414 protein-coding genes, 9 tRNA genes, 3 rRNA genes, 1 other RNA gene, 6 pseudogenes and 1 riboswitch (2 of these 434 only partly in view) are annotated in these 453,490 nt (G+C 60.1%); of the genes and pseudogenes, 249 read left to right on the top strand and 184 right to left on the bottom strand.

Translation table 11 applies throughout. From position 1 onward, the window contains the following. A protein-coding gene (locus J2Y90_RS02380; protein WP_253496170.1) for a C13 family peptidase crosses the window boundary here: on the bottom strand, positions 1–651 show its 5' end (the start). It extends 1,077 nt beyond the left edge of the window; 651 of the gene's 1,728 nt are visible here — the first part of the coding sequence; it begins with the start codon at positions 649–651; its stop codon lies beyond the left edge, outside the window. A gap of 102 nt (positions 652–753) precedes the next feature. After that, complete coding sequence (locus J2Y90_RS02375) at positions 754–1,209, bottom strand: MaoC family dehydratase (protein ID WP_253496167.1); 456 nt, start codon at positions 1,207–1,209, stop codon at positions 754–756. Between the two features lie 193 nt (positions 1,210–1,402). Between J2Y90_RS02375 and J2Y90_RS02370 the strand changes: the two genes are divergently transcribed. The 5 genes from J2Y90_RS02370 (at position 1,403) to J2Y90_RS02350 (ending at position 4,121) form a co-directional block, all read left to right on the top strand. Then, positions 1,403–1,765 carry a CidA/LrgA family protein gene (locus tag J2Y90_RS02370; RefSeq protein ID WP_253496165.1) on the top strand — a complete coding sequence of 121 codons (363 nt, stop codon included), beginning with the start codon at positions 1,403–1,405 and terminating at the stop codon, positions 1,763–1,765. Further along, positions 1,765–2,481: an LrgB family protein gene (locus J2Y90_RS02365; protein WP_016773013.1), complete on the top strand. Its 717-nt coding sequence runs from the start codon at positions 1,765–1,767 to the stop codon at positions 2,479–2,481. The genes J2Y90_RS02370 and J2Y90_RS02365 overlap by 1 nt, the downstream gene beginning before the upstream one ends. A gap of 10 nt (positions 2,482–2,491) precedes the next feature. After that, entirely contained in the window at positions 2,492–3,082 is a 591-nt protein-coding gene (locus J2Y90_RS02360; RefSeq protein ID WP_253496162.1) for an LON peptidase substrate-binding domain-containing protein, read from the top strand. Positions 3,083–3,250: 168 nt separating this feature from the next. Further along, positions 3,251–3,490, top strand: a complete 240-nt coding sequence (locus tag J2Y90_RS02355) for a hypothetical protein (RefSeq protein ID WP_253496160.1) — start codon at positions 3,251–3,253, stop codon at positions 3,488–3,490. Positions 3,491–3,560: 70 nt separating this feature from the next. Beyond that, the gene (locus tag J2Y90_RS02350; protein ID WP_253496158.1) at positions 3,561–4,121 is read left to right on the top strand and encodes a hypothetical protein; all 561 of its coding nucleotides are present in this window, start codon (positions 3,561–3,563) and stop codon (positions 4,119–4,121) included. A 206-nt stretch (positions 4,122–4,327) separates the two neighbouring features. Here the strand turns inward: J2Y90_RS02350 and J2Y90_RS02345 are convergent, their stop codons facing one another. The 4 genes from J2Y90_RS02345 to J2Y90_RS02330 all read right to left on the bottom strand — a co-directional run bounded on the left by J2Y90_RS02345 (position 4,328) and on the right by J2Y90_RS02330 (position 12,413). Then, positions 4,328–7,825, bottom strand: coding sequence for a calcium-binding protein (locus J2Y90_RS02345; protein WP_253496156.1), 3,498 nt, complete (start codon positions 7,823–7,825; stop codon positions 4,328–4,330). 66 nt (positions 7,826–7,891) lie between these two features. Further along, positions 7,892–9,766 (bottom strand): hypothetical protein, encoded by a 1,875-nt coding sequence (locus J2Y90_RS02340; protein ID WP_253496154.1) that lies wholly within the window; start codon positions 9,764–9,766, stop codon positions 7,892–7,894. A gap of 453 nt (positions 9,767–10,219) precedes the next feature. After that, positions 10,220–11,536: a bifunctional DedA family/phosphatase PAP2 family protein gene (locus J2Y90_RS02335; protein WP_253496152.1), complete on the bottom strand. Its 1,317-nt coding sequence runs from the start codon at positions 11,534–11,536 to the stop codon at positions 10,220–10,222. Positions 11,537–11,687: 151 nt separating this feature from the next. Next, on the bottom strand, positions 11,688–12,413 hold the full coding sequence (locus J2Y90_RS02330; protein WP_253505029.1) for a DNA-3-methyladenine glycosylase: 726 nt from the start codon (positions 12,411–12,413) through the stop codon (positions 11,688–11,690). 178 nt (positions 12,414–12,591) lie between these two features. Here J2Y90_RS02330 and J2Y90_RS02325 point away from each other — a divergent pair, with 178 nt between their 5' ends. From J2Y90_RS02325 to J2Y90_RS02265, 13 genes are all read left to right on the top strand, one after another. Continuing rightward, entirely contained in the window at positions 12,592–13,863 is a 1,272-nt protein-coding gene (locus J2Y90_RS02325; protein WP_253496149.1) for a glutamate-5-semialdehyde dehydrogenase, read from the top strand. A gap of 16 nt (positions 13,864–13,879) precedes the next feature. After that, positions 13,880–14,554, top strand: a complete 675-nt coding sequence (gene nadD, locus J2Y90_RS02320; protein WP_376779090.1) for a nicotinate-nucleotide adenylyltransferase — start codon at positions 13,880–13,882, stop codon at positions 14,552–14,554. A 72-nt stretch (positions 14,555–14,626) separates the two neighbouring features. Further along, positions 14,627–15,121 carry a ribosome silencing factor gene (gene rsfS / locus J2Y90_RS02315; RefSeq protein ID WP_016773024.1) on the top strand — a complete coding sequence of 165 codons (495 nt, stop codon included), beginning with the start codon at positions 14,627–14,629 and terminating at the stop codon, positions 15,119–15,121. Positions 15,122–15,130: 9 nt separating this feature from the next. Next, positions 15,131–15,598, top strand: a complete 468-nt coding sequence (rlmH, locus tag J2Y90_RS02310; RefSeq protein WP_011063671.1) for a 23S rRNA (pseudouridine(1915)-N(3))-methyltransferase RlmH — start codon at positions 15,131–15,133, stop codon at positions 15,596–15,598. Positions 15,599–15,608: 10 nt separating this feature from the next. Further along, entirely contained in the window at positions 15,609–17,504 is a 1,896-nt protein-coding gene (gene mrdA / locus J2Y90_RS02305) for a penicillin-binding protein 2 (protein ID WP_253496147.1), read from the top strand. A gap of 31 nt (positions 17,505–17,535) precedes the next feature. Beyond that, positions 17,536–18,639, top strand: a complete 1,104-nt coding sequence (gene rodA, locus J2Y90_RS02300) for a rod shape-determining protein RodA (RefSeq protein ID WP_051600793.1) — start codon at positions 17,536–17,538, stop codon at positions 18,637–18,639. A gap of 17 nt (positions 18,640–18,656) precedes the next feature. After that, positions 18,657–19,667 carry a lytic murein transglycosylase B gene (gene mltB, locus J2Y90_RS02295; RefSeq protein WP_253496145.1) on the top strand — a complete coding sequence of 337 codons (1,011 nt, stop codon included), beginning with the start codon at positions 18,657–18,659 and terminating at the stop codon, positions 19,665–19,667. After that, positions 19,667–20,677: a septal ring lytic transglycosylase RlpA family protein gene (locus tag J2Y90_RS02290; RefSeq protein WP_016773027.1), complete on the top strand. Its 1,011-nt coding sequence runs from the start codon at positions 19,667–19,669 to the stop codon at positions 20,675–20,677. Before mltB ends, J2Y90_RS02290 begins: the two co-directional genes overlap by 1 nt. A gap of 187 nt (positions 20,678–20,864) precedes the next feature. Further along, on the top strand, positions 20,865–22,022 hold the full coding sequence (locus J2Y90_RS02285; protein WP_016773028.1) for a D-alanyl-D-alanine carboxypeptidase family protein: 1,158 nt from the start codon (positions 20,865–20,867) through the stop codon (positions 22,020–22,022). Between the two features lie 86 nt (positions 22,023–22,108). Continuing rightward, positions 22,109–22,384 carry a DUF493 domain-containing protein gene (locus J2Y90_RS02280; RefSeq protein WP_253496143.1) on the top strand — a complete coding sequence of 92 codons (276 nt, stop codon included), beginning with the start codon at positions 22,109–22,111 and terminating at the stop codon, positions 22,382–22,384. Further along, on the top strand, positions 22,384–23,031 hold the full coding sequence (gene lipB, locus J2Y90_RS02275; protein ID WP_024014445.1) for a lipoyl(octanoyl) transferase LipB: 648 nt from the start codon (positions 22,384–22,386) through the stop codon (positions 23,029–23,031). The genes J2Y90_RS02280 and lipB overlap by 1 nt, the downstream gene beginning before the upstream one ends. 25 nt (positions 23,032–23,056) lie before the next feature. Further along, the gene (lipA, locus tag J2Y90_RS02270) at positions 23,057–24,055 is read left to right on the top strand and encodes a lipoyl synthase (protein ID WP_160768663.1); all 999 of its coding nucleotides are present in this window, start codon (positions 23,057–23,059) and stop codon (positions 24,053–24,055) included. A 169-nt stretch (positions 24,056–24,224) separates the two neighbouring features. Next, a complete protein-coding gene (locus J2Y90_RS02265; RefSeq protein WP_253496141.1) occupies positions 24,225–25,172 on the top strand; it encodes a S66 peptidase family protein in 948 nt (315 codons plus the stop codon). Between the two features lie 100 nt (positions 25,173–25,272). On the opposite strand, the gene J2Y90_RS02260 is transcribed toward J2Y90_RS02265, so the two are convergent. The 5 genes from J2Y90_RS02260 to leuS all read right to left on the bottom strand — a co-directional run bounded on the left by J2Y90_RS02260 (position 25,273) and on the right by leuS (position 31,374). Continuing rightward, on the bottom strand, positions 25,273–26,595 hold the full coding sequence (locus J2Y90_RS02260) for a lytic murein transglycosylase (RefSeq protein WP_253496139.1): 1,323 nt from the start codon (positions 26,593–26,595) through the stop codon (positions 25,273–25,275). 61 nt (positions 26,596–26,656) lie between these two features. Beyond that, complete coding sequence (gene arfA / locus J2Y90_RS02255) at positions 26,657–26,821, bottom strand: alternative ribosome rescue factor ArfA (RefSeq protein ID WP_016773035.1); 165 nt, start codon at positions 26,819–26,821, stop codon at positions 26,657–26,659. A gap of 175 nt (positions 26,822–26,996) precedes the next feature. Then, positions 26,997–28,034 carry a DNA polymerase III subunit delta gene (gene holA, locus J2Y90_RS02250; RefSeq protein WP_253496137.1) on the bottom strand — a complete coding sequence of 346 codons (1,038 nt, stop codon included), beginning with the start codon at positions 28,032–28,034 and terminating at the stop codon, positions 26,997–26,999. Positions 28,035–28,073: 39 nt separating this feature from the next. Further along, positions 28,074–28,679 carry an LPS-assembly lipoprotein LptE gene (gene lptE / locus J2Y90_RS02245; RefSeq protein ID WP_253496134.1) on the bottom strand — a complete coding sequence of 202 codons (606 nt, stop codon included), beginning with the start codon at positions 28,677–28,679 and terminating at the stop codon, positions 28,074–28,076. An 88-nt stretch (positions 28,680–28,767) separates the two neighbouring features. Then, entirely contained in the window at positions 28,768–31,374 is a 2,607-nt protein-coding gene (gene leuS / locus J2Y90_RS02240) for a leucine--tRNA ligase (RefSeq protein WP_253496133.1), read from the bottom strand. Between the two features lie 255 nt (positions 31,375–31,629). Here leuS and J2Y90_RS02235 point away from each other — a divergent pair, with 255 nt between their 5' ends. Beyond that, positions 31,630–31,953, top strand: a complete 324-nt coding sequence (locus J2Y90_RS02235) for a hypothetical protein (protein ID WP_024014441.1) — start codon at positions 31,630–31,632, stop codon at positions 31,951–31,953. A gap of 105 nt (positions 31,954–32,058) precedes the next feature. Continuing rightward, positions 32,059–32,820, top strand: coding sequence for a YdcF family protein (locus J2Y90_RS02230; RefSeq protein WP_253496131.1), 762 nt, complete (start codon positions 32,059–32,061; stop codon positions 32,818–32,820). An 87-nt stretch (positions 32,821–32,907) separates the two neighbouring features. On the opposite strand, the gene lnt is transcribed toward J2Y90_RS02230, so the two are convergent. From lnt to miaB, 5 genes are all read right to left on the bottom strand, one after another. Next, a complete protein-coding gene (gene lnt / locus J2Y90_RS02225; RefSeq protein WP_253496129.1) occupies positions 32,908–34,431 on the bottom strand; it encodes an apolipoprotein N-acyltransferase in 1,524 nt (507 codons plus the stop codon). Positions 34,432–34,449: 18 nt separating this feature from the next. After that, positions 34,450–35,289 carry an HlyC/CorC family transporter gene (locus tag J2Y90_RS02220; RefSeq protein WP_007909641.1) on the bottom strand — a complete coding sequence of 280 codons (840 nt, stop codon included), beginning with the start codon at positions 35,287–35,289 and terminating at the stop codon, positions 34,450–34,452. A 5-nt stretch (positions 35,290–35,294) separates the two neighbouring features. Then, entirely contained in the window at positions 35,295–35,789 is a 495-nt protein-coding gene (ybeY, locus tag J2Y90_RS02215; protein ID WP_252868341.1) for an rRNA maturation RNase YbeY, read from the bottom strand. Beyond that, entirely contained in the window at positions 35,782–36,777 is a 996-nt protein-coding gene (locus tag J2Y90_RS02210) for a PhoH family protein (protein ID WP_253496127.1), read from the bottom strand. The genes ybeY and J2Y90_RS02210 overlap by 8 nt, the downstream gene beginning before the upstream one ends. 216 nt (positions 36,778–36,993) lie before the next feature. Further along, positions 36,994–38,322 carry a tRNA (N6-isopentenyl adenosine(37)-C2)-methylthiotransferase MiaB gene (miaB, locus tag J2Y90_RS02205; protein WP_253496125.1) on the bottom strand — a complete coding sequence of 443 codons (1,329 nt, stop codon included), beginning with the start codon at positions 38,320–38,322 and terminating at the stop codon, positions 36,994–36,996. Positions 38,323–38,454: 132 nt separating this feature from the next. Between miaB and J2Y90_RS02200 the strand changes: the two genes are divergently transcribed. After that, the gene (locus J2Y90_RS02200) at positions 38,455–38,784 is read left to right on the top strand and encodes a DUF1820 family protein (protein WP_253496123.1); all 330 of its coding nucleotides are present in this window, start codon (positions 38,455–38,457) and stop codon (positions 38,782–38,784) included. Between the two features lie 123 nt (positions 38,785–38,907). On the opposite strand, the gene J2Y90_RS02195 is transcribed toward J2Y90_RS02200, so the two are convergent. The 4 genes from J2Y90_RS02195 to J2Y90_RS02180 all read right to left on the bottom strand — a co-directional run bounded on the left by J2Y90_RS02195 (position 38,908) and on the right by J2Y90_RS02180 (position 42,425). Beyond that, complete coding sequence (locus J2Y90_RS02195) at positions 38,908–39,462, bottom strand: tetratricopeptide repeat protein (protein WP_064364065.1); 555 nt, start codon at positions 39,460–39,462, stop codon at positions 38,908–38,910. Positions 39,463–39,686: 224 nt separating this feature from the next. Continuing rightward, positions 39,687–40,970 carry a glutamate-1-semialdehyde 2,1-aminomutase gene (gene hemL / locus J2Y90_RS02190; RefSeq protein ID WP_253496120.1) on the bottom strand — a complete coding sequence of 428 codons (1,284 nt, stop codon included), beginning with the start codon at positions 40,968–40,970 and terminating at the stop codon, positions 39,687–39,689. Positions 40,971–40,985: 15 nt separating this feature from the next. Continuing rightward, on the bottom strand, positions 40,986–41,609 hold the full coding sequence (gene thiE / locus J2Y90_RS02185) for a thiamine phosphate synthase (protein ID WP_253496118.1): 624 nt from the start codon (positions 41,607–41,609) through the stop codon (positions 40,986–40,988). Between the two features lie 18 nt (positions 41,610–41,627). Beyond that, positions 41,628–42,425: a hydroxymethylpyrimidine/phosphomethylpyrimidine kinase gene (locus tag J2Y90_RS02180; protein WP_253496116.1), complete on the bottom strand. Its 798-nt coding sequence runs from the start codon at positions 42,423–42,425 to the stop codon at positions 41,628–41,630. Between J2Y90_RS02180 and J2Y90_RS02175 the strand changes: the two genes are divergently transcribed. The 5 genes from J2Y90_RS02175 (at position 42,424) to J2Y90_RS02155 (ending at position 49,196) form a co-directional block, all read left to right on the top strand. Then, positions 42,424–42,618, top strand: a complete 195-nt coding sequence (locus J2Y90_RS02175) for a hypothetical protein (RefSeq protein ID WP_253496114.1) — start codon at positions 42,424–42,426, stop codon at positions 42,616–42,618. The two genes, J2Y90_RS02180 and J2Y90_RS02175, sit on opposite strands and share 2 nt — an antisense overlap. A 153-nt stretch (positions 42,619–42,771) precedes the next feature. Then, on the top strand, positions 42,772–45,123 hold the full coding sequence (locus tag J2Y90_RS02170; protein ID WP_253496112.1) for a hybrid sensor histidine kinase/response regulator: 2,352 nt from the start codon (positions 42,772–42,774) through the stop codon (positions 45,121–45,123). A gap of 95 nt (positions 45,124–45,218) precedes the next feature. Next, complete coding sequence (locus J2Y90_RS02165) at positions 45,219–46,868, top strand: acyl-CoA dehydrogenase family protein (protein WP_253496110.1); 1,650 nt, start codon at positions 45,219–45,221, stop codon at positions 46,866–46,868. A gap of 120 nt (positions 46,869–46,988) precedes the next feature. Continuing rightward, positions 46,989–48,488, top strand: coding sequence for an AMP nucleosidase (gene amn, locus J2Y90_RS02160; protein ID WP_161806087.1), 1,500 nt, complete (start codon positions 46,989–46,991; stop codon positions 48,486–48,488). A gap of 72 nt (positions 48,489–48,560) precedes the next feature. After that, a complete protein-coding gene (locus J2Y90_RS02155) occupies positions 48,561–49,196 on the top strand; it encodes a pseudouridine synthase (protein ID WP_253496108.1) in 636 nt (211 codons plus the stop codon). Here the strand turns inward: J2Y90_RS02155 and J2Y90_RS02150 are convergent. Both J2Y90_RS02150 and J2Y90_RS02145 read right to left on the bottom strand, forming a co-directional pair. After that, on the bottom strand, positions 49,191–49,400 hold the full coding sequence (locus tag J2Y90_RS02150) for a DUF2788 domain-containing protein (protein ID WP_016773053.1): 210 nt from the start codon (positions 49,398–49,400) through the stop codon (positions 49,191–49,193). The two genes, J2Y90_RS02155 and J2Y90_RS02150, sit on opposite strands and share 6 nt — an antisense overlap. 284 nt (positions 49,401–49,684) lie before the next feature. Beyond that, complete coding sequence (locus tag J2Y90_RS02145; protein ID WP_007937367.1) at positions 49,685–50,164, bottom strand: Lrp/AsnC family transcriptional regulator; 480 nt, start codon at positions 50,162–50,164, stop codon at positions 49,685–49,687. A 450-nt stretch (positions 50,165–50,614) separates the two neighbouring features. Here J2Y90_RS02145 and J2Y90_RS02140 point away from each other — a divergent pair, with 450 nt between their 5' ends. Continuing rightward, positions 50,615–51,553, top strand: a complete 939-nt coding sequence (locus J2Y90_RS02140) for a DUF6515 family protein (RefSeq protein ID WP_253496106.1) — start codon at positions 50,615–50,617, stop codon at positions 51,551–51,553. Here J2Y90_RS02140 and J2Y90_RS02135 read toward each other — a convergent pair. Together J2Y90_RS02135 and J2Y90_RS02130 are read right to left on the bottom strand one after the other, a co-directional pair. Continuing rightward, a complete protein-coding gene (locus J2Y90_RS02135; RefSeq protein ID WP_064364070.1) occupies positions 51,547–52,443 on the bottom strand; it encodes a cation diffusion facilitator family transporter in 897 nt (298 codons plus the stop codon). The two genes, J2Y90_RS02140 and J2Y90_RS02135, sit on opposite strands and share 7 nt — an antisense overlap. 12 nt (positions 52,444–52,455) lie before the next feature. Further along, complete coding sequence (locus J2Y90_RS02130) at positions 52,456–52,875, bottom strand: polyribonucleotide nucleotidyltransferase (RefSeq protein WP_253496104.1); 420 nt, start codon at positions 52,873–52,875, stop codon at positions 52,456–52,458. A gap of 110 nt (positions 52,876–52,985) precedes the next feature. On the opposite strand from J2Y90_RS02130, the gene hrpB reads away from it, so the two are divergent. The 3 genes from hrpB to J2Y90_RS02115 all read left to right on the top strand — a co-directional run bounded on the left by hrpB (position 52,986) and on the right by J2Y90_RS02115 (position 56,647). Next, complete coding sequence (hrpB, locus tag J2Y90_RS02125; RefSeq protein ID WP_253496102.1) at positions 52,986–55,505, top strand: ATP-dependent helicase HrpB; 2,520 nt, start codon at positions 52,986–52,988, stop codon at positions 55,503–55,505. Positions 55,506–55,635: 130 nt separating this feature from the next. Next, positions 55,636–56,208, top strand: coding sequence for a hypothetical protein (locus tag J2Y90_RS02120; RefSeq protein ID WP_253496100.1), 573 nt, complete (start codon positions 55,636–55,638; stop codon positions 56,206–56,208). 13 nt (positions 56,209–56,221) lie between these two features. Continuing rightward, positions 56,222–56,647, top strand: coding sequence for a hypothetical protein (locus J2Y90_RS02115; RefSeq protein ID WP_253496098.1), 426 nt, complete (start codon positions 56,222–56,224; stop codon positions 56,645–56,647). A gap of 10 nt (positions 56,648–56,657) precedes the next feature. Here J2Y90_RS02115 and J2Y90_RS02110 read toward each other — a convergent pair whose 3' ends face one another. Both J2Y90_RS02110 and J2Y90_RS02105 read right to left on the bottom strand, forming a co-directional pair. Further along, a complete protein-coding gene (locus J2Y90_RS02110) occupies positions 56,658–57,737 on the bottom strand; it encodes an endonuclease/exonuclease/phosphatase family protein (protein ID WP_253496096.1) in 1,080 nt (359 codons plus the stop codon). A gap of 75 nt (positions 57,738–57,812) precedes the next feature. Then, the gene (locus tag J2Y90_RS02105; RefSeq protein WP_016773061.1) at positions 57,813–58,487 is read right to left on the bottom strand and encodes a YciC family protein; all 675 of its coding nucleotides are present in this window, start codon (positions 58,485–58,487) and stop codon (positions 57,813–57,815) included. Positions 58,488–58,664: 177 nt separating this feature from the next. On the opposite strand from J2Y90_RS02105, the gene J2Y90_RS02100 reads away from it, so the two are divergent. From J2Y90_RS02100 to J2Y90_RS02090, 3 genes are all read left to right on the top strand, one after another. After that, the gene (locus J2Y90_RS02100) at positions 58,665–59,426 is read left to right on the top strand and encodes a DUF2076 domain-containing protein (protein ID WP_253505026.1); all 762 of its coding nucleotides are present in this window, start codon (positions 58,665–58,667) and stop codon (positions 59,424–59,426) included. 140 nt (positions 59,427–59,566) lie between these two features. Next, complete coding sequence (locus J2Y90_RS02095) at positions 59,567–60,046, top strand: NYN domain-containing protein (RefSeq protein WP_253496094.1); 480 nt, start codon at positions 59,567–59,569, stop codon at positions 60,044–60,046. A 22-nt stretch (positions 60,047–60,068) separates the two neighbouring features. Then, the gene (locus tag J2Y90_RS02090; RefSeq protein WP_024014425.1) at positions 60,069–60,674 is read left to right on the top strand and encodes a 3'-5' exonuclease; all 606 of its coding nucleotides are present in this window, start codon (positions 60,069–60,071) and stop codon (positions 60,672–60,674) included. A 127-nt stretch (positions 60,675–60,801) separates the two neighbouring features. Here the strand turns inward: J2Y90_RS02090 and J2Y90_RS02085 are convergent, their stop codons facing one another. Continuing rightward, on the bottom strand, positions 60,802–61,257 hold the full coding sequence (locus J2Y90_RS02085) for an Lrp/AsnC family transcriptional regulator (RefSeq protein WP_253496092.1): 456 nt from the start codon (positions 61,255–61,257) through the stop codon (positions 60,802–60,804). A gap of 163 nt (positions 61,258–61,420) precedes the next feature. Between J2Y90_RS02085 and yedA the strand changes: the two genes are divergently transcribed. Both yedA and J2Y90_RS02075 read left to right on the top strand, forming a co-directional pair. Then, entirely contained in the window at positions 61,421–62,356 is a 936-nt protein-coding gene (gene yedA, locus J2Y90_RS02080; RefSeq protein ID WP_253496090.1) for a drug/metabolite exporter YedA, read from the top strand. Positions 62,357–62,408: 52 nt separating this feature from the next. After that, on the top strand, positions 62,409–63,746 hold the full coding sequence (locus J2Y90_RS02075) for a DEAD/DEAH box helicase (protein ID WP_253496088.1): 1,338 nt from the start codon (positions 62,409–62,411) through the stop codon (positions 63,744–63,746). Positions 63,747–63,901: 155 nt separating this feature from the next. Here J2Y90_RS02075 and J2Y90_RS02070 read toward each other — a convergent pair whose 3' ends face one another. Beyond that, positions 63,902–65,146: a TIGR03862 family flavoprotein gene (locus J2Y90_RS02070; protein ID WP_253496086.1), complete on the bottom strand. Its 1,245-nt coding sequence runs from the start codon at positions 65,144–65,146 to the stop codon at positions 63,902–63,904. A gap of 292 nt (positions 65,147–65,438) precedes the next feature. Further along, on the bottom strand, positions 65,439–66,359 hold the full coding sequence (locus J2Y90_RS02065) for a histone deacetylase family protein (protein ID WP_253496084.1): 921 nt from the start codon (positions 66,357–66,359) through the stop codon (positions 65,439–65,441). 82 nt (positions 66,360–66,441) lie between these two features. Between J2Y90_RS02065 and J2Y90_RS02060 the strand changes: the two genes are divergently transcribed. From J2Y90_RS02060 to J2Y90_RS02050, 3 genes are all read left to right on the top strand, one after another. Next, positions 66,442–67,011 carry a GNAT family N-acetyltransferase gene (locus tag J2Y90_RS02060; protein ID WP_024014420.1) on the top strand — a complete coding sequence of 190 codons (570 nt, stop codon included), beginning with the start codon at positions 66,442–66,444 and terminating at the stop codon, positions 67,009–67,011. Between the two features lie 111 nt (positions 67,012–67,122). Next, complete coding sequence (tesB, locus tag J2Y90_RS02055) at positions 67,123–67,992, top strand: acyl-CoA thioesterase II (RefSeq protein ID WP_253496082.1); 870 nt, start codon at positions 67,123–67,125, stop codon at positions 67,990–67,992. Further along, positions 67,989–68,582 carry an HAD family hydrolase gene (locus J2Y90_RS02050; protein WP_253496080.1) on the top strand — a complete coding sequence of 198 codons (594 nt, stop codon included), beginning with the start codon at positions 67,989–67,991 and terminating at the stop codon, positions 68,580–68,582. Before tesB ends, J2Y90_RS02050 begins: the two co-directional genes overlap by 4 nt. A gap of 116 nt (positions 68,583–68,698) precedes the next feature. On the opposite strand, the gene J2Y90_RS02045 is transcribed toward J2Y90_RS02050, so the two are convergent. Both J2Y90_RS02045 and ypfJ read right to left on the bottom strand, forming a co-directional pair. Beyond that, on the bottom strand, positions 68,699–69,652 hold the full coding sequence (locus J2Y90_RS02045; protein ID WP_253496078.1) for an alpha/beta hydrolase: 954 nt from the start codon (positions 69,650–69,652) through the stop codon (positions 68,699–68,701). Continuing rightward, positions 69,653–70,537, bottom strand: coding sequence for a KPN_02809 family neutral zinc metallopeptidase (gene ypfJ, locus J2Y90_RS02040; RefSeq protein ID WP_253496076.1), 885 nt, complete (start codon positions 70,535–70,537; stop codon positions 69,653–69,655). Positions 70,538–70,924: 387 nt separating this feature from the next. On the opposite strand from ypfJ, the gene J2Y90_RS02035 reads away from it, so the two are divergent. After that, positions 70,925–71,803, top strand: coding sequence for a DMT family transporter (locus J2Y90_RS02035; RefSeq protein WP_253496074.1), 879 nt, complete (start codon positions 70,925–70,927; stop codon positions 71,801–71,803). A 118-nt stretch (positions 71,804–71,921) separates the two neighbouring features. Here the strand turns inward: J2Y90_RS02035 and J2Y90_RS02030 are convergent, their stop codons facing one another. Further along, the gene (locus J2Y90_RS02030) at positions 71,922–73,259 is read right to left on the bottom strand and encodes an MFS transporter (protein WP_024014417.1); all 1,338 of its coding nucleotides are present in this window, start codon (positions 73,257–73,259) and stop codon (positions 71,922–71,924) included. A 355-nt stretch (positions 73,260–73,614) separates the two neighbouring features. Between J2Y90_RS02030 and quiC the strand changes: the two genes are divergently transcribed. Further along, positions 73,615–75,516, top strand: coding sequence for a 3-dehydroshikimate dehydratase QuiC (quiC, locus tag J2Y90_RS02025; protein WP_253496072.1), 1,902 nt, complete (start codon positions 73,615–73,617; stop codon positions 75,514–75,516). A gap of 102 nt (positions 75,517–75,618) precedes the next feature. After that, positions 75,619–76,296: a TetR/AcrR family transcriptional regulator gene (locus J2Y90_RS02020; protein ID WP_253496070.1), complete on the top strand. Its 678-nt coding sequence runs from the start codon at positions 75,619–75,621 to the stop codon at positions 76,294–76,296. Positions 76,297–76,412: 116 nt separating this feature from the next. Here J2Y90_RS02020 and J2Y90_RS02015 read toward each other — a convergent pair whose 3' ends face one another. The 4 genes from J2Y90_RS02015 to J2Y90_RS02000 form a co-directional block, all read right to left on the bottom strand. Next, positions 76,413–77,267, bottom strand: coding sequence for a shikimate dehydrogenase (locus J2Y90_RS02015; RefSeq protein WP_253496068.1), 855 nt, complete (start codon positions 77,265–77,267; stop codon positions 76,413–76,415). Positions 77,268–77,271: 4 nt separating this feature from the next. Beyond that, positions 77,272–77,712, bottom strand: a complete 441-nt coding sequence (gene aroQ, locus J2Y90_RS02010; protein WP_253496066.1) for a type II 3-dehydroquinate dehydratase — start codon at positions 77,710–77,712, stop codon at positions 77,272–77,274. 270 nt (positions 77,713–77,982) lie between these two features. Next, positions 77,983–79,062: a tRNA (uridine(54)-C5)-methyltransferase TrmA gene (gene trmA / locus J2Y90_RS02005; RefSeq protein WP_253496064.1), complete on the bottom strand. Its 1,080-nt coding sequence runs from the start codon at positions 79,060–79,062 to the stop codon at positions 77,983–77,985. Continuing rightward, complete coding sequence (locus J2Y90_RS02000) at positions 79,059–80,354, bottom strand: NCS2 family permease (protein WP_039761753.1); 1,296 nt, start codon at positions 80,352–80,354, stop codon at positions 79,059–79,061. The genes trmA and J2Y90_RS02000 overlap by 4 nt, the downstream gene beginning before the upstream one ends. 220 nt (positions 80,355–80,574) lie before the next feature. Between J2Y90_RS02000 and J2Y90_RS01995 the strand changes: the two genes are divergently transcribed. Then, the gene (locus J2Y90_RS01995) at positions 80,575–81,021 is read left to right on the top strand and encodes a DUF4879 domain-containing protein (RefSeq protein ID WP_253496062.1); all 447 of its coding nucleotides are present in this window, start codon (positions 80,575–80,577) and stop codon (positions 81,019–81,021) included. A gap of 67 nt (positions 81,022–81,088) precedes the next feature. After that, positions 81,089–81,640 carry a DJ-1 family glyoxalase III gene (locus J2Y90_RS01990; RefSeq protein ID WP_253496060.1) on the top strand — a complete coding sequence of 184 codons (552 nt, stop codon included), beginning with the start codon at positions 81,089–81,091 and terminating at the stop codon, positions 81,638–81,640. 4 nt (positions 81,641–81,644) lie between these two features. On the opposite strand, the gene J2Y90_RS01985 is transcribed toward J2Y90_RS01990, so the two are convergent. Continuing rightward, on the bottom strand, positions 81,645–81,926 hold the full coding sequence (locus tag J2Y90_RS01985) for a HigA family addiction module antitoxin (RefSeq protein ID WP_253496058.1): 282 nt from the start codon (positions 81,924–81,926) through the stop codon (positions 81,645–81,647). A 125-nt stretch (positions 81,927–82,051) separates the two neighbouring features. Then, a complete protein-coding gene (locus J2Y90_RS01980) occupies positions 82,052–83,287 on the bottom strand; it encodes an MFS transporter (protein WP_253496056.1) in 1,236 nt (411 codons plus the stop codon). Positions 83,288–83,679: 392 nt separating this feature from the next. Between J2Y90_RS01980 and J2Y90_RS01975 the strand changes: the two genes are divergently transcribed. From J2Y90_RS01975 to J2Y90_RS01965, 3 genes are all read left to right on the top strand, one after another. Then, entirely contained in the window at positions 83,680–85,125 is a 1,446-nt protein-coding gene (locus tag J2Y90_RS01975) for a cytochrome ubiquinol oxidase subunit I (RefSeq protein ID WP_253496054.1), read from the top strand. Between the two features lie 3 nt (positions 85,126–85,128). Further along, positions 85,129–86,136, top strand: coding sequence for a cytochrome d ubiquinol oxidase subunit II (gene cydB, locus J2Y90_RS01970; RefSeq protein ID WP_042610525.1), 1,008 nt, complete (start codon positions 85,129–85,131; stop codon positions 86,134–86,136). 84 nt (positions 86,137–86,220) lie between these two features. Next, positions 86,221–86,388, top strand: coding sequence for a DUF2474 domain-containing protein (locus tag J2Y90_RS01965; protein ID WP_016773090.1), 168 nt, complete (start codon positions 86,221–86,223; stop codon positions 86,386–86,388). 71 nt (positions 86,389–86,459) lie between these two features. Here J2Y90_RS01965 and J2Y90_RS01960 read toward each other — a convergent pair whose 3' ends face one another. Further along, complete coding sequence (locus tag J2Y90_RS01960; RefSeq protein ID WP_253496052.1) at positions 86,460–87,584, bottom strand: methyltransferase; 1,125 nt, start codon at positions 87,582–87,584, stop codon at positions 86,460–86,462. Positions 87,585–87,759: 175 nt separating this feature from the next. After that, positions 87,760–88,470, bottom strand: a complete 711-nt coding sequence (locus J2Y90_RS01955) for an autoinducer binding domain-containing protein (RefSeq protein WP_253496050.1) — start codon at positions 88,468–88,470, stop codon at positions 87,760–87,762. 312 nt (positions 88,471–88,782) lie between these two features. On the opposite strand from J2Y90_RS01955, the gene J2Y90_RS01950 reads away from it, so the two are divergent. Continuing rightward, positions 88,783–89,559, top strand: a complete 777-nt coding sequence (locus J2Y90_RS01950) for a ferredoxin--NADP reductase (protein ID WP_253496048.1) — start codon at positions 88,783–88,785, stop codon at positions 89,557–89,559. A gap of 45 nt (positions 89,560–89,604) precedes the next feature. Here the strand turns inward: J2Y90_RS01950 and mscL are convergent, their stop codons facing one another. Further along, positions 89,605–90,018 carry a large-conductance mechanosensitive channel protein MscL gene (gene mscL / locus J2Y90_RS01945; protein WP_024014404.1) on the bottom strand — a complete coding sequence of 138 codons (414 nt, stop codon included), beginning with the start codon at positions 90,016–90,018 and terminating at the stop codon, positions 89,605–89,607. A gap of 285 nt (positions 90,019–90,303) precedes the next feature. Here mscL and katB point away from each other — a divergent pair, with 285 nt between their 5' ends. The 3 genes from katB to radA are packed head-to-tail and all read left to right on the top strand — an operon-like array spanning position 90,304 to position 93,866. Then, the gene (gene katB / locus J2Y90_RS01940; protein WP_253496046.1) at positions 90,304–91,845 is read left to right on the top strand and encodes a catalase KatB; all 1,542 of its coding nucleotides are present in this window, start codon (positions 90,304–90,306) and stop codon (positions 91,843–91,845) included. 60 nt (positions 91,846–91,905) lie between these two features. Then, entirely contained in the window at positions 91,906–92,451 is a 546-nt protein-coding gene (locus J2Y90_RS01935; protein WP_253496044.1) for an ankyrin repeat domain-containing protein, read from the top strand. 47 nt (positions 92,452–92,498) lie between these two features. Further along, positions 92,499–93,866 carry a DNA repair protein RadA gene (gene radA / locus J2Y90_RS01930; protein ID WP_003228407.1) on the top strand — a complete coding sequence of 456 codons (1,368 nt, stop codon included), beginning with the start codon at positions 92,499–92,501 and terminating at the stop codon, positions 93,864–93,866. Positions 93,867–94,013: 147 nt separating this feature from the next. On the opposite strand, the gene J2Y90_RS01925 is transcribed toward radA, so the two are convergent. After that, positions 94,014–94,382: a PilZ domain-containing protein gene (locus tag J2Y90_RS01925; RefSeq protein WP_253496042.1), complete on the bottom strand. Its 369-nt coding sequence runs from the start codon at positions 94,380–94,382 to the stop codon at positions 94,014–94,016. 159 nt (positions 94,383–94,541) lie between these two features. Here J2Y90_RS01925 and J2Y90_RS01920 point away from each other — a divergent pair, with 159 nt between their 5' ends. From J2Y90_RS01920 to yjiA, 3 genes are all read left to right on the top strand, one after another. After that, the gene (locus J2Y90_RS01920; RefSeq protein WP_253496040.1) at positions 94,542–96,608 is read left to right on the top strand and encodes a carbon starvation CstA family protein; all 2,067 of its coding nucleotides are present in this window, start codon (positions 94,542–94,544) and stop codon (positions 96,606–96,608) included. Between the two features lie 15 nt (positions 96,609–96,623). Continuing rightward, positions 96,624–96,821 (top strand): YbdD/YjiX family protein, encoded by a 198-nt coding sequence (locus J2Y90_RS01915; RefSeq protein ID WP_003228401.1) that lies wholly within the window; start codon positions 96,624–96,626, stop codon positions 96,819–96,821. Positions 96,822–96,972: 151 nt separating this feature from the next. Beyond that, entirely contained in the window at positions 96,973–97,944 is a 972-nt protein-coding gene (gene yjiA / locus J2Y90_RS01910) for a GTPase (RefSeq protein ID WP_253496038.1), read from the top strand. Positions 97,945–98,043: 99 nt separating this feature from the next. Here yjiA and J2Y90_RS01905 read toward each other — a convergent pair whose 3' ends face one another. The 5 genes from J2Y90_RS01905 to morA all read right to left on the bottom strand — a co-directional run bounded on the left by J2Y90_RS01905 (position 98,044) and on the right by morA (position 106,502). Further along, positions 98,044–98,748 carry a GntR family transcriptional regulator gene (locus J2Y90_RS01905; protein WP_253496036.1) on the bottom strand — a complete coding sequence of 235 codons (705 nt, stop codon included), beginning with the start codon at positions 98,746–98,748 and terminating at the stop codon, positions 98,044–98,046. Positions 98,749–98,766: 18 nt separating this feature from the next. Beyond that, positions 98,767–99,471: a FadR/GntR family transcriptional regulator gene (locus J2Y90_RS01900; RefSeq protein ID WP_083353603.1), complete on the bottom strand. Its 705-nt coding sequence runs from the start codon at positions 99,469–99,471 to the stop codon at positions 98,767–98,769. 49 nt (positions 99,472–99,520) lie between these two features. Further along, entirely contained in the window at positions 99,521–100,834 is a 1,314-nt protein-coding gene (locus J2Y90_RS01895; protein WP_110603140.1) for a C4-dicarboxylate transporter DctA, read from the bottom strand. A 334-nt stretch (positions 100,835–101,168) separates the two neighbouring features. After that, positions 101,169–102,422, bottom strand: a complete 1,254-nt coding sequence (gene glyA / locus J2Y90_RS01890) for a serine hydroxymethyltransferase (RefSeq protein WP_039761726.1) — start codon at positions 102,420–102,422, stop codon at positions 101,169–101,171. Between the two features lie 231 nt (positions 102,423–102,653). Then, positions 102,654–106,502: a cyclic di-GMP receptor MorA gene (morA, locus tag J2Y90_RS01885; RefSeq protein WP_253496034.1), complete on the bottom strand. Its 3,849-nt coding sequence runs from the start codon at positions 106,500–106,502 to the stop codon at positions 102,654–102,656. Positions 106,503–106,787: 285 nt separating this feature from the next. On the opposite strand from morA, the gene ettA reads away from it, so the two are divergent. After that, entirely contained in the window at positions 106,788–108,452 is a 1,665-nt protein-coding gene (ettA, locus tag J2Y90_RS01880; RefSeq protein WP_253496032.1) for an energy-dependent translational throttle protein EttA, read from the top strand. A gap of 347 nt (positions 108,453–108,799) precedes the next feature. After that, on the top strand, positions 108,800–110,137 hold the full coding sequence (gdhA, locus tag J2Y90_RS01875) for an NADP-specific glutamate dehydrogenase (protein ID WP_253496030.1): 1,338 nt from the start codon (positions 108,800–108,802) through the stop codon (positions 110,135–110,137). Here the strand turns inward: gdhA and J2Y90_RS01870 are convergent. The 4 genes from J2Y90_RS01870 to J2Y90_RS01855 form a co-directional block, all read right to left on the bottom strand. Beyond that, the gene (locus J2Y90_RS01870) at positions 110,134–110,628 is read right to left on the bottom strand and encodes a GreA/GreB family elongation factor (RefSeq protein WP_042610511.1); all 495 of its coding nucleotides are present in this window, start codon (positions 110,626–110,628) and stop codon (positions 110,134–110,136) included. The genes gdhA and J2Y90_RS01870 overlap by 4 nt on opposite strands. 70 nt (positions 110,629–110,698) lie before the next feature. Beyond that, positions 110,699–111,055 carry a hypothetical protein gene (locus J2Y90_RS01865; protein ID WP_064364103.1) on the bottom strand — a complete coding sequence of 119 codons (357 nt, stop codon included), beginning with the start codon at positions 111,053–111,055 and terminating at the stop codon, positions 110,699–110,701. Positions 111,056–111,264: 209 nt separating this feature from the next. Beyond that, on the bottom strand, positions 111,265–113,118 hold the full coding sequence (locus J2Y90_RS01860; protein WP_253496028.1) for an Lnb N-terminal periplasmic domain-containing protein: 1,854 nt from the start codon (positions 113,116–113,118) through the stop codon (positions 111,265–111,267). Positions 113,119–113,213: 95 nt separating this feature from the next. After that, positions 113,214–113,702, bottom strand: coding sequence for a DUF3015 domain-containing protein (locus tag J2Y90_RS01855; RefSeq protein WP_016773112.1), 489 nt, complete (start codon positions 113,700–113,702; stop codon positions 113,214–113,216). 302 nt (positions 113,703–114,004) lie between these two features. On the opposite strand from J2Y90_RS01855, the gene J2Y90_RS01850 reads away from it, so the two are divergent. Further along, entirely contained in the window at positions 114,005–116,443 is a 2,439-nt protein-coding gene (locus J2Y90_RS01850; RefSeq protein ID WP_253496026.1) for a Lon protease family protein, read from the top strand. A gap of 309 nt (positions 116,444–116,752) precedes the next feature. Further along, positions 116,753–117,067, top strand: a complete 315-nt coding sequence (locus tag J2Y90_RS01845) for a hypothetical protein (RefSeq protein WP_253496024.1) — start codon at positions 116,753–116,755, stop codon at positions 117,065–117,067. Between the two features lie 36 nt (positions 117,068–117,103). On the opposite strand, the gene J2Y90_RS01840 is transcribed toward J2Y90_RS01845, so the two are convergent. Beyond that, positions 117,104–118,933 carry a hypothetical protein gene (locus J2Y90_RS01840; protein WP_253496022.1) on the bottom strand — a complete coding sequence of 610 codons (1,830 nt, stop codon included), beginning with the start codon at positions 118,931–118,933 and terminating at the stop codon, positions 117,104–117,106. Positions 118,934–119,093: 160 nt separating this feature from the next. Here J2Y90_RS01840 and J2Y90_RS01835 point away from each other — a divergent pair, with 160 nt between their 5' ends. The 3 genes from J2Y90_RS01835 to J2Y90_RS01825 all read left to right on the top strand — a co-directional run bounded on the left by J2Y90_RS01835 (position 119,094) and on the right by J2Y90_RS01825 (position 120,757). Next, a complete protein-coding gene (locus tag J2Y90_RS01835) occupies positions 119,094–119,582 on the top strand; it encodes a TIGR00645 family protein (RefSeq protein WP_016773116.1) in 489 nt (162 codons plus the stop codon). A gap of 131 nt (positions 119,583–119,713) precedes the next feature. Then, positions 119,714–120,019 carry a DUF6482 family protein gene (locus J2Y90_RS01830; protein WP_253496020.1) on the top strand — a complete coding sequence of 102 codons (306 nt, stop codon included), beginning with the start codon at positions 119,714–119,716 and terminating at the stop codon, positions 120,017–120,019. A 120-nt stretch (positions 120,020–120,139) separates the two neighbouring features. Next, the gene (locus J2Y90_RS01825) at positions 120,140–120,757 is read left to right on the top strand and encodes an FKBP-type peptidyl-prolyl cis-trans isomerase (protein ID WP_253496018.1); all 618 of its coding nucleotides are present in this window, start codon (positions 120,140–120,142) and stop codon (positions 120,755–120,757) included. A 130-nt stretch (positions 120,758–120,887) separates the two neighbouring features. On the opposite strand, the gene J2Y90_RS01820 is transcribed toward J2Y90_RS01825, so the two are convergent. The 3 genes from J2Y90_RS01820 to J2Y90_RS01805 all read right to left on the bottom strand — a co-directional run bounded on the left by J2Y90_RS01820 (position 120,888) and on the right by J2Y90_RS01805 (position 122,842). After that, a complete protein-coding gene (locus tag J2Y90_RS01820; protein ID WP_016773118.1) occupies positions 120,888–121,145 on the bottom strand; it encodes a PA4570 family protein in 258 nt (85 codons plus the stop codon). Positions 121,146–121,349: 204 nt separating this feature from the next. Beyond that, on the bottom strand, positions 121,350–121,691 hold the full coding sequence (locus tag J2Y90_RS01815; RefSeq protein WP_016773119.1) for a zinc ribbon domain-containing protein YjdM: 342 nt from the start codon (positions 121,689–121,691) through the stop codon (positions 121,350–121,352). A 182-nt stretch (positions 121,692–121,873) separates the two neighbouring features. Further along, positions 121,874–122,842, bottom strand: coding sequence for a polyprenyl synthetase family protein (locus J2Y90_RS01805; protein ID WP_016773120.1), 969 nt, complete (start codon positions 122,840–122,842; stop codon positions 121,874–121,876). A 241-nt stretch (positions 122,843–123,083) separates the two neighbouring features. Between J2Y90_RS01805 and rplU the strand changes: the two genes are divergently transcribed. The 5 genes from rplU (at position 123,084) to J2Y90_RS01780 (ending at position 126,839) form a co-directional block, all read left to right on the top strand. Next, on the top strand, positions 123,084–123,395 hold the full coding sequence (gene rplU, locus J2Y90_RS01800; RefSeq protein ID WP_007924746.1) for a 50S ribosomal protein L21: 312 nt from the start codon (positions 123,084–123,086) through the stop codon (positions 123,393–123,395). A gap of 35 nt (positions 123,396–123,430) precedes the next feature. After that, positions 123,431–123,688: a 50S ribosomal protein L27 gene (gene rpmA / locus J2Y90_RS01795; protein ID WP_016773121.1), complete on the top strand. Its 258-nt coding sequence runs from the start codon at positions 123,431–123,433 to the stop codon at positions 123,686–123,688. A gap of 193 nt (positions 123,689–123,881) precedes the next feature. Then, on the top strand, positions 123,882–125,105 hold the full coding sequence (gene cgtA, locus J2Y90_RS01790) for an Obg family GTPase CgtA (protein WP_016773122.1): 1,224 nt from the start codon (positions 123,882–123,884) through the stop codon (positions 125,103–125,105). Between the two features lie 137 nt (positions 125,106–125,242). After that, positions 125,243–126,361, top strand: coding sequence for a glutamate 5-kinase (gene proB / locus J2Y90_RS01785; RefSeq protein WP_039761700.1), 1,119 nt, complete (start codon positions 125,243–125,245; stop codon positions 126,359–126,361). A 10-nt stretch (positions 126,362–126,371) separates the two neighbouring features. Then, positions 126,372–126,839: a CreA family protein gene (locus J2Y90_RS01780; protein WP_253496016.1), complete on the top strand. Its 468-nt coding sequence runs from the start codon at positions 126,372–126,374 to the stop codon at positions 126,837–126,839. Between the two features lie 182 nt (positions 126,840–127,021). Here the strand turns inward: J2Y90_RS01780 and rpsT are convergent, their stop codons facing one another. Further along, positions 127,022–127,294: a 30S ribosomal protein S20 gene (gene rpsT, locus J2Y90_RS01775; protein WP_003228351.1), complete on the bottom strand. Its 273-nt coding sequence runs from the start codon at positions 127,292–127,294 to the stop codon at positions 127,022–127,024. Between the two features lie 252 nt (positions 127,295–127,546). On the opposite strand from rpsT, the gene murJ reads away from it, so the two are divergent. From murJ to ispH, 6 genes are all read left to right on the top strand, one after another. After that, a complete protein-coding gene (gene murJ / locus J2Y90_RS01770) occupies positions 127,547–129,085 on the top strand; it encodes a murein biosynthesis integral membrane protein MurJ (protein WP_253496014.1) in 1,539 nt (512 codons plus the stop codon). 129 nt (positions 129,086–129,214) lie between these two features. Continuing rightward, positions 129,215–130,153: a bifunctional riboflavin kinase/FAD synthetase gene (ribF, locus tag J2Y90_RS01765; RefSeq protein ID WP_253496012.1), complete on the top strand. Its 939-nt coding sequence runs from the start codon at positions 129,215–129,217 to the stop codon at positions 130,151–130,153. Between the two features lie 13 nt (positions 130,154–130,166). Continuing rightward, positions 130,167–132,998: an isoleucine--tRNA ligase gene (gene ileS, locus J2Y90_RS01760; protein ID WP_253496010.1), complete on the top strand. Its 2,832-nt coding sequence runs from the start codon at positions 130,167–130,169 to the stop codon at positions 132,996–132,998. Beyond that, entirely contained in the window at positions 132,991–133,503 is a 513-nt protein-coding gene (gene lspA / locus J2Y90_RS01755) for a signal peptidase II (RefSeq protein WP_151551936.1), read from the top strand. The genes ileS and lspA overlap by 8 nt, the downstream gene beginning before the upstream one ends. Continuing rightward, a complete protein-coding gene (fkpB, locus tag J2Y90_RS01750) occupies positions 133,496–133,948 on the top strand; it encodes an FKBP-type peptidyl-prolyl cis-trans isomerase (RefSeq protein ID WP_253496008.1) in 453 nt (150 codons plus the stop codon). Before lspA ends, fkpB begins: the two co-directional genes overlap by 8 nt. 153 nt (positions 133,949–134,101) lie before the next feature. Beyond that, complete coding sequence (gene ispH / locus J2Y90_RS01745) at positions 134,102–135,046, top strand: 4-hydroxy-3-methylbut-2-enyl diphosphate reductase (protein ID WP_137215615.1); 945 nt, start codon at positions 134,102–134,104, stop codon at positions 135,044–135,046. Here ispH and J2Y90_RS01740 read toward each other — a convergent pair. Beyond that, positions 135,021–135,572 (bottom strand): annotated as a pseudogene (locus J2Y90_RS01740) (GspH/FimT family pseudopilin); the annotation flags it as partial. The gene ispH and the pseudogene J2Y90_RS01740 overlap by 26 nt on opposite strands. Positions 135,573–135,702: 130 nt before the next feature. Between J2Y90_RS01740 and J2Y90_RS01735 the strand changes: the two are divergent. Genes J2Y90_RS01735 through thiO form a run of 7 tightly spaced genes read left to right on the top strand, consistent with a single transcriptional unit; the run spans position 135,703 to position 142,470 of the window. Beyond that, positions 135,703–136,176: a GspH/FimT family pseudopilin gene (locus J2Y90_RS01735; protein ID WP_064364110.1), complete on the top strand. Its 474-nt coding sequence runs from the start codon at positions 135,703–135,705 to the stop codon at positions 136,174–136,176. After that, the gene (gene pilV, locus J2Y90_RS01730; RefSeq protein ID WP_253496006.1) at positions 136,173–136,622 is read left to right on the top strand and encodes a type IV pilus modification protein PilV; all 450 of its coding nucleotides are present in this window, start codon (positions 136,173–136,175) and stop codon (positions 136,620–136,622) included. The genes J2Y90_RS01735 and pilV overlap by 4 nt, the downstream gene beginning before the upstream one ends. Further along, positions 136,619–137,332, top strand: a complete 714-nt coding sequence (locus J2Y90_RS01725) for a PilW family protein (protein ID WP_253496004.1) — start codon at positions 136,619–136,621, stop codon at positions 137,330–137,332. Before pilV ends, J2Y90_RS01725 begins: the two co-directional genes overlap by 4 nt. A 10-nt stretch (positions 137,333–137,342) precedes the next feature. Next, positions 137,343–137,819 carry a pilus assembly PilX family protein gene (locus tag J2Y90_RS01720; protein WP_253496002.1) on the top strand — a complete coding sequence of 159 codons (477 nt, stop codon included), beginning with the start codon at positions 137,343–137,345 and terminating at the stop codon, positions 137,817–137,819. After that, positions 137,806–140,895 carry a pilus assembly protein gene (locus J2Y90_RS01715; protein WP_253496000.1) on the top strand — a complete coding sequence of 1,030 codons (3,090 nt, stop codon included), beginning with the start codon at positions 137,806–137,808 and terminating at the stop codon, positions 140,893–140,895. Before J2Y90_RS01720 ends, J2Y90_RS01715 begins: the two co-directional genes overlap by 14 nt. A 15-nt stretch (positions 140,896–140,910) precedes the next feature. Further along, positions 140,911–141,312: a type IV pilin protein gene (locus J2Y90_RS01710; protein ID WP_253495999.1), complete on the top strand. Its 402-nt coding sequence runs from the start codon at positions 140,911–140,913 to the stop codon at positions 141,310–141,312. 57 nt (positions 141,313–141,369) lie between these two features. Continuing rightward, on the top strand, positions 141,370–142,470 hold the full coding sequence (gene thiO, locus J2Y90_RS01705; RefSeq protein ID WP_253495996.1) for a glycine oxidase ThiO: 1,101 nt from the start codon (positions 141,370–141,372) through the stop codon (positions 142,468–142,470). Positions 142,471–142,558: 88 nt separating this feature from the next. Here thiO and J2Y90_RS01700 read toward each other — a convergent pair whose 3' ends face one another. The 4 genes from J2Y90_RS01700 to J2Y90_RS01685 all read right to left on the bottom strand — a co-directional run bounded on the left by J2Y90_RS01700 (position 142,559) and on the right by J2Y90_RS01685 (position 146,857). Beyond that, positions 142,559–143,905 carry a sigma-54-dependent transcriptional regulator gene (locus J2Y90_RS01700; RefSeq protein ID WP_253495994.1) on the bottom strand — a complete coding sequence of 449 codons (1,347 nt, stop codon included), beginning with the start codon at positions 143,903–143,905 and terminating at the stop codon, positions 142,559–142,561. Further along, positions 143,902–145,491 (bottom strand): sensor histidine kinase, encoded by a 1,590-nt coding sequence (locus tag J2Y90_RS01695; RefSeq protein WP_253505022.1) that lies wholly within the window; start codon positions 145,489–145,491, stop codon positions 143,902–143,904. The genes J2Y90_RS01700 and J2Y90_RS01695 overlap by 4 nt, the downstream gene beginning before the upstream one ends. Beyond that, positions 145,481–145,714: a PP0621 family protein gene (locus J2Y90_RS01690; RefSeq protein ID WP_253495992.1), complete on the bottom strand. Its 234-nt coding sequence runs from the start codon at positions 145,712–145,714 to the stop codon at positions 145,481–145,483. Before J2Y90_RS01690 ends, J2Y90_RS01695 begins: the two co-directional genes overlap by 11 nt. Before the next feature lie 126 nt (positions 145,715–145,840). Continuing rightward, positions 145,841–146,857 (bottom strand): outer membrane protein assembly factor BamD, encoded by a 1,017-nt coding sequence (locus J2Y90_RS01685; protein ID WP_016773139.1) that lies wholly within the window; start codon positions 146,855–146,857, stop codon positions 145,841–145,843. A gap of 151 nt (positions 146,858–147,008) precedes the next feature. Between J2Y90_RS01685 and rluD the strand changes: the two genes are divergently transcribed. From rluD to J2Y90_RS01645, 8 genes are all read left to right on the top strand, one after another. Next, positions 147,009–147,971, top strand: coding sequence for a 23S rRNA pseudouridine(1911/1915/1917) synthase RluD (rluD, locus tag J2Y90_RS01680; RefSeq protein ID WP_016773140.1), 963 nt, complete (start codon positions 147,009–147,011; stop codon positions 147,969–147,971). After that, positions 147,968–148,690 (top strand): peptidoglycan editing factor PgeF, encoded by a 723-nt coding sequence (gene pgeF / locus J2Y90_RS01675; protein WP_253495990.1) that lies wholly within the window; start codon positions 147,968–147,970, stop codon positions 148,688–148,690. Before rluD ends, pgeF begins: the two co-directional genes overlap by 4 nt. 131 nt (positions 148,691–148,821) lie before the next feature. Further along, positions 148,822–151,386 (top strand): ATP-dependent chaperone ClpB, encoded by a 2,565-nt coding sequence (clpB, locus tag J2Y90_RS01670; protein ID WP_016773142.1) that lies wholly within the window; start codon positions 148,822–148,824, stop codon positions 151,384–151,386. A gap of 297 nt (positions 151,387–151,683) precedes the next feature. Beyond that, positions 151,684–151,759: transfer RNA gene (locus J2Y90_RS01665), tRNA-Asn, on the top strand. A 9-nt stretch (positions 151,760–151,768) separates the two neighbouring features. After that, positions 151,769–151,845: transfer RNA gene (locus J2Y90_RS01660), tRNA-Pro, on the top strand. A 5-nt stretch (positions 151,846–151,850) separates the two neighbouring features. Continuing rightward, positions 151,851–151,926 (top strand) — tRNA-Lys (locus J2Y90_RS01655). 97 nt (positions 151,927–152,023) lie between these two features. Next, positions 152,024–152,100 (top strand) — tRNA-Pro (locus J2Y90_RS01650). Between the two features lie 162 nt (positions 152,101–152,262). Beyond that, on the top strand, positions 152,263–153,888 hold the full coding sequence (locus J2Y90_RS01645) for a methyl-accepting chemotaxis protein (protein WP_253495988.1): 1,626 nt from the start codon (positions 152,263–152,265) through the stop codon (positions 153,886–153,888). Positions 153,889–154,044: 156 nt separating this feature from the next. On the opposite strand, the gene J2Y90_RS01640 is transcribed toward J2Y90_RS01645, so the two are convergent. The 4 genes from J2Y90_RS01640 to J2Y90_RS01625 form a co-directional block, all read right to left on the bottom strand. Then, the gene (locus J2Y90_RS01640; RefSeq protein WP_253495986.1) at positions 154,045–155,343 is read right to left on the bottom strand and encodes an NAD(P)/FAD-dependent oxidoreductase; all 1,299 of its coding nucleotides are present in this window, start codon (positions 155,341–155,343) and stop codon (positions 154,045–154,047) included. 66 nt (positions 155,344–155,409) lie between these two features. Beyond that, positions 155,410–155,583 (bottom strand): DUF3094 domain-containing protein, encoded by a 174-nt coding sequence (locus J2Y90_RS01635; RefSeq protein WP_007909875.1) that lies wholly within the window; start codon positions 155,581–155,583, stop codon positions 155,410–155,412. A 51-nt stretch (positions 155,584–155,634) separates the two neighbouring features. Beyond that, the gene (locus J2Y90_RS01630; protein WP_253495984.1) at positions 155,635–156,162 is read right to left on the bottom strand and encodes an MOSC domain-containing protein; all 528 of its coding nucleotides are present in this window, start codon (positions 156,160–156,162) and stop codon (positions 155,635–155,637) included. Beyond that, positions 156,159–156,785, bottom strand: a complete 627-nt coding sequence (locus J2Y90_RS01625; protein WP_007909887.1) for a DUF1780 domain-containing protein — start codon at positions 156,783–156,785, stop codon at positions 156,159–156,161. Before J2Y90_RS01625 ends, J2Y90_RS01630 begins: the two co-directional genes overlap by 4 nt. Positions 156,786–156,902: 117 nt before the next feature. Between J2Y90_RS01625 and J2Y90_RS01620 the strand changes: the two genes are divergently transcribed. Beyond that, the gene (locus J2Y90_RS01620) at positions 156,903–157,592 is read left to right on the top strand and encodes an energy-coupling factor ABC transporter permease (RefSeq protein WP_253495982.1); all 690 of its coding nucleotides are present in this window, start codon (positions 156,903–156,905) and stop codon (positions 157,590–157,592) included. Positions 157,593–157,634: 42 nt separating this feature from the next. Here the strand turns inward: J2Y90_RS01620 and yacG are convergent, their stop codons facing one another. From yacG to pilB, 5 genes are read right to left on the bottom strand one after another with little or no spacing between them, the layout of a single operon-like run. Beyond that, positions 157,635–157,835 carry a DNA gyrase inhibitor YacG gene (gene yacG / locus J2Y90_RS01615; protein ID WP_253495980.1) on the bottom strand — a complete coding sequence of 67 codons (201 nt, stop codon included), beginning with the start codon at positions 157,833–157,835 and terminating at the stop codon, positions 157,635–157,637. Further along, positions 157,832–158,455, bottom strand: coding sequence for a dephospho-CoA kinase (coaE, locus tag J2Y90_RS01610; protein WP_253495978.1), 624 nt, complete (start codon positions 158,453–158,455; stop codon positions 157,832–157,834). The genes yacG and coaE overlap by 4 nt, the downstream gene beginning before the upstream one ends. After that, positions 158,452–159,324 carry a prepilin peptidase gene (locus J2Y90_RS01605; protein WP_253495976.1) on the bottom strand — a complete coding sequence of 291 codons (873 nt, stop codon included), beginning with the start codon at positions 159,322–159,324 and terminating at the stop codon, positions 158,452–158,454. Before J2Y90_RS01605 ends, coaE begins: the two co-directional genes overlap by 4 nt. Position 159,325: 1 nt before the next feature. Beyond that, on the bottom strand, positions 159,326–160,543 hold the full coding sequence (locus tag J2Y90_RS01600; protein WP_253495974.1) for a type II secretion system F family protein: 1,218 nt from the start codon (positions 160,541–160,543) through the stop codon (positions 159,326–159,328). 2 nt (positions 160,544–160,545) lie between these two features. Beyond that, the gene (gene pilB, locus J2Y90_RS01595) at positions 160,546–162,246 is read right to left on the bottom strand and encodes a type IV-A pilus assembly ATPase PilB (RefSeq protein WP_253495973.1); all 1,701 of its coding nucleotides are present in this window, start codon (positions 162,244–162,246) and stop codon (positions 160,546–160,548) included. Between the two features lie 226 nt (positions 162,247–162,472). Here pilB and J2Y90_RS01590 point away from each other — a divergent pair, with 226 nt between their 5' ends. Beyond that, positions 162,473–162,910, top strand: coding sequence for a pilin (locus J2Y90_RS01590; protein WP_253495971.1), 438 nt, complete (start codon positions 162,473–162,475; stop codon positions 162,908–162,910). A gap of 298 nt (positions 162,911–163,208) precedes the next feature. Next, positions 163,209–163,562: a BON domain-containing protein gene (locus J2Y90_RS01585; RefSeq protein ID WP_253495969.1), complete on the top strand. Its 354-nt coding sequence runs from the start codon at positions 163,209–163,211 to the stop codon at positions 163,560–163,562. A 381-nt stretch (positions 163,563–163,943) separates the two neighbouring features. Here the strand turns inward: J2Y90_RS01585 and J2Y90_RS01580 are convergent, their stop codons facing one another. The 14 genes from J2Y90_RS01580 to dksA all read right to left on the bottom strand — a co-directional run bounded on the left by J2Y90_RS01580 (position 163,944) and on the right by dksA (position 183,656). Beyond that, positions 163,944–164,243, bottom strand: a complete 300-nt coding sequence (locus J2Y90_RS01580; protein WP_253495967.1) for a DUF2845 domain-containing protein — start codon at positions 164,241–164,243, stop codon at positions 163,944–163,946. Continuing rightward, positions 164,240–167,191: a DUF748 domain-containing protein gene (locus J2Y90_RS01575; protein ID WP_253495965.1), complete on the bottom strand. Its 2,952-nt coding sequence runs from the start codon at positions 167,189–167,191 to the stop codon at positions 164,240–164,242. The genes J2Y90_RS01580 and J2Y90_RS01575 overlap by 4 nt, the downstream gene beginning before the upstream one ends. Before the next feature lie 221 nt (positions 167,192–167,412). After that, on the bottom strand, positions 167,413–168,429 hold the full coding sequence (locus J2Y90_RS01570) for a class I SAM-dependent rRNA methyltransferase (protein WP_253495963.1): 1,017 nt from the start codon (positions 168,427–168,429) through the stop codon (positions 167,413–167,415). 135 nt (positions 168,430–168,564) lie between these two features. Next, on the bottom strand, positions 168,565–170,502 hold the full coding sequence (acs, locus tag J2Y90_RS01565; RefSeq protein ID WP_253495961.1) for an acetate--CoA ligase: 1,938 nt from the start codon (positions 170,500–170,502) through the stop codon (positions 168,565–168,567). 228 nt (positions 170,503–170,730) lie between these two features. Next, positions 170,731–172,395, bottom strand: coding sequence for a glucose-6-phosphate isomerase (gene pgi, locus J2Y90_RS01560; RefSeq protein ID WP_253495959.1), 1,665 nt, complete (start codon positions 172,393–172,395; stop codon positions 170,731–170,733). A 381-nt stretch (positions 172,396–172,776) separates the two neighbouring features. After that, complete coding sequence (panC, locus tag J2Y90_RS01555) at positions 172,777–173,637, bottom strand: pantoate--beta-alanine ligase (RefSeq protein WP_253495957.1); 861 nt, start codon at positions 173,635–173,637, stop codon at positions 172,777–172,779. Next, complete coding sequence (gene panB / locus J2Y90_RS01550) at positions 173,634–174,434, bottom strand: 3-methyl-2-oxobutanoate hydroxymethyltransferase (protein WP_253495955.1); 801 nt, start codon at positions 174,432–174,434, stop codon at positions 173,634–173,636. Before panB ends, panC begins: the two co-directional genes overlap by 4 nt. A gap of 401 nt (positions 174,435–174,835) precedes the next feature. Continuing rightward, positions 174,836–175,321: a 2-amino-4-hydroxy-6-hydroxymethyldihydropteridine diphosphokinase gene (gene folK, locus J2Y90_RS01545; RefSeq protein ID WP_253495953.1), complete on the bottom strand. Its 486-nt coding sequence runs from the start codon at positions 175,319–175,321 to the stop codon at positions 174,836–174,838. 3 nt (positions 175,322–175,324) lie between these two features. After that, positions 175,325–176,725 (bottom strand): polynucleotide adenylyltransferase PcnB, encoded by a 1,401-nt coding sequence (locus tag J2Y90_RS01540; protein ID WP_253495951.1) that lies wholly within the window; start codon positions 176,723–176,725, stop codon positions 175,325–175,327. A 735-nt stretch (positions 176,726–177,460) separates the two neighbouring features. Continuing rightward, the gene (locus J2Y90_RS01535; protein WP_253495949.1) at positions 177,461–178,897 is read right to left on the bottom strand and encodes a sigma-54-dependent transcriptional regulator; all 1,437 of its coding nucleotides are present in this window, start codon (positions 178,895–178,897) and stop codon (positions 177,461–177,463) included. 22 nt (positions 178,898–178,919) lie between these two features. Further along, positions 178,920–181,874 (bottom strand): sensor histidine kinase, encoded by a 2,955-nt coding sequence (locus J2Y90_RS01530; RefSeq protein ID WP_161806084.1) that lies wholly within the window; start codon positions 181,872–181,874, stop codon positions 178,920–178,922. Next, the gene (locus J2Y90_RS01525) at positions 181,858–182,034 is read right to left on the bottom strand and encodes a hypothetical protein (RefSeq protein ID WP_003176118.1); all 177 of its coding nucleotides are present in this window, start codon (positions 182,032–182,034) and stop codon (positions 181,858–181,860) included. Before J2Y90_RS01525 ends, J2Y90_RS01530 begins: the two co-directional genes overlap by 17 nt. A gap of 77 nt (positions 182,035–182,111) precedes the next feature. Beyond that, complete coding sequence (gluQRS, locus tag J2Y90_RS01520; RefSeq protein WP_253495947.1) at positions 182,112–183,008, bottom strand: tRNA glutamyl-Q(34) synthetase GluQRS; 897 nt, start codon at positions 183,006–183,008, stop codon at positions 182,112–182,114. A 204-nt stretch (positions 183,009–183,212) separates the two neighbouring features. Further along, positions 183,213–183,656 (bottom strand): RNA polymerase-binding protein DksA, encoded by a 444-nt coding sequence (gene dksA, locus J2Y90_RS01515; RefSeq protein WP_042610464.1) that lies wholly within the window; start codon positions 183,654–183,656, stop codon positions 183,213–183,215. Positions 183,657–183,989: 333 nt separating this feature from the next. Here dksA and J2Y90_RS01510 point away from each other — a divergent pair, with 333 nt between their 5' ends. Beyond that, positions 183,990–185,159 carry a pyridoxal phosphate-dependent aminotransferase gene (locus tag J2Y90_RS01510; protein ID WP_253495945.1) on the top strand — a complete coding sequence of 390 codons (1,170 nt, stop codon included), beginning with the start codon at positions 183,990–183,992 and terminating at the stop codon, positions 185,157–185,159. After that, the gene (gene sfsA, locus J2Y90_RS01505) at positions 185,159–185,872 is read left to right on the top strand and encodes a DNA/RNA nuclease SfsA (protein ID WP_253495942.1); all 714 of its coding nucleotides are present in this window, start codon (positions 185,159–185,161) and stop codon (positions 185,870–185,872) included. Before J2Y90_RS01510 ends, sfsA begins: the two co-directional genes overlap by 1 nt. On the opposite strand, the gene J2Y90_RS01500 is transcribed toward sfsA, so the two are convergent. Then, positions 185,869–186,186: a Rieske (2Fe-2S) protein gene (locus J2Y90_RS01500; RefSeq protein ID WP_253495940.1), complete on the bottom strand. Its 318-nt coding sequence runs from the start codon at positions 186,184–186,186 to the stop codon at positions 185,869–185,871. The genes sfsA and J2Y90_RS01500 overlap by 4 nt on opposite strands. A 164-nt stretch (positions 186,187–186,350) precedes the next feature. Here J2Y90_RS01500 and J2Y90_RS01495 point away from each other — a divergent pair, with 164 nt between their 5' ends. From J2Y90_RS01495 to J2Y90_RS01480, 4 genes are read left to right on the top strand one after another with little or no spacing between them, the layout of a single operon-like run. After that, complete coding sequence (locus J2Y90_RS01495) at positions 186,351–187,223, top strand: heme/hemin ABC transporter substrate-binding protein (protein ID WP_253495938.1); 873 nt, start codon at positions 186,351–186,353, stop codon at positions 187,221–187,223. Positions 187,224–187,273: 50 nt separating this feature from the next. Then, on the top strand, positions 187,274–188,257 hold the full coding sequence (locus J2Y90_RS01490; RefSeq protein WP_253505019.1) for a FecCD family ABC transporter permease: 984 nt from the start codon (positions 187,274–187,276) through the stop codon (positions 188,255–188,257). Beyond that, a complete protein-coding gene (locus J2Y90_RS01485) occupies positions 188,257–189,024 on the top strand; it encodes a heme ABC transporter ATP-binding protein (RefSeq protein WP_253495936.1) in 768 nt (255 codons plus the stop codon). The genes J2Y90_RS01490 and J2Y90_RS01485 overlap by 1 nt, the downstream gene beginning before the upstream one ends. A 19-nt stretch (positions 189,025–189,043) precedes the next feature. Further along, a complete protein-coding gene (locus J2Y90_RS01480; RefSeq protein WP_253495935.1) occupies positions 189,044–189,892 on the top strand; it encodes a ChaN family lipoprotein in 849 nt (282 codons plus the stop codon). A gap of 317 nt (positions 189,893–190,209) precedes the next feature. Here J2Y90_RS01480 and J2Y90_RS01475 read toward each other — a convergent pair whose 3' ends face one another. The 3 genes from J2Y90_RS01475 to J2Y90_RS01465 all read right to left on the bottom strand — a co-directional run bounded on the left by J2Y90_RS01475 (position 190,210) and on the right by J2Y90_RS01465 (position 192,763). Next, positions 190,210–190,482: a TfoX/Sxy family protein gene (locus J2Y90_RS01475; protein ID WP_016773175.1), complete on the bottom strand. Its 273-nt coding sequence runs from the start codon at positions 190,480–190,482 to the stop codon at positions 190,210–190,212. Positions 190,483–190,770: 288 nt separating this feature from the next. Then, on the bottom strand, positions 190,771–191,115 hold the full coding sequence (locus tag J2Y90_RS01470) for a pentapeptide repeat-containing protein (RefSeq protein WP_253495933.1): 345 nt from the start codon (positions 191,113–191,115) through the stop codon (positions 190,771–190,773). A gap of 91 nt (positions 191,116–191,206) precedes the next feature. Next, positions 191,207–192,763 (bottom strand): AAA family ATPase, encoded by a 1,557-nt coding sequence (locus J2Y90_RS01465; RefSeq protein WP_253495931.1) that lies wholly within the window; start codon positions 192,761–192,763, stop codon positions 191,207–191,209. 116 nt (positions 192,764–192,879) lie between these two features. Here J2Y90_RS01465 and mrcB point away from each other — a divergent pair, with 116 nt between their 5' ends. From mrcB to J2Y90_RS01450, 3 genes are read left to right on the top strand one after another with little or no spacing between them, the layout of a single operon-like run. Then, on the top strand, positions 192,880–195,204 hold the full coding sequence (gene mrcB, locus J2Y90_RS01460) for a penicillin-binding protein 1B (protein ID WP_253495929.1): 2,325 nt from the start codon (positions 192,880–192,882) through the stop codon (positions 195,202–195,204). A gap of 16 nt (positions 195,205–195,220) precedes the next feature. After that, a complete protein-coding gene (locus J2Y90_RS01455; RefSeq protein WP_253495927.1) occupies positions 195,221–195,970 on the top strand; it encodes a tetratricopeptide repeat protein in 750 nt (249 codons plus the stop codon). Then, positions 195,970–196,305, top strand: coding sequence for a YqcC family protein (locus J2Y90_RS01450; protein ID WP_253495924.1), 336 nt, complete (start codon positions 195,970–195,972; stop codon positions 196,303–196,305). The genes J2Y90_RS01455 and J2Y90_RS01450 overlap by 1 nt, the downstream gene beginning before the upstream one ends. A gap of 131 nt (positions 196,306–196,436) precedes the next feature. Here the strand turns inward: J2Y90_RS01450 and J2Y90_RS01445 are convergent, their stop codons facing one another. Continuing rightward, positions 196,437–196,853, bottom strand: coding sequence for a DUF4124 domain-containing protein (locus J2Y90_RS01445; protein WP_253495922.1), 417 nt, complete (start codon positions 196,851–196,853; stop codon positions 196,437–196,439). Positions 196,854–197,250: 397 nt separating this feature from the next. On the opposite strand from J2Y90_RS01445, the gene J2Y90_RS01440 reads away from it, so the two are divergent. From J2Y90_RS01440 to J2Y90_RS01375, 14 genes are all read left to right on the top strand, one after another. After that, positions 197,251–198,975, top strand: a complete 1,725-nt coding sequence (locus J2Y90_RS01440; protein ID WP_065616944.1) for an acetolactate synthase 3 large subunit — start codon at positions 197,251–197,253, stop codon at positions 198,973–198,975. A 2-nt stretch (positions 198,976–198,977) separates the two neighbouring features. Continuing rightward, on the top strand, positions 198,978–199,469 hold the full coding sequence (ilvN, locus tag J2Y90_RS01435) for an acetolactate synthase small subunit (RefSeq protein WP_003176102.1): 492 nt from the start codon (positions 198,978–198,980) through the stop codon (positions 199,467–199,469). A 46-nt stretch (positions 199,470–199,515) separates the two neighbouring features. Beyond that, entirely contained in the window at positions 199,516–200,532 is a 1,017-nt protein-coding gene (gene ilvC, locus J2Y90_RS01430) for a ketol-acid reductoisomerase (protein ID WP_003228216.1), read from the top strand. 148 nt (positions 200,533–200,680) lie between these two features. Further along, positions 200,681–201,538 carry a CDP-diacylglycerol--serine O-phosphatidyltransferase gene (gene pssA / locus J2Y90_RS01425; RefSeq protein ID WP_016773182.1) on the top strand — a complete coding sequence of 286 codons (858 nt, stop codon included), beginning with the start codon at positions 200,681–200,683 and terminating at the stop codon, positions 201,536–201,538. 63 nt (positions 201,539–201,601) lie between these two features. After that, entirely contained in the window at positions 201,602–202,615 is a 1,014-nt protein-coding gene (gene msrP, locus J2Y90_RS01420; RefSeq protein WP_253495920.1) for a protein-methionine-sulfoxide reductase catalytic subunit MsrP, read from the top strand. Further along, positions 202,615–203,238, top strand: coding sequence for a protein-methionine-sulfoxide reductase heme-binding subunit MsrQ (gene msrQ, locus J2Y90_RS01415; RefSeq protein ID WP_253495918.1), 624 nt, complete (start codon positions 202,615–202,617; stop codon positions 203,236–203,238). The genes msrP and msrQ overlap by 1 nt, the downstream gene beginning before the upstream one ends. Positions 203,239–203,779: 541 nt before the next feature. Further along, positions 203,780–205,316: ribosomal RNA gene (locus tag J2Y90_RS01410) — 16S ribosomal RNA — on the top strand. 123 nt (positions 205,317–205,439) lie between these two features. After that, positions 205,440–205,516: transfer RNA gene (locus J2Y90_RS01405), tRNA-Ile, on the top strand. Between the two features lie 10 nt (positions 205,517–205,526). After that, a tRNA-Ala gene (locus tag J2Y90_RS01400) sits at positions 205,527–205,602 on the top strand. A 238-nt stretch (positions 205,603–205,840) separates the two neighbouring features. Then, positions 205,841–208,734: ribosomal RNA gene (locus J2Y90_RS01395) — 23S ribosomal RNA — on the top strand. 154 nt (positions 208,735–208,888) lie between these two features. Next, positions 208,889–209,004, top strand: a 5S ribosomal RNA gene (gene rrf, locus J2Y90_RS01390). The 16S, 23S and 5S rRNA genes sit together here with 2 tRNA genes alongside, the layout of an rRNA operon. Before the next feature lie 148 nt (positions 209,005–209,152). Further along, positions 209,153–209,812 (top strand): paraquat-inducible protein A, encoded by a 660-nt coding sequence (locus J2Y90_RS01385; RefSeq protein WP_253495916.1) that lies wholly within the window; start codon positions 209,153–209,155, stop codon positions 209,810–209,812. Further along, positions 209,799–210,422, top strand: a complete 624-nt coding sequence (locus J2Y90_RS01380; RefSeq protein WP_253495914.1) for a paraquat-inducible protein A — start codon at positions 209,799–209,801, stop codon at positions 210,420–210,422. Before J2Y90_RS01385 ends, J2Y90_RS01380 begins: the two co-directional genes overlap by 14 nt. After that, positions 210,415–212,718 (top strand): intermembrane transport protein PqiB, encoded by a 2,304-nt coding sequence (locus J2Y90_RS01375; RefSeq protein ID WP_253495912.1) that lies wholly within the window; start codon positions 210,415–210,417, stop codon positions 212,716–212,718. The genes J2Y90_RS01380 and J2Y90_RS01375 overlap by 8 nt, the downstream gene beginning before the upstream one ends. 191 nt (positions 212,719–212,909) lie before the next feature. Here the strand turns inward: J2Y90_RS01375 and mksF are convergent, their stop codons facing one another. Genes mksF through mksB form a run of 3 tightly spaced genes read right to left on the bottom strand, consistent with a single transcriptional unit; the run spans position 212,910 to position 217,718 of the window. Further along, the gene (gene mksF / locus J2Y90_RS01370) at positions 212,910–215,750 is read right to left on the bottom strand and encodes an Mks condensin complex protein MksF (RefSeq protein WP_253495910.1); all 2,841 of its coding nucleotides are present in this window, start codon (positions 215,748–215,750) and stop codon (positions 212,910–212,912) included. Continuing rightward, complete coding sequence (gene mksE, locus J2Y90_RS01365; protein WP_016773189.1) at positions 215,747–216,448, bottom strand: Mks condensin complex protein MksE; 702 nt, start codon at positions 216,446–216,448, stop codon at positions 215,747–215,749. Before mksE ends, mksF begins: the two co-directional genes overlap by 4 nt. Continuing rightward, on the bottom strand, positions 216,438–217,718 hold the full coding sequence (gene mksB, locus J2Y90_RS01360; RefSeq protein ID WP_160768349.1) for an Mks condensin complex protein MksB: 1,281 nt from the start codon (positions 217,716–217,718) through the stop codon (positions 216,438–216,440). Before mksB ends, mksE begins: the two co-directional genes overlap by 11 nt. Positions 217,719–217,936: 218 nt before the next feature. Here mksB and J2Y90_RS01355 point away from each other — a divergent pair, with 218 nt between their 5' ends. Both J2Y90_RS01355 and rimI read left to right on the top strand, forming a co-directional pair. Then, positions 217,937–218,683 (top strand): energy transducer TonB, encoded by a 747-nt coding sequence (locus J2Y90_RS01355; RefSeq protein WP_253505016.1) that lies wholly within the window; start codon positions 217,937–217,939, stop codon positions 218,681–218,683. Continuing rightward, complete coding sequence (rimI, locus tag J2Y90_RS01350) at positions 218,676–219,128, top strand: ribosomal protein S18-alanine N-acetyltransferase (protein WP_039761243.1); 453 nt, start codon at positions 218,676–218,678, stop codon at positions 219,126–219,128. The genes J2Y90_RS01355 and rimI overlap by 8 nt, the downstream gene beginning before the upstream one ends. Before the next feature lie 100 nt (positions 219,129–219,228). On the opposite strand, the gene J2Y90_RS01345 is transcribed toward rimI, so the two are convergent. Then, positions 219,229–219,633: a serine kinase/phosphatase gene (locus J2Y90_RS01345; protein WP_253495908.1), complete on the bottom strand. Its 405-nt coding sequence runs from the start codon at positions 219,631–219,633 to the stop codon at positions 219,229–219,231. 140 nt (positions 219,634–219,773) lie between these two features. Between J2Y90_RS01345 and can the strand changes: the two genes are divergently transcribed. Then, positions 219,774–220,418, top strand: coding sequence for a carbonate dehydratase (gene can / locus J2Y90_RS01340; protein WP_039761245.1), 645 nt, complete (start codon positions 219,774–219,776; stop codon positions 220,416–220,418). Between the two features lie 9 nt (positions 220,419–220,427). Here can and J2Y90_RS01335 read toward each other — a convergent pair whose 3' ends face one another. Together J2Y90_RS01335 and J2Y90_RS01330 are read right to left on the bottom strand one after the other, a co-directional pair. After that, positions 220,428–220,952, bottom strand: coding sequence for a lysine methyltransferase (locus tag J2Y90_RS01335; RefSeq protein ID WP_253495906.1), 525 nt, complete (start codon positions 220,950–220,952; stop codon positions 220,428–220,430). Positions 220,953–221,127: 175 nt separating this feature from the next. Beyond that, on the bottom strand, positions 221,128–222,300 hold the full coding sequence (locus J2Y90_RS01330) for a hypothetical protein (RefSeq protein ID WP_253495904.1): 1,173 nt from the start codon (positions 222,298–222,300) through the stop codon (positions 221,128–221,130). 217 nt (positions 222,301–222,517) lie between these two features. On the opposite strand from J2Y90_RS01330, the gene J2Y90_RS01325 reads away from it, so the two are divergent. Continuing rightward, a complete protein-coding gene (locus J2Y90_RS01325) occupies positions 222,518–222,808 on the top strand; it encodes a nucleotidyltransferase family protein (protein ID WP_253495902.1) in 291 nt (96 codons plus the stop codon). A 61-nt stretch (positions 222,809–222,869) separates the two neighbouring features. On the opposite strand, the gene J2Y90_RS01320 is transcribed toward J2Y90_RS01325, so the two are convergent. Then, a complete protein-coding gene (locus J2Y90_RS01320) occupies positions 222,870–224,288 on the bottom strand; it encodes a short-chain fatty acid transporter (RefSeq protein WP_253495900.1) in 1,419 nt (472 codons plus the stop codon). Between the two features lie 340 nt (positions 224,289–224,628). Between J2Y90_RS01320 and J2Y90_RS01315 the strand changes: the two genes are divergently transcribed. The 5 genes and pseudogenes from J2Y90_RS01315 (at position 224,629) to J2Y90_RS01300 (ending at position 228,860) form a co-directional block, all read left to right on the top strand. Next, the gene (locus J2Y90_RS01315) at positions 224,629–225,942 is read left to right on the top strand and encodes an MFS transporter (protein ID WP_253495898.1); all 1,314 of its coding nucleotides are present in this window, start codon (positions 224,629–224,631) and stop codon (positions 225,940–225,942) included. A gap of 114 nt (positions 225,943–226,056) precedes the next feature. After that, positions 226,057–226,833, top strand: a pseudogene (locus tag J2Y90_RS26695) (PAS domain-containing protein); the annotation flags it as partial. Beyond that, a complete protein-coding gene (locus tag J2Y90_RS26690) occupies positions 226,813–227,373 on the top strand; it encodes a methyl-accepting chemotaxis protein (RefSeq protein ID WP_371919905.1) in 561 nt (186 codons plus the stop codon). The pseudogene J2Y90_RS26695 and the gene J2Y90_RS26690, both read left to right, overlap by 21 nt. 181 nt (positions 227,374–227,554) lie before the next feature. Then, the gene (locus tag J2Y90_RS01305) at positions 227,555–228,154 is read left to right on the top strand and encodes a flavin reductase family protein (RefSeq protein ID WP_253495895.1); all 600 of its coding nucleotides are present in this window, start codon (positions 227,555–227,557) and stop codon (positions 228,152–228,154) included. A gap of 73 nt (positions 228,155–228,227) precedes the next feature. Continuing rightward, entirely contained in the window at positions 228,228–228,860 is a 633-nt protein-coding gene (locus J2Y90_RS01300; RefSeq protein ID WP_253495893.1) for a LysE family translocator, read from the top strand. Positions 228,861–228,870: 10 nt separating this feature from the next. Here the strand turns inward: J2Y90_RS01300 and J2Y90_RS01295 are convergent, their stop codons facing one another. From J2Y90_RS01295 to J2Y90_RS01260, 8 genes are all read right to left on the bottom strand, one after another. Then, on the bottom strand, positions 228,871–229,242 hold the full coding sequence (locus tag J2Y90_RS01295; RefSeq protein WP_253495891.1) for a helix-turn-helix domain-containing protein: 372 nt from the start codon (positions 229,240–229,242) through the stop codon (positions 228,871–228,873). 3 nt (positions 229,243–229,245) lie between these two features. Further along, the gene (locus tag J2Y90_RS01290; RefSeq protein WP_253495889.1) at positions 229,246–229,548 is read right to left on the bottom strand and encodes a type II toxin-antitoxin system HigB family toxin; all 303 of its coding nucleotides are present in this window, start codon (positions 229,546–229,548) and stop codon (positions 229,246–229,248) included. Between the two features lie 248 nt (positions 229,549–229,796). Continuing rightward, positions 229,797–231,629, bottom strand: coding sequence for a gamma-glutamyltransferase (ggt, locus tag J2Y90_RS01285; RefSeq protein WP_253495887.1), 1,833 nt, complete (start codon positions 231,627–231,629; stop codon positions 229,797–229,799). A gap of 204 nt (positions 231,630–231,833) precedes the next feature. After that, positions 231,834–232,082, bottom strand: a complete 249-nt coding sequence (locus J2Y90_RS01280; protein WP_130910068.1) for a bacteriocin immunity protein — start codon at positions 232,080–232,082, stop codon at positions 231,834–231,836. 50 nt (positions 232,083–232,132) lie between these two features. After that, positions 232,133–232,402 (bottom strand): bacteriocin immunity protein, encoded by a 270-nt coding sequence (locus J2Y90_RS01275; RefSeq protein ID WP_076564114.1) that lies wholly within the window; start codon positions 232,400–232,402, stop codon positions 232,133–232,135. Further along, positions 232,399–232,665, bottom strand: a complete 267-nt coding sequence (locus tag J2Y90_RS01270) for a bacteriocin immunity protein (RefSeq protein ID WP_076564113.1) — start codon at positions 232,663–232,665, stop codon at positions 232,399–232,401. The genes J2Y90_RS01275 and J2Y90_RS01270 overlap by 4 nt, the downstream gene beginning before the upstream one ends. Before the next feature lie 97 nt (positions 232,666–232,762). After that, positions 232,763–233,038, bottom strand: a complete 276-nt coding sequence (locus tag J2Y90_RS01265; RefSeq protein ID WP_076564112.1) for a bacteriocin immunity protein — start codon at positions 233,036–233,038, stop codon at positions 232,763–232,765. Between the two features lie 6 nt (positions 233,039–233,044). Further along, positions 233,045–234,292, bottom strand: a complete 1,248-nt coding sequence (locus J2Y90_RS01260) for an S-type pyocin domain-containing protein (protein WP_253495885.1) — start codon at positions 234,290–234,292, stop codon at positions 233,045–233,047. 365 nt (positions 234,293–234,657) lie between these two features. Here J2Y90_RS01260 and J2Y90_RS01255 point away from each other — a divergent pair, with 365 nt between their 5' ends. Both J2Y90_RS01255 and J2Y90_RS01250 read left to right on the top strand, forming a co-directional pair. Further along, positions 234,658–235,050: a helix-turn-helix domain-containing protein gene (locus J2Y90_RS01255; RefSeq protein WP_253495883.1), complete on the top strand. Its 393-nt coding sequence runs from the start codon at positions 234,658–234,660 to the stop codon at positions 235,048–235,050. Positions 235,051–235,129: 79 nt separating this feature from the next. Next, positions 235,130–235,354: a SymE family type I addiction module toxin gene (locus J2Y90_RS01250; protein ID WP_253495881.1), complete on the top strand. Its 225-nt coding sequence runs from the start codon at positions 235,130–235,132 to the stop codon at positions 235,352–235,354. 361 nt (positions 235,355–235,715) lie between these two features. Here J2Y90_RS01250 and J2Y90_RS01245 read toward each other — a convergent pair. Further along, positions 235,716–235,792 (bottom strand) — tRNA-Met (locus J2Y90_RS01245). Between the two features lie 115 nt (positions 235,793–235,907). Then, positions 235,908–237,965, bottom strand: a complete 2,058-nt coding sequence (locus tag J2Y90_RS01240; protein ID WP_253495879.1) for a methyl-accepting chemotaxis protein — start codon at positions 237,963–237,965, stop codon at positions 235,908–235,910. A 437-nt stretch (positions 237,966–238,402) separates the two neighbouring features. Here J2Y90_RS01240 and J2Y90_RS01235 point away from each other — a divergent pair, with 437 nt between their 5' ends. Beyond that, the gene (locus tag J2Y90_RS01235) at positions 238,403–239,620 is read left to right on the top strand and encodes an MFS transporter (protein ID WP_253495877.1); all 1,218 of its coding nucleotides are present in this window, start codon (positions 238,403–238,405) and stop codon (positions 239,618–239,620) included. A 181-nt stretch (positions 239,621–239,801) separates the two neighbouring features. On the opposite strand, the gene ychF is transcribed toward J2Y90_RS01235, so the two are convergent. The 8 genes from ychF to J2Y90_RS01195 form a co-directional block, all read right to left on the bottom strand. Continuing rightward, complete coding sequence (gene ychF, locus J2Y90_RS01230) at positions 239,802–240,902, bottom strand: redox-regulated ATPase YchF (RefSeq protein ID WP_103306068.1); 1,101 nt, start codon at positions 240,900–240,902, stop codon at positions 239,802–239,804. Positions 240,903–240,924: 22 nt separating this feature from the next. Beyond that, complete coding sequence (gene pth / locus J2Y90_RS01225) at positions 240,925–241,509, bottom strand: aminoacyl-tRNA hydrolase (protein WP_008079560.1); 585 nt, start codon at positions 241,507–241,509, stop codon at positions 240,925–240,927. A gap of 171 nt (positions 241,510–241,680) precedes the next feature. Continuing rightward, the gene (locus tag J2Y90_RS01220; RefSeq protein WP_253495875.1) at positions 241,681–242,283 is read right to left on the bottom strand and encodes a 50S ribosomal protein L25/general stress protein Ctc; all 603 of its coding nucleotides are present in this window, start codon (positions 242,281–242,283) and stop codon (positions 241,681–241,683) included. Positions 242,284–242,424: 141 nt separating this feature from the next. Further along, complete coding sequence (locus J2Y90_RS01215) at positions 242,425–243,366, bottom strand: ribose-phosphate pyrophosphokinase (protein ID WP_003171603.1); 942 nt, start codon at positions 243,364–243,366, stop codon at positions 242,425–242,427. A gap of 45 nt (positions 243,367–243,411) precedes the next feature. Then, positions 243,412–243,486 (bottom strand) — tRNA-Gln (locus J2Y90_RS01210). A gap of 37 nt (positions 243,487–243,523) precedes the next feature. Continuing rightward, entirely contained in the window at positions 243,524–244,375 is an 852-nt protein-coding gene (gene ispE, locus J2Y90_RS01205; protein ID WP_253495873.1) for a 4-(cytidine 5'-diphospho)-2-C-methyl-D-erythritol kinase, read from the bottom strand. Further along, a complete protein-coding gene (gene lolB / locus J2Y90_RS01200) occupies positions 244,372–244,995 on the bottom strand; it encodes a lipoprotein insertase outer membrane protein LolB (protein ID WP_253495871.1) in 624 nt (207 codons plus the stop codon). The genes ispE and lolB overlap by 4 nt, the downstream gene beginning before the upstream one ends. Positions 244,996–244,998: 3 nt before the next feature. Further along, positions 244,999–246,723 carry a tetratricopeptide repeat protein gene (locus J2Y90_RS01195; protein WP_253495869.1) on the bottom strand — a complete coding sequence of 575 codons (1,725 nt, stop codon included), beginning with the start codon at positions 246,721–246,723 and terminating at the stop codon, positions 244,999–245,001. Positions 246,724–246,905: 182 nt separating this feature from the next. On the opposite strand from J2Y90_RS01195, the gene hemA reads away from it, so the two are divergent. The 6 genes from hemA to J2Y90_RS01165 all read left to right on the top strand — a co-directional run bounded on the left by hemA (position 246,906) and on the right by J2Y90_RS01165 (position 252,265). Continuing rightward, positions 246,906–248,192, top strand: a complete 1,287-nt coding sequence (gene hemA, locus J2Y90_RS01190; RefSeq protein WP_016773209.1) for a glutamyl-tRNA reductase — start codon at positions 246,906–246,908, stop codon at positions 248,190–248,192. Continuing rightward, positions 248,189–249,271, top strand: a complete 1,083-nt coding sequence (gene prfA / locus J2Y90_RS01185) for a peptide chain release factor 1 (protein ID WP_253495867.1) — start codon at positions 248,189–248,191, stop codon at positions 249,269–249,271. Before hemA ends, prfA begins: the two co-directional genes overlap by 4 nt. After that, a complete protein-coding gene (gene prmC, locus J2Y90_RS01180; protein ID WP_253495865.1) occupies positions 249,272–250,102 on the top strand; it encodes a peptide chain release factor N(5)-glutamine methyltransferase in 831 nt (276 codons plus the stop codon). Beyond that, entirely contained in the window at positions 250,096–250,851 is a 756-nt protein-coding gene (locus J2Y90_RS01175; RefSeq protein ID WP_253495863.1) for a molybdopterin-synthase adenylyltransferase MoeB, read from the top strand. Before prmC ends, J2Y90_RS01175 begins: the two co-directional genes overlap by 7 nt. Then, positions 250,844–251,635, top strand: coding sequence for a glutamate racemase (murI, locus tag J2Y90_RS01170; RefSeq protein ID WP_253495861.1), 792 nt, complete (start codon positions 250,844–250,846; stop codon positions 251,633–251,635). Before J2Y90_RS01175 ends, murI begins: the two co-directional genes overlap by 8 nt. A gap of 111 nt (positions 251,636–251,746) precedes the next feature. Then, entirely contained in the window at positions 251,747–252,265 is a 519-nt protein-coding gene (locus tag J2Y90_RS01165) for an acyloxyacyl hydrolase (protein WP_024014291.1), read from the top strand. A gap of 93 nt (positions 252,266–252,358) precedes the next feature. On the opposite strand, the gene J2Y90_RS01160 is transcribed toward J2Y90_RS01165, so the two are convergent. The 12 genes from J2Y90_RS01160 to J2Y90_RS01105 form a co-directional block, all read right to left on the bottom strand. Continuing rightward, positions 252,359–252,664 carry a YkgJ family cysteine cluster protein gene (locus J2Y90_RS01160; RefSeq protein ID WP_186530521.1) on the bottom strand — a complete coding sequence of 102 codons (306 nt, stop codon included), beginning with the start codon at positions 252,662–252,664 and terminating at the stop codon, positions 252,359–252,361. Positions 252,665–252,716: 52 nt separating this feature from the next. Further along, positions 252,717–253,208, bottom strand: coding sequence for a DUF2878 domain-containing protein (locus tag J2Y90_RS01155; protein WP_253495859.1), 492 nt, complete (start codon positions 253,206–253,208; stop codon positions 252,717–252,719). Beyond that, positions 253,201–254,466 (bottom strand): SAM-dependent methyltransferase, encoded by a 1,266-nt coding sequence (locus tag J2Y90_RS01150; RefSeq protein ID WP_253495857.1) that lies wholly within the window; start codon positions 254,464–254,466, stop codon positions 253,201–253,203. Before J2Y90_RS01150 ends, J2Y90_RS01155 begins: the two co-directional genes overlap by 8 nt. Beyond that, entirely contained in the window at positions 254,453–255,268 is an 816-nt protein-coding gene (locus tag J2Y90_RS01145; RefSeq protein ID WP_253495855.1) for a DUF1365 domain-containing protein, read from the bottom strand. The genes J2Y90_RS01150 and J2Y90_RS01145 overlap by 14 nt, the downstream gene beginning before the upstream one ends. Beyond that, positions 255,265–256,512 carry an NAD(P)/FAD-dependent oxidoreductase gene (locus J2Y90_RS01140; protein ID WP_253495853.1) on the bottom strand — a complete coding sequence of 416 codons (1,248 nt, stop codon included), beginning with the start codon at positions 256,510–256,512 and terminating at the stop codon, positions 255,265–255,267. Before J2Y90_RS01140 ends, J2Y90_RS01145 begins: the two co-directional genes overlap by 4 nt. Next, positions 256,509–257,291, bottom strand: coding sequence for an SDR family NAD(P)-dependent oxidoreductase (locus J2Y90_RS01135; RefSeq protein WP_253495851.1), 783 nt, complete (start codon positions 257,289–257,291; stop codon positions 256,509–256,511). The genes J2Y90_RS01140 and J2Y90_RS01135 overlap by 4 nt, the downstream gene beginning before the upstream one ends. After that, entirely contained in the window at positions 257,288–257,710 is a 423-nt protein-coding gene (locus J2Y90_RS01130; RefSeq protein ID WP_253495849.1) for a nuclear transport factor 2 family protein, read from the bottom strand. Before J2Y90_RS01130 ends, J2Y90_RS01135 begins: the two co-directional genes overlap by 4 nt. Next, positions 257,703–259,145, bottom strand: coding sequence for a deoxyribodipyrimidine photo-lyase (gene phrB / locus J2Y90_RS01125; RefSeq protein ID WP_253495847.1), 1,443 nt, complete (start codon positions 259,143–259,145; stop codon positions 257,703–257,705). The genes J2Y90_RS01130 and phrB overlap by 8 nt, the downstream gene beginning before the upstream one ends. Positions 259,146–259,161: 16 nt before the next feature. Further along, positions 259,162–260,103: a MerR family transcriptional regulator gene (locus J2Y90_RS01120; RefSeq protein ID WP_253495844.1), complete on the bottom strand. Its 942-nt coding sequence runs from the start codon at positions 260,101–260,103 to the stop codon at positions 259,162–259,164. Then, on the bottom strand, positions 260,103–261,065 hold the full coding sequence (locus tag J2Y90_RS01115) for a YbgA family protein (protein ID WP_253495842.1): 963 nt from the start codon (positions 261,063–261,065) through the stop codon (positions 260,103–260,105). Before J2Y90_RS01115 ends, J2Y90_RS01120 begins: the two co-directional genes overlap by 1 nt. Positions 261,066–261,265: 200 nt before the next feature. Further along, positions 261,266–261,481, bottom strand: a complete 216-nt coding sequence (locus J2Y90_RS01110; protein ID WP_253495840.1) for a TIGR02450 family Trp-rich protein — start codon at positions 261,479–261,481, stop codon at positions 261,266–261,268. Beyond that, on the bottom strand, positions 261,478–262,464 hold the full coding sequence (locus J2Y90_RS01105) for an NAD(P)/FAD-dependent oxidoreductase (RefSeq protein WP_123420105.1): 987 nt from the start codon (positions 262,462–262,464) through the stop codon (positions 261,478–261,480). Before J2Y90_RS01105 ends, J2Y90_RS01110 begins: the two co-directional genes overlap by 4 nt. Positions 262,465–262,661: 197 nt before the next feature. On the opposite strand from J2Y90_RS01105, the gene J2Y90_RS01100 reads away from it, so the two are divergent. Together J2Y90_RS01100 and hemH are read left to right on the top strand one after the other, a co-directional pair. Further along, positions 262,662–263,564, top strand: a complete 903-nt coding sequence (locus J2Y90_RS01100; protein ID WP_253495838.1) for a TIGR01777 family oxidoreductase — start codon at positions 262,662–262,664, stop codon at positions 263,562–263,564. A gap of 13 nt (positions 263,565–263,577) precedes the next feature. Then, positions 263,578–264,603, top strand: a complete 1,026-nt coding sequence (gene hemH, locus J2Y90_RS01095; protein ID WP_253495836.1) for a ferrochelatase — start codon at positions 263,578–263,580, stop codon at positions 264,601–264,603. Positions 264,604–264,718: 115 nt separating this feature from the next. Here hemH and J2Y90_RS01090 read toward each other — a convergent pair whose 3' ends face one another. Continuing rightward, on the bottom strand, positions 264,719–265,993 hold the full coding sequence (locus J2Y90_RS01090) for a uracil-xanthine permease family protein (RefSeq protein WP_253495834.1): 1,275 nt from the start codon (positions 265,991–265,993) through the stop codon (positions 264,719–264,721). A 2-nt stretch (positions 265,994–265,995) separates the two neighbouring features. Continuing rightward, positions 265,996–266,634 carry a uracil phosphoribosyltransferase gene (gene upp, locus J2Y90_RS01085; protein WP_024014279.1) on the bottom strand — a complete coding sequence of 213 codons (639 nt, stop codon included), beginning with the start codon at positions 266,632–266,634 and terminating at the stop codon, positions 265,996–265,998. A gap of 165 nt (positions 266,635–266,799) precedes the next feature. Here upp and J2Y90_RS01080 point away from each other — a divergent pair, with 165 nt between their 5' ends. The 3 genes from J2Y90_RS01080 (at position 266,800) to J2Y90_RS01070 (ending at position 268,323) form a co-directional block, all read left to right on the top strand. After that, positions 266,800–267,357, top strand: a complete 558-nt coding sequence (locus J2Y90_RS01080) for a hypoxanthine-guanine phosphoribosyltransferase (RefSeq protein ID WP_016773231.1) — start codon at positions 266,800–266,802, stop codon at positions 267,355–267,357. Between the two features lie 135 nt (positions 267,358–267,492). Further along, a complete protein-coding gene (locus J2Y90_RS01075) occupies positions 267,493–267,972 on the top strand; it encodes a hypothetical protein (RefSeq protein WP_253495832.1) in 480 nt (159 codons plus the stop codon). A gap of 63 nt (positions 267,973–268,035) precedes the next feature. Continuing rightward, a complete protein-coding gene (locus tag J2Y90_RS01070) occupies positions 268,036–268,323 on the top strand; it encodes a PA4642 family protein (RefSeq protein WP_253495830.1) in 288 nt (95 codons plus the stop codon). Between the two features lie 139 nt (positions 268,324–268,462). Here J2Y90_RS01070 and mqo read toward each other — a convergent pair whose 3' ends face one another. Next, on the bottom strand, positions 268,463–269,971 hold the full coding sequence (gene mqo / locus J2Y90_RS01065) for a malate dehydrogenase (quinone) (protein WP_064362137.1): 1,509 nt from the start codon (positions 269,969–269,971) through the stop codon (positions 268,463–268,465). Positions 269,972–270,674: 703 nt separating this feature from the next. Then, positions 270,675–270,908 (bottom strand): hypothetical protein, encoded by a 234-nt coding sequence (locus J2Y90_RS01060; RefSeq protein WP_064362138.1) that lies wholly within the window; start codon positions 270,906–270,908, stop codon positions 270,675–270,677. Between the two features lie 205 nt (positions 270,909–271,113). Between J2Y90_RS01060 and J2Y90_RS01055 the strand changes: the two genes are divergently transcribed. Beyond that, a complete protein-coding gene (locus J2Y90_RS01055) occupies positions 271,114–271,698 on the top strand; it encodes a YajG family lipoprotein (protein ID WP_039761315.1) in 585 nt (194 codons plus the stop codon). 242 nt (positions 271,699–271,940) lie between these two features. On the opposite strand, the gene J2Y90_RS01050 is transcribed toward J2Y90_RS01055, so the two are convergent. Continuing rightward, positions 271,941–272,147, bottom strand: coding sequence for a hypothetical protein (locus tag J2Y90_RS01050; RefSeq protein WP_016770662.1), 207 nt, complete (start codon positions 272,145–272,147; stop codon positions 271,941–271,943). A gap of 193 nt (positions 272,148–272,340) precedes the next feature. Here J2Y90_RS01050 and J2Y90_RS01045 point away from each other — a divergent pair, with 193 nt between their 5' ends. After that, the gene (locus tag J2Y90_RS01045; RefSeq protein WP_064362140.1) at positions 272,341–272,619 is read left to right on the top strand and encodes a hypothetical protein; all 279 of its coding nucleotides are present in this window, start codon (positions 272,341–272,343) and stop codon (positions 272,617–272,619) included. Between the two features lie 90 nt (positions 272,620–272,709). On the opposite strand, the gene J2Y90_RS01040 is transcribed toward J2Y90_RS01045, so the two are convergent. Next, positions 272,710–273,873 (bottom strand): 1-acyl-sn-glycerol-3-phosphate acyltransferase, encoded by a 1,164-nt coding sequence (locus J2Y90_RS01040; RefSeq protein WP_253495828.1) that lies wholly within the window; start codon positions 273,871–273,873, stop codon positions 272,710–272,712. 141 nt (positions 273,874–274,014) lie between these two features. On the opposite strand from J2Y90_RS01040, the gene J2Y90_RS01035 reads away from it, so the two are divergent. Genes J2Y90_RS01035 through J2Y90_RS01025 form a run of 3 tightly spaced genes read left to right on the top strand, consistent with a single transcriptional unit; the run spans position 274,015 to position 275,126 of the window. Continuing rightward, a complete protein-coding gene (locus tag J2Y90_RS01035; protein WP_253495826.1) occupies positions 274,015–274,197 on the top strand; it encodes a CPXCG motif-containing cysteine-rich protein in 183 nt (60 codons plus the stop codon). A gap of 9 nt (positions 274,198–274,206) precedes the next feature. Further along, positions 274,207–274,467 carry a putative signal transducing protein gene (locus J2Y90_RS01030; RefSeq protein ID WP_253495824.1) on the top strand — a complete coding sequence of 87 codons (261 nt, stop codon included), beginning with the start codon at positions 274,207–274,209 and terminating at the stop codon, positions 274,465–274,467. 35 nt (positions 274,468–274,502) lie between these two features. After that, positions 274,503–275,126 (top strand): SOS response-associated peptidase, encoded by a 624-nt coding sequence (locus tag J2Y90_RS01025; protein WP_253495822.1) that lies wholly within the window; start codon positions 274,503–274,505, stop codon positions 275,124–275,126. A 205-nt stretch (positions 275,127–275,331) separates the two neighbouring features. On the opposite strand, the gene J2Y90_RS26685 is transcribed toward J2Y90_RS01025, so the two are convergent. Then, complete coding sequence (locus tag J2Y90_RS26685) at positions 275,332–276,075, bottom strand: methyl-accepting chemotaxis protein (RefSeq protein ID WP_430981869.1); 744 nt, start codon at positions 276,073–276,075, stop codon at positions 275,332–275,334. 111 nt (positions 276,076–276,186) lie between these two features. Then, positions 276,187–276,384, bottom strand: a pseudogene (locus J2Y90_RS26680) (HAMP domain-containing protein); the annotation flags it as partial. Between the two features lie 1,342 nt (positions 276,385–277,726). On the opposite strand from J2Y90_RS26680, the gene J2Y90_RS01015 reads away from it, so the two are divergent. Then, positions 277,727–278,545 (top strand): M48 family metallopeptidase, encoded by an 819-nt coding sequence (locus tag J2Y90_RS01015; RefSeq protein ID WP_253495818.1) that lies wholly within the window; start codon positions 277,727–277,729, stop codon positions 278,543–278,545. Between the two features lie 140 nt (positions 278,546–278,685). Here the strand turns inward: J2Y90_RS01015 and J2Y90_RS01010 are convergent, their stop codons facing one another. The 3 genes from J2Y90_RS01010 to J2Y90_RS01000 form a co-directional block, all read right to left on the bottom strand. Continuing rightward, complete coding sequence (locus J2Y90_RS01010) at positions 278,686–279,270, bottom strand: TMEM165/GDT1 family protein (protein WP_042609731.1); 585 nt, start codon at positions 279,268–279,270, stop codon at positions 278,686–278,688. An 88-nt stretch (positions 279,271–279,358) separates the two neighbouring features. After that, positions 279,359–279,483: riboswitch (yybP-ykoY riboswitch) on the bottom strand. 39 nt (positions 279,484–279,522) lie between these two features. Next, positions 279,523–280,521: a class I SAM-dependent methyltransferase gene (locus J2Y90_RS01005; RefSeq protein WP_253495816.1), complete on the bottom strand. Its 999-nt coding sequence runs from the start codon at positions 280,519–280,521 to the stop codon at positions 279,523–279,525. A 32-nt stretch (positions 280,522–280,553) separates the two neighbouring features. Beyond that, positions 280,554–281,519 carry a 2-hydroxyacid dehydrogenase gene (locus tag J2Y90_RS01000; RefSeq protein ID WP_253495814.1) on the bottom strand — a complete coding sequence of 322 codons (966 nt, stop codon included), beginning with the start codon at positions 281,517–281,519 and terminating at the stop codon, positions 280,554–280,556. 81 nt (positions 281,520–281,600) lie between these two features. Between J2Y90_RS01000 and J2Y90_RS26675 the strand changes: the two are divergent. From J2Y90_RS26675 to J2Y90_RS00975, 6 genes and pseudogenes are all read left to right on the top strand, one after another. Then, positions 281,601–281,705, top strand: a pseudogene (locus J2Y90_RS26675) (metal ABC transporter ATP-binding protein); the annotation flags it as partial. A 54-nt stretch (positions 281,706–281,759) separates the two neighbouring features. Then, positions 281,760–282,389: a LysE family translocator gene (locus tag J2Y90_RS00995; protein ID WP_253495812.1), complete on the top strand. Its 630-nt coding sequence runs from the start codon at positions 281,760–281,762 to the stop codon at positions 282,387–282,389. Positions 282,390–282,654: 265 nt separating this feature from the next. Continuing rightward, the gene (locus tag J2Y90_RS00990) at positions 282,655–284,337 is read left to right on the top strand and encodes a fatty acid--CoA ligase (protein ID WP_064362151.1); all 1,683 of its coding nucleotides are present in this window, start codon (positions 282,655–282,657) and stop codon (positions 284,335–284,337) included. 337 nt (positions 284,338–284,674) lie between these two features. Further along, on the top strand, positions 284,675–286,564 hold the full coding sequence (locus J2Y90_RS00985; RefSeq protein WP_253495810.1) for a DUF1302 domain-containing protein: 1,890 nt from the start codon (positions 284,675–284,677) through the stop codon (positions 286,562–286,564). Positions 286,565–286,586: 22 nt separating this feature from the next. Then, positions 286,587–287,951: a DUF1329 domain-containing protein gene (locus tag J2Y90_RS00980; protein WP_253495808.1), complete on the top strand. Its 1,365-nt coding sequence runs from the start codon at positions 286,587–286,589 to the stop codon at positions 287,949–287,951. 175 nt (positions 287,952–288,126) lie between these two features. Further along, positions 288,127–290,862: a LuxR C-terminal-related transcriptional regulator gene (locus J2Y90_RS00975; protein ID WP_253495806.1), complete on the top strand. Its 2,736-nt coding sequence runs from the start codon at positions 288,127–288,129 to the stop codon at positions 290,860–290,862. Positions 290,863–290,958: 96 nt separating this feature from the next. Here J2Y90_RS00975 and J2Y90_RS00970 read toward each other — a convergent pair whose 3' ends face one another. Beyond that, a complete protein-coding gene (locus J2Y90_RS00970) occupies positions 290,959–295,941 on the bottom strand; it encodes a M10 family metallopeptidase C-terminal domain-containing protein (RefSeq protein ID WP_253495804.1) in 4,983 nt (1,660 codons plus the stop codon). Between the two features lie 214 nt (positions 295,942–296,155). On the opposite strand from J2Y90_RS00970, the gene J2Y90_RS00965 reads away from it, so the two are divergent. Both J2Y90_RS00965 and J2Y90_RS00960 read left to right on the top strand, forming a co-directional pair. Beyond that, positions 296,156–296,800 (top strand): MBL fold metallo-hydrolase, encoded by a 645-nt coding sequence (locus J2Y90_RS00965; RefSeq protein ID WP_253495802.1) that lies wholly within the window; start codon positions 296,156–296,158, stop codon positions 296,798–296,800. 120 nt (positions 296,801–296,920) lie between these two features. Further along, positions 296,921–297,655, top strand: coding sequence for an OmpA family protein (locus J2Y90_RS00960; RefSeq protein ID WP_253495800.1), 735 nt, complete (start codon positions 296,921–296,923; stop codon positions 297,653–297,655). A gap of 226 nt (positions 297,656–297,881) precedes the next feature. Here J2Y90_RS00960 and J2Y90_RS00955 read toward each other — a convergent pair whose 3' ends face one another. Continuing rightward, positions 297,882–298,316, bottom strand: a complete 435-nt coding sequence (locus tag J2Y90_RS00955) for a YhcB family protein (protein WP_042609742.1) — start codon at positions 298,314–298,316, stop codon at positions 297,882–297,884. Positions 298,317–298,460: 144 nt separating this feature from the next. On the opposite strand from J2Y90_RS00955, the gene J2Y90_RS00950 reads away from it, so the two are divergent. The 3 genes from J2Y90_RS00950 (at position 298,461) to zapE (ending at position 301,655) form a co-directional block, all read left to right on the top strand. Next, positions 298,461–299,090, top strand: coding sequence for an alpha/beta hydrolase (locus J2Y90_RS00950; RefSeq protein ID WP_253505014.1), 630 nt, complete (start codon positions 298,461–298,463; stop codon positions 299,088–299,090). A 24-nt stretch (positions 299,091–299,114) separates the two neighbouring features. Beyond that, on the top strand, positions 299,115–300,470 hold the full coding sequence (locus J2Y90_RS00945) for a tryptophan--tRNA ligase (protein ID WP_253495798.1): 1,356 nt from the start codon (positions 299,115–299,117) through the stop codon (positions 300,468–300,470). 90 nt (positions 300,471–300,560) lie between these two features. Next, entirely contained in the window at positions 300,561–301,655 is a 1,095-nt protein-coding gene (zapE, locus tag J2Y90_RS00940; RefSeq protein ID WP_016773254.1) for a cell division protein ZapE, read from the top strand. 181 nt (positions 301,656–301,836) lie between these two features. Here zapE and J2Y90_RS00935 read toward each other — a convergent pair whose 3' ends face one another. After that, the gene (locus J2Y90_RS00935) at positions 301,837–302,733 is read right to left on the bottom strand and encodes a GlxA family transcriptional regulator (protein WP_165839204.1); all 897 of its coding nucleotides are present in this window, start codon (positions 302,731–302,733) and stop codon (positions 301,837–301,839) included. 249 nt (positions 302,734–302,982) lie between these two features. On the opposite strand from J2Y90_RS00935, the gene J2Y90_RS00930 reads away from it, so the two are divergent. After that, a complete protein-coding gene (locus J2Y90_RS00930) occupies positions 302,983–304,119 on the top strand; it encodes an acyl-CoA dehydrogenase family protein (protein WP_101161947.1) in 1,137 nt (378 codons plus the stop codon). A 102-nt stretch (positions 304,120–304,221) separates the two neighbouring features. Here J2Y90_RS00930 and J2Y90_RS00925 read toward each other — a convergent pair whose 3' ends face one another. Continuing rightward, the gene (locus J2Y90_RS00925) at positions 304,222–305,262 is read right to left on the bottom strand and encodes an NADP(H)-dependent aldo-keto reductase (protein ID WP_253495796.1); all 1,041 of its coding nucleotides are present in this window, start codon (positions 305,260–305,262) and stop codon (positions 304,222–304,224) included. Between the two features lie 244 nt (positions 305,263–305,506). Between J2Y90_RS00925 and rplM the strand changes: the two genes are divergently transcribed. From rplM to J2Y90_RS00890, 7 genes are all read left to right on the top strand, one after another. Further along, complete coding sequence (gene rplM, locus J2Y90_RS00920) at positions 305,507–305,935, top strand: 50S ribosomal protein L13 (protein ID WP_003228062.1); 429 nt, start codon at positions 305,507–305,509, stop codon at positions 305,933–305,935. 14 nt (positions 305,936–305,949) lie between these two features. Then, entirely contained in the window at positions 305,950–306,342 is a 393-nt protein-coding gene (rpsI, locus tag J2Y90_RS00915; RefSeq protein WP_003228056.1) for a 30S ribosomal protein S9, read from the top strand. A 272-nt stretch (positions 306,343–306,614) separates the two neighbouring features. Then, positions 306,615–307,208 (top strand): ubiquinol-cytochrome c reductase iron-sulfur subunit, encoded by a 594-nt coding sequence (petA, locus tag J2Y90_RS00910; RefSeq protein ID WP_007917031.1) that lies wholly within the window; start codon positions 306,615–306,617, stop codon positions 307,206–307,208. After that, positions 307,208–308,419 carry a cytochrome b gene (locus J2Y90_RS00905; protein WP_253495794.1) on the top strand — a complete coding sequence of 404 codons (1,212 nt, stop codon included), beginning with the start codon at positions 307,208–307,210 and terminating at the stop codon, positions 308,417–308,419. The genes petA and J2Y90_RS00905 overlap by 1 nt, the downstream gene beginning before the upstream one ends. Further along, positions 308,419–309,201 carry a cytochrome c1 gene (locus J2Y90_RS00900; RefSeq protein ID WP_024014251.1) on the top strand — a complete coding sequence of 261 codons (783 nt, stop codon included), beginning with the start codon at positions 308,419–308,421 and terminating at the stop codon, positions 309,199–309,201. Before J2Y90_RS00905 ends, J2Y90_RS00900 begins: the two co-directional genes overlap by 1 nt. Before the next feature lie 146 nt (positions 309,202–309,347). Next, positions 309,348–309,965 (top strand): glutathione S-transferase N-terminal domain-containing protein, encoded by a 618-nt coding sequence (locus tag J2Y90_RS00895; protein ID WP_007961620.1) that lies wholly within the window; start codon positions 309,348–309,350, stop codon positions 309,963–309,965. Between the two features lie 16 nt (positions 309,966–309,981). Continuing rightward, positions 309,982–310,395, top strand: coding sequence for a ClpXP protease specificity-enhancing factor (locus J2Y90_RS00890; RefSeq protein WP_253495792.1), 414 nt, complete (start codon positions 309,982–309,984; stop codon positions 310,393–310,395). Between the two features lie 160 nt (positions 310,396–310,555). Here J2Y90_RS00890 and J2Y90_RS00885 read toward each other — a convergent pair whose 3' ends face one another. From J2Y90_RS00885 to J2Y90_RS00870, 4 genes are all read right to left on the bottom strand, one after another. Continuing rightward, on the bottom strand, positions 310,556–311,134 hold the full coding sequence (locus tag J2Y90_RS00885; RefSeq protein WP_024014250.1) for a BON domain-containing protein: 579 nt from the start codon (positions 311,132–311,134) through the stop codon (positions 310,556–310,558). Continuing rightward, entirely contained in the window at positions 311,131–311,724 is a 594-nt protein-coding gene (locus J2Y90_RS00880) for a phosphoheptose isomerase (protein WP_253495790.1), read from the bottom strand. The genes J2Y90_RS00885 and J2Y90_RS00880 overlap by 4 nt, the downstream gene beginning before the upstream one ends. Before the next feature lie 101 nt (positions 311,725–311,825). After that, positions 311,826–312,188: a YraN family protein gene (locus J2Y90_RS00875; protein WP_016773265.1), complete on the bottom strand. Its 363-nt coding sequence runs from the start codon at positions 312,186–312,188 to the stop codon at positions 311,826–311,828. Then, positions 312,188–313,999, bottom strand: coding sequence for a penicillin-binding protein activator (locus tag J2Y90_RS00870; protein WP_253495788.1), 1,812 nt, complete (start codon positions 313,997–313,999; stop codon positions 312,188–312,190). The genes J2Y90_RS00875 and J2Y90_RS00870 overlap by 1 nt, the downstream gene beginning before the upstream one ends. 177 nt (positions 314,000–314,176) lie before the next feature. Between J2Y90_RS00870 and rsmI the strand changes: the two genes are divergently transcribed. The 18 genes from rsmI (at position 314,177) to lpxC (ending at position 333,729) form a co-directional block, all read left to right on the top strand. Further along, complete coding sequence (rsmI, locus tag J2Y90_RS00865; RefSeq protein WP_253495786.1) at positions 314,177–315,082, top strand: 16S rRNA (cytidine(1402)-2'-O)-methyltransferase; 906 nt, start codon at positions 314,177–314,179, stop codon at positions 315,080–315,082. Between the two features lie 73 nt (positions 315,083–315,155). Next, positions 315,156–315,509, top strand: an RNA gene (gene rnpB, locus J2Y90_RS00860) — RNase P RNA component class A. A 402-nt stretch (positions 315,510–315,911) separates the two neighbouring features. Then, entirely contained in the window at positions 315,912–316,367 is a 456-nt protein-coding gene (gene mraZ / locus J2Y90_RS00855; RefSeq protein WP_007917012.1) for a division/cell wall cluster transcriptional repressor MraZ, read from the top strand. Then, positions 316,364–317,311: a 16S rRNA (cytosine(1402)-N(4))-methyltransferase RsmH gene (gene rsmH / locus J2Y90_RS00850; protein WP_408005117.1), complete on the top strand. Its 948-nt coding sequence runs from the start codon at positions 316,364–316,366 to the stop codon at positions 317,309–317,311. The genes mraZ and rsmH overlap by 4 nt, the downstream gene beginning before the upstream one ends. Next, positions 317,308–317,601, top strand: coding sequence for a cell division protein FtsL (ftsL, locus tag J2Y90_RS00845; protein ID WP_016773269.1), 294 nt, complete (start codon positions 317,308–317,310; stop codon positions 317,599–317,601). The genes rsmH and ftsL overlap by 4 nt, the downstream gene beginning before the upstream one ends. Beyond that, positions 317,601–319,340: a peptidoglycan D,D-transpeptidase FtsI family protein gene (locus tag J2Y90_RS00840; RefSeq protein ID WP_185054099.1), complete on the top strand. Its 1,740-nt coding sequence runs from the start codon at positions 317,601–317,603 to the stop codon at positions 319,338–319,340. Before ftsL ends, J2Y90_RS00840 begins: the two co-directional genes overlap by 1 nt. Then, positions 319,340–320,803 (top strand): UDP-N-acetylmuramoyl-L-alanyl-D-glutamate--2,6-diaminopimelate ligase, encoded by a 1,464-nt coding sequence (locus J2Y90_RS00835; RefSeq protein WP_253495784.1) that lies wholly within the window; start codon positions 319,340–319,342, stop codon positions 320,801–320,803. The genes J2Y90_RS00840 and J2Y90_RS00835 overlap by 1 nt, the downstream gene beginning before the upstream one ends. Continuing rightward, positions 320,796–322,163: a UDP-N-acetylmuramoyl-tripeptide--D-alanyl-D-alanine ligase gene (locus J2Y90_RS00830; RefSeq protein ID WP_253495782.1), complete on the top strand. Its 1,368-nt coding sequence runs from the start codon at positions 320,796–320,798 to the stop codon at positions 322,161–322,163. The genes J2Y90_RS00835 and J2Y90_RS00830 overlap by 8 nt, the downstream gene beginning before the upstream one ends. Then, positions 322,163–323,245, top strand: coding sequence for a phospho-N-acetylmuramoyl-pentapeptide-transferase (gene mraY, locus J2Y90_RS00825; protein ID WP_016773275.1), 1,083 nt, complete (start codon positions 322,163–322,165; stop codon positions 323,243–323,245). Before J2Y90_RS00830 ends, mraY begins: the two co-directional genes overlap by 1 nt. A 5-nt stretch (positions 323,246–323,250) precedes the next feature. Next, a complete protein-coding gene (murD, locus tag J2Y90_RS00820; RefSeq protein WP_253495780.1) occupies positions 323,251–324,597 on the top strand; it encodes a UDP-N-acetylmuramoyl-L-alanine--D-glutamate ligase in 1,347 nt (448 codons plus the stop codon). Next, on the top strand, positions 324,594–325,811 hold the full coding sequence (ftsW, locus tag J2Y90_RS00815) for a putative lipid II flippase FtsW (RefSeq protein WP_016773276.1): 1,218 nt from the start codon (positions 324,594–324,596) through the stop codon (positions 325,809–325,811). Before murD ends, ftsW begins: the two co-directional genes overlap by 4 nt. Further along, entirely contained in the window at positions 325,801–326,871 is a 1,071-nt protein-coding gene (gene murG, locus J2Y90_RS00810) for an undecaprenyldiphospho-muramoylpentapeptide beta-N-acetylglucosaminyltransferase (protein WP_253495778.1), read from the top strand. The genes ftsW and murG overlap by 11 nt, the downstream gene beginning before the upstream one ends. Then, positions 326,864–328,324 carry a UDP-N-acetylmuramate--L-alanine ligase gene (gene murC / locus J2Y90_RS00805; RefSeq protein ID WP_253495776.1) on the top strand — a complete coding sequence of 487 codons (1,461 nt, stop codon included), beginning with the start codon at positions 326,864–326,866 and terminating at the stop codon, positions 328,322–328,324. Before murG ends, murC begins: the two co-directional genes overlap by 8 nt. Continuing rightward, entirely contained in the window at positions 328,321–329,295 is a 975-nt protein-coding gene (locus J2Y90_RS00800) for a D-alanine--D-alanine ligase (RefSeq protein ID WP_016773280.1), read from the top strand. Before murC ends, J2Y90_RS00800 begins: the two co-directional genes overlap by 4 nt. Before the next feature lie 4 nt (positions 329,296–329,299). After that, entirely contained in the window at positions 329,300–330,166 is an 867-nt protein-coding gene (locus tag J2Y90_RS00795) for a cell division protein FtsQ/DivIB (protein ID WP_039761388.1), read from the top strand. Between the two features lie 15 nt (positions 330,167–330,181). Then, entirely contained in the window at positions 330,182–331,441 is a 1,260-nt protein-coding gene (ftsA, locus tag J2Y90_RS00790; RefSeq protein WP_016773282.1) for a cell division protein FtsA, read from the top strand. 67 nt (positions 331,442–331,508) lie between these two features. Next, positions 331,509–332,705, top strand: coding sequence for a cell division protein FtsZ (gene ftsZ, locus J2Y90_RS00785; RefSeq protein WP_016773283.1), 1,197 nt, complete (start codon positions 331,509–331,511; stop codon positions 332,703–332,705). 112 nt (positions 332,706–332,817) lie between these two features. Further along, on the top strand, positions 332,818–333,729 hold the full coding sequence (gene lpxC, locus J2Y90_RS00780; RefSeq protein ID WP_007916984.1) for a UDP-3-O-acyl-N-acetylglucosamine deacetylase: 912 nt from the start codon (positions 332,818–332,820) through the stop codon (positions 333,727–333,729). A gap of 150 nt (positions 333,730–333,879) precedes the next feature. Here lpxC and J2Y90_RS00775 read toward each other — a convergent pair whose 3' ends face one another. From J2Y90_RS00775 to J2Y90_RS00745, 7 genes are all read right to left on the bottom strand, one after another. After that, the gene (locus J2Y90_RS00775; protein WP_253495774.1) at positions 333,880–335,388 is read right to left on the bottom strand and encodes a sensor domain-containing diguanylate cyclase; all 1,509 of its coding nucleotides are present in this window, start codon (positions 335,386–335,388) and stop codon (positions 333,880–333,882) included. Positions 335,389–335,572: 184 nt separating this feature from the next. Continuing rightward, the gene (locus J2Y90_RS00770) at positions 335,573–336,850 is read right to left on the bottom strand and encodes an OprD family porin (protein WP_301291698.1); all 1,278 of its coding nucleotides are present in this window, start codon (positions 336,848–336,850) and stop codon (positions 335,573–335,575) included. Positions 336,851–337,083: 233 nt separating this feature from the next. Then, the gene (locus J2Y90_RS00765; protein ID WP_039761392.1) at positions 337,084–337,305 is read right to left on the bottom strand and encodes a hypothetical protein; all 222 of its coding nucleotides are present in this window, start codon (positions 337,303–337,305) and stop codon (positions 337,084–337,086) included. 190 nt (positions 337,306–337,495) lie between these two features. Beyond that, positions 337,496–338,860: a heavy metal sensor histidine kinase gene (locus tag J2Y90_RS00760; protein WP_253495770.1), complete on the bottom strand. Its 1,365-nt coding sequence runs from the start codon at positions 338,858–338,860 to the stop codon at positions 337,496–337,498. Further along, positions 338,850–339,527 carry a heavy metal response regulator transcription factor gene (locus J2Y90_RS00755; protein ID WP_150638550.1) on the bottom strand — a complete coding sequence of 226 codons (678 nt, stop codon included), beginning with the start codon at positions 339,525–339,527 and terminating at the stop codon, positions 338,850–338,852. Before J2Y90_RS00755 ends, J2Y90_RS00760 begins: the two co-directional genes overlap by 11 nt. 7 nt (positions 339,528–339,534) lie before the next feature. Next, positions 339,535–342,648, bottom strand: coding sequence for a multidrug efflux RND transporter permease subunit (locus J2Y90_RS00750; protein WP_253495768.1), 3,114 nt, complete (start codon positions 342,646–342,648; stop codon positions 339,535–339,537). After that, the gene (locus tag J2Y90_RS00745; protein ID WP_253495766.1) at positions 342,645–343,805 is read right to left on the bottom strand and encodes an efflux RND transporter periplasmic adaptor subunit; all 1,161 of its coding nucleotides are present in this window, start codon (positions 343,803–343,805) and stop codon (positions 342,645–342,647) included. The genes J2Y90_RS00750 and J2Y90_RS00745 overlap by 4 nt, the downstream gene beginning before the upstream one ends. A 424-nt stretch (positions 343,806–344,229) precedes the next feature. Here J2Y90_RS00745 and J2Y90_RS00740 point away from each other — a divergent pair, with 424 nt between their 5' ends. Continuing rightward, positions 344,230–344,469 (top strand): hypothetical protein, encoded by a 240-nt coding sequence (locus tag J2Y90_RS00740; protein ID WP_042608363.1) that lies wholly within the window; start codon positions 344,230–344,232, stop codon positions 344,467–344,469. A gap of 134 nt (positions 344,470–344,603) precedes the next feature. Here J2Y90_RS00740 and J2Y90_RS00735 read toward each other — a convergent pair whose 3' ends face one another. From J2Y90_RS00735 to norR, 6 genes are all read right to left on the bottom strand, one after another. After that, complete coding sequence (locus J2Y90_RS00735; RefSeq protein ID WP_253495764.1) at positions 344,604–345,353, bottom strand: YkgJ family cysteine cluster protein; 750 nt, start codon at positions 345,351–345,353, stop codon at positions 344,604–344,606. Positions 345,354–345,436: 83 nt separating this feature from the next. Further along, positions 345,437–345,772, bottom strand: a complete 336-nt coding sequence (locus tag J2Y90_RS00730; protein ID WP_253495762.1) for a hypothetical protein — start codon at positions 345,770–345,772, stop codon at positions 345,437–345,439. A gap of 235 nt (positions 345,773–346,007) precedes the next feature. Then, the gene (locus J2Y90_RS00725; RefSeq protein WP_253495759.1) at positions 346,008–346,583 is read right to left on the bottom strand and encodes a hypothetical protein; all 576 of its coding nucleotides are present in this window, start codon (positions 346,581–346,583) and stop codon (positions 346,008–346,010) included. 502 nt (positions 346,584–347,085) lie between these two features. Then, the gene (locus tag J2Y90_RS00720) at positions 347,086–347,568 is read right to left on the bottom strand and encodes a GNAT family N-acetyltransferase (protein ID WP_253495757.1); all 483 of its coding nucleotides are present in this window, start codon (positions 347,566–347,568) and stop codon (positions 347,086–347,088) included. Positions 347,569–347,571: 3 nt separating this feature from the next. Beyond that, positions 347,572–348,474, bottom strand: coding sequence for a chemotaxis protein CheV (locus J2Y90_RS00715; protein ID WP_016773296.1), 903 nt, complete (start codon positions 348,472–348,474; stop codon positions 347,572–347,574). 355 nt (positions 348,475–348,829) lie between these two features. Continuing rightward, entirely contained in the window at positions 348,830–350,392 is a 1,563-nt protein-coding gene (gene norR / locus J2Y90_RS00710; protein ID WP_253495755.1) for a nitric oxide reductase transcriptional regulator NorR, read from the bottom strand. 163 nt (positions 350,393–350,555) lie between these two features. Between norR and hmpA the strand changes: the two genes are divergently transcribed. The 7 genes from hmpA (at position 350,556) to cyoE (ending at position 358,132) form a co-directional block, all read left to right on the top strand. Continuing rightward, positions 350,556–351,737 (top strand): NO-inducible flavohemoprotein, encoded by a 1,182-nt coding sequence (gene hmpA / locus J2Y90_RS00705; RefSeq protein ID WP_253495753.1) that lies wholly within the window; start codon positions 350,556–350,558, stop codon positions 351,735–351,737. A 222-nt stretch (positions 351,738–351,959) separates the two neighbouring features. Continuing rightward, the gene (locus tag J2Y90_RS00700; protein ID WP_253495752.1) at positions 351,960–352,469 is read left to right on the top strand and encodes a disulfide bond formation protein B; all 510 of its coding nucleotides are present in this window, start codon (positions 351,960–351,962) and stop codon (positions 352,467–352,469) included. An 827-nt stretch (positions 352,470–353,296) separates the two neighbouring features. Then, on the top strand, positions 353,297–354,238 hold the full coding sequence (gene cyoA, locus J2Y90_RS00695; RefSeq protein ID WP_024014231.1) for a ubiquinol oxidase subunit II: 942 nt from the start codon (positions 353,297–353,299) through the stop codon (positions 354,236–354,238). Between the two features lie 3 nt (positions 354,239–354,241). After that, the gene (cyoB, locus tag J2Y90_RS00690) at positions 354,242–356,272 is read left to right on the top strand and encodes a cytochrome o ubiquinol oxidase subunit I (protein WP_253495750.1); all 2,031 of its coding nucleotides are present in this window, start codon (positions 354,242–354,244) and stop codon (positions 356,270–356,272) included. A gap of 3 nt (positions 356,273–356,275) precedes the next feature. Next, positions 356,276–356,899, top strand: a complete 624-nt coding sequence (gene cyoC, locus J2Y90_RS00685; protein WP_016773303.1) for a cytochrome o ubiquinol oxidase subunit III — start codon at positions 356,276–356,278, stop codon at positions 356,897–356,899. Continuing rightward, positions 356,899–357,234 (top strand): cytochrome o ubiquinol oxidase subunit IV, encoded by a 336-nt coding sequence (cyoD, locus tag J2Y90_RS00680; RefSeq protein WP_011335842.1) that lies wholly within the window; start codon positions 356,899–356,901, stop codon positions 357,232–357,234. The genes cyoC and cyoD overlap by 1 nt, the downstream gene beginning before the upstream one ends. A 10-nt stretch (positions 357,235–357,244) precedes the next feature. Beyond that, positions 357,245–358,132 carry a heme o synthase gene (gene cyoE / locus J2Y90_RS00675; protein ID WP_016773305.1) on the top strand — a complete coding sequence of 296 codons (888 nt, stop codon included), beginning with the start codon at positions 357,245–357,247 and terminating at the stop codon, positions 358,130–358,132. A 96-nt stretch (positions 358,133–358,228) separates the two neighbouring features. Here cyoE and J2Y90_RS00670 read toward each other — a convergent pair whose 3' ends face one another. After that, positions 358,229–359,641, bottom strand: a complete 1,413-nt coding sequence (locus J2Y90_RS00670; RefSeq protein WP_253495748.1) for a PLP-dependent aminotransferase family protein — start codon at positions 359,639–359,641, stop codon at positions 358,229–358,231. A 122-nt stretch (positions 359,642–359,763) separates the two neighbouring features. Here J2Y90_RS00670 and J2Y90_RS00665 point away from each other — a divergent pair, with 122 nt between their 5' ends. The 10 genes from J2Y90_RS00665 to J2Y90_RS00620 all read left to right on the top strand — a co-directional run bounded on the left by J2Y90_RS00665 (position 359,764) and on the right by J2Y90_RS00620 (position 369,015). After that, positions 359,764–360,864, top strand: coding sequence for a hypothetical protein (locus J2Y90_RS00665; RefSeq protein ID WP_253495746.1), 1,101 nt, complete (start codon positions 359,764–359,766; stop codon positions 360,862–360,864). 35 nt (positions 360,865–360,899) lie between these two features. After that, positions 360,900–362,168, top strand: coding sequence for an ATP-grasp domain-containing protein (locus J2Y90_RS00660; protein WP_253495744.1), 1,269 nt, complete (start codon positions 360,900–360,902; stop codon positions 362,166–362,168). A gap of 30 nt (positions 362,169–362,198) precedes the next feature. Beyond that, positions 362,199–362,696, top strand: a complete 498-nt coding sequence (locus tag J2Y90_RS00655; RefSeq protein WP_253495743.1) for a RidA family protein — start codon at positions 362,199–362,201, stop codon at positions 362,694–362,696. Positions 362,697–362,777: 81 nt separating this feature from the next. Beyond that, the gene (locus J2Y90_RS00650) at positions 362,778–363,263 is read left to right on the top strand and encodes a cupin domain-containing protein (RefSeq protein WP_253495741.1); all 486 of its coding nucleotides are present in this window, start codon (positions 362,778–362,780) and stop codon (positions 363,261–363,263) included. Between the two features lie 216 nt (positions 363,264–363,479). Then, a complete protein-coding gene (gene yfcF, locus J2Y90_RS00645; RefSeq protein ID WP_253495739.1) occupies positions 363,480–364,124 on the top strand; it encodes a glutathione transferase in 645 nt (214 codons plus the stop codon). 25 nt (positions 364,125–364,149) lie between these two features. Continuing rightward, positions 364,150–365,490 (top strand): KamA family radical SAM protein, encoded by a 1,341-nt coding sequence (locus tag J2Y90_RS00640; protein ID WP_253495737.1) that lies wholly within the window; start codon positions 364,150–364,152, stop codon positions 365,488–365,490. Positions 365,491–365,519: 29 nt separating this feature from the next. Then, positions 365,520–366,392 carry a branched-chain amino acid aminotransferase gene (locus J2Y90_RS00635; RefSeq protein ID WP_253495735.1) on the top strand — a complete coding sequence of 291 codons (873 nt, stop codon included), beginning with the start codon at positions 365,520–365,522 and terminating at the stop codon, positions 366,390–366,392. 20 nt (positions 366,393–366,412) lie between these two features. Continuing rightward, positions 366,413–367,171, top strand: a complete 759-nt coding sequence (locus tag J2Y90_RS00630; protein WP_301291591.1) for a TauD/TfdA family dioxygenase — start codon at positions 366,413–366,415, stop codon at positions 367,169–367,171. Positions 367,172–367,237: 66 nt separating this feature from the next. Further along, the gene (locus tag J2Y90_RS00625) at positions 367,238–368,197 is read left to right on the top strand and encodes a diiron oxygenase (RefSeq protein WP_253495731.1); all 960 of its coding nucleotides are present in this window, start codon (positions 367,238–367,240) and stop codon (positions 368,195–368,197) included. 14 nt (positions 368,198–368,211) lie between these two features. Next, positions 368,212–369,015, top strand: a complete 804-nt coding sequence (locus J2Y90_RS00620) for an N-acyl homoserine lactonase family protein (protein WP_253495729.1) — start codon at positions 368,212–368,214, stop codon at positions 369,013–369,015. On the opposite strand, the gene J2Y90_RS00615 is transcribed toward J2Y90_RS00620, so the two are convergent. Then, entirely contained in the window at positions 369,012–370,439 is a 1,428-nt protein-coding gene (locus J2Y90_RS00615) for a PLP-dependent aminotransferase family protein (protein ID WP_253495727.1), read from the bottom strand. The genes J2Y90_RS00620 and J2Y90_RS00615 overlap by 4 nt on opposite strands. 560 nt (positions 370,440–370,999) lie before the next feature. On the opposite strand from J2Y90_RS00615, the gene J2Y90_RS00610 reads away from it, so the two are divergent. The 6 genes from J2Y90_RS00610 (at position 371,000) to J2Y90_RS00585 (ending at position 377,930) form a co-directional block, all read left to right on the top strand. Continuing rightward, complete coding sequence (locus tag J2Y90_RS00610) at positions 371,000–372,193, top strand: MFS transporter (RefSeq protein WP_253495725.1); 1,194 nt, start codon at positions 371,000–371,002, stop codon at positions 372,191–372,193. A gap of 32 nt (positions 372,194–372,225) precedes the next feature. Further along, on the top strand, positions 372,226–372,843 hold the full coding sequence (locus J2Y90_RS00605; protein WP_253495724.1) for a CDP-alcohol phosphatidyltransferase family protein: 618 nt from the start codon (positions 372,226–372,228) through the stop codon (positions 372,841–372,843). A 17-nt stretch (positions 372,844–372,860) separates the two neighbouring features. Next, entirely contained in the window at positions 372,861–374,171 is a 1,311-nt protein-coding gene (locus tag J2Y90_RS00600; RefSeq protein WP_253495722.1) for an ATP-grasp domain-containing protein, read from the top strand. A gap of 77 nt (positions 374,172–374,248) precedes the next feature. Further along, on the top strand, positions 374,249–376,609 hold the full coding sequence (locus J2Y90_RS00595) for a PEP/pyruvate-binding domain-containing protein (RefSeq protein WP_253495720.1): 2,361 nt from the start codon (positions 374,249–374,251) through the stop codon (positions 376,607–376,609). Further along, positions 376,606–377,208 (top strand): gamma-glutamyl-gamma-aminobutyrate hydrolase family protein, encoded by a 603-nt coding sequence (locus tag J2Y90_RS00590; protein ID WP_253495718.1) that lies wholly within the window; start codon positions 376,606–376,608, stop codon positions 377,206–377,208. Before J2Y90_RS00595 ends, J2Y90_RS00590 begins: the two co-directional genes overlap by 4 nt. Then, positions 377,205–377,930, top strand: coding sequence for a phosphocholine cytidylyltransferase family protein (locus J2Y90_RS00585; RefSeq protein ID WP_253495716.1), 726 nt, complete (start codon positions 377,205–377,207; stop codon positions 377,928–377,930). The genes J2Y90_RS00590 and J2Y90_RS00585 overlap by 4 nt, the downstream gene beginning before the upstream one ends. 69 nt (positions 377,931–377,999) lie before the next feature. Here the strand turns inward: J2Y90_RS00585 and J2Y90_RS00580 are convergent, their stop codons facing one another. The 3 genes from J2Y90_RS00580 to J2Y90_RS00570 all read right to left on the bottom strand — a co-directional run bounded on the left by J2Y90_RS00580 (position 378,000) and on the right by J2Y90_RS00570 (position 380,198). Next, complete coding sequence (locus J2Y90_RS00580) at positions 378,000–378,701, bottom strand: hypothetical protein (protein WP_253495715.1); 702 nt, start codon at positions 378,699–378,701, stop codon at positions 378,000–378,002. Between the two features lie 133 nt (positions 378,702–378,834). After that, on the bottom strand, positions 378,835–379,239 hold the full coding sequence (locus J2Y90_RS00575) for a GNAT family N-acetyltransferase (RefSeq protein ID WP_253495713.1): 405 nt from the start codon (positions 379,237–379,239) through the stop codon (positions 378,835–378,837). A 38-nt stretch (positions 379,240–379,277) separates the two neighbouring features. After that, positions 379,278–380,198: a LysR family transcriptional regulator gene (locus tag J2Y90_RS00570; RefSeq protein WP_253495711.1), complete on the bottom strand. Its 921-nt coding sequence runs from the start codon at positions 380,196–380,198 to the stop codon at positions 379,278–379,280. A gap of 102 nt (positions 380,199–380,300) precedes the next feature. On the opposite strand from J2Y90_RS00570, the gene J2Y90_RS00565 reads away from it, so the two are divergent. Further along, positions 380,301–381,473, top strand: a complete 1,173-nt coding sequence (locus J2Y90_RS00565; protein WP_253495709.1) for an aspartate aminotransferase family protein — start codon at positions 380,301–380,303, stop codon at positions 381,471–381,473. Positions 381,474–381,596: 123 nt separating this feature from the next. On the opposite strand, the gene J2Y90_RS00555 is transcribed toward J2Y90_RS00565, so the two are convergent. The 3 genes from J2Y90_RS00555 to J2Y90_RS00545 all read right to left on the bottom strand — a co-directional run bounded on the left by J2Y90_RS00555 (position 381,597) and on the right by J2Y90_RS00545 (position 384,775). After that, entirely contained in the window at positions 381,597–383,516 is a 1,920-nt protein-coding gene (locus tag J2Y90_RS00555) for an alkaline phosphatase D family protein (RefSeq protein ID WP_253495707.1), read from the bottom strand. A gap of 70 nt (positions 383,517–383,586) precedes the next feature. Then, complete coding sequence (locus J2Y90_RS00550) at positions 383,587–384,309, bottom strand: hypothetical protein (protein WP_253495705.1); 723 nt, start codon at positions 384,307–384,309, stop codon at positions 383,587–383,589. A gap of 100 nt (positions 384,310–384,409) precedes the next feature. Beyond that, complete coding sequence (locus J2Y90_RS00545; RefSeq protein ID WP_253495704.1) at positions 384,410–384,775, bottom strand: hypothetical protein; 366 nt, start codon at positions 384,773–384,775, stop codon at positions 384,410–384,412. A 114-nt stretch (positions 384,776–384,889) separates the two neighbouring features. On the opposite strand from J2Y90_RS00545, the gene J2Y90_RS00540 reads away from it, so the two are divergent. Together J2Y90_RS00540 and J2Y90_RS00535 are read left to right on the top strand one after the other, a co-directional pair. After that, complete coding sequence (locus J2Y90_RS00540; protein ID WP_253495702.1) at positions 384,890–385,639, top strand: hypothetical protein; 750 nt, start codon at positions 384,890–384,892, stop codon at positions 385,637–385,639. A 45-nt stretch (positions 385,640–385,684) separates the two neighbouring features. Then, positions 385,685–386,053 (top strand): PH domain-containing protein, encoded by a 369-nt coding sequence (locus J2Y90_RS00535; protein WP_039761415.1) that lies wholly within the window; start codon positions 385,685–385,687, stop codon positions 386,051–386,053. A gap of 18 nt (positions 386,054–386,071) precedes the next feature. Here the strand turns inward: J2Y90_RS00535 and J2Y90_RS00530 are convergent, their stop codons facing one another. After that, positions 386,072–386,401, bottom strand: a complete 330-nt coding sequence (locus J2Y90_RS00530) for a hypothetical protein (RefSeq protein ID WP_253495700.1) — start codon at positions 386,399–386,401, stop codon at positions 386,072–386,074. Between the two features lie 220 nt (positions 386,402–386,621). On the opposite strand from J2Y90_RS00530, the gene J2Y90_RS00525 reads away from it, so the two are divergent. Beyond that, positions 386,622–386,870 carry a DUF6429 family protein gene (locus tag J2Y90_RS00525; protein WP_253495698.1) on the top strand — a complete coding sequence of 83 codons (249 nt, stop codon included), beginning with the start codon at positions 386,622–386,624 and terminating at the stop codon, positions 386,868–386,870. Between the two features lie 93 nt (positions 386,871–386,963). Here the strand turns inward: J2Y90_RS00525 and J2Y90_RS00520 are convergent. Continuing rightward, a tRNA-Leu gene (locus J2Y90_RS00520) sits at positions 386,964–387,048 on the bottom strand. Positions 387,049–387,156: 108 nt separating this feature from the next. Between J2Y90_RS00520 and queA the strand changes: the two genes are divergently transcribed. The 6 genes from queA to J2Y90_RS00490 all read left to right on the top strand — a co-directional run bounded on the left by queA (position 387,157) and on the right by J2Y90_RS00490 (position 393,261). Beyond that, on the top strand, positions 387,157–388,221 hold the full coding sequence (gene queA, locus J2Y90_RS00515; protein WP_083353529.1) for a tRNA preQ1(34) S-adenosylmethionine ribosyltransferase-isomerase QueA: 1,065 nt from the start codon (positions 387,157–387,159) through the stop codon (positions 388,219–388,221). A 14-nt stretch (positions 388,222–388,235) separates the two neighbouring features. Further along, the gene (gene tgt, locus J2Y90_RS00510) at positions 388,236–389,351 is read left to right on the top strand and encodes a tRNA guanosine(34) transglycosylase Tgt (protein ID WP_160768392.1); all 1,116 of its coding nucleotides are present in this window, start codon (positions 388,236–388,238) and stop codon (positions 389,349–389,351) included. A 43-nt stretch (positions 389,352–389,394) separates the two neighbouring features. Next, on the top strand, positions 389,395–389,733 hold the full coding sequence (yajC, locus tag J2Y90_RS00505; protein WP_253495696.1) for a preprotein translocase subunit YajC: 339 nt from the start codon (positions 389,395–389,397) through the stop codon (positions 389,731–389,733). 65 nt (positions 389,734–389,798) lie between these two features. Continuing rightward, positions 389,799–391,667 (top strand): protein translocase subunit SecD, encoded by a 1,869-nt coding sequence (gene secD / locus J2Y90_RS00500; protein ID WP_016773318.1) that lies wholly within the window; start codon positions 389,799–389,801, stop codon positions 391,665–391,667. Between the two features lie 9 nt (positions 391,668–391,676). Next, on the top strand, positions 391,677–392,591 hold the full coding sequence (gene secF / locus J2Y90_RS00495; RefSeq protein WP_253495694.1) for a protein translocase subunit SecF: 915 nt from the start codon (positions 391,677–391,679) through the stop codon (positions 392,589–392,591). Positions 392,592–392,712: 121 nt separating this feature from the next. Then, complete coding sequence (locus J2Y90_RS00490; RefSeq protein WP_253495692.1) at positions 392,713–393,261, top strand: glycine zipper 2TM domain-containing protein; 549 nt, start codon at positions 392,713–392,715, stop codon at positions 393,259–393,261. 251 nt (positions 393,262–393,512) lie between these two features. Here J2Y90_RS00490 and suhB read toward each other — a convergent pair whose 3' ends face one another. Continuing rightward, entirely contained in the window at positions 393,513–394,331 is an 819-nt protein-coding gene (gene suhB, locus J2Y90_RS00485) for a type III secretion system regulator SuhB (protein ID WP_016773320.1), read from the bottom strand. A 145-nt stretch (positions 394,332–394,476) separates the two neighbouring features. On the opposite strand from suhB, the gene trmJ reads away from it, so the two are divergent. From trmJ to J2Y90_RS00380, 21 genes are all read left to right on the top strand, one after another. Continuing rightward, positions 394,477–395,247: a tRNA (cytosine(32)/uridine(32)-2'-O)-methyltransferase TrmJ gene (trmJ, locus tag J2Y90_RS00480; RefSeq protein WP_073473313.1), complete on the top strand. Its 771-nt coding sequence runs from the start codon at positions 394,477–394,479 to the stop codon at positions 395,245–395,247. 3 nt (positions 395,248–395,250) lie between these two features. After that, positions 395,251–396,027: a serine O-acetyltransferase gene (gene cysE, locus J2Y90_RS00475; protein WP_253495690.1), complete on the top strand. Its 777-nt coding sequence runs from the start codon at positions 395,251–395,253 to the stop codon at positions 396,025–396,027. A gap of 239 nt (positions 396,028–396,266) precedes the next feature. Further along, positions 396,267–396,758 (top strand): Fe-S cluster assembly transcriptional regulator IscR, encoded by a 492-nt coding sequence (iscR, locus tag J2Y90_RS00470; protein WP_016773323.1) that lies wholly within the window; start codon positions 396,267–396,269, stop codon positions 396,756–396,758. A 50-nt stretch (positions 396,759–396,808) separates the two neighbouring features. Beyond that, positions 396,809–398,023, top strand: a complete 1,215-nt coding sequence (locus J2Y90_RS00465; RefSeq protein WP_039761430.1) for an IscS subfamily cysteine desulfurase — start codon at positions 396,809–396,811, stop codon at positions 398,021–398,023. 100 nt (positions 398,024–398,123) lie between these two features. Next, positions 398,124–398,510 (top strand): Fe-S cluster assembly scaffold IscU, encoded by a 387-nt coding sequence (gene iscU, locus J2Y90_RS00460; protein ID WP_003227907.1) that lies wholly within the window; start codon positions 398,124–398,126, stop codon positions 398,508–398,510. Positions 398,511–398,544: 34 nt separating this feature from the next. Further along, positions 398,545–398,868, top strand: coding sequence for an iron-sulfur cluster assembly protein IscA (gene iscA, locus J2Y90_RS00455; RefSeq protein ID WP_003227904.1), 324 nt, complete (start codon positions 398,545–398,547; stop codon positions 398,866–398,868). Positions 398,869–398,876: 8 nt separating this feature from the next. Next, positions 398,877–399,398, top strand: coding sequence for a co-chaperone HscB (hscB, locus tag J2Y90_RS00450; RefSeq protein WP_016773325.1), 522 nt, complete (start codon positions 398,877–398,879; stop codon positions 399,396–399,398). A 50-nt stretch (positions 399,399–399,448) separates the two neighbouring features. Beyond that, positions 399,449–401,314, top strand: coding sequence for a Fe-S protein assembly chaperone HscA (hscA, locus tag J2Y90_RS00445; protein ID WP_253495688.1), 1,866 nt, complete (start codon positions 399,449–399,451; stop codon positions 401,312–401,314). Further along, positions 401,314–401,655 carry an ISC system 2Fe-2S type ferredoxin gene (fdx, locus tag J2Y90_RS00440; RefSeq protein ID WP_016773327.1) on the top strand — a complete coding sequence of 114 codons (342 nt, stop codon included), beginning with the start codon at positions 401,314–401,316 and terminating at the stop codon, positions 401,653–401,655. The genes hscA and fdx overlap by 1 nt, the downstream gene beginning before the upstream one ends. A 14-nt stretch (positions 401,656–401,669) precedes the next feature. Next, on the top strand, positions 401,670–401,870 hold the full coding sequence (gene iscX, locus J2Y90_RS00435) for a Fe-S cluster assembly protein IscX (protein ID WP_253495686.1): 201 nt from the start codon (positions 401,670–401,672) through the stop codon (positions 401,868–401,870). 88 nt (positions 401,871–401,958) lie between these two features. Then, the gene (gene ndk / locus J2Y90_RS00430; RefSeq protein ID WP_024014216.1) at positions 401,959–402,384 is read left to right on the top strand and encodes a nucleoside-diphosphate kinase; all 426 of its coding nucleotides are present in this window, start codon (positions 401,959–401,961) and stop codon (positions 402,382–402,384) included. Between the two features lie 28 nt (positions 402,385–402,412). Continuing rightward, positions 402,413–403,561: a 23S rRNA (adenine(2503)-C(2))-methyltransferase RlmN gene (rlmN, locus tag J2Y90_RS00425; RefSeq protein ID WP_024014215.1), complete on the top strand. Its 1,149-nt coding sequence runs from the start codon at positions 402,413–402,415 to the stop codon at positions 403,559–403,561. Positions 403,562–403,573: 12 nt separating this feature from the next. Further along, a complete protein-coding gene (gene pilW, locus J2Y90_RS00420; protein WP_253495684.1) occupies positions 403,574–404,332 on the top strand; it encodes a type IV pilus biogenesis/stability protein PilW in 759 nt (252 codons plus the stop codon). Beyond that, on the top strand, positions 404,332–405,351 hold the full coding sequence (locus J2Y90_RS00415) for a RodZ domain-containing protein (protein WP_253495682.1): 1,020 nt from the start codon (positions 404,332–404,334) through the stop codon (positions 405,349–405,351). Before pilW ends, J2Y90_RS00415 begins: the two co-directional genes overlap by 1 nt. 3 nt (positions 405,352–405,354) lie before the next feature. Then, on the top strand, positions 405,355–406,464 hold the full coding sequence (gene ispG, locus J2Y90_RS00410; protein ID WP_042608337.1) for a flavodoxin-dependent (E)-4-hydroxy-3-methylbut-2-enyl-diphosphate synthase: 1,110 nt from the start codon (positions 405,355–405,357) through the stop codon (positions 406,462–406,464). Positions 406,465–406,486: 22 nt separating this feature from the next. Continuing rightward, positions 406,487–407,776, top strand: a complete 1,290-nt coding sequence (gene hisS, locus J2Y90_RS00405; protein WP_253495680.1) for a histidine--tRNA ligase — start codon at positions 406,487–406,489, stop codon at positions 407,774–407,776. A gap of 41 nt (positions 407,777–407,817) precedes the next feature. Beyond that, entirely contained in the window at positions 407,818–408,459 is a 642-nt protein-coding gene (locus J2Y90_RS00400; protein WP_016773334.1) for a tetratricopeptide repeat protein, read from the top strand. After that, positions 408,452–409,603, top strand: coding sequence for an outer membrane protein assembly factor BamB (bamB, locus tag J2Y90_RS00395; protein WP_039761439.1), 1,152 nt, complete (start codon positions 408,452–408,454; stop codon positions 409,601–409,603). Before J2Y90_RS00400 ends, bamB begins: the two co-directional genes overlap by 8 nt. A 134-nt stretch (positions 409,604–409,737) precedes the next feature. Further along, positions 409,738–411,210: a ribosome biogenesis GTPase Der gene (der, locus tag J2Y90_RS00390; RefSeq protein ID WP_024014210.1), complete on the top strand. Its 1,473-nt coding sequence runs from the start codon at positions 409,738–409,740 to the stop codon at positions 411,208–411,210. A gap of 311 nt (positions 411,211–411,521) precedes the next feature. Continuing rightward, positions 411,522–412,670 carry a pyridoxal phosphate-dependent aminotransferase gene (locus J2Y90_RS00385; protein WP_253495678.1) on the top strand — a complete coding sequence of 383 codons (1,149 nt, stop codon included), beginning with the start codon at positions 411,522–411,524 and terminating at the stop codon, positions 412,668–412,670. Then, positions 412,658–413,449, top strand: coding sequence for an amidohydrolase (locus J2Y90_RS00380; RefSeq protein ID WP_253495676.1), 792 nt, complete (start codon positions 412,658–412,660; stop codon positions 413,447–413,449). Before J2Y90_RS00385 ends, J2Y90_RS00380 begins: the two co-directional genes overlap by 13 nt. Before the next feature lie 177 nt (positions 413,450–413,626). On the opposite strand, the gene leuA is transcribed toward J2Y90_RS00380, so the two are convergent. From leuA to xseA, 3 genes are all read right to left on the bottom strand, one after another. Beyond that, positions 413,627–415,306, bottom strand: a complete 1,680-nt coding sequence (gene leuA / locus J2Y90_RS00375; RefSeq protein ID WP_253495674.1) for a 2-isopropylmalate synthase — start codon at positions 415,304–415,306, stop codon at positions 413,627–413,629. Between the two features lie 463 nt (positions 415,307–415,769). Next, positions 415,770–416,591, bottom strand: coding sequence for a peptidoglycan DD-metalloendopeptidase family protein (locus tag J2Y90_RS00370; protein WP_253495673.1), 822 nt, complete (start codon positions 416,589–416,591; stop codon positions 415,770–415,772). A 3-nt stretch (positions 416,592–416,594) separates the two neighbouring features. Continuing rightward, positions 416,595–417,974: an exodeoxyribonuclease VII large subunit gene (gene xseA / locus J2Y90_RS00365; protein WP_024014206.1), complete on the bottom strand. Its 1,380-nt coding sequence runs from the start codon at positions 417,972–417,974 to the stop codon at positions 416,595–416,597. A 187-nt stretch (positions 417,975–418,161) separates the two neighbouring features. On the opposite strand from xseA, the gene J2Y90_RS00360 reads away from it, so the two are divergent. The 4 genes from J2Y90_RS00360 (at position 418,162) to guaA (ending at position 422,962) form a co-directional block, all read left to right on the top strand. Continuing rightward, the gene (locus J2Y90_RS00360; protein ID WP_253495671.1) at positions 418,162–418,929 is read left to right on the top strand and encodes a sulfite exporter TauE/SafE family protein; all 768 of its coding nucleotides are present in this window, start codon (positions 418,162–418,164) and stop codon (positions 418,927–418,929) included. A gap of 160 nt (positions 418,930–419,089) precedes the next feature. Continuing rightward, positions 419,090–419,638 (top strand): sugar ABC transporter ATPase, encoded by a 549-nt coding sequence (locus J2Y90_RS00355; RefSeq protein ID WP_253495669.1) that lies wholly within the window; start codon positions 419,090–419,092, stop codon positions 419,636–419,638. Positions 419,639–419,834: 196 nt separating this feature from the next. Then, complete coding sequence (gene guaB / locus J2Y90_RS00350) at positions 419,835–421,304, top strand: IMP dehydrogenase (protein ID WP_016773343.1); 1,470 nt, start codon at positions 419,835–419,837, stop codon at positions 421,302–421,304. A gap of 80 nt (positions 421,305–421,384) precedes the next feature. Then, the gene (guaA, locus tag J2Y90_RS00345) at positions 421,385–422,962 is read left to right on the top strand and encodes a glutamine-hydrolyzing GMP synthase (protein ID WP_042608327.1); all 1,578 of its coding nucleotides are present in this window, start codon (positions 421,385–421,387) and stop codon (positions 422,960–422,962) included. A 77-nt stretch (positions 422,963–423,039) separates the two neighbouring features. Here the strand turns inward: guaA and J2Y90_RS00340 are convergent, their stop codons facing one another. Beyond that, on the bottom strand, positions 423,040–426,165 hold the full coding sequence (locus tag J2Y90_RS00340; RefSeq protein WP_253495667.1) for a membrane-targeted effector domain-containing toxin: 3,126 nt from the start codon (positions 426,163–426,165) through the stop codon (positions 423,040–423,042). A gap of 100 nt (positions 426,166–426,265) precedes the next feature. Beyond that, positions 426,266–426,970, bottom strand: a complete 705-nt coding sequence (treR, locus tag J2Y90_RS00335) for a trehalose operon repressor (RefSeq protein WP_253495665.1) — start codon at positions 426,968–426,970, stop codon at positions 426,266–426,268. Between the two features lie 235 nt (positions 426,971–427,205). On the opposite strand from treR, the gene treP reads away from it, so the two are divergent. The 7 genes from treP to tadA all read left to right on the top strand — a co-directional run bounded on the left by treP (position 427,206) and on the right by tadA (position 436,618). After that, on the top strand, positions 427,206–428,648 hold the full coding sequence (gene treP / locus J2Y90_RS00330; RefSeq protein ID WP_253495663.1) for a PTS system trehalose-specific EIIBC component: 1,443 nt from the start codon (positions 427,206–427,208) through the stop codon (positions 428,646–428,648). Between the two features lie 132 nt (positions 428,649–428,780). Continuing rightward, positions 428,781–430,427 (top strand): alpha,alpha-phosphotrehalase, encoded by a 1,647-nt coding sequence (gene treC / locus J2Y90_RS00325; protein ID WP_253495661.1) that lies wholly within the window; start codon positions 428,781–428,783, stop codon positions 430,425–430,427. Positions 430,428–430,530: 103 nt separating this feature from the next. Next, a complete protein-coding gene (locus tag J2Y90_RS00320; protein WP_253495658.1) occupies positions 430,531–431,754 on the top strand; it encodes a maltoporin in 1,224 nt (407 codons plus the stop codon). 50 nt (positions 431,755–431,804) lie between these two features. Beyond that, entirely contained in the window at positions 431,805–434,333 is a 2,529-nt protein-coding gene (ptsP, locus tag J2Y90_RS00315; protein ID WP_253495654.1) for a phosphoenolpyruvate--protein phosphotransferase, read from the top strand. A 2-nt stretch (positions 434,334–434,335) separates the two neighbouring features. Further along, positions 434,336–434,632 carry a PTS transporter subunit EIIB gene (locus J2Y90_RS00310; protein WP_253495651.1) on the top strand — a complete coding sequence of 99 codons (297 nt, stop codon included), beginning with the start codon at positions 434,336–434,338 and terminating at the stop codon, positions 434,630–434,632. A gap of 112 nt (positions 434,633–434,744) precedes the next feature. Continuing rightward, a complete protein-coding gene (locus J2Y90_RS00305) occupies positions 434,745–436,121 on the top strand; it encodes a multicopper oxidase family protein (protein ID WP_253495648.1) in 1,377 nt (458 codons plus the stop codon). Then, positions 436,121–436,618, top strand: coding sequence for a tRNA adenosine(34) deaminase TadA (gene tadA, locus J2Y90_RS00300; protein WP_253495645.1), 498 nt, complete (start codon positions 436,121–436,123; stop codon positions 436,616–436,618). Before J2Y90_RS00305 ends, tadA begins: the two co-directional genes overlap by 1 nt. 124 nt (positions 436,619–436,742) lie before the next feature. Here the strand turns inward: tadA and cmoB are convergent, their stop codons facing one another. The 5 genes and pseudogenes from cmoB to lon all read right to left on the bottom strand — a co-directional run bounded on the left by cmoB (position 436,743) and on the right by lon (position 443,040). Then, the gene (gene cmoB / locus J2Y90_RS00295; protein WP_253495642.1) at positions 436,743–437,699 is read right to left on the bottom strand and encodes a tRNA 5-methoxyuridine(34)/uridine 5-oxyacetic acid(34) synthase CmoB; all 957 of its coding nucleotides are present in this window, start codon (positions 437,697–437,699) and stop codon (positions 436,743–436,745) included. Further along, positions 437,696–438,439, bottom strand: coding sequence for a carboxy-S-adenosyl-L-methionine synthase CmoA (cmoA, locus tag J2Y90_RS00290; protein ID WP_253495639.1), 744 nt, complete (start codon positions 438,437–438,439; stop codon positions 437,696–437,698). Before cmoA ends, cmoB begins: the two co-directional genes overlap by 4 nt. 250 nt (positions 438,440–438,689) lie before the next feature. Next, on the bottom strand, positions 438,690–439,082 hold the full coding sequence (locus tag J2Y90_RS00285; RefSeq protein ID WP_253495636.1) for a protease inhibitor I42 family protein: 393 nt from the start codon (positions 439,080–439,082) through the stop codon (positions 438,690–438,692). A gap of 371 nt (positions 439,083–439,453) precedes the next feature. Continuing rightward, the gene (locus J2Y90_RS00280) at positions 439,454–440,458 is read right to left on the bottom strand and encodes a hypothetical protein (RefSeq protein WP_253495633.1); all 1,005 of its coding nucleotides are present in this window, start codon (positions 440,456–440,458) and stop codon (positions 439,454–439,456) included. A gap of 167 nt (positions 440,459–440,625) precedes the next feature. After that, positions 440,626–443,040: pseudogene (gene lon / locus J2Y90_RS00275) on the bottom strand (endopeptidase La). An 897-nt stretch (positions 443,041–443,937) separates the two neighbouring features. Between lon and J2Y90_RS00270 the strand changes: the two are divergent. Further along, entirely contained in the window at positions 443,938–444,126 is a 189-nt protein-coding gene (locus J2Y90_RS00270) for a hypothetical protein (protein WP_253505358.1), read from the top strand. A gap of 78 nt (positions 444,127–444,204) precedes the next feature. On the opposite strand, the pseudogene J2Y90_RS26670 reads toward J2Y90_RS00270, so the two are convergent. From J2Y90_RS26670 to J2Y90_RS00260, 3 genes and pseudogenes are all read right to left on the bottom strand, one after another. Continuing rightward, positions 444,205–444,303: pseudogene (locus J2Y90_RS26670) on the bottom strand (DUF6124 family protein); the annotation flags it as partial. A gap of 284 nt (positions 444,304–444,587) precedes the next feature. After that, the gene (locus tag J2Y90_RS00265; RefSeq protein ID WP_253495628.1) at positions 444,588–446,996 is read right to left on the bottom strand and encodes a glucose/quinate/shikimate family membrane-bound PQQ-dependent dehydrogenase; all 2,409 of its coding nucleotides are present in this window, start codon (positions 446,994–446,996) and stop codon (positions 444,588–444,590) included. A gap of 217 nt (positions 446,997–447,213) precedes the next feature. Then, positions 447,214–448,575 (bottom strand): carbohydrate porin, encoded by a 1,362-nt coding sequence (locus tag J2Y90_RS00260; RefSeq protein ID WP_253495625.1) that lies wholly within the window; start codon positions 448,573–448,575, stop codon positions 447,214–447,216. Positions 448,576–448,876: 301 nt separating this feature from the next. On the opposite strand from J2Y90_RS00260, the gene J2Y90_RS00255 reads away from it, so the two are divergent. Both J2Y90_RS00255 and J2Y90_RS00250 read left to right on the top strand, forming a co-directional pair. Then, positions 448,877–449,107: a VF530 family DNA-binding protein gene (locus tag J2Y90_RS00255; RefSeq protein ID WP_042608309.1), complete on the top strand. Its 231-nt coding sequence runs from the start codon at positions 448,877–448,879 to the stop codon at positions 449,105–449,107. 1 nt (position 449,108) lies between these two features. Beyond that, a complete protein-coding gene (locus J2Y90_RS00250; protein WP_253495622.1) occupies positions 449,109–449,741 on the top strand; it encodes a Pr6Pr family membrane protein in 633 nt (210 codons plus the stop codon). Between the two features lie 93 nt (positions 449,742–449,834). Here the strand turns inward: J2Y90_RS00250 and J2Y90_RS00245 are convergent, their stop codons facing one another. Next, positions 449,835–450,620: a siderophore-interacting protein gene (locus J2Y90_RS00245; RefSeq protein ID WP_253495619.1), complete on the bottom strand. Its 786-nt coding sequence runs from the start codon at positions 450,618–450,620 to the stop codon at positions 449,835–449,837. Beyond that, entirely contained in the window at positions 450,617–451,192 is a 576-nt protein-coding gene (locus tag J2Y90_RS00240; protein WP_253495616.1) for a PadR family transcriptional regulator, read from the bottom strand. The genes J2Y90_RS00245 and J2Y90_RS00240 overlap by 4 nt, the downstream gene beginning before the upstream one ends. A 499-nt stretch (positions 451,193–451,691) precedes the next feature. Between J2Y90_RS00240 and J2Y90_RS00235 the strand changes: the two genes are divergently transcribed. Further along, positions 451,692–452,183, top strand: coding sequence for a CS1 type fimbrial major subunit (locus J2Y90_RS00235; protein WP_253495613.1), 492 nt, complete (start codon positions 451,692–451,694; stop codon positions 452,181–452,183). Between the two features lie 105 nt (positions 452,184–452,288). Next, on the top strand, positions 452,289–453,490 hold the beginning of the coding sequence (locus tag J2Y90_RS00230; protein WP_253495609.1) for a CS1-pili formation C-terminal domain-containing protein. It continues 1,321 nt past the right edge of the window; the window shows 1,202 of its 2,523 coding nt (coding positions 1–1,202); it begins with the start codon at positions 452,289–452,291; its stop codon lies off the right edge, out of view.

Below are 453,490 nucleotides of genomic sequence, written 5' to 3'. Positions count from 1 at the left end.
GCCGTCCGCATTTTCGTAGCGGCCCTTGCCGTGCAGTTGATTATTCTTGAATCCACCGACGTAGATATCGCCGTCGGCACTGTTGTAAGTGCCGTTGCCTTCCAGTTGACCGTTGACGAAATGACCCGTGAACGAATTGCCGCTGGCATCGCCGCGCTGGCCTTCACCGTTGGGTTTGCCATGGGCGAACTGGCCTTGATAGGAGCTGCCGTCGTCCATTTCCAGGCGACCGAGTCCGGAATACTGGTCAGCCTTGAATTCACCGCGATAGGTCATGCCATTTTCTTTCAGCGTGCCTTCGCCATCGCGCCGCCCCTGCTTGAAGCCGCCGGTGTAGTTGCTGGCATTGGTACTCAGGCTGCCTTGGCCGTCGAACAGACCTTGCTGGAACTGGCCGCGATAAACCTCGCCATTGCTGCCATGCCATTCGCCTTGACCGTGCCACTGCCCCTTGTCGAACTCCCCGGCGTACCAGCTGCCGTTGGGGTAGTCGACCCGGCCCTGACCTTGCAGCAAGCCGTCGACCAGTTCACCCCGATAACGTCCGCCATCGGGCAGGCGCGCATCCGGCGGCAACAGCGATTCACCGTCGCCGCAAGCGGTGAGCATCAGGGTCAGGGCAAGGGGTGCAAGTCGAGCGATTGAGCGCATAGCGGGATCCGGGCAATTAGGCGACCGAGTATGCCGCAGCTATGCATCGCATATATACAGACGTGACGCGAAACAGCGTGCGCTGCTTCGCATCCGGGATGATCAGACGAAGCAGAGCGACAGCGGCTCGGCGATATAGGCCGGTTTGTCCGAGCCCTCTATCTCCAGTGTCGCGGTCGCTTTCAGCAGCCACTGGCCGGGTTTTTTCTCGGTGACTTCGACCATGTCGACCTTCAATCGGACTTTCGAATCGACCTTGACCGGCTGGATGAAACGCACGCTGTCCAGGCCGTAGTTGACGACCATCTTCACGCCTTCCGGCAGTACGAGGATGTCTTCCATCAGTTTCGGCATCAGCGACAGCGACAGGAAACCGTGGGCAATCGTGCTGCCGAATGGCGTTTGCGCGGCCTTGACCGGATCGACGTGAATGAACTGAAAATCACCGGTGGCTTCGGCGAACAGGTTGATGCGCTCCTGGTCGATGGTGAGCCATTGGGAACGTCCAAGTTCCTTGCCGACATAATCTTTGAGCTCTGCAACGGGAACATAGGGCATTGAGACTCTCCTTGGGTTCATCGGTTTTATAGTTTTTCAGGGGGCGGATTTGACCGGCCTGCGAACCACTGTAGATCATCATGGCGATTTGCTCAGGTCAACCGACCATGCTTTTGGCGAATGCCGGTCCATAGCGCAGGCGTGCTTATAATGCGGGCGATTTGCAGGTTGGAAAGTCAGACGGAGATGTCAGATGTTGCTACGTGGCCTGACCATGCTGGTGTTGTTTCAATTGCTCGGGACAGCGCTCAATCACTTGCTGTTGCCGATATTGCCGGGGCCGATCATCGGGCTGCTGCTGTTGCTGGTGTTCCTGATCATTCGCGGTGAGGTGGGCGAGCCGTTGAATCAGGCGGCGGGCAGTCTGCTGCGCTATCTGCCGTTGCTGCTGGTGCCGCCGGCGGTGGGCGTGATGGTCTATGCCACGGCGATTGCCGCTGATTTCTGGGCGATCGTCGGCGCGCTGGTGGTCTCGCTGATCCTGTCGATGGCCTTTGCCGGCGTGCTGATGCAACGTCTGGTCAAACGTCACGCGCCGCCGGCGGAGGAGTCCTGATGCTGTTCGACTGGCAAGGCGCGTGGGCCTCGGTGATCCATCATCCGTTGTTCGGCATCGGCATCACCCTCGGTGCCTATCAACTGGTGCTGGCGGCGTTCGAGAAAACCCGCTGGATCTTTCTGCAACCGGTGCTGGTCTCCATGTTGTTGGTGATCGGTGTGCTGGTCGGCTGCGGCCTGACTTACGCGGAGTACCGCAAGAGCACCGAGATCCTCAGCATTCTGCTCGGCCCGGCAACCGTCGCGCTGGCGGTGCCGCTCTACTTGAATCTGCGCCGCATCCGCCAATTGTTCTGGCCGATTTTTACTACGCTGGTGATAGGCGGAGTAGTGGCAACGGGCATGGGCGTGGCGCTGGGCTGGTGGTTCGGCGCCGATCACATGATCCTGATGACCATGGCGCCGAAGTCGGTGACTTCGCCGATCGCCATGCTGGTCGCCGAGCAGATCGGCGGTGTGGCGGCGCTGGCCGCGGTGTTCGTGCTGATCACCGGGGTGATCGGCGCAATCTTCGGCCCGGCATTGCTGACCCGGCTCGGCGTGCACAGCCCCGAGGCGCGTGGCATGGCCCTGGGCATGACCGCCCATGCGGTCGGCACGGCGGTGGCGATGCAGGAAAACGATGAGTGCGGCGCCTTCGCCGCGCTGGCGATGAGTCTGATGGGCGTGGCCACGGCGGTGTTCCTGCCGTTGGCGGTGTCGATGGTGGTGTAAGGAAATGTCTATGAGTCTGCCGCTTTTTCCGCTGAACACGGTGCTGTTCCCCGGCTGCAACCTCGACTTGCAGATTTTCGAGGCGCGCTACCTCGACATGATCGGCCGCTGCATGAAGCAGGGTGTCGGCTTCGGGGTGGTGTGCATTCTTGAAGGCAGTGAAGTCGGCGTGGCGCCGGAGGGGTTCGCGATGGTGGGATGCGAGGCGCGGATCACCGATTTCCAGCAGCAGGACAACGGTCTGCTCGGCATCCGCGTGCAGGGCGGGCGACGCTTCAATGTGCTGCGCACCGAAGTGCAGCGCGATCAGTTGATTCTCGCCGATGTCGAGTGGCTCGACGACGAGCCCGAGCAACCGTTGCAGGATGAGGACGCCGATCTGGTGGCGCTGCTCAAGGCGCTGGCCGAGCACCCGATGGTCGAAGCGCTGGACATGGGCATCGAAGCCGTTGGGCAGCAGTCACTGGCCAATCAACTTGCCTATCTGTTGCCTTTTGCCGAAGAAGACAAGCTCGACCTGCTGCAACTCGATGACCCGCAGCAGCGGCTCGACGCAATCCAGGCGTTGCTGGATGAATTGCAGGGTGAGTTGTTTGCCTAGGAGTTCTCAATGGTTTGCCCCACCGCGGGAAACCAATCGAGAGCGCCCCCTCGTTGCACTCTGAATTAACTCGGGGCACTTGCCAGCATTGTCTTGCTTTGGTCTTTATCTTAATTTCAGGATGTCCGCAGGAAGCGGGCAACTTGAACAAGAATAAGGATGAAAGCAATGACTGTATATGAAGATGAATGGGCATTCTGGGACGATATCGCTGGCAAGTATATTTTGAAACATGCGGATACTGATCATAACGTCAGCTTCGTTATCGAGGCGGCATCCAGTTACGCAGATCGCATGGTGATAGCCCGGCGAAAGCGAAAATCTGCAAAGGTCCCTGACGGCGAAGTTACGCGGATGTTGGCACCGGCCACAACAGCCACAACCGTTTCAGCGGTAACCGTTGTCTGATTAATTTCTTTGCGCATTTGCCTGCCGTTGCCGTTGAGTAACGGCAGGACGTTTATCAATGGGTAACTCTATGTCTTTAGCACAAATAAACAAGAAGGCCTTCACGGCGAATCTGTATCTGGATGGTCGTCCGGTGGTGCTTAATCAACAACGCTTGCAACAGGCGTTGCTCGATAAGCGAATAACCCAAAGCGAAAAACTGGAAGCCGAAGTGGGCCTGGCGATCCAGCGCGTTTCCAGTTCCGTCACGCTGGCTGATCATGAGGACGATAGCCCGCTGCTGTTGAAGTTCATTCCTCAGGGTGACGATTACGCGATCCATCTGGTACAGCCGGGCGCGTTTGACGGTGCGCGGTTATTCATCGAGGACAAGACTCACAACTTGTTGGCCAGCACCAGCGCTCCGGCTCAGTACTTCTCAATCAGTACGTACGGTGTGCCGAAGGCTTCGCTTAACGATATCGCGTCGGGCCCGGCTCATATCGAGTTGAACAGCGAGCCGAACGACAAACCTCTGTATCGTCTGGTGAGCAGTGGCATGAGCACGTTTCTGGATGCCGACCCTAACGTGACGGGGCATAACGCTTTCAACAATGGGCCAGCGAAATTCGTGATCAAAGTAGTCAAGTAACGTACAGCTGACTGATTCATAAAAAGGGTGCCATTCATATTTCAACGAATGGCACCCTTTTTTTCACGGGCGGTAGTGTTCGGCTACAGGCCAGGTTACATCGTTGGAGTTGGTGCCGGAGCCCTTGGGCAGCGTCAGCACGACGCCACCGGAGCGGGTTATTTCAAGTCGACCATGGGCGTTGGTTCCATGACGTATCAGCCTCTTCACCCGACCTGCAGCGGTGTCCCCTGGGCGGGGATGCTCAAATCCTGCGGATTGATTCGCGCCTGCGGATCGCCAGTCAGTCCCCAGTACTGACGCACCGAGTGGTAAACCACCGTACCGACGGTATCGGGCTTGTAACCGATGTGGGTCACGTAGATCCGTGCCGCCAGTTCGTTGCGCTGGCGGTGTTGTTCGATGTCGGCCTGCAGGGCCGCGACACTGGCGAAGCGGCGGGCATCGATGACATACAACTGCAACATCTCGAACAGCAATGAGACTTCATAGATATGGCCGGCGGAAGTCACCACGCTGATGGATTCCACAGGCGTGTCATCCTCGATATCCGGCAGCTCGACGGTGACGCTGGCAATGCGCAGGAGGTTGCCGTCGAGCTGGATATCGTTGCGCGTGACGGTTTCGGCCAGCGTTCGGGTGAACAGATTCCAGGTGGACGCATTGGAGGTTTTCGCCGCCGCCCCCGGGGTAGAAAGACGCACGATGCAGTTGCTGGCCAGATGAACGTCGTAGGTAGAGCTTTTGCCTTCAAGCAGATAAATCCCTGTGTGTGGCCTGGATTCGATTACCACTTTGCTGGGCCGCTCGGTCAGCTGCGGTTTTTCGCTGACCAGTGGGCGGGTGAACGGGTACGCGCCATTGCGCCGTTTCAGCCAGCTTTTGCTACTGACCAGTCGGGTGCCGGGGGCTTGCGCGTCGGCTTCATAATCAAGCTGCGGCACCTGCAGGCGGTATGAGACTTCGTCCTGCATGACCAGCACCAGATCCTGCGCCAGCAGCGGCGTGGTCACCTTCAGACTGTTTCGGCCGCCGTAACCGGTAGCGGCGACGATCGTCCGGATCAGGCTCTTGAACGCAATCACTTTGGACGGCAGCAGTATCGTCAGGCAGATATCCTTGTAGGTCAGGTGCGTATTGCCCGACACGCCCCGGCGAACTTCGACGTCATAACTGATCACTGAGTCGACGATTTCACTGTCTTTGAAATCCAGGTAAACACTGTTCTCAGTGGCAGCGACGCTGCGCCCGACAACGAATTCGACCCTGTGCGGCGTGCGTGCCACGAAGTGTCCAGGCAGTGTCTGAGCGTCCAGCGCTAGCGTGCCGCCATTCACTATCGCCGGGGCCTGGGCCGGGCGACCGTTGACGGTGACGGCGACCTCGATATCCTGACTCAGCGCTTGACCTGGCTGATTGGGCAGCAGGGCCAGCAGTTCATAACCGTCCTGGGTGCGGAACAGCCATTGTGCATTCTTCAGATGGCGCTGGCGGTCGATCGTCTGGTAGACGTTTTCCAGGGTCAGCACATGATCGGGATCGCTGCCATCCTTGCCGCGCAACGAGGTGATCACCAGTGAAGTGCCGGTGACTTGCCAGCGTTGAATGAGCGCTCTTGGCCAGCCGAACTCGACGCGGCTCGAGTGCTCACCGTCTTCGATGATCGTCGCGCGGGCGTTGGTATTGGCGATGTAATAACGGTCTTCACCGCCGCCGCCATTCACTTCGCATTCGGTGCCGAATATGGCGATGGTGTCGTTGCCGCCACTGGCGCTGATGCGGTCGTAGCCATTGGCGGAAATCTGGTTGGCCGCGTCAGTGCCGATGACGTGGCTGGTGCCTTTGCGCAGCGTCGAAACGTTCTCGAACGAAGTCAGGTGCGCAACTTCGATGCCTTGGGCCGCCGGATCCAGGCTGCGTAGCGCGACTTTGCCGGACTGCAGATCGATGTCATGGCCAACGTAGCGGGTGTCGCTGGTCGGACGACTGCCTTCGAACGCCACCGTGTCGGTGCCGGCGCCGCCATCCAGCAGGTTGATATGGGCAGGCTTGGCCGCGCGATTCAGTTCCTCAGCCGTGATTTCGTGATAGAAGGCATCGTTCTGGTCACCACCGGTCAATGCTTTGTGCCCTTCGCGATAGGTGAACAGGTTGGCCTGGGCCTTGACGCCAATGACCCGATCATTGCCATCGCCCAGACGCCAGAAAACCCCTTTGCCTTCGCCGGCGCTGCCGCTGACTTTTTTGAGGTCTGCCGGCAAGCCATTGCTGGCATCGATCACATCGTCTGCGCCGACGACCACCGCCTGGGTGTCAAGTTTGAACGGCTTCTGCCCGGCTCCTTCGTCCCAGACGTAGCGCCACAACTCGACGGACTGCAGCTCGGTGCGGAAGGCACCGTTGACCACGTGTTCGATGGAATTCTTGTAGGCGCCTTCAAGCATGTCCTTCGCCGACAGCTCGAGCCGTTTCTCATGATCGCTATAGCCTTTGCTCAGCTTGAAGCGATCCATCACCTGGGTATCAAGCTCCTGACCGGTGAAAGCGAACCAGCCTGAGCGCAGGCGTTCCAGGGCGGTCAGCTCGATGTAGTCATCGATATCGTCAACGACCCGCGCAGCCTGATAAATCATCGAGCCGGCGATCAGGATTGCCGCCGCCGCGAGACCCACCGGCCCGGCGACACTGCCGAAACCGGCCAGTGCGGCGACGCCCAGCACCAGACTGACGCCCGCGCCCGCCACACTCAAGGCGCCACTGACGTAATGATCCTGCGCCTCCTTGCCGGTGGCAGCGGCGGCAGCGTTGAACGACTTGACCGCATCAATGACGTCGAACGGCAGGGTGATCGCGCTGGCGAACATGCCGGCGCCCCGGCTCATGTATTTGCCGACCGAGGTTAGGGGGAAGTATTTGAAGAGATGGCCGCCGTTGGTGAGCATCGCCTGGCCGGTTTTGGTCAATCCTTGTTCAATGACCAGTGAACCGAGTTCGGCCGCAATGGATCCTCCTTGAAAGATCGCCTCCAGTTTGTCGCCTTTCCTGATCGCGTCGGTCATCGCCATGTAGCCGCTGTAAATTCCGAAAGCCTGCAGGCCAACGCCGGCGCCGCTCATCAAATAGCTCTTGTGCTTGTTGACCCAGCCCGGCGCATTTTCGAACGAGTCGATGCGATGGATATCCAGTTTCTGCGCGGCCTTGCCCAATTGATTGAGACGGTCCATGGCGCTGCCGGTTTCTATCGGTGAGTCGCTGACGAACAGTGGCCCGGCATCGATGGAGCGCTTGCAGGCAATTTCATAGAACAGCATCGCCGCTACACCACTGTCGGGGATATCGACCGACTTCAAACGGGCTTCGACCTTCGCCGAGTCAAAATTGAGCGCATCGATGAAGCTTTGGTCCGCAGCTTTCAGGTCGGCGTTCAGCGGACTGAGGGGCTGACCGTTGACCGTCGCGCCCAATGCCTGCAACTCGACGCGAGAGGCCATGACCTCACCCATGCGCAACGGCCCGAAGTGCTTGTCGAGAGACTTGAGTGTCTGCTTCGCGGACGCGTCAGCGTCGTGTGTGATGCCTGGCGAAGGCAAGTGATGGAGATCGCTCGTGGCTGGCGCATGGACATTGGCCGAGGCATCAGTAAGCGTGACCTGAAGCACTGGCGCGTTGGCAACATGCGAGGAGGGAGCGATGAGTTTTGACACGTATTAATCCTTTAATAGTATTTGTGGAACCGGCTTCCTTACCGGTGTTGCTGGCAATTCTGTGTATCAGGGCCAGACGAGGTCATGGCCGAACTCGTTCCCGTTGCCCGATAGCCTGAATATCGGCAACGCCGCCGCCTCGACCCTGTCAATCAGCAGGTCATATTCGAAGTGGTTGGCACGCCCGGCATGGGTGACCGCTTCGATGCGTGCAGCGTTGTCCCCCGCCATGTCCCTGATGTCCGCCACCCTGGCGCCTTTGGTCCGGTCGCTGTTCAACAGCCAGATGCGCTCGGCACTCAGTCCGCTGCGGGTGACCGATATCAGCCCCTCGAAGTCGTCGGAGGGAAATCGGGTCGGCGGCGTGTCGCGGGCGCTGGCGTTGAACATCATGTTTTCTTCATGGGGGACGACTTCCAGGTGGCGGGTGTCCAGGGCATAAAGGAACATCTGCGTCTGGCGGGTGCGAACCGATGGGTAGTCGCGCTCGTGATCCCACGCTATGGGGCTGTCCGGCTCGGACCAGCCGGAGGACGAATCGCTCGGTGACTCACTCGTGTCGCTTGTGCCACTGTCCGAGTGCGTGTCGCCGGGGTCACGCCCGGGATATTTGTGGGTCTGACTGTTGAAACGCAGGTACTCGGGATCGGGTGCGCTGGCATACATCCGGCCTTCATTGAGGCTGAAGGTTGCGCTGATCGGTTTGTGCGAGGTAGTGCCGGGGGTGTGGTGGTAGCGGGGCATCATTGTCCCGTCGTTCGCCAGTTCGAAAGGCGTGCGCTCGTCACCGCGAAACAGACCCGGAATATCGGTGCGGTACAGGCAGTTGTTCTTGTTGCGCAGATAGCCGAGTCGCTTCACCAGCGCTTCGCGTATCTCCGGGGTCAGACTGCCCTCGGCGTAATACCAGTCGTGGCGGGCATTGCGCTTGAGGTTGAGCTGTTCGACCGCGTCCCTGGCGAACTGTTCGAGGCGTTGCGGGTTGCTGACGTCATCGAGAAGGCGCTTGTGCGCCTGCACCCAAGCCGGTATCGCCAGCTCGTTTCTCATGTCCTGCTGCAGACGCGTCAGTTGATCGGGCAGCAGGTTGCAGGACTGCAGAAACGCCTCGCGCTCCTTCAAGGTCAAGGTGGGATGCAACCAGCGCAGGGAATCACGCAGCAAATCGGTGACCGGATTGTCCGTGGTCACAGGTTCAGCCCACTGTGGTGGCTTGCCGCTGGTTTGCGCTTCGACGCGAAACCGCGCGATGTCTTCGCCGTGCAAGCCGTACAGCTGCCAGATCTCATGATCGGTCCAGTGCGTGAGGTGCGTCGGTTGCGCATCGAAACCGCCCACGGGTGGGTCGACGCGCATCAAATTGCCGAACATGTCTCTGAACGCATAGCGCGTGTCGGCTTCGTTCGATGCCAGATATGGCCGCATTTCGTAATAACCCTGGGCATCCGGCGAACGCCACGAAGGGGTGTAGCCTGATTCGATGGGCGTCACCACCGGGGCCGGGCGAGGGCGTTTGGCCGCTGGCAGCGAGTCGGGCTGTGCGGTCTCGGCAGGGCGTTTTGGCGCAGGCTGCTCCGTCAGACGCCAGGTTGGGCGATCGGCGTTTTTATACAGGCGCGGGCCTGAGGGGGCTCGTTCGGTCATGCGTTTGATGCGCAAGACGCCGTGCTCGTCCAGGTCGGCGTGGGTGGTTTTAACGCTGCCTTCGAGTTCGACGTCGACGAACTTTCTGCCGACAACCCAACGAAATCCTTCGGCATCCGCGGGCTTCATGCCGCGCAGGAATGCCTCGGACAACCAGTATTCATTCACCGGACTGGCGATCTGCGGCATACCGGCGTTGTGTGTCGGCATATGGACGATTTCTACGGCAGAGGTCCGTGGCGACTCTCCGGCCAGTTGCAGGCCTGGAGCGCTGCGCGCTGGCGTCAGATCGTCCATTCCGGGGCTGCGGAAAACATTGGGAATATCGGCATCGAATGGATTGTGCGGGCGGCCTGGTCGAGGGCCGTTCGATTCGGGCTGATGTGCAAAGGTTACCGGGGGCTTGCGAGGTAGTCTGGGACTCATGAAGTGCTCTGAACTAATAAGAGGTGAAAAACATTAACCGGAAGTTTCCATACTTCGCTGGATGTAATGGCTTGAATGGCGATGGCGTTGTAACTTGTGCGAGCCAATCTAACTGTTTTTCATCAGCCAGAAGTTCTGTTTTGCTCAAGGCGGGAGTTAATTATGTAACTCCAGTTTTGTAGTTGTTTCGGATAGGGAATTGTCTGGTTTTAACTGAGAAAGTTAACCGGCTACCAGTAATTAGGTGTAGGCAACTAACGCCGCTCTTGTCGGAATATTCCCTAAGAGCGGCGCGCGATAAAAAATGCTTGTAAGTTGTCTGCCTTAGTAGGCGTAACGCAATAGCGTATGTGGCAAATGGCGCAATACGAAGAAGCCGAACAGGGCAATCATCGACGGCAGGATCAGCCACCAGATCCTGAATGGCATCGGATTGAGCGATGTCTGCCGCTGGCTCAGCCACAGCATGCCAGCGCAGACGCAACTGGCGAGCATGGCGCCGGCCAGGATGTCGGTCGGCCAATGCGCGCCCAGATAGACCCTCGACAACGCAATGGCCAGTGCCGGGATGCAAGCGATCAACAGCCAGGTCAGGCGCATGCGCGGCGGTTGACCGCGACCGGCGAGCACGCCCAGCGTCAGAAACAGGGCAAACGCGCCGGAGGCGTGGCCGCTGGGCATGCTGTAGGTCGTCAGCGGATCGCTGAGCACTTCCGGGCGTACCCGGGCGAAAAAGTATTTGGTTCCGGTGTTGGCCATCGCAGTGATGAGCATGGTGGAACCGGCGAAAATCGCCTGGCGCCACTGCTTGCACAGCAACAGCAGCACGACGAGCAAGGCGCTGAACAGCAGCATATTTCGGAATTCGCCGATCAGGGTCAGCGTCACCGCGATTTCGTCCAGGGCTGGCTGGCGATGCTCCTGCACCAGGGTCATCACGCCATTGTCGAGCGCGGTCAAGTACGGGTAGCCGATAAACAGGCCGATCAGGATCAACAGGCCCATGCTGCCGATCCAGATCGTCGCGCGACGATGGCGACGCATGCTGCTGTTGACGCTCAGGCCGACCATCACCGCGATGCTGGCGGCGACGATACCGGCCTCCAGCCAGAAACCTTCCGGCAATGGCAGGCGGAACGCCGCGCCCGTGGCCCAGCCCGGCAACAGATAAGCCAGGCTCCAGCCAGCGGCGGCCAGCAGGCTGACAGCGAAGAAACGCGGGAATGGCATGTCGCACATCCCCGCGACCATCGGCAGCATTGGCCGCAACGGACCGATGAAACGCCCGACCAGCAGGCTGGCGATACCATAGCGCTGGAAGTACGACTCGGCGCCGGCCATCCATTCCGGGTGATGGCGCAGCCCGGGGAGGCGGCGGATGTTCTGGTGGAAATGGCGACCGAGGAAATAGGAAATCAGATCACCGAGGATGCCGCCGAGAAAACCCAGCAGCAGCGTTTCGCTCAATGACAGCGCGCCGCTGCCGGCCAGTACCGCCACGGCAAACAGCAACACCGTGCCCGGCACGATCAGCCCGGCAATCGCCAGACATTCCACGCACGCAACGATGAACACCGCTGCGGCCAGCCACTGTGGATTGGCGCCGAGCCATCCGGTGATGCTATCGAGCCATGGGCCCATACAGAAAACTCCATCCAGTCTTTAATTGATCGTTACGCGTTTGACTTCTGACCTGTGGGAGCGAGCCTGCTCGCGAATGCGGTGTGTCAGGCGATAGAAGCGTTGGCTGGCACGACCCCTTCGCGAGCGGGCTCGCTCCCACAGGGGGGCATCATCTATTTGCGGATTCGGCGTCAGCTCCGGGAAGCAGGAAATAATCCCGGCCTTCGACCTGACCCCGTCGCAGCGGGTTCCGCGTGCACCATTGCGCATACGCGGCGTCCACGAAGCGATACATCAGATGCTCGTCGCGGCCCAGCGGAATGCCCAGCCGGGTGGTTTGGATAATGTGTGAAGGCGCCGGCCCCGCGTCCTCGACCAGCAACAATTCATGATCGAAACGCTTGGCGTCCCACATCGGCACCTTCAAACCCAGCGCCTTGCACAGGAGCGTCTGCCCGGCGCACAGCTTCTGCGTCGGACGCGGCCGGCCCTGGGCATCGGGATTGTTCAGCAACATCTGCGCCAGACTTGCCGGGCCGCTGACTTCGTCGACCCACGGATAGGCAGATTTGATTAGCACCGCGTTGCCCGGACCCTGCGCGCTGAAGTTCAGCGAATCACCGCCGCGGGCGTAGTACATATAGATGTGCCCGCCATCCAGAAACAAAGCCTTACGTTTTTCTGTGTAGCCCAATGAAGAATGGCTGCCTTTTTCCGCAAAGTAATACGCTTCGGTCTCGATGATTCGCGCACTCAGCCACAGATCGCCGACGCGATGGCGAATGACTTTACCGAGCAGCGCCTGCGCCAGCACCTGGGCGTCGCGGTCGAAAAAACTGTCCGGCAGGCCCACGGGCAGGCGCGCGGACTCGGGGCAAAGGGGCACGGTGGTCATGATGGGCAAGGTTTATCCAGGCTCAATGAGGTCGTGATGATAACAACGCTGAGCTTAATTACGTCTGAACGACGGGCAAACGCAGCTCATTTCGACCATCCGCCCGTCACCGCTGTTAGTCCCGGGACGCGACAGCTATAATCTGCCGCTTTCCTCTTTGCCAAGACCCCAGCAGACCATGACTGAGTCCGTTCTTGACTACATGACCCAATTGGGTCGCGCCGCCCGCGCTGCCTCCCGGGTCATCGGTCGCGCCAGCACCGCGCAGAAAAACCGCGCCTTGCAGGCTGCCGCCAATGCCTTGGACGCTGCGCGTGCCGAGCTGGCCGCAGCCAATGAGCTGGATCTGGCTGCTGGCCGCGCCAATGGTCTCGAACCGGCAATGCTGGAGCGTCTGGAACTGACCCCGGCACGTATCGACGGCATGATCGTCGGCTTGCGTCAGGTCGCTGCACTGGCGGATCCGGTCGGCGCGATCCGCGACATGAGCTTCCGTCCGTCGGGGATTCAGGTCGGCAAGATGCGCGTACCGCTGGGCGTGATCGGGATCATCTACGAATCCCGTCCGAACGTGACCATCGATGCCGCCAGCCTGTGCCTGAAGTCCGGCAACGCGACAATTCTGCGCGGTGGCTCCGAGGCGATTCACTCCAACCGGGCGATTGCCGCGTGCATTCAGCGCGGTCTGGCCGAGGCCGAACTGCCTGCCGCCGTGGTGCAAGTGGTCGAAACCACTGACCGTGCCGCCGTCGGCGCGATGATCAGCATGCCTGAATACGTCGATGTCATCGTCCCGCGGGGCGGCCGTGGCCTGATCGAACGCATCAGTCGCGATGCCCGCGTTCCGGTGATCAAGCACCTGGACGGCATCTGCCACGTGTATGTCAGCGCACACGCCGATCTGGCCAAAGCCCAGCGCATCGCCTTCAATGCCAAGACTTACCGCTATGGCATCTGCGGCGCGATGGAAACCCTGCTGGTCGATCAGGCTGTTGCCAAAAATTTCCTGCCTTCGATGGCCGCGCAGTTCCGCGAAAAAGGCGTCGAGCTGCGTGGTTGCGAGCGTACCCGGGCGATCATCGAGGCTGTAGCCGCCACCGAGGACGATTGGCACACCGAGTATCTGGCGCCGATTCTGTCGATCCGCGTAGTCGACGGTCTGGAGCAGGCGATCGAACACATCAATCATTACGGCTCCCATCACACTGACTCGATCGTCAGCGAAAACCTCGCCGACACCCGCCGGTTCGTAGCGGAAGTCGACTCGGCCTCGGTAATGATCAACACGCCGACCTGCTTTGCCGATGGATTTGAATACGGATTGGGTGCCGAGATCGGCATTTCTACTGATAAGCTGCACGCCCGCGGGCCGGTAGGGCTTGAGGGGCTGACCTGCGAGAAGTACATCGTGGTAGGCGACGGCCAGTTGCGCGGCCAGGCGACGGTCTGACTTGACCGACCTCGACCTGACAGCGCCGCACACCGGCAGCGAGTCGCGCCCGCAACGCATTGGCGTACTGGGCGGTACGTTCGACCCGGTGCACATCGGCCATTTGCGTGGCGCGCTGGAAGTCGTCGAAGCGCTGGCGCTGGACGAGTTGCGCCTGATGCCGAACGCGCGGCCGCCACATCGCGGTACGCCGCAGGTGTCGGCGCAGGACCGGCTGGCGATGGTCGAGTGCGCGGTGGCCGGATTGCCGCCGCTGGTGGTGGACGCCCGCGAATTGCAGCGGGACAAACCGTCCTGGACCATCGATACCCTGGAGTCGCTGCGCGCAGAGATGCCCGCCGAGACCCAGGTTTTTCTGCTTTTGGGCTGGGACGCATTTTGCGGCCTGCCCACTTGGCACCGCTGGGAAGAGTTGCTCCAGCATTGCCACATCCTGGTGCTACAGCGCCCGGACGCCGACAGCGAACCGCCGGATGCCTTGCGCAACCTGCTGGCAGCGCGTTCGGTGAGCGACCCGCTGGCCCTGAAAGGGCCGAGCGGACAGATTGCATTCGTCTGGCAGACACCGCTCGCGGTTTCCGCCACCCAGATCCGTCAACTGCTGGCCAGCGGTAAGTCGGTACGTTTCCTGGTGCCCGACGCGGTCCTGGCCTACATCGATGCGCACGGTCTGTATCGTGCGTCGAACTGAACAAGGCGTGCTTCACTGATACGGATCACCGTATCCCCAAGTCGCCGAATACATGAGCAAAACGAGTTTCATATGACTGATAAAGATCTACCGAAAGTAAAGCGCAAAGGCACGTTCAAGAGCGCACCACTGCCGGAAGCCGTCAACACCAACGAACCGCTCAAGGGCGACGAACTGGTCAAGATTGCCGTCGCTGCGCTGGAAGACGTCAAGGCCCAGGACATCCAGATCATTGATGTGCGCGACAAGCAGAGCATCACTGACTACATGATCATCGCCACCGGTACCTCCAATCGCCAGATCAACGCGATGCTCGACAAGGTCCGCGAGGAAGTGAAGAAGCAGGGCGCCAAGCCGCTGGGCGAAGAAGGCAAGGGCGACAGCGACTGGGTACTGCTCGACCTCGATCTGGTGATCGTGCACATGATGACCGCCTCGGCGCGTCAGTTCTACGACCTGGAGCGCCTGTGGGCCGGTGCCGAGCAAAGCCGTGCGGCCGATGCCAAGCATCACAGCCCGGAGAACACCCACGAGCATTTCACCAAGCTCAACAAAGACCAGTTCTAAGGGATTGCTGTGCGACTGCGCCTGATCGCCGTCGGTTCACGCATGCCCAAGTGGGTGGAAGAAGGCTGGCATGAATATGCCAAGCGTCTTCCGTCCGAACTGGCGCTGGAACTGGTGGAAATTCCGCTCAACACCCGTGGCAAGAATGCCGACGTGGCCCGTTTCATCCGCCAGGAAGGGGAAGCCATGCTGGCCAAGGTCGGGCACAACGAGCGGATCGTCACGCTGGAGGTTCACGGCAAGCCCTGGAGCACCGAGCAACTGGCGGTCGAACTCGATCGCTGGCGCCTCGATTCGCGCACGGTCAACTTCATGGTCGGCGGCCCGGAAGGGCTGGCACCGGAAGTCTGTGCCCGCGCCGACCAGCGCTGGTCGTTATCGCCGCTGACCTTGCCGCACCCGCTGGTGCGGATTCTGATCGGCGAACAGTTGTACCGTGCCTGGACCGTGTTGTCCGGCCACCCTTACCACAAGTAAGCCTGCCCTCATGTCTCAGCCGATCCGCATCAAGGACCACGAAAAGGACGCCCGTCTGGTGCGCAGCCGTGTCGTGTTCGGTGCGATCGTGATCGTGTCGCTGATCTGTGTGCTGATCGCGCGGCTGTATTACCTGCAGGTGATCCAGTACGAGTACCACTCGACCCTGTCGGAAAACAACCGCGTCCATGTGCAGCCGATTCCGCCGACGCGCGGACTGATTTTCGACCGCAACGGCGTGGTCGTGGCCGACAACCGGCCAAGTTTCAGCCTGAGCATGACCCGCGAGCGCTCCGGCGACTGGCAACAGGTGCTCGACGTCATTGTCGAGGTGCTGGAGCTGACGCCCGAGGACCGGGTGATCTTCGAGAAGCGCATGCGTCAGGGGCGCAGGCCGTTCGAGCCGGTGCCGATCCTGTTCGAGCTGACCGAAGAACAGATCGCCCGGATCGCGGTGAACCAGTTCCGCCTGCCCGGGGTGGAAGTGGTTGCGCAACTGGTCCGGCATTACCCGCAGGGCGCGCATTTTGCCCACTCGGTGGGCTACATGGGACGGATCAACGAGAAAGAGCTGAAAAGCCTCGATCCGGTCAACTACAGCGGCACCCACCACATCGGCAAAACCGGCATCGAGCGTTTCTACGAGCCGGAATTGCACGGTCAGGTCGGTTACGAGGAAGTCGAGACCAACGCCCGGGGCCGCGTGTTGCGCGTGCTCAAGCGCACCGATCCGATTCCCGGCAAGGACATTGTTCTGAGCCTCGACATCAAATTGCAGGAAGCCGCCGAGGCCGCGCTGGGCGGGCGACGTGGCGCGGTGGTGGCGCTCGATCCGAAAACCGGAGAAGTGCTGGCGATGGTCAGTCAGCCGAGTTTCGACCCGAACCTGTTCGTCACCGGCATCAGTTTCAAGGCCTACGCCGAGTTGCGTGATTCCATTGATCGGCCGCTGTTCAACCGCGTGCTGCGTGGTCTGTATCCGCCGGGCTCGACGATCAAACCGGCGGTGGCAATTGCCGGTCTCGACGCTGGCGTGGTCACGGCTTCCAGTCGGGTGTTCGACCCGGGCTATTACATGCTGCCCAACTACGATCACAAGTACCGCAACTGGAACCGCACCGGGGACGGCTTCGTCGACCTCGACACGGCGATCATGCGTTCCAACGACACCTACTTCTATGACCTGGCGCACAAGCTCGGCATCGATCGGCTGTCGACCTACATGAACAAGTTCGGCATCGGCCAGAAGGTCTCGCTGGACATGTTCGAAGAATCCCCGGGCCTGATGCCCTCCCGCGAATGGAAGCGGGCGACGCGCAAACAGGCGTGGTTCCCCGGCGAAACCCTGATTCTCGGGATCGGCCAGGGCTACATGCAGTCGACGCCGCTGCAACTGGCCCAGGCCACGGCGCTGGTGGCCAACAAGGGCATCTGGAACCGTCCGCACCTGGCCAAGTCCCTCGACGGAGTCAAACCGGTTGATGACAATCCGATGCCTAACATCGTCCTGCGCGACCCGTCCGACTGGAACAAGGTCAACCACGGCATGCAGCAGGTCATGCACGGTGCCCGTGGTACTGCGCGCAAAGCGGCGATCGGCGCGCAATACCGCATCGCCGGCAAGTCCGGTACTGCGCAAGTAGTGGCGATCAAACAGGGCGAGAAATATGACCGCTCCAAGGTCCAGGAACGCCACCGTGACCACGCCCTGTTCGTCGGCTTCGCCCCGGCCGATGACCCGAAAATCGTCGTCTCGGTGATGGTCGAGAACGGTGAATCCGGCTCCGGCGTTGCCGCGCCCGTGGTGCGCCAGGTCATGGATGCCTGGTTGCTCGACAAGGATGGCCATCTGAAAGCCGAGTACGCCAGCCCAATCACTGCGGAGGCCACGGCCCGTGATGAATAACTTTGATCGCATGCTCTCCAGCGAGGATGTGATGCGTCGCCGCGCGACGTTGCTGCAAAGACTGCATATCGATGGCCCGCTGTTGATCCTGTTGCTGATCCTCGCCGCCGGCAGTCTGTTCGTGCTGTATTCGGCCAGTGGCAAGAGCTGGGACCTGCTCGGCAAACAGGCCACGTCGTTCGGCATCGGTCTGGTGGCGATGATCGTCATCGCCCAGTTCGAGCCGCGTTTCATGGCTCGGTGGGTACCGCTCGGTTACGTGATCGGTGTTGTCTTGCTCATTGTCGTCGACATCATGGGCCACAACGCCATGGGCGCCACGCGCTGGATCAACATCCCCGGGGTGATCCGCTTCCAACCCTCGGAATTCATGAAGATCCTGATGCCGGCCACCATCGCCTGGTATCTGTCCAAACGCACCTTGCCGCCGCAGCTCAAGCACGTCGGCATCAGCCTGATGCTGATTGGCGTGCCGTTTATTCTGATCGTGCGCCAGCCGGATCTCGGTACCTCACTGCTGATTCTGGCCGGTGGCGCATTCGTGCTGTTCATGGGCGGCCTGCGCTGGCGCTGGATTCTCAGCGTATTGGCCGCAGCGGTGCCAGTGTCGGTGGCGATGTGGTTTTTCGTCATGCACGACTATCAGAAGCAGCGCGTACTGACTTTCCTTGACCCGGAAAGCGATCCGCTCGGCACCGGCTGGAACATCATTCAGTCGAAGGCGGCGATCGGTTCCGGCGGCGTATTTGGCAAAGGCTGGCTGCTCGGCACCCAGTCGCACCTCGACTTTCTGCCGGAAAGCCATACCGACTTCATCATCGCCGTGCTTGGCGAAGAGTTCGGTCTGGTGGGGATTTGCGCGCTGCTGCTGATCTATCTGTTGTTGATCGGTCGCGGGCTGGTGATCACCGCCCAGGCGCAAACGCTGTTCGGCAAATTGCTCGCCGGCGCGTTGACCATGACTTTTTTTGTTTACGTTTTCGTCAACATCGGTATGGTCAGTGGCCTGCTGCCGGTCGTGGGGGTGCCGTTGCCGTTCATTAGCTACGGAGGAACTTCGCTGGTGACGCTGCTGTCAGCGTTTGGGGTTTTGATGTCGATCCATACCCACCGCAAGTGGATCGCACAGGTTTGAATAAGGTGAAGAGTGCAATGCAAGCAATGCGTGGCTGGGCGACTCGATGCGCGCCGCTGGTTGGCCTGATGGGCCTGCTGGGGAGCGTGCAGGAAGCGCTGGCCGGCGACTATGAAGGCTCGCCGCAGGTGGCCGAATTCGTCGGCGAAATGACCCGCGACTACGGTTTCGCCGGTGAACAACTGATGGGTGTGTTCCGCGAGGCGCAACGCAAGCAGTCGATTCTCGACGCCATCTCCAAACCCGCCGAACGGGTCAAGCAATGGAACGAATATCGCCCGATGTTCATCACCGACGCGCGCATCGCCCGAGGTGTGGATTTCTGGCGTCAGCACGAGGCGACCCTGGCCCGTGCCGAGCAGGAGTACGGCGTGCCGGCACAAGTCATCGTGTCGATCATCGGCGTCGAGACCTTTTTCGGACGCAATACCGGCAATTTCCGCGTGATCGATGCTTTATCGACCCTCGGCTTCGACTATCCTCCCCGTGCCGAATTTTTCCGCAAGGAACTGCGTGAGTTCCTCCTGCTGTCCCGCGAAGAACAGGTCGATCCACTGACCCTCAAAGGCTCGTACGCCGGGGCCATGGGCCTGCCGCAGTTCATGCCGAGCAGCTTTCGCGCCTACGCGGTGGATTTCGACGGGGACGGCCACATCAATATCTGGAACAACCCGGACGATGCCATTGGCAGCGTCGCCAGCTATTTCAAGCGTCATGGCTGGGTCGCTGGTGAACCGGTGGTCAGCCGCGCCGATGTACGCGGCGAGCAGGTCGACGAAGGCCTGACCACTGGGATCGAACCGGTGAAAACGGTCGCAGAGTTGCGGGCGCTGGGCTGGTCAAGTCATGATGCGCTGCGCGATGATATGCCGGTTACCGCATTTCGACTCGAAGGCGACAGCGGCCCTGAATACTGGATGGGCCTGCAGAATTTCTACGCGATCACGCGTTATAACCGCAGCGTGATGTACGCCATGGCCGTACATCAACTGTCTGAACAGCTGGTACAAGCACGGGGCGTCAAGTAATGCAGGCATTGCCTAACAATAAACCCCTGAAGCTGGTGGCTTTCGCTGCGTTGGCAGTCCTGGTCGCCAGTTGCACGACCAGCCGCACTCCGACACAGAAAACCCCGTCCACCGCGGTCCGCGCCCAACCGGGCCTGGACATCAACCGCGCGCACAAAGACGGCGCGCCGTGGTGGGATGTCGATGTCTCGCGCATTCCTGATGCGACACCGACGCTGCACACCGGCCCGTACAAGGCCAACCCGTACACCGTGCTGGGCAAGACCTATTTTCCTTTGCAGGAATCCAAGACCTACGTGGCCTCGGGCACGGCGTCCTGGTACGGCACCAAGTTCCACGGTCAGAACACCGCCAACGGCGAAGTGTATGACCTGTACGGCATGAGTGCCGCGCACAAGACTTTGCCACTGCCAAGTTACGTTCGGGTGACCAACCTGGACAACAACAAGACCGTGATCCTGCGCGTCAACGACCGTGGGCCATTCTACTCCGATCGCATCATCGACTTGTCCTACGCGGCGGCGAAGAAACTCGGCTATGCCGAAACCGGTACCGCACGGGTCAAGGTCGAAGGCATCGATCCGCAGCAGTGGTGGGCGGCCAAGGGCCGTCCGGCGCCGCTGATGCTCAACGAGCCGCAAGTGGCGCAGAATAGCGCGCCAGTGATTACGGCTTCGGCCGGCACCGTCGAGCAGTGGACGCCGCCACCGCAGCAACACGCGGCGGCCGTGGTGCCCGTGCAGATCGATGCAAAAAAAAACGCTTCTGCACCAGCGTCTGGCCAGTATCTGCAGGTGGGCGCGTTCGCCAACCCGGACGCTGCCGAACTGCTGAGGTCGAAGCTCAGCGGGATGGTGAGCGCACCGGTGTTCATCAGCTCGATCGTGCGCAATCAGCAGACCCTGCACCGGGTACGCCTGGGGCCGATCGGCTCGCCGGGTGAAATCGCCCAGGTGCAGAACAGTGTGCGGCTGGCCAATCTGGGTTCGCCCAGCGTGGTCACCGAGTAATACGTAGACCTTGATTGACGGTTCACTTGCGGTATTCGGGGGGTGAACCAGGTTGCTGGCTCGTCGAAGAACAAAAGCCCGGCAAGGGTGACTGGAGTGAGCAACTGAACACGCGATGGCCCGTTAGAAGGCTGTCTGAACAAGTTTTGCCTTCGGGCAAGTTTCCATTAGCGATTTCGAGAGACGGATGAACATCACCACCTTTGCCAAACGCCTGTGTCTGCTAGTCCCGCTGCTCCTCTCGCCAGCCGCCTTTGCGGCCGAGATGATGCCGTCGCCACCACAACTGGCCGCCAAGGCCTATGTTCTGATGGATGCCAGCAGCGGCAACGTGCTGGTCGAAAACAACGGCGACCAGCGTCTGCCACCGGCCAGCCTGACCAAGCTGATGACCGCGTACATCGCGACCCTGGAAATCCGTCGCGGCCAGATCGGTGAAAACGACCCGGTGACCGTCAGCGAAAACGCCTGGCGCACCGGCGGTTCGCGGATGTTTATCAAGGTCGGTTCGCAGGTGACTGTCAGCGACCTGCTGCACGGCATCATCATCCAGTCCGGTAACGACGCCAGCGTCGCCCTGGCCGAGCACATCGCCGGCAGCGAAGACGCATTCGCCGACCTGATGAACAAGACCGTCACCGAACTGGGCATGACCAATACCCACTTCATGAACCCGACCGGTCTGCCGAACCCTGAGCACTATTCGTCCGCTCACGACATGGCGATCCTGGCCCGCGCGATCATCCACGAAGACCCGGCTCACTATGCGATCTACTCGCAGAAAGAGTTCTTCTGGAACGGCATCAAGCAGCCTAACCGCAACCTGCTGCTGTGGCGCGACAAGACCGTTGACGGTCTGAAAACCGGCCACACCGATGAAGCCGGCTACTGCATGGTGTCCTCAGCGGTACGTGACGGCCAGCGTCTGATCGCCGTGGTGTTCGGCACCAACAGCGAAGTGGCTCGCGCCGCTGAAACCCAGAAGCTGCTGACCTACGGTTTCCGCTTCTTCGAAACCCAGACCTTCTACCAGAAGGGCACTGAACTGGCGCAGGCGCCGGTGTGGAAAGGCACCACCAGCCAGGTCAAGGCCGGCTTGGCGCAGGACCTGACCATGACTCTGCCAAAAGGCCAGCTGAAGAAGCTCGCTGCCAGCATGACCATGAACCCGCAACTGGTTGCGCCAATCGCCAAGGGCGACGTGATCGGTAAAGTCGAAGTCAAACTGGAAGACAAGGTGGTGCACAGCGCCGACCTGATCGCTCTGGATGGCGTCGAGGAGGGTGGTATCTTCCGCCGCATGTGGGATAGCATCCGTCTATTCTTCTACGGCTTGTTCAACTGATTCAGTGTTGACCTGCATGGCCCCGCCCCGATCCGGTGCGGGGCCATGTGCGTTACCACGGCTTGCACTCTAGAGGCCGTTACGCCATGACCGATACCGAAGTAAAGGCGCCAAAGATCGAATTCCCTGTCACGGACTATCCCGTCAAGGTGATCAGCGATACCGGTGTAGGCAACAAAGACAAGATCATCGACATCGTCAAGAAACACGCGACCATCAATGATGAGCGCGTCGACGAGCGTCAAAGCACCAACGGCAAATACACCACCATTCAGTTGCACATCGTCGCCACCGATCAGGATCAGCTGTACAACATCAACAGCGAACTGCGGGCGACCGGCTTCGTGCATATGGTGTTGTGATGCACGGCACGCTGGGCTTTCGCGAGCTGGGCCAGATGGCTTACGAGCCGGTCTGGCATGCCATGCAACGCTTTACCAACGAACGCGGCAATGCTGCCGCCGACGAAATCTGGCTCGTCGAACACCCGCCGGTGTTCACCCAGGGCCAGGCCGGCAAGGCTGAACACCTGTTGCTGCCGGGAGATATTCCGGTGGTGCAGGTCGATCGTGGCGGCCAAGTGACTTATCATGGCCCCGGGCAACTGGTGGCCTATCTGTTACTGGATGTGCGCAAGCTGGGTTTCGGCGTGCGTGATCTGGTCAGCCGCATGGAAGCCTGCCTGATCGAACTGCTGGCCAGCTACGGCGTCACCGCCGCGGCTAAGCCAGATGCTCCCGGCGTGTATGTCGATGGAGCGAAAATCGCTTCTCTGGGTTTGCGCATTCGCCACGGTTGTTCCTTTCATGGCCTGGCCCTGAACGTGGATATGAACCTGGAACCGTTTCGACGGATTAATCCCTGCGGCTACGCCGGGCTGGCCATGACCCAGCTGAGCGATCACGCAGGATCGATTGAATTTGCCGAGGTAAGTGCCCGGCTGCGCGCGCAGCTCGTCAAACACCTCGACTATGCTGAGCAGACGACCCTCACGGGCGGAATCGACTGATATGACTACTGATGCAGTGCAAACCATGATCCCGACGCTCGACGTGACCGAGCGCCCGGCCCCGCGTCCCAAGGTCGAAGCCGGCGTCAAGCTGCGCGGCGCCGAGAAGGTTGCACGCATCCCGGTCAAGATCATCCCGACTACCGAACTGCCGAAGAAACCCGACTGGATTCGCGTGCGCATCCCGGTTTCGCCGGAAGTCGACCGCATCAAGAGCCTGCTGCGCAAGCACAAGCTGCACAGCGTCTGCGAAGAAGCCTCCTGCCCGAACCTCGGCGAATGCTTCTCCGGCGGCACCGCGACCTTCATGATCATGGGCGACATCTGCACCCGTCGCTGCCCGTTCTGCGACGTTGGCCACGGTCGTCCGAAGCCACTGGACGTCAACGAGCCGGAAAGCCTGGCCATCGCCATCGCCGACCTCAAGCTCAAGTACGTAGTGATTACTTCGGTTGACCGCGATGACCTGCGTGACGGCGGTGCCCAGCACTTCGCCGACTGCATCCGCGAAATCCGCAAACTGTCGCCGAACGTGCAGCTCGAAACCCTGGTCCCGGACTACCGTGGCCGCATGGACATCGCCCTGGAAATCACCGCCGCCGAGCCGCCGGATGTGTTCAACCACAACCTGGAAACCGTGCCGCGCCTGTACAAGGCTGCGCGCCCGGGTTCGGATTACCAGTGGTCGCTGACCCTGCTGCAACGCTTCAAGCAGATGATGCCGCATATCCCGACCAAGTCCGGCCTGATGCTGGGTCTGGGCGAGACCGACGAGGAAGTCATCGAAGTCATGAAGCGCATGCGCGAACATGACATCGACATGCTGACCCTCGGCCAATACCTGCAACCGTCGCGCAGCCACTTGCCGGTGCAGCGTTTCGTGCACCCGGACACCTTCGCCTGGTTCGCCGAAGAAGGTTACAAGATGGGCTTCAAGAACGTTGCGTCGGGCCCGCTGGTACGTTCCTCGTACCACGCCGACGAGCAGGCGAAGCTGGTCAAGGCCGAGCTGCTGGGGTCCTGATTCAGCGCCCGAAAAAATGCCCGCCGAGGTTTGATACCCGGCGGGCATTTTTTTGCCTGACTTACACTCGCTGCTGATTTTTCCTTCAATGCACGGCGTGACTGATCCTCTTCTGTTTGTTCACGTTCCTGACTAATGTGTGAGCATCAATTCACAGGGAGATCCAAGGATGACCATTCGACCGACCCATACACTCTGCCCGCACAAGGCCGTGCCCGCATTGCCCTCGGAAGGGCTGATCGGCGTCATTGCACCGGCCGGCCCGGGTGCTCTGGACACCGATAAGGCGCTGCAATGGATGCGCGCCCGCGGCTATGGGCTGAAGGTGTTTCCGGGCGTCTACGAGAAGGACGGCTATCTGGCCGGCAGTGATGACGTGCGTCTGCGCGATCTGCACGCGGCGTTCGCTGATCCTCAAGTCGACGCCATTATTTGCCTGCGCGGCGGCTACGGCACGCCGCGCCTGCTGGACCGAATCGATTACGACCTGCTCAGCCGTCACGCCAAACCCTTTGTCGGCTACAGCGACATTACCGCGCTGCATCTGGCCATCAGCCGCTATGCCGGGTTTGTGACCTTTCACGGCCCGCTACTCAATGCCGACCTGCTGGGCGACAAGGAACCGCCGACCGTTACGTCATTTTTCGCCATGCTGCGCGGGCAACTGAAAACGGGCAGTGTGTTCAGCCATCCCGCGGCGTATCCGCTATCAACCGTCGAACCGGGCATTGCTCACGGGCGGTTGCTTGGCGGCAATCTGGCGATGATCGCTGCAACTCTCGGCACGCCCTACGAAATTGATGTCGAAGGGGTGATTCTGTTTATCGAGGACATCAACGAGCCGCTGTACCGTATCGACCGCCTGCTGACCCAGATGCGTCTGGCCGGCAAGTTGGCGAGGCTGCGCGGTGTGCTGGTCGGGGACATCGCCGGGGTGGATGTGAGCGCGCTGAATCGCTTGCTCAAGCAGACGTTTGAGCCGTTACGGATCCCAGTGTTGTCGGGCTGGCGCAGTGGTCATTGCGACCCGAACCTGACGCTGCCGTTGGGCGCGCTGGTGCGCCTGGATGCGGGGAAGCAGGAGTTGCTGCTGGAGCAGGATGTGGTCATCCGATAATTCGGGTGAGGCTCAAAAGATCGCAGCCTTCGGCAGCTCCTACAGGACGCTCGTCAATCCCATGTAGGAGCTGCCGAAGGCTGCGATCTTTTGATTTGTTCTATTGGCTACGCAGGCTCTCAAGCAACTTGTGCGTCGGATAACCATCCGCCGGCCACCCCAGCGCTTGCTGCGCGCTGCGAATCGCTTTGCGGGTGTTGGCGCCAATAATCCCGTCAGCCGCGCCGGCATCGTAGTTACGCGCGCTCAACAGCGTCTGCAGCTCGATGCGCTCGGTGCGGCTTAGCGGCAGATCGTCTTTCGGCCAGTTGCCATTGATCAGGCCTGCGCCTTCGAATCGCTCCGACAACAGACTCACCGCCAACGCATACGATGACGAATTGTTGTACTTGAGGATCGCCCGGAAGTTATCGAGGACCAGAAACGCCGGGCCACGATAACCGGCTGGCAAGAGCAGGGCAGCGGACAGTTGTTCGGACCCGGCTGGCACCTGCGCACCATTGGGCAGGCTCACGCCCAGTTGCCGCCATTCAGCAACACTTTTACGAATCGTGCCATCCGCCAGGGTGTAGTTGAAGCTGCTCGGCAGTTGCACTTCAAACCCCCACGGCTGACCACGCTGCCAGCCCGAGCTTTGCAGATAATGTGCGGTCGAGGCCAGAGCATCGGCGGGGCTGCCCCAGATATCGCGGCGACCATCACCGTCGAAATCCACGGCGTGGGTGTTGTAAGTAGTCGGGATGAACTGGGTCTGGCCCATTGCCCCGGCCCAGGAGCCGAGCATTTTCTCCGGGGTGATATCGCCCTGTTGCAGAATCTGCAGGGCGGCGATCAATTGGGCGTGAGCAAAGCCCGGGCGACGCCCTTCGTAGGCGAGGGTGGCCAGCGAGTTGATCACCGACTTGCTGCCCTGGAACTGGCCGAAATTGCTTTCCATGCCCCACACCGACACCAGTGCCTGGCGATCAACGCCGTACCGTTGCTCAATGCTCTGCAGAATGTCGGCGTACTGATTGATCAATGCCTGGCCTTTGCGCACGCGCAGCGGCGACAGCGCGCCATCGAGATATTCCCATACTGGCCGGGAAAACTCTGGCTGACTGCGATCGGCGCGAATCACGCTGGCGTCGAAGCTGACATTGGCAAATGCCTGATCGAACAGCTCAGGGCGAACCCCGGCGGCGAGGGCGTCCTTGCGAAAACCCGCCTGCCATTCGGCAAAAGTCTGGGTCGGTTGAATATCGAGCGGATCGGCGGACGGCACTACCGGCGGGATAATCGCTGGGGCCGTGGGCACGGGGGCGGCTTGAAGCGGTTGTGCATCGGCAGCGGTGGGTTTTTCCGCGCAGGCGACAAGCAGAATGAAGCTGGAGGCAGCGATCAATTGGCGCACGGGCCAACGACGGGAAAGACTTGGGGGCATGCACAGTTCCAGGGGAAACGAATCAGGTGCAGACCTTAACATGAGCGGGGGGTGGTGCGCTTCAGGCAGCCAGAAAGTAAAAAGCCTCCCGGTTGTCAGACCGGAAGGCTTCGCGGCGGTAGCTGCCTTTGCCCTTGGCTGGTCGTTCCTGACGACTGCGGAACAAGGGCTGGGCGACGATGGATTTGGCCTTGTTGGGGCCATGCTTTGCTGGCTTTTTGCTCATGAGCTTCTCTCGGTGAGGTGAGTTTTGCGGGGGGAATAATCTGCCGATGTCGGGCATCTGTCTATAGGACAAATATGGGCAGTGTTTGTAGGAAAACAAGATCAAAAGATCGCAGCGTGCCGCAGCTCCTACAGGGATCGGTGTAGGAGCTGCCGAAGGCTGCGATCTTTTGATCTTATTCAGCAGGCAATGACAGTCGCTGGCCTGACATCAATAAAGCCAGACGACTCAGGCTCATCCACGGCGAACCCGCCGCCTGACCCTTGATCTGCGCATCGATGCGCTGGGCTTCAAGCAACAATTGCGCCCAGCGTGGCGCCGAGTAGCGTTGCAGAGCCTTGCTCATCAGCGGTTTGCGCTTGTCCCAGACCGGCGGTTTCGACTGGCTGAAGCACTTGTCCAGCGCAGTGCCCTGGCTGTATTGCAGGGAGATGTTGGCCAGCAGACGCAACTCCCGCGCCAGTGCCCAAAGGATCACCGGCGGCTCGACGCCTTCGCCGCGCAAACCCTCAAGCATGCGCAAGGCGTGGGCCGGTTCGCCGTTGAGTACCGCGTCAGTGAGGCCGAACACGTCGAACCGCGCACTGTCGGCCACGGCGGCCTGCACGGTTTCGACGGTGATCTGCCCGCCTTCGGCCATCAACTTGAGCTTTTCGATTTCCTGAGCGGCGGCGAGGAGGTTGCCTTCGACACGCGCGGCAATCAATTCGACGGCGTCCTGACTGGCCGACAGGCCGGCCTGCGACAGACGCTGACGGATCCAGCTCGGCAGCTGATTGGCATCCACCGGCCAGATCTGCACGAACTGGGTTTGCTGGCCTTCGACCAGCGCCTTGCCCCACTTGGTTTTCTGCGCACTGCCATCGAGCTTGGGCAGGCTGATCAGCAGCAGCGTGTCCTCGGCGGGGCGCGAGCAATATTCGATCAGCGCCGCAGCACCTTTGTCGCCGGGCTTGCCTGAGGGCAGGCGCAGTTCCAGCAGGCGTTTTTCGGCGAACAGCGACAAGCTCGCACCGGCCTGCAGCAACGTACCCCAATCGAAATTGGCGTCGGCGGCGAATACCTGGCGTTCGTCGAAACCTTGCTGACGAGCAGCGGTGCGGATGGCGTCGGCGGCTTCCTGACACAGTAACGGGTCATCGCCGCTGATGATGTAGACCGGCGCGAGGGCGCCTTGCAGGTGTTTGCCGAGTTGCGCGGGAGCGAGCTTCATAAGGAAGGGCGAGCGGGGCGCCTGAGCGCCCCGGCCGTCTTACTGCTGCGGGATTTCGAGCGGCGACTGACGCGGCGTTTCCGCCTCAGCCTTTTGTGCCGCTTCCAGCGCATCGGCTTCAGCCTTGGCGCGGTCGTTGGCGGTTTGCTGCAGTTGCTGCAACTGGCTCGGGGTCAGTTGCGACAGGCGCAGCATCATGCGCTGGACCAGCTCGCGGCGAATTTCATGACGGGCATCATTGGCTTCCTGGTCGGAACCGACGAGGTTGTTGCCGTCGTGAATGAACACCTTCTGTACTTCAAGTTTGTCGCTAAGCAGGGACAGGTTCTTCTCGCCGCGGATGTCATAGCTCAGCACGGTGTTGACCTGATACTCGCCTGTGCGGCCGGCACCGGCATAGCTGAGGATGCGCTGGCTTTCCTGCTCGTCAGCCAGGTACAGCTTGTACGGCGCGCCGCTGTAGACCTTGACGCCGCTGGATTCCAGCGTCTGACGCAGCTGTGTCACGGTTTCGCCGTACGCGTTGCGCGCGCTCAGGTCGATTTCCTTGATCGACAGTTCGTTGGTGCCGGTACCACGCAACTGGAAACCGCAGGCGCTCAGCAGAACGGCGAGGCCCATCACCAGCAGATTGCGTTTGATCATTGTGTTGCTCCCCTTGAAACCAGGTGAGCCGACTCTGCGGCCCGAAAGGTTTTACTGGCTGCCAGGCGAGCCTGGCAGCCGATCCAATTTAGCTAGCGACGATGTTGACCAGTTTGCCCGGTACCACGATCACTTTGCGAATGGTCAGGCCGTCGACGAAGCGCAGCACGTTTTCGTTGATGCGCGCGGCGGCTTCGATCTCTTCGCGGGTGGCGCTGGCCGGCATTTCGATCTGCCCGCGCAGCTTGCCGTTGACCTGAATGACCAGGGTCAGGTTGTCCTGCACCAGTGCACTTTCGTCCACGGCCGGCCAGCCTGCATCGATCACCGCATCGGCGTGACCCAACTGCTTCCACAGTTCGTGGCTGATGTGCGGGGTGATCGGCGCCAGCAGCAAGGTCACCGCTTCCAGACCTTCGTGCAGCAGTGCGCGGTCCTGTTCGGTGGCTTGCGCGGCTTTTTCCAGCACGTTCATCAGCGTCATCACTTGGGCGATGGCAGTGTTGAATTTGTGGTTCTGGCCGACGTCATGGCTGGCCTGCTTGATCGCCAGGTGAATCGCACGACGTACGGTTTTCTGCTCGTCGCTCAGCGCGGCGATATCCAGTTTGCCCGGCAAGCCCTGGGTGACGTGGGCTTGCGCCAGACGCCAGACGCGCTTGAGGAAACGGTGCGAACCTTCAACGCCGGAGTCGGACCATTCCGCGCTCATGTCAGGCGGCGAGGCGAACATCATGAACAGGCGGCAGGTGTCGGCACCGAACTGATCGATCATCGACTGTGGGTCGACGCCGTTGTTCTTCGACTTGGCCATCTTCTCGGTACCGCCGATTTCCACCGGCAGGCCGTCGGATTTCAGTTTGGCGCTGATGACTTTGGCCTTGCTGTCGCGTTCGAGTTCTACGTCCGCCGGGTTGAACCAGGTGTAGGCGCCGTTGGCTTCGCGACGATAGTAAGTCTCGGCGATTACCATGCCCTGGGTCAGCAGGTTCTTGAACGGCTCGTTGGAGCTGACCAGACCTTCGTCGCGCATCAGTTTGTGGAAGAAGCGCGCATAAAGCAGGTGAAGAATGGCGTGTTCGATACCACCGATGTACTGATCCACCGGCAGCCAGTGATCGGCTGCGGATTTCTCCACCAGACCACCTTCAAAGTGCGGCGAGGCGTAGCGGGCGTAGTACCAGGACGACTCGACAAAAGTGTCCATGGTGTCGGTTTCACGCTTGGCCGGCGCGCCGCATTTCGGGCAAGTGCACTCGTAGAACTCGGGCATGCGTGCCAGCGGCGAACCGGCGCCGTCCGGCACCACGTCTTCCGGCAGAACGACAGGCAGTTGATCTTCCGGCACCGGTACGTCACCGCAGGCGGCGCAGTGGATGATCGGGATCGGGCAGCCCCAGTAGCGCTGGCGGCTGATGCCCCAGTCGCGCAGGCGGAACTGGGTGCGCGAGGCGCCCAGCTCTTTCTTGATCAGGGCCACTTCCATGGCGTCGAACGCGCCAGCGAAGTCGAGGCCGTCGAACTCACCGGAGTTGATCAGCGTGCCGTGCTCGCCATAGGCGTCCTGCCACGGCGCCGGGTTGGTGTCACCGGAGCTGGTGCGCACCACCGATTTCACCGGCAGGTTGTACTTGTGGGCGAATTCGAAATCGCGCTCGTCGTGCGCCGGCACCGCCATGACTGCGCCGTCGCCGTAGTGCATCAGCACGTAGTTGGCGACCCACACCGGCAGTTTCTCGCCGGTCAGCGGATGCTCGACGAACAGGCCGGTCGGCAGGCCTTTCTTTTCCTGGGTGGCGACGTCGGCTTCAGCGACGCTGCCGCCCTTGCATTCAGCAATGAACGCTTGCAGCTCAGGGTTGTTCTGCGCGGCCAGGGTCGCCAGCGGGTGCTCGGCCGCCACGGCGACGTAGGTCGCGCCCATCAGGGTGTCCGGACGGGTGGTAAAGACTTTCAGGGTGCCGGCTTCGCCGATCGAGTCGACGTTGTAGGGGAACTGCACTTCCATGCCACGGGACTTGCCGATCCAGTTGCGCTGCATGGTCTTGACCTGTTCCGGCCAGCCAGTCAGTTCGTCGAGGCTTTCCAGCAGCTCGTCTGCATAGGCAGTGATCTTGAAGTAGTACATCGGGATTTCGCGCTTTTCGATCAGCGCGCCGGAGCGCCAGCCGCGGCCGTCGATGACTTGCTCGTTGGCCAGCACGGTCTGATCGACCGGGTCCCAGTTCACGGTGCCGTTCTTGCGGTAGATCACGCCTTTTTCGAACAGGCGAGTGAACAGCCATTGTTCCCAGCGGTAGTAGTCCGGCTTGCAGGTGGTCACTTCACGGGACCAGTCCACCGCGAGGCCGAGGCTGCGCAGCTGCGACTTCATGTAGGCGATGTTTTCGTAGGTCCACTTGGCGGGCGCTACGTTGTTCTTCATTGCGGCGTTTTCCGCCGGCATGCCGAACGCATCCCAACCCATTGGCTGCAGAACATTCTTGCCCTGCATGCGCTGGTAGCGCGAGATCACGTCGCCAATGGTGTAGTTGCGCACGTGGCCCATGTGCAGCTTGCCGCTGGGGTAAGGGAACATCGACAGGCAGTAGTAGGTTTCCTTGCCTGGCTGTTCACTGACTTCAAAGGACTTTTGCTCATCCCAGAACGACTGGGCGGCGGCTTCGATCTCACGTGGCTGATATTGTTCGTGCATGGCTACTTTTGTACTGGATAGGGGTGGCCTAATCCTCTTCGACGGCGGCATCCGGGATGGCCCGGGTGCGCTGGAAGTGGAATGACAGGAAGCGCCGTAGCATACATGACCGCGCTTGGCCGAGGGAAACCCTGATTACAGCTGTTTGCCAGAGCTTTTGGGCGACGAGGGCCGTTGGTCGCGGCGTGTAGCCGGTTCGTGCAGCGAAGCTAAGCTCTAACTGGGGAGTGAGTCTTATCTTCAATGAGGTGAGGGATGGTGGAGCAACGGAAAAAAAACGTAACGAAACCCGAGCTGTACGAAAGGTTGATCGATCGTCTGGGCATGGCGCTGGACGCCGTGAAAACCGCTGACCGGCTGCGCGACGAGCGCCCCCTGGAACTGGAATTGCGTGGCTTGAGCCCCGCCGAGTTCAAACTGGTCAAGGCCTATCTGGATCGCAGTGAACGTGAAACGCAGGGATGCCTGTCTCAAGCAGTGAAGCAGCTCGATGCAGCACATTCGGCCAAGGTCATCTGGCTCAAGGACAAGGCGCCGCGCAGAGACACCGGCAAGGTTCGCTCTGTACAGGCCAAGTAAGCGCATGGCAGGTCGGTAAACGGATCTTTTGCAACAGGATCCCGCCTATTGGTTGTAACCCTTGATTAACACTCTTAGGCTTCGGGCATCTTTTGGAGATGCCCGATGCCCTTTCGATACTTCATCAAACAACTGCTCTTGCCGCCCGGCATTCTCTTGCTGCTGTTGCTGGCCGCCTGGTGGCTGCGCCGCTCGCGGCCGCGCCTGGCTGGCGTATGTTTTGCCGTCGGTTTTGGTGGCCTGCTGCTGATGAGCCTGCCGGTGGTAGTGCAGTGGAGCGCCAAGGCGCTGGAACGTGAGCCGCCGCTGGCGCGGCAGGAATGGGCGACGCTGGCGCAACGCGCCGATGCCATTGTGGTGTTGGGCTCGGGTCGCGAGCGCGGTGATCTGGCCTGGGGCGAAGACCAGCCAACCGGCGTCGGGCTCGAGCGCCAGCGTTATGCGGCGCGCCTGGCCAAGGCCTCCGGGTTACCGATCCTGACCAGTGGCGGCCTGCATTACGGCACGCCCCCGACCGAAGCGAAATTGATGGCGGATTCATTGCGCGATGACTTCGACGTGACGGTACGCTGGCAGGAAGGCGCGAGCCGCACCACGTGGGAGAACGCGAAGATGACGGCGGATATTCTCTTGCCGCAGGGGATCAAGCGGGTCGTCGTGGTGACGCAGGCGTGGCACATGCCGCGGGCGGTGTGGAGCTTTGAGCAGGCGGGATTTGAGGTGGTGCCGGCACCGGTCGGGTTTCTTGGTACCGATAACGCAAGACCGTTTGGCGGCTGGCTGCCGGAATTCAAGTCGATCTGGCAGAGCGGGCAATTGCTCAATGAAGCGGTGGGGCGGGTGGGGTATTCGTTGTTTTACCGCTGAAGATCAAAAGATCGCAGCCTGCGGCAGCTCCTACAAGGGGATTTGCGTTTTCCCTGTAGGAGCTGCCGAAGGCTGCGATCTTTTGCTTTAAAGAGTCTTCGACATGCGGTTGGCCATCAGCGCCCAGCCAAACAGCAGCAGGCACAACACGATCAACGGCCATGAACGCCATTGCAGATACGGCGTCAGGTCGTGCATCGGCACCACTTCCCCGTACAGCACGCCCTGTTCGAACTGCGGAATCTGCGCGGTGATCTGGCCGAACGGATTGATCAGGCCGGTGACGCCGTTGTTGGTCGCGCGGATCATCCAGCGTCCGGCCTCAAGCGCGCGCATCTGCGCCATTTGCAGATGTTGCAGCGGCCCGATCGAGGTGCCGAACCAGGTGTCATTGCTGATGGTCAGCAACAGATCGCTGCGTGCCGACAGGCCGGCGGCGAATTCCGGATAGACCACTTCGTAACAGATGAACGGTGCGATCTGATAACCCTTGGCCTGCAAGAGCGCCTGATCGGAAGGGCCGCGAGCGAAGTCCGACATCGGTAAATCGAAGAACGCGATCAAACCGCGCAACACGTCCTGCAACGGCACGTACTCGCCGAACGGCACCAGTTTTTGCTTCAGGTAAGTGCCATCGCCTTCGCCGACTACGGTGATGCCGTTGAAGAAGCGCCGCTCGTGATGCACGGTCTGGCGGATCGGCACGCCGGTGATCAACGCCGACTTACGCTCGGCGGCGAAGTTGCCCATCATTGTCAGGTAGCCTTCGGCGGACTCCTTCAGCACCGGCACGGCGGTTTCCGGCCAGATCAGCAGATCGACCGGTTTGGAACGGAAGCTCAAGTCGCGGTACAGCGCCAGTTGTGCGTTGAGCTCGGCCGGGTCCCATTTCATGCTTTGCGCGACGTTGCCCTGAATGGCGGCGACTGTCAGCGGTGCGCCGGACGGGCTGGTCCAGGCATGGCCTTTGAGGGCGACGCCTGCTGCCCAAGGCCCCAGCAGAAGTACCAGGCCGGCAGCGATAAAGCCTTTGCGGCGAGCCTGCAACAAGCGCGGAGCGTTGTAGATCAAGGCTGCGGTCAGTGCCAGAACGAACGACACCAGCCACATACCGCCCACTGGCGCGAGCCCGGCCAGCGGACCGTCGAGCTGACTGTAACCGGAGTAAAGCCACGGGAAACCGGTGAGGAACCAACCGCGAAACGCTTCCTGGCCGACCCACAGCGCGGCAAATGCCAAGGCATCCGCCAGCGGTGCTTCGTTGCGACGCAACCAGCGCGCCCACAACCAGGCGGGCAGGGCGAAGAACCAGGCAATCGCCGCGGTGAACAGCAGCATCAGGAACCCGGCGAGCAACACCGAAGCGCCGCCAAAATGGTGAATGCTGTAATAGATCCAGCTGGTGCCGGCGCCGAACAGGCCGAAGCCGAAGCACCAGCCACGGCCCAGCGCCTGACGCGGACTCAGCTCACGCAAACCGGCATAGAACAATCCGACCGCCAGCAACGCCAGTGGCCAGATGTCGAACGGGGCAAGAGCGAACGTGGTGATTGCACCGGCCGCCACGGCCAGCAGGTTACCGGGCCAGCCGGGGCGGGTAGTCCAGCGCATTTCAGTCCTTAGATTTCTTTACCGGGCGATTGGTGTGAGTCGCAGCAAATGAATCCGACGGCTGTCGGCGTTCAGGATGCGGAAACGATAGGCGCCGATTTCAGTGATTTCGTTGCGTTTTGGCAAGTGGCCGAACGCGCTCATCACCAGACCGCCGACGGTGTCGAACTCGTCGTCGGAGAACTCGCTGTCGAAGAACTCGTTGAAGTTCTCGATCGGCGTCAGTGCCTTGATCAGGAAATCACCGCTGGGCAGCGGCTTGATGTAGCTGTCTTCTTCGACGTCGTGCTCGTCTTCGATATCGCCGACGATCTGTTCCAGTACGTCTTCGATGGTCACCAGACCGGCCACGCCGCCGTATTCGTCAATGACGATGGCCATGTGATTGTGGTTGGCGCGGAATTCACGCAGCAACACGTTCAGACGCTTGGACTCCGGCACGAAGGTGGCCGGGCGCAGCAGGTCCTTGATGTTGAAGCTGTCGCCGTTTTCCTTGAGGATCAGCGGCAGCAGATCCTTGGCGAGCAGCACGCCCATCACGTCGTCATGGCTTTCGCCGATGACCGGATAACGCGAGTGGGCCGAGTCGACCACGGCAGGGAGGAATTCGCGGGGTGTCTGGGTCGCCTTGATGCTGATCATCTGCGAGCGCGGCACCATGATGTCGCGCACTTGCAGGTCAGCCACCTGAATGGCGCCTTCGACGATGGCCAACGCTTCGCTGTCCAGCAGTTTGTTCTGATGTGCATCACGCAGCAGCTCGAGGAGCTCCTGACGGTTCTTCGGCTCGTGGGCAAAAGCCTGGGTCAGTTTACCCAGCCATGACTTCTGCCCGTTGCTCGATCGATCTTCGCTCATAGCGATTACTCTGAATCCTTTGTTGTAACGATAGGGGAGTGTTCGGTTTCGTCGTCCGCGTACGGATCGGGATAGCCCAGTTCAGCAAGCAACTCGCGTTCCAGTGCTTCCATTTCCTCGGCTTCGTCGTCATCTATATGGTCGTAACCGAGCAGATGCAAGCAGCCGTGAATGACCAGATGTGCCCAGTGGGCCTTTAGTTCCTTGCCCTGCTCGGCGGCTTCGCGTTCGACCACGGCCACGCAGATCACCAGATCGCCAAGCAGCGGGATATCGAGAAACTCGTCGGGCACTTCCGCCGGGAACGACAACACATTGGTCGCGTAATCCTTGTGGCGCCAGGTGTGGTTGAGCTCGCGGCCTTCTTCCTCGTCGACCAGACGAATGGTCATTTCCGAATCAGCGGTGCGCTGGCGCAGGGCCAGTTCGCACCACTGGCGGAACTCGGCTTCACTCGGCGCGCTGGCCTCGGTGGCGATTTGCAGATCCAGCTCAAGCATCGCGCGAGGCTTCCTTCGCGGCTTCGGCACGGGTTTCGAAGCGCTCGTAGGCCTCGACAATCCGCTGCACCAACGGGTGGCGCACGACGTCTTTGGGCTGGAAGTGGGTGAAGCTGATGCCCGGCACGTCTTTCAGCACTTCGATCACATGGTGCAGGCCGGACTTGGTGCCGCGCGGCAAGTCGACCTGGGTGATGTCGCCAGTGATGACGGCGGTGGAGCCGAAGCCGATGCGCGTGAGGAACATCTTCATCTGTTCGACGGTGGTGTTCTGGCTTTCGTCGAGAATGATGAAACTGTTGTTCAGCGTGCGACCGCGCATGTAGGCCAGCGGCGCGACTTCAATCACCTGCTTTTCGATCAACTTGGCGACGTATTCAAAACCGAGCATTTCGTACAGCGCGTCGTAGAGCGGGCGCAGGTACGGGTCGATCTTTTGCGACAGGTCGCCAGGCAGGAAGCCGAGCTTTTCACCCGCTTCGACCGCCGGACGCACCAGCAGGATGCGGCGGATCTGCTCGCGCTCCAGCGCATCCACCGCGCAGGCCACGGCCAGATAGGTCTTGCCGGTACCGGCCGGGCCGATGCCGAAGTTGATGTCGTTGCCAAGGATTTCCTTCACGTAGCGCTGCTGATTCAAGCCGCGTGGGCGAATCATGCCTTTTTTCGTGCGCAGGGCGACGGTCGGTTCGGCAGGGGCTGGATTGTCCAGATCGCCGGCCGATTCCTGGATGAACAGGTGCACCAGGTCTGGCGACAGCTCGGTACCCTTGGTTTCCCGGTACAGGCGGCGCAGCAGGTTTTCCGCGGACGTGGTGAGTTTTGGATCGCCAATCAGCTCGAACTGGTTTCCGCGATTGCGGATCTCGATGGCCAGGCGCTGTTCGATCAAGCGCAAATGCTCGTCGAATTGCCCGCACAGATTGGCGAAGCGGCGAGCCTCAAAAGGCTCGAGGAGAAAACGATGTGGTTCGATGGGTGCGTTCAAGGTCGTATTTAGCCGCCCTGGGGCAATTAGGATGAAATCAAGGATAACGCCAGTGGCGTGGGTGCGAAAGCTCTTAAATGAGCCCACCCGATTCATGCCTCTGGCGCTGTACCTGTGGGAGCGAGCCTGCTCGCGAAGGCGGCGACACATTCAACATTGATGTGTCTGACAGACCGCCTTCGCGAGCAGGCTCGCGCCCACAGGAGAAATGCAGTGTTATTGAATCAGCGAACCACGCAGCGAGTGCGGTTGCGCGGCGTCGATGTGCACATCGGCGAACTGGCCGATCAGGGTCGGATTGTCGCAGCGGAAGTTGACGATACGGTTATTCTCGGTACGGCCCTGCAGTTCGCCCGGGTCTTTCTTCGAATAATCGGTCACCAGAATGCGCTGGATCGAGCCGACCATTTGTCGGCTGATCTCGAAGCCCTGCTGATTCAAGCGATGTTGCAGTGCGTTCAGACGTTCTTTCTTCAGTTCTTCCGGGGTGTCATCGGCCAGATCGGCGGCCGGTGTGCCCGGGCGCTGGCTATAGACGAACGAGTAGGAGAAATCGAAACCGACATCGGCAATCAGCTTCATGGTCTGCTCGAAATCTTTCTCGGTCTCGCCAGGGAAACCGACGATGAAGTCCGAACTGATGCAGATCCCCGGTACGGCGGCGCGCAGTTTGCGCAGCTTGGATTTGTACTCCAGCGCCGTGTGGTTGCGCTTCATCGCCGCGAGAATCCGGTCCGAGCCCGACTGCACTGGCAAGTGCAGGTGCTTGACCAGTTCCGGCACTTCGGCGTGGGCCTGGATCAGGCTGTCGGAGAACTCCAGCGGGTGCGAGGTGGTGTAGCGGATGCGGTCGATGCCGTCGACGGCCGCGACCACGCGGATCAGCTCGGCCAGGTCGGCCAGACGACCGTCGTGGGTCTGGCCGCGATAGCCGTTGACGTTCTGCCCGAGCAAGGTCACTTCACGCACGCCGTGTTCGGCGAGGTGAATGATTTCCGCGATCACGTCATCGAACGGCCGGCTGACTTCTTCGCCTCGGGTGTACGGCACCACGCAGAACGTGCAGTACTTGCTGCAACCTTCCATCACCGACACATAAGCGCTCGGACCGTCGATGCGCGGCTCGGGCAGGTGGTCGAATTTTTCGATTTCCGGGAAGGAGACGTCGACTTGCGGCAGCTTGGTAATGCGCGCTGCGTCGATCATCTCCGGCAGACGGTGCAGGGTCTGCGGGCCGAACACCACGTCGACGTACGGAGCGCGATCGCGGATCGCCGCGCCTTCCTGACTGGCCACGCAACCGCCGACGGCGATGACCATCTCCGGGTTGGCCAGCTTCAGTTCGCGCCAGCGGCCGAGCTGCGAATACACGCGGTCTTGCGCGCGTTCGCGGATCGAGCAGGTGTTGAGCAGAATCACGTCGGCGTCTTCCGCGCGAGCGGTGACTTCCAGGGCCTGATGTTCGCCCAGCAGATCGACCATGCGCGAGCTGTCGTACTCGTTCATCTGGCAACCGTGGGTTTCGATGTAAAGCTTCTTGGCCATGGATTCGGGTCGTCACGTGATTCAAAGAACCGCGCATTATAGGGAACAAGCCGTCAGGTTCCTACCGCTGTGCGTCCGGTGGCTATGCTATAGTTCGCGCCCTCATTTTTACCCCGATGTTATCCGCCCGCCATGACCAAACGCGAAGCTCCAATCTACAAGGTGATTTTCCTCAACCAGGGCCAGGTGTTCGAAATGTACGCCAAGCAGATCTATCAAAGTGATCTGTGGGGTTTCCTGGAAGTTGAAGAATTCGTCTTTGGCGAGCGCACGCAAATGGTCGTCGATCCGAGCGAAGAAAAGCTCAAGGCGCAATTCGAAGGCGTGGTGCGCAGCTTTGTACCGATGCATTCGATTGTGCGCATCGACGAAGTGGAGCGCCTGGGCACGGCGAAAATCAGCGAAGCCCGCGGTGCGGTCGGCAATGTCATGCCGTTTCCGATGCCGATGCCTGAAAAGTAAGCTTCAAGACCGCGTCGCCTCATTCGCGAGCAGGCTCGCTCCCACAGGGGATCTTCTGAACACTGGAGATCTACTGTGGGAGCGAGCCTGCTCGCGAAGAGGCCAGAAAGGTCGGCGCAAAAATCAGGGAAGAGGCGAAAACGGCGTACGCCCATCCGCGCTTTGCAGTTCCATCAGGTATTTGCGGAAAATCTGCCCGAGCACCTGAGTGGCGGTTTCCAGATCTTCGCGGGACATCTTTTCCGAGACTTCGTCGGCCGTGTCCAGCGCCTCTTCGGCACCGTTGACCGCCGCCATCTTCAGCACGATGTACGCCTGGATATTGTTGGCCTGCACGCCCTCGCCGTGGAAGAACATGCTGCCGAGCTTGAATTGCGCCTGGGCATGGCCTTGCAACGAGGCCTTTTCGAAATAGCTCAGGGCTTGATTGAGGTCGCGCGGCGCGTTCTTGCCGTCGTAGTAGAACTCACCCAACTCGTATTGCGCTTGCGCGTCCCCTTCATCCGCCGCTTTCTGGCAGGCGGCCAGTGCCTGCGTGACGTCTTGCGGCTGAGTATTGAGGGTGCAACGACCCATCGCCGGGATCAACAACGAGTTGCCGCCTGCTTGTGCATGCGCGAGCAGGGGCTGAAGGAGCAACAGGCAGCCCAATGCAAGGGTGCGGCCGGTGCGGTTCATGGGAATCGACTTACCTCTGAAGGGCACGCGGACCCGTCGAGGGATCCAATAAGCGCGCATTATGAAATAAGCGAGGCCAACCTTACAAAGTCTTTACTCGTTTTTCTGCTGCATGGGGAATATATCGCCGGATTCAGGCAGCTTTTTCGCAGATGCGTCGGAAAAACCGAGCGGATGTAGGTGAAAGCTGACGCTGGCCATAGCCAACGTCAGCGGTGCGGCGATTATTTCAATGCGGCGAAGGCACGCTCGGCAGCGTCCAGCGTCAGTTGCAACTCGGCGTCGCCGTGAGCGATCGAGGTGAAACCGGCTTCAAAGGCGCTTGGTGCCAGGTACACGCCCCCTTCAAGCATCAGGTGGAAGAAGCGGCCGAACAGTGCCGCGTCGCTGGCCATCACGTCGTCGAAAGTGACGATGTCGTCGGCGCCGCTGAAGTACAGACCGAACATGCCGCCGGCCTGGGTGGTCACGAACGGAATGCCCGCTGCGTCGGCGCGCTGTTGCAGGCCATCAAGCAGGCGCGTGGTGTAGTCGGTCAGCTCAGCGTGGAAACCCGGGCGGCTGATCAGGCGCAGGGTCGTCAGGCCGGCCGCCATTGCCAGCGGATTACCCGACAGCGTACCTGCCTGATACACCGGGCCGAGCGGGGCGATGCGCTGCATGATCTCGCGCTTGCCACCGAAGCAGCCCACCGGCATGCCGCCGCCGATGATCTTGCCGAACGTGGTCAGGTCCGGCGTCACGCCGTAGTGCGCCTGGGCACCGCCGAGGGCGACGCGGAAACCGGTCATCACTTCGTCGAAGATAAGCACCACGCCGTGCTTGTCGCACAGCGAACGCAGACCTTCGAGAAAGCCCGGCGCTGGCGGCACGCAATTCATGTTGCCCGCGACCGGCTCGACGATGATGCACGCCACGTCTTCGCCCACTTCGGCGAGCATCGCTTCCACCGCGTCGATGTCGTTGAACGGCAGGGTCAGGGTGTGTTTGGCAAACGCTGCCGGCACGCCGGCCGAGCTCGGTACTCCCTGGGTCAATGCGCCGGAACCGGCCTTGACCAACAGGCTATCGGAGTGGCCGTGGTAGCAGCCTTCGAATTTGATGATGCTGTCGCGACCGGTGAAACCACGGGCCAGACGGATCGCGCTCATGGTCGCTTCGGTGCCGGAGCTGACCATGCGCACCATGTCCATCGACGGCACCAGCGAGCAGACCAGATCGGCCATCTCGGTTTCCATCGATGTCGGCGCGCCGTAGGACAGGCCGTGTTGCAGTTGATTGCGCACCGCGTCGAGCACGTCCGGATGGCTGTGGCCAAGGATCATCGGACCCCACGAACCGACGTAATCGACATAACGCTTGTCGTCTTCGTCGGTGACGTAGGCACCTTCGGCATGTTTGAAGAACAGCGGTGTGCCACCGACGCTCTTGAACGCGCGCACCGGCGAGTTGACGCCGCCGGGGATGTGTTTCTGAGCATTGGCAAACAGGGTTTCGGAACGAGACATGATCGGGCTCTCAAATCAGATTTTCAGAAGTTCGTTGAAGGCGCGGGCGCGGCGGGTCACTTCGGCGCGGCTCTCGGCACCGAACAGGCCATGGACCACGGCGAGCAGATCGACACCGTGCTCGACCAGCGGCGCGGCGTTATCGAGGGTGATGCCGCCAATCGCGCAGATCGGCAAGTGCAGCGTGCGTTTGGCTTCGTCGAGCAAGTCGAGGCTGCAACTCGGCGCGCCGGGTTTGGTGGTGGAATTGAAGAAGCGGCCGAAGGCGACGTAACTCGCGCCTTCTTTGGCGGCTTGTTCGGCCAGGGCGATCTGCCCGTGGCAGGTCGAACCGATGATCGCTTTCGAACCGAGCAGGGCGCGGGTCGGCGACAGCGGGCCGTCGGTCTGGCCGAGGTGCACGCCGACGTTGAGGCGCGCGGCCAGTTCGGCGTCGTCGTTGATGATCAACTGCGTTTTGTAGCGTTCGCACAGATTGCGCAGCGCTTCGGCCTCGCGCAGACGGCGGGCCTCGTCGCTGCTCTTGTCGCGGTATTGCAGCAGGGTGACGCCGCCATCGAGCGCCGCCTCCACGTAAGACAGAAACTTGCCGGCCAGCAACTGGCTGTCGGTGATGGCATACAGGCCACGGAGTTTCATCGGGCAGACCTCACGACGTTACGAGCAGAAATCCAGCGGCAGGCGACGCGGCACGAACTGGCCTTTGCCCAGTTGTTCGGCGTCGCGCAGGGTCCGCCAGGTGTAATCCAGCGCACTGCGCACGGCACTGGCCAAATGTTCGCCCTGGGCCAATCGACCGGCGAGGGCGCTGGCCAGCGTGCAACCGGAGCCGTGGTAGCTGCCCGGCAGGCGCTGGCAGATAAAGGTTTCGCGCAGACCGTCGCGGCTGTACACGCGGTTGTGGATCTCAGTTTCGTCGCCGTGGCCGCCGGTGATCAGCAGGTTCTTGACGAACGGCAGGAGTTTTTCTGCGCATTCGTCGGCGCTGCCGTCAGGCAATTCGGCGAGGATGCGCGCTTCCGGAAGATTGGGCGTGGCAATGATCGACAGCGGCAGCAGACGCTCGCGCATCGCGTAGCCGACCTCGTCCTTGCCCAGGCGTCCGCCGCCGCCGGCTCGCAGCACCGGGTCGCAGACCACCGGCAGGTGCGGGTGCGCCGAGAGCAGCTCGACGACGGTGTCGACCATTTCCAGCGAACCGAGCATGCCCAGTTTCACCGCCGCGACTTCGGAGTCGTTAAGCACGGCGTTGGCCTGGGCCAGCACCCACTCGCGGTCGAGAACGCGGAAGTCAGTGACGTTGACGGTGTCTTGCACGGTCAGGGCGGTGACGGCCGGAGCCGCATGGCAACCCTGCGCGAGCAGGGCTTCGATATCTGCCTGCAAGCCGGCGCCACCACTGGGGTCGTGGCCGGAGAGACAGAGGACAACGGGGCGGGAGCTGTAGATATTCATGGTGCGCGAGCTTACCACCAAAGCTGAATTTGGGGTGTGGGAGGCAGCGCAAGATCAAAAGATCGCAGCCTCCGGCAACTCCTGCATCGGACCGCATTCCCCTGTAGGAGCTGCCGAAGGCTGCGATCTTTTGATCTTCCTGACCAATGCAACAGCTCTAGGCCGCAGCTTTGCCCTGGAACGCCCGTTCTAGAGCCGTTGTAGGAAAAATTTCCATGGTGCTCAATGGCCATCAACGGCTATGCTAGGCTGGATCCAAACAATCACAGGTAATACCGGTTTTACGTCTACTCAAAGGGAATGGGGGGCTTCCTGACACAACCGGACGAGCCACGCTGGGGCTTCAATGCGCTATTTGCTGATGTTGCTGTTCTGCTTGCCCCTCATGGCGAGCGCTGTCGAATTCGACGAATTCACCCAGAGCCTGCCGCTGGGCCGATCGCTGCAAGTGTTCGAAGACCCGAGCGGTCAAGCGACGATTGCCGACGTCCGTGCGCAAGATGCCGCCGGCCAGTTCAAAGCCCACGACAAAGCCACGCTCAACGCCGGTTACTCGCGATCGGCGTTCTGGCTGAAGATCGATCTGCATTACCGTCCGAGCAACCCGGCCGCACAGCGCACCTGGCTGCTGGAGCTGGCGTATCCGCCGCTTGATCACCTCGACCTGTACTTGGCTGACGCCAGCGGTGAATACCGTCTGGTGCGCCAGACCGGTGATGCCTTGCCGTTCGCCAGCCGCGAGATCCGCCAGAACAATTACCTGTTCGACCTGCCGTTCAAACCGAATCAACAACAGACGCTGTACCTGCGCCTGGCCAGCGAAGGCTCGATCCAGGCGCCGGTGACGTTGTGGTCGAGCACCGCGTACCTCGAAGACCAACCGGTGCGCCTGTATGTGCTCGGTATCATTTACGGCGTGCTGCTGGGGATGCTGGTCTACAACCTGTTCATCTACCTGAGCGTGCGCGACACCAGTTACCTCTATTACATCTTCTACATAGGCTCGTTCGGCCTTTATCAGTTGTCGGTAAACGGTGCGGCGGTCGAGTATTTCTGGCCGGACAACCCATGGTGGGCCAACGCTGCGACGCCGTTTTTCATCGGTTGCGCCGGACTGTTCGGCAGCCAGTTCGCCCGCAGTTTCCTGCAGACCAAGACCCACAGCCCTTGGCTGGACCGTTTGCTGATCGGCCTGGTTGCCTTCAGTGCGCTGGTGATCGGTCTGTCGCTGATGACCAGTTACGCCCTGGCCCTGCGCCTGGCGACCACACTGGCGCTGACCTTCACCGTGGTGATCTTCGCCGCCGGGATCCTCGCCTGGTGGCGCGGCTTGCGCGTGGCGCGTTATTTCATCATCGCCTGGTCGGCATTCCTGCTCGGCGGCATCGTCAACACGCTGATGGTGCTGGGCCTGCTGCCCAACGTGTTCCTGACCATGTACGCCAGCCAGATCGGCTCGGCGATCGAGGTCGCGCTGCTGTCGCTGGCGCTGGCCGATCGCATCAACGCCATGCGCGAACAACAGGCGCAGACCTTGTTCGACGCCGGGCAGAAACTTGAAGTGCTCAACCAGCAACTGGCTCACAGCAACAAGCTCAAGGATGAATTCCTCGCCACGCTGACCCACGAACTGCGCACGCCGATGAACGGCGTGATCGGTTCGCTGGAGCTGATGCAGACCGTCGACCTCGATCCCGAGCTTGAACAATATCAACAGACCGCCGCCGGTTCCGCCCGCGACATGATGCGCATGGTCAATGGCATCCTCACCCTGACTGAATTGCAGGCCGGCAAGCTCAAGGCCACGCCGGGCAGTTTCAGCCTGCGCGCAGTGGTCGAAGCGCTGCGCGTGCAGTTCGAGGGGAATGCGGCGAGCAAGTCGCTGGACTTCAAGGTCGACGTGCTGCCGACCCTGCCGGATCGCTTGCTCGGCGACAGCGCGAAACTGGCGCAGTGCCTGGAATGCCTGCTCGACAATGCGATCAAGTTCACCCGTGTCGGCGGCCTTGCGCTACGCGTTACCGGGCGGCCTTCGACGGATAACCGCATGGCGCTGTCGTTTGCGGTGATCGACACCGGCATCGGTTTCACCGATCTCGGCGAGGCCACCCTGTATCAGCGCTTCTTCCAGCTCGACGGTTCGATGACTCGCGAATACGGCGGCCTGGGGGTAGGTCTGGCGATTTGTCGGCAACTGGTCGAATTGCTCGGCGGCAAACTCACCCATCGCTCCGAACCGGGGCGCGGCAGCCGTTTCCAGCTCGATGTTGAATTCGAGCTGCCGATTATCGAAGCGCCCGCGGATCAGCCGCCCCGCGATTGCATTCGTGCGCCGCAGGATTGCACGGTGCTGTTGGTGGATGACAACAGCGTCAACCAACTGGTGATGCGCGGCATGTTGCTCAAGCTCGGTTTTCGCGTGCGCAGCGCTGACAACGGCGCCGCCGCGCTGGACTGCCTGCAACGGGAAAGCTTCGACGCGGTGCTGATCGATTGCCAGTTGCCCAGCCACGAAGGCGCATCGTTGTGCTGCCAGATCCATGCGTTGCCGGGCTGCGCGCACCTGCCGGTATTCATGTTGGCGTTGAGCGCTGACCGCCAGCAATGCGCCCCGGGCGTGGCCATCGACTATCTGCCCAAACCGGTGAAATTCGAGGATCTGCAGGCTGCGTTGCAGCGCCGCGTGCTCAGCTGCTGATGGGGTAAAAGCGCCGCAAAAACGGCGTGTATGACACTTTGTTCAAAAAAGCACCAGTGCTTAACTGGTGCCATTGCTGAACACGGAGCGCCGTCATGAACCTGCATCAGTTCGCCGAAACCCACGAAGTCACCAATCAGCCGCCGTCGCTGGACGGCACCAATCTGTACCGCATCGACCTGCCGCTGCAGGAGTGGTCGCGGCGTTTTGGCGCCGGTTGGGCCGAGTCGCGGATCGATGCCTATGGCGCACTGGCGGGCGGGCCGCTGATGGAGGCGGGGTTTCTCGCCAATCAGAACAAACCGGTATTTGCCAGCCATGACCGCTACGGTCATCGCATCGATCTCGTCGAATTTCATCCGGCTTATCACGAGCTCATGCGTACCGCGATCGAACATGGCCTGACCTCGCTGCCCTGGGCACGCCCGCAGGACGGCGCACATGTTGCCCGCGCGTCGATGACCTATCTGCATAGCCAGGCTGAAGCGGGCAGTGGGTGCCCGTTGACCATGACCTTCGCCAGCGTGCCGGCCCTGCGCTTGCAGCCGGACCTGGCTGAACAGTGGCTGCCGAAAGTCCTCGCCACCGAATACGATCCGCGCAATGTCGGCATGGCGCACAAGGCCGGCGTGACCATCGGCATGGCGATGACCGAGAAACAGGGCGGCACCGACGTTCGCGCCAACACCACCAAGGCTTATCCGGTCGGCGCCAGCGGCCCGGGACAGGCGTACGAACTGGTCGGGCACAAGTGGTTCTGCTCGGCGCCGATGTGCGATGCCTTCCTCACGCTGGCGCAGACCGACAAGGGCTTGAGCTGCTTCCTGCTGCCACGCCATCGCCCGGACGACACGCGCAATCAGTTCTACATCCAGCGTTTGAAAAACAAACTCGGCAACCAGTCCAATGCCTCCAGCGAAGTGGAATTTCGTGGTGCACTGGCGTGGATGATCGGCGAAGAAGGGCGCGGTGTGCCGACCATTATCGAGATGGTGGCGATGACCCGCTTCGATTGCATGGTCGGCTCCAGCTCGCTGATGCGCCAGGCGCTGACCCAGGCCAGCCATCACTGCGCGCACCGTAAGGTCGGCGGCAAATTGCTCAGCGAGCAGCCGCTGATGCAAAACGTGCTGGCCGATCTGGCGCTGGAAAGCGAAGCGGCGCTGGCTTTGAGTCTGCGCATGGGCAAGGCACTCGATCATCTCGATGATCGCCATGAAGCGCAATTTGCGCGGCTGGTGACAGCGGTGGGTAAATACTGGATCTGCAAACGTGCGCCAGGAATGATCAACGAAGCCGCCGAATGCATGGGCGGCGCCGGCTATGTCGAGGACAGCATCCTGCCGCGCCTGTATCGCGAAGCGCCGGTGAATTCGACCTGGGAAGGTTCGGGAAATGTGCAGTGTCTGGACGTGCTGCGCGCATTGTCGAAAGAGCCGGGCGTGCTCGATGTGCTGTTCAGCGAACTGGGCGACGGCCATGGCGACAAGCGTCTGGCCGCGCATATTCAGCAGTTGCAGGCGCAATTCAAGGACACCAGTGATATTCAGTATCGGGCGCGGCAATTGACCGAGGACATCGCGCTTGGGTTGCAGGCCAAGCTTCTGTTGGAGGCGGGGAATTCAACCGTCAGTGATGCCTTCATTGCCAGCCGCTTGAGTGGTGGTGGTCGCGTCTACGGCGCATTGCCGCGCGGACTGGACGTCGAAGCCATCGTCGCCCGCTCGACCCCACAGCATTTCTGACCCACCTCAAATCCCCCCTGTGGGAGCGAGCCTGCTCGCTCCCACAGGGGACATCATTGATCTGCAGATTTAAGTATCGCCACAACGCCACTGTTCCCGTGCGTCCACGATGCAGGCAAGATGAAGCTCTGCAAGTCAGAACACAGGAAGCTGATCGTGACCGAAGCGTTTATTGTCGTTCAAACCGCCGAACAAGCCGTGGATCGTCTGGCCGAGCTGCATGAGCGGGCCACCACTGCGCTGAATTCAGCGCTCAAGCGTTACCTCAAGGACCGCGTCGAACCCGACGCCGAACAGCGTGCCCTGTTTCGCTATCCCGAACTGCGTCTGACCTACCACTGCCAGGGCGAAGTGCCGCAGACCACCCGCGCTTACGCCAAGGTGCAGTTGCCGGGCACTTACAGCGTCACCGTCACCCACCCGGCGGCGTTTCGCAAATACCTGCTCGAACAACTGACGCCGTTGATGCACGACTTCACCGTGACCGTCGAAGTCGGCGTCAGCCAGCAGAACATTCCGTATCCGTATGTGGTCGAGCAGGGTGATGAACTGGCCGGTTCCGGCGTCACCGCGGCGGTGCTGGCGCGGGTGTTCCCGAGTACCGATCTGTCCGCCGCCACTGATGGCATTGCCGACGGTCTCTACGACTGGGAAAACACCGATCCGCTGCCGCTGGCACTGTTCGATGCCGCGCGCGTGGACTTTTCCCTGCGCCGTCTGGTGCATTACACCGGCAGTGACTGGCGTCATGTGCAGCCGTGGATTCTGCTGACCAACTATCACCGCTACGTCGACCAGTTCATCGTCCATGGCCTGGAGCAACTGCGCAACGACCCGCGGTTCGTGCGCATGGTTTTGCCGGGCAACGTGATCATCGAGAAGAGCATGGATCACGGCGAAGCGTCAGCCATCGCCGCCGGTGTGGTCTGGCACCGTTACCAGATGCCGGCCTATCACCTGATCGCCAATGATGGCCACGGCGTCACGCTGGTGAATATCGGCGTCGGCCCGTCCAACGCCAAGAACATCACCGATCACCTGGCTGTGCTGCGTCCGCATTGCTGGCTGATGATCGGCCATTGCGGCGGTCTGCGTCAGTCGCAGACCATCGGCGACTACGTGCTGGCCCACGCTTATATGCGCCGCGACGGCATTCTCGACCGCGTGGTGCCGCCAAATATTCCGATCCCGGCACTGGCCGAAGTGCAGCTTGCCCTGCAACAGGCAGCAGCGAACGTCACCGGCGAGAAGGGCGACGACCTGAAGAAACGCCTGCGCACCGGCACGGTTCTGACCTATGACGACCGTAACTGGGAACTGCGCTGGGCTCAGGAACGACCGCTGATCAACCTGTCCCGCGCGGTCGCAGTGGACATGGAAAGCGGCACGATCGCAGCGCAAGGTTATCGCTTGCGGGTGCCGTACGGCACGCTGCTCTGCGTCTCGGACAAACCACTGCACAGCGAAATCAAACTGCCGGGCTCGGCCAACGCCTTCTATGAACGCGCGGTCAGCCAGCATTTGAAGATCGGTATCGAAGCGGTGGACCTGCTGCGCACCGAGCTCAACTCGCTGCACTCGCGCAAACTGCGCAGCTTCGACGAACCGCCGTTCCGTTAACGGTTAGTCGTGGTCATTTTGCGGTCGGGGCACTAGCATTAACAGCCCTGACCGTTAGATGTTCTTTTCGCCATGTCCCGTCCTCCACGTCCACCTTCGCGCCGTCCCGGTGTGAAAGCGCAATCGTCCTCGCCACGCCGTGTCGCAAAAGCGCCGCCGGCCGAGCCGAAGCTGATCCTGTTCAACAAACCTTTCGACGTGCTGACGCAGTTCAGCGACGGTGAAGGGCGGGCGACGCTCAAGGATTACATCGATGTGCCGGGGATTTATCCGGCCGGACGTCTGGATCGTGACAGCGAAGGTTTGTTGCTGCTGACCAACGACGGCCAGTTGCAGGCGCGCATCGCCGATCCGAAACACAAACTGGCGAAGACCTATTGGGTGCAGGTGGAGGGCGAGCCGACGGCCGAGCAGTTGCAGCGCCTGCGCGATGGCGTCGAGCTGAATGACGGGATGACTTTGCCCGCCGAGGCGCGGCAGTTGGACGAGCCGCAGTTGTGGCCGCGCAATCCGCCGGTGCGCTTTCGCAAAAGCGTGCCGACGAGCTGGCTGGAACTGGTGATTCGCGAAGGACGCAACCGTCAGGTGCGGCGCATGACGGCGGCGGTCGGGCTACCGACGTTGCGTCTGGTGCGGGTCAGGATTGGCGACTGGACGATTGAAGGGCTCGATCAGGGCCAGTGGCAGGAAGTGCCGGCGCGCTTATAAGGCGCCGGATTCGATCAGGCCGATCACCACACTCTTGATGATGAACGCGGCTACGCCCAGGCCCAGCACGAAAAACAGAATGAACGAGCCGAACCGCCCGGCCTTGGACTTCTTCGCCAGATCCCAGACGATGAAACCCATGAAAATGATCAGGATGCTGACCAGACCGGTCATCATCCACTCTTCGAACAGTGCTGGATCCATTGGCGATCTCCGGCGCGGGGCAGGGCTGAAAGGGCGGCGGCGAGTATACGCCATGGTCGGTGTGGTGGCATTGATCTGGGTCTGATCCGGAACTGTTGCCCCTCACCCTAGCCCTCTCCCGGAGGGAGAGGGGACCGACCGAGGTGTCTGGCGTCATACATCGACCTGAAATATCGAGTCGATTATGGATTCACAACAGTAGTTCCAGGTCGGCGTACTTCTAGAGCATCTCTCGGTCGGCTCCCTCTCCCTCCGGGAGAGGGCTGGGGTGAGGGTGTCTTTGATCAGCTACGCAAATGAGTCAACGGCAATTCAGTGCTGTTGAGCACCTGATTCAACACAAAACTCGACCGCACACTCGTAACCCCCTCAATCCGGGTCAGATGCCCCAGCAGCAATTTCTGATAGTGATCCATATCCGGCACCACCACCTTCAACTGGTAATCAGCATCCATCCCCGTCACCAGGCTGCACTCCAGCACCTGTGGCAGCGTGCGGATCGCCGCTTCGAAATTTTCGAAACGCTCCGGCGTGTGCCGGTCCATGCCGATCAGCACATACGCCGTCAGGCTCAGCCCGAGCATCTTGCGATCGAGCAGCGCCACTTGGCGCGAGATATAGCCATCGTCTTCAAGCTGCTTGACCCGGCGTGAGCAAGGCGAGGGCGAGAGACCGATGCGCTCGGCCAGTTCCTGGTTGGAGATACGGGCGTCGCGCTGCAATTCCGCCAAAATACTCAGGTCATACCGGTCAAGTTTGCTCATCAATCTGTCCTTGGTCGTAACTATTGCGGCAGATTATCTATCCAGGGTTAAAAATTGCGCAAGCAGTGTTTAATTGAGCAATTTTCGCAATCATCTGTCGCGGCCTCAGGCCTATTCTTATCACCAGAATCACTGCTCGGTAACACAGTCCACGCGGCCCGCCCAATCAGGCCCGCCGCGGCCGCCACCCCCACCGGGGATGTGCCGGCCCCCGAGCTGCACACTGTCCAGAAGACGGCGTGAGGTGAGCCGACGTCAAAAGCGTCGAGCCAGGACGAAGTTCTCCAGAAGGGAGGCCGACGGGTCTCCCTTTTTTCTTGCCTGCGATTTCATCTTGGCGCCTCAATAAATATGTCGCGCGACTGATAACCTGTTGCAGAACCCGGTGGGCCTGATTCGAGTCTCAGCAACAGGCCCTCCCAACGACAGGCTCCCACAATGAGGAAAAGCATGAATTCGCGCATCTGGCGTCTGGCCGGTGTTGGTTTGCTGTGTGTGGGTGTCGGTGCGCAAGCGCTGGCGGATGAGCCGCAGAATCGCGGGCCGGGCAACGGGCCGCAGAACGACGGGATCATCCGTGGCGATAACAGCCGTCAGTTCGAGCACAACGGCCAGCCGCCCAACAATGACGGTCAATGGCAGAACCGCAACCGTGCCGATGATCGTCCAGAACCGCCTCGCCAGCCGGGCAACAACCTGCCGATCCAGCCGCGACCCGACGCCGTGCACCAGACTCAGGAGCCGCGTCAGGGTTACTACCGCGACGAGCGCCCGCAGAACGGTTATCACAATCAGCAATGGCAGACGCGGCCGCGTCCCGATGACAATCGCTGGCCGGGACGGCCGAACGGTCATGGCAATGGCTGGGGCCCCGGCCCGCAATATCGACCGGGGCATGTGATCGACCGCTTCCCGGATCGTGATTACCGCGTGCCTTATCGCGGTCAGGATTACTTCTATTCCGGCGGCTATTGGTATCGCCCGCAAGGCCCGCGCTACATCGTCGTGCAGCCACCGCGCGGGATCCGCATCCAGTATTTGCCGAATTACGCCCGTGAAGTGTGGGTCGGTGGCTCGCTGCTGTTCCTTGCCGCCGGCTCGTATTACGCCTATCAGGAGGCGACGCAGGATTACGTGGTGGTCGAGCCGCCGGTGCAGCAACAGCCGCAACCGCAATCCCAAGGCTATGACGTCGAAGCCTACCCGGCCAACGGCCAGTCGCCGCAGCAAGTGCAGCAGGACGGTTATCAGTGCTATCAGTACGCCGTGCAGCAAAGCGGTTTCGATCCGCGCACCGCGACTTATCAACCGGCGCCCGAAGTGGTTCAGGCGTATCGCCAGGCGCAGGGCAACTGCCTGAGCAGTCGCGGTTACCAGGTCAATTATTGAGTGCGGGCGGCGAGCACCACTTCCTGTGGGTCGGCGTGCACCAGCACTTCGGCCTTCGGATAAGCCCTGTGAATCGCCGCTGCCGCTTGATCGCTGATGCCATGGGCAACTGACAGGGTCAGTTCGCCTGGCAATTCAAGATGCAATTGCACAAACCAGTGATTGCCGGAAATCCGCGTGCGCAGGTCATGTGCGCCGAGCACGCCCGGCACGCTGCAGGCCAGTTCGAGCATGTGCTGGCTGACATCGGTCGGCAGTTCCTCGTCCATCAACACCGAAAAACTTTCCCGGGCGATCTGGATCGCGCTCCAGAAAATGTACGCGGCAATCCCCAGGCCAAACCACGCATCCAGTTGCGCAAAGCCCATACCCGCCAGCACCAGCGCGATCAGGATGCTGCCGTTGAGCAGCAGGTCCGAACGGTAATGCAGCGAGTCGGCGCGTACGGCGTTGGAGCCGGTCTGCTTGATCACCCGATGCTGCAACATCAGCAGCGCGGCGGTCAGCAGCAGAGAAAACACGATCACCCCGATGCTCAGCCAAGGCGCGCCAAGCGGCTCCGGCGTCTGCAAGCGCTGGTAGGCCTGAAACGCGATCAACACCGCGCTGCCACCGATGAACAACGCCTGCGCCATGCCCGCCAGGGACTCGGCTTTGCCGTGGCCATAACGGTGATCGTCATCCGCCGGGCGCAACGCGTAATGCACCGCCAGCAGATTGAGCATCGAGGTGACGCCATCCAGCGCCGAGTCGGTGAGGCCGGCGAGCATGCTCACCGAACCACTGAGCCACCAGGCAATCGCCTTGGCGACGATCAGCGTGCAGGCCACCGCCACCGAGGCGCGGGTCGCCAGCCGCAGAAGACGGGCGTGTTCGGGGCTGGAGGTCATTGAACGTCCTTGTTAAGCGGCGGGTTGCAGGCCGAACATCGCCAGTTGTTGAGTGCTGCCTTTGTGTTGAATCAGGCGCGGGTCGTCGAGTGGAAAATCTCGGCCCAACTCGCTTTCAAGAATCGCCTGCAATTTGTGATTATCGACCTGACCGTCCGGGCCGATGGCTTGCTTGAGCCTGGCCGGATCGATTTGCGCGGTGTGGCCCGGTTCGAAATAGATCGCGCCAGTGGCGAAGTCGACGGCAAACGCGATCAGCCCGGGAATGATGTAGAACAGCAGCCCGACGGCATCGAGCACGGCGATCGCCGGGTCGATCTTGCCGTCGATCTGGCCACGGCGGTCCGGGTAGAAAATCGAACCGCATGCAGTGATTTGCGTGAGTAGGGTAGCGACCAGAACACCGCCGATCAGGCGAGGGGGTAAGCGCATGGAAATGTCTCCTGAGTCATCAAATAACGAAGCTTCGTCTTGTGAAGTTAAGACCCTGACGAACGCGTTGCAGTTCGCCGTTATACTCGCGCCTCTGTTTGGGAGCCAGCATGATTTCTTTGCCGATCGACGATGTTTTACCCGCCCTGCGTGAAGCCCTCGCGTCACGCCACGAAGCCGTGCTCGAAGCACCGCCCGGCGCCGGTAAAACCACCCGCGTGCCCTTGGCCTTGCTCAACGAAGCCTGGCTGGCCGGGCAGACCATCGTCATGCTCGAACCCCGGCGTCTGGCTGCGCGGGCGGCGGCGGAGCGTTTGGCCAGCGAGCTCGGCGAGCAGGTCGGTGAAACCGTCGGCTATCGCATTCGCCTCGACAGCAAGGTTGGCCCGAAGACGCGTATCGAAGTGGTCACCGAAGGCATCCTCACCCGGCGCTTGCAGGACGACCCGGCGCTGGAAGGCGTGGGCCTGCTGATCTTCGACGAATTTCATGAACGCAGTCTCGACGCCGATCTGGCGCTGGCGCTCAGTCTGAACGGTCGCGAGCTGTTTCGCGCTGAACAGCCGCTGAAGATTCTGCTGATGTCGGCCACCCTCGAAGGCGAGCGTCTGGCCGGGTTGCTCGATGACGCGCCGATCCTTCGCAGCGAAGGGCGCATGTATCCGGTGACGATGCGCTGGGGCCGACCATTTCAGCCGGGCGAATACATTGATCAGCGCGTCACGCAAACCGTACTCGAAGCGCTGCACGACGAGACCGGCAGCCTGTTGGTGTTCCTGCCGGGGCAAGCAGAAATCCGCCGCGTGCATCAGCAGTTGGCCGACGCCATCGGCGAGCGCAAAGACGTCTTGCTGTGCCCGCTGCACGGTGAACTCGACCTCAATGCGCAACGCGCGGCGATCGATCCGGCGCCGTCCGGCCAACGCAAAGTGGTGCTGGCGACCAACATCGCCGAGACCAGCCTGACCATCAACGGCGTGCGCGTGGTCATCGATGCCGGGCTGGCGCGGGTGCCGCGTTTCGACCCGGGCAGCGGCATGACCCGTCTCGACACGCAACGGATCTCCAAGGCCAGCGCCACCCAGCGTGCCGGCCGTGCCGGGCGTTTGGAGCCGGGCGTGTGTTATCGCCTGTGGTCGCAGGACCAGCACGAACAACTCGCGGCTTATGGCAGCGCGGAAATTCTCTCGGCGGATCTGGCCAGCCTCGCGTTGCAGCTTGGGCGCTGGGGCGTGGCCCCGGGCGAACTGGTCTGGCTCGACGTGCCGCCAGCGGCCGCTTATGGCCAGGCGCAGGATTTGCTGCAACGGCTCGGCGCCTTGCACGGTGACACGCTGACGGCCCACGGTCAGGCCATGGCTGAACTGCCGGCGCATCCGCGCATCGCGCACTTGCTGTTGCGCGGTCAGGCGCTGGGGTTGGCGGCGATGGCCTGTGATGTGGCGGCACTGCTCGGCGAGCGCGATATCCTGCGCGGTGCGGGTGCCGATCTGCACAGCCGCTTGGTCTTGCTTTCCGGTGAAGAGCGCGCTGGTCGAGGTGCGCAGGGCGGGGTGCAACGTGCCCGGCAATTGGCCCGGCAGTATCGCGGCTACCTGCGTGGCAAGCCGAGCGAACCGGTCAGCGATGCCGAGCATCCGCGCTGGCTCGGCGCGCTGTTGGCGCTGGCCTACCCGGATCGCGTCGCCCAGCAACGGCGCGCCGGTGGTGCCGAATACCGTTTGGCCAACGGTCGCGCCGCGCTGTTCGCCGAAGCCGACAGCCTGATGAAGCACGAGTGGATCGTCATTGCCGACCTCGGCAGTCGTCAGGGTCAGCGCGAAGAACGCATTTATCTGGCGGCGGATTTCGATCCGGCGCTGTTCGACTCGGTGCTCGCCGAGCAAGTGCGCAGCGTCGATCAACTCGACTGGGACGAGCGCGAAGGCGTGCTGCGCGCCGAGCGCCAGCGCAAGGTCGGCGAGCTGATTCTCAGCCGCGAGCCGTTGACCGGTCTGGATGAAAACGCGCGCAGTCAGGCCCTAGTCAATCTGGTCCGGCGCAAGGGGCTGGAGTTGCTGCCGTGGACGCCGGAACTGCGCCAGTGGCAGGCGCGGGTGGCGCTGTTGCGCCAGCTCGATCTGCGCACTCAGGACAACAGCCAGTGGCCGGATGTCAGCGACGCAGCGCTACTGAATACGCTGGAAGACTGGTTGCTGCCGTATCTGGGCAAGGTCTCGCGGCTCAGCCATTTCGCCAACCTCGATCTGTCGAGCATCGTGCGCAACCTGCTGCCGTGGCCGCTGCCACAGAAGCTCGATGAACTGGCGCCGCATCATTTGAGCGTGCCGTCGGGCTCATCGATTCGACTGGATTACAGCGAACATCCGCCGATACTCGCGGTGCGCTTGCAGGAATTGTTTGGTCTGGCCGATACGCCTCGGATTGCCGGCGGGAGGCAAGTGGTAAAGCTGCATCTGCTCTCGCCAGCGCGACGGCCGGTGCAGGTCACCCAGGATCTGGCCAACTTCTGGCGCAGCACCTATGCCGAGGTGAAGAAAGATTTGAAGGGGCGTTATCCGAAGCACTATTGGCCGGATGATCCCTTGGTCGCCGAAGCTACCGCACGGGCAAAACCACGGGGCACCTGACCTGCAATGGCAGCGCGCCATTAGCCCATCCGTGCTAATTGCCCTTGTTTGTTCAGGCTCGCAAAATCGCCGCCTGAACAATAACAAGCCTTGTTGCCTGGCAACTTGTGCCCAAGGAACGGAACTGCCCATGACCTCTTTTTTCAAGCTCAAGAAGTTGATCTTCTTGTCGGCTGCGCTATTGGCCGCCTCCAGTCCGGCCCTGGCCGAAGACCCCAATCCGATTGGCGACTGGTGGATTATCTATGGCAATGGCGTGCCCCAGAAAAACATCATGTACGTCGCCGATGCGACGTCGGTGGTGCCTTCGCAGAAAACCAAAGGCGCAACCATGGTCGCGGTGACTCTGGTTTATGAAGAGCCGGGCAAACCGATGATCGACGTCTACAACCTCGAAGCCCAATGCTCTACAGGCAAGGTACGTTTTATCAATGGCCAGTCCATCGAGCGTCTCGCCTACACCATGCGTCATCTGAAAGTTGCCAATCAATGGCAGACCCCGAAAGAGTTCTGGGTCCAGCAAGCGCTGAAGTTTGCCTGTGCGCCGGGCAGTCGCGCGAAAAACGACATGGCCGCCGTGGGCAAGATGGAATACCTGCAAATGATCGAAATGCTGCAGCAGATGTTCTTCAAGCTCGCGCCGATTCAGCAAAAGAGCCAGATGATGGACAACATCGACAGCCTGCTCGAACTCAAGAAATAAGCCGGGGCCTCCAATGACTTACACACGCTTATGGCTGGCAATCCTGTTGGCGGGGTTATTTTTGACCGGTTGTTCCAGCATTGCGCAAAGCCGCTGGGAAGGCCGCGATCTCCAGGAAGCACTGGACCTGTTCGGCACGCCCGACTCGATGGCAAAGGAAACCGGCCCGAACGGCGAGCCCTTGGCCGTGCTGACCTGGCACAAATCCGCGAGCTGGACCTCCACCGAAGCGGCCGGCACTTCGATGACCCATACCGGCAATGGCATGGTCTACACCGAGCACTACCAACAGGTCGGCCACAGTTCTACCTGCAAGTTGCAGGCGAAGATCAATCAGCAGAAGAAGATCGCCCAGTTCCTGATCGAAGACGGGCGAATACTGCACGGCAAGTGCGCCAATGTTCGCTATGTTCCGGGTTACGTTCCGCCCGGTTTATAAGGGCAAAAGCTTATGGCGCAGCGGGTAGCAAGAACCGCGCAATCACCGGCAAGTGGTCGGAGATGCGCAAGGTATCGTCCTGCCGCACCTGTGCTTGCAGGCGTTTGAGCTTCGGGCTGTAGAACAGATAATCCACCGTGCGATCCGGGCCGTTGAGCCCGGGGTCGTTGGGGTAATGGGTCAGCCATTTGGCCCGGTCGATGCCGCCGGCCTCGTTGTTGGTCGGGATCATCGGGTACTTGTTCCACAGCAGATGCAGTTCGCTGTCGGCAGAGTAGGGCGTGCGCCGCTCGACGGGCAGGCGTCGATACTGGCCCAGCGGCAACAGATTGAAATCGCCACCGATCAGCCACGGCAGGCCTTGGCTTTCATACTTGTCGAGCACTTTGGCCACCGCAGCGACTTGCGCCTGCACGTTGCCGTCCGCCTGGCTGGCGCGCTGCAAGTGGGTATTGAATACGGTCAGTTGTCCGCCATCGCTGAGCGGCAGCTTGGCTGCCAGCAAGGCGTCTTTGGGCTGGAACTGGCGGCTGATGAAGTTGCTCGGGGCGACGGGCAGTTGCAGGCGTTCGGCGTGTTCGATGCGATAGCGACTCAATGTCGCCAACTGGCGGCCGACGCTGCCGTAGATATGGGGCTCGGGGACGAAATCGGCCTTCCAGTCGAAGGCGCTGGCACTGCACGGATACAGATCGGCGACGCGTTCCTGCAACAGCTTGAGCTGATTCTGGTAATCGCTGGCCTTGGCGCCGTCGTCGAGTTCCTGCAACAGCACCACGTCGGGTTGTTCGTCGCGGATCACCCGCGCCACTTCGTCGAGGCTGAAGGCCATGTCTTCCAGAGTCGGCGCTTCATCGTCGCCCTGAGCCAAGTCATTCCAGAACACGTAGCGCTTGCCGGCGAGGAACTGCACGTTCCACGTCATGACTTTCAGCGCTTGCCCGGGCACCAGCGTCGGCGCCGTAGCATTACAGCTGACCGGCAGGGTTTCGCGGGCGTCGGGGCGCCAGGTCAGGCTGAACAGCAGCACGCCGAGCAGGACGACGGCGAGGACAACGAGCAGCAGGGTGTAGCGCAGCAGACGGGTCATGGCTCGGCTTATAGCGTTACAGAAAGTGGCCCCGAGCATACCTGACGGCAGCGGCGAAGCCCAAGCACGGCGCGGTCAGACCGCTCCGTTACGTTTGTCCGGCAATTCGCTGATCAGCATGAACAGACGGAACAGCACCACACTGGTGAACAGTTGCAGAAAGCTGTGAGCGCTGTCGATCAGCCCGGCAATCAGCGGATTCTGCGGTTCGGGGTACACCGCCAGCGTCGCGCCCTTGAGCAGCCACAACGGCGTCATCACACAGAGAATGCACAGCAGAATGCGCCAGAAGTGCCCGCGGGTCAGGCGCAGGCTTTCCTTCATCGCCTGCAACGGCCCGAGGCCGCGCAACACCAGCAGGTATTCAGCGAAGGCGAGCATGACCATCAGCATCAGGCCCGGCAGGAAGTACAGCGACAGGCCGAGCAGAATCAGCAAGGTATTGAGCGCGGTCAGCACGGCGAAGCGCGGCCACAGGGTTGCGGCCATCGCCAGCAGGTCACGGTTGCGCGGCGACTCGCCACGACTGCGCGCATCGAGAAACAGGATCAGCGCGGCGGTGTACAGCGGATACACCAGCAGACCGACGATGATGCTGACCCCGGCAAAGGTGTCCGGCCCGGTGGCGTGATCGACTGCCTGCTGCAGGAAGGCTTCGACAATCACCAGCGGCAGGCACAACTGCACGATGCTGCCCAGATGGCGTTTGAAAAAATACAAAGAGTCGCGCAGTACTTCGAGGGCATTCATCAGTCGGTATCGCAGGTCGAAAACAGTGGCTCACTTTAACCGATGCAACGCGGGCCGACACAAACGTAAACATTCGGTAAAGGTCATTGAAACGTTTTGTCACTGTCTCCATTACAGGAGAGCACCGCGCCTGAAGTGGGCGTGGGCACGTTATTACCGGCAATCTACGAGGTCGCCATGAACAGCGAAGAGCAAACCCTGATCGATGGACTGTTTTCCCGGCTGCAACAGGCCGAAACGGAGGCAGCCCCGCGCGACGCCCAGGCCGAGGCGCGGATCAAGGAACACCTGACACGCCAACCGGCGGCAGGTTATTTCATGACCCAGGCGATTCTGGTGCAAGAGGCCGCGCTGAAAAGCCTCGACGAGCAGAACAAGCAGTTGACCCAGCAGGTGCAGCGCCTGCAGGCCGAACTGCAATCGGCCAAGGCGCAGAGCGGCGCACCGGCAGCGAGCGGTGGTGGTGGTTTCCTGTCGAGCATTTTTGGTGGCGGCAATCCGCGTCCGGCGCCGAGCCAGAGCGCAGCGCCCGCAGCTACCGGCGGCTGGCGCGAGCCGGCGCCGCAGCAGAGCTACCAGGCACCGGCGCCACAACAGAGCTTCGGTGCCGCGCCGCCTAACTACGCGCAGCAGGCTGCTCCGGCGGCGGGCAACAGCTTCCTCGGCGGCGCGCTGAAAACCGCCGCCGGCGTGGCCGGCGGTGTGATGCTGGCGCAGGGCATCAGCAGCCTGTTCCATCACAACCAGCAACCGGAAGAAATTGTCGAGGTCATCAAGGAAGAACCGGCGCAGGTCGCCGACCAGAGCAACAATGGCTGGGGCGATGAGCAGCGCATGGTCGGCAACGACACTTACGCTAATGAACAGGGCGGTTTCAGCGACGCCGATTACAGCAGCGACAATTCGTCGTTGTTCGATGACGACGACTCCTTCGTCTGATTTCACCATTCGTCCGGAGCCCTGCGGGGCTTCGGGCCGATTATTCGCGGAACCCTCCTTCGGACTGGCATACTGAGCGCCTTTTTCGGGCCTGATCGCCTGAACCCGCTTCGTGCGCTCGCGCGCTCACAGGAACTCCGGTGAAAAAAATCGCAGTGTTCGCCGATGTGCAGAACCTCTACTACACCGTGCGTCAGGCCTATGGTTGCCACTTCAACTACGCCGCACTGTGGGCCGACATCAGCAAGCACGGGCAGATCGTCGAGGCCTACGCCTACGCGATCGACCGTGGCGACAGCAAGCAGCAGCAGTTCCAGCAGATCCTGCGCAACCTCGGTTTCACCGTGAAGCTCAAGCCCTACATCCAGCGCAGCGACGGCTCGGCCAAGGGCGACTGGGACGTGGGCATTACCCTGGACATCATGGACGCCGCCGACCATGTCGACGAAGTGGTGCTGGCCTCCGGTGACGGCGATTTCGACATGCTGCTCGAGCGCATCATCAACAAGCACGGCGTGCAAGCGGTGGCCTACGGCGTACCCGGCCTGACCGCCAACTCGCTGATCCGTGCCGCCAGCCGTTACGTGCCGATCGAAGGCGCGCTGCTTTTAAAGAATTGATTCGTACGGAGTTGAAACCGGTTTGGAACGCATTGCAGTCATCGACTTTGAAACCACCGGCCTGTCGCCGAACAGCAGCTGCCGCGCCACGGAAATCGCCGTGGTCATGCTGGAAAACGGCCGCATCGTTGAGCGTTACCAGAGCCTGATGAACGCCGGCGTGCGCGTCCCCGCGTTCATCGAACAACTGACCGGCATCAGCAACGCCATGCTGCGCACCGCCCCGCCCGCCGAGCGGGTGATGGAAGAGGTCAACGAATTCGTCGGCTGCACGCCGTTGCTGGCGCACAACGCCTCGTTCGACCAGAAGTTCTGGGATTTCGAACTGGGGCGGATCAAACGCACACGCTTGCAGAATTTCGCCTGTTCGCTATTGCTGGCGCGGCGGCTGATGCCGGCGGCGCCGAATCACAAGCTCGGCACGCTCACCACGTTCGCGCAGTTGCCGCATACGGGCCAGGCTCACCGGGCCATGGCCGATGCGGAGATGGCGGCCAATCTGATGGCGCATTTGGCGCAAGAGTTGCGGGGCAAGCACGGGGTCCGCGAGTTGAATCACGACCTGCTGTGCAAACTGCAGAAAGTCCCCGCCGCCAAAGTGGGCGAGCATTTGCAGCGCTACCGCTGATCTTGAATCCGCACAAAACCCCTGTGGGAGCGAGCTTGCTCGCGAATGCGGTGTGTCATTAAACTTTTATGTGACTGATCTACCGTTTTCGCGAGCAAGCTCGCTCCCACAGTAGGGCTTATTGTCATCAGGATTTGCCGTTACTTTCGATCTGGCCCAACGGCACACGCTTTTCGACTGCGCTTGAAAGCACAATCGACGTTTTGCTGAACCCGAATTTCGCCACCCGATTGATCAACTCTTCCAGCTCCGGCATCGAGGCCACTGCCGCTTGCATGATCACGCACGGGTCGCCGGTGACCCGATGGCATTCGGTGATCTGCGGGATTTTGATCAGTTCGTCGTAAGTCTTCTGGTTGCCGTGCTGGTTCAGGCGCAGTTCGATCACGCACTGGATCGGCAGGCCTATTTTCGCCAGGTCGATTTTTGCTTGATACCCGGTGATCACCCCGGCCGCTTCCAGTTTGGCCACGCGCTCGGCGACGGCGGGGGCGGAGAGGTTAACCTTGCGCGCCAGATCGGCGTAGGACGCGCGGCCGTTTTCCAGCAGGGCGCTGAGCAGCATGCGGTCGTATTTGTCCAAGGCGAACTCCTGAAATGGGCGGACTTTCGAAATCGCGGTTTAACCCGACGATCTCCGTGATTTCAAAAGTGTACCGGCGCGATAAACAGGTTTTGTAACTTATTTTTGCCTGGCGGCCTTTCTAGAATAACCCGTCCACCGAAATCTGACTGTCGAGCTGCCCATGCCTGCCTTGCGCCGTTTTTCCCTGCCGTTGATCGCTGCGTTTTTTGCGCTGTACGTGATTTGGGGGTCGACCTATCTGGTGATCCGCATCGGCGTGGAATATTGGCCGCCACTGTTGCTGGCGGGGGTGCGTTTCGTCATTGCTGGCAGCTTGATGTATGCCTGGCTGCGCTGGCGTGGGGCTCCGGCGCCAACCTGGGCGCAATGGAAAGCGGCGGGGCTGGTCGGCATTCTGCTGCTCAGTTTCGGTAACGGCGCGGTCAGCGTGGCCGAGCACACCGGCGTGGCTTCGGGCGTTGCCGCGCTGGCGGTGGCGACGGTGCCACTGTTCACCTTGTTGTTCGGCTATTTCTGGGGCGCGCGCAATACTCGTCTCGAATGGGCCGGAGTCGCGCTGGGGATCATTGGCATCGCCATGCTCAACATGGGTTCCAATCTGCAATCGAGTCCGCTCGGCGCGGTGTTGCTGATCTTCGCGGCGGCGAGCTGGGCGTTCGGTTCGGTGTGGAGCAAGCATCTGCCGCTGCCCGCGGGGGCGATGGCCAGTGCGGTGGAAATGCTGATTGGCGGCGTGGTCTTGCTGATCGGCAGTGCGCTGAGCGGCGAGCACCTGCAAGCCATGCCGCCGCTCGAGGGTTGGCTGGCACTGGCCTATCTGATCTTCTTTGGCTCGATCATCGCCTTCAATTCCTACATGTATCTGCTCAAGCACGTACGCCCGGTGGCAGCGACCAGTTATGCCTACGTCAACCCGGCGGTGGCGGTGTTGCTCGGCGTGGTGTTTGTTGGCGAGACCATCGGTATCGAAGAAGCGCTGGCGATGCTGGTGATCATCAGCGCTGTGCTGCTGATCAGCCTGCCGCAGTGGCGCCGGCCGGCACAGCCGCCAGCGGGGGAGGCGAAAGTCGTTCCGACGGAAGCGCGTACGAATTAGGGTAAACTGCGCGGCATTGCATCCCCGCGTGATTTTTTCCTACGGTACTCCCATGACTTTCGCCTCCCTTGGCCTGATCGAACCCTTGCTGCGCTCCCTCGAGACGCTCGGCTACCAGACCCCGACGCCGGTGCAGGCGCAAGCCATTCCGGCCGTCCTGGCCGGTCGCGACCTGATGGCAGCGGCCCAGACCGGCACCGGCAAAACTGCCGGTTTCGCTTTGCCGCTGTTGCAGTTGCTGGCCATGGAAGGGCCGAAAGTCAGCGCCAACTCGGCGCGCGCGCTGATTCTGGTGCCGACCCGCGAGCTGGCCGAGCAGGTCCACGAAGCCGTGCGCCAGTACGCGGAAAACCTGCCACTGCGCACTTATGCGGTGTACGGCGGTGTCAGCATTAACCCGCAGATGATGAAGCTGCGCGGCGGTGTCGATGTGCTGGTCGCCACGCCCGGTCGCTTGATCGACCTGTTCCGTCAGAACGCGCTGAAACTGGATCAGCTGCAAACGCTGGTGCTGGATGAAGCCGACCGTATGCTCGACCTGGGCTTCTCCGAGGAACTGGCGAATATCTACCGCATGCTGCCGAAAAAGCGCCAGACGCTGCTGTTTTCCGCCACCTTCTCCGATGACATCCGCCTGCTCGCCGGGCAGATGCTCAACGATCCTTTGAGCGTCGAAGTCAGCCCGCGCAATGTCGCCGCTAACACGGTCAAGCAGTGGATCGTCACGGTGGACAAGAAGCGCAAGGCCGAACTGTTCGTGCACCTGATGCGCAAGAACAAGTGGAAGCAGGTCCTGGTGTTCGCCAAGACCCGTAACGGCGTCGATGCGCTGGTGGAGAAACTTCAAGGTTTGGGCGTGAACGCTGACGGCATCCATGGCGACAAACCGCAGGCCACGCGCCAGCGCGCACTGGACCGTTTCAAGTTGAGCGAAGTGCAGATTCTGGTGGCGACCGACGTCGCCGCCCGTGGTCTGGACATCGAAGATCTGCCGCTGGTGGTCAACTTCGATCTGCCGATCGTCGCCGAAGATTACATTCACCGCATCGGCCGCACTGGCCGCGCAGGTGCCACCGGTGAAGCGATCTCGCTGGTGTGTGCTGATGAAGTGAACATGCTCTCGGCGATCGAAATGCTCACGCGGCAGAACCTGAAGCGCCAGAACGAACCGGATTTCGAACCCGAGCACCGCGTGCCGGATACCGACGCCAGCGGCCAGGTGATCAAGAAACCGAAAAAACCGAAGAAGCCGAAAGCCTCGGGCGGTGGCGGCAAGCGCAATCTGGGCAAGTGGGTCGACAGCGGCGAGACCTCGGCACCGGAGCCGTCGATCAAGCCGGTGCGCAAAGTGCCGGTGTTCAATACCGGGCCGCGCAAGCGCAAGCCGTGATCTATGAGGCGTTTGTAGGGACGTCTTCGCGAGCAGGCTCGCTCCCACATTGGGGATGCGTTTCCCTGTAGGAGCTGTGGAACGCTGCGATCTTTTGATGTTGATGTTGATTTTTGAAGATCAAAAGATCGCAGCCTCGTTTCACTCGTCAGCTCCTACAGGGGTTTGTGCTTAAGCCACTGCACGATTCCCAGCCCCGCCGCCCGCCCGCTGGCAAAACACCCGGTGAGCAAATAGCCACCGGTTGGCGCTTCCCAATCAAGCATCTCGCCGGCGCAAAACACCCCCGGCAACGCCTTGAGCATCAAGCGCTCATCCATCGCTTCGAACCTCACGCCACCGGCGCTGCTGATCGCCTCGTCCAGCGGACGGGTTTTCACCAGGGTCAGTGGCAACGCCTTGATCGCTCGCGCCAAGAGCGCAGGATCGGCGAATGTCTCGGCATCGGTCAGCTCGCGCAACAACGCGGCTTTTACCCCATCAACCCCGACCTGACTGTGCAGATGCTTGGCCATTGAGCGCGAGCCGCGGGGTTTGCTCAGCGCCGCCTGCAATTTATCCACAGGCCGGCCGGGCAGCAGGTCGATGTGGATAACCGCCGCGCCGTAGCGATTGATTGCCTCGCGAAACGGCGCCGACAGCGCGTAGATCAGACTGCCTTCAATCCCGGTTGCAGTGATCACGCATTCGCCCAGACGCGGGATATCGTCGTTCAAGCCGATGGCGATGTTTTTCAGCGGCGCGCCGGCGAATTTGCTCACCATCAGGTCGCTCCAGGCCTGTACCTCGAAGCCGCAGTTGCTCGGCTGCAGCGGCGCCAGATCCACGCCACGTTGTTCCAGCGGCAACATCCACGCGCCATCCGAGCCCAAGCGCGACCAGCTGCCACCGCCGAGGGCGAGCAGAGTCGCGTCGGGGTTTACGCTGATTTCACCTTCCGGGCTGGCGATGCGCAACGCGCCGTTGGCGTCCCAGCCGAGCCAGCGATGGCGGGTGTGAATAACCACGCCGCTGTCGCGCAGGCGTTTGAGCCAGGCGCGCAGCAGCGGGGCGGCTTTCATGTCGGTGGGGAATACGCGGCCGGAGCTGCCAATGAAGGTTTCTATGCCCAGTTCGTGAATCCACTGGCACAGGGCATCGGCATCGAATGCGCGCAGCAGCGGGGCGATTTGCGGCGCGCGTTCGGCGTAGCGCGCGAGGAACGCCGGGTACGCTTCGGAGTGGGTGATGTTCATGCCTCCGACCCCGGCCAGCAGAAACTTGCGCCCGACAGAGGGCATGCCGTCGTAGAGGTCGACGCGGACTCCGGCCTGGCTCAGCACTTCGGCGGCCATCAGGCCGGCGGGGCCACCGCCGATGATAGCGACGTGGGTGTTGGCGGGGGCGGTGTTCTGAGTCATGGGCGTGCGCTGCGGTATGGCGGGACAAGGCGCGCATTCTAACAGCGCTGAACCCTGTGGGAGACCCCATGTGGGGGCGAGCTTGCTCGCGAAGACGTGGGTCAGTTGATGATGTGTTGGCTGATCTGCCGCCTTCGCGAGCAGGCTCGCTCCCACAGGGGCTGCGGTGTGTTTCGAGTGTGGTTAAAAAATAAACAGTGCGCTGTACCCCATGCCCAGCATGGCCTGCAGTCCCTTTCGTTCAGGTTATCCACAGGCGGTTCCACAGCGATTGTGGGTAACGCAGCACGTTTCAGTGACAGCCGTGTGAATCCCACACTCGTTGCGCGCTGTGATGGAGGATGCCGTGGCGGCGGGCGAGGGCGTGGCGATCCTTGCTGTAGCCGCCGCCGATCACTCCGACCACCGGGATGTCGCGGCCCAGGCAGTGGCGCATCACCCGTTCATCGCGCGCGGCAACGCCTTCGTCGGTCAGTTGCAGATAACCGAGGGCATCGTCTTTGTGCACATCGACGCCGGCGTCGTAGAGCACCAGATCCGGTTGGTACAGCGGCAGCAGGTAGTTGAGCGTGTCATCGACCACCCGCAAGTAATCGGCGTCACCCATGCCTTTGGGCAGCGGAATGTCCCAGTCACTTTCGGCTTTGCGCGCGGGAAAATTCTTTTCGCAGTGCAGGGAAACGGTAATCGCCTCCGGCGTGTCGTGAAGAATCCGCGCAGTGCCGTCGCCCTGATGCACGTCGCAATCGAAGATCAGCACGCGATTGACCCGGCCGCTCTGCAACAGGTACTGGCTGATGATCGCCAGGTCATTGAAGATGCAGAAGCCGGCAGGGTAATCGTAGTGAGCGTGATGGGTGCCGCCGGCCAGATGACAGGCCAGGCCATGTTCCAGCGCTTTCTCTGCCGCGAGGATCGAACCGCCCACCGCGCGCACGGTGCGTCGCGCCAGCGCTTCGTCCCACGGCAGGCCGAGGCGCCGTTGGTCTTCGCGGGACAACTCGCCGCTCATGTAGCGTTCGATATAGCTGCGGTCATGGGCGAGGGCGAGAATGTCGTTGGGGCAGATCTGCGGGCGCAGCAGGTCGGCGTCACGGGTCAGGCCGCTGTCGACCAGGTGATCGCGCAACAGGCGAAACTTGTCCATAGGAAAGCGGTGATCCGCAGGGAACTCGGGGCTGTAGTCTTCGTGATAGATCAACGGCAAGGGCATGGCTTGTTTCGCGCAGAACCTGGGAACGAATGAACGATCCTACCAGCGATGTAGACTCAACGGCATGGAAATGGAGGGGACGATGGAGCCGATACTGGAGCTGCAAAGCGCGCGGTTGTTGATGCGACAGTGGCAGGACGAGGATTTGCCGGCATTTGCGGCGATGTGTGCCGATCCGCAGGTGATGCGCTACTTTCCGGCACCGTTGACCCGGCTGGAAAGTGCCGCATTGATCGGCCGCGTGCGCGGACATTTTGCCGAGCACGGCTTTGGCCTGTGGGCCCTGGAGCGCAAGGACACGGGCGAGTTCATCGGTTTTACCGGGTTGGGCGTGGTCGGCTTCGATGCGCCGTTCACCCCGGCGGTGGAGATCGGCTGGCGTCTGGCCAAGGAACACTGGGGCCTGGGTTACGCCAGCGAAGCGGCGTGGACCGCACTGCGCGCCGGTTTCGACCAGTTGAAACTGGAGGAAATCGTCTCGTTTACCGCCGGGCAGAATGCTCAGTCGGAGAAGGTCATGCAGGCGATCGGCATGCACCACGACCCGCAGGACGATTTCGATCACCCAAAGCTTGCGCTCGATCACCCGTTGCGCCGCCATGTCCTGTATCGCATCAGCCGCGAACAATGGCTGCAAACCTTGCATGAATAAGCCGACACGGACGTTTACAATGGCCGCCATCGTATTTGGCCCGTGCCAGAACCTGAATCGTCCGCCGCAGCCAAGACTGCGCGGCCATTGCTTTGTGTGAGGAGAGTCTGAATGAGCCAAGTGCTGGAAGATCTGGTCGATCTGCTGACCCTGGAGCCGATCGAAGAAAACCTGTTCCGTGGCCGCAGCCAGGATCTGGGGTTCCGCCAGTTGTTCGGCGGTCAGGTGCTCGGCCAGTCGCTGTCGGCGGCCAGTCAGACGGTGGAAGAAGCGCGCCACGTGCACTCGCTTCACGGTTATTTCCTGCGCCCGGGCGATGCCAAGTTGCCGGTGGTGTATTCGGTTGATCGCGTGCGCGATGGTGGCAGCTTCAGCACCCGCCGCGTGACGGCGATCCAGAAAGGCCACCCGATCTTTACCTGCAGCGCTTCGTTCCAGTACGACGAAAAAGGCTTCGAACATCAGGGCCAGATGCCGGCGGTGGTCGGCCCGGAAAACCTGCCCTCGGAACTGGAATTGACCCAGCAGCGCGCGCACCTGATCCCCGAGCACATGCGCGAAAAGCTGCTGTGTCCGAAACCGATCGAAGTGCGCCCGGTCACCGAAAAAGACCCGTACAACCCGCAACCGGCCGATCCGATCAAATATGTGTGGTTCCGCGCCGACGGCGCCTTGGCCGACATCCCGGCGCTGCACAAATATCTGCTGGCCTACGCCTCGGACTTCGGCCTGCTGACCACGTCGATGTTGCCCCACGGCAAGTCGGTCTGGCAGAAAGACATGCAGGTCGCCAGCCTCGATCACGCGCTGTGGTTCCACAATGACCTGCGTGCTGATGACTGGTTGCTCTACGCGATGGACAGCCCGTGGGCCGGCAATTCGCGCGGCTTCTCCCGTGGCAGCGTATTCAACCGCGCCGGGCAACTGGTCGCTTCGGTGACTCAGGAAGGCCTGATTCGCCATCGCAAGGACTGGGCATGAGCCTGACCGAGGTTCGTCATTGGGTGTTCGACATGGACGGCACGCTGACCGTGGCCGTGCATGACTTCGCGGCGATTCGCGTGGCGCTGGCGATTCCGCCGGAGGACGACATCCTCACCCATCTCGCCGCATTGCCGGCCGCTGAAGCGGCGGCCAAGCATGCCTGGTTGCTCGAGCATGAACGCGATCTGGCGCTGGGTTCGACCCCGGCCACCGGCGCGGTGGAGCTGGTGCGTGACCTGCACGCGCGCGGTTATCGCCTCGGCATCCTCACGCGCAATGCGCGGGAGCTGGCGCATGTCACGCTGGAGGCGATCGGGTTGGCCGACTGCTTTGCGGTCGAGGATGTGCTGGGCCGCGACGAAGCACCGCCAAAGCCGCATCCCGGCGGTTTGCTGAAACTGGCCGAGGCCTGGCAGGTGCCAGCGAGTGACATGGTGATGGTCGGCGATTACCGCTTCGATCTGGATTGCGGTCGGGCGGCGGGGGCGCGCACGGTGTTGGTGAATCTGCCGGATAGCCCGTGGCCGGAGCTGACGGATTGGCATGCAAGGGATTGTGTCGAGTTGCGGCGGATGCTTCAGGCTTAAGAGATTTGCTGTTAGTGATGCCCTCATCGCGAGCAGGCTCACTCCTACAATTTGGAATGCGTTCCCCTGTAGGAGCGAGCCTGCTCGCGATAGCTTCGGCACATTCAGCACAAAACCTACTGATCAAACAAAGCCCTCTGCCCCTCCGCGGAAGTCAGCATGCCATCCCCGTCATGCCCAACCCCGGGCACTTCAATCAGCCGCTGATTGACCCCCTCAGGATGCCGGCGCAGTAAATAACCGAAATACAGCTTCCCGCGCATCAAGCGGTAAGCCCCCTGCGCCTGCGCCGCGCAGCTCTTGTCCAAGGCCGGGTGTTCCGGGTCGACATCCTGCTGGCCAAGCAGATAAATCACCTCGCGTTTGACGTAACTGCTCTCGACCTGCAGTGGTGTTTGCCCGCCGGCATACACCGGCATGTCCGCCAATCCGTATTTCCAGCGATTGAAACCGGGGCATTGCGCGTGATCGAACGCCACCGGCCGCTGCTCGTTGAAATACGCATAAGAAGAAGGATTGGCGACTACAAAGCGCAAGCGAATGCCGTTGGTCTTGAGCGCCGGCTGATCCTTGGCCAGCAGCGCATAACGCTGCACCACCTGAGCACCGCCGGAGTGGCCGAAGATCACGATCTGCTTCACGTCCGGAAACTGTTTGCGATCGCTGACCCGCGCGACGATTTCGTCCAGCGCCGCATAGGAACTCAGCGGATTCGGCCCGGTGGACAAACCGCCGCCCATCCACTCGTTGCCCTGCCAGCGCAGCACCGTCGGTGGCAAGGAGTACAAAGTGACGTCGCTTTCATTGAGAAATTGCGGGGCGATCACCAGCGTGTGCGCGGTCTGCCCGGCGAGTTCGGCGGCGCTTTCCGCGCTTTTGCGATAGGTCTCGGCGTTGCGCAAGCGACCGTGAATGACGATCAGCACGCGCTCGATCTTCTCCGGCGCCGGGCCGATGCCCACCGCCATTTCCCCGGCCTTGAGTTGCAGGCGACCGGGGCTGATCGCATCGACGCCGGCCGCTTGCGCGGTGCCGGCAATGAACAGTAACGCCACAAGCCATTTATGCATTTACAGGGTTTTCGCCGCGAAGGTGTCGCACTGGCTTACCTGGCCTTGCGCGAATCCGGTTTTGAACCAGCGCACCCTTTGCGCCGACGTACCGTGGGTAAACGAGTCCGGCACCACGCGGCCCTGACCCTGTTGTTGCAGGCGATCATCGCCGATGGCATTGGCAGCGTTCAAGGCTTCTTCGATGTCGCCGGGCTCCAGCCAGTTCAGGCGCTTCTGCGCGTTGTACGCCCAGACGCCCGCGAGGCAGTCGGCTTGCAATTCCTGACGGACCAGCAGGCCGCCGTCGCCTTCCATTTGCCGACCTTGCTGGCGCGCTGTCTGCATCTTCGCCGAGACGCCGAGCAGCGTCTGCACATGGTGGCCGACCTCGTGCGCGATCACGTAGGCCTGAGCGAAATCCCCGGCGGCTTTGAAGCGCTGCGACATTTCCTGGAAGAAGGCCATGTCCAGATAAACCTTCTGGTCGGCCGGGCAATAGAACGGGCCGGTGGCCGAAGTGGCCATGCCGCACGCCGAGTTAACCCGGTTGCTGAACAGCACCAGCGTCGGGTCTTTGTATTGGCGCCCGGCCTGCTGGAAGATCGGACCCCAAGTGTCTTCGGTGTCGCCAAGGATCGAGCGGACGAATTCAGCCTGTTCATCGTTGGCCGGCGGTGCCTGACGGGTTTGCGAGGTGGGCGCCGCTTGGTCCATCTGGCCGGTCAACTGGCCGAGGATCTGCAGCGGGTCCTGGCCGGTGAGCCAGCCGATGCCGACGATCAGCACGATGGCGGTCAGGCTCAGGCCCTTGCCGCCACCGAAGCGCATGCCGCCGCCACCGCCGGCATCATCACCCCGGGCGTCGACGACGTTGTCACTGCGTCGGCCTTTTTTCCATAGCATGTGGGAATCCTCTTTATTGCGGGTGATGAGTCAGGTGATGAGTGTTGCCGCTGTGTGAGTGTGGCGCCAGTCCGGTCGTCCGTCCATTCACACGCGCCCACGTGGTGCGGGCTTGTTATTGACGGTCGGCCGGGCCGTGAATTCAATCCCGAGAGGAATTTCTTCCGTCGAATTCATGAACCCGCTGTTTCGACGGCAGTCTGTGATGTTGCACACTGGCCGGGCGCCGAAGTGGCGGGAATCTTGCCTCAAGGTTTTGCCTGGCGGCGGTTTCCCGGCGAAGAAGAGTGCAACCTGTGCGGTTGCTGAAAGCTCAGCCGACTATGATTGCCACAACGATTGCCGCCAGCGCGAACGCTCGCCCGGATTTTTTTTCAGAGATTGCCAATGACCGTCAGCACCCCGCTCTCCGGTGTCAACCAGCCCTTCAAGGGGATTCTGCTGATTGTCGTGGCGACGTTCCTGTTTTCCAGCCACGACGCGTTGTCGAAATACCTCTCCGGTTTTTATCCGATCGTGATGGTGGTGTGGGCGCGCTATGTGGTGCACACCTTGTTGATGGCGGGGATTTTCCTGCCGCAGTCCGGCTTGCGTGTGCTGCGCACGAAAAAACCGTTATGGCAGCTCGCCCGTGCCCTGTGCCTGCTCGGCACCAGCCTGTTTTTCACCACGGCGCTGCTGTACATCCCGCTGGCGGAAGCCACGGCGGTCAACTTTCTCGCACCGGTATTGGTCACCGCATTGTCGGTGCCGTTGCTCAAGGAACGCGTGACGCGTGGGCAGTGGATCGCGGTGATCTGCGGCTTCATCGGCGTGCTGATCATCGTCCACCCCGGCGGCGAACTGTTCACCCCGGCGATCCTGCTGCCGTTCTGCTCGGCGCTGTTTTTCTGCTTCTACCAACTGCTCACGCGCAAGCTCGCCGAAGTGGACAGCCCGACCACCAGCAACTTCTTCGCTGGCCTGTGCAATACCTTGGTGATGAGTGCGCTGGTGCCGTTCTTCTGGCAAGTGCCGAGCCTGCCACACGCCGCGCTGATGCTGGCGCTGGGCAGTTGCGGAATGACTGCTCACCTGTTTCTGACCCAGGCCTTCCGTCACGCAGCTCCGGCGCTGCTGGCGCCGTTCGGCTATTGCCAGATCGTCTTCGCGGGGTTGTTGGGCTGGCTGCTGTTCAATCACACGCCGAGCGGGTTGACGGTGATTGGTATTGCGGTGATCTGCTGCAGCGGATTGGCGGCGGCGTGGCAGCAGAGCCGGCGCTGAAGCAACGCAAATCCGGTAGGAGCTGACGAGTGAAACGAGGCTGCGATCTTTTGATCTTCAACCTCAAGATCAAAAGATCGCAGCGTTCCGCAGCTCCTACGGGAGCGATGCAGGCAGGTTATTCGGTAACGGTCGGAATCTTGCGTGGTGCCATGAAGTACATCCACGTCAGTGCGAGGAAGTACATCGCCGGAATCAGCGTGAACAGCACCGTGTAGTTGTTGTTGGTGACGGTGAGGATGTGGCCGACGATCTGGGTCATGAACATCCCGCCGATCGCCGCGCACATGCCGCCGAAGCCGAACACCGTGCTCATCATGTGCTTGGGCGTGTAGTCCATCACCAGGCTCCAGATGTTCGCAGTCCAGGCCTGATGCGCGCCGATCGCCAGCGAGATCGCCGCCACCGCCACCCACAGATTGGCCGAGCCGGCGGCCATGACCACGCCGATGATGCAGCAGGCAAACAGCAACATCGACAGCAGCCGCGCCTTGATCGAGTTCATGCCGCGACCGATCAGGAACGAGGACAGAATCCCGCCGCCGACACTGCCGAAGTCAGCCGTGACGTAGATGATGATCAGCGGAATACCCATCTGCGTCACGTTGATGCCGAGGTTGTATTGCTGATTGAGAAACGGCGGCAGCCAGTACAGATAGAACCAGAACACCGGCGCGGTCAGCGAGTAGGCGAGGGCGAAGGCCCAGGTGCCGCGCATGCGCAGGATCTTGCTGAACGGTACGCGGGCCTGTTCCGGTTCGACTTGCTGCTGGATGTAATCGAGTTCCGACTGTTTCACCGTCGGGTGATCTTCCGGATTGAAGTATTTCAAGCCCCAGAACAGCAGCCAGATCCCGCCGAGTGCGGCCATGCACAGGAACGCCGCTTGCCAGCCCCAGACATGCAGGACCAGTGGCAGCAGCATCGGCGTGAACATCGCCCCGACGTTGGTGCCGGCGTTGAAAATGCCGGTAGCGACTGCACGTTCACCGGCCGGGAACCACAGGCGCGTGGTTTTCACACAGGCCGGGTAGTTGGCCGCTTCGGTCAGGCCGAGGATAAAGCGGCAGACCATGAAGCCGACCGCCGAAGTCGCCAGGCCATGGGCGCCGGTCGCCAGGCTCCAGAGCAGCACGGCGCAGAAGAACACGCGCTTGACGCCGACCCGGTCGATCAGCCGTCCTTGCAGAACAAAGCCGATGGCGTAGCCGACCTGAAACCAGAAGTTGATGTTGGCGTAGTCCATCGCCGTCCAGCTCATTTCCTTGGCGAGGATCGGCTGCATGACGCCGAGGGCGGCGCGGTCGATGTAGTTGAGGGTGGTGGCAAAAAACACCAGCGCCAGCATGCCCCAGCGGGTCTTGCCGACGGCCATGGCGCCGCGGATCTTGTCGCCAATGCCACCCGTGGCAGTGCTCATGGCCGGAGCCATGCGGGAAGTCTGTGAAGGAATCATGTGTTCCACCCGTTTTTGGATTTGTTATTTGGTGTTCTTTACGGTCGAACACCTTGTCCGGTGGTTAGTGGCCGGACTCGATGTGCAACCGATGTTGGGCAGTGAACAAAAAATCGTCAATTCGCCAAATCGCCATAGTGTTCGATAATCGCACGCAAAACTAACCGGGTAGTACACTTTAAATTGCTGCGCGCAGGGATGCAGCCAATAATTTCCCTCACTATAAAACCCCATTCCCTCGTTGGAGCTGCCGAAGGCTGCGATCTTTTGATTTTGCTGTTTAGGTAATCAAGATCAAACGATCGCAGCCTTCGGCAGCTCCTACCCAAAAGCGGCGCAGTCCGGGAGTTGAAACATGCAGCGTTCCATTGCCACCGTTTCCTTGAGCGGCACCCTGCCGGAAAAACTCGAAGCCATTGCCGCCGCCGGGTTCGACGGGGTGGAGATTTTCGAGAACGACCTCCTGTACTACGACGGCAGTCCCCGCGAAGTTAAACAGATGTGCGCCGATCTCGGCGTCGCTATCACCTTGTTTCAACCGTTCCGTGATTTCGAAGGCTGCCGCCGTGATCGCCTGGCCCGCAACCTCGAGCGCGCCGAGCGCAAGTTCGACCTGATGCAGGAACTGGGCACCGACCTGGTGCTGGTGTGCAGCAATGCTTCCGCCGACAGCCTCGGCGATCAACAGATTCTCGTCGATGACTTGCGCCTGCTGGCCGAACGCGCCAGCGCCCGCGGCTTGCGTATCGGTTACGAAGCGCTGGCCTGGGGCCGTCACGTCAATACTTATCAACAGGTCTGGGACATCGTCCGTCAGGCCGATCACCCGAACCTCGGCGTGCTGCTCGACAGCTTCCACACTTTGTCGCTGAAGGGCGATCCGAGTGCGATCGCCGATATTCCCGGCGACAAGATTTTCTTCGTGCAAATGGCCGACGCGCCAGTCCTGGCCATGGATGTGCTGGAGTGGAGCAGGCATTTCCGCTGCTTCCCGGGGCAGGGCGAATTCGATCTGCCGGGTTTCCTCGCACCGATCATCAAGAGTGGCTATACCGGGCCGTTGTCGCTGGAAATCTTCAACGACGGCTTTCGCGCCGCGCCGCCACGGGCCAACGCCGCCGACGGTTTGCGCTCGCTGCTGTATCTGGAGGAGAAGACCCGCCAGCGTCTCGAGCAGGAAGCGCCGCCGGTGGCCAACCGTGACATTCTTTTCAAAACGCCGCAGGCCAGCGAATACAACGGCGTTGAATTTCTCGAGTTTGCCGTCGACGAAGCGCTGGGCGCGAAGCTCGGTCACTGGCTGCAACGCCTCGGTTTCGCCAAGGCCGGCCAGCACCGCTCCAAGAGTGTCAGCCTGCTGCGTCAGGGCGATATCAACCTGATCCTCAACTCCGAGCCTTATTCGTTCGCCCACAGCTTTTTCGAAGCCCACGGCCCGTCGCTGTGCGCTACGGCGGTGCGGGTCAAGGACAGCGCCAGTGCGCTGGCCCGCGCGGTCGCTTACAAGGGGCAGCCCTATCGCGGGCTGGTCGGGCCGAATGAACTGGAGCTGGCGGCGGTGCGCGCACCGGACGGCAGCCTGATTTATCTGGTCGATGAGGACGCCGACGTGTACGGCACCGATTTCAATCTGTTGCCGGACGCGCAGACCGGCGGCGGCCTCAAGCGTATCGATCACATGGCCATGGCGCTGCCTGCCGACAGCCTCGACAGTTGGGTGCTGTTCTACAAAAGCCTGCTGGATTTCGAAGCCGACGATGAAGTGGTGCTGCCCGATCCGTACGGCCTGGTGAAGAGCCGCGCACTGCGTAGCCGCGACAGTTCGATCCGGCTGCCGCTGAACATCTCCGAGAACCGCAACACTGCCATTTCGCATGCGCTGTCGAGTTATCGCGGCTCCGGTGTGCACCACATCGCCTTCGATTGTGACGACATCTTCGCCCAGGTCAGTCGCGCCAAAGAGGCCGGCGTGCCATTGCTGGACATACCGCTGAATTACTACGACGACCTCGCGGCGCGCTTCGATTTCGACGATGAATTCCTCAGCGAACTGGCCTATTACAACGTGCTCTACGACCGTGACGCCCAGGGCGGCGAGTTGTTTCACGTCTACACCGAGCCGTTCGAGGGGCGTTTCTTCTTCGAGATCATCCAGCGCAAGAATGGCTATGCCGGCTACGGCGCGGCCAACGTTGCGGTGCGGCTGGCGGCGATGGCTAAATCCCGCAGCGGCGCGGTGCGTCAGGCGAAGTTGTAGGGAATTCGTAAACGCGGGATTAAACACCGGCTGCGCGGCTTCCTTCACTGTCCCGCGCGGCCCATAATCGCCAGCTTGTGCAGTGATGGCCGTGAGCCCGCGATGACCATGAATTCAGAACTTTCCGCCGCGGCTGTCGAGTCCGACGCAGTGCCGCGCAAGAGTCGCAAGAACAACCCGGAAAAGACCCGCGAAAACATCCTGCAGGAGGCGATCGTCGAGTTCGTCCAGCAGGGCCTGTCCGGTGCCCGCGTCGACGCGATCGCCGAGCGCATCCACACCTCCAAGCGCATGATCTATTACTACTTCGGCAGCAAGGAGCAATTGTACGTCGAGGTGCTGGAGAAGCTTTACGGCGATATCCGCAGCACGGAAAACCGCCTGCACCTGGACGAACTGACGCCCGAGCTGGCGATCCGTCGGTTGGTGGAATTCACTTTCGATCACCATGACCACAACGTCGATTTCGTGCGCATCGTCAGCATCGAAAACATCCACAACGCCGAGTACGTAAAGCGTTCCGATGCGATCAAAGCGCTGAACAACACGATCCTCGACACCTTGGGCGGGATTCTGCAACGGGGGGCGGACGAAGGTTTGTTCCGGCGTGGCATCGATGCGCTGGACGTGCACCTGCTGATCAGTTCGTTCTGCTTTTATCGCGTGTCGAACCGCCACACGCTGGGGGAAATCTTCCAGATCGACCTGCCGGACGAAACCATCAAGCAGCGTCACCGCGAGATGATCTGCGAATCGGTGTTGCGCTACCTGCAGGCCTGACACGTTCCCCTGTAGGAGTGAGCCTGCTCGCGATAGCGGTGTGTCAGACCACAGATGTATTGGCTGACGGAATGCTATCGCGAGCAGGCTCACTCCTACAGGGGCAGCGGCAAGGCTCAGCCATTCATGTTCTGAAAATGCTCAAGCATGCGCTGCGCATCCGCCGCCACGCCGCTGAACAGTTCAAACGCCTTCACCGCCTGAAACACCGCCATGTTGCCGCCATCCAGCGTGCGGCAACCCAAAGCACGGGCGTCGCGCAGCAGTTCGGTTTCCAGCGGGAAATACACGATCTCCGCCACCCACATTTCCTTGCGCAACAACCCGGCCGGCACTGGTGTACCCGGCAGCTTGGCCATGCCCATCGGCGTGGTGTTGACCAGCCCATCGGCCTGCGCCAGCGCCGAGGGCAAATCCCGTCCGGCCTGCGCGCGGCCGGCACCAAAATGTTGATTCAGATTGTTCGCCAGATTTTCCGCGCGCTCGTGATCGACATCAAAAATCGTCAGTTGCCGTACGCCTTCGCTGAGCAGTGCGTGGGCCACCGCCGCACCAGCGCCGCCAGCGCCCATCTGGACGACACGTTCGCGGGCAGCGTCCGTCAGACCCCGGCGGAAACCCTCGGCGAAACCGAGGCAATCGGTGTTGTGGCCGACACGCTTGCCGTCTTTCAGCACCACCGTGTTCACTGCGCCGATACCTCGGGCTTCCGGCGACAATTCATCGAGCAGCGGGATGATTGCCTGCTTGCACGGAAACGTGATGTTCAGCCCGGTGTAATGCATCCGCTCGGCCGCTTGCAGCAAATCGGGCAGCGCCGTGCTGTCGAGGCGCAATTGATCGAGGTCGATAAGTTGGTAGAGATAACGCAGGCCCTGCGCGTCGCCTTCGTGCTCGTGCAGTGCGGGAGTGCGCGAAGCTTGAATACCGGCCCCGATCAGACCGGCGAGTATTACATTGGAGCGCGACATGGCTTTATCCCTTTAACCGTTGACTGAAATGCTCCAGCGCCAAGCGGTAACCATGGCTGCCGAATCCGCACATCACCGCTGTGGCAATGCCCGAAACAAACGAATGATGACGGAACGGCTCGCGCGCATGCACGTTGGACAGATGCACCTCGATCACTGGCAACTCACTGGCGACCAAGGCATCGCGAATCGCCACCGACGTGTGCGTCCATGCCGCCGGATTGATCACGATCCCGGCGCAACGCCCCCGCGCGGCGTGAATCCAGTCGAGCAGCTCGCCTTCATGATTGGTCTGGCGAAATTCCACGGTCAGGCCGAACTCGTCAGCCGCGCGACCACACAGCGCGGAAATGTCCGCCAGGGTTTCATGACCATAAGTCGCCGGCTCGCGGGTGCCGAGCAGGTTCAGGTTCGGGCCGTTAAGCACCAGAACGATAGGGGACATGGGGGTAACTCCACTTATTGTTTTTGGCATGGGCCAAGAGGTTCCGGCCTGTGGAGATAAAATGTACTAGATGGTTACATCGGTCAATTGAACAGAAATGACCTGGGCGTTTTATGTTCGGTGATCGCACAGATCAAAAGATCGCAGCCTTCGGCAGCTCCTACAGATAACCGCGTTCCACGTGTAGGAGCTGCCGAAGGCTGCGATCTTTTAGAGCACACACAAAAAAGCCGTCAATCACGACGGCTTTCTCGTACCAGCTACCCGCGATCAACGCCGGGTCAGCAACACACCGGATTCCATGTGATGGGTCCACGGGAATTGGTCGAACAATGCGCACTTGGTAATGCGGTGGGTGTCATGCAACTGGGCGATGTTGGCCGCGAGGGTCTCCGGGTTGCAGGAGATGTAGAGGATGTTGTCGAAGCGTCGGGTCAGTTCGCAGGTATCCGCGTCCATGCCGGCGCGCGGTGGGTCGACGAAGACGCTGCCGAAGTCGTAGCTCTTCAGATCGATGCCGTGCAGGCGGCGGAACGGGCGCACTTCGTTGAGCGCTTCGGTCAGTTCTTCGGCGGACAAACGCACCAGGGTGACGTTATCCACAGCGTTTTCGCTGAGGTTGCTCAGGGCCGCGTTGACCGACGTCTTGCTGATTTCGGTAGCGAGCACTTTGCGTACCCGGGTGGCCAGCGGCAGGGTGAAGTTGCCATTGCCGCAGTACAACTCCAGCAGATCGTCGCTGCGATCGCCCAGCGCTTCGTATGCCCAGTTGAGCATTTTCTGGTTCACCGTACCGTTGGGCTGGGTGAACGCGCCTTCGGGCTGGCGATAGCTGAAGATGCGGCCGCCGACTTCGAGTTTTTCGACGACATAATCCTGGCCGAGCACTTCGCGCTTGCCTTTGGAGCGGCCGATGATGCTCACACCGAGATTGGTCGCCAACTGAGTCGCCGCCGCGTGCCAATGCTCATCCAGCGGGCGGTGATAGCACAGGGTGATCATCGCGTCGCCGGCCAGCGTGGTCAGGAATTCGACCTGGAACAACTTGTGGCTCAGCGCCGAACTGGCCTGCCACGCGGCCTTCAACTGCGGCATCAACTGGTTGATGCGCAGGCTGGCAATCGGGAATTCTTCGATGAGGATCGGCGTGCGTTTGTCGTCCTGAGAGAACATCGCGTAATGCCGCTCGCCGCCCTCGCGCCACAGGCGGAATTCGGCACGCAGGCGGAAGTTCTGCAGCGGCGAATCAAACACCGTCGGCTCGGGTGCATCGAACGGCGCCAGCAGCTCACGCAGACGTGTGACCTTGGCTTCGAGCTGTTCGGCGTAGGCTTGGGAATCGAAAGTCATGCGTTGAACCAACCCAACTTGATCACAAACAGAATCGAAAGAATCACCAGTGCCGGGTTCAGCTCACGGGCACGGCCGGACAGCAGCTTGATGGCGGTCCAGGCGATGAAGCCGAAGGCGATGCCGTTGGCGATCGAATAGGTGAACGGCATCGCCAGCGCGGTGACCACCACCGGCGCGGCGACGGTGATGTCATCCCAGTCTATTTCCGCCAGGCCGGAAGTCATCAGCACGGCGACGAACAGCAGCGCTGGGGCGGTGGCGAAGGCCGGAACGCTGGCCGCCAGTGGCGAGAAGAACAGCGCCAGCAGAAACAGGATTGCCACGACGATGGCGGTCAGGCCGGTGCGGCCGCCGGCACTGACGCCGGCAGCGGATTCGATGTAACTGGTGGTGGTCGACGTGCCCAGCAGCGAACCGGCCATGGCCGCAGTACTGTCGGCGATCAGCGCGCGACCCATTTTCGGCATGTGGCCGTCCTTGCCCATCAGGCCGGCGCGCTTGGCGACGCCGATCAGGGTCCCGGAGTTGTCGAACAGGTCGACGAACAGGAAGGCGAAGATCACGCTGACCAGACCGATATCCAGTGCACCTTTGATGTCCAGTTGCAGGAAGGTCGGCGCCAGCGACGGCGGCATCGACAGGATGCCGCCGAACTTGGTGACGTTCAGCGCGATCGAGGCGATGGTTACCGCGAGGATGCCGATCAGCACCGCGCCGCGCACTTTCAGCGCTTCGAGGGCAACAATCACAGCGAAGCCGATAGTCGCAAGGATCGGTGCCGGTTTGGTCAGATCACCGAGGCCGACCATGGTCGCCGAATTGCCGACCACGATTTCCGCGTTGTGCAAGGCAATCAACGCCAGGAACAGACCGATACCGGCGGCGATCGCCGAGCGCAGTGGCAGCGGGATGGCATTGATGATCCATTCACGGATGCGGAAGATCGACAGCAGGAAGAACAGCACGGCGGAAATGAACACCGCACCCAGCGCCACCTGCCAGGTGTGGCCCATGTGCAGAACCACGGTGTAGGTAAAGAAGGCATTCAGGCCCATGCCCGGAGCGAGGGCGATCGGGTAGTTGGCGATCAGGCCCATCACGGTCGATCCGATCGCGGCAGCCAGACAGGTGGCGACGAAGATCGCGCCCTTGTCCATGCCGGTCTCGCCGAGGATGCTCGGGTTGACGAACAGAATGTAAGCCATGGCCAGGAAAGTCGTGACGCCCGCGAGAATTTCGGTGCGCACGTTGGTGTTGTGTGCCTTGAGTTGAAACAGCCTTTCCAGCATGTCTGCTCCCCGTGGCGCGCGTGGCGCCGTGAATGTATCGACCTCAACAGCAAAGCACAGACCGTCGCAAGCGCCTGGGAAATTGTCGTGGGCCGGAAAAAGCCGCGCATCATACCAGCCGCGTGAGGAATTTGGCGGATGTTGGTGTCGATCGTCGGCGAAGTTTTGCGCAGCGGACAACTGCGCCATACTGCGCGCTGATTTTTCGGAGTGGGCAGGCATGCGCAACAGCGGGATCAGGATTTTCGGATGGATTGCAGCACTGCTGGCGGCGGTGCCGGCGTTCGCGGCTTCGGCGCCGCCGTTGAGCGAAGTGAAGGTGATCAAAGTACAGTCACCGCCCTGCGGACTGGAGGATATCGCCAATAACCAGCCGCAAACCCAATGCAATCACAGTGGGCCGAATATCAAAGTCTTCGTGCTGGAAGTCGGCTATGGCCAGAACCAGCCACACGTGACTCTGGATGGCTTCGAGGTCAACGGCACTCGAGGCCCGGTGTGTGCCTTCGATAATGGCAACCTCACCGAATGCACGCCTGGCAGCAAAACCGTCGGTTCTCTCTATACCTTCGATCTGGCCGGCAAACAGGAAGGCACCTTCAGCTTCAGCAACACCTCGATCAACGCTCCGCGCAACACGCTCTCGACTCAGCTTTACATCAAGTAACGGCTGACTTCGAACAGGGTGGGACAAAGCTGACTACGCTTTACAGACTACCCAGCGGAAAGCGCCCATGACTTCCAGAGCCCTGATTGCCCTCGCCGAGGGCATCGACGATTTGCAAACCGTGACCCTGATCGACGTGCTGCGCCGCGCCGGCATCGAAGTGGTCGCCGCCAGTATCGAAGGCCGGCGCATGCTGACCTGCGCGCGCGGCACCCGGTTGACTGCCGATGGCATGCTGGTCGATGTACTCGCGCAGCGCTTCGACCTGATTGTCCTGCCGGGCGGCGCCGTCGGTTCCCAGCATCTGGCGGCGCATCAGCCATTACAGCAATTGCTCAAGGACCAAGCCAGCGCCGGCCGACTGTTCGCCGCCATCGGCGAAGCCCCGGCCGTCGCGCTGCAAGCGTCAGGCGTGCTGCGCCAGCGACGGATGACCTGCCTGCCCGGCGCCAGCCATCAGTTGTCGGGCTGTACGTTTGTTGATCAACCAGTGGTGGTCGACGGCAACTGCATCACCGCCCAAGGCTCGGGACCGGCGCTGGAATTTGCCTTGACCCTGGTCGAGCAACTTGGCGGCAAGGCGCTGCGGTTGAAGGTGGCGGGGGAGTTGATGGCCTGAAGGGTCAGCCGCGGGCTGCGAGGGGTTCTATCATTGGTTGCTCACGGTGCTCCGCTTGCCAAAGGTCGTAGTCGGTTTGAACACCTAGCCACACGCGCGCCTTGCCTATCCCTGCACGCTCAAGTCGTACTGCCAGATCCGGGCTGATTGGCGCGTGTCCGTGCAGTACGCGCGAAAGGTGCGGGCGTGCAAAGCCAAGGTGCCGGGCTAATTCGCTCACGCTGATGCCAAGCTCGGGCAAGACATCCAGCAGCAGGGTTTCACCGGGGTGTGGCGGGTTGTGCATGGGCGTGGACCTGAAGACATGATCATGGCGGCGAGTGTAAGGCGATACATTACACCCAGTGCGGTAACTATGTACCGCACGTTGTCGCTTGATATGTGCTTGGCAGGTGAGTTTTTCCAGAAAACTCAGACCTTCTCCTCCACCGGCACATGCATCCGGTCCCGGTTCGCCAATGTCGGGAACAGCTTGATCCACGTCCCGGTCACCACCAGCGTGCCGATTCCGCCCATGACCACCGCCGGCACGGTGCCGAACCAGTGGGCCGTGAGGCCGGATTCGAATTCGCCCAACTGGTTCGAGGCACCAATGAACAGGCCGTTGACCGCGCTGACCCGGCCGCGCATTTCGTCCGGGGTTTCCAGTTGTACGAACGAGGCGCGGATGACCATGCTGATCATGTCCGCTGCACCGAGCACCACCAGCACTGCCAGCGAGAACCAGAACGAGGTCGACAGGCCGAAGGCGATGGTGGCGACGCCGAAGATGCCGACGGCGGTGAACATCACCCGACCGACATTGCGCTCCACGGCAAATCGCGCCAGGAACAATGACATCAGCAACGCGCCCACTGCCGGCGCCGAGCGCAGCAGGCCAAGGCCCCACGGGCCAGTCAGCAGAATGTCCTTGGCGAACACCGGCAGCAACGCCGTGGCGCCGCCGAGCAGCACGGCAAAAAGGTCCAGCGAGATCGCGCCGAGGATGTCCGGGCGGCTGCGGATGAAACGGATTCCCGCCAGCAACGAATCCAGCGTGGCTTTGCCTTTGTTCAGCGGCGTCTGGCGTGCCGGCAGATTGAGCATCAGCGTGCAGGCGATCACATACAGAAGTACGGTTGGACCGTAGACCCAGACGCTGCCAAATGCATAGAGCAAGCCGCCGAGAGCCGGGGCGACGATGGTCGCAGACTGCTGCGCCGATTGCGCGGCAGCGACGGCGCGGGGGAACAGGGCGCTGGGGACGATGCTTGGCAATAGCGCCTGGGTCGTCGGCATTTCGAACGACCGCGCAGCGCCCAGAAGAAAGGCGAGGATGAAAATCATCTCGCGAGTGACATTGTCGGTGGCACTGCCGATGGCCAGCGCCAAGGCAATCAGTGCCTGCAACGACTGACAAAGCGCGGCGACCTTGCGCCGGTCATAGCGGTCGGCGACATGCCCGGTGTGCAGCATGAACAGCACGCGCGGGGCAAATTCGACCAGACCGACCAGGCCCAGATCCAGCACGTTGCCGGTCAGTTGATACAGATTCCAGCCAATCGCCACGGTGAGCATCTGGAAACCGCTGGCGGTGAAAATCCGCGCCAGCCAGAAGGCCATGAACGGACGATGGTGACGTAACAGCAGGGGCTCTTGAACGGGCATCTGAAGGCAGGTCTTGGACGAGTGAACGGCGAGATTATCACCAGTCTGTAACAGGAAGTTGCTACGAGAAAAAATTCAGTCAGATGTGCATCAATCTTTTCGGGTTAACCCACAACTTATTCAGGCCAGAACCTTGCTGCGCCAATGAGACAACTTGTCACGCGGCAAACGACCACGCGGTTCGTTGGTAAAAATGGGACTACTCTTTCAACGTTGCTTGATCCAGATCAAGACCCCGACCGGAACTGATCTGACGGCCAGTTGGCCAGACTCCCTGCGTTGCGATGGTTGTAAAAAAAGAACGAATCCGAATTCGCCGCACTCCATATCCGTGGGGGCAGTGGTGCAGGCCTCCGGGTCCGCTACCCGTACTACCTGACAGAGGAAGCCATATGTTCGGTTTAGAGGCTCTCGATCTCGCCCGAATTCAGTTCGCGTTCACCATCTCGTTCCACATTCTGTTCCCGGCCATCACCATCGGCCTGGCGAGTTACCTGGCGGTGCTCGAAGGCTTGTGGCTGAAAACCCGCAACGATACCTACCGTGACCTCTACCATTTCTGGTCGAAGATCTTTGCCGTCAACTTCGGCATGGGCGTGGTTTCCGGTCTGGTCATGGCCTATCAGTTCGGCACCAACTGGAGTCGATTCTCTGATTTCGCCGGTGCCGTCACCGGGCCGTTGCTGACCTATGAAGTGCTTACAGCGTTTTTTCTCGAGGCCGGTTTTCTTGGCGTGATGCTGTTCGGCTGGAACAAGGTCGGGCGCGGCCTGCACTTCTTTTCGACGGTGATGGTGGCGATCGGCACGCTGATTTCGACCTTCTGGATTCTCGCTTCCAACAGCTGGATGCAGACGCCGCAGGGCTTTGAAATCGTCAACGGTCAGGTGATTCCGACCGATTGGCTGGCGATTGTCTTCAACCCGTCATTCCCTTATCGCCTGATGCACATGGCCACCGCCGCGTTCGTCGCGACGGCATTCTTCGTCGGCTCTTCGGCAGCCTGGCATTTGCTGCGCGGCAGGGACAACCCGGCGATCCGCACCATGTTGTCGATGGCGATGTGGATGGCGCTGATCGTCGCGCCGATCCAGGCAGTGATCGGCGACTTCCACGGGCTCAACACGCTCAAGCATCAGCCGGCAAAAATCGCTGCGATCGAAGGCCACTGGGAAAACCACGGCGACGAAGCGACGCCGCTGATCCTGTTCGGCTGGCCGGACATGAAAGAAGAACGCACCAGGTTCGCCGTGGAGATTCCCTACCTCGGCAGCCTGATTCTCACGCACTCGCTGGACAAGCAAGTGCCGGCACTGAAGGAATTCCCGCCGGAAGACCGGCCGAATTCGACCATCGTGTTCTGGTCGTTCCGCATCATGGTCGGCCTCGGTTTCCTGATGATCTTCACCGGGTTGTGGAGTCTGTGGCTGCGCAAGCGTGACTCGCTGTATACCTCGCGGCCGTTCCTGCATCTGGCGTTGTGGATGGGGCCGTCCGGCCTGATCGCGATTCTTGCCGGCTGGTTCACCACGGAAATCGGCCGTCAGCCATGGGTCGTGTACGGCTTGATGCGCACCGCAGATGCTTCTTCCAACCACAGCTTCATGCAGATGAGCATCACCCTGATCATGTTCGTCGTGATCTATTTCGCGCTGTTCGGCGCAGGTCTCGGCTACATGATGCGTCTGGTGCGCAAGGGGCCGAAGATCAGCGAAGGCAGCGAAACGCCCGACGGTGGTCCAGGCAAGAAACGCACCCCGGCGCGTCCGCTGTCCGCAGCCGACGATCCGGCCGAGGGCGAGCACGAAGACAACACTCGCTTGACCAAGGAGATTTGACTCATGGGTATTGATCTTCCGCTGATCTGGGCCGTGATCATCATCTTCGGCATCATGATGTACGTGGTCATGGACGGTTTCGATCTGGGCATCGGCATTCTTTTCCCGTTCGTGCCCGGCAAGACCGACCGCGACGTGATGATGAACACGGTTGCGCCAGTCTGGGACGGCAACGAAACCTGGCTGGTGCTGGGGGGCGCGGCGTTGTTTGGCGCCTTCCCGCTGGCCTATTCGGTTGTGTTGTCGGCGCTGTACCTGCCGCTGATCTTCATGCTGATGGGGCTGATTTTCCGTGGCGTGGCCTTCGAGTTCCGCTTCAAGGCCAAGGATGAAAAACGTCACCTGTGGGACAAGGCGTTCATCGGTGGTTCGATCGCGGCGACGTTCTTTCAGGGTGTGGCGCTAGGTGCGTTCATCGACGGCTTGCCGGTGGTCAATCGCCAGTTCGCCGGTGGATCACTGGACTGGCTCACGCCGTTCACACTGTTCTGCGGCGCAGCGCTGGTGGTGGCCTATGCCTTGCTCGGTTGCACCTGGCTGATCATGAAGACCGAAGGCAAGTTGCAGGAACAGATGCATGATCTGGCGCGGCCGCTGGCGTTTGTGCTGTTGGCGGTGATCGGCATTGTCAGTATCTGGACGCCGTTGTCCCACCCGGAAATTGCCTCGCGCTGGTTCAGCATGCCGAATCTGTTGTGGTTCATGCCGGTGCCGATTCTGGTGCTGGTTACCCTGTATGGCCTGATCCGCGCAGTGGCACGTAATGCCAACTACACGCCGTTCCTGCTGACCCTGGTGCTGATTTTCCTCGGCTACAGCGGCCTGGGCATCAGCCTCTGGCCGAACATCGTACCGCCATCGATCTCGATCTGGGACGCCGCCGCGCCGCCGCAAAGTCAGGGCTTCATGCTGGTGGGCACGCTGTTCATCATCCCGTTCATCCTGGGTTATACCTTCTGGAGCTACTACGTGTTCCGCGGCAAAGTCACCCATGAAGACGGCTATCACTAATCCAATGCCGGGCTTGCCCTGTGGGAGCGAGCCTGCTCGCGAAGGCGCCATCGGTGGCGCCTTGGCTTAACGGAGATCGATTCTATGACCGGCAAGCATTCCCTGCACGACATTGAAGAAGCCGAAAAAAAACCGCTGTGGCAGCGGCTCGGCTGGTTGGCCTTGATCTGGGTCGGCAGTGTCGGCGTGTTGTTCATCGCCGCCAGCCTGATGCGCATGTTCATGAATGCCGCAGGCTTGACCACCCACTGAAACATCCTGTCCCGGCGCCTTCGGGTACGGGTTTGCAACCCTCCTCACGGAGGGTTTTTTATGCCCGGGATTTATTTGCGCGCCTTGAGAATGACGAACTTCGGCGTTGCCGCCACTTGCTCGACACCGCGGAACAAGCGCGCCAGTTTGCTGTGATAGCCCAGGTGCCGATTGCCGACAATGTACAGCGCACCGCCGACCACCAGTGCCTCGCGGGCTTGCTGGAACATGCGCCAGGCGAGGAAGTCGCCGACCACCTGCTGCTGATGGAACGGTGGGTTGCACAGCACCACGTCCAGCGACTGCGGCGCCTGCCCGGCCAGACCATCGCCAGCGCGCACGATGACTTCGCGATCGCCCAACGCCTCGCGCCAGTTCTCGGCAGCCGATTGCACCGCCATGAACGATTCATCGACCAGCGTGTAATGCGCATCCGGGTTCTGCAGGGCGCTGGCAATGGCCAGTACACCGTTACCACAACCCAGGTCGGCGACTCGTGCGTTGCCAAGGTTTTTCGGCAGATGCGGCAGAAACGCGCGCGTGCCGATGTCCAGGCCGTCGCGGCAGAACACGTTGGCGTGGTTGAGCAGTTCGATCGCCGGTTCGTCGAGGCGATAGCGAGTCGGGTAGGGCGATGTCGCGGGCAGTTTGCTTTCAGGCGTGGCGATCAGCAGTCGCGCTTTCTTCACGGCCAGCGACGCCTGCACCGGGCCAATGTAGCGCTCGAGCAGATCGCCGGCGGCACGGGGCAGATGCTTCACCATCGCGGCCGCGATCACTTGCGCGCCGGGGGCGAGTTGTCCTTGCAGGCGGATCAGTTGTTCTTCCAGCAGCGCCAGGGTTTTGGGAACGCGGATCAGCACCCGGTCAAACGGCCCCACTAAAGGTTCGCTGGCCGGTAGCGGCCGGATCGCATCGAACGCCTGACCATTGCGCAGCAGATTTTTTTCCAGCCCGGCGAAACCCAGGAACGAGTCGCCGCTGCTGCTGACCTCGACATTGCCCAGCAAACTGATCGCCAAGGCACCAAAGCTGTCATTGAGTACCAGCACGCGGGTGCTGCTTGCCGGTTGTTCGCTGGCGAGATGATTGAGCAGGTATTCGTCTGCCGCATCGAAGGCTTGCAGCGGTTCATTCTGCTGTTCGGGCTGGCGGATCAGGTCGAGTTGGGCGAAAGGTGTTTCAAGCAAAGGCATGGGGCGGGGACTCGGAATATTCGGCTGGTGTTCCGTTGCCGGCTTCTCACGCCACGGAACCCGACCGAGTGGACTGCGATGCAAGCGGTGTGCGTCATCACTCGGAGAAGGCCTCAATGGTACGTTTTTTTGCGGGCGAATACTCGCAGGATTGCGTCGGGAGTCAGTTGACGATTCAGATGATTCCCGCGCGAGCCGCCGCGATCACGGCGGAGATCTTGTTGCAGACTTTGAACTTCTCGATCAGGTTTTGCACATGGTAGTTAACGGTACGTTCGCTGAGGCTGAGAATTCTCGAAATATCATGCGCGGTCTTGCCCATGGCGGACAGTTGCAGAATCTCCAGTTCCCGGGACGAAAGCCTGGGCCTGCTGGGTTTGGTCGGTATGGGCACGCTGCGGGCGTACAATTCGCTGACGCGTCGGTTGGCGAAAAAGATATAACCGTAATGCTCATACAGCTCCAGCGGGCTGATCGAACAGTGAGAGCGGGCGAGACTGATGATGCTGCACAAGCCGCTGGCCTCATCATGAAACGCTTGCGACCAGCCATGCTGCAGTCCGTTTTTTTGCAACGCTCGCCAAAGCTCAGGTGCCTGGGCGAAGACTCTTTCCTCCCAGACAATTGGCAATATTGAGTGATTGCAATGCGCTATTATCGGGTCAACGTTTCGGTAATTTTCCTCGTCGTACTGTACGTTCCAATCTTTGGGGTAATTATTGATTTGCAATGCATTGAGGTGCACCTCGCGATGTGGCGAGGTTACGGCGATCGCGCAGTAATTAAAGCCCAGGTTTTCGGCGAATCTCAGCAATATGGGATACGCCGTCTCTATTTCCTTGGCAAACGTCAGTTGTTTCAGTTGTGATTCCTTCCACGTTTCCATGAACCATCGCTCCATTGCTTTATCTGGGCGCCAAATGGATCCAAAAGATCCGGCACGAAGCGAAGTGTAGGATCTTTCCTACGAATCGCCTTACATTATTTCGAGATTGATACTTGGGTGTTTTTTATAAAGCGTTCTTAGCAATACAAAACGTTATATTCAAACCGGCATCTTAAAGTTATTACTCCAAATCTGATTTTGGCGGCGAATACTGATGCGCTGCGCTGAAGCTGCTCGTCCCGTTAACAATGACAAGTGTCCGGCAGCACGATTTTGCGGGACACTGTGGTTAATCGTTTCAAGGAGTGCCTCATGACTGTCAGCGCCGAGAAGTACACCACCCAGACATTACTCGATGTCCAACCGTTGACCCCGAACCTGTTCACGCTGCGCACCACCCGTGACCCCGGCTTTCGCTTCCGTGCCGGCCAGTTCGCCCGACTGGGCGTCACCAAGGCCGATGGCAGCACGGTCTGGCGGGCCTATTCGATGGTGTCGTCGCCGTTCGACGAGTTTCTCGAGTTCTTTTCCATCGTCGTGCCGGGCGGCGAATTCACCAGTGAGCTGAGCCGGCTTCAGGTTGGCGACAGCTTGATGGTGGAGCGCCAGGCATTCGGCTATCTGACGCTGGATCGCTTTGTCGATGGCCGAGACCTGTGGTTATTGTCCACCGGCACCGGGGTGGCGCCGTTTCTGTCGATCCTGCAGGACTTCGAGGTCTGGGAGAAATTCGAGCGCATCATTCTGGTTTACAGCGTGCGGGAGGCGCGGGAGCTGGCTTATCAGGAGTTGATCGGCGGGTTGGCGCAACGTGACTATCTGAGCGAATACGTCCACAAGTTGCAGTTCATCCCTACCGTGACTCGCGAAGCGCATCCAGGCGCGCTGCAGGGCCGGATTACTACGCTGATTGAAAACGGCGAACTGGAACGCGCGGCGGGCGTTGAGCTCTCGCCAGAGCATTCGCGAGTGATGCTGTGCGGCAATCCGCAGATGATCGACGACACCCGCGCCTTGCTGAAACAGCGCGACATGCGCCTGAGCCTGACGCGCAAGCCGGGGCAGGTTGCGGTGGAGAATTACTGGTAACGAAAACGGCACCCGCGGGTGCCGTTTTGATGAGTACCGAATGCCTCAGGGCCGTTCGTTCTGCGCCTTGAGCAGGTCGCGAATTTCGCCCAGCAGTTGCTCTTCCTTGCTCGGGATCGGCGGCGCGGTCGGTGCTACCGCTTCTTCGCGCTTGAGGCGGTTGATGGCTTTGACACCCATGAAAATCGCGAAAGCGACAATCACGAAATCCAGCACCGTCTGCAGGAATTTGCCGTAAGCCAGCACCACTGCGGGCGCATCGCCCTGGGCTGCTTTGAGCGTGACAGCCAGATCACTGAAGTCCACCCCACCGATCAACAGGCCAATCGGCGGCATGATCACGTCGCCGACAAACGACGAAACAATCTTGCCGAACGCCGCGCCAATGATGATACCGACGGCCATATCGACCACATTGCCTTTGACCGCGAAGGCCTTGAACTCGCTAAGCACGCCCATAGTTATTTCCTTGTTACAGATGAGTTTGGTGGTGGCAGTGTAAATCAGCGAAACGCCTCCTGCGCGTAACACCTTCTTACAATGCCCGTTTTTATCGACACATCAATCGACGATTAGTTTGCAAAATGCCAGCAATCGCGCGCGAAATACGCGCTAAAGCGCTGATTGCACAGCCAATTTCTTCAATCATGGTGTTACGTTCTTTCTATTTATGTTCCGCGGCACAGGCCTCTAGCCTTGGGGTGGCGCACCTGGATGCGCCCAATAAAACCAGAGGAACCTGATATGACTTCCACGCTTGGACTGGGGGCTTTTCCCTACCGCCGCACCTTCGGTGTATTGACTGCCAGCCTGCTGACCTTTTCGGTCAACGCTGCTCCGCTGACCCGCGATAACGGCGCTGCTGTCGGTGACAATCAGAACTCGCAAACCGCCGGTGCCAACGGCCCGGTGCTGCTGCAGGATGTGCAACTGATCCAGAAGCTGCAGCGTTTTGATCGTGAACGCATTCCGGAGCGCGTGGTGCATGCGCGCGGCACTGGCGCCCATGGCACCTTCACCGTGACCAATGACCTCAGCGACCTGAGCAAGGCCAAGGTGTTCGCCGCTGGCCAGAGTACCCCGGTATTCGTGCGTTTCTCGGCGGTGGTGCACGGCAACCATTCCCCGGAAACCCTGCGCGACCCGCGCGGTTTCGCCACCAAGTTCTACACCGCTGACGGCAACTGGGATCTGGTCGGCAACAACTTCCCGACCTTTTTCATCCGCGATGCGATCAAGTTCCCGGACATGGTCCATGCCTTCAAACCCGATCCGCGCACCAACCTCGATGACGATTCGCGCCGGTTCGATTTCTTCTCTCATGTACCGGAAGCGACCCGCACGCTGACCGAGTTGTATTCCAACTATGGCACTCCGGCCAGTTACCGGGAAATGGACGGCAATGGCGTTCATGCCTATAAGCTGATCAACGCAAAGAATGAAGTTCATTATGTGAAGTTTCATTGGAAGAGCTTGCAGGGCATTAATAACCTGCGGCCAAAGCAGGTTGCAAAAGTTCAGGGTCAGGATTACAGCCATATGACCAATGATTTGGTCAGCAATATCAACAAAGGCAACTTCCCGAAATGGGACTTGTACGTGCAAGTTCTCAAGCCACAGGATTTGTCCAAGTTTGATTTCGATCCATTGGATGCAACCAAGATCTGGCCGGGTATTCCCGAGCGCAAAGTTGGACAAATGGTCTTGAACCGTAATCCGGCCAATGTATTTCAGGAAACCGAACAAGTTGCGATGGCGCCGGCCAACGTAGTTCCGGGTATCGAACCTTCGGAAGATCGTTTGTTGCAGGGACGGGTGTTCTCTTATGCCGATACGCAAATGTATCGCCTCGGCGCCAACGCTTTGCAATTGCCGATCAACGCGCCGAAAACCGCGGTGAACAATGGCAATCAGGATGGTGCGATGAACTTCGGTGCCAGCCAGTCCGGGGTCAACTACCAGCCGAGCCGCCTGCAACCGCGTGAAGAGACGCCAGCGGCGCGTTACAGCCAGTCGGCGCTGTCCGGCAGCACGCAGCAGGCAAAGATCCAGCGTGAACAGAACTTCAAGCAGGCCGGTGATCTGTATCGCTCGTACAGCAAGCAGGAACGTCGCGACCTGATCGACAGCTTTGGCGGCTCGCTGGCCACCACCGATGACGAGAGCAAGCACATCATCCTGTCCTTCCTGTACAAGGCCGACCCTGAGTACGGCAGCGGTGTGACTGAAGTGGCCAAGGGCGACCTCAGCCGCGTGAAAGCATTGGCGGCGAAATTGACCGACTGATAGCGATGCGGCGCACGCGAGGGCCAGTCTCGCCTCGCGTGCGTTGAAGGAGAGAGCCTGATGCGTATTTTTCTTTTTTGGTTGACTGCGTCGCTGTCTTTCACTGCATGGGCGGCACCGGTCGAGCAAAGTCCCGAGGCGGTCAAGGCGCAGTTGCAGGATTACTACTTCGACGCCGCCCGCCGGGGGGATGTGCCGATGCTCGAGACCTTTATCGAGTCCGGCTATTCCCTCGATACCCGCGACAGCAAGGGTTACACCGCGCTGATTCTGGCGGCCTACCACGGTCAGGCACCGGCGGTTGAGCGCCTGCTCGCCGCTGGCGCCGACGCCTGTGCTCAGGATCAACGCGGCAACACGGCGCTGATGGGCGCGATTTTCAAAGGCGAGTTGCAGATCGCCCGGCGCCTGATGGCCACCGATTGCAGCCCAGACCAGCGTAACGGCGCCGGGCAGACTGCGGCGATGTATGCCGGACTGTTCAAGCGTTTGGAATTGCTTGATGCACTGCAAGCCAAGGGCGCCGATCTTGATGCCGAGGATCCGCTGGGTAATAGTGCCGCGCGTCTGGCCAGCGGTGAAATCCGTACCGCTGCGCCGCGCTGATCGGCGGTGGCTGCGTTATCATCGCGTCTTTTGCTTCGGGGGTTCTGATGGCCAAGGCCAAGCGCATGTACGGCTGCACCGAGTGCGGCGCAACCTTTCCCAAATGGGCCGGGCAGTGCGGCGAATGCGGCGCCTGGAACACCCTGACCGAAACCATGATCGAAAGCGGCGGCGCCACGGCACCTACCGGGCGCACCGGCTGGGCCGGGCAACAGGCGCAGATCAAGACCCTGGCTGAAGTCAGCATCGAAGAGATTCCACGGTTTTCCACCGCGTCCGGTGAGCTCGATCGCGTCCTCGGCGGCGGGCTGGTGGACGGTTCGGTGGTGCTGATCGGCGGTGATCCGGGGATCGGCAAATCGACCATCCTTTTGCAAACCCTGTGCAACCTGGCCAAGAGCATGCCGGCGCTGTACGTCACCGGTGAGGAATCCCAGCAGCAGGTGGCGATGCGCGCACGCCGTCTCGGTCTGCCGCAGGATCAACTGCGGGTGATGACCGAAACCTGCATCGAAACCATCATCGCCACCGCCCGCCAGGAAAAGCCCAAGGTGATGGTGATCGACTCGATCCAGACCATTTTCACCGAGCAACTGCAATCGGCGCCGGGCGGCGTATCCCAAGTGCGCGAGAGCGCGGCGCTGCTGGTGCGTTACGCCAAGCAGAGCGGCACGGCGATTTTCCTTGTCGGCCACGTCACCAAAGAGGGCGCTCTGGCCGGTCCTCGTGTGCTGGAACACATGGTCGACACCGTGCTGTATTTCGAAGGCGAATCCGACGGTCGCCTGCGTTTGCTGCGTGCAGTGAAAAACCGTTTCGGCGCGGTCAACGAGTTGGGCGTGTTCGGCATGACCGACAAGGGCCTGAAAGAAGTCTCCAATCCTTCGGCGATTTTTCTCACCCGCGCCCAGGAAGAAGTCCCGGGCAGTGTGGTCATGGCGACGTGGGAAGGCACCCGGCCGATGCTGGTGGAAGTGCAGGCGCTGGTCGATGACAGCCATCTGGCCAACCCGCGTCGGGTGACGCTGGGGCTGGATCAGAACCGTCTGGCAATGCTGCTCGCGGTGCTGCACCGTCATGGCGGCATTCCGACTCACGATCAGGACGTGTTCCTCAACGTGGTCGGTGGCGTGAAGGTGCTGGAGACGGCGTCGGATCTGGCGCTGATGGCGGCGGTGATGTCGAGTTTGCGCAATCGGCCGCTGCCCCATGATCTGCTGGTATTCGGCGAAGTCGGCCTGTCCGGCGAAGTGCGCCCGGTGCCGAGCGGGCAGGAGCGGCTGAAAGAAGCGGCCAAGCACGGCTTCAAACGCGCGATCGTGCCCAAGGGCAACGCACCGAAGGAAGCGCCGGCAGGGTTGCAGATCATCGCGGTCACTCGCCTCGAACAAGCCCTCGACGCACTCTTCGAATAACCACAATCCCCTGTGTAGGAGCTGCCGAAGGCTGCGATCTTTTGAGCATGTGGGACGCAGAGCGTCCCCGGCGGCATTCCCACGCAGAGCGTGGGAACGATCATCAAAAGATCGCAGCCTTCGGCGGCTCCTACAGGGAGGGCCAAGTCAGATCTCGATCAACGCCCCCAACTCGCGCTCCAGCTCGGCCTCATCCGCCAGGTTCAGCTCGATCAGCCGCCGCAAGCGTTGAATCGATTCCAGGCTGATGTGCCGGCAGATGAACCCCAAATGGCCGTTTTCCTCGTGGGCCAGATGCACGTCCATCTCGATATCGACGTCTTCGCTCAGATGAATGTCGACGAGGAAGTCCTGCTCTTTATCCCCAAGCCACGGCTCCGGTCGCTCGATCAGCAGGCCCTTGAGCGACAGGTCGATCAGCCTGACCGGCCAGATGTACTCGCCCTGTTTCAGCTCGGTTCGGGCATCGAACGCAATACGTTTGAAGCGACGTCGATTGGCGGGGTGCTCGTTCATGGCGCAATCCTCATGAAGGTTCGCTGACTATAGACCGCGAATGCGGGCGCCAGCCAATCGCTCAAGCGTCTAGACCTATGTCGGGGTATGGCCTTTGGCGCCGTAAGCGCTAAACTCGGGGTGGCTGTCTTTCTTGTCCACCCTGGCTGGAATAAAAAAATGAAAAATAATAATAGCCTGCTGCGCCACTTACCCTGGCTCGTGCTGGCAATCGTAGGAGCGTGCGCCCTGGGCGTAGTGGCATTGCGCCGCGGCGAGGCGATCAACGCCTTGTGGATTGTGGTCGCTGCCGTGGCCATTTATCTGGTTGCGTACCGTTACTACAGTCTGTTCATCGCCAACAACGTGATGCAACTGGATCCGCGTCGGGCCACCCCCGCCGTGCTCAACAACGATGGTCTGGACTATGTGCCGACCAACAAACACATTCTTTTCGGTCACCACTTCGCGGCCATCGCTGGCGCGGGGCCGCTGGTCGGTCCGGTGCTGGCGGCGCAGATGGGGTATCTGCCCGGCACGCTCTGGCTGATTGCCGGCGTGGTGCTGGCGGGCGCGGTGCAGGACTTCATGGTCCTGTTCATGTCGACCCGCCGCAACGGCCGTTCCCTGGGCGACATGGTGCGTGAAGAGATGGGCCGGATTCCCGGGACCATCGCACTGTTCGGCTGCTTCCTGATCATGATCATCATCCTCGCGGTGCTGGCGCTGATCGTCGTCAAGGCCCTGGCCGAGAGCCCGTGGGGTATCTTCACCGTAATGGCGACCATCCCGATCGCGATGTTCATGGGCATCTACATGCGCTACATCCGCCCGGGCCGCATCGGCGAAATCTCCGTGGTCGGCGTGTTGCTGCTGCTCGGTTCGATCTGGCTGGGCGGGCAGATTGCTGCCGATCCGGTATGGGCCAAGGCCTTTACCTTCACCGGTGTGCAGATTACCTGGATGCTGGTCGGTTACGGTTTTGTCGCCGCGTCGCTGCCAGTGTGGCTGATTCTGGCACCGCGTGACTATCTGTCGACTTTCCTCAAGATCGGTACCATCGTCGCCTTGGCGATCGGTATTCTGGTGACCATGCCCGAGCTGAAAATGCCGGCACTGACCCAGTTCGTCGACGGCACCGGCCCGGTGTGGAAGGGCGGTCTGTTCCCGTTCCTGTTCATCACCATCGCCTGCGGTGCGGTATCGGGCTTCCACGCACTGATCTCGTCGGGCACCACGCCGAAGCTGCTGGATAACGAAACCAACGCCCGCTATATCGGTTACGGCGGCATGCTGATGGAGTCGTTCGTGGCGATCATGGCCATGGTTGCCGCTTCGGTGATCGAGCCGGGCGTGTACTTCGCCATGAACAGCCCGGCCGCCGTGGTCGGCAGTGATGCCGCGTCAGTAGCACAAATGGTCACCAGTTGGGGCTTCGCGATCACGCCGGAGGCGCTGCAAGCGGTTGCCCATGACATCGGCGAAACCACCATTCTGGCTCGCGCCGGGGGGGCGCCGACCCTGGCGGTCGGTATCGCGCAGATCCTGCACAGTGTCCTGCCGGGTGAAAACACCATGGCGTTCTGGTACCACTTCGCGATCCTGTTCGAAGCGCTGTTCATCCTCACCGCTGTCGACGCCGGTACCCGTGCCGGGCGTTTCATGCTGCAGGACTTGCTCGGCTCTTTCGTTCCGGCGCTGAAACGCACCGAATCGTGGAGCGCCAACCTGATCGCCACCGCCGGTTGTGTGGCGATGTGGGGCTGGTTGCTGTATCAGGGCGTGGTCGATCCATTGGGCGGCATCAACACCCTGTGGCCACTGTTCGGCATCTCCAACCAGATGCTCGCCGGTATCGCGCTGATGCTCGGCACCGTGGTCCTGATCAAGATGAAGCGCCAGCGCTACATCTGGGTCACCCTGTTGCCGGCCACCTGGCTGTTGATCTGCACCACCACCGCTGGCTTCATCAAGCTGTTCGACGCCAACCCGGCGATCGGTTTCCTGTCCCTGGCCAAGAAGTACAGCGATGCGCTGGCCAACGGTCAGGTGCTGGCTCCGGCGAAAAGCGTCGAGCAGATGCAGCACGTGATCTTCAACGCCTACACCAACGCCACTCTCACCGCGCTGTTCCTGTTCGTGGTCTTCAGCATCCTGTTCTATGCGCTCAAGGTCGGCATCGCCGCCTGGGGCAAAAAAGAGCGTACGGATAAAGAATCGCCATTCCAGGCCCTGCCGGATGCGTAACCAGAGGATTGCAGCATGTTCAATGACCTGAGTCGCCTCGGTAAATACCTCGGTCAGGCCGCGCGCCTGATGGTCGGCATGCCCGACTACGACACCTACGTCGAGCATATGCAAACCAAACACCCGGACAAACCGGTGATGAGCTACGAGATGTTCTTTCGCGAACGTCAGGAGGCCCGTTACGGTGGCAAGGGTGGGCCGAAGTGCTGTTGAGCTGACAGCCTTCGGTTGAGGTAATCCCCTGTGGGAGCGAGCTTGCTCGCGAAGTGGAGAGTCAGTTGATGAGTGATTTGACTGGCACACCGCTTTCGCGAGCAGGCTCGCTCCCACATTTGTTTTTGTGTTTCTTTCAGGAGATCGGGTTTTGTCTTCTCCCATACCTGTAACGGTCCTCAGCGGTTTCCTCGGCGCCGGCAAGACCACCTTGCTGCGTCATTTATTGAAAGCCGAGCACGGCCTGAAAATCGCCGTGATCGAAAACGAATTCAGCGACGCCGGCATCGACACCCAAATGCTGGGTGATGAACCGGTGCAAGTCATGACCCTGGCCAACGGCTGCGTCTGCTGCACCATTCACACCGACCTGACCAAGGCGCTGTACTTGCTGCTCGAGCGCCTGGACAGCGGCGAGATCGCTTTCGACCGTCTGGTGATCGAGTGCACCGGTCTGGCCGATCCGGCGCCGGTGGCGCAGACCTTTTTCATCGACGAAGAGCTGCGTGAGCGTTATCTGCTCGACGGCATCATCACCCTGGTCGACGCCGCCCACGCCGATGTGCACCTGACCCAGACCATCGCCCAGGCGCAGATCGGTTTTGCCGACCGCTTGCTGGTGAGCAAGACCGATCTGGTCGATGAGGCCACGTTCACTGCACTGAGCGAGCGGCTGACGCGGATCAACCGGCGCGCGCCGATCCGGGTAGTCGAGCATGGCAACATCGATCTGGCCGAACTGCTGGATGTGCGCGGCTTCAATCTCAATGCTGATCTCGGTGGTGGTTTGAGCTTGCGTCCGGTGAGCAAGGCGCCGTCGATCGATCGCATCTCCAGCCTGGTGCTGCGCACCGATCAGGCGCTGGATATCGATCAGCTCAGCGAGTTCATGAACGAACTGCTGGAGGAACACGGCAAGCAATTGCTGCGCTACAAAGGTGTGCTGAACATTGCCGGCGAGGATCGGCGGCTGGTGTTTCAGGGGGTGCTGAAACTCTATGGTTTCGACTGGGACACCGAATGGGCCGAGGGCGAGGCGCGGGAAAGCGTGATCGTGTTTATTGCCGATGATTTGCCGGAAGAGAAGATTCGGGCGGGGTTTGCCAGGGTGGCGGCGGGCTGATGGATCTTCTTAGCCTGTAATGGAGCTATCGCGAGCAGGCTCACTCCTACAATTTGAAATGCGTCCCCCTGTAGGAGTGAGCCTGCTCGCGATAGCAATCTAACCAACAACACAATGCTCCAGGGTTGCCCCCACCAAGGCCTGCTCAAGATCATCCAAATGCTGATTCATCAGCATGCCTGCCTTAGGAACATCACCTCGTTCCACCGCCTCAACCAGCGCCAAATGCTCCTGCCATGCGCAACAGCTGTGCGTCTGGCAGTCACTCCGCGCAATCGCCAACGATGTCAACGGCACCAGGCTCCGCAGAAAATGCGCCAACGGCAGATTGCCCGCCATCCGCGCCAGCTGCAGATGAAACTCCCCCGACAACCGAATCGCCGCCCCGCGCCGATCCTGCTCGACGGCCCGCTTCTCGCGTTCGATCAAAGTGCGCAAGCATTTCAATTCATCTGCACGCGGCCGCTGACAGGCCAATCGCACCAATGTGCTTTCAGCCAGCCGCCGCGCATGCAAGGTCTGCCGGATCAATTCGCGATCCGGCGCGGCCACTCGCGGCCGATGATTGGCGCGCAGCAGCACAATCTGTTCATGGGCCAACTGCGCCAGCACCCGTCGTACATCGGCACGGCTGGCGCTGAACATCGCCTTCAGACTGTCCTCGGTGAACCGGCTGTGTTCATCGATACGCTGCTCGAGGATCGCGTCGAACACTCGCGGATACAGATCCTCCACCGGCGTGCGCAGGCCAGGGAAGGGCAGGGCAGTGGAGTGCGCATGCGAGGCTGAAGCAAAACTGTTCATGGCCGTTCTCCTGGCAAATCAGGTGGGCAGGTTGTCATCCGGGATATTCAGCTCGACGCCCATGCGCTGGCCTTCGCGCAGAATGTGCCGGCGCATCTCGGCGCTGGCCTGAGCGCTGTTCTTGCTGCGGATCGCGCGGACCACGGCTTCGTTTTCTTCCAGACGCTCAGCCAGATGCTCCGGGGAATTGCGCAACACGTCAGCGCTTTGCTTGAGGGCATTGCTGGTCTGCTGGACCACGCTCTGGAAAATCGGGTTCGAGGTCAGGGTGAACAGTTCTTCGTGGAAGGCAATGTAGGCGCTGACCCCGGCTTCGCTGTCGCCGGCCTCAAGGGCTTCGCGCATGTCCATCAGGGTCAGGCGCAACTGGCCGACTTCCTTGCTGCTGATCGATTGCGCAACCAGCCCGACGATGAACGGCTCGAGGGTGTAGCGCAGTTGCAGCACATCTTCGAGACTGGCGCCGGCCACCGCGCTGTCGTGGCTCTGGCTGTCGCTGAGTTGCGCATCGAGGACGACCACGCCTTTGCCCGGCATCGAGCGCACCAGACCGAGGGTTTCGAGGACGATCACCGCTTCGCGCAGGCTCGGCCGGCTGATGCCCAGTTGTTCGGCCAGTTCGCGCTGGCCTGGCAGCATGTCGCCTGTGCGCCACTGGCCACGAGCCAACGCGGCGCGGAGCTTTTCCACCACTGAGTTGACGACGGTTGAAGTTGTAATCACGTATTGTCTCCCTGCGCCGTGCCCGCGCATTGGCAGGCACGGCACTCATTCAAAATTCTTTGGCCGCCGCCTGAGCGACGGTTTTTCGCGGTTGAAAGTTATAGCCCTGTTCGCCATTGAGCACCTTGTTCGCGCGCTGCACGTCGATGTCCTTTTCCCAGCGGGCGATGGCCACAGTGGCGACGCAGTTGCCGATCAGATTGGTCAGCGCACGGCCGATGCCCATGAACCAATCGACCGCCAACACCAGCACCAGACCAACCACAGGAATCGCCGGGATCGCCGTCAGCGTCGCTGCGAGAATCACTAGCGCCGAACCGGGAATGCCGTGGGCGCCTTTCGAGGTGATCAGCGAGACCAGCAGAATCGTCAGCAAATCAGTCATCGCCAGTGGTGTACCGGTGGCATTGGCGATGAACACGATGGCCAGGGTCAGGTAGATCGAGAAACCGTCGAGGTTGAACGAGTACCCGGTCGGGATCACCAGCCCGACGGTGGAGCTGCCGATACCGAGGTGTTCGAGCTTGCGCATGATCTGCGGCAGCACGGCGTCGGAAGAGGCGGTGCCCATGACGATCAGCAGTTCTTCGCGCAGGTACTTGAGCAGAGGCCACATGCGCAGGCCGGAAACGCGCATGACCAGACCGAGAATCAGCGCGACGAAGGCGACGCAGGTCAGGTAGAACAGACCGACCAGACTGCCCAGGTGCTGCAGCGAGTCAAGGCCGTATTTGCTGGTGGTGAAGGCGATGGCGCCGAACACGCCGATCGGCGCCAGCCGGACGATCATGCCCATGATGCGGAAGATCACATGGCTCAGTTCGTTGATCAGCCGCGAGATCCCGGACGCCGCTTCGCCGACCAGATTCAGCGCGCTGCCGAACAGCACCGAGAACAGCAGCACTTGCAAAATATTGTTGTCAGCGAAGGCACCGATTACCGAGGTCGGGATCAGGTCCATCAGGAATTGTGTGGTGGTGTGCATGTGCTGACCGCGTTCGGCGAGGTCGCCCATGTCGGCGCTGGAGAGTTGCTCAAGATGGATATTCGCGCCGCTGCCGATGCCGGTACTGAAGGCGAACACCAGGCCGATCACCAGGGCGATGGTGGTCAGCACTTCAAAGTAGATCACCGATTTGAGGCCGATGCGCCCGACCTTCTTCAGATCGCCCGCGCCGCTGATGCCGCTGACCACCACGCAGAACACGATCAGGCCGATGAGCATCTTGATCAGTTTGATGAAGCCATCGCCGAGCGGTTTCAGTTGGGCGGAGTATTCAGGAAGGGTCAGCCCGCAGACGATGCCGAGCATCAGTCCGAGAACCACTTGAAGGAAGATTGAACGCGAGCACCATCTGAGCATGGGAGGAATCCTGGGTCGGTGTCCTGGCTGCCGCACGCGTTGCGCATCGGATTCAGGACTTAATTATTGTGGTCTTACCGGTATGTCCAGTGCAGGCGCAGTCTACGCTCGGTTTTTTCGGGATGACAAGTGAAAAGATCAGAATTGGCATGACCGGTCTGACCAGTGGCCCTAGCCACGTGTAGGAGCTGCCGAAGGCTGCGATCTTTTGATCTTGTTTTTAAATCCAGATCAAAAGATCGCAGCCTTCGGCAGCTCCTACAGCGGAATCACAGGCGAAAAAAAACCGGCCAATCACTTGGCCGGTTTTTCATGCTGCGGGTTAGCGTCGCACTTAAGCGCCGTACACCGGCAGTTTCTTGCAGATGGCTTTGACTTTCTCACGAACGGCGTCGATCACCGCTTCGTTGTTCAGGTCAGCCAGGATGTCGCAGATCCAGCCGGCCAGCTCTTTGCACTCGGCTTCCTTGAAGCCGCGAGTGGTCACAGCCGGAGTACCGAAACGCAGGCCGGAAGTAACGAACGGCGAGCGTGGATCGTTAGGCACGGAGTTCTTGTTCACGGTGATGAACGCTTTGCCCAGTGCGGCGTCGGCGTCTTTACCGGAGATGTCCTGCTTGATCAGCGACAGCAGGAACAGGTGGTTTTCGGTACCGCCGGATACCACGTCAAAACCGCGCGCGATGAACACTTCGGCCATGGCCTTGGCGTTCTTCACCACTTGTTGCTGGTATGCCTTGAACTCAGGCTGCAGCGCTTCCTTGAAGCAGATCGCCTTGGCCGCGATCACGTGCTCCAGCGGGCCGCCCTGGGCGCCCGGGAATACTGCGGAGTTGAGCTTTTTCTCGATCTCGGCGTTGGCCTTGGCCAGGATCAGACCGCCACGTGGACCGCGCAGGGTCTTGTGCGTGGTGGTGGTCACGACGTCAGCGAAAGGCACCGGGTTCGGGTAGACACCAGCGGCAACCAGACCGGCGACGTGAGCCATGTCGACGAACAGGTAGGCGCCGACCTTGTCAGCGATTTCGCGGAAGCGCGGGAAGTCGAGGATCTGCGAGTAGGCGGAGAAACCGGCAACGATCATTTTCGGCTTGTGCTCGACTGCCAGGCGCTCGACTTCGTCGTAGTCGATCAGGCCGTTGGCGTCGATGCCGTACTGGATGGCGTTGTACAGCTTGCCCGAGGAGGAAACGCTGGCGCCGTGGGTCAGGTGACCGCCGTGGGCCAGGCTCATGCCCAGAATGGTGTCGCCAGCCGACAGCAGGGCCAGATAGACCGCAGCGTTGGCCTGGGAACCGGCGTGCGGCTGAACGTTGGCGTAATCGGCGCCGAACAGTTCCTTGGCGCGGTCGATGGCCAGTTGTTCAACCACGTCGACGTATTCGCAACCACCGTAGTAACGCTTGCCCGGATAACCTTCGGCGTACTTGTTGGTCAGGACCGAGCCTTGAGCTTCCATCACCGCTGGGCTGGTGTAGTTTTCCGAAGCGATCAGCTCAATGTGTTCTTCCTGACGCTGAGCTTCTTGCTCCATGGCGGCAAAAAGGTCGGCGTCGTACTTGGCAATAGTCAAATCACGGCTGAACATGGCGGTCCTCAAGGATCGGGGGCAGAAAAGGGGGGCATTCTAACCCAACCGCTTTTGGATGACATATGAAACGACATCATGTCGCAGACAAGTGGCGTTCATGACAGATGTGCGGTGCTTTTGCCGGCCCCTTCGCGAGCAGGCTCGCTCCCACATGTGAAATGCATTCCCCTGCTGCAATGCATTCCCCTGTGGGAGCGAGCCTGCTCGCGAAGGCCGCGCCGCAGATCTTCAATCGAACATGAACAGCGCATCGTTACAGAACTGCGCCTCAAACCGTCCCGCCGGCATCGGCCGTCCGAACAGGTAACCCTGCACCTCATCGCAGCCATGCTCACGCAGGAAGTCCAGTTGCTCATGGGTTTCCACACCCTCGGCGATCACCGCCAGATTCAGGCTGTGGGCCATGGCGATGATCGCCCGGGCGATCTGCGCGTCCTGTTCGCCGGACGGCAAGCCGTCGACGAAGGTACGGTCGATCTTCAGCACGTCGATCGGGAATTGTTTGAGGTAGTTCAGCGACGAATAACCGGTGCCGAAGTCATCGACTGCAATGCTCAGGCCGAGGTTCTTCAGCCCGGCAAGAATCTGCATCGCCTCGCTGACCTCGCGCATCAGGATGCTTTCGGTCAATTCCAGTTCCAGGCACGCCGGTGGCAGGCCGGTTTCCCGCAGGATGGTGGCGATCCGCGTGCCCAACTGGCCGTCGGAGAACTGCCGTGCGGAAATGTTCACCGAGACCTTCGGCACCCGCACCCGTTGCTGGTGCCAGGTTTTCAGCTGCCGGCAGGCCTCGCTGATGACCCAGTCGCCAACGTCCACCACCAGCCCGAGCTCTTCCAGCACCGGAATGAAATCCCCCGGCGGCACCAGCCCGCGACGGGGATGACGCCAGCGCAGCAGCGCTTCGGCGCCGGTCAAACGTTTGCCGTCGCCGCTGAACTGTGGCTGGTAATACAGGACGAATTCGTTCTGTTCCAGCGCATGACGCAAATCGCTTTCCAGCTCCAGACGTTCCAGCGCACTGGCGTTCATGTCGGCCTGATAGAACTGGAAGTTGTTCTTGCCGCGTTCCTTGGCGTGGTACATCGCGGTGTCGGCGTTCTTCATCAACTGGCTGAGTTCGTTGCCGTCCTGCGGGCTCAACGCGATACCGATACTGGCGGTGACGAAGAACTCGCGGCCCTCGAGCACGAACGGCCGCACCAGGCTGGCGAGGATCTGCTCGGCGACGTGAATCGCCCGGTTCAGCGCCAGTTCACGGCTGGAGCGATGCTGCAACAGCAAGGTGAATTCGTCGCCACCCATGCGCGCCACGGTATCGTCGTCATCGACGCAGGCCAGCAGGCGTGTGGCCATGTCCTTGAGCATGCGATCGCCGGCGGCGTGGCCGAGGGAGTCGTTGATCGGTTTGAAACGGTCGAGGTCGAGGAACATCAGCACCACCCACGACTTCTGCCGTTCGGCCGCTTGCAGCGCGGTATGCAGCCGATCCTGGAACAGCGTGCGGTTCGGCAGGTGGGTGAGGGCGTCGTAGTAGGCGAGGCGGTGGATGCGCTGCTCGCTGGCCTTGCGCTCGCTGATATCGCTGAAGAAACACACGTAACTGGCCAGATCGCCCTCGTCGTCGAGCACGGCGGTGATGCCGACCCACGCCGGGTAATGCTCGCCGTTGCGGCGCTTCATCCACACTTCGCCCTCCCAGGTGCTGTGCTCGTGCAACTGCTTGAGCACGTAACGCAGGTGCGCGTCCTGCTGCTCGTCGACAGTGAGCATGTTCGGCAACTGGTCGAGCACTTCGCTGACGGTGTAACCGCTGACCCGACTGAACGCTTCGTTGGCCTGGACGATGTAGCCGGCCGGGTCGGTGATCAGGATCGCCGAAGTCGAATGCTCGAATACCGTGGCGGCCATGCGCAAATCTTTCTCGGCACGGCGCTGTTGGCTGATATCGCGGCCGACGCCGAGCACACCTTCGAACGCGCCATGTTCGTCCCACACCAGCACCAGGCGCAGTTCGATCGGAATCTTGCGGCCATCGGCGCGCAGGCAATCGAACAGGAACAGCTGCGTTTGCACCTGACTGCGCAGCATCGCCAGTTGCTCGGGCTTGTCCAGCGCCTTGCTGACGCGGTCCATCAGCGCATAGATACCGTTCAGTTGCCCGGGATTGGCGATGGTCGATTGCCAGCCGTTCTGGAAAATCCATTCGGCGTTGTAGCCAAGCACGGCTTGCACCGACGGGCTGACGTAGTTCAGCGAAAGCTTGCTGTCGGTGGAGAAAATCACGTCGCTGATGCTTTCGGCGAGCATGCGATAGCGCTGTTCGCTGTCACGCAGCGATTCGCTGGCCTCGATCTGTTCGGTGATGTCCTTGGCGACGCCGATGATCCGCGTGACCTGATCGTGCTTGTCCCGCGCCAGTGCCTGTTCGCGAATGTCGAAGCGCCGCCACTTGCCGTCGCGATGACGGAAGCGCAACTGGCATTGCAACAACTGGCTGTAACCGGCGTGGCGCTGCAACTGCCGCGAGCGATGGTAGTAGTCGGCGTCTTCCGGGTGCAGGAGGATTTCCCAGAAGTATTCGCCCATTTGATGCAGCTCGGTGCGGTTGTAGCCGAGGGTCTGGCCGAGGTGGTGGTTGCTGAAAATCATCCGCTGGCTGATCACGTCCTGCACATACAGATGATCCGGCACGGTGCGCACCACGTCCGACCAGAAACCTTCGCGCTCCAGCAACGACAGTTCGATCAGCTTGCGGCTGGTGATGTCGTTGATGCTGAGGATCACCGCTTTATAGTCGTGCTGCTCGCTCGGCAGGCGCAGGACCATCCACAGGTGCTGGTCGCGGCCATTGCTGTTGGGCAGTTTGATTTCCAGTTCCAGCTGCTTCTGCTGTTGCAGGACGGCGTCGAGGATCTGCTGGCCGATTGCGCACTGCGGATGGCGCTGGCCGTCGATCAGCAGTTGCCAGGCATCGTCGCAGGAATGCACATCGAGCAGTTGCAGGGCGACCTGATTGACCTCGGTGACGCGCATTTCCTGGAGAAGTTGCTGGCGCTGATGTGGTTGGTCGAGCCAGGCTTTTAGCTGGTCGCTGGTCTGGATCTGCGCCTTGTCGAACATCTGCTTGAGGCCGGACAGGTCAAGCACGCACAAGGCCACACCGGTGCCTTCGAAAATATCCTGATAGCGCCGCCGACCTTCGTGCACCTGGCGCTGGCGGCGGCGCATGTTCAGCAGCGCGATCACCGGCAGCATCGAAAACGCCAGGCCGAGCAGGCATTTGCCAATGAACGCCGGCAGCAATTCTTCCAGTACGCGCTGGCGGTCGAACAGCCCACGCAGTTGCCAGTCACTGCTGCTCAGCGGCACGGTCAGCACGGTGTTGGCGACATCGTCGGGGGTCAGCACGCCGGCCTTGGCCGATGTCAGCGCGGCGTCGCGGCTGATGATCTGGTGATTGAGGCGGTTTTCCACCAGCCACAAGGGGCGCAGGGCGGTGGCGTCCTGTTTGGTCAGCGAGTCGAAGAAGGTCGGCGTCAGTCGCAAGGCCCAGTAACCGCGACTGCTGCCGCTGGCCTGATGCAGCAACAGATGCACCACCGAGCCGTCATCGGCATTGCTGAAGTAATGCGCCTGGGCGCGGCTGCGGCGCACCAGTTCGGTCAGGTAATCGGCGTCGGAGCTGTCGCTGGCACTGTCGCTGATGATGCGGCCGGAGGGCGAGAGCAGGGCCATGCTGCGCAGATCGGGCAGCGAGCGCTGCAGTTTGCGCAGGAGCATCTGCTGTTCGTCGGCGGTTTGCGGTTGTTCGACGATCGGTAGCAGATTGAGGGCGATTTGTGCGTTCAGCGCCATGTTCAGGCTGACCTGCGCGGCGAGGTCGGCGGTGTAATCGATGGTGAACTGACGCTGGTTCTTCTGGGTTTCGCGCAATTGATCAAGCAGTTGCCAGAACAGCAGCGCCAGCAATAACAGCACGAGGGTGGCCAGCGCCCCCTTCAATGTTCCGCGCAGGGGCGAGCCGGGCGCCGGTGGGGTGCTGCTCACAGAGGCTGGCGGAGTGACATTGGTCAAGCTGTGATCCTGCGATTTGGCTGGACTGGCGCGACGTGCACTATAAGCCGGACGCCCGAAGGGCGGCTAGCATGCCTTGAGTTGTGGCGAAGTGCCAGCCCCTCGCGGCTGGACTGCCATCGGTCATTCAGGTAGCTTTGCCGGTTAGACGGGGGCGTTCCAGCCCCTACAATCAGACTTTTCCAGCGCGCACGCATTGATCGTGATCTAGTGAACGACGCGCACAGTCTGGCCAGGCATCGCCTGCGCTCCAATCATTCATCTGTCACTGACCCAAGGTTCTCCATGGCTCAATACGTCTTCACCATGCATCGGCTGGGCAAAGTTGTTCCGCCGAAGCGGGAAATCCTCAAGAACATTTCGCTGTCCTTCTTCCCCGGCGCCAAGATCGGCGTGCTCGGCCTCAACGGTTCGGGTAAATCCACGCTGCTGAAAATCATGGCCGGCGTCGACACCGAGTTCGAAGGGGAAGCCCGTCCGATGCCGGACCTGAACATCGGTTACCTGCCGCAAGAGCCGCAGCTCGACCCTTCCAAGACTGTACGTGAAGTGGTCGAGGAAGCGGTCAGCGTGATCAAGGATGCGCAAGCGCGCCTGGACGAGGTCTACGCCGCCTACGCCGATCCGGATGCCGACTTCGACAAGCTCGCCGCTGAACAGGCCAAGCTCGAAGCGATTCTGCAGGCCAGCGACGGCCACAACCTCGAGCGCCAGCTGGAAGTCGCCGCCGATGCGCTGCGTCTGCCGGCCTGGGACGCCAAGGTTGAACACCTGTCCGGTGGTGAGAAGCGTCGTGTCGCCCTGTGCCGTCTGCTGCTGTCCGCCCCGGACATGCTGCTGCTCGACGAACCGACCAACCACCTGGACGCCGATTCGGTGGCGTGGCTGGAGCACTTCCTCCACGACTTCCCGGGCACTGTGGTAGCGATCACGCACGACCGTTACTTCCTCGACAACGTCGCTGGCTGGATTCTCGAACTCGACCGCGGCGCGGGCATTCCGTACGAAGGCAACTACTCGGGTTGGCTTGAAGCCAAGTCCGATCGTCTGGCTGCCGAATCCAAGCAGCAGTCGGCCCATGAAAAAGCCATGAAAGAAGAACTGGAGTGGGTGCGCAAAGGCGCCAAAGCCCGCCAGTCGAAATCCAAGGCACGTCTGCAACGCTTCGAAGAAATGCAATCGCAGGAATTCCAGAAGCGCAGCGAAACCAACGAAATCTACATCCCGGCCGGTCCGCGCCTGGGCGACAAGGTCATCGAATTCAAGAACGTCACCAAGGGCTACGGCGATCGCGTGCTGATCGACAACCTGTCGTTCTCCATGCCGAAGGGTGCCATCGTCGGTGTGATCGGTGGTAACGGTGCCGGTAAGTCGACGCTGTTCCGCATGCTGATGGGCAAGGAAACACCGGATTCGGGCAGCATCGAAGTCGGCGAAACCGTGCAGCTGGCCTGCGTCGATCAGAGCCGCGAAGACCTCGATGGCAGCAAGACTGTGTTCCAGCAGATCTCCGACGGTTCCGACCAGATCCGCATCGGCAACTACGAGATCCCGTCGCGTACCTACGTCGGTCGCTTCAACTTCAAGGGTGGCGACCAGCAGAAGTTCGTCAAGGACCTGTCGGGTGGTGAGCGCGGTCGTCTGCACCTGGCATTGACCCTGAAGGAGGGCGGCAACGTCCTGCTGCTCGACGAACCGTCCAACGACCTCGACGTGGAAACCCTGCGTTCGCTGGAAGAAGCCCTGCTGGACTTCCCGGGCGCCGCCATTGTGATCTCCCACGATCGGTGGTTCCTTGACCGTGTCGCCACGCACATCCTGGCGTACGAAGACGATTCGCAAGCGGTGTTCTTCGAAGGCAACTACACCGAGTACGAAGCCGACCGCAAAAAGCGCCTCGGCGAAGCAGCGGCCCAGCCACATCGGGTACGTCACAAGAAACTGGCCTGATATCGGGTTGGTTGCAGAAAGAGCGGAGCCTTCGGGCTCCGTTTTTTTTGCCTGGTTTTTTAGCGAAACCGAGGCGCTCCCTTCGCGAGCAAGCTCGCTCCCACAGGTGAACGCATTTCAAATGTGGGAGCGAGCTTGCTCGCGAAGGGGGTGTAACTGTTGGTGCATAACGTGAGTCTGATCTCACCATTAGAGTGCAAAGCAGGGTCAAAAACCGACCTGATTTATATCCTGTGCACCATTTAATTTCATAACTGCGACATTTTGCTCTGTTCCTGTGCGCAACTCGTTTGTTACAGTCCGGCCCAATCTCCTCCAACGACAATAAATTTGCCGAGACTTTGCCCATGATCGAATCCGTCGAATCCTTCCTTGCGCGCCTGAAAAAACGCGACCCGGACCAGCCCGAATTTCACCAGGCTGTCGAAGAGGTGCTGCGCAGTCTGTGGTCGTTTCTCGAAGCCAATCCGCATTACCTGACCTCGGGGATTCTGGAGCGTATCTGCGAGCCGGAGCGCGCCGTAGTGTTTCGCGTGTCGTGGGTCGATGATCAGGGCAAGGTGCAGGTCAATCGCGGCTTCCGTATCCAGATGAACAGCGCAATTGGCCCGTACAAGGGCGGCTTGCGTTTTCATCCATCAGTGAACCTTGGCGTGCTGAAATTCCTCGCCTTCGAACAGACCTTCAAGAACTCGCTGACCTCCCTGCCCATGGGCGGCGGCAAGGGCGGCTCGGACTTCGATCCGAAGGGCAAGAGCGATGCAGAAGTCATGCGCTTCTGCCAGGCGTTCATGAGCGAGCTGTACCGCCACATCGGCGCCGACGTTGACGTGCCGGCCGGCGATATCGGCGTCGGGGCGCGGGAAATCGGTTTCCTCTTTGGCCAGTACAAACGCCTGAGCAACCAGTTCACCAGCGTCCTCACCGGCAAAGGCATGACCTACGGCGGCAGCCTGATTCGCCCGGAAGCTACCGGTTTCGGTTGCGTGTACTTCGCTGAAGAAATGCTCAAGCGCCGCGGGCAGACCGTGGAAGGCAAGCGTGTGGCGATTTCCGGTTCCGGCAACGTCGCGCAATACGCGGCGCGCAAGGTCATGGATCTCGGCGGCAAAGTGATTTCCCTGTCCGACTCCGAGGGCACGCTGTACTGCGAAGCCGGGCTGAGCGAAGAACAGTGGCTGGCGCTGCTGGAACTGAAAAACGTCAAACGCGGGCGCATCAGCGAATTGGCGAGCGCTCATGGCCTGGAGTTCCGCGCCGATCAGCATCCATGGTCGCTGCCGTGCGACATCGCGTTGCCTTGCGCGACGCAGAACGAACTCGACGCCGAAGCCGCGCGCACTCTGCTTGGCAACGGCTGCGTGTGTGTGGCTGAAGGCGCGAACATGCCGACCACGCTGGATGCTGTGGATATCTTTATCGAGGCCGGCATTCTCTTTGCGCCGGGCAAAGCCTCGAATGCCGGCGGCGTGGCTGTGAGCGGGCTGGAGATGTCGCAGAACGCCATGCGTCTGCTGTGGACGGCGGGCGAGGTGGACAGCAAGCTGCACGCGATCATGCAGTCGATCCACCACGCCTGTGTGCATTACGGCGAAGACAACGGTCAGGTCAATTACGTCAAAGGCGCGAACATCGCTGGTTTCGTCAAAGTCGCCGATGCGATGTTGGCGCAAGGCGTGGTTTAAGCCGGTTCGATGCGGATCACTTCGATCAGTTGATCGCCGGCCGGTCGCTGCCAGAGCACTTCATCGTTGAGCCGGGCGCCGAGCAAGGCCCGGCCCAGCGGCGAGGCCCAGTTGATCAGGCCCTGACTTGCGTCGGCCTGATCCTCGCCGACCAGTTGCACGCGGTGTTCGGTGTCGTGCTCGTCAGCAAAAGTCACCCAACTGCCGATCTGCACCTTGTCGGTGGACGTCGCGGCGACAGCCACTTGGGCGCTGCTCAGGCGTTGAGTGAAATAACGCAGATCCCGTTGCAGGTCGGCCAGCCGTTGCTTGTCGGCTTGCTCGCCTTTGGCCGTTTGCTCGGCGTGCAGGCTTTGCAGTTCGGCGACTTTCGCCTGCAACTGCGCCAGGCCCTGCGGCGTGACGTAATTGGGCTGCGTGCTGACCTGACGTTCGACCGGCTGATCGGCCTGCGCGGCGGCGTTGTCTTCGTTGACGAATGCGCGACTCATGAAGTCCTCCTGTTAAAGGATTTGGGCCATGGTTGCCGGCATTTGGTTTCAACGGATGTCTGCAAGCGACCTATTGCGAGCGATAAGCCCGCCCGACGTCCTGGTCCTTCTGCTGCTGCCAGGCACGTTCGCGTTCGTCCCAATGTTCGTTGCGGTATTGCTCGCGATCCTTGTTTTCCAGCATCGCCTGACATTGGCGAAAGCCATCGACCCAGCCTTCGGCGTATTGCTGGTCCTTGAGATAGCGCGGCACGTTCTTGCGAAACTCGCCGCTGATCGAACCCGCCGCTTGCCGGCCGCTGACGCAACCGTCATCGAAACCGTCGGCGAAGGCCGGTGGATAACCCTTGGCGATCAAGTCTTCATGAGTGGTCTGGCAACCGCCCAGCGCCAGGACAACCCCCAACAACCCCACGCACCGCCACATCGCACTCTCCCGCGCCGGTTTTCGGCTGATAGGGGAAGTCTAGAAGGGGATTCGTCAGGTGTCGGTGAAAGGCTTGTGAGTAATTCGTTGAACACCGCGGACCCTTGTAGGAGTGAGCCTGCTCGCGATAGCAATTCATCAGTCACTGTTGCTGTGACTGACATACCGCTATCGCGAGCAGGCTCACTCCTACAGGGGCATGTCCGGGATCAGTAGTGATACCACTTCACTTCGAGCATGACTTCGGTTTCGGGTGTGGCGAGGTGGCTGAACTCGCGCTGCGCGCTCAAGCGCAAACCGAGGTTGCGCGACAACTCCCACTGCTGATTCAGGCTCAGGCTGCGGCGCACTTCCCCGTTGAAGAAATAATCGCCCTTGGCCTCCAGGCTCAGGTTGCCCAGCGGGTTTTTCCACAACACACCGGTATTGAAGCCGCCGGCCGGGGAAACAAACTCGGCGAAGTCGTTGTTGTGTTCCACCCGTACCGTGCCAAGGGCAAAGCCGAGCACGTCTTCGCCCAACTGCCACGTGCCGCCGCCGCCACCGTTGACGTGGCTGACCAGCGTTTCGTCGTCATGCTTGCCCGGCACGCGCTCGAGGCCACCGGTGACTTGCCACGACAGCGGTTGCAGCAGCTCGTTGCGCGGTGTCAGCGAGCGAATGGTCGCCAGATCCAGTTGCTGCAACTGCCAGTCATTGCCTTCGTACTGGCGCAGCTTCAGTTGCAAAATTTCGATCTGCGCGCCGAGAGGAAAGCTTTCGGCGTTGTCGTTGAGGTCGTGGTAGGCCATGCGCAGGCCATATTCCCCAAACGCCCGATCACCGCGGGTACCGAGGCCGGCCTGCCAGGTGCGCGATTCGTGGCCATCTTCAGGCAGGCCCGGTTGCGGAATTTCCAGCTCCGGCGCCGGGTTCTTGTTGATCGCGCGCAGCAGTTCGAAACTGCGCTGCGCTCTCTGCGGGTCGCGTTCCTGGCCGTTGGCGCGGTAGCGCTCCAGGCGATAGGCGGCATCGACGATCAGCGCCTGACGCGCGCGGGGCAGGGCTTTGAACGTTGGCTCTTGCAGGATTTTTTGATCGGCGCTGACTTTCAGTACCCATTGCTGTTCGTCATCGCTCAACGGCTCGGCGCGGCTGAGCAGTTCACGTTCGCGGGAGGGGCGATATTCGATGTGCTCGACCAGCCCGGCCTCTTTCACCGCTTTGACGGTGTCGGTGGGGATCGCGGTCAACGGGAATTGTTCGGTCAGGCGCAGGCTCGGCCGCGCCACTTGCAGCAGTTCCAGCAAGCGATACGAGCAGTTTTCGTCGAAGAAGAAATAGTCGAACTGGATCTGCTTGAGCTCCCACACATGCTCGACCATGCGTGCGGTTTCTTCCTGGGTCAGGTTGAGCCGGTATTCCCACAGGTCGCGGTTTTCCAGGCTGCGGTACTCGGAGAGCTTTTCCTGATACGGCACCAGCGCAAACAGCCCCGGGTAGCCACCCATCAAGCCTTTCCAGGCATACAGAATGCTGTTGTCCGAGCCTTCGATGTAGGCGCCGAAGTTGATCGCGTAGCTGAGCAGCGAGGTCTTGTCGGCCTGCACATCCGCCTGATCGATGCGCAGCAGGGTGTGGCCGAACATCGACGAAGGACTGTTGAGATACGCCGCCGGGAAAATCATCACCGCGCTGTGCGGCGAGACGTCCTTGAACCATTTCTTGTATTCGGCGCATTCCGGCGCGGGCAAGTCGGAGAGGTTGAGTTGCGCTTTCAGCCAGCGGGTACGCGCCGGGTAAACGCATTGGGCGTGTTGCTCGCCGAGGCTGGCCGGGGCGTAGAGCGCCTGCACGGTGGCCGCCAGTTCGCGGTCCGGATGTTCGTTGCCATCGGGGGCGAGAAAGAATTTCTTGTCGCTGACATAGCTGCGCCAGCCGCCGAGCTTGGCGGTTTCGTAATGACCGAGGGAAATCCAGAAGCGGTCGTTGGCCAGTTGCTGCAAACGTTGAGGATCGATGTGAGGCGCGGCGGACAGCGGGGCGCAGACACAGAGCGCCAGCCAGGCAAGGCGTTTGAGCATAGTCGGCAACTTGAACAGGAAAGAAATAAAGACCCAAAGAGGGACGGGCCGAAAAAACAAAACCCGCTCCCCGAAGGAAGCGGGCGGGGTCGAGCTTAAGCCTGAGTTGCGTACTTGGCCAGACGTGGGTCCGATTTCAGTACCGCCAGGGTGTTGGTATGCACGTCTTCAGCGGTCACGTCAGCTTTGCTGAAGATCTGCTGGAAGTGCTCGTGGGTCACTTGCGCGAAATGCGCGCGGTCTTCCGGTGCTACGCCCAGTACCACGGCATAGGTGGTCAGCGCTTCGCCGTTGCCTTTGGCCATGTCTTCGGACAGCTCGTTCATCATGCCATTCATGGCGAACCAGGATTTGCCGCCGTAGGTCAGCGACGCGTTGGTCGAGCAACCGTTGGTGCCGGAAGTCATACCGAACGTGGCGTTACCGGAAGTGCCGTTGGTGGTGGAAGCAAGGAAGTGCGCCGGGGTGCCACGCTGACCTTCGAACAGCATGTTGCCCCAACCGCAATCCGGGCCGCCCGGGGCTTGCGCCATTGCGTTGATGGATACAGCGGTGAAGAGAGTACCGAGAAGAATCCGTTTCATAGCTTTGTTCTCTTTATGTGCATACCAATGGACAGGGTTCTGGCCTTTCGCACTCTGCCCGAGGACAGCGCCGAAAGTGTCAGTGGGCCGGTATTAGTTCCAGCCGCGCAGTTTGGAGTTTAGGCACGTTCCAGCGGTTCCGTGACTTTTTGCAAAATATTTGGAATAAACCTCTGATTTATCGGGACGCGTCGACCCGCCGCGCGCTTGTCTATGCTTTGTCATGTGGCGCGCCTTGCCAGTGGGGCACGGGCAGCGCCAGAATGCCGCTACCTGCCCCGCCTGATTGTTAAGGAAGCCCGATGCCTGATCCTGTTGCTGCCAGCCTGCGTCTTGCGCCCGAAGCGCTGACTCGTCCGTTTTCCGCTGAACAGTTCAGCTTCACTACCACCAATGATCTGGAGCCCTTTCGCGGTGTGCTCGGCCAGGAACGCGCGGTCGAAGCCTTGCAGTTCGGTGTGGCGATGCCACGCCCCGGTTACAACGTATTCGTCATGGGCGAGCCAGGCACCGGCCGCTTCTCGTTCGTCAAACGCTACCTCAAAGCCGAAGGCAAACGCCTGCAGACCCCGGCAGACTGGGTCTACGTCAACAACTTCGACGAACCGCGCGAACCGCGCGCACTGGAGCTGCCATCGGGCACGGCGGGCTCGTTCATCGGCGACATCAACGGCTTGATCGACAACCTGCTGGCGACTTTCCCGGCCGTCTTCGAACACCCTTCGTATCAGCAGAAAAAAAGCGCCATCGACCGCGCTTTCAACCAGCGCTACGACAAGGCGCTGGACATCATCGAGCGCCTGGCCCTGGAAAAAGACGTCGCCCTGTACCGCGACAGCAGCAACATCGCTTTCACGCCGATGCTCGACGGCAAGGCCCTGGACGAAGCTGAATTCGCGCAGTTGCCGGAAGCCGAGCGCGAGCGTTTTCACGATGACATCTCCGGCCTCGAAGAGCGCCTGAACGAAGAACTCGCCAGCCTGCCGCAGTGGAAGCGCGAGTCGAACAATCAATTGCGCCAGCTCAACGAAGAAACCATCACCCTGGCGTTGCAGCCGTTGCTGGCGCCGCTGTCGGAGAAGTACGCAGAGAACGCTGCGGTCTGCGGTTACCTGCAAGCGATGCAGGTTTATCTGCTGAAAACCGTGGTCGAGCAACTGGTCGACGACAGCAAGACCGACGCCGTCGCGCGCAAGTTGCTGGAAGAGCAATACGCACCCAGCCTGGTGGTCGGGCATCCAGCCAGCGGTGGTGCGCCGGTGGTGTTCGAGCCGCACCCGACCTACGAAAACCTGTTCGGCCGCATCGAGTACACCACCGATCAAGGTGCGCTCTATACAACCTATCGACAGTTGCGCCCGGGCGCGCTGCATCGCGCCAATGGCGGTTTCCTGATTCTCGAAGCGGAAAAAATGCTCAGCGAGCCGTTCGTGTGGGATGCGCTCAAACGCGCCCTGCAATCACGCAAACTGAAAATGGAATCGCCACTGGGCGAAATGGGCCGCTTCGCCACCGTGACCCTCAATCCGCAGCACATTCCGTTGCAGGTCAAAGTCATCATCATCGGTGCGCGATCGCTGTACTACACGCTGCAGGACCTCGATCCGGACTTCCAGGAGATGTTCCGCGTTCTGGTCGACTTCGACGAAGACATTCCGATGGTCGACGAAAGCCTCGAGCAGTTCGCCCAACTGCTGAAAACCCGCACATCGGAAGAAGGCATGGCGCCGTTGACCGCCGATGCGGTAGCGCGTCTGGCGACCTACAGCGCTCGCTTGGCTGAGCATCAAGGGCGGCTGTCGGCGCGTATCGGCGATCTGTTCCAGTTGGTCAGCGAGGCCGATTTCATTCGCCATCTGGCCGGCGATGAAATGACCGACGCCGGGCACATCGAGCGAGCTTTGAAAGCCAAGGCCACCCGCACCGGGCGGGTCTCGGCGCGGATTCTCGACGACATGCTCGCCGGGATCATCCTGATCGACACCGATGGTGCGGCAGTCGGCAAGTGCAACGGGCTGACGGTGCTGGAAGTCGGCGACTCGGCGTTCGGTGTGCCGGCGCGGATTTCCGCCACGGTGTACCCGGGCGGCAGCGGCATCGTCGACATCGAGCGTGAGGTCAATCTCGGCCAGCCGATCCACTCCAAAGGCGTGATGATTCTCACCGGCTATCTGGGCAGCCGTTACGCCCAGGAATTCCCGCTGGCGATCTCGGCGAGCATCGCCCTCGAGCAGTCCTACGGCTACGTCGATGGCGACAGTGCGTCGCTGGGCGAGGCGTGCACGCTGATTTCGGCGCTGTCGAAAACGCCGCTCAAGCAATGCTTCGCCATCACCGGTTCGATCAACCAGTTCGGTGAGGTGCAGGCGGTCGGCGGGGTCAACGAGAAGATCGAAGGCTTCTTCCGCCTCTGCGAAGCGCGCGGTCTGACCGGCGAGCAGGGCGCGATCATTCCTCAGGCCAACGTCGCCACGCTGATGCTCGATGAGAAAGTCCTCGCCGCCGTACGCGCCGGGCAGTTTCATGTCTATGCAGTGCGTCAGGCCGACGAGGCATTGAGCCTGCTGGTGGGCGAGCCGGCAGGTGAGCCTAATGCCGATGGCGATTTCCCCGAAGGCAGCATCAACGCCCGGGTGGTCGAGCGTCTGCGCGATATCGCCGAGATGATCAGCGAAGAGGACCTGAAAGAGGCCGAGAAGGAACTGGCGCAGGAGGCCCTCGCCGAAGCCAAACCTGCTTAAGCCAAGCGCGGTCAAACTGTACGAGTGAGCCTGCTCGCGATAGCGGAGTGTCAGTCGGCGAATAAGTTGCCTGGCACACCGCTATCGCGAGCAGGCTCACTCCTACAGTTGTTTTGTGTAAAGCCATCGAAAATTCGCCACAACTCTGGCGCCAATATTCACACAATGACCATTCGGCGCCTTCTGGTTCTATCTTGCTTGCGCTGCGGACTTTTCTTCTATTCTCAGGTCAAGGATATCGACAGTATCACTGGATCGAGCCAGTCCTCTCGTGGGGGCTGAATACCGGCTTTACCGAGGGTCGCCGCCATGTCGCGCAACCTCTGTCTCACTCGTCAATGCCTGGGTCTGGTGACCCGGATCGAATGCGCCGTCAAGCCGCTGGCCGGCGACAACGGCATGTGGACGCTGCTCTTCGCGGCCGGCATGGCCGGCGAACAACCTTCCGCGATCAAAGCCCAGGGCCCGTTCCCCGGACCGGTCGCGGCCGAGTCGATTCTCGACACCATCGTTGAAAGCCTGACTTTGCACGGCTACGAACTGGCCGACGATCCGCAGATCTGGAGCCTGCACCTGCAAGCTCAGTTGCGGCAGATCAACGGCGGCCGTGGGCGCAGCCTGTAGGAGCTGCCGAAGGCTGCGATCTTTTGATCTTGCTCTTCAATGAGCAACCTCGTCCGCCGGCGCCTTGTCGAGCTTGACCTCAAAGCCGTATTGCACGGTGGCGAGGTCGGTACGCTGATAGGTTTCCACGCGAGTCGGGCGACCGTAAAAGTAGTGCACGCCGACCAGCGCGGGGCCTTCGGTGCTGGCGTCGTGGCTCACTGAGAGAATCTGCTTGAGATAGTGGCCGCTGTCGTCCTTGACAAAGAAACGCCACTCGTTGGGCGGGAAGGCTTTCAGGTCGACCACCAGCGTGTTGTCCTTGATCGCCAGGCCTTTGGGCAATGACTGCGCGTCGGAGGATTGCTTGGCCACCGTGGCCAGGAACAACGGCATCGAGCCCACGGCAATCGCCGGGGTTTCCGGAAACAGGTTCAGATCATATGTAATCGTCGCTTGCAGCGGATCGACCTGGTACGCCTCGGGTGGCAGCTCGATCGGCTCGTCGAGTTTGCCGCCGCGCTTTTCCGTGAAGAAGGTCACCGGGCTGACGCCGGGGTTGAGTTCGTCGCCAAGCAATTCGTCATTGAAGGTACGGCGGTGGGAGAACTCGATACGCGCCGCGCTCGGCTCTTCCACCGATTGATGAATGCGCACGCCGGCCTTCAGTTGCTCTTCGGTCAGGTTCGCGCCTTTGAGCCAGTTGGCGGCGAGATCGTCGTAAACCACCACCGGCAAGTCCAGCGGTTGCACGGCTTTGGCCGTGGTGTGCGGATCGAAGGTGCGAACCGGCAGATCCAGCTGTTTGCGCGTCACGGTTGCCGAGGAGAAGTCGAGCACGCTGACTTCCAGTGTGTCGATCGGGCCGTGGAAATACACCTTGTTATAGCGGCGCGGGTGGTCTTTCTCGAAGGCTTGCTGGTCGTCGCTGAGCTGTTTTTCCAGGGTGTCGCTCCAGCTCTTCTGCTTCTGTAGCTGCGCCAGCTGTCGCTGATAAAACTCGACCTGCCCCGGGCTTTCGTTGATCGAACCGGCGCGCACCAGGTATTGGCCGCTGGCGTCGCGGGCCTGAACGATGAGCGGATTGATCCGGGTTTGGGCGACTTCGGGAGCCAGCGGCAGGCTGTTGCTGACTTCTACCTCGGCGTAGTTCTTCTCCAGCTTGAGCAGTTTGACGCTGAGGTTGTCGTTGGTGCGGGTCTGGCCGACGTCTTTCTGCGTCAGGTCGAAGCTGTACAGGCGACGTGGCGCGATGACTTCGACCTGGCCTTGCAGCCTGACCGGTTGCGGCAGGCTTTTCTTGTCGACATTGAGGCCATCGATGAACGGGTAGGTCACCGTCAGATCATCGGGGTTGGTCACGTTGGAGCTGGACGGGCTGAGCTGAATGCCCGGATCGGTTTCCGACCACTCCGGCTGCCAGGCGATCACGCGTTTGTTGCTCAGCGTCACCGAATGCCACTCGATGCCGTGGGGAAACAGAAAGCCACCGGGAATGTTCAGGTTGAACGGGAATACCGGCTGCAGGTCGGTGAGGTAATCCGAGCTGGCGTCCTTGTGCAGCACGAACAGGCCGTTGATGAAGGTATCGACCAGCGCCTGCGGGGTAGGGTAGTGCTTGAGCACGGCGAGGGCGTCGGCGCCGTATTCAGTGTGCGGCGTGATGTCGTCGAGCTTGAGTCGGGCCCGTTCCAGCAACAGCAGCGAACCGCCGAGTTCGGTGATCGCTTCCTTGAGCTTCGGATCGCTGATCGTGTCCAGTGACTGTTCGAAGGTGGCGGTCTTTTCATCAAGGTTTGCGACGTGCTTTTCATCGCCGGGCGAGCAACCGCCGATGAGCAAGGCGAGGCAGATTCCGGCAGTCGTCAAGGCTGATCGCACATCCATTTCCACGCGTCCCGTCCACTGTCATAGGGCTGTCAATGCTTTGGACACTAGCAGAAAAACTTTGTCACACACACGCAGGTGGCGGATTTTCCGGCGGTTTCTGGCTGTCACAGCGGGCTGTTATACTCGCCGCCATTTCCAGCCCCTTGTGTGAGAGTCAATGGAACGCTTTATCGAAAATGCAATGTACGCCACCCGCTGGCTGCTGGCGCCGATCTATATCGGCCTGTCCCTCGGTCTGCTGGCGCTGGCATTGAAGTTCTTCCAGGAAATCATCCATATCCTGCCCAACGTCTTCGCCATGGCCGAATCTGATCTGATTCTGGTGCTGCTGTCGTTGATCGACATGGCGCTGGTAGGCGGGCTGCTGGTGATGGTGATGATTTCCGGCTACGAGAACTTCGTCTCGCAACTGGACATCGACGAAGGCAAAGAGAAGCTCAGCTGGCTGGGCACCATGGACTCGTCGTCACTGAAGATGAAAGTCGCGGCCTCGATCGTGGCGATTTCCTCGATCCACTTGCTGCGCATCTTCATGGATGCCAAGAACGTCGATCCCGAGCACTTGATGTGGTACGTGATCATCCACATGACGTTTGTGGTGTCCGCGTTTGCCATGGGTTACCTCGACAAGGTCACCAAGCACTGATCGACCGATCAAGGCAAAAGAACCGCCCGTCTGTTGCGAAACAGACGGGCGGTTTCGTTTGTGGCTTGTGCTTTCAAGCGCAGCGGCCTATCCCTGTAACGGTGCGATTCTCCATGATGTGAGGTGCTTCCATGAACCTGCAAGAGTTGAACGCGTTTGCCGTCGCCGGCAAGGTCGATGAACTGAATCTGATTTCCATGGAGGGCGGGATCTATCTGCTGGAAGCGCGCATGCACGGGGCGGCTCATCCGCTGCACGATCCGCTGGGGAAAACCCTGACTCTGCGTTCCGTCGAGCACGCGCGGGAAATGTTGCATGCGTTTCCGGTGCTGCCGTTCAATCTGGTTCACACCTCGGTGCACGATGAAATGTGCGGATTGGGCGGTGGCATCAATGAAAGCCTGAAAGTGGCACTGGCCTGGCGCTCGGCCCTGTAGGCCCGGCCCCAGGCGCGGGGTATCTGTGCTAGTCTGCTCGCCCTTTTGGTTCCGGGCGCGCCGGGACGCGCTGTGCACGCACGGCAAGTCCTGTGGCCGTCCGCACAGCGGAGCAGTGTCATGTCCGAAGTAAATCTGTCCACCGACGAAACCCGCGTCAGCTACGGTATCGGCCGTCAACTCGGCGACCAGCTGCGCGACAACCCGCCACCGGGTGTCAGCCTGGACGCGATCCTGGCCGGTCTGACCGACGCTTTCGCCGGCAAACCAAGCCGTGTGGGCCAGGAAGAAATGTCCGCCAGCTTCAAAGTGATCCGCGAGATCATGCAGGCCGAAGCGGCTGCCAAGGCTGAAGCCGCGGCTGGCGAAGGCCTGGCCTTCCTCGCCGAAAACGCCAAGCGTGACGGCATCACCACCCTGGCTTCCGGCCTGCAATTCGAAGTGCTGACTCAGGGCGACGGCGCCAAGCCGACCCGTGAAGACCACGTGCGCACGCACTATCACGGCACACTGATCGACGGCACTGTGTTCGACAGCTCCTACGAGCGCGGCCAGCCTGCAGAATTCCCGGTCGGCGGCGTGATCGCTGGCTGGACCGAAGCCCTGCAACTGATGAATGCCGGCAGTAAATGGCGCCTGTATGTGCCGAGCGAACTGGCTTACGGCGCACAAGGCGTGGGCAGCATCCCGCCGCACAGCGTTCTGGTGTTCGACGTCGAGTTGCTGGACGTTCTGTAACATCGAGCCTGCTTGATGGCAGGCCAATGTAGGAGTGAGCCTGCTCGCGAACGCGGTGTGTCAGTCGCTGATTGGCTATCTGACACACCGCTATCGCGAGCAGGCTCACTCCTACAGTTTTGACCGCGTTTCATATTTCGATCTTGTTGTGCAGCTCATTGGTCGGGCGCAACGCCCGGGCATAGCAGAACAGGAACAGATTGCGCACCAGCTCCTTGAGTACCAGCGGCTCGCTGGAATTGAGGCTGCTGACGTCCAGATCACCTTGATCCTGCAGCTCATGCAAGGCTTCTTCTTCAAGCACCGCGCAGACTTCACCGGTTTCCCGATGAAGGATTCTGAGGTAGGGGTGTGGGCGATCCAGCCAGGCGTCGATCAAATAAGTCATGGGTCTCATCTCCTTGAAAGGTTTCAATGAGAATAATTCTTATTCATCAAATAGCAAGTGCCTATTGGCGGATCGTGGATTTTTCCGGGTAAAGGTTGTGTCAGGTCAAAATGGCTGGATGATGGCCATGCGCGGATTCATTGAGCTGGAGCGGGGAGGGCAAAGCTCCATCCCACGGCTGGCGCAGGATGGATGACGCAAGGCTCAGACTTTTCTGACGAACTCGGATTTGAGCTTCATCGGGCCGATGCCGTCGATCTTGCAGTCGATGTCATGATCGCCATCGCACAGGCGGATGTTCTTGACCTTGGTGCCGACCTTGACCACCAGCGACGTGCCCTTGACTTTGAGGTCCTTGATCACGGTAATGGTGTCGCCGTCCTGCAGGACATTGCCGACCGAATCTTTTTTTACGGCATCATCGGCCGCCACTTCGGCTTCGCCGCTGGCAGACCACTCGTGGGCGCACTCGGGGCAGACCAGTTGGGTGCCGTCTTCGTAGGTGTATTCGGAATTGCATTTCGGGCAGGGTGGCAACGTGCTCACTAAGGCTCCTTGGGATGTGGATCGCTAAAAGTCGCACATTGTATAGGGTTTTACACGAAGGAGGGCATCGCGCAGAAACAACTGTGGGAGCGAGCTTGCTCGCGAAAGCGGTGTGCCAGTCAACATCGATTTCGACTGGCAGAACGCTTTCGCGAGCAGGCTCGCTCCCACAGGGGAATGAATCAATGCGTGCGGGCGACCGCGAACTCGCTCAGTTCAACCAGTGCATCGCGATATTCGCTGGCCGGCAGCGCTTCCAGGCACTTGATCGCACGGGCCACGTAGTCGCGGGCCAGTTGCGCGGTGTATTCCAGCGAACCAGACGCTTCCACGGCGATACGGATGCTTTCCAGGTCTTCGATCCCGCCTTTCTGGATCGCCTGACGCACCAGTGCCGCCTGTTCGGCCGTACCTTCGCGCATGGTGTAGATCAGCGGCAGGGTCGGCTTGCCTTCGGCCAGATCGTCACCGACGTTCTTGCCCAGGGTTTCTGCGTCACCCTTGTAATCCAGCAGGTCATCGACGAGCTGGAACGCCACGCCCAGGTGATCACCAAACGTGCGCAGGGCTTCGCTCTGCTCGGCGGTCGCACCAGCCAGGGCGGCGGCGCTGTGGGTAGACGCTTCAAAGAGCATTGCGGTCTTGCCGCGGATGACTTCCATGTAGGTTTCTTCGCTGGTGCTGGCGTCACGCACCTTGGACAGCTGCAACACTTCGCCTTCAGCGATGATGCGCGTGGCCTGGGAGAGGATCTTCATCACCGGCATCGAGCCCAGTTCGACCATCATTTCGAACGAGCGCGAGTACAGGAAATCGCCGACCAGCACGCTCGGGGCGTTGCCCCACATGGCGTTGGCGGTCGAGCGGCCACGGCGCATGCCGGACATGTCGACGACGTCGTCATGCAGCAGGGTCGCGGTATGCAGGAATTCGATGGTGGCGGCCAGCAGGCGCATGTCGTCGCCTTCGCGACCCAGGGCCTTGCCACACAGCAACACTAATAAAGGACGCAGGCGTTTGCCGCCGGCCGAAGTGATGTAATCGCCGATTTTCGATACCAGCGGCACTCGAGACGTCAGCTGCTTCTTGATGATGCCGTCGACGGCGCTAAAATCGTCCGCCACCGCGCGGTAGAAAGCTTGGGGTTGCATCAGCGAGAGTCGCTCCAGAAGGGTTGCGCGGCATGCTAGGACCCCTTCCCAGACCTGTCAAGGCGCGATGGACGGCCCCTTGCAAGCCTGCGGCGGCTTGCGTACAATCGCGCACCCTGAACTTCCTGGGCAGCACCTGCCTTACGCAATTGCACTTGGGCCGTTCCAGCCCCATGCAGCCATGCCAGCCAATACCTCTTCTTATAAAGAGCTGGGTGAGCAGGATTATCGGAGAAATACCATGTACGCAGTAATCGTTACCGGCGGTAAGCAATACAAGGTCGCTGAAGGTGAATACCTGAAGATCGAAAAACTGGAAATCGCTACTGGCGAATCCGTGACTTTTGATCGCGTTCTGCTGGTCGCCAATGGCGACGACGTGAACATCGGCGCACCAGTTGTTGCTGGCGCAACCGTCAAGGCTGAAGTGATCTCCCAAGGTCGTCACGATAAAGTCCGCATCATCAAGTTCCGTCGCCGTAAGCACCACATGAAGCGTATGGGCCACCGCCAGTGGTTCACCGAGATCAAAATCACCGGTATTCAGGCTTAATTACAGCCTAATTCCTCACTAGGAGAATTGAACTCATGGCACACAAAAAAGCTGGTGGTAGTACCCGTAACGGTCGCGACTCAGAAGCCAAACGCCTTGGCGTGAAGATGTATGGCGGCCAGGTCATCAAGGCCGGCAACATCATCGTGCGTCAGCGCGGCACCCAATTCCACGCTGGCTACGGCGTTGGCATGGGCAAGGATCACACTCTCTTCGCTAAAATCGAAGGCGTGATCAAGTTCGAAGTAAAGGGCGCCTTCGGTCGTCGTTACGTGAGCGTAATCGCGGCTTAATCGCGAGATCGCTGGAGAAGCCCTGTCTTGCGACGGGGCTTTTTCGTTTGTGGGGTGAGTCTCTTGCAAAGCTGTTTGTATGGGCTGTCGGCGTGCGATGCAGGTCGTGTCTTGGGGTCGCTGCGCTCATTTTTGCAAGAGTCTTATGTCTTGATTGTTTTTCGGCTCGTCCGTACGGCGAGAGGCGTTGGTTATGAAGTTTGTTGATGAAGTATCGATTCGCGTAAAGGCCGGTGACGGTGGCAACGGTGCCATGAGTTTCCGCCGGGAAAAATTCATTGAAAACGGCGGCCCGAACGGCGGTGATGGCGGTGACGGCGGTTCCATCTACATGATGGCCGACGAAAACCTCAATACCCTGGTCGACTACCGTTACACCCGTCACTTCGATGCCGAGCGTGGCTCCAACGGTGGTAGCACCGACTGCACCGGCAAGAAGGGCGAAGACCTGATCCTGCGCGTGCCGGTCGGCACTACCGTGATCGACTCCGCTACTCAGGAAGTCATCGGCGACCTGACCAAGGCCGGCCAGAAACTGATGGTAGTGCAGGGCGGCTGGCACGGTCTGGGCAACACCCGTTTCAAATCCAGTACCAACCGTGCGCCGCGTCAGACTACGCCAGGCAAGCCCGGCGAGCAGCGCGACCTGAAACTGGAAATGAAAGTGCTGGCTGACGTCGGTCTGCTGGGCTTGCCGAACGCCGGTAAAAGTACCTTTATCCGTTCGGTCTCGGCCGCCAAGCCGAAAGTTGCCGATTACCCGTTCACCACGCTGGTGCCGAACCTGGGTGTGGTCAGCGTCGATCGCTGGAAGAGCTTTGTCATTGCCGATATTCCGGGTCTGATCGAAGGCGCCTCCGACGGTGCCGGCCTGGGCATTCGCTTCCTCAAGCACCTGGCGCGTACGCGTCTGCTGCTGCACCTCGTCGACATGGCGCCACTGGATGATTCCAGTGCTCCGGACGCGGCTGAAGTGATCGTCAACGAGCTGATCAAATTCAGCCCGTCGCTGGCTGAGCGTGATCGCTGGCTGGTGCTGAACAAGTGCGACCAGATCCTTGAAGAAGAGCACGATGCTCGCGTCAAGGAAATCGTCGATCGTCTGGAATGGACCGGTCCGGTGTACGTGATTTCGGCCATCGCCAAGATCGGTACCGAGCGTCTGTGCCACGACATCATGCGCTACATGGAAGACCGTGCCGATCGCCTGGCCGCAGACCCTGCGTACAAGGAAGAGCTGGCCGATCTCGATCAGCGCATCGAAGACGAAGCCCGTGCGCAGTTGCAGGCGCTGGACGACAAGCGTGCCTTGCGTCGCAGTGGCGTGAAGTCGGTCCATGACATCGGCGACGATGACTGGGACGAAGAAGATGTGGATGACGAAGACGGTCCGGAAATCATTTACGTGCGTGACTGATCCGTTGCGATAAACTTGAACGCCGCTCAATCGAGCGGCGTTTTAGTATCCGGAAATCGATCGTTGGTCAGCAATCGCCACGATTAACGTCACGGGCAGTGCCAGGTCGCGCTGCCCTCAAGCTAAGGTTGAAGATGATGCGGAGCAAGGTGACAGGTGCGCAGCGTTGGGTCGTGAAGATCGGCAGCGCTTTGCTGACAGCTGATGGCAAGGGGCTGGATCGCGCGGCAATGAGTGTCTGGGTCGAGCAGATGGTGGCGCTGCATGAAGCGGGCGTCGAGCTGGTGCTGGTGTCCTCCGGGGCGGTGGCGGCCGGCATGAGTCGCTTGGGCTGGACCGCGCGACCCAGTGCCATGCACGAGCTGCAGGCGGCCGCTGCAATCGGTCAGATGGGCCTGGTGCAGGCGTGGGAGTCGAGCTTCGCCGAGCATGGCCGGCACACCGCGCAGATTCTCCTGACCCACGACGACCTGTCCGACCGCAAGCGCTACCTCAACGCCCGCAGTACCTTGCGTGCGTTGGTCGAGCTGAAAGTCATTCCGGTGATCAACGAAAACGACACCGTGGTCACCGACGAAATCCGTTTCGGCGACAACGACACGCTGGCGGCGTTGGTGGCCAATCTGGTCGAGGCCGATCTGCTGGTGATCCTCACCGATCGCGACGGGATGTTCGACGCCGATCCGCGCAACAATCCTGATGCGCAGTTGATTTATGAAGCGCGCGCCGATGATCCGACGCTCGATGCAGTGGCTGGCGGTACCGGCGGTGCCCTGGGGCGCGGCGGCATGCAGACCAAGTTGCGCGCGGCGCGACTGGCAGCTCGTTCCGGTGCGCACACCATCATCGTCGGCGGGCGGCTTGAGCGCGTGCTTGATCGCCTGAAGGCGGGCGAGCGCATCGGTACGCTGCTGTCGCCTGAGCGCGGCATGCTCGCGGCGCGCAAGCAGTGGCTGGCCGGGCATCTGCAAACCCGTGGCACTCTGGTGCTGGATGAAGGGGCAGTGTCGGCGTTGTCCAAGGGCAACAAAAGCCTGCTGCCGGTGGGGGTGAAATTGGTTCAGGGTAGCTTCCGTCGCGGTGAGATGGTGGTCTGCGTGGCGCCGGACGGTCGTGAGATCGCGCGGGGACTGGCCAATTACAGCGCCCTGGAGGCGCAAAAAATCATCGGTCAGTCGTCGGATGCGATTGTCGGTTTGCTCGGTTACATGGCGGAACCGGAACTGGTTCACCGTGACAACCTGATTCTGGTCTAAGGGAAATTCGATGCGTGTAGCGAAAGGATTGTTGGGCTTGCTGATGGCTCTGCCATTGCTGGCCTCGGCCGAGGAGATCGGTCAGGTGTCGACGGTGTTCAAGTTTGTCGGGCCGAATGACCGGATCGTGGTCGAGGCGTTCGACGATCCTAAAGTCGAAGGCGTGACCTGCTACCTGTCACGCGCCAAGACCGGCGGGGTAAAGGGTGGTCTCGGTCTGGCAGAGGATCGCGCCGAGGCATCGATTGCTTGTCGTCAGGTCGGGCCGATCAAGTTCAAGGGCGAACTGAAGGATGGCGACGAGGTCTTCAAGGAGCGCACCTCGCTGGTGTTCAAGACCATGCAGGTGGTGCGTTTCCTCGACAAGAAGCGCAATACGCTGGTGTACCTGGTCTACAGCGATCGTCTGATCGAAGGCAGTCCGCAGAATGCCGTAACCGCTATCCCGATCCTGCCGTGGGTGCCTGTCCAGCCATAACACCGCAAAACCAACTGTAGGAGTGAGCCTGCTCGCGATAGCTGTGTATCAGTCAACAATTGCGTCGACTGATACGCCGCCATCGCGAGCAGGCTCACTCCTACATTTTTTTGCGTGGCACTGACCAACTTACAGGCAATAAAAAACCGACCCTGAGGTCGGTTTTTTAATGACTACGTCGATTAAGCGGCTTCTTTCAGCGCTTTGACGTGGCCATTCAGACGGCTCTTATGACGAGCAGCCTTGTTCTTGTGGATGATACCTTTATCGGCCATACGGTCGATAACTGGCACAGCCAGAACGTATGCAGCTTGAGCTTTTTCAGCGTCTTTTGCGTCGATGGCCTTAACTACATTCTTGATGTAGGTACGAACCATGGAACGCAGGCTGGCGTTGTGGCTGCGACGCTTCTCAGCCTGTTTTGCACGTTTTTTGGCGGAAGGTGAGTTGGCCACCGTCGAGCTCCTCGAAAGACTTTTTAGGAAATAGCAAACAAAATAGGCCGCGAATCATGCCGATGAAGACTTGTCTTGTCAAGGGCACTTGAATCGTTCCGCTAAGTGGTAGGTATAAAGAGGCGGGATATTTATTTCCGGCGCTTGACCTGTAAACTCGCGAGCTTTGGCTCTGTGCTGTTGCGGCGCGGAGTATCGCACAAGTGGGCGCATTGTTCGCCTGCTGTTTATCGACAGGCACAAACTCTCTCAATGAATCTGCTCAAATCGTTGGCCGCCGTCAGCTCTATCACGATGCTTTCCCGGATTCTGGGGTTTGTTCGTGACACGCTGATCGCGCGGACATTCGGCGCCGGGATGGCCACGGATGCCTTCTTTATTGCTTTCAAGCTGCCCAACCTGCTGCGGCGGATCTTTGCCGAAGGGGCTTTCTCCCAGGCATTTGTGCCGATCCTGGCCGAATATAAAAGTCAGCAGGGCGAGGAGGCGACGCGCACTTTTATTGCCTATGTATCGGGCCTGTTGACGCTGGTGTTGGCGGTTGTGACGGCGCTGGGCATGATCGCTGCGCCCTGGGTGATCTGGGCCACGGCCCCCGGTTTTACCGATACCCCGGAGAAATTCCAGCTCACCTCCGATCTGTTGCGGGTGACCTTTCCTTATATATTGCTGATCTCGCTGTCGTCGCTGGCCGGCGCGATCCTCAACACCTGGAACCGCTTCTCGGTGCCGGCCTTCGTGCCGACTCTGCTCAACGTCAGCATGATCGTGTTTTCGCTGTTCCTCACGCCGTACTTCGATCCGCCGGTCATGGCCCTCGGCTGGGCGGTGTTGGTCGGCGGTCTGGCGCAACTGCTTTATCAACTGCCGCACCTGAAAAAGATCGGCATGCTGGTGCTGCCGCGCCTGAATCTGCGCGACAGCGGCGTGTGGCGGGTGATGAAGCAGATGCTGCCAGCGATTCTCGGCGTGTCGGTCAGTCAGATCTCGCTGATCATCAACACCATCTTCGCCTCGTTTCTGGTCGCCGGTTCAGTGTCGTGGATGTATTACGCCGACCGCTTGATGGAATTGCCGTCGGGCGTATTGGGCGTGGCGCTCGGCACGATTCTTCTGCCAACGCTGGCCAAGACCTACGCCAACAAGGATCGCCACGAGTATTCGCGAATTCTCGATTGGGGGCTGCGCCTGTGCTTTGTGCTGGTGTTGCCGTGCGCGCTGGCACTGGGGATTCTGGCCGAGCCGTTGACCGTTTCGCTGTTCCAGTACGGCCAGTTCAGTGGCTTCGATGCCGAGATGACCCAGCGTGCGCTGATTGCCTATTCGGTCGGCTTGCTCGGGATCATTGTGATCAAAGTGCTGGCGCCGGGCTTTTATGCGCAACAGAACATCCGCACCCCGGTGAAAATCGCAATCTTCACCTTGGTCTGCACCCAGTTGTTCAACCTGGCGCTGATCGGGCCGCTGGCCCATGCCGGTCTGGCGCTGGCGATCAGCGCTGGCGCTTGCCTGAACGCCGGGCTGCTGTTCTATCAACTGCGCAAGCAGAAGATGTATCAGCCGCAGCCGGGCTGGGGCAAATTCGGTTTCAAACTGGTTGTTGCGGTGACGGTGATGTCGGCGGTGTTACTGGCCGGCATGCATTTCATGCCCGCTTGGGATGAGGGCCCTATGCTCGAGCGCTTCCTGCGCCTGGGTGCGCTGGTGGTTGCCGGTGTGGTGGCGTATTTCGGTATGTTGCTGCTGCTGGGTTTCCGCCTGCGCGACTTCAATCGCAAGGCCTTGAGCTAAGGTTTCAGCCTTTATCGACAGGCTCGGGCCGGCGGTTTTGTCGGCTCGTTCACTTTGCGTTACGGTGTTGCCTGTCGTCGGCCGTCGGGTGTGGTTATAATCGACCACTTTATGAGCAAGAAGCGCGTTATGCAGCTGGTTCGAGGCCTCCACAACTTGCGCCCCCAGCATCGGGGCTGCGTCGCCACTATTGGCAACTTTGACGGTGTTCACCGTGGTCACCAGGCTATCCTGGCCCGGCTGCGTGAGCGTGCGCTCGAGTTGGGCGTACCCAGCTGCGTGGTGATTTTCGAGCCGCAGCCACGGGAATTCTTCGCTCCCGACACGGCGCCAGCGCGTCTGGCGCGGTTGCGCGACAAGCTGCAATTGCTGGCCGCCGAAGGCGTCGACCGGGTCTTGTGCCTGGCTTTCAACCAGCGCCTGAGCAAGCTCAGCGCCAGTGAGTTCGTCGATACCATTCTGGTCGATGGCCTTGGCGTGCAGCATCTCGAGGTCGGTGATGATTTCCGCTTCGGCTGCGACCGTCTGGGCGATTTCGATTTTCTGCTGCAGGCCGGGCAGGTTCATGCTTTTAGCGTCGAAGCCGCGCAAACCGTCGAGCTGGACGGCATTCGCGTCAGCAGCACGCAAGTGCGCAACGCTTTGGCCGCCGCCGATTTTGCCCTGGCCGAACGCTTGCTCGGCCGCCCGTACCGCATCGCCGGTCGCGTGCTGCATGGCCAGAAACTCGCCCGGCAACTGGGCACGCCCACTGCCAACATTCAACTCAAGCGTCGTCGCGTGCCGTTCACCGGGGTCTATCTGGTGAGCGTCGACATCGAAGGCAAGACCTGGCCCGGCGTCGCCAATATCGGCGTGCGTCCCACGGTGCAAGGGGATGGCAAAGCCCACCTCGAGGTCCATCTGTTAGATTTTGCCGGCGATCTGTATGACCGGCGTTTGACGGTGGTTTTCCACCAAAAGCTGCGTGAAGAGCAGCGCTTCGCCTCTCTGGAGGCATTGAAAACGGCGATCAATGCGGATGTCGCCACCGCCCGTGCACTAGCCGCACCTAGCGCCCATCGCTAATGAAGAGCCTTAAATGACCGACTATAAAGCCACGCTAAACCTTCCGGACACCGCCTTCCCAATGAAGGCCGGCCTGCCACAGCGCGAACCGCAGATCCTGCAGCGCTGGGACAGTATTGGCCTGTACGGAAAGTTGCGCGAGATTGGCAAGGATCGTCCGAAGTTCGTCCTGCACGACGGCCCTCCGTACGCCAACGGCACGATCCACATCGGTCACGCACTGAACAAGATTCTCAAGGACATGATCATCCGCTCGAAGACCCTGTCGGGTTTCGACGCGCCGTATGTCCCGGGCTGGGATTGCCACGGCCTGCCGATCGAGCACAAGGTTGAAGTGACCCACGGCAAGAACCTCGGCGCGGATAAAACCCGCGAGCTGTGCCGTGCCTACGCCACCGAGCAGATCGAAGGGCAGAAGTCCGAGTTCATCCGCCTGGGTGTGCTGGGCGACTTCGCCAACCCGTACAAGACCATGGATTTCAAGAACGAGGCCGGTGAAATCCGCGCCCTCGCCGAAATCGTCAAGGGCGGTTTCGTCTTCAAGGGCCTCAAACCGGTGAACTGGTGCTTCGATTGCGGTTCGGCGCTGGCTGAAGCGGAAGTCGAGTACGAGAACAAGAAGTCCTCGACCATCGACGTGGCGTTCCCGATCGCCGACGAAGCCAAACTGGCTGCCGCGTTCGGTCTGGCGTCGCTGAGCAAGCCTGCTGCGATCGTGATCTGGACCACCACCCCGTGGACCATCCCGGCCAACCAGGCGCTGAACGTGCACCCGGAATTCAACTATGCCCTGGTCGATATCGGCGACAAGCTGCTGGTGCTGGCTGAAGAGCTGGTCGAAGCCTGCCTGGCGCGCTACGGCGTGGAAGGTTCGGTGATCGCCACCACCACCGGTAAACAACTGGAGCTGATCAACTTCCGTCATCCGTTCTACGATCGCCTGTCGCCGGTGTACCTGGCTGACTACGTCGAACTGGGCGCTGGGACTGGCGTGGTTCACTCCGCCCCTGCCTACGGCGTGGACGACTTCGTGACGTGCAAGAAGTACGGCATGGTCAACGACGACATCCTCAACCCGGTGCAGAGCAATGGCGTGTACGTGCCTTCGCTGGAATTCTTCGGCGGCCAGTTCATCTGGAAGGCCAACCCGGCCATCGTCGAAAAACTGACCGAAGTCGGTGCGCTGATGCACACCACCGTCATCGAACACAGCTACATGCACTGCTGGCGCCACAAGACCCCGCTGATCTACCGCGCGACTGCGCAGTGGTTCATCGGCATGGACAAGGAGCCAACCAGCGGCGACACCCTGCGTGTGCGCTCGCTCAAGGCCATCGAAGACACCAGGTTCGTTCCGGCCTGGGGTCAGGCGCGCCTGCACTCGATGATCGCCAACCGTCCGGACTGGTGCATCTCGCGTCAGCGCAACTGGGGCGTGCCAATCCCTTTCTTCCTCAACAAGGAAAGCGGCGAGCTGCATCCACGCACCGTCGAGCTGATGGAAGAAGTCGCCAAACGCGTTGAAGTCGAAGGCATCGAAGCCTGGTTCAAACTCGACGCCGCCGAACTGCTCGGCGATGAAGCGCCGCAGTACGACAAGATCAGCGACACCCTCGACGTCTGGTTCGACTCCGGCACCACGCACTGGCACGTTCTGCGCGGTTCGCACCCGATGGGCCACGAGAGTGGTCCGCGCGCCGACCTGTATCTGGAAGGCTCCGACCAGCACCGTGGCTGGTTCCACTCGTCCCTGCTGACCGGTTGCGCCATCGACAATCACGCGCCGTACCGCGAACTGCTGACTCACGGCTTCACCGTCGACGAGTCCGGCCGCAAGATGTCCAAATCGCTGGGCAACGTGATCGCGCCGCAAAAAGTCAACGACACCCTGGGCGCCGACATCATGCGTCTGTGGGTCGCGTCGACCGACTACTCCGGCGAAATGGCGGTGTCCGAGCAGATCCTGCAGCGCAGCGCGGATGCCTACCGTCGTATCCGTAACACCGCGCGCTTTCTGCTTTCCAACCTGACCGGTTTCAACCCGGCCACTGACCTGCTGCCGGCCGAAGACATGCTGGCGCTGGATCGCTGGGCGGTGGATCGCACATTGCTGCTGCAACGCGAGTTGCAAGAGCACTACGGCGAATACCGTTTCTGGAACGTCTACTCGAAGATCCACAACTTCTGCGTGCAGGAGCTGGGTGGTTTCTACCTCGATATCATCAAGGATCGCCAGTACACCACCGGCGCCGACAGCAAGGCCCGTCGCTCGTGCCAGACCGCGCTGTTCCACATCTCCGAAGCGCTGGTGCGCTGGATCGCGCCGATCCTCGCCTTCACTGCCGATGAGCTGTGGCAATACCTGCCGGGCGAGCGTAACGAATCCGTCATGCTCAACACCTGGTACGAAGGCCTGACCGAGCTGCCGGAAGGCTTCGAGCTGGGTCGCGCCTACTGGGATCGCATCATGGAAGTGAAGGTCGCGGTCAACAAGGAAATGGAAATCCAGCGCGCGGCGAAAGCCGTCGGTGGCAACCTGCAGGCCGAAGTGACGCTGTTTGCCGAAGAGGCGCTGAGCGCCGATCTGGCCAGGCTGAGCAACGAGCTGCGCTTTGTCCTGATCACCTCGACTGCCAGCGTTGCGCCATTCGTGCAGGCTCCGGCCGATGCAGTGGTCACCGAAGTCAGCGGTCTGAAACTGAAGATCGTCAAATCGGCGTTCCCGAAGTGCGCACGTTGCTGGCATTGCCGCGAAGACGTTGGCGTGAACCCGGAGCATCCGGAAATCTGCGGTCGTTGCGTCGACAACATCAGCGGCGCTGGCGAGGTTCGTCACTATGCCTGATGCCATTGGCCGTTTCGGACGGCTGAGCTGGCTGTGGTTGAGCCTGCTGGTCCTGGTCATTGACCAGGCCAGCAAGTTCTACTTCGAAAGCAAGCTCGAAATGTTCCAGCAGATCGTGATCATTCCCGATCTGTTCAGCTGGACCCTGGCCTACAACACCGGCGCCGCCTTCAGCTTCCTCGCGGACAGCTCCGGCTGGCAGCGCTGGCTGTTTGCGCTGATCGCCATTGTCGTCAGCGCCGTGCTGGTGGTCTGGCTCAAGCGCCTGGGCCGGAACGACACCTGGCTGGCCGTCGCCCTGGCGCTGGTGCTGGGTGGCGCGCTGGGCAACCTGTATGACCGCATTGCCCTGGGCCATGTGATCGACTTCATTCTGGTGCACTGGCAGAACCGCTGGTATTTCCCGGCGTTCAACATTGCCGACAGCGCGATCACCGTCGGCGCGATCATGCTGGCGCTGGACATGTTCAAATCGAAGAAAACCGAAGAGGCCGCTCATGACTGAACCGCTATCGACTGAGCAACGCATCGGCCAGAACACCGAAGTCACGCTGCACTTTGCCCTGCGCCTGGAAAACGGTGATACCGTCGACAGTACGTTCGACAAGGCCCCGGCCACCTTCAAGGTCGGCGACGGCAACCTGCTGCCGGGTTTCGAAGCCGCACTGTTCGGCTTCAAGGCCGGCGACAAGCGCACCCTGACCGTCGAGCCGGAAAACGCTTTCGGTCAGCCGAACCCGCAGAACGTGCAGACCATCCCGCGTTTGCAGTTCACCGACATGGAGTTGTCACCGGGCCTGCTGGTGATCTTCAACGATGCGGCCAATACTGAATTGCCGGGTGTGGTGAAGGAATTCGACGACACGCAAGTGACCGTCGACTTCAACCACCCGCTGGCCGGCAAGACGCTGACCTTTGACGTGGAAATCATTTCCGTCAAAGCGCTATAACTGACTGTATAAGGTCAAAATGTGGGAGCGAGCCTGCTCGCGAAAGCGGTGTGTCAACCAACAGAAATGTTGCAGGTGATGGCCCCCTTCGCGAGCAAGCTCGCTCCTACAGTGGTTCTCCATTGTTTTCGCGCGCAAGACACGAGGCACAGCATGCAAATCAAACTCGCCAACCCCCGTGGCTTCTGCGCCGGTGTGGACCGGGCGATCGAAATCGTCAACCGCGCCCTGGAAGTCTTCGGGCCGCCGATCTATGTGCGTCATGAAGTGGTGCACAACAAATTCGTCGTTGAAGATCTGCGCAGCCGTGGCGCGATTTTCGTCGAAGAGCTCGATCAGGTGCCCGATGACGTCATCGTCATCTTCAGCGCCCACGGTGTTTCCCAAGCCGTGCGCAACGAAGCCGCCGGTCGAGGCCTGAAAGTCTTCGATGCAACCTGCCCGCTGGTCACCAAGGTGCACATCGAAGTGGCCAAATACAGCCGCGACGGTCGCGAGTGCATCCTGATCGGCCACGCCGGTCACCCGGAAGTCGAAGGCACCATGGGTCAGTACGATGCCAGCAATGGCGGTGCGATCTACCTCGTCGAAGACGAGAAGGACGTGGCCGAGTTGCAGGTGCGCGATCCGGAAAGACTCGCCTTCGTCACCCAGACGACCTTGTCGATGGACGACACCAGCCGCGTCATCGATGCCCTGCGCACGCGCTTCCCGGCGATCGGCGGTCCGCGCAAGGACGACATTTGCTACGCCACACAAAATCGCCAGGACGCCGTCAAGCAACTGGCCGACGAGTGCGACGTGGTACTGGTGGTCGGCAGCCCGAACAGCTCCAACTCCAACCGTCTGCGGGAACTGGCTGAACGCATGGCGACTCCGGCCTACCTGATCGACGGTGCCGAAGATCTGCAACAGAGCTGGTTCGACGGCGTCGAGCGTATCGGCATTACTGCTGGCGCCTCGGCACCGGAAGTGCTGGTCCGTGGCGTGATCCAGCAATTGCAGGCCTGGGGCGCGACCGGTGCCGATGAACTGGCCGGCCGTGAAGAGAACATAACGTTCTCGATGCCGAAAGAGCTGCGCGTGCGTTCGATCTGACGTTTCTGCTTCTGTCGCACAGCGCCTGTTCAGTTTCCCGACTGCTCAGGCGCACGCGACCGGTCGCCGCCAGCACGATCTGGCGCTGGCTGACCGGTTCACGCGGCGAGCAGATGTGTATTGTTCCCGCCTGAAATCGCCGTCCTGGCATCAGCGGTTGCCCCAGATGACTGAACCGCACAAAGCGGCTCACCCACCAATTGCCGACAATCGGCACCTTCGCCTCACTGGCGTGTTCAACCAATAGCGGATTGCTGCTGTCCTCCGAACCCTTGCCGCTAAGATCCAGAATGATTCGCCAGCCACGACTCCAGTCGCCGTCGATGCCATGGATCACCACGCTTTGGTTGTGTGTCATAGCCAATGTGCGAGCGTGGCGAATACCTTCGAGCAGCGACTGCGCTGCATGATCGCGCTGAGTGGCTTGCTTGAGCGCAGCGAACGCCGGGCTGACCAGCAGCAGAACAATTGCGCCAATCGCCAGTCCCATAAGCAGTTCAATCAGGCTGAAACCGTGTTGCGGCATGAAAAATCCCTCCGTGGAATGGTATGAGCAGCGCAATCCGTGCGCCGCGCAGGGCAAATCAGTCGGCGCGTGCCGAGCGAATGTTCTAGCGTGTAAAAGCAGGTATAGCCGACAGCAACGGAGGGCACCGATGGATCTTCGTACAAAAGGTTTCACGCTGGTCGAGTTGCTGGTTGCCATCGCGGTGTTTCTGGTACTGATCACGCTGGCGGTGCCGGCCTTTACCCGTACGATCCAGAGCAGCAAGGCGGATACCGAAGTCGGCGACTTGCAGCGCGCAATCAATTTCGCTCGCCTCGAGGCGATCAATCGCGGCGTGACCACGCGTTTGCGCCCGACCGCTGGTGGCAGCGTCTGGACCGGTGAACTCGCGGTCTACGACAGTACTGGCAATCCGGCCAATGTGTTGCGGGTTGTTCCAGCGATGAGCAGTGGCGCGACTCTGACGCTACCCTCAGGAGTGACCGCACTGGATTTCAACAACCTCGGCGGTCTGGCGGCACCGTCGACGGCGGTGGTCATCGGTTACACGCTGGGCACGCAAAGCAGGACGCTGAACGTGTGTTTGAACGGACGCATTCAACTGGGTGGAAATTGCGGATGAGGGCAGGGAGCAAAAACGCACAGGAGGGCATGACGCTGATCGAAGTGCTGGTCGCGTTGCTGATTCTCACTGTCGGGCTGTTGGGCGCGGCGGCGGTGCAACTCAATGCGCTGAAGTACACCGACAGTTCGCGGATGACCAGTCAGGCGAGCTTTATTGCCTACGACATGATGGACAGGATTCGCGCCAACTCCGGTGCCGACTACACCGTCACGCCACCGACCTCGGGCAACCTCAGTGTGGCGCGGGATCAGGATCTCTACGACTTCACCACCAATATCGCCAACTTTGGCGGTCCGACCGCGACGGGCAGCATCACCCTCAACCAACGGGTCTACACCATCACGATTACCTGGAGTGATGCGCGCGCGGCCAATGCTGCCAGTGCCCAGCGCAGCTTCGTGCTCACCAGTCGGGCAGCAGTCGATCCGGTAGCTACACCATGAAGCGTTCCAGCCGCGGTTTCGGCCTGATCGAGTTGCTGATCGCCTTGGCGTTAGGGCTGATCGTCGTGCTGGGTGTGGTGCAGATCTTCATCGCCGCGAAAAACACCTACGTCAGTCAGAACAGCGCTGCGGCGATGCAGGAAGATGCGCGTTTCGTCCTCAGCAAAATGATTCAGGAAATCCGCATGGTCGGCATGTTCGGCTGTCTCGGCACCATCGTCGACTCCAGCGCGGCAGGGGATTTCAACGCCGCGCAGCTCACCCCGATCAACTGGGATAACGCCAGTCTCAAGCTGACCATGGTCACCGCCGATGTCGGCAGCGGCGGGGGGACGCCGACCTGGACAGTGATTTCAGACTGTCGTAACAGCGCGGTCGCCTACAGCGGGTTGCGCAGCCCGACCACAGGGCAGATCGCTTTCCCGATCCGGCGTCTGATCTACAGCTTCAGCAATAACCAGATCCTCTTGGGCACTGGCAGCGGCAATCCGGCGCAGCAGGTGCTGGTGAACAACGTCAGCGCCTTCAACGTTACCTTCGGTCTGGCCAGCTCCGCGACCGACGTGGCGGCCTCCACTTACAGCAGCAACCCCGGCGATCCGGCGCGGATCCGCAGTGTACGCCTGAGCCTGACCCTCACCGACCCGAACAATCGGGTGCGTAACCAAACCTTCAACGTGGTTGCGGCATTGCGCAACCGCTTGCCATGAGGGGCCGGCGATGAGGATTTCCTTGCAGCAACGTCAGGCACAACGCGGCATGGTCTTGCTGGTCAGTCTGGTGTTTCTGCTGTTGCTTACGTTGATTGGCTTGTCGTCGATGCAGAGCGCCAACCTGCAAGAAAAAATGGCCGGCAGCGTGAGCCTGCGCAATCAATCGTTCCAGTCTGCCGAAGCGGCGTTGCGTGTTGGCGAAAGCGCGGTGCAGCTGGACAGTTACGCACTGGCGGTGTGCAGCGGCAACCAATGTATGCCGCCGGCGGAGTCGTCAGTAGTGAATTCGGCAGGCTTCAATTCGACCTCCGGGGTAACCTGGATCGCCGCCGGTAATGGCTTTTACGGGGTGCAGAACATCGGCACGACCCTCACAGCAGTGAACGTGCCGAGCAACACCTCGGCAACCTTGTATCGCGTCACTGCGGTCGGCATCGCCGGCAATTCGCGTAGCGTGGTGGAGAGTGTCTATGCGAAGTATTGAACGCGGCGCCTCGCTGCTGGTCGGCATGCTCCTGAGTTTCTATCTGGCGGCGCCGGCCTGGGCTTTCACGCCTTCCGATTCGCCATTGCTGAGCGCGGCTGCGGTGGCGCCAAACGTGATGCTGCTGATCGACGACTCGGGGAGTATGAACAGCATCATTTACGCTGCCGGATTCAACCCGAATGTCAATCGCACTCCCGCCCGAGAGTGCAATGCCTTCCTCGGCTTGTGCTCTGCACTCAATGCGCCGCAGATTACCGGCGACACGGTGTTTCTATCGAGCCTGCCGACCTCCGGTTGCTCGGGAGGCGCCTATGCGTTCTACAACAACAGTGTGGCGCCGTTGTGCCTCAAGCTCCCCGACCCGGTAGGCAACGAGAACACCCGTTATTCCGCCGATTACATTTCCTACATAGTCAGCCTGGCCAACAGCAACGGCACCCGCGATTTCACCACTGGGGCGATTCCCAACGATTACCGGATGAACGTCGCGCGCAACGTTTCCACCGCGTTGGTGAGCAGCAACCGCACCTTGCGCATGGGCCTGTCGACGTTCAATCCGGCCACCAGCACCAACCCGGGCAATGGCGGCTTCATTGCCCGCTCGATCACCGATCTGTCGCCGGTCACCGGCAGCGTGACCCAGGCCCAGGCCGACGCTAACTACAATGCGCTGATTTCATCGATCAACGGCTTGAACGCCGTGGCCAATACACCGTTGGCCGAGAGCTATTACGAAGTGACTCGCTATTTGCGTGGCCTGGCGCCGTATTACAACGGCACGCCGGCGACCTATACCAGCCCGATTCAATATCGCTGCCAGAAAAACTACGGCGTGGTAATCACTGATGGCTTGCCGACCTACGACCGTACGTTCCCCACCAATGATCCACTGGGGGGCAGCCGTTTACCGAACTGGGATGGCGTGAATAATGACGGCGACAACCTCAACGGTGACGGTGAAGGCGACACGCTGTATCTGGATGACATTGCCAAATTCGCCTTCGACATCGACATGCGCTCGACCGGCACCGACGCCGCCGGCAAGAGCTGGAACGCGGTGGATTTTCCCCGGCAGAACATGAACACCTACACCGTCGGTTTTGCTGCGGATAACGACATGTTGTCCGACGCCGCCAGTTATGGGCAGGGCAGGTATTATCAGGCGACCGACAGCTCGGGGCTCAACGCGGCCTTATCGTCTGCACTGAGCGATATCACCTCCAAGGCCGGCTCCGGTGGTGCCGGCGTCGCCAGCAGCAGCACGTTGACCAGTGGCAGCAGTTTTTACCAGACCACTTACGATCCCAAGGATTGGCGCGGCACGATCAGGTCGTTCGGCTTCACCTCGACCGGCACGGTAAATACTTCGACGGCGCAATGGACGACCGACACCACTATCGTGCCCTCTGCCACAGCGCCGAATTTCCAGTCATGGAACACCGCGAGCAATACGCCAATTGCCCTGGCACTCCTCAACTTTTCCCCGGCCCAGCAGACTACGCTGAATCAGGGCCTGCCCACCGGCATCACCGGCAATGATCTGGTGGAGTGGAGCAAGGGCACCAACAAGGCCGGGCTCAAAGTGCGCACTGCGCTGCTCGGCGACATTATCAATTCGCCGCTGGTGCTCGCGTCGCCTTCGGACAAGACCGCATCCGATCTGACGGGTGACAGCAGTTACACCAACTACCTGACGACCAAGGCTGCGAACATGAACACCAGTCTGGTGGTGAACGCCAACGACGGTTTCGTCAACGTGATCAATTCGGCGAACGGCACCCGCCGTTATGCGTACATGCCTTCCAGCGTGCTGCCTTCCTTGCGGCTGATCGCGGACACCAACTACGTCAACGGCGTCAGCCACAAGTTTCTGGTGGATGGTCAGGTCGGCGTGTTCGATGCGCAGGCCGGTACCACCTGGAAAACCATGGCCATTGGCGGAACGGGGGCCGGCGGCAAAACCTTCTATGGGCTGCAACTGTTCGATGCCTCGGCAGGTAACGTGATCAGGGCACTGTGGGAAGTCAGTGCGCCGGTCACCGCCAACACGGCGAATGCGTTCAATGATCTGGGTTACGCCTATGCCAGGCCGGAAGTGGCACGCTTGGCCAATGGTCGCTGGGCGACTTTCATCGCCAATGGCTACGGCAGCCATTCGGGGGTTGCGGCTTTGTATGTGCTGGATGCGCTGGATGGTTCGCTGATCAGGAAAATCGTGATCGACAGCACGGAAACCAGCAACGGTCTGTCATCGGTGAAGCTCAGGGTCAATTCCTCGAACGTGGTGCAGGCTGTCTACGGTGGAGACCTCCAGGGACGCATGTGGAAATTCGACCTGAGCGCGACGGCGCCGGAAAGCTGGGGTGTGGCGTTCGCGGGCAAGCCATTGTTCACCGCCCCGGGTGGGGCAACGCAGCCGATCACCGCGCAACCGCTGCTGGCGGATAACCCACAGGGCGGCAAGCAGGTGTTCTTTGGCACCGGCAAGTTCAACGAAACCGCCGACAAGACCAACAAGGATCTGCAGGCGTTCTATTCAATCTGGGATGCAGAAGGTGGAGCCGGACAAATCACCGTCAGCAGTTTGCAGGCGCAGGCGATAACCGGTTCGTTCTCCGGCAGTTCCGGGCAATTCCTGACCACCAGCCAGAATGAAACGACGTATCCGGGAGAAAAAGGCTGGTATTTGCCGCTGGTATACAACAACGTGCTGACCGGCGAGCGCGTGATCAACCAGGCCAGTCTGGTGTTGGGGCGAGTTGTTTTTACCACTGCCAGCGTCGATACCACTGACCCTTGTTCGAGCTTTGGCACGGGCAGGTTGGTCGAACTGGATGCGTTCAACGGTAAGATGCTCAACTACGCCGTGATCGACACCAACGGCGACCGTTTGGTTGATGGCAATGACACGATATCCAGTGGCGTGGTATTCACCGGTGGCATCCCGACCCTTAACGTCATTTCCAGTGATGCCAAGACCAAGCTCGTGAGCGACACCAGTGGCGTCATCACCACCGTTGTGGAAAAGGGTGGCGGCGGCAGCCGTCGTATCATGTGGCGACAAATCCAGTAAGCGAGAATTTGAGGCATGCGCAGAACCAGCCGAGGTTTTACCCTGATCGAAATCATGATCGTCATCGCGATTATCGGGATCATCCTCACCATCAGCATTCCCAGCTACAACGAATACGTGAAGAAGGGCCGTCGCGCCGAAGTGGTCTCGCTGCTCTCGGAGCAGGCGCAGACCCTCGAACGCTTCTACACCCGCAACAATGTCTACACCGGCGTCACCGGGCTGAGCACGGGCAATGATTTCTACACCATCACCCCAACGCTGACCGACCAGACCTTCGTATTGACGGCGACGCGTAAAACCGGTTCGGCCATGGCCACCGACAAGTGCGGGGATTTCACCCTGACCAACACCGGCGTGCGAAGCATGAACAACGCGACCACCGGATTGACCGCCAAGGATTGCTGGGGCCGCTGACGTATTCTTTTTCGGGCACCTTTTGCGCCCGCTGTCTTTTTTACGGTTGGATCAAACATGACCAGGCAACAGCAAGTGGTGATTGTCGGTGGCGGAGTAATTGGCCTGCTCACTGCCTACAATCTCGCCTCCGAAGTGCGTAGGGTAGTCCTGCTGGATCGCTCGAATGTCGGCCAGGAATCCTCTTGGGCGGGCGGCGGTATCGTTTCGCCGCTGTATCCGTGGCGCTACAGCCCGGCGGTGACCGCACTGGCGCACTGGTCGCAGGATTTTTATCCACAGCTCGGCGAGCGTTTGTTTGCCGACACCGGGGTCGACCCTGAAGTGCACACCACCGGTCTGTATTGGCTGGATCTGGACGATGAGGCCGAAGCGCTGGCCTGGGCCGAGCGGGAACACCGGCCGCTCCGGGCTGTGGATATCTCGGCGGCGCATGACGCGGTGCCGGTGCTCGGCAGTGATTTCAGCCGGGCGATCTACATGGCCGATGTCGCCAACGTGCGCAATCCACGGCTGGTCAAATCGCTGAAGGCGGCGTTGCTGGCACTGCCGAACGTGACGATTCATGAGCAATGCGCAGTCACTGGCTTCGTCCGCCAAGGCGAGCGCGTGGTTGGTGTACAGACTCCGGCGGGGGTGATCAACGGCGACCAGGTTGTGCTGACAGCGGGCGCGTGGAGCGGTGATCTGCTCAAGACGCTGAACCTGACGCTGCCGGTCGAGCCGGTCAAAGGGCAGATGATTCTCTACAAGTGCGCGGCTGATTTTCTGCCGAGCATGGTGCTGGCGAAGGGGCGTTATGCGATTCCGCGTCGTGACGGTCATATTCTGATCGGCAGTACGCTAGAGCACGAAGGCTACGACAAGACCCCGACCGATGTAGCGCTGGAAAGCCTCAAGGCCTCGGCGATCGAGTTGTTGCCGGCGCTGGCGGATGCCGAAGTGGTCGGGCATTGGGCCGGGCTGCGGCCGGGGTCGCCGGAAGGCGTTCCGTTTATTGGCCGGGTGCCGGGGTTCGAGGGTTTGTGGCTGAACTGTGGGCATTACCGCAACGGGCTGGTGCTGGCGCCGGCGTCGTGTCAGTTGTTTGCCGATGTGATGCTGGGACGGGCGCCGATCATTGATCCGGCGCCGTATGCGCCTGAGGGCCGCCTCTAGAGCAAGGTCAAAAGATCGCAGCCTTCGGCAGCTCCTACAATGGAATGCGTTCCCTGTAGGAGCTGCCGAAGGCTGCGATCTTTGCGATCTAATCCAAGCCCAATTTCTTCAGCCGATAGCGCATCGACCTGAACGAAAGACTCAACCTTTGCGCCGCCGCCGTACGGTTCCAGCGGGTTTCCTCCAGCGCCTGCAGAATCAGCTTCCTCTCGACGCTCTCCAGATAATCCTCAAGATTGTCGATCTGCGTCAGATCGGCCAACGCCCCATCCGCTGTGCAGTTGCCTTCGCTCAAACGCAGATCCTGCGCGTCGATCATGCGGTTTTCGCACAAGGTGTGCGCGCGTTCGAGGACATTCTCCAGTTCGCGCACATTGCCGGGAAAGCGGTAGTTCTTCAGCGCTTCCAGCGCGTGCGGGTGCAGCCGCGCTTCCGGTTGTCCGGTGTCTTTGGCCAAGCGCTTGAGCACGTGCATGGCAAGCGCCTCGATGTCATCGCGGCGTTCGCGCAGGGAAGGCACGCGCAGTTCGATAACGTTGAGTCGGTAATACAGATCCTGGCGAAAGCGCTCGGCCGCGACTTCGGCCTCAAGGTCTTTGTGCGTGGCGCAAAGGATGCGTACGTCGACCACCGTTTCCTGCTGGCCGCCGACGCTGCGCACGGCTTTTTCCTGAATCGCCCGCAGCAGCTTCACTTGCATCGACAGCGGCAGATCGGCAACTTCATCGAGAAACAGAGTGCCGCCATGGGCCGCCTGGAACAGCCCCGGCTTGTCTTCGACGGCTCCGGTGAAGCTTCCTTTGCGGTGGCCAAAGAATTCGCTTTCCATCAGCTCCGACGGAATTGCCCCGCAGTTCACCGGCACAAACGGCTGGCTGGCGCGCGGGCCCTGTTCGTGGATCAGGCGCGCGACCAGTTCTTTACCGCTGCCGGACTCGCCGCTGATGTAAACGGGCGCCTGGCTGCGCGCAAGTTTATCGATCTGCTTGCGTAAATTGGCCATCGGCAGCGAATCACCCAGCAGCCGTCGCTCGATTGCCGTGCTCAGGCCGGCCGCCGTCGGCATGCGTAGGGCCGAACTGACCAACTCGCGGAGTCGCGGCAGCTCCACCGGTTTGGTGAGGAAATCGAATGCGCCGGCCTTCAGCGCATTGATAGCCGTTTCCAGGTTTCCGTACGCGGTGATCATTGCCACCGGCAGGTGCGGGTTGCTTTTCTGGATGTGTTGCACCAGCTCCAGCCCGGTGCCGTCGGGCAGGCGCATGTCGGTCAGGCACAGGTCAAAGTGCTCGCGCTGCAACAGCGCCTGAGCCTCGCCCAGATTGCGTGCGCTGAAGGTCTCGAGTTTCATCCGTCCCAGGGTAATTTCCAGGAGCTCGCGGATATCCGGTTCGTCGTCGACGATAAGAATTTTTTGCCGTGGGCTTTTATTCAACTTTGTTTCCGTCCGTGAGCAAAGGTGATGCGAAAGCAGCCGCCGCCTTGGCGTGATTTGAAGTCTAGGCGTGCCTGGTTGCTTTCGCACAGCTCACGGGACAGATAAAGGCCAAGACCGGTGCCCTGGCTGCTTGTAGTGAAGAACGGTTCAAACAGATGCGCCTGTTCATCGGCCGACACGCCGGGGCCATTGTCCTGCACTTCGAGCACTGCCAATTGGCTGTCGGGATCGACGAACAGTGCCAGCCAGACTTCGGCCTGCTCGTGTAGTTGGGCACTGTGCCGCCAGGCGTTGCGTATCAGATTGTCGAGAATCTGCCGCAGCTGGTTGGGGTCCATCAGCGTGGTGAAATCTCCCGAATTGATCCGCAGATGAATGTGCTGGCGCTCGTTGGCCTGCTCGCGGGTTTCGCCGACGAAGTTTTCCAGCCACGGCTTGAGGTCCAGCCGTTGCGGTGCGCTTTGCTGACGGCGGGACAGTTGCAGGACGTTTTCGATGACTCGATTCATGCGCTGGGAGTGGTCTTGAATAATCTGCGTCAGACGCCGATCTGCGCTATCGAGTTCCTCGGACTCGGCCAACAGCTGCGCGGCATGACTGATCGCGCCCAGTGGATTGCGAATTTCGTGAGAGATGCCGGCGGTCAAACGCCCGAGCGCAGCGAGCTTGAGTTGCTGCGCCTGTTGGGTGATTTGCGCCAGGTCTTCGAGAAACACCAGCGTCTGCTGGTTAGGGCTTTGCTCCAGGGCGATGAAGCTAGGCTGCAGTTCAAGACCATTGCCGGGAATTTTCAGGCTCTGCGGGCGCAGGGTCGGGTTGTTGCGCCACAGTTGCAGACGATCGACCAGCGCGGGCGAGTAATCGTCAATCAGATGACCTTGCAGGTGGCTATGTGCAAGCAGACTCTGCGCACTGTGATTGGCCAGTTGCACCCGGCGCTGTTCGTCGAGCACCAGAATGCCGGTGCGCATGCGTTGCAGGATCAGTGCATTCAGCGCCTCCAGGCCAACCACTTCACTGGCGCGCTGTTCGGCCAGGGTCTCACTGAGCTCCAGGCGCCGGATCAGCCCTTGCACCAGCAACGAGGCGGCAAAGCACAGCGCACCGAGGGTGCCAGCTTGCAGGTAGGCGTTGGCGCTGAGGGGATGGTTGAAGCCCAGCAGAAAGCTCAGGCCGACAATGCCGATCGCCGCAATGGCGGCAATCAGCAGGCCGATGCGCCGTCGCAGCAGCGTGTTGCTGATCGCCACCGAGACGACCAGCAAGTTGCCCAGCGCGCTGGCCACGCCGCCCGCGGCGTAGAACAGACCGCACAACAGCAGCACATCGACCAGCGCCAGGGCGAACAGTTGCGCCGGGCGCCGGGTGTTTTCGAGGAACACCACCAGCAGCATATTGATGATCAGGTACAGCCAGCTGCCGCCGCGTAGCAAATCGTCGTTGGCGGACGTCAGCAGGCTGTTGTCCATGTTGCTGGAGATCAGCAGCACCAAGGTGATGCCGACACTTAAACGGTACAGGTGATAAAGGCGCAGCAGACGCTGCGCCTGTTTCTGGTCGGCGTTGGCGGTCTCAGCGACCACTGGCGCCCGGGCCTTGCTCAAGATGAGCCTGGCTGCAATACCACTGTTGCTGATTGCCCAAGGCGCGGTCGCGCGGCAGGTGCACGCCGCAATGGGCGCAACGCACCATCGGCGCAGCGTCCTGTTCGCGCGGGGATCGGGTGGACGAGGCAGGGGCCTTGAATTTGCGCCAGAGCCAGATGGCGGCGAAGATCAGGGCAATCCAGAACAATAAACGAAGCATGATGAGCGGCTTTTCGACTGATGATCCGGCAGTTTAGCCAAGGACCCGAGCAGCGCACAGCCTATTAAAGCGCGGCAATAAAAAAGGGAGATCCGCAGATCTCCCTTTTTCGTACCGCCGATGTGATCAGTCGAACACGCCGAAGGTCATGTAGCTGAACCACGAGCGGTCAGTGTCGCTGGATTCCGGCTCCGGCTCTTCGATCACGTCGCCGTTTTCGTCTTTAGGCTTGAGCTCGTTCGGGATCGCGTCTTTCGCGTCCTGGAACTGCTTCTGCACGTCCTGGTTGGCGCGGGTTTCGCCCGGCGGAAGCGGTGGACGGGATTCGATCAGGCCCAGCGTCGCCTTGCTCAGGAACGAACGGTTGTCGGCCTCGGCGACCCGTGGCACGAACTGGCCGTCCTGCAGGCTCGGGTGATCCGGGTAGTTGAGCTTGAGGGTTTCCAGGCTGGTGGCCGCCAGATCGTCGAGGTGCAGACGCTGGTAGGCTTCGGTCATCACCGCCAGGCCGTCACCGACCGATGGGGTTTCCTGGAAGTTCTCGACCACGTACTTGCCACGGTTGGCAGCGGCTACATAAGCCTGACGCGTCAGGTAGTAGTCAGCGACGTGGATTTCGTAGGCGGCCAGCAGATTGCGCAGGTAGATCATGCGCTGCTTGGCGTCCGGCGCGTAGCGGCTGTTCGGGTAGCGGCTGGTCAGCTGCGCGAACTCGTTGTACGAGTCACGGGCGGCGCCCGGGTCACGCTTGGTCATGTCCAGCGGCAGGAAGCGCGCCAGCAGGCCGACGTCCTGGTCGAACGAGGTCAGACCCTTGAGGTAATACGCGTAATCCACGTTCGGATGCTGCGGATGCAAACGAATGAAACGCTCGGCGGCGGACTTTGCGGCTTCCGGCTCGGCGTTCTTGTAGTTGGCGTAGATCAACTCCAGCTGAGCCTGATCGGCGTAGCGACCGAACGGATAACGCGACTCCAGAGCCTTCAGCTTGGCTGTAGCGCTGGTGTAGCTGTTGTTGTCCAGATCAGTCTGAGCCTGCTGATACAGCTCGGCTTCGCTGAGGTTTTCGTCTACGACTTCCTTCGATGAGCAAGCAGCGGTCAATGCGAGGATGGCGATCAGCAGCAGGTGTTTCACTTGCATGGCGGCTTGCGTCCCTATGACGGCCGCTGTCTTGGGCGGGGCCGTCCTGTTATGATGAGCGCCCCGTTGAAAAGCCTCGGGGCAAAAGACGCCGTATTTAACCACAAGCGCGCAGCCGAAACCAAAGGCTGTGCCGACGCCCAGTCCGAGCATGTCCGATAAAATAGAACTTCGCGCAGAGGTGCCGTCCGAATTGGGCGGCCAACGCCTCGATCAAGTCGCCGCCCAACTCTTCGCTGAGCACTCACGCTCGCGCCTTTCCGCCTGGATCAAAGAAGGCCGCCTGACTGTGGACGGGGCGGTGATCCGTCCGCGCGACATTGTGCATGGCGGTGCCGTCCTTGAGCTGACTGCCGAGCAGGAAGCCCAGGGCGAGTGGATCGCCCAGGATATCGAGCTCGATATCGTCTATGAAGACGACGACATCCTGGTGATCAACAAGCCTGCAGGCCTGGTGGTGCACCCGGCTGCCGGTCACGCCGATGGCACCCTGCTCAACGCTTTGTTGCACCATGTGCCGGACATCATCAATGTCCCGCGTGCCGGTATCGTGCATCGTCTGGACAAGGACACCACCGGTCTGATGGTGGTCGCCAAGACCATTCAGGCGCAGACCAAGCTGGTCGCGCAATTGCAGAGTCGCAGCGTCAGCCGCATCTACGAGTGCATCGTGATCGGCGTGGTCACCGCCGGCGGCAAGATCAACGCGCCGATCGGTCGTCACGGCCAGCAGCGCCAGCGCATGGCGGTGATGGAAGGCGGCAAGCCTGCTGTCAGCCACTATCGGGTGCTCGAGCGTTTCCGTTCGCACACCCACGTGCGGGTGAAGCTGGAAACCGGTCGGACCCACCAGATCCGGGTGCACATGGCGCACATCAACTTCCCGTTGGTCGGCGACCCGGCATACGGCGGGCGTTTCCGCATTCCGCCAGCGGCCAACCCGACCATGGTTGAATCCCTCAAGCACTTCCCGCGTCAGGCCCTGCATGCGCGCTTCCTTGAACTCGATCACCCGACGAGCGGTGAGCGGATGAGCTGGGAATCGCCATTGCCGGAAGATTTCGTCTGGCTGCTGACCCTGCTCAAGCAGGATCGCGAGGCCTTCGTCGGATGAACTGGCTGACGCCGGACTGGCCCGCGCCGGCCAGCGTCAGGGCCTGTGTCACCACCCGCGAGGGCGGTGTCAGTGAGGCGCCGTTCGATAGCCTCAATCTGGGTGATCACGTCGATGATCGTCCAGAGGCGGTGGCCGAAAATCGCCGCCGTTTGACCGATCACTTCGCCATACAGCCTGCCTGGTTGCAGCAAGTGCACGGCATTACCGTTGCGCATGCTGATCCGGGCATCGTTGCGACTGCAGACGCCAGTTGGACGGCAACACCGGGAATCGCCTGTGCGGCGATGACAGCGGATTGCTTGCCAGCCCTGTTCTGCAACCGTGCCGGCACCTGTGTTGCGGCAGCCCATGCCGGTTGGCGTGGCTTGGCGGCGGGCGTACTTGAAGCCACCCTCGACAGCCTCGATGTTGCGCCGGAAGACGTTCTGGTCTGGCTCGGCCCGGCCATCGGCCCGCAAGCCTTTGAAGTCGGCCCGGAAGTACGCGAAGTCTTCGTCAATCAGTTGCCGGAAGCGGCGACAGCCTTCGCGCCGAGCAGCAATGCCGGCAAGTTCATGGCTGACATCTATCAACTGGCGCGCCTGCGTCTGGCTAAGCGTGGTGTTACCGCTGTTTATGGGGGCGGTTTCTGCACCGTGAGCGATCCGCGCTTCTTCTCTTACCGCCGTGCGCCTCGCACTGGTCGCTTTGCCTCCCTCGTTTGGCTCACCCGCTAGACTTGCCTGACCTGTATCAACCATCCGACGCTTGAATCTTGCAGAATCGACCGCATCTATAGCGGTATCTGGCAGGTTTCTTTATTCAGGATGGTTTCTTAGGTCCGGCCTGCTCAAAAGGAAGGTGACCCATGCGTATAGACCGTTTAACCAGCAAATTGCAGTTGGCCCTGTCCGACGCCCAGTCGTTGGCGGTTGGCCACGATCATCCGGCCATCGAGCCGGCGCACTTGATGCAGGCCATGCTTGAACAGCAGGGCGGTTCGATCAAGCCGCTGCTGATGCAAGTAGGCTTCGACGTCAACAGCTTGCGTAAAGAGCTGACCAAAGAGCTCGACCAATTACCGAAAATCCAGAACCCGACCGGCGACGTGAACATGTCGCAGGATCTGGCACGTCTGCTCAATCAGGCTGACCGTCTGGCTCAGCAGAAGGGCGACCAGTTCATCTCCAGCGAACTGGTGCTGCTCGCCGCGATGGACGAGAACAGCAAGCTTGGCAAGTTGCTGCTCGGCCAAGGCGTGAGCAAAAAAGCCTTGGAAAACGCGATCAACAACCTGCGAGGTGGCGAAGCGGTAAATGACGCCAACCACGAAGAGTCGCGTCAGGCGCTGGACAAGTACACCGTCGACCTGACCAAGCGCGCCGAAGACGGCAAGCTCGATCCGGTGATCGGCCGTGACGACGAAATCCGTCGCACCATTCAGGTTCTGCAACGGCGTACCAAGAACAACCCGGTCCTCATCGGTGAACCCGGCGTGGGTAAAACCGCGATCGCTGAAGGTCTGGCCCAGCGCATCATCAACGGCGAAGTGCCGGATGGCCTGAAGGGCAAGCGCCTGCTGTCGCTGGACATGGGCGCGCTGATCGCCGGTGCCAAGTATCGCGGTGAATTCGAAGAGCGCCTCAAAGGCTTGCTCAACGAGCTGTCCAAGCAGGAAGGGCAGATCATTCTGTTCATCGACGAACTGCACACCATGGTCGGTGCCGGTAAGGGCGAAGGCTCGATGGATGCCGGCAACATGCTCAAGCCTGCGCTGGCTCGCGGCGAGCTGCACTGCGTCGGCGCGACCACGCTCAACGAGTACCGCCAATATATAGAGAAGGACGCGGCGCTCGAGCGGCGTTTCCAGAAAGTCCTGGTGGACGAGCCGAGTGAAGAAGACACCATCGCGATTCTGCGTGGCCTCAAGGAACGTTACGAGGTTCACCACAAGGTGGCGATTACCGATGGCGCGATCATCGCCGCGGCCAAGCTCAGCCATCGCTACATCACTGACCGGCAGCTGCCGGACAAGGCCATCGACCTCATCGACGAGGCCGCCAGCCGTATCCGTATGGAGATCGACTCCAAGCCGGAAGTACTCGATCGTCTCGAGCGCCGCCTGATTCAACTGAAGGTGGAATCCCAGGCGCTGAAGAAAGAAAGCGACGACGCAGCGAAGAAACGCCTGGAAAAACTCCAGGAAGAAATCGAGCGTCACGAGCGTGAGTACTCCGATCTGGAGGAAATCTGGAACTCGGAAAAAGCCGAGGTGCAGGGTTCTGCGCAGATTCAGCAGAAGATCGAACAGTCGCGACAGGAACTGGAAGCCGCACGGCGCAAAGGCGACCTGAACCGCATGGCCGAGTTGCAGTACGGGGTGATCCCGGATCTGGAACGCAGCCTGCAAATGGTCGACCAGCACGGCAAGAGCGAAAACCAGTTGCTGCGCAGCAAGGTGACCGAGGAAGAGATTGCCGAAGTTGTGTCGAAGTGGACCGGCATTCCGGTGTCGAAAATGCTCGAAGGCGAGCGCGACAAGCTGATGAAGATGGAGAGCCTGTTGCACAAACGGGTGATCGGTCAGGAAGAGGCAGTCGTGGCCGTGGCCAACGCCGTGCGGCGTTCCCGCGCCGGGTTGTCCGACCCGAATCGTCCGAGCGGCTCGTTCATGTTCCTCGGCCCGACCGGTGTCGGTAAAACCGAGCTGTGCAAGGCGCTGGCCGAATTCCTCTTCGACACGGAAGAGGCGATGGTGCGCATCGACATGTCCGAGTTCATGGAGAAACATTCCGTGGCTCGTCTGATCGGTGCGCCACCGGGTTACGTCGGCTATGAAGAGGGCGGTTATCTGACGGAAGCGGTGCGTCGCAAGCCGTACTCGGTGATCCTCATGGACGAAGTCGAGAAGGCGCACCCGGATGTGTTCAACATCCTCCTGCAAGTGCTTGAGGATGGCCGTCTGACCGACAGTCACGGGCGTACGGTGGACTTCCGCAACACGGTGATCGTGATGACGTCCAACCTCGGCTCGATGCAGATCCAGGAGCTGGTCGGTGATCGTGAAGCGCAGCGTGCTGCTGTGATGGACGCGCTGACCTCGCACTTCCGGCCGGAGTTCATCAACCGCGTCGACGAAGTGGTGATCTTCGAGCCGCTGGCACGCGACCAGATCGCCGGGATTACCGAGATCCAGTTGGGCCGTCTGCGCAGTCGTCTGGCCGAGCGCGAGCTGAAGCTGGAGTTGAGCCCGGAGGCGATGGACAAGCTGATCGCCGTCGGTTACGACCCGGTGTATGGCGCGCGTCCTTTGAAACGGGCGATTCAGCGCTGGATCGAAAACCCGCTGGCGCAGTTGATCCTGTCGGGTCATTTCATGCCTGGCGACACCGCCACCGGCAAGGTCGAGAACGACGAAATCGTTTTCGGCTAAGCCTCAGCGGCAATGAAACCGGGAAGGCCTCGCATTGCGAGGCCTTTTTTTCGCCAGGCTGTTGAACTCAAAGGAAAAGGCTTGTAAAGTGCGCCCCGCAGTCAGTCACCGGCAGCGTTTCAACCCACCGGGTTGGAATCTGAAATAAGTTGCAAATCATTAACTTGAAAGCAATTTAGGGGGTTGACAGAGGTGTTCTAGGTTGTAGAATAGCGCGCCTCAGACACACGAACGCAGCGATGCGAAAGGGTGTCGAGAAGCAACAAAGCTTCACCGTTGTAACTTGAAATATGTAGTTCCGTGATAGCTCAGTCGGTAGAGCAAATGACTGTTAATCATTGGGTCCCAGGTTCGAGTCCTGGTCACGGAGCCAATTTCAAATCGGGGTATAGCGCAGTCCGGTAGCGCGCCTGCTTTGGGAGCAGGATGTCAGGAGTTCGAATCCCCTTACCCCGACCATATTTGGGTCGTTAGCTCAGTTGGTAGAGCAGTTGGCTTTTAACCAATTGGTCGTAGGTTCGAATCCCACACGACCCACCATTTTTGAAACCAGTTTGCGCTGGGATCGAATCTTAAGATCAGAGGCCAAAAGCGCTGATCGAAGAAGGCGATCTTTGAAAGGTCGCCTTTTTTTTACCGGGGTATAGCGCAGTCCGGTAGCGCGCCTGCTTTGGGAGCAGGATGTCAGGAGTTCGAATCCCCTTACCCCGACCATATTGAAAATCCTCGTATCGAAAGATACGGGGATTTTTTTTGCCTGCCGGAAGGCGAATCCCTTCAAGTCGTCATACAACCTGCCGATAGCCCGCTAACACGAGGGGACGGCCAACGCTTCGCCCCTTGAATCTGGCCATTACAAGAATAAGGGCGTTCGTCATGTTGCTTCGTCAGTTGAATATTGCTCCCCGGGCCGCCCTGGGATTTGCCCTGATCGCGGTGTTGGTGGCCTTGCTCGGTGTGTTTGCGCTGGGGCAGATGTCGAGCATTCGCGACAGTGAGGTAGCGGTGGAGAACCGCTGGTTGCCAAGTATTCGTGGCGGCGACGAGATCCGCGAACTGATGCTGCGCATCCGCACCATTTCCCTGCGCATGGCGCTCGATCAGGATCCGGCCAACATCGCCACCTATCGCGGCCAGATGGACACCCGCGACAAGGAGCTGAGCGAGAAGATCGCCGCCTACGACAAACTGGTCGACACGGCCGAAGGTCAGCAGCTGTATGACCAGTTCAAGAAAACCTTCGCTGCTTATCGCACCGGGATTGCCCAGTCATTCACTCTCGCCGAGCAAGGCAAGCGTGACGAGCTGACCAAATTGCTGCTGGTTGACATGAAGACCGTGGTCGACGGTTCCGGCAAGCAACTCAACGATCTCGCCGATCTGTTTGCCCGCCAGGTTGCCGCCGAAAGCGAAAAGTCCGCCGCGCATTATGAAACCTCGCGGACCATCGTCACTCTGTTCATTGCCTTGGCGGCGCTGGCCACGGTGGCGCTGGCGATGTTGCTCACACGCAGTATCGTGCGTCCCTTGAGCAGCGCCGTGGATGCCGCTGAAAGTGTGGCCAAGGGCGATCTGACCCGACCGATCGAAACCCATGGCAACGACGAAGTCAGCCGCTTGCTCAAAGCCCTGGCGACGATGCAGCAGAACCTGCGCGAAACCCTGCAAGGCATCAGCGGCTCGGCGACGCAACTGGCCACGGCCGCAGACGAACTCAGCGCCGTCACCGTCGACAGCACCCAAGGCCTGCAGCAGCAGAACAACGAAATCGAACAAGCCGCGACCGCCGTCAACCAGATGACCGCTGCGGTGGAGGAGGTAGCACGCAACGCCGTGTCGACGTCCGATGCCACGCGCCAGTCCAGTCAGTCGGCGCGATTGGGCCAGGAGCGCGTCAGCGAAACCGCCAGCGCGATCAATGCACTGGCCAGCGACGTGCAGCACACCGGCGAACTGGTGCAGTCGCTGGCCAATCAGTCGCAAGACATCGGTAAGGTTTTGGACGTGATCCGCGCCATCGCCGAGCAGACCAACCTGCTGGCGCTCAACGCCGCCATCGAAGCGGCACGCGCGGGTGAAAGCGGTCGAGGTTTTGCGGTAGTGGCCGATGAGGTGCGTGCGCTGGCGTATCGCACCCAGCAATCGACGCAGGAGATCGAGCAGATGGTGCAAGGCATGCGCAGCGGCTCGAGCCTGGCGCTGGATTCAATGCAGGCCAGCGCGTCGCGTGCGGCGAGCACCTTGGTCCTGGCCGAGCGGGCGGGCGAGGCGCTGGTGACGATCACGGCTTCGGTGCACGAGATTCACGAGCGCAACCTGGTCATCGCCAGCGCTGCCGAGGAGCAGGCGCAAGTGGCGCGGGAGGTGGATCGCAATCTGGTGAACATTCGCGACCTGTCGGTGCGTTCGGCTGCGGGTGCTGACCAGACCAGCGCGTCCAGTCATGAGCTTTCGCAACTGGCCAACGCGCTACAGGGCATGGTGCGACGCTTTCAGCTCTGATGGACAGAGATCAATTGCAGGCCTTCGCCTGCTGATTTGCGCACAACACGAAACAATGTGGGAGCGAGCTTGCTCGCGAAGGGGCCGAATCATTCAACGACAGTGTTGACTGACCCACCGCTTTCGCGAGCAAGCTCGCTCCCACAGGTTGGCGCTTTAGTGCAATTTCAGACGCGGCTCGGTACCACGGCCGATTTTGCTGCCGAGCATGAGCATTGCTGTGCGAAATGGTCCGTACAGCGCCATCTGGTGCATGCGGTACAGCGACACGTAGAACATCCGCGCCAGCCAGCCTTCAAGCATCACGCTGCCGGTCAGGTTGCCCATCAAGTTACCCACAGCAGAAAAGCGCGACAGCGAAATCAGCGAGCCGTAGTCGGTGTACTTGTACTCCGGCAGGGTCTTGCCTTCGATACGCAGTTTCAGCGACTTGGCCAGCAACGATGCCTGCTGGTGCGCAGCTTGTGCACGCGGGGGCACGTTGCGATCGGTCCCCGGTTGCGGGCACGCCGCGCAGTCACCGAAGGCGAAGATGTTTTCGTCGCGGGTAGTTTGCAGGGTTGGCAGCACTTGCAGCTGATTGATGCGGTTGGTTTCCAGGCCGTCGATGTCCTTGAGGAAACCCGGTGCGCGGATGCCGGCGGCCCAGACTTTCAGGCTGGCCTTGATCTCGTTGCCATCGGCGGTGATCAGGCTGTCGGCGGTGACTTCGCTGACCGCAGCGTTGGTCATCACATTGACCCCGAGCTTCTCCAGGGTCTTGTGTACCGGCCCACTGATCCGCTCCGGCAGGGCAGGCAGCACCCGTGGACCGGCTTCGATCAGGGTGATGTGCATGTTTTCCGGTTTGATACGGTCCAGACCATACGCCGCCAGTTCATGCGCCGCGTTGTGCAGCTCTGCCGCCAGTTCGACACCTGTGGCGCCGGCGCCGACGATGGCCACGCTGATCTGCTCGATCACATCAGTCTGCCCGGCATGGGCGCGCAGATAGTGGTTGAGCAATTGCTGATGGAAGCGCTCGGCCTGTTTGCGCGTATCGAGGAACAGGCAGTGCTGCGCCGCGCCCTGAGTGCCGAAATCGTTGGTGGTGCTGCCGACGCTGATCACCAGCGAGTCATAGGCCACTTCACGCGCCGGTACCAGCTCGACGCCGTTTTCGTCGTAGGTTGCCGCCAGCTGGATCTTCTTCTGCGCTCGATCGAGTCCGCTCATGCGCCCGAGCTGGAACTCGAAGTGGTTCCATTTCGCCTGGGCGACATAATTGAGTTCGTCTTCGGAAGAGTTCAGAGAACCGGCGGCCACTTCGTGCAGCAGCGGTTTCCAGATATGGGTCAGGTTCGCGTCGACCAGCATGACGCTGGCCGTGCCACGCTTGCCCAGAGTCTTACCCAGACGGGTAGCCAACTCCAGACCGCCGGCGCCGCCGCCGACAATGACAATACGATGGGACATAGGGATAACTCGCAAGGTTTTTAAAGGAAATCTTTTTCGCAGTTACCCAAGCGAGCGCCAGGCAGCTCATAGCGTCAGGTAACTGATAAATCGGCTCAACAGGCCCAGACCAATGGTCACTGCCAGCACCAGCACCAGGAGCATCCACGGCCGGAAAGGCCGGCGCTCGACACGGTGTTGGGACAGTTGCAGGTACTCTTCGACATGCTTTTGGTCTTCGGGGTTCAGGCGGCTGGTCATATTTGCCTCGTCAGGTAGACGTTACTGAATGAGCACAAGCTACAGCGGTGTTCAGCCGGGGTGGAACGGCGCATAGCCGCTGTCCGGGACCGGTTCGACGCGTACCTCATCGTCGAGGCGAATGATGCCGCTTTGTAACACCCGGGCGGTGATTCCGCCATGCCCGCGCACGGCTTGAAAAGTGCCCGGGCCAAGGTTGTTCTGCAAACGTGCGCAGGGCTGACACCAGCCAGTGGTTTCGAGTATCGCCTGCCCGATGCGAAAGCGCCGCCCCTTGAGACTGAACAAATTGATTCCGCTTATAACGAGATTGCGCCGCAGATCTTCAGGCCTGACCGGTTGATCGCCGGGGCGGCCCATCAAGGCGTTGATCACCGCCAGGTGTTCCCACTGAATCAGCGTCACCTGTCGCGCATTGCGGACGCCTGGGCGGGCGTGGTCGCCAGTGAGTCCGGCCTCCAGCCGCGCCTCGACCGCATCGAGTTCAAGCATCGGCCCACGGGATTCTGGACGCACACCGATCCAGCGCACCCGGCCCGTTTGCGGAACCTCGGCGATCAACTGCTGCAGCGGCGTCACAGGCTGATACCCACGTCGAACACAATGCTGCGGCCGAGGTTGCTGCGCAGAAAGTCCGGTGCGTCGGGGTGGGCGAACAGCACGCGGGCGAACGTCGGGCCGACCAGCGACAGCGAGCGCCAGCCCTGACGCAGGTATTCGGTCGGTGGCGGGAAATGACTGTTGAGATCGAGCACTTCGCGCTTGAGGCTGGCGAAGGCGATGATGTCCAGTTCTCCCAGATCCATGCCGCGCTCCTTGTAGTTGTGCGCCTTCTTGCGCAAGGTCGGCGCCAGGCGCAGGAGAAATTCATTGGCCGGGATGCGTTTCGGTTTGGCTTCGCGGCGCACCAGTTGGCTCAGGGAAAACGCGCTGCGGCGGCGCTGCAATTCATCGCGCCATTCATCGTTGAGGCGACGGCCTTCGTCGAGGACGAAAAAAACTTCGAAGTTGGCGTCGCGGAACAGCACGTCCGGCGGTTCACCGGCCGGGGCGAACTCGTCGGCACGGTAGGGGATGTTCAAGCCTTGCAGCAGGCGCTGGCAGACCCAACGCTCACGCTCCCATTTGCGGGCATTGGACAGGAACGCGTTGGCTTGCTCGGCCGCGATGGTCAGCAAGCGTAAATAATCTGAATCATCCATAAGCCCAAGCTTAGCGTCCAAATGCGACAGGCAGATAGCTTTGCATCGAGTGGTGCACATACATCGGCGGTGTAGACTGCGACAAAGCGGTAAGCCCATGGAGAAGGTGAGGGAATCATGATCGGTGCCGAACTGCTGTCCTCGGCAAGCCTGACGCTCGGCTGGCTGATTTATCTGCCGGTGCTGCTCTGGGCGATCGTGCGTGCGCCATGGGTCGAACTGTTCAGCGACAGTCGCCGGCAGCACTTGCTGTTCGGCACGGTGTTCGCGCTGTTTCTGCTGTGGCTGGTGCGCAGGGACTTCGACACCGGCGTGTCTTATCACTTTATCGGCATGACGGCGGTGACGCTGCTGCTCGATTGGCCGCTGGCGATCGTCGGCGGCCTGGTTGCGCAGATCGGCCTGGTGTTGTTGGGGCGACAGGATCTCGCAGCGGTCGGCGTCAATGGCGCGTTGCTGATTCTGCTGCCAGTGCTGATTACCGAATGCGTGGCAATCCTCGTGGAGCGTGCGCAGCCACGCAATCCGTTCGTTTACATTTTCTGTTCCGGCTTCTTTGCCGCCGCGTTGTCCGGCCTGATGTGCCTGATTCTGAGCCTGACGCTGCTCTGGTACGACGGCCTCTTTGCCATGCCGGAATGGCTGGAGGATTTCGTCGGTTATCTGTGGCTGCTGTTGTTTCCCGAAGCGTTCATCAACGGCATGGTCGTCAGTGCGTTGGTGGTGTTCTGCCCGGAATGGCTGGAGACCTTCAATCGCACCCGTTACCTGTCCGCGCCGTGGAAGGATGACGATCCGAAGACTTGATCCACATCGAACCGCCATGCTCGCGGGCTTTTGCAGCCCTTATCAGTGACGCGGATCGAAATCGCCGGAGAACAACTCGTCTTCCGCGTCCGGGGCGACTGGAATCTTGTGCTCTTCCGAAGCCCAACTGCCGAGGTCGATCAATTTGCAGCGATCGGAGCAGAACGGACGAAATTTGTTCGCCGGGGTGAATTCGACGGGTGCGCCGCAGGTTGGGCATTCAACGGTTGGAATCTGGCTCATGCTTGGCCTCCGGATAAAGTCAGGTAAAAGTGATGCAGACGCTCGACCTCGCTGTGCAGCCAGGCGAGGTCGCGGTCGTTGACGATCACGTCGTCGGCACGGCTCACGCGGTCTTCACGGCTCGATTGCGCCTTGAGGATCGCCTGCACTTGTTGTTCGCTGGTCTGGTCACGCTGCAAAGTGCGTTCGATCTGCAATTGTTGCGGCGCATCGATGACCAGAATGCGCTGGGTCATCGCGTATTGCCCGGACTCGATCAGCAACGGTGAAACCAGAATCGCGTAAGGCGATTTTGCCTGCGCCAGATGATGAGTGATTTCTTCGCCGATCAACGGATGCAGCAGCGCTTCGAGCCAACGCCGTTGTTCGGCGTCTTCAAAAATCAGTTTGCGCAGGGCGGCACGGTCCAGCGTGCCATCGGCCTGCACCACGCCGGAACCGAAATGTTCAGCGATCTTCGCCAGCGCCGGACGTCCTGGCTCCACCACCCAGCGCGCCGCATGATCGGCATCCACTACATGCACGCCGAGGTCGATGAAGTGCTGGGCCGCCGCACTTTTGCCGCTGCCGATGCCGCCGGTCAGGCCGAGGATCCAGGGTTTTTCCACAGGGGTATTCATTTCAAACCGACAGACTGCCAATAGAAGTCGGTTATTTGACCACCCCAGAGCAAGGCAATCCAGCCGGCAATTGCCAGAAACGGTCCGAAGGGGATTGGCGCCGAGGTTTCCCGGGCGCGCAGACGCAGCATGACGATGCCCAAAATCGCCCCAACCAACGATGACAGGAGAATCGTCAGCGGCAGGATCTGCCAGCCACCCCATGCGCCAAGCAAGGCCAGCAGCTTGAAATCGCCATGGCCAATGCCGTCCTTGCCGGTGAGCAGCTTGAACAGCCAGAACACCGACCACAGCGCCAGATACCCCGCTACCGCGCCCCACAATGCATCGGGCAACGCCACGAACACGCCGAAACTGTTGACGATCAGCCCCAGCCACAGCAACGGCAGCACCAGCACATCGGGCAGCAGTTGATGCTCGCAGTCGATCAGACTCATCGCCAGCAAGCCCCACGTCAGCAAGATCAACAGACCCGCCGGCCAGCCGAAGCCCAGATGCCAGGCGATGAAAGCCGAGAGCAGGCCGCAGGCCAGTTCGGTCAGCGGGTAACGTTTGCTGATCGGCGTCGAGCAGGCCGAGCAGCGCCCACGCAGCCACAGATAACTGAGCAGCGGGATGTTTTCCCACGGGCGAATTCGATGTCCGCAATGGGGGCACGCGGAATGCGGCAGCATCAGGTTGTAGGTGGGCACAGGCGTTTCGATGGGCAGGCCGAGCACATCATGAGCCTGCTGCCGCCAGTCGCGCTCGAGCATCTTCGGCAGGCGCCAGACCACTACATTGAGGAAGCTGCCCACCACCAGCCCGAGCAGCAGCGCGGTGAGCACAAAGGCCAGCGGATACACGGCAAACAGTTCGTCGATAGGCATGTCAGATCGCTGAGCCGAGTTGAAAGATCGGCAGGTACATGGCCACCACCAGTCCGCCGACGATGACCCCCAGCACTACCATGATGAATGGCTCCATCAGGCTGGTGAGGTTGTCGACCATGTTATCGACTTCGGCTTCATAAAAACCGGCGACCTTGTCGAGCATGTCATCCAGTGCCCCGGACTCCTCGCCGATAGCGGTCATCTGCACCGCCATGTTGGGAAACACACCGGTGCTGCGCATCGAAAAATTCAGCTGCATGCCGGTCGAGACGTCCTGACGAACCCGCAGCACGGCACGCTTGAACACCACGTTGCCGGTAGCGCCAGCGACCGAATCGAGCGCTTCCACCAATGGCACACCGGCCGCGAATGTAGTCGACAGGGTGCGGGCAAAACGTGCAACGGCAGACTTGTACATCAAGGTGCCCACCAGCGGCAGCTTCAGCAGCCAGGTATCGCGACGGTCGCGTAGGGCCTGCGAAGTCTTCAGCGCGTGGCGAGTGCCGAAAAACGCCGCCACCAGCGCAAACAGAATCGCCCACCACCACTGCTGCATGAACTCCGACAGGCTGATGATCATTAGCGTGAAGCCGGGCAATTCGGCGCCGAACCCGGAAAATACCGACTGGAACTGCGGCACCACTTTGACCAGCAGAATGCCGGTCACCACCGCCGCCACCAGCACCACGGCGGTGGGGTAGGTCATGGCTTTCTTGATCTTGGCCTTGAGCGCCTCGCTTTTTTCCTTATAGGTCGCGACCCGCTCGAGCAAGGTGTCGAGGGCGCCGGATTGTTCGCCGGCGTCGACCAGATTGCAGTACAACTCGTCGAAGTATTGCGGTTTTTTGCGTAGCGCCGTGGCGAAGCTGTTACCGGCGGCGACCTCCTGTTTGACCTCCTCGACCAGTTTGCGCATGGCCGGGTTTTCGAAGCCCTCGCCGATGATGTCGAAGGACTGCAACAGCGGCACGCCGGCCTTCATCATCGTTGCCATCTGCCGGGTGAACAGGGCGATGTCCTGCGGTTTGATGCGTTTGCCGAAGCTGAGCAGAGATGCGGATTTCTTGCGTACTTTGCCGGGGTTGATCCCCTGTTTGCGCAACTGCGCCTTGATCAGCGCGGGGTTCTGCCCGCTCAGTTCGCCAGTGACTTTGCTGCCCTTGCGGTCCGTGCCTTCCCAGGCGTAAACGCTGACTTTTGCTGCCTTGACCGCCATGTTCAATCCTTGGTGACCCGGTTGATTTCCTCAAGGCTGGTGATGCCTTGCATGGCCTTGTGCAGCCCGGAGGTGCGCAGATCGGCGAAACCGTCGCGGCGCATCTGGATGTCGATTTCCAGCGAATTGCCCTCGGCCATGATCAGCCGTTGCAGGTCCGGTGTGTTTTTTACCACCTCATAAATTCCCACGCGTCCTTTGTAACCGCCGTTGCAGTGATCGCAACCGACCGGCTCGTAGATCGTGAAATGACCGATGCGTTCCTCGGGGAAGCCTTCCTTGAGCAAGGTTTCGCGTGGAATCTCCAGCGGCCGCTTGCAGTGCGCGCACAACTTGCGCGCCAGGCGCTGGGCGATGATCAGGCTGACCGAGGTGGCAATGTTGAAACCGGGAATGCCCATGTTGTGCAGGCGCGTGAGGGTTTCCGCGGCGCTGTTGGTGTGCAGGGTCGACAGCACCAGGTGGCCGGTCTGCGCAGCCTTGATCGCGATCTCGGCGGTTTCCAGATCGCGGATCTCGCCGACCATGATCACGTCCGGGTCCTGACGCAGAAACGAGCGCAGCGCCTGGGCAAAGTCCAGCCCCTGGCGCGGATTGACGTTGACCTGGTTGATGCCTTCCATGTTGATTTCCACCGGGTCTTCGGCGGTGGAAATGTTGATGTCGACGGTGTTGAGGATGTTCAGCCCGGTGTACAGCGATACGGTTTTACCGGAGCCGGTGGGGCCAGTGACCAGAATCATCCCCTGCGGCTGTTTCAGCGCGGCCAGGTACAAGGCCTTTTGCTCAGCCTCATAACCCAGCGCATCGATGCCCATTTGCGCACTGGACGGATCGAGAATCCGGATCACCACTTTTTCGCCCCACAGGGTCGGCAGGGTGTTGACGCGGAAATCGATGGATTTGCTTTTAGACAGGCGCATCTTGATCCGCCCGTCCTGGGGTTTACGCCGTTCGGATATATCCAGACTGGCCATCACTTTCAAGCGTGCGGCAATGCGCCCGGCCAACTGGATCGGCGGCTTGGCCACCTCGCGCAGCATGCCGTCAGTGCGCATGCGTACCCGGTAGTTTTTCTCGTAGGGCTCGAAGTGCAGGTCGGAAGAGCCGCTCTTGATCGCATCCAGCAGCATCTTGTGCACAAAGCGCACGACTGGCGCGTCGTCGGCATCGAGGCCGCCGATAACGTCCTGCTTGTTGTCATCGATGGACTCGACGTCGAGGCCGTCGAGATCGACGTCGGCCATTTCTTCCAGGCCCGAGGTGTGGCTGTCGAAGAACTTGTCGATGGCGTCGCTGAGCTTGTCGTCCTCGACCAGAATCGCTTCGGTGCTCAGGCCGGTGCTGAACTGGATGTCGCTGATCGCCTGCTGATTGCTCGGGTCGGAAAGGCCCACGAACAATTTGTTGCCGCGCCGCCACAAGGGCAGGGCGCAATGCTGACGAATCAGTTTTTCACTGACCAGGCCTTTGGGCTGGACCTCTTTGTCGAGGCAATTGAGGTCGAGCAGGGCCATGCCGAAATGTTCCGAAGCGATCTCGGCGATCTGCCGGCTGTTGACCAGTTTGTTGTGCACCAGGTAATTGACCAGCGACACACGATTGCGCTGGGCCTGCGCCCAGGATTGCCGGGCGCTTGTTTCCGTGAGCAGTTCGGCCTGGACCAATTGCTTGGCCAGACCGCTCAGAGCGATGTCATTCATGGGGATTCCGCACGCTTGCCGTTCATGACTTATAGCCTAGTCAAGTGACAGCGCCAAACACGGCCGGTGCAGGTGACAAAAAGTGTCAGATAGTGCGGTTGCGGGTTGTAGGAAACGGCGTCCTGGAACGCACGGTCCCAACGGGCGGGGCCGCAAAGGCGTTGGCATGGGCTGTGCTGGGTCTTGTTCAGATCATGAGATTTCGACTCATGCATGGAGCGTGTCTATGAAAAAACAACAAGGCTTTACACTGATCGAGCTGCTGATCGTTGTGGCGATCATCGGCATTCTGGCGACGATTGCCCTGCCGCAGTATTCGAAATATCAGGCGCGGTCGAAGGTGACGGCGGGGCTGGCGGAGATCACGGCATTGAAAGTGCCGTTTGAAGACACGATCAATCAGGGGACGGCCCCGGATATCACCAACGTGGCGGGCGGTACTACGGCTACTTCCAATTGCACGTTGGCAGTTACCGGCACGGCGGCGACAGGCGCAGGCACAATCACTTGCACCTTGCTCAACGCCCCGGGACCGGTGCTGAACAAGACAATTACACTCACCCGCTCGGGCGCTTCTACGGGTAATACTTCCGGTCTCTGGACTTGCGCTACGACCGTCAACGCCGATTACTCGCCTCGTGGCTGCACGGCCAGCGGTACGTAATTCTGAGTCGAGCAAACGAGAAATGCCCCGCACCGCGGGGCATTTTCGTATCGCGACCGCTTCACAAAAGCTCCAATAATTTCAGCAGCTTATGAACTTTCCGAAAAACCGCAACTTGCATGCGAAATTGCGTGGAGTCATGCATTTTGCATGAAAATGAAAATTGGCGTTTTTCATAACTCATTGTTTTCTAATGGTTTTATGCGGTCGAAAAAGTTGGCACAGCGTTCGCAATATCTCCGGTAACCCTGCTGACAAGCGTTACAGCAGACTTCCAGTAAAAACAGGAGTTACTCGTATGAAGAAGTTCGCTATCACTGCCGCTGCTACCGCTCTGACCCTGACCATGGCTGGTGGCGCTTTCGCCCAGACCACTCAGGCTACCCAGTCGCCAATGGTTCTGGCTGCCGGTGAAGTCACTGAAGCGAAAGAAGCTACTTCCGACACCTGGATCACCACCAAGGTCAAGGCTGACCTGGTTACCGAAAAAGGCATTCCAGGCACTGATATCAAAGTCGAAACCAACAAAGGTGTCGTTTCCCTGTCCTCCACCGCTGCTGTGACCGAGGCTCAGAAAACCACCGCGGTGAACATTGCCAAGAAAATCAAAGGCGTTAAAGCGGTCTCCGCTGATGGCCTGAAAGCCGAGTAAGGCAAGACTTCTCGCCTGAACCGGGAGAAGACGCGACAGACGGGCCGAGCAATACGTCTGCCGCAACTTTAGAGTTCATGCGAACGGTCACACGGATGTGACCATTACAGGCCCCGGCACTTGTGTCGGGGCCTGTTCTATTTGGAGAATCAAAAGATCGCAGCCTCCGGCAGCTCCTTCCGGGAAATGCATTCCCAATGTAGGAGCTGCCGAAGGCTGCGATCTTTTGCTCTTCTCAGTTACCGCGCTGCCAGTGGCATCGACCGAAGATCAATGTGGGAGCGAGCCTGCTCGCGAATGCGTAGTGTCAGCCGACAGATTCGTCGCAGACAAACCGTATTCGTGAGCAGGCTCGCTCCCACAGGGCGGATTTCGTTCGGTTCAGTTACCGCGTTTGCTGGTGATCTGCCGCAGGCGATTGCCTTCGAAGCGCAGGTACTGGTACATGCCGTTGTTTGGCCCGTAGGTCCATTCCTCGACCTGGAACTCTTCGCGGCGGTTGGCGCTGCGCTTGTATCCAAGCACGTCACGGCTGACCGGCTCGCCACATTTTTGCAGCACTTCGCTGGCGCGGTCGTCGAGGCTGACCAACTGGCTGCCGCAGCGCAAGGTGTCGGACGCTGCCGCTTGGCCAGCAACACACATCAGAGCGATCACCGCCAGCCAGTTACGCATGTTCATTCCGCGTCCAAATGCATTTGCGTCACCACGCGGCCATCGCTTTCGGCATCCCCGAGGTTGGCGTCGATGAAGTACACCCGGTCATCCTCGAGCTTGCCCTTGTCGACCAGGTAATCCTTGATGGTACTGGCGCGATCCTGGCCCAACTGCCGCAACAGCACATCGCTGCCACTCCAGAACGCGATCACACCCTGACGCATTTTCGCCGTGCGTTCTTCCTTGCCCAGATCTTTCCATTCTGCCGGTGGCTGGGTTTTCAGGCGGGTGCGGTAGATGCCTTCGAGCAGCGCGCCTTTCTCGCCTTCCGGCACCTGCAACAGCGAGGCCTGGGCCGGGACTTTATCGCCACGGCGCTGGAGCATCTTGTAGTAGTTGTACTGGTATTCCCGTTCCAGGCGCTGCTCGGCGAGCAACGGGCCGTCGCTGCTTTTCGCCGCAGTGCCTTCGATTTCCAGGCGCAGCGCCGGACGTTCCTTCAGCGCTTGCGACAGTTTCACCAGCGCCGCTTCGGCGTCTTTGCTCAGATCGCTGGAGCCTGGCGCGAAGGACACCGTGCCGAGGTCTTCGGAGCCGCCGCCACTGACCAGGCCGCCGATCATCTTGAACGGTGCGGCGGCGGCTTTGACGATGAGGTTGCGCAGGGTCTGCCAGACGATCGGCATCACGCTGAACTGCGGATTGTTGAGATCACCGGTCACCGGCAATTCGATGGAGATCTTGCCGTCGACGTCCTTGAGCAGAGCGATCGCCAGTTTCAGCGGCAGGCTCACCGCATCGGGACTGTCGACTTTCTCGCCCAGTTGCAGTTGCTCGACCACGACCTTGTTCTCGGCTTTCAACTGACCTTTGGTGATCAGGTAATGCAGATCAAGGTTGAGCCGGCCCTTGCGGATACGGTAGCCGGCGAATTTGCCGGAGTAGGGCGTCAGGGTCGTCAGTTCGACGCGTTTGAAACTGGTGGCGATGTCGAGGCTGGCCATCGGGTCGAACGGATTGACCGCACCCTTGATCGTCACCGGCGCATAACGGTCGACCTTGCCTTTGATGTCGACGCTGGCCGGTTTCGCCTGACGACTGTCGATGGTGCCGATCTGGCCGTTGAGCTGCTGCACGGCGGTGGCGAAATTCGGCGTCAGGCTGAAATCGGCGAAGTTGGCCGAGCCGTCATTGATCGCAATCGCACCGATGTGAATGCCCAGCGGCTTGTCCTTGCCGGCCGGTTTGCTTCCGGCAGGTTTGGCACCGCTGTCCGCCGGCTGCGGAATCAGCAAATCGTCGACGTTGGTGGTGCGGTCGTCGTTGATCATGAAACGCACATACGGCTGCAACAGGTTGACCTTGTCGATCGACAGGCTGTCGCCGTGCTGATAGTTGATGCCGTCGACCACCACTTGCTGCCATTTCAGGAAGTCGCGGGTCTTGAGCGTATCGAGGGTGTGCAACTGATCGATCTGCGCGCGGCCGGTGACGCTGAGGGCCAGCGGTTCGGTGCTTTTCAGGTCGACTTTGAGATCACTGCCGAGCATGCCGCTGCGCAGTTCCAGACGTATGAACGGGTTGATGTAGGATTGCGCGACACGCAGGTCGACATCCTGAGTTTTCACGTTGAGCTGCGCGTTGACCGGGGCCAGATTGACCGTACCGTCGGCGCTGATCCTGCCTTGCTTGCCCAGCCCGCTGTCGAGCTTGAGCTTGAAAGGCGAGCCGTTGAGGCTGTCGAAATCCTGCAGGTCGACGTTCAGTGGGGTGATGTCCAGCGCCACCGCCGGCTGTGCTGAACGGTCGGCGAGATGGACCGTGTAGTTGCGCAGTTGCACATCTTTGACGAGCACCTGCCATGGCTTGCTCGGCGCGGTCGATTCAGGCTTCGGCGAGTCGGCGGCAGCAGGTGCATCGGCCGGTTCGGCGGCGGCTTTGGCGGCCGGTTTCGACGGCTGGCTGGCGAACAGCTTCTGCCAGTCCAGTTGGCCGTCGGCTTCCAGCGCGGCCCAGGTTTCCAGTTTGTTGCTGCGGATCTTGCCGACGACCACTTGCTGCTTGGCCAGGTCCAGCGAGGTTTCGCTGACGTCGAGACGTTCGAGCCTGGCCAGTGGGCGTCCATCCGGGGCCTTGATGGCGAACGGCGCGATGCTCACCGCGACATTGTTCAGCAGCAGTTCGGTTTGTTTCGACAGGTTGAGTTTGTAGTCGGTGCTGAGGCTGACCACGCCGTTTTCCAGTACCAGCGGCACGGCGTCACGCACGTAGGGCCAGAAGGATTTCATCTGGCCATCGGTGACTTTCAGGGTGCCTTCGGAGGTAAACGGGATCAGGCTGAAATTGCCCGTCCAGTCGATCCGCCCGCCAGCGGGGCCAATCGCGACGAGGGTCATGTCGGCACTGTCTTCGGGCAGGGTGCTGAGGTTTTTCAGCTCGAAACTGAGGTCGTCGTAAAGAAATTCGATCGGCTCGCTGGGGCGTGCGTCCTCGAAATGCACGACGCCGCCCGCCAGTTTGATGTTGTCGATGCGCAGCGGAAATGGCTTGGCGTCGGGATCGGCAGGTGTCGGCTCGCTCGGCGGCACGTTGAACAGCCCGAGCAGGTTGAGCTTGCCGTCCTTGGCGAAGAGGATTTCGCTCTTGGGTTTGTCCAGTTCGATGTCCGACAGGTGCAGCGCTTTGGTCCACAGGCTGTCGATTTGCAGGTTGGCGTAGAGACGATCAAAGCCGACCTGTTCCTTGCCCGGCTCGCCGATGACCAGGCCCCACAGCGTAACCTCAAGGCTGAAGGGGTTGAGTTCGATGCGCTGCAGATGCGCTGGCACCGTCGCGTAGTTCGCCAGTTGCTGGTTGGCCACGCGCAAGGCAATGCCCGGCAGGATCAGAAACCCCAGCAGGCTGTAGAGGGCCAGGGCTGTCAACAGTGCGCCAATCGCGCGAATCAATCCTTTGGGCATGTGCGGCTTCATCTGTCTGAATCGGAGTGCCTTGGAGTATGGCACGCGATTCTGGTTCCGAAGTGCTTGATGTGGGACAGGATTGTTCAGAAATTTCTGCAGGAACAGATCTCCATTGTAGGAGTGAGCCTGCTCGCGATTGCGGTGTGTCAGTCAGCAATTCTGGGAACTGACAGACCGCTATCGCGAGCAGGCTCACTCCTACAGGGCGCGCGGCGCCTTCGGAAAACTGATTACAGCTGCAAGATCAGCGTCTTCAGCGGTGGCTGCTGATCACGCGAGGGGAAGTCGGCGCCCGGGGTCATCACGCTCCATTCGCGCACCGGGCGGCCGGCTTTCTCGGCGCAGCGCAGCACTTGGTCGCGCCAGTCATCCATGCTGACTTTCGCCAGGTTGTTGCAGCAGATCAGCACGCCATTGTCGGCGGTGGTCAGCAGCGCGGGTTTGAGCAGGCTCTGATAATCGCGCAGCAGGTCTACGGTGCCGAACGCGCTTTTCGCCCATGCCGGCGGGTCGAGGAGCACCAGATCGTATTGGCGCTGTTCGAGGCGCTGATAGCTCGGCAACTTCTGCCCGCGCCGCTGGCTGATCGGCAGGCCGGCGAGCTGGCGGATCGCCGGGAAGTAATCGGACTGGATGAATTGCATCTCCGGCAGTTGCGGGTTGAGCAAACCGTTCTCACGACCGACCGCCAGATTGCCCTCGGCAAAATCCAGGTTGCACACTTCGCGCGCACCGCCCGCCGCAGCGCTGAGGCCAACGCCACAGGTGTAGGCGAACAGGTTGAGCACGCTTTTGCCTTGCGCGTGTTCCTTGACCCAGCCTCGGGTGTTGCGCAGGTCGAGGAACAGCAGCGGATCCTGCCCGGCATGACGCCCGCGCACGCGATAGTTCAGGCCCCATTCATGCCCGACCAGATCCGCCAGTGCGGCGTCGTCGGCTTTGTAGACACTGTCCTCGCGATCAATACGCGAGTTGCCACGGGAGCGGTCGTTGTAGACCAGCAGGGTGTCGAAGCCCAGCGTCTGGTTGATCATGGCGTGCAGTTGCAGCAGGTCGTCACGCTCCAGCGTCTGGTGAAAGCTCTGCACCAGCAGTTGCGGGCCGTAGCGGTCGATGGTCAGGCCGCCGGCGCCTTCCTGGCTGCCATGGAACAGCCGATAGCAATCGGTGCCCTGGCTGTGCAGCACAGCGAGCAGGTCCTGGCGTTGATCGAGGGCGGCGCGCAGCGCCTGATTCAAGGAAGACATGCGGGCGCCTTGCTGAGGGGAATGGGGGCGCGGGAGTTTAACAGTTTGCCGGGGGATCGCGTGATGGCCTTCGCGTGCAGGCTTGCTCCCACAAGTGCAATACGTTCACCTGTGGGAGCGAGCCTGCTCGCGAAGCTATTGATTCAAACGTTTATCAACGAGGTCCTGCACCACACTCGGATCCGCCAGGGTCGAGGTGTCGCCCAGACTGTCGAGCTCGTTGCAGGCAATCTTGCGCAGGATCCGCCGCATGATCTTGCCCGAGCGGGTTTTCGGCAGTGCCGGTGCCCATTGGATCAGGTCCGGTTTGGCGAAGCTGCCGATCTCCTTGCTGACATGCGCCAGCAGGTCTTTCTTCAGCTCTTCGTTGGCCTCGGTACCGTTCATTGGTGTGACAAAGGCATAGATGCCCTGGCCTTTGACGTCGTGTGGATAACCGACCACGGCGGCCTCGGCGATGCTGTCGTGCAGTACCAGCGCGCTTTCCACCTCGGCGGTACCGATGCGGTGGCCGGAAACGTTGATCACGTCGTCGATGCGCCCGGTGATCCAGTAATCGCCATCGTCGTCGCGGCGGGCGCCGTCGCCGGTGAAGTAATAGCCGGGGTAGGGTTTGAAGTAGGTGTCGATCATCCGTTGCGGGTCGCCGTAGACGCTGCGGATCTGCGCCGGCCAACTCGATTTGATCGCGAGTACACCGCTGCCGGCGCCGTGGATTTCCTTGCCGTGTTCATCAAGCAATACCGGCTGTACGCCGAACATCGGTTGCGTCGCGCAGCCGGGTTTGATTCGTTGCGCGCTGACCAGCGGGCTGAGCATGATGCCGCCGGTTTCGGTCTGCCACCAGGTGTCGACGATCGGGCAGCGCTGTTCACCGACGGCATTGAAATACCATTCCCACGCTTCCGGGTTGATCGGCTCACCGACGCTGCCGAGCAATCTGAGGCTTGCGCGCGAAGTTTCCTTCAACGGTCCGGCACCTTCGCGCATCAACGCGCGCAGCGCGGTCGGTGCGGTGTAGAAGATGTTGACCTTGTGTTTGTCGATGACCTGCCAGAAACGCGAACTGCTCGGGTAGCTCGGCACGCCTTCGAACATGAGTGTGGTCGCACCGTTGGCCAGCGGGCCGTAGACGATGTAACTGTGGCCGGTGACCCAGCCGACGTCGGCGGTGCACCAGAACACTTCGCCGTCGCGGTAATCCAGCACGTATTTGAAAGTCATCGCTGCTTGCAGCAGGTAGCCGCCGGTGGTGTGCAGCACGCCTTTGGGTTTTCCCGTGCTGCCGGAGGTGTAGAGGATGAACAGCGGATCTTCGGCGTCCATCGGTTCCGGCGGGCAATCGTCGTCGACTTCGCGCACAGCCTGGTGATACCAGAGGTCACGGCCTTCGACCCAGTCGACTTGGCCCTGAGTGCGCTCAACCACCACCACGGTGCTGACGTTCGGGCAACTTTGCAGGGCTTTGTCGACGTTGTTTTTCAGCGGCACGAAGCGGCCGCCGCGCACGCCTTCATCGGCAGTGATGACGGTGCGGCAGTCGGCGTCGAGGATGCGGTCGCGCAGGGAATCCGGGGAGAATCCGCCAAAGACCACCGAGTGAATCGCACCGATTCGCGCGCAGGCGAGCATGGCGTAGGCGGCTTCGGGGATCATCGGCATGTAGATGCACACCCGATCGCCTTTCTTCACGCCACGGCTTTTCAACACGTTGGCGAGGCGGCAGACGTGGTGATGGAGTTTTTTGTAGGTGATCTGCGCCGATTCGGCAGGGTCGTCGCCTTCCCAGAGCAGGGCAGTCTGTTCGCCGCGTTGTTCGAGGTGACGGTCGATGCAGTTGTAGCTGACGTTGAGCTTGCCGCCGGCAAACCAGGCGGCTTCACCGGTTTTCAGGTCATAGCGCTGAACGGTCTGCCACGGTGTGCTCCAGTCGAGAAAACGCGTGGCCTGCTCGGCCCAGAAGGCACTGGGGTGTTCAATCGATACGCGGTACAGGCGCCGATACTCGTCCTGGCTCAACTGAGCGGCCTGGCGCACGGCATCGGCTTTGGGGAACGTGCTGATATCGAACATGACGGTTCCTTATTCTTGTGGTGCGACAGGAATAAAGATGCGCCGAGCGCTGCGCAGGTTCAAGTCATGCGCAAAAACAACTGTGGGAGTGAGCCTGCTCGCGATGGCGTCGTGTCATCCAGCATCAAGCTGAATGGCGCGACGCTATCGCGAGCAGGCTCACTCCTACAGGAGATTAGGTTGTCCACAGGATCCGGGTAGATCAAACCCTGTGGATCGGGTCCCTCATCAGCCGCGATGACGCCCGCGGAAGTAGTTGATCAGGCCCTGAGTCGAGGCATCGTCAGCCACGGTCTCGTCGCTGCCGACCAGGCGGTTGTAAACGCCCTTGCCCAGCTCCTTGCCCAGTTCCACGCCCCACTGGTCGAAGGCGTTGATGCCCCAGACCACGCTTTGCACGAACACTTTGTGCTCATACATCGCAACCAGTGCGCCGAGGCGGCGCGGGCTGATGCGTTCGACCACCAGGGTGTTGCTCGGACGATTGCCCGGGATCACCTTGTGCGGCGCGAGTTTGCGCACGTCATCTTCGCTCATGCCTTTGTCGCGCAGTTCGGCTTCAGCTTCCGGCAGGGTCTTGCCGAGCATCAGCGCCTGGCTTTGCGACAGGCAGTTGGCGTACAGCCACTGGTGATGATCGGAGACCGGGTTGAAGCTGACGATCGGCACGATGAAGTCGGCCGGGATCAGTTGGGTGCCCTGGTGCAGCAACTGATGGTAAGCGTGCTGACCGTTGCAGCCGACGCCGCCCCAGATCACCGGGCCGGTATCGGTCGACACCGAGGTGCCGTCCTGACGCACGCTCTTGCCGTTGGACTCCATGTCCAGCTGTTGCAAGTGCTTGGTGATATTGCGCAGATAGTGGTCGTACGGCAGGATCGCGTGGCTTTGCGCGCCCCAGAAATTGCCGTACCACACACCGAGCAGGGCCAGCAGGACCGGCATGTTCTGTTCGAACGGCGCGGTCTGGAAATGCTGGTCCATGGTGTAGGCACCGGACAGCAGCTCCTTGAAGTTGGACATGCCGATGGCCAGTGCGATCGGCAAGCCGATCGCCGACCACAGCGAATAACGACCGCCGACCCAGTCCCACATCGGGAAGATGTTTTCTTCGCGGATACCGAATGCCACAGCCGCGGCGTTGTTGCTCGATACTGCGATGAAGTGACGATACAGCTCGGCTTCGGAACCGCCCTGCGCCAGGTACCAGGCACGTGCAGCCTGGGCATTCTTCAGGGTTTCGAGGGTGTTGAACGACTTCGACGAGACAATGAACAGCGTGGTCTCGGCGCGCAGTTTTTGCGTCAGCTCGTGGAATTCACTGCCGTCGATGTTCGCCAGATAGTGGCAGCGCACGCCTTTCTGCGCATAGGACAGCAGCGCTTCAGACACCAGTTCAGGGCCGAGGAAAGAGCCGCCGATGCCAATGTTGACCACGTCGGTGATCGGCTTCTCGGTGTAACCGCGCCACAAGCCATCGTGAATGCGGCCGACCAGATCGGTGATCTGGTTCAGCACTTTGTGCACTTCCGGCATCACATTGACGCCGTTGACCGACAACTTGTCGCCGACCGGGCGGCGCAGGGCGGTGTGCAGTGCCGGGCGGCCTTCGGAGGCGTTGACGATTTCGCCGTCGAACAACGCTTTGATCGCGCCCTTCAGATCGACTTGATTGGCCAGACCCACCAGCAGGTTGCGGGTCTCGGCGTTGATCAAATTCTTCGAATAATCGAGAAACAGACCGCAGCTGCTGAGGGTGAACTGATTGAAACGCTGCGGATCGGCGTTGAAGGCTTCGCGCATGCTGAAATCCTGCATGGCTTGGCGGTGATCTTTCAACGCTTGCCAGGCGGGCAGAGCGGTAACGTCGTGAGGAGTGCGGTAGTACGCCATCGCTGCGGTTTTCCTTTTTACTTGAACGGCCTTTTGAACACGGTACGGATCAGCCATGCCCCTTTTAGCGCATGGGATCAACTGCGTCGACACGATATCCGGACACAGGGCGAATACAGTAAACCTCGCGCCGCGTTCTGTCTTGACTTTGTCTGACCAGATCCCTGTACTTTTTTAACATCCGAACGGGAATCTGGCCGACAAACGGAGGTGCCCGAAAGACTTTCATCCACCTGGCATGCCCGATAGATAATTTCTGCAGCACTGAAAACACCTGTGGGAGCGAGCTTGCTCGCGAAGGCGTCGTGTCAGTCGACTCATATGTCGCTGATACACCGCCTTCGCGAGCAAGCTCGCTCCCACAGGAAGTTTTGTTACTGCTTAAATCGGGCTGTCGAGATTCAGGTGCAGGTTGTCGATCAACCGCGTGGTGCCGAGGAACGCCGCCGCCAGAATCACCAGATCGCGATCCTGCGCCGTCGCCGGACGCAACGTCAGGCCATGGCGGATTTCCAGATAATCCGTGCGCAGACCGGCTGCTTCCAGCACCTGCAACTGTGCACTGATCAGCGCGGGATAATCGCGCTGACCTTGCTTGATCGCTTCGGCAATGTTGCTCAGCACGCGGTAGACCACCGGCGCCACGGCACGCTGGTCTTCACTGAGAAAGCCATTACGCGACGACAACGCCAGACCGTCCGCCGCACGCACGGTCGGCTCGCCGATGATCTGGATCGGCATGTTCAGGTCATGCACCAGCGCGCGGATCACCGCCAGTTGCTGGTAATCCTTCTGGCCGAAGATCGCCAGGTCCGGCTGGACCATGTTGAACAGCTTGCTGACCACCGTCGCCACACCTTCGAAATGCCCCGGACGGCTGGCGCCACACAGGCCTTCAGACAATTGCGGCACGCTGACCCGGGTTTGTCCGGCCATGCCGTCCGGGTACATCTCTTCAACCGTCGGCGCGAACAGCAGGTCGCAACCGGCTTCGAGGAGCTTTTCCTGATCCGCCGCCAGGGTGCGCGGGTATTTGTCGAGGTCTTCGCCGGCGCCGAATTGCAGCGGGTTGACGAAGATACTGGCGACGACGAAATCCACTCGCTGAGTGGCTTTGGTGACGAGTGCGACGTGGCCGCTGTGCAGGTTGCCCATGGTCGGCACGAAGCCGATGCGCTTGCCTTCACTGCGCGCGCGGGCGACGGCGGCGCGCAGTTCGCGTACGGTTTTGACGGTGTTCATGCAGAGAATCCGTGTTCGATGCCGGGGAAGGTGTTGGCTTTGACTTCGCTGACGTAAGCCTTCAGCGCGGACTGGATACTGTCCTGACCGAGCATGAAGTTCTTGACGAATTTGGGCACGCGCCCGGTGATCGACAGGCCGAGCATGTCGTGCAATACCAGGACCTGACCGTCAGTGGCGTTACCGGCGCCGATGCCGATCACCGGAATGCTCACGGCCTGGCTGATTTCCGCCGCCAGTTCGCTCGGCACGCATTCGAGCAGCAACATCGCCGCACCGGCCTGCTCCAGCGAGATCGCATCGGCCCGCATCTGCCGCGCCTGGTTTTCGTTGCGGCCCTGCACTTTATAGCCGCCGAGGATGTTCACGGCTTGCGGGGTCAGGCCCATATGCGCACACACCGGCACACCGCGTTCGGCGAGCAGGCGGATCGACTCCGCCAGCCACAGCTGCCCTTCAACCTTGACCATGTGCGCACCGGCCTGCATCAGCATGGCGCTGTTGTTCATGGTCTGTTCGAGAGTGGCGTTGGCCATGAACGGCAGGTCGGCGAGGATCAAGGCATCGCCATTGCCACGCTTGACGCTGGCGACGTGGTAGGCCATTTCCGCCGTGGTCACCGGCAGGGTGCTGTCGTGCCCCTGCAGGACCATGCCGAGGGAGTCGCCGACCAGCAGCACTTCGACACCGGCCTCGTTGCAGGCATGGGCGAAGGTCGCGTCATAGCAGGTCAGCATGGTGATTTTTTCACCTTTCTGCTTGAGGCTCTGGAGCGTGGTCAGGGTGATGGCTGGCATGTAAAAAATCCTCGTTCAGGCGCTCTGGAAACTGCTGCGAGTCACGCGCGTGATTCTTCATCTACTCAGGCGCACGGTCTTGTGTCGTGCTTTGAAAGGCCTGGATTGCGCCCGTTCATGCCGGGTTGGCGGCAGCGGGACGCCTATAGTCGTGATGAGCCAAGCGGAAGTCAATTGCGTGTGTTACCGCATTGTTACGCGGGCGGTGTTACCGGCGTTACTGATGCGATTCAGCGGCGCGGCGGGCCTGATTCGGGGGATTTTTGTCTGACAATAATAGTGAATCTCACCCGATCAACTGTAGGAGCTGTCGAGTGAAACGAGGCTGCGATCTTTTGATTTTTAACATCAAGAGATCAAAAGATCGCAGCGTTCCGCAGCTCCTACACAAGGAATGTGTGTCAGGCGTGGGGAATGCGTTCGAGGCCGACGAACGGGCAAGCGGCCAGCAGGTCGGAGAGGGCGCGGCCATCGGCAAGGCGCAGATCCTGCGGCGCCAGTTCAGCGAGGGGGTAGAGAACGAACGCCCGCTCCTGAATCTGGTAATGCGGGACTTTCAGCCGTGGCTCATCGATCAGCCGATCGCCGAACAGCAGAATATCCAGATCCAGCGTGCGCGGCCCCCAGCGCTCCAGACGTTCGCGGCCCTGAGCGTTTTCGATCGCCTGCAAGGCGTCGAGCAACTCGATCGGTGCGAGCGAGCTGTCGAGGGCGGCGACAGCGTTGGTGTAGCGCGGCTGGCCCGGCAACAGCGAATCGCTTTGATAAAAGGCTGAAACGCCAGCAAGGCTGGTCTGCGGCAATTGCCCCAGCGCCGCAATGGCGCTGCGCAATTGGTCGGCCGGGTCAGCGAGGTTGCTGCCCAGACCGATATAGATGCGTTCCATCGCTTACTCGCCCGTCGCGCTCGAAGCCCCGGCGCGCTTGCGCTTGGAACCGCCGCTGCGGCGACGCTTGCGCGGTGCGCCACTGGCATCGTCGCCCTTGCCGCTGAGGTCGCGGATCATGTCGCGGCGCTCGCTGTCGTTGGCGTCCTGATAATCGGTCCACCATTCGCCAAGACCGTCGGTCTCCTCGCCGGCGCTTTCACGCAGCAGCAGGAAATCGTAACCGGCACGGAACCGCGGATTGTCCAGCAACAGATCGGCACGTTTGCCGCTGCGCCGTGGCAGGCGTTCCTGCATGTCCCAGATTTCGCGGATCGGCATGGTGAAGCGTTTCGGAATGGCGATGCGCTGGCACTGTTCGGCGATCAGCTCGTGAGCGGCTTCCTGCATCGCCGGAATCGGCGGCATGCCACGTTCCTGCAGACGCAACACGCGGGCCGGCAGTGCCGGCCAGAGCAGGGCGGCAAAAAGGAACGCCGGGGTCACCGGTTTGTTCTGCTTGATGCGCAGGTCGGTGTTGCTCAACGCTTCGCTGATCAGCGTGTGGGTGTATTCCGGGCTGTATTCCAGCGCCTCGGCACTGGCCGGGAACAGCGGGGCGAACAGTTGCAGATCGACCAGCATTTCAAAGGTGATCGCGCCGTGGCCGGAGAGGAACAGCTTGAGCACTTCTTCGAACAGCCGCGCCGAGGGAATCTCGCGCAGCATCGGTGCCAGTTCGCGGATCGGCTGCACGGTGTGCTTCTCGATGCCGAAGTTGAGCTTGGCGGCGAAACGCACGGCCCGCAGCATGCGCACCGGGTCTTCCTGGTAACGCTGCTTCGGGTCGCCGATCAGACGGATCAGGTGATTGCGAATGTCGTGCACGCCATTGGCGTAATCGAGAATGCGCTCGCTGACCGGATCGTAATACAGGGCGTTGATGGTGAAGTCGCGGCGTTGCGCGTCTTCTTCCAGGGTGCCGTAGACGTTGTCGCGCAGAATCCGCCCGCTCTCGTTGCGCGAAGACTGATTGCTGTCTTCGTCGTCTTCGTTGACCGGGTGATTGGCGCGGAAGGTCGCGACTTCAATGATTTCGCGACCGAAATGGATGTGCACCAGTTTGAACCGGCGACCGATGATCCGCGCATTGCGGAATTCGGCACGGACCTGCTCGGGGGTGGCGCTGGTGGCGACGTCGAAATCCTTGGGCGTGATGCCCAGCAGCATGTCACGCACGCAACCACCGACCAGATAAGCCTGGTAACCGGCACCTTGCAGGCGTTCGACGATGTTCACCGCATAGCGGCTGAACTGCGTTTTCTGCAGCGAATGTTGGCCGCTGTTGAGCACTTCAGGGGTGCTGCGGATGTGTTGCGTACGACGCACGGGAGTTCGGAATGACTGGAACAGCTTCTTCAGCATGGGATGCACTGTTTGAAGGAATGTTCGGCCATACCAAAAGAATGACCGCATGATGGGCGCAGATTCTAGCATTTAGTCGGGGGATGGTGTAGGAGACAGCAGATTCGGGCTGTAAGCCGCGAGCTACAAGGGTCGAGCGAGCAAAACGAAGGGGAATTTCACGGAAGGGAGAAACTACAAGGGGAGCCGAAGCTCCCCAAGAAGTAGTTGCGTGCTCTTTTTATTATTGATTCGGGCTTTTTGTTTTTGTTGAGTGCCCTCGCCACGAAGTGTTTCCTTCGTGACCCTCCCAATCGGGAGCCAAGAGCAAACGGATTGCTTTGGTCGCTGAATTGCAGTGATCTGTCGATCCAACCAGTACAGGTTCTGTCTTAGGACAGTTTTTGTTGTTCTCGGCCTGGTCGTGGGGCAAGCCCCAAATACAACGCCTCTCCAAAAGAATCAGTTAGCTGCGCCTCTCGCCGTCTTGTTTTTATTGTGCGTGAGTCGATTCGTCTTATTTTTATTGTCTTGTGCATTGCTTGTTATTGTTCTTGTACCAAACATATAGCAGGGTGCGTGCCAACTTTTGCCAAACCCCGCGAAACAAGGGGTTAGGTCGATATAACCGTTTTGCATGGGCGAAAAAAAGCCGGGGTTTCGTTACCGATAACCCCGGCTTCTGTTACGTGAATCGACTGCGGTAACAGTTTTTTCACATTGTCATGCGTTACCCGCACACGCGGAGGGTAACGCTCAGCTCTCGCTGGCGACCCCGGTCTTGCGCCGTGGAATGCCCAGACGCTGGCGGCGTTCCCACAGGCATTTACGGCTGACGCCCAGTTTGCGCGCCAGTTCGGTCTCGGTCATGTGGTCCTGATGCTCGAGGACGAAGTGCTGGAAATAGTCTTCCAGCGACAGATCCTCGGTCGGCTCATGGCTGCTGTTGCTGGCGTTACCACCGGTTTGCGGCGGCAGACCGATGAACTCGTCGTCTTCCAGATCGCTCAGCTCGATGTCGATGCCCAGCAGGTCGGCCGAGATCTCGGGGCTTTCGCTGAGAATCACCGCGCGCTCGACGGCGTTCTCCAGCTCGCGCACGTTGCCCGGCCAGGAATAATGCCGGATCGCCTGTTCGGCATCGGCAGCAAATTTCAGGTCGGTGCGGTTGATCCGCGCGCTCTGGCGAGCGAGGAAGGCATTGGCGATTTCGTTGACGTCGGCGCCACGCTCGCGCAGCGGCGGCAGTTTCAGGGCAATCACGTGCAGACGGTAATAAAGGTCTTCACGGAACTGGCCGATTTTCGCCAGGCTCTTGAGATCGCGGTGGGTTGCAGCGATCAGGCGCACATCGACTTTCTGCGACTGCACCGAACCGACCCGGCGAATTTCGCCTTCCTGCAAGACCCGCAGCAGTCGAGCCTGGGCTTCCAGTGGCAGTTCGCCGATCTCATCGAGGAACAAGGTGCCGCCGTCCGCCGCTTCGACCAGACCGGCGCGCCCTGCGCTGGCCCCGGTGAACGCACCTTTCTCGTGGCCGAACAGTTCGGATTCGATCAGGCTTTCCGGAATCGCCGCGCAGTTCACCGAAATCATCGGTGCCTTGGCGCGTTTCGACAGATTGTGCAGGGCGCGGGCCACCAGTTCTTTACCGGTGCCGGATTCACCCTGGATCAATACGTTGGAGTCGGTAGGCGCGACCTTGCGGATCTTGCTGTAGAGGTCCTGCATCGGTGGGCACGAACCGATGATGCCAATTTCGCCGTTGCTGTTATCCACAGCGGCTTTGCCGTTGCCCGTGGCAGGCTTGCTCGCCGTGGCTTCGCCGGCCGCCGGAGCCGACTGCCGATCACGCAGGATCCGCGCAACCGCCTGGAGCATCTCATCGTGGTCGAACGGCTTGGCGATGTAATCGACCGCGCCCATTTTCATCGAGTCGACCGCCGAGCGCAGGCTGGCGTAACTGGTCATGATCAGCACCGGCGTGCCCTGGCCGAGCTTGATCAGCTCGGTGCCCGGAGCGCCCGGCAGGCGCAGGTCGCTGACGATCAGATCGAACGTAGGAATGGTGAAGCGTTCTTGTGCTTCCTGCACTGATCCGGCTTCGCTGACCTGGTACTGGTTGCGTTCCAGCAGGCGGCGCAAGGCGGAGCGGATAATGGTTTCGTCTTCGACGATCAAAATGTGCGGCATTGATTCGATACTCTCGACGGTCTCAGTTCACAGCGGACGTCGCTTCGACATGACGCGGTAAGGTCACCCGGATACGGGTGCCGCGCTGGCTTTGTACATCAGCCGGGCTGTCGATGGTGATTTGTCCATAATGCTCTTCAACGATGGAATAGACCAGTGCAAGGCCCAGACCGGTGCCTTCACCCGGATCCTTGGTGGTGAAGAAAGGTTCGAACAATCGGTCCATGATGCTCGACGGAATACCACTGCCTTCGTCTTCGACGATCAGATCGACCGTGTGTTCGCCGGCTTCGCTCTTGACCCGTACCGCACTGTGCGGCGGCGACGCGTCACGGGCGTTGGAGAGCAGATTGATCAGCACCTGGGCGAGCCGTTGCGGGTCGCCTTCGACCCAGTGGTCGGGATCGCACAGGTTGTAGAACTGCACTTCGAAATTGCGCCGGTTCAAGGCCAGCAGGCCAATCGCATCTTGAGCGACCTCTGCCAGACAAACGGGCTCGTCGCTGTGCTGATGGCTGCCGGCATGGGCAAAACTCATCAGCGACTGGACGATGCGCGAGACGCGTTTGGTCTGCTCGAGGATCTGCCCGCTGATTTCCGTCAGCTCGCCGTCGTCTTCACGCTCTTCGCGCAGATTTTGCGCCAGACAGGCGATGCCAGTAATCGGATTGCCGATTTCGTGGGCCACGCCCGCTGCGAGTCGACCGATACTGGCCAGGCGTTCGGAATGCACCAGTTTATCTTCGAGCATCTGCGTTTCGGTCAGATCCTCGACGAGTAGCACCAGGCCGCTGTTACCCGGTGCCAACGGTTCGTCGATCGCCGCTTTGTGCAGGTTCAGCCAGCGGGTCTGGCCATCGAGGGCCAGATGCTGTTTGTGCAAATGCTCGTCGGGCAGGTTGATGAAGCCTTGCAGCAACTCTTTCCACGGGTTGGCGATGGTACTCAGGCGCGAACCGACCACCCGCTGCGCAGCGATGCCGGTCAGCTCTTCCATGGCTTTGTTCCACATCAGGATCTCCTGATCCTTGGCCAGCGAGCAGACGCCCATCGGCAGTTCCTGCAAGGTCTGCCGGTGGTAGCGGCGCAGGGCGTCGAGTTCGGCGGCCAGACCTGTGAGACGCGAGTGGTAATCCTCGAGACGGCTTTCGATGAAGTGAATGTCTTCGGTGACGTAGTTTTCACCGCCAGCCTTATAGGGCAGAAAGGTTTCCACCATATCCTGGGCCACGCTCGGGCCCATCAGGCCGGACAGGTTGGCCTCGATGCGGTCGCGCAAACGGCGCAAGGCGTAAGGGCGGCGTTCGTCGAAGGGCAGATACAGATCGCGCAGCGCTTGCTCGACTTCTTTCTGCGCCGCCTTGGCGCCCAGCGGTTTGGCCAGTTGCGTGGCGAATTCCTGCGGCGAGGCGGCGTGCAATTCGCGGCGTTGCGGGCGGCGCACGTTGTCCACCGCACAGGCTTCGGCGGCGCTGGCTTCTTCCGGGCTGGCGTTGGTGAACAGCGAAATCAAAGTGAACATCAGGACGTTGGCGGCAAGCGAGGCGATGGCTGCCATGTGCCAACTGGTGTCGTCGAGCACGTAGATCATGTTCAGCAGCGGAATGTAGAAACCCTGCAGATTGCCAACCAGCGGCAGCAACATGGTCACCACCCAGACCGTGATCCCCGCCAGCAGACCGGCAATGAAGCCACGACGGTTGGCGGTCGGCCAGTACAGCACCGACAACACCCCGGGCAAAAATTGCAGGGTCGCCACGAACGCGACGATGCCCAGGTTGGCCAGATCCTGTTCGACGCCAAGCATCAGGTAGAAACCGAAACCGGCCATGATGATCGCCACGATCAACGCCCGACGGGTCCATTTCAGCCAGCGGTAGATGTTGCCTTCGGCCGGCGGTTGATAGAGCGGCAGCACCAGATGGTTCAGCGCCATGCCCGACAAGGCCAGGGTGGTGACGATGATCAGGCCACTGGCGGCGGACAGACCACCGACATAGGCAAGCAAGGCCAGCGGTTTGCTGTTGGCGGCAATGCCGATGCCGAGGGTGAAGTATTCCGGGTCGGTGGTGGCGCCCAGTTTCAGGCCGGCCCAGAGAATCAGCGGCACGGCGAGGCTCATCAACAGTAGAAACAGCGGCAGGCCCCAACTGGCACTGACCAGCGAGCGCGGATTGAGGTTCTCGGTAAATGTCATGTGATACATGTGCGGCATCACGATTGCCGAGGCGAAGAACACCAACAGCAGCGTGCGCCACGGGCCTTCCTGCAACGGCGTGTGCAGAGCGGCGAGGGCGGTCTGGTTTTGCAGCAGCCATAGTTCGAGCTGTTGCGGGCCGTCGAATACCCCATACAGCGCGTACAGGCCCACGCCGCCGAGGGCAATCAGTTTGATGATCGATTCAAAGGCGATGGCGAACACCAGCCCTTCGTGTTTCTCGCGGGTGGCGATATGCCGGGAACCGAAGAAGATCGTGAACAGAATAATCAGCGCACAGAACGCCAGCGCCACGCGGCTCTGCACGCGTTCCCCGGTGAGAATGCCGATGGAGTCGGCCACTGCCTGAATCTGCAGGGCCAGCAACGGCAAGACGCCGATCAACATGAAAATCGTGGTCAGCGCGCCGGCCCAGGTACTGCGAAAGCGGAAGGCAAACAGGTCGGCCAGCGACGACAGTTGATAGGTGCGGGTAATCTTCAGAATCGGGTAGAGCAGCACCGGCGCCAGCAGAAACGCACCGGACACGCCGAGATAGCTGGACAGAAAGCCGTAACCATATTGATAGGCCAGGCCCACCGTGCCGTAGAACGCCCAGGCACTGGCGTAAACACCCAGCGACAGGGTGTAGGTCAACGGGTGGCGAATGATCGCGCGCGGGATCATGCCCCGTTCGCTGACCCAGGCAACGCCAAACAGCGCCGCCAGGTACGCGGCGCTGATCAGGATCATCTGGGTCAGGCTAAAGCTCATCGGCATCTTTTTGGCTCTGCAGGATGAAGGTCACGACAATCAGGATCAGCCAGAGCAGATAAGGGCGATACCAGGCGCCCGTCGCGTCGATCCACCAATCCATGATGGCGGGGGAGAACAGGTAGATCCCGACGACCAAAAGCAGGACCAAGCGATAGATGTACATCCCGGCCTCTCTTTTTTATGCGCGTGCCCGAAAACGTGCGGCGATGGTAACGGATGGGCGCGCGACTGCAAGTGTCGTCATTGCAGTTGCGCTTCGGGCAGGGTCAGTCTGCGCGGGATCCTGGCGGCATCCCAGTGTGCGCTGCCCCAGGCCAGCAGTTCGCCCGGCGACGCATGGGCCAGCTCAGTGCCGGGGTTCTGCCCCAATGCACGCAAGGCTCGCAGCAGCAACGGCGTGGCCTGATCGGCTTCAAGCGGCGGCGAACGGTAGGACTTGCCGAGTTTGTTGCCGTCCGGCTGAGTGATCAATGGCAGGTGCAGATAGCGCGGCTGTTTCAGGCCGAGCAGTTCTTGCAGGTACAACTGACGCGGCGTCGAATCGAGCAGATCGGCGCCACGCACGATGTCGGTGATGCCTTGCCAGGCGTCATCGAGCACCACCGCGAGTTGATAGGCATAGAGACCGTCTCGACGACGGATGACGAAGTCGCCGACGTCGCGGCCCAGGTGCTGACGGTATTCGCCCTGTACGCGGTCAATGAAGCGGTATTCCAGCTCCGGCGCGCGCAGGCGGATCGCCGCGTCGTGCTGAGCATGCCCGGCGTTGCGACAGAACCCAGGATAAATGCCGTGGTAGGGCTCCAGCTGTTTGCGCGAGCAGGTGCAGGCGTAAGCCAGGCCATGGTTGAACAGGCTGTCGAGCACCTCGGCGTAGGCCGCGTGCCGATCGCTCTGGCGGACCATTTCGCCGTCCCATTCGAAACCGTAACTTTCCAGCGCCTTGAGAATCGCCGCTTGCGCACCGGGCTCTTCGCGCGGCGGATCGAGATCTTCCATGCGCACCAGCCAGCGCCCACCGACCGAGCGAGCGTCGAGATAGGACGCCAACGCAGCGACCAGCGAGCCGAAGTGCAGGTGGCCACTGGGGGTGGGGGCGAAGCGGCCGATGTAGGCGGGGGACGTTTTGGCGGTCATGGAAACGAAACTACTTTTCAGGCTATACGCAGGTCAACCTGTAGGAGTGAGCCTGCTCGCGATAGCGGTGTGACATTCAACCAAGATATTGACTGACCCATCGCTATCGCGAGCAGGCTCACTCCTACAAAAAGCAACGGCAGAAGCAAAAGGCAGAAACAAAAACGGAGCGTTCGCACGCTCCGTTTTTCCTTCAGGTCGCGATTACTTGCCGACCTGCTTTTCCTTGATTTCCGCCAGGGTCTTGCAGTCGATGCACAGATCGGCAGTCGGACGGGCTTCGAGGCGCTTGACGCCGATCTCGATGCCGCAGGACTCGCACCAGCCGTACTCTTCGTCCTCGATCAGCTGCAGCGTCTTGTCGATTTTCTTGATCAGCTTGCGCTCGCGATCGCGGGCGCGCAGTTCGAGGGCGAACTCTTCTTCCTGGCTGGCACGGTCGGCCGGGTCAGGGAAGTTGGCCGCTTCGTCTTTCATGTGATCAACCGTACGGTCGACTTCCTGCATCAAGTCCAGTTTCCACTTGTTCAGGATCTTGGTGAAGTGCGCGCGCATCGGAGCGCCCATGTACTCTTCACCCGCCTTCGAAACGTAAGGTTCGAAGCCGCTGATCGTCGCTTGCTGCTGTTGCTTTGCTTGGGTGGACATGAAATAGACCGCCTCTACTCTTGTAATCCATTGCGCAGGATTGCTCCATCACCGACACCTGCCGGCCCTGCGGCTGCAAGCGGGCGAACTTACCAGATCAAATCAGCCTGCGCTACTCCCGGATGTCGAGCCCCCGGCGGGTGGCGCTTGCAGATGTTTGGCAAGCCGTGTCTGTGGGAATGGAGACCTGTTCAATCACTGATTTTAGTCAATCCTGGAGCGTACGTTCAGATCGTTACAGTCCAGCGTTCTTGAGGCTGTGACCTTCACGGGTTCTCGCTCGTTCCGGCAGACAGGTAGAATCGTCTCTTTTTTCCTGTCGAAGGCAATCCAATGGCCCCCTACAGTGCGCGCAGTCGTGCGATCGAACCGTTCCATGTGATGGCGCTGCTGGCGCGGGCCAATGAATTGCAGGCCGAAGGCCACGACGTGATCCATCTGGAAATCGGCGAGCCGGACTTCACTACTGCCGAGCCAATCATTCGCGCGGGCCAAGCCGCGTTGACCGCGGGCAAGACCCGTTACACCGCCGCCCGTGGCATTCCCGAGCTGCGCGAGGCGATTGCCGGGTTTTACCAGTCGCGATACGGCCTGAACATCGACCCGCGGCGCATTCTGATCACGCCGGGCGGCTCTGGCGCGCTGTTGCTGGCCAGTGCCTTGCTGGTCGATCCGGGTAAACACTGGTTGCTGGCAGACCCGGGCTACCCGTGCAACCGGCATTTTCTGCGGCTGGTCGAAGGCGCGGCGCAACTGGTCCCGGTCGGGCCGGAGGTGCGCTATCAACTGACCCCGGATCTGGTCGAGCGGCATTGGGACCACGACAGTGTCGGCGCCCTTGTCGCTTCGCCGGCCAACCCGACGGGCACTTTGCTGACGCGCGATGAGCTGGCCGGGTTATCCACAGCGATCAAGGCCAGAAACGGGCATCTGGTGGTGGACGAGATCTACCACGGCCTGACCTACGGCACCGAAGCCGCCAGCGTGCTGGAGGTCGATGACAGCGCCTTTGTCCTCAACAGTTTCTCCAAGTATTTCGGCATGACCGGTTGGCGCCTGGGCTGGCTGGTGGCGCCCGAGGCGGCGGTCGGTGAACTGGAAAAACTCGCGCAGAACCTCTACATCAGTGCACCGAGCATGGCCCAGTACGCGGCGCTGGCCTGTTTCGAACCGGCGACGATCGCGATTCTCGAAGAGCGTCGCGCCGAATTCGCGCGCCGTCGCGACTTCCTCCTGCCAGCGCTGCGCGAACTTGGCTTCAACATTGCCGTTGAGCCGGAAGGCGCCTTTTACCTGTACGCCGATATCAGCCGTTTCGGCGGCGATGCCTTCGCGTTCTGCCGGCATTTCCTCGAAACCGAGCATGTGGCCTTCACGCCCGGGCTGGATTTCGGTCGTTATCAGGCCGGCCATCACGTGCGCTTCGCTTACACACAAAACCTCGCACGCTTGCAGGAAGCCGTGGAGCGCATTGCCCGTGGCTTGAAGAGCTGGCAAGGCTGATGCGCTTTTATCCTGCTCTGGAAGAGGCGCGGCTGATTCGCCGCTACAAGCGTTTTCTCGCCGATATCGAAACCGTTAGTGGCGAGTTGCTGACCATTCACTGTCCGAACACCGGTTCGATGCTCAATTGCCAGGTCGAGGGCGGGCAGGTCTGGTTCAGTCGCTCCAACGACCCTAAACGCAAATTGCCCGGCACTTGGGAAATTGGCGAAACCCCGCAAGGCCGGCTGTTCTGCGTCAACACCGGGCGCGCCAACGGTTTGGTCGAAGAAGCCTTGCAGGCCGGGGTGATCTCCGAGTTGAACGGCTTTACCGCGTTGAAGCGGGAAGTCGCCTATGGGCAGGAAAAAAGCCGCATCGACTTCCGCCTCGAATACCCCAGCGGGCCTGCTTATGTCGAAGTGAAGAGCGTCACCCTCGGCTTCGACGGCACGCCGGTAGCGGCATTTCCCGATGCGGTGACCCAGCGCGGGGCCAAGCATCTGCGTGAGCTGGCGCATCTGGCGCGCGACGGCATTCGGGCGGTGCAGTTGTACTGTGTAAACCTCACCGGTATCGATGCCGTGCGCCCGGCCGAGGAGATCGATTGGGCCTATGCCGAGGCGCTGCGTGAGGCGGTCGCCTGCGGTGTCGAGGTGCTGGCCTATGGCGTGCGCCTCGACCATGAAGAGATGGTCATCGACCGTCGACTCGACGTCTTGCTCAACGGTTAAACATCGACCCACACGCCTTGTGTATCTTCCCGGCATTCAATCGCCGTCAGTGATTGCCCGGCGCACGGGCCGGCAACGCATTCGCCGTCCTCGATCAGAAACAGTGCGCCGTGGGTGGCGCACTGGATCAGGCTGTTGCTGGGGTCGAGAAACCGGTCGGGCTGCCATTCCAGGCCGACGCCACGGTGCGGGCAGCGGTTGAGGTAAACATAGGCCTGCCCACCGCGACGCACGGCGAACAGCTTTTTGTCTTCGATTTCGAAACCGCGGCTGCCGGCTTCGGCCAGATCGCTGCCGGCGCAGAGAAACTTCATGGCTATCCTCTGGTGTTCGCTCGTGTCTGGATATGTCCGAGCTTGACGTTCAAATGCAAACAATTATCAAATGGCGGCCTTCTCCCAAAGGGAGTCTGGCTGTTGTCGAGGATACTTGGCTCGCTGCGCCGATGCCCGGGAAACCTTGTTCAAGGAAGCTGTTTATGCGCCTGAAAAACCGCGTTGCCATGCTGTGCGTCGGCCTTTTTCTCAGCCATCAGACGACCGCGGCGGATCTCCCGCAACGCTGGGTCAGCGCCGGCGGCGCACTGTCGGAATGGGTCAGCGCGTTGGGCGGCGAGTCGAAGCTGGTCGGGGTCGACACCACCAGCCAGCATCCGCAATCGTTGCAGGCGCTGCCGAGCATTGGCTATCAGCGCAGCCTGTCGGCGGAAGGCATCTTGAGCCTGCGCCCGGACATTCTCATCGGCACTGAAGAAATGGGCCCACCGCCGGTTCTGGCGCAAGTCAAAGCCGCCAAGGTGAAAGTCGAGTTGTTCTCGGCGCAGGCGGATCTGCCGACGCTGGAAAAAAATGTCATTCATCTTGGCCAGTTGCTCGGCGCGCAACAGCAGGCGGCGCAGTTGCTGCAGACTTATCAACAGCAACTCCAGGCGCAGGCTGCCCGCGTTGCCCAAGTGCAAACCACACAGAAAGCCCCAGGCGTCCTGCTATTGCTCGGGCACGCCGGTGGCAAGCCGTTGATTGCCGGAAAAGACACGGCCGCCGATTGGCTGCTGCAACAGGCTGGCGGACACAACCTTGCGACGCATACCGGCTACAAACCGTTTTCTGTGGAATCTCTCGCCAGCCTAGATCCCGAAGTGCTGGTGTTCGCCGACCGCGCGCTGAGCGGTGACGCGGCAAAAGCCGCGTTATTCAAGGAAAACCCGATTCTCAGTTCCAGCCGTGCGGCCAAGAGTGGGCGGGTGATGGAGCTGGATCCTACGCTGCTGGTCGGCGGGCTCGGGCCGCGTCTGCCGGCTGCTTTGCAAACCCTGACTGACGGTTTCTACCCGGCCAAGGGCGGCCAATGACCACACTGGTCAAACCCCGTGGCCTGTTCATCGGCCTGACCCTCCTGTGTCTGCTGGCGATCTGGCTGTCGTTGGCATTGGGGCCAGTGAGCCTGCCGCTGTTCGATACCTTGCGTGCGGCGCTGCGTCTGATCGGCGTGCCGCTGGCGCCGGACGGCCTGGAGCAGGCTGAGCTGATTCTCGGTCAGATCCGCCTGCCGCGAACCTTGCTCGGCTTGGCGGTCGGCGGGGTGCTGGCGCTGTCCGGGGTGGCGATGCAGGGTCTGTTTCGTAATCCGCTGGCCGATCCGGGGCTGGTCGGGGTGTCCAGTGGCGCGGCACTCGGCGCGGCGATTGCGATTGTTGGCGGCTCGTTCTTTGGCGGCCTGCCGGAGTGGTTCGGCCCTTACCTGTTATCGGTATGCGCTTTTCTCGGCGGGCTCGGGGTCACGGCGCTGGTCTATCGCCTGGGCCGGCGCAACGGTCAGACGCATGTGGCGACCATGTTGTTGGCCGGTATAGCGCTGACGGCACTGGCCAGTTCGGCAGTCGGTCTGTTCACTTATCTGGCCGATGACGCCACGCTGCGCACCCTGACATTCTGGAACCTGGGCAGCCTCAACGGCGCCAGTTACGCACGACTATGGCCACTGCTGATCATCACCGTCGGCGTGGCGCTGTGGCTGCCGCGTCGGGCCAAGGCATTGAATGCGTTGTTGCTGGGTGAATCCGAAGCCGGGCATCTGGGCATCGATGTCGAACGGCTCAAGCGCGAACTGGTGTTCTGCACCGCGCTCGGCGTTGGCGCGGCGGTGGCGGCGGCGGGCATGATCGGTTTTGTCGGACTGGTCGTGCCGCATCTGGTGCGTCTGCTGGCCGGCCCCGATCACAAAGTTCTGTTGCCAGCCTCGGTGTTGGCGGGTGCGAGCCTGTTATTGCTCGCCGATCTGGTGGCGCGGCTGGCGCTGGCGCCGGCGGAGTTGCCAATTGGCATTGTCACCGCGTTTATCGGCGCGCCGTTCTTCCTTTACCTGCTGCTGCGAGGGCGTGCCTGATGTTGTCTGCGCACAATCTGCACGTTCGCCGTGGCCGCAAGGCTGTGCTCAGCGGCGTTACGCTGCAACTCGAACCCGGTGAAGTGCTTGGCGTGCTGGGGCCGAACGGCGCCGGCAAAAGCACATTACTCGGCGCCTTGTGCGGAGAATTGCTCGCCAGTGACGGCAATGTTTCGCTCGACGAGCAGGCGTTGGGTCACTGGAGCGGCACGCAGCGGGCACAACGACTGGCGGTGCTGCCGCAGGTTTCGACACTGGACTTTGCCTTCGCCGTTGAAGAGGTCGTGGGAATGGGCCGTTTGCCCTACCAGACCGGGCGCGTGCGTGATGACGAAATTGTCGCGGCGGCGCTGGCCGCTGCCGATGCCGGGCACCTGAGCGGGCGCAGTTATCTGGCGTTGTCCGGTGGTGAGCGTCAGCGCGTGCATCTGGCTCGGGTGCTGGCGCAACTCTGGCCCGGTCAGGTTGGGCAAACCTTGTTGCTCGACGAACCGACGTCGATGCTCGATCCGCTGCATCAGCACACCACCTTGCAAGCGGTGCGCGAGTTTGCCAATCGTGGCGCGGCGGTGCTGGTGATCCTGCATGATCTGAATCTGGCGGCACGCTATTGTGATCGCGTGCTGTTGCTGGAAGAGGGGCGCCCGGTTGCGCTGGATACTCCGCAGCAGGTGCTGCGCCCGGATACGCTAAAAGCTGTGTTCGGCCTGGAGGTTTTGGTGCAACCGCACCCGGAGCGTGGGCATCCGCTGATCATCGCCCGCTGATCAATCATCGAGGTGTCGCATGCGTGGATTGTGGTTGTGGGCGCTGGTGTTGCTGGCGGGCTGTCAGCACGTGGTGGCTCCGCCGGTGAGCGGGGAAATCCGCGATCTGCGCAGCGGCGAGATGCTCACCGCGGAGCAACTGCTGACGCGTCTCGCTGAACCTGAACGCTTGATCATTGGCGAGCAGCATGACAATGCCGATCATCATGCCGCGCAATTGTGGCTGTTGCAGACGCTTGGCGAGCAACGAGCGCAAGGCAGTCTGCTGCTGGAAATGCTCGTGCCGGACCAGCAGGCGAAAGTCGACGCGCTGCGCCAGGCGAAATCCGTTCCGACTGATCTGCCTGCTGCATTGGCCTGGCAGGAGGGCTGGGACTGGAATCTTTACGGGCCGATCGTGCGCTTCGCCCTGACGCAGCCGTATCCGCTGCTGGCGGCCAATCTCGATGACAGCGAAATCCGTGCGATCTACCGTAAACCACCTGCCCTGAACGGTCCGCGCAGTAACGCGCTGGCGGTGAGAAACACGTTGCTTGGACAGGTCAGTGAATCTCACTGCGGCTTGCTGCCCGAATCACAGATGCCGGCGATGTTGTCGATTCAGCAACAACGCGATCGACGTATGGCCGAACGCATGCTGGCGGCGCCGACACCTGGGATTCTGTTGGCCGGCGCTTGGCATGCGCGCAAGGATGTTGGCGTGCCGCTGCATCTGCTGGATCTGGGCGCTGGTAAGGCGCCGACCGTGTTGATGCTGGCCGAGCAGGGCGATGCGGTAACGGCGGCGATGGCCGATTACGTCTGGTACACGCCTGCCACGCCAAAGCCGGATTACTGCGAGCAGATGCGCCAGCAGTTCGGCAAATGACTTTTCTGCGGGCAAAAAAAGACCCGGTAAAAACCGGGTCAAATAACCGTGATTAGCCTGATGAGGAGATAATCTGAGAGTCCGAACCAAGGGCTTTTCAGAATATCGACTGATCTCGCGACCAGTTGTGATAATCATAGCGATTCTCATTACCGAGTCAATCGCTGTTTTTGCAAATCTGTAATTTAGTTTTACGAGCGGCTGCAAGGCCCCCGCAAACACGGGACGTCAGCGATCTTCGGATTGCTGCGGGTCATGCTCAAACACAGACGGTGTTGGTCGATTGATCCCCCAGTGAATACATGGCGCTAGCCTGTTCAGTTCTTGTGGCGCGCGGAGATCGCTTCGAGCTGTTTGTTCAAGGCGTCCTTGCGCTCAGCGGGGATGTCGTTCCAGTGCACGTCCATCAACGCGCCCTCGATCGCATACAACAATACCTTCGAAGCGCGAAACCCGCGGGTACGCACGGCCCGGTAGGCATCCACCGCACCGAGGCGACGCAGGTCCGAGGCGCTGTGGATGCCCACGGCATGCAGCCATTGCGCCGACGTCTTGCCAAGATTTTTCAGGTGTTGCAGTTCATCATTCATCAAGCCTCCTTGCGACGGCCGAATGGTGCGTGGGCGAGCTTCTCAGGAGTGTAGCCATCAGTAGGAAAAGCGTGGTTGTTTGGTCGGATTCGACGCAAAAGCTTCTAAGAAAGGGGTGTGAAAGACCTGCGAACGCAGAGGGAAGGGGGTAGAAGGTTACCAATGTGGGAGCGAGCCTGCTCGCGAAGACGGTGTGTCAGGCAATAACGATGTCGACTGACACTACGCCTTCGCGAGCAGGCTCGCTCCCACAGGGGAAAGGCGTGGTGTCAGGAAGATTTCCAGATATCAGCGTGTGCGATACCGCAACCGCGTGCCGAAATTCATCGACATCAGGATCTCGTCAGCACTCAGCTCCGGCGGAAAGTACGCACCGGAAATCTGTGCATGGGCCAGGCTGGCACCTTCGAGCGAGGCCTTGCGAAAGTCGATGCCGCGCAGATCGGCGGAGCGGAAGTACGCATCGCGGAAATCCACGTTATCGGCGTTCAGTTCACGCAGGTCCAGACCTCGGAAATCGCCGCCGACCATGTCGATGGGGGCATCCTGTGGACGTTCCTTGTTGAAGCCTGAGACGTCATCTTTGTGCAGCAGGGCGTAAAGCGGAGTGTCGAGCAGTTTCGGCTGGCTCATGTCAAATCACCTGTTGGTTTTATGACGCCATTATAGTGCCACTATTTGACGGCCGTGAAGCGAGCAAGGGCTTCACGGCCGAAATAGTTTTTTACAGACCTGGCAGGCGCTGACGGATCTGCGCGACCACGGTGTCCAGCGTTCCGGATTCATTGGTCTGCACGCGTTTGCTGCGCAGGATTTCTTCCGGCGTCAGCGCTTCGCGGTTGGCCTGCTGTGCCTCGATGACGGCGAGGGTGGCGTCGGACGGATCCTTTCGATCGGCCTGACGCATCGCCAGCCAGCTTTCGATCACCGCTTGCGGGGCGTTGCAGTCGAGGATCAGGAATGGCGTGCCGGTGGCTTCGGCAATTTTCGCTGCGTTGTCGCGCTGCTCACGCTTGAGATAGGTCGCGTCGATCACCACCGGGAAACCGGCGTGCAAAATCACCTCGGCGATTTCATGCAGGCGCGCGTAAGTCGCGGCGCTGGCGTCGGCGCTGTAAATGCCGGCCTGCACATCGTTGGCAACGCTCTGCTCACCGAACAGGCGCTTGCGCTCGACATCCGAACGCAGGCGAATCGCGCCCAGCGCTTCGACCAGACGCATGGCCACGTGGCTTTTGCCAACCGCGGAGACGCCGTGGGTGATGGCCATGAAGCGCGAAGGAATGGTGCTGTAGCTTTCCGCCAGGTTGGCGTAGTTGCGGTACTGGCGCAGGGTGGTGGCGCGCTGCACCGCAGTCGCCTCCGCCGGCATGCTGAACAGTGCCACCTTGGCCCGCACCAGAGCGCGGTAGGCTTTATAGAAGTTCAGCACTTCCACGCCCTGATAGTCGCCGGTCAGTTCCAGGTATTGGCTGATGAGGCGACGGGCCAGCGATTTCAAACCGCGGTCTTCCAGATCCATCGCGAGGAAGCCGGTATCAGCCCAGACGTCGGTGAAACGGAATGGCTCGTTGAACTCGATGCAGTCGAAGATCACCACGTTGCCATCGATCACGGTGGCGTTGCCCAGGTGAATGTCGCCGTGGCATTCGCGGGTGAAACCTTGGGCCTTGCGCTCGGCGAACAACGGCTTGAGGCGTTCGAAGCTGCTTTCGGCCCAGGCTTTCAGTGCCTCGAGTTGCAGCAGGTCGTTCTTGTCGCTGAGGAACGGCAGGATCTGCTCGAAGTTCTGCGAGACTGGCGCCATCACGCTGTCCGGAGTGCCGGCGTCGTGCTCGGCCGGGACTTTCGGGGCATTGAGATGGAAATGGGCGATCTGCTCGGCCAAGGCATCGATGTGCTGAGTGGTCAGCTCGCCGTTGGCTTGCAGGGTGCTGAGCAAGCCGCTCTGCGGGAACTGGCGCATTTTCAGCACATATTCGATAGCCGGCCCATCGCCGCCCAGTTGCGGTGCTTCGACGCTGCCGGTGACTGGCAACACGTCCAGATACAAATCAGCGGTCAGACGCTGATTCAGGCGCAGCTCTTCCGCGCAGAAATGTGCGCGTGCGTCGAGGCTGGTGAAGTCGAGGAAGCCGAAATTTACCGGCTTCTTCACTTTATAGGCAAAGGGCCCGGTGAGAATCACCCAGGAGATGTGGGTTTCGATGACCTGAAACCCTTCGACGGGATGCGGGTAGAGGGCCGGGTTTTGCAGGGCAGCGATCAGGGACTGGCTCACGGGCGATCCTTCAGAGGCGGGGGAATTCGAGGCGGCCATTATGGCTGCTTGCCCGCCTGACGCAAACCTCCGCGCGTGCCTGTTGAGGATCGATAAAGTGCGTATAATCCGCCGCCATGACTCGATCCCGATCCCCCCGTACCAAGAAAAAACCACCAGCCAAGGGCCTTAGTCCATGGGTGAGCTGGGCCATTAAACTCAGCCTGGTCGGCCTGGTAGTGCTGGCCGGCTTCGCCGTTTACCTCGATGCCGTGGTGCAGGAGAAGTTCTCCGGCAAGCGCTGGACCATCCCGGCCAAGGTATACGCGCGCCCGCTCGAGCTGTTCGTCGGACAGAAGCTGAGCAAGGACGATTTCCTCACCGAACTCGATGCCCTCGGCTATCGCCGCGAAGCCGTGAGCAATGGCCCCGGTGCTGCCGCCGTCAGCGGCAATACGGTCGACTTGAACACCCGTGGCTTCCAGTTCTATGAAGGTCTGGAGAAACCGCAGCCGGTGCGCGTGCGTTTCTCCGGCGATTACGTCGCCGAGCTGTCCGCGACCAACGGTTCGAAGCTGTCGGTGGTGCGCCTCGAACCGCTGATGATCGGCGGCATTTACCCGAAAAATCTTGAAGACCGCATCCTGATCAAACTCGATCAGGTGCCGCCGTACCTGCTCGAAACCCTGATCGCCGTCGAAGACCGCGATTTCTATAGCCATTGGGGCGTGTCGCCGAAATCGATCGCGCGCGCGGTGTGGATCAACACCTCCGGCGGCAAGATGACCCAGGGCGGCAGTACGCTGACGCAGCAGCTGGTGAAGAACTTCTACCTGACCAGCGAACGCAGCCTGACCCGCAAGCTCACCGAAGCGATGATGGCGTTGCTGCTCGAACTGCATTACGACAAAAAGGAAATTCTTGAGGCCTACCTCAACGAAGTCTTTGTCGGCCAGGACGGTCAGCGTGCGGTGCATGGTTTCGGTCTGGCCAGCCAGTTCTTCTTCGGCCAGCCATTGTCCGAGCTGAAACTGCATCAGGTGGCGTTGCTGGTCGGCATGGTCAAAGGGCCGTCCTACTACAACCCGCGCCGCAATCCGGAGCGCGCGCTGGAGCGGCGTAATCTGGTGCTCGACGTGTTGGCGCAGCAAGGCGTAGCGACCGCCGAACAGGTCGAAGCGGCGAAGAAAATGCCGCTCGGTGTGACCACGCGCGGCAAGCTCGCCGACAGCTCGTTCCCCGGCTTTATCGATCTGGTCAAACGCCAGTTGCGCGAAGACTACCGCGACGAAGACTTGACCGAAGAAGGCCTGCGCATCTTCACCAGTTTCGACCCGATCCTGCAGATGAAAGCCGAAGCTTCGGTCAATGACACGTTCAAACGTCTGGCCGGGCGCAAGGGTTCCGATGACGTCGAAGCGGCGATGGTCGTGACCAACCCGGAAACCGGCGAAGTCCAGGCGATGATCGGCAGCCGTCAGGCCAGTTACGCCGGTTTCAACCGCGCACTCGATGCGGTGCGTCCGATTGGCTCGCTGATCAAACCGGCGGTGTACCTCACCGCGCTGGAGAAACCGAGTCAGTACACGCTGACCAGCTGGCTGTCGGACGATCCGCTGTCGGTCAAAGGCGCCAACGGTCAGGTGTGGAAGCCGCAGAACTACGATCGCCGCTCCCACGGTACGGTGTTCCTCTATCAGGGCCTGGCGCATTCCTACAACCTGTCGACCTCGCGACTGGGCCTGGAAGTCGGTGTGCCGAACGTGCTCAAGACCCTCGGTCGCCTCGGCGTGACCCGTGAATTCCCGGCGTTCCCGTCGATGCTGCTGGGTGCCGGTGGCATGACGCCGATCGAAGTGGCGACCATGTATCAGACGCTGGCCAACGGCGGCTTCAATACGCCGATGCGCGGTATTCGCAGCGTGTTGACCGCCGAGGGCGAGCCGCTCAAGCGTTATCCGTTCCAGATCGAGCAGCGTTTCGATCCGGCCTCGATTTACCTGATCCAGAACGCCATGCAGCGGGTGATGCGTGAAGGTACCGGCAGTTCGGTTTATAACGTGCTGCCCAAGACCCTGACACTGGCAGGCAAGACTGGTACCAGTAACGACTCGCGCGACAGCTGGTTTGCCGGTTTCAGTCAGGATCTGCTGGCGGTGGTCTGGCTCGGCCGCGATGACAACGGCAAGACGCCGTTCACCGGGGCGACCGGTGCGTTGCAGGTCTGGACCAGTTTCATGCGCAAGGCCGATCCGCTGCCGCTGGACATGCCGCAGCCGGACAACGTCGTGCAGGCCTGGGTCGATTCACGCACCGGCCAGGGTTCCGATGCCAACTGCCCCGGCGCGGTACAGATGCCGTATATTCGCGGCAGCGAGCCGCCACCCGGCGCCGCGTGCGCAAGCGAAACACCTGCCTCGCCGGAATCGGTGATGGACTGGGTCAAGGGCTGGATGAATTAAGCAAAGAGGGTTTCAAGTGAACAAGTGGTTGATTCCAGCGGTGACCGCCGTGGCTTTGCTCAGCGGCTGCTCCACCGTACAGCGTGGTTCGATTCCCGTGGTGGATTCGGGCACAGCCGTGTCCAACAGTGAACGCATCGGCGCCAATGGCGGTTTCCGCCAGACCACGGTCAAGCGCCCGGCGCAGGGCCAGACTCAGGCGATTCCGCAGGGCGATACCGGCGTGGTGGTGATGGTGCCGGGCGGCGGTGCGGCGGTGTCGACACCGATCAGCTCTTCGCCGATCGTCCCGGGTCCGGCATCCGGCGGCATCACGGCGGGGCCGTACAACCCATCGGCGGTTGAATCGGCGCCGGTCAACTCCGGCAGCTACAGCATGCCGTCGACGCCCAGTGGCATTCCTTCGGCCAGCAGTGGCGGTGGCCTGTCGGCGGATGAGCAACTGGACGGCCCGGTACTCGCCTTGCTGACTACAGCGCAACAGCAGCAGGCCGGTGGTGACTTGAACGGTGCCTCTTCCAGCCTGGAGCGGGCGCAACGTGTTGCCCCCCGTGAGCCACAAGTGCTTTACCGTTTGGCGCAGGTGCGCATGGCCCAAGGCGATGCGCCGCAGGCCGAGCAGTTCGCCCGTCGCGCGCTGACCATGGCCAACGGGCGTCCGGATCTGCAAGCCAGCCTGTGGGATATCATCGCCCAGGCACGTGAGAAACAAGGCGATGCCGCCGGCGCTGCTCAGGCCCGTCAGAAGGCCAAGGTTTCCCTGTGATGGATGCGCGCTTCCCGAAAATCGCCGATCAGCTGTTGCTGATCGAGCGAGAGCTGCGCACCCAGGGGTGGTGGGATGAGGTTCAGCCGTCGGCCGAAGCCCTGAGCAGTGTCGAGCCGTTTTCGGTCGACACGCTGGACTTCGAGCAATGGCTGCAATGGATCTTCCTGCCGCGCATGAAGATGATCCTCGAACAGGACCTGCCTTTGCCGAACGCCTCGGGCATTCAGGAAATGGCGGAAATGGTTTTCGCCCAGCGCAATCTTGGCGGCAAGGATCGGCAGTTGCAGGTGCTGCTCAAAGAGTTTGACATGCTGATTACTGCATCCCGCTGAATACGGTTGGGTAGGAGCTGCCGAAGGCTGCGATCTTTTGATCTTGCTTATGCAAAAACAGGATCAAGAGATCGCAGCCTCGTTGCACTCGTCAGCTCCTACACAGCTCTCACACAGATCCGGCAGCGTGCCTACGAGCAATTCTCGGCAATCTGCTTCTGCGCTTCAACGATGCGCTCCTGACGCTGCGCGTCGTCGAGCCGCCGCAAATCCCCCTCGACCTCTTCCCGCAAACGCGGATTGTTCTGCAATTGCGCGAGATTCGTGCGTGCCTGCTCGCAGAATGCCTTGAGTTGCGCCTGCTGCTCGGCGACCTGTTTCTTCACCTTGGTATCAATGGCCTTCTGATCGCCGAGTACGCCGCCGCCCGGCATCGGCGCGGCTTTCGGCGCAGGCGGGGAGGGCGTCTGTACGGTCGTCGACGGTTGGCCCTGCGGCGGCTGTGCATCGAAATGCGTGACGCCCTGAGCATCGACCCATTTGTAGATTTGAGCGGCCGAGCACCATGGGCTGACGCCGATCAGCAGAGTGAGGAGGAGCGTTCGCATGCTGATTCCTTGGTAAAAATGCGCAATTGACGCTAACAGAGTAGCGCTTTTCAGGTTTTTTCTTGCGTTCTCATGTGCTTACCCACAATTAACCGCACAGACGACTTGACTTGCAGAGGGCGAAACAGAAGAATCCAAAGTCCGCTGTAGAGGGACTGCCAGAAGCAGACCCACTCGGTAGATCATGAGGCGCACATCCGCGCCGACCTGTTACACCCGCAACGCGTTACCTCGCGCTGGGTGGGAAAAGCCCGCAACACTTGGGACGATCCCAATACTTGCTCAGTCAGTGCTGACGTAGTCGGCGACCACCGTCGCTCATGCTCTGCCGAGAAGTAAACCTATTAAGACCCGCCCCTTTTGTGGACGGTATTCTGGCGTTTTAGAGGTGAACAACGTGGAGCTTTTATCTGGCGGTGAGATGCTCGTCCGCTTTTTGCGTGACGAAGGCGTCAAATATATCTACGGGTACCCGGGTGGTGCTCTCCTGCATGTTTACGATGCCCTGTTCAAAGAACCGGAAGTGACCCACATCCTGGTTCGTCACGAACAAGCGGCGACCCATATGGCTGACGGCTACGCCCGTGCCACCGGTAAAGCCGGCGTGGTACTGGTGACTTCCGGTCCAGGCGCCACAAACGCCATCACCGGTATCGCCACCGCCTATATGGACTCGATTCCGATGGTGATCATTTCCGGTCAGGTGCCAAGCACCATGGTCGGCACCGACGCGTTCCAGGAAACCGACATGATCGGGATCTCCCGGCCGATCGTGAAGCACAGCTTCATGATCAAGCACGCTTCGGAAATCCCGGAAGTCATGAAGAAGGCCTTCTACCTGGCGCAATCCGGTCGACCGGGCCCGGTCGTGGTCGATATCCCGAAAGATATGACCAATCCGGCCGAGAAGTTCGAATACGTCTTCCCGAAAAAAGCCAAGCTGCGTTCCTACAGCCCGGCCGTTCGCGGTCACTCCGGGCAGATCCGCAAAGCAGCAGAAATGTTGTTGGCAGCCAAGCGCCCAGTGCTGTACTCCGGCGGCGGCGTGATCCTCGGCAACGGCTCCGCGCAACTGACCGAACTGGCGAAGATGCTCAACCTGCCGGTGACCAACACCTTGATGGGCCTGGGTGCATTCCCTGGCACTGACCGTCAGTTCATCGGCATGCTCGGCATGCACGGCAGCTACACCGCCAACCTGGCGATGCACCATGCCGACGTGATCCTCGCGGTCGGCGCACGCTTCGACGATCGGGTGATCAATGGCCCGGCGAAATTCTGCCCGAACGCCAAGATCATCCACATCGACATTGACCCGGCTTCGATCTCCAAGACCATCAAGGCCGATGTGCCGATCGTTGGCCCGGTCGAGAGCGTCCTGACCGAAATGGTCGCGATCCTCAAGGAAATCGGCGAGACCCCGAACAAGGAGTCCGTGGCCAGTTGGTGGAAGCAGGTTGATGAATGGCGCGGCGATCGCGGTCTGTTCCCTTATGAAAAGGGCGACGGCAGCCAGATCAAGCCGCAGACCGTGATCGAAACCCTCTGCGAAGTGACCAAGGGCGATGCCTTTGTGACCTCCGACGTGGGTCAGCACCAGATGTTCGCTGCGCAGTACTACACGTTCAACAAGCCTAACCGCTGGATCAACTCCGGTGGTCTGGGCACGATGGGCTTCGGTCTGCCGGCAGCGATGGGCATCAAACTGAGCTTCCCGGATGACGACGTTGCCTGCGTCACCGGCGAAGGCAGTATCCAGATGAACATCCAGGAGCTGTCGACCTGCCTGCAATACGGCTTGCCGGTGAAGATCGTCATCCTCAACAACGGTGTGCTGGGCATGGTTCGCCAGTGGCAGGACATGAGCTACGGCAGCCGTCACTCGCACTCCTACATGGAATCGCTGCCCGACTTCATCAAGCTGGCTGAAGCCTACGGCCACGTTGGCGTACGCATCACCGAATCGAAAGATTTGAAGTCGAAGATGGCCGAAGCGTTTGCCATGAAGGATCGCCTGGTGATCATCGATGTTGCGGTCGACACCAGCGAGCACGTCTACCCGATGCAGATCAAAGACGGCTCCATGCGCGATATGTGGCTGAGCAAGACGGAGCGTACTTAATCATGCGGCACATTATTTCCCTGCTTCTGGAAAACGAACCCGGCGCTCTGTCTCGCGTAGTCGGCCTGTTCTCGCAGCGCAACTACAACATCGAAAGCCTGACCGTGGCCCCGACCGAAGACCCGACCCTGTCGCGTCTGACGCTGACCACCGTGGGCCACGATGAAGTGATCGAGCAGATCACCAAAAACCTGAACAAGCTGATCGAAGTGGTCAAGCTGGTGGACCTGTCGGAAAGCGCTCACATCGAGCGTGAACTGATGCTGGTCAAGGTCAAGGCCACTGGCGCCCAGCGCGCCGAGATCAAACGCACCACCGATATCTACCGTGGACAGATCGTGGATGTCAGCGCCAGCGTGTATACCGTTCAGTTGACCGGTACCAGCGACAAGCTCGACAGCTTCATTCAGTCCATCGGCACCGCATCGATTCTGGAAACCGTCCGCAGCGGCGTGACCGGCATCGCTCGCGGCGACAAAGTACTCAGCATCTAAACCAAATTAGCGCATGGCCTGAACGGCCGGATATAAGGGGAAATTCATGAAAGTTTTCTACGATAAAGACTGCGACCTGTCGATCATCCAGGGCAAGAAAGTTGCCATCATCGGCTACGGCTCCCAGGGCCACGCCCAAGCGTGCAACCTGAAAGACTCCGGTGTCGACGTCACCGTCGGTCTGCGTAAAGGTTCGGCCACCGTTGCCAAAGCCGAAGCTCACGGCCTGAAAGTGACCGACGTTGCTTCCGCCGTAGCGGCTGCCGACCTGGTCATGATTCTGACCCCGGACGAATTCCAGTCCTCGCTGTACAAGAACGAAATCGAGCCGAACATCAAGAAAGGCGCCACCCTGGCCTTCTCCCATGGCTTCGCGATTCACTACAACCAGGTCGTTCCGCGTGCCGACCTCGACGTGATCATGATCGCGCCGAAAGCTCCGGGCCACACCGTACGTTCCGAATTCGTCAAGGGCGGCGGTATCCCTGACCTGATCGCGATCTACCAGGACGCCTCGGGCAACGCCAAAAACGTTGCACTGTCCTACGCGGCAGGCGTCGGTGGTGGTCGTACCGGCATCATCGAAACCACTTTCAAGGACGAGACCGAAACCGACCTGTTCGGCGAACAAGCCGTTCTGTGCGGCGGTACCGTTGAACTGGTCAAAGCCGGTTTCGAAACCCTGGTTGAAGCTGGCTACGCGCCGGAAATGGCCTACTTCGAGTGCCTGCACGAACTGAAGCTGATCGTTGACCTCATGTACGAAGGCGGTATCGCCAACATGAACTACTCGATCTCCAACAACGCCGAGTACGGCGAGTACGTGACCGGTCCGGAAGTGATCAACGCCGAATCCCGTCAGGCCATGCGCAACGCCCTGAAACGTATTCAGGACGGCGAATACGCCAAAATGTTCATCAGCGAAGGCGCAACCGGCTACCCTTCGATGACCGCCAAGCGTCGTAACAACGCCGCTCACGGCATCGAAATCATCGGCGAGCAACTGCGCTCCATGATGCCGTGGATCGGTGCCAACAAGATCGTCGACAAAGCCAAGAACTGAGTCGTCGTCCCTTGTACGAAAAACGCGGCCTCGGCCGCGTTTTTTCGTTTGGGCCGGTGCTTCTGGTATAAAGCTGCATCGTTTGTGGCCGAACTGTCGTCCTCAAGCTTCTGTCGAATTTTCTCCAAACCGTTGCAAGGTAATGTCCATGAGCGAACGTCCCGAAGAGCCGAACAAGGCTTCCGACGCCGAAAGCCTGCTGCCCATCGATGAACACATCGAAGAAGGGCACGACGCTGAAGGTCGCAAAGTCCGGCATCGTGGTATCTATCTGCTGCCGAACCTGTTCACCACTGCCAACCTGTTCGCAGGCTTCTACTCCATCATCAACTCGATGAGCGCCCAGGCCGCCCTGAGTGCCGGCGACTCGGTGAATGCGAGCAAGTACTTCGCTTTCGCTGCGATCGCGATTTTCGTCGCGATGGTGCTGGACGGCCTCGATGGCCGCGTGGCGCGCATGACCAATACGCAAAGTGCCTTCGGCGCCGAGTACGACTCGCTGTCGGACATGGTCGCATTCGGTGTCGCGCCGGCATTGCTGGCCTTCGGTTGGGCATTGGGCGACATGGGCAAGGTTGGCTGGATGGTCGCCTTCATCTATGTAGCGGGCGCAGCGTTGCGTCTGGCGCGTTTCAACACTCAGGTCGGTACGGCCGACAAACGCTACTTCATCGGCCTGGCCAGCCCGGCGGCGGCAGGTGTAGTGGCCGGCATTGTCTGGGCGTTCAGCGATTACGGCATCCAGGGTTCGAAGATGTCGTTCCTGGTCGCGCTGATGGTTGCGGCCGCCGGCATGCTGATGGTCAGCAACATCAAGTACAACAGCTTCAAGGAGCTGGATCTGAAAGGTCGCGTGCCGTTCGTGGCAATCCTGGCGGTGGTGTTGGTATTCGCCGTTGTGTTCAGTGATCCGCCACGCATTCTGCTGTTGGTGTTCCTCGCCTATGCGGCGTCCGGCCCGGTGCAATATCTGTTGCGTCTTCGTCGCCACAAAAACGCCGAGTGATGTAATTTTCCGCATACTCCGCAGTCTATGGGTGCACCTGTCCTCCAAAGCTGCGGAGTTGTCATGTTGATCAAGATCCCCAAAGCATCCGACTGCCATGAGTCGGATGTCACGCCTGAAGCCATTTATCTTTCCCGTCGCCAATTGCTCGGCGCCACAGCTGCCGGTATTGCCGTGAGCACCTTGCCGCGCTGGGCCAGTGCCGCTGATGCCCCTCGCTACTCTGATGTCGAAGCCGGCAAGGCGCCGGCCTGGTTTGCCGAAAAGCTTCCTTCTACTCAATGGGGGGCGGTCAGCGTCAAGGACGAGGCAATCACGCCTTATAAAGACGCCACGCACTACAACAACTTTTATGAGTTCGGTATTGGCAAGGGCGATCCGGCCTCGAATGCTGGCGACCTCAAAACCGAACCCTGGAGCGTGGTGATAGACGGGGAGGTGGGCAAGCCAGGGCGCTATGCGCTGGAAGACTTCATGAAACCGTATCAACTGGAGGAGCGTATCTACCGTCTGCGCTGCGTCGAGGCGTGGTCGATGGTCATTCCCTGGATCGGCTTTCCGATCTCGGCGTTGCTCAAACAGGTCGAGCCGACCTCCAAAGCCAAGTACATCCGCTTCGAAACCCTGCAGGATCCGAAGAGCATGCCCGGCCAGCGCTCCGGTTTTGCCTTGATCGACTGGCCGTATGTCGAAGGCTTGCGTCTGGACGAGGCGATGAATCCTTTGGCGATCCTGGCAGTGGGCATGTACGGCCGCGAACTGCCGAATCAGAATGGTGCGCCGTTGCGGCTGGTGGTGCCATGGAAGTATGGCTTCAAGAGTGTGAAATCCATTGTGCGCATCAGTCTGGTCAGCGAACAGCCGAAGACCACCTGGCAGAGCATTGCTGCTGACGAGTATGGCTTCTACGCGAATGTGAACCCTACGGTCGACCATCCGCGATGGACCCAGGCCCGCGAGCGGCGCTTGCCGAACAGCCTGTTCAAACCGAATGTGCGCGATACGCAGATGTTCAATGGCTACTCGGATGAAGTCGCTTCTTTATATACAGGGCTCGATCTGCGGAAGAACTACTGATGCGCTATCCATTCTGGCGAGTGGGCGTTTTAATTGCTGCAGCGATCTGGCCATTGCTGTGGTTCTATCAGGCGTTCGCCGATCTGCTCGGGCCTGATCCGGGTAAGGTGCTGGTTGATCGTCTCGGACTCGGCACGCTGGTATTGCTGTTGATTACTCTGAGCATGACGCCGCTGCAGAAGCTGAGCGGCTGGGCGGGCTGGATTGCGGTGCGCCGGCAGTTGGGACTTTGGTGTTTTGCTTATGTGACGCTGCATCTGTTCAGCTATATGGCATTTATCCTCGGGTTCGACTGGTCCCAGTTGGGTGTTGAGCTACGCAAGCGGCCGTACATTATTGTCGGTGCACTGGGTTTTCTCGGCTTGCTGATATTGGCGGTGACCTCGAATCGCTATAGTCAGCGTCGGTTGGGTGCTCGCTGGAAGAAGCTGCATCGTCTGGTTTACGTGATTCTCGGGCTCGGTTTGCTGCACATGCTGTGGATCGTGCGGGCTGATCTGGAGGAGTGGACGATTTATGCCTTTATAGGCGCAGTACTTTTGCTGCTTCGTCTGCCGCCGGTGATGAGGCGAATCCCGCGTTTATTGGCTAAAAAGCAGAATCTGCACGAAAAGCGAAATTAACGGTTGACGGCAGATTCCAGAGGTCTATAATTCGCCCCACTTCCGGCGCAGTCGAAACGGAAAACTCCTTGAGATTCAAAGAGTTACGCAGTTTTCGGCAGCGGCTTGCTTCAGGTCATCGAAGTCTGGAAGGAGTTGAAAGAGCAGTGATGTGTGGCTCTTTTAACGGTTCGATCTTCTCGGTCGAAAGCGGAGAAAAAGAGGTGTTGACAGCAGCGATTAACGCTGTAGAATTCGCCTCCCGCTAACGAGAGATCGGAAGCGCAAGTGGTTGAAGTTGTTGAAGAATTCTTCGAAAACTTCTGAAAATAATCACTTGACAGCAAATGAGGCTGCTGTAGAATGCGCGCCTCGGTTGAGACGAAAGATCTTAACCAACCGCTCTTTAACAACTGAATCAAGCAATTCGTGTGGGTGCTTGTGCAGTCAGACTGATAGTCAAAAAGATTATCAGCATCACAAGTTACTCCGCGAGAAATCAAAGATGTAACCAACGATTGCTGAGCCAAGTTTAGGGTTTCTTAAAAACCCAAAGATGTTTGAACTGAAGAGTTTGATCATGGCTCAGATTGAACGCTGGCGGCAGGCCTAACACATGCAAGTCGAGCGGATGAGAGGAGCTTGCTCCTGGATTCAGCGGCGGACGGGTGAGTAATGCCTAGGAATCTGCCTGGTAGTGGGGGACAACGTTTCGAAAGGAGCGCTAATACCGCATACGTCCTACGGGAGAAAGCAGGGGACCTTCGGGCCTTGCGCTATCAGATGAGCCTAGGTCGGATTAGCTAGTTGGTGAGGTAATGGCTCACCAAGGCGACGATCCGTAACTGGTCTGAGAGGATGATCAGTCACACTGGAACTGAGACACGGTCCAGACTCCTACGGGAGGCAGCAGTGGGGAATATTGGACAATGGGCGAAAGCCTGATCCAGCCATGCCGCGTGTGTGAAGAAGGTCTTCGGATTGTAAAGCACTTTAAGTTGGGAGGAAGGGTTGTAGATTAATACTCTGCAATTTTGACGTTACCGACAGAATAAGCACCGGCTAACTCTGTGCCAGCAGCCGCGGTAATACAGAGGGTGCAAGCGTTAATCGGAATTACTGGGCGTAAAGCGCGCGTAGGTGGTTTGTTAAGTTGGATGTGAAATCCCCGGGCTCAACCTGGGAACTGCATCCAAAACTGGCAAGCTAGAGTATGGTAGAGGGTGGTGGAATTTCCTGTGTAGCGGTGAAATGCGTAGATATAGGAAGGAACACCAGTGGCGAAGGCGACCACCTGGACTGATACTGACACTGAGGTGCGAAAGCGTGGGGAGCAAACAGGATTAGATACCCTGGTAGTCCACGCCGTAAACGATGTCAACTAGCCGTTGGGAGCCTTGAGCTCTTAGTGGCGCAGCTAACGCATTAAGTTGACCGCCTGGGGAGTACGGCCGCAAGGTTAAAACTCAAATGAATTGACGGGGGCCCGCACAAGCGGTGGAGCATGTGGTTTAATTCGAAGCAACGCGAAGAACCTTACCAGGCCTTGACATCCAATGAACTTTCCAGAGATGGATTGGTGCCTTCGGGAACATTGAGACAGGTGCTGCATGGCTGTCGTCAGCTCGTGTCGTGAGATGTTGGGTTAAGTCCCGTAACGAGCGCAACCCTTGTCCTTAGTTACCAGCACGTTATGGTGGGCACTCTAAGGAGACTGCCGGTGACAAACCGGAGGAAGGTGGGGATGACGTCAAGTCATCATGGCCCTTACGGCCTGGGCTACACACGTGCTACAATGGTCGGTACAAAGGGTTGCCAAGCCGCGAGGTGGAGCTAATCCCATAAAACCGATCGTAGTCCGGATCGCAGTCTGCAACTCGACTGCGTGAAGTCGGAATCGCTAGTAATCGCGAATCAGAATGTCGCGGTGAATACGTTCCCGGGCCTTGTACACACCGCCCGTCACACCATGGGAGTGGGTTGCACCAGAAGTAGCTAGTCTAACCTTCGGGGGGACGGTTACCACGGTGTGATTCATGACTGGGGTGAAGTCGTAACAAGGTAGCCGTAGGGGAACCTGCGGCTGGATCACCTCCTTAATCGACGACATCAGCTGCTGCATGAGCTCCCACACGAATTGCTTGATTCATTGAAGAAGACGATAGAAGCAGCTTTAAGCTCCAAGCTGATAGCTCTGAGCTAACAGTTACAAGCTCGAAATTGGGTCTGTAGCTCAGTTGGTTAGAGCGCACCCCTGATAAGGGTGAGGTCGGCAGTTCGAATCTGCCCAGACCCACCAATTTTGTTATGGGGCCATAGCTCAGCTGGGAGAGCGCCTGCCTTGCACGCAGGAGGTCAGCGGTTCGATCCCGCTTGGCTCCACCATAAACTGCTTCGAAGTTTGAGAGTTTAGAAATGAATATTCGCATTGAATATTGATTTCTAGTCTTTTGATTAGATCGTTCTTTAAAAATTTGGGTATGTGATAGAAAGATAGACTGAACGTTACTTTCACTGGTAACGGATCAGGCTAAGGTAAAATTTGTGAGTTCTCTTAGTTGAGAAATTCGAATTTTCGGCGAATGTCGTCTTCACAGTATAACCAGATTGCTTGGGGTTATATGGTCAAGTGAAGAAGCGCATACGGTGGATGCCTTGGCAGTCAGAGGCGATGAAAGACGTGGTAGCCTGCGAAAAGCTTCGGGGAGTCGGCAAACAGACTTTGATCCGGAGATGTCTGAATGGGGGAACCCAGCCATCATAAGATGGTTATCTTGTACTGAATACATAGGTGCAAGAGGCGAACCAGGGGAACTGAAACATCTAAGTACCCTGAGGAAAAGAAATCAACCGAGATTCCCTTAGTAGTGGCGAGCGAACGGGGACTAGCCCTTAAGTTGATTTGAGATTAGCGGAACGCTCTGGAAAGTGCGGCCATAGTGGGTGATAGCCCTGTACGCGAAAATCTCTTATCAATGAAATCGAGTAGGACGGAGCACGAGAAACTTTGTCTGAATATGGGGGGACCATCCTCCAAGGCTAAATACTACTGACTGACCGATAGTGAACTAGTACCGTGAGGGAAAGGCGAAAAGAACCCCGGAGAGGGGAGTGAAATAGATCCTGAAACCGTATGCGTACAAGCAGTGGGAGCAGACTTTGTTCTGTGACTGCGTACCTTTTGTATAATGGGTCAGCGACTTATTTTCAGTGGCGAGCTTAACCGAATAGGGGAGGCGTAGCGAAAGCGAGTCTTAATAGGGCGTCTAGTCGCTGGGAATAGACCCGAAACCGGGCGATCTATCCATGGGCAGGTTGAAGGTTAGGTAACACTGACTGGAGGACCGAACCGACTACCGTTGAAAAGTTAGCGGATGACCTGTGGATCGGAGTGAAAGGCTAATCAAGCTCGGAGATAGCTGGTTCTCCTCGAAAGCTATTTAGGTAGCGCCTCATGTATCACTGTAGGGGGTAGAGCACTGTTTCGGCTAGGGGGTCATCCCGACTTACCAAACCGATGCAAACTCCGAATACCTACAAGTGCCGAGCATGGGAGACACACGGCGGGTGCTAACGTCCGTCGTGAAAAGGGAAACAACCCAGACCGTCAGCTAAGGTCCCAAAGTTATGGTTAAGTGGGAAACGATGTGGGAAGGCTTAGACAGCTAGGAGGTTGGCTTAGAAGCAGCCACCCTTTAAAGAAAGCGTAATAGCTCACTAGTCGAGTCGGCCTGCGCGGAAGATGTAACGGGGCTCAAACCATACACCGAAGCTACGGGTATCACCTTCGGGTGATGCGGTAGAGGAGCGTTCTGTAAGCCTGTGAAGGTGAGTTGAGAAGCTTGCTGGAGGTATCAGAAGTGCGAATGCTGACATGAGTAACGACAATGGGTGTGAAAAACACCCACGCCGAAAGACCAAGGTTTCCTGCGCAACGTTAATCGACGCAGGGTTAGTCGGTCCCTAAGGCGAGGCTGAAAAGCGTAGTCGATGGAAAACAGGTTAATATTCCTGTACTTCTGGTTATTGCGATGGAGGGACGGAGAAGGCTAGGCCAGCTTGGCGTTGGTTGTCCAAGTTTAAGGTGGTAGGCTGAGATCTTAGGTAAATCCGGGATCTTAAGGCCGAGAGCTGATGACGAGTTACCCTTTGGGTGACGAAGTGGTTGATGCCATGCTTCCAAGAAAAGCTTCTAAGCTTCAGGTAACCAGGAACCGTACCCCAAACCGACACAGGTGGTTGGGTAGAGAATACCAAGGCGCTTGAGAGAACTCGGGTGAAGGAACTAGGCAAAATGGCACCGTAACTTCGGGAGAAGGTGCGCCGGTGAGGGTGAAGGACTTGCTCCGTAAGCTCATGCCGGTCGAAGATACCAGGCCGCTGCGACTGTTTATTAAAAACACAGCACTCTGCAAACACGAAAGTGGACGTATAGGGTGTGACGCCTGCCCGGTGCCGGAAGGTTAATTGATGGGGTTAGCTAACGCGAAGCTCTTGATCGAAGCCCCGGTAAACGGCGGCCGTAACTATAACGGTCCTAAGGTAGCGAAATTCCTTGTCGGGTAAGTTCCGACCTGCACGAATGGCGTAACGATGGCGGCGCTGTCTCCACCCGAGACTCAGTGAAATTGAAATCGCTGTGAAGATGCAGTGTATCCGCGGCTAGACGGAAAGACCCCGTGAACCTTTACTATAGCTTTGCACTGGACTTTGAATTTGCTTGTGTAGGATAGGTGGGAGGCTTTGAAGCGTGGACGCCAGTTCGCGTGGAGCCATCCTTGAAATACCACCCTGGCAACTTTGAGGTTCTAACTCAGGTCCGTTATCCGGATCGAGGACAGTGTATGGTGGGTAGTTTGACTGGGGCGGTCTCCTCCTAAAGAGTAACGGAGGAGTACGAAGGTGCGCTCAGACCGGTCGGAAATCGGTCGTAGAGTATAAAGGCAAAAGCGCGCTTGACTGCGAGACAGACACGTCGAGCAGGTACGAAAGTAGGTCTTAGTGATCCGGTGGTTCTGTATGGAAGGGCCATCGCTCAACGGATAAAAGGTACTCCGGGGATAACAGGCTGATACCGCCCAAGAGTTCATATCGACGGCGGTGTTTGGCACCTCGATGTCGGCTCATCACATCCTGGGGCTGAAGCCGGTCCCAAGGGTATGGCTGTTCGCCATTTAAAGTGGTACGCGAGCTGGGTTTAGAACGTCGTGAGACAGTTCGGTCCCTATCTGCCGTGGACGTTTGAGATTTGAGAGGGGCTGCTCCTAGTACGAGAGGACCGGAGTGGACGAACCTCTGGTGTTCCGGTTGTCACGCCAGTGGCATTGCCGGGTAGCTATGTTCGGGAAAGATAACCGCTGAAAGCATCTAAGCGGGAAACTTGCCTCAAGATGAGATCTCACTGGAACCTTGAGTTCCCTGAAGGGCCGTCGAAGACTACGACGTTGATAGGTTGGGTGTGTAAGCGCTGTGAGGCGTTGAGCTAACCAATACTAATTGCCCGTGAGGCTTGACCATATAACACCCAAGCAATTTGCTGACCTGAAAAGGCACCAGATTGCGGTGTGTGAAGACGAAACGAACCGAAAGTTCGAAGTTCACAAACACCTAGCTGTCACATACCCAATTTGCTGAAGCGAGGCCATCTGGTCACGAGTCAGTACCCGAATTTCTTGACGACCATAGAGCGTTGGAACCACCTGATCCCATCCCGAACTCAGCAGTGAAACGATGCATCGCCGATGGTAGTGTGGGGTTTCCCCATGTGAGAGTAGGTCATCGTCAAGATTAAATTCCGAAACCCCAATTGCGAAAGCAGTTGGGGTTTTGTTTTGCCTGCGAGAAAGTTTTTCAGAGCTGCGGCGAACAAAATTGCACAGTTATTTTCGAATCAGAACACTAGAATAGCCCCATCTTTTTCGGAGTCAGAGCCTGTATGTCAGAATCGGTTGACGCCCCCGGGCTGTCAGATTTACCGCTGGAAGACTTGATAGCCTGTCACGAGTGCGACCTGCTGATGCGCAAGCCGACACTTGCCCATGGTGAGAAAGCTCTCTGCCCGCGCTGCGGCTACGAGTTGTATGCGCACCGCCATAATGTGGTGCAGCGCAGCCTCGCCCTGGTGATTGCGGCGTTATTGCTTTACCTACCGGCAAACTTTTTGCCCATCATGCAACTCAATATCCTCGGGCAATCGTCGCAGGATACGGTGTGGAGTGGTGTGGTCGGTCTGTTCAATACCGACATGCAAGGAGTGTCGATTGTCGTCTTCCTCTGCAGTATGGCGATACCGTTGCTAAAGCTGCTGTGCCAGTTGTTTGTATTGCTGACGATTCGCTTCAATGTCGGCCGCGGTTATGGCTTGCTGCTCTATCGTATTTACCACCACCTCAGAGACTGGGGCATGCTCGAGGTCTACCTCATGGGCGTCCTCGTTGCGATCGTGAAGCTGGCAGATATGGCAGCGATCACCGTGGGCCTCGGGCTGGCATGTTTCATTGGCTTGTTATTGGTACAAGTCTGGCTGGAGGTGGTGATGTCACCGCATCAGATCTGGCAGGCATTATCAGGAGAGGATGCCCATGCGGGCGATTGATGCGGGCATTCTGGTGTGCACCGAATGCCACGAGCTGAACAGACAGGAAGCTGAAGCTGACGAGCAGAACTGCAGCCGTTGCGGTGCGCAGGTTCACGCTCGCCGACCGAACAGCCTGACCCGAACCTGGGCGCTGTTGATCACGGCAGCCATCATCTATATCCCGGCGAACGTCCTGCCGATCATGACGGTCAGCTCTCTGGGTCAGGGTGATCCAAGTACCATCATGTCCGGCGTGATTCAGCTGGTGCAGCACGGCATGATTCCGATCGCGGCCGTGGTGTTCATTGCCAGTATTCTGGTGCCGACTTTCAAACTGGTCGGTATTGCGCTGTTGCTGTTCTCGGTGCAGAGACGGCAGCCATTGTCGGCCCGTCAGCGTATCTGGATGTACCGTTTCATCGAGTTCATTGGCCGCTGGTCGATGCTCGATATTTTCGTGATCGCCATTCTTGTGGCGGTCGTCAACTTCGGCAGGATAGCCAGTGTCGAAGCCAACTTGGGCGCCGTCGCCTTCGCCTCTGTGGTGATTCTGACGATGCTCGCCGCAGTAACTTTCGATCCCCGACTGATTTGGGATAACACGGAGTCGGACGACGACCATGACTGATTTGCCCGTAGCGAAAACCCGACCGGCTTCGAACTGGTCTGCCATTTGGGTGTTGCCTCTGATCGCGCTGATCATCGGCGGCTGGCTGGGCTGGCGTGCCTGGTCGGAAACCGGCATCGAAATTCAGGTGCGTTTTGAGAGTGGCGAAGGCATCCAGGCCAACAAGACAGAGGTTGTCTATAAAGGCATGTCGGTCGGCAAGGTCAAGACGCTCAAGCTCGACGATGAAGGCAACTCCAAAGGAGTGATCGCCACCATCGAAATGAACAAGGATGTCGAGCAATACCTCAAAACCAGCACGCGATTCTGGCTGGTCAAACCGAGCGTGACTCTGGCCGGTATCACCGGTCTGGAAACTTTGGTCTCGGGTAACTATGTGGCGATCAGTCCCGGTGAAGGCGAGCCGGTGCGCAAGTTCAAGGCACTGGCCGAAGAGCCTCCGCTGTCTGACGCCAAGCCGGGTTTGCACCTGACCATCAAGGCCGATCGTCTCGGCTCGTTGAATCGTGGCAGCCCGGTGTTCTACAAGCAGATCAAAGTCGGTCAGGTGAAAAGCTACGTGCTGTCCGAAGACCAGAGCACCGTTGAACTGAAAGTATTCATCGAGCCGACCTACGCCAAACTGGTGCGCAAACACACACGTTTCTGGAACGCCAGCGGCATCAGCATCGACGCCAACCTCTCCGGTGTGAAAGTGCGCAGCGAATCCCTGGCCAGCATCGTCGCCGGCGGTATCGCTTTCGCGACGCCGGAGAATCGCAAAGACAGCCCGCCGACTGACCCGAGCCTGCCATTCCGTCTCTATGAGGACTTCGACGCCGCCGCTGCCGGGATTCGCGTGAAGGTGAAACTCAGCGACTTCGAAGGCCTTCAGGCCGGTCGCACGCCCGTGATGTACAAGGGCATCCAGGTCGGCAACCTGAAAGCGCTGAAGGTCGATCCGGACCTGAACAGTGCCACCGCCGAGCTGACCCTTGATCCATTGGCCGAAGACTATCTGGTTGAGGGCACGCAGTTCTGGGTGGTCAAACCGTCGATTTCTCTCGCCGGTATTACTGGCCTGGAAGCGCTGGTGAAAGGTAACTACATCGCCGTGCGTCCGGGCGACAAAGGCGCTGCGCCGAAACGCGAGTTCGAGGCGCGACCGAAAGCACCGCCGCTGGATCTGCGTTCGCCGGGCCTGCATCTGGTGTTGTTCACTGACTCGCTGGGCTCGATCGATGTCGGCAGCCCGATTCTGTACAAGCAGGTCAAGGTCGGTTCGGTGCAGAGCTACCAGTTCTCCCGAACCAAGAAGCAACTGGTCATTGGCGTGCACATCGAGAAGGAATACGAAAACCTGGTCAACGCCTCGACGCGCTTCTGGAATGTCAGCGGTATTACCCTCACGGGTGGCTTGACCGGCGGCATTCAGGTGAAGAGTGAATCGTTGCAAACCCTGATGGCCGGAGGTATTGCCTTCGAAACCCCGCAAGCCAATGCTCCGTTGAAGAAACGCATCCCGCGCTTCCGTCTGTTCGCCGACCACGATGAGGCGAACAAGAAAGGCGCAGTAGTGACCATCAAAGTCGATCGCGCCGACGGTTTGAGCAGCGGCACACCGGTGCGCTTCAAGGGGCTGGATGTCGGCAAGATTGAAAGCGTTGATCTTACCGACGACATGCAGTCTGTGATCCTCACCGCGCGCATCACTGAAGTGCCGGAGAAGATTGCCCGAGTCGGTAGTCAATTCTGGGTGGTCAAGCCGGAGCTGGGACTGATCAAGACGCAGAATCTGGAAACGCTGGTCACCGGCAAATACATCGAAGTCCAGCCGGCGGCGAAAAACCTCGGGCCGCAGAAAAACTTTGTTGCCTTGGCCGAGGCGCCGGAAGTTACTAAGCAGGAAGCGGGTTTGAGTCTGGTGTTGAGCGCTGCACGTCGCGGTTCGCTGAAGCCTGGCGTGCCAGTGACCTACCGTGAAATTACCGTCGGCAAGGTGACCGGTTATGAGTTGGGCCAGACGGCTGACCGTGTACTGGTGCACATCCTGATTGAGCCGAAGTACGCGCCACTGGTGCGCAGCGGCAGCCGCTTCTGGAACACCAGTGGTGTGGGCTTCGATTATGGTTTGTTCAAAGGCGTGACGGTGCGAACCGAATCGCTGGAAACACTGATTCAGGGCGGGATTGCCTTCGCCACACCGGACGGTGAGCGTATGGGCAACCCGGCGCGGGCCGAGCAGACGTTCCCGCTGTTCGACAAGTTCGAGGATGAATGGCTGACCTGGGCGCCGAAGATTCAGCTCGGTAAGTAACCTGAAGTTTATGGGGCGTCTATCAAGACGCCTTCGCGAGCAAGCTCGCTCCCACATTTTGTATGCGTTTCTATGTGGGAGCGAGCTTGCTCGCGAAGAGGCCCTCTGATTCAACCCAAATCCCAGGCGATAAAAAAGGGCCGCGATCCCATCAGATCGCGGCCCTTTTTATTAGCTTCAGCTAAAGCCGATCAAACCGCATCCAGCTCCGGCTCATCCGCCTGCACATTCAGCGTGGCCTTGACCACATCATGCCGGCGGATGTACTTCCAGTCAGCCTCATCGATGTAGATCCCCGCCGGGCCGCTACCACCCTCCAGGTCGATTGCGACACTGGCGCAGACTTGCGGCTTCACACTCGCCAGAATCGGCACGAAGCCCAGTTGCAGGCTGGTTTCCAGCAACGCTGCCTGGTTCTTCTCGTCGATGTCAGCCGCCTCGTCGAGGTAGTACGGCAGACGCACACGACCAGCCAGGTCGCGGTCCATCAAGTGCAGCAACAAGTACATATTGGTCAGCGCCTTGATGGTCATGGTCGTACCGTTAGAGGCTGCGCCGTCGATGTCGGTGTGGATGACTGGCTGACCATTGACCTTGGTGATCTCGAAGGCCAGTTCGAACAAGTCCTTGAGACCGAGCTGGTTGTGGTTTGCCGCCACCAGCCGCGCCAGGTATTCCTTGGCCTCTTCGTTCTTGTTGTCCTGCTCGGCGCTTTGGCTTAGATCGAACACCGATAGGGTCTCGCCTTCTTCGTACTGGCCGGCGCTGTGGATGATCTGGTCGATGTGCTTGAGGGCTTCCTTGTTCGGCGCAAGCACGATGCGGAAGCTCTGCAGGTTGGAAACCTGACGCTTGTTGATCTCGCGGTTGAACAGCGCCAGTTGATGCTCGAGGCTGTCGTAGTCGCTGCGGATGTTGCGCAGGGTGCGGGCGATGTCGGTGACCGCCGCGCGACGCGCCTTGCCCAACGTCAGGGCTTCGTCGGTACGGTGCGCGTAAGCGTTGATCAGCAGCGACAGACGGCGCTCCATGTCGTCTTCGCTATCGAACTTGGCCACACCTTTGAGGCGAACCTGCGCGTACAGCGCTTCGATCTGGCCATCGGCACGCAGTAAGCCCTGCCAGCTGTCCTGATAGTCGTTGAGCAGCGGCAGCAGGTTGTCCATCGAGTCGTCGACCGGGTCCATGAACGGCGTACCGAACGGCAGATCCGCTGGCAGTAACTGACGACGACGCAGCGCATCGTCGAGGGTGCGTTGCTTGGCTTCCATGTCTGCGATCTGCCGGCCGACCAGTTGCAGCTTGGCCGACAGTTGCTGGACGCGCTCGGTGAAGGCATCGCTGGAGCGTTTGAGTTCGTCCTGCGCGGCTTCCATTTGCGCCAATTGCTCGAGTTTGTCGCCTTCTTCGGCGCTCAGCGTCTGGGTGCGACGGAAATCTTCCAGGGCTTTCTGCGCGTCCAGCACTTGCTGGTACAGCGCTTCGGTCTGGATCTTGCTCGCGGCGCGGTCGGCGGCCACGGCTTGTTGGGTTTTCAGTTGCTTGAGTTCTTTTTCCAGACGCTCTTTCTGATCGCGCAGCGCGGCGCGGTCAGCCAACGCCTGCAAGGCCGGTGGCTCAATGTGCGAGATGTCGATGGACAGGCCCGGCACTTCGAAGCGCTCGCCTTTGAAGCCATCGAGAATCAGCTCAACCGATTTCACCCACTCGCCATTCTCGTCGAGGGTTATGCCGTGTTCGCCCAGCGGCAAGCTGAACAGCGCGCTGTTGAACAGACGCATCAGGCGCTCTACGTCCTGTTGCGAAAACTCTTCGCGCAGGCGGGCATAGCTGTTGTTGTCGGCATGATCGAGTTGTTGCTTCACCGACTTCAGGCGTTTTTCCAGATCGCGCAGACGCTCTTCCAGATCTTCGGCGCTGAACTGACGCGACTGCGCCAAGGCACCGGCCAGTTCATCGTGGGCGTCCTTGGCCGCGAGCAATTGTTGCTCAAGCACTTTGACGTCATCGACCAGAGCGAAGCGGTTCTTCAGCACCGAGAGCTCGCCGAGCCAGCGCTGGATGCCGGAAATTTCCCGCTCCAGACGCATCAGTTCCTGGGTGCCGCCACGCTGATCGTTTTGCAGGTCGTCCTGCTCGCGACGGTAATGCTCGGCCTGAATGGTCAGCTCTTCCTTGCGCGCCGTGGCGTAGTCCGACCAGGTGCCGAGCAAGGAATCGAGCAGCGGCGACAGGCGATGCAGTTTGCCGCGCAGCACGTCGCGCTGTTTCACGCCGTTGGCCAAGGCTTCAACCAGTGGGCCGGCCGCAACGAGCGAGTTGTAATCCTGCTCCATGCGCCGCACATCGCGGAAAGCTTCTTCGCAGGCGGCGATGTAATCGACGCTGCCCGAACGCAGGCTGTGTTCGAAAGCATCGAGGAACAGTTGCTTGAGCTTGGCCGCGGTGATTTCGCGCATGTGCAGCAGGTTGATGAACAGCGCACGGAAGGTCTTCAGGCTCTGCTCGCTGGTGGAGCGCAGCGGGATCAGCGTCAGGTCGAGCGGGATCGAGGTGTGGCCGCCGACCAGCAAACGGCGCAGTTCGTCGGGCTTGAGTTCGTAGGCTTTCAGGCCTTCTTTTTCGAGATTGCTGAACAGCTCTTTCTGACGCAGGCAGGTGTCGTTTTTCTGGTAATGCGCCAGATCGAGCTTGCCGGCATAGGCGAAGAACTGGTGACCGAAGCCACCGCCCGGGCCGCGACCGACCACGCCGATCACGTGCGGGCCGTGGGGCAGGTTGACTTCGACGAGGATGTAACTGGTGTCGGAAGCGAAGTAGAAGCGCCGCGATTGCTCAAGGCTGTACTTGCCGAAACTCATGTCCGACATGCGCGCCAGAATCGGGAACTGCAAAGCGTTGATCGACGCCGACTTGCCGAGGTTGTTCGCGCCGTAGACCGACAGCGGTTCTTCTAGCGGGAACAGGCCGAGGCTGTAACCGGCGGTGTTCAAAAGGGCAAAGCGGCGGATGCCGTAGCGTTCCTGGCTCATGCGTCGGACTCCTGTTCTTCGGCAATGGCGCGGGCCAGTGCGTCTTCTTCGCTCTCTTCTTCAAATTCGGAAAGATCGAGCGGATCGTCGGTTTCGAGGAATTTCGCTTCGGCTTCTTCGTCGATCAACACCGGTGCCGGCAGCGGCAATACGCTGTGCACGCTGGCCGCCAGATCGCGGTCCTGCTGCACCGACAGACAGACGTCGAGGAAACGGTGCATCGGTGGCAGGAAGCGGTAGACACCGTTTTCTTCGCCAGCAAAACCGAGCTGGGTCATGCGGCGCATGATTTTTTCTTCGAGTTCTTCAACGGTCTGCACTTCGGCCTGGATGAACAGGTCGCGGTACTTGTCCAGCAGCGACGGCAACTCTTCGCGGCCGAGGCTGCCGCCGTCGAGCACGGCGATCGGGTCGCGGCCCTGATCGGCCAGGTGCTCGACGAGGATGAAGGTGAACAGCGCCAGACGCTGGGCAGTCTTGTTCACCGCGGCGGCGGCCATGTCCGGCACGAAGTAGTAGAAACCACGGGTGTCGCAGACCAGTTCAAAGCCCAGCGCCTTGAACAGCGTGCGGTATTGGTCCTGGAAATTCGACAGTTGTGCGTACAGCTCGGGATCACGGCGGCTGACGTGGTAACCCTTGAACAACTCGCGGAAGATCGGCGCCAGTTGCGACAGTTCGGAAAGATCAAGATGCATTGGGGATGCTCGCAGAATCCTCGGCGGCGGTATCGCTGGCCGAGAGCAGGGCGAAGGAGCGCAGGCTGACCTGGTGCTCGTGAGTATGGTATTCGCGGCGTTCCAGACGCTCGCGCTTGAAGCGCTTTTCCCGCGACAGGCGCGAGAACCAGTAAAGCAATTCGTCGGTGGCGCCGTCCGGTTCCTGCTCCAGCAGCCACGTCATCAGATCCGGCATCGGCAGCGATTCTTCGCAACGATCGACCATCTCGCGCACGGTGCGTGGTGCACGTGGAGCGTCGCCAGCCTTCTGGGTTTTGTGCGCCTTGGGAAAGCGCGCCGGTTTCGGCTCGAAACGCGCCAGCGCATAAACGTAGGCTTCGACCTGACTGGCGCTGCCAAGGAAGGTGCTCTGTGGGCGGGTGAACAGCGGCATTGCGGCTTGCGGCACGGCGTCGATGCCTTTACGCCGGATCGCCGCCAGCGCCAGTGCGGCGCCGCGGGTCACGGCATTGTGCCGACGCGCTTCTTCACGCAACGGCAGCAGCAGTTCGCGGGCATGACGCAGGGTCAGTTGCGCGCTGGTCTGCATTTCGAGGATGCGCGCGTGGGTGCGCAGGAGCATATCGTCATCGACCAGATGGCCGAGGCGCTGCTGTTCGCTGAGCATCTTCAGCAGCACGGTTTCGACCTTGCGCACGCCTTGTTCGAAGGCGCCATCGGCGTTGACCAGATCGATCATCGGCTCGACGTATTCGTCCCACGTCGCCAATACTTCGGCGTAACGCTGACGCAGCGGAATCTGCCGGTCGCTGGTCTTCGCGCGTTCGGCCACGGCCACCAGCGCCTGTTCGTCGTTGTCGAGTTTCTTCAGTACGTCGCGCACGCGCATGTCGAGCAAACGCAACTGGCGCGCCAGGTCGTTGCCGTCGCGAACGTCGAAGGCGTCCTGGATATAACCGGCCAGACGCTCGAGGTGACGCAGATAGGCTTCGATTTCCAGGCACAGACCGAGGCGGTGTTCGCGGCGCAGGTAGGCGAGGAAGTCGTGAATCTGCGCATTGAGCTCGAAACGGTTCGGGCTCTTCGCCACCGGAACCAGAATATCGAGGCGGATCCACACGTCGAGCAGGCTGGTGATGTCCTGCGGCGTGCTGTCGAGTTGTTGGGCGGCCAGTTGCGTGCGCAGTTCGTTGAGGCTCAATGTGCCTTGGTCGAAGTGCTCGCACAGTGGCTCCAGAAGTGCCCAGTGTTCAGCGAGGGCGCGCAAGACGCGCTTGGGTTCGATCATCGGAATGGCCGGCTGGTTGGCGATTAAAAGCGGCGATTGTACTGCATCACGAAGGATGCGATTCACTCTCGGGACGGACTGTCGCTTTCTTTAGACCCAGTCTATCGATCAACAGCGGGCGATCTTGTGCGAAGGGCGGTAGAATCAGCGCACTTTCCGTATCCACAAGTGGCCGACCTTTGCTTATCGAGTCCCGCCGCCGCGCCTATTTGAACGCCATGCAGGTGGTCAACTGGTTGCCGCGCACCGAACTGCCATTTGCCGCACCGTCGCGGCCCGAGCTGCTGGAGATGCCCGAGCCTGAAGTCGAGGTGCCGGTTGTGCCGGCGCCTCAGGCCGAAGCACCGGCGCAACCTGCCGCGCGTCCGGCCGAGCGGCCGAAAATCGAGGTGCCGCGCCCGTCGCTGGCCAGCACCCGCAACGGCGCGAAACCGGTGGAAGAAGTCGACGAGAAGCCGGTGGTGATCAAGCCGGCGCCCGTGCCGCCTCCGCGGTTTGCCCTGCAACTGCTGCGCGCCGGGCGCTGTCTGCTGCTGGTCGAGTTACCCACAGGCGAAGCGTTCCAGAGTCGCGATCCGGCCTATCTGCTGCTCAAGGACATGCTGCGCGCCGCTGGTCTGCCGGATGCACCGCAGATCGTCGGCGAACCGGTGCGCTGGCCGTGGCTCAATCGCGGCACGCTGGATCAGGGGCCGGACGCGGCGCGCGACTTCGTGCAGGGTTTCCTCTCGGTGCAGATGGAAGCGGCGCCCTGTGCCTGTTTATGGCTGATCGGCTTGCCGGCGGTGAAGTTTGCCGGGGAGGCGGACGCCGAAGCATTCAATACTGAATTGCAGATCGAAGGTCTGGGCCTGGCCTGGGCGATTCCCGGTCTGGAACTGTTAATGGAAGAGCCACAGCGCAAGGCCGCTGTGTGGCAAGCCATGCGTCGGCTGATGGCGCGCTGGAAACAATCCGATGAGTGAGGCTGTAACCTTTCGCCCGATGACCGAGGCGGACCTGGACGCTGTGTTGAAGATCGAATACGCCGCGTACAGCCATCCGTGGACCCGGGGCATCTTTCTCGATGGCCTGGGCAAATACCAGATCTGGCTGATGTTCGAAGGGCAGCAGCAGGTGGGCCACGGCGTGGTGCAGATCATTCTTGATGAGGCGCACCTGCTCAATATCACCGTGAAGCCGGAAAATCAGGGCCGTGGCTTGGGGCTGACGTTGCTTGAGCATTTGATGTCGCGAGCGTATGCGGCCGAGGCTCGCGAGTGTTTTCTTGAAGTGCGCGACAGCAATACCGCGGCATTCAAGCTATACGAACGTTATGGCTTCAACGAGATTGGCCGGCGTCGCGATTATTATCCGGCGGTGGGTGGGCGTGAGGATGCGGTGGTTATGGCCTGTACACTAGTGGATTAGGCGTTAAAAAACATCGCGAGCAGGCTCACTCCTACAATTGGAATGCGTTCCCCTGTAGGAGTGAGCCTGCTCGCGATAGCGATTTATCAGGAGCCGCTGATCACCGCTTGCCATTCAGCGGATCCAGATCCGCCAATTCCGCCTCATCCAGTCCGTCACCGCCGCCGATGTCATTTTCACCGACCTCGCTCAAATCCCAATCCGCCGGATTGCCCTCGCCAGGTTCATCGGCATCGCGTGCACCATCCTCACGAATCAACGTCTCCGGGCTGAGGTCATCGTCGGTCGGCTGGTGATCATCTACCGAAGCCCCGGTGAGACCCGCCTCACGCACGCGTTCCTCGGGCATCAGTTGCTCACGTTCACGCTCGGGCAGCTCATCACCGATCTTTGCGCTGGGCTCGTCTTCGTCGAAATCCAGCTCGTGCACCGAGCCCATGCGGTCTTCGTTATCATCGATGGGTTCCGGTTGCACCGCATCATAAGGGCGTCGTGAATCAGTCATGGCAATTCCTCATACTGTGGGCCTTACTGAGTGGACTCACCGGGCGCGCGAGAATTCCAACGGAAACACTTTGCGCTGGTGGCGTGACTTCGACGGGTGGTCGTCTATCAAACCTGCGCATCTTTCTTGAGGCCTTATCCATGCACGATCTACAAGACCTGATTGATAACAACGAGCGTTGGGCTGACGCGATCACCAAGGAAGACCCGGATTTCTTCGCCAAACTGGCGCGCCAGCAGACCCCGGAATACCTGTGGATCGGCTGCTCCGACGCACGCGTGCCGGCCAACGAAATCGTCGGCATGCTCCCGGGTGATCTGTTCGTGCACCGCAACGTCGCCAACGTCGTGCTGCACACTGACCTCAACTGCCTGTCCGTGATCCAGTACGCCGTAGATGTGCTCAAGGTCAAACACATCCTCGTCACCGGCCACTACGGCTGCGGCGGTGTGCGCGCGTCGATGCAGGATCGCCAGTTCGGCCTGATCGATGGCTGGCTGCGTTCGATCCGCGATCTGTATTACGAGAAGCGCGAAGAACTGGCCAAGTTGGCGACCGAAGAAGAGCAGGTCGACCGGATGTGCGAACTCAACGTGATCCAGCAAGTGGCCAACGTCGCGCACACCAGCATCATCCAGAACGCCTGGCACCGCGGGCAGCCCTTGTCGATCCACGGCTGCATCTATGGCATCAAGGACGGCCGCTGGAAAAGTCTGAACACCACCATCAGTGGTTTCGAACAGTTGCCGCCGCAGTATCGTTTGCGCCCGGTCGGCGCGCCGTAACAAGCGCTCTCAGCGCAGCCCCGGGTGGCGCCAGCGCTGCAAGAACAGCTGACCTTCCAGCGTGGGTGGCTCATCGTAACCGGTGATCCATCCACGGCAGCGGGGCGAGCCGCAATCGCAGGCGAACTGGCGCAGCAGTCTGTCTTCGGTCGAGGCATAATCGATGCTCAGGCGTTCGCCGCTGTGGATATCTTTCAGCGCCCACAGCCATAATTCGCTCATATCGAGAAACACGTTCGGATCGCAGGCGTGTTCCAGCACTCCGCAAAAGCGCGGGTCGTAAATGTGGATGCCGGTTTGCAACTGTCGTGTCTGTCGACCGCGATAGGGCAGTAGCTGCCCGGAAACCCGGCACATTCGGCTGATTCGCAGAAACTCCCGGCGCGCGAGCACCGCCGTGGCCATGCCGTGTTCGTTGTGGATGATCTGAAAGTCGTCGCAGGATGGAAAGCCCAGCCGCACGGGGAGTCTGGCAAAAGGGTAGATGCCTTCGGTGTCGCGTGGGGGATGGCCGCCCATGGCTTGATTGTTCATAACGATCCTTGTTGGTAGGTATTGCCTCCGGATTGTGCCCATGCGTCGTCTGGCGACGCATGATTGGATCCAAGCGTCGCGCAATTGCAACATCAGGTCTACTGTCAAACCTGACAGGCGCGATCGCCGTTATCCCGCGTCAGCATTGGCTGACACGGGGTTGCTGCGGCAACGATTACAGAGCAGGTGCGGGCACGGCGGCCGCAGGCAGTGGCGTTTTCAGCTGCTGCAGTTGTGTCTTGACCGGTGGCGTGGCGCACTTGGCAGCCGCTTGTTCCGCGCTGAGATCGCGGATCGAGGTGTAGAACAACTCACAGGTTCTGACTTTTTGCGTCACCTGCCATGTTTGCGTGCAACTGTTCAGCGTGGCCTGCGCATCGCTGCCCGGTTTGCTGCCCATCCCGGCCTGCCAGCAGGCGGCGCTCAAATCCTGGCCCATGACTTTCAGGCCCGCCGCGTCTGCTTTGGCCTGGGCATCGTCGCCGGTATAGCTCTTCGGATCGGCGGCGTACCAGATGTAACTCGGATGATTCGAGCCGAGCACCGGCACATTCACCCCTTCGCTCGGACTGATGCTCGCCAGCCCCAATACGCCAACCGTCGGCCCATATTGCTCCTTGATCCAATTGCGTACCGGCGCACCAAACGCAACCATCGGCAGCGTCGTACCGCTGGCGGTCTGGCTGAACTGCTTGACCAGTGTGGTCTGGTAATCCTTGAAGTAGTCATAGACGTCCTCCAGATCACCGCCGGCATTGGACGGCGCGGCGATCGGGGCGATGTCGATGATGGTCTGGTAAGCCGGCGTCTGTTCGGCGGGGATGCCGTTATCGGTCAGCAAGGTTGCCCAGCGATCGGTGGTATTCGAGCGCAGGTAATCCTGCGCCTGCGTCAGCGAGTAATCCGGCGGGAAATGCAGCAGCTCGACGCTTTTACGATTTTCCAGGGCCATGCCCAGCGGCAGGAACAGATACCAGCTATAGGCCCATTTGCCATCGGCATTCAGCTGGCTGGCGCCGGTATAAGCCAGGTCGCCGGCGTCGAGTAACGCCGACAGCGGCTTGTCGTAGCCGTCGGGCACTCCGGTGATCTCGGCGTAGACTTGATCGTTGTCGGTTTTCACCAGCACCTTGCCATCGGCGTAACCATCGCGCTGCACGCTCTGGCTCAGGTAGTGAGCGACGGTCTGCTCCAGCGTCCAGTGACGGAAGCAGATCACGCTGCAATTGTTGGGGTAGGCGAAGAGCCGCGTGACGCGCTCGGTGCTGCCCAGTTTCACGTCGACATCGGCGTGGGCGGCGGCGCTTAGCGTGAGCGCGGTGAGGGTAAGTCCTGCTAGTTTGAGCATGCTCAGATCCTTTTCAGCGTGGGTTCCCCTCGATTTGGGGACGCTTCATAGTGGATCAGTGGTGTTTGACAGAAAAGCGGTTGAGTGTGGATTCTTGCCTGAATGCGGTATTACCCAAGCAGCGCACATATTGTTACGGCTGTGCCAACAAGCACGCTGCCTGGTGCGCGTCCGCACTGCTAGACTGCAGCGACATCGAATTTTCCAAGGGTGAGTCATGAAGCCTTCTACTGCTCTCGACATGCAAAGGTCCGCCGTCCGCGAAGTGATCGGGCGCTTTCGTGTGGCCAACCCGCGTGTATTTGGTTCAGCATTGCTGGGGACGGATCTGGACGGTAGCGATCTCGATCTGCTGGTTGACCCGCTGCCCGGCACGACGCTTTTTGATCTGGGCGGACTTCAGGTTGAGCTTGAAGACCTGCTGGGTGTTGCGGTCGAGGTGCTGACCCCCGGCGACCTGCCAGTGAAATTTCGTCAGCAGGTGCTTGATCAGGCGCGACCCTTCTAACACAGCGATCAAATCTACGTTTTGAAAGCACCTGCCCTTGAGCAGGCGCTTTCATATCACCCTACGGCATCACCGGCGGCGTATACGCCAATGTCGTCCCCAGCGCCCACAGCAACAGCAACACCAGCGGCGTGTGCACCAGCAGTTGCACGAACGAGAAGCCGATCAGGTCCCGCGCTTTCAACCCGAGCACGCCCAGCAGTGGCAGCATGTAAAACGGGTTGATCAGGTTCGGCAACGCTTCCGCCGCGTTGTAGATCTGCACCGCCCAGCCGAGGTGGTATTGCAGGTCGTTGGCGACTTGCATCACGTAGGGCGCTTCGATGATCCACTTGCCGCCGCCGGACGGGATGAAGAATCCGAGAATCGCCGAGTACACGCCCATCAGCAGTGCATAAGTGTCGTGCGAGGCGATGCTGACGAAGAAGGTCGAAATATGATGCGCAAGGGTTTGCGCATCGGCGCCCTTGACCGTGGTCATCAGCGCAGCGATCGAGCCGTACAGGGGGAACTGGATCAATACGCCGGTGGTGGTCGGCACCGCACGGGCCACCGCATCGAGGAAGCTGCGCGGGCGCCAGTGCAGCAGCGCGCCGAGCATGATGAACAGGAAATTGTAGGTGTTCAGGCCGGAAATCGCGGTAATTGCCGGTTTGGTCGAAAACTCGTGAAACAGCCATCCCGCCGCCAGAAGCACCAGCACAATGATCAGCAACGGGCTGTGTTCCAGCCATTCGCCGGGGCGAGTGCGCGGTTGCAGCGGTGGCAGGTTGAAGGCCGGGTCGATGCCGCAGGCCTTGGCGTCACGCGCCGACTTCGGCCCGGGCGCGGTGGCGTAGGCGATGATGATCGAGATCACGATCAGCGCCAGCAGCATGACCCCGGACTGCCAGAGGAAAATGGTTTCGGTGAACGGGATCACGCCGGTGATCGACAGGATCGACGGCGGCAGGCTGCCGGGGTTGGCCTGCAACTGTGCGGCCGACGATGACAGGCCCAGCGCCCATACCGCGCCGAGACCCAGGTATGCCGCGGCACCGGCGGCGCGGTAATCCATCTTCAGATCGGTGCGGCGGGCGAGGGCGCGTACCAGTAATCCGCCGAACACCAGCGACAGACCCCAGTTGAGCAAGGATGCGACCATCGAGATCAATGCCACCCAAGCCACGGCGGAGCGGCCGTTCTTCGGGATGCGGGCCAGTTTGTCGATCAGTCTGACCGCAGGGGGTGAACTGGCGACGACATAGCCGCCGATCACCACGAAGGCCATCTGCATGGTGAACGGGATCAGGCTCCAGAAGCCGTCGCCGAAGGCCATCGCTGCAGCGGTGGGTTTGGCGCCCATGGCCAGAGTGGCCAGCGCAACGATGATCACGGCCAACGCGGCGAATACCCAGGAATCGGGAAACCAGCGTTCGGCAAAATTTGAACAGCGCAGGGCAAAGCGCGCGGAGCGGCTATCTTCGATATCAACGGCCACGGGATGTACCTCGGATTTTTTATGGTTATTTTGGCCTGGCGGGCCACAATTTCAGCAATGTCACCGCGCCTTGTGGGAGCGAGCTTGCTCGCGAAGGCGTCAGGTCAGTCAACAGTGATGCTGAATGTACCGGCCTCTTCGCGAGCAAGCTCGCTCCCACACGGATTCATGGTGGTTGGTAAATTGTGACCCGGCAGACAGGCCCTAACAGTAAATCAAGCGCCGTCCATTTGTTGAGCAGGTTTTCGCAAACCGAGACTATGGTCTGACGGGTTGTCGTTCCGCGCATTTGCGTAGACCATGGGCGCCTTGGTTTTTGCCGATGCCTGAGTTCTTTGTCATGACTGCCAATTCTCCAGCCCGACCGGCGCCGTTCAGCCGTGCCGACTACAAGACCCTCGGCCTCGCCGCGCTCGGCGGGGCGCTGGAGATCTACGATTTCATCATTTTCGTGTTCTTCGCGCTGACCCTGAGCCAGCTGTTCTTCCCCCCGGAAATGCCCGAGTGGCTGCGTCTGCTGCAAAGCTTCGGCATCTTCGTCACCGGTTATCTGGCGCGGCCGCTGGGCGGGATTCTGATGGCGCATTTCGCCGACCGCTTGGGCCGCAAGAAAGTCTTCAGCCTGAGCATCCTGATGATGGCGCTGCCGTGCCTGTTGATCGGGATCATGCCGACCTACGCGCAGATCGGCTATTTCGCGCCCTTGCTGTTGCTGGCGCTGCGCATCCTGCAAGGCGCGGCGGTGGGTGGCGAAGTACCGAGTGCCTGGGTGTTCGTCGCCGAGCACGCGCCGACCGGGCATCGCGGTTACGCCCTCGGCTTTCTTCAGGCCGGCCTGACCTTCGGTTATTTGATCGGCGCACTCACCGCGACCTTCCTTGCACAGGTGTTCACTCCCGCCGAAATCCTCGATTACGCCTGGCGCTATCCGTTTCTGCTGGGTGGCGTGTTCGGTGTGGTGGGCGTTTATCTGCGCCGCTGGCTCAGCGAAACCCCGGTGTTCATGGCCATGGAGGCGCAACGCGAGGCGCGGGTCGAGCTGCCGTTGCGCACGGTGTTGCGTGAGCATCGTCTGGCCATGCTGCCGGCCATGCTGCTCACCTGCGTACTCACCTCGGCGGTGGTGGTGTTCGTCGTCATCACCCCGACCATGATGCAGAAAACCTTCGGCATGACTGCCAGCCACACCTTCGGCCTCAGTGCCTTGGGCATCGTCTTCCTGAATATCGGCTGCGTGATCGCCGGTCTGCTGGTCGATCGTATTGGTGCCTGGCGCACGGTCATGCTCTACAGCCTGTTGCTGCCGCTGGGCATTGGCGTTTTGTATGGCTGTTTGATCATGGGCGGGCACTGGATCGGCATTGCTTATGCCGTGGCCGGTCTGGCTTGTGGGGTAGTGGGTGCGGTGCCTTCGGTGATGGTCGGGTTGTTCCCGGCGCGGATTCGCGTGTCGGGCATTTCCTTCACCTACAACATTGCCTACGCGGCGTGGGCAAGTATCACACCGCTGTTGCTGATTGGTCTGATGCCGTGGAGCCCGTGGGTCTGCGTGATCTTCTGTGCGGTGATGGGCGCGGTGGGGATTTTGACGGCGGCGTATTTCGCTGCGCGCATGCCACGTACCGGACCGTGTCAGGTCGCGGGCGCTGCCTGAGCCGCAAGCGCCGGACTATTTTCGACTGACGGGTCGTGAGCCCGCTTCAGAAAAACTCCGCCAGGCCGATGGCTAGGTTGTATCCGCTTACTACCCTGCCATCGGTGCTTTCCCATGTTCAATAATCGCTTGAAGCAAGAGCTGGCCGCTCTCCGTGAAGAACTCTCCAGCCTTGTACAAGTGAAGGAAAGCCTGGAAAGCGAAATGCTCGCGCTGACCCTTGAGCCCGACGGGCGGATTCGTTCGGTCAACCAGAATTTTCTCAATGAAATGTTCTACAAGAGCCAGGACTTGATCGGTCGGGCAATCGAAGACATCGTCCCGGCCCACGTCAAAACCGACGAATTCCACCAGCGCTTCAAAAACTCCATGAGCCGTGGCGAGCATTTCGCCGGCGCCGTGCGCCTGTTGCGCGGCAATGGTAGCGAGGCGTGGCTGCGTTCGATCGTGCAACCGGTGCGCGCCTCCGATGGCCGGATCAGACACATCTCCTTCTACGCCAGCGACCTGACCCGCACCATCGAAGCCTCCCGCGAGCATGAAAACCTGATTGGCGCACTGGTGCGTTCCACCGCCGTGATCGAATTCGACCTCAGTGGCAATGTGCTCAGCGCCAATGATCGCTTTCTCAACGGCATGGGTTACAGCCTGGCGCAGATCAGAGGTAAACATCACCGTACGTTCTGCGCCCCGGAAGAATACAACAGCGCTGAGTACCAGAACTTCTGGCGGCGTTTGAACAGCGGTGAATTCGTCGCAGGGCGCTTCAAGCGTATCGACAGCCACGGTCGTACGGTGTGGCTGGAGGCGTCCTACAACCCGGTGGTGGATGCCAACGACAAACTTTACAAAGTGGTGAAGTTCGCCACGGTGATCACCGATCAGGTCAACCGCGAGCAGGCGGTTGCCGACGCAGCCAGCATCGCTTACAGCACTTCGCAACAAACCGACAGCACTGCGCAACGCGGCACCACGGTGGTCACCGAAGCGGTGAACGTGATGCGTGATCTGTCGCGGCACATGCAAGCCGCCGGCGAAGGAATCGAGGCGCTGAACGAGCAGTCGCTGGTGATCGGCACCATCGTCAAAACCATCAGCGGCATTGCCGAACAGACCAACCTGCTGGCGCTCAACGCTGCCATCGAAGCCGCCCGTGCCGGCGAGCAGGGCCGTGGTTTTGCCGTGGTTGCGGACGAGGTCCGGCAACTGGCCTCGCGCACCAGTCAGGCGACGGACGAAATCGTCGGCGTGGTGCGGCAGAACCAGGAAATGGCCCGCAGCGCCGTGGCATTGATGACCGACGGCAAGCTCCAGGCTGAACAAGGCCTGGCGCTGGCGGCGGAGGCGGGCACGGTGATTGTCGAGATTCAGGACGGTGCGCAGAAAGTGGTGGATGCGGTGGGGCAGTTTGCCAATCAGCTCTCTCACTGACCTGCACGCCGATCCCTGTAGGAGCTGACGAGTGAAACGAGGCTGCGATCTTTTGATTTGAATTCAAGCATCAGGGCCAGGATCAAAAGATCGCAGCGTTCCGCAGCTCCTACAGTTTTCCACCAACAGATCTTTCGGGGCTGGCGCTACAATCGGCTCCTTTTCCCCCGGAGCAGATCCCATGAGCGACTCCCACCGCCGTCCGGTACCCCTGAACAAAGCCTATCGCCTGCTCAACCACGGGCCGACCGTTCTGGTCAGTGCCGCTCACGACGGGCAACGCAATATCATGGCCGCCGCCTGGGCCATGCCGCTGGATTTCGAACCACCGAAAGTCGCCGTCGTCCTCGACAAATCCACCTGGACCCGCCAGTTGCTTGAAGCCTCCGGCACCTTTGTGCTGAACGTGCCCTGTGTCAATCAGGCCGATATCGTGCAAACCGTCGGCAACACCTCCGGCCTGGAAATCACCCGCAGCCAGGGCCAGGACAAATTTCAGGCGTATGGCCTGCACACCTTCGCAGGCGAACAGATTGAAGCGCCGTTGCTGGAAGGCTGTGTCGCCTGGCTCGAATGCCGCCTGCTGCCGGAGCCGCGCAATCACGAGCAATACGACCTGTTCCTCGCCGAAGTCATCGCCGCCCAGGCGGACGAGCGTGTGTTCAGCGATGGGCGCTGGCATTTCGAAGGGCAGGATGGATTGCGCACGCTGCATCACGTTGCGGGCGGGCATTTCCTGAAGATTGGTGACGGAGTGGACGGCAAGACGCTTGCGGTTTAACTGGTGTTGATGGAAAACCGTCAGCGGATGTAGCAAGGTAGACGTCTCATTTCACCTGACAGGCGCAACGCTCATGGACGTTTCAGTTGCCGGTTATCTTGCCCCGTTGCTGTCGCTGGCGCTGTTGTGGACAGTGGCGGTGGTCACGCCCGGGCCAAATTTCTTCAACATCGCGCAACTAGCGGCCAGTCACTCGCGCCGACATGGCGTGGTGGCTGCGCTGGGCGTGGCCACTGGCACGGTGCTGTGGGGCCTTGCCGGTGGCTTGGGAATCAAGACGCTGTTCAGCGCCGCGCCGACCCTCTATCTGGGCTTCAAGATTGCCGGCGGTTGCTACCTGATTTATCTGGGGCTGAAACAATTCAAGCGCAAGGCTACGGTTGCCCCCGGTACACCGGCTGCGCCCCGGCAGACTTATTCCGGCGTCTACGCTCGCGGTTTCCTCGGCAACATGACTAACCCGAAATCGGCACTCTTTGTCGCCACCATCTTCGCCACCGCCATGCCGCCCCACGTACTGCCGCTCCTGCTGGCGCTGGCCGTGCTGACGATGGCCACGCTGTCGTTCAGCTGGTATTGCAGCGTCGCCCTGTTCTTCGCCAGCCGCCGGGTTGCCGGTGTCTACGAGCGGTCACGCCAGTGGCTGGATCGATTGGCAGGTGGGTGCTATTTGTTCTTTGGGGTGCATTTGGTGGCGAATCGCTGAGCCTCCAGCCTCAACAGTGTTTCATCGGTTTGATCAGGCTTTCCGCAGGAATCCCAAATAACTCGTGAAGCTTCCAGATCATTGGCAAGGTCAGTGCTCGCTTGCCGTTCAATACCTCATAGACCCTGTTCGTTCGACCGATAGCCGGAGCCAGATCAGCAGCCGACAGGCCTGATTGTTCCATCCGGAATTTGATGGCATCGATCGGATTCGGCAAATCCAGCGGAAAGTTTTTGGATTCGTAGGCCTCGATGAGGGTGACCATGATGTCGAAGTAGTCACCTTCAGGGGTGCCAGGTTCTGGCTCGTTGTCGAAGAACGCAGATATATTCTTGAGCGCGGCTCGGTAGTCTTCTTCGTTATGGATAGGACGTATGTTCATGGGTTACTCCATTTCGACGGTATCAGCGTCGATCGCATCGTACTGCTTGTGAGTACCGACGAATTTTATATAAATCGCGCCGTAGCGATAGGCCACAGCTACGATCAGGCGAAAGTCGTTGCCCTTGATGTTGAACACAACTCTCCGGCTTTTCAGAATGCTTGCAGAAGCAAAATGTGCCTTGATCTGCGAAGGAGTTGTCCAGTTCGCTTTTCTTGCTTCATCAACCCACGCCAACAGCGGTTGTTCTGATTCGGGATACCGTTTCCAAAAATTTTTGAGCTGACTGACAGCAATAATTTTCATGACGTGATCCTAGTCCCGCTGTGGGACTGACGCAAGCCTGTTGGCGTTTGGTGGATGTACGGTTCAAATATGTTTGCGTTCATAAATGCCAGCAGATCCCGAAAATGATCTTCTTAAAGGTCACTAACTCTATCTGCGCTAGCTGATTTTCGGGGTAGGAAAAGGCGACGAGGGGCATATGAACAGAGCCAATCGCCGAAAAAAAAGGCCTACCTCCCGGTAAGCCTTTTCTGCCCACTTCGTAATACTCAATCCCCCAACGCTTCTCCCTCACGCCGAGGATCGGCGCCACCCGTCAATGTCGCTTTGCCCTGCGCATTCTTCACCCGCACGATCGCTTGGGTGCCGCTGGTCATGTCGATTTCGCTGATCGTGTGGCCTTTGTCTTTCAACGCCTGCATCAGCGCCGGGCTGAACTGTCCCTGTTCCAGTTCGGTCGGGCCGTTGCGGCTGCCGAAGTTGGGCAGGTTGATCGCACTTTGCGCGTCGAGTCTCCAGTCGAGCAGGCCGATGGTGGTTTTCGCCACGTATTCGATGATTTGCGAACCGCCCGGTGAACCGACCGTGGCGACGAATTCACCAGTGTCGCGATCAAAGATCAGCGTCGGCGCCATCGACGAGCGCGGGCGTTTACCCGGTTCGACGCGGTTGGCGACTTTCTGCCCGTTTTCTTCGGGGATGAACGAGAAGTCGGTCATCTGGTTGTTCAGCAGAAAACCCTGAACCATCAGGTGCGCGCCGAACGCGGCTTCGATGGTGGTGGTCATCGACACGGCGCCGCCGAGGTCATCCACCGCCACCACTTGCGAGGTAGAGATGCGCAACGGCGAGCGGTCCGGTGCGTAGGCAACCTGCACGCCCGGCGGTGTGCCCGGTTTGGCGCTGCCCATGCTGCGCTCGCCGATCAGGCTGGCGCGGCTGGCCAGGTAGGCCGGATCGAGCAGACCTTTGACCGGTACCGGGACGAAGTCGGTGTCGGCCACGTATTGCGCACGATCGGCATAGGCCAGACGTTCAGCCTCGGCGATCAGATGCACCGCTTGCGGCGCCGGTTCGATGCCGGCCGGCTTATTGGTGTTCACTGGTTTGAGTGAAGTCAGCGACAGGCGTGGATCGCGAGTCTCCAGCGCCTGCAATGTGCCGAGAATCTGCGCCACGGCGATCCCGCCCGACGATGGTGGCGGCATGCCGCAGACCTGCCAGCGCTTGTAATCGGTACACAGCGGCGCGCGCTCCTTGGCCTGATAACGCTGCAAATCGTTCAGCGACAGGCTGCCGGGGTTGGCGTGCTGTTGAACCTTGGCGACGATCTCTTCGGCGATCGGACCTTTGTACAGCGCATCGGCACCTTCGCTGGCGATGCGTTTGAACACGGCAGCCAATTTCGGGTTTTGCAGGCGTGTGCCGACAGCTTTGACGCTTTCATCGTCATTCAGGAAGTACGCGGCCATGTCTGGCGACTGGCGTATCAGTGGATCGGCAGTCAGCAGTGAATGCAGACGAGGGGAAATCGCAAAGCCTTGCTCGGCCAATTTGATCGCCGGCTCAAACAGCTTCGCCCATGGCAAGCGACCGTGCTGCCGATGCGCCAGCTCCAGCGCGCGCAATACCCCGGGCGTACCGACCGAGCGCCCGCCGATCTGCGCTTGCGTAAAGGCCATCGGTTTACCGTCAGCCTTCAGGAACAGCTTCTCGGTGGCCCCGGTCGGCGCCGTTTCGCGGCCGTCATAGGTGCGCACCTGCTTGCCATCCCACAACACAATCATCGCCCCGCCACCGATTCCGGAAGACTGCGGCTCAACCAGCGTCAACACCGCCTGCATCGCAATCGCCGCATCAATCGCCGAACCACCCTGACGCAACATCTCCCGCCCGGCTTCGGCCGCGAGCGGATTGGCAGCAGCGGCCATGTGTTTATTGGCATGACGGGTTTGCAGATCAGTGCGGTAACCGGAAGCGGCTTCCGGTGCCAGCGGCAACGAAGAAGAGGGCGGGGCGTTGCATGCGGTGAGGGTGAGGGCGCTGACAAGCAGTGTCAGGGCTGGCAGGCGAAAGCGTTTCAAGGGCTGGGCTGGAAACACGTGGGCTCTCCGTCCGTGGGGTAGAAGTCTTGTGGGACTTTATCGAGCGGGCGGGCGGGGTGCAAACCGGGGGTAGATTACAGCCCTCCCGCTCAGCGGCAGCGCCAATCGATCGGCCGAAAACGATGCCGTGGTGGGAGCGAGCCTACTCGCGAAAGCGGTAGCTCAGGCGGTGCGATCTTCTTGAGAGTATTGCAGGGTAATTTATTGCTTGAAGCCCGGCAGACCACGGGTAGAACGCCAGTCTTTCACAATTTTGGTAATGCCCTCGGCTGTTTGTTGTTTCATATCCTCGGGCCAATAGATAAGGTCAGTGCCCGCTGGGTGCTCACACAGACGTACAAATTCAAATAACAGCGGATCGAGAATCTCGTCTGGGCTTGTGTTGGCTGCAAGAACAGATTGCACAAATTTCAAGAATTCTGCTTCGGTGTAGTCGGATATGTTAGTCATAACGTTCTCAAGTTGAAGTTCCACAGTTCAAATGAAACGGGCGGCAGGATTCATGTCTTGAACCCAGGTAGTCGATTCGCTTCGCGCCATGCCATGACTGTACGAGCTATTCCGGCAGATGTTGTATCTGCTCCGGGCTCGGGGTAGAAGATCAGGTCTGTTCCAGCGGGGTGGCCGGTCAAAGCCCTGAATTCCGCCAGCAATCTGCCAAGCTCCTTGTCAGACCCACTTCTGTTGACTGCTCTTATATTTTTCACGAAACAGATGAATTCTGATTCTGTGTAGTCAGCTATGCTTTGCTTGGTGCGTTTTCTTATCATTGTTTGAAGCCCGACAGTCCATGGTCACTACGCCATTTCTTCAATGACTCAATGATTCCCTGTGCCGAGTCATCGGCGCCATCTTCAGGGTAAAAAATCAAATCGGATCCTGTTGGGTGTCCACAAATCAAATTGAAGTGAAGAACGAGCTTGCTTTCTTCTTCTTCGCTCCCCTCATTTCCGATAATGCGCTCAAGGATGTTGATGAATTCTTGCTCGGTGTAATCTGACAAATCGTCTTTAATAAGGAATTCCGTTGCCATTGCCTATCTCATGCACGAATCTTGGATGTGTTGAGACGCAATAAATCGTGACAGCCAAAGTTAACTCGATGGCTCGAACCCTCAACGACACGATTTATCAAGAGCCTTTGAACCCCGGCAATCCCTGTGCTTCTCGCCAGTCCCTGACACTTTGCATTACCCCCACAGGGGAGTTATCAGCACCAGGCTCCGGGTAGTAGATCAAGTCTGATCCTGCTGGATGCTCGCTGATTGTCTCGAAGTGCGCCAACAGTAAATCAGCACGATCATCGTTTTCAGCTTCTTCATCCTCTTTCGCGAGCTCTTGTAGTAGCGCGACGAATTCGGCCTCTGTGTATTCAGAAATGCTGGCTTTTAATAAGGTGTCTTTCATATTTGCCTATTCACGCCGGTGTATATCGATATGGTTCCGAGGAGTATTTACTCGAAGGTTATCTAGGTCATATACGCCACCACCCTTGGATATTTTTTCGAGATGGTGAATTTCATAAGACTTTCTACCGCCGACTCTATCGGCTTTACGCACACGTGGCGCCTTACCCTTACGCATGCGACCAACATTCTGTTCAATCAACTCACCCCCCGATGTTGACTCTGCAACAGTTTTCCAAAAGGTTGCTCTGAATGAGTCGAAGTTTTTGAATTCTCGTCCTCGTAGAGAGTTGGCAACGTCTGTTGGAATCGGAACCCCCACGTCCGAATCAGCCCCCGCAAGCCATATCCCCGACACATCCTCCCCCACCCCCGTAACGATCCCCGGCGTCTGCCTCGCCGGCCTCGAATAAACCACATATAACGACTTCAGCCCGGTGTCCGCCGGGAACACCAGAATACAATCCTCGGCTGTTACATCCTCGCCCGGCAGACCCTCAATCTGGCTATCGGTGTTGTCCGGGATGGGGTGGACGAGGATCGGGTCGAGTGCCTCACCGTGGTCGGGATAAACCAGCGGAGGCATCGACCCCAGTGGCCCGCGTTGGGGCGTCCAGAGAATGGTGATGCCGTTGAGCTTGGCCTCCATGGCGGTCTTGTCGGCGTTCCACTTGACGTTCACCGTGCGTACGGCGTCGTCGCCAGAGGCGCCGGAATGGATGCCGTAAACCCGCAGAACACCTTCGGCATCACGACGAAACTGGAAGCGCACGCGCGTGGTGGCGCGGCTCATGCGGCGTAGTTCTTCGTCGGTGTGAAGCGTGCCGTCGGCCATTTTGCTCGGCAGCATTCCCAGCACGAACACGCTGGCCGGCCCGCCGGCGCCACGGATGGCCCAGTTCAGGCGCTGTTGCAAAATTCCGCCGCCGGCCAGACGCACCAAAGCCAGGTCGGCACCTATCGCCGTCGCTACAGCGGTACTGGCGGAGGGCATGAGCATGGCGCCGGCGACCATGATCTTGCCGAAGTTGCTGGCTGGCTCCTTGGCAGTGCCAGCGTCCGTGCGACACCAGTTGTCCGGCGTGCAGGACTTGGCAAAGACCCTGTCTTCGCGTGGCCTGGGCGCAGGCCACTCGTCCTTCTCGATGTACACCGGCTCCGGCGCTTTCGGTGGAAGCAAAGTAAACCAGGCCCTGCCACCGCTATACGGATTTAATAACCAGTCATCGTCGAGAAGGTATTTGTATTGAGGCATGCCAACTCCCTGTATGGCGCTGAATCGAGCCAGGGGAGCTTGTCGGTCGAAGGGCAATTCGGGGAGAGAGGGGCGGGTGCTTGAAGTGATGAAAGATCTAGTTCTTACGTGAGCAGAGCCTGCTTCCTACAGCGCTATCTCAGTGCGTCGGTTTTGCGCCTGATTCAGGCGAAATTATCGTCGGTCGCGCCTGTAGTCTTTTCGTATGAATGGCGGATTACGCCGGATTTCTCTTACAGATTATTCAGGTCGACAACCTACGCGCCGCTGCCTGAGGATGTTTTCTGTAGTTTTGTCCAGGATGGATATCAGATGAAGAGGATGAGTCCGTTGCCATTCGATTTTATTTTCAGTCGGCCATTGTCATGAGCATTTCCAATGAGGACCGCGATTTTCTGGTGGCGATGGGCAGTCGCATTGCTCACTTACGCACGGTGCACGAGATCACACAGACTCGGTTTGCACGGGCTTTAGGTCTTTCCAGGCAAACCTTTCAGGGCTACGAGGAGGGCACGCGCAACATGCCGGTCACGACACTGGTGAAGATGGCATTTGCGCTTCGCGTTCCCGTTGAAGACCTGCTCGGGGTTCCCTCGTACACGGAGACGCCCAGACGCAGCTTGACCTCGACGTGGTATCGACGGCTGCAGTCCATTAATGAGCTTTCGAAGGTCCAACAGAAGGTAATTGCGCAGATGCTCGACGCCCTGATCGCACAGGCAGGGACCAAAACAAGCAACGAAGAAAGAGAAATTTGAAGTAACCCTAAGAACGCGGAACCAAGGTGCGCGAACACCCTGGCCCCGCTAACCACAAGCAGCTAAACAGGAGCTAATCATGGCTAAAACCAAGCATACGTCATCAACCCCCATCACTGAACGCCGGTTGAAAATCGCCGCTGATTTTTACCCGGTCCACGCAAAGGACACACCCTACAGCCCCGGCAAGCCTGTGCCTTGGATCAGGCTGCGCGGGCTGTGGTTGCGGCAAGCGGGATTCGAGGTAAACGAGAACGTCAAAGTGCGCGTGATGAAAGGGTGTCTGGTGATTACAGCGGAATAGATGAATCGTCCAAGTAAAGCCGAAACGCTATTTGTGTAGAAAAAACGCCGCTAACCCTCAAGGGATAGCGGCGTTTTTCCTCAAATAGCGCTTTTGATTATTTAGAATTTTATGGCGGGCGGGGCCTGTAATACCTGGCTAAAAGCATGGTTGTGATGAAGGCATTATCTTGAATTTGATATTTGGCTTATGTGAAAAAGGCGAAGTGCAAACTGTAAGAAAGTCTGACGGATGAGCGGCTGCGAGCCCACTGATCCAATCGAAAGGGCTGAAGATAGACCTTCTGTAGGTGGGGAACCGGAGGGGGATTATTGCGGGCATAAAAAAACGGCCTACCTTTCGGTAAGCCGTTTTTAGTACTTGGTGGCTACACAGGGACTTGAACCCCGGACCCCAGCATTATGAATGCTATGCTCTAACCAACTGAGCTATGTAGCCAAGTGGCGCGCATTATTCCCCTGAAATGGCAAAGCGTCAAGCGTAAATCGAAAATATTTCTTCCTGTTTTCAACCGCTTATCCTCCAGCCCCGAAAATCGGGGCCGGGGAGGGCGTCAGCGCAGTTGGAATCTGGCGGTATTGGCGCTCAGGGCCTCGCTACCCTGGCTCAAGGTGTCCGCCGCGAGGTTCACGGCGCGTGCGCCTTTGAGCAAACGCACCGCCGCTTGATCGACCTGCTGGATATTGCCGCTGACTTCGTCGGCGGTGCTGGCCTGTTCTTCGACTGCCGTGGCGATCTGCGCCAGGGTGTCAGTTACGCTTTGTACGGCGCTGGCGATTTCGCCCAGGCGTTCGCCGAGTCCGGTGACCGCTTCGGCGTCTGATTGGGCCTGGCCGCAGGCGGCTTCCATCAGGCTCACGGCTTCGTTGACCGTGGCGCGCAGGCTGTCGACGGTGCCGGCGATCTGCGCGGTGGACGATTGCGTGCGTTGCGAGAGGCTGCGCACCTCGTCGGCGACCACGGCAAAACCGCGACCCTGTTCACCGGCGCGGGCGGCTTCGATGGCGGCGTTGAGCGCGAGCAGGTTGGTCTGTTCAGCGACGCCACGAATGGTGTCGACCACCAGTTGAATCTGCTGGCCTTGCTCGCTGACCCGGCCGAGTGCGGCGGCAGTGTCGTTCAGGCGCTGATTGAGCTGCTGAATGCTGGCCGTGGTGCGCTGGCTGTCGCGGCTGCTGTCGGCGGCGATGCGCCGGGTGTGCTGGGCGCTGCCGGAAGCCTGTTCGCAACTCTGCGCGACGCCTTGCGAGGTGGCGGCCAATTGCGTAGCGGCAGCGGCGATCTGGCTGATCTGCAACTGCTGCGCCTCGACTTCACTGAGGGCGCCACTGGAGTGTTGGTTAAGGCTGCGCACCGCATTGCTCAATTGCGAGGTCTCGTGGTCGACGCCGAGCATGCTGCTGCGCAGTTGCACCACGGCGACGTTGAGCGCGGTGCTGATCGCCGCCAGCTCATCGCGCCCCACCACCGGCACTTGCAGGCTCAGGTTGCCGTCGCGCAAAGCTTCGGCGAGTAGGGTGATGCCGCTGGCGCTGCGGCGGATCGAGGCTTGCAGGCAGACGAACAGGTACAACGCCGCCAACAGCAGGCACCCGAAAATCGCCGCGACGACGATGAACTGGCGGATCGCCGAGCTGTAATAGGCATCGAGCCGCTGATCCAGCGCCACCAGCGATTGCTGGCGCAGCGAGGCGAGGTCGGTGAGCAGCCCGTCAAGGCTGCGTTCGAATTCTTCCGGCTTGAGGTTGATGCTGCCACCGAACACGCCGTCGTCGAGGACTTTCAGGCCGCTGTCGAGGTGTTTCAGGCTGTCGTGATACTGGCCGGCCCAGGCTTGCAGCTCGACTGGCAGGCGCGCTTCAAGCAGGCCAGCGGTTTTCACCAGTTGCTCACGGGCATCACCAATGCGGCTGCGCAGGTCGCGCAACTGCAGGCGGCTCTGCAGGGTGAACTGCCCGGAGACGACCGAGGCCTGGCCGACCGCGGCGAGACGGCCGACCCGCTCGATCAGGTCCGGCGCGTGCTGCGTGGAAATCTGCGTCAGCAGGTAGGTTTCCAGCCACGGCGCGAGGGTCAGGCGATTGTCCATGACGATCTGCTCGCGCAACGCTTGCAGCGCGCCCAGAGCGTTGGTGAAACGGTCATAACCGTCCGGCCACCAACCGACGCTGCTGAGGCTTTTCGAATCCAGGCCATTGAGCGCGGTTTGCAGCGCCTGATAGCGAGCAAGGATCTCGCCCTCGGCGCCTTGCTGGTTCAGCGCATTGCCCAGCTCCGTGGTGGCTTGCAGTACCGCCGGTTGCACGCCGTCGAATGCGGCCATGGCGGCGAGGGTGGCCGGTGTCGGCTGACGGTTGGTCTCGGTGGCGCGCCAGCGGGCGGCGCGGTCGCGTTGAGCGGCGAGCAGGTTGTCCAGCGCATCCAGCGCAAGCAATTGACGCACACCGGCACGTTCGCCGGAGATCAGATTGAGCTTCTCGCGATAGTCATGGCCGATCATCAACAGGCTGCCGGCCAGCGGCAGAATGAACAGCAGAAACAATAATTGGAATTTACCTGCGAAGCCAAACCGCCCCAGCAATTTGATCCCCGGTGAAAGGAAAGCCTGCATGCCTCATGACTCCTCTGGACACCACGCACCATCGGCGTGCATCGCGAACGTTTCACTCGCGACCCGTGCCCTCTAAAAGGCCTCGAAAGTTCACCCTCGCCCGCTCTGTAGGCCGGCTCTGTAGCGAAACTTCCCATTGTCGAGCGCCTTTGTAAGGCGATCGTGTTCAAGGGCAGAAGCAAGGCAAGATTCAGACCATGGCGTTGCGCTATCACCTTTCCGCCAGTGCCCCCCGTGTAGGAGCTGCCGAAGGCTGCGATCTTTTGATCTTGCTCTTGAAAGTCAAAGTCAAAAGATCGCAGCCTTCGGCAGCTCCTACGTGGATGATCAGTCGTGAGTCACTTAGTTAGCTGGCTAAGGGGATGGCGCTGACGCACCGAAAAATGGCACATTGGCGCACCTGCCTGCGTGCACCCATCTGCTGTCCGGAAACTTCCATGGCTATCAGCAACGTTCAGACCGCCGCTGCCTCGGCGACCGCTACTCCCCAAAGCAGTCCACTGGTGATGCGCATCATTGGCGCCGTGGCGTTGGCGCATTTGATCAACGACCTGATCCAGTCAGTGCTGCCATCGATCTACCCGATGCTCAAAGCCAACTATGGCCTGACGTTTACTCAGGTCGGCCTGATCACCTTGACGTTCCAGCTGACCGCGTCGCTGTTGCAGCCGTGGGTCGGTTATCACACCGATCGACACCCGAAACCGTGGCTGTTGCCGGCGGGCACGGTGTGTACCTTGATCGGCATTCTGATGATGTCGGTGGTCGGCAGCTTTCCATTGATTCTGCTGGCGGCGGCGCTGATTGGCATTGGCTCGTCGACCTTTCACCCGGAAGCCTCGCGTGTCGCACGGTTGGCGTCGGGCGGGCGCTTTGGCCTGGCACAGTCAACGTTCCAGGTCGGCGGCAATGCCGGTTCCGCGTTCGGCCCGTTGCTGGCGGCGGCGATCATCATCCCCTTCGGCCAAGGCAATGTGGCGTGGTTCGGTCTGTTCGCGGTGTTTGCGCTGTTCGTGCTGTACCGCATCAGTCGCTGGTACGCCAATCACCTGAACCTGTTCAAGCTCAAGGCCGGCCAAGCCGCGACGCACGGCTTATCGAAGGGCAGGGTGACCAGTGCTTTGGTAGTGCTGGGGCTGCTGGTGTTCTCCAAGTATTTCTACATGGCCAGTTTCACCAGCTACTTCACCTTCTACCTGATCGAGAAGTTCGACCTGTCGGTGGCGAGTTCGCAATTGCACCTGTTCCTTTTCCTGGGCGCAGTAGCGGCGGGGACCTTCTTCGGCGGGCCCATTGGCGACAAGATCGGGCGCAAGGCAGTGATCTGGTTTTCGATCCTTGGCGTCGCGCCGTTCACCCTGATCCTGCCGCATGTCGATCTGTTCTGGACCAGTATTCTCAGCGTGGTGATCGGTTTCATTCTGGCGTCGGCATTCTCGGCGATTGTGGTGTACGCGCAGGAACTGGTGCCGGGCAATGTCGGAATGATCGCCGGGATTTTCTTCGGCCTGATGTTTGGTTTCGGCGGGATTGGCGCTGCGCTGCTCGGGCATCTGGCGGATGTGCATGGGATTGAGTATGTGTATTTCCTGTGCTCGTTCTTGCCGTTGTTTGGCGTGTTGGCGATCTTCTTGCCGCGTACGAAAAAGGCCTGATCCACACAGATCCCATTGTAGGAGTGAGCCTGCTCGCGATGGCGGTGTATCAGTCAGAACATCTGTAGCTGAAAAAACGCTATCGCGAGCAGGCTCACTCCTACAAGGGAATGTGTCGGGGCATGAATTTCAGGCACAAAAAAGCCGCGTATCAAACGCGGCTTTTTCTTGGGCGTAGCGCTTAGACGTTGAAGCGGAAGTGCATCACGTCGCCGTCCTTGACGATGTAATCCTTGCCTTCCAGGCGCCATTTACCGGCTTCTTTGGTGCCGGCTTCGCCCTTGTACTGGATGAAGTCGTTGTAGGCGATGACTTCGGCACGGATGAAGCCTTTTTCGAAGTCGGTGTGGATCACGCCAGCAGCCTGTGGTGCGGTGGCACCGACCTTGACGGTCCAGGCGCGGACTTCTTCGACACCGGCGGTGAAGTAGGTCTGCAGGTGGAGCATTTCGTAGCCGGCGCGGATCACGCGGTTCAGGCCAGGCTCTTCCAGGCCCAGGGCCTCGAGGAACATGTCTTTTTCTTCGCCGTCATCGAGCTCGGCGATTTCCGCTTCGATCTTGTTGCACACCGGAACGACCATGGCGCCTTCTTCTTCGGCGATGGCCTTGACCACGTCCAGGTGCGGGTTGTTCTCGAAACCGTCTTCAGCGACGTTGGCGATGTACATGACCGGTTTGGTGGTCAGCAGGTGGAAGCCCTTGATCACTGCCTTTTCGTCAGCGCTCATGTTCTTCATCAGGCTGCGCGCCGGCTTGGCTTCGGTGAAGTGCGCGATCAGTTGCTCCAGCAGAGCCTTCTGAACCACGGCGTCCTTGTCACCGCCCTTGGCGTTGCGCGCGACTTTCTGCAGTTGCTTTTCGCAGCTGTCGAGGTCGGCGAAGATCAGTTCCAGGTCGATGATTTCGATGTCGCGTTTCGGGTCGACGCTGTTGGACACGTGGATCACGTTGTCGTCTTCGAAGCAGCGCACGACGTGAGCGATAGCGTCGGTTTCGCGGATGTTGGCCAGGAACTTGTTGCCCAGGCCTTCACCTTTCGAGGCACCAGCGACGAGGCCGGCGATGTCGACGAATTCCATGGTGGTCGGCAGGATGCGCTTCGGATTGACGATGGCCGCCAGAGCTTCCAGACGGGGATCCGGCATCGGCACGATGCCGCTGTTCGGCTCGATGGTGCAGAAGGGGAAGTTCTCGGCCGCGATACCGGATTTGGTCAGGGCGTTGAACAGGGTGGACTTGCCGACGTTAGGCAGGCCGACGATGCCGCAATTGAATCCCATGGTGTTTCCCCTCGGGTAAAAGTCAGGCCTTCTGGCTGTGCAGGTTTTTCATCGCGCGGTTCCATTCCCCGGCGAGGATATCCGGCAGCACGCCGAGGGCAAAGTCGATGCTGGCATCGAGTTTTTCCTGTTCGGCGCGTGGCGCACGACCCAGGACGAAATTTGAAACCATACTGGCAACGCCCGGGTGGCCGATGCCGAGCCGCAGGCGGTAGAACGTATTCTGATTGCCCAGTTGCGCAATGATGTCGCGCAACCCGTTGTGACCGCCATGGCCGCCGCCCTGCTTGAGCTTGGCAACGCCCGGAGGCAAGTCGAGTTCGTCATGCGCCACGAGGATTTCTTCAGGCTTGATGCGGAAGAAACCGGCGAGTGCCGCCACGGCCTGGCCGCTGCGGTTCATGTAGGTGGTGGGAATCAGCAGACGAACATCCTGACCTTGATGCGAATAGCGCCCGGTCAGGCCGAAATATTTGCGATCGGCCACAAGATTCACATTCTGTGCGTGGGCGATGCGCTCAACAAAAAGGGCCCCTGCGTTATGCCGGGTCTGGTCGTATTCAGCGCCTGGATTTCCCAGGCCAACGATCAGTTTGATGGCAGTCACGATAGGGGCCCTTCCTTTGAGTGGTGGATAACATCGCCGCGATCAGGGAAAGCGGCGAAAGTGGACGAAAAATGCTCATTTACCATGGATGTAAACTCCGCGTTCTCGCCCGCTTTCTCGCTACGTTCCAGTCCGCGATGTTACTTGCTCACTCAGGCTAAACAGAGTGAATTACTCTGCTGCGCCTTCTTCGGTAGGTTCTGCAGCAACACGTGGAGCGTGGACGTTGGCAACAGCCTTGTCATCGCCGTGTGCCAGAGCAACGAACTCAACACCTTTAGGAGCTTTGAGGTCCGACAGGTGAATGATGGTGCCGATTTCTGCGTTCGACAGGTCGACTTCGATGAACTCAGGCAGATCTTTTGGCAGGCAGGAAACTTCGATCTCGGCAACAACGTGCGAAACTTCGCCGCCTTTCTTGACTGGAGCTTCTTCGCCAACAAAGTGCACAGGCACGATGGCGGTCAGTTTCTGGCCGGCAACAACGCGTACGAAGTCAGCGTGCATCACGTGGCCTTTGGCCGGGTGACGCTGCAGAGCCTTGATGATGACGTTCTGCTTGGTGCCACCTACGTTCAGCTCGATGATGTGGCTGTAAGCCGCTTCGTTTTCGAGCAGTTTGGCAACTTCCTTGGCCAGCATGCTGATGGATTCAGGGGCTTTGTCGCCACCGTAAACTACAGCTGGAACCAGGCTTGCGAGACGACGCAGGCGGCGGCTCGCACCTTTCCCCAGGTCGGAACGCACTTCAGCATTCAGAGTAAAATCGTTCATTTTGCATCTCCAAAATAGCCATGACCGAGTGGCGTTTGCGACCAGCGCCGAACACGGTATGGGCAAAAAAGCCCCGCCCCGACAGGAATGCCGGGGCGGGGCGCTTTTCGTCAACGAGACATTTCGTGAAGGGCAGGGCCCTTAACGGAACATCGCGCTGATCGATTCTTCATTGCTGATGCGGCGAACCGCTTCGGCAACAACCGGTGCGATATCCAGTTGACGGATACGTGCACAGGCTTGTGCTGCAGCGGACAGCGGGATGGTATTAGTGACCACCAGCTCGTCCAGCACGGAATTTTCGATATTCTCGATGGCCCGGCCCGACAGCACAGGGTGTGTGCAATAGGCAAAGACCTTGGCTGCGCCATGCTCTTTCAGGGCCTTGGCCGCGTGGCACAGAGTGCCGGCGGTATCGACCATGTCATCGACGAGAATACAGGTACGCCCTTCGACATCACCGATGATATGCATCACTTCAGAGTGATTGGCTTTCTCACGGCGTTTGTCGATGATCCCGAGATCGACGCCCAGGGATTTGGCAACGGCCCGTGCACGCACGACGCCACCAATGTCCGGGGACACGATCATCAGGTTTTCGAAGCGCTGATCTTCAATGTCATCCACCAGAACCGGGGAGCCGTAGATGTTATCTACCGGAATATCGAAGAAGCCCTGGATCTGGTCAGCATGCAGATCAACCGTGAGAACACGGTCGATGCCGACTACGGTAAGCATGTCAGCGACGACTTTCGCGCTGATGGCCACACGTGCGGAACGCGGACGGCGATCCTGACGGGCATAACCAAAATAAGGAATAACAGCAGTGATACGAGTAGCCGAGGAGCGGCGGAAGGCGTCAGCCATCACTACCAGTTCCATCAGGTTATCGTTGGTCGGAGCGCAGGTCGGCTGAATAATGAAGACGTCTTTACCGCGAACGTTTTCATTGATCTCGGCTGTGATTTCGCCGTCGGAAAACTTGCCGACAGAGATGTCACCGAGAGGGATATGCAGCTGACGTACGACACGCCGAGCCAGATCGGGGTTGGCATTCCCCGTAAAGACCATCATCTTGGACACGCGCAGTACCTAGAGGCTGAGGGTAACCTGGATGAGTAGAGAAAATGGCAGGGGCGGCTGGATTCGAACCAACGCATGGCAGGATCAAAACCTGCTGCCTTACCGCTTGGCGACGCCCCTGTATCTGTTGCTTTCAAGTGCCGGGCACTTGATTCCTTTAGAGCAGACTTTGCAGCTTGCGATGCAACATCGAAACGTTGCTTCCTTTCGCTACAAACCCTGTAAGGGTCTCTGTCAGAAGGGCCGAGACTTTATCAGCTTCAGCTTTGCTTGGGAAGCCCCCAAACACACAACTTCCAGTTCCGGTGAGCTTTGCTTCGGTAAATTTACCTAACAAATCCAATGCGTTACGTACCTCTGGATAACGCCTTGCAACCACCGGCAAGCAGTCATTTCGACTGTTTCCCTCGGGAACGGGGCGCACTTTAATGGGCGGTGTGTTACGTGTCAACAAAGGATCGGAAAAAATTTCTGCCGTACTTACAGAGACTTGCGGCACGAGTACCAGATACCACGGTTCTTCGGGGTCGACCGGGGTCAGTTTCTCGCCGACACCCTCGGCAAACGCCGCGTGACCACGGACGAAAACCGGCACGTCGGCACCGAGTGACAAGCCCAGCGCCGCCAGGCGATCTTCATCCCAGCCCAACTGCCAGAGATGGTTAAGACCGAGCAAAGTCGTCGCCGCATTCGAGCTGCCGCCGCCGATACCGCCGCCCATGGGCAGCACCTTGTCGATCCAGATGTCGATGCCGAGCGAGCAGCCGGATTGTTGCTGCAGCATTTTCGCCGCGCGCACGATCAGGTTGCTGTCGTGGGGCACGCCGGTGAACTCGGTGTGCAACTGGATCACGCCGTCATCGCGCACGGCGAAACTGATTTCATCGCCGTAGTCGAGGAACTGAAACAGCGTCTGCAATTCGTGATAACCGTCTTCACGGCGACCGAGAATATGCAGCATCAAATTGAGTTTGGCCGGCGAGGGCAGAGTCAGGCGTGCAGCGGTCATGGGTATTGCCCCAACTTCCGCGGTTGCCAGGTCTTGATCACCAGCGTCACGTCGAGGTCGGTGCCGTGCAGCTTGATGCGCTCGGGCAGCCAGTAACCATTCTGTTCGGTGTAGGCGGTGTATTCGACTTTCCAGCCGTCCTGCTCAAGACTGGCCAAACGGCTGTCGGCGTCCAGGTTCAGGCGACTTTTGCTCTCCGGAGCCGGCAGGCCACGAACCCACCAGGCCAGATTCGACACCGGCAATTTCCAGCCAAGCTGTTCTTCGAGCAGGGCTTCGGGTGATTGCGATTCGTAGCGGCCCTGGTTGGCGACTTCCAGTGACACTTTGCCCGGCCGCCCGGTCAGGCGTGCCGCGCCACGACCCAGCGGTCCGGACAGGCGAATGTCGTAGTAGTCCTGACGCTGCAGCCAGAACAACGTGCCGCTGCCGGAATCCTTCGGTGCGCGAATGCCGATCTTGCCGTCGATCTGCCAGCCATCGAGGCCGGTCAGTTGCTGTTTGTTCGCCGCCCACTGGGCCGGGCTGCCGTGGCCTTCGACCGATTCGCGAGTGCCGAAGCCCGAGCAGCCGGCGAGCAGGGCAATGAAGCTGAAAACAATAACGTGGCGCAAAAACATGGGTTAAAGAGTCTCGGATCCGGTCAGGCGCTTGATGGTGCTGCGCAGAATGGTGCTGTCGGGCTGGTCCTTGAGGAACTTGCCCCACACTTGTTTGGCTTCGCGTTGATTGCCCTTGGCCCAGAGGACTTCACCCAGGTGCGCGGCGACTTCGTGGTCAGGGAAACGCTCGAGCGCCTGGCGCAGGTATTTCTCCGCGTCGTCCAGATTGCCCAGGCGGTAATTCACCCAGCCAAGGCTGTCGAGAACTGCCGGGTCTTCCGGATTGATCTGGTGCGCCTGCTCGATCAGCGTTTTCGCTTCGGCGTAACGGGTAGTGCGGTCGGACAAGGTGTAGCCCAGCGCGTTCAGCGCCATGGCATTGTCCGGGTCGCGCTTGATGATCAGGCGCAGGTCTTTTTCCATCTGCGCCAGGTCATTGCGTTTTTCCGCGAGCATCGCGCGGGTGTAAAGCAGATTGAGATCGTCCGGGTATTTCTGCAGCGCTTGCTGCAAGACTTTCCAGGCCTTGTCGTCCTGTTTGTTGGCCGACAGGGTTTCCGATTCGATCAGATACAGCTGGATCGCGTAGTCGGGCTGTTCGTCGCGCTCGGCCGCCAGTTTGCTCTGCGCTTCGGCGGCTTTGCCGTTGCTCATGAGGATATCGGCCTGACGCAGTTGTGCCGGCAGATAGTCGTTGCCCGGGCCGACCTGGGCGTATTCGATGAGTGCGCCTTGCGGATCGTTGCGCTCTTCGGCAATTCGGCCGAGATTCAGGTGCGCCGAATCGACATGGCTTTCGCGGGCAATCAGGTCTTCCAGATACCCCTTGGCTTCATCCCATGCCTTGGCTTCCAGGCACACCAGCGCCAGCGAATAGCGCAGTTCGTCGTCTTCCGGGTATTGCTGAACGAGTGTGGAGAACTCCGCTTTGGCGTCGTCCATGCGGTCCTGTTCGACCAGCATGCGCGCGTAAGTCAGGCGCAGGCGTTTGTCTTCCGGGTACTTCCTGATGTTTTTCTGCAACAGCGGCAGCGCTTCGTCGCCACGGTTGAGCAGCTGAAGCAGGCGCGCGCGCAGCAGAATCGGTGCGATCTCGCCATCTTCCGGCGGATGGTCTTCGAGCAGGGTCAGTGCGCCCTGATTGTCGCCGTCCTGCTGCAACAGCAGCGCCTTGCCGAAAATCAGCTGATTGTTGTTCGGGTGACGTTGCAGCAAGCGGTCGAAACTTTTCAACAGACCGTTGCGGGTTTCCTGATCGGTGTCGGCGGCCGACAGCGCGAGGAAATCGAAATGGGTGTCGCCCTTGCCCTGCAGGACTTTCTCCATATAGACCATGGAGTCGTCGTAACGCCCGGCGCGAGCCAGTTGCACGGCGGCGGCGCGCTGCGCTTCGAGATCGTCCGGCGCATTGCGTGCCCAGATCAGCGCGGTGTCTAGGGCCGGTTGATCGGCGCCCAGATATTCGGCGATGCGAAAAGCCCGCTCGGAAACGCCCGGATCCTGGGTGTTGATGGCCTGGGTCACGTAGTTGTCCAGGGCAATGTCGAAACGATTGCGCTGGCCAGCGAGTTCGGCACTCAGCAGGCTGAACACGGTTTCCTCGCTGAACGAGCTGTAAACCTTGGGCTTTTCAGGTGCGGGCGTGGTGTCTTCGACCGGCGGGGTACCGTCCGGTGCAACGGGCGCCATGGCCTGGCAGCCGCTGAGGAAGACAAAAGCGAGGAGCAACGCGGAAGATCTATTCATATAGGAAGAGGACGACTAACCTGCGGTCGGATCATCATGACACAAGCCTTCGGCCAAACATAACCGAGACTCAATTGTGGCCATTATAGGGGCCGACAATTGGGACAATAGTCAGCGGTAGTTGTTCTGGATCTTTCGAAGTAGGACAATTGCCGGCTTCACGTCACCACCAGCGACCTTGAATGGCCTTCCTTGCACTCGGTATTAACCACAAGACTGCTTCAGTAGACGTCCGCGAGCGCGTGGCCTTTACCCCTGAGCAGCTGGTTGAGGCCTTGCAGCAGCTCTGCCGACTGACCGACAGCCGCGAAGCCGCGATCCTCTCCACCTGCAATCGCAGTGAGCTTTATATAGAACAGGATCAGCTCTCGGCCGATGTCGTGCTGCGCTGGCTGGCCGATTATCACCATCTGAGTCTGGACGAGCTGCGCGCCAGTGCCTATGTGCATGAAGACGATGCGGCCGTTCGTCACATGATGCGCGTTGCCTCCGGACTCGACTCGCTGGTGCTGGGCGAGCCGCAGATTCTCGGTCAGATGAAATCGGCCTACGCCGTGGCCCGCGAGGCTGGCACCATTGGCCCGCTGCTGGGGCGGCTGTTTCAGGCGACCTTCAATGCCGCCAAGCAGGTGCGCACCGATACTGCGATCGGCGAGAACCCGGTGTCGGTGGCATTTGCCGCCGTCAGCCTGGCCAAACAGATTTTCAGTGATCTGCAACGCAGTCAGGCGCTGCTGATCGGCGCTGGCGAGACGATCACTCTGGTCGCGCGCCATTTGCATGAGCTGGGGGTCAAGCGCATCGTCGTTGCCAACCGTACGCTGGAGCGCGCCAGTCAGTTGGCTGAGCAGTTCGGCGCTCACGCGGTGCTGCTCTCGGACATTCCGGCGGAACTGGTGCGCAGCGACATCGTCATCAGTTCGACCGCCAGCCAGTTGCCGATTCTCGGCAAGGGCGCGGTGGAAAGTGCGCTGAAGCTGCGCAAGCACAAGCCGATCTTCATGGTCGACATTGCTGTACCGCGGGATATCGAGCCGGAAGTCGGTGAGCTCGACGACGTTTACCTGTACAGCGTCGACGATCTCCACGAAGTGGTCGCCGAGAACCTCAAAAGTCGCCAGGGCGCAGCGCAAGCGGCGGAGGAAATGGTCTCGGTCGGCGCCGACGATTTCATGGTGCGCCTGCGCGAACTGGCGGCGGTCGATGTGCTCAAGGCCTATCGTCAACAGAGCGAACGCCTGCGTGATGAAGAATTGCAAAAGGCCTTGCGTCTGCTGGCCAACGGCGGCAACGCCGAAGACGTGCTCGGGCAATTGGCCCGTGGCCTGACCAACAAACTCTTGCATGCACCCAGCGTGCAATTGAAAAAGTTGTCTGCCGAAGGCCGCCTCGATGCGCTGGCCATGGCTCAGGAACTCTTTGCCCTTGAGGGCTCACCGGATAGTTTTTCGGATAAAAAACCGCAATGAAAGCGTCACTGCTCAACAAGCTGGACATTCTCCAGGACCGATTCGAGGAACTGACCGCGCTGCTCGGCGACGGCGAAGTCATTGCCGATCAGGCCAAATTCCGTGCGTATTCCAAGGAATACGCCGAACTCGAGCCTGTGGTGGCTGCTTATAAAAAGCTGCTCGGCGTACAAAATGATCTTGAAGGTGCACAGGCCCTGCTCAAGGACAGCGACCCGGACATGCGCGAAATGGCCGTGGAAGAAGTGCGCGAAGCCAAGGAATTGCTCATCACGCTGGAATCCGACCTGCAGCGTATGTTGCTGCCCAAGGATCCTAACGACGGGCGCAACGTCTTCCTCGAAATCCGCGCCGGCACCGGTGGCGACGAGGCGGCGATCTTCTCCGGCGACCTGTTCCGCATGTATTCGCGTTATGCCGAGCGGCGTGGCTGGCGTGTCGAGATCCTCTCGGAAAACGAAGGCGAACACGGTGGCTATAAAGAAGTCATCGCCCGTATCGAAGGCGACAACGTCTACGGCAAGCTGAAATTCGAGTCCGGCGCGCACCGTGTACAGCGTGTACCCGCCACCGAATCCCAGGGCCGGATTCACACGTCGGCCTGCACCGTGGCGGTATTGCCCGAGCCGGACGAGCGCGAAGCCATCGAGATCAACCCGGCGGATTTGCGCGTCGACACCTTCCGCTCCTCCGGGGCCGGTGGTCAGCACGTCAACACCACGGACTCGGCGATCCGCATTACCCACATACCGACCGGCACTGTCGTCGAGTGTCAGGAAGAACGCTCCCAGCACAAGAACCGCGCCCGGGCGATGGCCTGGTTGTCGGCCAAGCTCAACGATCAGCAAAACGCAGCGGCGGCCAACGCCATTGCCAGTGAGCGCAAGTTGCTGGTCGGTTCCGGCGACCGTTCCGAGCGCATCCGCACTTATAACTACGCTCAGGGCCGGGTCACCGACCATCGCGTCAACCTGACTCTTTATTCGCTGGATGAAATTCTTGCCGGTGGCGTCGAAGCCGTGATCGAGCCGTTGCTGGCCGAATACCAGGCTGACCAACTCGCAGCGATAGGTGAATAAATGACCATCATCGCCAGCCTGTTGCGCGCCGCCGAACTGCCGGACTCGCCCACCGCGCGTCTGGACGCTGAGCTGCTCCTCGCCGCCGCACTGGGCAAGTCGCGCAGTTTCCTGCACACCTGGCCCGAGCGCATCGTGCCGAGCGAGGCTGCGCTGACCTTTGCCGAGTATTTGCAACGGCGGCGTAGCGGTGAACCGGTGGCCTACATTCTCGGCCAGCAAGGCTTCTGGAAACTCGATCTGGAAGTTGCGCCGCACACGCTGATCCCGCGTCCCGATACAGAACTGCTGGTAGAGGCAGCCCTTGAGCTGCTGCCGGCAACTCCGGCCAAGGTCCTCGATCTCGGTACCGGCAGTGGCGCAATTGCTTTGGCTTTGGCCAGCGAACGCCCGGCGTGGAAAGTCACCGCCGTGGATCGCGTGCTCGAAGCCGTGGCCCTGGCCGAACGCAACCGCCAGCGTCTGCACCTGAACAACGCCACGGTGCTGAGCAGCCATTGGTTCAGCGCACTTGAAGGCCAGCGCTTTCAATTGATCATCAGCAACCCGCCGTACATTGCCTCCGCCGATCCGCATCTGGTCGAGGGCGATGTGCGTTTCGAGCCGACCAGTGCGCTGGTCGCCGGTGAGGACGGCCTCGATGATTTGCGCCTGATTGTTGCGCAAGCGCCCGATCATCTGGAGGCCGGTGGTTGGCTGATGCTCGAACACGGCTATGATCAGGCCGAAGCGGTGCGTGATCTGCTGCTGACTCGTGGCTTTGAAGAAGTCCACAGCCGCACCGATCTGGGCGGCCATCAACGCATCAGTCTGGGGCGCCTGCCGTGCTGAATGATCAGGAATTGCTGCGCTACAGCCGGCAGATTCTGCTGCAACACATCGACATCGACGGGCAACTGAAGCTCAAGGCCAGCCGCGTGCTGATCGTCGGCCTCGGTGGGCTCGGCGCACCGGTGGCGTTGTATCTGGCGGCAGCGGGCGTCGGCGAGTTGCATCTGGCGGATTTCGACACGGTCGATCTGACCAACCTGCAACGGCAGATCATTCACGACAGCGCCAGCGTCGGCATGTCCAAGGTCGACTCGGCGCTCAAGCGTCTTGGCGCAATCAATCCTGAAATCCAACTGATCGCCCATCGGCAGGCGCTGGACGAGGATTCTCTTGCCGCGACGGTAGCGGCGGTGGATCTGGTGCTCGACTGCTCGGACAACTTCGCCACCCGTGAGGCGGTCAACGCCGCGTGTGTAGTCGCGCGCAAACCGCTGGTCAGCGGCGCGGCGATTCGTCTGGAAGGGCAGTTGTCGGTGTTCGACCCACGGCGTGCCGAGAGTCCTTGCTACCACTGTCTGTACGGTCACGGCAGCGACGCCGAACTGACCTGCAGCGAGGCCGGCGTCGTCGGGCCGTTGGTTGGCCTGGTTGGCAGTCTGCAGGCGCTGGAAGCGCTGAAGATGCTGGTCGGTTTCGGCGAACCGCTGGTGGGGCGCCTGCTGCTGATCGACGCGTTGGGTTCGCGGTTCCGTGAACTGCGGGTCAAACGCGATCCGGGCTGCAGCGTCTGTGGCGCGCGCCATGCGTGAAGCGCCGGTCGGCGTATTCGATTCCGGGGTCGGCGGCTTGTCGGTTCTCGCGGAAATCCAGCGTTTGCTGCCCAACGAATCGCTGCTCTACGTCGCCGACTGCGGGCATATTCCCTACGGCGAAAAGACCCCGGAATTCATCCGTCAACGTTGCAGTGTGATGGCCGGTTTTTTCCGCGAGCAAGGCGCCAAGGCGTTGGTGCTGGCGTGCAATACCGCGACTGTGGCCGGTGTTGCCGATCTGCGTCGCGACTTCCCCGACTGGCCGATTGTCGGCATGGAACCGGCGGTCAAACCGGCCGCAGCGGCGACCCGCAGTGGCGTGGTTGGCGTGCTGGCAACGACAGGTACGTTGCAGAGCGCCAAGTTCGCCGCGTTGCTCGATCGCTTTGCGGCTGACGTCAAAGTCATCACCCAGCCGTGTCCGGGGCTGGTCGAACTGATTGAAACTGGCGACCTGCACAGCGCCCAATTGCGCACTTTACTGCAGGGTTACGTCACCCCTTTGCTGGCTCAGGGCTGCGATACGATCATTCTGGGATGCACCCATTATCCGTTCCTCAAGCCGCTGCTAAGGTCGATGATCGGCGACGATGTCAGCCTGATCGATACCGGCGCTGCCGTGGCCCGGCAGCTGCAACGGTTGCTCGCCGAGCGTGATCTGCTGGCGCCTGGTCCGAGCCTGCCTGTGAAGTTCTGGACCAGTGCCGATGCACGATCCTTCAGAAAAATCCTGCCACTGCTGGGCCAAACTGCGTCGAATGTGCAAAACTTCGACTTGTAAAAAAAATGTGAAATAACTCGAAATACGCTGAACTTCTGACCAAGCGCAGATTTCTATAGCGACAGCAGCAACTAAAAACCAAACGATCGTTCCGGAAAAGGAAGTTTCAAAGTGAAGCGACTATTCTGCTTGGCCGCGATTGCGGCCGCACTGATGGGGCAAAGCATTTCTGCACAAGCCGCTGGCGTTGAATTCGCCGTCGGCGGTACCAGCGATTCGACAATGACGTATCGCCTGGGCATGAATTTCGACTGGGACAAGAGCTGGCTGCAGAGCGACGTGGGTCGCCTGACCGGCTACTGGAGCGGTGCCTACACGTACTGGGAAGGTGACAAGACTTCCAGCAACAACAGCCTGTCGTTCTCGCCTGTCTTCGTTTACGAGTTTGCCGGCCAGTCCGTCAAACCGTACGTTGAAGCGGGTATCGGTGCGGCGTTCTTCTCCAACACCGAATACGAAAGCAACAAGCTGGGCGGTTCCTTCCAGTTCGAAGACCGCATCGGTTTCGGCCTGCGCTTCAACGGCGGCCACGAAGTCGGCATCCGCGCCACGCACTACTCCAACGCCGGCCTGTCCAGCGATAACGATGGTGTAGAAAGCTACGCGCTGCATTACACAATGCCGCTGTAACACAGATCAAAAGATCGCAGCCTTCGGCAGCTCCTACATGGGAATGATGTCTCCTGTAGGAGCTGCCGAAGGCTGCGATCTTTTGCTTTTGAGTCAGCGGTAGGCTGTCGCAATACCCTGGCGCTCTTCGATGCACTCCGGTGCGCCCATTTCAAACTCGCGGCAGATCAACGGTCGCCGTTCATAGATCGTGCACATCATGCTGTCGCGATCCAGCGCCGCGCACCAGCCGTCGTCCAGACGCAGCATCACTTCACCGCCCCATTCATCGGTATCGATAAAGCGATCAGGCACGCCGGTGTCGGTGATCAGCATCACTTCGAGCTGGCAGCAGCACGCGGCGCAGGTCGAGCAGGTGACCGCCGGTTCGTCGATTTGTGTGTGGGGGATGGTTTTCATCGCGGCAGTGTAAGGCAGTGATCGCTGTGGGTGTGAAAGCGCTGACGGACGCTCATGGCGCCAGCCGTCGCGCCATCATGTGCAGCAGCGGAAACAACCCGGCCCAGAGCACGCCGATGACGATCAGCGTCGCCGCCTCGCCGTAGGGAAATTGCACGCCGGCCAGTCGTCCGCCACCGTAGTACGACGACGCGCCGCCCAGCGCGCCAAGTGCGCTGGCCAGCCACCATGGCCGTGCGCTCCAGGCCAGGCAGTGGCGCAATGTGGTGGCGAGCAGCGCCCAGAGCAGCATCAACCACAAAGGAATCAACGGCGCAGCATCTTCGAAGCGGAACACGCCGAGGTAACGCAAAACGCTGTCCACCGCAGTACCGACAATCACCACGGACAGAATCAGCCGACCTTCCGCCGCCCAACTACTGATCCAGCGCAGATGAATCACCAGCACCGCCAGTGCAAGCAACAGCCACAAACTGTTGCCGCCGATTACGCAGACCAGCCAGCCGAGCTGGAACAGCACGGCATTGGCGAGGCGCTCAAGCATCGAAGCGACCGAGCAGCGGCGCGGTCATCGCCGCCGGTTTCGCCAGCAGCAATTGCGCGGTGCCGATGGTTCGCTCGAGGAATCCGCCCTCGCAATAGCACAGGTAGAACTCCCACAAACGCAGGAAATAATCGTCGTAACCCAATTCGCTCAAGCGACCATGGGCGAGGCGAAAGTTCTCGTGCCACAGGCGCAGTGTCCTGGCGTAATGCAGGCCGAAATCTTCCATGTGCAGCAGGTTCATGTCGGTCTCGCGGCTGACCACATCGAGCATCTTGTGCACCGAGGGCAGGGCGCCGCCGGGGAAGATGTAGCGCTGGATGAAGTCGACGCTGCGTTTTGCCTGCTCGTAGCGTTGCTCGCGAATGGTGATCGCCTGGAGCAACATCAAGCCGTTGCTCTTGAGCAACTGCGCACATTGCTTGAAATAGGTCGGCAGGAACCGATGGCCGACCGCTTCGATCATCTCGATCGACACCAGTTTGTCGTACTCGCCGCTAAGGTCGCGGTAGTCCTTGAGCAGCAGCGTGATGCGATCCTGCAAGCCGAGTTGTTCGATGCGTTTGGCGGTGAAGGCGAACTGCTCTTTCGACAGCGTCGTGGTGGTCACCCGGCAGCCATAATGCTGCGCCGCGTACAGCGCCATGCTGCCCCAGCCGGTGCCGATTTCCAGCAGGTGGTCGCTGGGTTTGAGCGCGAGTTTCTGGCAGATCCGCTCGAGTTTGTTCAGTTGCGCCTGCTCCAGGGTGTCGCTTGGCGAAAGGAACTGGGCGGCGGAATACATCATGGTCGGGTCGAGAAACTGTTCGAACAGTGCATTGCCGAGGTCGTAATGCGCGGCGATGTTCTTCTGTGAGCCCTTGCGCGTGTTGCGATTGAGCCAGTGCAGGCCTTGCACGAAGGGCCGGCCGAGACGCGCCAGGCCACCCTCCATGGCATCGAGCACCTCGAGATTGCTGACGAACACGCGGACCACAGCAGTCAGGTCCGGCGAACTCCAATAACCGTGAATGAATGCTTCGCCAGCACCGATCGAGCCGTTGCCGGCGACCATGCCCCATAGCGCCGGATCGAGCACATGGACCTCGCCGAGCAAGGCGCTGCCCGGAGTACCAAAGAGCATTTGTTCGCCATCCTCGACGACCATCAATTGTCCATGTTTGAGCTGCGCCAGTTGGCGCAACACGCCACGGCGCAGCAGCGAGCCGGTCAAGCCGTTGGTGCTGAAGCGACCGAGCGGCAGGCTAGAGGATTTCATGGTGCGGCTCCTTCGGAGGCACGGTGGCGGTTTGGAAGCTGCCGTCGGCAGGCTGATGGGCGAAGATCGGCGCGCGCTTGAGCAGCAGTCGCAACGCTTGCCAGTAGATCGCCAGGGCGGTTTTTGCAGTCATCCACGGGAAGCGCCGCAGATAGCGGTGCAGGCTGCGCCGATCGAGCGGTTCGCGGCGCAGATTCAGCGTGGCGTCGAACAGTTTTTCGCTGCCCTGCCAATCGGCCATGTGCACGCCGAGGCTCTGCGCGGCGGGGCTGAAACTCATGCGGTATTCGAGGTCGCGCGGCAGAAACGGCGAAACGTGAAAGGCCTTGGCCACGGCGAAATGTTGATGAAAGTCCACCAGACTGGTCGGTGTCTGCGCCGGCAGCACGTAGTGATAACGCTCGCGCCACGGCGTGTTGGTCACTTCACAGACGATCGCTGCGAGTTGCCCGTCGGCTTCGTGGCAATAGAAGAAGCTCACCGGATTGAACGACAGCCCCCAACTGCGCGGCTGGGTCAAAAGGCATACCGTGCCCTGTGGCTCATGACCGATGGCCACGCCGACCTGCTGACGCACCGCATCGATCAGGCGCATGCCCTTGCCGGTGAAGGCTTTCAGGTAGTCAGTTTCGCGAAACGAGAACGGCGCAAAACGGCTGCGCCCCGCCAGTGGCGACAGGGCCAGCACGTCGTCCTGTTCGCTCAGGTCGAGATAGAGCAAACCGATGCGATAGCGGAACTCATGGCGGCGCGGCGCAAAACGTCGGTGGCCGATGACGCCGCTGTACAGAGCGCTGTTCACAGGGTTTCACCGAACGCGGCGGCCACGCGCAAACCGCTGACCACGCCATCTTCATGGAAACCGTTGGCCCAGTAGGCGCCGCAATAATGGGTGTGCTGCTCGCCATCGAGTTCGCCCCAGCGGTTTTGCGCCGCTGCGGCAGCCAAAGTGTATTGCGGATGGGCGTAGGTGTAGCGAGCCAGCACTTTGTCCGGCGTGATTCCGGCGGTCTGGTTTAGGCTGACGCAGAACGTGGTGTCGCTCTCGATGCCCTGCAGGATGTTCATGTTGTAGGTGACCGCCGCGCGGGTATGACCGGCGCCGCCGAGGCGATAGTTCCAGCTGGCCCAGGCCAGTTTTCGCGTCGGCAGCAGGCCCGTGTCGGTGTGCAGCACGACATCGTTGTCGGCGTAGAGCAGGGCGCCAAGAACCGAGCGCTCGGCCTCGCTCGGATTGGCCAGCAACTTCAGGGCCTCATCGCTGTGGCAGGCAAACACCACCTTGTCGAAATGCTCCAGCCCGGCCGGGCTGTGGATAACCACGCCGTGCTGGTTGCGCTCGACGCGCTTTACCGCGCAATTGAGGCGAATCCTGTCGCTGAAGGAAGCGGTCAGTGGCGCAATGTAGGCACTGGAGCCGCCCTCAATGACCTGCCATTGCGGCCGATCACTGACCGACAACAGACCATGGTTCTTGAAAAAACGCAGGAAAAACTGCAGCGGGAAATTGAGCATTTCCGCCATTGGCATCGACCAGATCGCCGCGCCCATCGGCACGATGTAATGCAGGATGAAACGCTCGCCGTAGCCGCCAGCCTTGAGGTAATCGTCGAGGGTGGTGTCGGCGGCGATGCGCAGTTCCATCAGGTCGCGCTGGGCTTGTTTGTTGAAGCGCAGAATGTCGCGCAGCATGCCCCAGAATCCTGGCGACAGCAGATTGCTGCGCTGGGCAAACAGGCTGTTGAGGTTGTTGCCGTTGTACTCCACGCCAGTGTCCGGATCGGTCACCGAAAAGCTCATTTCGGTCGGCTTGAAGGCCACGCCGAGCTGATTGAGCAGACGAATGAAGTTCGGGTAGGTCCAGTCGTTGAACACGATGAAACCGGTGTCGATCGCAAACGACTGCCCGGCCACGCTGACCGGCACGGTGTGGGTATGGCCGCCGACCCAGTCACTCGCTTCGAAGACGGTAATGTTGTGGCGGCGGTTCAGCAGATAGGCGCAGGTCAGCCCGGCGATGCCGCTGCCAATCACGGCGATTTTCATAGCGGATCCCGCTGCGGTGGGTTCTTGCGCACCATGCGTTTGCCGATCGCCAGTTGCGCGCGGGCCGGCAGTTTCGACAGCGGCCACAGCGCGGCCATGAACAGCCCCGGGAAGGCAATTTCCAGCGGACGGTCCTTGAGTTTGGCGAAGATGTGCCGCGCCGCTTTATCCGCAGGCCAGCTAAGCGGCATCGGGAAATCGTTCCTCTCGGTCAGCGGCGTTTCGACGAAACCCGGACTGATGATCGTGACGTCAATGCCTTCATCCGCCAGATCGATGCGCAGCGATTCGAACAGGTAACGCAGCCCGGCCTTCGATGCACCGTAGGCTTCGGCCCGTGGCAAGGGCAGGTAAGTCACCGAGCTGGCCATGCCAACCAGGTGCGGCGCGGTGCCTTTGCGCAGCAACGGCAGGGCGGCTTCGATGCAGTAGCTACTGGCGAGCAGGTTGGTACGCACCACGTGCTCGATGATCGACGAATCGAACTGGCGCGCATCGACATATTCACAGGTGCCGGCATTGAGAATCACGCTGTCCAGCGAGCCCCAGGCCGCGCTGATCTGCTCACCGATTTCACGCACGGTCTGACTGTTGGTCAGATCGCCGGGCACCACCAACACTTGCCCCGGATAACGCTGGGACAAGACTTTCAACGGCGCAGTCGAGCGCGAGCTGACCGCCAGATGCGCGCCGCTTTTCAGAATGTCCTCGCACAATGCTGCACCGATGCCACTGCTGGCGCCGGTCAACCAATACCGCCGTGGAGGTGTACGACTCATCCCATTCTCCTTTTCAGCCAGGCAATCACCCGGCCCAATATTGGCAAGTGTTCATACAGCAGCGCCCCGGCATCGAAATAATCCCGATGGCGATAAACCTTGTCCCGCCAGAGCAGGTGCGAACAGCCGCCGACCCTGATTTCCCGGCCTTTGGCCAGGCGCGGGTGGCGATAACTCATCACCCAGCGCAGATAACCTTCGCCTTCGCTGATCTGGTCGAAACCGTGGAAATCGAAACGCAGATCGCTGACGTTGGCGTACAGCTCGCTGAAGTAATCCTGCAGTTGCGCCAGGCCCTGAACTTCGTGCAGGGGATCGGTGAAATGAATGTCGTGACTGTACAGCTCGCCCAAGCGATGCAGATTGTCCTTGTTCAACCCGGAAAACTGCCGGGCAAAGCTGCGCAGGAATTCACTCATCGCTGCCACCGACAGGCTGACGCGACGGCAGGTTCTTGAACGCCGTCAGCGCACGCTCGCGTGAGGCGCTGAGGTTGACGATCGGCGCCGGATAGTCCGCCACGCCGAACAGCCCGCCGCTGGCAGGGTTGTGCACTTCTTTTTTGTTGAGCCCGGCCAGTTGCGGCAACCAGTGCTTGATGAACACGCCTTCGGCGTCGAATTTTTCCGACTGGCTCAACGGGTTGAAAATACGGAAGTACGGCGCCGAGTCGGTGCCGGTCGATGAACTCCACTGCCAGCCGCCGTTGTTCGCCGCCAGGTCACCGTCGATCAGATGGCGCATGAAAAAGCGTTCGCCCTCGCGCCAGTCGATCAGAAGGTTTTTGGTCAGGAACATCGCCACGACCATGCGCAGGCGATTGTGCATCCAGCCGGTTTCAAGCAATTGGCGCATCGCCGCGTCAATGATTGGCAGGCCGGTACGTGCCTCTTGCCAGGCCTTGAGCTCCTCCGGCGCATCGCGCCAGGCCAGCGCCTCGGTTTCCGGGCGGAAGGCACGATGCCGCGAGACGCGTGGATAGCCGACCAGAATGTGTTTGTAGAATTCGCGCCAGAGCAGCTCGTTGATCCAGGTCACGGCGCCGACCTTGCCGCTTTCGAACTCGCCCTGATTGCTTTGCAGCGCAGCGTGCAGGCACTGGCGTGGAGAGATGACCCCGGCGGCGAGGTACGCCGACAATTGGCTGGTACCGGGTTTGGCCGGAAAGTCGCGTTCGCTGCGGTAATAATCGATCTGCGCATCGGTGAAGGTGTCGAGTCGGCGCCGCGCCTCTTGCTCACCGGCCGGCCATAACGTGCGCAGGGATTCGCTCGGCGTGGCGAAGCCTTTGACTGCCTCGGGAATGGCATCGCTGGCGATATCCAGCGCGGCCTGTTTGCCCGGTGTCTTGACCAGCGCCGGCATCGAGCGGTGCAGGCGTTCGTAACAGACCTTGCGGAACTGACTGAACACCTGGAAATAAGTGCCGGTCTTGGTCAGCACCGTGCCGGGTTTGAACAGCAACTGATCCAGATAGCTGTAAAATTCGATGCCCTCGGCCTGCAACGTTTCGGCGACGGCCTCATCGCGGCGGCTTTCGTGGACGCCGTATTCCTCGTTGATGTGCACTGCTTCGATCTTCAATTGCCGGCAGAGCTTGAGCAGTTCTGCTGGCGCCTGATCCCAGCGCGGCGCGCTGCGAATCAACAACGGGATATTCAGTGCGCCGAGGCTCTGGCTCAGTTCGCGCAGGTTGCGCAGCCAGAAATCCACCTTGCACGGCGCATCGTCGTGTTCCAGCCACTGCTGCGGGCTCAACAGGTACACCGCCACGGTCGGGCCGCGCGCTGCGGCGGCCGCGAGGGCTGTGTTGTCATGTTGGCGCAAGTCGCTGCGCAGCCAGATCAGTTGCATGTGATTACACCCATCATCAAATCAATCCACGCTCGAGCAGCGCCTGATGGGCTGCAAGCGGATCTTCAGCCAGGAACAGATTGGCAGCCTGGGCGGTGCGTGCGGACAATTCGGTGTGGTGGATGTGCACCGCAGGTCCGGCGATCAAGGTCGGGCAATTGACGTTCGCCAACAGTTTTGGCAACTGCGCCAGTTGCATGGCTTTGCTCGAATACAACAGCACGCCACGGGCTTGCAGTTGCTCGACGGTCAACGCCAGTTCACCGGCCGGCAGCGGCCAGTCGAACACCTGCACCGGGCAATCGGCACTGCTGATCAGCCACGCGCACAGCCACAGATGCGGCTCCAGCGGCAGGTCGGAATGATTGATCAGCAGCAGCGGCGCCGAATGCAGCTGACGGTTGTTGTGATAGATGCGCGCGCCGAACTTGCTGCGCAGCCAGGAGAAGAAAAACGTCCGCTCCATTTGTGCGCCGAACTGGCCTTGCCAGCGCTGTTCGAGTTCGGCCAGCAGCGGCATCAGCAACTGCTCGCACAGGGTGCGCGGTGGGTAGAGCGCGATGGCCTGGTTGACGCTGTCATCCAGCGTGCGCTCATTGAGCGCGGTGACTGCCGAGAGCAATGTCTGGCGCAGACGCTGCCAATCGTTCTCCACGGTTTCAGTGAAGGCTTGCGGCGCGTCGAGCAGCGGCTTGACCTGGCTGACCGCAACGCCACGATTGAGCCAGGTGAGGATGGCCATGATCCGCTGCACATGTTCAGCGCTGTAAAGTCGATGGCCCTTGGGCGTGCGCTGGGGCACCACCAGCCCGTAGCGACGTTCCCACGCCCGTAGGGTGATGGCGTTGACGCCGGTCTGCCGGGCGACTTCGCGAATCGGCAACCAGCCCTCGTCGAGGGCTTTCTTGAAGTCAGCGCCGAGGTCTTCCTGCGCGCTGCTGTCGGTTTTATCGTTCATTAGATCGCATTTCGCAGACTGAGGTTTTCCGGGTGCGGTTGCAGATAAACCTGCTGCGCAATGTATGGATCCGGATGGAGGCGAAAGTGGTGCTTGAGCAGGGTCAATGGCACCACGAGCGGCACGATGCCCTGGCGGTATTGCCTGATGACATGCTGCATTTCCTGTTTGTCTTCGGCGCTCAGCGATTGTTTCAAATATCCGCTGAGGTGCAGCAGCACGTTGCAGTGAGTGCCACGTGTAGCGCACCTCTTCAGTGCGGCCATCAGTTCGCTGAAATAGCGCGGGCCGAGTTCGGCGGGGTCGCTATTGGCCATGTTGCCGAGCATTTTGCCGAGGGTTTTGTACTGCAGCGGGTTGTGCGCCATCAGCAGGTATTTGTAGCGAGAGTGGAATTCCGTAATGGCGCGGCGAGTCAGGCCCTGGGCGAGCACTTGTTGCCAGGCGCTGTAGGCCAATACACGGGTGATGAAATTTTCCCGGAGCACCGGATCGTTCAGGCGTCCGGCTTCTTCCACTGGCAGGTCAGGATGTTGCGCACAGAAAGCCTGCGCATAGATGCCGCGTCCGCCACCGTTCACTGGCGCGCCGTTGGCGTGATAGACCTTGACCCGCTCCAGGCCGCAGGACGGTGACTGCTGCATGAAGATGTAGCCGGAAAGGTCCTGCAGCTCGCCGGCCATTTTCTCGCCGTACTCGGCCAGTGGTTTGGTGACATTGATGGCCCGGTCGACGGTGCCGACGGCCTCAGGTTGCTCAGGGTCGCCCACCAGCCGAATCGGCTCGCGGGGAATGCCCATGCCGATGGCGACCTCCGGGCACAACGGGACGAAATCGAAATATTCGGCGAGGGTACGGCTGCACAGCCGTGATTCCTTGTGCCCACCGTTGTAGCGCACCTCTTCGCCCAACAGGCAGGCGCTGATGGCGATCTTCGGCTTGGACAGGGAAGCTGTAGACATGAGCACCTCGAATCTATACCTGTACAGAGAGTTATCTCTGTACAACTTTTCCTCAGCATAGAACGATGGATGTACAAGTCAAATGATTTGTATAAGTTTTTTGTAGGAGTGAGCCTGCTCGCGATAGCGGTGGGTCAGGCGCAGATGATTTTGGCTGATCAACCGCTATCGCGAGCAGGCTCACTCCTACAGGGGGAATCTCATTTCCAGCCGAGGATCCAGTGCTCGGCGTCTCTAAGCACCTGCCAGTCCAGTCGCTCGCTGCGCTGGGTCAGCACCGCCTGCAATTCAACCTCCAGCACCGTACCTTCCTCGTCGCGGATCAGTTCGGTGACCAGAAAATGTTTCTCGCGGTTTTGCGGGTGGGCTGCTGTCCATTTCGACAGCAGCAATTTGCGCGGATTGATGCGGTTCATTGCAGGTGTTCGTGCAAGCGACGTGCAGCCTCCTGACCGCTGAGCCAGGCACCTTCGACGCGACCCGACAGACACCAGTCGCCACAGGCGTACAAGCCCAGATCGGCGTCGGCCAGCGTCGTCCATTCGTGGCCGGTAGCGGGGCGCGCGTAGAGCCAGCGGTGGGCGAGGCTGAAGGTCGGCGCAGGCATGGCACTGTGCAGCAGTTCGGCGAAAGCGCCGTGCAGATGCTCGATCACCGCTTCCTTGGACAGGTCGATGTGCTGTCGGCTCCAGGCGCTGGTCGCATGCAGCACCCAGGTGTCGAGGGTGCTGTCGCGCCCGGGTTTGCTGCGGTTGCGCGCCAACCAGTCGAGCGGGCTGTCCTGCACGAAGCAACCTTCGATCGGCGTATCGAGTGGGGTTTCGAAGGCGAGGGCGACGGCCCAGGTTGGCTCCATTTTTACCCCGGCAGCAACGCCGGCGAGTTTCGGCGCGGCGGCCAGCAGCGCGGTGGCTTGCGGTGCCGGCGTGGCGATCACCACGTGGCTGAAGGGGCCGTGGGTGCAGCCGTCGGCGTCCTGCAGATGCCAGTGCTCTTCGCCGCGATAGACCTCGGTGATGCGGCAGGCAAACTGCACATCCAGGCCATCGAGCAGGCCGCGGGTGATGGCGCTCATGCGCGGCGTGCCGACCCAGCGGGTCTGCTCGTCCGGCGACATGTTCAGTTGCCCGCCCTGGAAGGTGTAGAGCTGCGGCGTCCACTCGGCGGCCCAGCCCTGGCTCTGCCAGCGCTGCACCTCGGTGACGAAGCGCCGATCGCGCGCGGTGAAGTATTGAGCGCCCATGTCCAGCGAGCCAGCGTCGCTGCGCTTGCTCGACATGCGCCCGCCGCTGCCGCGGCTTTTATCGAACAGTTGAACGGTATGCCCGGTCTCTGTCAGAGCCTGGGCGGCGGAGAGCCCGGCAATGCCGGTGCCGATGATTGCGATAGGTACAGTCATAGGGGCCTCGTTTACCTTTCTGTACAGACTACGCCGTCGATGAAACCTGTACAATTCTGTTTTTTGGTATAACTTCTAGCGTTCTCGTTCTGACAGCTTGGCCTATTGTTAAACCATAGAGCCTGCCCGATAGAAAAGATCCCTGCCTATAAAAATAGACTAGTGATCCGGGTTAAACGCCACGCGAGGAAGATGTCATGCACATATTGCTGACCGGCGGTACTGGTTTGATAGGACGTCAGCTCTGTCGACACTGGCTGGAGCAGGGCCATCGCCTGACGGTGTGGAGTCGCCGCGCGGAAAAGGTCGCGCAGATCTGCGGCCCGCAAGTGCGCGGGATTGCGAATCTGGAGGACCTCGGCGAAGAGCCGCTGGATGCGATCGTCAATCTCGCCGGCGCACCGATTGCCGATCGCCCCTGGACCCATCGACGCAAGGCGTTGCTGTGGAGCAGTCGCATCACGCTGACGGAGACGCTGCTGGCGTGGCTGGAAACTCGCGCGCAGAAACCGTCGTTGCTGATTTCCGGCTCGGCGATCGGCTGGTATGGCGACGGTGGCGAGCGCGAATTGACGGAGGATTCGCCGCCCGGCATTGACGATTTCGCCAGCCAATTGTGCATCGCCTGGGAAGAAACCGCGCTGCGCGCCGAGAATCTCGGCATCCGCGTGGTGCTGGTGCGAACCGGGCTGGTGCTGTCGGCCGAGGGCGGCTTTTTGTCGCGGCTGTTGCTGCCGTTCAAGCTCGGGCTCGGCGGGCCTTTGGGCAATGGTCGGCAGTGGATGCCGTGGATTCACATCGACGATCAAATCGCCCTGATTGATTTTCTTCTGCACCGGAATCAGGCCAGCGGTCCTTATAATGCCTGCGCGCCGAAACCTGTGCGCAACCGCGAATTTGCCAAGACCCTGGGCAGCGTATTGCACCGCCCGGTGTTCATGCCGATGCCGACCCTGGCGCTGAAAGTCATGCTCGGCGAGCTGTCACTGCTGTTGCTCGGCGGCCAGCGCGCGACGCCGGCACGCTTGATGGAAGCCGGATTCAGCTTCCGCTTTACGGATTTACGCGCGGCCCTGGATGATCTCTCCAGCCGCCTCTGAAATAGGACGTTGCATGACCGATCACGCTTTGCTTCTGGTCAACCTGGGCTCTCCGGCCTCCACCTCGGTGGCCGACGTGCGCAGCTACCTCAATCAATTTCTGATGGACCCCTACGTGATCGACCTGCCATGGCCGCTGCGGCGGCTGCTGGTGTCGCTGATCCTGATCAAGCGTCCCGAGCAATCGGCGCACGCGTATGCTTCGATCTGGTGGGAGGAGGGCTCGCCGCTGGTGGTGCTCAGCCGCCGCTTGCAGGAGCAGATGACCCGAACGTGGAAACACGGCCCGGTGGATCTGGCGATGCGTTATGGCGAGCCGTCGATCGAGACCTGTCTGCTGCGTCTGGTGAAGGCCGGGCACAAGAAAATCACGCTGGCGCCGCTGTACCCGCAGTTCGCCGACAGCACCACGACCACGGTGATCGAAGAGGCCCGGCGCGTGCTGCGCGAGAAGAAACTCGACGTGCAGTTGTCAATCCTGCAACCGTTCTACGATCAGCCGGAATACATCGAGGCACTGGCCGCCAGCGCGCGCCCGCATCTGCAGCAGGACTACGATCATCTGCTGCTGAGCTTTCACGGCTTGCCGGAGCGGCATCTGACCAAACTCGATCCGACGGGCAAGCACTGCCTCAAGGGCGCCGATTGCTGCCAGACCGCCTCGCCGGCGGTATTGGCGACCTGTTATCGCGCGCAGTGTTTCCGTACCGCCGCCGCCTTCGCCAAAAGCATGGGCCTGGCGGACGGCAAATGGTCGGTATCGTTTCAGTCGCGCCTGGGCCGGGCGAAATGGATCGAGCCGTACACCGAAGCGCGGCTGGATGAACTGGCCAAAAGCGGGGTGAAAAAGATTCTGGTGATGTGCCCGGCGTTCGTCGCCGATTGCATCGAGACACTGGAAGAGATCGGCGATCGCGGCAAGGAACAGTTCCGCGAAGCGGGGGGCGAGGAGTTGGTGCTAGTGCCGTGCCTGAACGACGACCCGCAATGGGCCAAGGCCTTGGCCACCCTCTGCGAAAGAGCGCCGCTGGCGTTGTGATGATCGTTCCAACGCTCTGCGTGGGAATGCCTCTAGGGACGCTCTGCGTCCAGTGACGCGGAGCGTCACGGGCTGCATTCCCACGCAGAGCGTGGGAACGATCAATCTTCAGGCGTTAAATCAGCGGCTCATCCGCCTTCTTGTTCTTCCAGCCATCATTGCCCGGCAGGATCAGATTCAGCGCTATCGCCACCACCGCGCACAGTGCGATGCCTTTGAGGCCGAAGTCGTCCGGGCCGGTACCGGTGCCGACCAGCACACCGCCAATGCCGAACACCAGCGTCACCGAGACGATCACCAGATTGCGCGCTTCGCCAAGGTCGATCTTGTGGCGGATCAGGGTGTTCATGCCCACTGCTGCGATCGAACCGAACAACAGGCACAGAATCCCGCCCATCACTGGCACCGGAATGCTTTGCAGCAGCGCGCCGAACTTGCCGATGAACGCCAGGGTGATGGCGAAGATTGCCGCCCAGGTCATGATCTTCGGGTTGTAGTTCTTGGTCAGCATCACCGCGCCGGTGACTTCGGCGTAAGTGGTGTTGGGCGGGCCGCCGAACAGGCCGGCGGCGGTGGTGGCGATGCCGTCACCGAGCAGAGTGCGATGCAGGCCCGGCTTCTTCAGGTAATCGCGACCGGTCACGCTACCCACGGCAATCACGCCGCCGATGTGCTCGATCGCCGGCGCCAGTGCCACCGGAACGATGAACAGAATCGCCTGCCAGTTGAACTCCGGCGCGGTGAAGTGCGGCAGGGCGAACCATGGCGCGGCAGCAATTTTCGCCGTGTCGACCACGCCGAAATAGAACGACATGGCAAATCCCACCAGCACCCCGGAAATGATCGGCACCAGTCGGAAGATGCCCTTGCCGAACACCGCCACGATCAAGGTGGTCAGCAGCGCCGGCATGGAAATCATCATCGCCGTCTGATAGTGGATCAGCTCGGTACCGTCGCCGGCCTTGCCCATCGCCATGTTCGCGGCAATCGGCGCCATGGCCAGGCCAATGGAAATGATCACCGGACCGATCACCACCGGTGGCAGCATACGGTCAATGAAGCCGGTGCCTTTGATCTTCACGGCCAGGCCGAGGAAGGTGTAGACGAAACCAGCCGCCATCACCCCGCCCATGGTCGCGGCGAGGCCGAACTGGCCCTTGGCGAGAATGATCGGAGTAATGAAAGCAAAGCTCGACGCCAGGAACACCGGCACCTGACGCCCGGTGACGATCTGGAACAAAATCGTCCCAAGACCTGCGGTAAACAGTGCCACGTTCGGGTCCAGGCCCGTGATCAGTGGCATCAGCACCAGAGCGCCGAAAGCCACGAACAGCATCTGCGCGCCGGACAGCACCGTGCGCCAGAGCGGATCGTTGAACTCTTGCTGCATGGTTACGCGTCCTTCTGCTTGGTGCCGAAGATCTTGTCACCGGCGTCGCCAAGCCCAGGAATGATGTAGCCGTGCTCGTTCAAGCGCTCATCGATGGACGCGGTGTAGATGGTCACGTCCGGGTGCGCCTGTTCTACGGCGGCGATGCCTTCCGGCGCGGCGACCAGCACCATGGCGCGGATGTCGCGGCAACCGGCCTTCTTCAGCAGGTCGATGGTGGCAACCATGGAGCTGCCGGTGGCGAGCATCGGATCGATGATCATCGCCAGACGTTCGTCGATTTCCGGTACCAGTTTTTCCAGATACGTGTGCGCTTGCAGGGTTTCTTCGTTGCGGGCCACGCCCACAGCAGAGACCTTGGCACCCGGGATCAGGCTGAGCACGCCTTCGAGCATGCCGATACCGGCACGCAGGATCGGCACGACGGTGATCTTCTTGCCGGCGATCTTCTCCACCGACACGGTGCCGCACCAGCCAGCGATGTCGTAGGATTCGAGCGGCAGATCTTTTGTAGCTTCATAGGTCAACAGGGCGCCGACTTCCTGAGCGAGCTCGCGGAAATTCTTGGTGCTGATGTCAGCGCGGCGCATCAGGCCGAGTTTATGACGGATCAGCGGATGGCGGATCTCGAGGATGGGCATGGGAAAGGCTCCGGCGGCGGGCAAAAAAACCGGCCTAGATTAATCTATCCGAGGGTGATGTCCTATAGGACATTCTGTACGTTAGTCCATAAGAGCTTGATTCGACCTCGCGGGATGCGTACCTTTGCCCGCTTTTCCAATTCCGCCAACCCCCTGGAGAGCGCCATGTCCGCTGATCTCGAGCATATCCGTCAAATCATGCGAGAGGCTGACTGCCTGTACACCGAGTCTGAAGTCGAGGCGGCCATCGCCCGCGTCGGTGCACAAATCAACGAACAACTGGCTGACAGCAATCCGGTGGTGTTCTGCGTGATGAACGGCGGCCTGATCTTCTCCGGCAAACTGCTGACGCATCTGCAATTCCCGCTGGAAGCGTCCTACCTGCACGCGACCCGTTATCGCAACGAAACCAGCGGCGGCGATCTGTTCTGGAAAGCCAAGCCGGAAGTCTCGTTCATCGACCGTGACGTGCTGATCATCGACGACATCCTCGACGAAGGTCACACCCTGGGCGCGATCATCGACTTCTGCAAACACGCCGGCGCACGCAAAGTGCACACCGCCGTGCTGATCGACAAGGATCACGACCGCAAGGCACGCCCTGACCTGAAAGCCGATTTCGTCGGCCTGCCGTGCATCGACCGTTACATCTTCGGTTACGGCATGGACTACAAAGGTTACTGGCGCAATGCCAACGGGATTTACGCCGTTAAAGGCATGTAAGCAAGATCAAAAGATCGCAGCCTTCGGCAGCTCCTACATGGGATTGATGTACACCCTGTAGGAGCTGCGGAACGCTGCGATCTTTTGCTTTTAATCCCATGCTAGAGTGCCCGGCCCCGCCCTCCGGAGTCTGTCATGCGCCTCTTGATCCGCAGCCTCGCCGCCTTGTTGCTGTCCCTCAGCTTGCCACTGTCCGCCGCGCCGATGCACAGCCAGTTCCTGCCGCCGGACGATCTGACCGTGCGCGATGCCGAGCCCGAGCAGCAGCAACTCATGCAGGTCAGCGAGTATTCGGTGGTGGTCGGTGCGCAGCGTCAGTCCAATCAGCAGCCGATTCCGGTCACTTCATCTTTGTTGATCCGCCTCAAAGGCAAGTCGCTGAACAAAGGCGCGAGCATTTCTCAGGTGCTGGTGAGTTTCGACGGCGAAAGCAAAAGCCTGAAAAAACCGGTCTACGACGAAAAAAGCAAAACCCTGACGCTGTTCTATCCATTGGCGCAATACCGCGTGGTGATGGATCTGCTGCGCAATGACACGGTATATGTGCAGTTCCTCAGTTACGCCAACGGCCACATCTGGGCGGATTTGCACACCGGGGCGATTCGTCCGCGTTGAGCCGGGCGGTCGGGCAGGGGTAAACTGCCCGCCCCGTGTCATGTCTGCGAGCTGGAGTCGGCAATGCGTAAAGATAAGAAACAAGTGATTGGTGACGAGATCGGCGATGAGCAGATCAAGCTGTTCCTCGATTTTGAGCCGGTCGACGCCACTTCGCCGTCGCTGCACAAACTGATCAAGGCCTATCGCGGTTTGCGCATCGATGATTTCGAGCGTTTTCTGGGGTTCTTCGTTGCGGCCGGTTATGACCTTGATGGCAAGGACGAGCAGGGCAAGACCTTCGTTGATCTGATCGCCGATCAGCGCAACGCCCCGGACTACATCGAGCTGATCGATAAAGTTCGCGGTTAAGATCAAAAGATCGCAGCCTTCGGCAGCTCCTACACGGGGTTTGCGTTTAATCTGTAGGAGCTGCCGAAGGCTGCGATCTTTTGCTTCTGAAAGACATAAAAAAAACGCCCCGAATGGGGCGTTTTTTCATGCGGCGCGATCAAGCAAAACTTGGCGTCTCGCTGCTTTCCTCAACCAGTTCCAGGGCGATGTTGTTCTGCGTGTTGATCTTGCGATACAGCGCAGCATCGGTTTCCAGAACCTTTTCACGGGCCGGGAAGATTTCTGCCAGTTTAGCGGCCCACTCGCCGGACGCCTTGCCCGGGAAGCACTTCTCGATCAGCTCGAGCATGATCGAAACGGTCACCGACGCGCCCGGCGATGCGCCAAGCAGGGCGGCGAGGGAGCCGTCTTTCGCCGCGACCAACTCGGTACCGAACTGCAGGATGCCACCCTTTTTCGGGTCCTTCTTGATGATCTGCACTCGTTGGCCGGCCACTTCCAGGCGCCAGTCTTCGGCTTTCGCCTGCGGGTAGAAGCGGCGCAGGGATTCCAGACGCTGCTCCATCGACTGCATCACTTCGCTGACCAGGTACTTGGTCAGGTCCATGTTGTTTTTTGCCACCGCCAGCATCGGCCCGATGTTGCCGGCGCGCACCGACATCGGCAGGTCCATGAAGGAGCCGTGCTTGAGGAACTTGGTGGTGAAACCGGCGTATGGCCCGAACAGCAGGGATTTCTTGCCGTCGACGACGCGGGTGTCGAGGTGCGGCACCGACATCGGTGGCGAACCCACGGCCGCCTGGCTGTAGACCTTGGCCTGGTGGTGCTTGACCACTTCCGGATTATCGCAACGCAGCCACTGGCCGCTGATCGGAAAGCCGCCGAAGCCTTTGCTTTCTTCGATGCCCGAAGCCTGCAGCAACGGCAGGGCTGCGCCACCGGCACCGAGGAAGACAAATTTGGCATCGACTTCGCGGGTGTTGCCGTTGTTGACGTCCTTGATGCTGACGGTCCAGCCGGCGCCGTTACGCTTGAGGCCAGTCACGCGCTTGCAGTATTTGACCTGGGTATCCGGGGCGCTGCTCAGGTGCTTGAGCAACTGATTGGTCAGGGCGCCGAAGTTGACGTCAGTGCCGTTCATCACGCGGGTGGCGGCGAGGACTTCGTCTGGCGAGCGGCCCGGCATCATCAGCGGCATCCACTCGGCCATTTTGCCTTTGTCTTCGGTGTACTCCATGTCGGCAAACGCGTGGTGCTTGCTCAGGACATTGAAGCGTTCCTTGAGGAACGACACACCGCTCTCGCCCTGAACGAAACTCAGGTGCGGCACCGGGCTGATGAAGGATTTGCACGAGCCGAACGTGCCTTTTTTGGTGAGGTACGACCAGAACTGCTTCGACACCTCGAACTGGGTGTTGATGTGCACGGCTTTCTTGATGTCGACGCTGCCGTCGGCGGCCTGCGGCGTGTAGTTCAGCTCGCACAGGCCGGCGTGGCCGGTACCGGCGTTGTTCCACGGATTGGAACTCTCGGCAGCACCGGAATCCATCAGCTCGACGACTTCCAGCTTGATCGCGGGGTCGAGCTCTTTGAGCAGTACGGCCAGGGTGGCACTCATGATGCCCGCCCCTACCAGAACTACGTCGACTGCTTCGTTATGCGCCATTTAACGCGTCTCCCAAATCTGCAGCACCAAATTGTCGGCATGGCTGCCAGGCGTTCCAGGGCAGGTCAGTGGGCCCGGGCTATCCATGGTCAGGTTGGCCATGTCCGAATCTTCGCAATTTTTCGCAACTTCGACGGATGCGTGCGGCCTGGTTTCAAGCGTTCCATGAACGCATTTTCGCCCAGGGCTGGCAATTCGACTTATGGTCGAGACATCCGTTTTCGTGCAACCAAATCCGTAGCGGACAGGCTTCAGGCTCCGGTATTCGAGGTATACCCGGTCCTGTGTCGTTGGGCTGTTTCAGACGCTAATGGTGCATGTTCAGACGCAAAACTATTCATTTGCTCGCCACACTCTTGTGAAGTTGTGAAAACCCGTTTTTTTCACGCTCTTTTGAAGACGTGAACCTCAAAAAGGGCTGCCTTGGCCTGGCACCTGCCCGCAAGGGCAAAACAACGCGGTGGCCGAGCGAATGACAGCTCTGCAGATTCGCGAAAAGCGGGGTTTTGCCGGAAGAACAGGCAAGCGCGCCAACTTCACTCGATCTGTGTGGGCGGCTCTCTGTGGGCGATTTTGATGTCGATGCATGCGCATTGACGCTGTTGCGGGGCCCGATCAGGAGACGTCCTTATAATCGGGGGGAGATTGTAGCGAAGAAATGCGCGCAGTTGCTCGTGTTTAATGACTTTTATTAGGCATCCGGTCAGATGCTCAACTGCACCTGACCCCGTGCGCGCATTTGTCGCGGTACGACCCGCGCGCTGGCGGGCAATGGCTGGTGCAGCCAGGTCAGGCGGATTTCTTCGATTTCCACCCAACCGTCACCCATCGGTTGCAGGCTGCACTGCTTGAAGGCCTGGCAGTGGCCGTTGCGGTCGAGCAGGGCAAAGCTGCGATGCAGCGGGCGCGGGGCGAACAGCGAGATCAGATAACGCATGGCAGAGTTCCTTGAAGGAGGACTGCTGTGAAGCTTGCCGGTGGGCCGTGACGTCGCGGTGTATGGACGGTGAAGAATGTGTGACAGGAACCGCTTTCGGCGGGGTTGGTCAGACATTGCAGTATTCACTGTGCGGCGCTGGTTACGCGCAGTGGCCCACCGCTATACTGCCGGCCTGTTTGTGCCTGATTCTGGAGAGAAGAGCATGTTGCAACGCCTGTTGTTCGGTTTGATCACTGTCGCCGGTTTGACCCTCGCCGGCTGCGCCCACAGCCCGCAACAACTGAATCCGGAGCCAAAGCTGACCACGCAATTGCCAGCGGTCGGTCGCGGCCAGCCTGTCATCGTGCGTGTGGTCGACGGTCGTCCGTCGCCGACCCTCGGTACCCGTGGCGGTCTGTATCCGGAAACCAGCGCCATCACCGTGCAGCGCGAGCAGATCCTGCCGAAGCTGCAGGCCCAGGCCGAAGCTGCCGTACGTCTGCTCGGCTTCACCCCGACCACCAGCGCACCTAACGCGCCGCAGCTGACCGTGACCCTGGCCGAGCTGAAATACCAGTCGCCGAAAGAAGGCATGTACGTGACCGAAGCCACCATCGGCGCGACCTTCCGCTCCGACGTGCAGAACGCCAACCGCCGCTACAGCGGCCGCTACGGTGCGTCGCTGGACCAGCGCTTCGGCATGGCGCCGAATCAGGAAACCAATACCAAACTGGTCAGCGATGTATTGAGCGATGCGTTGACCCGTCTGTTCAAGGATCCGACGGTGGGTCAGGTGCTCGCTGAGTAATTTTCGGCGGATGTGAAAAAGCCCGGGATCAGCGATGAGCCCGGGCTTTTTTGTGGGATCTGAAATCTTACCCCCTCACCCCAGCCCTCTCCCCCAAGGGGGCGAGGGGGAAAGGGAGCCGATTTGCGTTGTTCTTGAGATCTACATTCATCTCGGGCTTTCAGGTCGATGAGCCTCGACCAAACACCACGGTCAGTCCCCTCTCCCTCCGGGAGAGGGTTAGGGTGAGGGTGCTTTTGCTTTTAGGCAGCCTGTGAATAAAAGTCGAGAACGCTGACACCCGTCAGCAAGTCAGTCTCAGGCAAATCCGCATGCTGATGCCCGCCCAGCGCGCAATACACCAGCCAGTGCCGGTCCTGAACATTGAAGGCAAGGCTGCCCACCAGACTTTGCTGGTCGTCGTATGGGGTGATGAGATACAGGCGATCCTGGTTTTCCGCGTGCAGCATGTCGCATTCCATTCGGGTTTCGAGGCGCGCAGGGTGAAGCATCCACGTGACGATGCCATGACACAGGACAGCCATCGGTCGATTGTCAGGTTATTTGTCGCAAAGGCTGGGGCAGAGCCTTGGGGTTTGGGTAGAATCCGCGCCGCGGTCGTCGGTCTGGCGTCTGCCACACCGGTTAAGTTAGAGGTCTGTGATGTCGCTGCACTTGATGACGCTGTTTACCGCCCATCCCGCCAAGTTGATCAATCTACTGGCCTTGCTGCTGGCTTTTCCGGGCAGTTGGCTGCTGCACGCGACCCGCCGCCGTGAGCAACGCGCCCAGGCCAGTCTCGCCGCCCAGCGCCAGGCGCAGCCGAATGCCGAGCCGATGCTCGATTGGGCAACGTTGCGCATGAACCGGTTCTTCTATCGTTTCGGTTTTGCCTGCCTGGGGCTTGCGTTGCTGGTGTCCTGGATCAGCACGCGCTTCTGAAAGCAAAAGATCGCAGCCTTCGGCGGCTCCTACACGAATCCGATGTAGGAGCTGCCGAAGGCTGCGATCTTTTGATCCTGCTGCAAATAATTAAAGCGGCAACCCAGCCTTGACCCGATACTGATTGCGCACCGGCGTCGCGTATTGCAGCACCAGATACGGGCGATGCTCAGCGGGACAGGCGTCCAGTCGGCTCTGCCACTCATCCTGCGCCTTGGCCAATTCGTCAGCCGGGAACACCTCGGCCGCCTTCGGCACGTTCAGTTGCGGATCGGCATCCGCCCACTGCGCGTACGCCAGGTAATGCACCGGGAACAACCGGTAACCGCCGAGAATCTGCTTGTCCATCTCGATCGCCAATTGCTTGGTGTCTTCGAAGACCTCGGTGATCGGCGCGGCAAAGTTCACGTGCACCCGGCCCTTGTAGCCAGTGATGCCTTTGGCAATGCTCACGTCATCCTCGCCCGGCGCCTTGGCGTAGGTGCCGGTGGTGGCGCGGATGTACAGTTCGCGGGCCTTGGCCTGATCGCACGGGTCGTACTCATAGCTGATCGACACTGGCGTCACGTTCAACGAACGGATCACTTCGCCGAACGGCTCGTCCTTGCGGCTCATGTGGAACATCTTGAGGATCGCCGACTCGGTGCGGTCGTCGCCGTCCTTCGCCCGACCTTCAGCCTGAGCAATCCAGATCGACGCGCAATCGTTGCGGATCGAGTGATTGATGTACGCCGACAGCAATTGATACGCAGCCATTTTCTCGCGACGGCCGGTGATCGAACGGTGGACGATGAAGCTCTTGTTCAAGCGCATCAGGTCGCTGACAAACGGCTTCTGCAGCAGGTTGTCGCCAATCGCGATGCGCGGCGTCGGCAGGCCGGCGTGGTACACCGCGTAGTTGACGAAGGCCGGGTCCATGACGATGTCGCGGTGGTTGGCGATGAACAGGTAGGCGCTGCCGGACTTGAACTGCTCGACACCGGTATACGTCACGCCATCGGTGGCGCGCTCGATGGTGTGGTCGACGTAGAACTCGACTTTGTCCTGTAAGGTAGCCACGGAATCCACGTCGGCAAACTCACGACGCAGCCGATGGGCTATAAGAGGTTTGAGCATCCAGCCGAAGGCACCGGCAAAACGCGGGAAGCGGAAGTGGGTGAGGATATCTAGAAACGCCTTGTCGCCGAGCAGCCTTGCCAGTACCGCAGGTACTTCGCTGTCGTCGTAAGGTCGGATGGCATCGAATTCGCCCATCATGCTCTCTTGTTGGAAACGGCTAGGGTAAGTAAAGGGTTTGATCGAAAACCCGCGGGGCACGGTCTGAAAAGTAGTCAGACAAAAATTGCCCTGCAAATAGACCGGCGATTATACGCACAAGTCACTTGGGAGACCGCGATGCTGGAAGCCGCTGAGTATCAATGTCCGTATTGTGGGGAAGTGGTTGAAACATCCGTGGACCTGTCCGGTGGCGATCAGACTTATATTGAGGACTGTCAGGTGTGCTGCCGGCCGATCACCTTTGTTCTGCAGGTGCACGGTGAGGACTGGTTTCTCGAAGTCTTCAGCGAAAACGAGTGAGGGCCGCGTATGCAGCGCATCTACGAACCGGCGAACCTGATGGAAGGCGAGATGCTCAAGGGCATGCTCGCCAATGAAGGGATCGAGGCGCACCTGATCGGCCGTGATCTGGTGGGCGGTACGGGGGAACTGCCGATCTTCGGCCTGCTCGGGTTGTCGGTGGACAACGACCAGGCCGAATACGCCCGCGAGCTGATCAATGCGTACAATGCCGCGCTGCCGCTGCCCGGCGACGAACCGGAGAGCTTCCCCGGGACGCTGGTCTGTTAGGCTGACGTTCGTTTGATCAAGAGTCGTGTTGCCCCATGTGTGGACGTTATGCCCTGTTTCGCTGGAACCGCGACTTCGCGGCCCTGCCAGGTTTTCCCGCCGATCAGCAGGCGCAGTGGAACATTTCCCCCAATGATTCGGTGTTGATGCTGCGTGCCGACGAAGACGGCCAGCGCACGTTGGCCCGTGCGCGCTGGGGCCTGACACCGCCGTGGCTGACCGATCTGTCGAAAACCCCGGCCCATGCCCGCGCCGAAACCGTGGCCGAGCAGCCGATGTTTCGTGAGGCCCTGCGTCTGCGTCGCTGCCTGCTGCCCGCCAACGGTTTTTACGAATGGCGCGGCACCCAGCGCAAGCGCCCGTATTGGCTGACGCCGGGGGAGGGCTCGTCGTTGTTTTTCGCCGCGATCTGGGAAGCGTATCCGGTGCAGGAGCAGGTCTGGCTGAGCACGGCGGTGATCACTCAGTCGGCGGCGAGTCAGCGGCGGCCGTTGATTCTTGATGAAACCGGGCAAGCTGCCTGGCTGGATCCTGAAACGCCGCTGCATGTGTTGCAGGGGTTGCTCGCCAGTGAACCGACGGCGCTGCGTGAGCGGGTGTTGGCGAATCTGGTGAATGATCCGAAGCTCAATGGGCCGGAGTGTTTGACCCCGGCTTAAGGCATTTAGATCAAAAGCCCCTCACCCCAGCCCTCTCCCGGAGGGAGAGGGGGCCGACCGAGGTGTCTCGCGTCAGACATCGACCTGAAAGAACCAGTCGATTATGGATTCAGCGAGGACCTGCGGGTCGACGGACTTTTGAAGCATCCCCCAATCGGTCCCCTCTCCCTCCGGGAGAGGGCTAGGGTGAGGGGCTCTTGATTTTTCAGACCTTGAACTGATTGATCAACCGCCGCTGCTGTTCCGCCAGTTTGGTCAACCCGGCGCTCGCCGAACTCGACTCATCCGCACCGCCGGCCACTTCATTCGCTACCTGACCGATATTGATCACATTGCGATTGATGTCATCGGCCACTGCGCTCTGCTCCTCAGCGGCGCTGGCAATCTGCGTATTCATATCGTTGATCACCGACACCGCCTGAGTGATCGTCTCCAAGGCCTCGGCCGCTTTTGCCGCGTGCTGAACGCTTTCGTCGGTGCGGTTCTGACTGTCTTCCATAACCCGCACCACATCGCGGGTGCCTTGTTGCAGTTGCTGGATCATCGTCTGAATTTCTTCAGTGGCTTTCTGGGTTTTCTGCGCCAGATTGCGCACTTCGTCGGCGACCACCGCAAAACCGCGGCCCTGCTCGCCGGCCCGCGCGGCCTCGATCGCCGCGTTCAAAGCCAGCAGATTGGTCTGCTCGGCGATCCCGCGAATGGCGGTGAGGATGGCGTTGATGTTTTCGCTGTCCTTGGCCAGCGTCTGCACCACGTCGACAGCCTTGCCGATTTCCACCGCCAGTACGCCGATCGAATTCGAGGTGTCGCGGACGATCTGCATGCCCTGGCTGGCGGCCTGATCGGCGTGGCTTGCAGCTTGTGCCGCCTGGGTGGCGTTGCGTGCGACGTCCTGGGCGGTGGCGGTCATTTCCTGCACGGCGGTGGCCACCTGATCGATTTCGGCCATTTGCTTCTGCACGCCGATGTTGGTGCGGATGGCGATGTCGGCGGTGTGTTCCGAGGAATCGCTGACGCTCTGCACCGAGCTCACTACTTGCGTAATCATCGCCTGCAACTTGGCGAGGAAGGTGTTGAAGCCTTTGGCAATCGAGCCCAGTTCGTCGCTGCGATCACTGCTCAAACGCCGGGTCAGATCACCTTCGCCCTGGGCGATGTCATCGAGCATGGCGACCATTTGCTTGAGTGGCCGGGCAATGCCGTGGCCCACCAGCCAGATCACCAGCAGACCGATGCCGGCGATGATCAGGCCGACCATGGCCATGCCGAAGGTGTCGGATTTGCGTCGGGCATCGAGGTCGGCCTGCAGGGTTCGCAGGTCGGCCATCACGGCGTTGAGCGGCAATTGCAGCATCAACGTCCAGCGTGCGTCGGTCTGACCGATGCCGAACGGCAGGTACAGCTCTATGCGGCCCTTGGCCTGATTGACCGAGTAAGTCACCTCGTCGCGCTTGAGGTTGGCCAGGTTGCTGGTTTGTTCGGCATCGAGAATGTCGCTGACTTTTTCGCCGAATTTGCTCGAATCCTTGGTGTAGGCAACGATCCGCCCGTTGCCGCCGACCAGCGCCATTTCCCCTGCACCGCTGTAAAGCTTCTGGTTGGCGGCGAGGAGCATGTCCTGAATGAAGTTCACCGAGAGGTCGGCGCCGACGATGCCCTGGAACGCGCCGTTGACCATGATCGGTTCGATAAACGAGGCGAGCATGACGATTTTGTCGCCGACCTTGTACGGTGCCGGGTCGATCACGCAGGGTTTCTTCGTCTCTTTCGAGCAGAGGTAGTACTCGCTGGCGCGCACGCCGGTGGACAGGGTTTTCTGATCGTCGACATCGGCCAGTTTGTCCACGCCCAGGCTGCCGTCGGTATTGCGGAACCACCACGGCAGGAAGCGTCCGTTGGCCGGATCGATGCCGACCACGGCGCTGCCGACGTAGGCCGCGTCATTGTGGTCCAGTGCGTTTTTCTCCCAGCCGATGTAGGTGCCGAGAATTTTCGGATTCTTTTCGACGTTTTCCTTGATCAGGCTGATCAACTGTTCGCGGCTTACGCTCAGCCGCGGCTGGCCATCGGTGCCTGGCGTGCCGAGCAGAGCATTGACCCGTACCAGGCCGCCGGCGATCAGCAGCGGCGCTTCGAGTTCGCGCTGGATCTGGCTGACCTGCGTCTGCGCCAGCGAGGTCAGGCGCTGCTCGATCACTTGCTCGAACTGCGCCTGGGTACGCTGTTGCACCATTTCTTGAGTGCGAGCGCCGGAGAACAGCGCGTACAGCACCAGCGCCGCGACCACGCTGAGAACGATGGCGCCGGCCAGGGCGGCGACGGAAAACTGGATCGACTTGAACTTCATGGGAGCTCCGCACGCAAGAGGACTGTCTGCGAGGGATTTATCGGCGGCACGCGCGGGGCCATGAGAGACGTTGGTCGGAATCGCCGCGCGATGTCGCTGATGGATCGGTGCGCGGCGGATTCAATGCGCGTTGAGGAATTTCCAGCCAGTCTTGCGGCCATAGGTGAATGGCCGCGCAATGCGTCCGTTGTATCTGGCGCCAATACGATTAGCCGCCTAGGATACGCCTCAGGTTTTCAGGGAGCTCTTTTGAATGAACAAGACATTGGTTACAAGTGCACTGAGCGCAGCGCTGTTGCTGGCCGGTTGTCAGTCGGTCAACACCACCAGCGGCGGTGCCGTGGGCGTGGAGCGCAAGCAGTACATGTTCAGCATGCTGTCCTCGCAAGAGGTCGACCAGATGTACGCGCAGTCGTATCAGAAAACCGTCGGCGAGGCGTCGAGCAAAGGTGTGCTGGACAAGACCAGCCCGGAAGCCAAGCGCGTGCAGACCATCGCCAATCGCTTGATCGCCCAGGCGCCGACCTTCCGCCCGGACGCGGCGCAGTGGCAATGGGAAGTCAATCTGATCAAGAGCGATGAGCTCAACGCCAACTGCGGTCCTGGCGGCAAGATCATTTTCTACACCGGGCTGATCGACAGCCTGAAACTCACCGACGACGAAATTGCCGCGGTCATGGGCCATGAAATCGCCCACGCCCTGCGCGAGCACGGTCGTGAGGCGATGTCCAAGGCGTATGGTATGGAGATGGCCAAGCAGGGCGCCGGAGCTTTGTTCGGTCTGGGTCAGGACAGCCTGGCGCTGGCCGACACCGTGGCCAACTACGGCATGACCCTGCCCAACAGCCGCGCCAACGAAAACGAAGCCGACCTGATCGGCCTGGAACTGGCCGCCCGCGCCGGTTACAACCCGAACGCGGCGATCACCCTGTGGGACAAGATGAGCAAGGCTTCGGAAGGCTCGCCTCCAGAGTTCATGAGCACTCACCCGGCCTCGACCAGCCGGATTGCCGCGTTGCAGGCAGCGATTCCGAAGGTGATGCCACTTTACGAAAAAGCCCCGAAATCCTGAGTCGATGATCGTTCCCACGCTCTGCGTGGGAATGCCTCAAGGGACGCTCCGCGTTCCAATGGGACGCGGAGCGTCCCCGGCTGCATTCCCACGCAGAGCGTGGGAACGATCGGCGCGATCGGCGTAAGCTTGCAGCTGGTTCAAACCCAGCCGCTGCTTTGCATTGCTTTATAGACCGCAACAATCGCCAGAATCATGAACGCCGAAGCCGCGAGGCGGCGAATCAGGGTCAGTGGCAGTTTGTCTGCGGCGAAATTACCCGCCAGTACCACCGGCACGTTGGCAATCAACATGCCCACGGTGGTGCCGATGATCACCAGCCACAGTTCCGGATATTGCGCGGCGAGCATCACCGTAGCGATCTGGGTCTTGTCGCCGATTTCGGCGAGGAAGAACGCGATCAGCGTAGTCAGGAACGGCCCGAACTTGCGCGCCGTGCTGGCTTCGTCATCATCCATTTTGTCCGGGACCAGGGTCCACAGTGCCGTGGCAGCGAAGCTGGCGGCGAGGATCCAGTGCAGCACGGCGTCGGAGAAGAAACTGCCGAACCAGGCACCTACCGCACCGGCTGCTGCGTGGTTGGCCAGCGTCGCGGCGACAATCCCGGCAATGATCGGCCAGGGTTTGCGAAAGCGAGCGGCGAGAATCAGCGCGAGCAGTTGCGTCTTGTCGCCGATTTCGGCCAAGGCAACGATTGCGGTGGGAACGAGTAACGAGTCCAGCATCAGGGATTTCCTAAGGGGCGGGTCGACACGGCTATGACACGTACAGCCTTCCCGCCCCGGGTAAGGTGTGCGTGTCATAGGTCTTGTCAAACCCTGCGATCCGTCTGCTGCGGACGCTTGGGTCGCATACGCCATGATCTGAGGATCAAGTATGTTGACGTATGCCGGACGAGCTTGGCGCTCGTGGGAGACTACTCCCCTAGGACGGAGCGGATTCTGCCTAGGCAAATCCGATTGGGCAAGAACAAATTTTCAACCGCGCTTGGCCCGGTAAATCCGAAAACCATTGCCTTCAGCCTTGATCGCGCAAATGCCCAAGTGCTCCTCGATCAGCGGTTGATACTTGAGGAAGCTGTTCGCCACGAGGCGCAGTTCGCCACCGTTTTTCAGATGTTTGGCCGCTTTTCGCAGCAGATTCTCAGTGGCGAAATAATCGGTGTGCACGCCAACATGGAATGGCGGATTGCTCAGAATCGCGCTCAAACCCATCGGTGCGGCGTCGATGCCATCACCGGTCAGGACGTCCGCCTCCAGGCCGTTGGCGGCCAGGGTCAGACGACTGCTGGCGGCGGCGAACGCGTCGACATCGAGCAAGGTCACCTGATTGTGCGGATAGCGACGTTTAACCGAAGCCCCCAGCACACCCGCGCCGCAACCGAAGTCGAGCAGATGGCCGCTCGGCAGTTTGTCCAGATGCTCCAGGAGCAGGGCGCTGCCGCGATCCAGCCGACCGTGGCTGAACACGCCCGGCAGGCTGATGACTTTCAGCGGGCCCTCGGTCAGAGGCAGTTCGTACGTCTGCGCGAGACTTTCCAGCGTTTTCGCCTCTGGCGCATTGGCCACGGTGACTTGCCAGAGCTGGCAGTGACGGGCGCTATCGAGTTTGCGCGGCTTGCCGAACGGGTTGAGCTGTTTCGACGCGCCTTCGATGCCGCTGCGTTTTTCCCCGACCAGAAACACTTCACGCCCGGCCAGACGCGATGCCACGGCGTTGAGGATGTAATCGGTCAGGTCCTTGGATTTGGGCAGGAACACCACAGCGCTGTCGAACTCGCGGTCCGGGACATTCACGCCGAAATGGCTGCGGCCTTCGAAACGTGCATCCAGCGCGGCTTGATCGCCAGCGTGCCAGCACCAGCCGAACGCGTTGGGCAGGCGTCCGAGCAAATCATCGGCGGGCAGGCCGGCCAACAACAGCGAACCCTGGAATAACTCGGCCTGACGAAGCAGTACTTCACTGCGCGGATCCATAACTGCTCCTTGAAAAAAAGTGCCGCAGTTTATCAACTGACGACCCGCAGCGCCTCACCGCTGAAGAACGCTTCGGCGTTTTCGCTCAGCTGGCCGACGATACGCTGGCGTGCCTCGCGACTGCCCCAGGCGTTGTGCGGGGTGACGATCAGGCGCGGAATATCGCCGGCAAGCAGCGGATTGCCTTGGGTCGGGGGTTCGACACTCAACACATCGGTGGCGGCGCCGCCGAGGTGACCGCTGCGCAAAGCGTCGGCCAGCGCCTGCTCATCGATCAGGCCGCCACGAGCGGTATTGACCACAAATGCGCCGGGCTTCATCGAAGCCAGTTCGCGGGCGCCGATGAAATGCCGGGTGTGCTCGTTGAGCGGGCAGTGCAGGGTCAGGGCGTCGATCTGCGGTAGCAGTTCATTCAGCGGCAAACGATCCGGCCGCGCCGGGCGCCCGGGAATCTGCCCGAGCAACACGCGCATACCGAACGCTTCGGCCAACCGCGCCACGGCGCCACCGAGTTCGCCATGCCCGAGCAGGCCGAGGGTTTTGCCTTGCAGTTCGACGATCAGGTAGTCGAGCAGGCAGAACTGTTTCGCCTGTTGCCAGCGGCCTGCGCCCACAGCTTTCTGATAGTCGGCCAGGCGCGTGGCGAGGTTGAGCAACAGCATGATCGTGTGTTGCGCCACCGACGGCGTGCCATAAGCCTGGCAATTGCACACGGTGATGCCGTGAGCGCGAGCGGCGGCGAGGTCGACGTTGTTGGTGCCGGTGGCGCTGATCAGGATCAGTTTCAGTTGCGGGTTGGCGGCCATGGCGGCTGAATCGATCACGACTTTGTTGGTGATCGCCACATCGGCGCGTTGCAGGCGTTCGCTGACCTGCTCCGGCAACGTCTGGGCGAACAGCTGTAGATCACTGAAGCATTCACGCAACGGACCGAGGTCCAGATCGCCAAGATCCAGCGAAGGGTGATCAAGGAATACCGCACGGTGCGTGTTCGTCATCAACTGTACCTTTTGTGCTGTGAGCGGAGGGCGTACTCTGCCGAGCCTACCAGATGAAACAATTGGTTACTCGACACCGCAATGCCTCGGACACTTGTGGGAGCGAGCCTGCTCGCGAAAGCCTTGTCACATTCAACAGCTTTGTTGACTGACCCACCGCATTCGCGAGCAAGCTCGCTCCCACAGGGAAAGCATTCGGCAATGAGCCCAGTTTGAACAATCGAATTCTGAGGAGCCCCCATGTACTGGACCGAGTTCTTGACCGTTGCGCTGATCCATCTGCTCGCCGTCGCCAGCCCCGGCCCGGACTTTGCCGTGGTCGTGCGCGAGAGCGTGACCCACGGGCGCCGCGCCGGCACCTGGACCGCGCTGGGCGTGGGCTCGGCGATATTCCTGCATGTCGGCTATTCGTTGCTCGGCATCGGTCTGATCGTGTCGCAATCGATCGTGCTGTTCAACGCGCTGAAGTGGGCGGCAGCGGCTTACTTGCTGTACATCGGCTTCAAGGCCTTGCGCGCGCAACCGGCGAAAACCGTCACTGATGACCTGCAAAAGGAAGCTGGCGTGCGTACCGCGAGGGGTGCGTTCACCTCGGGCTTCGTCACCAACGGCCTGAACCCGAAAGCCACGCTGTTTTTCCTCTCGCTGTTCACCGTGGTGATCAACCCGCACACGCCGCTGGCCGTGCAGGCCGGTTACGGGGTGTACCTGGCGGTGGCGACGGCGATCTGGTTTTGCCTGGTGGCGATGCTGTTCAGCCAGCAGCGCGTGCGCGCCGGCTTCGCCCGCATGGGCCACTGGTTCGACCGCACCATGGGCGCGGTGCTGATTGCTCTCGGCGTGAAAATCGCGTTTACCGAGATGCATTGAGAACTGGAACACATCAATCTCTGTGGGAGCGAGCCTGCTCGCGAAAGCGCTAGTCCGGTCACGAAAATGTCGACTGACCCGACGCCTTCGCGAGCAAGCTCGCTCCCACAGGTCGTGTTTTCTTCAAATTCGGCCCGCAATGCTGGCGCAAAGCTAGCACTTATACGGCTCTGCAAATCATTCCTTTGGCTGATTTGACTGTCATGCAGGCGCACTAGAGTACGAATCTCTCCGCCAACACCGTGCAGTCAGAAAAGGGATTCTTATGTTGCAGACTCGGGTCATTCCGCCGGCCGATGGGGCCTACCAGTATCCATTGCTGATCAAACGGCTGCTGATGTCCGGCGCCCGTTACGAGAAAACCCGCGAAATCATCTACCGCGACCAGTTGCGCTACAGCTATCCGACCCTGATCGAGCGCGTTGCGCGGCTGGCCAACGTGCTGACGGCAGCCGGGGTCAAGGCCGGTGACACCGTGGCGGTGATGGATTGGGACAGCCATCGTTACCTGGAATGCATGTTCGCCATTCCGATGATCGGCGCGGTGATCCACACCATCAACGTGCGTCTGTCACCGGAGCAAATCCTCTACACCATGAATCACGCCGAGGACCGCTTCGTGCTGGTCAACAGCGAATTCGTCGGGCTCTACCAGGCCATCGCGCCGCAGCTGACCACGGTGGAGAAAACCCTGCTGCTGACCGATCTCCCAGAGAAAACCGCGGAGCTGCCCAACCTCGTCGGCGAATACGAGCAACTGCTGGCCGCTGCGAGTGCGCAATACGATTTCCAGGACTTCGACGAAAACTCGGTTGCCACTACGTTCTACACCACGGGCACCACCGGCAACCCGAAAGGGGTGTACTTCACCCATCGACAACTGGTGCTGCACACCATCGGTGTGGCGACGATCATGGGTTCGATCGACAGCGTGCGCCTGCTCGGCACCAACGATGTGTACATGCCGATCACGCCGATGTTCCACGTCCACGCCTGGGGATTGCCGTACGTGGCGACCATGCTCGGGCTCAAGCAGGTCTATCCGGGGCGCTACGATCCGGAATATCTGGTCGAGTTGTGGCGCAAGGAGAAGGTCACCTTTTCCCACTGCGTGCCGACCATTCTGCAAATGCTGCTCAACGCCAAAGCCGCGCAGGATGCCGACTTCGGCGGCTGGAAGATTGTCATCGGCGGCAGCGCGCTCAATCGCAGCCTGTATGAAAACGCCAAGGCGCGCGGCATTCAGCTGACGGCCGCGTACGGCATGTCGGAAACCGGGCCGCTGGTGTCCTGCGCGCACCTCAACGATGAATTGATGGCCGGGACTGAAGACGAGCGCACCACGTATCGGATCAAGGCCGGCGTTCCAGGGCCTCTCGTCGAAGCGGCGATTGTCGACGGCGAGGGCAACTTCCTCCCGGCCGACGGCGAAACCCAGGGCGAACTGGTACTGCGCGCGCCATGGCTGACCGAAGGCTACTTCAATGAACCGCAGAAGGGCGCCGAACTCTGGGCCGGCGGCTGGCTGCACACCGGCGACGTCGCCACGCTCGACAGCATGGGCGTGATCGATATTCGCGACCGCATCAAGGACGTGATCAAGACCGGCGGCGAGTGGATCTCCTCCCTCGACCTCGAAGACCTGATCAGCCGGCATGCGGCGGTACGCGAAGTAGCAGTGGTGGGCATCGCCGATCCGCAGTGGGGCGAGCGCCCGTTTGCCTTGCTGGTGGTGCGCGAAGGGCAGGTGATCGGCGCGCGTGAGCTCAAGGAACACCTCAAGCCGTTCGTCGAGCTGGGGCACCTGAGCAAGTGGGCGATCCCCAGCCAGATTGCCCTTGTTACCGAAATTCCCAAGACCAGTGTCGGCAAGCTCGACAAGAAGCGCATCCGCCTCGACATCACCGAGTGGCAGGCCAATAACAGCACCTTCCTTTCGACACTTTGAGTGCCTGCTGGCGCGCCGAAACCGGCGCGCCAGACCCCCCAAGCAAGCGCTTGGCTTGTGAAATCGAAAAAATCAGCCATCCTTGCCGTGCCGACTTGTGTCGGACTGGCGAAAGGACTGTTCCAGAGTGGTTGGCGGCTGCAAATCACACTTTAGAGGGATCAAGCACTACCACCCGCTGGCTATAGTCCGCTCAAGGACTTTTTGAAAACGGAGCACACGCACTGATCGGGGCGAGCAACTCTGGAACGATTTCGGGCAGCCCTGGCGCCCGGTCCTCCACAGCGTTTTTGAAAGTACTCACTGCCATAACAATAATGCACATGGAGTAGCGTCGATGACCTCAGCAAACCAGTTCTGGCGCCGGGCGAAACTGCCTCTGGCGGTCAGTCTTGCCTCCTCGCTCGCCGGGCCTGCATTCGGCGTCAGTTTCAACGTCGGTGAAATCGAAGGCCAGTTCGACTCGTCCCTGTCGATTGGTGCCAGTTGGTCCACGCAGAGCCCGAACAAGAACCTCATCGGCGTCAACAATGGCGGCCATGGCCTGTCACAGACCTCCGATGACGGTCACGCCAACTTCAAAAGCGGCGAAACCTTTTCGAAGATCTTCAAGGGTATCCATGACCTTGAACTGAAATACGGCGACACCGGCGTATTCGTCCGGGGCAAATACTGGTACGACTTTGAACTGAAGGACGAGAGCCGCCAGTTCAAAGACATCAGCGACAGCAACCGCAAAGAGGGCGCCAAGTCCTCCGGCGGGCAGATCCTCGACGCCTTCGTCTACCACAACTACGCGATTGCCGATCAGCCGGGTTCCGTGCGTCTGGGCAAGCAGGTGGTGAGCTGGGGTGAAAGTACCTTCATCGGCGGCGGCATCAACTCGATCAACCCGATCGACGTGTCCGCGTTCCGTCGTCCGGGTGCCGAAATCAAGGAAGGCCTGATTCCGGTCAACATGTTCTACGTGTCTCAGAGCCTCACCGATAACCTCTCGGCCGAAGCGTTCTACCAACTGGAGTGGGACCAGACTGTCGTCGACAACTGCGGCACATTCTTCTCTCAGCCCGACATCATTGCGGACGGTTGCGACAACAACTTGCGCGTGCTGAACAAGCGTTCGCAGATTCCGGCGATTGCCCTGGGGCCTTTGGGGGCCAACGGCGTGAACGTCAACGAGGAGGGTGTGCTGGTGCGCCGTGGTCCGGACCGCGATGCTCGCGACAGCGGCCAGTACGGTGTGTCCTTCAAGTACATGTACGAACCGTTGGACACCGAGTTCGGTGCGTACTTCATGAATTACCACAGCCGTGCGCCGATCTTCAGCGCCACCGGTGCGCCGCAGTCGGTCTACAACACTGTCGCTGCACTGCCAGGACCGTTCCAGGCGCTGGGCCCGCTGCTGGTTGCGGGCAACTCCAATTACTTCGTCGAGTATCCGGAAGATATCCGCCTCTACGGCCTGAGCTTCTCCACCACCCTGCCTACCGGTACGGCGTGGAGCGGTGAGATCAGCTACCGTCCGAACGCTCCGGTGCAACTGAATTCGACCGATATCCTGTTTGCCGGCGTTCGCCCTTTGGGCGGTCCGTATGCCAATGCCTCGCTGCTCAACGGCGTGCCCGGCCAGGATCTGCACGGTTACGAGCGTAAGGAAATCACCCAGCTGCAGACCACGTTCACGCACTTTTTCGATCAGGTCATGGGCGCCAGCCGTATGACCCTGGTCGGCGAGGTCGGCATGACTTACGTGGGCGGGCTGGAAAGCCGATCCGAAAAACGGTATGGCCGTGACCCGGTCTATGGTCCGGGTGAATTGCCGGCCACCGGCACCACCAACACCTGCGTCAACATTCTCAACAACGGCACCATCAATGGCGCCGGGCCAGGCTCGCCACAGAACAACCGCAGCCGCAATTGCGACAACGACGGTTTCACCACCTCGATGTCCTGGGGCTACCGTGGTCGTGCCATCTGGGAATACAACGACGTGTTTGCCGGCGTGAACCTCAAGCCGAACGTGGCCTGGTCCCACGACGTCAGCGGTTACTCGCCAGGCCCTGGCGGCAACTTCGAGGAAGGTCGCAAAGCGGTCAGCCTGGGCGTCGATGCCGAATACCAGAACACCTACACCGCGAGCCTGGCCTACACCAATTTCTTCGACGGCAAGTACACCACCGTGGATGACCGCGACTTCGTGGCGCTCAGCTTCGGCGTGAACTTCTAAGCACTTCAGGACGAACGAATTTATGAAAATAACAAAGAGTCTGTTCCACGCCGGTGTTCTGGGCCTGTCGCTGCTGGCGAGCAGTGTCATGGCGGCGGTGCCTGCTGCCGAAGCGGATAAGCTGGGCAAGAGCCTGACGCCGATGGGCGCGGAAATGGCCGGTAATGCCGACGGTTCGATCCCTGCGTGGAAACCGTTGCCGAAAAATGCCGGCAGCGTCGACAGCAAGGGCTTCCTGTCCAACCCTTACGCCAGTGAGCAGCCGCTGTTCACCATCACTGCCAAGGATGTCGACAAGTACAAGGACAAGCTTGCCCCGGGCCAGTACGCGATGTTCAAGCGCTATCCGGAAACCTTCAAGATGCCGGTCTATCCGTCCCATCGCGGCGCCACCGTGCCGGATGACGTGTTCGCCGCCATCAAGAAGAACGCCACCAGCACCAATCTGGTGTCCGGCGGCAATGGTCTGGAAAACTTCGATACCGCCGTGCCGTTCCCGATCCCGAAAACCGGTGTGGAAGTGATCTGGAACCACATCACCCGCTATCGCGGTGGCAGCGTGACCCGTCTGGTGACCCAGGCCACGCCGCAACCGAACGGCTCGTACAGCCTGGTGTACTTCCAGGATCAGTTCGTGTTCCGCGACAAGATGAAGGACTACGATCCGGCGAACCCGGGCAACATCCTGTTCTACTTCAAGCAGAAAGTGACCGCGCCGGCGCGTCTGGCCGGTGGCGTACTGCTGGTGCACGAAACGCTGGACCAGGTCAAAGAGCCGCGTTCGGCGTGGGTCTACAACGCCGGTCAGCGTCGCGTGCGTCGCGCACCGCAAGTGTCGTATGACGGCCCGGGTACTGCGGCCGACGGCCTGCGTACCTCGGACAACCTCGACATGTACAACGGTGCGCCGGATCGTTACGACTGGAAGCTCGAAGGCAAGAAAGAGATGTACATCGCCTCCGACAGCTACAAACTCGACGATCCGAAGCTCAAGTACTCGGACATCATCAAGGCCGGCCACATCAACCAGGACCTGGCACGTTACGAGCTGCGCCGCGTCTGGCACGTAGTGGCGACCCTGAAAGAAGGTCAGCGCCACATCTACGCCAAGCGTGACTTCTACATCGACGAGGACACCTGGCAAGCCGCGGTGATCGACCACTACGACGGTCGTGGTCAGCTGTGGCGCGTAGCCGAGGCGCATGCCGAGAACTACTACGACAAGCAAGTGCCGTGGTACGCCCTCGAAACGCTCTACGACCTGCAGTCCGGCCGTTATCTGGCACTGGGCATGAAGAACGAAGAGAAGCAGGCGTATGACTTCGGCTTCACTGCCACCACCAGCGACTTCACCCCGGCCGCTCTGCGTCAGGACGGTGTTCGCTAAACCTGCGTAAACCGAGGCCGCATCCTCGTGAAAACGCCCCGACCGGTTCGGGGCGTTTTTGTGTCTGTAGCCTTTTTGTAGCCATTTGTAGCAGCAACCTTCATAACCGGTTCGATTAAGGCTAGGCTGCGGACATCTGCAACGCCGCCAACAGCAATTCGAACAAGAGCCGGCCATGACTGATCTGTCCCCACTTCCGGGTCCCGCAAGCATCACCGTCGCAGCACTGGACGGGCGTTTTTTCCGCCCGCCGCTGCCTGACGGCTATGTCCTGCGACCGCGCCTCTGCCAGCGTCTGCAGGCCGGGCTCGGTGGTCGGTTGCTGCTGGTCAGCGCCCCCGCCGGGTTCGGCAAGAGCTCGCTGGCGGTGGAGTTCTGTCAGAGCCTGCCGGCGCACTGGCAAAGTCTTTGGTTAGGCTTGAGTCCGCGAGACAGCGATCCGGGGCGTTTTCTTGAGCGCTTGCTTGAAGGTTTGCAGGATTATTTTCCGGCCTTGGGCGCCGGTGCTCTTGGCCTGCTGAAAATGCGTCAGCGTCATCAGCCGTTCGCATTTGAGGAGTGGCTCGACGGTCTGCTCGACGAACTGGCGCTGCACCTGGATCCTGCTGCACCGTTGCTGCTGGTACTCGACGATTATCACCTTGCCCAAGGGCCGGTGCTGGATCGTTGCTTGCAATTTTTCCTCAATCATCTGCCAGAAGGCTTGCTGGTGATGGTCACCAGTCGGCAGCGCCCGGACTGGCACCTGGCGCGTTTGCGCCTGTCCCGTCAGTTGCTCGAGCTGCACGAACAGGACTTGCGCCTCACCCACGACGAAGCCCTGACTTTGCTCGATCGCCACAGCAGCTCACTGCGCGGCGAGGCACTGGAAAGCCTGATCCAGCGCAGCGAAGGCTGGGTCGCCGGTCTGCGCTTCTGGTTGCTGGCGGTGGCCGAGGCGGGCAACGATTCAGCGCTGCCGCAAGCATTGAACGGCGGGGAAGGGCTGATTCGCGACTATCTGCTCGAAGAAGTCATCGATTGCCTGCCAGCCGAAGTGCAATCCTTTCTCTACGAAACTGCCCCTCAGGAACGCTTTTGCAGCGAGCTGTGCGATGCCGTCCGCGAAGCCCATGACAGCGCCGAGATCCTGCGCTTTCTGCTCGCCCATCAAGTGTTTCTGGTGCCGCTGGACGAGCACGGTCACTGGTATCGCTATCACCATTTGTTCTCTGACTTGCTGCGCAGCCGGCCGATCGCCCAGGCGATGGTGCCCACCGCCACCCTGCATTTGCGTGCCTGTCGCTGGTTCAATGCGCAGGGTTTGCTCGACGAAGCGGTGGAGCAGGCCTTGCGTGCCGGGCATCTCGACGTCGCGGCGAACCTGGTACAGAACCTGTCCGAAGAACAGCTGCTCGCCGAGCAGAACGTCGGCATGCTGCTGCGCTGGAAAATGGACTTGCCCGACAGCCTGCTGATCAGCACGCCTCGGCTGATCGTGCTCTACAGCTGGGCACTGGGGCTGGCCTGCCAGCTCGATGCCGCCGAAGAGTTGGCCAGCCATTTGAGCCGCTTCCTGCCGGCGCCTTCGGCCACGGCGCAAAAGTCGATGCTGGCGCAATGGCTGGCGCTGAGCGGGATCATCGCTCGCGGGCGCGGCCACCGCGAACTGACCCTGCGTTATTGCAGCGAAGCGCTGGAGAGCCTGCCGGCCAAGCGTTACGGCCAGCGCCTGATGTGTCTGTCGACCTTGTCCAATCTGGCGATCGCCGACGGTGATCTATGGCGCGCCCGTGGCCTGAACCGCGAATCCCTCGAGCTGGCGCAACGGGTCGGCAATCCATTATTCGAAGCGTTGGCGCATTACGACAGGGCGCGGGTTTTGCAATCGCGTGGCGAGATTCTGCGCGCGCTGGATGAAGTGCATCAGGGCCTGGAACGCCTTCGTGGTTTGTCGCCGCAACGCCTGTACGCCGTGCGCGCGCGGCTGACGCTTTATCAAGGTTTCCTGCTGGCGATGCGTTTGCAGCCGCAAGCGGCGCGCGTGCAGTTGTTGGCCGGGATCGGTGAAGCCCGTGCCTGTCGTGACATCAGCGTGCTGATCGGCCATTGCGTGATCGCTCGCCTCGACGGCGCCAACGGCGAATTCGCCAAGGCCTTCGCTGAACTCGCCGAAGCCGAACGCCTGATGCACATCTGGGACGTGCCGCCGATCTACTACCTGGCGATGATCACCTTGGTCAAATGCGAACTGTGGCTGGCCCAGGGCCGCACCGATCTGGCCGAAGCCTGGCTGGCGCGACTGGGCCAGACCTACACCGGCGAACGCGCTGCGGCACCACCGGAATTCCATCCGCAACTGCCGTTGCACGTCGAACTGCAACAGGCGCTACTGGATGTCATTCAGGGGCAGCCGATGCTCGCGGAAGGGCGTCTGAACGTGCTGCATGAAAACGGACAGCAAACCGGTCGCCAGTTGCTCAGCGTGATGGCGCTGACCCAGAAAGTCGCCTTGCTCTTGGGGGCGGCAGGGGAAGCGGAGGCGCGCAAAACGCTGGCGCTGGCGCTGGAGGCGGCTAGCGGAGGGGTTTTGCAGCCTTTCGATGCCTTGGTCAAGGCACATCCAGACTGGTTGCGCGGGCAATTGATGGCGGTCGCTCAGGCGCCTGTATGCCAGCAATTGCTGGAGCATTTTCCGCAGCCAGCGGCCCGGGTAATCGCTGAGATTTCAGCGACGGAACAGCTCAGTAGTCGGGAATTGGCAGTTCTGCGACTGATTGCCCAAGGCTGTTCGAATCAGGAAATCAGTGATCAGTTGTTCATTTCACTGCACACAGTGAAAACCCATGCCAGCCACATCAACAGCAAGCTGGGCGTGGAGCGACGTACCCAAGCAGTGGCGCGGGCCAAAGAACTGGGTGTGTTGGCATAACGGTTGCTGCCAAACCATAAAAAAGAACGCCCCGACAGGTCGGGGCGTTTTTTCGTGCGCCGTTCTGCATTGCGCAGAACGGTCAGTTCACTGCACTCAGGCCACAAGATCCTGGGCGGCGAATGTGTTCACGCCGATCAGATGAATCTCGAAATCCGCACCGGCATTGCCGGAGACGTTGCCCGATAGCACTTGATCGACAAAGCGCAGTTGACCGGCACCGGTGAAGTCGCCCGAACCGATAAAGGTGAAGGCATCAAGGCCGGCAGTGCCGAGATTGGCGTCAAAGGCCGACAGATCGATCTTGTCACCCTGCAGGCTGCTGAAGTCATAGATGACATCACGTTGGGCGCCTGTACCGACTTCGCTGATGTCGTTGAAGACAAACGTGTCGGCCCCGGTACCGCCAGTGAGCATGTCTGTGCCCAGACCACCGATCAAGGTGTCGTTGCCGGCGCCGCCATTGAGAACGTTGTTGCCATCGTTGCCGGTGAGCACGTTGTTCAGGGCGTTGCCGTAGCCCAGCAGGTTAGCGCTGCCGGTCAGTTGCAGGTTTTCGACATTGACGCCCAGAGTGTAGTTGATCGAGGAACGCACGGTGTCGATTTCGTTGACCAGGGTGCTGGTCTCGACCACCACGTCTCCAGCGTTATCGACCACATAAGTGTCATTGCCCAGACCGCCGATCAGGGTGTCGGCACCGGCACCGCCGTCGAGGATGTTGTTGCCGGCATTACCGGTGATCACGTTGCTCAGCGCGTTGCCGGTGCCGTTGATGTTGTCGGCGAAACGCAGTGTGAGGTTTTCCAGGTTCGCGCCCAGGGTGTAATTGGCCAGCGACGACAGCACGGTGTCGATTTCGGTCAGCGAGGTGCCGTTTTCGATGATCACGTCACCGACGTTGTCGACGAAATAGGTGTCGTTGCCGGCACCGCCGTCCATGGTGTCAGCACCTTCCTGACCGTTGAGGATGTTGCTGCCGTTGTTGCCGATCAGCACGTTGTCCAGATCGTTGCCGACCAGATACAGATCGCTGCTGCCCAGCAACTGGCCGTCCTCGACGTTGGCGGTCAGAGTGTAACTGATGTTACTCAGCACTCGGTCATGGCCTTCACCGATGGCCTCGTTCACTTTGTCGCCGGCGTTGTCGATCACGTAAGTGTCGTCGCCAGTGCCGCCGGCCAGCGTGTCTGCGCCGGCTGCGCCGTCCAGACGGTCGTTGCCGGCGCCGCCGTTCAGCGTGTCATTGCCAGCGCCGCCGAGCAGGTAGTTGTCCTGAGCGTTGCCTTGCACGGTGTAGTTGCCGGTGCCCATCAGCCAGACGTTTTCGACGTTGCCGAGGTTGGCCAGATTGAGGTTGACGGTGTTGTTCGAAGCCGTGGCGTTGTAGTAGATGCGCAGGGTGTCGCTGCCTTCGTTGGCATTTTCCTGGATCAGTGCCAGCTCGCCGCTTTGGTCGAGGTAGTAGGTGTCGTCACCGTCGCCACCGATCATGGTGTCCAACCCGGCGCCACCGTTGAGCACGTTGTTGCCGCTGTTACCGGTCATCACGTTGTTGAGAGTGTTGCCGTTGGCATTGAGGTTGGCCGTACCGATCAACACGATGTTTTCCAGATTGGCGCCCAGGCTGTAGTTGATCGAGGAGCGAACGGTGTCGATTTCGTTGGCCAGTGTGCTGGTCTCGACCACCACATCGCCGACGTTATCGACCACGTAGGTGTCGTTGCCCAGGCCGCCGATCATCCGGTCGGCACCCGCGCCGCCATCCAGAATGTTGTTGCCAGCGTTGCCCGTGATGACGTTGTTCAGCGCGTTGCCGGTGCCGTTGATATTGTCGGCGAAGCGCAGGGTCAGGTTTTCCAGGTTGGCGCCCAAGGTGTAGTTGGCGAGTGACGACAGCACCGTGTCGATCTCGGTCAGCGAGGTGCCGTTTTCGATGATCACATCACCGAGGTTGTCGACGAAGTAGGTGTCGTTGCCGGCACCGCCGGCCATGATGTCGGCGCCTTCCTGGCCGTTAATGATGTTGTTGCCGCTGTTACCGGTCAGCACGTTGTCCAGGCCGTTACCGACCAGGAACAGGTCGCTGGTGCCCAGCAATTGGCCATCTTCGATGTTGGCTGTCAGGGTGTAACCGACGTTGCTCAGGACAAGGTCACGGCCTTCGCCGCCCAGCTCGATGACCACGTCGCCGGCATTGTCGATGACATAGGTGTCGTCACCGCTGCCGCCGATCAATGTGTCAGCACCGGCCGCGCCATCCAGACGGTCGTTGCCGGCACCGCCCTGCAGCGTGTCCGCCGAGGCGCTGCCGAGCAGGTAGTTGTTCAGACTGTTGCCTTGCACGTTATAGCCGCCGGTTCCCATCAGCCAGACGTTCTCGACGTTGGTCAGATTGCCCAGGTTCAGGTTGACGAAGTTGGTCATCGGGGTGGCGTTGTAGTAGATGCGCAGGGTGTCGCTGCCTTCGTTGGCATTTTCCTGGATCAGTGCCAGCTCGCCGCTTTGGTCGAGGTAGTAGGTGTCGTCACCGTCGCCACCGATCATGGTGTCCAACCCGGCGCCACCGTTGAGCACGTTGTTGCCGCTGTTACCGGTCATCACGTTGTTGAGAGTGTTGCCGTTGGCATTGAGGTTGGCCGTACCGGTCAACACGATGTTTTCCAGATTGGCGCCCAGGCTGTAGTTGATCGAGGAGCGAACGGTGTCGATTTCGTTGGCCAGTGTGCTGGTCTCGACCACCACATCGCCGACGTTATCGACCACGTAGGTGTCGTTGCCCAAGCCGCCGATCATCCGGTCGGCACCCGCGCCGCCATCCAGAATGTTGTTGCCAGCGTTGCCCGTGATGACGTTGTTCAGCGCGTTGCCGGTGCCGTTGATATTGTCGGCGAAGCGCAGGGTCAGGTTTTCCAGGTTTGCGCCCAAGGTGTAGTTGGCGAGTGACGACAGCACCGTGTCGATCTCGGTCAGCGAGGTGCCGTTTTCGATGATCACATCACCGAGGTTGTCGACGAAGTAGGTGTCGTTGCCGGCACCGCCGGCCATGATGTCGGCGCCTTCCTGGCCGTTAATGATGTTGTTGCCGCTGTTACCGGTCAGCACGTTGTCCAGGCCGTTACCGACCAGGAACAGGTCGCTGGTGCCCAGCAACTGGCCATCTTCGATGTTGGCTGACATGGTGTAACCGATGTTGCTCAATACGCGGTCGTGGCCTTCGCCGACGCCTTCGATGATGACGTCACCGGCGTTGTCGATCACGTAAGTGTCGTCGCCGGTGCCGCCGGCCAGCGTATCTGCACCGGCTGCGCCATCCAGACGGTCGTTGCCGGCGCCGCCGTTCAGGTTGTCGCTGCCAGCGCCGCCGAGCAGGTAGTTGTCCTGAGCGTTGCCTTGCACGGTGTAGGTGCCAGTGCCCATCAGCCAGACGTTTTCAACGTTGGTGAGGTTGCTCTGGTTGAGGTCGACAATGGAATTCGAAGCCGTGGCGTTGTAGTAGACGCGCAGGGTGTCGTTACCCTCGCTGGCGTTTTCCTGAATCAGTCCCAGTTCAGCGGCCTGATCGAGGTAGTAGGTGTCATCACCACCACCGCCGATCATGGTGTCCACACCTGCGCCGCCGTTGAGCACATTGTTGCCGCTGTTGCCGGTCATCACGTTGTTCAGCGCGTTACCGTTGGCATTCAGGCTGGCCGTGCCGGTCAACTCAATGTTCTCGACGTTCGCGCCCAGGCTGTAGTTGACCGACGATTTGACGGTGTCGATCCCGCCACCCACTTCGTTGTTTTCAACGACGATGTCGCCGGCATTGTCAACGATGTAAGTGTCGTTACCACCGCCACCGATCAAGGTGTCGGCGCCGGCGCCACCGTCCAGGGTGTTCTGCCCCCAGTTACCGGTGATGACGTTGTTCAAGGCATTGCCGGTAGCCGTGAGGTTGCCGGTGCCCATCATCGTGAGGTTTTCGACGTTCGCGGTCAGCGTGTAATCGATATAACTGAGCACCGTGTCGATTTCGCTCGGCAGGGTGCTTGTCTCAATGACGGTGTCGCCGATGTTGTCGACGAAATAGGTGTCGTTACCGGTACCGCCCATCATGGTGTCCGCGCCGCCCCTGCCGTTGAGGATGTTGTCCAGGGCGTTGCCGATCAGGCTGTCATCGTTGTCACTGCCGACGGCATTTTCAATCTTCGCGCCGTAGGCGATGGCTAGGCCTTCGTTGAAGGCGGTCATGGTCTTGATATCGAGGAAGGCCTTGCCGATCTGACTGAAGGCACCCTCGTTGAGGTTGATACGCACGGCGTTCAACTGGTTGGTGGCGTCGATAGTGTCAACGCCGCCGGCGTCCCAAATGGTTTCAAAAACCGATTGATTGCTCGCCCAGGAATACGTGGTGTTACCGGCCTGCCATAAGGTGTTGGCGCCATACAGACTCTGGATGGCGAGGATATCCAGCAACATTGGGGTCGTTGGCTGATAGGAGTATGAGTCGTTGTAACTCATGACCGTGTAGCGAACGTCGTCCAGCGTTGCGTCCAGCACGGTGCTGTTGGTCGGGCTGGCGGCGAACGGATGCTTGAGGCCGACGGCATGACCGGTTTCGTGAACGAAGGTCAGGTAATCGTAGGAGCCTTGAACCGGATTGGCCTGGTTGGTCTCGGGGCCGATCCAGACGTCACCGGACTTGGGCGTGATGCCGGGCAGATAGGCCCAGGCCACGGTCCCGCTCTCCATCAGAGAATATCCGCCGAAGCGCAGATCGCCGACGTTGGTGATGGTGTCGGTGGTCTGGCTGAACTTGATGTTCGCCACGGCGCTCCACGCAGCCAGGGCACTGATAACGGCAACCTGCTGGTTAGCGGTCAGAGCGAAAACCGCGTTGTATTCGTTATCCGCGCTGTAATTGGTCGCGAAATACGAAGAAACCGGGTTGATGAAGCTGAAGGTCAACTCGGTGGGGGCACTCTTGTCATACCACTTGGTGCTTTCCCATTGAGTACCGGAAATCAGACTGTTGACGAGGGTATTGCCGGTCAACGATGAAGAAGTACTGTCGGTTGATTGAGTCGGGCGTGGCATGCGGATTTTCCTGGAAGGGCTGCGGCCTATCCTGGATGTGGCCGCTACAGAGGGCGATTTTGCAACAAAAACGTTACGCGTGACATCATATTGACACTATTTTTTTTGACTGGCCGACGCGTGGCACCCAGCAACGATGTATCGGCTGGTGGCATGGAATCCTGAGGTCGGCAAACGTATCCTGCGAACAATCCAATACCTTGCAGGAGTTCCCATGCACGCCGCCACGCCAGCGCTGATCCGTGAAACCTTCCCGGTCGGCCCGCTTCAGTGCAACTGCACCATCATCGGCGACGCACTCACAAAAAAAGCCATCGTCGTCGATCCCGGAGGCAACCCTGACCTGATCATGGCGCGCCTCGACGCTCATGGTCTGAAAGTCGTTAGCATCATCCACACCCACGCCCATCTCGATCACTTCCTGGCTTCCGGCCAAATGAAGGAGAAGACCGGCGCCACTTTGCATCTGCACAAGGAAGACCAGTTCCTCTGGGACAATCTGGAGATGCAATGCCAGATGTTCGGCGTGCCTTACACGCCCGTGCCATCACCGGACCGCTGGTTGAGCGACGATGAAGAGTTGGCTTGCGGCTGCGGTGTGGCATTGCATACGCCCGGACATACACCCGGTTCCATGAGCTTTTGGTTTTCCGAGGCTAAGCTGTTGATAGCCGGCGACACGTTGTTTCGTCGCGGGGTAGGGCGTACGGATTTGTGGGGCGGCGATCAGGCGACCATCGTGCGTTCGATCAAGCAGCGGCTGTACACGCTGGACGAAGACGCGACGGTTGTCACCGGGCACGGCCCGGACACGCGTCTGGGTGATGAGATGCGCGAGAATCCGTTTGTGCGTGCCTGAATTTTTTGTCACAAACGGCGGGCGGAATTTTCAGGCATTGTCATGATCCAACGCCGGCGCAGGTCCATTAGTTGATCAATGGCCGCTGCACCACAGAATGCAAAAAATCAGGAGCTCTCCATGTTCACCACGCGTCGTTTGATTATTGTCGCTACTGCCGTGGCCGTGCTGTCCGGCTGCGCCTCACCTAACCCGTATGACAATCAGGGTCAGGCCGACGGTGGCTCGCAAGGCATGAGCAAAACCGCCAAATACGGTGGCCTCGGTGCGCTGGCCGGTGCACTCGCCGGCGCCGCCATCGGTCACGACAACCGTGGCAAGGGCGCCTTGATCGGCGCTGCTGTCGTCGGTGCATCCGCTGCCGGCTACGGGTACTACGCCGACCAGCAGGAAAAGAAACTGCGCGCGAGCATGGCCAACACAGGTGTTGAAGTGCAGCGTCAGGGCGATCAGATCAAGCTGATCATGCCGGGCAACATCACTTTTGCCACCGATTCGGCGAACATCGCGTCCAGCTTCTATCAACCGCTGAACAACCTCGCCAGCTCGCTGAAAGAATTCAACCAGAACCAGATCGAAATCGTCGGCTACACCGACAGCACCGGCAGCCGCCAGCACAACATGGACCTGTCCCAGCGTCGTGCGCAGAGCGTGGCAACCTACCTGACCTCGCAAGGCGTCAGCGGTGCCAACCTGTCGGCACGTGGCGCCGGCCCGGATAACCCGATTGCCAGCAACGGCGACGTCAACGGCCGCGCGCAGAACCGCCGGGTCGAGGTCAACCTGAAGGCGATTCCGGGCCAGCAGTATGGCGGTCAACAGCAACAGCCGGGTACGGTGCAGCAGTATCCGTAAGCGATTGCCCTGATGAAAAATGCCCGGTCTTGTGATCGGGCTTTTTTTTGTGTCGCCTGTAGCGGCCCTTTCGCGAGCAGGCTCGCTCCCACAATTGAAATGCATTCCCCTGTGGGAGCGAGCCTGCTCGCGAAGAGGTCGGCAAGGGAAGCGAAAAGATTGCAGATACAAAAAAGCCCCCGGACACATCACTGTCCGGGGGCTTTTTGTTTGCAGCGAAGACTGCTTACTTCTTCAACCCGTAATGCTCATCGAGCATGCCCGGTGAGTTGGGATTCTTCGGCGCGTAGTCACGCGGGGGTTCCTGATCGCGCGGTGGCGTCAGGCGTTCGCGTGGAGCCTGCGCCGCGTCGGCGTGCAGGGCGGCGATCAGGCGCTGGCGGGTCTGCTCGTCCAGGGCCAGACGATTGGCGCCCTCGGCGAGATGATCCTGCACTTCCTGATAGCTCTGGGTCAGCTTTTTGACCAGCATCGCGGTGCTGTTGAAGTGCGTGACTACTTCGTTCTGGTAACTGTCGAAACGCTCCTGGATATCATCCAGTTGACGCTGCGTGCGGCTCGGTGCGGCGTTCGGCGCAACGCGCGCGATCAGGAATCCAATGGCGACACCCACAACCAGGGCAAGAGTCGGTAACAACCAAACTAAGAGCGAGTGTTCCACGAGTCCTTCCTCTATAAACGGCTTTGCTTTACGTTAACGGCTCGAACCTGCGCTGTATACCGCGATTCACTCGCAATAGATTGGCACAGACAATTTGCTAGACGAGTCGACCCGATTCGAGGTCACGGAGTTCCTCCCTTGCTGATGCGTGAAACCCCTGTAGTGATTGACGGCCCGGTGGGTCAACTGGAATCCCTGTACCTGGATAACGAGCAGCCGCGCGGCATTGCGCTGATCTGCCATCCGAACCCGGTGCAGGGCGGCACCATGCTCAACAAGGTCGTCTCGACCCTGCAGCGCACCGCGCGCGATGCAGGCCTGATCACCTTGCGCTTCAACTATCGCGGCGTCGGCGCCAGCCAGGGCACGCACGACATGGGCACGGGTGAAGTCGACGACGCCGAGGCCGCCGCCGCATGGCTGCGCGAAAAACACCCGGACCTGCCGCTGACCCTGTTCGGGTTCTCCTTCGGCGGATTTGTTGCAGCAAGTCTCGGCGGCCGCCTCGAAGCCCAAGGCGTGCAGCTTGCACACCTGTTCATGGTCGCCCCGGCGGTGATGCGCCTGGGCGAGCAGGATCAACTGCCGCAGCATGGCGCGTTGACCGTGATCCAGCCGGAAACCGACGAAGTCATCGATCCGCAACTGGTCTACGACTGGTCCGACAAACTCCCGCGCCCCCATGAGCTGCTGAAAGTGGCAGAATGCGGACACTTTTTTCACGGCAAGCTGACCGATCTCAAGGATCTGTTGCTGCCGCGTCTCTCGAATTGATTGCAGTCTGACAAGCGATTACCCATGACCAACCGTACCCGCATTCTCACCGGCATCACCACCACCGGCACGCCGCATCTGGGCAACTACGCTGGCGCGATTCGCCCGGCAATCCTCGCCAGCCGCGACAGCCAGGCCGATTCGTTCTACTTCCTGGCCGACTACCATGCCCTGATCAAATGCGATGACCCGCTGCGCATCCAGCGCTCGCGTCTGGAAATCGCCGCGACGTGGCTGGCCGGTGGCCTCGACGTCGATCGCGTGACCTTCTACCGCCAGTCCGACATCCCGGAAATCCCTGAGCTGACCTGGCTGCTGACCTGCGTCGCCGCCAAGGGCCTGCTCAACCGCGCGCACGCTTACAAGGCCTCGGTGGACAAGAACGTCGAAACCGGTGAAGACCCGGACGCCGGTATCACCATGGGGCTTTACAGCTACCCGGTACTGATGGCGGCGGACATTCTGATGTTCAACGCGCACAAGGTTCCGGTTGGTCGCGATCAGATTCAGCACGTAGAAATGGCCCGCGATATCGGCCAGCGCTTCAACCATCTGTTCGGTCAGGGCAAAGAGTTTTTCACGATGCCCGAAGCGCTGATCGAGGAAAGCGTGGCGACCTTGCCGGGCCTCGACGGTCGCAAGATGTCGAAGAGCTACGACAACACCATCCCGTTGTTCTCCAGCGCCAAAGAGATGAAGGACGCGATCTCGCGGATCGTCACCGACTCCAAGGCCCCGGGCGAAGCGAAAGATCCGGACAACTCGCACCTGTTCACCCTGTTCCAGGCCTTCGCTACCCCGGCGCAGGCTGACGAATTCCGCAGCGAACTGCTCGGCGGTCTGGGCTGGGGCGAGGCGAAGAATCGTCTGTTCCAGTTGCTCGACAACGAGCTGGGCGAGGCGCGCGAGAAGTATCACCAGTTGATCGAGCGTCCGGCGGACCTGGAAGACATTCTGCAGATCGGTGCGAAGAAGGCCCGCGCTGTTGCCACGCCGTTCCTCAATGAGTTGCGCGAAGCCGTTGGCCTGCGTTCTTTCGTCAAGCAGGTTCAGGTCGCCGCGACTACCAAGAAGAAAGCCGCGAAGGCTGCACGTTTCGTCAGCTTCCGTGAAGACGACGGCAGCTTCCGTTTCCGCCTGCTGGCGGCCGATGGCGAACAACTGCTGCTGTCGCGCAACTTCGCCGACGGCAAAACTGCCGGCCAGGTGACCAAACAGTTGCAGTCCGGCGAGTCGCTGGATGTGCGCACTGATGACCTGAGCTTCAGCGTCTGGCTGGCCGGTGAGTGCGTGGGCGACAGCCCGGCCTTCGCCGATGCTGCAGCGCGAGATGCCGCCATCGAGGCGTTGCGCGTAGCGCTGACCCCAGCGCAAGACTGACCGGCGGCACGACCCGACCAAGGGCCGATTGCCATTCCCACGGGCCGTCGCTACAGTGACGGCCCGTTTTTGTTGCCTTGCTAACGAATTATGACGCCCCTAGAACGATATCAAGCTGATCTGAAACGCCCGGACTTCTTCCATGACGCCGCGCAGGAAACTGCTGTGCGTCACTTGCAGCGTCTGTACGACGACTTGATCGCCGCCGACCAGAACAAGCCGGGTCTGCTCGGCAAGCTGTTTGGCAAAAAGGATCAGGCGCCCGTGAAGGGCCTGTATTTCTGGGGTGGCGTCGGTCGCGGCAAGACTTACCTGGTCGACACCTTCTTCGAAGCGCTGCCCTTCAAGGAAAAGACCCGCACGCACTTCCACCGCTTCATGAAGCGTGTACACGAAGAAATGAAGACCCTGGGCGGCGAGAAAAACCCGCTGACCATCATCGCCAAGCGCTTCGCGGCCGAGTCGCGAGTTATCTGCTTCGATGAATTCTTCGTCTCCGACATCACCGACGCGATGATCCTCGGCACGCTGATGGAAGAGCTGTTCAAGAACGGCGTGACCCTGGTCGCGACCTCGAACATCGTGCCGGACGGTCTGTACAAGGATGGCCTGCAGCGCGCGCGCTTCCTGCCGGCCATTGCGCTGATCAAGCAGAACACCGAGATCGTCAACGTCGACAGCGGCGTCGATTATCGTCTGCGTCACCTCGAGCAAGCCGAGCTGTTCCACTATCCGCTCGACGAAGCCGCCCACGAAAGCCTGCGCAAAAGCTTCAAGGCACTGACGCCGGAATGCACCGCCGCGGTCGAAAATGACGTACTGATCATCGAGAACCGCGAAATCCGTGCGCTACGTACCTGTGACGACGTGGCCTGGTTCGACTTCCGCGAACTGTGCGACGGCCCGCGCAGCCAGAACGACTACATCGAGCTGGGCAAGATCTTCCACGCCGTGCTGCTCAGCGGCGTCGAGCAGATGAGCGTGACCACCGACGACATCGCCCGGCGCTTCATCAACATGGTCGACGAGTTCTACGACCGCAACGTCAAACTGATCATTTCTGCCGAAGTCGAGCTGAAGGATCTGTACACCGGCGGACGCCTGACCTTCGAGTTCCAGCGCACGCTGAGCCGCCTGCTGGAGATGCAATCCCACGAGTTTCTGTCGCGGGCGCACAAGCCTTAAGCGGAATTTCGGTAAAAAAAAGGGCCTGCGATTGCAGGCCCTTTTTTGTGCGCTGAGGTTTTTCCCTGTGGGAGCGAGCCTGCTCGCGAAGGCGGTGTGGCAGCCAACAATTTTGTTGAATGTGAAACCGAATTCGCGAGCAGGCTCGCTCCCACATTGGAATTGCGCTGTTGCAGGAAAATTATGCCGCCTGCTGAAACTGCTGCCGATACTGGTTCGGCGACAGTTCGGTGTGCTGGCGGAACAGTCGCGCGAAGAAGCTTGCGTCGTCGTAACCGACCTCATAACTGATGGTCTTGATGCTTTTGCGTGTGCCCGAAAGCAAACCCTTGGCGGTCTCGATGCGCAAGCGCTGCAAGTAGTGCAGCGGCTTGTCGCCGGTGGCGGTCTGGAAGCGGCGCATGAAGTTGCGGATGCTCATGCCGTGTTCACGGGCGACGTCCTCGAAGCGGAACTTGTCGGCGAAATGTTCTTCGAGCCAATGCTGGATCTGCAGAATGATCACGTCCTGGTGCAGCTTCTGCCCGCCGAAACCGATGCGCCCCGGCGAATAGCTGCGCTGCACCTCGTAAAGGATGTCGCGGGCCACGGCCTGCGCCACGTTCGAGCCGCAGAAGCGTTCGATCAGATAGATGTAGAGGTCACAGGCCGAGGTGGTGCCGCCGGCGCAATAGAGGTTATCGGCATCGGTCAGATGCTTGTCCTGATTCAGATAGACCTTGGGAAAGCGCTCGGCGAAGGCATTGAAGAATCGCCAGTAGGTGGTCGCTTCCTTGCCATTGAGCAGGCCGGCCTCGGCGAGCCAGAACACTCCCGTGGCTTCGCCGCATAACACCGCGCCGCGAGCATGCTGTTCACGCAGCCACGGGAGGATCTGCGGATAACGGCTGCACAGCGTGTCGAAATCGTCCCAGAACGCCGGGAGGATGATCACATCGGCGTTTTCCAGGCCGCCGTCGACTGGCATGACTACATCGCTGAAGCTTTTTACCGGTTTGCCATCCGGGCTGACCAGGCGCGTTTCGAACGCTGGTGTCAGGCCATGGCCCAGTTGTTTGCCATAACGCAGGCTGGCCACATGGAAAAAATCCTTGGCCTGCATGAGGGTGTAAGCGAAAACCCGGTCGATGGCCAGGATGCTGACGCGCCGCAAGGGCGGGGAGACGTGCTTGGACATAATTCAACTTTTGTTTTGTTTTTATAAGGGAAAGTGGTCACCAGACGGCTGGATCGTCTTATTTTTTGTCGGATGTGTCCAGTGTCGCGTAGCGGGAGTCGGGCTTAGTCTCTGAATGCCGTATCCCTCCAACAAAAACAAAGGTGCCGCATGATCCCCAGAACCCTGTTCAGCTCAGAGCACGAATTGTTCCGCGACAGCGTACGAACTTTCCTCGAAAAAGAGGCCGTGCCGTATCACGCGCAATGGGAGAAGCAGGGGCACATCGATCGCGCACTCTGGAACAAGGCCGGGGAGGCAGGGATGCTCTGTTCGCATCTGCCGGAGGAGTATGGCGGGCTGGGCGCGGATTTTTTGTACAGCGCCGTAGTGATTGAAGAAGTCGGGCGCCTGGGCCTGACCGGCATCGGGTTTTCGCTGCACTCGGATATCGTCGCGCCGTACATCCTGCATTACGGCAGCGAAGCGCTGAAGCACAAATACCTGCCGAAACTGGTCTCGGGCGAAATGGTCACGGCGATCGCCATGACCGAGCCTGGCGCCGGCTCCGACCTGCAAGGGGTGAAAACCACGGCGGTGCTGGACGGTGATGAATATGTGATCAACGGCTCGAAAACCTTTATCACCAACGGCTTTCTGGCTGACCTGGTGATCGTGGTGGCCAAGACAGATCCCAAGGCTGGGGCCAAGGGCACCAGTCTGTTTCTGGTGGAAGCGAATACGCCGGGCTTCGAGAAGGGCAAGCGCCTGGAGAAGGTCGGCATGAAAGCGCAGGACACTTCGGAATTGTTCTTCCAGGACGTGCGCGTGCCGAAGGAAAACCTTCTCGGACAGGCGGGGGCCGGCTTCGCCTATCTGATGCAGGAGTTACCGCAGGAGCGTCTGACCGTGGCCATCGGTGGTCTGGCTTCAGCCGAAGCGGCGCTGCAATGGACGCTGGATTACACCCGCGATCGCAAGGCGTTCGGCAAGGCGATTGCCGACTTCCAGAACACCCGCTTCAAACTGGCCGAGATGGCTACCGAGATTCAGATCGGCCGGGTCTTCGTCGACCGCTGCCTGGAGCTGCACCTGCAAGGCAAACTCGATGTGCCGACTGCGGCAATGGCCAAGTATTGGGGCACCGACCTGCAATGCAAGGTGCTCGACGAATGCGTACAACTGCATGGTGGCTACGGCTTCATGTGGGAATACCCGGTGGCCCGGGCGTGGGCGGATGCGCGGGTGCAGCGGATCTATGCCGGCACCAATGAAATCATGAAGGAAATTATTGCGCGGTCGCTTTGAGTTCGAGGCGCCTAACAGACCGCTATCGCGAGCAGGCTCACTCCTACATTTTGGAATGCGTTCCCTTGTAGGAGTGAGCCTGCTCGCGATTGGATCTATGAATCAAGGCGCAGGGTTCGGATGATCCTTGTGAATCGCCTCGATCCCGGCCAGCACTTCATCCGACAGTTTCAGATCAAAACTGGCAATGTTGCTGTCCAGCTGTTCCAGCGTGGTCGCGCCGATGATGTTGCTGGTCACGAACGGTTGTTGCGTCACGAAGGCCAGGGCCATTTGCGCCGGATCCAGACCGTGCTCACGGGCCAGTGCCACATAACGGCTGCACGCCGCTTCCGATTGCGGGTTGAAATAGCGACTGAAGCGGCTGTAGAGGCTCAGGCGGCCTTTCGGTGGACGGGCGCCGCCCTCGTACTTGCCGGAGAGGAAGCCAAACGCCAGCGGTGAATAGGCGAGCAGGCCGCACTGTTCGCGAATGGCGATCTCCGCCAGACCGACTTCGAAGCTGCGGTTGAGCAGGTTGTACGGGTTCTGGATCGACACCGCACGCGGCCAGCCCCGGGCTTCGGCCAGAGCGAGAAAGCGCATGGTGCCCCACGGCGTCTCGTTGGACAGACCGATGTGGCGAATCTTGCCGGCCTTCACCTGCTCGTCGAGCGCTTCGAGGGTGTCTTCCAGTGGCGTCAGATTCGCTTCGATCTTGTGCTTGTAGCCCAGCTGTCCGAAAAAGTTGGTGCTGCGTTCCGGCCAGTGCAGTTGATACAGATCGATGTAATCGGTCTGCAGGCGCTTGAGACTGCCGTCCAGTGCCTCGGTGATGTGCTGGCGGTTGTGGCGCAGGTTTTTATCGCGGATGTAGTCGATGGTGTTGCCGGGGCCGGCGATCTTGCTGGCGAGGATCCAGTCGGCACGGTCACCGCGACGCTTGAAGTAATTGCCGATGTAGCGCTCGGTGGTGGCGTAGGTTTCGGCTTTCGGCGGCACCGGATACATTTCAGCGGTATCGAGGAAATTGATCCCGGCTTCCTTGGCCCGTTCGATCTGGGCGAAGGCTTCAGCTTCAGTGTTTTGCTCGCCCCAGGTCATGGTGCCGAGGCAGATTGCACTCACGTTCAGGTCGGTACGGCCTAGCTGGCGATAGTCCATCGGGTGCTCCTTGGGCAAAACAATCATAAAAGCAGGTTGAAAAATTTTTCGCAATCTGCATAATTGCCGACCTCTTTCTGCAGTGGAAGTGATGCGCCGCCGCCGAAGAATCTTGCCGTTGAACGGACGCGCCGACCCGAGCCCCCGAAAGCGTCTGTATCCGGCTGCCTTTGACTTGTCAAAGTACGCACTATTCAGTAAGATCCGCCGTCTTATTTACAGGCGGCCCCTGAGGCTATAAAGAATGAAAACTTTTACTGCTAAACCGGAAACAGTAAAGCGCGACTGGTTTGTCGTCGACGCTGCTGGTCAGACCCTGGGTCGTCTGGCCACCGAAATCGCGAGCCGTCTGCGTGGCAAGCACAAGCCTGAGTACACTCCTCACGTTGACACCGGCGACTACATCGTCGTCATCAACGCCGAGCAGATCCGTGTTACCGGCGCTAAAACCACTGACAAAATGTACTACTCCCACTCCGGTTTCCCGGGCGGCATCAAGTCGATCAACTTTGAAAAGCTGATCGCCAAAGCCCCTGAGCGCGTGATCGAGACCGCGGTTAAAGGCATGCTGCCTAAAAACCCACTGGGTCGCGACATGTACCGTAAGCTGAAAGTCTATGCGGGCGCTGCACACCCTCATACTGCTCAGCAGCCCCAAGAACTGAAGATTTAACGGAATAGTTCATTATGTCGGCGACTCAAAATTACGGCACTGGCCGTCGCAAGACCGCAACCGCACGCGTTTTCCTGCGTCCGGGTACTGGTAACATCTCCATCAACAACCGTTCGCTGGATAACTTCTTCGGCCGCGAAACTGCCCGCATGGTAGTTCGTCAGCCGCTGGAGCTGACCGAGACTGTCGAGAAGTTCGACATCTACGTCACCGTGATCGGCGGTGGTGTAAGTGGTCAGGCTGGCGCAATCCGCCACGGCATCACTCGCGCTCTGATGGACTACGACGAAACCCTGCGTAGCGCTCTGCGCAAAGCTGGCTTCGTTACCCGCGACGCCCGTGAAGTTGAACGTAAGAAAGTTGGTCTGCGTAAAGCGCGTAAGCGTCCGCAGTACTCGAAGCGTTAATTCCGCTTCCACGTTCAAAAAGAACGCCCGCCTCCTCACGGAAGCGGGCGTTTTTTTATGCCTGCGATTTATCAAAGAATTGCGTTGTGACAACTTGCCACAGCCGTAGACCCCCTATACTCCAAGGCTTGAGGGGCTGAGCTCCGGGGAATTAACCTTGTCAGAATTGGGGGTTTTCATTACCATTCGGGCAAAATTTTTATAAGTAACATTTGATTTATTTAGTAGACGCCTGATTTAACAGGCCAAAAAAGCTGATGGGAGAGGACTGAATGAGCAATGACGGCGTGAATGCAGGCCGGCGTCGCTTCTTGGTGGCAGCCACATCCGTGGTGGGTGCTGCAGGAGCGGTGGGGGCTGCGGTCCCGTTCGTGGGGTCATGGTTTCCCAGTGCCAAGGCGAAAGCTGCCGGTGCACCGGTGAAAGTGAATGTCAGCAAAATCGAGCCAGGCCAGCAAATGATTGCTGAGTGGCGCGGCCAGCCGGTGTTCATTGTCCGCCGTACCGAGGAAATCCTGGGGAATCTCAAGAAGATCGAGGGTCAGCTCTCCGATCCGACCTCCAAAAACTCCACGCAACCCACCTATGTCGACCCGGAAGTACGCTCGATCAAGCCGGAAATTCTGCTGCTGATCGGGATCTGTACGCACCTGGGTTGCTCACCGACCTTCCGTCCCGAAGTGGCACCTGCGGATCTGGGCAAAGACTGGGTCGGCGGCTATTTCTGCCCGTGCCACGGTTCCCACTACGATCTGGCTGGCCGCGTCTACAAGTCGCAACCTGCGCCTTTGAACCTGCCAGTTCCCCCGCATTCCTATGAGACCGATGACCTGATTGTCATTGGCGTCGATACGGAGAAAGCGTGATGAGCAAGTTCATGGATTGGGTTGATGCGCGCTTTCCTGCAACCAAGATGTGGGAAGACCATCTCAGCAAATATTACGCACCTAAAAACTTCAACTTCTTCTATTTCTTCGGCTCGCTGGCGCTGCTGGTGCTGGTCAACCAGATCGTTACCGGTGTCTGGCTGACGATGAGTTACACGCCGTCGGCAGAAGAAGCCTTCGCTTCCGTCGAATACATCATGCGCGACGTCGAGTACGGTTCGATCCTGCGTCTGCTGCACTCGACCGGCGCCTCGGCGTTTTTCATCGTGGTTTATCTGCACATGTTCCGCGGCCTGCTCTACGGTTCGTACCAGAAACCGCGCGAGCTGGTCTGGGTGTTCGGCATGCTGATCTACCTGGCGCTGATGGCCGAAGCGTTCATGGGTTACCTGCTGCCGTGGGGCCAGATGTCGTACTGGGGCGCCCAGGTGATCATCTCGCTGTTCGGTGCGATTCCGCTGATTGGCGATGACCTGACCCAGTGGATTCGTGGTGACTACCTGATCTCCGGAATCACCCTGAACCGCTTCTTCGCCTTGCACGTTGTCGCATTGCCGATCGTGATTCTCGGTCTGGTGGTGCTGCACATTCTGGCGCTGCACGAAGTGGGTTCGAACAACCCTGACGGCGTCGACATCAAGAAGTACAAAGACGAAAACGGCATCCCGCTGGACGGCATCGCGTTCCACCCGTACTACACGGTGAAGGACATTGTCGGCGTTGTGGTGTTCCTGTTCATCTTCTGCTCGATTGTGTTTTTCTTCCCGGAAATGGGCGGCTACTTCCTCGAAAAACCGAACTTCGAGCAGGCGAATGCATTCAAGACACCTGAACACATTGCGCCGGTCTGGTACTTCACGCCGTTCTACGCGATCTTGCGGGCGATCCCGGACAAGCTCTTGGGCGTTGTCGCCATGGGCGCGGCGATTGCGGTGCTGTTCGTGCTGCCCTGGCTGGATCGCAGTCCGGTGAAATCGATGCGCTATAAAGGCTGGCTGAGCAAAATCTGGCTGGTGGTGTTCTGCATTTCCTTCGTGATTCTCGGCGTTCTCGGCGTTCTTGCGCCAACGCCGGGCCGCACGTTGCTGTCGCAGGTTTGCACCTTCCTGTATTTCGCCTACTTCATTCTGATGCCGTTCTACACCCGGCTCGAGAAGACCAAACCGGTACCGGAAAGGGTGACTGGCTGATGAAAAAGTTATTTCTTGCTCTGATTTTTGCTGCGCTGCCTTCCCTGGTTTTTGCTGCCGAGGGCCATGGTCCGGAACTGGAAAGTGTCGATATCGATGTCTCCGATAAAGCCGCCCTGCAGGACGGTGCGCGCACTTTCGCCAACTATTGCATGGGCTGTCACAGCGCCAAGTTCCAGCGTTACGAGCGCGTCGCCGATGACCTCGGCATCCCGCACGAATTGATGCTGGAGAAGCTGGTGTTCACTGGCGCCAAGATCGGCGACCATATGAACATCGGCATGCAGCCGGCCGACGCCAAGACCTGGTTCGGTGCAGCGCCACCCGATCTCACACTGGTAGCGCGGGTGCGCGGAACCGATTGGCTCTACGGTTACCTGAAGTCGTTCTACGAAGATCCGGCGCGTCCATGGGGCGTGAACAACAAGGTCTTCCCGAACGTCGGCATGCCTAACGTGCTGGTCGGCCTGCAAGGTCGTCAGGTGGTCGGCTGCAAACAGGTGCAGATCGTCGAGGACGGCAAGAAACAATACGATCCGCTGACCGGCACGCCGCTGACCCATGAAGCGTGCGATCAGTTGACCATCGTGCCGAAGTCCGGTGCTCTGAACGAAGAGCAGTTCGATGAGAAGGTCAAGAATCTGGTAACCTTCCTGGCTTACTCGGCTAACCCGGTTAAGCTGCAACATCAGCGCATCGGTACTTATGTCTTGCTGTACCTGGCGTTCTTCTTTGTGTTCGCCTATCTGCTCAAGCGTGAATACTGGAAAGACGTGCACTGATACGCTTCAAGCATTGCTGTTAATCGCGCGCGCCCAAGGGCGCCTCCGCTAAAGCAGGATCTGCTCAGTCAGACCCTGCGGGAGGTGCCCTCTGGGCGCGCGCGTTTTTCCGGTTCCGACAAATTCAACAAGCGAGGAGGATCGCCATGGGCGTGACCAATCGGTTGGCCTGTTACTCCGACCCCGCCGACCACTATTCCCACCGAGTGCGCATCGTGCTTGCAGAGAAGGGTGTCAGCGCCGAAATCATTTACGTGGAGGCCGGCCGCCAGCCGCCTAAACTGATTGAGGTGAACCCTTACGGCAGTCTGCCGACGCTGGTCGATCGTGACCTGGCGTTGTGGGAGTCGACCGTGGTGATGGAGTATCTGGATGAGCGTTACCCGCACCCGCCGCTGATGCCGGTTTATCCGGTGGCGCGGGCCAACAGCCGTCTGCTGATTCACAGGATTCAGCGTGACTGGTGCGGGCTGGTGGATCTGATTCTGGATCCCAAGAGCAAAGAGGCTGCACGGGTCGTAGCGCGCAAGGAATTGCGTGAAAGCCTGACTGGCGTTTCGCCGTTGTTCGCCGACAAACCGTTCTTCCTCAGTGAGGAACAAAGTCTGGTGGATTGCTGCCTATTACCCATACTCTGGCGTTTGCCGATTCTGGGTATTGAACTGCCGCGGCCGGCCAAGCCGCTGCTTGATTATATGGAGCGTCAGTTTGCGCGTGAGGCTTTCCAGGCGAGTCTGTCTGGTGTCGAACGCGATATGCGCTAAGGCTTAAGGAGCCGCTATGAACTCCAGTCGACCTTATCTGGTCCGCGCGCTCTACGAGTGGATTGTGGATAACGATTGCACCCCGCACATGCTGGTCAACTCCGAGTACCCGGCGGTGCAGGTGCCACAAGGCTTTGCCAGTGACGGGCAGATCGTCCTGAACATCTCGCCGAGTGCTGTGCGTCATCTGCACATGGACAACGACGTGGTGACGTTCGAAGGCCGCTTTGGCGGTGTTCCGCACAGTCTGTACGTGCCGATCAGCGCGATTCTGGGTATCTATGCCCGGGAGAACGGCCAGGGCATGGTGTTTGACCTCGAGTTGCCGATGGATGACGAGGAAGACATCGACCCGGATGACGACACGCCGCCACCGGGCAGCGAGCCACCGCGCCCAAGTGGCCGGCCGAGTTTGAAGGTTGTGAAATAAAAAAAGGCGATCCGGATGGATCGCCTTTTTTATGCCTGCGTTGGCGGTGTAGGAGCTGCCGGAGGCTGCGATCTTTTGATCTTTTGATCTTTAGAAGCAAGATCAAAAGATCGCAGCCTCGTTGCACTCGTCAGCTCCTACGCGCTCCTGCGTAGGCAGGTCAGTCGATGTATTCGAACAGCTTCACGATTTTCTGCACGCCGGACACACCCTGAACCAGATTGGTTGCCTGAGTGGCTTCCTGTTTGGTCAGCAGGCCCAGCAGGTAGACGATGCCGTTCTCGGTCACGACCTTGATGCGCGAGCCGGGGATGCTGGCGTCGGTGAGCATCTGGGTCTTGATCTTGGTGGTCAGCCACGCGTCGTTCTGACGAGCGAGCAGGGAGGACGGTTGCAGCACTTGCAGCTCGTTGTGCACTTTCTTCACGCGCTGCACATTGGCGGCAGCCTGTTCAGCCTTGGCCTTGAGGTCTTCGCGTGGTGTCTGGCCGGCAAGCAGGACGACGCCGTTGAAGCTGGTGATGACGATGTGCGAATCGTTGTCCAGCGCCGGGTCGGCCTTGGCGATGTTCACGCCCGCTTTGGTTTCGATCAGCGAGTCGTCGATCTTGCTGCCGAAGGTGCGCGTGCCACGGTCGTCTTCGATCGGCGCTTCACGGCTGGCATTTACCACCGAGGTGCAGCCGCTGATGCCGAGGCACAGGGTCAAGGCCAGAAGGCCAAGGCGATTAGGGGTCATTCTTCACTCCCGAACAGTTGGCTGTCGATCAGATCGCAGAGGCAATGGATCGCCAGCAAGTGGACTTCCTGAATACGTGCAGTGACGTTGGCCGGTACGCGAATCTCTACGTCCTCGGGCAACAGCAGCGACGCCATGCCGCCGCCATCGCGTCCGGTCAAAGCTACGACAATCATTTCGCGATCATGTGCGGCCTGGATCGCTTGAATAATGTTCGCCGAGTTGCCGCTGGTCGAAATCGCCAGCAACACATCGCCGGTCTGACCGAGGGCGCGGATCTGTTTGGAGAACACTTCGTTGTAGCTGTAGTCGTTGGCGATCGAAGTGATCGTCGAAGTATCGGTGGTCAGCGCAATCGCCGGCAGGCTCGGACGTTCGCGCTCGAAGCGGTTGAGCAGCTCCGAGGAAAAATGCTGGGCGTCGCCGGCCGAGCCACCGTTGCCGCACGAGAGCATTTTGCCTTCGTTGAGCAGGGCGTTGACCATGATCTGGCTGGCTTGCTCGATGTGCGGTGCAAGTACGTCCATCGCCTGTTGCTTGGTGTCGATACTGGCCTGGAAAAGCTGGCGAATTCGGGATTGCATGTCCATCTGTGTGACCTTAAGTGGCGCGGCTGTTCGGCACGTGAATGTGCAGCCGGCAAAGCAAAGAGCAAAATGTGTCGGACGAAAACAGGGCAGGCTGCAGGCGATCAACTGTCGAAAGCATTCTGCAACCAGTTCAGCTGATTCGGGTGGCTGTCGATCGCCACCACATCGAAGCGGCAGGGGGAATTGGCCCAACGCGACTCGCGCTGAAGAAAATACTGTGCTGCAAAGATCAGTTTCTGCTGCTTGCGCTCGTCGATACTGGCGAGCGCGCCACCCCATTGAGTGTTTTTTCTGTAGCGAACTTCAACGAATACTACTGTATCGCCATCAAGCATGACCAGATCAAGCTCGCCGCGTTTGCATAACCAGTTCTGCGCCAACAGGCGCAGCCCTTGTTGTTGCAGATGTTCGAGCGCCTGGCGCTCGGCATCCTTGCCGCTTTGCGAGCGTGACCGGTCGGGCATCAGCGCGGCGTGTCCGGCAGACGCTGCACCTGACCGCTGACGAACTGCGCCCAGGGCAACTGACGTACAACGCGCTGGGTCTGGGTCATGCCGAGGCTGCCCGACTGACCTTCGATGCGGCTGTCCGGCAGCGCCTTGAGCTGGCCCAGTCGCGGTGCCAGACGATAGGCGTCAGCGCCCATGGCGTACAGGCGACCGAGGCTGCCATTGGCTTGCGGCCATTGCGCGGTGACTTGCTGGCGCAGCGGATCGCTGGTTTCCAGCAGCCAAGGGGTTTCGCAGAAGCGAATGCCGTTCATGTCGTTGTACTGGTTGACGTCGCCGCTGGCGCTGTACACATGAGAGGTCGCGTAAACCGGAACGTCACCAGCGTACTGGAAGTTCAGGGTCGGCTTGATCTGCTGGGCCTGTTGCGGCGTAGCGGCGAGGAAGATGAATTCGATGTCCTGACGACGCGACGGCTGCGCGGCGACATTGGTGCCAGCAACATTCTGCAGGCTCTTGGCGCGGGCTTCGCTCTGACGCAGCTGGAACATGTCGGCGATCTGCTGGGCCAGTTGCACCGGCTGATCGACACGTTCAGTGGCAACGATGCTGCCGCCATTGGCTTGCCAGTCCTGGCTGAACGCGCGCAGGACGCGGTCGCCCCATTCGCCCTTCGGCACCATGATCGCGGCGCGGTGCAGGCCATCGGCGCGGGCGCGACGGGAGACTTCGCGAGCTTCGTCTTCAGCCGCCAGACCGAACTGGAACAACTGTGCCGGACCTTGCTCGCCTTCGCTGTAATTCAGCGCCAGGGTGGTGATCGGCAGTTGCGGGCGGGTGCTCAGTTGCTTGACCAGCGGTTTTTCCAGCGGGCCGACCACCAGTTGCACGCCGTCAGCCTGGGCCTTGCGATAGAACTCGTCCATCGAGGTCAGCTTCGAGCTGTCGTAGAACTCAATGGCAGGTGGGTTCTGCCCGGCCTGTTGCGCCTGATAGTGCGCGGCCATGAAGCCTTCACGCAGCGCTTTGCCGACCGACGCCAGTTGGCCGTCCTGTGGCAGCAGCAGGGCGATTTTGCTCAGTGGCTGGCTGGCCAGTTCCTTGAGTTTGGTCAGCGGCTGCGGCAGGTTGATTGCGGCCGGGTGCTTTGGATTCTGCGCGCGCCAGTTGTCGATTGCGGCTTGTTGCTGTTCCAGCGTGCCTGCGGTTTTCACCGCTTGCGCCAGCGCCATCCAGCCGCCGAGATCGTCGGTGTTGTTCGGTTGCAATTGATCGGTTGGCAGCGACGCGATCAGGGTCCAGATCGCTTCGTGGTTCTTGCTCGCCGCTTCGCCTTCCAGCATCGGTGCGATGAACACGCGTTCGCGAGCGGCGGCCAGTGTCTGGCCATCGGCTTCAAGGGCGCGGGCGTGAACGGTGCCGGTGCGTACTTGCTGCTCTTCTGGCATCTCACCGAGCTTCTGCAAGCTTGGATGGCTCAGGGCAGTCAGCGCGGCTTTCGGCTGATTGCGCGTCATGGCCAGTTCGGCGGACAGCGTGTTGGCGAAAATCTGCTGGCCCGGCTTGAGTTGCTCCACCGGCACTTGTTGCAGGATTTGCGCGGACTGGCCGGCATTGCCCTGGCGATAAGCCTGGTCTGCCGCGCTCAGGCGTAGCAGGGCGGCTTGTTCCGGGGTTTTAGCCTGGGCGGCCTGTTCGAGCAGTTGCTCGATGCTGGCGTCCGGAGTCCGTGGAAGTTCGCCAAGGCTGGAGGAAGGGGAGCTGGCACAAGCGGCCAATAAGGCAGCGAGGCAGAGGGCAGTGAACAGCCGCAGGCAAGCGATCATGTAAGTGTTCCTGATACTCGATCAAATTAGCGTGGAATTGTACCCAAGCACTGGCCGGGGCGCGATGTTACTGGCGTGAATCGGTCAATTTAGCTGGGGTAAATGTTGCGCAAGCGTACAACCGTGGGAAAAACCGCGTTCGGCTGGAGCGCACCGCCAACCTCGTGACGCGCTACAATGGCAGCTTTTACCGATCACGAGGTGTGCGCTTTGACTGCTCCAGGTCCTTTGAATTCCGCTGCTGGCTCGCTTTATGTGGTGGCGACGCCCATCGGCAACCTGGACGACATCAGCGCCCGGGCCCTGAAGATCCTGCGTGAAGTGGCATTGATCGCGGCGGAAGACACACGGCACTCGGCGCGCCTGATGCAGCACTTCGGCATCGGCACGCCACTGGCGGCGTGTCACGAACACAACGAACGGGATGAGGGTAGCCGCTTTATCACCCGGCTGCTGGCGGGGGACAACGTGGCGCTGATTTCCGATGCCGGCACGCCGCTGATCTCCGATCCGGGTTATCACCTGGTCCGTCAGGCCCGTGCGGCCGGCATTAGTGTGGTTCCGGTACCGGGTGCCTGCGCGTTGATTGCGGCGCTGTCGGCGGCGGGATTGCCGTCCGACCGTTTTATCTTCGAAGGTTTCCTGCCGGCAAAGTCGGTCGGGCGCAAGGCACGTCTGCAAGCGGTCAAAGAAGAACCGCGCACGTTGATCTTCTATGAGGCGCCGCATCGCATTCTCGAATGCTTGCAGGATATGGAAGCGGTGTTTGGCGGCGAGCGTCAGGCTTTGCTGGCGCGGGAAATCACCAAAACCTTCGAAACCCTCAAAGGCCTGCCGCTCAGCGAGCTGCGCGCTTTCGTCGAGTCCGACAGCAATCAGCAGCGCGGCGAGTGCGTGGTGCTGGTGGCTGGGTGGACCGCGCCGGAGTCGGAGGACGCGGTCAGCAGCGAAGCCATGCGCATCCTCGATCTGCTCCTGGAAGAAATGCCGCTCAAGCGCGCCGCCGCACTGGCAGCGCAAATCACCGGCGAGCGCAAAAACGTGCTTTATCAAGTGGCGCTGGATAAGCAGAAAGGCGTGTAAGCCGTCGCCCATGGCGCTCTGGAGGGTTTTAGCGCTTGTTCTTCCGGCGCTCTGCCGTTAACCTTCGCGGCGGAGAGTCGATCGGACAGTCGCTGCCCTCTATGAAAATTAGGGGGGGGAGGAAAGTCCGGGCTCCATAGGGCGAAGTGCCAGGTAATGCCTGGGAGGCGTGAGCCTACGGAAAGTGCCACAGAAAATAACCGCCTAAGCGCGCAAGCGCCGGTAAGGGTGAAAAGGTGCGGTAAGAGCGCACCGCACGTCTGGCAACAGTTCGTGGCTAGGTAAACCCCACTTGGAGCAAGACCAAATAGGGTCCCAAGGCGTGGCCCGCGCTGGGACCGGGTAGGTTGCTAAAGATGTCCAGTGATGGCCATCGTAGACGAATGACTGTTCAAGACAGAACCCGGCTTACAGATCGACTCTCCATCTTTTTCTTTCCCTGCTTGAAACAAAGAAGACGCGGCTGTGTAATATCAGCCGGCCAGGTCTGAAATTCCGGCAGCGGCAAACGCGGTAATAGCCTTTTCCCACCTTGCTTCAATCAACAGCCGAAGCGTCTTTGTAATACCGAAAAAATCTTACTCTTAACAAACTACTTTAACTTTCGAGCGCAGCTTTCAGTGCTGCATCAAGTTATCGGTCAAAACTTCACGTCAGATTCTCGTTAAGCCTCCTTTTACGTCGCTAAATCTCCGTTCTGTAAGGCTTTTCCTTTAATCCGCGCCTTGACGGTGTGGTGGGCGCATTCCTATAGTGTGCGCAAGTGGCGGAAAGTGGCATGAAGTGGGTTTTTTGAGCTCAAAACGATAAAAATTGGAGAAACGCTGACGTGTTTCGCGGAGCTAACGCTATCAGTCTCGATGCAAAGGGCCGTCTCGCCATGCCGAGCCGGTACCGTGACGAGCTCGATTCGCGCAGTTCCGGCCAATTGATCGTGACCATCGATGCCGTTGATCCATGTCTGTGTGTCTACCCGCTCGATGAGTGGGAAATTATTGAAACCAAGTTGCGCGCACTCCCTTCGCTTCGCGAAGAGAACCGTCGCCTGCAACGTTTATTGATTGGTAATGCCGTCGACCTCGAACTCGATGGCAGTGGGCGTTTCCTGGTTCCGCCGCGTTTGCGCGAGTACGCCAAGCTCGACAAGCGCGCGATGCTGGTCGGCCAACTGAACAAGTTCCAATTGTGGGACGAGGATGCATGGAACGCGGTGTCTGCCGCTGACCTTGCTGCTATTCAACAACCGGGCGCGATGCCTGATGAACTGCGTGATTTGATCCTGTGACTATTGATAGCGGCTTTAACCACATCACCGTACTGCTTGACGAAGCCGTCGAGGCTCTCGCCGTACGTCCTGATGGCTGCTATCTGGACGGCACGTTCGGGCGCGGCGGGCACAGCCGGTTGATCCTCAGCCAGCTCGGGCCGGACGGTCGACTCATCGGGTTCGACAAGGATCCACAAGCGATTGCCACCGGGCAAACGCTAGCGGCCGAAGACGGCCGCTTTGTCGTTGTGCAGCGCAGCTTTGCCGAGCTCGGCTCGGTGGTTGCCGAGCAAGGCCTGACCGGCAAGGTCAGCGGCATTCTGCTCGACCTCGGCGTGTCGTCGCCGCAGCTCGACGACGCCGAACGCGGCTTCAGCTTCCTCAATGACGGGCCGCTGGACATGCGCATGGACCCGTCCCGTGGCATCAGCGCTGCCGAATTCGTCAACACCGCGCCGGTGGAAGAAATCGCCCGGGTGTTCAAGGAATACGGTGAAGAACGTTTTTCCGGGCGCATGGCCCGTGCCGTTGCCGAACGTCGTGACATCAAGCCGTTCGAGCGCACCGCCGATCTGGCCGAAGTGCTGAAAGTCGCCAACCCGGCGTGGGAAAAAGGCAAGAACCCGGCCACCCGTGCGTTCCAGGGTTTGCGCATTCACGTCAATAACGAGCTGGGCGATCTGGAGGCCGGGCTCGATGCCGCGCTGGAAGCGCTGGAAATCGGCGGCCGTCTGGTGGTGATCAGCTTCCACTCGCTGGAAGACCGCATCGTCAAACTGTTCATGCGCAAGCTGGTGAAAGGCGAAGCCGATAACCTGCCGCGCAACCTGCCGGTTCGCCACGTCGCCTTCGAACCGAAAATCAAAATCCACGGCAAAGCGCAGACGGCCTCCGACGCCGAACTCAAAGCCAACCCACGTTCCCGTAGCGCTGTCATGCGTGTCGCGGAGAAGTTGCGGTGAGCAAGCTTTTCGCCAAGCCACTGCCCGGCGGCAGCTTTCTGATGCTGCTGCTGTTTATCGGCGTGCTGTTTTCGGCTATCGCCGTGTCCTACAGCGCGCACTGGAACCGGCAGTTGCTCAACACCCTTTACAACGAACTGAGCGTGCGCGACAAGGCGCAGGCCGAGTGGGGCCGGCTGATTCTCGAGCAGAGCACCTGGACTGCGCACAGCCGCATCGAAGTGCTGGCCACCGAACAACTGAAAATGCACATTCCTGGCGCGGCTGACGTGAAGATGGTGGCGCCATGATGAAACTCGAAGGCGCACTGTTCCCTTGGCGCTTCCGCCTGATGGTGGCGCTGCTCGGCCTGATGGTCGCGGCGATCTGCTGGCGCATCATCGACCTGCAAGTGGTCGACCGTGATTTCCTCAAAGGTCAGGGCGATGCGCGCAGCCTGCGGCACATACCGATTCCGGCGCACCGTGGCCTGATCACCGACCGTAACGGCGAGCCTCTGGCCGTTAGTACGCCGGTGACCACGCTGTGGGCCAACGCCAAGGAAATGCAGACTGCCAAAGAGAAGTGGCCGGCTCTTGCTGCCGCGCTGGGGCAGGACCCGAAAGCCCTAAGCGAACGCCTCGAAGCCCAGGCCAGCAAGGAATTCATTTATCTGGTGCGCGGGCTGACTCCCGAGCAGGGCCAGGCTGTGCTCGATCTGAAAGTGCCGGGCGTGTACGGCATCGAAGAATTCCGCCGCTTCTACCCGGCCGGTGAAGTCACCGCGCACATGGTCGGCTTTACCGACATCGACGATCACGGTCGTGAAGGCGTCGAGCTGGCCTATGACGAATGGCTGGCCGGGGTGCCGGGCAAACGACAAGTCATCAAGGATCGCCGTGGCCGGCTGATCAAGGATGTTCAGGTCACCAAAAACGCCAAGGCCGGCAAGCCCTTGGCGTTGTCGATTGACCTGCGTCTGCAATACCTGGCCAACCGTGAGCTGCGCAATGCGATCATCGAGAACGGCGCCAAGGCCGGCAGTCTGGTGATCATGGACGTCAAGACCGGCGAGATTCTGGCCATGGTCAACCAGCCGACCTACAACCCGAACAACCGTCGCAACCTGCAACCGGCGATGATGCGCAACCGCGCGATGATCGACGTGTTCGAACCGGGTTCGACCATGAAAGCCATTTCCATGAGCGCGGCGATCGAAACCGGCCGCTGGAAACCGAGCGACACCGTCGAGGTGTACCCGGGCTCGTTGCAGATCGGCAAATACACCATCAAAGACGTGTCGAAGACCGAAGGGCCGGTGCTCGATCTGACCGGCATCCTGATCAATTCCAGTAACGTCGGCATGAGTAAAGTCGCCTTCGATATCGGCGGCGAAACCATTTTCCGTCTCGCGCAGAAAGTCGGTCTCGGTCAGGACACCGGCCTGGGCTTCCCGGGCGAACGCGTCGGCAATCTGCCCAACTATCGCGAATGGCGCAAGGCTGAAACTGCAACCTTGTCTTACGGCTACGGTATCTCCGTGACCGCGATCCAACTGGTGCACGCGTTCTCGGCGCTGGCCAACAACGGCCGTCTCGCGCCGCTGACCCTGATCAAAACCGACAAGATGCCGCAGACCACGCAAGTGCTGCCCGAAGCCGTGGCGAAAACCATGCAGGGCATGTTGCAGCAAGTGATCGAAGCACCGCGCGGTGTGTTCCGTGCGCAGGTGCCGGCGTATCACGTCGGCGGCAAGTCGGGTACCGCGCGCAAGACCTCGGTCGGTACCAAGGGCTACGCGGAAAACTCCTACCGTTCGCTGTTCGCCGGCTTCGGCCCGATGAGCGATCCGCGTTACGCCATCGTTGTGGTGATCGATGAACCGACCAAGGCCGGTTACTTTGGTGGTCTGGTCTCGGCGCCAGTGTTCAGCCGTGTGATGTCCGGCACCCTGCGCCTGATGAACGTGACCCCGGACAACCTGCCGACTACGCAGCAGGCCAACGCCACCCCGGTCGTTCCGCTGAAAGCCAATGGAGGGCGCGGCTGATGTCATTAAGTCTGAACAAGATATTCCCCCAAGCCGGCCACGATCTGTTGATCCGTGAACTGGCGCTGGACAGCCGCAACGTGCGCGCCGGCGACCTGTTTCTCGCCGTGCCCGGCGGACGCTTCGATGGCCGTGCGCACATTGCCGATGCCTTGCAACGTGGCGCGGCTGCCGTGGCTTATGAAGTCGAAGGCGCTACCGTGCTGCCAATCACCGACGTGCCGCTGATTCCGGTCAAGGGTCTGGCGGCGCAGTTGTCGGACATCGCCGGGCGTTTTTACGGTGAGCCGAGTCATCACCTGAACCTGATCGGCGTCACCGGCACCAATGGCAAGACCAGCGTGACCCAACTGGTCGCGCAGGCGCTGGATCTGCTCGGTCAGCATTGCGGCATCGTCGGCACCCTCGGTTCCGGTTTTTATGGCGCGCTGGAAAGCGGCCTGCACACCACGCCGAACCCGATTGCCGTGCAAGCGACGCTGGGCGACCTGAAAAAGGCCGGCGCCAAAGCCGTGGCCATGGAAGTGTCGTCCCACGGTCTGGATCAGGGCCGGGTCACCGCGCTGGCGTTCGACGTGGCGGTGATGACCAACCTGTCCCGCGATCACCTGGATTATCACGGCACGATGCAAGCGTACGCCGAGGCCAAGGCCAAGCTGTTCGCCTGGAATGACCTCAAGTGCCGGGTGGTCAACCTCGACGACGATTTCGGCCGGCAACTGGCGGCGGAAAAACGCGAGTCGCGCCTGATCACCTACAGCCTGCTCGACAGCAGCGCGTACCTGTTCTGCCGCGAAGCGCAGTTCGACGACCACGGCGTGCGCGCCACGCTGGTCACGCCGCAGGGCGAGCATCATCTGCGCAGCACGCTGCTCGGCCGTTTCAACCTGAGCAACGTTCTGGCCGCAGTCGGCGCCTTGCTCGGTCTGGATTACGCCCTCGACGAAATTCTCAAAGTGCTGCCGAAGCTCGAAGGCCCGGCCGGTCGCATGCAGCGACTGGGTGGCGGCACGCAACCGCTGGTGGTGGTCGATTACGCCCACACCCCGGATGCACTGGAAAAAGTTCTCACTGCACTGCGCCCGCACGTCAAAGGCCAACTGCTGTGCCTGTTCGGCTGCGGCGGTGATCGCGATCGCGGCAAGCGTCCGTTGATGGCCGAAGTGGTCGAGCGTCTGGCCGATCAGGTGCTGGTTACCGATGACAATCCGCGCACCGAAGATCCTGCTGTGATTTTCGACGACATCCGCGCCGGTTTTACCGCTGTGGATAAAGTCACTTTCGTCGCCGGTCGCGGTCAGGCCATTGCGCAATTGATTGCCGGCGCGACCGCGGACGACGTCATTGTCCTGGCCGGTAAAGGTCATGAGGACTATCAGGAAATCAACGGCGTGCGCCATGCGTTTTCCGATCTGGTCGAGGCTGATCATGCCCTGACCGCGTGGGAGGTGGCCCATGCTTAAGGCCCTGACACTCAGCGAGCTGACCAACGCGCTCGAAGCCCGTCTGATCGGCAGCGACGCCAGTTTCAACGGCGTGAGCATCGACAGCCGCGCGATCCAGCCCGGCCAGCTGTTCATTGCCCTGACCGGGCCGCGTTTCGACGGCCACGATTATCTGAATGATGTCGCTGGCAAAGGCGCCGTGGCGGCACTGGTCGAGCGTGAAGTCGCCGACAGCGCGCTGCCGCAATTGCTGGTCAAGGACACCCGTCAGGCCTTGGGCCAACTCGGTGCCTTGAATCGTGCTGCGTTCACCCAGCCAGTGGCAGCGGTGACCGGTTCCAGCGGCAAGACCACGGTCAAGGAAATGCTCGCGAGCATCCTGCGCACCCGCGGCCCGGTGCTGGCCACCCGTGGCAACCTAAACAACGACCTCGGCGTACCGCTGACCCTGATCGAACTGGCGCCGGAACACACCTCGGCCGTGATCGAACTGGGCGCCTCGCGTCTGGGCGAAATCGCCTACACCGTCGGGCTGACCAAGCCGCACGTAGCGATCCTGAACAATGCCGGCACCGCTCACGTTGGTGAGTTCGGCGGTCCGGAAAAAATCGTCGAAGCCAAAGGCGAAATCATCGAGGGTCTGGCCGCCGATGGCATCGCCGTGCTCAACCTCGATGACAAGGCCTTCGGTATCTGGAGGACCCGCGCTGCCGGTCGCCAGGTGTTGACCTTCGCCCTGAGCAACAGCGAGGCGAATTTCCACGCCAGCGATCTGGCCACTGATGCCCGTGGCTGCCCGGCGTTCAATCTGCACACGCCGGAAGGCAGTGAGCGCGTGCAACTGAACCTGCTCGGTACCCACAACGTCGCCAATGCTTTGGCTGCCGCCGCTGCTGCTCACGCCTTGGGCGTGTCGCTGTTCGGCATTGCCACCGGGCTCGGCGCGGTGCAACCGGTCAAGGGACGCACCGTCGCGCAACTGGCGAAAAACGGCATGCGCGTGATCGATGACACCTACAACGCAAACCCCACCTCGATGTGCGCGGCCGTTGATATACTCGCCGGCTTTTCCGGCCGCACCGTTCTGGTGCTCGGGGATATCGGCGAGTTGGGCGACTGGGCGGAGCAGGGGCACCGCGACGTGGGCGAGTACGCCCGAGGCAAGGTTTCCGCGCTTTACGCCGTCGGGCCGAACATGGTCCACGCCGTAAACGCTTTCGGTGAGCAGGCACAGCACTTCGGCACACAGGCCGAGTTGATCCAGGCCCTCGCCGCCGAGCAGGACACAAACACCACCATTTTGATCAAGGGTTCGCGCAGCGCAGCGATGGAAAACATCGTTGCGGCTCTGTGCGGGTCCAGTCTGGAGAAACATTAATGCTGCTGCTGCTAGCGGAGTATCTGCAACAGTTCTACAAAGGCTTCGCGGTCTTTCAGTACCTGACCCTGCGCGGGATTCTCGGTGTACTGACCGCGCTGGTCTTGTCGCTGTGCTATGGCCCGTGGATGATCCGTACTCTGCAGAACCGTCAGATCGGCCAATCGGTGCGTAACGACGGCCCGCAATCGCACCTGTCCAAATCCGGCACGCCGACCATGGGTGGCGCGCTGATTCTGTCGTCGATTGGCGTCAGTACTCTTCTTTGGGCTGACCTGAGCAACCGCTACGTCTGGGTGGTGCTGCTGGTGACCCTGCTGTTCGGCGCCATCGGCTGGGTCGACGACTACCGCAAAGTCATCGAGAAAAACTCCCGTGGCCTGCCGAGCCGCTGGAAGTATTTCTGGCAGTCGGTGTTCGGCCTCGGCGCAGCGATCTTCCTTTATATGACTGCCGCGACGCCGGTGGAAACCACGCTGATCCTGCCGATGCTCAAGGACTACAGCATTCCGCTGGGCGCCGGCTTCATCGTGCTGACCTACTTCGTGATTGTCGGTTCGAGCAACGCAGTCAACCTGACTGACGGCCTAGACGGCTTGGCGATCATGCCAACCGTGATGGTCGGCGGCGGTCTGGGGATTTTCTGCTACCTGTCGGGTAACGTGAAATTCGCTGAATACCTGCTGATTCCTTATGTGCCGGGCGCAGGCGAACTGATCGTGTTCTGCGGTGCGCTGATTGGTGCCGGCCTCGGTTTCCTCTGGTTCAACACCTATCCGGCGCAAGTGTTCATGGGCGACGTCGGTGCACTGGCACTCGGCGCGGCGCTGGGCACCATCGCCGTGATCGTCCGTCAGGAAATCGTCCTGTTCATCATGGGCGGCGTGTTCGTGATGGAAACCCTGTCAGTGGTCATTCAGGTTGCCTCCTTTAAGCTGACCGGTCGCCGCGTGTTCCGCATGGCGCCGATCCACCACCACTTTGAACTCAAGGGCTGGCCCGAGCCGCGCGTGATCGTCCGTTTCTGGATCATCACGGTGATTCTTGTCCTGGTCGGCCTTGCCACCCTGAAGCTGAGGTAGAACGAGTGTCTCTGATCGCTTCTGACCACTTCCGCATCGTTGTCGGCCTCGGCAAGAGCGGCATGTCCCTGGTTCGCTTCCTGGCGAACCGGGGCACGTCGTTTGCTGTCGCCGACACGCGGGAAAATCCACCGGAACTGGCCACGCTCAAGCGTGACTATCCGCACGTGGAAGTGCGTTGTGGCGAGCTGGACGTCGAATTCCTCTGCCGTGCCGACGAGCTCTACGTGAGCCCCGGCCTGGCGCTAGCGACCCCGGCCCTGCAAGCCGCCGCGGCCCGTGGCGTGAAAATGTCCGGCGACATCGAGCTGTTCGCGCGTAACGCGCGGGCGCCGATCGTGGCGATCACCGGTTCCAACGCGAAAAGCACCGTCACCACGCTGGTCGGCGAGATGGCGGCTGTGGCCGGCAAGCGCGTCGCTGTTGGCGGCAACCTCGGCACCCCGGCGCTGGATCTGCTCAGCGACGACGTTGAGCTTTACGTGATGGAGCTGTCGAGTTTCCAGCTGGAAACCACCGACCAGCTCAACGCCGAAGTCGCCACCGTGCTGAACATCAGCGAAGACCACATGGATCGCTATAGCGGTCTGCCGGCGTATCACCTGGCCAAGCACCGGATCTTCCGTGGCGCGAAGCAGTTTGTGGTCAACCGTCAGGATGCCCTGAGCCGGCCATTGATCGGCGAAGGCCAGCCATGCTGGACCTTTGGCCTGAGCAAACCGGATTTCAAAGCGTTCGGTATCCGCGAAGACGATGGCGAGAAGTATCTGGCCTTCGAATTCCAGAATCTGCTGCCGGTGCGTGAGTTGAAAGTTCGCGGCGCGCACAACCAGTCCAACGCTCTTGCAGCTTTGGCATTGGGCCACGCTGTGGGTCTGCCGTTCGACGCCATGCTCGCGGCGCTGCGCACGTTTACCGGGCTCGAGCATCGCTGCCAGTGGGTGCGCGATCTCGACGGCGTGGCCTATTACAACGATTCCAAAGCCACCAACGTTGGCGCTGCTCTGGCCGCCATCGAAGGCCTCGGTGCGGACATCGACGGCAAGGTCATTCTGATCGCCGGCGGTGATGGCAAGGGCGCCGAATTCAACGATCTGCGTGATCCGGTGGCGGCCAACTGCCGCGCCGTGATCCTGATGGGCCGCGACTCCGACAAGATCGGCGCAGCCATTGGCGATGCAGTGCCGCTGATTCGCGCGACCTCGTTGATCGACGCCGTTGCGCAATGCCGCGCCGCCGCCCAACCGGGTGACGTGGTGCTGCTGTCGCCGGCCTGCGCCAGTTTCGACATGTTCAAGAATTACGAAGACCGTGGTCACCAGTTCGTCCGCGCTGTGGAGGAACTGGCATGAACCTGAGAAACATCATCAAGCCGTACCCGTCGCCGCTGATCACCGGGCGTGGCATCGACCTCGACTTCCCGATGCTCGCCGGTTGCCTGGCGCTGCTTGGTCTCGGCCTGATCATGATCGCTTCGGCGTCCACCGAAGTGGCGGCGGCGCAGTCGGGCAGTCCGCTGTATTACATGATTCGCCACCTTATCTATGTGGTGCTGGGTCTGGGCGCGTGCATCGTTACCATGATGATTCCGATCGCCACCTGGCAGCGCCTCGGCTGGATGATGCTGATCGGTGCGTTCGGCCTGCTGGTGATGGTGATCATTCCCGGCATTGGCCGTGAAGTGAACGGTTCGATGCGCTGGATCGGTTTCAGCTTCTTCAACGTGCAGCCGTCGGAAATCGCCAAGGTGTTCGTGGTGATCTACCTCGCCGGTTATCTGGTGCGCCGGCAGAAAGAAGTGCGCGAGAGCTGGATGGGCTTCTTCAAACCGTTCATCGTCCTGCTGCCGATGGCCGGTCTGTTGCTGATGGAGCCGGACTTCGGCGCCACGGTGGTAATGATGGGCGCGGCGGCGGCGATGCTGTTTCTTGGCGGGGTCGGACTGTTCCGCTTCTCGCTGATGGTAGTGCTGGCGGTTGGCGCGGTGGTTTTGCTGATCCAGATGCAGCCCTATCGAATGGCGCGTCTGACCAACTTCGCTGACCCGTGGGCCGACCAGTTCGGCGCCGGCTATCAATTGTCGCAAGCCTTGATTGCGTTCGGTCGCGGCGAGTGGCTGGGTGTCGGCCTGGGCAACAGCGTGCAGAAGCAGTTCTACCTGCCGGAAGCGCACACCGACTTCGTGTTCTCGGTCCTCGCCGAAGAACTGGGCGCGGTCGGTTCGCTGTGCACCGTCGCGCTGTTCGTGTTCGTGTGTATTCGCGGCATGTACATCGGCCTGTGGGCGGAGAAGGCCAAGCAGTTTTTCGCCGCTTACGTGGCTTACGGCTTGTCGTTCCTGTGGATCGGTCAGTTCCTGATCAACATCGGTGTGAACGTCGGCCTGCTGCCGACCAAAGGCCTGACCTTGCCGTTCCTCAGCTACGGCGGCAGCTCGCTGGTGATCTGCTGCGCCTGTCTGGGCCTGTTGCTGCGCATCGAGTGGGAGAGTCGGACCCACCTGGGCAGCGAAGAGATGGAATTCCAGGAGAGCGACTTCGCCGAGGAGCCGACTCATGGGCGCTAACGTATTGATCATGGCCGGGGGTACCGGCGGCCACGTGTTCCCGGCGCTGGCCTGTGCCCGCGAATTTCAGGCGCGCGGCTACACCGTGCACTGGCTCGGCACGCCACGCGGGATCGAAAACGAACTGGTCCCGGCGGCAGGGCTTGAACTGCACCGGATCAACGCCAGCGGTTTGCGCGGCAAGGGCAAGTTGTCGCTGCTCAAGGCGCCGTTGATGCTGCTCAAATCGGTCTGGCAGGCGCGGGCGATCATGCGCCGCCTGAAGCCGGTGTGCGTGGTTGGCTTCGGTGGATATGTGACCGGCCCTGGTGGCCTTGCCGCGAAACTGGCTGGCGTGCCGGTCATCGTTCACGAGCAGAACGCTGTCGCCGGCACCGCCAATCGGTTGCTGGTGCCGTTCGCCGCCCGAGTGTGTGAAGCGTTCCCCGACACCTTTACTCTGTCGGACAGCCGCCGTACCACCGGTAATCCGGTGCGCAGCGAGCTGTTCCTCGACACATCGCGCCCGGCGCTGGCCGGGCGCAAAGCGCGTTTGCTGATCCTTGGCGGCAGCCTGGGCGCAGAACCGTTGAACAAATTGCTGCCTGAAGCCCTGGCCCAAGTCGCTGCCGACCTGCGCCCGGAAGTGTTTCATCAGGCCGGCAAAAGTCACGATGAAGTGACTGCCGAGCGTTACCGCGCCGTGGGTGTGGAAGCGCAGGTGCAGCCGTTCATCAAAGACATGGCCCAGGCCTATGGCTGGGCTGACCTGGTGGTGTGCCGCGCCGGCGCGCTGACCATCAGTGAGCTGGCGGCCGCCGGTCTGCCCTCGATGCTGGTGCCTTTGCCCCACGCGATCGACGATCACCAGACCCGCAACGCCGATTATTTGGCCCGCGAAGGCGCTGCCTTCCTGATGCCGCAAAGAACGACTGGTGCCGCGGATCTTGCCGCGCGCCTGACAGAGGTCTTGATGCAACCGCAACGACTCGAAGCAATGGCCCAAGCGGCCCGCCGACTGGCCAAACCCGATGCCACCCGTAGCGTGGTCGATACCTGTCTGGAGGTGGCCCATGGTTGAGAATCAGAAAGCCATGCCACAACCGGAAATGCGCCGCATCCGGCGCATCCACTTCGTCGGCATCGGCGGCGTGGGCATGTGCGGTATCGCAGAAGTGTTGTTGAACCTGGGCTATCAAGTCTCCGGTTCCGACCTGAAAGCGTCGCCGGTCACCGAGCGCCTGGAAACCTTCGGCGCGCAGATCTTCATCGGTCACCGTGCCGAGAACTCCGCTACCGCCGACGTGCTGGTGGTGTCGAGCGCAGTGAACACGTCCAACCCGGAAGTGGCGACTGCCCTTGAACGCCGCATTCCGGTAGTGCCGCGCGCGGAAATGCTCGCCGAGCTGATGCGCTATCGCCACGGCATCGCGGTCGCCGGTACCCATGGCAAAACCACCACCACCAGCCTGATCGCTTCGGTGTTCGCGGCCGGCGGTCTGGACCCGACGTTCGTGATCGGTGGTCGTCTGAATGCAGCGGGCACCAACGCTCAGCTCGGCACCAGCCGTTACCTGATCGCCGAAGCCGACGAAAGCGATGCGAGCTTCCTGCATCTGCAGCCGCTGGTGGCCGTGGTCACCAATATCGACGCCGACCACATGGCGACCTACGACGGTGACTTCAACAAACTGAAGAAAACCTTCGTCGAATTCCTGCACACCCTGCCGTTCTACGGTTTGGCGGTGATGTGCCTGGACGATCCGGTGGTGCGGGAGATCCTGCCGCTGGTGAAACGTCCGACCGTGACTTACGGCTTCAGCGAAGACGCCGATGTGCGCGCAATCAATGTGCGGCAGCAGGGCATGCAGACTTTCTTTACCGTGCTGCGCCCGGATCGCGAACCGCTGGACGTGTCGGTGAACATGCCCGGCAACCACAACGTGCTCAACTCGCTGGCGACCATCTGCATCGCCACCGACGAAGGCGTCAGCGATGAAGCGATTGTCCAGGGCCTGTCAGGCTTCCAGGGTGTCGGTCGGCGCTTCCAGGTCTACGGCGAACTGCCGGTGGACGGCGGCAACGTGATGCTGGTCGACGACTACGGTCACCACCCGACCGAAGTCGCTGCCGTAATCAAAGCCGTGCGCGGGGGCTGGCCTGAGCGTCGTCTGGTGATGGTTTACCAGCCGCACCGTTACAGCCGCACCCGCGATCTCTACGACGATTTCGTCAATGTGTTGGCCGATGCCAACGTGCTGCTGCTGATGGAAGTCTATCCGGCCGGCGAAGAGCCGATCCCCGGTGCCGACAGCCGCAAGCTGTGCAACAGCATCCGTCAGCGCGGTCAGCTCGACCCGATCTACATCGAGCGGGGCGTCGATCTGGCGCCGTTGGTCAAGCCGCTGCTGCGTGCCGGCGACATTCTGTTGTGCCAGGGCGCCGGTGATATCGGCGGTCTCGCGCCGAAACTGTTGAAAAGTGAGTTGTTCGCCGGCGCCGTGGCGGCGTCGGTCGAGGGGAAGTTGAAATGACTGCTGCCTACGCCAAGCTGTTCTCCACCATCGCGCCGAAAGACTTCGGCCGAGTCGCCGTGCTCTTCGGCGGCCTGAGCGCCGAGCGTGAGGTGTCGCTGAAATCCGGTAACGCCGTGCTCGAGGCGCTGCAAAGCGCTGGCGTCGACGCGTTCGGTATCGATGTTGGTGAAGATTTCCTGCAGCGCCTGCTCAGCGAAAAGATCGACCGCGCGTTCATCATTCTCCACGGTCGCGGTGGCGAAGACGGCAGCATGCAGGGCCTGCTCGAGTGCGCGGGCATCCCGTACACCGGCAGCGGCATTCTTGCTTCGGCTCTGGCGATGGACAAGCTGCGCACCAAGCAGGTCTGGCACAGCCTCGGGATTCCCACGCCGCGTCACGCCGTACTGTGCAGCGAAGCCGATTGTATTTCGGCAGCGACGGAACTGGGCCTGCCTTTGATCGTCAAACCGGCGCATGAAGGTTCAAGTATCGGGATGGCCAAAGTGAATTCTGCGTCCGAGTTGATCGACGCATGGAAAGCGGCCAGTACCTACGATTCGCAAGTGTTGGTCGAGCAATGGATTCAAGGTCCTGAGTTCACCATCGCCACCCTGCGTGACCAGGTGTTGCCTCCTATCGCCCTGGGTACACCGCACACGTTCTACGACTACGACGCCAAGTACATCGCCAACGATACCCAGTACCGCATTCCGTGCGGGCTGGACGCGGCCAAGGAACAGGAACTCATGGAACTCACGGCCAAGGCCTGTGAGGCGCTCGGTATCGCCGGTTGGGGCCGGGCGGACGTGATGCAGGACGCCGACGGGCAGTTCTGGTTCCTCGAAGTCAATACCGCACCGGGCATGACCGATCACAGCCTGGTGCCGATGGCGGCGCGGGCTGCCGGTCTGGATTTCCAGCAACTGGTTCTGGCCATTCTGGCCGCCAGCGTTGAAGACGCAGGCGCAACAGAGGCGCGAGGTTAAGACCATGCAAGGCGCTCATCTCAGACATCAGCCACCCGCACCCGGCCGCAAGCCGGTGCCGCGGGGTGCCAGCCGAATGGTGGCGAAAGAGCCGATGTCCGCGCGCCTGCCGAAAGCCAATTTCAGCTTTCTGAAAAGCCTGTTCTGGCCGGTGCTGCTGGTCGCACTGGGCTTTGGAACCTATGAAGGTGCGCAGCGTTTGCTGCCGTATGCCGACCGGCCGATCAGCAAGATCGCGGTGCAGGGCGACTTGAGTTACATCAGCCAGCAGGCAGTGCAGCAGCGGATCGCACCGTTCGTGGCGTCGAGCTTCTTCACCATCGACCTCGCCGGTATGCGTACCGAGCTTGAGCAGATGCCGTGGATCGCCCACGCCGAAGTGCGGCGGGTATGGCCGGATCAGGTAGTGATCCGCCTCGAAGAGCAATTGCCGGTGGCGCGCTGGGGCGACGAATCGCTGCTCAACAACCAGGGCCAGGCGTTCACGCCCAAGGAACTGGCGAACTACGAGCACCTGCCGCAGCTGTTCGGCCCACAACGGGCTCAGCAGCAGGTGATGCAGCAGTATCAGGTGCTGAGCCAGATGTTGCGGCCGCTGGGTTTTTCGATTGCACGCCTGGAATTGCGTGAACGCGGCAGCTGGTTCCTGACCACCGGTGCCGGCAGTTCCGGCCCCGGCATCGAGTTGCTGCTGGGACGCGGCAACCTGGTGGAAAAGATGCGCCGCTTCATCGCCATCTATGACAAGACGCTGAAAGAGCAGATTACGAACATTGCGCGCATCGATCTGCGCTACGCCAACGGCCTCGCTGTTGGCTGGCGGGAACCCGTAGCGCCGACGACAGCCCAACCCGCTGTCGCAAAGAATTAAGAAGAGGCAGGACCCATGGCAAACGTGCAAAGCGGCAAAATGATCGTCGGTCTGGATATCGGCACCTCCAAAGTGGTGGCGCTGGTAGGCGAGGTCGCGGACGACGGCCAGCTGGAAATCGTCGGGATCGGCACGCATCCGTCCCGCGGCCTGAAGAAGGGCGTGGTGGTCAACATCGAATCCACCGTGCAATCGATCCAGCGCGCGATCGAAGAAGCCCAGCTGATGGCCGGCTGCCGCATTCACTCGGCGTTCGTCGGCGTTGCGGGCAATCACATCCGCAGCCTGAACTCCCACGGCATCGTCGCGATCCGTGATCGCGAAGTCAGCTCGGCCGACCTTGAGCGTGTGCTCGACGCCGCCCAGGCCGTGGCGATTCCGGCTGACCAGCGCGTGCTGCACACGCTGCCGCAGGATTACGTGATCGATAACCAGGAAGGCGTGCGCGAGCCACTGGGCATGTCCGGCGTGCGTCTGGAAGCCAAGGTTCACGTGGTCACCTGCGCCGTCAACGCCGCACAGAACATTGAAAAATGCGTGCGTCGCTGCGGTCTGGAAATCGACGACATCATCCTCGAGCAACTGGCCTCGGCCTACTCGGTGCTGACCGACGACGAGAAAGAACTGGGCGTGTGCCTGGTCGACATCGGCGGCGGCACTACCGACATCGCGATCTTTACCGAAGGCGCGATCCGTCACACCGCCGTGATCCCGATTGCCGGTGATCAGGTGACGAACGACATCGCCATGGCGTTGCGCACCCCGACCCAGTACGCCGAAGAGATCAAGATCCGCTACGCCTGCGCCCTGGCCAAACTGGCCGGTGCCGGTGAAACCATCAAGGTGCCAAGCGTCGGCGACCGTCCGCCGCGCGAGCTTTCACGTCAGGCCCTGGCTGAAGTGGTCGAGCCGCGTTACGACGAACTGTTCACCCTGATCCAGGCCGAGCTGCGTCGCAGCGGCTACGAAGACCTGATCCCGGCGGGCATCGTCCTCACCGGCGGTACATCGAAGATGGAAGGCGCGACCGAACTGGCCGAAGAAATCTTCCACATGCCGGTGCGCCTCGGTGTGCCGCATGGCGTGAAAGGTCTGGATGACGTGGTGCGCAACCCGATTTATTCCACTGGCGTCGGTTTGTTGATGTACGGCCTGCAGAAGCAGTCCGACGGAGTTTCGTTCTCCGGCATCGGCAGCCGCGACAGCTACAGCAGCGAAGAGCCTCAGGCGCCGCTGCTGGACCGACTGAAAAAGTGGGTCCAGGGCAATTTTTAAAGCTTTACCGCAACACCGCTACAAACAGCAGTAGGCGAAAAAACTAGAGAATGTAAGGAGAGGGAAAATGTTCGAACTCGTAGACAACATCCCCGCAAGCCCGGTAATCAAAGTTATCGGTGTCGGCGGTGGCGGCGGCAACGCTGTCAATCACATGGTCAAGAGCAACATCGAAGGCGTTGAGTTCATCTGCGCCAACACCGATGCTCAAGCGCTGAAAAACATCGGCGCGCGGACCATCCTGCAACTGGGCACTGGCGTGACCAAAGGCCTGGGTGCCGGCGCCAATCCTGAAGTCGGCCGTCAAGCCGCTCTGGAAGACCGCGAGCGCATCGCTGAAGTGCTGGCCGGCACCAACATGGTGTTCATCACCACTGGCATGGGCGGCGGTACCGGTACCGGTGCGGCGCCGATCATCGCTGAAGTGGCCAAGGAAATGGGCATCCTGACCGTTGCGGTCGTGACCCGTCCGTTCCCGTTCGAAGGCCGCAAGCGTATGCAGATCGCCGACGAAGGCATCCGCATGCTGTCGGAAAGCGTCGACTCGCTGATCACCATCCCGAACGAAAAACTGCTGACCATCCTCGGCAAAGACGCCAGCCTCTTGTCGGCTTTCGCCAAGGCTGACGATGTTCTGGCCGGTGCCGTTCGCGGTATCTCCGACATCATCAAGCGTCCGGGCATGATCAACGTCGACTTCGCCGACGTGCGCACCGTGATGAGCGAAATGGGCATGGCGATGATGGGCACTGGCTGCGCCAGCGGTCCGAACCGTGCACGTGAAGCCACTGAAGCTGCGATCCGCAACCCGCTGCTGGAAGACGTCAACCTGCAAGGCGCGCGCGGCATCCTGGTGAACATCACCGCCGGCCCTGACCTGTCCCTGGGTGAGTACTCCGACGTTGGTTCGATCATCGAAGCCTTCGCTTCCGAGCATGCGATGGTCAAGGTCGGTACCGTTATCGATCCGGACATGCGCGACGAGCTGCACGTGACTGTGGTTGCCACCGGTCTGGGTGCGAAAATCGAGAAGCCTGTGAAGGTCATCGACAATACCGTTCACACCTCCATGGCTTCGGCGCAGGTGCAGCAACCGGCTCCGGCCCGTCAGGAGCAGCCAGCGGTGAACTACCGTGATCTGGACCGTCCGACCGTCATGCGCAACCAGGCTCAGGCCGGTGCTGCGGCTGCCGCGAAGATGAATCCGCAGGATGACCTGGACTACCTGGACATTCCGGCATTCCTGCGTCGTCAGGCCGATTGATGGAATGTATCAGGGCTATGAAGGTGATTGGTGTTCAGCAAAGGCATGGTCTGCTATCATCGCCAGCCTTTGTTGATACCAGTTCGCAATTTGCGCTGAAGCGGCCCAAGCCATGATTAAACAACGCACACTGAAAAATATTATCCGTGCCACAGGTGTAGGCCTGCACTCCGGTGAGAAGGTCTATCTGACCCTCAAGCCTGCGCCTGTCGACACTGGCATTGTGTTTTGTCGCGCTGACCTCGACCCTGTGGTGCAGATTCCTGCCCGCGCGGAAAACGTCGGTGAAACCACTATGTCGACGACGCTGATCAATGGCGACGTCAAAGTGGACACGGTAGAGCACTTGCTCTCGGCCATGGCTGGCCTGGGCATCGATAACGCCTACGTCGAGCTCTCCGCGTCCGAAGTCCCGATCATGGATGGCAGCGCTGGACCCTTCGTATTCCTGATTCAATCGGCAGGCCTGGAAGAACAGGACGCCGCCAAGAAATTCATCCGCATCCTGCGTGAAGTGACAGTGGAAGACGGCGACAAGCGCGCCACTTTCGTCCCTTTCGAAGGCTTCAAGGTGAGCTTCGAGATCGATTTCGATCACCCGGTATTCCGGGACCGCACCCAGAGTGCAAGCGTGGACTTTTCCAGCACTTCGTTCGTAAAAGAAGTCAGCCGCGCGCGTACCTTTGGTTTCATGAGTGACATCGAGTACCTGCGCAAGCACAACCTCGCACTGGGCGGCAGCGTGGAAAACGCGATCGTGGTCGACGCTGATGGCGTGTTGAACGAAGACGGTCTTCGTTATGAAGACGAATTCGTCAAACACAAGATCCTCGATGCGATTGGCGACCTGTACCTGCTGGGCAACAGCCTGATTGGTGAGTTCAAAGGCTTCAAGTCCGGTCATGCACTGAACAACCAGCTGCTGCGCAAATTGATTGAGCAGACAGACGCTTGGGAAGTGGTGACGTTCGAAGACGCCAGCACCGCACCGATCTCTTACATGCGCCCTGTCGCGGCGGTGTAAGTAAAAAACCTCTCTAGTTTTTTGAAGGCCATCTCCGGATGGCCTTTTTTTATGCCTTTTATAAGATCAAGAGATCGCAGCCTTCGGCAGCTCCTACAGGAGTACCGCATTCCAAATGTAGGAGCTGCCGAAGGCTGCGATCTTTTGGCTTTAAACTGACACGACGACCCGATTACGCCCGCCTTCCTTGGCCTGATACAACGCCTTGTCCGCCGCAAACAGCAACTGCTCCAGGGTCATCTCGCTCGCCGTCGTCCACGTCGCTATACCGATACTCACTGTCATCGCCCGCTCAGCGCCCTCGGCCCATGGCAGGTTTTCCACAGCGCTACGGATCTGCTCAGCAATCTGCTGCGCACCTGCGCTGTCGGTCTCGGCGAGAATTACCGAAAACTCTTCGCCGCCATAACGCGCGACCAGATCTGCCGGGCGCCGCACGTTCGCGGTGATCACCTTGGCCAGCTCGCGCAACACCTGATCGCCGGCCTGATGGCCATGCCGGTCGTTGAACGCCTTGAAGTGATCGGCATCGATCATCATCACCGACAGTGGCTGGCCCGAGCGCTGGGCGCGGAACCATTCGTGGCGCAGGGTCTGATCGAGCATGCGTCGGTTGGCCACGCCGGTCAGGTCATCGGTGGCGGCAAGTTGCGCCAGTTCGCGTTCGGCGCGATGGCGCAAACGCAGTTCCCGGGCGAGCAGCCAGGTCAGCCACAACAGGCCAAGGCACAACACGCCAGTGGCGCCGCTGATCAGGATCGCCGTGCGCCGCCAGGTGCCGAACACCTCATCACTGGACAGCGCGACCATCACGGTCAACGGCAGATTGCCCACCCGCGAGTAGGTGTAGAGCCGGCGTTGTTTATCCATGCTTGAGGTACTGGTGAAACTGCCGCTGCCATCGCGGTCGTTGAGAATCCGCACGACGTTGGGTCGATTACCGAAACTCTTGCCCACCGAGTCGCGTTGCAGATACGGCTTCTGTGCGAGCAGCACACCGTCGCTGTTGATGATGTTCAGCGTGCTGTCGGTGCCGATGTCGAGGCTTTTGAACAGATCGTCGAAGTAGTCGAGTTTCAACGACGCCACCGCCACACCGAAGAATTCACCGGTCTGCGAGGAAATGCGTCGGCTGAAACTGATCCGCCACTGATCGGCCTCTTCGCAATCGCAACGGGTCTTGAACGGACGGCTGATGAACATGCCGATGTCGCGGTTGAATGCATGGGCGAGGAAGTAATCGCGGTCGGCGAAATTGCCCGGTTTCGGTTCGATGCGCGAGGAGTCGGCGATCACTTCGCCATGCTTGTCGAGCAGCAGGATGTCGCCTTTGAAGCGCGCGGTGGTCGAGCGATCGAACAGCGCCAGATGACGGATCTGCGGCGAGACGTACTGCAAGTCGTCACGCTGGGCGGCGGCGATCAGCCCTTGCAGCGTCAGGTCGTAAAGCTCGACGGTGCGCAGCACGTCGGCGTCGATCAGTTGCGCAATGGTGGTCGCGCGGCGGGTGGCGGCGTCCTGCGCACTGGCGTATTCGCGGATCAACAGGAAGGTGACGATGCACACCATCGCAATCACGGTCAGCAGACTGCCGAGGATCAACAGGCGCTCGGGGCGACCGGTCTGGCCTGTGATGGAAGGAGTGCGGCTGGCGATCATGATGGGGGTTCGGTTGGAGTGGTTTCATAAGCGTAGTAGGCGTGGCGCCGGACGACCTGTGGGAGCGAGCTTGCTCGCGAAAGCTGATTGTCAGTCAACATCTGCGTTGAATGACACCCCGCTTTCGCGAGCAGGCTCGCTCCCACAGGGTAGATCACAGGATCTGAAAAACGCCGCGCCGATCTTAGAAGACGTTGATCGGGTAGTCGATGATCACGCGGTATTCATCTGTATCCGAATCAATCGCGCCGTAGCCATTGCCACCTCGGTTGGTCGCCCATTGCAGGCGCACCGCGAGGTCCTTGGCCTGACCGCTTTGAACGACGTACTGCAAATCGATATCGCGCTCCCAGTGTTTGGCGTTGCGGCCATCGGCGCTGTACCAGCTGGAATAGCCTGCGCTTTGCGGATCAGCTTTGCTCAGGTTGACCGTGCCGCGTGAGTAGGACAGCGCCGAAGTCAGCCCTGGCAGGCCGACACCCGTGAAGTCGTAGGCGTACTTGAGCTTCCACGAGCGTTCGTTCGGCCCGTTGAAGTCCGAGTATTGCTGGGAGTTGTCCAGGTAAACGCTGTCGCCCTGGCTGATGTAGTCGAACGGTGTGTTGCCGTTGACCCGCTGGTAGGCGGCGGTAACGCTGTGGCTGCCGATGCCGACGGTCAGATGCGCGCTCCAGGTGTTGTTGTCGATGTCGCCGAGCAGTGCATCGCCGGTGTCCTGCGTGTGATAGAAGTGCAGGCCCGGGTTGAGGCTGAGCAGGTCATTCAGTTGCCAGGTGTAGTCGAGGTCGTAGTAGTACTGGTTCCAGATGTCTTTCAGCTCAGAGGCATAAAAGCTACTGGTCAGACCTTCGACACCGCTCCAGGCCACACCGGCCCAGTTCAGGTGTTGGCTGTCATCGCCATCGGCGAGGGTGCCGTAGGACGTCCCGATTCGCGTGTGCCCGCTCTGGTTATACGGCTTGGTGAAACTGGCCTGGCCACCTTCGATCAGCCAGCCGTCGAAACTGTGATTGGCGAGGCTGATGCCGCGAAACGTCTGCGGCAGCATGCGCGTGTCGCCACCGGCAATCACGGGGTTGGTGAGGAACAGGTCACCAGCCTTCAACTCGGTATCGAACGCACGCAACTTCAACGTTCCGCCCGCGGTGGAGAACGACCCTGGCGCTTTGCCGTTGCCATCGCTGATCGGCAGGATACTCGAACCGTCGGTACCGCCACCGCCGTCGAGTTTCAGGCCGAGCATGGCGTGGGCATCGAAACCGAAGCCAACCGTGCCCTCGGTATAGCCGGACTGGAACACCCCGAGAAAACCCTGGCCCCACTCGATGTTGTCGTCCGCTTTCTGCAAGCGGTTGCGATTCATGTAGTAGTTGCGGGCGTTCAGGTTGAGGCTCGAACCTTCGACGAAGCCTTGTTCAGCAGGCTCGTCGGCGTGGGCGGTGGGAACAATCGTTGTGGCCATTGCAATGAACAGCGGGGTAAGGCGGGCAGGGAAAAACACGTGCGGTGGAGCTCCTTGGGTCAGCGGGCCACTCTGTTTCTTGAGCGGCTTGATGTTTCTTGTTGTTACAGACGCACCAGACGGCTTTCAGACCACAACGAAAAAAGGCCGCTGAACGGCAGCGGCCTGGAGTGACGACGGTTGAACGGGAAGAGCCAAACAACCGCGTCGAGGGAAACCTTTCGCGGTGCGACTCAGCTGTCTTTCTCGAGCGCTTGAGTCTGGGAATTGGCGGCCTGCGGGGATTGCGTCGCGTCTTGAGCCTTGGCCATCACTTCGGCCTGATGCTGATCGAATGCCTGCGCGCGAGCGACTTTTTGCGCCACGAACGTTTGCGATTCTTCAGCCATCGCCATTGGCGACAGGATCAATGAGGACAAAACGAACGCGCTGGCAATACCCATACTGTTGGACATCTGGAAAACCTTCTTGCTTGGCAAGTGCTGTTTGGTGCGGGCAAAGATAAGGTCACCGAGGGATGGGAAACAGCGTGATTTTCATAAATGACTGTTACAGCAGAAGCAAAGATCGCAGCCTTCGGCAGCTCCTACAAGGGCTTGGCGTACACCTGTAGGAGCTGCCGAAGGCCGCGATCTTTTAATCTTTTCAGACCGGAAGGTGAATGCCGAAGGTGTTCATGCCCCGGTCACTGCGCACAAACACATCCCCGCCATGCATCAGCGCGATCGCCTTGACGATCGCCAGCCCCAACCCGTGGTTATTGCCGCTGTTGCTGCGCGAAGCATCGACCCGATAAAACCGTTCGAACAACCTTGGGAGATGCTCACTGGCGATCGGCGTCCCGGGATTGGCCACGCCAATGCTCACCTGATGCTCTTGAACCTCGATATGCACTTCGATCACCTGTCCCGGTTCGGTGTGCTGCACCGCGTTGCTCAACAAGTTGATCAGCGCCCGGCGCAGGTGCGCGACCTCGATCTGTACCTGCGCATCGCCGCTGACCTGCACTTCAACCTGGGCGTCTTCAAGAATGAAATCCAGATAGTCCAGCGTCGTCGCCACCTCATCGGCCAATGAGGTCGAGGTCAGTTTGGTCGCCTTGTTGCCCTGATCGGCGCTGGCCAGAAACAGCATGTCGTTGATGATCGAACGCAGCCGTTCCAGCTCTTCCAGATTGGATTGCAGCACTTCGAAGTAATGTTCGGCCGAGCGGCCACGGGTCAGTGCGACCTGGGTCTGGCCGATCAGGTTGGTCAGCGGCGAGCGCAACTCATGGGCGACGTCGGCGTTGAATGATTCCAGCCGCGAATAGGCCAGTTCTACCCGCTCCAGCGTCGAGTTGAACGAGTCGACAAACTGTTCCAGCTCCGGCGGCAGCGGCGATAAGCGCAAGCGTCCAGCTCTTAGCGGTGGCGCCAGTCGTTGAGCTTCGTGGGACAGTTTGATCAGTGGCTTCAAACCAATCCGCGCCACCCAATAGCCCAGCGCCGAAGCCATCAGCACACCGGCAATCGCCAGACCGATCAACGCAATCAGCAGATTGTGCTGCGTCTCATGGAAGGTCTCGGTATCAATGCCGATCATGAAGCGCAGCGGTGGGCGCTGGTCCTTGGCCGGCAACTCGGTCAACAGCACCTTCAGCGGATAACGATGGTCGGCCAAATGCAGGTCATGCATGCCCAACGGACCTTGAGCGAAGGCCCGAATCGCGGCATCCGGTTGGCCATATTCGTAACCCGGTTCACCACTGACCACCCAGAACCGGATGCGCTTGTCTTCTTCGCCGAGCAGCTTCAGCTTGGCGTTGATCTTCACCCAATGCTCGGGTGTGCCGAAGCGATTGAGCGCCGATTCGAGCACGCTGTAACGCGCATCCAGTTCAGCTTCCGGCAGCAAGCCGAGGCCTTTATCCACCTGCTGATACAGCGCACCGCCGATCAACAGAAACACCACTAGCGCCACGAGCGTGAACATGCCGCTCAAGCGCAAGGCAATCGAGTTACTGGACACCACGGCTCTCCAGCACATAACCCATGCCGCGAATGGTGTGCAGCAGTTTCTCGTCGAACGGCCCGTCGAGCTTGGCGCGCAGGCGTTTGATCGCGACTTCGACGACGTTGGCGTCACTGTCGAAATTGATGTCCCAGACCATCTCGGCGATCGCGGTTTTCGAGAGGATTTCGCCCTGGCGACGGGCGAGCACGCTGAGCAGGGAAAACTCTTTCGCGGTCAGATCCAGGCGCGTGCCGGCGCGGGTGGCCTTGCGGCTGATCAAATCGATCCACAGGTCGGCGATGGTCACTTGCACCGGCTCATGGCCGCCGCTGCGCCGGGTCAACGCTTGCAGGCGGGCGACCAGTTCGAGGAAGGAAAACGGCTTGCCGAGGTAATCGTCGGCACCGTCGCGCAGGCCCTTGATGCGGTCTTCGACGCGCTCGCGGGCGGTGAGCATGATCACCGGGGTCTGTTTGCGCGCACGCAACGCGCGCAGCACGCCGAAGCCATCGAGTCCCGGCAACATGACGTCAAGGACGATCACTGCGTAGTCGCATTCCAGCGCCAGATGCAGACCTTCAACGCCATCGCGGGCAAGGTCCACGGTGTAGCCCTGTTCGGTCAGGCCACGGTGCAGATAGTCCGCGGTTTTTTCTTCGTCTTCGATAATCAGAACGCGCATGACCGCCTCAGTCTGTGGTCGCCAGTGCCGTTGCGGGCGTTGGGGCTGGTGGGTGTGAGTGCCGGTGAAACAGCCGCTCGAGCCATAAGTATATGACCGGCGTGGTGAACAGCGTCAGCATCTGGCTGACCAGCAAACCGCCGACCACGGCAATGCCCAATGGCTGGCGCAGTTCGGCGCCGGTGCCGTAGCCGAGCATCAGCGGCAATGCGCCGAGCAGGGCGGCGAGGGTGGTCATGATGATCGGCCGGAACCGCGTGATGCACGCTTCGAAAATCGCTTCCTGCGGTGCCAGACCGCGCTGGCGCTGCGCCTCGAGGGCGAAGTCGATCATCAGGATGCCGTTCTTCTTGACGATACCGATCAGCAGCACGAGCCCGATCAACGCCATGATCGAAAAGTCCTGACCACAGATCCACAGCATGATCACCGCGCCGAGGCCTGCCGCCGGCAAGGTCGAGATGATCGTCAGCGGATGGACGAAGCTTTCATAAAGCACGCCGAGAATGATGTACACCGCCACCAGCGCCGCCAGAATCAGCCACGGCTGGCTGGCCAGCGAACTCTGGAACGCCTGTGCCGCGCCCTGGAAATTGCCGCTCATCGCGGTAGGCATGCCGATCTCGGCCTTGGCCTGATTGAGCAGAATCACCGCATCGCCCAGCGCCACGCCCGGGGCGAGGTTGAACGACAGGTTAGCGGCGGGGAACATGCCGTCGTGGGCAATCGACAGCGGGCCGATGGTCGGCGCGTCAAACCGGGCCAGCGCCGAGAGCGGCACCATTTCCCCACTGAGCGGCGAGCGCAGGTAGAAATAGTTGAGGCTTTCGGCCTTGCCGCGTTGCCGGGTGTCCAGTTCCAGAATCACGTTGTACTGGTTGACCTGAGTCTGGAATTCATTGATCTGCCGTTGGCCGAACGCATCGTACAGCGCCTCGTCGACATCGCTGGCAGTCAGGCCAAACCGCGCCGCTGCGCTGCGGTCGATGCTGATGTGAGTGATGCTGCCGCCCAGTTGCAGATCATTGGAAATGTCGCGGAACGCCGGGTTGCTGCGCAGTTTCTCAGTCAGGCGCTGGGTCCAGGTGGCGAGGGTCGCGCCGTCATTGCTTTTGAGCACGTACTGGTACTGCGCACGGCTCGGGCCGGAGCTGAGGTTGATGTCCTGCCCTGCGCGCAAATACAGGACGATGCCGGGGACTTTCATCAGTTGCGGGCGGATGCGGTCGATGAACTGGCTGGCGCTGACATCGCGATCGCCACGTTTTTTCAAGGCGATCCAGAAGCGCCCGTTGGCGATGGTCTGGTTGCTGCCGGAAACACCCACCGAATGGGAAAACGCCTGCACCGCCGGATCCGCCGCGACGATTTCCGCCATCGCCAAGTGTTTTTTCACCATGTCGCCGTAGGAAATGTCCGCAGCGGCTTCTGTGGTGCCGAGGACAAAACCGGTGTCCTGCACCGGGAAGAAGCCCTTGGGAATGAAAATGTAGCCGGCAACCGCCAATGCCAGCGAGAGACCGAACACACCAATCATCAGCTTTTGGTGGTCGAGGGCGCGGCGCAGGCCCTTTTCGTACCAGCCGAGCAGCCGTTCACTAAAGCCGGGTTTGGCGTTCGCGTGATGCACCGGTTTGCGCATGAACAGCGCAGCGAGGGTTGGCGCCAGCGTCAGCGACACCACAACGGAAATCATGATCGTGGAGGTCGCGGTCAGGGCGAATTCCTTGAACAGTCGCCCGACTACACCGCCCATGAACAGCAGCGGAATAAATGCCGCCACCAGCGAGAAACTGATCGAAACGACGGTGAAGCCAATCTCGCCGGCCCCCTTGATCGCCGCCTCGCGCATGTCATCGCCGGCCTCGAGATGGCGGTGAATGTTCTCCACCACGACAATCGCATCGTCGACCACGAAGCCGACCGCAACGACGATCGCCACCAGCGTCAGGTTGTTCAAACTGAAGCCGAGCACGTACATCAGGGCGAAACTGGCGATCAGCGAGACACCGAGCACCGCCGATACAATCAGCGTCGCCGACAATTGCCGCAGGAACAGCGCCATGACTGCGACCACCAGCAGGATCGCGATCAGCAAGGTGATCTCGACTTCATGCAGCGAGGCGCGGATGGTCTGGGTGCGGTCGATCAGGGTTTTCACCTGCACCGAGGCCGGCAGCATGGCTTCGAGACCGGGCAGGGCGGCTTGAATGCGGTCAACGGTCTCGACAATGTTGGCGCCGGGCTGACGCGAGATCACCAGATTCACCCCCGGACGATCACCCGCCCAGGCCTGCACGTAGGCATCTTCCGCACCGTTGACGACTTTGGCGACATCGCGCAGGTGAACCGGGGCGCCATCCTTGTAGGAAACGATGAGCTGGCTGTAGTCCTCGGGGTGGAACAACTGGTCGTTGGTCGACAGCGTCGAGATACTCGATTCGCCGTACAGCGCGCCTTTGGCCAGGTTAAGGCTGGTCTGCTGGATCGCCAGTCGGAGGTCGGCGAGGGTCAGGCCAATGGCCGCGAGTTTGTCCGCCGAAGCCTGCACGCGAATCGCCGGACGTTGCTGACCGGTGATGTTGATCTGGCCGACGCCGTCGATCTGACTGATCTGCCGGGCGAGCAGGGTTTCCACCAGGTCGCTGAGTTCGGTGCCGGGCATCTGTGTGGAGCTGACACTGAGGATCAGCACCGGGCTGTCGGCCGGGTTGACCTTCTTCCACGTCGGCAGCGTCGGCATATCCTTGGGCAGCTTGCCGGCGGCGGTGTTGATCGCCGCCTGGACTTCCTGCGCGGCGGTGTCGATGCTTTTGTCGAGGGTGAATTGCAGGGTCAGCAGGGTTGAGCCCAGCGCACTGCTCGAGGTCATCTGGGTCATGCCGGGGATGGCACTGAATTGCACCTCCAGCGGCGTCGCCACCGAGGACGCCATGGTGTCCGGGCTGGCGCCGGGTAACTGCGCCGACACTTGAATCGTAGGAAATTCCGCTTCCGGCAGTGGGGCGATTGGCAAGCGCGGGAAGGCAATCGCCCCGACCAGCACCAGCGCGATCGTCAACAGGATCGTCGCCACGGGGTGGTCGATGCACCAGGTCGAAATGCCCTTGTGCGAGCTCATGGCTTAGGCTCCGCCTGCACCACTTGCGGTGGCTCACTCATGACTTGCACGCTCGATCCCGGTTTGAGCCGCGACTGGCCATCGGTCACCAGCACGTCACCGGCGTTGACGCCTTTGATGATGTCCTGGCCGCTGCCCTGATAAACCATCTGCACCGGCACCGCCTCGACCTTGTCGTTCTGTACGCGGTAAACGAAGTGTTGTTCGAGGCCACGTTGTACGACGGTGGGCGGAACGACCAGCGCATCTTTATCCACAGCCGTCTGAATTTTTACCGTCACCAGCAAACCCGGCCAGAGCTTCTGGCTGGCATTGGCGAACTCGGCCTTGGCGCGGATGGTGCCGGTGTTGGCGTTGATCTGGTTGTCGATCAGGGTCAGATGACCTTCGCCGAGCAGATTGCCGGTTTCGCCATCGGTATCGGCGCCGATGTAAGCCTTGACCGGGGCGCGTTGCGGATCGCTGATCAGGCTCTGCAGGGTCGGCAGCATCTGCTGTGGCAGGGAGAACTCGACGGCGATCGGGTCGATCTGGGTAACGGTGAACAGGCCTTGAGTGTCGGTCATGCGCAGGAAGTTGCCTTCATCGACCGTACGAATACCGACCCGCCCGGTGACCGGTGAGCGAATCTGCGTGTAGGACAGTTGCACCTGCGCCGCATCGATCGAGGCCTGATTGCCTTGCGCCGTGGCTTTGAGCTGGTTGACCAGCGCTTGCTGCTGGTCGAAGGTCTGCTTCGACACGCCGTCGTCGACGCTGAGCAGTTTGTAACGCTTGAGATTGACCTGCGCGACCTGCAGCTGCGCCTGGCTCTCGCCCAACTGCGCCCGGGCCTGGTCAAGGCTGGCGCGGATCGAGCGGTCGTCGACGGTAGCGAGCAGGTCGCCTGCTTTGACCAGTTGGCCTTCCTTAACGAGGATTTTCGTCAGGATGCCATCGATCTGCGGACGCACCACCACACTGTGGAGTGAAAGCACCGAGCCGATCCCGCTGGTGTAGCGCGGGACGTCTTTGGCGTTCACCGTCACCACCCGCACCGGGATGGCGGTCGGGCTGGCCAGTTTTGCAGGGGCGGGTCTGAGCGCAAACCACAGGCCGACGGCGGCCAGCAGAATCACGAGAGTGGCGAGCAGGATTTTATTTTTCTGAATGGACATGCGCGGCGCCGAAGTCTGGAGTTTGGGCAGATTGGCCAGTTATAAACCGGTCAGGCGGTCGGCAGGGTGACGGCTGGCTGTCAGGATTGTCAGTTTCGTTTGGATAGATGGGGAGTAGCAGGTGTACGGCAATGGTCTTGTGTTGGATTCGCCCCTCATCGGAACGCCGCCCGCCCAGCCCTCTCCCCAAGGAGAGGGAGCCGATTTGTGGGCTTTTCAAACCTGAGTTCGACTCGGTATCCCATGTCGGCGAACCTCGAGTAGACACCTCGGTCAGTCCCCTCTCCCTCGGGAGAGGGTTAGGGTGAGGGGAAAACCGTTCAGCGCACCGTGCAAATCTCCAGATGCCGAGCCAGAGCGCACAGGTATACTGCGCGCCTTTGCGGCTCACTGATCGGGCCGACTTTCTGTTCCCGGAGCTTTTATGACTTCCCCGACCCAACCGCCGGTTGATGACGCTGTGAGCGACGTCCCGGCTGACGTGGCTGACACCAGCGAAACCAAGGCCGAGATCCCGGCGTTCAAGTTCCCGTTCAAACCGGGCGAGCTGGCCTCGGCGAAAGGCTCGAATCAGCCGTGGTACAAGAATGGCGCGAAGAATGGCCACACCAAGACCCCGGGCATGGCGCCGCCGGGCACGCGTAGGTCGATGGGCAAGCGCTGACATCGGAAAGTGATGGTGCTTGTGCTGGCCTCTTCGCGAGCAGGCTCGCTCCCACATTGATCTGTGCCGAACACAAAACCTGTGGGAGCGAGCTTGCTCGCGAAGGGGCCAGCCGCTACACCGCCAATGCTAAATCAAGCCGCCCGCAATGAAATAAACGCGTAAGTCTGCGCTGGTTCGGTCACTACCTGCCCACCCGCAGCCAGCACTTGCCCAGCCACGTCATCACCTGACAAATGAAACAGCCACTCACTCGGTTGCGCCGCCAGCGGTTGCGCGCTCACTTGGTCGATCACCGCTGCGAACGCATCCATGTTCGGCAAGTACGCGGTGAACCCGTCGCCCTTGAGCGCAGTGGTGCGAATCCCCAACGTTGCGCAGATCGCATCCTTGAGTCTGATGTCATCCCGATCCGCCTGACGCGAACGCTGGATCAATTCAACCAGTTCCCGATCTACCAACTCGCCCCCCACAATCAGCTCCGGCCCCTGTTCCCAGGATTCCGGCGGGCAATCCTTGGCTGCGGGATTGAGCGGGATGTGCGGATTGATTTCCGCCGGGTAAATCCGGCACACCAGCGGACGCCGGTCATAAATCCGGCAGCGTTTGTCGTCGTCAAGATTCCGGCAGGGGCCGACGTTGTAGGCGGCGAAAGTGATCGCCACATGAGCATCGGTAGCGCCGCTTCGGACCATGGCCGAACGGCGCTCGGCATGTTCGCGCTGCTGCGCTGGCAGGCCCAGACCATTGCCGAGAAAAGCCTCGACCAGCACAATCACCTGACCGCCATCCGCCGCCCACATACGGGCTTCAGCCAGCGTCAGCGGCACATGGTGGTCGGTGCAGCATTTGCCGCAACCTACGCAGGAAAACGTCGTATTCATTGAGCGATCTGTCTTCAATCAAGGTGTGAAACGATGGCGGAAAACCATCGCACAGAACCCGATCGAAGCAAGGACTGCGCCACTCAGTGGGATTTTGTGCTCGGGCGAATCGAATCCCACTCGGTGACGAATGCGGTTTTCGACTGTTTGTTGTACAGGCACAGCTCGCTGCCTTGCTGGCCTTTCATGTGTTTTTGCGGGTATTGGCCTTGCAGCAGAACGGCGGTGTAACCGACGCGGTCATCGAATTGCGCGGGCGTGCCGACCGGTTTGACGTTTTTCAGGCCACTGGCCTTGGTGCAGCTGGCGAGCACGGTCTTGTCGTAGGCGGCCCAGGCGTCGGGGCTGGAGGCGTGGGCCTGGGAGGCGAGGGCGGAGAGAGCTGTAAGGCAGAGCAAGCTCAGGGTGATGCTATTCATTGGGCAGAATCCATTGCAGGTTTTGGCTCGGATGTGCCTGATCGGGAGGGCGATTAGACCCAAAAATACCGATTGATTGTAGGGGCTGATCTTCGATCAAGCCGACATTCAGCAGTGCGCCATGCTTGGTACAGTTCGCGACGATTATGTGAGCGTTAGGGCGTCGGTGCCTGCACACCCGGCACAAGTTTCAATCTATATAAGCGACAAAACCCCGCGGGCGCGGGGTTTTGTTTTAGCTGCAAAAATTTCTTTTTTCGTAAATCTGGTCAATTTCTTCATTAGAAAAACTCACCATTCCCACCGCTTTTTGAAGCCTCACCGGCGCTTTTTTGACAGCGTCGATGTTCAAGACTTTGTGGCGAGTTGCATAGTAAATGAATCGAGTTGCGCTGCTATGAGACAAAACCATTTCAGAGTACGAGGAATAGAAGCTCTCAACCGTTTTAGAGACTTCAGGAATTTCTAATTCCTTTGAATTCAGAATGTTATCTGTTTCCTGTTTGGCCTTTTCAAAGGCTTCATCGAGGTTGACTTTACTATTGTTTTTTAGGAACAGAAATGCCTTGTACGCTTGGTCAATGCCAATGTTTGGAGCGAACTGCAGAAGCATATTCGTTCGTTTGTAATAATGCTTAAAAACTGCAGAGTCTTCACTCAGCACGCCGGATGAGACTAAGTGGATCAACTCGTCTCGCACCGCATACATATTGTATGTGGCTTTTGTGCGCCGCAATCTGTTCATAACCACGGCAAAACTAAAAGCGGCCACAACACCAAGAGCTATGAACACCAAGAAGATGTCTGTCATGGTTTCCTCCCTGTTGACGAAATCCTACGTCTCAAAATCTGACCTTCCAGATCAGCCTTTACCTTACACAGCCTGTCTATCTCATCCTGTTGGAGCAATTGAGAGTAGCTACATGCCATTGCTCCCAACGTGAAAATAAACACGAAAAACACGAATGTACAAGCCCATACGAAAGGCTCAACAGATGCACTTGAGCCAGTCAGCTTCTCCATAATGTAGCCTAGACTGGAGATTAGGCCTGCATAACCGATGAAGCCTGTTACTACACCCTTCACCGTCGCATATTTTTTTAATAGTCGCATCCGTGCCAAGCTCTGTCGCGTCTGATAAAAAGGACGCGGATGCTAGCTTGATGGCGTTCTACTATCAAGTACGACCTTACGTGCGGTGCGTTGTTCCCTCGTCCCTTCCGGTTGAGAAGCATGTACTACGTACATTTTTCTTGCTCTGAAAATTTGTAACCTATCGAGTATGCGCTTTGAGGAAGCCAGCCCCCTGTCCGTCAGTCGAGCACTGCCTCTTGCCGAACCTCAACCATCCCGACACTCTGATACAACCGCCGCGCCCGCAGGTTGTCCTCCAGAACCCTCAAATCGACAAACCCCTCGCGCCGCTGTTGAAAGACGCTGAAGGCATGCAGCAACAACGCCCGCCCAAGCCCCCGGCCCTGCATTCGCGGGTGCACCACCAGATTCTTGATATACGCACTGGTCCAGCACTGCGCCACGCCCACCACACCCTCGGCATCGCAGGCCACGAAACACAACGCCCGATCGTATTCAGGATCGCTGGCAAAGCGCTGCCGCCAGTCGCCCAGCGACGGCACTCGACCGCCACCTGCCAGATGTCCAAGCTGCATCAACTGATGCACCGCCGGCGCCAGCTCCTCGCGGTAGACGGACAGCTCAATCCCGTTCGGCCATTGAGCATCCGGCAGAACCCCACTCAAGTCGCGGCGCAGCAGAAAGCAAAACGTCTCGGCCAAGACTCAGTGCCCGTTGGCCGCGACGTGCTTGGCCGCTTCGATCAGGCGTTGGGTCAGTTCCGGCGAGGAGAACTTGGTCAGCACCGCGTTGGCACCGGCCAAGCGGGCCTTTTCGCTGTTCATCGCGCTGTCGAGCGAAGTGTGCAGCAGCACGTACAAATGAGCGAAGTCAGGAGTCTCGCGCAGGGTGCGGGTGAAGGCGTAGCCGTCCATCTCGGACATTTCGATGTCGGACACGATCAGGTTGATCTGCTGCGCGGTGCCCTGCAGGTCGAGCAGGCAGTCGATGGCTTCCTTGGCGCTGCGTGCGGTGTGGCATTGCAGGCCGAGGTTGCGCAGGGTGTGCACCGACTGCTGCAACGCCACCTGGCTGTCATCGACCACCAGGATGCGCGCGTTGCCCAGCACTTCGGCGTCTTCCATGGTCAGGTCGGTCGGCGCCATTTCGATCTGCGCCGGGGCGATGCTGTGGATGACTTTTTCGATGTCCAGCACCTGCACCAGCGTACCGTCCACCGAGGTCACGCCGGTGATGTAGGCCCGTGAGCCGCCAGAGCCGAACGGGGGTGGCTTGATATCGGTAGTCAGGCAATGGACGATTTTGCTCACTGCCTGCACGTGCAAACCCTGCTTGGAACGGCTGACATCGGTGACGATCAGGCAGCCACCGTTGGGATCCTCCAGCGGCCGCTCGCCGATTGCGCGGCTGAGGTCGATCACCGACAGCGAGGCACCGCGCAGGGAGGCGATGCCTTTGACGTGCGGGTGCGACTCCGGCAGCTTGGTCAGCGGCGGGCAGGGGATGATTTCACTGACTTTCAGCAGGTTGATCGCCATCAGCTTGCCGCTGCGCAAGGTAAACAGCAGAAGCGAAAGTGAATCTGCGCGGGCTTTGGTGGAAGACATAAGAACCTTCTGTGGATGGGCGAGAGTACAAATCGCCAGAAACCTTTGATGCCGGGTTATCGGCTTGAATGGAGTGGGCTTTAGGTTTGGCTCACAGATCCAGAACCCCTCACCCCAGCCCTCTCCCAGAGGGAGAGGGGGCCGACCGAGGTGTCCTGCGTCATACATCGACCTGAAAAATCGAATCGATTATGGATTCGAAGAGTTTGAATTTGCTAGCGCACAGGAGCCGGTCAGGTTACGGATTCGGTAAATCACGTTCAGGTCGACGGAGTTCTCCAATATTCCCGAATCGGCTCCCTCTCCCTCTGGGAGAGGGCTGGGGTGAGGGTATTCGGCTCCTGGCTATAATCGTTCAACCTTTCATGCCCAAGCGCTTGGCCATCCGCCCAAGATTCGCCCGATCCACCCCCAACTCCCGCGCCGCACTCGCCCAGTTATCCTGATGACGCTCCAGCGTTGCACTGATCAGGCGCCGCTGAAACTCATCAGTGGCACTGCGCAAATCCCCGCCGATCATTGGCATCTCACTGGCCAAGCCTGCGTTAACAGGCGCAACCACGTTATCCACAACCTCACGGGGCAAATCCAGATCCGCCGCACTCAGACTCAGGATTTTCGGCCGCACCTTGCAATTCCCCAGCGCCTTCAGTGCACTGCGCCCGATCAAATGCTCCAGCTCGCGCACATTCCCCGGCCAGGTGTACGCCAGCAGCGCCTCTTGCGCATCGCCGTTCAAACGCAGGCTGTTAAGGCCCATGCGCGAGCGGTTCTGTTCCAGAAAGAAGCCGCTGAGCAACAACACATCACGCCCGCGCTCGCGCAGCGCCGGAACCCGCAGCGGATACACACTCAAACGGTGATAGAAGTCGGCCCGATAGCGACCGCTGCGTACTTCTTCGGCCAGATCGCGATTGGTCGCGGCAATCAAGCGCACATCAACCTGATGCTCCTTGTCCGAGCCCAGGCGTTGCAACTGACCGCTCTGCAATACGCGCAACAATTTGGCCTGCACCGTCAGCGACAACTCGCCGACTTCGTCGAGAAACAGCGTGCCGCCATTGGCCAGTTCGAACTTGCCGCGGCGGTCGCTGGTGGCGCCGGTGAAGGCGCCGCGCACATGTCCGAACAGTTCGCTTTCCACCAGTGTGTCGGGGAGGGCTGCGCAGTTGAGGCTGATGATCGGTTTGTCGGCGCGGGCGGAAGCGGCGTGGATGGCTTGGGCGACCAGCTCTTTGCCGACGCCGGTTTCGCCGGTGACAAGAACAGTCAGGTCGCTGCCGCCGACCAGATTGATTTCTTCCACCAGACGTTTGTGCGCTTTGCTCTGGCCGATCATTTCGCGTTGCTGCTGGCCGCTGGCCTGGCGGTAGACCTCGGCGCGCTGATGTTCATCTTCGGCGCGGGTGGCCAGGCGCTCGATGCGCTCGGCAGCGTTGACCGTGGCCGAGGCGAGGCTGGCGAAAGCTTGCAGGGCATCGAGTTCGATCGGCTCGAAACGCTCGGGGTCGAGCGCATCAAGGGTGATCAGCCCCCAGAGTTTCTCATCGACAAATAAAGGACAGCCGAGGCAGTCGTGAACTTCGAGGTGATCGTCGAGGCCATCGACCAGCCCGTCATAGGGATCCGGAAGGTCACTGTCGGCGGCGAAGCGCGTCGGTCCTGCACCGGCCAGCAAGATTTCGAAACGCGGATGCTCGCTGACCTTGAAGCGGCGGCCGAGGGTGTCGGTACTCAAACCGTCCACCGCCAGCGGCACCAAGGACTCACCGTCCAGACGCAGTAACGCGGCGGCATCGCAGGGCAACAAGGCGCGCATGGCTTCGAGCAAACGCCGGTAGCGCTCACCTTCGGGCAATTCGCGGGACAGGTCAGCGACTAGAGGTAGCAAGGCGGTAAGCAGGGATTTGGCGGTCATGTTGTTGTAGTCAAAGAGACAAGATGTAGTCGCGATGACTATACGTGCTTTCGTGTCGAAATGACTAAGTGGATTTCAAGTGGTTGAATTAAAACGATTAATTAGTTGGCACGAAAGCTGATACCCCTAGGGCAATCTTTCAAGAAAGCGCAGGAGTTACCTTATGCTTAGCGTCCAGGATCGTGCCATCGTCAAATCCACCGTGCCACTGCTGGAAAGCGGCGGCGAGGCGTTGATCACGCATTTCTACCGCATGATGCTTTCCGAATACCCGCAAGTACGCCCTCTGTTCAACCAGGCGCACCAGGCCAGTGGCGATCAGCCGCGTGCCTTGGCGAACGGCGTGCTGATGTATGCCCGACACATCGATCAGCTCGACCAGTTGGGCGATCTGGTAGCGAAGATCATCAACAAGCACGTCGCCCTGCAGATTCTGCCCGAGCACTACCCGATCGTCGGCACCTGCCTGCTGCGCGCGATTTCCGAAGTGCTCGGTGAAGAGATCGCCACGCCCGAAGTGATGAGCGCCTGGGGGGCGGCGTACGGGCAACTGGCCGACATCCTGATCGGTGCGGAAACCGCGATCTACGATCAGAAGGAACACGCGGTCGGCGGCTGGCGCGGTGCGCGGGAGTTCATCGTCGCGGCGAAAGTACAAGAGAGCGCGGAAATCACCTCGTTCTACTTCGAACCGGCAGACAAAGCGCCGATTCTTGCGGCTGAACCGGGTCAGTACATCGGCATGAAACTGATCCTCGACGGCGAAGAAATCCGCCGCAACTATTCGCTGTCGGCACTGGCGAATAACGGTCAGTACCGCATCAGCGTCAAGCGTGAACCGAATGGCCGCGCGTCGAATTATCTGCATGATCAATTGCAGGTCGGCTCGAGCATTCAACTGTTCCCGCCATCAGGTGAGTTCACCCTCGCGGCCAGCGATAAACCGCTGGTGCTGATCAGCGGCGGTGTCGGCATTACCCCGACGCTGGCGATGCTGGAAGCGGCGTTGGAGACCGAGCGGCCGGTGCACTTTATCCACTGCGCGCGCAACGGCAGCGTCCACGCGTTCCGTGAATGGGTCGATGGGTTGGCGGCGCGTCATCCGCAGCTCAAGCGCTTCTATTGCTACGCCGAAGAGGATGGCGTGAGCCCGGCGGCGGACAAGGTCGGCATGCTCAGCGCAGAACTGCTCGGCGAGTGGTTGCCAGCGCAACGTGATATCGATGCGTACTTCCTCGGGCCCAAAGGGTTCATGGGCGCGATCAAGCGGCACCTGAAAGCGTTGGGCGTGCCGGAGAAACAGAGCCGCTACGAGTTCTTCGGGCCGGCTTCTGCTCTGGAGTGATCTGAAACCGAGTTGTCTCGTTCGCGAGCAGGCTCGCTCCCACAGGATTTGTGTCCGACGCAGATCCATTGTGGGAGCGAGCCTGCTCGCGAATCTTCTGCGCGCCGCAAAGCCATGTTGGTTAATCATTCCTTAACCGCTCTATCGTTTATTGCCCCGGTGTAGACTTGCGACACTTTCAGCCGCCGGCCGGCTGGACCATGGACTTACAAGGGAAAGGCAATGAGCGAGGAAACGATGCGGTTGGGACGTGAGCGGCGCTATCTGGTGCTGCTGGGGATCATCTGCCTGGCGTTGATCGGCGGTGCGCTGTACATGCAGGTCGTGCTCGGTGAGGCACCGTGCCCGCTGTGCATTCTGCAGCGTTATGCATTGCTGCTGATTGCGCTGTTCGCCTTTATCGGCGCGGGCATGCGCAGCCGTCGCAGCATCACCGTGTTCGAAACGCTGGTGGTGATCTGTGCGCTTGCCGGGGCCGCAGTGGCCGGGCATCACGTTTATACGCAGTTCTATCCGGCAGTGAGTTGTGGCGTCGATGTGCTGCAACCGATTGTCGATGACCTGCCGCTGGCGAAGATTTTCCCGCTGGGCTTCCAGGTCGACGGTTTCTGTTCGACGCCGTATCCGCCGATCCTCGGTCTGTCGCTGGCGCAATGGGCGCTGGTGGCGTTCGTGCTGGTGGTGATTCTGGTGCCGCTGCTGACCTCGCGGAATCGAAAAGCGCTGCGCTGAGTCAACTTTTCCGCACGAGTGCCGATAAACAAAACGCCCCGATTTTCGCTGCTGAGAATCGAGGCGTTTTGCATTTCAGAGCGTTTGTGAAAACACCGTGACGAACGGCAATGAAGCATGCGGCAAGTGTGCGACATGTTGTCACACACGGGCTGTCGCAGGGGCTCGGGATACGGCGGATTGGCCGCCTGTTACATAAAAACATTGGCCAGTTTCGGCGTTTTCGGGCTTCGGGCCGAAGGTGCCGGATCAGGCAGTTTTAACAGGCGCCGGCATGTGGGCGAAGGCCTTGGAATATCGGGCTTTGCGCCAGTCCGGCGCTCGCAGGCGGCTCGCAGAGCTGTCTGATTTGAGGCGGTTTGATCTGCACATTTCGCCGGGTTTGTTGAGAAGTGATTTCAACAACACCCGCAACTTTTGCAAAAATGGCGATGGATTGTTGCTCTGAGTGATAAAAATTATTTCGGGATAAGACATGGTGTATAGGGCGCTACCTATCTACAATCGCCCGCACTGAATTCCCGGCGCTGTTCAGCCTTTATCAAGGAACTGATCAGGAGGTCGGGTGTCGAGCGAGCCGCGAAGCTTTCAAGACACCCAGGTGTCGGTGCCTTTCCAATTTTCCGCACCAAATGGAATTGGTCTGTAACAAGGCCTTTGACCACGAATTCGAATAAGAACTGAACGCTGTCCCAAGGTTTTGTCGAGCGTGAGACGCGCGACGGGCGGCCCTTATTCAATCCAAAGAAAATGCCAACCCTTGGCAGGGTGAAGTGTTGGCGATCAAAACCCAACTGCATTGCGCAAGCTGCTTTAGAGGTCGTGAGATGAGTAAAAACAGGTACCCCAGATTACTAGGCCTAGTGCCGCTGCTCGGCACGTTGTTGCTGGGAGGCTGCAACATGACCTTGCTCAATCCAACGGGCCAGGTCGGCCTGGAACAGCGCAACCTGATCATCACCGCCACGCTGCTGATGCTGTTGGTCGTCGTGCCGGTCATCGTCATGACCTTCCTGTTTGCCTGGAAGTACCGCGCTTCGAACAAGAACGCCGTCTACACGCCGAAGTGGTCGCACTCGACCAAGATCGAAGTGGCCGTATGGACCATCCCGGTGCTGATCATCATCGCCCTGGGTTACATCACTTACATCTCGACTCACGAGCTGGACCCGTATCGTCCGATCGAGTCTGACGTCAAGCCGGTGACCATCGAAGTCGTCGCGCTGGACTGGAAGTGGCTGTTCATCTACCCGGAACAAGGCATTGCCACGGTCAACAAGATCGTGTTCCCGGCGCACACGCCAATCAACTTCAAGATCACCTCCGACGCCGTGATGAACTCGTTCTTCATCCCGGGCCTGGGCGGCCAGATCTACGCGATGGCGGGCATGCAGACCAAGCTGCACCTGATCGCCGACCGCAACGCTGAAATGGACGGTATCTCCGCCAACTACAGCGGCGCCGGTTTCACCGGTATGAAATTCAAGGCTATCTCCACCACTCAGGAAGATTTCGACGCCTGGGTCAGTGAAGTCAAGAAGTCGCCTAAACAGCTTGATCAGGCTGAATACGCAGCCCTGGCCAAACCGAGCCAGAACAACCCAGTCGAGCTCTACTCGTCGGTCACGCCGAACCAGTTCCAGATCATCGTCGACAAGTACGAAGGTATGAAGCCGGGCAAGCCGCTGAAGCACGAGAAGAAAGAGAAAGAAGTGGCGGCCACGGATATTGACGCGGGTTCGCATTCAGCTGCCGGGGCAGAGGAGTAAACGATGTTTGGTAAATTAAGTTGGGAAGCAGTCCCATTCCACGAGCCGATCGTGATGGTGACCATCGCCATGATCGCCCTCGGTGGTCTGGCACTGTTCGCTGCGATCACTTACTTCAAGAAGTGGACGTACCTGTGGACCGAGTGGCTGACTTCGGTCGACCACAAGAAAATCGGCGTGATGTACATCATCGTCGCCATGGTCATGCTGCTGCGCGGCTTTGCCGACGCGATCATGATGCGTACCCAGCTGGCCATGGCCACCGAGGGTTCGCCTGGCTACCTGCCACCTGAACACTATGACCAGATCTTCACCGCTCACGGTGTGATCATGATCATCTTCATGGCGATGCCATTCTTCACCGGCCTGATGAACCTTGCAGTGCCGCTGCAGATCGGCGCGCGTGACGTTGCGTTCCCGTTCCTGAACTCCCTGAGCTTCTGGCTGCTGGTGTCCGGCGTTGTGCTGATCAACCTGTCGCTGGGTATCGGTGAATTCGCCAAGACCGGTTGGGTTGCATATCCGCCGCTGTCGGGTCTGCAATACAGTCCTGGCGTGGGTATGGATTACTACATCTGGGCGCTACAGCTATCCGGATTGGGTACGACGTTAACCGGGGTCAACTTCCTCGCGACCGTACTGAAAATGCGTACCCCTGGCATGAAACTGATGGACATGCCGATCTTCACCTGGACCTGCACCTGGGCAAACGTTCTGATCGTGGCTTCGTTCCCGATCCTGACCGCGACCCTGGCACTGCTGACCCTTGACCGTTACATGGATTTCCACATTTTCACCAATGAACTTGGTGGCAATCCGATGATGTACGTCAACCTGTTCTGGGCGTGGGGCCACCCTGAGGTTTACATCCTGATCCTGCCGGCCTTCGGCATCTTCTCGGAAGTGATCTCGGCGTTCACCGGCAAGAAACTGTTCGGCCACCACTCGATGATCTACGCCTCGGGCGCGATCTCGGTACTGGGCTTCATGGTCTGGCTGCACCACTTCTTCACCATGGGTTCGGGTGCGAGCGTCAACGCCTTCTTCGGTCTGGCGACGATGCTGATTTCCATCCCGACGGGTGTGAAGCTGTTCAACTGGCTGTTCACCATCTACCAGGGCCGTCTGCGCTTCACCAGCCAGGTAATGTGGACCCTGGGCTTCATGGTGACCTTCGCCATCGGCGGCATGACCGGCGTACTGCTGGCCATTCCGGGTGCTGACTTCGTGCTGCACAACAGCCTGTTCGTGATCGCGCACTTCCACAACGTGATCATCGGCGGTGCGGTATTCGGTTACATCGCTGGCTTCGCGTTCTACTTCCCGAAAGCGTTCGGCTTCAAGCTGCACGAAGGCTGGGGTAAAGCAGCGTTCTGGTTCTGGATCTCGGGCTTCTTCGTCGCGTTCATGCCGCTCTATGCACTGGGCTTCATGGGCATGACCCGTCGTCTGAACGCCACCACCAACCCTGAGTGGGTACCGTACCTGTACGTTGCCATGTTCGGTGCGGTGATGATTGCTGCCGGTATCGCCTGCCAACTGATCCAGCTTTACGTCAGTGTGCGTGACCGCAACAAGCCAGAGAACGTTTGCGATCACGGTGACCCGTGGAATGCGCACACCCTGGAATGGTCGACCTCGTCGCCACCACCGTTCTACAACTTCGCTGTGCTGCCAAAGGCTGACTGCATCGACCCGTTCACCGAAGCCAAGGAAAACGGTACTGCGTACCAGCGTCCGGCCAAGTACGAGCCGATCCACATGCCGAACAACACCGCCACTGGCGTGGTGATGGGCGCGCTGTTGACCGTCTTCGGTTTCGCGATGATCTGGCACATCTGGTGGCTGGCGATCGCGAGCCTGGTGGGCACCGTCGTTTACTTCGTGATCCACGCTGCACGTGACGACCAGGGCTATATGGTTCCGGTTGAAACGATCGAGCGTATCGAAGCCGAGCAGCACAAGCGTCTGGTCGCGGCAGGGAAAATCCCGGCCGGTGCCACCCGTGTTGAAACCTCGTTGGAACAGGCTTAAACCATGTCGAACTTAGTGACCAATGTTGGACACGCCCATGGTGACCATGGGCACGATGACCATCACCACGACTCGGGCGAGATGACCGTATACGGTTTCTGGCTCTACCTGATGACCGACTGCATTCTGTTTGCGTCGATCTTCGCGGTGTACGCAGTACTGGTAAACAACGTTGCCGGTGGCCCGTCGGGCCACGACATCTTCGAACTGCCTTACGTGCTGGGCGAAACCGCTCTGCTGTTGTTCAGTTCGATCACCTACGGCTTCGCCATGCTGGCGTTGTACAAGGGCAAGAAGCAGGCGGTCCTGGGCTGGTTGTTCATGACCTTCCTGCTCGGCGCGGGCTTCATTGCCATGGAGATCAACGAGTTCCACCTGCTGATCTCCGAGGGCTTCGGTCCTAGCCGTTCGGGCTTCCTGTCGGCGTTCTTCACCCTGGTCGGTACCCACGGTCTGCACGTTTCGGCCGGTCTGATCTGGATGGGCATCATGATGTATCAGGTCAACAAGCATGGCCTGACGTCGACCAACAAGACCCGTCTGAGCTGCCTGAGCCTGTTCTGGCACTTCCTGGACGTGGTCTGGATCTGCGTCTTCACCGTTGTTTACCTGATGGGGACTCTGTAATGGCTAATGCACACTCCCATGACAGCCACGATGCTGGCCACGGCAGCGTCAAGTCGTACGCCATCGGCTTCATCCTGTCGGTAATCCTGACCGTCATTCCGTTCGGTCTGGTGATGTACCCGACCCTGCCGAAGTCGACGACGCTGGCAATCGTGCTGCTGTTCGCAGTGATCCAGGTGATCGTTCACCTGTATTACTTCCTGCACCTGGACCGTTCCATTGCACAGCGTAACAACGTGATCGCGTTCGTCTTCACGGCGATTGTGATCGTGCTGCTGGTTGGCCTGTCGCTGTGGATCATGTTCAGCATCCACACGTACATGATGGCGAAGTGAGGTAGACCCGATGTCGCTCAAGCACTTTATCCAAATCACCAAACCGGGGATCATTTTCGGTAACGTGCTTTCTGTGGCAGGCGGGTTCTTCCTGGCCTCGAAAGGGCATGTCGATCTGGCGGTGTTTCTGGCCGCCATGATCGGTACTTCCCTGGTCGTGGCCTCCGGTTGCGTGTTCAACAACTGCATCGACCGCGACATCGACCTGAAGATGGAACGCACCAAGAACCGTGTGCTGGTCCAGGGCCTCATCTCCCTGAAACTGGCCCTGGTTTACGCGACCATTCTGGGTGTTCTCGGCGTTGCCTTGTTGTACAAGGTGGCCAACCCGTTGGCGGCCCTGTTCGCGGTAATCGGCTTCATCATCTACGTCGGCTTCTACAGCCTGTACCTCAAGCGCAAGTCGGTCCACGGCACGCTGGTGGGCAGCCTGTCGGGCGCCATGCCGCCAGTGATCGGTTACGTTGCCGTGACCAACAGCTTCGACATGGCCGCACTGACCTTGCTGGTGATGTTCAGCCTGTGGCAGATGCCGCATTCCTACGCCATCGCGATTTTCCGTTTCAATGATTACCTGGCCGCATCGATTCCGGTGCTCCCAGTGAAACGCGGCATTCAAGTGGCGAAGAAGCACATCCTGCTCTACATCCTGGCGTTCCTCGTGGCGACCTTGATGCTGACCTTCAGCGGCTACGCCGGCATGAGCTACCTCGCCGTCGCCGCCGCCATGGGCATGTACTGGCTGTACATGGCCTGGACCGGCTACAAGGCAGTCGATGACACCGTCTGGGCACGCAAGCTGTTCGTGTTCTCGATCTTCACCATCACGGCGTTGAGCGTCATGATGTCCCTGGACTTCAAGGTGCCGACAGAGCTGCTGCTGACGTACGCGCCGTAAGTTTGCTGGCTTCAGAAAAAACCCGCCATCGCGAGATGTGCGGGTTTTTTTTTGGCTGATATTCGACGGGCAACGTGGTGAGTTGCATACCGAGGGTCATTTCGTATCCAGCAAACGGAAAAATCGCTCCCGCACATGCACATGATCACTGTGCGCGACGTTGAACCGCAGATAGTTGCCGGCGTCCGCAGCTTTGCTCAGCAATGTGCCCGGGGCCAACACCAGATTGTTTTCCAGTCCTTGGCGGGCCAGGATTTCGGCGTTCTTGCCCGCAGGCAGGCGCGTCCAGATGAACAGCCCTTCGCCGGGTAGCGACGACACCGAGCAGCCTGCTTCAACCAGCCAGGCGGCGACGCGGCTGTTGGATTCGTACAAGCGGTCGACCGTGCGTCGCGCGTGTTTAGCGTAGCTGCCATCACTGAGCAGGGTGCAGGTGATTTGCTCGGCCAGTTCCGAGGTGACGCCGCCGCAGGCCATTTTCAGCGCGATCATTCGTGCTGCCAGGGGCGCCGAAAGCACTGCATAGCTGACCCGGCTGTTGGCGGTCAGGGTTTTCGAGAAGCCCGAAACGTAACTGACGTTGTCCAGGCCGCTCGCTGCCAGACGCGGAGTACGGCGTTGCTGGATATCGCAATACAGATCGTCCTCGACGATATGGAAGCCGTATTGGTGGCTCAACTCCAGCAAGCGGTAAACCTGGGCCGGTGAGAAGGAATGGCCGGTCGGGTTGTGCAGGGTGCTGTTGGTCATATACAGCACCGGTCGATGGGCGATCAGCAGTTGCTCCAGCGCTTGCAGGTCCATGCCGCTGCTGTCACGCGCGATGGTAATTACCTTGGCGCCATGCAGTGCGAGGTTGGCATGCAGGTTGAAATAGCAGGGATCATCGAGCAGCACAGTGTCGCCGGGTTTGATCAGCAGTCGCATCAACAGGTCGATGGCCTGCATGGTGTTGGCGGTGGTGATGATCTGTTCCAGCGGCGCTTCGATGCCGAATGTCGCCAGTTTCACCTGCAAGGCCTGACGCAAGGGCAGGTAGCCCCCGGCGACGCCGTACTCGCCCATGCGCAAAGTGGTCGCGCGCAATGTACCGCGCACGGCTTTGAGCAACTCTTCGGCGGGCAGCCATGAAGAGGGCAAAAAGCCGCAACCGGGACGCAGTGCGCCGTTGTCCAGCAACAATGCGCGCCGCACCACGCTGAGGGTGTCCTGGGGTTGCAGATCGGGGCGCGGACCGGGGGCGGGCGAGATGGCTGCGCGGTGCACGTAATGCCCCGAGCCTTGACGTGACACGACCTGGCCCTTGGCCCGCAAGCGGTCGAGAGCATCGACCACGGTCGATTTGCCGACGTTCATCAACTCCGACAATTCGCGGATCGGTGGCAGCCTGGCGCCGTGGGGCAGGCCTCCGGTGCTGATGGCCTGGGACAGTTGATCGACGATCTGCTGCACCAGCGGCACGCCGGGCTGGAACTGGACTGCGGCGATCACGGCGCGTTGAACCTGCATTTTACTGGTCTCTCCGACAGTAAACTTCGCTGGATTCTATACGAACTTGCTCTGACTGGAACACGGGCGTGTCCCTACCATCGCCTTACAGATTTTGCTGGTTGGCGGTCAGGAGCTTTGGGATGAGTATTGAAACAACGGTCGCCGTGGCGAAACCGGTCATCAATGTGCGGTTGTTCGTGATCCGCATGATCACCGCCGTGTCGCTGTTCGCGGTGCTGGGCAAGGCCAACGTGTGGCTCGACACCGCCACCAACAGCATTCTCGCACTGGGTTATCGCGCCCTGCTGTTGCTGCTGCCACTGACGTTGCTGATTCTCGGCCGTCGTTCGCTCAGTGTGACGCTGTTGTGTGCCAGCCTCGGCCTGGTGTTGCTGGCACTGACCAGTCAGCAGGGGATGGTGATGTTTTCCGCGGGACTGTTCGCCTACGGCATTGCGATTGCCGGTTACCTGATCAAGAGCGAGGCGGCGCAGACCCGCGAAGGCGCGGCATACAACCGCGTGGCAATGAACATGGGCAGCCTGGTTGCCGGGCTGATCCTGTTGTCGCCAATGCTCACGCCGACGATGTTTTTTCTCGGCGCTGCAGCATTTGTGCTGCTGTGTATGCCGATCGCCCTCGGCGCCACGTTCAGCAGCCAGCCGAGCGTGGCCCGCCCGGTGACGCAGGACGGCAGCGGCTGGCGCAACAAGCTGCCGTGGGTGATCGCCGGGATCATCATGGGCATCAAGCTGTTCGGCGTGTTCTCGATCCTGCCGCAAGCGATTCTGCTCAAGACCGGCGAACTCCCGGCCTGGTACGGGCTGATGCTGATCCTCAACAGCGCAGTGGTGGTGTTTGCTCAGGTGCCAGTGATGAACCTGATCGAACGCACCGGCCGCTTCAAGGTACTGGTGGTGATCGCGATCATTGCCGCAGGTTTCGCCGTGCTGTCCGCACCGGGCGTCTTCCATGTCGAAACCTTGCTCGGTGCGTTGATCTGGGTGGCGCTGCTGTCGATCGCCGAGTGCGCGTTCAGTTACCTCGACTACTTCTCGGTCAAGCAAAACAACATGTTCGTCAAAGAAGTTTCGCTGGGCGTCGGTGCCGGGTTGACCGTACTGGTCATGCGCGTGGTCCCGGCGCCGTTCAACGCCGTGTTGCTGGCGCTGCTCGGTGCCGGCGGGATTCTGCTCTGGTACTGGCTGGTGCGCCGCTCCAGCGCCGAGCTGCACGATTGATTCGCAGTGTTCCCTTCAAGGAGTCAGGGGTCGTTATGAGTACGAGGTCTTGCATGGTGGTGGTCGGGTATAACGGCAACCGGGTCAACGATATTCAAAAGCTGCGCGAGTGCTGTCATCGCCTCTACAACGCGCGCCTGGTACTGCTGGTCGAGCAGGTGCAGGCGGACGATCATCGGGTGGCCGATCACGTCTGCAGTACTTCATTCGCCGAAGCGGATGTGCTCGACTCGGTTGAGCAGGTGGCCGGTTGTTTGAGCGCCGATCATTGGCAATTGCTCGGGGTGCTGCCGTTCTCCGATCGTGGAGTATTGCTTGGCGCGGCGCTGGCCACGCATTTCGGTCTGCCGGGTATCACCCCGGCACAGGCTCGGGCGGGACTGGACAAGCAGATTTTCCGTCAGCTCGAAGCGCGTGCCGAATCCTCCCCGGTGGATTATCGCCCACTGGCCTCGATGCGCATCGACAGCCTGGCGCAGTTGCGTCAGCGGGTGGTCGAGCTAGGCGGTAAAGGGTTCATCAAACCGGCATGTGAAGGCGCCAGTCGTGGCTGCAGGGTGATCAACCATCCGGGCGAGTGCGAGGAAGCGTGGCAGGCGCTCAAACCCTATCGCGAGGGCGGCATCGTTCTCGAAGAACTGGTGCAGAACGCCCGTGAATATAGCTGGGACGACGTTGCCGGCAGCACCTGGATCACTGAAAAAACCACCACCGAAGGTGCTTATCGCGCAGAAATCCAGCAAGTGGTGCCGGCGCCGCTGAATGCCCAGGTGCAGGCACGACTGATGGCTGCCGGGCAGCATATGGCGGCGCTGGTGTCGGCGGATAACGGCGCGTGGCACAACGAAGTGTTCCTGCGTGACGACGGCTTGAGTTCGGCGGTGGAAACCAACATGCGCCCCGGCGGCATGCACATCTGGGATCTCGCCCGGCACGCCTTCCAGGATTTCGATCCATGGCAACGCTGGGTGCGCTGGGCCGTAGCAGGCCACATTGACCGACATGTCCCGGTGGCACGCGGTCACTGCGGGATTCGCCTGCTGCGCGCACCGCTCGACGGCCGCCTGCGCTCAGTGCCGGACATTGCCGCTCTCGCGCACACCCTGGGTATAGATCTGGTCGAGGCGCTGTACGCAAAAAAGGTTGGTGATCCGGTCAGTGCCCTGGTGCAGGACAACACCGCGTTTGTCGGCCACATCATTTTGTTCAACCACGATTACGCGCAGCTCAGCGATGACTTGCTGCGACTGGCCGACGCGATCGAGGCGCGGATCGAAGTCACGGTACTAGCCCTGGCCGGTTGATGAGACGCTTTTGTTCAAGGGGTGAAACAGATGAGTGAGCAACTACTGACATGTGATGAACGCTTCATCGCGCTGGCCAAGGAATTGGGCTATGACATCTATGGCGAAAACACCGCCGGCGGCCACTACGCGCCCCTCGTGCGCAATCACGATGAGCTGTACGTCAGCGGCCTGGTGCCGCGCATGAATGGCAGGATCCAGTACCCCGGCCGCGTCGGTCTGGAGCTGACCCTGGCTGACGCGCAGGCGGCGGCGAGCATCAGTGCGATGCGCGGTCTGGCACTGATCGTGGATGCGATCGGCTCGCTGGACAAACTCAGGTCTTTGATGCGGGTAACCGTTTACGTCAAGTCCACTGCGGATTTTGTCGACCTCAGCGAAGTGGCCAACGGCGCCTCTGATGTGTTCAGTCATGTATTGGGCGACGCGGGCAAACATACCCGCACGACGGTCGGCGTTTATCAACTACCGAAGAACGCGGCGATCGAAGTGGATATGATTGCGGCTTTACGTCCTTCAGCACTGTAAGTTGTAATCGTGCAACTTTACATCGTGAACTTACGTAACTAGTGTTGGCCAATTCAATGGCTGGATGACAGGAGGGATTACATGAGCGGACTGCACGGTGAATTTTTTTCCTACAAGGACTTTCGACAGAGCCTGCATCATCGCCCGCTCAGTCCGAAAGTCTGGAGCCATGCGCAACTGACGGATATGCGCCAGACGCTGGAGAGCGCTGACGTCGACATTGTTGCCTTGGCAACCGCGCCGACTCTGGATGGCTGCGAAGTCACGCCCGGCGTGGCCATGGCCATGCAGTGGCTCAACCCTGGCACTGAACTCAAGGGGCACGCGCACGCCTGGTGGCACCTGTTCATCATCCAGTCCGGTCACGGCAGTCTGACCCTCGGCGAAGCCAGCCCGGTGGCGGTCAGCCCCGGCGATGTGCTGTTGGTGCCAGCCTGGACAACGCATGGTTTCAGCAATCGCGACGGCAATGCAACGCTGGCGATGCTCAATCTGAGCAACATGCCGCAGATGGCGTTGCTGGCCAATTTTGCCGACAGCCATGGGCTGATCACCACCCCGGCCTGACGTCGGGTGTTGTTTGCAAGGGAGCCGAAAGGCTCCCTTTTTTTTTGTGTTTTTGCCCGATGGCAATTTTGTTCTGTATCCATGCAAACGGGCAGATTCTGTATCTATTCGGCTTTTAAGCAACTAACTACGATCACTTCCAAGGCATTCAACAGAGCATAAGTGCCCCGCTGATAAGGGGTGCGCCTGAATGCGCTTAATACACAGGAGTGTTTTATGGACGGTGTAAAGCTGAAGTTGTATGTCGGCGCAGATTTTGTCAGTGCCTTCGCCATGTCGGCATTTGTCGGGCTCAAGGAAAAGCAACTTTCATTCGATCTGGTAACCCTCGATTTAAAGGCGCGGGAGAATTATTTGCCGGCTTATCGTGATCTTTCACTGACTTGCAAAGTTCCCACACTGATTCACCAAGGCTTCGCACTTGCCGAGTCTTCGGCCATTGCCGAGTACCTCGACGAGATCGCCCCCGGTCATCCGAGATTGTTACCGCAGGATACCCGCCAGCGCGCTCGCGCCCGGCAACTGCAAGCCTGGCTGCGCAGCGATCTGCTGGTGATCCGCAAGGAACGTCCGGCCGATCTCATCTACTTCGGGCCGCGCAATACACCGCTGTCGGCAGAAGCACAGAGCGCGGTGCAGCGTTTGTACTTTGTTGCAGCGCACCTGTTGGAGGACGGCGCCGAACACCTGTTCGGTGAGTGGAGTATTGCCGACACCGACCTCGCAATCATGCTCAACCGCCTGCTGGCCAACGGCGATCCGATGCCGGCGCTGCTCGCCGACTATGTGCGTCGCCAATGGCAGCGCGACAGCGTCCAAGCGTGGCTCGATCAGCCCCGCGCGATGCCGTTGCAAGCCTAAACCCCCGCGAGCCAGGAGCGCTGCCATGCAAGGACTTTCACCTTACGATCGTTACAAGCCCTACACCTCACGCAGCATTCGCGAAACGCAGTACTGGCACAAACTCACCCCGCAGTTGCAGGAAGCCATGGACGTGGTGGCACGGGTGATGCCGTTTCGAACCAATGACTATGTGCTCGGCACGCTGATCGACTGGGACAACATTCCCGACGATCCGATCTTCCGCATGACTTTCCCCCACCGCGACATGCTGTTGCCGGACGAGTACGACGCACTCAAGCGCCTGATCGAGGCGGATGATCCGTCGGCGATCAAACGCCGCATCGAATCGATCTGGCTGCGGATGAATCCGCACCCGGCCGGGCAACTGACGCACAACGGCGTCAGCCTCGACGGCAAAATCCTATCGGGGATTCAGCACAAGTATCGCGAGACCGTGCTGTTTTTCCCCGGTGCCGGGCAGACCTGCCACGCCTACTGCACCTTTTGTTTCCGCTGGGCACAGTTCATCGGCGAGGAAGAGCTGAAGTTCAACGCCCGTGAATCCCAAGAGCTGGTGAGTTATCTGCAGCAGCACACCGAAGTGACCGATGTGCTGATCACCGGTGGCGATCCGATGATCATGAACGCCCGTTCGCTGGCAGGGTACATCCAGCCGTTATTGACGTTGCCGCACGTGAACAGCATCCGCATCGGCACCAAGTCCGTGGCGTACTGGCCGCAGCGCTTTGTCAGTGACAAGGACACACCCGAGTTGCTGGCGCTGTTCGAACGCATCGTCGCGGCCGGTAAAAACCTTTCGATCATGGGCCACTACAACCACCCGGTTGAACTGCGTCAGGACATCGCCCGCCAAGCCGTGGCGAATATTCGAGCGAGTGGCGCGACCCTGCGCATGCAAGCACCGGTGATTCGCCATATCAACGAAAACCCAGCCGACTGGGCAGCGTTGTGGACCGAAGGCGTGCGCCTCGGCGCGACGCCTTACTACATGTTTGTCGAGCGTGACACCGGGCCCAGCCACTATTTCGCGATGCCGCTGGCGCGGGCCTTTGAAATTTTCCAGGCCGCCTACCGCAGCGTTTCCGGTCTGGCGCGGACCGTGCGCGGGCCATCCATGAGCACTTTTTACGGCAAGGTCCTGATCAACGGTATCGAGACCGTTGCCGGGGAAAAAGTCTTCGTTCTGCAGTTTCTGCAGGCGCGCAATCCGAAGTGGGTGCTGCGCACCTTCTATGCCTGTTTCGACCCGCAAGCGACGTGGTTCGATGAGTTGCGCCCGGCGTTTGGCGAACGCGCATTTTTCTTTCAGAGCGACGCGGTGACGACGCCTGAATTGATACCGGTGCTGCTGCAGAGCGCGTAGGACGAATACCTCAAAGGAGAGAAAACGACATGAGCGCAATTCCGTTTGATCAACGCGATGGTGTGATCTGGCTCGACGGCGAGTTTGTCGAATGGTCACAGGCGCGGCTGCATGTGCTCAGTCATGGGCTGCATTACGCCAGCACCGTGTATGAGGGCGAGCGTGTGTATGGCGGCAAAATCTTCAAGTTGCATGAGCACACTCAGCGCTTGTATCGCTCGGCGCAATTGATGGATTTCGCCATCCCCTGGTCGCCGCAGGAACTGCAAGCCGCCAGTCAGCAATTGCTCCAGCGCAACGCCGTGGTAGACGGTTATCTGCGCCCTGTGGCGTGGCGCGGCAGCGAGATGATTTCGACCTCTGCGCGCTTCAACCGGGTGCATGTGGCGATTGCCTGCTGGCAGTGGCCGAGCTACTTCGACCCCGAGGCGCGGATGGCCGGCATTCGTCTGAAAACCGCGGATTGGCGTCGACCACCGCCGCAGAGCAGTCCGTTCGAAGCCAAAGCCTCGGGGCATTACCAGATCGCCACGCTGAGCAAACATGACGCGGAAAACAACGGCTATCACGATGCCTTGATGCTCGACTGGCGCGGCCATGTCGCCGAGGCCACGAGCGCGAATGTGTTCTTCGCCAAGGGCCGGACGCTGCACACACCGCTGGCCGACTGTTTTCTCAATGGCATCACGCGCCAGACCGTGATCGAGCTGGCGCGTGCCCTGGATTACCAGGTTATCGAGCGGACGATATTGCCCACTGACCTGGGTGACTTCGATGAGTGTTTTCTCACCGGCACCGCCGCCGAAATCACCCCGGTACAAAGCATCGACCAGCAGCGCTTCGAGCCGGGTATTGCCTGTCGCGAATTGATTGCCGCCTACACCTCAACCGTTAACGCCTGAACCACAGAAGGACCGCCACCATGTCAGATCAAGGACTTGCCGTGTCCGCACCTTATGCTGCGCTGAGCCATCGTCACGACGAGCTGGCGACGCGCGGCTGGACGGTGCTGACGCCCGAAGAGTTCGCCCACGATGTCGAGGGCGTTTTACACGGCTTCGGCCCGATCATTCCGCAGTTCAACGGGCAAACCGCGTTCGCCATCACGCGTAAGCCGGGCTACGAGGACCTGCCTTATTCGCAGAGCATGAACGGCATCGGCCCGCACACCGAGGCACCGGTCTACGGGCCGCCGCCACGCTACCTCGCCTTGCATTGCCTGCGGCAGGCGACCTGTGGCGGCGGGCATACCGGGCTGGTTGACGGCGTTGAGTTTCTGCGCTCGCTGACGTCCAGCGAACCCGAGCTGCGCGAGTGGCTCGACGACCATCCGGTCGAGTTCGTCGCCACCGCCAAACCCGGCGAGCCGGACCAGCGCCGTGTGCTCGAGTACATCCTCACGCCGACGGCCTCCGGGGATATTTTCCGCTTCAGCTACAACCAGTTTCACTACGGCGATGTGAACCCGTCAAAGCAAGCGCTGGAACAATCGCAGGTGGCCGGCAGTGATACACCGCTGGCGCGATTCGCACGGTTGGGCGAGGCGTATTTCCTCAAGCACAACACCCCGGTGCTGATCCCCGACGGTTGCCTGCTGATCTGGGACAACTGGCGAATGATCCACGCCCGCAGCCGCTACAGCGATCCGGCGCGTCACCTCACGCGCTACTGGCTGGGCTGATTTTTCCGACTGCCTTCTTTCCATTGGCGTACCCCTGGCGGGTACGCACCTTACGGGTACCGTGTCATGCAAACAGCAATCGAGATTGCCACCGTTGATCATCAACTGGTGGTGCGGCTGAATCAGGCCTGGAGCAAGCGCGCGACGGTGTGTTCGCCGGACAAAACAGCCGCGGTCGAGACGTTCGACCCGGCGCGGGCCGACTACCCCGAGCGGCTGGTACCGTTTTTCAATCATGCGGACTTTCAGGCACTCAGTGCCGAGCTGAAAAGCGCGGTGCTCACCTGGGGCTGGATCGGTTACAACCTGCGCACCGTCACCGCCGAGGAACACGTGGTCAACCCGGCGCTGAGCGTGATCGCCAACCAGTATCTGGGGGCCGATGACTGGCACTTTCGCGAGGCCATGCAACAAACCCTGATCGACGAGCATTACCACACGTTGATGCACCTGCGCGCCATCGAGCGCACCCGCGCCGAGCGCAACCTGACAGTCATGCTCGAGCTGCCGCCGTCGGTGACTTATCTGCGCCTGCTGGCCCTGCAGGAAACCCTGAGTGAGCAATGGCAGCGTGATCTGGCAGCGATCACGTTCGCGGTGGTTGCGGAAATCAGCGTCAATGCCTACCTCGATCTGTTGGCCGACGATCAGAGTATTCAGCCGCAAAATCGCCGCGTCGCCGAACTGCACAACCGCGACGAATATGCCCACAGCAAAGTGCTCGCCGAAGTGGCCAAGGTCATGTACGCCAACATGCAGGTGGCCCAGCGCGAATTTTTCACCCGCACCTTGTCGCAGGCCCTGAGTGCGTTTGTTGCCCAGGACTACTCGATGTGGGAAGCGATCCTGACGCAGCTGGGTGTGCAGCAAGCGGCGCGGATCATCGAGCAAACCCGCGAAAGCAATCGCAACGCGACCATCATGCGTGATTACAGCGGTCTGCACCGTCTGGCTGAGGATCTGGGCATCAGCGCTCAGCTCGATTTCGACTTCCGTCCAACTCTGAACACCACGGCGGCCGCCTGAGCGGGGAGATGAACATGACCGTTCCTGTGTATGAAGTATTCGCCATCCGTGTTGGCGCCAACGCGCAGCGCACTGCCCGGGAAAACTTTCTCTACGATGCCTGCTGTGGCGATCCGAACGCTTCGATGCCGCTCGATTATTACTTCTGGGTCATCCGTAACGAAGAGCATGTAGTAGTGGTCGACACCTGCTTTCAGCCGGCCACGGCGGATCGGCGCAACCGGCAGATGTACCGTCGCCCGGAAAACTCCCTGCGCCAGTTGGACATTGATCCGAGCCAGGTCAAGCAAGTGATCCTGACCCATTTGCATTGGGATCACGCCGGTAATCTGGGGTTGTTCCCAAATGCTACGGTGCATTTGCAGGAAGCCGAACTGCGCTTCTGCACCGGGCCGAAAATGGCCCATCGCACGGTCAACAAAACCTACGAGGTCGAGGACGTCATGTCGGCGCTGCCGCCGCTGTTCGAGGGACGCTTGCGTCTGCACACCGGCAGCGCCGAAGTGCTGCCGGGGCTTACAGTGCATCCGGTCGGGGGGCACACGCCGGGTAGCCAAGTGGTGCGCGTGCACACCGAGCGCGGCTGGATCGTGCTGGCCTCGGATGCCGCGCATTTATGGGCGAACATTCGCCAGCGCAGTCCGTTTCCGATCCTCGACGATCTGGCGCAAACCCTGGAAGCCTTCGACCTGATCGATGCGCTGGCGGACGGCGCGGATCATGTCATTCCGGGACATGATCCGTTGATCGCCGAGCGCTTCGCCCACTGGAACGAAGACCCGCACATCATCAGCCTGCACCAGCCACCGATTGCCTAACGTTGTTCGTCGAGCAGTCGTCCGAGGGTTTGCAGCGCCTCATCGATGCGCGAAGAAAACGGCGTCCCGCAGGCAATACGCAGGCAATGGCCGAAGCGCTGAGTGTTGGAAAAAATGTCGCCAGGGGTGATCTGGATACCGACCTTCAGCGCCTCGTGGAACAGCGTCATCGCCGACAGTTGCCGGGGTAGCTCCACCCACAGTAACGTCCCGCCGCGGGGCGCGGTGGCGCGAGTTCCGGCAGGGAAATAGCGGATGATCGCAGCGCTGGTCTGTTGACGTTGTTCGGTGAGGATTTTGCGCAAGCGACGCAGATAGCGTTCATATGACGGACTCTTCATGAAGGCGCTGACGGCCAGCTGCGACAGTGCTTCACAGCCTCGGGTCTGGGTGTGTTTGAGCATCTCGACCCGTTCGTGCCAGCGTCCGGCGCTGATCCAGCCGAGGCGTATGCCCGGCGCCAGAGTTTTGTTCAGCGATGCGCAATAGATCAGATTGTCGTTGCGGTCCCAGTGCTTGAGAGTGGACAGCGGTTGTTCGGTGTCGACCAGATCGCCGTAAGTGTCATCCTCGATCAACACAGTGCCATGCTCATCGCACAGCTCGACCAGTCGCGCCTTGTGTGTGTCGGGCATGATGCTGCCGAGCGGGTTTTGCAGATTGGGAATCACGATCATGGCGCGGACCGGTTCCGGTCCCTTGAGCATTTGTTCGAGGGCAAAGAGATTCAGGCCGCTGTGGGCGGTGGTCGGCACTTCGAGCACGCGCAAGTTGAGACTTTCGAGGATTTGCAGCAGGCCGTAAAAGGTCGGCGACTCCACCGCCACGGTGTCGCCGGGCTGCGTAACCGCGCGCAACGCCAGATTGATCGCCTCGGTGGCGCCATTGGTGATGACAATGCGCTCGGCGGGCATATTGGCTTTGCTCGCCAGCGCGCGTCTGGCGAGCACCTGGCGCAACACCGGGTTGCCGCACGCCGAACCTGGCGCGCCGAGCAAGTGCCGATCCAGGCGCAGGGTCTTGGCCATGTGCGTCTGCAAAGTCTTTAGCGGATACAACTCCGGTGCACAGTAGGCGCTGGCGAAATTGATTTTGACTGCGGCCTGTTGGCTGGCCTTGAGCACCGAAGACACCTGTTGGTGAATCCCCACGTACACGGCGCTGTCCAGCGCCACCGGTGCAGCAGGGGCGGGTGGTTTCGGTTTGTCGGGCTGGCGGATGAAGTTGCCCGAGCGCGGTCGGGCCTCCAGCACGCCCTGGTCCTCCAGCGCCCGACAAACCTGTACAGCGGTGGACAGACTCACCGCGTGTTTTTCCATCATCAATCGAATCGAAGGGAAACGTTCGCCGGCCTTGAGGGTGCCGGTGCGAATCGCGTCGAGGTAGTGGTTGGCGAGCTGACGATAAAGGGGCGTGGTGTTCATGGTGACCTCAGCAATCGCACCACTGAAGTCTTGGGCTGGAAAGTGAGTTGACGCTCTCTGCGGGCGGATCCGTGGTGCTCATGGGTTAGGGAAAGGATTTTCTGGCACAGCCGAACCGTGCACGGTCGCCGTGTTGGGTGGCCTGCGATAGTTGCGGGACGGGCATTGATTGCCGTAGACGCTGGCACTTTGCAATGGGCCAGGCTGAATAGCCTGCATGGCAAAAACGTGCCGTATGTAAATCAGCCATGCAGGTGCAACCATGATGGCGGACAGGGTGTTACTTGTTGTCATGAATGCACTTGATTAGTGCAACCCGGTAGCACCCATAGTTACTGGGTCATTGATGAGCGCCGCTATTGATAGTTGGTTTTTTGTCCTGCTTATGCGCTCTGGCAGTTGTAACAAGTTCGTGGCTTTAGAACTGCGTCGCACTAAAAGAGTGCGTGTTTTTCGCCTAGCAAAAGTTTATGACAGATCTGTTAAAAAATATTGCCGAGAGATTTTTTTTACTATAGCGTGTGACCCGTAAGCAGGAAGCTTTAACAGTGAAGGATCACATGAATATCACTTATTCAACCAAGAACCTGACGATTCTGATATGGATCGTAAACCTCTGTGCCATTTGCGCCTCTACCCTCAGTTATATCTACCTGTCTTATTACACTTACAAGGAAACCGGCAGTCTGCTGTATTCGCAGATCGTGCTGTTTTCACCGATGGTGTTGCCCGTAGTATTTGTCGGGCAGATATATCGGCTCTCTGACCGGATCTCTCCGCGCACCTTGCTCCTGTTGTCCAATGCCGTAGCGTTGCTGGTGGCGGTGCTGGTCTATTCGATATTGCCGACAGTTGCCCTGATAGCCATTGTCGGTGGCGTCGCGATCGGTACGCTGGACGCGCTGCAACGGGTGGGTCGCATCGTCGCGATCAAATGCTATTTCAACTCGCAGAACGTCGAGTCGACAGTGCCTTTGACGCTGACTGCGCAGTTCATTGCTGGCGGTATCGCCGGTGCAACAATGGGCCTGGTCAAAGGCGAGATGATGCCCTGGCAGGCTATGCTGATCACCGCCACGCTGTTTGCGATCGCAGCCGGTGCCGCCTTTCTGCTGCCCAGGGCCGAGCGTCCGGCCAGCGGCGCGTTGCCGCCATCTGCTGCACTGATCGCGACGTTCTCCCAATTGATGAAAACGACGCCTTCACTGCGCAGCAGCTTCACCAGCTTCATCATCTTCGTCAGCGTCTACCAGGGTTTCTTCAACGTTTCGCGGATTATTCTGCCTGCCCATGTGCTGGGTTTGTCGGAAGGTTATGTCGGTCTGTTGCAAGCCGTGAACAGCATGGCCGCGTTGGCCGGGGCGATCCTCTACTACAAGCTCAACAAGCGCGGCCATCGCCTGGCACCGCTGTCGATGGCCGGCGCCAGTGCGCTGTTCATGATGACCGCGGCCTATGGTGGCGGGTTTGCCTCAAGCTACATTGCTTACTTCTTCTACATCTTTTTCTTTGAACTGGCGTTTTTCAAACTGCAATCGGATGTGGTGCTGGCGACGCCGGCCAATGCCATGCCTTTGGTGGCGTCGGTGCAATATGCGGGCGTCTACGCCGGGATGATCCTTACAATATTCTTTGGCTCATTGCTGGTTGAACATATTGGTTTGTTTGCCACCAGCATGGTATTTGCCGGCAGCTATCTAATAGTTATGAAGTTATTATCGTCAGGTCTAAAGCCGGTCGAGCAAACTGTTTAATTAAACTTTTCCAGACAAGGAAGTCATGACTCATGCGTCATATAGTGCCGCTGTTTCCGTTCGTGCGTTTTCTCGATCTGGCTAATTGGGTGACTACCTTAAACATACTGTTGTCCTTTATTGCCGTGGTCACGGCGTATCAAGGTCAATTGTCCTGGGCCGCGAGTATCATTTGCCTTGCCGCGATACTCGACTTCCTCGACGGCCACATCGCGCGGACCTGGTTGTCCGCTGATACTCCCCGTCGGGCATTCGGCAAACACCTGGACAGTTTTGCCGATCTGCTGAATTTCAGTGTCGCGCCGGCGCTGATCCTGATTCTGCTGTTCCCTTCTTTTGCGAGTGTCGCGGTGGCCGCCGGCCTGGTGCTCTCGGGCGTGCTGCGCCTGGCGGTGTTTGCCATCAATGATCCGAAAGCGCCGGTCGGCTATCGCGGGTTGCCGACAACCTATTCCGGTTTGCTGTTTGCCCTGGCTTTTCAAGCAGTGGCCGCCAGCCATCTCGCCGCCCATGCCCTGGTGTGGCTGACTTTACTGATTGCCGTGTTGCAAGTGACCAATCTGAAATTGCCGAAATTCAAGGCAATGCCCACGGTCACGTTCATTGCGGTGGTCTTTTCCCTGAGCACTTTTCTCCTTCACAACGCATAAGTACACGGAGCGCTTTTATGAAACACGTCGTTTTGGTCGACAGTACTGTCAGTGGCCTGCTGGCTTTCGAAGCTGCCAAGCGTCTGGGTTGTTACGTGACGTTCATTCACCAGCGCGATATGTCATTCCTGACCATTTCGGTAAAGGGCGATCAGTCGAAAATCGAGCCTTATCTCAAGCACGTCGACGAATACATCCGTGTCGATTCGCTCAATGGCGATGAGTTTCACGATCTGCTGGTCAAGCTCAACGACACCCGCAAGATCGATGCGCTGATCACCACGTCCGAAGCGGCGATTGTTGCCGTGGCCCGCGAAGCTGAACTGCTCGGTACGCGTTACCCGAGCCATGAACATCTGTGCGGCGCCGTCTACAAGAGCCGACTGCGTGAAACCCTGCGGGCAAACAATGTGCGCTCCCCGGATTTCCAGGTATTGACCGAAAGCCAATTGGCCGAAGGGGTTGTTCCGCGCCTCGCACTGCCGTTCGTAGTGAAGCCGACCCGTGGTTTCTCCAAGCAGTTCTCGGCGATCTGTTTCACCAGGCAAGACTTCGATGCTTTCGTCGAAAACATCCGTCAGGCCCGCGCCGATTCCGATCCGATGATCGATGGGCTGGTGAGCCGTGAATACCTGGTCGAGCAATACGTCAACGGCACGCTGCACTCGGCAGAAGTGATCGTGCAGAACGGCGTGGTCTCCTGCTATGCGACGACCATTCGTTTCCGCGCCGACTACAACGAAATCCTCGAGATGACCGCGACCATGCCATCCGGCCTGGACATCGCGGCGCGTGACGAAATCAAAGCGTATGTGCAGCAGGTGTTCAGTGCTCTGAAACTGGACATCGGCCTGTATCACGTCGAATTGCTGCGCGATGAAAACGGTCCGTGCCTGGTGGAAATCAACGCGCGGATGATGGGCAGCGTCGCGCCGCAGATGTACCGGATGCTGACGGGTATCGATCCGTTCGAAATGCTCATCCGCCTGCACTTGGGCGAGACCATCAAGATTGACGACTCGCTGATCGAAACGGCCGGCACCGTGGTCACCGTCGCTTCGCGACATGGCGGCCGGATATCCTCCAGTTACGACCCGAGCCTGTTGCAACCGTTGCTGGATAAATACGAAATCACCTTCTGCACCGCGCATGTCGCTCCGGGTCAGGAAGTGAGTGTTTACAGCGGCAATATCGGCACTATCGGCCACGTCATCGTGCTCGACAGCTGCCCGTACGCCGCAGCGAAAAAGGGCAATGAGTTCCTCGCTGAGCTGTCGCTGCTGTACGGCAACGAGCTGGCGAAATACACCGGCCCCGAGTTGCTCTGAAGCACACGCGTACCCGGCGCCCGGTGGCCATCGCTGTCCCCAACGGATTGTAATCACCTCTATCAATGGAAGACGACATGCAGTCGATGACTTTAGCCAGTCCCTTCGAGTTTTCCGGTAAGGCCGGAACGCTGGAAAGCCTTGCCCCGTTCCTGAAAACCGGCCGGGTGCTGCCATTGCACCGGTTCACCGTTGCCAATTGGCGCAACAAGCCACAGGCGATTCTGGATTATTGCGCTCGGCGCTTTGCCGATCAGCCGATGATCGTGCGGTCGAGCAGTCTGACCGAAGACCAGGACGGCACGTCTGGCGCCGGCATGTATGACTCGGTTGGCAACGTGCGTGGGGTAGCGGCGCTCAAGCAGGCCATTGAACAGGTGATTGCGTCCTACGGCGAGGCCCGGGACTTCGACGAAGTGCTGATTCAAAGCATGGCCACCGGCGTACTGGCCTCCGGGGTCGCGATGACGCGTGATCCGGAAACCGGCCTGCCGTATTACGTCGTCGATTATGTTCCCGGCGAGGGCACGGACGGCGTCACGGCCGGGACCGGCACGGTGCATTCGTTTGTCGCCATCAAGTCGCAATGTGGCGTAGAACCTGCGGCGCTCAAAGGTTTGTTTGCATTGCTCGCCGAAGTCGAGGAACTGACCGAGCGCGATGCGCTGGACATCGAATTTGCCATCACTGCCGACGGACCGTTGCTGTTCCAGGTGCGCCCGATGACCGGCTCGGGTGTTGAAAATATCGACACCCAAGCCGATTCAGCCTTGCGTGCGGTGCTCGACAGCGAAGTGGTTTTGCTTGAAGGCCTGGCGCGCAAGACTCGTCAGCCCGAGCTTGGCTTGAATGCCTTTCTGGGCTTGATGCCGGACTGGAATCCGGCCGAGATGATCGGTGTCAAACCACGGCCGCTGGCCTATTCGCTGTACAAGGAATTGATCACCGATGTGAACTGGGCCTCGGCGCGGTTCCGTTATGGCTACCGTGACATGCGCAACAAACCGCTGATGTATCAGTTCAGCGGCTCACCGTACATTTGCATTCCCTACAGCGTCGAGTCGTTCATTCCGGCGACGTTGCCGCTGTCGATCGTCAACTCGGTGGTCAGCCAGTGCAGTGAGCACCTGGCAGCCCATCAGTCGCTGCACGACAAGATCGAGTTCTCCATCATCCCCACTTGCTTCACCCCACAACTGGCAGCGACACCGATCGAATCGATACCAGCGTTCAAGGGCCTGAACGCCATGCAGTGCAAGCTCTATCTAGGGGAGTTGAGAAACGTCACCGAGCACATTATCAGCGCCGATGGTCCGTTTTTCTCGGACCTGACCCGACTGCCGCGCATTGAGCAAAAAGCCGAACGGCTCGATCGCTACCATGAAAATGACGATCCGCTCCAGCGCCTGCGCCACGCACTGGCGGATGCCAAGGTCGTCGGCGAAGTGTTTTCCGGCGTCGCGCGGGCGGCCTTCGTTGCCACCGCAGTGATCAAGTCACTGGAAACCCAGCAGCGCATCCCGACGGGCTTTACCGACTGGATGATCGGCGGCGTACACACCGTCGGCCGCAAGATGGCGGATGACTTCCGCATCCTTCACAAAGAAGCGTTCCTGCGTCTGCACGGCCATGTGCGGCCAGGCACCTACGATGTGCGCGTGGCCCGCTACGACGAAAGCCCGGACGCTTACTTCGACTGGAACACCCCGCTGCAACGCGCTCACCGTGATGATGGGCCAAGGGTGATCAGCCGGGAAATCCGTCAAGCCGTGCAACAGGCGTTCGACGAGTGCCAGTTCCGTGTGTCGGCGGAGCAGTTCTTCAAGTTTCTCGACGCTGCTGTCGCGGCCCGGGAGAAGGTCAAATACCTCTACGGAGCATTCGTCTCCCAGGCACTCAAGGCGCTGGCCGGGTGGGGTCAACAGCACCAACTGAGCCTTGATGAACTGAGTTTCGCCAAGCTGAGCGATTTCATCGGCAACCCGGAAGAGATCCGCCTGGAAACGGTGCGCGACAAGATCGCCAGCAACCGCGCGCGCTGGCAATTGACTCAGGGTATTCGTACCCCGGTGATCGTCTGCAAGCCGCAGGACTTGCTGTCCCATGCAATCGAGTCGTGTAATCCGAACTTCATCACCCGCAGTGCCACAGAAGCGCCAGTCGCGGTGCTGCGGGCAGAGGAAACCAGCAAGCGCGATATCGAAGGCTGCATCGTCCTGATCGAGAATGCCGACCCCGGCTTCGACTGGATTTTCACCCACCGGATTGCCGGATTCATCACCGCCTACGGCGGGGAAAACTCGCACATGTCGATCCGCGCCCGGGAGTTCGCCATTCCTGCCGCCATCGGCGTCGGCGACGTCAAATTCCGCAGTCTGCTGTCGAGCTCCCGGCTGATTCTCGACTGTGCCGAGCGACGCATCCAGGTGCTGTCGTGACGTTGATTGCCGTGACCATGCTGCGCCTGTTCGACGCCTCGCGTGATGAATGGCGCGATGCGATTGATCAACGCTGGGCGCAGTTTCTCGCGCATTGCGCACTGCTGCCGTTGTACCTGCCGAACGATCCGCAGGTCAGTCGTGAGTTGCTGGAACGCCTGCAACCGGAAGGTGTGCTGTTGACCGGCGGCGGCAGTTGTCAGGCCCTGTCGGGCAGCGCCGATTGCCGGGATCAAACCGAAGCGATGTTGCTTGCATGGGCGCAACACAAGCAGTTGCCGGTACTCGGTGTGTGCCGCGGCATGCAAGTCATGCTGGCCGCTGCCGGGGGCATGCTGGAACGGGTCGCCGGCCATGTCGGCAGCCACGATATCAACTTTCGCGGTGTGAATCGGCGGGTCAATTCATTCCACGATTACGGTTTCTTTTCCGTAACGGCGGGCTACGAAATCGAGGCGCTGAGCGCGGACGGAGTGATCGAAGCGGTCAGCCATCCGGGCAAGCGCCATAGCGCAGTGATGTGGCACCCCGAACGCAACCCTCATTTTGACGATGCCGACATATCCCTGGTGCGGCAGGTTTTTGGAGTTTCACCATGAAGGCAATCATTCTCGCTGCGGGACGTGGCAGCCGCCTGGGATCGCTCACCGATCAGCGTCCCAAGGCTTTGGTCGAGTTCAACCAGACCCCGTTGATCGAGCGCACGGTGCGCACTTTACGCGCTGCTGGCATCAGCGAAATCGGGATTGTCGCCGGTTATCGCAGCGAGATGCTTGCGCCGTATGCCGATCGACTGTTCATCAACCCACTGTGGAGCACTACGGGTATTCGCCAATCGCTGAGCGCGGCGCAGGAATGGCTCGAGTCGCAACCGTGTGTGGTCAGCTACGGCGATATCTTTTATTCACCGTCGCTGGTGCGCGACCTGATGCACAAGGACGAGGATATCGACCTCGGATATGACCCGCAGGCCGTCAAATTATGGCAGCAGCGGTTCGACAATCCGCTGGATGATATGGAACGCTTCGTCATCGATAACGGACGGATTTGCCAGATCGGTCATCGTGCCGAGTCGCTGGAGCAGATCCAGGGGCAATACATGGGCTTGTTCAAACTCACCCCCGCCGGCTGGCAGGCGCTGAGTGCGCAACTGTCCGGATTGACTGCCGAACAGCGTGATCAGGTCGATATGACCTCACTGTTTTCGCGGGCGATCGAAGCAGGCGTGCGCGTTGCCGGGACACCGACACTGGCGCCGTGGGGCGAAATCGATTGCCCGTCCGATGTGCAGTTGTACCAGCGGATTTATCCACAGCTGTGATTCCCGCTGTCGGCAAAAAGCCCCACGTTGCATGACAGCATGGGGCTTTTTTTCGTCTGGCGTGCCGGTTTACTGCGCGGCGATGCTGTAGCCATCGAACGCCGTCTGCGTTTGCAGAGCGGTGATAATGTTCTTGCGGTTGACCGCGTGTTCGGTGCCGGCATTGTCGACGAAGGTTTCGCCGTCGAGCTCGGCTTCATCGCCTTCACCCACGAAAGTAAAACCGAGAAACTCCAGCGCCTCGCGATCAATGCTCAGTCGCGAACGCGGGGTGCGCATTGGCAGGGTCACGCTGGCGCCGTCCTTGCTGATGGTGAAGATTTCCACTTCTTTCTTCTTCGCAGCTTTGCTCTTGCCGCCGCTCGGATTGCTGATCGCCTGATGGGTCTGATTCAACACCTTCAGCGCAAGGCCATAGACGATTTCCTGAAATGCCGGATCGTCCTTGAAGCTGGACAGAATGCGTCCGATCGAGAACTTGCTGCTCAGGTCTTCCAACGCGGCAATATCGGCTGCCTCGGCGTCTTTCAGGCGCTTGAGTTCGCCCATCAGCTCGTACGCCTTGTCGTCATCAAAGCTGTCATGCGCCTGACGGATCGCCGCACGCAACTCGCGGATCTGGTCGCTTTCGCGGGTCGACTGGAACGCGTCCAGGACCATCTCGCTGATGATTTTGGCTTGTGGCAGGTGTTGTGAAAGATTGATGGAGTTTTCGTATTCCGCTTTGGACGACTGGGTGACTACGGATTCAGCGGTGTTGAAATCGGACATTGAAATTTCACTACTTTTTAACTTGAGTTGAGGCGAGAAAGCACGAGGTCTTTTTCAGGCCGCCTAATTTAGGGGAGCGGGGCGGCGTTGTCACGGAGCAACGGGCTGGTGGTCGGGATTTTTCCACTGCGCGCTATTTGCGGCGCGGACGTTCCATGGCAATCACGGAGGTCTCAAAGCCCAGGCTGGCAAAGAAAGCTTGAGCTCCCTCGCGTCCAGCGCGTAGAACCCAGGTGATGTCCGGGTTGTCGCCCATGACGTGCTCCACCAGTGCCCGGCCGATTCCCTTGCGCCGATGCTGGTCATTGACCACCACCATCGACAGGTAACCGTTAGACAATCCGTCGGTAATCGCTCGAGCGAAACCGACAATCTGCTCGCCTACGAGCGCGACAGCCGTGCGCTGCGAATTGTGAATCAAACGAGCAAAAGAGTCGGCTTCACCAGTGCGATGGCCCCAACCATTCTGGCCGAGAAACAGCCTCGCCGACTCTGTTTCGCTGGGATGCAAGTCGCGCACGGTCAGGGTGTCTTTCATGGGGCTATAAGTCCTTTGCAATTTTCCATCGCGAATGATTAGGGCCGGCCTACGTCAGGCTTGCCCCACGTGCGCATCGCAAACTCGACAAACCGTCTCAGCTTCGGCAATCGATAGCGATCCTGCGCGTACAGCAGGTGCATCGGTCGGCTCGGTGGTTGGTAGTCGGCCATCACCTTGACCAGTTTGCCGTCGCGCAAGTCCTGTTCCACCAGCGCATCGGGCAGCATCATGATGCCCATGCCGTTGCGCGCCGCCTGATGCAGTCCGGCGGAGCTGTTGATCAGCATCGGCCCGCTGACGTCGACGAGGACTTCGCCTTCCGGCCCGCTGAGACGCCAGCGTTTTTCCACTGATTGCCAATCATCGCCGGCCGGGTAGGCGAAGGACAGACAATCGTGCTGCTGCAAATCCTGTGGCGTGTGCGGCATGCCGCGTCGCGCGATGTATTCCGGAGAGGCGCAGACGGTCAGGGTGTAGTCGATCAGGGGGCGGGCGATCAGGTTGGACTGGTCGAAATTGCCCAGCCGGAACGCTAGATCGAGGCCGTTCTCCAGTAGATCCGGACGGCTGTTGGTCAGCACCACGTCGAGTTTCACCTGCGGATACAGCAACGAATATTCGCTGAGGGCCGGGGTCAGTCGTTCGACGCCGAAAGTCAGCGGTGCGGTGATGCGCAGCAAGCCGCGCGGCTCATCCGACGCTTGTTCGGCAAGGCGTTCCGAGTCGGCCACTAGGCCAAGCACTTCCAGGCAGCGTTGATAATAAACGCTACCGAATTCAGTCAGGCGCTGGCGCCGCGTGGTGCGTTGCAGCAGTTGCACACCGAGTCGTTGCTCCAGTGCGCGCAGGTGATTGCCCACCATCGTCGTCGACATTTCGCACTTCGCGGCGGCTGCCGTCATGCTTCCGGTCTCGACCACTTTGACGTAAACGCCCATTGACTGGAACAGATCCATTATCAAGCTCGGCTTTTAAATGATTGAAGTTTTTCCGGGTTTATCCAGCTCAGGTGGCTAACCATACTGCAAAAACACCGACCTGCAATGGAGTTTCACGTCATGACCGCCGCCCTGATGAACACCTACCAACCACTGGCCCTGAGTTTCACCAAAGGCCTGGGCACACGCCTGTGGGATCAGTCGGGGCGCGAATACCTGGATGCCGTTGCCGGTGTGGCGGTGACCAACGTCGGCCACTCGCATCCGCGCATTGTCTCGGCGATCAGCGAGCAGGCGGGATTGCTGCTGCACACCTCCAACCTGTACAGCATCGATTGGCAGCAACAACTGGCCAAGCGGTTGACGGCGCTGTCGGGGATGGAGCGCGCGTTCTTCAACAACTCCGGCGCCGAAGCGAACGAAACGGCACTGAAACTGGCGCGTCTGTACGGCTGGCGCAAAGGCATCGAGCAGCCGCTGGTGGTGGTCATGGCCAACGCTTTTCATGGCCGCACTCTCGGCACCTTGTCCGCCAGCGATGGCCCGGCAGTACGCCTGGGCTTCAACGAGTTGCCTGGGGATTTCGTCAAAGTGCCGTTCGGCGATCTCGCGGCGCTGGAGCAGATACAACGCAAACACGGCGCGCGCATCGTCGCGATTCTGGTCGAACCGATCCAGGGCGAAAGTGGCGTACAAATCGCGCCGGCGGGTTATCTCAAGGCCCTGCGCGACCTGTGCAATCGCCACGCCTGGCTGCTGATGCTCGACGAAATCCAGACCGGCATCGGCCGCACCGGGCAGTGGTTCGCTTTCCAGCACGAAGGCATCGTGCCCGACGTCATGACTCTGGCCAAAGGCCTCGGCAATGGCGTGCCGATCGGCGCCTGCCTGGCACGCGGCCGCGCGGCGGACCTGTTCACCCCGGGCAGCCACGGCAGCACCTTCGGCGGCAATCCACTGGCCTGCCGGGTTGGCTGCACGGTGCTCGACATCATCGAAGAGCAAGGCCTGCTGGAGAATGCGCGGGTGCAGGGCGCACGGTTACTGGAACGCCTGCGCGCCGAACTGGCAGACAACCCGAATGTGCTCGCAATCCGTGGGCAGGGCCTGATGATCGGTATCGAGCTGAAACAACCGGTGCGCGACTTGACGCTGATCGCCGCGCGGGATCATGGCTTGCTGATTAACGTGACTCGTGGCAAGACCATCCGCTTGCTGCCGCCGCTGACGATTGATGAGCGCGAGGTGGGGATGATTGTCAGAGGGGTTGGGCGCGCTCTGGCCGCACATTGATTGGTCTGCGCAAAACTCTGTGGGAGCGAGCTTGCTCGCGAGAGCGGTCGATTATTCACAGCAGATGTCGACTGCAATTGCGCCTTCGCGAGCAAGCTCGCTCCCACAGGTCAGCGCATGGCTTTAGTCCGGCACATCTCTAAACTCCGGCGCCAGCATCCTCGTCTTCTCCGCCCCATTCGAGTTGTGCTGAACAATCTCGCTCGGCTGCCCCTGCTCATTGAAAAACACCTGTCCAATTCCCGCCGAATTCCACAACCGTTCCCCGGCTTCGGCATGTTCCGGGGTATACGGAACGATGCGCATCAATCGGCGCTTGGTGAACCAGTTCAACGGCGAGCGTGGTGAGTAGAGCCAGCGGTTGAGGCGGTCGAACCATTCCAGCAGCGTTGGCGGGAATTCGTTCTTGATGCCGCTGCTGGTGATCTGCCAGATCCGTGGGCCGGCCTTGCGGTGGCGGATCAGGACTTCGTAGACGAAGGAATAATGCACATCGCCGGACAGCACCACGTAGTTCCCGGGTGTGCGCGAGTGTCGGAAAATGTTCAGGATCACCTGCGCAGCACCGCGATGGGCCATCCAGTTTTCCGCGTCGACCAGCAGTGGATAACCGCACCAGCTGAAGATTTTCTGCACGGTTTCAATCAGCTTCACGCCGAAGATCGGCGCCGGCGAGACGATGATTGCCGACGGGTGATCAAGCAGTTCCTGTTGCAGTTCGCTCAAGGCCTCCCAGTCGAGCAGGCCCGACGGTTGCTTGAGGGCCATCTCGCTGCGCCAGCGCCGCGTGCGCGTGTCGATCACCACCAGGGCAGGACTGCTCGGCAGGACGAAATGCCACTGCTGAAAACGCAATAACTGATCAATCAGATCGTCCTGCACCGGCATGTCCAGATAGCCGTCATCGCCACTGGCGCTCAGTTGTGCTGTCTGCTCCAGCACGCCCTTGAAGGCATCGGGATTGTTGCCCCAGCCCTGGCACAACAGATAAGCAATCAGCGCGTTGCCGATGATGCGCTTGGAGAACGGATGGCCGTAGGCAGTTTCTTCCCACTGTGCGGAAAGATTCCAGTCATCGGTAATGTCGTGATCATCGAAAATCATCAGGCTCGGCAGATGCGCCAGCGCCCGTGCGACTTTGCCCAGGCCCGCCTTGAAGGCATCGATGCGCGTCTGCTCAAGGTTGTAGCGTTTGCGGCGTTCGGGCGTCAGCGTCGGCGCGCTCGGATTGATCAGCGACCACGACGTCGGCGACCACACCAGCATGTACATCGCCATGACTTCGGCGAACGTCACCAGGTGATTGTCGGCACTGCTGCTGGTGAAAATCGGCTTACGCGCGCCACCGAAAAATCGCTCGCGCAAGGTCTCGTTGCTCTCCAGCGCCGGTAACAAATCCGCACGATGGTAGTAGCTGGCCGGGTGTTGGTAGAGCTTGGCGCTGTCGCTGACCACGGCACCGTCAAGGTGCTCATCGAACAGACCCAGACGCTCGATCAAGGCATGAATCGCCCGCAGCATCGGCCCGGCGACGTCATCGGCATAGACCTGATCACCACTCATCATCAGCAACGCCGGACGTTGCTGCGCATCGGTTTCGTCGGCCAGCAGTTGATCGACGCAGAGCAAACCGTCGGTTGCCGGATGATGCGGCTTGCGGCAGGAACCGTGGAGCAATTGGTCGATCCGCGAACGCACCACGAGGTTCGCGCAGGTGGCACCGGGATAAAGCAGGTGCGGTGCCCACTCAGCCATACCGAGGCTGCCGTCGATCAGCAGGTCGTAGTCGATGCGGGTGTCGCAGGGCAGGGCGCTTTCAAGTTGAACGTCGATCAGATGCACGGAGGCATGACGGCCTACGGCAATGACCGTGCATTTCTCCGAATCGAGCGGAATGTCTCCTACACCCTGCAGGCGCAAGGTCAGCGTCAGTTCACGCGAGCCCACCAGCCACAGCACCACGCGCGTCGGCTCCAGCCGCCGCAACAGCGGGCCGGCGACGATGGCGGGCAAAGGGTTCAAGTCATCCAGTGTTCGGGACATCCGCTTCAAAGCTCAGGGCGCACAGCCGGCGATGATAACGCAGCCGGCGCCGTGAACGCTTAAGCGAGGCTTAAGCCGAGGTTTTCTGCAGCTTCAACGCCAACAAACGCCACTCGCCCGACGACGCCTGCTCCTGCACCGAGCAGTCGAAACGGTAAGTGACATCGTCGCCGTTCATGTTGCGCGCAGTCAGGCTGTTGCTGAAGCTGTAGACCTGATCCTTGAAGCGCTTGGTAGTCAGCAACTGGCTGTCAGCGAAACGCGCCGATGCCGGGAAGCGCAAGGTGCTGGTGACCAACGGGCTGCACATGACATAAGCGAGCATCGACTTGTCGCTGTCCGCGTCGTGGCCAAGTTTTTTGCTCAGCGCGGTAAGCGCCTTGCGACCCTCGGCATCACTTTGCGCCAGCACCGTTTGCTCCGAAATCGACTTCGGCGCACGGCCGGCGTAGTTCGGCAATAGTGCGGAGTCGGGTGGCGATGGCTGATTGTCTGGCTCGATAGTTGCGAAGGTCGGAGCGGCGGCAAGTTGAGCGGCGGCCGTCGATTCGCTTTCAGGCAGCAGAGAAGTCGAATCGACGTTCTGCGCCATGACACCTTCGGGCTGCTCGTTTTTATACGCGGAGGGAAACAGCGAAAACGTGATCGACAACACCACCAGACCCACAATGAAACCGCCCGCCGCGCCGACGATATTGCCGTAGAAAATATTCCAGCTGCCACGGTTCTTCACCACCCAGCGCCACATAAAGCCCCAGGCAGCAACGAACGCCAGAAAACGCAGAAACTCCATTTGATCCTTTCCTTAACTTTCAACAATCCAAGCGCGGTGCGAGACGATCAGCGAGCGCCGATGATGCGCGGCAAGATAGCAAAATAGACGCGCCGTCCGGTTACGGTTGCGGAAAATAATTCACCGCCAGAAACATCAACGTGACCATGCCGGCGGCAAAGCCACAGACCCCCGCGAGCAGTTGACGGGCAACCGGATGCTCCGGCTGACGACGCTTGGCGATCCACAACCACACGCCCGCCAGAACGCCCGCGCTGGTCATGAATACCACCAGGCTGTTATGCAGTCCGGGCGTTGCCATAGTCGTGCCGAACAGCCCGTCATAAATCAGTGTGAAGACGATGCCCGCCACCACCGCGCTGCCTGCGCCAGCAAGGTTCGCCAACAACAGATTCCATTGCCCGCGCTGGCGCACCACCCAGAACCACATTGCCGCCATGACCACTAAACACAACACAGCATCCATCGGATTTCTTTCCTTGCGACAAAACTGAAACGGCGCATGAACGCCGCCGGAGAGTGGACGGCAAGATAGCAAAATAGTAGCGTCGCGCCATGCCTTCTCTGTAATGGACTACCCATGTTTTTCACAACCCGTTTGCCGCAACTGCTCGGCGTCCTCACCCTTGTCGCCGTCATCACCCCGACCTTCAGCTTCGCGCAAGAACACCCGCAAGCCAGCTGGAATTACTACCTCGCCAATTGCCAGCGGATGCAGGAGAAAATCGCCGACGTCCAGAGCGGTCGCGTCCCCGCTGCGTATGCACTAACGTCCGGCATGCAAGACAGCCTCGCCTCCATGAACGAGCGCCGCCTTAACCTGCTACCGCAACACCTCGACTCCAGCGAGTACGCTCACTGCGAAAACGTCGCCGCCCACGCCGAGGCAACCCTGGCCCAAGGCAAAGCCGAGTTCGCCGCGCAAACGCAACGGGGTGTGGAGGAGGGCCGTATTGCGCACCAGAACTCCCCCGCCTACCAACGCGCCCGTTCCCTCGGCTACAGCGACGTCGGCGACATCTCCTTCCTGAAACTGCACGAAGACACCGACGGCGAAGCCCGCCTGAAAACCATGCTGATCACCGTCGACGAAATCTGCGGCCAATACTTCCGCGCGACGCAATACGTGAAGCCCTATGTGATCTACACGGTGCGACCATCGGATGGCGGCTGTGGCGAAGTGAAGCGTGTTGCGATAGTTGGCGGAGGGCAACCAGAGAAGGGCGACTACATTAATCCCAACGGTGAATTTCAGTACATGGGCTGGAAAAAGCTGGTGGGCGCTGACGGCTTCCCAACGGATATTCGGGTGCTGAAGGCGCGTCGCTGATTTGAAGAAATACCAGGATGTTTTCTCAAGCAAGAGGATGGACACATGATCGACTTCAATAACAAAGGCTTCTTCAAACTCAAGCAGAACGACGAATACGCCGAGCGCGTCACTGCGCTGCTACTGGAAGGTGAACAAGTCATCGATTCCTACAAAGCCATGCGCGACGGGGTGGTCTTCACCAACAAACGCATCATTGCCGTCAACGTCCAAGGTATCACCGGCAGCAAAAAGGACTTCACCTCCCTGCCATACAAAAACATCGTCGCCTACTCCGTGGAAACCTCGGGCACGTTCGACTTGGATTCCGAGCTGGAAATCTACTTTTCGTCGCTGGGCAAAGTGAAATTCGAATTCACCGGCAAGACCTCGATGGTGGAAATTTCCAAGTACATCTCGAGCTATCTGCTGTAAGCATCGATTGCGCGGCACTCAAAGAATGTCGCGCAGATACCCCTTCAGCGCGAGCAGCGGCTGACCCAGCTGCTCCACCGACCGCGCCTGAGCCAACTCCGCCGACAACTTGCGCAACTCCCGCCCCAACGGCTTCTCGACCCCACCCAAGGCATCCAGCGCCACGTTCAGGCATTCGTTCATCTTGAACTGAATGGCCTCGACATCGCCGCGTTTCACCAGTAGCTCGAAAACATCTTTCTGATAATCGCCCATGACCATGTCATCGCGCAGGATCGGGCTCAGGCCCTCTTCTTCGTAGGCGAGTTTGAGGGAGAAAAGGGCGACGGTTTCCAGTGAGGTTTCCATGGGGATGTCTGTCAATGAAGTGAAGGGCTTGAGCCCAATGCGCGAAGTACCAGCGGAAGTCTATTTTGCGGGCGCGATTATACGGGCGGTCATCGCATTCGAGGCAACCAGCAATCGGGCATCTAAACCCACAAGCTCGCGCAGCATTGACATCCACTTTGATACGACGCTTTGATTACAAAGACTGAACATCAGCGGAGTGACCATCATGGAATACGACATGAAACTGATCGACGACGCCGTCCTCGCTCTCCTGGCAGCCTATAGCTCCGACGACGGCAATGCGTGGAAGGGGTATGACTTCGAGATCATGAACCGCTTGCACGAACAGGGTTTGATCAGTAATCCGGTGAACAGGAACAAGTCGATATGGTTGACGAAGGAAGGGTTGGAATGGGGGCGGGAGATTGCTGGGCGGATGTTTGGAGTGAAGGAGTCGGGTGGGCACCCATCCGATTCCGAAAACTGATTTGATCTTGGGTAGGAAAGCCAGATAGGCACCAACCACTTTTCTCACGACGAAAAAAAAGGCCTTGCTTTCGCAAGACCTTTTTCTCTGTGTTGGTGCCCCGAGGGAGACTCGAACTCCCACTCCTTTCGAAAACGGATTTTGAATCCGCCGCGTCTACCAATTCCGCCATCAGGGCTCAATGGCGGCGAAGTATAGAGAGGTGATTACCGTTGGTCAATCACGTTTCATGGTCAATTTTTGATATTTCCGCTAGACTTTCCGGCCCTGCTAGACGAACCCCATCATGCGCGTTGCTGACTTTACTTTCGAGCTTCCTGATTCGCTGATCGCCCGCCATCCGTTGGCCGAGCGTCGCGGTAGTCGCCTGCTGACCCTTGATGGGCCGAGCGGCGCCCTGGCACACCGTCAATTCACTGATTTGCTTGAGCATTTGCGCCCGGGCGATTTGATGGTGTTCAACAATACCCGGGTGATTCCGGCGCGGCTGTTCGGGCAGAAAGCGTCCGGCGGCAAGCTGGAAATTCTCATCGAGCGCGTGCTCGATGCGCACCGCGTGCTGGCCCATGTGCGCTCCAGCAAGTCGCCGAAACCGGGTTCGAAGATCCTTATCGACGGCGGTGGCGAAGCCGAGATGCTCGCGCGTCATGATGCGCTGTTCGAGCTGGGTTTTGCCGAGGAAGTCTTGCCGCTGCTCGATCGCGTCGGGCACATGCCGTTGCCTCCTTATATAGACCGCCCGGATGAAGGCTCGGATCGCGAGCGCTATCAGACCGTGTACGCGCAGCGACTGGGCGCGGTGGCGGCGCCGACGGCGGGGCTGCATTTCGATGAGCCGTTGATGCAGGCGATTGCCGCCAAGGGCGTCGAGACGGCGTTCGTCACGTTGCACGTCGGCGCGGGGACGTTTCAGCCGGTGCGGGTCGAAAAGATCGAAGATCACCACATGCACAGCGAGTGGCTGGAAGTCGGCCAGGACGTGGTCGATGCGGTCGCTGCGTGCCGTGCGCGTGGCGGTCGGGTGATTGCGGTCGGCACGACCAGTGTGCGTTCGCTGGAAAGTGCGGCGCGCGATGGTGTGCTCAAGCCGTTCAGTGGCGACACCGACATCTTTATCTACCCGGGCCGGCCGTTTCATGTGGTCGATGCGCTGGTGACCAATTTCCATTTGCCGGAATCCACGCTGTTGATGCTGGTTTCCGCGTTTGCCGGTTATCCCGAAACCATGGCCGCCTACAAGGCCGCCGTGGAAAACGGTTACCGCTTTTTCAGCTACGGGGATGCGATGTTCATCACCCGCAATCCCGCTCCAACTGCCCCTGAACAGTCGGGCCCAGAGGAAACAGAATGAGTCGCGAATGTCGAATGTCCTTTGAGCTGCTGGCCACCGATGGCAAGGCTCGTCGTGGTCGCCTGACCTTTCCCCGTGGCACCGTCGAGACCCCGGCATTCATGCCGGTCGGCACCTACGGCACGGTCAAGGGCATGCTGCCGCGCGACATCGTCGCCACTGGCGCGGAAATCATTCTGGGCAACACCTTTCACCTGTGGTTGCGTCCCGGCACTCAAGTGATCAAGGAACACGGCGACCTGCACGATTTCATGCAGTGGAAAGGTCCGATTCTTACCGACTCCGGTGGCTTCCAGGTGTTCAGCCTTGGCGCGATGCGCAAGATCAAGGAGGAGGGCGTGACCTTCGCTTCTCCGGTCGACGGCGCCAAGGTGTTCATGGGCCCGGAAGAGTCGATGCAGGTGCAGCGCGATCTCGGTTCCGACATCGTGATGATCTTCGACGAATGCACGCCGTACCCGGCTGACGAAGACGTCGCGCGCGTATCGATGGAATTGTCGTTGCGTTGGGCGCAGCGTTCGAAGAATGCTCACGGTGACAACACTGCAGCGCTGTTCGGCATCGTCCAGGGCGGCATGCATGAAAACCTGCGCATGCGCTCGCTCGAAGGCCTCGACAAGATCGGCTTCGACGGCCTCGCCATCGGCGGTCTGTCGGTGGGCGAGCCGAAGCACGAAATGATCAAGGTGCTGGATTATCTGCCGGGTCAGATGCCCGCTGACAAACCTCGTTACCTTATGGGCGTTGGCAAACCGGAAGATCTGGTTGAGGGTGTGCGCCGCGGTGTGGACATGTTCGATTGCGTGATGCCAACCCGTAATGCCCGCAATGGGCATCTGTTCATCGATACCGGTGTGCTGAAGATCCGTAACGCGTTCCATCGCCATGATGAATCGCCGCTGGATCCGACCTGCGATTGCTACACCTGCCAGAACTTCTCGCGCGCTTATCTGCATCACCTGGACAAGTGCGGCGAAATGCTCGGCAGCATGCTCAATACCATCCATAACTTGCGCCATTATCAGGTGCTGATGGCTGGTTTGCGCGAGGCTATTCAACAGGGTACATTGGCCGCCTTTGTCGATGCCTTCTACGCCAAACGCGGACTTCCCGTCCCGCCTTTGGACTGAGTTTTCTGACCCCAAGATTCAACATTTGCAACTGGAGTGCTAAATGAGCTTTTTTATCTCTAACGCCATGGCTGACGCAGCTGCACCGGCTGCTGCAAGCCCAATGGGCGGCGGCTTCGAGTGGATTTTCCTGGTCGGCTTCCTGATCATCTTCTACCTGATGATCTGGCGTCCACAGGCCAAGCGCGCCAAAGAGCAGAAGAACCTGCTGAGCAGCCTGCAGAAGGGCGACGAAGTCGTGACCACTGGCGGCATCGCCGGCAAGATCACCAAGGTTGCCGATGACTTCGTGGTCCTGGAAGTGTCCGACACCGTGGAAATGAAGTTCCAGAAAGGCGCTATCGCCGCCACGCTGCCAAAAGGCACGCTGAAAGCGATCTAAGAGCAACAACTTCTACTCAATCGACGGGGCGCGCAAGGCGCCCCGCGTTCATAACGGGCGGCGTGATGCTGAACAAATACCCTCTGTGGAAATACATTCTGATCCTGGCGGTGCTGGCGATCGGTCTGATTTATTCCGCTCCCAATCTTTACCCCGATGACCCGGCCATTCAGATCAGCGGCGCCAGCACGGCTCTGCAGGTCAATGACGCCGATCTGGCTCGCGTCAGCACAGCGCTGAAAGAGTCCGGCATCAACGTCAAGGCGGCCACTCTGACCGCGGGCGGCAAGGGCGGTCTGATTCGTCTGAGCAAGGCTGAAGATCAGCTGCCGGCCAAGGATGTTGTGCGCAAGGCATTGGGTGACGACTATGTTGTCGCGCTGAACCTGGCACAGACCACTCCGCAATGGCTGCGCAACCTCGGTGCGCACCCTATGAAGCTGGGTCTGGACTTGTCCGGTGGTGTGCACTTCCTGCTCGAAGTGGACATGGACAAAGCCCTCGATGCACGCCTGAAAGTCTACGAAGGCGACGTCAAGAGCCTGCTGCGCAAAGAGAAGCTGCGCTATCGCAGCCTGCCGCAACTGGGCGGTGCCATTCAGTTGGGCTTCAGCGATGAAGACTCCCGCGAACAGGCCCGTGCGCTGATCCGCAAGAACTTCAACGATTTCGACATTGTTCCGGCCGACCTCAACGGTCAACCGGTGCTGCGTCTGGCGATGACCCCGGCCAAGCTGGCGGAAATCCGTGAATACTCCATCAAGCAGAACCTGACCACGGTCCGTAACCGCGTCAACGAGCTGGGTGTTGCCGAACCGATCGTCCAGCGTCAGGGCGCCAACCGCATCGTGGTTGAGCTGCCGGGCGTGCAGGACACTGCCGAAGCCAAGCGTATTCTCGGCAAGACGGCCAACCTTGAGTTCCGTCTGGCCGCTGAGCCGGGTGCGTCGAAAGCCACTTCCGAGTCGTTTGAATTCCGTGAAGGCAACCGTCCGCCAGCGCAGATCGAACGTGGTCTGATCATCACCGGTGACCAGGTTACCGACGCCAAGGCCGGTTTCGGCGAACACGGCACGCCTGAAGTGAACATCCGTCTGGATGGCCACGGTGGCGAGCTGATGAGCCGCGCGACCCGTTCCAACGTCGGTCGCAGCATGGCGGTGATCTTCATCGAACAGCGTCCGGTCACCACATACACCAAGCAAGTGGTTGATGGCGTCGAGAAAGACGTCGCGGTGCAGACGTTCAAGGAAGAGAAGAAGATCATCAGCCTGGCGACCATCCAGTCGCCGCTGGGTGCGCAATTCCGCATCACTGGCCTGAACGGTCAGGGCGAGTCGTCCGAGCTGGCGCTGCTGCTGCGTGCCGGTGGTCTGGCTGCACCGATGTACTTCGCTGAAGAGCGCACAATCGGTCCGAGTCTGGGTGCTGACAACATCACCAAAGGTATCGATGCGTCGCTGTGGGGCATGCTGTTCGTGTCGCTGTTCATCATCGCCATCTACCGCTTCTTCGGCGTCATCGCCACCGTCGCGCTGGCGGTGAACATGGTGCTCCTGCTGGCATTGATGTCGCTGTTGGGCGCCACGCTGACCCTGCCGGGTATCGCCGGTATCGTCCTGACCATGGGTATGGCGGTCGACGCCAACGTACTGATCTTCTCGCGGATTCGTGAAGAGATCGCCGCTGGCATGACGGTGCAGCGGGCAATCAACGAAGGCTTCGGCCGGGCATTCACCGCGATTCTCGACGCCAACCTGACCACCTTGCTGGTCGGCGGCATTCTGTTCGCCATGGGCACCGGCCCGGTGAAGGGTTTCGCAGTGACCATGTCCCTCGGGATCTTTACCTCGATGTTCACGGCCATCATGGTGACCCGCGCAATGGTCAACCTGATCTTTGGCGGACGTGACTTCAAGAAGCTGTGGATTTAAGGGGCTGCCATGTTACGTACAATCAACTTCATGGGCGTTCGCAACTTCGCGTTCGGCGTCACCGTGTTGCTTACCGTCATTGCCTTGTTCAGTGTCGCCACCAAGGGCATGAACTGGGGTCTGGACTTCACCGGCGGTACGCTCATCGAGCTGACCTACGAGCGTCCGGCCGACGTCACCAAGGTGCGCGAGCAGCTGGCGACCTCCGGTTATCACGAAGCCGTGGTGCAGAATTTCGGCGCCACGACTGACCTGCTGGTGCGCATGCCGGGTGAAGACCCGCAACTGGGCCATCAGGTTGCCGAAGCGCTGCAGAAGATCGGCGGCGACAACCCGGCGACGGTCAAGCGTGTCGAGTTCGTCGGCCCGCAGGTCGGTGAAGAGCTGCGCGACCAGGGCGGCCTCGGCATGCTGCTGGCGCTCGGCGGCATCCTGATCTACCTGGCGTTCCGCTTTCAGTGGAAGTTCGCGGTCGGCGCGATTGTCTCGCTGATCCACGACGTGATCGTGACCGTGGGTATCCTCTCGTACTTCCAGATCACCTTCGATCTGACGGTACTGGCGGCGGTGCTGGCGATCATCGGTTACTCGCTGAACGACACCATCGTCGTTTTCGACCGGGTACGTGAGAACTTCCGCGTGCTGCGCAAGGCGACGCTGATCGAGAACATCAACATCTCGACCACCCAGACCCTGCTGCGCACCATGGCGACGTCGATCTCCACGCTGCTGGCGATCGCGGCGCTGCTGTTCTTCGGCGGCGACAACCTGTTCGGCTTTTCCATCGCGCTGTTCATCGGTGTGTTGGCGGGTACCTACTCGTCGATCTACATCGCCAACGTGGTGCTGATCTGGCTGAACCTGACCACAGAGGATCTGATTCCTCCTGCCAACACCGAGAAGGAAGTCGACGACCGTCCATAACGGCCAGCGATTTCCCGGCTGTCAGCCAGCAAAAGGCGCGAGTTGAACTCCCGCCTTTTTTTGTGCTCCAAGGCTGGGAGAAGCGCGGGCGCGTCCCGCATGTGATGGTCAGGAGGTTCATGTGAACAAGTCGATGCTGGTTGGTGCGGTATTGGGTGCTGTCGGTGTCACAGCCGGGGGTGCTGTTGCCACCTACAGCCTGGTTAAAAGCGGCCCTGAGTATGCGCAAGTATTAGCCGTTGAGCCGGTCAAGACACAGATCAAGACTCCACGTGAAGTATGCAAGGATGTAACCGTGACCCGGCAGGCGCCGGTCAAGGATCAACACCAGATTCTCGGCACGGCAATTGGCGCCGTAGCCGGTGGTTTGTTGGGTAATCAGGTGGGCGGCGGTACCGGCAAGAAGATTGCCACGGTAGCCGGTGCAGTCGGCGGCGGTTATGCCGGTAACAAGGTGCAGGAAGGTATGCAGAACCGCGATACCTACACCACCACCCAAACCCGTTGCAACACGGTCAATGACATCAGCGACAAGGTCGTTGGTTACGATGTGCGTTACTCGCTCGATGGCAAGGAAGGCAAAGTGCGGATGGATCGCGATCCGGGCAACCAGATTCCGGTCGACAAGGAAGGCAAGCTGATCCTGTCGCAGAATGAGCCAGCTCAGTAAGATTCCACTGTTATGAAAGAAGCACCCTGCGGGGTGCTTTTTTTGTGCCCGCGTTTTTTGGCTGCACCGCATTCCCTTGTAGGAGTGAGCCTGCTCGCGATAGCGATTCATCATTCAAAGCGGGTGGTGATTGATACGACGCTATCGCGAGCAGGCTCACTCCTACATTGGGTTCGTGGTGTGTCTGGAGGGGGGAAATTCCAGGCATAAAAAAACACCCCGAAGGGTGTTTTTTTCGTTTCGCGGAAAGCTTAACGCTTCAACGAAGCCGGCAGGTGCGGCTGGATCGCTGTCAGCACTGCCTTGAAGCATTTGGTGTTGCCGGCAACGATGTGGCCTTTCTCGAGGAAGTCGTGACCGCCGGTGAAATCGCTCACCAGACCGCCAGCTTCCTGGATCAGCAGGGCGCCTGCAGCCATGTCCCACTCGGACAGGCCCGACTCCCAGAACGCGTCGAAACGACCGGCAGCCACGTAGGCCAGGTCCAGGCTCGCCGAGCCGGCGCGGCGGATGCCAGCAGTCTGGCCAACCAGGGCGCGGAACATGCCCAGGTAGTTGTCGAGGTTGTCCATCTGATCGTCACGGAACGGGAAGCCAGTGCCGAGCAGGGCGCCGTCGAGGCTGGTGCGACCGCTGACGCGCAGACGGCGACCGTTCAGTTGAGCGCCGCGACCACGGCTGGCGGTGAATTCTTCCTGGCGAACCGGGTCCAGCACCACTGCGTGTTCCAGGCGGCCACGATATTTGCAGGCGATGCTCACTGCAAAATGCGGAATGCCACGGAGGAAGTTGGTGGTGCCGTCCAGCGGATCGATGATCCACAGGTACTCTTCGCCTTCGATGCCGGTGCCGGCGTGCAGGCCGGTTTCTTCACCCTGGATCGAGTGATTCGGGTAAGCCTTGCGCAGGGCATCGATGATTTTCTGTTCAGCGGCGCGATCGACCTCGGATACGTAATCCTTGGCGTCTTTTTCGTCGACCTTGATGGTATCCAGGCGCTCGATGGAGCGGAAGATCAGTTCACTGGCGCTGCGGGCGGCGCGCAGCGCGATATTCAGCATGGGCTGCATGGATGTGTCACCTAAGGTTGTTAAAGAAAGCCGCGCATTCTATCAGAACTTTTCTTCAGGTGAAGGACGCTGTTCGCTTTCATAGCTTAACGGTAGGCTGTTCTGTAAGATTTGCCCCCCTTTCCTGTGTCCGAGAGCGCCTCCCTTGCTGCAGAACATTCGTGTCGTCCTGGTCAACACCAGCCACCCCGGCAACATCGGCGGGGCCGCGCGCGCCATGAAAAACATGGGTCTGTCGCGACTGGTGCTGGTCGAACCGCGGGTCTTCCCGCACCACGAGGCCGACGCCCGCGCCTCCGGTGCCGGTGACATCCTTGAAAACGCGCAAGTCGTCGCCACTCTGGAAGACGCTTTGGTCGGTTGCAATCTGGTGCTCGGTACCAGCGCCCGCGATCGCCGTATTCCCTGGCCGCTGCTGGATCCGCGCGAATGCGGCAACAAAGTGGTCGAGGAAGCCGGGCAGGGCGCCGAGATCGCTCTGGTGTTCGGCCGTGAAGACTCCGGCCTGACCAACGAAGAGCTGCAGCGATGTCACTTCCACGTGCACATCCCTTCCGACCCGACCTTCAGTTCGCTGAACCTCGGGGCGGCGGTGCAGGTGTTGAGTTATGAAGTGCGCATGGCCTGGCTGGCTGCGCAGGGTCAGCCGAGCAAGGTCGAGAAAGAAGAAGTGGCCTCGGTGAAAAGCGCCGAGCTGGCGACCATGGATGAGCTGGAGCGATTCTATGAGCATCTTGAGCAGACGCTGGTTGCCATCGAGTTCCTCGACCCGGAAAAACCTCGGCACTTGATGGCGCGCCTGCGTCGGTTGTATGGACGCAGCTCGGTCAGCCGGGCGGAAATGAATATTTTGCGTGGCATCCTCACGGAGACCCAGAAAGCGGCCCGTGGCGAGCTTCTAAAGCGGAAGGATTGAATGATGTTTGAGCGTTTGCGTGAAGATATCCAGAGCGTATTCCATCGAGACCCGGCGGCGCGTAACGCTTTTGAAGTCCTGACCTGCTACCCCGGCATGCATGCGATCTGGATTCATCGACTGGCCGGCATGCTCTGGCGCAACGAGCTGAAATGGTTGGCGCGACTGGTGTCGAACTTCGGTCGCTGGCTGACCGGAATCGAAATTCATCCGGGCGCCAAAGTTGGTCGGCGTTTCTTCATCGACCACGGCATGGGCATCGTCATTGGTGAAACCGCCGAGATCGGCGACGACGTGACCATCTATCAAGGTGTGACCCTCGGCGGCACCAGTTGGAACAAAGGCAAGCGCCACCCGACGCTGGGTGATGGCGTGGTGGTTGGAGCCGGCGCCAAGGTCCTTGGCCCGTTCACGGTCGGTGCAGGCGCCAAAGTCGGTTCCAACGCTGTGGTAACCAAGGAAGTGCCACCGGGCGCCACCGTGGTGGGAATTCCAGGGCGGATCATCATCAAGACTGATGAAGAGCAGGACGCCAAGCGCAAAGCCATGGCCGAGAAGATCGGTTTCGACGCCTACGGTGTCAGCGAAGACATGCCCGACCCGGTGGCCCGCGCCATCGGCCAGTTGCTCGATCATCTGCAAGCGGTGGACGGACGTCTGGAAGGCATGTGCGGCGCGCTGAAGGACCTGGGCAGCAATTACTGTGCGAAAGATCTGCCTGAGCTGCGCGAAGAAGACTTCGCCTGCGTCAAAGGCAAGGATCAGAGCCAGGCCAGTTAAACCGAGGCGCTGCTATCGCGAGCAGGCTCACTCCTACAGGAGAGCGCATTCCAAATGTAGGAGTGAGCCTGCTCGCGATGAACGATGGCTCGGTATCACTGGCTGTACGCCGCAGGCCTTTGCTATCATTCGCGCGCTCTTTTGCGGGTAAACCCGACTAAAGCACTAGGTCTTATAGTTGACTTAAATGCTCGGGAATTGCATACTCCCGCCCATTCCGAACTCCGTGGTAACTGTCCATGCGACTGACTACAAAAGGCCGATACGCCGTGACCGCCATGCTTGACCTGGCGTTGCACGCGCAGCACGGGCCGGTGTCTCTGGCCGATATCTCCGAGCGCCAAGGCATCTCCCTGTCCTACCTCGAACAGCTGTTCGCCAAGCTGCGCCGCAGCAACCTGGTTTCCAGTGTTCGCGGTCCGGGTGGTGGCTACCAGTTGTCCCGCGATATGCAGGGCATCCAGGTCGCCCAGGTGATCGATGCGGTGAACGAATCGGTCGATGCCACCAAGTGCCAGGGCCAGGGCGATTGCCATTCCGGTGATACCTGCCTGACCCATCATCTGTGGTGCGACTTGAGCCTGCAGATTCACGAATTTCTGAGCGGTATCAGCTTGGCCGACCTTGTGACTCGCCGTGAGGTACAAGAAGTGGCCCAGCGTCAGGACCAGCGCCGTTGCAGCAGCAAGGCGCCACGCCTGGACAAGATTGAAGCGTCCGCCGTCGAATGACAGCCGAAGAGCTACCCGCGGCACGCCAGCCCTGATTTAGGAGATAGTCCATGAAATTGCCGATTTACCTTGATTACTCTGCAACCACCCCGGTTGATCCGCGCGTTGCGCAGAAAATGAGTGAATGCCTGCTGGTCGACGGAAACTTCGGTAACCCGGCGTCCCGCTCCCACGTGTTCGGCTGGAAAGCTGAAGAGTCCGTCGAAAACGCTCGTCGTCAGGTGGCCGATCTGGTCAACGCCGACCCGCGTGAAATCGTCTGGACCTCCGGTGCCACCGAGTCCGACAACCTGGCGATCAAGGGCGCGGCACATTTCTACGCCTCCAAGGGCAAGCACCTGATCACCAGCAAGATCGAGCACAAGGCTGTCCTCGACACCATGCGCCAACTGGAGCGTGAAGGTTTCGAAGTGACCTACCTCGAGCCGACCGAAGACGGTCTGATCACTCCGGCAATGATCGATGCGGCCCTGCGCGAAGACACCATTCTGGTGTCGGTAATGCACGTCAACAACGAAATCGGCACCATCAACGACATCGCCGCCATTGGCGAGATGCTGCGCGCCAAGGGCGTGCTGTTCCACGTCGACGCCGCTCAGTCTACTGGCAAGGTCGAAATCGATCTGCAGAAGCTGAAAGTCGACATGATGTCGTTCTCCGCCCACAAGACTTATGGCCCTAAAGGCATCGGCGCGCTTTATGTCAGCCGCAAGCCGCGTGTGCGCATCGAAGCGACCATGCACGGCGGCGGTCACGAGCGTGGCATGCGTTCCGGCACCCTGGCGACCCACCAGATCGTCGGCATGGGTGAAGCGTTCCGCGTAGCCAAGGAAGACATGGCCGCTGAAAACGTGCGCATCAAAGCCTTGAGCGATCGCTTCTACCAGCAGGTCGAGCATCTGGAAGAGCTGTACGTCAACGGCAGCCTGACTGCCCGCGTTCCGCACAACCTGAACCTGAGCTTCAACTACGTTGAAGGCGAGTCGCTGATCATGGCGCTCAAGGATCTGGCGGTATCGTCCGGTTCGGCCTGCACCTCGGCGTCGCTGGAGCCGTCGTATGTACTGCGCGCCCTGGGCCGCAACGACGAACTGGCACACAGCTCGATCCGCTTTACCTTCGGCCGTTTCACCACCGAAGAAGAAATCGACTACGCCGCGCAGAAAGTCTGCGAGGCCGTTACCAAGCTGCGCGCTCTGTCGCCGCTGTGGGACATGTACAAAGACGGCGTCGATATCTCGAAAATCGAGTGGGCGGCACACTAAATATAGAAGCCGCCAGATACAGATCCTGTAGCGACGCGGCGGTTTACGCAGCGCAGTTGCAGGGTCTCAAGAGCGGCCCTGATGAGTGAGGATTAGAATCATGGCTTACAGCGAAAAGGTCATCGACCACTACGAAAACCCGCGCAACGTCGGCAAGATGAACGCGGAAGATCCTGATGTCGGCACCGGCATGGTCGGCGCTCCGGCGTGCGGCGACGTGATGCGTTTGCAGATCAAGGTCAACGATCAGGGCGTTATCGAAGACGCCAAGTTCAAGACCTACGGTTGCGGTTCGGCAATTGCCTCCAGCTCCCTCGCCACCGAGTGGATGAAAGGCAAGACCCTGGACGAAGCCGAAACCATCAAGAACACTCAGCTGGCCGAAGAACTGGCCCTGCCGCCAGTGAAAATCCACTGCTCCGTGCTCGCAGAAGACGCTATCAAAGCGGCAGTTCGCGATTACAAGCAGAAGAAAGGCTTGATCTGACTTTCAAGATTTGGCGACGAGTAAGGAGTCACCGATGGCTATCAGCATGACAGAAGCGGCTGCTCGACACGTGCGGCGCTCCCTCGACGGGCGCGGCAAAGGTGAAGGGATTCGTCTGGGTGTTCGCACCACAGGCTGTTCCGGCCTTGCCTACGTGCTGGAGTTTGTCGACGAGGTAGTGGCGGAAGATCAGGTGTTCGAGAGTCACGGCGAAAAAGTGATCATCGACCCTAAAAGCCTGGCCTACCTGGACGGCACCGAGCTCGATTTCGTCAAGGAAGGGTTGAACGAAGGCTTCAAGTTCAACAACCCCAACGTGCGCGGTGAGTGTGGCTGCGGCGAAAGCTTCAACATCTGAGGCTGGTCGTGGGTATTCCTTGTCATTTCGCTTTATTCGAGCTGCAGCCGAGCTTCCGCCTGGATCTCGAGCAGTTGGCCACGCGCTACCGTGAGTTGGCGCGCGGCGTCCATCCCGACCGTTTTGCCGACGCTTCGGAGCGCGAGCAGCGCTCGGCGCTCGAGCAATCGGCGCGGCTCAACGACGCCTACCAGACGCTCAAGAGCCCGGCCCAGCGCGCACGCTACCTGTTGAAAATCAGCGGGCATGAAGTGCCGATGGAAGTCACCGTCCACGACCCCGAGTTTCTTCTGCAGCAGATGCAATGGCGCGAAGAGCTTGAAGATCTGCAGGACAGTGCCGACCTCGACGGTGTCGCGGTATTCAAGCGTCGCTTGAAGGCAGCTCAGGAGCAGCTCAACGAAAGCTTCGCAGCCTGTTGGGATGATGCAGCGCAACGCGAGCAGGCCGAACGCCTGATGCGGCGCATGCAGTTCCTCGACAAGCTCACCTACGAAGTGCGCCAGCTGGAAGAGCGCCTCGACGATTAACCCAGTGCTGCCCTGATTGCACGCTGACAGACAGACAAGACCTGATCACCATGGCTCTACTGCAGATCGCCGAACCCGGCCAAAGTCCTCAACCGCACCAGCGTCGTCTGGCTGTGGGCATCGACTTGGGTACTACCAATTCGCTGGTCGCTGCGCTGCGCAGTGGTCTTTCCGAGCCGCTGGCCGACGCCAACGGGCAGGTCATCCTGCCGTCCGCCGTGCGTTATCACGCCGACCGCGTCGAAGTCGGCGAGTCGGCCAAGCTCGCCGCATCCTCCGATCCTCTGAATACCGTGCTGTCGGTCAAGCGCTTGATGGGTCGTGGGCTGTCCGACGTCAAGCAATTGGGCGAGCAACTGCCGTACCGCTTTGTCGGCGGCGAATCGCACATGCCGTTCATCGACACCGTACAAGGCCCGAAAAGCCCCGTTGAAGTCTCCGCCGATATTCTCAAGGTCTTGCGTCTGCGTGCTGAAGCGACCTTGGGCGGTGAACTGGTTGGCGCGGTGATCACCGTCCCTGCCTACTTCGACGATGCTCAGCGTCAGGCCACCAAAGATGCGGCCAGGCTCGCCGGTCTGAACGTGTTGCGTCTGCTCAACGAGCCGACCGCCGCTGCCGTTGCGTATGGTCTGGATCAGCACGCCGAAGGTCTGGTGGCGATTTATGACCTGGGTGGCGGTACGTTCGATATTTCGGTTCTGCGTCTGACCGGCGGCGTCTTTGAAGTGCTGGCCACCGGCGGCGACAGCGCGCTGGGCGGCGATGACTTCGACCACGCGATTGCCGGCTGGATCATTGAAAGCGCTGGGCTGTCCGCTGATCTCGATCCGGGCGCACAACGCAATCTGCTGCAGACCGCCTGCGCGGCCAAAGAAGCCCTGACCGACGCGGCCAGTGTGGAAGTGGCTTACGGCGACTGGAAAGCACAACTGACCCGTGAAGCCTTCGATGCGCTGATCGAGCCAATGGTTGCGCGCAGTCTGAAAGCCTGCCGCCGCGCGGTTCGCGACTCCGGCATTGAGCTGGAAGACGTCCACGCCGTGGTCATGGTCGGCGGTTCGACCCGCGTTCCGCGTGTTCGTGAAGCTGTTGCCGAAGCCTTTGGTCGTCAGCCATTGACGGAAATCGACCCGGATCAAGTGGTGGCCATCGGGGCCGCGATCCAGGCCGATACCCTGGCTGGCAACAAACGCGATGGCGGCGAACTGCTGCTGCTCGATGTGATTCCGCTGTCCCTGGGGCTGGAAACCATGGGCGGTCTGATGGAGAAGGTGATTCCGCGCAACACCACCATCCCCGTCGCCCGCGCCCAGGATTTCACCACTTACAAAGACGGCCAGTCGGCCATGGCGATCCACGTCTTGCAGGGCGAGCGCGAGCTGATCAGCGACTGCCGCTCGCTGGCACGTTTCGAATTGCGCGGCATTCCGGCGATGGTGGCCGGTGCGGCGAAAATTCGCGTGACCTTCCAGGTCGACGCCGACGGTTTGCTTAGCGTGTCCGCCCGTGAACTGGGCTCGGGCGTTGAAGCGAGCATTCAGGTCAAGCCGTCCTACGGCCTGACCGACGGCGAAATCGCCAAGATGCTCAAAGATTCGTTCCAGCATGCCAATGACGACAAGGTTGCCCGCGTCCTGCGCGAGCAGCAGGTCGATGCCCAGCGCCTGCTTGAAGCGGTGCAGGGTGCGCTGGAGGCCGATGGCGAGCGCTTGCTCGACGCCGAAGAGCGCATGGTCATCGAACTGCAAATGCAGGAACTGGCCGAACTGATGAAAGGTACCGATGGTTACGCCATCGAGCAGCAGACCAAGCGTCTGTCGCAAGTGACCGATGCTTTTGCTGCCCGCCGCATGGATCTGACGGTGAAAGCCGCTCTGTCGGGGCGCAACCTGAATGAAATCGAGGATATCTGATGCCGCAGGTCATTTTTCTGCCCCACGAGAAGTTCTGCCCTGAAGGCATGGTCGTCGAGGCTGCGCCCGGCACATCGATTCTCGAGCTGGCCCATGAACACCACATCGAGATGGAAAGCGCGTGCGGGGGCGTCTGCGCCTGCACCACGTGCCACTGCATCATCCGCGAGGGTTTCGACTCGCTGGAAGAGGCTGACGAGCTGGAAGAAGATTTCCTTGATCGTGCCTGGGGCCTGGAAGCGCAATCGCGTCTGGCCTGCCAGGCCATCGTCGGTGAAGAAGACCTCACCGTCGAGATTCCGAAATATTCGCTTAACCATGCGGCCGAAGCGCCGCACTGACTGGTAAGACTGTCATGAGCTACGGTTGGAATGATGTTCAACGTATTGCAGAAGAGCTGGCCGAGGTCCACCCGGGTATCGATCCGTATTCTGTTGGTTTCGTCAAACTGCAGCAGATGATCAAGTCACTTCCCGATTTCGACGACACCTCTGGTCGCGTTGGCGAGAAGGTGTTGGAAGCGGTTCAGACACTCTGGGCTGAAGAATTGGACTGATCGTCCTCGCAGGTTAGGCAATACCCAAGAACCCGCGTATAATTCGCGGGTTTAATTTTTCGCAAATTACCGTTTCTGGAGTTACACCATGGCTGTTCAACGTACTTTCTCCATCATCAAGCCTGACGCCGTTGCTAAAAACGTGATCGGCAAGATCACCACTCGCTTCGAAGACGCTGGCCTGCGCGTTGTAGCTTCGAAACTGAAGCAACTGTCCAAAGCCGAAGCCGAAGGCTTCTACGCTGAGCACAGCGAGCGCGGTTTCTTCGGTGACCTGGTTGCTTTCATGACTTCCGGCCCGGTTGTCGTTCAGGTTCTGGAAGGCGAAAACGCTATCGCTCGCAACCGTGAGCTGATGGGCGCTACCAACCCTAAAGAAGCTGCTGCCGGCACCATCCGTGCTGACTTCGCTGAATCGATCGACGCCAACGCCGTTCACGGTTCGGACTCCGAAGCTGCTGCCGCTCGCGAAATCGCTTACTTCTTCGCAGCTACTGAAGTAACCACTCGCTAAGCATTGCTTGCAGAGTGAAGGTGAATCCATGACTACATCGACTGTTAAAACAAACCTGCTGGGTCTGACCCAGCCGGAAATGGAAAAATTCTTCGACTCAATCGGGGAGAAGCGTTTCCGTGCCGGTCAGGTAATGAAATGGATTCACCACTTTGGCGTCGATGATTTCGACGCCATGACGAACGTCAGCAAAGCCTTGCGCGACAAGCTCAAGGCCATTGCTGAAGTACGTGGTCCGGAAGTGGTCAGCGAGGACATCTCCAGCGACGGCACCCGTAAATGGGTGGTGCGCGTGGCGTCCGGCAGCTGCGTCGAGACCGTGTACATTCCCCAGGGCAAACGCGGCACCTTGTGCGTTTCGTCCCAGGCAGGCTGTGCCCTGGACTGCAGTTTCTGCTCCACCGGCAAGCAAGGCTTCAACAGCAACCTCACCGCCGCCGAAGTTATCGGTCAGGTGTGGATTGCCAACAAATCTTTCGGCAGCGTCCCGGCCACCGTCGACCGCGCCATCACCAACGTGGTGATGATGGGCATGGGCGAGCCGTTGCTGAACTTCGACAACGTCGTCGCCGCCATGCATCTGATGATGGATGACCTCGGCTACGGGATCTCCAAGCGCCGCGTGACCCTGTCCACCTCGGGTGTGGTGCCCATGATCGATGAGCTGGCCAAGCACATCGACGTATCCCTGGCGTTGTCGCTGCACGCACCGAATGACGCATTGCGTAACCAATTGGTGCCGATCAACAAGAAATATCCGCTTAAGATGCTGCTCGAGTCGTGCCAGCGCTACATGTCTGCCCTTGGCGAGAAACGTGTGCTGACCATCGAGTACACCTTGCTCAAGGACGTCAATGACAAGCTTGAGCACGCCGTGGAAATGATCGAGCTGCTCAAAGACATCCCGTGCAAGATCAACCTGATTCCATTCAACCCGTTCCCGCACTCCGGGTACGAGCGGCCGAGCAACAATGCCATCCGCCGCTTCCAGGATCAGTTGCATCAGGCCGGTTTCAACGTCACTGTCCGCACCACCCGTGGTGAAGACATTGACGCTGCATGTGGTCAATTGGTAGGGCAGGTGCTGGATCGCACCCGTCGCAGCGAACGTTACATCGCCGTGCGTGAGTTGAGCGCCGACAGCGATCTGGCACAGAACGCCGCGAACACAAATTAAGAGAGGATCTCTATGTCCCTGCGCTTTGCGCTGCTATTGCTGTTGGCCAGCCTGTGCGCTGGTTGTGTCCTGTCGGGTGACTACAACCCGATGAAGACCAGCAAGGGCCGCGATGAAGCGCGGGCTGCCTACGTGCAGTTGGGGCTGGGCTACCTGCAGCAAGGCATGACCGAACGCGCCAAGGTGCCGCTGAAAAAGGCGCTGGATCTGGACAGTTCGGATCCCGACGCCAATGCGGCCCTCGGTCTGGTGTTTCAGGCCGAGATGGAGCCTGCACTGGCCGACGAGCACTTTCGCAAGGCCCTGTCTTCCCGTCCCGCCGATGCGCGCATTCTCAACAACTACGGCAGTTTTCTCTACGAAGAACAGCGCTACAAGGAAGCCTACGAGCGTTTTGAACAAGCGGCCGCTGATACCCTGTATCCTGAGCGTTCGCGGGTCTTCGAAAACCTCGGCATGACGGCCGCCAAGTTGGGCCAGCGTGATCTGGCGCAGCAACAGCTGGAAAAAGCCCTGCGCCTGAACCGCCAACAACCGCGCGCATTGCTGGAAATGGCTGAGTTGTCCTTCGAAGACAGGCATTATGTGCCCGCGCGTGACTATTACGACCGTTTCAGCCAGCTGACCGAACAAAATGCACGTAGTCTATTGCTCGGCGTTCGGCTGGCAAAAGTGTTTGAAGATCGCGACAAGGCAGCCAGTTACGGTCTGCAATTAAAACGACTCTATCCCGGTACGCCGGAATATCAGCAATACCTGTCGGAGCAATGATGAAAGCGGCGCATCCCGAAGTTGTAGCAGCGAATCGCGTTAATCCCGGTGAGACCCTGCGCCAGGCCCGCGAAAGCAATGGCTGGTCGCTGGCCGAAGTGGCCCTCAAGCTCAACCTCACCGTGACGTCCCTGAGCAATCTTGAAGCCGGCGCTTTCGACAAGCTGCCGGGGCATACCTTCGCTCGAGGTTACATTCGCGCCTATGCCAAATTGCTCGGCATGGACCAGACCGTTCTGGTTCAGCAGTTCGACCAGTCCACCGGCACCGACTCCCAGGGCAGCAACGTTCACGCCCTCGGTCGTATCGAGGAGCCGGTGCGGGTCTCCCACACCATTTTGCGTATCGTCAGCCTGTTGCTGCTGATCGCAGTCATCGGCGGCGGTTTCATCTGGTGGCAGGATCAGACTTCGCAACGCACCCGCGATCTGACCAGCCTCGCGCCGGAGCACGTCGAAGTCGAAGGCGCCGACGGCACCACGCAGATCCACCCGATCGACGAGCCGGAAGATCAGGCTGTCGCTGAAAATCAGGCCGACAATTCGACTTCGCTGGCCTTGCCGCAGTCGGAAACCAGTGCTGAATCGACCGGCGCCGAATCTGCTGCGCCAGCGACCGAGCCAGCTGCCCCGGCAGTTGCGCCAAGCGCACCGGCACAGACGCCCGCGCCAGTGGTGGCGGCTCCGGCCACTCCAGCACCGAATGTCCCAGCGACACCTGCACCGACCGCGCCGGTTGCTCAAGCGCCAAGCGCTGAAACAGCTGCTCCGGTTGCCGGTGAAGGCCAGGTGCAGCTGCAGTTCACTGGCGATTGCTGGGCACAGGTGACCGATGGCCGTGGCAAAGTGATTTTCAGTGGTCTGAAGCATAAAGGCGACAGCGTGAGTGTTTCCGGCAAGCCGCCGCTCGCCGTACGTCTGGGCGTTGCCCGCGCGGCACAGGTCAGCTACAACGGCCAACCGGTCGATATCGCTCCGTTCACCAGTGGCGAGACTGCTCGCCTGAAGTTGGGTCAATAAGTCATGCACGGCGAATCTCCAATCAAACGTCGCGAATCGCGCAAGATCTGGGTCGGCAACGTACCGGTGGGCGGCGACGCGCCGATCGCTGTGCAGAGCATGACCAACAGCGACACCAATGACGTGGCCGCGACCGTGGCGCAGATCAACCGTCTGGAAGCTGCCGGCGTCGACATCGTTCGCGTCTCGGTACCGGACATGGACGCCGCCGAGGCGTTCGGCAGGATCAAGCAGCTGGTCAAAGTGCCGTTGGTGGCCGACATTCACTTCGACTACAAGATCGCCTTGCGCGTGGCTGAGCTGGGCGTCGACTGCCTGCGTATCAACCCGGGCAACATCGGTCGCGAAGACCGCGTGCGTGCGGTGGTCGATGCGGCGCGTGATCGCGGCATTCCGATCCGCATCGGCGTCAACGCCGGCTCCCTGGAAAAAGACCTGCAGAAGAAATACGGCGAGCCGACCCCGGCGGCGCTGGTCGAATCCGCGCTGCGTCACGTCGAGCACCTCGAACGCCTGAATTTCCAGGACTTCAAGGTCAGCGTGAAGGCCTCCGACGTGTTCATGGCCGTCGAAGCCTACCGCTTGCTGGCCAAGGAAATCGTCCAGCCGCTGCACCTGGGTATCACCGAAGCTGGCGGTTTGCGTTCGGGCACGGTGAAATCCGCCGTGGGCCTAGGTATGCTGCTCGCCGAAGGGATTGGCGATACTATCCGCATCTCGCTGGCGGCCGATCCGGTCGAGGAAGTGAAGGTCGGTTACGACATTCTCAAGTCTTTGCATCTGCGTTCCCGTGGCATCAACTTCATCGCCTGCCCGAGCTGCTCGCGGCAGAACTTCGATGTGGTCAAGACCATGAACGAGCTGGAAGGGCGCCTTGAAGACCTGCTGGTGCCGCTGGATGTCGCGGTCATCGGTTGCGTGGTCAACGGCCCCGGCGAAGCCAAGGAAGCCCATATCGGCTTGACCGGCGGCACGCCAAACCTGATTTACATCGACGGCAAGCCGTCGCAGAAGCTGACGAATGACAATCTGGTGGACGAGCTGGAAAAGCTGATCCGCCAGAAAGCGGCCGAAAAGGTCGAAGCTGACGCTGCCGTTATCGCGCGCGGCTGATCGAACGAATTAAGGAAATTTTGTGAGCAAGTCTCTGCAAGCCATTCGTGGCATGAACGACATCCTGCCCGAACAGACCCCGCTGTGGCGTTATTTCGAAGGCACTGTGGCGCGTCTGCTGGATAACTACGGTTACAAGCAGATCCGCATGCCGATCGTCGAGTTCACCGAGCTGTTCAAACGCTCGATCGGCGAAGTCACCGATATCGTCGAAAAAGAGATGTACACCTTCGAAGACCGCAATGGCGACTCCCTGACCCTGCGTCCGGAAGGCACCGCGGCCTGCGTGCGCGCAGTGCTCGAACACGGCATCACCGGCGGCGGTCAGGTGCAGAAACTCTGGTACATCGGCCCGATGTTCCGCCACGAGCGTCCGCAGAAAGGCCGCTATCGCCAGTTCCACCAGATCGGTCTGGAGGTGTTCAACCTCGACGGTCCGGACATCGACGCCGAGCTGATCATCATGACCTGGCGCCTGTGGGGCGAGCTGGGCATCCGTGATGCGGTCAAGCTCGAACTCAACAGCCTCGGCACCAGCGAATCCCGTGGCCACTATCGTGAAGCGCTGGTCGAGTACCTCTCGGCGCACCACGACAAGCTCGACGAAGACAGCCAGCGTCGCCTCAAGACCAACCCGCTGCGCGTGCTCGACACGAAAAATGCCGACACCCAGGCCGTGCTGGTCGATGCGCCGAAAATGGCCGATTACCTCGACGACGAGTCCCGCGCTCACTTCGAAGGCCTGAAGGCGCGTCTGGATGCCGTTGGCATTCCCTACGTGCTCAACCCGAAACTGGTGCGCGGCCTCGATTACTACAGCAAAACCGTTTTCGAATGGGTCACCGACAAGCTCGGCGCCCAGGGCACCGTGTGCGCTGGCGGCCGTTACGACGGTCTGGTCGAGCAGATGGGCGGCAAGCCAACCCCGGGCGTGGGTTTCGCCATGGGCATCGAACGTCTGGTCCTGATGCTCGAAACCCTCGAGCAGATCCCGCAAGAAATTGCCCGTCAGGTCGACGTCTACCTCTGCGCCTTCGGTGAAGAGGCCGAGCTGGCCGGGCTGGCCCTGGCCGAACGGGTTCGCGATCAACTTCCAAACCTGCGCCTGCAAGTCAATGCCGGCGCTGGCAGTTTCAAAAGCCAGTTCAAGAAGGCCGACAAGAGCGGTGCGCTGTACGCATTGATCCTCGGTGACGACGAAATGGCCCAGCAAGTGGTAGGTTTCAAACCCCTGCGTGGCCAGGGCGAACAACAAAGCATTGCCTGGGATGCGCTCGCCGCTCACCTGGCCACCTGCGTCGTGCAGGGTTGAAGCTGTCTTAACAGCCGATTTAGCGATTAAGGAGTATTGGGGTGTCGAGTACCGAAGACGAACAGTTGGCGGATTTGAAGGACTGGTGGACACGCAACGGCAAACCTCTGGTCACCGGCGGCCTGTTGGCGCTGGTCATCGTGTTCGGCTGGCAGGCCTATCACAAGTACCAGAGCAACCAGTCGCAAGGCGCCTCGGTGCTCTATCAGCAATTGCTGGAAACCACGCTGACGCCTGACGGCAAGCCTGATGCCGCGCGCGTTGCCGATCTGGCCGGCAAGCTCAACAGCGAATACGGCGGTTCGGCCTACGCGCAGTACGGCAGCCTGTTCGTTGCCAAAGTAGCGGTCGACAGCGGCAAGCTGGACGACGCGGCAACCGAACTCAAAGCCATCGTCGACAAACCGGCCAACCCGGCGCTGGGCGAAATCGCCCGTCAGCGTCTGGCGCAGGTGCTCGGCGCGCAGGACAAGGCTGAAGATGCCCTGAAACTGCTCGACGGCGATGCCGACAAAGCGTTCCTGGCCACTCGCGAAGAACTCAAGGGCGACCTGCTGGTGCGCTTGGGCCGTACCGATGACGCGAACAAGGCGTATCAAAAAGCCAAGGCGGCACTGTCGGATGAAGCGGCGGTCGGTGGCCTTCAAATCAAGCTCGACGACCTGGCCAAAGGGGATGCGTGACGTGATCCGTTGGAAGCATGCAGCATTGCTGGCTCTGGCCCTTCTGGCCGCGGGTTGCAGCAGCAACAGCAAGAAAGAATTGCCACCGGCCGAACTGACCGACTTCAAAGAAGAAGTGGTTCTGCACAAGCAGTGGAGCCGCTCGATCGGTGACGGTCAGGGCGAAACCTACAACATGCTGGTGCCGGCGATCGACGGCGACACCATCTACGCCGCTGATGTCACCGGTGTAGTAATGGCGCTGGACCGCAGCAACGGCGACGTGAAGTGGGACCAGGATCTGGAACTGCCTGTCTCCGGCGCCGTTGGCGTGGGTTACGGTCTGGTATTGATCGGTACGCTGCGTGGCGAAGTCGTCGCCCTGGACACCAGCAATGGTGAAGAGAAGTGGCGTGCCCGCGTCAACAGTGAAGTCCTCGCGCCGCCGGCCAACAACGGCGACGTGGTGGTGGTGCAGACCCAGGATGATCGTCTGATCGGTCTGGATGCTGCCACCGGCAACCAGCGCTGGGTGTATGACAGCACCCCGGCGGTCCTGACCCTGCGTGGCACCAGTGCTCCGCTGGTGACCAACCGTCTGGCGGTAGCTGGCCTGTCGACCGGTAAAGTGGTCGCGCTGGACATCTCCAACGGCGTGCCGGTGTGGGAACAACGCATCGCCATTCCACAAGGTCGTTCGGAACTGGAGCGCGTGGTCGACATCGACGGCGGTCTGCTGCTGTCCGGCGGCACGCTGTACGTGGCCAGCTATCAGGGTCGCGTTGCGGCACTGGACCTGGAAAGCGGTCGTCAACTGTGGCAGCGCGATGCGTCGAGCTACGCCGGTATCGCTCAAGGTTTCGGCAGCGTCTACGTGAGCCTGTCCTCGGGCACCGTTGAAGGCGTCGACGAGCGTTCGACCACTGCACTGTGGAGCAACGACTCGCTGGCTCGCCGTCAACTGTCGGCACCGGAAGTGTTCTCCAGCTACGTAGCTGTGGGTGACCTGGAAGGTTATCTGCATCTGCTGAGTCAGGTCGACGGTCGTTTCGTCGGCCGTGAGCGCATCGACAGCGACGGCCTGCGTGCCCGTCCGCTGGTGGTGGGCGACACGATTTATGTGTATGGCAACAGCGGCAAACTGGAAGCCCTGACCATCAAGTAACAACTATGCTTGGGGTTATCCCCAAGCGGCCCTGCATCTGCAGGGTTTGCAGCGCCTACGGGTGTTGCCCCGAGCACCAGCCGCTGCCTCGCAGCGGCTTTTGTATTTTCTGAAATAACGCAGTGGAGAGCCGCATGGTTCCCGTAATCGCCCTGGTGGGCCGACCGAACGTCGGCAAGTCCACCTTGTTCAACCGCCTGACCAGGACTCGTGACGCCATCGTCGGCGACCTGTCCGGTCTGACCCGTGATCGCCAGTACGGTGAGGCCAAGTGGCAAGGGCGTTCCTACATTCTGATCGACACCGGCGGTATCTCCGGTGACGAACATGGTATGGACGAAAAAATGGCCGAGCAGTCGCTGCTGGCCATCGAAGAAGCCGATGTGGTGCTGTTTCTGGTAGATGCCAAGGCCGGTTTTACCGCTGCCGACCAGATGATCGCCGAGCATTTGCGCAAACGTAACAAGCGTTCCCACGTGGTGGCCAACAAGGTCGACAACATCGACCCGGAAATGGCCCGCGCCGAATTCGCCCCGCTGGGCATGGGCCACGCGATCCCGATCGCCGGTGCCCACGGCCGCGGCATCACGCAACTGCTGGAAGCCGCTCTGAGCGAATTCCCGCGCGATGACGACGAGCCGGCTGAAGGTGAAGAGGAAGAAGTCGTCGCCGAAGGCGAGGAAGCCAAGCGCATTCCTGGCCCGAGCGAGAAAGACGGGATCAAGATCGCCATCATCGGCCGTCCTAACGTCGGCAAGTCGACTCTGGTCAACCGCATGCTCGGTGAAGACCGCGTCATCGTGTATGACCAGCCGGGCACCACCCGCGACAGCATCTACATTCCGTTCGAGCGCAATGAAGAGAAGTACACGCTGATCGACACCGCCGGTGTGCGCAAGCGCGGCAAGATCCACGAAGAAGTCGAAAAGTTCTCCGTGGTCAAAACCCTGCAGGCGATCAAAGACGCCAACGTGGTGATCTTCGTCATGGACGCCCGCGAGGGTGTGGTCGATCACGACCTGAACCTGCTGGGCTTCGCGATCGAATCCGGTCGTGCGCTGGTCATCGCGATCAACAAGTGGGACGGCATGACGCCGAGCGAGCGCGACTTCGTCAAGGTCGAGCTGCAACGCCGGCTGTTCTTCGTCGACTACGCCGACATCCACTTCATCTCGGCGCTGCACGGTACTGGCGTGGGCAACCTCTACGCTTCGGTGCAGAACTCGTTCAAGTCCGCTGTTACCCGCTGGCCGACCAACCGCCTCACCCAGATTCTGGAAGATGCGGTGGGTGAGCACGCGCCACCGATGGTCAACAACCGCCGGATCAAGCTGCGTTACGCGCACCTGGGTGGCGCGAACCCGCCGATCATCGTGATCCACGGTAACCAGATCGAGAAAGTGCCGAAGTCGTACGTGCGCTATCTGGAAAACACTTACCGCCGTGTACTGAAGCTGGTCGGTACGCCGATCCGCATCGAGTTCAAGGGCGGCGAGAACCCGTACGAAGGCAACAAGAACACGCTGACCGACCGCCAGGTCAACAAGAAGCGTCGCTTGATGTCGCACAACAAGAAAGCCAGCAAGAAGCGCCGCGACAAGAAATAAAACAGCAGCCTCAAGTTTCGAGCTGCAAGCTTCAAGTAAAAGCGGTAACGCAAAAAGGGCTCTGTAGGAGCCCTTTTTTGTGCGCGAAGGTTTGATCGTTCCCACGCTCCGCGTGGGAATGCATCCCGTGACGCTCCGCGTCACAAAGCGAGGGACGCAGAGCGTCCGTGGCGGCATTCCCACGCAGAGCATGGGAACGATCGGTGAAAGAAGGGCGCCGTTTGGCGCCCTTTTTTTATGGGCGCCGGATGGGCTATCCTCGGGCTCTCCCGCGCCGTCGTCAGAGCCGGGTGTTGAGCAGAGAACTCCCGATGATCACCAGCAAGCTGCCGAATGTCGGCATCACTATTTTCACGCAGATGTCTCAGCTCGCGGCGCAGACCGGCGCGATCAACCTGTCTCAGGGTTTCCCGGATTTCGACGGGCCGCAGTCGCTGCGTGATGCAGTCGGGCGGCATATCGCCAGCGGCCATAACCAGTATTCGCCGATGACCGGATTGCCGGCGTTGCGTGAGCAGATCGCGGCCAAGATCGCGCGCAGTTATGGCGTGAATGTCGATGCTGATCACGAGGTGACGGTAACGCCCGGCGCAACTCAGGCAATCTTCTGCGCGATTCAGGCCGTTATCCACAGCGGCGACGAAGTCATCGTGTTCGATCCGTGCTACGACAGCTATGCACCGGCCACGGAGCTGGCGGGCGGTCGTTGCGTGCATGTGCAGCTGAAACCGGACGATTTCTCCATCGATTTCGACCAGCTCGCAGCGGCCCTCAGTCCGCGGACGAAAATGATCGTCATCAACACCCCGCACAACCCCAGCGGTGCCTTGATCAGCCGCGACGAGCTCGATCAACTGGCGGCGTTGATCCGTGATCGTGACATCTATCTGATCAGCGACGAAGTCTACGAACACCTGGTGTTCGACGGCGTACCGCATGTCAGCGTGCTCGCCCATGAAGAGCTGTATCAGCGCGCGTTCGTGGTCAGCTCGTTCGGCAAGACTTATCACGTCACCGGCTGGAAAACCGGCTATGTCGTGGCCCCGCCGGCGCTGACGGCCGAATTGCGCAAGGTGCATCAGTACGTCAGTTTCTGTGGCGTCACGCCGCTGCAATACGCGCTGGCCGATTACATGGCCGAGCACCCGGAGCACGTTGAAGAGCTGCCGGGTTTCTATCAGGCCAAGCGCGATCTGTTCTGCGATCTGCTCGCGCCTTCGCGCTTCAGTTTTACCCGGGTCACCGGTACCTATTTCCAGCTGGTCGATTATTCGCAGATCCGCCCTGATCTGAATGATGTCGACATGGCCATGTGGATGACCCGCGAACACGGTGTCGCGAGCATTCCGGTGTCGGTGTTCTACCAGAATCCACCGCAAGGCCAGCGCCTGATACGTCTGTGCTTTGCCAAGCGCGAGGAGACGCTGCGTGAAGCAGCGGCGAAACTATGCGTGATCTGAGTACATTGCCCGACCTGACTCTGGCGCTGATCCAGACCAGCCTGGCCTGGCACGACCGCCAGGCCAACCTTGAGCATTTCGAGCTGTTGCTGGAACAGGCCCGTGGCGCCGATCTGATTATCCTGCCGGAGATGTTCACCACCGGTTTTTCCATGGAATCGGAAACCCTCGCCGAAGCCGAAAACGGCCCGACCAGCAAATGGCTGCGGGCGCAGGCGGCCAAGTTCGATGCGGTCATCACTGGCAGCGTGATCATTCAGGCGGCTGACGGCAGCCATCGTAACCGCCTGCTGTGGGCGCGGCCGGACGGCGAAGTGCTGCATTACGACAAGCGCCACCTATTCCGGATGGCCGGCGAACACAACCATTACACCCCGGGCGAGCGTCAGGTGCAGTTCGAGCTCAAGGGCTGGCGGATTCGGCCGCTGATCTGCTACGACCTGCGGTTCCCGGTGTGGAGCCGCGACGCGCAGGACACCGATCTGCTGCTGTACACCGCGAACTGGCCGGGCGCACGGCGTCTGCACTGGAATCGGCTGTTGCCGGCGCGTGCGATTGAAAACCTCTGTTATGTGGCGGCGGTGAATCGGATTGGCAGCGATGGCAAGGGCTTCGCGTATACCGGCGACAGTCAGGTGCTGGATTTCCAGGGCGAAACCTTGCTGGCGGCGGGGGAGGCGGATGGCGTGTTCAAGGTGGTGCTGGAAGCTGCGCCGCTGGCTGCTTATCGCGAACGCTTCCCGGCAAATCTGGATGCCGACACTTTCGAGTTCACCTGATACTCGCAGCACCTGTCTGGACGCCTTCGCGAGCAGGCTCGCTCCCACAGGGAAATGCATTCCAAATGTGGGAGCGAGCCTGCTCGCGAAGGGGCCATAAAAGTCAGCCAAATACCTGCAGGCAAAAAAAGGCCCCGGAGCTCACACTCCGGGGCCTTTCGCATTTCAGTGGTCGGATTACGCCGCTTTCGCCTCTGGCTGGCTCAGCGAGCGGTTCAGCGCGCTGAACAATGCCTTGAAACTCGCCGTGGTGATGTTTTCATCGATACCCACGCCGTGCACTGCACGTTCACCGTTCACCCGCAATTCGATATAGGCCGCCGCTTTGGCATTGGTGCCCGCACCAATCGCGTGTTCGTTGTAGTCCATGATTTCCACCGGAATCGGAAGGCCGGCGACCAGGGCTTCCAGTGCGCCGTTGCCCTTGCCGCGCCAGTGCAGGTTGGTTTCGCCCTGACCTTTGCTCGCCACTTCGACTTCGACGGCGCTGTTGCCGTTTTCTTCCTGCAGGCGATGGCTGACCAGCGCGTACGGGGTGTTGGCTTGCAGGTATTCGCTGATCAGCAGCGAGTGAATCTGCTTGGCGGTCATCTCCAGGCCCAGGCGATCGGTTTCACGCTGCACGACCTGGCTGAACTCGATCTGCATGCGCCGTGGCAGGCTGATGCCGTATTCCTGTTCCAGCAGGTAAGCGATACCGCCCTTGCCCGACTGGCTGTTGACGCGGATCACCGCCTCGTAGCTGCGGCCGATGTCGGCCGGGTCGATCGGCAGGTATGGCACTTCCCACAGGGTGTCGGGTTTCTGCTGGGCGAAGCCCTTGCGGATCGCGTCCTGGTGCGAGCCGGAGAACGCGGTGTGTACCAGGTCGCCAACGTACGGATGACGCGGGTGCACCTGGATCTGGTTGCACTCTTCGACGACCTTGCGCACGCCGTCAATGTCGGAGAAGTCCAGCTCAGGATCCACGCCCTGGGTGTACATGTTCAACGCGACGGTGACGAGGTCGACGTTACCGGTGCGCTCGCCGTTGCCGAACAGGCAGCCTTCGACGCGATCGGCGCCGGCCATCAGGCCCAGCTCGGTGGCGGCCACACCAGTGCCACGGTCGTTGTGGGTGTGCAGGCTGATGATCACGCTGTCACGACGGTTGATGTTGCGGCCGAACCACTCGATCTGGTCGGCGTAAACGTTCGGCGTCGCGCATTCAACGGTGGCCGGCAGGTTGAGGATCATTTTGTGCTCAGGCGTCGGGTTCCACACCTCGATCACGGCGTCACAGACTTCCTTGGCGAATTCCAGCTCGGTGGCGCTGAAGGTTTCCGGCGAGTATTCAAAGGTCCACTCGGTTTCCGGCTGCAGGGCGGCGTATTTGACGAACAGCTTGGCCGCGTTGACCGCGATGGCCTTGATGCCGTCCTTGTCCTGGTTGAAGACGATGCGCCGGAAAGAAGGCGAGGTGGCGTTGTACAAGTGGACGATGGCTTTCTTCGCCCCGCGAAGGGATTCGAAGGTGCGCTCGATCAGGTCTTCACGGCCCTGGGTCAGCACCTGAATGGTGGTGTCGTCCGGGATGTGGCCTTCTTCGATCAGCGTACGCACGAAATCGAAGTCGGTTTGCGAAGCGGCCGGGAACGACGCCTCGATTTCCTTCACACCTACCTGTACGAGGGTTTTCCAGAAGCGCAGCTTCTTTGCCGCGTCCATTGGCTCGATCAGCGACTGGTTGCCGTCACGCAGGTCGGAGCTGCACCAGATCGGCGCGGCGTCGATGGTTTTCGACGGCCAGGTGCGATCCGGCAGGTTGATGACGGGAAATGCGCGGTATTTCGAAGACGGGTCTTTGAGCATGCTCATCGGGAAATTCCTTGTTGTCTGGGCCGAAAAGAGGCGGCCTGCCGGTTGAACGAATGTTCTTGGAAAAGCGTGGGACGAGGCGCAGCGATTCAGCCTGGCAGTCGTGCGCTGACGAGGCACAGGCTGCGGTGCTGGCGAAGCTGAATGAGGGTGTGAGAGGTTTTCATGGCTTCAACCCTAACCGCGAGGGGAAAGGATGGCAAGCAGTCGGAAAAAATTGAGAGGAATACCCGGAAAGCGGGATTTTGCAGGAATTTATTGCGCTTAAGGCGGTGGAAGTTGTTGATGTTTGCGTAAGGCTAGATTGGTGCGCAATTGAGTTTTTTGAGATTCATTGAGTATGGCGGTGTGTTATAGGCCGCCTTCGCGAGCAGGCTCGCTCCCACAGGGAATCTTTGTTGTGAATAAGATCCAGTGTGGGAGCGAGCCTGCTCGCGAAGAGGCCGGTCGCCTCAACGCATATTCAAGGTTGAAATGCCCCAATGAAAATCGCCGGATCCACCCGCGCATCATTCAGGCTGACATTCCAGTGCATGTGCGGGCCGGTCGCCCGGCCAGTCGCACCGACCTTGCCCACCACCGCGCCGCGGGCAAGTTGCTGGCCGTTCTTCACGTCGATCTTCGACATATGGCAAAACATGCTGATAAAGCCCTGGCCGTGGTCAACAAAGACCGTGTTGCCGTTGAAGAAGTAATTGCCGATCAGAATCACCTTGCCCGCTGCCGGGGTCTTGATCGGCGTGCCCGCTGGCACTGCGAAATCGAGTCCGGCGTGAGGATTGCGCTCTTCGCCGTTGAAGAAACGACGCACACCGAACTTGCTCGACAGCGGCCCGTTGACCGGCTTGTCCAGCAGCAGATTGCTCGGCGTGTTCGGGCTGAAACTGCGGTAAGCCGCAATCTGTTCCGCCAGTTCGCCTTCAATGCGCTTGAGATTGTCGGCGTTCGGGTTGACCTGCTGTTTGTTCTTCAGGGTGATGTGCTGTTCCGGGTATTTCTTGCTGCCGACGGTGAAGGGCAGATTGCGCCCGCCACTGCTGATCTGCTGCGCGCCGGGTTTGACCGTCAGCGGTACGCCAACAATCGCCAGCCAGTTGTTCTGCTCTTTGACCACCAGCACCGGTTTGCCCTGATAGGTGGCTTTCGGTGCTTGCGCGGCAGTGCCGAGATCCACCACGGCGACGCCGCCCGGCACCGGTTTGTTCAGCAGCCGGGTGATGTAACTGTCGGCTTGGGCGTTGAAGGTCAGGCAGAGCAACAGCAGCGGAGCAAGAAAACGCGGCATGGATCAGTCCAGTAAAGAGAGGGTGACGGGCGTCAGGTGATTGTCCTCGACGCGCACTTGCAGTTCGCCTTCGCCCAGCTTGGCTTTCAGGCGCTGGCCGGTGTGGGTCTGCGCGGCGTTGCGGATCGCGTGGCCGCGCTCGTCAAGCAGGATGCTGTAACCGCGACCGAGAGTCGCCAACGGGCTGACCACGTGCAGGGTCTGCATCTGACTGTGCAATTGCTGACGACGCTGTTTCAGAGCATCGCGCATGGCCCGCGGCAGGCGTTCGGCGAGGCTGTCGAGACGCTGGCGGAGCATCGCCAGTTGGCGCCCCGGATGTTGCCCGGCGAGGCGGGTTTCCAGACGAATCAGGCGTTCGCGACGGGTATTGAGACTGCGCTCGAAAGCCCGACGCATGCGCATGTCCAGATCATCCAGACGTTGCGCCTGCTGGCGCAGACGTTCGCCGGGATGGCGCAACCGTCGCGCCATGCCTTCCAGACGCAGGCGATCACGCATCAAGCGATCACGCATGCGCATTACCAGGCGGCGATGCAGGCTTTCGACTTGGCGAATCAGATGGCTGGAATCCGGAGCGAGCAGTTCGGCAGCGGCCGAGGGCGTCGGTGCGCGGACGTCGGCGACAAAGTCGCTGATCGACACATCGGTTTCATGGCCGACGGCGCTGACGATCGGGGTGACGCAGGCATCGACCGCGCGGGCCACAGCTTCTTCGTTGAAGCACCAGAGGTCCTCCAGCGAGCCGCCGCCACGGGCGAGAATCAGCGCATCGAAGCCGCGGGCGTCGGCCATTTTCAGCGCGCGGACAATCTGCGCGGTGGCCTCGCGGCCCTGCACAGCGGTGGGAATCAGGGTCAGTTGCACTTGCGGCGCACGGCGGCGGAATACGCTGATGATGTCGCGAATTACCGCGCCGGTCGGCGAACTGATGATGCCGATGCGTTGCGGATGCGCGGGCAGCGGCACCTTGCGTTCGGCACTGAACAGGCCTTCCGCGCTGAGCTTTTCCTTCAGCGCATCGAAGGCCAGACGCAGCGCGCCGTCACCGGCAGGCTCGACGGTGTCGAGGATCAGTTGATAGTCGCCGCGACCTTCGAACAGCGAAACCTTGCCGCGCACCTTGACCGCCAGGCCATCCTTCAGCGCCTGGCGCACGCGCGCGGCGTTCTGTCGGAACAACGCGCAACGCACCTGCGCGCCGCTGTCCTTGAGCGTGAAGTAGACGTGGCCGGACGCCGGGCGCGCGAGGTTGGAGATTTCGCCTTCGACCCAGATGTTGCTGAACACGTCTTCGAGCAACACCCGCGCGCGGCCGTTGAGCTGGCTGACGGTCAGGACTTCACGGTCCAGGCCAAGTCTTGCAAAGGGATCTTTAATCATGGGGCGCAGTTTAAAGGCATTCTTCTGCTCATTGCACGAACCCTGTAGGAGCTGTCGAGTGCAACGAGGCTGCGATCTTTTGATCTTGCTTTTTCAACATCAAGATCAAAAGATCGCAGCCTTCGGCAGCTCCTACAGGGCGAGTGTCAGTCGTAACCGTCGGCGGTCTTATAAAGGAAACGCGTTGATGAGCGTGATGGAGCTGTTGGGCACATGGTCGTGGAGCGCTGGCGGTTGGGCGGTGATCGGGCTGGGCATTGCCCTGGCCTATATCGTGTTCGGCATCGCCGGCTTCGGCACGGCGCTGGTGGCGGGACCGATTCTGATTCTGTTCATGCCGCTGTCGAAAATCGTGCCGTTGCTGGTGCTGCTGGATTTCGTCGCGGCGTTCGGCAATCTGCTGCCCTCGCGGCGGGACGTCGCCAGGCCGGAATTGCTCAGGCTGCTGCCGTGCATGGCGATCGGCTGCACGCTGGGAGTGATCTTCCTGCTGAACCTGAAATCCGATCTGTTGCTGCTGTTGATGGGGCTGTTTATCAGCGCCTACGCGGTGTACAGCCTGTGGGTCAAAGCACGGCCGGCGCAGTTGTCGGCGGCGTGGGCGGTGCCGATGGGCACGGTGGGCGGGTTGTTCGGCGCGTTGTTTGGCAGTGGCGGCTTTCTTTATGCGATCTATCTGAACAGCCGACTGCCCAAGGAGGCAGCACGGGCCACGCAAAGTGCGTTGATCAGTTGCAGCACCGTGGTGCGCTTGAGCCTGTTCGCCTTCGCCGGTGTGTATGCCGAGCTACCCTTGTTGATGCTGGCGCTGTGTCTGTTGCCAGCCATGGCGCTGGGCTTGTGGATCGGCCGGCGCTTGACGATGAAGTTGTCACGCGAGGCATTTGTGCGGCTGGTGACATGGCTGGTGCTGGCCAGCGGGGTTGCGTTGATCGTGCGCTATTTCAGCACTTGACCGGATTTCTTCAGGGATTAAGCTGCCGGCCGCAGTTCCTGTAGGAGTGAGCCTGCTCGCGATAGCTGTGGGTCAGGCACAGCGATGTTGGCTGATCCACCGCTATCGCGAGCAGGCTCACTCCTACAGGGGTATCCCGATATTTTCAGCAGGCTCCACCATGAACACGCAAAGCATCATCGTCCCGAAAATCTCCACCTTGCCGGTGCACGAGCCCCGGGCACGGGCGATCGTGCGCTGGCTGGTGCGCAAGAACATCGTCGAAGAACAGCTGACCACCTGCGGCCGCACCGGCAATCGCATGGCTCACGCGATCGCCGAGGGCGCACGCGCTGTCGTTCTGCATCCCGAAGCGCTGCCATTCGGCGAGCCGGTCAATGGCCTGGAAATCATCACCAAACGCTGCATCTACACGCCGGCCAAGGGCTTTCTTGAAGAGGCCGGTTGCGCCGAGTGCCGACGTGAAGTGGGTGAGGCGCTGTTCGAAAGTCTCGAAGAATGGTTTCCAGGCCGCACCGACAATTTCACCTGCCCGGAATGCGGGCATGAAGACGACATCAACGGCTTTCTGTTTTTGCAGGAATGCGCGTTTTCCAATCTCGGCTTCATTTTCAACAATTGGCTGGAGGCGGGGTTCAAACAGAGCTTTATCGACGAGTTCGCCGACTGGCTCGATCAACCCGTGGGTTGGGTAAAGGTCGAGCTCTGATCCCTGTAGGAGCTGCCGAAGGCTGCGATCTTTTGATCTTGCCTTTGAAAAGCAAAGTCAAAAGATCGCAGCCTTCGGCAGCTCCTACAGAAAGCGGGGTTTCCCATCTATCAATTAGGCTGAGTTTTACATTGAACAGCAGGGGGTGTCTGACTATAATGGCGCGCTTCCATTTTCCCGCTCGGGAGCCCCCGCGATGCTGCGTATCAGCCAAGAAGCTCTGACATTCGACGACATTCTCCTAGTGCCCGGTTATTCCGAGGTGCTTCCCAACGAAGTCAGTCTCAAGACCCGTCTTACCCGTGGCATCGAACTGAATATTCCTCTGGTTTCTGCCGCCATGGACACCGTTACTGAAGCCCGTCTGGCAATCGCCATGGCTCAGGAAGGTGGCATCGGCATCATCCACAAGAACATGACCATCGAGCAGCAAGCTGCCGAAGTGCGCAAGGTCAAGAAGTTCGAAGCCGGTGTGGTCAAGGATCCCATCACCATCGAGGCCGATGCCACGGTGCGTGATCTGTTCGAACTGACCCGTCTGCACAATATTTCCGGCGTTCCGGTACTGCACGATGGCGACCTGGTCGGCATCGTCACTTCCCGCGACGTACGTTTCGAGAACCGTCTGGAAGCCACTGTCCGCGAAGTGATGACGCCTAAAGAGCGTCTGGTCACGGTCAAGGAAGGCGCCGACAAGAACGACGTACGCGAACTTCTGCACAAGCACCGCATCGAGCGCGTGCTGATCGTCGACGACAAATTCGCCCTCAAAGGCATGATGACCGTCAACGATATCGAAAAAGCCAAAGCCTACCCGCTGGCCAGCAAGGATGACCAAGGTCGTCTGCGCGTTGGCGCTGCGGTCGGCACCGGTAAAGACACCGGTGATCGCGTGACCGCACTGGTCAACGCCGGCGTGGACGTGGTGGTGGTCGACACCGCACACGGTCACTCCAAAGGCGTTATCGACCGCGTACGCTGGGTCAAAGAGAACTTCCCTGAAGTGCAGGTGATCGGCGGCAACATCGCCACCGGCGCCGCTGCCAAGGCTCTGGCCGAAGCGGGCGCCGACGCCGTCAAGGTCGGTATCGGCCCTGGTTCGATCTGCACCACCCGTATCGTCGCCGGTGTCGGCGTGCCGCAAATCAGTGCCATCGCCAACGTCGCCGCCGCCCTTGAAGGCACTGGCGTGCCGTTGATCGCCGACGGCGGTATCCGCTTCTCCGGTGACCTGTCCAAGGCCATCGTCGCCGGTGCGTCCTGCGTGATGATGGGCTCGATGTTTGCCGGTACCGAAGAAGCGCCGGGCGAGATCGAGCTGTTTCAGGGCCGTTCGTACAAGGCTTATCGCGGCATGGGTTCGCTGGGCGCCATGTCCCAGGCTCAAGGCTCGTCCGACCGTTACTTCCAGGACTCCTCGGCAGGCGCCGAGAAACTGGTTCCGGAAGGCATCGAGGGCCGTGTGCCGTACAAAGGCACCCTGAGCGCGATCATTCACCAGTTGATGGGCGGCCTGCGTTCCTCGATGGGCTACACCGGCAGCGCCAATATCGAAGAAATGCGCACCAAGCCCGAGTTCGTGCGGATCACCGGTGCCGGCATGGCCGAATCCCACGTTCACGACGTGCAGATCACCAAGGAAGCGCCAAACTACCGCGTAGGTTGAGGCTTCCAGCAAAACGTTAAATCACCGGGGCTGTTCATTCAGCCCCGAGTTGTTTCTGATTCACTACATGAGAATGAGTCATGGCCCTCGACATTCACGCTCACCGCATCCTGATCCTCGACTTCGGTTCGCAATACACCCAGCTGATTGCCCGCCGCGTGCGCGAGATCGGCGTGTACTGCGAACTGCACCCGTTCGACATGGACGAAGATGCGATCCGCGAATTCGCCCCTAAAGGCGTCATCCTCGCCGGCGGCCCCGAGTCCGTGCACGAAGCCAACAGCCCGCGCTGCCCGCAGGCGGTGTTCGATCTGGGCGTTCCGGTGTTCGGCATCTGCTACGGCATGCAGACCATGGCCGAGCAACTGGGCGGCAAGGTTGAAGGTTCCGAACTGCGTGAGTTCGGTTACGCCCGCGTTGATGTAGTTGGCAAGAGCCGCCTGCTCGACGGCATCGAAGACCACATCGACGCCGACGGCCTGTTCGGCCTCGACGTGTGGATGAGCCACGGTGACAAAGTCACGAAGATGCCGGAAGACTTCCACATCCTCGCCAGCACCCCGAGCTGCCCGATCGCCGGTATGTTCAACGACGACCGCGCTTACTACGGCGTGCAGTTCCACCCGGAAGTGACCCACACCAAGCAGGGCGGTCGCATCCTGTCGCGCTTCGTGCTCGACATCTGCGGCTGTGAAGCCCTGTGGACGCCGTCGAAGATCGCTGAAGACGCCATCGCCAACATTCGCGCCCAGGTCGGCACCGACAATGTCCTGCTGGGCCTGTCCGGCGGTGTCGATTCCTCGGTGGTTGCCGCGCTGCTGCACAAGGCCATCGGCGACCAGCTGACCTGCGTTTTCGTCGACAATGGTCTGCTGCGTCTGCACGAAGGCGAGCAGGTTATGGCCATGTTTGCCGAGAACATGGGCGTCAAGGTGATCCGCGCCAACGCTGAAGAGCAGTTCCTCAACAACCTGGCCGGCGAAGCCGACCCGGAGAAGAAGCGCAAGATCATCGGCCGCACCTTCATCGACGTCTTCGATGCCCAGTCGAACAAACTGGAAAACATCAAATACCTCGCTCAGGGCACCATCTACCCGGACGTGATCGAGTCGGCTGGCGCGAAAAGCGGCAAGGCTCACGTGATCAAGTCGCACCACAACGTGGGCGGCCTGCCGGAAGAGATGAACCTGAAACTGGTCGAGCCCCTGCGCGAACTGTTCAAGGACGAAGTCCGTCGTCTGGGTCTGGAACTGGGCCTGCCGTACGACATGGTCTACCGTCACCCGTTCCCGGGCCCGGGCCTGGGCGTGCGCATCCTCGGTGAAGTGAAAAAGGAATACGCCGACCTGCTGCGTCGCGCCGACCATATCTTCATCGAAGAACTGCGCAAGGCCGACTGGTACCACAAGGTCAGCCAGGCGTTCGTGGTGTTCCAGCCGGTCAAATCGGTCGGCGTGGTCGGCGACGGTCGCCGTTACGCTTGGGTCGTGGCCCTGCGTGCCGTGGAAACCATCGACTTCATGACCGCACGTTGGGCACACCTGCCTTACGAACTGCTGGAAACCGTCTCCGGCCGCATCATCAACGAAATCGAAGGCATCTCGCGCGTTACTTACGACGTGTCGAGCAAGCCTCCGGCGACGATTGAGTGGGAGTGATCCCGCTGCGGTTCGATTAACGAAAAACCCTTGGCCCGAATCCAAGGGTTTTTTCGTTTCATGACCGTGAAAACAGATCAGGCAGGCAAGCGACTTTGCAGGGTCAGGCCGATCTCTATCAGGCGCTCGGCTAACGCTGCGATGTCACGGAACATGATGCCGCTGATCCTGGGCAACGTCTGGGCCCAGATATAAACCTGGCCGTCCCTTCTTAGATTCACCGTTGTGCGGACAATATGGCTGGCGCTGTCGCGACGCACCAGCATGTATGCGTTGTTTTGTGTCTTCTCGATCAGGAACATGCCGTTGCGATGCAGTAGATTTTCCAGCGTTGCCTCAGTCCATTGCGGCGCAGGTGTCTCTATCTGCAATTGCAGGTCCGCGAACAGGAAGTCGGAAGAGTTGCGCGTCGATGCCCCGTTATCAAACGGGCCGCGGGTGATTTCCAGCCCTGGGTCGATGCGCACGCCGGCCACTTCGGCGGACTCTGCTTCTTCAATCCGCAAACCGATGCCGCCCCTGGTTTCGCTGATTCCCGGCAGGTTCCTGAAAGTATTGGTGTTCGTAGCCTCGATCAGGGCCGCCCATTTGCCCGGACCGTTGAGGATCTGATCTCCCCAGATGATTCGAGAGGCGAGCCGGGCGTGGATCATCTGCTCTTCGATCGACGTAAGCGGTATCTTCAGTTTGTATGTGTGGGCGACGTCAAGCCCCTGGATCCGAATGCCATTGGCCTGGGCGGCCTTGACCAGTTCCAGGACGTTGAACCTTTCCTCAGGGTCGGTACCCAGGCTGGACAGGTACACTCGAAGATCCTCGGACATCTCTCCCGACAGAAAAAAGTCGTTGAAATCCGGTTGGGCGAAATCGCTCAGCAAGCCCCGTACGTACAGGGTTTTGATATGCCGAGCGAGCGCTGGCATGTTTTCGATCATGAAACGCATGCTGGCAATGCGATCAAGGGTTTCACCGACGACCAGTCCATCGGTATTGGCAAAGATGCGATCGATCAACTCGGCAGTCTGCATCTCGGGCTCGATTGGCGGGATGACCGGCCGTGCGGGGAGGTTGGTCCAGTCCAGCTCTGAGTAATATTCTTTGGCCTCGTTGACCAAGGACATGCGTCTGTCGCGGAAATAGTTCGCATATGTATCGGCCGTTGATGGCTTACCGAGACGCGCATTGGAGTATTCGACGAACGTCTCGGGCAAGTTCATTGCCCATCGTCTCATTTTCGCCATGTCCATCCCTGGAATGTCGTCCAGGGGAGTCACCAGACGCAGCGGTCGCGCAACCGGCGAAACCGGGAGGACGAGGGGAAGTTCCGCTGACGGCGTTGTTGAAAGCGGAACGGAGGTCACTTCAGGGTCCGGTAAACATGCCTTGCCTACGCATTGACCGCCTCCCCTGAGACGCAGGGCGGGTATGCGTTCCCACTTGCCGCTGGCGAAGCGTACTGGCAGCGAGTAAGCGAACTGATTGGGACGTTCAGGATTGACGATGGCCCAGTTACCCGCGTCTTCGGAGTCGGCAAAGTACCGCACGTAGTACGTGTCGCCATCCATCTCGATCGCATGGCCGGGTTCCCTGTCCAGGCGGTAGATGCCCTCATATTTTCCCGGCGCCGCCTCTACAGCACGGTCTGCAAGCAGCTCGTTGCATCGATACCGGGCAGGAATCCTTGGAACAGACGAACCTTGGCGCGCACCAGCCATCTGCTGGGTGGATGCGATGGGAGAGTCGAAGCGTATTCCGTTTTCCAGCTCAACGGTCGTCTCTGGACCAACCGATGTGACCGAGGGGGGATCCAGAGGCGGAAAAAATGGTGCATCAGGCGAAGTTAACTCGATCAACCCGAGCATTTCTTCCGCTTCGGCAAAATCAACCTGTGGGCCCACCTCCAGTTGTGCGCCAGTGCCGATCAGAAACGGAATAGTGAATACGATGTCGATCGCATTGAGCACTGCGCCGGTTACGCCGGCTTTACGTTCGGACGCTGTGGAAGCGTTGATGGCCTGATCGATGTTCAATCCCATGTTCGCGACGCTGGCGCCAATCAATGGCAACGCCACTGGCCAGCCTACCGCTGCCATCGGGCCGAATACTTTCAGACCGGCACTCAGATAGCCTATCCAGAGTTTCTTGCGCAGGTCACTGTTGGACGTGAGCACCAGCTGCGCCTCGGCGATCATGGCAGTGCGTGTCGACTCGCTTAGCCAAGTGAACGCGTCGCCCGTGATTGCGCCATTGCTGCGGTTGATCATCCGGTGATCACTGTGGCCCCAAGTGCTCACCAGACGATTCATCAGATCGGTGAGGTTTTCGCTCATGTGATTGCTGTCAGCCAGCGGGAAAAGCTTGAGAAATGCGCTGCGCTTGTCCTCGGAATTCATCTGCTCAAGCACCCACCAGTGCAGATCCGCTTCGTTGTCCATGAACACGAATGCCTGGGTTTCGCCCGGCAGGCACAAGGTCTGGCGGCCGTTATCCTGCACCAGACGCAGCGCTTTGCTGGCGACGTGACCATCGAGATCCAGTGTCCGTACCTCAGCGCCGACCGGGTATGTCGCTCGCAGCATTTGCAAGGTGACGGGCCAGGCAACGGGGCCGATTACCGAATCGACGATGCGCTGGAAATCAGTGCCATCCAGGTCGCCGTGTTGCAGCGCCTGCACCGCCTGACTGAGAAAGTTGCACTTTGCCAGGGCGCGAAAGTTATCCGACGAGGTGTGCCAGAACGTCGCCAGTTGACCGGTGTAGCGCGCGCTGAAGTCGACTTCCCAGAATGTCTTCAGCACATCGCTGCCAAGCAACCGCACTTCATTGCTCTGATTGAAATTTTCCGTTTCCGGGCCATCCGAATAGAAGCCGCAGTAAAGGCCGAGCAGATCTGCGTTGTCTTGATCGGTCGCGCGAAAACGATGGATGACCAGTTGCGTGAGGGTGAGCGTTTCGTAAGGCTTTTCCAGCAAGTGTTCCCAACCGGTGAAGGTCAGTGCGCTGCTCTGAGCCGTTTTGAAGCGGTGAAAATAAACCAGGTCAGGATCGAGGCCGGACAGTCCTTTGTCCGCCAGCAGCTCGCTGGCGACTTGGCGGGCCGCATCGAGCAGACTCGGGCAGGTCTGCACGATCGTTGTGGCGATGGCTTTAAGGGCGTTTTTGTCCGCTGCGTTTGGCAGCAGACGGCGTTCGGGAGCGGTCATGGGTGTTCATCCTTGAAAAACAAAGACCGAGGATGATCTCTGCGCTCAAAGTAAGTGCGCTACCCAGCTACCGCCCGTTGCGTCTGGAAAAATGTTCAGTTCAGCGCCGCGCCACATCCGAGAAATAAAACTTGTCCAGCGTATGCCGCGATTCGGTGTATTCGAACTGACGGCCGTCCTGCAGAAACGTTTGATTACTGACCACAATGACATGGCTCTGGCCGTCGAGGTCCAGGTGTTGTTGGTCGTCCTTGCTGCATGGCACGGCTTCGATGGTGCGCTGGGCATAGGCGATCTGCAGTTGCAGGGTTTGCTCGATGTGAGCGTAGATCGAGTGTTCGGCGATGTCTGCAGACAGGCCTGGAATCACCGCGCTGACGAAGTGGTTGATGTCGAGGATGACACGCTTGCCATCGATGCGCCGCACGCGCTTGATCCGGGTGATCGGGCTGCCGGGCTCGGCGTTGATGTGTTCGAGCAGTGCACCTTCCAGCGGCACCTCACACATTTCGATCACTTCGGTGCTGACGTCGTTGCCCAGACGCGGGTGCGCTTCCTGGAAGCTGACGATGCCGCCGAGCTGGAATTCGATCGGGTTGGTCGACAGCACGAACGCGCCTTTGCCGTGAATCTTCTGCGCGAAACCGCGTTCCTGCAGCAGGTCGATGGCCTTGCGCACCGTGCCCCGACTGGCCTGATAGCGCTGCATGAGTTCGGTTTCCGACGGCAGCCGGGCACCGCGCTCCAGGCGTTCAGCAGTGATGCTGGCAAGCAAATCGCTGTAGATCTGATTGTATTTGCTCATGGCTGGACTCTGTGCCGACGCTACTCAAAACCCCGAACCTTAAGGGCAGGGTACTGATTTGTCCACGTGCGGGAGGGAAAACATCATAGGTCAGAGTAGGAAAAATCCGCGCCCATCTGACATTCATCTCTTCATACAAACTCGTACAGACGAGTTATTGCATTAACTCGTACAGACGAGTATTTTTCTGTTCGGCGTGCTGCCAATAACAACAATCCACGACGGAAGAACAAGCATGAGCCATGACTATCCGAACATTGCCCGGGAGCTGCTGGAAAGCCTCGGTGGCAGCGACAACATCGAGCAGGCGGCGCATTGCGTGACGCGCTTGCGCCTGGCGTTGAAGAACCCTGCGCTGGTCAACACTGCTGCGCTCAACGGGATCGATCTGGTCAAGGGTTCGTTCTTCACCGGCGGGTTGTATCAAGTGGTCATCGGTCCGGGAGATGTTGAAAAGGTCTACGCCCAATTGCGCCAGCAGACCGGCCTTGCGGCATCGACCATCGCCGACGTTAAACAGAAAAGCGCCGAGAAGATAAACGCCATGCAGCGGCTGGTGCGGGTATTTTCCGATGTGTTCATGCCGATCCTGCCGGCGCTGATCATTGCCGGCCTGTTGATGGGCATCAACAACCTGCTCGGCGCCAAGGGCATGTTCATCGAAGACCAGAGCCTGCTCGATGCCTATCCGAATCTCGACGGGCTGTGGAGCCTGATCAACCTGATGGCCAACACCTCATTCGTGTTTCTGCCGGCGCTGGTGGGCTGGTCTGCGGCCAAGCGTTTCGGTGGCAGTGAGATCCTCGGCATCGTCCTCGGCCTGATGCTCGTGCACCCGGATCTGCTCAATGCCTGGAATTACGGCAAGGCCGTCGCCGGGGTGGAGGGGCAGCAGCTGCCCTACTTCGACATTCTCGGCCTGTTCCAGGTGGAAAAGGTCGGTTACCAGGGGCAGATTCTGCCGATACTGCTGGCGGCCTATGTGATGAGCGTGATTGAAAAATGGTTGCGGGCGCGAGTGCCCAATGCCGTGCAATTGCTGGTGGTGCCAATTACCACCATCGTCGTAACTGGCGTGCTGGCACTGGCGATCATCGGTCCGGTGACCCGGCATATCGGCATCTTCATTACCGAAGGCCTGGTAATGCTGTTCGATCTGGCACCGCTGGTGGGTGGCGCAATTTTCGGTCTGCTCTATGCACCTCTGGTGATCACAGGCATGCATCACATGTTTCTCGCGGTCGATCTGCAATTGATCTCCAGCCAGGGCGGCACTTTCATCTGGCCAATGATCGTCATGTCCAATCTGGCGCAGGGCAGTGCGGCGTTGGCGGTGTTCAGGATGACGCGCAATGCGCGGGACAGGAGCATGGCCTCGACCTCGGCGATTTCCGCGTATTTCGCCATCACCGAGCCGGCGATGTTCGGCGTCAATCTGCGCTACAAGTTTCCGTTTTATGCCGCGTTGACCGGCTCGGCGCTGGGCTGCATGTTCCTGTCGTTGAACAAGATCCAGGCCTCGGCGATCGGCGTCGGCGGCCTGCCCGGATTCATTTCGATCATTCCAGAGTTCATCCCGATGTTCGTGGTCGGGATGCTGATCGCCATGCTCGTTCCGTTCGCCCTGACCTGTGTGCTGAGCATGAAGATTGTCCGGCCGGGTTACCGGGTCGCCTGAAATCGAATCGTAGGAGCTGCCGAAGGCTCGGGCCGCGATCGGACGATCTTTTGATCTTGCCTTTCAAAATTCATTGATCGCAACCTGCGGCAGCTCCTGCGGGGCTCGTAGAATTCAAGAGGGAAATACGCCATGCAAGACTGGCAACGTTCGGTGATCTACCAGATCTACCCGAAGAGCTTTTACAGCCATGCCGGCAACCCGACCGGCGATCTGCTCGGTATCGTCGCCAAGCTTGATTACCTGCAATGGCTGGGGGTCGATTATCTATGGGTCACGCCTTTTTTACGCTCACCACAGCGCGATAACGGCTACGACATCAGTGACTATTACGCGGTCGATCCGAGTTACGGCAGCATGGCCGACTGTGAACTGCTGATTGCCGAAGCGGGCAAGCGCGGGATCAAGCTGATGCTCGACATCGTGGTCAACCATACCTCGATCGAGCACGTCTGGTTCCAGCAAGCGCGCAGCAGCCTCGACAATCCTTATCGCGACTTCTATATCTGGCGCGACCAGCCGAACAACTGGGAATCCAAGTTCGGCGGTTCGGCCTGGGAGTACGAAGCACAGACCGGTCAGTACTATCTGCACCTGTTCGACCACACCCAGGCCGACCTCAATTGGGACAACCCCAAAGTCCGGGACGAAGTGTTCAAGATGATGCGCTTCTGGCGCGACAAGGGCGTCGGTGGCTTTCGCCTCGACGTGATCAACCTGATCTCCAAACCGGCGGATTTCGCCGAAGATGACAGCGACGGTCGGCGCTTCTACACCGACGGGCCGAACGTGCATGAGTACTTGCAGCAAATGCACCGCGAAGTCTTCGAGGGGCATGAGCTGATCAACGTCGGCGAGATGTCCTCGACCCGTCTCGAACACTGCATCCGTTACTCCAATCCGCAGTCGAAAGAGCTGTCGATGACCTTCAATTTTCATCACCTGAAGGTCGATTATCCGAACCTGCAGAAATGGGTGCGCGCCGATTTCGATTTCCTCCAGCTCAAGCAGATTCTGTCCGATTGGCAGACCGGCATGCAGGCGGGAGGCGGCTGGAATGCGCTGTTCTGGTGTAACCACGATCAGCCGCGCGTGGTCTCGCGGTTCGGCAACGACGGCGAGTATCGCGAGCTGTCGGCGAAGATGCTCGGTACGGCGCTGCACTTTCTGCAGGGTACGCCGTTCATCTATCAGGGCGAAGAACTGGGTATGACCAATCCTGGCTTCGAAAGCATCGAGCAGTACCGCGATGTCGAGACCCTGAATATCTTCCGCCTCAAGCGCGAGGCCGGGGCCAGCGAGCTCGACAACATGGCGGCGATCATGCAGAAGTCCCGCGACAACGGGCGCACCCCGATGCACTGGCACGCCGGGCACAATGCCGGTTTCACCCGCGGCGAACCGTGGATCGGTGTGCCGGCCAATGCTGCACAGATCAATGTTGCGCATCAGTTGCATGACCCGGAATCGGTGCTGCATCACTATCGGCGCCTGATCAACCTGCGCCGGACTGAAGCGCTGATCTCGGACGGCATCTATTGCCAGTTGCTGCCGGAGCATCCACAAGTCTGGGCTTACCTGCGCGAAGGGGCAGGTGAACGCCTGCTGGTGGTAAACAATTTTTACGGCACCGCGTGTGAAGTCGAGCTAACTGCGCTGATTGACGAATCTCAGGAGCAGCGCCTGCTGATCAGCAATTACCCGGACTGTCCGAAACGCACGCGGTGGCTGCACTTGCGACCTTACGAATCTTTCGTGCTGCACCTGACCGATCCCTGATCACTCACTGAAAAACACGTTTTAAAAAAACACGCAGAACGCTGCGCGGGGGATTTGTGCGCGCTGAATTCTTGCGACCACACAATAAAAATAATGGTGGCATATGAAAACAACAATAAGTCTCAGCCTGGCAGTCGCAACTTTTTGTCTGGCAATGCCCACGTCTTCCCGGGCGCTTGAGTTTGGCGGTTACCTGCGCAGCGGTGTCGGTACTTCGCTCAACAGCAGCGGTCAGTCGTGCTTTCAGCTGCCCGGCGCGCAGACCAAATACCGCCTCGGCAACGAGTGCGAGCAGTACGGCGAACTCGAATTGCGTCAGGACCTGTACACCCTCGACGATGGCTCGGTGCTGAGCGTCGACGGCATGGCATCGCTGTACAACCGCTACGATCGCAGCCTGACGTTCAGGGAGGACAATGGCTCGATTCGCTTGCCGCAGGCCTATGCCCAATGGTCGGCGATGCCCGCCCTCAATGGTGGCTCGCTGTGGGCGGGGCGGCGTTACTACAAACGTAACGACATCCACATTTCCGATTTCTATTACTGGAACCAGAGCGCCACCGGCGGCGGTATCGAAGACGTGTTGCTCGGCGGTTTGAAATACAGCTACGCGTTCTCGCGCAAGGACAACCTCTATCAGAAGGATTACATCAACCGGCACGACTTCAACGTCGGCGGTTTCAACAGCAACCCGGGCGGTGAACTGGAATTCGGTCTGAGCTACATCGACAAGCCCGACAGTCGCGATGCCCACCGTGGCTGGGCGATCACCACTCAGCACGTGCAGCAGGACTTTTTCGGCGGCAAGAACAAACTGGCGCTGCAATACGGCGAAGGGCCGGGCACCGGTTTGGGCTATACCGGTAACGTCAGGCTCGATGACCGCAACAAGAGCTATCGGATCGTCGAGTTCTTCGATTGGCAAGTGACGCCGCGTTTCGGCGGGCAAGTGCAGGCGGTGTATCAGAAGGACATTCGTCAGGGCGGCGCCGACCAGAACTGGCTGTCGCTGGGTGTGCGCCCGGCTTACGCATTGAGCGAGCAGTTCAAACTGGTGACCGAACTGGGTCACGATCAGGTCGATGCGGCGGACGGTACGCGCAAACTCAGCAAGTTCACGTTTGCGCCGACCTGGTCCCCCAAAGGTCCGGAATTCTGGGCGCGGCCTGAGGTGCGTTTGTATTACACCTATGCCAGCTGGAACCAGGCGGCCAAGCGTGCCGCCAACCTGTTGGCCAAAGGCTCGGCACTCTCCGATACGGGCGCCTTCGGCCGCGCACGGCACGGCGCCAATGTCGGCCTGCAGGTTGAATACTGGTGGAAATAAGCAAGGCGGACGCTACCGCCCACTCAGAAAATACAAGCGCAGGTGATGTCATGGTCATACCCCAACAATTGCAGTTGCTGGCACCCTTGTCCGGCGTCCTGATGGCGCTGGACCAAGTGCCCGACCCGGTGTTTGCCGGACGGATCATCGGCGACGGCCTGTGCATCGACCCGACTTCGTCGACGCTCTGCGCACCGCTGGCCGGCGTGGTCAGCGACATGCAGGCCAGCGGGCACGCGGTCACCGTTACCAGCGATGAAGGTGTCCAGGTGCTGATGCATATCGGTCTGGACACGGTGAATCTCGCGGGTAAGGGATTCATCTGCCGTGTCGAGGCGGGGCAGCGTGTCGAAGCGGGACAGACGCTGATTGATTTCGATGCCGATTACATTGCCCTGCATGCGCGCAGTTTGTTGACCTTGATGCTGGTGGTCAGCGGCGAGCCGTTCAATTCGCTCGTCGGCTCGACGGGATTGGTGGAGGCTGGCCAGCCCGTACTGGATGTCGGGGGCGGCGCAGCCCGCGACGCACATCCAGCGACGGTGCAAGGTGATGCGGTCTTCTCCCAACCGATCAACCTGCCCAACCCCAATGGTCTGCACGCGCGTCCGGCAGCCGTATTTGCCCAAGCGGCGAAGGCGTTTTCAGCGACGATCCATCTGCACAAGCTGCAAGCGCAAGCCAATGCCAAATCATTGGTGGCAGTCATGGCGTTGCAAACGGCCCATGGCGACAGCGTGCAGGTCAGCGCCGAAGGTGACGATGCCGAGGCCGCCGTCGAAGCGCTGACCCGCTTGCTGACCGAAGGCTGCGGCGAAGCTGTCACAGCGCCCGCGCCAGTCGAAGCCGTCGCCGCAGAAATGCCGAACATCCTGCGCGGTGTCTGTGCCTCGCCCGGTTCGGCATTGGGGCAAGTCATGCAGATCGTCGAAGCATCGCTCATGGTCACCGAGTTCGGCGCCGAGCCGCCAATCGAACTGGATGCGTTGAGCCAGGCACTGATCGAAGCTGACATGGCCCTGCAACATTTGCGCGATACCGCCAACGGCCAGGCGCAGGCGGAGATCTTCAAGGCGCATCAGGAACTGCTGGCCGACCCGAGCCTGCTGGATCAGGCGCAGGCCTTGATCGAGGAGGGCAAAAGCGCGGCGTTCGCCTGGAAGACCACGACCGAAGCGACCGGGGCGATGTTTCGCTCGCTGGGTAATGCGTTGCTGGCCGAGCGTGCGGCAGATCTGGACGATGTCGGCCAGCGCGTGCTGAAGCTGATCCTCGGTGTTCACGAGCAGGCGCTGGAGCTACCGGACGACACCATCCTCATTGCCGATCAGTTAACCCCTTCACAGACCGCCGGGCTTGATACGCGCAAAGTACTGGGTTTCGCCACGGTTGGTGGCGGTGCTACCAGTCACGTGGCCATTCTGGCACGGGCCTGCGGTTTACCGGCGATCTGCGGCATGCCCCTGCAAATGCTCGCGCTCGACAACGGCACGCGGGTGCTGCTCGATGCCGACAAGGGCGAATTGCAGTTGCATCCGGACGCCGAGTCCATCGATCAATTGCGCACGCGGCATGAGCGCCAGCGCCAGCGCCATCAGCAGGAACTGGCGCAGGCCAATCAGGCAGCGTGTACCCGTGACGGTCAGCATATCGAGGTCACGGCCAACGTGGCGTCGCTGAGCGAAACCGCGCAGGCGATGGAACTGGGCGCGAACGGCGTCGGGCTGCTGCGTTCGGAGTTTCTCTACCTGGGCCGCCAGCAGGCGCCCAGCCACGACGAACAAGTGGCCACCTACAGCGCCATCGCCCGCACTATCGGGCCAGCGCACAATCTGGTGGTGCGCACCCTCGATGTCGGCGGTGACAAGCCGCTGGCCTATGTGCCGATGGACAGTGAAAGCAATCCCTTCCTCGGTTTGCGCGGCATTCGTCTGTGCCTTGAGCGACCGCAACTGTTGCGCGAACAGTTTCGGGCGATCCTGGCCTGCACTGAGCTGACGCGTCTGCACATCATGTTGCCGATGGTCAGCAATCTTGCCGAGCTGCGTCTGGCCCGGCAGATCCTCGAGCAGGAGGCGCGAGTGCTTGATCTGGTGCATATGCCGAAACTCGGGATCATGATCGAGGTTCCGGCCGCCGCGTTGATGGCCGATGTGCTGGCGCCACACGTGGATTTTTTCTCCATCGGCACCAACGACCTCACCCAATACACTCTCGCCATGGACCGCGATCATCCGCGCCTGGCCAGCCATGCAGACAGTTTCCATCCTTCGGTGCTGCGCCTGATCGCCATGACGGTGAAGGCAGCGCATGCGCACGGCAAATGGGTTGGCGTTTGTGGCGCGATGGCGTCTGAACGCCTGGCCGTGCCGTTGCTGTTGGGGCTGGGTGTGGATGAACTGTCGGTCAGCGTGCCGTTGGTTCCGGCGATCAAGTCGGCCGTGCGCGAATTGAATCTGGCCGACTGTCGAATCATCGCCGAGCAGGTTTCGAACCTGGAAAGCGCTGGCGATGTGCGCGAAGCCTTGCGGCGATTTCATGAGGTGAAAGTCGATGGCTTGCCGGTAATGGAGGATTGAACATGTTCGACAAATTGCAGCAGGCATTCTGGAAAGCATTGACGCCGGATCTGGTTGCGGATGAGGTGAAAGTCGCCGTCGATCCGGTTGCGGGCTTGAGCGCAGAGATCATTGCGGCGTTGGGCGGTGTGGATAACCTCAAGTCGCAGCAGCCTGTGGCATTGACCCGGGTGCGGGTGGCGCTGCATGACGAGGCGCGAGTTGACCGTCAGGCGCTGAATGTGGCCGGTGTGGCGGGCGTCATGCCGCTTGGTGACGGCGTGTTGCACCTGATTACCGGGCTGCGCGCGCAAGGCTGACAAGACGTGCGGCCGCAGGTCGCCCTTACTGTTTCTCAACTGCGGGTGTATCGTATTCGCCTTTTTGCGGATCCCTCGGGGTCTGTCGCTGATACGTGAGGTAGTTGAGTTCATGTCCTTTACCCGTCGCCAAATTCTCGGTGGCCTGGCCGGTCTTGTTGTCGTTGGCGTGGGCGCGGGAGGCGCTTCGCGTTACTGGCTGGGCAAGATGGCCGACGCCGAGGCCGGCCACGACTATGAACTGATCGCCGCGCCGCTCGACGTCGAGCTGGTGCCGGGACACAAGACCGAGGCCTGGGCATTCGGCCCGTCGGCGCCGGGCACCGAGTTGCGCGTGCGTCAGGGCGAATGGCTGCGGGTGCGTTTCATCAATCACTTGCCGATGGCGACCACCATTCATTGGCATGGCATCCGCCTGCCGCTGGAAATGGATGGCGTGCCTTATGTGTCGCAACTGCCGGTGCTGCCGGGCGAGTATTTCGACTACAAATTCCGCGTGCCGGACGCCGGCAGCTACTGGTATCACCCGCATGTCAGCAGCAGCGAAGAACTCGGACGCGGGCTGGTCGGGCCGCTGATCATCGAAGAGCGCGAGCCCACCGGTTTCAAGTACGAGAAAACCCTCAGCCTGAAGAACTGGCATGTCGACGAGCAAGGCCAGTTCGTCGAATTCAGCATCCCGCGCGAAGCAGCCCGTGGCGGCACCGCCGGGCGCCTGTCGACGATCAATGGTGTGCCGTTGCCGGTGATTGATTTGCCGGCCGGGCAGATCACTCGGGTGCGTTTGCTCAACCTCGACAACACCCTGACCTATCGCATCAACATTCCGGGCGTTGAAGCGAAGATCTACGCGCTCGATGGTAATCCGGTCGAACCCCGGCCATTGGGCAAGGAATACTGGCTCGGCCCCGGCATGCGCATTTGCCTGGCGATCAAGGCGCCGGCGGCGGGTGAAGAGCTGTCGCTGCGCAACGGCCCGGTGCGCCTGGGCACGCTGCGTTCGGTCGCCAACACCGATGCGCCGACGGACTGGCCGAAAGCCCTGCCGGCCAACCCGGTGGCCGAGCCGGACCTGGCCAATGCCGAGAAACTCAACTTCAATTTCGAATGGGTCGGCTCGGTGTCGGTCAACGTCGACAACGGCAAACCGCCGAGCCTGTGGCAGATCAACGGCAAGGCCTGGGACATCACCGACAAGACCTGCGCCGATCGACCGATCGCCAGCCTGAAGCTGGGCCAGAGCTATATTTTCGAACTGAAGAACATGACCCAGTACCAGCACCCGATCCACCTGCACGGCATGAGCTTCAAGGTGATCGCGTCGAACCGGCACAAGGTCGTTCCGTACTTCACCGACACCTATCTGCTGGGCAAGAATGAGCGCGCGCAAGTGGCGCTGGTGGCGGATAACCCGGGGGTGTGGATGTTCCACTGCCATGTCATCGACCACATGGAAACCGGCCTGATGGCCGCCATCGAGGTGAAGTGATGCGCCAGATCCGCCCGGCGGCGATCATCGACCGCAGCCGCGACCGCGACTTCATGCGCGAAGCCCTGACCCTCGCCGCACAAGGTGCGGCGCTCGGCGAAGTGCCGGTGGGCGCAGTGCTGGTACAGGACGGCGAGATCATCGGAAGCGGCTTCAACTGCCCGATCAGCACCAGCGACCCGAGTGCCCATGCGGAAATGGTCGCGATCCGCGCGGCGGCGCAGGCAGTGGATAACTATCGTCTGCCGGGCAGCACGCTGTACGTAACGCTCGAACCGTGCAGCATGTGCGCCGGGCTGATTGTGCATTCGCGGGTGGCGCGGGTGGTGTATGGCGCGCTGGAACCGAAAGCCGGGATTGTGCAGAGTCAGGGGCAGTTTTTTACCCAGGTTTTTTTGAATCACCGGGTGTTGTATGAGGGTGGGGTGTTGGCTGAAGAATGTGGCGCAGTGTTGACCGAATTCTTCCGCGCTCGCCGCGCGAAATCCCCGGAATGAACACCGCCCCCCTGTAGGAGTGAGCCTGCTCGCGATAGCGTCAGCACATTCAAAATCATGGTGACTGACACACCGCTATCGCGAGCAGGCTCACTCCTACAGGGGAATGCGGCGTTTGTGAGGATTACTTCCTGGCAACGATAACCGCCCGCATCGGCGCCGGCAGCCCTTCAATCGTTTTGCTGTGATCCTCGGGATCAAGAAAATCGCTCAGCGACTGATACTTCATCCACTCTGTGCCGCGCTGTTCCTCAACCGTGGTCGTGCTGACATCCACGCAGCGAATATCGCTGAACCCGGCCCGCCGCAGCCACAATTCCAGCGCCGGCACCGACGGCAAAAACCACACGTTGCGCATCTGCGCGTAGCGATCTTCCGGCACCAGCACCTGATGCTTGTCGCCTTCGACCACCAGCGTCTCCAGCACCAGTTCGCCGCCCTTGACCAGGCAATCCTTCAATGCCAGCAAATGCTCGATCGGCGAGCGGCGGTGGTAGAACACGCCCATGGAAACCACAGTGTCGAAACCTTCCAGATTCGCAGGCAAGTCTTCGAACGGGAACGGCAGGTGCCAGGCATTCGGCTCGGACAGGTAACGCTGCACGGCCTGGAACTGGCAGAAGAACAGCCAGTTCGGATCAACGCCAATGACACTGTCCGCTCCGGCGCCGAGCATGCGCCACATGTAGTAGCCGTTGCCGCAGCCGACATCAAGGATGCGTTTGCCTTTCAGATCCAGGTGCGGCGCCACGCGCGACCACTTCCAGTCCGAGCGCCATTCAGTGTCGACGTGCACGCCAAACAGATCGAACGGCCCTTTGCGCCAGGGCGACAGGCCCATCAGCGCGATACGCATCTGCGCGCGAGTGTCATCGTCGCAATCGGTGTCGAGTGTCAGGCCGTTGAGCAAGTCGACTTCGCTCGGCTGAATCTTCGGCAAGGCATCCAGCGCACTTTGCCAGCGCTCCAGGTCGCCGTGGCCTTTTTCCATTTTCTTGTCGAGTTGAAGCTGCAGGGTGTTGGCCCATTCGGCCAGCGGTGTGCCGGCCAGACGGCGGGCGAGGGGGGACAGATCAATCATGGCAAGGCAATCAACGAGGCAAAGTTAAGACACTGGAACCACGGCACGACTTTCGAAAAACCGGCGGCCAGCAGGCGTTCGCGGTGTTCTTCGAGGCTGTCGGGCTTCATGACATTTTCGATGGCGCTGCGCTTCTGGGCGATTTCCAGTTCGCTGTAGCCGTTGGCGCGTTTGAACGCCACGTGCAGATCGGTGAGCAATGTATGTTCTTCAATATCGTTGAAGCGCAGTTTTTCCGACAGAATCAGTGCGCCGCCGGGCAGCAATGATTGGCGGATGCGCGACAGCAACGCGGTGCGCTGAGCCGGGGCGATGAATTGCAGGGTGAAGTTCAGCGCGACTACGCAGGCGGGCTGAAACTCCAGCGCGAGGATATCGCCCTCGATCACTTCGACCGGCAGCAATTCCTGAAACATCGAATCCTGACCGTTGAGGTATTCCCGGCAACGCTCGACCATCGCCGCCGAGTTATCCACCGCAATCACTCGGCAACCATCGGTGCGCACATGACGGCGCAGGGCTTGAGTCACTGCGCCGAGCGATGCGCCGAGATCGTAGAGCACGCTGTTCGGCTGGGCGAATTGCGCCGCGAGCACGCCGAGGTTTTCAACGATGGTCGGGTAACCCGGCACCGAGCGCTTGATCATGTCCGGGAACACCCGCACGACGTCTTCGTTGAAGGCGAAGTCAGGCACCTGGGCCAACGGCTGGGCGAATAGGCGATCGGGTTCTTTGCTCACGGCGGTTTCCGGCGGTGTCGGTGGAAAAGGCCGGCATTTTAGCCAAAAGGGCGTCGGGATGCTCGGGTTGCTGATAAGCCGGTTTTGATGATCGTTCCCACGCTCTGCGTGGGCATGCATCCCGTGACGCTCTGCGTCACAACAGCGGCGGAACGTGGAGCCTCCGCGGCGGCATTCCTTTGCTGCGCGTGGGATCGATGAATTGAAGGAGCGAGCCTCCTCGCGAAGAAGCCAGCGCGGTATCCCGCCGTCAGTTCACGGAAATGGCGCAGTCAAAGGTTTCCACGGGCAGCACTTCTGGTGCCCAAGGTTGTTGCGAGGTCAGGCGCAAACGCCCGGTGCCGGCCGCGAAGGCCTGGAAGCGCCAGGTCGAAATGCCCGCCGCACCGACGACACCTGCATCTTCCGGATTGCTGTAGACCTCTGGGCTGAGCGCGCGCAGCACGCCGCCAGCGGAATCCTGAATGGCCCAGCGATAACCCGTGGTCGGGTTGCTTGGCAGCATCACGATCAGGTTCTGCCCATTGGTGAGTTTCACCGGGCATTCGCTTTGTTTTTCCACGGTCACGTTGTGTTTTGGCTGCGTGGCGCAGGCGGCCAGCAACGAAAGGGCGAGGGGGAGAAACAGGCGAGTGGTGGACATGGGATCAGCAGCTCCGGCGTTTACGACGAACGGCGAGCATAACTGAAGATGAGACAAAGTGTGACAGGCGGGTGCCGCGTTGACCCACTGACGCCAAGCCCTCACCCTAGCCCTCTCCCAGAGGGAGAGGGGACCGACCGGGTGCGATTGGCGAAATCCGCCGACATGAACGCGCCTCACCGAATCCATAGTCGACCCGGTTTTTCAGGTCGATGGATGACTCCGGACGCCTCGGTCGGCTCCCTCTCCTCGGGGAGAGGGCTGGGGTGAGGGGCTATCGGTTAAAAGAGCACCTTCGCCACAGCTCCAAACCGCATGACAAAGTGCACAGTATTGCCTGCCCGGTTATCCAGACAATCGGGTCGAATCAGTCAATCCATCGCCAGATAAATGTCGAAATCGGCATTGATGTTCAAGACCGAGCCGGTGGGTGTTTTGGCTTTTATCGACAAGGCCTTCGCGACGTAGCGACGTTCATCCGTAACTTCAAGTTCAAGTGTTGCTTCAAGAATATCCAGGCTCCAATCCAGATATCCATCGCCCATGTAGCGCATTTCGTTATATTTCACCAGCGTAAATGGACTGCCCACGCTTGGATAGCTATAGGTGCCAGAAGTAATTCCTTTCTTCAAGTGAACTGAAAACGACCGCGCATCGCTGGTTATATAAGAGTCTAAGTAAACCCTTCCGCTTTGGGTATTGAAGTTAATGTCTTCCTGAAAGAATGCATCAATGTAGTTCAGGCCCGAAGAGTGATATGGAGCTCGTGCAAATGACGTTTCGCCTGGTTCCGCAGAAACAGGAAACCTGGCGTTGAATTCTCCACTCAGGTTTTGCAGCCTTGCGCTTGCTGGACTTTGTTTCGATTGGATGCTGCTTGAGACTGCCGGACCGCCGTTGAAAGTTATTACAACATCAAAGCGCGACGCGATTTCCAGGACTTCTCCGTTGATCAGCACTTCGAATCGGAGTTCACCCGAGTAACGCCGTCCCTCTTCGGTAATGTTCAGCTCAAGTTCTGCGTGGGTTGCAGGGTGAGTCATAAAATTGAAATTGGTGTCGGAGTTTTGAAATTCGCCGTAGGTTACCTGCACCACAGAAGCATCCCGCGGAAATACGTAGGTGCCAGATACAATCTCTGATCTAAGCGTAATGCCTATGCTTCGACGGTCGCTGGTTGCCGTTGCTAATGGGGATGTGCCTGAGGTGCTATCAAAGTTCAGATACTCAGGAGTCCGGGCCAGCCGGTTATGCAATGTCTGGGAGTGATATGGATAGCGTGCTTCGCCGGGAGCGCCGGGGCTGGTGAATGAAGCTTCGAATTTCCCGCAAAGATTGTGCATGAAGCCGATATGAAGTGCATTTTGCTTGCTCATCAGTCACTCACTGGGTAAGGCCAATAGAGCAATCAGTCTGAGTGGTACGCAAAAAAAAAGTACTGTCAGAGTTGACAGTACTTTAGATTTCTAAGCTCGGTTTGATCCAGTTTTAACAACAAAAACTCATAAATCACCGCGAGAAGCCCGCATGGCGCAAACTCCCGTTAAAACAACACCTTCGCCACATCCGCAAACCGCTTGGCAAAGTGCACAGTAATCCCGTCCTTCAGATAATCCGGCAGTTCTTCAAAATTACCCCGATTCGGCTCGGGCAGAATCAACTCGAAAATCTTCTGTCGCCGCGCCGCAATCACCTTCTCGCGCACACCGCCAATCGGCAGCACATGCCCGGTCAGGGTCAATTCACCAGTCATCGCCACGCCTTTTTTCGGTGGTTGATTACGCGCGAGCGAGAGCAGGGCGCTGGCCATGGTTACGCCGGCGCTCGGGCCGTCCTTCGGCGTCGCGCCTTCCGGCACGTGCAAGTGGACGAACGCTTCGTCGAAGAACTTCGCATCACCGCCAAACTGCTTGAGGTGCGAGCTGACGTAGCTGTAGGCGATCTCTGCCGATTCCTTCATCACATCGCCGAGTTGCCCGGTGAGTTTGAAGCCCCGGTTAAGCGTGTGAATCCGCGTCGCTTCGATCGGCAAGGTCGCACCGCCCATGCTGGTCTATGCCAGCCCGGTGATGACACCGGTCCCGGACAGCACTTGTTCGTTGCGGAACACCGGATGCCCCAGTGACGCTTCGAGGTCCTTCGGGCCGAGTTTGATCACCGCTTTCGGATCGTCGATCAGCTTCATCACCGCTTTGCGTACCAGTTTGCCCATCTGTTTTTCCAGCTGGCGCACGCCGGCTTCTCGGGCGTAACCGTCGATCAAGGCTTTGAGCGCGGTGTCGCTGATGCTCAGGCTGCCTTTCGACACGCCGGCCTTTTCCAACAGCTTCGGCCACAGGTGACGCTTGGCGATGGCGACTTTCTCTTCGGTGATGTAGCCCGACAGACGAATCACTTCCATGCGGTCTAGCAGCGGGCCGGGGATCGAGTCGAGGGTGTTGGCGGTGCACACGAAGAGGACCTTCGACAGATCCATTCGCAGGTCGAGGTAGTGGTCGAGGAATTCGACGTTCTGCTCGGGATCGAGGGTTTCCAGCAGCGCCGAGGCCGGGTCGCCCTGATAGCTCTGGCCCATCTTGTCGATCTCGTCGAGCATGATCACCGGGTTCATCACTTCAACGTCTTTCAACGCCTGCACCAGTTTGCCCGGCTGCGCGCCGATGTAGGTGCGGCGATGCCCCTTGATCTCGGCCTCATCGCGCATGCCGCCGACGCTGAAACGGTAGAACGGCCGGCCGAGGGATTCGGCGATGGATTTGCCGACACTGGTTTTACCCACGCCCGGCGGGCCGACCAGCAGCACGATCGAGCCGCTGATTTCGCCTTTGTAGGCACCCACTGCGAGGAATTCGAGGATGCGATCCTTGATGTCGTCCAGACCCGCGTGGTGCTTGTCGAGGATTTTGCGTGCGTGCTTGAGGTCGAGTTTGTCCTCGCCATACACGCCCCACGGCACCGACGTGGCCCAGTCCAGATAATTGCGCGTGACCGCGTATTCCGGCGAGCCGGTTTCGAGGATCGACAGTTTGTGGGTTTCTTCTTCGAGGCGCTTCTGCACCTGCGCCGGCAGGGTTTTGCCTTCGAGGCGCTGCTGGAACTGTTCGAGGTCGGCGCTGCGGTCGTCCTTGGTCAGGCCGAGTTCCTGCTGGATGACCTTGAGTTGTTCCTTGAGGAAGAACTCGCGCTGATGCTCGCCGATCTTGCGGTTGACTTCGGCGGAGATCTCTTTTTGCAGGCGCGCGACTTCGACTTCCTTGCGCAGCATCGGCAGGACTTTTTCCATGCGCTTGAGCATCGGCACGCAATCGAGCACTTCCTGCAGCTCGGGGCCGGTGGCGGACGTCAGGGCGGCGGCAAAGTCGGTCAGCGGCGACGGGTCGTTGGGGCTGAAGCGGTTGAGGTAGTTCTTCAGCTCTTCGCTGTATAGCGGGTTGAGCGGCAGCAATTCCTTGATCGCATTGATCAGCGCCATGCCGTAAGCCTTGACCTCGTCGGTCGGCTCGGTGGGCTGGTGCGGGTACTCGACTTCGACCAGATACGGCGGGCGGTGGTGCTTGAGCCAGGTCTTGATGCGCACGCGGCTCAGGCCCTGGGCCACAAACTGCAGTTTGCCGTTCTCGCGGCTGGCATGGTGGACCTTGACCAGCGTGCCGTATTCGGGGAGGGCGCCGGTGTCGAAGTGGCGCGGGTCTTCCTGGGGCGTGTCCATGAAGAACAGGGCCAGGGAGTGGTGTTCGGATTTGCTGACCAGCTCAAGGGTTTCGGCCCACGGTTCTTCGTTGACGATGACCGGCAGGACCTGGGCCGGGAAGAACGGACGATTGTGGATCGGGATGATGTAGACCTTGTCCGGCAGGTTTTGCCCGGGCAGCGCCAGGCCGGTGCCGGAGGAGGTGTGTTCGATATGGTCGGTTTCGTAGTCGTCGTGGTTGTCCGGGCGATCTTGCTGGTCGGTCATGGGGCACCTGCGCAATGGGGTATGGGGTGTTAGATGGGGCAGGGGTGGGGTGGTTTCAATGGGGCGGGTGTGTTTCTGCTTGTGTTCAGGGGGCCTTGGCGGCCTTTGGGCCGGCCATGCTCTGGGGGATTGTGTGAATATCCGTTTTTTGGGTGTTGCGGCTGGCGGTTTCGCCCTTACGGCGAGTCCCTTTTGGCAAACGCCCCAAAAAGAACCAAAAGGTCTTCGCCCTGACGTTCGGCCCGCTCGCTGGGGCTCGGGGTTCCTTCGCTACGGGATCGATCCTGGCGCAGCGGCTCCGGTTTGCTTCGCTGCACCTACACTCGCTGTGTCCGACTGCGTCGTACGGTCGCTGCGCTCCCACGCCCGGATCCATCCCTCCGCTCAGCCTGCCGACGGGCTCCAGGATCAAAAGCGGAACTCGAGCTTGCGCTCATCGTGGGTAGGCGCGGCCGAAGGCTCGGGGCGCGATCGGATGATCTTTTGATTTTGTTTTTTGTTTTGTATGGGAGCGAGCTTGCTCGCGAAGGCGGCCTGACAGCCGACCTGTTCTTCAGGTGGTACGCAATCCATGTGGGAGTGAGCCTGCTCGCGAAAGCGACGTGTCAGGCACCGTAGATGTTGAATGTGCTGACGCCTTCGTGAGAAAGCTCACTCCCACAGGGTATCTTTGGTGACTCTGAAAACAGCGTGCACAAAAAGACGATGCCTCTCGAGAGTCATCTTCAATTCAACGGTTAATTCATAGATCAAAATTGTTTGCGGTTTATTTCGAACTGGTCTTGAGCTCCTGTAATTTCTGACAGTGGACATATTTGTCGGTTGCCCCGAGATTAATCAGGCGCCCTTAGGCGTCAGGATGCTGCATGCCAATCTCCGACTTCAAGGAATCAAACCGTGAGTTATACAGATTCGAAATACAAGGATTACACCATTCGCGAATATTCTTCTGACACTCCGGGACTGCATTTTCGGGTGATCTATGACGCGACAGATGAGAGTTTTTTGCTTGAGACCCGCAAACAGGCCGAGCAATTGATCAATGAGCGATTGGATCGGATGAAAAGTGGTGGGAAAGCTTTTTGAGTCAACCGAGTTAACGCTCGACCTGTGTAGGAGCTGTCGCACGCTGCTCCTACACAAGGTGGGTTGGCAGTTATTTGCGGGGATTTCGGGGTTATCCAGTGCGCGGTTCACGGCCAGTTCGGCGAGCATGATCACTTGCTGGATTGCCAGGATGGTATCTCGCTGCGGACTGTCCATTGTCAGCGACCTTGCGAGCCTATCCAGCGCATTTGCGAAGCACAACCGACGCGAGCTGTCGGAAAACTCCCCCGCATCACGCGGCTATGTAGGACGAACACCGTCCATTGTGGGAGTGAGCCTGCTCGCGATAGCGGTGTGTCAGGCCCAAACTTGCTGTCTGACACACCGCTATCGCGAGCAGGCTCACTCCTGCAGGTTTTGTGAATGGCTGAAAGATTTGACGCACAAAAAAGGCGATGTCCCTCACGGGACATCGCCTTTTCCTTACCTGTCGCTAACGCTTATTCAGACAGTTTGTACGCAATCACATAGTCGCCCTGCTTGGTGCCCAGGGAGCCGTGACCGCCGGCGACGACGAGCACGTATTGCTTGCCGTCCTTGCCGGTGTAGGTCATCGGTGTGGTTTGCGCGCCGGCTGGCAGGCGGCCTTCCCACAGTTGCTTGCCGTTTTTCACATCGTAGGCGCGCAGGTACTGGTCGAGGGTGCCGCTCAGGAAGGCAACGCCACCGGCGGTGGTGAAGGTGCCGCCCAGGCTCGGTACGCCCATGCTCAGCGGGACCGGAACCGGCGAGCTGTCGCGCACGGTGCCGTTTTTGTGCATCCAGATGGTTTTGCTGGTGGTCAGGTCGACCGCTGCGACATAACCCCACGCTGGCGCCTGGCATGGCAGGCCCATTGGCGACAGCAGGGCTTCGAGGATCACGCCGTATGGCGCGCCCTTGTTAGGCTGCACGCCTTCGGTTTCGCTCTTGCGACCCGGGCCGCCGGCCACTTCTGCAGCCGGTACCAGTTTCGAACGGAACGCCATGTAGCTCGGGTTGACGAAGGCGATCTGGCGCACCGGATCGACCGAGATGCCGCCCCAGTCGAACACGCCGAAGTTGCCTGGGTAGACGATCGAACCTTGCAGCGACGGCGGGGTGAACGGGCCGTCATAACGCAGGGATTTGAAGTCGATCCGGCAGAGCATCTGGTCGAATGGCGTCACGCCCCACATGTCGCGCTCTTTGAGTGGCGGCGGCATGAAGTTGAGGTCGGATTTCGGTTGGGTCGGCGAGGTGTGGTCGCCTTCCACCGCGCCTTGCGGCACCGGGATTTCGTTGATCGGCACGATGGCCTTGCCGGTGCTGCGATCCAGCACGTAGATGCTGCCCTGCTTGGTCGACGCCAATACCGCCGGCTTGACGCCGTCAGCGGTTTTGATGTCCATCACCGTCGGCTGCCCGCCGACGTCCATGTCCCACAGGTCATGGTGGGTGAACTGGAAGTTCCAGCGCACCTTGCCGGTGGCGATGTCCAGCGCAGTCAGGCCAGCGGCGTGCAGTTCCGATTCAGGCGTACGCATGCCACCGAACTGGTCCGGGGTCTGGTTGCCCATTGGCAGGTAGAGCATGCCGAGTTTTTCATCGACGGCAAACATCGACCACATGTTCGGCGAGTTGCGCGTGTAGGTTTTGCCTTCGGCAATCGGCGCGGTTTCGTCCGGGTTGCCGCTGTCCCAGTTCCACACCAGTTTGCCGGTGTGCACGTCGAACGCACGGATTACGCCGCTAGGCTCGTCGGTGGAAACGTTGTCGGTGACGTGACCGCCGATCACCACCAGGTCCTTGGTGACCGCAGGTGGCGAAGTGGAGTAGTAGCCGCCAGCGTTGAAGCCGCCGATGTTGGCAGACAGGTCGATCTGGCCTTTGTCGCCAAAGTCTTCGCACATTTTGCCGGTGTCGGCATTAAGGGCGATCAGACGGGTGTCAGCGGTCGGCAGAAAGATGCGGCGCGGGCAGGCACTGGCCGGGGCCGGGCTGGCCGAACCGGTCGGGCTCTGCTCGGAGGCATAGACCGCATCGTCGTGATAGCTCACGCCACGGCAGGTCATGTGCGCCCAGCCTTTGAAGTTGGCCGCGTTCTGCGTGCTCAGCTTCGGATCGAAACGCCAGATTTCCTTGCCGGTGTCCGGATCCAGTGCAATCACCTGGCTGTGCGGCGTGCACACGTAGAGCATGCCGTTGACTTTCAGCGGGGTATTTTCAGCGGTGGTTTCGCCCGGATCGTTCGGCCCCGGGATGTCGCCGGTGCGGTAGGTCCACGCCGGTACGAGTTTGCTCACGTTGGCCGGGGTGATCTGCGCCAGTGGCGAGTAACGATCACCGTGGGCACTGCGGCCGTAGGAGTTCCAGTCACCGTCGGGCATGGCCGGGGCGGTGTTGGTCATGCCGTCGACGCTGTCGCGATCCAGCTGGCCTTTGATTTCCCCAGGGTTGGTGAACTGGCTGGCGACAGCGGTCAGGCCGGCCAGCACCACGGCCACGGTCAGCGCGCCGGTGCCCATCGGGGCAGGGCCGTTGAGCAGCAGCGGGCGGCGGAACCATGGCAGCAACATCACCAGGCCCAGCGCGAACAGCATTGCCAGACGCGGCACCAGTTGCCACCAGTCCAGGCCAACTTCCCACAGCGCCCAGACGGTGCTGGCAAACAGCACGATGGCGTACAGGCCCAGTGCTGCACGACGGCGCATCAGCAGCAGAACGCCGGTCAATGCGATGCCGATACCGGCCAGCAGATAGTAAAGCGAGCCGCCGAGCATGCTCAGCTTGACTCCCCCGGCCAGCATGGCCAGGCCCATCAGTAGAAGCAGGATGCCGAGCAGGCCCGGTAGCAGACGGCCCCGACTCGAAGCACTTTCGGTGCTCATAGTGTGAATCTCCGTGACGTTTATGTAGTCCCGCGCTGTAGTCACTTTAGATGACGATTTGGCGCAGGCATGGTTCAGATAAAAACTTGTTCGGCTAACCAATTGCTTCTGTAGGAGTGAGCCTGCTCGCGATAGCGCTGTTTCAGTCACTGGAGATGTCGCCTGTAACAACGCTATCGCGGGCAGGCTCACTCCTACATTGGATTTGTGTAGATCTTTAGAACGACGACTGGATCTTGATCCCGCCGATCAGGGCATCGTCGACGTCGTTCACGCCACCGGGGTGGCGGATGTATTGCAGGTTCGGGCGCACGGTCAGCCAGTTGGTCACGTGCACGCCGTAATACAACTCGGCGCTGTACTCGGTGTCCTGCGGCGGCAGAAACCCCGGATTGTCGTAGTCGTAGACGGCGTTGGCGCGGTTGCTCGCTTCGGCGTTCTTGCGATAGGCCGGGTTGACGTGCACACGTGCCAGGGCGAAACCGATGTCGTCTTTGGCGCGGGCGTCGAACGGGCCTTTGTAGGTCAGGCCGGCCTGCACGTAGTTGTCGATGGCGTTGGTTTTCTTGTCATGCATCGTCGCGTTGGCGAACAGGCTCAAGCCACGGCTGTTATCGCTGGCGACGCTGGTGACCTGCTGCTGCAGGCCCAGCCACACGCCGTGCTTGCTCGACGCGCTGCGGTAGGCTTCACCGCTCAGCGCTGCCGGCTGGTCATTGCGATCTTTGTAGACATCCGAGGCCTTGGCATTGCTGTAGTAATAACCGGCGCGGTATTCGCCCGGCAGGCCGTTGAGCTTCGGCGTCCACACCAGTTCGACTGGCAGGATCGCACCTTGGGTGCCGCTGCCGCTGAGTTTGAAGCCGTTGCCACGATCGAGGTTCGACGGGTTCTGCTCATAGGCACCGACCTGTGCGTACAGCTCCGGCGTCAGGTGATATTTGACCCGCAGTGCCCATTGGCTGACCGGCCAGTTGTACCAGATGCCGCCGACCCAGTTGCCGACCTGCGAGCCGCAGAACGCCAGATTCTGGAAATCGCAGGGGAAGCTGTTGAAGTCTTCGCCTTCGCCGAAACGACCGACCTTGATGTCGAGTTTCTGGTCGAAGAATTTCTGCTGGTACCACATCTGCGTCAGGCGCGTGGTCTGGCCTCGGCCCCAGACTTCCTGCGCCGAAGTGAAGCCGCCAACGCGCGGATCGTTGATGCGATCGTTGCTGATGTTGTTGCCGCTGCGTTTGGTGATGGTCAGTTGAAACTCGGCGTCGTCCCAGCCGAGGATCTTCTGCAGATCCAGATGGGTGCCGAGGCCGAACTGGTCGCTGTAACGCGCGGTGCGGTCGTGGTCGTAGCCACCGTGCAGGTTGCTGCCCATTTCGCCGGTGTAGTCGAGTTTGAAGTCGTAGCCTTTTTCCGAAAGTTCTGTGCGCGTGCCGTTCCAGTCACCGAGCATGTACGGTGACTCACTGTCGAAGGCCGGAGCCGCCTGGGCGCAAGAGGCAAGACCGAGCGCGGTGCAGCCGCCAAGGGTGCGCAGAATGGAGATAGCGCTATCTCGGGAGAAGGAAAAATCAGCCATGAATAAGTCTTTTTTTGATGTTTTTCGGGGGCAGGCCGAGCGCTTCAGTTTGTCGCAGGCAGTGAAGCGTTTCAGCGGAAGGGCGGCAGGATAATGATCTGTAACAAATTGAGAAAGGGCTTTTGCAGACATGCAGCGTTTCGGATTCGGTAACAGTGCGGCAAACGGGCGCATTGTGAGTCGGGTCACGGCCTGCGATCTTTCGGGGTTGGCCTACATTTGCAGGAAGGCCTTCCACCCGATCACCCCCTCGGCTAAGGTGCGCGGCTTTACGCATTTCCACTTCGCTCAAAGGCCCGGCATGAACGAACAGACCCCCGATCCGCTGCACGGCGTGACCCTCGAACAGATCCTCAACGCACTGGTCGCTCACTACGAATGGTCGGGGCTGGCTGAGCGCATCGATATCCGCTGCTTTAAAAGCGATCCGAGCATCAAGTCGAGCCTGACGTTTCTGCGCAAAACCCCGTGGGCGCGGGAGAAGGTCGAGCGCCTGTACGTGAAGCTGATGCGCACCAAGCGACCGCTCTGAGATGGACAGCGTGAGGCGGCGACGCCTGATCACCTGCCTGGCCGCACTGGGCTGGGCCGGATTGACGATTCAGTTGTACCTGATTTTCTTCGCACGATTGAGCGTCGGCGCCAGCCTGCTGGGCGGGCTGGTGAGCTTTTTCAGCTACTTCACGATTCTGACCAATACGCTGGTGGCGACCGTGTTGACCTGCGCGGTGGCCGAGCGCGAATCGGCCGCGCGCCGCTGGTTTCTGCAACCGTGGGTCAGCAGTGGGATTGCCGTGAGCATTGCTGTTGTCGCTCTCGCCTACAGCATTTTGCTGCGGCACTTATGGCATCCGGAAGGCTGGCAGTTTGTCGCCGATGAATTGCTTCACGACGTCATGCCGTTGCTGTTTCTTGGCTATTGGTGGTGCTGCGTACCCAAAGGCACGTTGCGCCTGTGGCACCTGCCGCTGTGGCTGATCTATCCGCTGGTGTATTTCATCTACGCCTTGCTGCGCGGGCATCTGCTCGGTGCATATGCGTACCCGTTCATTGATGTGGCGGTGCTGGGTTATCCACAGGTGCTGGCGAATGCCGGGGGGATATTGGTGGGGTTTGTGCTGGTGGGGTTGTTGGTGATTGGTCTGGATCGCCGCCGTTCAATGTAGGAGTGAGCCTGCTCGCGATCGCGGTGTGTCAGTCACCTGAGATATTGACTGTCAGACCGCGATCGCGAGCAGGCTCACTCCTACAGGGGAGCATTACTCCTCTTCAGAGCCTTCAGCGCGCCAGTAGCCGACAGCCTTGATCAGCTGCTCATCCAGCCCATGATCATCAATCAGCATCCGGCGAATCTGCCGCGACACTTTCGTTTCGGTTGCCACCCACGCATACAGATTGCCCTTGGGTACCTGCAGTTGCTTGACTGTGGTCAGCAGGTTGTCCTTGCCGCCCTCGCGCAACACCCAGATCACATGCACCTCTGCCGCACTTTCCAGCACTTGCTGCTCGGCGCCGTTTTCCACTTCGATGACCACCAGCGCCTTGCGATTGGCCGCCAGGCCTTCGAGACGCCGCGCGATGGCGGGGAGGGCGGTTTCGTCGCCGATCAGCAGGTAGCTGTCGAAGATGTCCGGCACGATCATCGAGCCGCGCGGCCCGCCAATGTGCAGGAATTGCCCGGGTTGCGCCTGCTCGGCCCAGGTCGAGGCAGGGCCATCGCCGTGCAGGACGAAATCGATGTCCAGCTCCATTTTTTCCAGGTCATAACGACGCGGCGTGTAGTCGCGCATCTCGGGCATTGGCCCGTTGTCCTTGCCGGCACCGAGCTGCAAGGTTTCCAGCGCGGCGGCCTGTTCGGCGGTCTGCGGGAACAGCAATTTGACGTGATCGTCCGTGCCCAGGCTGATGAATCCGGCCAGCTCCGGCCCGCCGAGGGTGATGCGGCGCATGCGCGGGGTCAGGTCGGTAACGTGTAAAACCTCAAGCTTGCGGCGTTTGATTTCGTGCATTACGCGGTGAATGGTTTGGGTATCGACTTCGGTCATTCGGCTTTCTCCTGGACAGGTTGAACGGCAGGGCCGTCGACGATGGCTTTGGCGGTGTCGTTGAGCAGGTCACGCACGCGCAGGATTTCTTCCGGGCTCCAGCGACCGTGGTGCAGTTGCAGGGCATGGCGCAGGTTGTGTACCGCCTCGTGGATTTCCGGTGGTCGATCATGGCCGCGCAGCGAGCGTTTGCTGACGTCGATGCGCATCCGCACGCCGTCCAGTGCCACCGCTTGCTCATCCAGTGTCAAACGTCCGGCCTCGGTGACGCTGTAGCGTTTTTTTCCGGCCTGCGCGTCGCCAGTGATCAGTTCGCTCTCTTCAAGAAATGTCAGGGTCGGGTAGATCACGCCCGGGCTCGGGCTGTAGGCGCCGTCGAACATGCTCTCGATCTGGCGGATCAGGTCGTAGCCATGGCAAGGCTGTTCGGCCACCAGCGCCAGCAGCAGCAATTTCAGATCACCCGGGGCGAACACTCGCGGGCCGCGCCCGCCGCGTTCACGCCCCGGACGTTTTTCGAAGCCGTCGCGGCCGTCGCCGTGTTCGCGATGGTGGGAATGATGGTCTCTCATTTTTCGTCTTCTCTCGTCGTGTTTAGATACAACTTAAGATATATCTTAAGGTCAGTGCAAGACGTTTTCTGCCTGCGCATCTGTGGCCAGACGAGCGGTGCTGTTCTGTCGGAATGCAACAAATCATTTTTTGGAAAATGTTCGGGCAGGGTAACTTCAGGGTTAAAGTCAAAGCTCTATTTTATTTGAGCAAGTATTCTAAAGTTCCAACTAACTCCCGTTGTGTCTGGGTCAGAGGGCTGTATGGATTTTTAACTTTATCTGTATGTAGGGCGTCACTTACAGGCGTTGTTTCGAATATCGTTATTTTGTTCTTTTTTCTTTCGAGTCATGAGGTTGTTGAACTACGAGGTTATCGGAAGTTACTTGCTTACTTCCCGGAGCCAAGAGTCGATGATGTCCCGGCATTGAAAGTTCAAGTTGATCTGGCTCAACTCCCCTGGCGTTTCACTTGAACTCTCAATCATTCCTTCTCATCAAGAAAACAAGGTACTGAACGATGTTCAAGAAAATTGCATTCGCTGCTCCATTGGCTCTTCTGGCACTGGGTTCTTCGGGAGCGTTCGCCGCTGGTGAAGCCGCCCACTCGATCAACATCGTCGCTCACGTGCCGACCAACGGCTTCTACGTGGTACCGACCGATCCGGATCTGGTCAATAAAGACCAGGACATGAGCTATCAGCCGGCCACCGGCAAGATGGGTGAAGTCAATGGTTTCTTCGATGTGCGCAACAACAACGGTTCGGTACACGCCAGTGTTGATACCGCGCCGAAACTGATTTCCGGCTCGAGCAGCATCGACCTGCAAGTGGCGATCAACAACAAAACCCTCACCACCACGCCACAGGAAGTTGTGGGCGAAGCGGAATCCGACGTCAACTTCCGTGCACCGCTCAAGATCAGTGCCGTAGGCACTAACTTCCAGCCGGGTGATTACACCGGTGTTGTCGCACTGACCTTCGACGCCGTTCCTCCGGTTGTCACTCCTTGATTGAGTGATCCGGTATCTGACGCTGACGTTTCGCCAGTGTTAACCACCGGGGCAGCGCTGTCTGCTTCGGTGGACTTCCACCGTTCGTAATCAGAGTAAAAGTTCATGTTCCCGATGACCCCCATCGCGGCTGCGCTTGCGCTGCTGTTTTGTGCCAGCGCAGCCGTGGCTTCCAACTCCGCCGGCACCACGCCGCGAAGTCTGTTGGCCCAGGCCAAAGGCCTGCCGGCGGATTTCGAGGAGCATTTCTTTGATGTGCCGCTGGCGGTTCGGGTCGAACTCGATCATCAGCCCCTGGGCGAGGCCATGGTGGTGTTGTCCCGCGATGATCGCATCACCCTGCTCGAATTCACCGACACCAGCGAGAACCGCTATAGCCCCGCCGAGCGCGAGAAATGGGCGGCTCATCTCAAGCCCGGCGTGCCACTGGGCAACTGCAGCGGTTCCTGTCCGGATCAGGTGCTGGCTGTGCACTACAACCTGGAAAGTTCTCTGGTTTCCATTCTTACCGCAAACGCTGAGCGCGACCTTGAAACCAAGCGCTATTACGACCAGCCTGAAGGCGGCAGCCATGGCTTGATGGTGCGCAATCAATTGAACCTCAACGGCGGCCAGGATCAGGATCTGGGCGGGCGCTTCGGCCTTGAGGCCAGCGGCAGCCTGGGCAACTGGAGCCAGACACTGAACCTGCAACTGGCGCGCCTTGGCGGGCCGGATGACAAGCTTTATCACGCTGTTCACGAGTTGCACACCCAGCGCGAACTGCAAGGCAGTTTTTTCCGCCTGGGCTATTTCACCCCCAATTCCGAAGGACTGACCCGCCAACCGCGCACGTTTGGCACCAGCCCCGATACCGCCGTCGGCGTCATGTATGGCAGCTCCGACAGCCTGGCCATCAACAGCCCGATGCCCAGTGTTTACCCGATCTATGTCACGGCCAACCGCCAGGGTTCGGTGGAGATCTGGCGCGACGGTCTGTTGATCAATACCCAATCGGTGCCCGCCGGGTTGCAGACCCTCGACACCCGGCCGCTGCCCGGCGGTATTTACGAGGTGGAAGTGCGCCTGATCGAAGATGGCCAGATCACCTCCACCACCCAGGAGCTGGTGTACAAGCCCAGCAACTGGCGCAACCTCGACGACCGCTGGCGCTACAACGTTTTTGCCGGCGAGGAAACGAAGTTGCTGAGCAACTGGGACACCCAGGCCAGTGGCAGCCCCACCGCCGGCGCGGCGGTCAATTACCTGTTGCATCCGCGGGTGATTCTCGGGCTGTCGGCGCGCCAGATCCGCGAAAAACTGCAATA

The sequence above is a fragment of the Pseudomonas koreensis genome, assembly GCF_024169245.1.
In the GTDB taxonomy this organism is placed as follows: domain Bacteria; phylum Pseudomonadota; class Gammaproteobacteria; order Pseudomonadales; family Pseudomonadaceae; genus Aquipseudomonas; species Aquipseudomonas koreensis_F.
The sequence above is the reverse complement of the archived record's forward strand: the minus strand, read 5'-3'. Positions and strand labels throughout refer to the sequence as shown.

Coding starts and splice junctions, on each gene's coding strand:
- J2Y90_RS02375 (WP_253496167.1), bottom strand. CDS start 1,209: ATGCCCTATGTTCCCGTTGCAGAGCTCAAAGATTATGTCGGCAAGGAA.
- J2Y90_RS02370 (WP_253496165.1), top strand. CDS start 1,403: ATGTTGCTACGTGGCCTGACCATGCTGGTGTTGTTTCAATTGCTCGGG.
- J2Y90_RS02365 (WP_016773013.1), top strand. CDS start 1,765: ATGCTGTTCGACTGGCAAGGCGCGTGGGCCTCGGTGATCCATCATCCG.
- J2Y90_RS02360 (WP_253496162.1), top strand. CDS start 2,492: ATGAGTCTGCCGCTTTTTCCGCTGAACACGGTGCTGTTCCCCGGCTGC.
- J2Y90_RS02355 (WP_253496160.1), top strand. CDS start 3,251: ATGACTGTATATGAAGATGAATGGGCATTCTGGGACGATATCGCTGGC.
- J2Y90_RS02350 (WP_253496158.1), top strand. CDS start 3,561: ATGTCTTTAGCACAAATAAACAAGAAGGCCTTCACGGCGAATCTGTAT.
- J2Y90_RS02340 (WP_253496154.1), bottom strand. CDS start 9,766: ATGGACGATCTGACGCCAGCGCGCAGCGCTCCAGGCCTGCAACTGGCC.
- J2Y90_RS02335 (WP_253496152.1), bottom strand. CDS start 11,536: ATGGGCCCATGGCTCGATAGCATCACCGGATGGCTCGGCGCCAATCCA.
- J2Y90_RS02330 (WP_253505029.1), bottom strand. CDS start 12,413: ATGACCACCGTGCCCCTTTGCCCCGAGTCCGCGCGCCTGCCCGTGGGC.
- J2Y90_RS02325 (WP_253496149.1), top strand. CDS start 12,592: ATGACTGAGTCCGTTCTTGACTACATGACCCAATTGGGTCGCGCCGCC.
- rsfS (WP_016773024.1), top strand. CDS start 14,627: ATGACTGATAAAGATCTACCGAAAGTAAAGCGCAAAGGCACGTTCAAG.
- mrdA (WP_253496147.1), top strand. CDS start 15,609: ATGTCTCAGCCGATCCGCATCAAGGACCACGAAAAGGACGCCCGTCTG.
- rodA (WP_051600793.1), top strand. CDS start 17,536: ATGCGTCGCCGCGCGACGTTGCTGCAAAGACTGCATATCGATGGCCCG.
- mltB (WP_253496145.1), top strand. CDS start 18,657: ATGCAAGCAATGCGTGGCTGGGCGACTCGATGCGCGCCGCTGGTTGGC.
- J2Y90_RS02290 (WP_016773027.1), top strand. CDS start 19,667: ATGCAGGCATTGCCTAACAATAAACCCCTGAAGCTGGTGGCTTTCGCT.
- J2Y90_RS02285 (WP_016773028.1), top strand. CDS start 20,865: ATGAACATCACCACCTTTGCCAAACGCCTGTGTCTGCTAGTCCCGCTG.
- J2Y90_RS02280 (WP_253496143.1), top strand. CDS start 22,109: ATGACCGATACCGAAGTAAAGGCGCCAAAGATCGAATTCCCTGTCACG.
- lipB (WP_024014445.1), top strand. CDS start 22,384: ATGCACGGCACGCTGGGCTTTCGCGAGCTGGGCCAGATGGCTTACGAG.
- lipA (WP_160768663.1), top strand. CDS start 23,057: ATGATCCCGACGCTCGACGTGACCGAGCGCCCGGCCCCGCGTCCCAAG.
- J2Y90_RS02265 (WP_253496141.1), top strand. CDS start 24,225: ATGACCATTCGACCGACCCATACACTCTGCCCGCACAAGGCCGTGCCC.
- J2Y90_RS02260 (WP_253496139.1), bottom strand. CDS start 26,595: ATGCCCCCAAGTCTTTCCCGTCGTTGGCCCGTGCGCCAATTGATCGCT.
- arfA (WP_016773035.1), bottom strand. CDS start 26,821: ATGAGCAAAAAGCCAGCAAAGCATGGCCCCAACAAGGCCAAATCCATC.
- holA (WP_253496137.1), bottom strand. CDS start 28,034: ATGAAGCTCGCTCCCGCGCAACTCGGCAAACACCTGCAAGGCGCCCTC.
- lptE (WP_253496134.1), bottom strand. CDS start 28,679: ATGATCAAACGCAATCTGCTGGTGATGGGCCTCGCCGTTCTGCTGAGC.
- leuS (WP_253496133.1), bottom strand. CDS start 31,374: ATGCACGAACAATATCAGCCACGTGAGATCGAAGCCGCCGCCCAGTCG.
- J2Y90_RS02235 (WP_024014441.1), top strand. CDS start 31,630: ATGGTGGAGCAACGGAAAAAAAACGTAACGAAACCCGAGCTGTACGAA.
- J2Y90_RS02230 (WP_253496131.1), top strand. CDS start 32,059: ATGCCCTTTCGATACTTCATCAAACAACTGCTCTTGCCGCCCGGCATT.
- lnt (WP_253496129.1), bottom strand. CDS start 34,431: ATGCGCTGGACTACCCGCCCCGGCTGGCCCGGTAACCTGCTGGCCGTG.
- J2Y90_RS02220 (WP_007909641.1), bottom strand. CDS start 35,289: ATGAGCGAAGATCGATCGAGCAACGGGCAGAAGTCATGGCTGGGTAAA.
- ybeY (WP_252868341.1), bottom strand. CDS start 35,789: ATGCTTGAGCTGGATCTGCAAATCGCCACCGAGGCCAGCGCGCCGAGT.
- miaB (WP_253496125.1), bottom strand. CDS start 38,322: ATGGCCAAGAAGCTTTACATCGAAACCCACGGTTGCCAGATGAACGAG.
- J2Y90_RS02200 (WP_253496123.1), top strand. CDS start 38,455: ATGACCAAACGCGAAGCTCCAATCTACAAGGTGATTTTCCTCAACCAG.
- J2Y90_RS02195 (WP_064364065.1), bottom strand. CDS start 39,462: ATGAACCGCACCGGCCGCACCCTTGCATTGGGCTGCCTGTTGCTCCTT.
- hemL (WP_253496120.1), bottom strand. CDS start 40,970: ATGTCTCGTTCCGAAACCCTGTTTGCCAATGCTCAGAAACACATCCCC.
- thiE (WP_253496118.1), bottom strand. CDS start 41,609: ATGAAACTCCGTGGCCTGTATGCCATCACCGACAGCCAGTTGCTGGCC.
- J2Y90_RS02175 (WP_253496114.1), top strand. CDS start 42,424: ATGGTGCGCGAGCTTACCACCAAAGCTGAATTTGGGGTGTGGGAGGCA.
- J2Y90_RS02180 (WP_253496116.1), bottom strand. CDS start 42,425: ATGAATATCTACAGCTCCCGCCCCGTTGTCCTCTGTCTCTCCGGCCAC.
- J2Y90_RS02170 (WP_253496112.1), top strand. CDS start 42,772: ATGCGCTATTTGCTGATGTTGCTGTTCTGCTTGCCCCTCATGGCGAGC.
- J2Y90_RS02165 (WP_253496110.1), top strand. CDS start 45,219: ATGAACCTGCATCAGTTCGCCGAAACCCACGAAGTCACCAATCAGCCG.
- amn (WP_161806087.1), top strand. CDS start 46,989: ATGAAGCTCTGCAAGTCAGAACACAGGAAGCTGATCGTGACCGAAGCG.
- J2Y90_RS02155 (WP_253496108.1), top strand. CDS start 48,561: ATGTCCCGTCCTCCACGTCCACCTTCGCGCCGTCCCGGTGTGAAAGCG.
- J2Y90_RS02150 (WP_016773053.1), bottom strand. CDS start 49,400: ATGGATCCAGCACTGTTCGAAGAGTGGATGATGACCGGTCTGGTCAGC.
- J2Y90_RS02145 (WP_007937367.1), bottom strand. CDS start 50,164: ATGAGCAAACTTGACCGGTATGACCTGAGTATTTTGGCGGAATTGCAG.
- J2Y90_RS02140 (WP_253496106.1), top strand. CDS start 50,615: ATGAATTCGCGCATCTGGCGTCTGGCCGGTGTTGGTTTGCTGTGTGTG.
- J2Y90_RS02135 (WP_064364070.1), bottom strand. CDS start 52,443: ATGACCTCCAGCCCCGAACACGCCCGTCTTCTGCGGCTGGCGACCCGC.
- J2Y90_RS02130 (WP_253496104.1), bottom strand. CDS start 52,875: ATGCGCTTACCCCCTCGCCTGATCGGCGGTGTTCTGGTCGCTACCCTA.
- hrpB (WP_253496102.1), top strand. CDS start 52,986: ATGATTTCTTTGCCGATCGACGATGTTTTACCCGCCCTGCGTGAAGCC.
- J2Y90_RS02120 (WP_253496100.1), top strand. CDS start 55,636: ATGACCTCTTTTTTCAAGCTCAAGAAGTTGATCTTCTTGTCGGCTGCG.
- J2Y90_RS02115 (WP_253496098.1), top strand. CDS start 56,222: ATGACTTACACACGCTTATGGCTGGCAATCCTGTTGGCGGGGTTATTT.
- J2Y90_RS02110 (WP_253496096.1), bottom strand. CDS start 57,737: ATGACCCGTCTGCTGCGCTACACCCTGCTGCTCGTTGTCCTCGCCGTC.
- J2Y90_RS02105 (WP_016773061.1), bottom strand. CDS start 58,487: ATGAATGCCCTCGAAGTACTGCGCGACTCTTTGTATTTTTTCAAACGC.
- J2Y90_RS02100 (WP_253505026.1), top strand. CDS start 58,665: ATGAACAGCGAAGAGCAAACCCTGATCGATGGACTGTTTTCCCGGCTG.
- yedA (WP_253496090.1), top strand. CDS start 61,421: ATGCCTGCCTTGCGCCGTTTTTCCCTGCCGTTGATCGCTGCGTTTTTT.
- J2Y90_RS02075 (WP_253496088.1), top strand. CDS start 62,409: ATGACTTTCGCCTCCCTTGGCCTGATCGAACCCTTGCTGCGCTCCCTC.
- J2Y90_RS02070 (WP_253496086.1), bottom strand. CDS start 65,146: ATGACTCAGAACACCGCCCCCGCCAACACCCACGTCGCTATCATCGGC.
- J2Y90_RS02065 (WP_253496084.1), bottom strand. CDS start 66,359: ATGCCCTTGCCGTTGATCTATCACGAAGACTACAGCCCCGAGTTCCCT.
- J2Y90_RS02060 (WP_024014420.1), top strand. CDS start 66,442: ATGGAGCCGATACTGGAGCTGCAAAGCGCGCGGTTGTTGATGCGACAG.
- tesB (WP_253496082.1), top strand. CDS start 67,123: ATGAGCCAAGTGCTGGAAGATCTGGTCGATCTGCTGACCCTGGAGCCG.
- J2Y90_RS02050 (WP_253496080.1), top strand. CDS start 67,989: ATGAGCCTGACCGAGGTTCGTCATTGGGTGTTCGACATGGACGGCACG.
- J2Y90_RS02045 (WP_253496078.1), bottom strand. CDS start 69,652: ATGCATAAATGGCTTGTGGCGTTACTGTTCATTGCCGGCACCGCGCAA.
- ypfJ (WP_253496076.1), bottom strand. CDS start 70,537: ATGCTATGGAAAAAAGGCCGACGCAGTGACAACGTCGTCGACGCCCGG.
- J2Y90_RS02035 (WP_253496074.1), top strand. CDS start 70,925: ATGACCGTCAGCACCCCGCTCTCCGGTGTCAACCAGCCCTTCAAGGGG.
- J2Y90_RS02030 (WP_024014417.1), bottom strand. CDS start 73,259: ATGATTCCTTCACAGACTTCCCGCATGGCTCCGGCCATGAGCACTGCC.
- quiC (WP_253496072.1), top strand. CDS start 73,615: ATGCAGCGTTCCATTGCCACCGTTTCCTTGAGCGGCACCCTGCCGGAA.
- J2Y90_RS02020 (WP_253496070.1), top strand. CDS start 75,619: ATGACCATGAATTCAGAACTTTCCGCCGCGGCTGTCGAGTCCGACGCA.
- J2Y90_RS02015 (WP_253496068.1), bottom strand. CDS start 77,267: ATGTCGCGCTCCAATGTAATACTCGCCGGTCTGATCGGGGCCGGTATT.
- aroQ (WP_253496066.1), bottom strand. CDS start 77,712: ATGTCCCCTATCGTTCTGGTGCTTAACGGCCCGAACCTGAACCTGCTC.
- trmA (WP_253496064.1), bottom strand. CDS start 79,062: ATGACTTTCGATTCCCAAGCCTACGCCGAACAGCTCGAAGCCAAGGTC.
- J2Y90_RS02000 (WP_039761753.1), bottom strand. CDS start 80,354: ATGCTGGAAAGGCTGTTTCAACTCAAGGCACACAACACCAACGTGCGC.
- J2Y90_RS01995 (WP_253496062.1), top strand. CDS start 80,575: ATGCGCAACAGCGGGATCAGGATTTTCGGATGGATTGCAGCACTGCTG.
- J2Y90_RS01990 (WP_253496060.1), top strand. CDS start 81,089: ATGACTTCCAGAGCCCTGATTGCCCTCGCCGAGGGCATCGACGATTTG.
- J2Y90_RS01985 (WP_253496058.1), bottom strand. CDS start 81,926: ATGCACAACCCGCCACACCCCGGTGAAACCCTGCTGCTGGATGTCTTG.
- J2Y90_RS01980 (WP_253496056.1), bottom strand. CDS start 83,287: ATGCCCGTTCAAGAGCCCCTGCTGTTACGTCACCATCGTCCGTTCATG.
- J2Y90_RS01975 (WP_253496054.1), top strand. CDS start 83,680: ATGTTCGGTTTAGAGGCTCTCGATCTCGCCCGAATTCAGTTCGCGTTC.
- cydB (WP_042610525.1), top strand. CDS start 85,129: ATGGGTATTGATCTTCCGCTGATCTGGGCCGTGATCATCATCTTCGGC.
- J2Y90_RS01965 (WP_016773090.1), top strand. CDS start 86,221: ATGACCGGCAAGCATTCCCTGCACGACATTGAAGAAGCCGAAAAAAAA.
- J2Y90_RS01960 (WP_253496052.1), bottom strand. CDS start 87,584: ATGCCTTTGCTTGAAACACCTTTCGCCCAACTCGACCTGATCCGCCAG.
- J2Y90_RS01955 (WP_253496050.1), bottom strand. CDS start 88,470: ATGGAAACGTGGAAGGAATCACAACTGAAACAACTGACGTTTGCCAAG.
- J2Y90_RS01950 (WP_253496048.1), top strand. CDS start 88,783: ATGACTGTCAGCGCCGAGAAGTACACCACCCAGACATTACTCGATGTC.
- mscL (WP_024014404.1), bottom strand. CDS start 90,018: ATGGGCGTGCTTAGCGAGTTCAAGGCCTTCGCGGTCAAAGGCAATGTG.
- katB (WP_253496046.1), top strand. CDS start 90,304: ATGACTTCCACGCTTGGACTGGGGGCTTTTCCCTACCGCCGCACCTTC.
- J2Y90_RS01935 (WP_253496044.1), top strand. CDS start 91,906: ATGCGTATTTTTCTTTTTTGGTTGACTGCGTCGCTGTCTTTCACTGCA.
- radA (WP_003228407.1), top strand. CDS start 92,499: ATGGCCAAGGCCAAGCGCATGTACGGCTGCACCGAGTGCGGCGCAACC.
- J2Y90_RS01925 (WP_253496042.1), bottom strand. CDS start 94,382: ATGAACGAGCACCCCGCCAATCGACGTCGCTTCAAACGTATTGCGTTC.
- J2Y90_RS01920 (WP_253496040.1), top strand. CDS start 94,542: ATGAAAAATAATAATAGCCTGCTGCGCCACTTACCCTGGCTCGTGCTG.
- J2Y90_RS01915 (WP_003228401.1), top strand. CDS start 96,624: ATGTTCAATGACCTGAGTCGCCTCGGTAAATACCTCGGTCAGGCCGCG.
- J2Y90_RS01905 (WP_253496036.1), bottom strand. CDS start 98,748: ATGAACAGTTTTGCTTCAGCCTCGCATGCGCACTCCACTGCCCTGCCC.
- J2Y90_RS01895 (WP_110603140.1), bottom strand. CDS start 100,834: ATGCTCAGATGGTGCTCGCGTTCAATCTTCCTTCAAGTGGTTCTCGGA.
- glyA (WP_039761726.1), bottom strand. CDS start 102,422: ATGTTCAGCCGTGATTTGACTATTGCCAAGTACGACGCCGACCTTTTT.
- ettA (WP_253496032.1), top strand. CDS start 106,788: ATGGCTCAATACGTCTTCACCATGCATCGGCTGGGCAAAGTTGTTCCG.
- gdhA (WP_253496030.1), top strand. CDS start 108,800: ATGATCGAATCCGTCGAATCCTTCCTTGCGCGCCTGAAAAAACGCGAC.
- J2Y90_RS01870 (WP_042610511.1), bottom strand. CDS start 110,628: ATGAGTCGCGCATTCGTCAACGAAGACAACGCCGCCGCGCAGGCCGAT.
- J2Y90_RS01865 (WP_064364103.1), bottom strand. CDS start 111,055: ATGTGGCGGTGCGTGGGGTTGTTGGGGGTTGTCCTGGCGCTGGGCGGT.
- J2Y90_RS01860 (WP_253496028.1), bottom strand. CDS start 113,118: ATGCTCAAACGCCTTGCCTGGCTGGCGCTCTGTGTCTGCGCCCCGCTG.
- J2Y90_RS01855 (WP_016773112.1), bottom strand. CDS start 113,702: ATGAAACGGATTCTTCTCGGTACTCTCTTCACCGCTGTATCCATCAAC.
- J2Y90_RS01850 (WP_253496026.1), top strand. CDS start 114,005: ATGCCTGATCCTGTTGCTGCCAGCCTGCGTCTTGCGCCCGAAGCGCTG.
- J2Y90_RS01845 (WP_253496024.1), top strand. CDS start 116,753: ATGTCGCGCAACCTCTGTCTCACTCGTCAATGCCTGGGTCTGGTGACC.
- J2Y90_RS01840 (WP_253496022.1), bottom strand. CDS start 118,933: ATGGATGTGCGATCAGCCTTGACGACTGCCGGAATCTGCCTCGCCTTG.
- J2Y90_RS01835 (WP_016773116.1), top strand. CDS start 119,094: ATGGAACGCTTTATCGAAAATGCAATGTACGCCACCCGCTGGCTGCTG.
- J2Y90_RS01830 (WP_253496020.1), top strand. CDS start 119,714: ATGAACCTGCAAGAGTTGAACGCGTTTGCCGTCGCCGGCAAGGTCGAT.
- J2Y90_RS01825 (WP_253496018.1), top strand. CDS start 120,140: ATGTCCGAAGTAAATCTGTCCACCGACGAAACCCGCGTCAGCTACGGT.
- J2Y90_RS01820 (WP_016773118.1), bottom strand. CDS start 121,145: ATGACTTATTTGATCGACGCCTGGCTGGATCGCCCACACCCCTACCTC.
- J2Y90_RS01805 (WP_016773120.1), bottom strand. CDS start 122,842: ATGCAACCCCAAGCTTTCTACCGCGCGGTGGCGGACGATTTTAGCGCC.
- rplU (WP_007924746.1), top strand. CDS start 123,084: ATGTACGCAGTAATCGTTACCGGCGGTAAGCAATACAAGGTCGCTGAA.
- rpmA (WP_016773121.1), top strand. CDS start 123,431: ATGGCACACAAAAAAGCTGGTGGTAGTACCCGTAACGGTCGCGACTCA.
- cgtA (WP_016773122.1), top strand. CDS start 123,882: ATGAAGTTTGTTGATGAAGTATCGATTCGCGTAAAGGCCGGTGACGGT.
- proB (WP_039761700.1), top strand. CDS start 125,243: ATGCGGAGCAAGGTGACAGGTGCGCAGCGTTGGGTCGTGAAGATCGGC.
- J2Y90_RS01780 (WP_253496016.1), top strand. CDS start 126,372: ATGCGTGTAGCGAAAGGATTGTTGGGCTTGCTGATGGCTCTGCCATTG.
- murJ (WP_253496014.1), top strand. CDS start 127,547: ATGAATCTGCTCAAATCGTTGGCCGCCGTCAGCTCTATCACGATGCTT.
- ribF (WP_253496012.1), top strand. CDS start 129,215: ATGCAGCTGGTTCGAGGCCTCCACAACTTGCGCCCCCAGCATCGGGGC.
- ileS (WP_253496010.1), top strand. CDS start 130,167: ATGACCGACTATAAAGCCACGCTAAACCTTCCGGACACCGCCTTCCCA.
- lspA (WP_151551936.1), top strand. CDS start 132,991: ATGCCTGATGCCATTGGCCGTTTCGGACGGCTGAGCTGGCTGTGGTTG.
- fkpB (WP_253496008.1), top strand. CDS start 133,496: ATGACTGAACCGCTATCGACTGAGCAACGCATCGGCCAGAACACCGAA.
- ispH (WP_137215615.1), top strand. CDS start 134,102: ATGCAAATCAAACTCGCCAACCCCCGTGGCTTCTGCGCCGGTGTGGAC.
- J2Y90_RS01735 (WP_064364110.1), top strand. CDS start 135,703: ATGGATCTTCGTACAAAAGGTTTCACGCTGGTCGAGTTGCTGGTTGCC.
- pilV (WP_253496006.1), top strand. CDS start 136,173: ATGAGGGCAGGGAGCAAAAACGCACAGGAGGGCATGACGCTGATCGAA.
- J2Y90_RS01725 (WP_253496004.1), top strand. CDS start 136,619: ATGAAGCGTTCCAGCCGCGGTTTCGGCCTGATCGAGTTGCTGATCGCC.
- J2Y90_RS01720 (WP_253496002.1), top strand. CDS start 137,343: ATGAGGATTTCCTTGCAGCAACGTCAGGCACAACGCGGCATGGTCTTG.
- J2Y90_RS01715 (WP_253496000.1), top strand. CDS start 137,806: ATGCGAAGTATTGAACGCGGCGCCTCGCTGCTGGTCGGCATGCTCCTG.
- J2Y90_RS01710 (WP_253495999.1), top strand. CDS start 140,911: ATGCGCAGAACCAGCCGAGGTTTTACCCTGATCGAAATCATGATCGTC.
- thiO (WP_253495996.1), top strand. CDS start 141,370: ATGACCAGGCAACAGCAAGTGGTGATTGTCGGTGGCGGAGTAATTGGC.
- J2Y90_RS01690 (WP_253495992.1), bottom strand. CDS start 145,714: ATGCTTCGTTTATTGTTCTGGATTGCCCTGATCTTCGCCGCCATCTGG.
- J2Y90_RS01685 (WP_016773139.1), bottom strand. CDS start 146,857: ATGCAAGTGAAACACCTGCTGCTGATCGCCATCCTCGCATTGACCGCT.
- rluD (WP_016773140.1), top strand. CDS start 147,009: ATGTCCGATAAAATAGAACTTCGCGCAGAGGTGCCGTCCGAATTGGGC.
- pgeF (WP_253495990.1), top strand. CDS start 147,968: ATGAACTGGCTGACGCCGGACTGGCCCGCGCCGGCCAGCGTCAGGGCC.
- clpB (WP_016773142.1), top strand. CDS start 148,822: ATGCGTATAGACCGTTTAACCAGCAAATTGCAGTTGGCCCTGTCCGAC.
- J2Y90_RS01645 (WP_253495988.1), top strand. CDS start 152,263: ATGTTGCTTCGTCAGTTGAATATTGCTCCCCGGGCCGCCCTGGGATTT.
- J2Y90_RS01640 (WP_253495986.1), bottom strand. CDS start 155,343: ATGTCCCATCGTATTGTCATTGTCGGCGGCGGCGCCGGCGGTCTGGAG.
- J2Y90_RS01635 (WP_007909875.1), bottom strand. CDS start 155,583: ATGACCAGCCGCCTGAACCCCGAAGACCAAAAGCATGTCGAAGAGTAC.
- J2Y90_RS01625 (WP_007909887.1), bottom strand. CDS start 156,785: ATGGATGATTCAGATTATTTACGCTTGCTGACCATCGCGGCCGAGCAA.
- J2Y90_RS01620 (WP_253495982.1), top strand. CDS start 156,903: ATGATCGGTGCCGAACTGCTGTCCTCGGCAAGCCTGACGCTCGGCTGG.
- yacG (WP_253495980.1), bottom strand. CDS start 157,835: ATGAGCCAGATTCCAACCGTTGAATGCCCAACCTGCGGCGCACCCGTC.
- coaE (WP_253495978.1), bottom strand. CDS start 158,455: ATGAATACCCCTGTGGAAAAACCCTGGATCCTCGGCCTGACCGGCGGC.
- J2Y90_RS01605 (WP_253495976.1), bottom strand. CDS start 159,324: ATGCCTATCGACGAACTGTTTGCCGTGTATCCGCTGGCCTTTGTGCTC.
- J2Y90_RS01600 (WP_253495974.1), bottom strand. CDS start 160,543: ATGGCGGTCAAGGCAGCAAAAGTCAGCGTTTACGCCTGGGAAGGCACG.
- pilB (WP_253495973.1), bottom strand. CDS start 162,246: ATGAATGACATCGCTCTGAGCGGTCTGGCCAAGCAATTGGTCCAGGCC.
- J2Y90_RS01590 (WP_253495971.1), top strand. CDS start 162,473: ATGAAAAAACAACAAGGCTTTACACTGATCGAGCTGCTGATCGTTGTG.
- J2Y90_RS01585 (WP_253495969.1), top strand. CDS start 163,209: ATGAAGAAGTTCGCTATCACTGCCGCTGCTACCGCTCTGACCCTGACC.
- J2Y90_RS01580 (WP_253495967.1), bottom strand. CDS start 164,243: ATGAACATGCGTAACTGGCTGGCGGTGATCGCTCTGATGTGTGTTGCT.
- J2Y90_RS01575 (WP_253495965.1), bottom strand. CDS start 167,191: ATGAAGCCGCACATGCCCAAAGGATTGATTCGCGCGATTGGCGCACTG.
- J2Y90_RS01570 (WP_253495963.1), bottom strand. CDS start 168,429: ATGTCTTCCTTGAATCAGGCGCTGCGCGCCGCCCTCGATCAACGCCAG.
- acs (WP_253495961.1), bottom strand. CDS start 170,502: ATGTTCGATATCAGCACGTTCCCCAAAGCCGATGCCGTGCGCCAGGCC.
- pgi (WP_253495959.1), bottom strand. CDS start 172,395: ATGGCGTACTACCGCACTCCTCACGACGTTACCGCTCTGCCCGCCTGG.
- panC (WP_253495957.1), bottom strand. CDS start 173,637: ATGAACACCGTCAAAACCGTACGCGAACTGCGCGCCGCCGTCGCCCGC.
- panB (WP_253495955.1), bottom strand. CDS start 174,434: ATGCCAGCCATCACCCTGACCACGCTCCAGAGCCTCAAGCAGAAAGGT.
- folK (WP_253495953.1), bottom strand. CDS start 175,321: ATGGAACGCATCTATATCGGTCTGGGCAGCAACCTCGCTGACCCGGCC.
- J2Y90_RS01540 (WP_253495951.1), bottom strand. CDS start 176,725: ATGCTGAAGAAGCTGTTCCAGTCATTCCGAACTCCCGTGCGTCGTACG.
- J2Y90_RS01535 (WP_253495949.1), bottom strand. CDS start 178,897: ATGCCGCACATTTTGATCGTCGAAGACGAAACCATTATCCGCTCCGCC.
- J2Y90_RS01530 (WP_161806084.1), bottom strand. CDS start 181,874: ATGCCGATGAGCTTTAGCCTGACCCAGATGATCCTGATCAGCGCCGCG.
- J2Y90_RS01525 (WP_003176118.1), bottom strand. CDS start 182,034: ATGTACATCTATCGCTTGGTCCTGCTTTTGGTCGTCGGGATCTACCTG.
- gluQRS (WP_253495947.1), bottom strand. CDS start 183,008: ATGACCGCCAAAACGTCCCCCGCCTACATCGGCCGCTTCGCCCCCACC.
- dksA (WP_042610464.1), bottom strand. CDS start 183,656: ATGTCCACCCAAGCAAAGCAACAGCAGCAAGCGACGATCAGCGGCTTC.
- J2Y90_RS01510 (WP_253495945.1), top strand. CDS start 183,990: ATGGCCCCCTACAGTGCGCGCAGTCGTGCGATCGAACCGTTCCATGTG.
- sfsA (WP_253495942.1), top strand. CDS start 185,159: ATGCGCTTTTATCCTGCTCTGGAAGAGGCGCGGCTGATTCGCCGCTAC.
- J2Y90_RS01500 (WP_253495940.1), bottom strand. CDS start 186,186: ATGAAGTTTCTCTGCGCCGGCAGCGATCTGGCCGAAGCCGGCAGCCGC.
- J2Y90_RS01495 (WP_253495938.1), top strand. CDS start 186,351: ATGCGCCTGAAAAACCGCGTTGCCATGCTGTGCGTCGGCCTTTTTCTC.
- J2Y90_RS01485 (WP_253495936.1), top strand. CDS start 188,257: ATGTTGTCTGCGCACAATCTGCACGTTCGCCGTGGCCGCAAGGCTGTG.
- J2Y90_RS01480 (WP_253495935.1), top strand. CDS start 189,044: ATGCGTGGATTGTGGTTGTGGGCGCTGGTGTTGCTGGCGGGCTGTCAG.
- J2Y90_RS01475 (WP_016773175.1), bottom strand. CDS start 190,482: ATGAATGATGAACTGCAACACCTGAAAAATCTTGGCAAGACGTCGGCG.
- J2Y90_RS01470 (WP_253495933.1), bottom strand. CDS start 191,115: ATGAGCCAGCCGAAACTGCTCGACACTCCGCTTTACGCCCTGCTGCAC.
- mrcB (WP_253495929.1), top strand. CDS start 192,880: ATGACTCGATCCCGATCCCCCCGTACCAAGAAAAAACCACCAGCCAAG.
- J2Y90_RS01450 (WP_253495924.1), top strand. CDS start 195,970: ATGGATGCGCGCTTCCCGAAAATCGCCGATCAGCTGTTGCTGATCGAG.
- J2Y90_RS01445 (WP_253495922.1), bottom strand. CDS start 196,853: ATGCGAACGCTCCTCCTCACTCTGCTGATCGGCGTCAGCCCATGGTGC.
- ilvN (WP_003176102.1), top strand. CDS start 198,978: ATGCGGCACATTATTTCCCTGCTTCTGGAAAACGAACCCGGCGCTCTG.
- ilvC (WP_003228216.1), top strand. CDS start 199,516: ATGAAAGTTTTCTACGATAAAGACTGCGACCTGTCGATCATCCAGGGC.
- pssA (WP_016773182.1), top strand. CDS start 200,681: ATGAGCGAACGTCCCGAAGAGCCGAACAAGGCTTCCGACGCCGAAAGC.
- msrP (WP_253495920.1), top strand. CDS start 201,602: ATGTTGATCAAGATCCCCAAAGCATCCGACTGCCATGAGTCGGATGTC.
- msrQ (WP_253495918.1), top strand. CDS start 202,615: ATGCGCTATCCATTCTGGCGAGTGGGCGTTTTAATTGCTGCAGCGATC.
- J2Y90_RS01385 (WP_253495916.1), top strand. CDS start 209,153: ATGTCAGAATCGGTTGACGCCCCCGGGCTGTCAGATTTACCGCTGGAA.
- J2Y90_RS01380 (WP_253495914.1), top strand. CDS start 209,799: ATGCGGGCGATTGATGCGGGCATTCTGGTGTGCACCGAATGCCACGAG.
- J2Y90_RS01375 (WP_253495912.1), top strand. CDS start 210,415: ATGACTGATTTGCCCGTAGCGAAAACCCGACCGGCTTCGAACTGGTCT.
- mksF (WP_253495910.1), bottom strand. CDS start 215,750: ATGAGCCAGGAACGCTACGGCATCCGCCGCTTTGCCCTTTTGAACACC.
- mksE (WP_016773189.1), bottom strand. CDS start 216,448: ATGCATCTTGATCTTTCCGAACTGTCGCAACTGGCGCCGATCTTCCGC.
- mksB (WP_160768349.1), bottom strand. CDS start 217,718: ATGATCGAACCCAAGCGCGTCTTGCGCGCCCTCGCTGAACACTGGGCA.
- J2Y90_RS01355 (WP_253505016.1), top strand. CDS start 217,937: ATGCAGGTGGTCAACTGGTTGCCGCGCACCGAACTGCCATTTGCCGCA.
- rimI (WP_039761243.1), top strand. CDS start 218,676: ATGAGTGAGGCTGTAACCTTTCGCCCGATGACCGAGGCGGACCTGGAC.
- J2Y90_RS01345 (WP_253495908.1), bottom strand. CDS start 219,633: ATGACTGATTCACGACGCCCTTATGATGCGGTGCAACCGGAACCCATC.
- can (WP_039761245.1), top strand. CDS start 219,774: ATGCACGATCTACAAGACCTGATTGATAACAACGAGCGTTGGGCTGAC.
- J2Y90_RS01335 (WP_253495906.1), bottom strand. CDS start 220,952: ATGAACAATCAAGCCATGGGCGGCCATCCCCCACGCGACACCGAAGGC.
- J2Y90_RS01330 (WP_253495904.1), bottom strand. CDS start 222,300: ATGCTCAAACTAGCAGGACTTACCCTCACCGCGCTCACGCTAAGCGCC.
- J2Y90_RS01325 (WP_253495902.1), top strand. CDS start 222,518: ATGAAGCCTTCTACTGCTCTCGACATGCAAAGGTCCGCCGTCCGCGAA.
- J2Y90_RS01315 (WP_253495898.1), top strand. CDS start 224,629: ATGACTGCCAATTCTCCAGCCCGACCGGCGCCGTTCAGCCGTGCCGAC.
- J2Y90_RS01305 (WP_253495895.1), top strand. CDS start 227,555: ATGAGCGACTCCCACCGCCGTCCGGTACCCCTGAACAAAGCCTATCGC.
- J2Y90_RS01300 (WP_253495893.1), top strand. CDS start 228,228: ATGGACGTTTCAGTTGCCGGTTATCTTGCCCCGTTGCTGTCGCTGGCG.
- J2Y90_RS01295 (WP_253495891.1), bottom strand. CDS start 229,242: ATGAACATACGTCCTATCCATAACGAAGAAGACTACCGAGCCGCGCTC.
- J2Y90_RS01290 (WP_253495889.1), bottom strand. CDS start 229,548: ATGAAAATTATTGCTGTCAGTCAGCTCAAAAATTTTTGGAAACGGTAT.
- J2Y90_RS01280 (WP_130910068.1), bottom strand. CDS start 232,082: ATGACTAACATATCCGACTACACCGAAGCAGAATTCTTGAAATTTGTG.
- J2Y90_RS01275 (WP_076564114.1), bottom strand. CDS start 232,402: ATGATAAGAAAACGCACCAAGCAAAGCATAGCTGACTACACAGAATCA.
- J2Y90_RS01270 (WP_076564113.1), bottom strand. CDS start 232,665: ATGGCAACGGAATTCCTTATTAAAGACGATTTGTCAGATTACACCGAG.
- J2Y90_RS01265 (WP_076564112.1), bottom strand. CDS start 233,038: ATGAAAGACACCTTATTAAAAGCCAGCATTTCTGAATACACAGAGGCC.
- J2Y90_RS01260 (WP_253495885.1), bottom strand. CDS start 234,292: ATGCCTCAATACAAATACCTTCTCGACGATGACTGGTTATTAAATCCG.
- J2Y90_RS01255 (WP_253495883.1), top strand. CDS start 234,658: ATGAGCATTTCCAATGAGGACCGCGATTTTCTGGTGGCGATGGGCAGT.
- J2Y90_RS01250 (WP_253495881.1), top strand. CDS start 235,130: ATGGCTAAAACCAAGCATACGTCATCAACCCCCATCACTGAACGCCGG.
- J2Y90_RS01240 (WP_253495879.1), bottom strand. CDS start 237,965: ATGCAGGCTTTCCTTTCACCGGGGATCAAATTGCTGGGGCGGTTTGGC.
- J2Y90_RS01235 (WP_253495877.1), top strand. CDS start 238,403: ATGGCTATCAGCAACGTTCAGACCGCCGCTGCCTCGGCGACCGCTACT.
- ychF (WP_103306068.1), bottom strand. CDS start 240,902: ATGGGATTCAATTGCGGCATCGTCGGCCTGCCTAACGTCGGCAAGTCC.
- J2Y90_RS01220 (WP_253495875.1), bottom strand. CDS start 242,283: ATGAACGATTTTACTCTGAATGCTGAAGTGCGTTCCGACCTGGGGAAA.
- ispE (WP_253495873.1), bottom strand. CDS start 244,375: ATGACCGCTGCACGCCTGACTCTGCCCTCGCCGGCCAAACTCAATTTG.
- lolB (WP_253495871.1), bottom strand. CDS start 244,995: ATGTTTTTGCGCCACGTTATTGTTTTCAGCTTCATTGCCCTGCTCGCC.
- J2Y90_RS01195 (WP_253495869.1), bottom strand. CDS start 246,723: ATGAATAGATCTTCCGCGTTGCTCCTCGCTTTTGTCTTCCTCAGCGGC.
- hemA (WP_016773209.1), top strand. CDS start 246,906: ATGGCCTTCCTTGCACTCGGTATTAACCACAAGACTGCTTCAGTAGAC.
- prfA (WP_253495867.1), top strand. CDS start 248,189: ATGAAAGCGTCACTGCTCAACAAGCTGGACATTCTCCAGGACCGATTC.
- prmC (WP_253495865.1), top strand. CDS start 249,272: ATGACCATCATCGCCAGCCTGTTGCGCGCCGCCGAACTGCCGGACTCG.
- murI (WP_253495861.1), top strand. CDS start 250,844: ATGCGTGAAGCGCCGGTCGGCGTATTCGATTCCGGGGTCGGCGGCTTG.
- J2Y90_RS01160 (WP_186530521.1), bottom strand. CDS start 252,664: ATGAAAACCATCCCCCACACACAAATCGACGAACCGGCGGTCACCTGC.
- J2Y90_RS01155 (WP_253495859.1), bottom strand. CDS start 253,208: ATGCTTGAGCGCCTCGCCAATGCCGTGCTGTTCCAGCTCGGCTGGCTG.
- J2Y90_RS01150 (WP_253495857.1), bottom strand. CDS start 254,466: ATGAAATCCTCTAGCCTGCCGCTCGGTCGCTTCAGCACCAACGGCTTG.
- J2Y90_RS01140 (WP_253495853.1), bottom strand. CDS start 256,512: ATGAAAATCGCCGTGATTGGCAGCGGCATCGCCGGGCTGACCTGCGCC.
- J2Y90_RS01135 (WP_253495851.1), bottom strand. CDS start 257,291: ATGAGTCGTACACCTCCACGGCGGTATTGGTTGACCGGCGCCAGCAGT.
- J2Y90_RS01130 (WP_253495849.1), bottom strand. CDS start 257,710: ATGAGTGAATTCCTGCGCAGCTTTGCCCGGCAGTTTTCCGGGTTGAAC.
- phrB (WP_253495847.1), bottom strand. CDS start 259,145: ATGCAACTGATCTGGCTGCGCAGCGACTTGCGCCAACATGACAACACA.
- J2Y90_RS01120 (WP_253495844.1), bottom strand. CDS start 260,103: ATGAACGATAAAACCGACAGCAGCGCGCAGGAAGACCTCGGCGCTGAC.
- J2Y90_RS01115 (WP_253495842.1), bottom strand. CDS start 261,065: ATGTCTACAGCTTCCCTGTCCAAGCCGAAGATCGCCATCAGCGCCTGC.
- J2Y90_RS01110 (WP_253495840.1), bottom strand. CDS start 261,481: ATGAACCGCATCAATCCGCGCAAATTGCTGCTGTCGAAATGGACAGCA.
- J2Y90_RS01105 (WP_123420105.1), bottom strand. CDS start 262,464: ATGACTGTACCTATCGCAATCATCGGCACCGGCATTGCCGGGCTCTCC.
- J2Y90_RS01100 (WP_253495838.1), top strand. CDS start 262,662: ATGCACATATTGCTGACCGGCGGTACTGGTTTGATAGGACGTCAGCTC.
- hemH (WP_253495836.1), top strand. CDS start 263,578: ATGACCGATCACGCTTTGCTTCTGGTCAACCTGGGCTCTCCGGCCTCC.
- J2Y90_RS01090 (WP_253495834.1), bottom strand. CDS start 265,993: ATGCAGCAAGAGTTCAACGATCCGCTCTGGCGCACGGTGCTGTCCGGC.
- upp (WP_024014279.1), bottom strand. CDS start 266,634: ATGCCCATCCTCGAGATCCGCCATCCGCTGATCCGTCATAAACTCGGC.
- J2Y90_RS01080 (WP_016773231.1), top strand. CDS start 266,800: ATGTCCGCTGATCTCGAGCATATCCGTCAAATCATGCGAGAGGCTGAC.
- J2Y90_RS01075 (WP_253495832.1), top strand. CDS start 267,493: ATGCGCCTCTTGATCCGCAGCCTCGCCGCCTTGTTGCTGTCCCTCAGC.
- J2Y90_RS01070 (WP_253495830.1), top strand. CDS start 268,036: ATGCGTAAAGATAAGAAACAAGTGATTGGTGACGAGATCGGCGATGAG.
- mqo (WP_064362137.1), bottom strand. CDS start 269,971: ATGGCGCATAACGAAGCAGTCGACGTAGTTCTGGTAGGGGCGGGCATC.
- J2Y90_RS01060 (WP_064362138.1), bottom strand. CDS start 270,908: ATGCGTTATCTGATCTCGCTGTTCGCCCCGCGCCCGCTGCATCGCAGC.
- J2Y90_RS01055 (WP_039761315.1), top strand. CDS start 271,114: ATGTTGCAACGCCTGTTGTTCGGTTTGATCACTGTCGCCGGTTTGACC.
- J2Y90_RS01050 (WP_016770662.1), bottom strand. CDS start 272,147: ATGCTGCACGCGGAAAACCAGGATCGCCTGTATCTCATCACCCCATAC.
- J2Y90_RS01045 (WP_064362140.1), top strand. CDS start 272,341: ATGTCGCTGCACTTGATGACGCTGTTTACCGCCCATCCCGCCAAGTTG.
- J2Y90_RS01040 (WP_253495828.1), bottom strand. CDS start 273,873: ATGGGCGAATTCGATGCCATCCGACCTTACGACGACAGCGAAGTACCT.
- J2Y90_RS01035 (WP_253495826.1), top strand. CDS start 274,015: ATGCTGGAAGCCGCTGAGTATCAATGTCCGTATTGTGGGGAAGTGGTT.
- J2Y90_RS01030 (WP_253495824.1), top strand. CDS start 274,207: ATGCAGCGCATCTACGAACCGGCGAACCTGATGGAAGGCGAGATGCTC.
- J2Y90_RS01025 (WP_253495822.1), top strand. CDS start 274,503: ATGTGTGGACGTTATGCCCTGTTTCGCTGGAACCGCGACTTCGCGGCC.
- J2Y90_RS26685 (WP_430981869.1), bottom strand. CDS start 276,075: ATGGCCGAAATCGATCAGGTGGCCACCGCCGTGCAGGAAATGACCGCC.
- J2Y90_RS01015 (WP_253495818.1), top strand. CDS start 277,727: ATGAACAAGACATTGGTTACAAGTGCACTGAGCGCAGCGCTGTTGCTG.
- J2Y90_RS01010 (WP_042609731.1), bottom strand. CDS start 279,270: ATGCTGGACTCGTTACTCGTTCCCACCGCAATCGTTGCCTTGGCCGAA.
- J2Y90_RS01005 (WP_253495816.1), bottom strand. CDS start 280,521: ATGGATCCGCGCAGTGAAGTACTGCTTCGTCAGGCCGAGTTATTCCAG.
- J2Y90_RS01000 (WP_253495814.1), bottom strand. CDS start 281,519: ATGACGAACACGCACCGTGCGGTATTCCTTGATCACCCTTCGCTGGAT.
- J2Y90_RS00995 (WP_253495812.1), top strand. CDS start 281,760: ATGTACTGGACCGAGTTCTTGACCGTTGCGCTGATCCATCTGCTCGCC.
- J2Y90_RS00990 (WP_064362151.1), top strand. CDS start 282,655: ATGTTGCAGACTCGGGTCATTCCGCCGGCCGATGGGGCCTACCAGTAT.
- J2Y90_RS00985 (WP_253495810.1), top strand. CDS start 284,675: ATGACCTCAGCAAACCAGTTCTGGCGCCGGGCGAAACTGCCTCTGGCG.
- J2Y90_RS00980 (WP_253495808.1), top strand. CDS start 286,587: ATGAAAATAACAAAGAGTCTGTTCCACGCCGGTGTTCTGGGCCTGTCG.
- J2Y90_RS00975 (WP_253495806.1), top strand. CDS start 288,127: ATGACTGATCTGTCCCCACTTCCGGGTCCCGCAAGCATCACCGTCGCA.
- J2Y90_RS00970 (WP_253495804.1), bottom strand. CDS start 295,941: ATGCCACGCCCGACTCAATCAACCGACAGTACTTCTTCATCGTTGACC.
- J2Y90_RS00965 (WP_253495802.1), top strand. CDS start 296,156: ATGCACGCCGCCACGCCAGCGCTGATCCGTGAAACCTTCCCGGTCGGC.
- J2Y90_RS00960 (WP_253495800.1), top strand. CDS start 296,921: ATGTTCACCACGCGTCGTTTGATTATTGTCGCTACTGCCGTGGCCGTG.
- J2Y90_RS00950 (WP_253505014.1), top strand. CDS start 298,461: ATGCGTGAAACCCCTGTAGTGATTGACGGCCCGGTGGGTCAACTGGAA.
- J2Y90_RS00945 (WP_253495798.1), top strand. CDS start 299,115: ATGACCAACCGTACCCGCATTCTCACCGGCATCACCACCACCGGCACG.
- zapE (WP_016773254.1), top strand. CDS start 300,561: ATGACGCCCCTAGAACGATATCAAGCTGATCTGAAACGCCCGGACTTC.
- J2Y90_RS00930 (WP_101161947.1), top strand. CDS start 302,983: ATGATCCCCAGAACCCTGTTCAGCTCAGAGCACGAATTGTTCCGCGAC.
- J2Y90_RS00925 (WP_253495796.1), bottom strand. CDS start 305,262: ATGGACTATCGCCAGCTAGGCCGTACCGACCTGAACGTGAGTGCAATC.
- rplM (WP_003228062.1), top strand. CDS start 305,507: ATGAAAACTTTTACTGCTAAACCGGAAACAGTAAAGCGCGACTGGTTT.
- rpsI (WP_003228056.1), top strand. CDS start 305,950: ATGTCGGCGACTCAAAATTACGGCACTGGCCGTCGCAAGACCGCAACC.
- petA (WP_007917031.1), top strand. CDS start 306,615: ATGAGCAATGACGGCGTGAATGCAGGCCGGCGTCGCTTCTTGGTGGCA.
- J2Y90_RS00905 (WP_253495794.1), top strand. CDS start 307,208: ATGAGCAAGTTCATGGATTGGGTTGATGCGCGCTTTCCTGCAACCAAG.
- J2Y90_RS00900 (WP_024014251.1), top strand. CDS start 308,419: ATGAAAAAGTTATTTCTTGCTCTGATTTTTGCTGCGCTGCCTTCCCTG.
- J2Y90_RS00895 (WP_007961620.1), top strand. CDS start 309,348: ATGGGCGTGACCAATCGGTTGGCCTGTTACTCCGACCCCGCCGACCAC.
- J2Y90_RS00890 (WP_253495792.1), top strand. CDS start 309,982: ATGAACTCCAGTCGACCTTATCTGGTCCGCGCGCTCTACGAGTGGATT.
- J2Y90_RS00885 (WP_024014250.1), bottom strand. CDS start 311,134: ATGACCCCTAATCGCCTTGGCCTTCTGGCCTTGACCCTGTGCCTCGGC.
- J2Y90_RS00880 (WP_253495790.1), bottom strand. CDS start 311,724: ATGGACATGCAATCCCGAATTCGCCAGCTTTTCCAGGCCAGTATCGAC.
- J2Y90_RS00875 (WP_016773265.1), bottom strand. CDS start 312,188: ATGCCCGACCGGTCACGCTCGCAAAGCGGCAAGGATGCCGAGCGCCAG.
- J2Y90_RS00870 (WP_253495788.1), bottom strand. CDS start 313,999: ATGATCGCTTGCCTGCGGCTGTTCACTGCCCTCTGCCTCGCTGCCTTA.
- rsmI (WP_253495786.1), top strand. CDS start 314,177: ATGGCAGCTTTTACCGATCACGAGGTGTGCGCTTTGACTGCTCCAGGT.
- J2Y90_RS00840 (WP_185054099.1), top strand. CDS start 317,601: ATGAAACTCGAAGGCGCACTGTTCCCTTGGCGCTTCCGCCTGATGGTG.
- J2Y90_RS00835 (WP_253495784.1), top strand. CDS start 319,340: ATGTCATTAAGTCTGAACAAGATATTCCCCCAAGCCGGCCACGATCTG.
- J2Y90_RS00830 (WP_253495782.1), top strand. CDS start 320,796: ATGCTTAAGGCCCTGACACTCAGCGAGCTGACCAACGCGCTCGAAGCC.
- mraY (WP_016773275.1), top strand. CDS start 322,163: ATGCTGCTGCTGCTAGCGGAGTATCTGCAACAGTTCTACAAAGGCTTC.
- ftsW (WP_016773276.1), top strand. CDS start 324,594: ATGAACCTGAGAAACATCATCAAGCCGTACCCGTCGCCGCTGATCACC.
- murG (WP_253495778.1), top strand. CDS start 325,801: ATGGGCGCTAACGTATTGATCATGGCCGGGGGTACCGGCGGCCACGTG.
- murC (WP_253495776.1), top strand. CDS start 326,864: ATGGTTGAGAATCAGAAAGCCATGCCACAACCGGAAATGCGCCGCATC.
- J2Y90_RS00800 (WP_016773280.1), top strand. CDS start 328,321: ATGACTGCTGCCTACGCCAAGCTGTTCTCCACCATCGCGCCGAAAGAC.
- J2Y90_RS00795 (WP_039761388.1), top strand. CDS start 329,300: ATGCAAGGCGCTCATCTCAGACATCAGCCACCCGCACCCGGCCGCAAG.
- ftsA (WP_016773282.1), top strand. CDS start 330,182: ATGGCAAACGTGCAAAGCGGCAAAATGATCGTCGGTCTGGATATCGGC.
- ftsZ (WP_016773283.1), top strand. CDS start 331,509: ATGTTCGAACTCGTAGACAACATCCCCGCAAGCCCGGTAATCAAAGTT.
- lpxC (WP_007916984.1), top strand. CDS start 332,818: ATGATTAAACAACGCACACTGAAAAATATTATCCGTGCCACAGGTGTA.
- J2Y90_RS00775 (WP_253495774.1), bottom strand. CDS start 335,388: ATGATCGCCAGCCGCACTCCTTCCATCACAGGCCAGACCGGTCGCCCC.
- J2Y90_RS00770 (WP_301291698.1), bottom strand. CDS start 336,850: ATGGCCACAACGATTGTTCCCACCGCCCACGCCGACGAGCCTGCTGAA.
- J2Y90_RS00765 (WP_039761392.1), bottom strand. CDS start 337,305: ATGTCCAACAGTATGGGTATTGCCAGCGCGTTCGTTTTGTCCTCATTG.
- J2Y90_RS00755 (WP_150638550.1), bottom strand. CDS start 339,527: ATGCGCGTTCTGATTATCGAAGACGAAGAAAAAACCGCGGACTATCTG.
- J2Y90_RS00750 (WP_253495768.1), bottom strand. CDS start 342,648: ATGAGCTCGCACAAGGGCATTTCGACCTGGTGCATCGACCACCCCGTG.
- J2Y90_RS00745 (WP_253495766.1), bottom strand. CDS start 343,805: ATGTCCATTCAGAAAAATAAAATCCTGCTCGCCACTCTCGTGATTCTG.
- J2Y90_RS00740 (WP_042608363.1), top strand. CDS start 344,230: ATGACTTCCCCGACCCAACCGCCGGTTGATGACGCTGTGAGCGACGTC.
- J2Y90_RS00735 (WP_253495764.1), bottom strand. CDS start 345,353: ATGAATACGACGTTTTCCTGCGTAGGTTGCGGCAAATGCTGCACCGAC.
- J2Y90_RS00730 (WP_253495762.1), bottom strand. CDS start 345,772: ATGAATAGCATCACCCTGAGCTTGCTCTGCCTTACAGCTCTCTCCGCC.
- J2Y90_RS00725 (WP_253495759.1), bottom strand. CDS start 346,583: ATGACAGACATCTTCTTGGTGTTCATAGCTCTTGGTGTTGTGGCCGCT.
- J2Y90_RS00715 (WP_016773296.1), bottom strand. CDS start 348,474: ATGTCTTCCACCAAAGCCCGCGCAGATTCACTTTCGCTTCTGCTGTTT.
- norR (WP_253495755.1), bottom strand. CDS start 350,392: ATGACCGCCAAATCCCTGCTTACCGCCTTGCTACCTCTAGTCGCTGAC.
- hmpA (WP_253495753.1), top strand. CDS start 350,556: ATGCTTAGCGTCCAGGATCGTGCCATCGTCAAATCCACCGTGCCACTG.
- J2Y90_RS00700 (WP_253495752.1), top strand. CDS start 351,960: ATGAGCGAGGAAACGATGCGGTTGGGACGTGAGCGGCGCTATCTGGTG.
- cyoA (WP_024014231.1), top strand. CDS start 353,297: ATGAGTAAAAACAGGTACCCCAGATTACTAGGCCTAGTGCCGCTGCTC.
- cyoB (WP_253495750.1), top strand. CDS start 354,242: ATGTTTGGTAAATTAAGTTGGGAAGCAGTCCCATTCCACGAGCCGATC.
- cyoC (WP_016773303.1), top strand. CDS start 356,276: ATGTCGAACTTAGTGACCAATGTTGGACACGCCCATGGTGACCATGGG.
- cyoD (WP_011335842.1), top strand. CDS start 356,899: ATGGCTAATGCACACTCCCATGACAGCCACGATGCTGGCCACGGCAGC.
- cyoE (WP_016773305.1), top strand. CDS start 357,245: ATGTCGCTCAAGCACTTTATCCAAATCACCAAACCGGGGATCATTTTC.
- J2Y90_RS00670 (WP_253495748.1), bottom strand. CDS start 359,641: ATGCAGGTTCAACGCGCCGTGATCGCCGCAGTCCAGTTCCAGCCCGGC.
- J2Y90_RS00665 (WP_253495746.1), top strand. CDS start 359,764: ATGAGTATTGAAACAACGGTCGCCGTGGCGAAACCGGTCATCAATGTG.
- J2Y90_RS00660 (WP_253495744.1), top strand. CDS start 360,900: ATGAGTACGAGGTCTTGCATGGTGGTGGTCGGGTATAACGGCAACCGG.
- J2Y90_RS00655 (WP_253495743.1), top strand. CDS start 362,199: ATGAGTGAGCAACTACTGACATGTGATGAACGCTTCATCGCGCTGGCC.
- J2Y90_RS00650 (WP_253495741.1), top strand. CDS start 362,778: ATGAGCGGACTGCACGGTGAATTTTTTTCCTACAAGGACTTTCGACAG.
- yfcF (WP_253495739.1), top strand. CDS start 363,480: ATGGACGGTGTAAAGCTGAAGTTGTATGTCGGCGCAGATTTTGTCAGT.
- J2Y90_RS00640 (WP_253495737.1), top strand. CDS start 364,150: ATGCAAGGACTTTCACCTTACGATCGTTACAAGCCCTACACCTCACGC.
- J2Y90_RS00635 (WP_253495735.1), top strand. CDS start 365,520: ATGAGCGCAATTCCGTTTGATCAACGCGATGGTGTGATCTGGCTCGAC.
- J2Y90_RS00630 (WP_301291591.1), top strand. CDS start 366,413: ATGTCAGATCAAGGACTTGCCGTGTCCGCACCTTATGCTGCGCTGAGC.
- J2Y90_RS00625 (WP_253495731.1), top strand. CDS start 367,238: ATGCAAACAGCAATCGAGATTGCCACCGTTGATCATCAACTGGTGGTG.
- J2Y90_RS00620 (WP_253495729.1), top strand. CDS start 368,212: ATGACCGTTCCTGTGTATGAAGTATTCGCCATCCGTGTTGGCGCCAAC.
- J2Y90_RS00615 (WP_253495727.1), bottom strand. CDS start 370,439: ATGAACACCACGCCCCTTTATCGTCAGCTCGCCAACCACTACCTCGAC.
- J2Y90_RS00610 (WP_253495725.1), top strand. CDS start 371,000: ATGAATATCACTTATTCAACCAAGAACCTGACGATTCTGATATGGATC.
- J2Y90_RS00605 (WP_253495724.1), top strand. CDS start 372,226: ATGCGTCATATAGTGCCGCTGTTTCCGTTCGTGCGTTTTCTCGATCTG.
- J2Y90_RS00600 (WP_253495722.1), top strand. CDS start 372,861: ATGAAACACGTCGTTTTGGTCGACAGTACTGTCAGTGGCCTGCTGGCT.
- J2Y90_RS00595 (WP_253495720.1), top strand. CDS start 374,249: ATGCAGTCGATGACTTTAGCCAGTCCCTTCGAGTTTTCCGGTAAGGCC.
- J2Y90_RS00585 (WP_253495716.1), top strand. CDS start 377,205: ATGAAGGCAATCATTCTCGCTGCGGGACGTGGCAGCCGCCTGGGATCG.
- J2Y90_RS00580 (WP_253495715.1), bottom strand. CDS start 378,701: ATGTCCGATTTCAACACCGCTGAATCCGTAGTCACCCAGTCGTCCAAA.
- J2Y90_RS00575 (WP_253495713.1), bottom strand. CDS start 379,239: ATGAAAGACACCCTGACCGTGCGCGACTTGCATCCCAGCGAAACAGAG.
- J2Y90_RS00570 (WP_253495711.1), bottom strand. CDS start 380,198: ATGGATCTGTTCCAGTCAATGGGCGTTTACGTCAAAGTGGTCGAGACC.
- J2Y90_RS00565 (WP_253495709.1), top strand. CDS start 380,301: ATGACCGCCGCCCTGATGAACACCTACCAACCACTGGCCCTGAGTTTC.
- J2Y90_RS00555 (WP_253495707.1), bottom strand. CDS start 383,516: ATGTCCCGAACACTGGATGACTTGAACCCTTTGCCCGCCATCGTCGCC.
- J2Y90_RS00550 (WP_253495705.1), bottom strand. CDS start 384,309: ATGGAGTTTCTGCGTTTTCTGGCGTTCGTTGCTGCCTGGGGCTTTATG.
- J2Y90_RS00545 (WP_253495704.1), bottom strand. CDS start 384,775: ATGGATGCTGTGTTGTGTTTAGTGGTCATGGCGGCAATGTGGTTCTGG.
- J2Y90_RS00540 (WP_253495702.1), top strand. CDS start 384,890: ATGTTTTTCACAACCCGTTTGCCGCAACTGCTCGGCGTCCTCACCCTT.
- J2Y90_RS00535 (WP_039761415.1), top strand. CDS start 385,685: ATGATCGACTTCAATAACAAAGGCTTCTTCAAACTCAAGCAGAACGAC.
- J2Y90_RS00530 (WP_253495700.1), bottom strand. CDS start 386,401: ATGGAAACCTCACTGGAAACCGTCGCCCTTTTCTCCCTCAAACTCGCC.
- J2Y90_RS00525 (WP_253495698.1), top strand. CDS start 386,622: ATGAAACTGATCGACGACGCCGTCCTCGCTCTCCTGGCAGCCTATAGC.
- queA (WP_083353529.1), top strand. CDS start 387,157: ATGCGCGTTGCTGACTTTACTTTCGAGCTTCCTGATTCGCTGATCGCC.
- tgt (WP_160768392.1), top strand. CDS start 388,236: ATGTCCTTTGAGCTGCTGGCCACCGATGGCAAGGCTCGTCGTGGTCGC.
- yajC (WP_253495696.1), top strand. CDS start 389,395: ATGAGCTTTTTTATCTCTAACGCCATGGCTGACGCAGCTGCACCGGCT.
- secD (WP_016773318.1), top strand. CDS start 389,799: ATGCTGAACAAATACCCTCTGTGGAAATACATTCTGATCCTGGCGGTG.
- secF (WP_253495694.1), top strand. CDS start 391,677: ATGTTACGTACAATCAACTTCATGGGCGTTCGCAACTTCGCGTTCGGC.
- suhB (WP_016773320.1), bottom strand. CDS start 394,331: ATGCAGCCCATGCTGAATATCGCGCTGCGCGCCGCCCGCAGCGCCAGT.
- cysE (WP_253495690.1), top strand. CDS start 395,251: ATGTTTGAGCGTTTGCGTGAAGATATCCAGAGCGTATTCCATCGAGAC.
- iscR (WP_016773323.1), top strand. CDS start 396,267: ATGCGACTGACTACAAAAGGCCGATACGCCGTGACCGCCATGCTTGAC.
- J2Y90_RS00465 (WP_039761430.1), top strand. CDS start 396,809: ATGAAATTGCCGATTTACCTTGATTACTCTGCAACCACCCCGGTTGAT.
- iscU (WP_003227907.1), top strand. CDS start 398,124: ATGGCTTACAGCGAAAAGGTCATCGACCACTACGAAAACCCGCGCAAC.
- iscA (WP_003227904.1), top strand. CDS start 398,545: ATGGCTATCAGCATGACAGAAGCGGCTGCTCGACACGTGCGGCGCTCC.
- hscA (WP_253495688.1), top strand. CDS start 399,449: ATGGCTCTACTGCAGATCGCCGAACCCGGCCAAAGTCCTCAACCGCAC.
- fdx (WP_016773327.1), top strand. CDS start 401,314: ATGCCGCAGGTCATTTTTCTGCCCCACGAGAAGTTCTGCCCTGAAGGC.
- iscX (WP_253495686.1), top strand. CDS start 401,670: ATGAGCTACGGTTGGAATGATGTTCAACGTATTGCAGAAGAGCTGGCC.
- ndk (WP_024014216.1), top strand. CDS start 401,959: ATGGCTGTTCAACGTACTTTCTCCATCATCAAGCCTGACGCCGTTGCT.
- rlmN (WP_024014215.1), top strand. CDS start 402,413: ATGACTACATCGACTGTTAAAACAAACCTGCTGGGTCTGACCCAGCCG.
- pilW (WP_253495684.1), top strand. CDS start 403,574: ATGTCCCTGCGCTTTGCGCTGCTATTGCTGTTGGCCAGCCTGTGCGCT.
- J2Y90_RS00415 (WP_253495682.1), top strand. CDS start 404,332: ATGAAAGCGGCGCATCCCGAAGTTGTAGCAGCGAATCGCGTTAATCCC.
- ispG (WP_042608337.1), top strand. CDS start 405,355: ATGCACGGCGAATCTCCAATCAAACGTCGCGAATCGCGCAAGATCTGG.
- bamB (WP_039761439.1), top strand. CDS start 408,452: ATGCGTGACGTGATCCGTTGGAAGCATGCAGCATTGCTGGCTCTGGCC.
- der (WP_024014210.1), top strand. CDS start 409,738: ATGGTTCCCGTAATCGCCCTGGTGGGCCGACCGAACGTCGGCAAGTCC.
- J2Y90_RS00385 (WP_253495678.1), top strand. CDS start 411,522: ATGATCACCAGCAAGCTGCCGAATGTCGGCATCACTATTTTCACGCAG.
- J2Y90_RS00380 (WP_253495676.1), top strand. CDS start 412,658: ATGCGTGATCTGAGTACATTGCCCGACCTGACTCTGGCGCTGATCCAG.
- leuA (WP_253495674.1), bottom strand. CDS start 415,306: ATGAGCATGCTCAAAGACCCGTCTTCGAAATACCGCGCATTTCCCGTC.
- J2Y90_RS00370 (WP_253495673.1), bottom strand. CDS start 416,591: ATGCCGCGTTTTCTTGCTCCGCTGCTGTTGCTCTGCCTGACCTTCAAC.
- xseA (WP_024014206.1), bottom strand. CDS start 417,974: ATGATTAAAGATCCCTTTGCAAGACTTGGCCTGGACCGTGAAGTCCTG.
- J2Y90_RS00360 (WP_253495671.1), top strand. CDS start 418,162: ATGAGCGTGATGGAGCTGTTGGGCACATGGTCGTGGAGCGCTGGCGGT.
- J2Y90_RS00355 (WP_253495669.1), top strand. CDS start 419,090: ATGAACACGCAAAGCATCATCGTCCCGAAAATCTCCACCTTGCCGGTG.
- guaB (WP_016773343.1), top strand. CDS start 419,835: ATGCTGCGTATCAGCCAAGAAGCTCTGACATTCGACGACATTCTCCTA.
- guaA (WP_042608327.1), top strand. CDS start 421,385: ATGGCCCTCGACATTCACGCTCACCGCATCCTGATCCTCGACTTCGGT.
- J2Y90_RS00340 (WP_253495667.1), bottom strand. CDS start 426,165: ATGACCGCTCCCGAACGCCGTCTGCTGCCAAACGCAGCGGACAAAAAC.
- treR (WP_253495665.1), bottom strand. CDS start 426,970: ATGAGCAAATACAATCAGATCTACAGCGATTTGCTTGCCAGCATCACT.
- treP (WP_253495663.1), top strand. CDS start 427,206: ATGAGCCATGACTATCCGAACATTGCCCGGGAGCTGCTGGAAAGCCTC.
- treC (WP_253495661.1), top strand. CDS start 428,781: ATGCAAGACTGGCAACGTTCGGTGATCTACCAGATCTACCCGAAGAGC.
- J2Y90_RS00320 (WP_253495658.1), top strand. CDS start 430,531: ATGAAAACAACAATAAGTCTCAGCCTGGCAGTCGCAACTTTTTGTCTG.
- ptsP (WP_253495654.1), top strand. CDS start 431,805: ATGGTCATACCCCAACAATTGCAGTTGCTGGCACCCTTGTCCGGCGTC.
- J2Y90_RS00310 (WP_253495651.1), top strand. CDS start 434,336: ATGTTCGACAAATTGCAGCAGGCATTCTGGAAAGCATTGACGCCGGAT.
- J2Y90_RS00305 (WP_253495648.1), top strand. CDS start 434,745: ATGTCCTTTACCCGTCGCCAAATTCTCGGTGGCCTGGCCGGTCTTGTT.
- tadA (WP_253495645.1), top strand. CDS start 436,121: ATGCGCCAGATCCGCCCGGCGGCGATCATCGACCGCAGCCGCGACCGC.
- cmoB (WP_253495642.1), bottom strand. CDS start 437,699: ATGATTGATCTGTCCCCCCTCGCCCGCCGTCTGGCCGGCACACCGCTG.
- J2Y90_RS00285 (WP_253495636.1), bottom strand. CDS start 439,082: ATGTCCACCACTCGCCTGTTTCTCCCCCTCGCCCTTTCGTTGCTGGCC.
- J2Y90_RS00280 (WP_253495633.1), bottom strand. CDS start 440,458: ATGAGCAAGCAAAATGCACTTCATATCGGCTTCATGCACAATCTTTGC.
- J2Y90_RS00265 (WP_253495628.1), bottom strand. CDS start 446,996: ATGAGCACCGAAAGTGCTTCGAGTCGGGGCCGTCTGCTACCGGGCCTG.
- J2Y90_RS00260 (WP_253495625.1), bottom strand. CDS start 448,575: ATGGCTGATTTTTCCTTCTCCCGAGATAGCGCTATCTCCATTCTGCGC.
- J2Y90_RS00255 (WP_042608309.1), top strand. CDS start 448,877: ATGAACGAACAGACCCCCGATCCGCTGCACGGCGTGACCCTCGAACAG.
- J2Y90_RS00250 (WP_253495622.1), top strand. CDS start 449,109: ATGGACAGCGTGAGGCGGCGACGCCTGATCACCTGCCTGGCCGCACTG.
- J2Y90_RS00245 (WP_253495619.1), bottom strand. CDS start 450,620: ATGACCGAAGTCGATACCCAAACCATTCACCGCGTAATGCACGAAATC.
- J2Y90_RS00240 (WP_253495616.1), bottom strand. CDS start 451,192: ATGAGAGACCATCATTCCCACCATCGCGAACACGGCGACGGCCGCGAC.
- J2Y90_RS00235 (WP_253495613.1), top strand. CDS start 451,692: ATGTTCAAGAAAATTGCATTCGCTGCTCCATTGGCTCTTCTGGCACTG.